We start from the raw sequence: 461,373 nt of genomic DNA, 5'->3' as shown, positions 1-461,373 counted from the left end.
GATCCTCAAGTGAGCACCCGCTTCGCCCGTTTGCTGACCCTGGTAGGCTTCTTTGGCCTGCTGGGCTGGGTGCTGCTGTGGCATCTGTGGCTCTCGCCCCACCCCGACCTCAATCCCTGGCTGCTGCCGGTGATCTGGACGGTGCCGCTGCTGTTCCCGCTCAAGGGGATTGTGCAGGGCAACCCCTACACCCACGCCTGGGGCAACTTCGTGCTGATGCCCTACTTCCTGCACGCCCTGACCCTGATCACCACGGATGAGGGGGAGCGGTGGCTGGCGGTGGTGGAGCTGCTGTTCACCGTGCTCGCCTTCATCGGCACCATCTATTACGCCCGCCTGCGTGGCCGCGAGCTGGGGCTGAGCATTCGCAAGAAAAAGCATGCCGACAGCTGACCCGCTGGGTTTCTACCCCGGCTTGCAGGGGAACACGGGCTGTCGCTGCGACCACAATGCAGAGCGCGCATCCAAATGAAAAGTCCCTGCCTTGGCAGGGACTTTTTTTATGGCCTGAGGGGCCTTGGCTACGCTTGCCGTTCGCTTAGAAATTAATGGTCAGCTGGGGCGATTTGACCGGGGTTGCTTCAGAGGTATAGACATATTGATGGCCGGGAACATTATAACCAGTATCAAGCACGAAGCTTAATCTTGGCTGTTCATAGGTATCGCCATTCCCCGTTTTTGCCCTGTCCAGGGCGGCATTGAACAAGTCAGTGACATCAACCCAGGCCACCTGTTCACTGGAGTAGGTGATTTGATCGCTGAACTTGGGCCGGTACTCTTTCCAGCTGTTTTGTCGCATCGCCCAGGTTGAGGCGTTGGCGCTGAAGAAGTAGTAACTCCAGTAACTGGAAATATATACGGTGCCGGGATCGTTCTGTTCAATTCTCAATGAAACCGAGCTCGGTTTTCTGTTGCCATATTTGGCGACGTATTCACCCAGGTTGAATGAGAGAAATCCCCAGGTCATGGCAGGATTGTAAGCACCATCGGCGCCGAGAGTCAGGTAGTTGTTTTGAGACTGACTGACTTGTTTGGGATCATAGGTATAATAGGCCATGTCTTCATCGGCATAGATGGCATAGGTGCCATCGCTTCTGACCTCATGGGGCTTGTTATATTCCCCTTCTGCAGCGCAATAGTTCTTTATGGTGACCTGACTTGATGGTGCACCGAGACGAATATCAAGACCTTGCTTGGGAGTCAGCGTCACATTGCCCAGTTGTCCTGAATTTATCAGGCGCTTGGCATCGCTATCCGGATCCAGCGTGTCCTTGGTATAACTCAAGGTGGCGGGATACTCTTTCATGGTCAAATAATAGGGAACGAATTTCCCCTCGGCGTCCGTTTTATTCACCATGGCAATGTCTTTATTCAAGATGTTGTCATGGAGGGTGGCGGAATTATTCTTCGCCGTGACGATCAGGGAGATGCTATCCACAACCCCTTTTCCCCCCTTGAATGAAATGCTCGGGCGCTTGCTGTTCAAGCGGTCGTACAAATACATCAAGGGCACGTCATCGGTGACTACGGTATACAGCTTGGAACTGCTGCCATTGGTAGACATAGCGGCATAGGAGAAGCTGTCATTATTGCCGTCTATATCGTGAAGGTTGGTTAACTGCGGGGTGACATCAGCACTGACCAGATATTTGATCTTCAATCTCCCGGTGAGATTGATGCCGGTATTCTCGGTCGTGTTCCAGCCACTCATGGTCAAGCCCGACTTGGCATTGCTTGCCAGCACGACGTTGGAGGGGATGAAGGTGGTGACCAGCTTGTATCCCTGGGAGCTGGAGCGATCGCTATAGGTCTTGTCGACACGGACCTTCGGGGTGGTCAACAGGGTGAACAAGCCCATGGGCTCATCATAGAGCGGGAACGAGATATCACTGGCACCATTTTCGCCAAAATCTTGCCAGACGGTGGACAAACTGCCCGGCATTTTCAGTTTGACCGTGATGCCAGGATCTGAGGAGGTCGTTTCACCCCGCAAATACACCTCCGAGAAGGAGATTTGTGGAATGATTGGGCTGTAGCCGGGCACGGCCGCCGCCTGTGTTCCGAAGATGGCTCCCACGCCAGACAGGGTGCCGGCCAGTGCCTTGAAGCCTGCCGTTACACTGCTTCCCCCCGGGGCCAGCTCCATCATGCCGCCCAGAAAGTCGCCTGCGGCACCCAGGGCATCGCTGGCCACGGCATTGGAGGTGGCGGAGTCGTTGATGCCGCCGAAGACATTCTGCAGGTCGGAGAGATTGCTGACGGTATAATTGCCGGCCTGTTCCAGGTTGTCGCTCAAGCTACCCGAGACATCCATCAGATAGGCCGCCGGATCGCCGATACCCTCGTCGGTGATATTCTGCGAGATACCGGTGGCATGCCCATACAGTTCAACATTGGCGATCGCTTTTGGACTGATTTTGATGTTCAAGTCAATTTCATCTGAACCGGCGGAACAGGGATCCAGATTCACCTGGAAGTCGGTCACCCCCCAGCCACCATCCTGCGCGTTATTGATGGCGCCAAAGCCGGTCTTGCTGCTGGAGTAGAATCGGGCATCCGCGCTCTGGTTGCTGTCAAAGAGCTTGGATTTGCCAGTGGTGGAGAGCGTCACCGCAACGCCGGTGCCTATGGTGTAACCGGGGAAATATCCCATCACCCGCAGTTTTGCCGTCATCCGGTTGTAGAGGATGAGATAGGGATATTGATTGGTTGAAAATGCATCATCTCCATCGGCAGACCAGACGGACTTCGCATTGGCATAATGCTGCATCTTGTAGCCAAGATTGAATTTGAGGAGCTCCCAACCGCTATTTGGGTCCATGTCGGGTATTTTGTCTGCGATGGTTCTGGCTACCCGCCTGGTGCAGCTTGTGGCGGGAGGAAGCTGATTACCCGGGCCCATGATATCCGAGGTGATGGCTGCGCCACCCGGAATATTGTAGAGCGATTCTATTTCGCAGATATAGAATGGGCTGGTCATCAGCTCATCTTCTCCGCTTATCGAAGACATGCCAACTTGCAGATGTTGGGTGCGCCAGTCAAAAATATTTTTGCGCTGTTGTTGAATTGCCGCTGCCGTATTTGGGTAGCGCGCATGATCCGGGTGGGTAATGACGGCTTCCTGTTTCCAGCGAGCATCTATATCCAGCGGGGTGGCTGCATGCGCCATCAATGGAAGCATGGCACTGACGGCCATCCATAATGTTGAATGCCTGATCTCCATTATCATAATTCTCCAGGTTTTAATCGCTATTGTAAAATCTTACAATTGACAGATATCGAGAATATTATTCTCGCAATGAATATGTCAGCGGGTTTTAAATTAAGCATATCCATTACCGTGAGGGTAATAATTAATGCTGGCTAGTCAATGACTTTTTTATTATTCTGGAGGCCGTGGATAATAGCAGCGGTATTCGACAGGCGTTTTTATATGAAAATAATGTCAGTCAGAACTGGTGTGGCATCATTTATGTGGAGCCTTCATTGGCGTTGATTTGTTGCAGCCAGAGCAATATATGAAAATATATATTCAATGAATGAAATCTTTTCCATCAAGGGTCACTGCCAAGCAAATATTCCTTACCCCAGCTCAACCGGAGATACGCTCCCGTGAAGTACGGGGAGCGAAAGAGAGTGTGCTTGCCGTCATTTCGCGGGGAACTCATGGCTGCGGCCGTTCATCCCCGCCACGATAGTGGACCAGCTGCTGCACGCTGAACTGCATCAGCTGAGGATAGAAGCGCAGAAAGCCCTCTTCGCACTGCTGCCAGCGGGTCGCGTCCAGGGTCGTGAGCGCTTCTCCCAGAGGCTGCGGGCGGCGCAGCCGGCGACCTATGCCGTTGAGGGCCTGCGCCAGTCCCTCTTTGCGCTGATAGGAGGCGATCCAGTCCTGCTCTGCCATCCGCTTGAGGGGTAGGGGCAGACCCTCCGGCAGCTGGGTTGCATCTGCCAGAAGGTGCCGGTAACTCTGCTGCAGGAAACGGGGCAGGGCCTCGTCATGAAACTGCGGCCAGTGCAGGCTGAGCCAGTGGTCGTAGAGCATGTCCACCAGGATGCCGCCAAAGCGGCGCCAGGGTGCCTCGAAGCAGGCCACCGCCGCCCTGTGTTCGGGGTGGCCATCGGTGAAGGCGTCTATCTTGCGGTGCAGCCAGATCCCCTCGTCAAATGGTGCGGCGAGGCCGGTGGGCAGGGCACCCTTGACGAAATCCCCCAGCAGGTTGCCGGTGAGGGAGCTGTGGGTATGGGCTGCCAGATGCAGATGAGCCAGATAGTTCATGAAGGGGGAACCAGCCAAAGAGATTGCCGCTGAGCCTAGCGGATCCGGCGGCCCTTGCCTATGAAAACGGCCGCCTGGCCGTGAGGAAGTGCTTCCCTCCCTGACCGCCGGCTGGGTAGAGTGCGGCATGACCGCCATTTTACGGCGCACATCAACATCACGAGGAGCATGCACATGTTGACCCTGATCGAGGGCGCCGAACTCTATGGCCCGACCCCGCTTGGCCGCCAGGATCTGCTGGTGGCCGATGGCCGCATCGCCTGGCTCGGGCAGGGATTGTCTGTCCCCGCCGACTGGCCGCTGACGCGGGTGGACGCTCGCGGCCGCTATCTGGTGCCCGGGTTGGTGGATCCGCTGGCCCACATCACCGGCGGTGGCGGCGAGGGGGGCTTTGGTTTTCGCACGCCGGAGCTCTCGGCAAGGGAGGCGCTGAGCGCCGGGGTTACCACCCTGGTGGCGGCGCTTGGCACCGACAGCCTGACCCGCAGCCCGGCCCAGGTGCTCGGCAAGGTGCGCGAGTTTCGCGCCGCCGGGGTGAGCGCCTTCATGTATACCGGCTCCTACCATCTGCCGGTCAAGACCCTCACCGGTACGGTGGAGTCCGACATCATGCTCATCCCTGAGGTGCTGGGGGTGGGGGAGGTGGCCATCAGCGATCACAGATCCAGCGCGCCGACCCACCACGAGCTGGCCCGCCTGGTGAGCGAGGCGCGGGTGGCCGGGTTGCTCGCGGGCAAGAGCGGGGTCAGCTTCTTTCATCTGGGGGACGGGCGCGGGGCGCTGGCACCGCTGCGGGCCCTGCGCGATGGCACCGACATCCCGCTGCGCCAGCTCTACCCCACCCACTGCAACCGCAATCCCTGGCTGTTTGCCGAGGCCATCGAGTGGGGGCGGGCCGGCGGCTGGGTCGATCTCACCACCTCGAGCTTCCCGGACTTGCTGGACGATGGCGAGCGGCTGGCATCCGACGCCCTGGTGGCGCTGCTGGCGGCCGGGGTGCCCGCCGATCGTATCAGCTTCAGCTCGGACGCGAACGCCAGCCTGCCGCGCTTCGACGGCGAGGGGCGTCTCATCGAGCTGCGCTGCGGCCAGATAGACAGCCTGTGGCAGGCGCTGGTGGAGAGTTGCGACAAGGGGGTCGCGTTGGAGGTGGCGCTGGCGGTGGTGACGGCCAATCCGGCCAGGGCGCTGGGGCTGGCGACCAAGGGCACGCTGGCGGTGGGGCAGGATGCGGATCTGCTGCTGATCGACCCCGACACGCTCACCATCGAGCGGGTGATGAGCGGCGGCCGCTGGCGCAGCTGAATATCGTAATTGATGGGGAATCCGTGAGGTCAGGCCACCCCTCTTTTAAACAACAAGCCCGGCAGCAGTGCCGGGCTTGTTGTTGTTGACCGTGGGCCAGTAAGCGGGTCGAGATCAGATGGCCAGGAAGCCCAGGATCAGGATGGGGCCGAGCAGGCTCAGGATAAAGCCGGAAACGATGGCCACCGGCACCACCTGGATGCCGCCGGATTTCTGGATCACCGGCAGGGTGAAGTCGAGGGCCGTGGCGCCGCCATAACCGATGGCGGCGGAGGGGTGGCGGCGCATCAGCACCGGAATGATCAGGATGGCGATGAGCTCGCGCCCCAGATCGTTGATGAAGGCGGCGGAGCCCAGTACCGGCCCCAGCTTGTCGGCCACCAGGATGCCGGAGAGCGAATACCAGCCGAAGCTGGAACTCAGGGCCAGGCCGTGGGCCAGCGGCATGCCGAGCAACTGGGCAGCCAGCAGGCTGCCGAGCCAGCTGCTGACGATGACGGTGGCGGCGATCTTCATGCCCCAGGGGTTGAGCAGGATCTGGCGCAGCCGCATGCCGGAGTTGCGCATCTGTACCCCGATGAGAAACAGCAGCAGCATCAGCGCCCACTCGCTCCACTTGTCGATGGGCAGGGCGCGCAGGTCCACCAGCAGCCCCAGCAAGACGCCGCCCAGCACCACGAAGCAGAGCTGCAGCGACTCCCACAACAGGTGCAGCTTGCTCGGCATCTGGCCATCGCTGGCTTCATGCGTAGGGGGGGAACGCCGGTCCAGCCACCAGAGGGCCAGCAGGTTGCACAGGGTAATGGCGGCGAGCATGACGCCGGCCACCTTGAAGATCACCGCCAGGTTACTGCCCAGGTTCTCCACGTAGGCGAGCCCCAACCCCATCAGGAACAAGATGAGATAGACCATCTTGCCCAGCGATTGATTGACCAGCTTGATCAAACGGGCGGAGGAGAGGGGTACCAGATAGCCGATCACGAGCGGCAGCAGGATCAGCAACACATTGAGCAACATCGGGGCCTCGATCACAAAAACTGACAAAAATGACACCTTATCATCACTTATTGGCCCTGTGTCACATATTTGTGTGTTTGCCTGCCTCATCCGGAACTTTTTTATCGATTTGTTATGTTTTTGGTATGAAACGAGGCCCCGTTTCGGGGCATCTACCCACACTGGTGCAACCCCAAAACGGCGCGAGTCGGCGATTTTTCAACGGGATGCGAGGGCGGGGTGGATGAATAAAGCCACTTCGGCTGCCTTATGGCATGATGGGCGGAATTTTCTTGCCAGTAGTGCGCTGCGGGTATAAAAAGGCGGTGTCATCGAACCGGGGTGATTAGCATTTTATGCAGACAAAGTGCTGAAAAATACCTGTTTGGCCAATAAAAATACAGACAAAACACCAAAGACCTCGGTTCTGTATTGTTTTTTGACTATCCGAGTGATATTTTCGCTGAAGGTTGCCATCGGTTAACTTTTTGTTAAATTAGCGATGGCGTGAGTCACGCCCCAGCGGCGTCTAGGGACAGACAAGGTTGTAATGGATGAGCGACGTTGCCGCACTGGAAGTTCGTGATCTGCACAAGTATTTCGGCACCCACGAAGTGCTCAAGGGCATCGATATGACCGCCCACAAGGGGGATGTCATCTCCCTTATCGGCTCCTCAGGTTCGGGGAAGTCGACCTTTCTTCGCTGTATCAATCTGCTGGAAACACCCTCTTCCGGCACGGTTTCCCTCCATGGCGAGCTTATTCGCATGAAAACCAACCGCACCGGTGAACGTCTGCCGGAAGACATGCGGCAGGTGGAGCGCATTCGCAGCCGGCTGGCCATGGTGTTTCAAAGCTTCAACCTCTGGTCACACATGACCATCATGCAGAACATCATCGAGGTGCCGATCCAGGTACTCAAGGTGCCCCGCGCCGAGGCCATTGCCAAGGCGGAACACCTGCTCAACCGGGTAGGGCTGTGGGAGCGGCGCGACTACTACCCGGGTCACCTCTCCGGCGGCCAGCAGCAGCGGGCGGCCATCGCCCGGGCCCTGGCGGTGGAACCCGAGGTGATGCTGTTTGACGAACCCACTTCGGCGCTCGACCCCGAGCTGGTGGGCGAAGTACTCGGCCTGATGCGCGAGCTGGCCGAAGAGGGGCGCACCATGCTGGTGGTGACCCATGAGATGTCGTTTGCCCGCGATGTGTCGAACAAGGTAATGTTTTTGCACCAGGGCCGCGTGGAGGAGGAGGGCAATCCCAAGGAGATCTTCGCCCATCCCAAGTCCGAACGGTTCAAGCAATTCATCTCCTCCATCTATTGATGGACGGAGCTGAGCCCAACAATCTGCAATTGCAACAGTCGATGACTTTATCAAGGAGAGATACATGAACAAGCTGATGCTGGCGACTGCCATGGTTACTGCCCTGTCCTCCGGCAGCCTGATGGCCAAGGAGTGGAAAGAGGTGCGGATCGGTGTCGAAGGTGCCTACCCCCCCTTCTCCTGGACCGAGCCGAGCGGCGAGGTGAAAGGTTTTGACATCGACATCGCCAACGCCCTGTGCGAGGAGATGAAGGTGAAGTGCACCCTGGTCAAGCAGGACTGGGACGGCATCATTCCGGCGCTGCTGTCGCGCAAATATGACGCCATCATCGCCACCATGGACATCACCGAAGAGCGCAAGAAGAAGGTGGACTTCACCCAGAAGTACCAGCACATTCCGGCCCGCTTCGCCGCCAAGAAAGGCACCGAGGTGAAACTGGAGAAGGCCTTCATGGATGGCAAGACAGTGGCGGTGCAGCGTGCCACCTCCATGGACACCTTTATTACCGACAACTTCCCCAACGCCACCATCAAGCGTTACGGTACCGCCGATGAGGCCTATCTCGACCTGAAATCCGGCCGCGTCGACTACGTGCTGGCCGACTCCGCCGCCATCAGCGACGGTCTGCTCAAGAAAGAGGGCGGCGATGCGTTCGAGTTCGTGGGCCCGAAACTGACCGATCCCAAGTGGTTTGGTGAAGGCGCCGGCATCGCGGTGCGCAAGGCCGACAAGGATCTGAAAGAGAAATTCAACGCCGCCATCCTGGCGCTGCGTGCCAACGGCAAGTACAAGGCGATCAACGACAAGTACTTCGACTTCGACGTCTACGGCGAATAACCCCCAAGGCTCGCTGCCAGAGACAGGAGCCAGGGCGTGACACGCACAATAGCGACAGGTTGACCCTCGTCTGTAGTCATCGGGCCCGTCGTCTCTCGCCAGGGAGTGATGGGCCCGCTTAGTTGCGATGGAACTGCATATGTTTGATTTGAAAGGATACGAAACCTCCCTGCTGGAGGGGGCCTGGGTCACCCTGGAGGTGGCGCTGGCCTCCCTGCTGCTGGCGCTGGTGCTCGGCATGCTGGGGGCGCTGGCCAAGCTCTCTCCCTACAAGTGGGCCCGCGGCTTTGCCACCGCCTACACCACCGTCATCCGCGGCATCCCCGATCTGGTGCTGATGATGCTGCTGTTCTTCGGCGGTCAGGTGCTCATCAACAACCTCTGTACCTGGGTCAACGAGACCTACAACAACTACCTGCTGGCGAGCAACCCCAACCAGGAGTGGGTCTCCCTGCTGCCCGATTACATCGACATCAGCCCGTTTGCGGCCGGGGTGGCCACCATCGGCTTCATCTTCGGCGCCTACATGACCGAGACCTTCCGCGGCGCCATCCTTGCAGTGGACAAGGGCGAGCTGGAAGCGGCCCGCGCCTTCGGCATGCGGGCAACCCAGGTGTTTCGTCGCATCCTGTTTCCCCAGATGATGCGCCACGCCCTGCCGGGCTTTGGCAACAACTGGCTGGTCTTGCTGAAAACCACGGCGCTGGTCTCCATCATCGGGCTCGATGACATGGTGCGCAAAGCGTCCCTGGCGGCGGGCTCGACCCAGCTGCCCTTCACCTTCTACATGGCGGTGGCCCTGATCTTCCTGATCTTCACTGCGGTCTCCACCTCGGCACTGAAATGGGCCGAGCGTCACTATGCGATAAAGACGAGGTAAGCCATGGATTTCTCAATCATTCTCAGCGAATGGCCCACCTACTGGCAGGGTCTCTACACCACGGTACTGCTGGTGGCCGCCTCCCTGATCCTCGGGCTGATGCTGGCGGTGCCGCTCGGCATCCTGCGCAACAGCCGCAACTGGCTGATCAAGGGGCCGATCTGGGCTTACATCTACTTCTTTCGCGGCACCCCGCTCTTGGTGCAGCTTTTCATCATCTACTACGGCGCCGCCCAGTGGGAGTGGCTGAAAAACAGCGTCGCCTGGGATCTGTTTGCCGAAGCCTGGTTCTGCGCCCTGCTGGCGTTCACCCTGAACACCGGGGCCTACACCGCCGAAATCGTGCGCGGCGCCGTGCTCAACATGCCCAAGGGGCAGATTGAGGCGGCCAACGCCTTCGGCATGACCCGCTGGCAGACCCTCACCCGCATCATTCTGCCCAACTCGTTTCGCCGGGCACTGCCGGCCTACAGCAACGAGGTGATCTTCATGCTGCAGGGCTCGGCGGTGGCGGGCATCATCACCATCGTCGATCTGACCGGCGCCGCGCGGATCATCAACTCCCGCTACTACAGCCCGTTCGAGGCGTTCCTGACCGCCGGCCTGCTCTACATGCTGCTGACATTCGTCATCGTCTGGCTGTTCAAGAAGTGGGAAGCCCGCTGGCACGCCCACCTGCGCCCCCGCACCGTGTAACGCCCATAAAAAAAAACCGCAATCGCGGGCTTTTTTGTCGCTGCGTGTCCCTCAGCGGCCCAGGTATTCCCGGTCGAAGAAGGTGTTGACCCAGTGGGGGCGGTAGATGGCGAGCAGGGTCATGGTCATGCCGTTGAGCAGGGCTTCGGGGAAGAGCAGCAGTGGCCAGATGGAGAGGTAATCGGCGCTGATGGTGTGCCAGGGGTAGGTGTCGCTCAGACCCATCAGCAGGGCGCTGGCCACCACCTTGACCGAGATGGAAAGGGCGCCGCCAAGAAAGGCCACCACGAACAGATAGACGAACAGGTGGCGCGGCAGCCAGGCCCAGCTGGCCAGAAACAGCAGCCAGGTGGTGGCGACCGGCAGGGCCACGCCGATGAGGGCCTGCCAGCCGATGTCGGCCAGGGGGATGACCCCGAAGTAAGAGAGGACCAGCAGGGTGAGGCAGGGGGCGAGCAGGGCGAGGCGCCAGCCCAGCAGCAGGGTCAGGCTGGTGAGGCCGAGAAAGTGCACCTCCAGTCCTTCGTGCAGGCCGGCCCGCAGGGTCCAGAGCGGCACCAGCACGATGGCGCCGCCAAGGCAGAGGTGCTGGTAGAGCGGATTGTCGTGGAGGGTGCGCAGCAAGGTGCCACGCAGGCTGAATGTGAGCAGCAGTACCCAGAGCAGCAGGGCGGCGGCTTGTCCTTCACTCATGGCAGATCCTTGTCCGGTGACGGCATGCAGGTGGGCGAGGCCCGATGTGAAAGGGGCCGGCGTTTTCCCGGCCAGCCCCTGAGCTATCAGTATTTGACGTTGTTGTGGTACTTGGCGAGGATGCCCTGGACGCGGTCCATGGTCTCCTTGCTGGGCGGCTTGATCCCGGTGAGATCATAGGTGTCGCCCAGTACGTCCCACTTGTGCTTGCCGAGTTCGTGATAGGGCAGCAGTTCCACCTTCTCGACGCACTCTCCCAGCTCGGCGATGAACTGGCCGAGCCCTTCGGCGCTCTCGTCATCGTCCGACCAGGTCGGCACTACCACGTAGCGGATCCACATGGTCTTGCCCTTGGCGGCCAGGTAGCGGGCAAACTCCAGGGTGTACTTGTTGCTGACGTGGGTCAGCGGAATGTGCTTGTCGTCGTTGATCTGCTTGATGTCGAGCAGCACCAGATCGGTATTGTCGAGCACCTTGTCGAGCTGTTCGTCGTAGTGGCGGACGAAGCCGTTGGTATCGAGGCAGGTGTGGATGCCCTTCTCCTTGCAGGCGGCGAACAGTTCGGCGATGAAATTTTGCTGCAGCATGGCTTCGCCACCGGAGGCGGTGACGCCGCCACCCGAGGCATTCATGAAGTGGCGATAGCTGGTGATGTCGCTCATCAACTCCGGCACTGTCACCTCGCGGCCGCCCTGGGTATCCCAGGTGTCGCGGTTGTGACAGTACTTGCAGCGCATCAGGCAGCCCTGCATGAACACGATGAAGCGTATTCCGGGGCCATCGACGGTGCCGCAGGTTTCAACGGAATGGATCCGGCCAATGACCCCGGATGTATCGGTGGTCACACTGGTTTCAGCGGCGGTGCCGCTGACTTCGACAGCAGGGATCCGATTAATGACAGACATAGACGACTCCAATGATTCGAGCAGGCCGTTATTTTATTACATAAAGCCCTATAAATCCTACATGTTTAGCCCGGAGCCGGGGCACACAGCAGGCTCTCGAGGGCTTTGGCGGTGAGCGGCCTGCTGGTCAGGAAGCCTTGATAATGCTGGCAGCCGAGGGCTTTGAGGATGGCGAGCTGCTCTTCGTCCTCCACCCCTTCGGCGGTGACGGTAAAACGAAAAACCTTGGCCAGTTCCAGGATCGCCTTGACGATGGCCTTGTCCTGCTCGCTGTGCACCAGGGTCTGAATGAAGCTTCTGTCGAGCTTCACCTCGTCCGCCGGCAGATCACGCAGATAGGCGAGCGACGAGTAGCCGGTGCCGAAATCATCGATGGAGAGCAGGATGCCGAGCTCCTTGAGCTGGCGCATCCTGGCGATGCTCTCCAGCCGGTTCTCCAGCACCACGGATTCGGTCACCTCCAGCAGCAGGCGGGAGGGGGGCACCCCGGTATCGCGCAATATGTATTCCACCTGCTGCACGAAGCCTGCAGTGTGGAACTGGCGGGCGCTGACGTTGACCGACAGATGGGGAATGGCCAGCCCGCGGTTGAGCCAGAAGCTGTACTGGGCGCAGGCGGTCTTCATCACCCAGTAGCCGATGTCCTGGATGAGGCTGGTCTCCTCGGCGATGGGGATGAACTCCGCCGGCGGCACCATGCTGCCGTCGCTGCGCTGCCAGCGCAGCAGCGCCTCTATGCCGGAGAGCGCACCGTTGTCGACCCGGTATTGCGGCTGGTAGTGCAGTTGCAGCTCGTGGTGGCGCAGGGCGTCGCGCAGCTGGTTGTTGAGCGCCAGCTTGCTCTTCTCTTTCTCTGCCATCGCCTCGCTGAAGAACACATAGTTGCCCTGGCCGGATCGCTTGGCCATGTGGGTGGCGGTGTCGGCCTGCTGCATCAGCACCAGGTGATCCTTGTCCTCGCTGGAGAAGAGGCTGATCCCCACCGAGGCGCTGCAGTGCAGCTTGTGATCCGCAATGTCGAACGGGATGCGAAACAGCCCCATCAGCTCGCGGGCGAAGTGTTCTGCCAGGATCTTGGCGGTGACATAACCCTGGCCCAGGGCGCTGAACAGCAGGGCGAACTCGTCCCCCGAGATACGGGCCAGCACCAGGTTGTCCTGGGGCAGGGTCTTGAGCCGCTCCACCACCGCCTGCAGCAGCAGATCGCCGCAGGCATGGCCGAGGGAGTCGTTGATCGACTTGAAGTTGTCCAGATCCACCAGCAGCAGGGCGCCCCACTGGCCGCTGGCCTCCTGCAGGGTGCGTTGCATGATGTCGTTGAGGCTGCGGCGGTTGTAGAGGCCGCACAGATCGTCGTAGTAGGCGAGCTGCTCGATGTGGCGCGCGGCCTCCTTTTCCTGGCTGATGTCGTAGAAGCTGCAGACATAGTGGCTGATCTCGCCGTGCTCATCCTGCACCCCGCTCACCATCAGCCGCACCGGAAAGAGGTGGCCATCCTTGTGCAGGCAGCGCTCTTCGCCCATCCAGAACTCCTGGGCCGCCACCGCCTCGCGCACATCCTGCGCCAGGTGATCGCCATAGTAGGTGGGCCTGAGCCGGACGATATGCTGGCCGATCATCTCATCGTCGGCAAAGCCGGTGATGCGACCAAAGGAGCGGTTGACCTTGAGGATGATCCCCTTGTGATCCATCACCAGCAGACCGTCGTGGGTGTTGAAGGCCACCTCGGCCAGCCGCAGCGCATCGTCGGCGGCCAATCGTTGCAACTCGACGGCGGCCCGCTCGTGCTGGCTGCTGAGGGCGTCGAGCAGCGGCATGGGGTCGGCCAGTGGCGCATCGAGCAGCAGAGTGAGCTGGCCGATGGGGGCGCCCTGCGAGCCGTGCAGCGGAATGCCGACATAAACGGGGGCATTGAGTGCCAGCAACTGGCTGGCCTGGGGATAGCGCAGGGGCAGGTCTTCCACATAGACAGCCTGGCCGTGCTGGAACAGCTCCTGGCCAGGCCCCGGGTCCATCTGGATGGGCTTGAGCACCGAGAAGGTCTCCCCCTCCAGAACGCAGCGCGGGATCATCCAGAGATCCTGGCCGCGGGGCTGGTACTCGCCGATCCAGCCGATGCGCGCGCCGCTGATGCCCATGGCCCAGCTCACCAGGGCGCGGCAGTAAGCGATGCCGGTCAGCAGGGTGAGCTCGGCAGGCAGCGTCAGCACGGCGGGCTGGACCGGTTCCGGCACCGGTTGCCAGTGGCCGAGCAGCTGGGCGCTGTGACGCACCAGTTGCAGCATCTCTTCGCTCAGCGGGGTGGCGTTGAGGTATTCGAGGCTCAGCACGCCGATGAGTTTTTCCTGCTCAAGCAAGGCACCGTCCAGACGCGAGCTCACCCCGGCATTGGCCAGATAGTAGTGCTGACTCAGCATGGGCTGGTGCGCGGCTTCCGAAAAGCTCAGGGACTTGCGGGTGCGCAGGGCACGGATGTAGCGACTGTCGCCGCGAATGGCGGCTACCTCGTCGGCCCCCAGGGTAAAGACCGGGGTCAGCTGCTCGCTGCCGAGGGGGCCGTTGGCCTGATAGTGCCAGAGGATGAGGCGATCGGCCCCCAGGCTCTCCTTGAGGGCCTCCAGCATGGCGGCAAACTGCTGCTGGCTCGCCATCTGGCTCAGGCGCGGCAGTTGCAGCGCCAGGTCGGCCACCGGCTCCTGGCGCAGGGTCTGCAGGCAGATGAGCCAGAAGGCGTCTTGTTCGTGGGAGAGGGCAATGTGCCACTGCTGGCCGGCAAAGCGCAGCACCAGCTTGCCGCCATGGCCGCTGGCCAGCAACTGTTCGATAGGCAGGCGCAGCGCATCCGGCAGCTGGGCCGGCCAGGGGCCCCTTGGCTCATCGAGCCAGTAGAGCGGGGTTTGCATCACATCGGTCAACGCGACCAGCCGTTGGCTGCGCACGTCCAGACGAAAGAACAGCGGTGTCTGGTTGGCAGAAGAGAGATGACTGAGCGCGGTTGACGACATGAACTGATAACATCCTGTTGAACGACTGTCGGGTGGCAAGAATACTGCAAAATCGGTGCAAACAAAATTTCATTGAAATCTAAATTAGAAAATACTAATTTAATGTCAATTTGTCGTTGACTGGAGTCTTGCTGATGAAACGGATCCTGATTGTAGGCGGGGTAGCGGGGGGCGCGTCTGCCGCCGCCAGAGCCCGCCGTCTGAGCGAAGAGGCGGAAATTGTGATGTTCGAGCGGGGCGAGTTCGTCAGCTTCGCCAACTGCGGGCTGCCTTATCACATCGGTGGTGACATCCCCAACCGGGATGCCCTGCTGTTGCAGACCCCCCAAAGCTTCAAACGCCGCTTCAACGTGGATGTGCGGGTCTTTCACGACGTCATCGAGATAGACAAGGCCGGCAAGAGCCTGCTGGTGCGCAACCTGCTGACCGGTGAAGAGCGGCGCGAAGCCTACGACGTGTTGTTGCTGAGCCCGGGCGCGGCCCCCATCCGGCCTCCCTTCCCCGGCATCGACAGCCCGGGTGTGCACACCCTGCGCAATATTCCCGACATGGATCGCATTCTGGCGGCGCTGGCGCACGATCAGCCGCGCCACGTCACCGTGGTGGGGGGCGGTTTCATCGGGCTGGAGATGATGGAGGCGCTGCACCAGCGCAAGCTGGACGTCACTTTGCTGGAGCTCTCCGATCAGGTGATGGCACCGGTGGATAAGGAGATGGCCAACATGCTCCATGCCCGCATCCGGGAGGAGGGGATAGACCTGCGCCTGCGCACCGGCCTCTCCGCCATCGAGAGTCTGGATGTGCTAGCGGAAAAAACCGCTGCCGTGGCCACTGAACAACGGGGCGGGCTGCGACTGACCCTGAGCGATGGCTCCCGGCTCGATACCGGCCTGCTGATCCTGGCCATCGGCGTCAAGCCCGAGACCCTGCTCGCCGCCAAGGCGGGGCTGGAGCTGGGGCCCCGCGGCGGCATCAAGGTGGATGCCGCCATGCGCACCTCGGATCCCTTCATCTATGCGGTGGGGGATGCGGTGGAGGAGACCGACTTCGTCACCGGCGAGTCGGTGCTGATCCCGCTGGCGGGGCCTGCCAACCGGCAGGGGCGTATCGCCGCCGACAACATGCTGGGCCGCGCCGAAACCTACAAGAAGACCCAGGGTACCGCCATCTGCAAGTTGTTCGATCTGGCGGTGGCCAGCACTGGCCTGAGCGAGAAGCGGCTGCTGCAGCTGGGGTTGCCGTTCGAGAAGGCCTATGTCCACCCGGGCAGCCACGCCGGTTACTACCCAGGTGCCCACCCGGTCAGCCTCAAGCTGCTGTTTGCCCCCGATGGCAAGATTTATGGCGCCCAGGCCATCGGCAAGGACGGGGTCGACAAGCGCATCGACGTGCTGGCGGTGGCCCAGCGCGCCGGTCTCACCGTGTTTGACCTGCAGGATCTGGAGCTCACCTATGCACCGCCCTTCGGCTCGGCCAAGGACGTGATCAACATGGCGGGCTTTGTGGCCAGCAACCACTTGAAGGGGGATACCCTGCTCTGTCATGCCGCCGAGGTTGAGGCCCGTCACCCCCATCAGCAGGTGCTGGATGTGCGAAATGGCCCCGAGCTCGACAAGCTGGGTCGCATTCCGGGGGCGATGCACATTCCGCTGGATGAGCTGCGCAGCCGCCTTCATGAACTGCCCAGGGACAAAGAGCTGCTCATCAGCTGCCAGGTGGGCTTGCGCGGCCACGTGGCCTGTCGTCTGCTGAGCCAGCACGGCTTCAAGGTCAAGAACCTTTCCGGCGGTTTCAAGACCTGGCAGATGGCGGTGATGGAGTAACCCGCCCCAGCCGCAAGCGAGCGCCGACCCCAGGGTCGGCGCTGTTGCATCTGGCGGGGGCCGGCGGCGTTTTAACGCAATGAGTTTTGTGTCAAGCGAGCCTGATCCCTTATCCTGTTGGCTATTGCGCTGCACTGGCAGCGAGCCAATCAGGGATGACATTTATGCGCCGCGTCGACTCTCACCCTCGCTTCTCTTGTTCCTCACCACAACAGGTGGCCGTCCCCGGATGCCGCTGGCCGGCCCTGCTGCTGGCGGGGCTCACGGCGCTGCTGCTGAGCGGCTGCGGCCCCGACAAGCCTGTCGCCAATGAGCCGACCACGCAAGCGGCTGCCACGCAGCAGGAAGCGGGCACACCAAGCGCCGTAGTGCAGGCGAATGCCCGCCAATACCGCGATGCCCCGGCGCTGGCGCTGGTCTTCTCCGGCCAATTGGCGCCCAAGGCCAATTGGCAGAGCTGGCTATCGGTCAATGAAGGAGGCAAGCAGCTGCAGGGGGAGTGGATCCTGGCCGACGATGGCCGCACCCTCTATTTCCCGAACGTCCAGCCCGATAAAAGTTACGAGGTGAGCCTCAAGGCGGGGCTGGGCCCATCCCCCCAGCGCTGGACCCTCAAGACCCGTCCGCTGGAGGCGGGGGCTTCGTTTACCGCCAGCGGCATGGTATTGCCGCTGCGCGACGAGCTGCGCCTGCCCATCAGCGCGGTCAACGTGGACGAGGTCAATATCGACTTCTTCCGGGTCGATGCCGAGTATCTGCCCCGTTTCCTGGCCGAGTATCGCCCCGGTGCCGGCATGGGCAACTGGGAGCTCGAGCAGATCACCAAGCGGGCCAAGCGGGTGTTCAGCGGCCGCTACGCCCTGGAACTCGATGCCAACCGGCGCGAGACCCGCCTCATCAATGTGAAGGAGCCGCAGCTGGCTGAGGCTGGCGTCTACTTTGCGGTGATGTCGCCTCTTGGCAACTACGACTGGCGCAAGGAGACCACCTATTTCGCGGTGAGTGACATGGGGCTCAGTGCCCGCCGTTATCGCGATCAGCTGGAGGTGTTCGTGAGCTCGTTGGCCAGCGCCGACCCGCTCAAGGATGTGCAACTCTCTCTGCTCGATCAGAAGGGCAACCGGCTGCAGGTGCAAACCACCGATCCACAGGGCCATCGCCGCTTCGATCAGGTGCAGGGGGCGCGTCTGCTGCTGGCCGAGCAGGGCAACCATCTGGCGGTGCTGCGCCTCGATGGGGCGGCGCTCGATCTCTCCACCTTCGATCTCGGCACCCAACCCTGGCAGGCCCAGCAGCTCTATCTGTTCAGCGGGCGCGATCTCTATCGCCCCGGCGAACGGCTCGACAGCGAGATCCTGCTAAAAGGGCAGGATGGCCAGCTGCTGCCGGGGATGGCGGTGGAGCTGGAGGTGAAACAGCCGGACGGCCAGCTGCTCGAACAAAAGCGGCTGCTGCCGGACAATTTGGGCGCGGCCCACTACGGCCTGCGCCTGCCGGATGATGCCCCGCTCGGGCGCTGGACCATCAACCTCAAGACCTCTGCCGGCAGCCGCTTCGAGTGGCCTTTCCTGGTGGAGGAGTTTTTGCCGGAACGGCTGAAACTGCAGCTTGGCAAGGGGCCGGATGGGGACGTCACGGATCTGGACGCTGCCCTGACGCTGCCGCTGCAGGGGGACTATCTCTACGGCGCGCCAGCCAGTGCCACCAAGGCCAAGGCGGAGGTAAAAATCAGCCGCGCCACCATGCCCTTTACCCAGTGGCAGGAGTTTACTCTGGGTGACGTGCTGCTCGCCGAGCAGGCCAAGGATCTGGAGCCCCTCAACATCACCCTCGATGTGCAGGGGCAGGGGACTTTTTCGCTTGCTGATGAACTCGATGGGGTGCGCGCCCTCGGGCCGCTGGAGGTGGCTTATCGGGTTTCCTTGTCTGAGCCTGGTGGTCGCGCCGTCAACCGCAGCCGTACCCAGTATGGTTGGCCCGCGGGCAGCCAGTGGCCGGCGCTCAAGGCTGATTTTGTGGCGGATCGGGTGGAAGGGGGCAAGCCGCTCCCCTTCCAGATCCTCAACCTCGATGAGCAAGGTCAACCGGTGGCGGGGGCGGTGAAGGTGCGCCTCATCAACGAGTACCGCGACTACTACTGGCACTACGCCGATGGGGAGGGGTGGAAATACGAGTTCAACAGCCAGCCTTATCTGGAGCAGGAGCAGACCCTGCAGCTGGATGGCAAGGGGCCGACCCCGCTCACGCTGCCACTGGCGGCGGGCTGGTATCGGTTGGAGGTGGAGAACAGTCAGGGCCATCAATCGAGCCTGCGGGTGGAGATCGGCAGTTACGCCTGGGGCGGCGGTGGCGAGCAGGCGCGGCCCGACAAGATTGCCATCACCCTCGACAAGCGCGCCTACCAGGCGGGTGACAAGGCCAAAGTGACGTTGGTGGCGCCGCGCCCCGGCAAGGGGCTCTTGTTGGTGGAAGATGGCGACGGCCTGCGCTGGTGGCAGCGCATCGAGCTCAAGGGGGAGGGTGGCGATGCCAAGGATGCCCGCGGCGAGTTCGAGATCCCGGTCAGCCCCGAGTGGCAGCGCCATGACCTGCATATCTCGGCCCAGATCGCCGCGCCAGACAGTGCCTCCAAACCGGTCGGCAAGCAGCAGGGGCAGAGCCTGCGCTCGGTCGGCCTGGTGCCGCTCACCCTGGATCGGGAAGCGCGCCGTCTGCCGCTCACCCTGAGTGCGCCGGATAAAGCGGTGCCGCTTACCCGACTGGAGGTGACAGCCACCTCCACCCCCAACAGTCAGGGGCGGGTGGTGCTGGCGGCGGTGGATCGGGGTGTGCTCAATATCAGCGATTATCAACCCCTCGACCCGTTCGAGATCTTCTTTGGCCGCAAGCGCTTCGCCCAGGATTTGTTCGACAACTACGGCCAGGTGATCCCGCCGCAGGATGGCAAGCTGGCCCGCCTCAACTACGGGGGTGATAGGGCGCCGCTGAAAAAGGGCGGCGCGCTGGAGAGCAGGGTCGAGATCGCCGCACTGTGGAGCGGCGAGGTGAGTTTTGACGAGCAGGGTAAGGCGGTGATCCCGCTCGATCTGCCCAACTTCAATGGCGAGCTGGCGCTGATGGCGCTGGCCTGGAACGAACAGCAGGTCGGCGAGGCCGAGCGCGCCGTCAGGGTAGTAGCGCCCTTGGTGGCCGAGATCGGCTGGCCGCGCTTTGGCGCCAGAGGGGATGAGACCCGGGCGCTGGTACAGCTGCGCAACATGAGCGGCGAGGATCAGACCCTCTCCCTGGCCTGGACCCTCAATGGCGGGCTCAAGACAAACGGCGAGCTGCCTAGCATGCTGTCCCTCAAAAACGGCGAGGAGCAGTGGCTGACCCTGCCGCTCACCGTGACCGGGGCAAGCGGCGTGGCAAGCCTGCAGTTGGCGGCCAGCGGCAAGGGTTTTGCGATAAGTCGCGACTGGTATCTGCCGCTACGCTCCCCCTGGCCGGCCGAGACTCGCCAGCGCTACCAGATGCTGGCTCCCGGTCAGCAGATGAGTTTTGCGCCAGCTGAGCTGGCTGGGCTGGATCGCGCTAACCTGCAGGGGCTGCTCAGCCTCTCCGGCACTCCGCCCTGGGATCCGGCTGCCCAGTGGCAGGCGCTGGCCGACTACCCCTACGCCTGTCTGGAGCAGACCTTGTCGCGGGCCTGGCCTTACTTGCTGACCACGGCGGATGAGCGGGCCACCTGGAGCAAACCCTCAGAGGGCAAGCAAGCAGCGAGCGAGGCGGATGTGCAACGCGCTCTGCTGCAGCGGCTGCAGCGGTTGCAACTGCCAAGCGGCGGCTTTGGCCTGTGGGATGGCCGCTCCGACGAGGAGCAGTGGCTCACCGCCTATGCCGCCGACTACCTGCTGGCGCGCAAGGAAGCGGGCGACGCAGTGCCGGAGGCGATGCTCAATCAGGCGCTGAACCGGCTGCAAAGCTATCTCACCGACAGCCAGTACGGCGAGCGCTGGAGCAGCTCCCCCGAGCACAGCCGGCTGGCCTATCAGGCTTACAGTGCCTATGTGCTGGCCCGAGTAGGCAAGGCGCCGCTCGCTACCCTGCGCCTTGTCTGGGAGCAGCAGGCCGATCACGCCCGCTCCGGTTTGCCGCTGCTCCACCTCTCCCTGGCCCTCTCGGCCATGGGGGATGAGCAGAACGCCGCCAAGGCCCTCAGTCGAGCATTGGCGACCGAGCGTGGTGACGACTATCTGGGGGATTACGGCTCACCGCTGCGTGATGAAGCCCTTGAGCTCTCCCTGCTGCGCCAGCACAAGCTGGCTGCGGAGCGCTGGCCTGATCTCAGCGCCAAGGTGGCCGATACCCTGGCTCACCGTCAGTGGCTCAGCACTCAGGAGCGGCTCGCCCTGCTGCGACTCGCCCGTTTCGATCCGGCCGTCGACTGGCAGGCCAAGGTGACTTCCTCTCTTGGCAGTGGATCCCTGAGCGGTTCGGCTCCGCAGCAGCAGGGTGCCCCCGAGGCGCTGGCGGCGAGTACCGTCACCAATGAGGGCAAGGGATCCCTCTATGTGCAGCGCACTCTGGTCGGTTACCCCGAACAGGCTCCTACCAGGTTGAGTCAGGGGATAAGCGTGACACGCAGCTGGTTCAACAGCGACGGTCAGCGTTTTGACCCGACCAAGGTGAAGGTCGGCGATCTGGTGGTGGTGCGGCTCAACGTCAGCAGTGAATCGGCGGTGCCCGATGCCCTGCTGGTGGAGATGGTGCCCGCTGGCTTCGAGCTGGAGAACCCGGCCCTTGGCAACAGCATCAAGCTGGAAGAGCTCTCCATCGAGGGGAAACCGGCGTGGCAGAGCGAGTGGAACGACTATCTCAAGCATCAGGAGTTTCGCGATGACCGCTACACGGCAGCGCTGGATCTGAGCGAGGGGAGCAACCAGCAGCTGGTCTACCTGATGCGGGCGGTGACGCCGGGTCGCTATCAGGTGCCGCCGACCCAGGTGGAGGATATGTACCGCCCCGAGCTCAGGGCCGTGGGTGAGGATATCCATGAGGTAACGATTTCTGAGTAGCTGGCGCTTGATGGGTCGCAGACGCTCTCTGGGCAACGACCCCTCCCTTGAGCGGGTTCGCCCGCTCACTTTCTGGCGGCGCGGCTGGCTGCGACTGTGTCACGGTGGCCGCGTTTGCCGTCACTGGCTGGGCTGTCTGCCGCGCTGGCTGCGCTTTTCGGTGCTGGGAGTTGTAGCACTGCTCCTGTCATTGCTGGCGCTGGATCGCATTTTCCCGCCGCCACCGCTCGACCCTGCCTACGCACGGGTGGTGCTCGACATGAAGGGGCGACCGCTGCGCGCCTTTGCCGACACCAGCGGGGTGTGGCGCTACCCCGTGACCCTGGAGCAGGTCTCCCCCCGCTATATCGAGGCGCTGCTGGGCTACGAGGATCGCTACTTCTGGCATCATCCCGGGGTCAATCCGGTGGCCATGGTGCGCGGGGTCTGGCAGTGGCTGCGTTACGGGCGGGCCGTGTCGGGCGGCTCGACCCTCACCATGCAGGTGGCCCGCCTTATCGAGCCCTACCACAGGAGTGTGCCCGGCAAGTTGCGCCAGATGGTCCGAGCGCTGCAACTGGAGTGGCACTACGACAAGCGCACCCTGCTCACCGTCTACCTCAACCGGGCGCCGTTTGGCGGCAATCTGGAGGGGGTGCAGGCGGCAAGTTTTGCCTATCTCGGCAAGAGCGCCGCCAGGCTGACCCATGCCGAGGCGGCGCTGTTGGCGGTGTTGCCGCAGGCTCCCAGCCGCAACCGGCCGGACCGGCATCCCGAGCGGGCCCGCACCGCCCGTGACAAGGTGATGCAGCGACTGGTAGCGCAGGGTGTCTGGCCCGAACAGGTGTGGCTGGAGGGACGTATCGAGCCGGTGCTGGCTCGCGGTCACTTCACGCCGATGGAGGCGCCGCTGTTTGCCCGCCTTGCCGCCGACAATCAGGCCGGGGCGCTGGTGCATACCACCATCGATGGCGATCTGCAGCGCTGGCTGGAGGGACGGGTGGCGAGCTATATCCGCCGCTTCCCCGAGCAGACCTCTGCGGCGTTGCTGTTGGTAGATAACAAAACCATGGCGGTGCGTGCCTATGTGGGCAGCGCCGAGTATGGCAATTTGCGCCGCCACGGTTACCTCGACATGGTGCAGGCGATCCGCTCTCCCGGCTCTACGCTGAAACCCTTTATCTACGGCCTGGCCATGGACGAGGGGCTGGTGCACTCGGCCTCCCTGCTCTCCGATGCGCCAAGGCTGGGATCTGACTATCGCCCCGCCAATTTTTCCGGCGCCTTTCAGGGGCCGGTAACGCTGGCCCAGGCGCTGCAGCAATCCCTCAACGTGCCGGCGGTGCAGGTGCTGGAGGCGCTGGGGCCGGACAAGCTGGTCAGCCGCCTCGACAACGCTGGGGTGCGGCTGGCGCTCTCTGACAAGCCCAATCCGGCCATTGCGCTCGGGGCGGCGGGCATTCGGCTCGAGCAACTGGTGGCCCTCTACAGCGCACTGACCCGGCAGGGACAGGTGGCAATGCCGGTTTGGCTGGCGGGGCAGCAGGCGGTGTCACGCCCCTTGCTGAGCCCTGGAGCGGCCTGGATCATCTGGCAAATATTGAGCGCGCAGGGGCGGGCGGACCAGCCCTTTGCCAGCGAGGCGACTGGCCGGGTCAACCGACTGGCCTGGAAGACCGGCACCAGCTATGGCTATCGTGACAGCTGGGCGATGGGGGTCTCCGGTCGCTGGACCATAGGCGTCTGGTTGGGGCGCCCGGATGGTACCCCTATGCCCGGCTTTTACGGCCAGAGCGCGGCGGTGCCGCTGCTGCTCTCGGTCTACTCGCGGCTGGCTGACAACAGTCCCCTGCCGGCACAACCCAACACGGTGAGCGAGGCCGAAGTTTGCTGGCCGCTGGGGCGCAAGGCGAGCGCGACCCTGCCTGAGGCCTGTCTGCAGCGCCAGAGCGCCTGGCTGCTGGAAGGGCGCGATCCCCCCACCTTGCCGGATCCCATGGATTGGCCTTCGCCGCTGCGCCAGGTTGCGTTGACCGTTCAGGGAAAACCCACTCTGAGCCGCTGTCAGGATGCGGCGCAATCCGGTTTTCGGGCGCTCTGGCCATTGTCGCTGGAGCCGTGGCGGGTGCCTGGCGAGCGGCGCCAGGCGCTGCTGGCGAGTGGTTGCAAGGGGGAGGGGCAGAGCGCCGAGCTGCAGGCCCCCATTCGCATCTTGGCGCTGGGGGAGGGTAACCTTGTTCGCAGCCAGCGCTATCGGCTGCAGCCCAAAGTGCTGGGCGGTGTCGGCAAGCCGGCCTGGTTTCTCAACGGCCAGCGGCTGCGTTGGGACGGGGATCAGGTGCTGAGTGAGGCGGGTCGCTACCAGCTGGTGGTGGTGGATGAGGCGGGCAACAGCGATCGCATCGAGTTTCGGCTGGAGAATCCCTCCTGAGGGGAGGCGCCTCTCTTTGGTGTGTCAGAATATTGACGACATCGGGGGATGGCTCCGATGCCGTCAGCGGATTGTCGATTTCCCCATAGGGCGCCGCGGAGTCAGGGCTTGACCTGACCCAACCGGGTGAAGAAGTGCTGACTCTTGCGCTGGTGGAAGTGGCTCTTCTTGATGGAGTGAAACACCAGCTTGCTGTCCGGATGGCTCGCCTTGAGGCGATGGATCATCGCCATGGCGGGCAGGCCGGTACTGACGAGCGTAGTGAGCGGCAGGCTCTGGGTCTGCGGCCCCAGCAGCTGGTTGAGCCCCTGCTGCGCCTGCTCGAAGCGGGTCAGTACAGCTGGCTCGGCGTAGCCGCTGCCCAGCATGGCGAGCAGGGCATCGAGCGCCTGATTAAACTCGGCCAGCTGCTGGCGAAAGCCGCTGCGACTGCGCAGGGCGATCAGCTCTGCAAACGGGATGTCGGCCAAGTGAGTGGGCACTTGCAGCGGGATCTCCAGATGGAAGCAATCCTGGCCACCGCGGTTGTGATAGCGCGATTCGAGCAGGTGGAGCAGCCGGTCCAGATAGTCGTGATCGGTGATGAGGGCCCCCTCATTGGCGAGCGCCCACTCGCGGGCGAGCCGCATGGAGAGCAGGTTGGCAAAGCGGCGCGCCATCCTGAACCCGCCCTCCTCCCGGCTGGCAAAACCGTGGGCCAGGCAAAAGCCGTGCAGCCGCTCCAGCCCCGCCTGGGCCGGGCAGAAACAGTCGTGGTTGGCCGGCGTGCGCCAGCGCCCGATCAGCTCCTTGTTGCCAAACACCTTGTGACGCACGAAGTCGGGGGCGACAAGGCCGGCAATCTGACTCTCTATCTGGGGGGTGATGGCGGCAAAGAAGGCGGCATCCGGCCGCTCTGCCAGCAGATCCGTCTCCTGCTCGAGGGTTTGCAGCAGGGCGGTGAGGCCGCTCTTCTCACTGACGGTGAAGACGAAGGCGAGCCGCTCCAGATAGAGCAGGGCAAACTTGAGCCACAGCTCGTCGCGCACTTCCATGCCGGGGTAGTAGATGTAGGTCTTCATCGAATGGGTCTGTGGTCAGGAATGTTGCCAGGGCGCAGGTTCGGGAATATACGCAAGATTGCCTCGCTGCGGCAAACATTGCGTGGGGGAATGTGAGCAAACGCTCATCCAGTAGGCGCTGGCCACAAAGTTCTGATATAATTCGCGCCCTTAAATCAAGGTCACCCGAGTCATTACCATGAAGTTCATTATCAAGCTGTTCCCGGAAATCACCATCAAGAGCAAGTCGGTTCGCCAGCGCTTTATCAAGATCCTGCAGGGCAATATCCGCAATGTCCTGCGCCGCTTCGACGACGATGCCCGGGTGCGGATGGATTGGGACAAGCTGATCGTGAGCTCCCGCAATGACCAATTCCGTGAACAGGCCATCGAAGCCCTGGCCTGCATTCCCGGCATTCAGGCCTTCCTCGAGGTGCAAGCCAGCAAGTTTACCGACCTGCACGACATCTTCGAGCAGGTGAAAGCCGTGTGGGGTGACCAGCTCGAGGGCAAGACCTTCTGCGTGCGCGCCAAGCGCCACGGCAAGCACGAGTTCTCCTCCCTCGAAGTGGAGCGCTACGTGGGCGGTGGCCTGAACCAGCACTGCGTGAGCAACGGCGTGCGCCTCAAGAACCCGGATGTGAAGATCAACCTCGAGATCGACGGCGAAGAGCTGTTCATCGTCAGCGCCATCCACCAGGGGCTGAGTGGCATGCCCATCGCCACCCAGGAAGATGTGCTGAGCCTCATCTCCGGCGGTTTTGACTCGGGCGTGGCCTCCTTCCAGTTCATCAAGCGCGGCTGCCGGGTGCACTACTGCTTCTTCAATCTGGGTGGGGCCGCTCACGAGATCGGCGTCAAGCAGGTGGCCTATCACCTGTGGAACCGTTTCGGCTCATCCCACCGGGTGCGTTTCACCGCGGTGGACTTCGAGCCGGTGGTGGCCGAGATCCTCGAGAAGATCGACAACGGCCAGATGGGCGTGGTGCTCAAGCGGATGATGATGCGCGCCGCCGCCAAGGTGGCCGACGAGTTCCAGATCCCGGCGCTGGTGACCGGCGAGTGCGTGGGTCAGGTCTCCAGCCAGACCCTCACCAACCTGAATGTCATCGACCGGGTGACCGACAAGGTGATCCTGCGCCCGCTCATCACCTGGGACAAGCCGGACATCATCAGCGAAGCGCGCCGCATCGGTACCCTGGAGTTCGCCGAGACCATGCCGGAGTACTGCGGCGTCATCTCCAAGAAGCCGACCGTGAAGGCCGATCTGGCCCGCATTGAAGAGGAAGAGGGCAACTTCGACTTCGCCATTCTGGACAAGGTGGTGGCCGAGGCCCGTTACCTCGACATTCGTCGCATCGGTGAAGAGACCGCCGCCGAGGTGCAGGAAGTGGAGACCACCGCCGAGAGCGGCGACAACGAGGTGATCCTCGATATCCGCTCCATGGATGAGCACGACGAGAAGCCGTTGCTGGTGGAAGGGCGTGAGGTCATGCATATTCCCTTCTTCAAGCTGGCCACCGCCTTTGGCGATCTGCCGAAAGAGAAGACCTACCTGCTCTACTGCGATCGCGGCGTGATGAGCAAGCTGCAGGCGCTCTACCTGAAAGAGAAGGGCTTTGCCAACGTCAAGGTGTACCGTCCGTAAGGTGACGTTCAAGCGTGCATAAAAAAATCCGGCCAATGTGCCGGATTTTTTTATTTCACTTGCAGGTTGAGGCTCAAGGGCAGGGGACCGGGGTAAAGGTGGACTGCCCCTGGCAGCGCCATCCCATTTCCGCCTGGCGCATCTGCCACAGGTTGTTGCTGCGAAACAGGGTCAGGATGTAGATCATGTCGCTCTTGGTGCCATCGAGGGCGACCGAAAGTACCAGATCGTTGTCCAGCTGCTGCGCCTGGATGCGACTGGGTATGTCGCTGTGGCCGACGAAACGCAGGGCCACTTCACGATAGTCATTGACCCAGCTCTGCTGGGCGGTGCTTGCCTGACGGATCTGCTGGTTGAACTGCTGCACCGGGGTGGACGCGAGCCGACCAAACAGTACCTGGGCTTCAGCCTGCGCCGTTGCCACATTCATCAGTAACAGTGATGCGATGAGTCCAAGTTTTTGCATGAGGGATTCCGGCTTACAACACTGCATCCTATGACAACAGAAAAGCCTGCTTGGTTCAACGCAACCGGGCCGGGAGTGCGACCTGACGCCGGTTGTGAGGTCAATTGCGCTGCAGCGAGAAGGTAGGCAGTGACAGATGCCAGTAGATGGCGGCCACCCGTAAACCAAACACCGCCGTCATGCAGATGAGCATGGCGGTCACCCGATCCACGTCTATCTCCAGCGCCAGGGTATAGAGGATGCCCCCCAGGATGCAGGCGGTGGCATAGATCTCCTTTTGCAGCACCATGGGCACCTCCCGGGCCAGCACGTCCCTGATCATGCCGCCAGCCACCCCTGTCATGGTGCCCATCAATACGGCGATCAGCCCCGATGTACCAAAGTTGAGGGCTTTTTGTGCCCCGATCACGGTAAAGAGCGCCAGCCCGAAGGCGTCGGCGACCGGCAACACGTACCAGGGCATGCGACGGGGCAGCTTGACCATCCACATGCCGATCAGTGCCGTGGCGATCACCACCCAGATGTAGAGGGGGTCCCGTACCCAGAAGACCGGGGTGGCCCCCAGGATCATGTCGCGGATGGTGCCGCCGCCGATGGCGGTGACCGCCGCCAACACCATGACGCCAAAACCGTCCATCCTGAGACGGCCCGCCACCAGTACGCCCGAAAACGCGAATACCGCAGTACCAAACATGTCGCTGATGTAAACAATCTGCTCAACCAGTGTCTGCATGGAGAACAACTCACGTCCAATTGTTGATGGGGCCGCGATTTTAGGGGGGATTGCGGCGTCTGACCAATGGCTGCCTGCAAGAAGTGGGAGCCAGACCAAGTTTTTCTCGGCCGCGCTGGCGCCAGCCAGCGCGATGCATCTGAGCAGCGTCATGTTGCAGGGGAGGTGGATGTAGCCCTGCGCCCGGCCCGTTGTCGCAAGCCCGATGAACCCAGTGAGCAAAACAGGGTACTTTTTTCCTCAAGTTCAGCCGGAACATGCCGATATATAGGGTAAGCGGCGTTAATGCGATGAAGCGTTGAAAATAATGCTAAAGACATCGAAAAAGAGGCCGTTAAATAAGAAGCATCGAACAGGAAAGACAATAAAGTTCGAGCAAATTAAATAGTAAATTTAATAGCTTAGGAGAATAGTCATGGGTCTTTATATCAATACGAACGTTTCATCGCTTAACGCTCAGCGTAACCTGATGAACACCAACAAATCTCTGGATACATCCTACACCCGTCTGGCATCCGGTCTGCGCATCAACAGCGCCAAAGACGATGCCGCCGGTCTGCAGATTTCCAACCGTTTGACCTCCCAGATCAATGGTCTGGATCAGGGCAACCGCAACGCCAACGACGGTATCTCCGTCGCCCAGACCGCCGAAGGCGCCATGGAGGAAATCACCTCTATGCTGCAACGAATGCGTACCCTGTCCCAGCAATCCGCCAATGGCTCCAACAATTCGGATGACCGAGTGGCATTACAGGCTGAGTATAAACAACTGAATACAGAAATTAACCGTATTGCAAAAGACACAACGTTTGGTGGTCAAAATTTACTCGATGGTAAGTACAAGGGCACTTTTCAAGTCGGTGCGGATGCTGGGCAAACTATTTCTTTTAGACTAGACAAATTCGCATTCTCGCTAAGTGGAATTGCTGGTGGTACTACAGGTAAAGCAACAGTAGTTGCTGATACGACCACTAGTGATGCTTTCAAGGTAACTAAATCAACTACAGGGAATGTAAATTTTAGTGATATCAAGTCAATTACCAGCTCATTAAATGCACAAAAATCAATGGCTAACCTAGACTTTATGATTAAAGCAGTTGATAGTAAAAGGGCTGACTTGGGCGCAGTACAAAATCGTTTTGATTCTACCATTCGTAATCAGGCTAACGTGTCTGAGAATGTCAGCGCTGCGCGCTCACGTATCCGTGATGCTGACTTTGCCACTGAAACTGCCAACTTGACCAAGCAGAACATTTTGCAGCAGGCAGCCTCGACCATACTGTCTCAGGCGAACCAGCGGCCGCAGTCTGCACTTTCCTTACTACAAGGCTAACAAAAGAAAACAGGGCGGTTGTTCAGGCCGCCCTGGTCAAGAGATGGAACAAAGGGGTGTTCGGGTCGCACTCTGTTCTATCGTGAGAGAAATGCTTCTCTACTACTTATGTATTATGCAATGCCAAGTGTTGTCCAGTTGTTCAGTTCTGTCACGCTTGGTCATATTCTCCTGAGCGTATGCTCGTTTTAGGCCGGTTTACCGGCCTCTTTTTATTGTGCCGTCAAATTGACGCCACTCCACCATAGAAAGCACAAACTGTGCCAACATTCTGATTTCATCTCCTTCGCACCAGCGTTAGGGCGCACTCCCGAGCACTGGGGACGGCTTGCCACCATCTTGCCGCTTGCCGGATAAAACTTGCCGCTTTAGGCAACAATTTTCCTAAAGCTTATGTGAATGTTGCCGCTAACTAAGATGAAGCAATCGAGGGGTGTTCGGAATCCAACGTTTGCACTACTGCGGGTGGCCTGTTCGTTCAAACAGACACCCGCCAGAAGAATCAGGCTCGTTCAACCTGTTCTTCTAACGGTGGGACGCCGCTTTGGCGGCGCAACCCGCAGTCGCATGTTCTTCGGGAGAATATTTTATGGCCATGTATATCAACACGAATACTTCATCACTGAACGCCCAGCGTAACTTGATGAACACCAACAAGTCCCTGGATACGTCCTATACCAGACTGGCTTCCGGTCTGCGTATCAATACAGCCAAGGACGATGCTGCTGGTTTGCAGATCTCTAACCGCTTGACTTCACAAGTCAACGGGTTAGATCAGGGTAACCGTAACGCGAATGATGGTATCTCTGTTGCGCAAACGGCAGAGGGTGCAATGGATGAGATTACCAACATGTTGCAACGTATGCGTACGTTATCACAACAATCGGCCAACAGCTCCAACAACTCGGATGATCGAGTAGCATTACAAGCTGAATATAAGCAATTAAATACAGAGATAAATCGTATCTCCAAAGATACAACTTTTGGCGGTCAAAATTTACTTGATGGTAAATATAAAGGCACGTTTCAAGTTGGTGCTGATGCTGGTCAAACCATTTCATTTCGATTAGATAAATTTGCGTTTACTCTAAGTGGCATCGCTGGTGGGACAACAGGCAAAGCAACAGTGGTTGCTGACACAACGACTAATGATGCTTTTAAAGTGACAAAAGCCACTACGGGCAATGTGTCTTTTACTGATATTAAATCTATAACAAGCGCCTTAAATGCACAGAAATCAATGGCTAACTTGGATTACATGATTAAAGCTGTGGACTCAAAGAGGGCAGAGCTTGGTGCGATTCAGAATAGGTTTGATTCGACCATTCGCAACCAGTCCAATGTGTCCGAGAACCTGAGCGCTGCACGTTCTCGTATCCGTGACGCAGACTTTGCGACCGAGACAGCCAATCTGACCAAGCAGAACATTCTGCAACAGGCAGCGTCCAGCATCCTGGCGCAAGCCAACCAAAGACCGCAATCTGCTCTGTCCCTGCTGGGCTAACAGAAAAGCAGTGATGAGAAAGTAAAAGGAGCGACGATATGGCCAATGAAATTGGGATCCCGTCATCGGTCACTCCTTCTTCTCTTCAGTCAAGTAGCAAGAGCGGCCAATCGGCCGCTCAAGTGCTATCTGGCACGACGGAAGAGCAGCGGGTGACGGCACAACAGGATGTGAAAAGACAGCAGGATGCTCTGGGTGGTGAAAAAATCGCCAAACAGGGTGTATCCAATGCCGATATTGAAAATGAGGTCCAAAACTTGCAGGAGTTCAGCAAGTTGCAAGGTTGGACTGTCAATTTCAGTGTTGAGAATGATCTGGATCAGGTGGTCATCAAGGTGATGGACGCCGAGACCAAGTCAATGATCCGGCAGATCCCGAGTGAGGAGCTGCTGGCCATCAGCAAGCGGATCAAGGATCTGCGTGAGGGTGATGTATCCGGCGGCGGTTCGCGGGTCGGGCTGCTGCTCGATAACGAGATCTGATACGAAAAAATTAAGAGGAGAGAGAGTATGCCCACCATTACGTCTGCCGGTGCCGGCTCCGGACTCGATTTGGAGTCAGTGATTGCTGCCAGTGTCGATGCCAAAAAGGCACAACTGATGCAGCCCATCACCACCAAGAAGACCAACACTCAAATCACTCTCTCTGGTGTGGGGCAGCTGAAGTCTGCCATCGCCTCGTTCGTGACCACTCTGCAGGCCATGGCGAAGGATGATGCGTTCAACAAGCGATCCATCAACATTACCCAGGACAAGGACAAACCCGTGCTCAAGGTGGAGAGCAAGGCGGGGGCCTCCAACGGTCAATATGACATCAGTGTCGAACAATTGGCGAAGTCCAGTAAATTTGACGGTACCTTCGACTCGTCGACGACCCCCCTCATCACCCAGGACGGGAAACTGACGTTCAAGGCTGGCGATAAAATGTTCGATGTCGACGTCAAAGCTGGCGATTCGTTGCAATCCATCCGAAAGCGCATCAACAATGACGCAGACAACTTCGGTCTGAGCGTCAACATCATGAATACCTCAGATGGTAAATCCAAGCTGATGATCGACTCCGGGGTCAGCGGCGACGGCAAGGATCTGCAGATCACCGGCAGCACCACCGAGTTGACCGACAACCTGGTGTCCAAGTTGACCCAAAGCCAGAGCGCTCAGGATGCCAAGATCAAGGTAGATGGCAACGCCCTGACGAGTGCGACCAATACCTTTGATGGCACCATAGTCGGGCTCAAACTGACCGTGCTCAGAGAGTCGGATAGCACGACCTCTACCGATGTAGGTGGCAATCCGGTCAAGACCTACAGCTCGAACAAGGTTGACATTAGCACTGACAAGGCCGGTATCAAAGATATGGTCAAAAGCTTTGTCGATGGTTACAACGCGCTGGTGAAGAAGAGTAATGAGTTGGGCAAACGTAGCTCTATCGTGGCTGGAAAAAACCAAAATGATGGTGGAGCGCTGGCTGGTGATGCGACAACACGCGCAGTGATCAACATGATGGGCGGTGCTATCAACGAGCCCTCACAAAAATCCTCAACCTATTCAACGATTTTCCAGATGGGTATCAAGATGGATAACAAGGGGGTATTGTCTATCGACGATACCAAGTTCAGCGAGGCCATCGACAAGAACTTTGATCAGGTGGTTGCTGTGTTTGGCGGCAAGGATGGGGTTGCAGGCAAGCTGGCCAGCCAGCTGGAAACCTACTCCAAGACCGGTGGCCTGTTGGCCAAACGGGAAGATTCGCTCAATACCGATCTGCGCGAAGTAAGCCGCAAGGAGTCGGATATTACCGCCCAGCTGACCAAGTATCAGGAGACCTTGCGGGCCCGTTATGGCAGCCTGGACAGTATGCTGGCTAAGATGAACAAGTCGGCCTCTTATCTGAATCTGCTCAATACCAAAACGAATTAATACGTAGTCAGGAGCCGTGCCTCTTATGTATCGGAAAAATATCAAGGCTTACACCACCCAGAATCTGCAGTCCGAGCTGGCGGTGGCGGATCCCTACCGGGTGATCCAGCTGTTGATGCAGGGTTGCCTCGAGCGTCTTGCCCAGGCCCGTGGTGCCATCGAACGTCGTGATTTCGAGGCCAAGTCCCAGTCCATCTCCAAGACCATGGCCATCATCAACGGTTTACAGGACTCTCTGGATCTTTCTTATGGTAAAGTTCCAGAGGATCTTTTTGCTCTGTATGACTATATGAAGGTACGGATGATGGATGCCAGTCGCGACATGGACATGGCCGCCATCGACGAGGTGATGAACCTGATGCTGACCATTAAAAGCGGTTGGGATGCTATACCTGTCGAGATGCGTGAAAAGGCTTTAGCTCAACAACATATTGGTAGACAAAATGAGCTATAACCGTTTCCCTGAATTAATGACAGTAGGTCGAGAGTTGCTGACCTTATTGGAAAATGGGGAAGTTAATGCAGCTGAGTTGTTAATTGATCGTTACCTAGAAATGTTTAATGATTTTTTTCAGAATGCTAAATTAGAACTTGTGATTGACATAGAGCAGCAGCAAGCATTGTTAGAATTTCAATCTATCTATAAACAAGTAGAAAATACTAAGAACCAGACTGAAGCTGCTTTGTTGAAAATTTCAAAAGCAGGTCGAGCATCTGATCTTTACAAGCTGAATCTAGGTTAGTGATCTATGATGGATTTTAATAAAAAAATTAATGAAATAGAAAGTGAGTTAACCCGTCTCGAGCGCCAGAAAGAGCAGGAAGCTGCTATGCTCGATGTACTACCAGTTCGTTATGAACTGAATATGATGGCATTAGAAAAATACATGCCAGATATATATAATTTTTTCAAAGATTATGTACCCGAACGTGCATTTCGATTTTTTTGTACTGAAAATGGAGAGCCAAATGTTCTCTGGTTATCAGAAAATAAGGCTCTCTATGGTAATGAGCCATTTAAAGATGCTGAGGAACAAGTTAAATATATATTTCAACACAATAAGTTACAATGCGTTAATTTTGTAAAGGACTGGTTCGTTGGTGGTCGTATACATATTAAATATAACAATGCCATTGCTGATTTGAAACCAGATATAACACGCTGTGATATGACTTTAAATAAGTTTGTTGGCTTTGATATACCAATGGTAGTCATGTATGGTATAGGCCTTGGTTATCAGCTTGGATATTTGTATGAAAAGTTTAAGATAAAAAATCTTTTTGCTTTTGAGCCTGACTTAGATATATTTTATGCTTCTCTTTTTTGTTTTGACTGGAGTGCTCTTCTTGATTTCATGAGTAGGGAATCAATAAGTTTGCATATATTCCTAGGTGTTGATGAGAACCTCCTTGTAGGAGATATGATTAATGCCCTGAGTAGTAAAGGCGCATTTTGGTCATCAGCATATTTTTCGTTCGCACATTACAATTCAGATAAAATAAACAAATTGGTTGCTAGGGTTGAGAAGGAGTTTCACTTACTCAGGAGTGGGTGGGGGTTCTTCGATGACAATATATATTCATTGGCTCACAGTCGTATCCATCTATTAAATGAAGATTTTTTCTTAAAAAAAGAAAGAGATATGTCTTTTTTGAAAGATATACCAGCTTTTGTTGTTGGGAATGGACCTTCTTTAGATAAAAACATAAATTTTATTAAAAATCTATCAGATCAAGTAATTATTATTGCATGTGGTTCTGCAGTTAGTGCACTTTATAAAGAAGGAATTCAGGCTGATATATATGTTGCAGTTGAAAGAACCAAAAGTTCAGCTGACTTTCTAGACATAATGAATGCACGAAACTACTTGCGTGAGATGGCTTTCTTAAGTGTTGATGTCATTCATCCAGATTGTAAGAAGTTTTTTAGAAAAACAGGCTTAGCTTTTAAAGCAGATGAGCCTATTTATACATACTTATCGGCTTTATCAGAACAGAAATATGATACTCTAGATTATTCCAATCCTTTTGTTGGTAATTCAGGTTTAAATTATGCCTTGTTGTTAGGGTTTAAAAATGTATACTTGTTTGGTATTGACAATGGCTATAAAAATATAGAAACCCATCACTCGCTATTAAGTCTATACTATAATGATAAAAAAGAAAGTAAAATTAAATCACATGTAGAAGATGCATTTTTATCCCCTGCAAATTTTGGCGGTGTAGCCTATACCAATAGGTTGTTTTCTCTTTCAGCATACAGAATGTCCCAACTCATTAGTGAATTTAAAAATACTATGTGTATGAATTGTAGCGATGGGATATATATTGATGGAGCAATTCCTCTTCATGCGGAAATGCTTAACCTTCATTCAAGAAAAATAGATAAAAAGAAGATAGTTGATAATATTTTTGATTGTGGGTTTATCAAGTTTGATGCCAGCAATCTAGATTTTGACATCCTACTAAATAAACCATTATTTATTGATTTGATGGATATGTTCAGAAAGGACTGGAATGATGTATCTAGAGATTTCAATGATATATTATCATTGATGCAAAAACACCATGATTATTTGTATTATATTGGGCGTACCAGAGAAAGACACATATACAGAGTGCTAATTGGTTCATTGAATTATTTTTATGCCAATATGATTACACTAATGCTAATTATCATTGAGGTTGAGGATAGCCTATTTAAGGAGAAGGTTGAGCAGGCGTTAAAAATATTAGATTCTTTTTTTGTTGAGGCTTGCGACCTATATTGTAATGCTTTTGAAAATGTCGATGATAATTATTTTACAGGCTTGAATGTTTTTAAGCATGACTGACAGTTCTAACGACATATAATCTGCTGGTTTGATACCTAAGTTGCTGTTCAGAATAGTATAGTACTGAATAAGGATGGGTTTACCTCACAACGGTAGATACATCCTATCCTCACGACGAGACCTGTTCAAAGGCCTCCCGGCTGACAGCAACTAACGTGGTTGTACCTTAGAACCCCGTTAAGAAAATTTCAATGTAATCTAAGATATTATCAGTACGGTAGCGGCATTTCTAATGCGATCTTTTTTCTGCAAACTGAAGATCGATTCAGCTACCGCATTGTCCAGCTGTCACGTCGGCTCATAATTGGTGCTAGGTTGTTGGCCTGGCAGAAAGGCTGCTAGTCGTCACTATCATATTAGTTACTCTGGCCCCAGAGTGCACGATGACCTTGCTGTCTGGTTTACGCTGTCATTCGGCCATCAGCTGTGCACCCAACGCGAACTCGCGTGAAAGGATCTGTTTTATCCACCAGACCACCATTTTACAAGTGAAAATATCTATAACTATAGCCAGATACAGCCAGCCAAATCAAGTGCGGATATAGGTGGTATTGGTAACCAAACCTGATTTACCCATATAAAAATAACTTATCGCTGTATACAATTAGGTGCAGCGGTGGAAGATCTACGGGATACCCTACGTGGCGATTTATAGCCGAAAACCGTTGTGATCTGATTTATTTGCATAAGCTATCCCACCCGTTTTTACCACAGGTTTTGCCGTACTCATTCAGGTTGCCATCAATCTAGCGATAGCCATACACGGCGGCCTAAAGTGTGTGGGTCACGAATGAGTGTTTCTGGGGGCAGGTTGTTTTGAACACGTGAATAGCATCGAATGGTGCTGCTATGTATAAAAATAAGCCCAAGCGACATTTATTACCAGACACATTGTCATGACACCCCATACAGAGCGTGCTCGCTAATAAAACGATACTTCAGTCGGGCTCTCTTGTAAATTTCTGAGCGACCTTTTCAGTATATTCCACTTTTCTTTGGTGCATTTTAACTGTACCCATAGCCTCAGGACCTCACTCTTTTCTTCCAGTAAGTCTCGAGCATGCTACTCACTATTATCCGGTTTGATGGCCCTCAGCCATTTATAAAAACTGTGTGCAGAAATCTCCAGCAAGTCATAGATTTCTACTCATTGAATAACCAAGAGCAGTTATCTAACGCACGGCTTTTTATTTAAAATTCAGGTGTAAATCGTGGAGTGCCCATACGCCCCTCTTATGCTAAAACTCTAGGGCTGGATCGTCTACTAGGGTGGGGACAGTCCACATTGTTACAATTATTGAAGTTGATGGTCGGACCAATTACGAAGAAGTCGTCGAACTCGAACGCGTAATAATGGCCCCCATTTGGGAACATTATTTGGTGAAATTTTCCTCGGAATGAATATCGATGATCTTATGTGACAGGTTTGGCGCCGTAGCACTGGTAAGATCCGAGATACGGACCAATGGCAATTTTGGAACAAAAATTCTTCCACCTTCATGCGATCAGAATTATTCAACATGAAGTATATCCCTTGATGCAAGGTGATATAGGCGCGGGTCATTTTTCTAATTGATGGTGGGTAAAGTATCTTCGCACTAGCCCATCTTCTTTGAAATAATGGGGCGATAGAACAACTATAACTGACCATATCGCCATAGTGGGTTATGACAAAACTGGTAGGATTATAATGTATAATTGTAATATAGTTTGCTGTCATGAAGGATTTATTGGATGCCGGCAGTGGCGCCGTAGGAATGGATTGGGTTTGCGTCCTAGATGAGTTTTCAGCAATATGAACATTGGTTTTGATGCACTCTACTGGGTTGTATTCAGCAGCTGTAACCTGTTGCAAAGCTACTGCATGGACCACATAATAGATGCAACACATTGACTTGGTGAGCCGGCTATTATCTCTTAGATCACCAATAAAATACATTGAGGAGTTGTTGGGATTCCGCGTTACTTCGAGCGACTTCAGTTCGTCACGAGATTGAATAATGGTTATTTCCGTTTATGTTTATAAAGTTTCTGTGCTGTTTTGACCAATGTTTGTCCAAACGAGCTGGTACTGCCTGTGAATAGTAACATTTTATTGTGGCATCTAGTCATACAAACAGTAGATTCATTATATTCCAACAAGAAGAATACCCGCATTTTGGAATAATGTTGACTGTTTTTCACAAAACAGTGTGAATGATAGGGGTCTCAAGCCGGCAAATCGTTATGTCCTAATCAGAGTTAGCTATCAGGAAGAATCGCGAGTTTGCATGCAGGTCTGGATTGCTTGACATATCTGTTCCACCGCATTGAGTGCTCTTGGGGTGAAACGGTGCAGCTCATCCGAGTTGATGAGTTGCAGACGCTGGTGGCGAACGGCATCCACCATGGGCCACTGTTGCCAGTGGCGCAGGGCGTCAGCGTCTTGACTCCCTGCCAGGATCAACGCCGGATTGGCCTTGATCACCTGCTCCAGGCTGACCTGGGGATAAGGAGTGCGGGCATCCGCCATCAGGTTATCCCCGCCACACAACTCGATGGCCTGGGCGGGCCAGGCATTGCCGCTGACGCTGGTGAGCGGTGGATACCAGAGCTGGTAGAACACCTTGATATGCTTGGGTTTGCCGTAGCGCTGGCCAAGGGCAGCCAGGCGGGCGAGATAGGCATCGGCCTCGGCATTGGCGGTTTGTTCCACCCTCAATGTTTTTCCCAAGACCCGCATCTCGGTGGCGAGGGAGGCAAAGTCGGTCGGTTCTGAATAGAACACCGGGATCCCCAGCTGCTCGATGGGGGCCAGCATGCGAGACTGGGCGGAGCGCCAGGCGACGATCAGGTCGGGTTTCTGGGCCAGCAGGGCTTCCAGATTGATACTGCGGTAGTTGGCCACCTGGGGCAGGCGCTTGACCTCGGGCGGATAATCGGAGGCATCGTCGGTGGCCACGATGCGATCCCCTGCGCCGATGGCAAACAGCAGTTCGGTCAGGTGGGGGGTGAGGCTGACGATGCGTGCAGGCGTCCCGGCCAGCAGGGCTGGCGACATGCACAACAGGCAGAGCAGGGTGAGCCATCTAGCCATGCAGGTGCTCCAGCACAGTGAGCAGCAATGCCAGCGCCAGCCAGCCCCAACCGGCTTGTTGCAGGCGGTTGAGCAGGTGCAGGGCGGTACCGGCCTCCGGCTCGGCGGCGGCGTCAAACACGGGAAAACGGAACAAGCTGCCCTGATAGTAACGGGGGCCACCGAGCTTGCAGCCCAGCGAGCCGGAGAGCAGCGCCAGCAGTATTCCCATGGCGGGGTAGGGCCAGAGCATGGCTGTACGCAACCGGCTGGCCAGCTTGCGCAGCTGGGTCAGGCACAAGGGCAGCGCCAGCAACAAGATGGCAGGGGTACACAGGGCCTGGTAGAGCACGGCGGCGGCCCGGCCAAAGTGGGCAAAGGCTGGCAGTTTCGGGCTCCAGCCCTGGTTCATCAGCTGGGCGAGGCGCCACAACAGGGCCCCCTGCACCCCCGCCAGGGCGAACCCCAGCAGAGGGCCGGCCCATTGTCCTATCAGTCGCAGGGCGCAGCTTTCGCTGACCGCCTTGGCAAGCCCCATCAGAGATAGCTTGCCGGTATCGCGTCTGAGCCAGGGGGCCGCCTGCAGCCGGGCCACCACCAAGGTATCCTGGTCTGTCAGCGCGCGAGTGGCACGGGCCAGTTCCCGCAACGGGCGCGATTCCAGCATCAGCAGCAGAAACAGCAGGTCGAACAGCGGCTCCGAGAGCGAGAGATTGCGCACCGCCCAGAGTCCGGCGGCGCACGGCAGCCAGACAATCAGCATGGCCAGCAGACCGGCCTGCAATTGCTGACCGGGGGCGCCATCGGGGCGACACACCTTGTGACCCAGCCGGGTCAGCAGGGGCACGACGGCGGAGAGCCGATAGTGGGCCGGCCAGGGTACGATGGCCTCCAGCAGGGCGGCCCCGAGCAAAATGGCCGCCGGAGTGGCGGCCATCTGTTCCAGTGTGGTGAGTGTGATCACAGCTTGCCGAGCATCTTGATGATCACTTCGGCAGAGTGCTTGCCGGCCACCTCGATGAAGGCATCGAAGGATTCAACCTGTTCCTTGCCGGCGATGTCGGACATGGCACGCACCACCAGATAGGGCACCTTGAACATGTGGCACACCTGGCCGATGGCGGCCCCTTCCATCTCGACCGCCAGCATCTGCGGGAAGTCGGCACGGGCTTTGGCGATGGCGTCGGGCTTGCACATGAACTGATCGCCGGTGCAGATGAGGCCGACCTTGGTTTGATGCTTGCCTTGTTCGGCAATGCAGGCCTGGGCGACGGCGATGAGCTTCTCGTCGCAGGGGAAGGCGGCAGGCTGCTGCGCCATCTGGCCCATCTCGTAGCCAAAGGCGGTCACGTCGACATCGTGGAAGCGCATCTCGCTGGCGATCACCACGTCACCGATGTGCAGGTCCTGGGCAAAGCCGCCGGCAGAGCCGGTGTTGATGACGCAGTCGGGGGAGAATTTTTCCAGCAGCAGGCTGGTGGCGACGCTGGCGGCGACTTTACCGATGCCGGAGCGGGTCAGGATCACCTCCCTGCCTGCCAGGGTGCCCTGATAGAACTCGCAGCCGCCCAGTTGCAGGGTGGTCGGGTTGCTCATCTGGCTGCGCAGCAGGGCCACTTCCTGTTCCATGGCGCCGATAATACCTACTTTCATCACTCACCTCGTCTTGATGGCCAGTTGGCCGAATAAGTTGTTGTGGATCATAACAAAAGTTGGCGATGGCGCCGAGCATTCCGATGCTGGCGGGTGGGAAGGTCCACTCAAGGGTAGCGCTCGGCCAATCTGGCGAGCTCGCCGCGGTCCGCCAACCGTTGCAGGGTGCTGGTAAACAGGGCCAGGCGGGCAGGGGAGGTGCGCTGGTAAAACAGGATGTAGAAGGGGATGGTCTCCATGGCGACGGGGAGGATGCGGATCTGGTCGCTCAGGTGATGGCGCTGCAGATCGGCTTCGATACCGGGTGAGCGATAGTAGACGAAGCGTCCGCGCTTCATCAGCAGCTTGTCGTAGTTGGCGGCGCTGCTGCCCCCGCCGCTGTCGATGATGAGCCCCTGTATGGCCTGCAGCCGTTCGATGGCGCCACTGCCGTGATTGACGAGGATGATCCCCGCATTACCCAGGGCCCTGACGTCGTCCCAGTGGCGGATCTCGATCGGGTCGTCGCTGCGCACCGCCAGGTGGTAGCGTACGGTGAAGATGGGGGGCTGCAGATAGAGGAAGTGGTTGCGGCGGACCGGGTTGTCACCCACGCCGCAGAGGAAGTCGAGCTGGCCGAAGCGCACCCGTTTTTCCAGCCGCTTGAGGGGGATAAAGTGCTGATCCCCCTCGATGCGCAGGGCAGGCTCCTGTTGCTCCATCAATCGAAACAGTTCGACGCAGAGCCCCCCGATGCGGCCATCCGCCATCAGGGTGTATTTGGGAGCGGACTCTGGCTGCGCCGCCGTGCGATAAATCTCGGTGGCGTTGACGGCCCGGTGAGTGACTGCCAGCAGACAACCCAGCACCATCACCCGGAATATCATGTCATGCTGGCCCTCGATGTGTGGGGAAATGCGGCGGTGCCTGCGGATGTCTCGGCGCTAGTGCTGAAACATTACGCCATATATCAGAACCTTATCAACCAAGTGCCGTATCCAGGGTCATCATCAGCGCAAACCCGGCCATCAGGCCCAGGGTGGCGTGGGTCTGGTGGCCGTTGCGGTGAGTCTCGGGGATCACCTCGTGGGAGACCACGAACAGCATGGCGCCGGCGGCCAGCCCGAGGCCGATGGGATAGGCGATGGCCATCCCGCTGGAGAGACCGACGCCGAGCAGGGCCCCGAGCGGTTCGAGCAGGCCGCTGCCGATGGCAACCAGCACGGCCATGCCGGGGCGAAAACCGGCGGCGCACATGGCGAGTGCCACCGCCAGCCCTTCCGGAATGTCCTGCAACGCGATGGCGGTGGTGAGCGGCAGGCCCACCGACATGTCCCCCTGCGAGAAGCTCACCCCGATGGCCATCCCCTCCGGCAGGTTGTGCAGGGCGATGGCAAACACGAACAGCCAGACCCGGGAGCAGCTCTCGTGACCGGGGCCGCAGGGGCCTGTCTTGTCGTGTTCATGGGGGGTGAATTGATCGAGCCCCAGCATCAGGAGTACCCCGAGGGTCATGCCGACTACCACCACGGCAGCGGCGAGAAAGCCGTTGCCGGTGATCCCCTCTGCCGCCTCGAGCCCCGGCAGCAGCAGGGAGAAGGCGCTGGCTGCCAGCATCATGCCGGCGGCAAAGCCCAGCATGCTGTCTTCCACCCGTTGCGGAACCGAGCGCAGAAAAAGGGCGGGCAGGGCACCAAGTGCGGTGGCGGCAAAGCCGGCCAGGCCACCGATAAGGCCGTAGCGAACGCCGGGGCTGATGTCGCCGGCGGCCAGCATCACCAGGCTTTGCAGCAGCAACAGCACGACGGCCGCTAAAGCAACGAACAGGCCGATGGCGATCACCGGGCGTGCCCGCAGCTGCTCGCGCAGCTGGGCTGACCAAGAGGAAAGGGGCAGGGCCGACGCGTTATCCATGAAGATCACCTCTCTTGCTTGACGGCAGGAATGGCGCTGCGCCATCCGGGGACTCTTGCATTACAGCGAGCCGGGCCAGACTTGTCTATGCCGGTGCATCGATTGCATTCATCGGCTAACTATTTGAAATGATGTGGTCGTCTTGAATAGTTTGTGACGAAGATCCGGTTGTATGGAAAAACAACTTGCTTTGTTGTGGCGAAAGCTGGTGAAGGAGTAGGCAGGTTTGTGGTAAAGTGCCGCCCTCGCGAAACCCACCCTTCCCTTGGTCTTTCGCAACGTCCCATCTCCCGTCAGGAAAGCCCGGGTTACCAGTTCATACGGATGTGATCGCCACTGTGCACCTGCTTGTCAGCAGTCGAGGATCACCAGCCACCATGTTTTACAAAAATCTGTCTATCGGCAAAAAGATTGCCGTGGTCTTTGCGGTCATTGCCGCCGTCAACGTGATATTCGGAATTTTTCTCTCCAGCGAGTTGCGCGGCGTGCGCGATCGCGTGCTGAATTTTACCGACTCCACCCTGCCGAGCGTGCTCTCGGTCGAGAACCTGCTCTACGACGTATCCTACGTGCGCCGTGCCCAGTTTGCCCTGCTGATGGTGGATGACGCCACCGATCTGCAGGCGCGTCGCGGCCGCATCCAGGCCAACGTCCAGAAAGTCGAGCAGGCCTTCCGGGGCTATGAGGCCACGGTCGGTGCCGCCCATGAGCGTCAGGTGTTCAACGGCGCCAAGCAGGCGTGGCAACGCTACCTGAACTCGGTCAATCTGGTGGATCAACTGCTGGCACAGGGCCAGCTGGAGCAGGCCAAGGTGCAGCTGTTCCAGTCCAACCCCATTTATGGCGAGCTGGAGCAGGCGGTCAACGGCCTGGTGGAAGTGAACCTTGGTTTCGTCAAAGAGAACCGCGGCAGCCTGCTTGACAGCGTCAACATGGTGACCAGTTTTGCCATGGTGAGCATCGGCAGCCTGCTGTTGTTCATGGTGGCTATGACCTGGTTCCTGACCCGCCAGATCTGCCTGCCGCTGCAGGCCGTGGTGGCCCAGGCCAACGCCATCGCCGCCGGCGATCTGACCCATCAGCTGGATCGCCAGCACATCGGTCGTGACGAGCTGGGCATGCTGGCCAAGGCGTCTCTCAAGATGCAGGACAACCTGCGTGGCCTGATTGAAGAAGTGGTGGCCGCTGTGACTCAGCTGGGGGCCGCCATCGAAGAGGTGAGCGCCGTCTCTGAGCAGTCGGCACAGGGGATCCAGAGCCAGCAGCAGGAGATCTCGCTGGTCGCTACCGCCATGGCCCAGATGAAGGCCACCGTGGCCGATGTGGCGGGCAACACCGAGACTGCGTCCGAGTCGGCCAGCTCCGCCAATGCCCTGGCGCGCCGCGGCAATCAGGATGTGCAGAGCTCGCTGATGGCCATCACCCGGGTTGCCGAAGAGATTGAACAGGCCGGTACCCTGGTCACCGAACTGGAGCGCGAATCCGCCCAGATCAACGTGGTAGTTGACGTGATCCGCGGCATCGCCGATCAGACCAACCTGCTGGCGCTCAACGCCGCCATCGAGGCGGCCCGTGCCGGCGAGCAGGGCCGCGGCTTTGCAGTGGTTGCCGACGAGGTACGTACCCTGGCGGGTCGCACCCAGGCGTCCACCGGCGAGATCGTCGCCATCATCGAAACCCTGCAGGCACGTGCCAACCAGGCCAAAGAGGTGACCGGCCAGAGCTGCGAGATGATCCGCCAGTGCGTGGAGCAGAGCGAGCAGACCAGCGACGGCATCCAGCAAATCGAGGAGGCGGTCGCCCAGATTGCCGACATGGCCATTCAGATCGCCAGTGCCTGCGGCGAGCAGGACGCGGTCTCCGATGAGCTGGGTCGCAACGTGGAGCGGATCAACGAATCCTCCAACGAGGTCGCCGTTGGAGCCGATCATACCGCCCGTGCCTGCCTGGAGCTGAGCCAGCTGGCTGCAGGTCTGCGTCAGACCATAGGCCGCTTCCGCCTGGCGTAATAGCTGTATCGGCACCAGACAGGGTGCCGTCTCATGGCATGTTGCTGCAGGCAAACAGTCAACCCGGCTTCGGCCGGGTTGACTGTTTTTGTTGGTCCGTCATTTCAAGGCATGAGTCACGGCTCTTGGCCTGCGGCTGGGATTGGCGCTGCACAAGGCGACAGTGAGGTTCAGCGAGCTCGCCAGTCGGGACAGCGCTGGCCATGAGGGGCAGAGGAGCGATGGTAATGAGTACTGGCAGGGATTTACTTGTCAGCGTCGATGGGCTGATGGTCATGAAAAGGTCATAAAAAAACCCGGCCTGAGCCGGGTTTTGATGAGTGCGGGTAGTGCTGGCTTACTTGGCCAGGGATTCCGGCAGCTCTTCGCGGATCTTGCCCAGCATCTCTTTCAGGACGCGCGGGTTGGCCACGACGATGTTGCCGGAGTTCTCGTAGTTGTGACCACCGACGAAGTCGGTGACGATGGCGCCGGCCTCTTTGGCCAGCAGCTCACCGGCAGCGGTGTCCCAGGGCTTGAGGCCGATTTCCCAGAAACCGTCGACGCGACCGGCGGCTACATAGGCCAGGTCCAGCGCGGCGGAGCCGGCACGACGGATGTCGGCACACTCGATGAACATGCTCTGGAACATCTTCAGGTACGGCTCGATGTGGTGCTTCTGCTTGAACGGGAAACCGGTGGCCAGGATGGTGCCGGCCAGCTCTTTGGCCTTGCCGACACGGATGCGGTAGCCATTCAGCTGGGCGCCGCTGCCACGGGTGGCAGTGAACAGCTCGTCACGGATCGGATCGTAGATCACGGCTTGTTCGGTCTTGCCCTTGACGCGCAGGGCGATGGAGACGGCAAAGTGCGGAATGCCTTTGACCAGGTTGGTCGTGCCATCCAGTGGGTCAATGATCCATTGGTAGTCCGGATTGGTACCGGCAATCTCACCAGACTCTTCAGCCACGATGCTGTGTTCCGGGTAAGATTTTTTGATGGTGTGAATGATGGCCGCTTCGGCTTCACGGTCAACGTTGGTCACGAAGTCATTGCTGCCCTTCTGGATAACCTCGATGTTCTCGGGTTGAGAAAAGGCTTTTACTACTACTTGACCGGCGTTGCGCGCAGCGCGCACGGCGATATTCAGCATCGGATGCATAGGTTCACCACTGGATGTTAAAGAACGGGGGAATAAAAGGACGCGGTATCATACCAGTCTTTTCGACAATGGCAACTGTTATACGTTATCGCTCCGGCCTTGGCGACTGCCAGATCTGACGGCTCCAATATAGGCTCTTTTTGGTCTAGTCTTATGGGCAGCAGCCGAATAACAGGTTGCCTTGAGCATAGGGACGTGGATCATGAATTTGTCATTAGTGAGTCAAAAACCGTCGGCAACCTCCACCCAGGGTTTGCTGGCCGCCTTGCGGAACTCGACCGGATACGGCGACTACTTCAACGAGCTAACCATTACCCAGCCATCCCACTGGCAACCAGGCAAGGAAGAGGCGGCCATCCTGCTGCTGGACGGGGATGCGGCCTGGCCCGAGTTTGCCTGGCAGCGCAACAGCGACACCTTCGGGTTGCCGGTGTTGCCGCTGCTGATGCGCAAGGGAGACGGTACCCTCACCATTCAGGGGCCGGATGTGCGGGACCCGCGCTTCTATTTCGTCTCCAACGGCATCGTGCTGGAAGAGTCTGAACTTGCCGATCCCGCCTGCAGCCGGGTGCTGCTGAACAAGCTGGAGTCCTACTTCCCGCTGCTTTCCCGCCTCATTCTGCTGCGCCAGCGTCAACCCATGGGGCTGTGCAACTAGGCTCTTCCTTCCCTGCGCCGGGCTGTTCAAGCGGCACAATATTTGTCATAACTGACCGGTATTGTGCCGCTTCGTCATGTTCAGGCCGGGGGATGTCCATGTTGTTCATCCCGCTGCGTTTTTCTGGCCGACATGGGCGAGGCCCTATCCGTCCTGTGCCAATGTGTGAATCACAAGGAGTCCATGATGATCGATTTTTATACCGCAGCCACCCCAAACGGCTTCAAGGTGGCGATTGCCCTTGAAGAGCTGGGCTTGCCCTACCGTGTCATTGCGCTCGACCTGTCGGCGCTGGATCAGAAGAAACCCGAGTTTCTGACCATCAACCCCAACGGTCGCATTCCAGCCATCGTCGATCGGGACAACGGGGACTTCGCGGTGTTCGAGTCGGGTGCCATTCTTCTCTATCTGGCCGAGAAGGCGGGCAAGCTGCTGCCGGCGGATCCCAAGCGCCGCTCCCAGGCCATTCAGTGGTTGATGTTCCAGATGGGTGGGATCGGGCCCATGATGGGGCAGGCCAACGTCTTCTATCGCTATTTCCCGGAGAAGATCCCGGCCGCCATCGAACGCTATCAAAAGGAGGGGCGCCGCCTGTTCGAGGTGCTCGACAGCCATCTGGCCCAGCACGAGTATCTGGCCGACGAGTACAGCATCGCCGACATCGCCACCTGGCCCTGGGTGCGTATCTATGACTGGAGCGGTATCTCCATCGAGGGGCTGCCCCATCTGCAGGCCTGGATGGACCGGATGGCTGACAAGCCGGCCTGCCAGAAGGGGATCACCATTCCACCGCGCAACGAGAAGCCGGAAGATCTGGTCAAGCAGGCCCAGCAGATGGTAACGCGTTGATTTTTATCGTTGACGGGGCCTAAAACCCCGTCACATTAGAAAAACTAAGGAAAGCTGATTATAAAGATTCGTTCGTTTTTCGTGATCTGAATCACTAAGATGACGGCAAGCCATGGGAGTGTCCTGCTCCCGGCCGGTGCGGGTTCTCCGCCTTGAGTTTTCACCTTTGATTGACCCTGTTTGTTGGATCCCCTCTGCGGTTTTCTGCCAGAGGCGGGCAGCTTTTCGATGATTTTTCGGGACTGAGATATGTATCGGCACAGTTTTTATCCGCTGTTTTTTCTGACCATTCTGATGGTCGCTGTGGGCCAGATGACCCAGACCCTCTACGTGCCCTCCATTCCCATGATGGCGGGGGACTTCAACGTGGCCTCCGGCCAGCTGCAGGCGGTGATGGCCTGCTACCTGATCCCGTACGGCCTTTCCCAATTTGTCTACGGTCCCTTGTCGGATCGCATCGGCCGTCGCCCCATCATCATCATCGGCATGATGGTGTTCCTGGTGGGTACCCTGACCATCCAGCTGATCCCTAGTTTCATGGCGCTGCTGGCGGGCAGCTTCATCCAGGGGCTGGGGACCGGGGCCGGCGGCGCCATGAGCCGTACCCTGATGCGCGACCGCTACACCGGTGCCGAGCTCAACCGGGCCAACAGCCTGGTGAGCATGGGGGTGATCTTCTCCCCGCTGCTGGCCCCCGTGCTGGGTGGCTGGCTGACCGAGTTGTTCAACTGGCGTGCGGGCTACTGGTTCCTGTTCGGCTTTGGCGCCGTGGCGACCCTGGCCATACTGGCCTGGTTCGTCGAAACCTTGCCAGAGGAGGCCCGTCAGCAGCCGCTGCGAGTCGGTGCCGCCTATCGCCACGTGCTCGGCAACCCGCGTTTTCAGGGCAACCTGCTCTGCCTGATGGCGACCTTCGCCGGTCTGGCGGTGTTTGAAGCGGCCGCCGGCGTGCTGCTGGGCGACGTGCTCAAGCTGAGTGCCCGTACCGTCAGCGTGCTGTTCGTGCTGCCGCTGCCCGGCTATCTGTTCGGTGCCTGGCTCTCCGCCAAGCTGAGTTTTCGCCTGAGCCAGGGCAAGCTGATGCGCCTTGGCATCGCCTTCCTGGCGCTGGGGTCACTCATCATCCTGCTGCCCGGTCTGTTCGGGATAGTGAGTGCCGCTTCCCTGGTGGGTGGGGCTGCCGTCTACTTCATCGGCAGCGGTATCCTCTATCCGACAGCCACCTCCTGCGCCATCGAACCCTTCCCGGGCCAGGCGGGCACCGCCGGTGCCATCCTCGGTGGCATGCAGAACCTGGGGGCCGGCATCGTGACCCTGCTGGCGGCTTGCTTCCCGATGGAGGGGCAGGTAACCCTGGGCGCCATCATGACACTGATGGTGCTGATCGTGGCGCTGAGCTTCCTCTGGTTGCGCCACCACGGTTCGCCCCACGAGCAGATGGCCGTGTGAGCCGGATGATGTGAAAAGACCCGCCCGAGTTGGCGGGTTTTTTATGGGCCGCCGCTGGGGGCTGATATGCCGGATGACTGAAACTGCTGGGGGAGGGGACTGCCGCGCAGGCAAAGAAAAAGCCCGTCACGTTGGTGACGGGCTTTTTGCTGTTGGTACCCCGGAGATGCCGTTGCCGGTTTGGGCCCTTGAACCGTCGGTTCAAGGCGGGGATCGGATCTGACCGCAGGCTTCTCGGTCGTGCCGAGCATGCGCAATAGCCAGAAGGCAGATCCCCTGTTTGGTATGAATATCGGCTCGGGGACTTGAACCGGCTGACAAACACCCCAGGGAATTTCAAAAACGTTGCGAGTTAGGGTTGTACGCCTTCGTCGCTGGATTCGCCATATTGTCCGTGCTCGATCAAGGCCGCTTCGATGGTGCGTTGCAGCATCTTGATCCGCTTGTCCATGGTCTCAGAGTATTGGTGATTCTTGTCTTTTTCAAGACAGAGCTCATGGCAGAAATTGAGTGCTGCCATCACCGCCAGCTGTTCATTGCTGGAGACCTTGGAGCGTTGACGCAGCTCGATGAGTTTATCAGTCAGCTGGTCGGCGGCCTGGCGCAGGGCATCCTGCTGTCCCAGGGGACAGGATACCTTGTAGGGACGTCCCAAAATGACGATTTCTACGGCCTCTGTGCTCATGCCTTCCTCAATACGGCGGAGTGTCATTCCGCCTTTATCCACGTGGACAACTGGGCGGGACTATATAGCGCAGATGCAGAAGTTTCAAGGCCTTGCTGGCTCTGGAAGGGGGAGAATGCTAGGATCCTGACCATTAATTCTGCATATTTGCCTGAACTTTGAGCGGATCTTCGATGAGCAAAACGAACCCCCTGAAATACGCGGCCGTGGCCGACCTGATGGAACAGCACGAGCTGATGGCAACGGCTGTAGAGGCCCATGGCGTGATCTGCGGTCTGGTGTGCGGTGGTGTGGCCCTGGACGACAAGAGCTGGCTGCCCCATTTCAACGATCTGGTCAACGACGGTTTCGGTCTGCCGGCCCCGGTGCGCCAGGTGATGACCGATCTCTATCATGAGGTGATCGAGAGCCTGATGGCCCAGAAAGGGGTCGAGCTGCTGCTGCCAAGCGACGAAGCGCCGCTCGACGAGCGCATCGATTCGCTGGTGGACTGGTCCCAGGCCTTTCTGGCCGGTTTCGGCGTGGTGCAGCAGGAGCTCTCCAAGGCCTCCGAAGAGCTGCAGGAGATGATCCAGGACATCGCCAGCATCACCCAGGTCTCCGCCGAGTTCGATCAGGAAGATGAAGAGAACGAAGCCTCCTTCCTGGTGCTCTACGAGCACGTGCGCCTCGGGGTCATGATGGCGTTCGAGGAGTTCGGCAAGCGGCCGGATGCTCCGAGCACCCCACCGACCCTGCACTGAGTCGAGCAAGTCCGAAAAAGAGCGCCTGGTGGTGCTCTTTTTACATCTGGATGTTGCCCGCGCCGGCCGGCCGTGATGAGGCAAGTAACGACAGGGACTGCACTTTTTTGCCCGTGGCTTCGCATCCCGACCCCACGCTTTGTGTTAGCATGCCCTCACGTTTTCAGCTTTTCCCCTGATCTCATGTCTCAATCTGATCTGAACCACGTCGATGTGGCCATCGTCGGTGGTGGAATGAGCGGCGCCGTGCTGGCGCTCTCCCTCGCGGCCCTGCCAGGGCCCAAGCCCCTGCAGATCCTGCTGCTGGAGGCGAGCGCCCCCGAGCTCAATGCACACCCCGGCTTCGATGCCCGCGCCATCGCGCTCTCCGCCGGCACCTGCGAGGCGCTGACCCGGCACGGGCTCTGGCCCCGTTTTGCCCCCCATTGCAGCCCCATCACCCGCATTCATGTGTCGGATCGGGGCCACTTCGGCCAGGCCGGATTGACGGCCGCCGAGTATGGCCTGTCTGCCCTCGGCCAGGTGATCGAGCTGTCGGCGGCGGGCATCGAGTTGCAACAGGCGATCGCCGCCTGCCCGCAGATCCGCATGCTGTGCCCGGCCCAGCTCGAACGGGTGGAGCCGCTGACGGAGGGGGTGAACCTGACTTTGGCGGACGGCGAGCGTTATCAGACCCGTCTGCTGGTGGCGGCCGATGGCGGCAACTCCTTCGTGCGCCAGCAGTGCAAGCTGGCGGTGAGCCGTCACGACTACGGCCAGAGCGCCATCATCGCCACCGTCAAGACGGCCGAGGATCCGGCCGGCCAGGCATTCGAGCGCTTTACCCAAGGGGGGCCGCTGGCCCTGCTGCCGATGCAGGGGGGGCTCTCCTCCCTGGTCTGGAGCGTGGCGCGGGATGAGGCGCTGGCCTTGATGGCGCTCGATGACGCCGCCTTTCTGGCCCGCCTGCAGCAGGCCTTCGGCTGGCGCCTCGGTCGCTTCCTGCAAACCGGCCAGCGCCACGTCTATCCGCTGGTGCTGACGGTGGCTGACTACCCGCTGGCGCAGCGCACCGTGCTGGTGGGCAACGCCGCCCATCTGCTGCACCCCATCGCCGGCCAGGGCTTCAACCTCGGCATGCGCGATTTGGACCTGCTCACCCGCGCCGTCGGTCAGGCCCTGGCGGCGGGGGAGGATATCGGCAGCTTCAAGGTGCTAAACGGTTACTGGCAGCAGCGCAAGGGGGATCAGGCGCAGACGGTCTGGCTCACCTCCTCGCTGGCCCAGCTCTTCTCCAATGAGCACGACCCGCTGGTGGCGGGCCGCAACCTGGCGCTCTCCCTGATGGGGCGGCTGGCTTGCCTCAAGGCACCGCTGGCCTCCCGCACCCTGGGCTTTGTTGCCGACCTGTGCCGCCCCTGAGACGGGTCACAGCTTGCGTATTGAAGGGGTCAGCCTGCGGGCGTGCCCTCGCTGATCCCGGCGATCAGCCCTGAAAGGATATAAAACGATGCAGATGCAAAACGTGGATGTGGTGATTGTGGGGGGCGGCATGGTGGGCCTGGGGCTCGCCGCCGCGCTCAAGGGGAGTGCGCTCAAGGTGGCCGTGGTCGAGGGCCAGTTGCCGACCCCCGCGCTTGACGAGGCGCCGGACAACCGGGTCAGCGCCCTGAGTCTGGCCAGCCAGCGCATCCTGCAGCAGGTGGGGGCCTGGCGCGGCATTGAGGCCCGCCGCCTGCAGCCCTACGTGCAGATGGAGGTGTGGGAGCAGGACAGCTTTGGCCGGATTGCCTTCGATGCCGCCAGCCTGCGTCAGCCTGAGCTTGGCCACATCGTCGAGAACCGGGTCATCCAGCTGGCGCTGCTGGACGCTATCGAGGGGGCCAACAACATCCAGCTGCTGAGCCCGGCCCGGGCGAGCAGCCTGCAAAGCGGCGAGGCGGGCTCCCTGCTGCTGTTGGAAGATGGCCGCGCGCTGTCGGCCAAACTGGTGGTGGCGGCCGATGGTGCCCACTCCTGGGTCCGTCGGCAGGCCGACATTCCGCTCACCAGCTGGGATTACGGCCACCATGCCCTGGTGGCGACGGTGCGTTGTGCCGAGCCACACGAAGCGGTGGCGCGTCAGATCTTCACCCCCGAGGGGCCGCTCGCCTTCCTGCCCCTGTGGCAACCGGATCTCTGCTCCATCGTCTGGTCGCTGCCGGCCGCTCGTGCCGAGGCGCTCTGTCAGTGCGACGACGAGCAGTTCAACCGCCAGCTCACCACCGCGTTCGACGGCCGCCTCGGCCTGTGCCAGGTGGAAGGGGCGCGCAGCGCCATCCCGCTCACCGCCCGCTATGCCCGCGACTTTGCCCGCGAACGGTTGGTGCTGGTGGGGGATGCCGCTCACACCATACACCCGCTGGCGGGGCAGGGGGTCAACCTGGGGCTGCTGGACGCCGCCGCCCTGGCCGAGCAGATCCTGCGCAATCAGGCGGCGGGCAAGGATATCGGTCTGCTCGCCAACCTGCGCGGCTACGAGCGCTGGCGCAAGAGCGAGGCGGCCAGCATGCTGGCTGCGATGGAGGGGCTCAAGCGGCTGTTTGCCGGTGCCAACCCGCTCAAGAAGCTGGTGCGCGGGGCGGGCCTGTGCGCCTTCGACCTGTTGACGCCGCTCAAGCAAAGCGTGATCCGGGCCGCCATGGGGCTGGAGGGGGAGCTACCCGCGCTGGCCAAGGGTGAAAAAAACTAATAATACTCGGGTGTTTTCACAACAAAACTAATGTGAGGAGGCTGATGACCCGGTTTGGGCATCAGCCTTTAATCTGGGCTGGCAGCGAAACGTTTTTCTCCAAATTGTGACGAAACGGTAAAAATCGAAATTTAATATCGTCATTGCCGAGTTTGGTCTGTTTTTATCACTGTTTTTACCTTAGTGTCTGGAGTCTGTTGACTGGCGGTGGATTAGTTTTTTTTGAGCGGCATGCGCGTCCGCTTGGCATATAATCCGCTGCGTTCAAGGAATCACTCCGGCCTTGCGGGCCGGAACGAGCACAGACTCAGGCACTCTCTGCTCTTGCTGCGACCCCGGTGAACCGCCGGAGGGCGGCCGGGCAGGGCGGATCGTGAGTGTTGTCGCGAACGCTTAAGGAAACACAGCGATGATCCAGACTACAGTACTGCATCCCAAGCACCTGGAAGCCGGCGCCAAGATGGTGGACTTTCACGGTTGGGAAATGCCCATCAACTACGGCTCACAGCTGGAAGAGCACCATCAGGTGCGCACCGATGCCGGCATGTTCGACGTCTCCCACATGACCATCGTCGATTTGACCGGCGAGCGGGTCAAAGCCTTCCTGCAACACCTGCTGGCCAACGACGTGGCCAAGCTCACCCTCTTCGGCAAGGCCCTCTACAGTGGCATGCTGACCCCGGAAGGCGGTGTCATCGACGACCTCATCACCTATTACCTTGGCGAGACCTTCTACCGCCTGGTGGTCAACTCTGCCACCCGCGAGAAGGATCTGGCCTGGATCCGCCACCATGCCCAGGACTTCGGGGTGACCGTGACCGAGCGTCCAGAGCTCGCCATGATCGCGGTGCAGGGCCCCAACGCCAAGGCCAAGGCGGCCAAGGTGTTCAGCGCCGAGCAAAATGCCGCTGTGGAAGGCATGAAGCCCTTCTTCGGTGTGCAGGCCGGCGAGCTCTTCATCGCCACCACCGGCTACACAGGTGAAGACGGCTACGAGATCGTGGTGCCGCAAGAGCAGGCGTGCGATCTGTGGCAGGCGCTGCTGGACAACGGCGTGGCCCCCTGCGGCCTGGGTGCCCGTGACACCCTGCGCCTCGAGGCCGGCATGAACCTCTACGGTCAGGACATGGACGAAACCGTCTCTCCGTTGGCCGCCAACATGGCCTGGACCATCGCCTGGGAACCCAGCGATCGCCAGTTCATCGGCCGCGCCGCGCTGGAAGCCCAGAAAGCCGCCGGCAGCCAGCCCAAGCTGGTGGGCCTGGTGATGGAAGAGAAGGGCGTGCTGCGCAGCGGCATGCCGGTCACCTTCACCACCGCCGGTGGAGAAGAGCGGGAAGGTGTGATCACCTCCGGCTCTTTCTCGCCCACTCTGGGCTACAGTATTGCCCTGGCGCGGGTGCCCCGTGATATCGGCGAGCAGGCCTCGGTGGAGATCCGCAAAAAGCTGGTCACCGTGAAAGTGACCAAGCCGGCTTTCGTGCGCAACGGCCAGAAGCTGGTGTAACGACCCCATTGCGGCGAAGGGGCTACCCTTCGCCAGACCCCCTTGCCCCGGCAACGCCTGTCGAACGCGCCGGGGACAAGTGATCCAAGTGAATAAAGGAAGCACAAATGAGCCATATCCCGAGCGAACTGAAATATGCCACCTCCCACGAGTGGATCCGTGTCGAAGCCAACGGCGAGGCCGTGGTCGGTATCACCGAGCACGCCCAGGAGCTGCTGGGTGACATGGTGTTCGTCGATTTGCCGGAAGTGGGCAAGCAGGTTAGTGCCGGTGATGACTGCGCCGTGGCCGAGTCGGTCAAGGCCGCCTCTGACATCTACAGCCCGGTGAGCGGCGAGATCCTGGCCGTCAACGAAGAGCTGGAAGGCAGCCCCGAGCTGGTCAACTCCGACCCCTACGGTGCCGGCTGGCTGTTCCGCATCAAGCTGGATGACGCGGGCGAGCTTGCCAACCTGCTGGATGCCGAAGGCTACCAGAACGTGGTGGACGAAGAGTAATGCCCCCGGGCCCTGCCAATCGCGCAGGGCCCGTTTGTATGCATGCCCGTCGGCCAGGAGGCCGACCGGCGAGGGTGAAGTCGTCCGTCCCGGTTTGCCCGCGGCAAACCGGGCAGCCACAAGACGACCCCCTGTCGCTATGAGCGACATCCGGTGCCGGCAGGGGCCACCCTGCCACCCGAACATGAGTGAAGCCGGCCGAGGCCGGCTGTCAGGCACTTAGTTATCAGGACTTTTTATCAGGAATAGGGAAATGACCCAGTCACTGTTTGAACTCGAGCAAAAAACCGATTTCATCCGCCGTCACATCGGGCCGGGTGAGGAAGATCTGCGCGCCCTGCTGGCCGTGGTGGGCGCCGAGAGCCTGGACGATCTGATTGAGCAGACGGTCCCCGCCGCCATTCGCCGGCCGGATCCGCTCGGCATCGGTGCCTCCATGACCGAAGTGGAAGCGCTGGCCAAGCTCAAGGGCTATGCTGCCCAGAACAAGGTGGCCAAGAGCTACATCGGCATGGGCTATCACGACACCCACGTGCCCCACGTCATCCTGCGCAACGTGCTGGAAAATCCAGGCTGGTATACCGCCTATACCCCGTACCAGCCCGAGCTGGCACAGGGCCGTCTCGAAGCCCTGCTCAACTTCCAGCAGCTGACCCTGGATCTCACCGGCATGGATCTGGCCAGCGCCTCCCTGCTGGATGAGGCGACCGCCGCCGCCGAGGCGATGGCGCTGGCCAAGCGGATGGCCAAGTCCAAATCCCACCTCTTCTTCGTGGCCGACGACGTGCACCCGCAGGTGATCGACGTGGTCAAGGAGCGGGCGGTCCACTTCGGCTTTGACGTGGCAGTCGGCCCGGCCGAGCAGGCCTGCGCCGAAGAGGTGTTCGGTGCCCTGTTCCAGTACCCCACCACCACGGGGGAAGTGAAAGATCTGCGGGCGCTTATCGCCGCGGTGCAGGCCCAGAAAGGGCTGGCCTGCGTCAGTGCCGACATCTTGTCGCTCCTGCTGCTCAAATCCCCGGGCGAGCTGGGGGCCGACGTGGTGCTGGGCTCGGCCCAGCGCTTCGGCGTGCCCATGGGCTACGGTGGCCCCCACGCCGCCTTCTTCGCCACCCGTGATGCCTACAAGCGCTCCATGCCGGGTCGCATCATCGGTGTCTCCAAGGATGCCCGCGGCAAGGCCGCGCTGCGCATGGCGATGCAGACCCGCGAGCAGCATATCCGCCGCGAGAAGGCCAACTCCAACATCTGTACTGCTCAGGTGCTGCTGGCCAACATGGCGAGCTTCTACGCCGTCTACCACGGCCCGGTGGGACTGAAAACCATCGCTTCCCGCGTGCACCGTCTGACCACCATTCTGGCGCTCGGCCTCAAGGCCAAGGGTGTGGCCCTCAAGCATGCCAGCTGGTTCGATACCCTGACCGTGCAGACCGCCGAGAAGGCTGCGCTGATCGCCAAGGCCGAGGGGCTCGGCATCAACCTGCGCGCGGATCTGGATGGTGCGGTGGGTGTCTCCCTCTCCGAGACCACCACCCGTGGCGATGTGGCCGAGCTGTTTGAACTGTTCCTGGGCACAGGGCACGGTCTGGACATCGAGGTCCTCGACAAGGCGGCCCAGGCCCATCACGCCATCCCGCAGGATCTGCTGCGCACCGACGCCGTGCTGACCCACGAGGTGTTCAACAAGTACCACTCCGAGACCGAGATGCTGCGCTACATCCACCGTCTCGAAGCCAAAGATCTGGCCCTCAACTACGCCATGATTTCGCTCGGCTCCTGCACCATGAAGCTCAATGCCACTGCCGAGATGATCCCGGTGACCTGGCCCGAGTTTGGCAAGCTGCACCCATTCGCCCCGCTGGCCCAGGCCAAGGGTTATCAGCTGCTGCTGGCCGACCTCGAGAACTGGCTGGTGAAGGTGACCGGTTACGATGCGGTCTGCATGCAGCCCAACTCCGGCGCCCAGGGCGAATACGCGGGCCTCTTGGCCATCAAGAAGTACCACGAGTCCCGCGGCGAGGGGCATCGCGACATCTGCCTCATCCCGGCGTCCGCCCACGGCACCAACCCGGCCTCCGCCCAGATGGCAGGCCTGCGGGTCATCGTCACCGCCTGTGACAAGTCGGGCAACGTGGATCTGGACGATCTGCGCGCCAAGGCCGCCGAGGCGGGGGATCAGCTCTCCTGTCTGATGGTGACCTACCCCTCCACCCACGGGGTGTACGAGGAGACCATCAAGGAGGTGTGCGACATCGTTCACCAGCACGGTGGTCAGGTTTACCTCGACGGCGCCAACATGAACGCGCAAGTCGGGCTGACGGCGCCAGGCTTTATCGGGGCGGACGTTTCCCACCTCAACCTGCACAAGACCTTCGCCATTCCTCACGGCGGTGGCGGCCCGGGCATGGGCCCCATCGGCGTGAAGAAACACCTGGCGCCGTTCGTGGCCGGTCACGCCGTGGTCAAGACCGACAAGGAGAGCCGCAACAACGGCGCCGTGTCGGCGGCACCGTTCGGCTCGGCCAGCATCCTGCCCATCAGCTGGATGTACATCGCCATGCTGGGGGACGAGGGGCTGAAGAAATCCACTCAGGTGGCCATCCTCAACGCCAACTACCTGGCCAAGAAGCTGGGTGAATCCTTCCCCGTGCTCTACTCCGGTCGCAACGGTCGAGTGGCCCACGAGTGCATCCTGGATATCCGCCCGCTCAAAGAAGCGTCCGGCATCAGCGAGATGGATGTGGCCAAGCGCCTGATGGACTACGGCTTCCACGCGCCGACCATGAGCTTCCCGGTAGCGGGCACCCTGATGGTCGAACCGACCGAGTCGGAATCCAAGCGCGAGCTGGACCGCTTCGTGGAGGCGATGACCGCCATCCGTGCCGAGATCGCCAAGGTGCAGGACGGCCACTGGAGTCTCACCGACAACCCCCTGGTCCATGCCCCGCATACCCAGGATGACGTGATGGACGCTGAGTGGAATCGTGGCTACAGCCGCGCCGAGGCGGTGTTCCCGTCCGACGCCGTGCGTGCCGCCAAGCTGTGGCCATCGGTCAACCGCATCGACGACGTCTACGGCGATCGCAACCTGTTCTGCTCCTGCATCCCGACCGAGGACTACGCCAAGTAAGCGCAGCTGCTCAGCGTGACCTGGTAAAAAAGGCCCTGCATCGGCAGGGCCTGGTCGGGCAATAGGGCTGAGCAGAGCTATCAAGGTGTCAAAATCCGAAACCCGTTGGCGGGTTTCGGATTTTTTTATGGGCATTTGGCAGACTCGGAACCAGGGCCTGCCGGCTTATCTGCTCTGCTGCTGCGTCGTCAACACCTGGGCTATGCCTGCCAGTATGGGGGCGGCGTAGTCGAAGAAGTGCTTGATCCCGGGGCAGAGGTAGTTCAGGCCAAGCTCGCCATCCGGGGCCCTGATCAGACGATTCTTGGGGCATTCGCCCCAGCAGAGCGTCAGGTAGGGGCACTGGCGGCAATATTCGGGCAGGCTGTCCCGCTTGGACATGCCAAAGGCCTCCTGGCGGGTGGAGAAGGCCATGTGGCTCAAGGGGCGTTGTTTGATATCCCCCAGCCGGTACTCCGGATAGACGAAGTGATCGCAGGAGAAGACGCTGCCATCGTGCTCGATGGCCAGCGCCTTGCCGCAAAACTCGGCGGTGACGCAGAGCTGGGAGGGGTATCCCATGGTCTGTGCCACGGCGGTTTCGAACAGATTGACCAGCACGCGCCCCAGGTCGTTGTTGACCCACTCCTCGAACACGGTTGCCAGAAAGGTGCCCCAGTCATCGGGATCCACCGACCAGTCCGTGACGATCGACATGGGGTGACCGGGTTTGCTCAGCTCGCTGCCAACCAGGGGCAACATGCTGTCGTTCCAGAATTGCGGGGCCGTGCGTTTGAAGTCGCTGGCCTCGACGCAGGGGGTGAACTGGATGTAGCTGGCCCCCAGCTCCCGGGTCAGAAAGCGATACACCTCGAGGGGATATTTCGCATTGTGCCGGTTGATGACGGTCAGGGCATTGAAGGGAACCTGATGCTGGCGCAGCAACGCGGCCGCCGCCATCACCAGATCGAAGGTGGGTTTGCCGCTGCGGGTCACCCGGTATTTGTCGTGCAGTGCGCGGGGCCCGTCGATGGAGAGGCCGACCAGAAAGCCGTGCTCCTTGAGAAACCGGCACCACTCGTCATTGAGCAGGATGCCGTTGGTCTGCAGGTCGTTGCGGATGCTGACCCCAGGCGGGCAATGCTGTTGCTGCAGCGCCACTATCCGGCGAAAGTAGTCGATGCCGAGCAGGGTCGGTTCACCGCCCTGCCAGGAGAAGACGATCTCGTCGCCATCCTGCCCCTCTATGTAGCTGCGGATGAAGATCTCCAGCGTCTCTTCATCCATCCTGGGTTGTCTCGGTTGATGGAGCAGATCTTCCTTGTGCAGGTAGAAGCAATATTGGCAATCAATGTTGCACTTGGAGCCCCCCGGTTTGGCCATGACATGGAAGCGGCGGGCATAGGCGCCGCTGCTGTCACGGCTGGCGGTTTTGAGCGGGGTGACGTCCAGGTGCGTGGTGTCACGGGTCCGGATCTTGTTCATCGTTACTCTGCTGGTGGCGGCGGGCGAGGTCGGTCCGGGGTGGATGCCTGACGAGGTGCCCAGCTCTGCCGCATGAAAAAGATGGCGGAGGGATAATCCTCCGCCGTGTCGCTTACTGCTGGGTTTTCTGCATGGCTTCCTGGATCATCTTGGCCATGTCGAAGGTGGTGCCCCCCTGAACCGGCGGATACTGGACCAGGGTGTTGACATGCTGGTTCACCATCTCGCTGACCGGTGCCAGCAACCAGGACGTCTTCTGCAGCAGGTGGCCGTTGGCATCGACGGAGTCGTAACTCTCGAACGGATCGGCCCTCAGGTTGTAGAGCTTGGGTTTGGTGAGCGGGGTGAGGTTGTCATAGTAGTTCTCGGCCACCGCGAAGTGGAACTTCCAGGGGCCGACTCGCACCGCAGAGAGCTTGTCCTCGAAGTAGTAGAAGATGGAGTCGCGAGCCGACTCCTTGCTCTTGCCTTCCCAGTAGGCGAGGTTGTTGACGCCATCTATGTACTGCTTCTTCTCGTCCATCATCTTCTTGTTGACGTCGGGGACACCCGCTGCCGCCGCCAGGGTGGTGAAGAGATCCTGGTGACCCTGGATGCCGTTGAGCACGCCACCCGCCGGGATCTGGGCCGCCAGCGCGCCATCATGGGCACCCGGACGCCCCCCTCATAGGTGGTCATCTTCTCGCCGCGGAACGGCGTGGTGGCGCCATAAGGCCAGGAGGAGTGTTCCGGACCGTTGTCGGTGGTATAGATGACGATGGTGTTCTCTTTCAGCCCCCGTTTTTCCAGCTCGTCGAGCAGATAGCCGATGTCGCTGTCGTGCTGCATCATGCCGCTGCCATGGTAGTCGTATTCGCTGGTGTACTGCTCGGCTGCGTAGCGCCACTTGTCGTTGAGACGGGTATAGAGGTGCATGCGGCTGGTGTTGACCCAGGTGAAGAAGGGCTTGTCTTCCTTGATCGAGCCGTCGATGAACTTGAGGGCGGCCGGGATCATCTCGGCGCGGTCGAACTCCTTCATCCGCTCCTGACCCAGCGGGCCGGTATCGGTGCACTTCTGTTTGCCGACTTCGCCGAAACGCGGGTCAACCGTCTTGTCTTCGGTCTCGGTGGCATAGCAGTGCAGGACGCCGCGGGTACCGAACTTCTTGCTGTACGCCTCGAGCGAGCCTGAATACTGCTTGGCAAAATTCTGGTAATCCCGTTGCTCGTGTTCTTCCTGGGTATTGAGGTGATAGAGGTTGCCGAAGAATTCGTCGAAGCCGTGGACGGTCGGCAGGGCAAAGTTGTGATCCCCCAGGTGGTTCTTGCCGAACTGGCCGGTCTTGTAGCCGACGGCTTTGAGCACTTCGGCCAGAGACGGGGACTCTTTCTTCAGGCCCAGGGCGCCACCTGGCATGGCCACCTCGTCATGCCGGAGCGAATGGGGTACTGGCCGGTCAGGAAGGCGGCGCGGCCCGCCGTCGAACTCGGCTGGGCGTAGTGATCGGTGAACTTGATCCCCTCCTTGGCGATCCGGTCGATGTTGGGGGTGGTGTAACCCATGGTGCCCATGCCATAGGCGCTGACGTTCTGCCAGCCGATGTCGTCACCGAAGATGACCACTATGTTCGGTTTATCCGTTTTTGCCATGACGCCGGCAGAGAGGATCATGCTCACCGCCGCCGATATTTTCCCTAGTTGCATCTTTTCGCTCCGTGTAGGCTCAGAAAAAAACCTCGTTGGCCGAACGACTTGAGCATTCATGACACGGCGGCCCGTTGAGCCCGGGGGCCCCATGCGAAGAATGACGCGGCAAGCCCCAGCTTATTACTTAACTGCCGACTAATAACCTGAATGTCAGTTGTGCCGTGTGCAGAGTGTGATGGCGATCTCATGTTGCCGAGCAGGCCTGCGCGATCGAGCTGTGCGTGGCAGGCGTGGCAGGAAAAGGGTGAGGCGCCTCTTTATTCCGACGCCATGACAGGTCAATCTGGTCAGATAGATGATGTGCCACCCGCTCAGAAGGGGGCATGGGTCTGTGCCCGCGGCGACCGGATGACCACGAGATGCATAGGTATGGAGGCGCTGGAAAGCAGCGCAGCAGCGCCATCAGGTGGCGACATGGCAGGAGAGAGGAATGGACAATACCGAACGATTTTCAGCTCGCGTTGAGGCTTATGTGAAATACCGCCCCGGCTACCCGCCGGCCATGCTGGACTTTCTGGCCGATGAACTGGCCATGGGACCCGCTAGCCAGGTGGCCGACATAGGAGCGGGCACCGGCATCCTGACGGCGCTGCTGGCCCCTCGGGTGGCGCGGGTCTGGGCAGTGGAGCCGAATCAGGAGATGCGCGAGGCGGCGCAGCAGTTGCTGGCCGGGGTTGCCAATGTCGGCTGGTCTGACGGCCGGGCCGAGGTCACCGGTCTGCCGGATGGCTGTGTGGATCTCATCACGGTGGCCCAGGCGTTTCACTGGTTCGATCGTCCTGCCTTCAAGCAGGAGTGTCGGCGGCTGCTAAAGCCAGGTGGCAGAGTGGCCCTTATCTGGAACGACAGGCTGACTGACACCCCGTTTCTCAAGGCCTACGAGGCGGGGCTGCGCACCTATTCGGGGGACTATGAGGAGGTCAATCATCGCAACCTAGGGGAGGCGGATTTTGCCGCCTTCTTCGAGGGAGTTTACCGGCTCGAGCGCTTTGCCAACCGTCAGCTGTTCGATCTCGACGGGGTGCTGGGGCGGCTAAACTCCTCCTCCTATGCCCCGGTGGCCGGTTCGCAGGCCCATACCGAGTTGACGGCGCTGATTGCCCGGGAGTTTGAGCGCCACGCCGTCAACGGTGTGATTGCCTTCAACTACAACACCCTGCTCTACAGCGGTCGTGTGTAGCCGGGTCAGATAAAAGCGGCCCCTCGCATCGGGGACGAGGGGCCGCAAGGGGGCAGTGCAATCGGCTCGCTGCCAGTGGGTTGCCGCCGGGCTAACCCTTGTTCAGGCCCAGCATGGCCATCGCCTTGGCCAGGGTATCGACGGATTCCTGATGCTTGCCCGCATTGTGCAGCGCTTCGCCTTCGGCACGCAGTTTCTTCACCTGTGCCAGTTGTTCGGTGCTCAAAGGCGGGGACTTGGCCAGGGCATCGTCAATCTTCTTCATGTCGGCGGGACAGTGAAAGGCGAGCACGCTGCCGGTAAAGAGCAGGGTTAACAGAAACAGGGCTGGTTTCATCTTGATTACCTCACTGGTGGACATCAGCAAGGATAGACCTCACCGCCGCCCTTGTGTTGGCCGGCATCGCAACTCGATTCACTCTGCGAGAGGGGGCTGAGTTCTGCCCCTCAGACGCGGCCAGGGGCGATACGGGGAAAGGAGAGGGTAAAGCAGCTGCCTTTGCCCGGCGCCGAGCGAGCCGTCAGACCGCCACCCAGCACCGAGGTGGCGATGCGGCGGCAGATGGAGAGCCCCAGTCCGGAGCCCCCCTTGCCCAGGGTGGTGGTAAAGAAGGGATCGAAGATGTGGGCCAGTACGTTGGGTGCCATGCCGCGACCGTTGTCCAGCACCTCCAGGTGGATGGACTGTTGGTCCTGATGGGCCCGGATCTCGATGCGTCCATCCTGGCGATCCCCGATGCCATGGAGGAGGGCGTTGTGGATCAGGTTGAGCAGCACCTGGCTGAAGGGGCCCGGGTAGCTGTCGCAGAGCAGCTCCTCGTCGATGATATTGTGCAGCACGACCTGATCAAACCCGGGACCGGCCTTGAGGTTGGCCAGGTTGTCGTCGATGAGGCGCCTGAGATCGAAGCTGCGCCGGCTCTCCGAGGTCTGCTCGATGGCCACCTGCTTGAAGCTGCTGATCAGCTTGGCCGACTGGGTGATGGCCTGCAGGGCCAGTTCGCTCATCTCCTGGCTGGCGTGCACAAACTCCTCCAGCGTGGTGCGACGGATAGTCTGAGCCCCCAGCTGGGCGGCTAGCTGCCGGGTTTGCTCCTGCAGGGCCGTGGTGGCGATCAGGGCGTTGCCGATGGGGGTGTTCAGCTCATGGGAGATGCCGGCCACCATGGCCCCCAGCGCCGCCAGGGTTTCGGTGTGGATGAGCTCCTCCTGGGTTTTTTTCAGACTGTCGAGGGTGTGGGTCAACTGCGACTTGTGTTGCTCCAGCTCTTCTTGCGTCTCCTGCAGACGAATATTGTCGTAGAGGGTGTGCATCCCCTGCTGCACCGAATCACGAAACTGCAGGAGCAGTTGCCGGTAGAGGCCGCCGTAGTCGTTCTCCTCCCGGCTCAGCACGCAGATGGTGCCGAAGAGTCTGCCATCGGGCCAGCAGAGCGGCAGACCGCAATAGGAGATCATGCCGACTTTGATGTCCGGATTGTGTTGCCATTCGGGATCCTTGAGGGCATTGGGTACCAGAAGCTCCTGGCGGGTATCCATGACCCGTTCGCAATAGAGGCCGGAGTCGAGGTGTTCGCGGGCCCCGGCCGGATAGCAGTTGTCCGGCGTCTGGCTGGTGATGAACACTTCTATCTCGCGAGGGTGTACCCGCATGATGAGCCCGGCCGGCACGTGAAACAGCTCAGCCATCAGGTTGACGGTCTTCTGCCAGGAGAGACGCAGGGAGTCCGGGATCTCGAACTCGGGGGCGATCGGATATTTGGATAGGCTCGCAGACATGAAGGCGTTCCTGTTTGCTGGGGCTGGGGTGAATGGACTGTATTCCCATTCTAGTTGTCCGGTGCGGGCCCTGCGTGTCATGAGTTGACTGATCCCGCAGGGTTGAAGCGAGCGGGAAGCAAACGGTACCATGACTGTTTTGCGCACAATTGCGCCAACCAGGGAGACCCCATGACACTCGCAAGGTTCCTCTCACCCCTGACCAGTCTGGTGATCTTCATTCTGGGTCACGGCATGTTCAACATCCTGCTGACGGTGCGCCTCTCTGCCGAGCAGGTATCGGCCCAAGCCATCGGCCTGGTCTCGGCCGCCTATTTCGGCGGTCTGGTGCTGGGGGCCTTCGTCAACGCCCGCCTCATCATCCGGGTGGGCCATATCCGGGCCTATGCGGCCTATGCCTCCCTGCTCTGCTTTCTGTTTCTGCTGCACGGCATGGTGGTGGAGCCGCTCAGCTGGGCGGCGCTGCGGCTGGTGGGTGGCTTTGCCACCGGCGGTCTGTTCGTGGTGCTGGAGTCCTGGATGCTGGTCTCCAGCACCCCGGCCAACCGGGGCCGGCTGATGTCCCTCTACATGATCCTGCTCTACGGCTCCCTGGCGCTGGGACAGCTGCTGCTCAAGTGGGTGGATCCCATGGTGCTGACCCCGTTTGCCCTGTGCGCCATGGCGGCGACCCTGTCGGTGATCCCGCTCGCCATCTCCCGGGTGGCGACCCCTGCCATGGTGGCGCCCCAGCCGGTCGGCGTCTTGGAGCTGGTGCGGCTCACTCCGGCGGGAATGGGCAGCAGCTTTACCTCCGGTCTGGTGCTGGGGGCCATCTATGGCCTGTTGCCGCTCTATTTCACCGACAGCGGCTCGTCCCTCTCCCAGGTGGCGGAGATGATGGCGCTGGTGATCCTGGGGGGCATGTGCCTGCAGTACCCCATCGGTCGCCTCTCCGATCGCTACGACAGGCGGGGGGTGATCCTGCTGCTCGGCGCCGTTTTGGCGCTGCTGGCTCTGTTGATGGTGCTGCTGCCGGATGCCTGGCGCGGCCCCGCCGAGGGGGGCCTGGTGTTTCTGCTGGGGGGGATGGCGTTCTCCATCTATCCCCTGAGCCTCAGCCACTCCTGTGACGAGCTGCGCCCGGATCAGGTGCTGGGGGCCAATCAGGGGTTGCTGCTTGCCTACAGCTTGGGGGCCATGACCGGGCCGCTGTTGGCGCCGTTTGTCATGGCGCAGTTCGGGCCAGAGGGGCTGTTCGTCTACTTTGCCCTCTGCGGTCTGCTGCTGGCGGGTTATCTCGGCTGGCGCAGGCGGCAGCGGGCACCCATCCCCTTGGCCGAGCACCAGGTCTTCATGCCGGTGCCGCCCAATACCCCCATGACGGCGGAGCTGGAACCGAGAACGGATCTGGACGGGGAGGCGGTGCCCGCCAGCTACGCCACGCCCGGGCCGGATGAGGGCCAACCGTCGAAAGCCGGCTGAGCCTTTTCGCACCAATAAAAAAAGCCGACTCTGTGAGTCGGCTTTTTGTCCATCAGGTCGCTATCAGGCGGTCACGGCGTCGGCCTTGGTCGCAGCGGCTTCCGGCGCCGGGTTGCGAATGAGGTAATCAAACGCCCCCAGCGCGGCGGTCGCCCCTGCGCCCATGGAGATGATGATCTGCTTGAACGGCACAGTGGTGGCGTCCCCTGCGGCATAGACGCCGGGCAGGGAGGTGGCGCCCTTGGTGTCGATCTCTATTTCGCCGAAGCGGGTCAGAGCCACTTCGCTCCCTTTGAGGAACTCGGTGTTCGGCACCAGACCGATCTGGACGAAGATACCCGCCACCGCCAGATGCTTGATCTCGCCTGTGGTGCGATCTTCGTAATCCATGCCCACCACCTTGCTGCCGTCACCGATCACCTCGGTGGTACGGGCGCTCATGATGATGTCGATGTTGCTCATGGAGCGGGCTTTCTTCTGCAGCACTTCGTCGGCACGCAGGGTGTCGGCGAACTCCACTACGGTGACGTGTTCGACGATGCCAGCCAGATCGATGGCCGCCTCGATGCCGGAGTTGCCGCCACCGATCACCGCAACCCGCTTGCCCTTGAAGAAGGGGCCGTCACAGTGCGGGCAGTAAGCCACGCCCTTGGTGCGGTACTCGAGCTCGCCCGGCACGTTCAGGTCGCGCCAGCGGGCACCGGTCGCCAGGATCACGGCGCGGCTCTTCAAGGTGGCGCCGGAGGCGAGATCCACGTTGACGTAGCCATCACGGCTGATGGCGGCGGCGCGCTGCTCGGTGATCACTTCCACGCCGTACTGCTTGACGTGCTGCTCCAGGCTGGCGGCCAGCTTGGGGCCTTCGGTGTAGGGCACGGAGATGAAGTTCTCGATGCCGACGGTGTCCATCACCTGGCCACCGAAACGCTCGGCGACGATGGCGGTGCGAATGCCTTTGCGGGCGGCATAGATGGCCGCTGCGGCGCCGGCCGGGCCACCACCGACAACCAGCACGTCGTAGGGGGCTTTTTCGTTGAGTTCTTCAGCCTTGCGTTCGGCGGCGCCGGTGTCGAGCTTGGCGACGATCTCTTCGAGCGAAATGCGGCCCTGGCTGAACGGCTGACCGTTCAGGTAGACGTTCGGTACCGCCATGATCTGGCGCTCGTTGACCTCGTCCTGGAACAGGGCGCCGTCGATCATGGTGTGGGTGATGCCGGGGTTCAGGGTCGCCATCAGGTTGAGGGCCTGCACCACGTCCGGGCAGTTGTGGCAAGAGAGCGAAATATAGGTCTCGAAGTGGAACTCGCCCTTCAGATTGCGGATCTGCTCCTGCACGGCCGCATCGGCCTTGGAGGGGTGACCGCCACTTTGCAGCAGGGCAAGCACCAGGGAGGTGAATTCATGACCCATGGGGATGCCGGCAAAATGAACGCGCGGGGCTTGGCCCTTCGGCGCGACGCTCATGGAAGGCTTGCGGGCATTGGTGCCAGAGGTCTGGGTAATTTTGGGGGACATCTCGGCGATCTCGCTGGCCAATGCCAGCAGTTCGGCGGATTTGTCGCTGTCGTTGCCGGACACGCTGATCTCGATGGGATTGACGATGTACTGCAAGTAACCGTTGAGTTGTTGTTTGAGGTTGGTATCTAACATGGTCGAATTCCTTCTTGTTGAATGCGGGTCGGCGTTTTGTCAGGCCAGAAAGCAGACCGGCGCCTGTTCTGAGGTCCGTAAACAAAACCGGCCCTTGAACGGGCCGGTCTTCAGAGCGGGGAGGCTTAGATTTTGCCTACCAGATCCAGGGACGGGGCCAGGGTGGCGTCGCCTTCTTTCCACTTGGCCGGGCACACTTCACCCGGGTGAGCGGCAACGTACTGGGCAGCCTTGACCTTGCGCAGCAGCTCCAGGGCGTCACGGCCGATGCCGCCAGCGTTGATTTCAACGATCTGGATGATGCCCTGCGGGTCGATGACGAAAGTACCGCGGTCAGCCAGACCGGCTTCTTCGATCATCACGCCGAAGTTGCGGGTGATGGTGCCGGTGGGGTCGCCGATCATCGGGTACTGGATCTTCTGGATGGTGTCAGAAGTGTCGTGCCAGGCCTTGTGGGTGAAGTGGGTGTCAGTGGAGACGGCGTAGATCTCAACGCCCAGCTTCTGGAATTCGGCGTAGTTGTCAGCCAGGTCGCCCAGCTCGGTCGGGCAGACGAAGGTGAAATCAGCCGGGTAGAAGAACACCACGGACCACTTGCCTTTCAGGTCAGCGTCAGACACCTGAACGAATTTGCCATTGTGGTAGGCGGTAGCGTTGAACGGCTTGATTTCAGTGTTGATGTAGGTAGACATGTATTTGCTCCTTGGTGATGTACATGTGCTCGTCCGGTAGTGAAGAGTCGTGCCAGACGAGGCGTTTAACTTTCAATGGAGTCATCATAGGGGCTTTTCCTAATCGGTCAAAGCCGCAATTTTGAATCACTTAAATCGACTTATTAGATAAACCACCTCTGCTGTACCTAACATGAATATCGCCAGCATGCAGAGATAACTCCTTGTCGAGATTCAACATCTGTGCGCGACCTCGGCTTTTCAAGGGGGAGAGGGGAGAGTGCCGGCCAAGTCATGGCACAGAGGGGCGTCGGGGGTGAGCGAACGGGCGGCGCGAGCGTGCCAGGTGAAGGGGAGGGGGTAAAACGCGGATAAAAAAATCCCGGCGTCGTCGCAAGGACAAGGCCGGGTCATCAAACAAGGAATGGCTATATAAACAAAAGCTTTACAGCAAAGACTAACTACGGGGTGTGCAAACTTGCAGACAAATGAGAGGAAGAGGATGGGTGCACAATCCCTCGTCTCCCCCTCGGCAACTATTGCATGGCGGTCATGATAATGTGATGCAGATCACAAAGCAAGTTGATGGTGTAATTTTTCAGTCAAAATGAAAGTGTTTCACTATTTATGCCGATAATTCAGGCTGAAAACGCTTTTATTGTAATTTAATTACATGATGCACAGATCAAAAGTCATCAGATGGCTCTTGCTCTTCCATCAGCTCCAGCAGATTGATGGCCACGGCAATGAAGTCCGACTCGGTGACTATGCCTACCAGCTTGTGCCCTTTGAGTACCGGCAGGCAGCCATATTTGTGGCGCTGCAGATAGAGGGCCGCCTCCTTGATGCCGGCATGGGGATCCACGCTCGCCACCTGGCGGGTCATGATCTCGTCGAGCTGCACGCTGTCGGTGAACTCCGCCTCCCGCTCCGGATTGATCAGCAGCAGCTTGGATTCGCGGGTGGCCAGGATATCGGAGAGGGTGACTAGGCCCAGCAGATGATGGTGGTCGTCAACGATGGGGATGTGGCGGATCCGCTCCTGCTGCATCAGGTCCATCGCCTGTTTGACGCTGTTTTCCGGACCCAGGGTGAAGGGGTGTTCAGTCATGATCTCGGATAGGGTCATCATGGTGGGCCTCCTTGTGTATCTGCTTTCACCCTAGCCCAGCCCCCTTCGGCAAAACATGATCAGGGTCAATACAAAACCTTAAAGGTTTCTTAACTGGCCCTGCTTCACATAATTGCTCGCTATCCCTTGTCTCTCTTGGGTTTTTGGTCTTTTGGGTTGCCTTGCAAGAGGGGGATAACTAGACTAGCCGCCGATTCCCCCGAGGTGAAAGATGCAAGTATCCGATTTTCATTTTGATCTGCCAGACGAGCTGATTGCCCGCTATCCGATGGCGGAGCGTACCGCCAGTCGTCTGCTGCAGCTCGACGGTCAAACCGGCGCCCTGCGCCACGGTCAATTTGTCGATGTGCTGGACCAGCTCAACCCCGGTGATCTGCTGGTGTTCAACAACACCCGGGTCATCCCCGCGCGCATGTTTGGCCAGAAGGCCAGCGGCGGCAAGCTGGAGGTGCTGGTGGAGCGCATCCTGGACGAGCACAGCGTGCTGGCGCACGTGCGCTCTTCCAAGTCGCCCAAGCCAGGTACCCGCCTGATCCTGGATGCCGGTGCCGACGGCGTGCCCGTCGAGGCCGAGATGCGCGCCCGTCACGACGCCCTGTTCGAGATCCACTTCCTCGATCCGCGCCCGGTGCTGGAGATCCTGGAAGCCATCGGCCACATGCCGCTGCCCCCCTATATCGATCGTCCCGACGAGGATGCCGACAAGGAGCGCTACCAGACCGTCTACAACCAGAAGCCGGGCGCCGTGGCGGCGCCGACCGCCGGCCTGCACTTCGACGAGCCGCTGCTGGAGAAAATTCGTGCCAAGGGGGTGGAAACGGCCTTCGTCACCCTGCACGTGGGGGCGGGCACCTTCCAGCCGGTACGGGTGGACAAGATTGAAGATCACCACATGCACTCGGAATACGCCGAAGTGCCGCAGGAGGTGGTGGACGCCATCGCGGCGACCCGTGCCCGCGGTGGCCGGGTGATTGCGGTGGGGACCACCTCGGTACGTTCGCTCGAGAGCGCGGCCAAGGTGACCCTGGCCCAGGGCAAGCCGCTGGCGCCGTTTTTCAGCGACACCGACATCTTCATCTTCCCGGGTTACCAGTTCCAGGTGGTCGATGCCATGGTCACCAATTTCCATCTGCCCGAGTCGACCCTGATCATGCTGGTCAGCGCCTTTGCCGGCTATGACAACGTGATGGCCGCCTACCAGGCCGCCGTGGCCGAGCAGTATCGTTTCTTCAGCTACGGGGACGCCATGTTCGTCACCCGTCGCCGGGCAGCAGCTTAAGCGGCTGCCCTTCAGAAGCCGTTCAGGACCTGATCGTCAGGATCCCGGCCGGCTTCTTGTACCGGGCCGGTGCGGCCCTACTATTTGTCAGACTGTTTCTCTGACTGAAACCGAGGTAGCAATGAAATTTGAACTGAAAACCACCGACGGCCGTGCCCGTCGCGGTCAGCTGGTATTCGAGCGCGGCACCGTGCAGACCCCGGCCTTCATGCCGGTCGGCACCTACGGCACCGTCAAGGGGATGACCCCGGAAGAGGTACGTGAAACTGGCGCCCAGATCCTGCTTGGCAACACCTTCCACCTCTGGCTGCGTCCGGGCCAGGAAGTGATGCGCGCCCACGGCGATCTGCATGACTTCATGAACTGGCAGGGCCCGATCCTGACCGACTCCGGCGGTTTCCAGGTGTTCAGCCTGGGGCACATCCGCAAGATCACCGAGGCGGGGGTGCACTTCCGTCACCCCATCAACGGTGAGAAGATCTTCCTCGATCCCGAGAAATCCATGGAGATCCAGTATGATCTGGGCTCCGACATCGTGATGATCTTCGACGAGTGCACGCCGTACCCGGCCACTTACGAAGAGGCGCGCAAGTCCATGGAGATGTCCCTGCGCTGGGGCAAGCGCTCCCGCGACAAGTTCGATGCGCTGGGCAACAAGAACGCCCTGTTCGGCATCATCCAGGGCTCCGTGTACGAAGATCTGCGGGATGTGTCGCTGGCAGGTCTCTTGGAGATCGGCTTCGACGGCTACGCGGTCGGCGGTCTGGCGGTGGGTGAGCCCAAAGAGGACATGCATCGCATCCTCGAGCACGTCTGCCCGAAAATTCCGGCCGACAAGCCACGCTACTTGATGGGGGTGGGTAAGCCGGAAGATCTGGTGGAAGGGGTGCGCCGTGGCATCGACATGTTCGACTGTGTGATGCCGACCCGCAACGCCCGCAACGGTCATCTGTTCACCACCGACGGGGTGGTCAAGATCCGCAACGCCAAGTATCGCGAGGACACCAGCACCCTGGATGCCGACTGCGACTGCTACACCTGCAAGAACTACACCCGCAGTTATCTGTACCATCTGGACAAGTGCAACGAGATCCTCGGTGCCCGTCTGAACACCATTCACAACCTGCGTTATTACCAGCGTGTGATGCAGGGTTTGCGGGACGCGATCGAGCAGGGTAAATTAGACGACTTTGTAACTGAGTTTTACCGTCGGCAAGGGAAGCCCGTGCCTCCGTTAGCTGAAAATGACGTGAAATAACAACGATTTATAAGCTAGTTATCAAATTTACATCAATAAGAGGTTGTTAAATGAGCATTATCTCCAAGGCATATGCAGAAGGCGCGGCTCCGGCGGCACAGGGTGGTGGCATGGAAATGATCATCATGCTGGCCGTGTTCGGTCTCATCTTCTACTTCATGATCTATCGTCCCCAGGCCAAGCGTGCCAAGGATCACCGCAACCTGATGAGCTCCCTCTCCAAGGGTGACGAAGTGCTCACTTCCGGCGGCCTGGTCGGCAAGATCGCCAAGGTTTCCGCCGACAGCGAATACATTGTGCTGTCCCTGAACGATCAGACCCAGGTCACCATCAAGCGTGATTTCGTCTCTGCCGTTCTGCCCAAGGGTTCTATCCAGTCCCTCTAATCTCCCGAGGAGCACAGCGTGTTAAATCGCTATCCGCTGTGGAAATACCTGATGGTGATCGTGGTGATCGCCATCGGTTTTCTATATGCAGCCCCCAATCTTTACGGCGAAGACCCGGCCTTGCAGATCTCTGCCAGCCGGGGTGCCGAAGTCAAGCTTGATACCCTTGACCTGGTGAAAGCGACCCTCGACGAGGCGAAGATCCCGGTCAAGCATGCGGCGTTCGAACACGGCTTCATTCTGATTCGTTTCAAGAACACCGAAGAGCAGCTCAAGGCGCGCGATCTGGTCGCCAACAAGCTGGGTGACAACTTCATTACCGCACTCAACCTGGCGCCTTCCACCCCTGCCTGGCTCGAAGCCATCGGTGCCAACCCGCTCAAGCTGGGTCTGGACCTGCGTGGCGGCGTGCACTTCCTGATGGAAGTGGACATGGCCGAAGCGCTGGCCAAGCAGCAGGAGCAGATGGTGCAGGATTTCCGCTCCGAGCTGCGTACCCAGAAGATCCGTTACTCCGGCGTGCGCCGGGTCGGTGATCAGGTGCAGGTGGTCTTCCGCGACGAAGCCGACCAGAGCAAGGCGGTCTCCTTCCTGCGTCGTCAGAACCCGGATCTCACCTTTACCACCGAGCAGAAGGGGGACGAGTTCGTCCTGCTGGCCTCCTTAAGTGAAGCCAAGGTCAAGGAGGTGAAGAAGTACGCCCTCGAGCAGAACATCACCATCATCCGCAACCGGGTGAACGAACTGGGTGTCGCCGAGCCGCTGGTACAACAGCAGGGTGCCGAGCGCATCGTGGTGGAACTGCCTGGTATCCAGGACACCGCCCGTGCCAAGGAGATCCTGGGCGCGACCGCGACCCTGGAATTCCACATGGTCGATGAGACCGCCGACATCCAGGCTGCGGCCGACGGTCGCGTACCGCCGAGCTCCAAGGTCTACAACGATCGCAACGGTCGTCCGGTGGTGCTGCAAAAGCGCATCATCCTGACCGGTGACCACATCGTGGGTGCCCAGTCCGGTTTCGACGAATACAGCCGTCCCCAGGTCAACATCAAGCTCGATGGCCAGGGTGGCAACAAGATGGCCAACTTTACCAAGGACAACGTTGGCAAGGGCATGGCCACCGTATTCATCGAATACAAGCCGGTCGGTCAGCCGGGTCCGGACGGCAAGCGCAAGTTCCGCAAGCAGGAGGAGGTGATCAACGTCGCCACCATCCAGTCGCGCCTTGGCAGCCAGTTCCGCATCACCGGCATCGACAACGCCAACGAAGCCCACAACCTGGCGCTGCTGCTGCGTGCCGGTGCGCTGATCGCCCCGATCCAGATCGTGGAAGAGCGCACCATTGGCCCGAGCCTGGGTCAGCAGAACATCGACAGCGGTATGGAAGCCATCGGCTGGGCCATGCTGGTGATCGTGCTGTTCATGGGGATCTACTACCGTGCCTTCGGTTGGGTGGCCAACATTGCTCTCTCCATGAACCTGGTGCTGATCGTCGGTATCATGTCGATGATCCCGGGGGCCACCATGACCCTGCCGGGCATCGCCGGTATCGTGCTGACGCTGGGCATGGCGGTGGACGCCAACGTGCTGATCTACGAGCGCATTCGTGAAGAGATCCGCAACGGCCGCGGCGTGCAGCAGGCGATCCACCTGGGCTTTGATCGGGCATTCTCGACCATCGCCGACTCCAACATCACCTCGCTCATCACCTGTGTGATCCTGTTCGGTATCGGTACCGGCGCCATCAAGGGCTTCGCCCTGACGCTGGGGATTGGTCTGAGTGCGTCCATGTTTACCGCCATCACGGTATCCCGCGCCATCATCAACCTGGCCTGGGGTGGTCGGCGCCTCGACAAGCTGCCGATCTAAGGAAGAGACATGTTTCAGATTCTACATTTTGAAAAGCCCATCCCCTTCATGCGCTTTGCCAAGCCGGGTGTGGTCTTCTCTACCCTGCTGATGGTGATCTCCCTGTTCTTCCTGTTCGATCGGGGTCTGAACTGGGGTCTGGACTTTACCGGCGGCACCACCATCGAGGTGGGCTTCCAGCAGTCGGTGAGCCTGGAGAAGATGCACGAGGTGCTGGACGAGCAGAAGATTGAAGGGGCGACCCTGCAACACTTCGGCTCCAGCCGTGACGTGCTGGTGCGCCTGACCCCGAAAGAGGGGGTCAAGGTGGAGCAGCAGGGCAACGAGGTGCTGGCGGCCGCCAAGGTGATCGATCAGGGCGCCGTGCTCAAGCGCGTGGAGTTCGTCGGCCCCTCCGTGGGTGACGAGCTGGCGACGGACGGTGCGCTGGCCATGCTGGCCTCCATCATCTGCATCATGATCTACGTGGCGGTACGCTTCGAGTGGCGTCTGGCCATGGGCGGCATCCTCTCCCTGGTGCACGACGTGGTGATCACCCTGGGCGTCTTCGCCTACTTCCAGTACGAGTTCGACCTGACCGTGCTGGCGGCCTTGATGACCCTCGTGGGTTACTCCCTGAACGACACCATCGTAGTGTTCGACCGCTTGCGGGAGAACTTTCGCAAGGTGCGCAAGGGGGATACCGAGTACATCCTGGATCTCTCCATGACAGAGACCCTGAGCCGGACCATCATCACCTCCGGCCTGACCTTCGTGGTGGTGCTGGCGCTGCTGCTCAAGGGCGGTCCTCTGATCCACGGTTTCTCGGTGGCCATGGTGATCGGTGTGGCGTTTGGTACCTACTCCTCCATCTATGTGGCGAGCTCGTTCGCGATGTTCTTCGGGGTCAAGCGGGAGCACATGCTGCCGACCCAGGTGGAGAAAGAGGGGGCGGATCAGCAAGAGATCCTGCCGTAAATGACAAGGGCGCCATGAGGCGCCCTTTCTCTTATCATCCGGGTGAGCCATTATGACGGTTTCACCCACGGCCATTGGCCAAGAGGCAAGGAGCAAGCCATGCAACACAATCCCCGTTTTCTGGCGCTGGTAGAGGCCATCCGCCCTCATGTGCAGGAGACCGACGTGCACCAGATCAAGCGCTGGCAGGATGAGGGGCGTACCTTTCACCTGGTCGACGTGCGGGAAGAGAGCGAGTGGGCCAGGGGCCATCTGCCGGGCGCTACCTACCTCGGGCGCGGGGTGATCGAGCGGGATATCGAGACCCGTTATCCGGATCCCGACACCGAGCTCTACCTCTATTGTGGTGGCGGTTTTCGCTCCATTCTGGTGGCGGAGAACCTGCAGAAGATGGGCTACGGCCGGGTGGTCAGCGTGGATGGTGGCTTTCGGGGCTGGTGTGATGCCGGATACCCTGTCGAATCCTGATTTATTTGAGGGAGAGAGGCTCAGCCACATGACAAAGTGTCGGTTGACCTTTACCATATGCCGGGTCAAGCGTAAGCGTCGGAGTGTTCATTGAACGTCAGGAAAGGGATTGGATACCTCCTTGGTATCCTGTTGCTGCTCCCCATGTGGGGTTGCAGCAGTAGCAGTCAGGTTCAAACGCCTCAAGTTCCCAAGCCGCAACCCGCTTCACTGGTATTGGCGACCCCCCTGCAGGTCTCTTACCAGAGCGAGTTGGCGTTGGCGCGACTCGGGCAGATGCTCAGTGAGATGGAATTGACCACCGAGCAACGGGCCGAACTGTTTTATGAGCGTGCTGTCGTGTTTGACCGGGTAGGCTTGCGCTCTCTGGCGCGGCTGGATTTCAACCGCGCCCTGCGGGAGAAGCCGGATTTCGCCGAAGCCTACAACTTCATCGGCGTCTATCTGGTGCAACAGCAGAATTATGACGAAGCCTACGAGGCATTTGATTCCGCCCTCGAGCTGGCTCCCGATTATGACTATGCCTATCTGAACCGTGGTATTGCGCTCTATTACGGCAATCGCCCCGAGCTGGCCGCGGCCGATATGAAGCGCTTCTACGAGGCGCAGCCGGAAGATCCCTACCGGGTGATCTGGCTCTATCTGGCCGAGCAGAAGCTCAATGCGCCGGCCGCCATGAGCCGGATGCGCGAGCGGCTCAACAAGTATGACGACGACGCCTGGAACTGGGATCTGGTGCGCCTCTATACCGGCGAACTCAACTCTACCCAGTTGATGGGCAACGTGGTGAAAGGGGTGAAGGACAACCGGGAGCTCGCCGAGCGCCTGTGCGAAACCTACTTCTACCTCGGCAAGTTCGAGCTGGCCAGGGGCAATCGCAAGGAGGCCATCAGCTACTTCAAGCTGGCGCTGGCCAACAACGTGTATGACTTCATCGAGCACAGATATGCCCTGCTCGAGCTGGAGCTGATGGCGCGCAAACCCCTGCCGCCCGGCGCCCAGAGTGCCCAGGGCAAGAGCAGCAAGCAGGCATCCTGAGCTTGCTGACTGTCACTGCTTTGAACGATATGGAAAAGGCCTCATAGCGAGGCCTTTTTGCTGTTTGAGTGTCAGGTTTTACGGCGCCATTGCATCGGCATCGGCCAGTGACCACCGTGCCCGCCAGTAAGGGCGCAATTACTGCGCCAGCATCATGCCGGGGATCTGGCGCCAGTAGCCGTTGCAGTCCCGCTCCTGTTGCAGGGGCAGGGGGGCCTGACCCCGTTCGTTGGCCTTGAAGCGATCCAGCATCGTCAGGGTATCCAACCCCTCGGGGGAGAGCCGTACCACATCCACCAGTCCTTCCATCCCGGCCAGATCGTTGCCCAGGTTGTAGCAGTAACCGGACTGGGTCTGGATGCCGTTGAGGTTGAACACTTTCTGCCCCTCGCGGCTGCTGGCGAGCCGGCCGATGGGGTAGTCGATGCAGGCCAGTTCACAGTTGTCCTTGGGCCGATCGAGTGAACGTGCGGTGAAACAGCGCGCCGAGTAGGCGAGCGGCAGGTGGCCGTAGGCGAACACCTCCACCTCGAACTGCTGGCGGGCGTTGCCGAGATCCTGATTGAGCTGCACCAGCCAGTCGCGCGACAGCTCCACCGGCATCACCCAGCGCTGCATCCCCTGTTTGAGCAGCATGCGCAGCACGTCAGCGTTGTAGGCGTTGATGGCGGGGCCGCAGACGAACGGCAGCCCGGCCTCGCTGGCGAGCTGGACCGCGCCCAGATCGTTGGCCTCGATCATCAGCTCGCCGTTGTCGACCAGCCGCTGGACCTCCTTGAGCTCGGAAGGGGCGGAGATGAGCGCCAAGGTGGAGAGCACCGCCTGCTTGCCGGAGCCGGCCACCTGGCGGGCGAGGGCAATCCAGTCATCCGCTTTCAGTTCGCGGCGCTTGCTGCAGACGGTTTCCCCCAGATAGACGATGTCGGCCTGGCTTTGGGCGACCGCCTGATAGAAGGCCTGGGTGTCGGTCTTGGGCCAGTAGAAGAGCAGGGGGCCGAGAGAGAATTTCATGAACAGGGCTCCTTATTGCCACTGGCGATGATAGGCACCGAGGGTGGTCTGGCTCCCCTCGGAGACGCGGGCGAGCTGGGCATCCCACTCGGCCTTGACCCGATAGGCCTCGGGGTTGGCCTGATAGGCGTCGATGGCGGCGCGCCAGACCCGGGTCACCTGCTCCACGTAGGCGGGGCTGCGCTGGCGCCCCTCGATCTTGACCGACTGGATGCCGGTCTGGAACAGCTCGGGCAAGAGGCCCAGGGTGTTGAGGCTGGTGGGCTCCTCCAGCGCGTGGTAGGTCTGACCGTCTACCTCGAAGCGCCCCTTGCACAGGGTCGGGTAGCCGGCGTTCTCCCCCGGGCCGTAACGGTCGATCAGCACCTCGTTGAGGCGAGACTCGAGGCCGCTTGGGGTCTCTTCCCAGCGCACGAACTTGGCCGGTGAACAGGCACCGACGGTGTTGGGGCTCTCGCCGGTCATGTAGGAGGAGAGGTAGCAGCGCCCCTCCGCCATGATGCAGAGGCTGCCGAAGGCGAACACTTCGAGGCCGACGTCGGTCTCGCGGGCCAGCTGTTTCACCTGGTGCATAGAGAGCACGCGCGGCAATACCACTCGTCCGACGTTGAAGTGCTGCTGGTAGAAGCGGATGGCGGCGGCGTTGGTGGCGCTGGCCTGCACCGAGACGTGCAGCTCCAGATCCGGGTAGCGGCGGCTGGCATAATCGAGCACGGCGAGATCGGCGATGATCAGGGCATCGGCTCCCAGTGCGGCGCCCTTGTCCACCGCCTGCTGCCAGCGGGCATCGGAGCCCGGGTGGGCGAAGGTGTTGATGGCGATGTGCAGCTTGCGGCCATGTTGATGCACGTAGTCGACCGCTTTCTCCAGCTTGCTGTCGGTGAAGTTGAGCCCGGCGAAATGGCGGGCGTTGGTGTCATCCTTGAAGCCGATATAGACGGCATCGGCCCCGTTATCCACGGCTGTTTTCAGTGCCGGCAGACTGCCTGCCGGACAGAGTAATTCCATCGGTACGCTCCGAGAGGGCAAAAATGCAAAAAAGTGGCCCGATTGTATTCACCGGCGTCCTTCCACTTTTTGACCTGAGGCAGCTTTGTGTGGCTTTACCCTTCTTGAGGTAAGTGGGCACAAGTTTGATTTCCAACAGGATCATGGCGCCGACCCTGTGTTTGAATGCGCAAAAAACTGGGAGTTCATCGTGTTCAAACAACTGCAGCATCGCCTGGTCGAACAGGCCCCCCGCTTCTTGCGCCATCCCCTCAAGCTGGTGCCCTTTGCCCTGCAACAGCATCTGATGGAGCGCCTGCTCGCCAGCGTCTTCAAGGAGGCCATCGCCGATGGCGACTTTGCATTTCTGGCCGGCAAGTGGCTCAAGGTCGAGGTATCGGATCTCGAGCTCTGCTGGTTCATCAGCGAGCAGGAGGGCAAGCTGGTGGTGGCCCGTCACTGTGAACAGGCCGATGTCTGCTTCAGCGGCAGCAGCAACGATCTCATCTTGATTGCCGGTCGCAAGGAAGACCCCGACTCCCTCTTCTTCCAGCGCAAGCTGAAGATTGAAGGAAATACCGAGCTGGGACTGGAGGTAAAAAACCTGATGGACAGCCTGGATCTGGACGGGTTGCCGAGCCTGGTGCGCTATCCGCTGATGGATCTCGCCACCTTTATCGAGCAGGCCAAGGCCAGCTCAGCGCAAGAGGCGCATTCTGCGCCGGCGGGTGGGGTGGCGTCTCAGCTGTGAGGCTAGCCCCTCGGCATGATGGCGATAGTGGTTGCGGGCCCACAGGCAGCGCAGGGCCCAGAGGCAGGGCAGCAACGCCAGCAGGGCACCGGCGCCTTGCTGGCGTGACAGTAGCAGCCCCAGCACCAGCCAGAGGAAAGGTTGGGCCTCGTAGAGCCACTCCGGCTGCAGCCAGACCTTGTTTGGGAAGATGACCAGATCGGTGCGCCGATAGCTGGAGCGCATCATCCAGCTGGCGGCCCCGGCGACAAACAGCAGGCCTCCCGCCAGCCAGAGCAGCGGGGAGTGGCTGAGAGCGATGATGCCGATGGCTGCCAGCAGATAGCAGGCCGGCAGCTTCTCATAAAGCCAGCGCGGGCACATGTGGTCTCCTCTCTTTCACCTTCCCATCCTCCAAGTTTAGCCTGCCCTTGTGCCCGCCTCATGCCGCTTTGTTCTACAAACCGGCGCGATAGTTGTGAAATGGAGCGCCATTTACGGTGCCAAAATAGCGATTGGCTATGTTACAATTGCGCGCCATTTTTGACTGAAGATTGACTGGGCATGTTGGATCAGATTCGTATCGTGTTGGTAAACACCTCTCACACCGGCAACATGGGGTCTGCGGCACGCGCCATGAAGACCATGGGCTTGAGTCAGATGGTGCTGGTTGATCCGCAAGCCCTGCCTGATGGCAATGCCAATGCATTGGCTGCCGGTGCCAGCGACATCCTGGCCAATGCCCGTATCGTGGCGACGCTGGATGAAGCCATCGCCGACTGCGGCCTGGTGATCGGTACCAGTGCCCGTTCCCGCACCCTGAGCTGGCCCATGCTGGATCCCCGCGAAGCGGGCGAGAAGCTGGTGGCCGAGGGGATGCAGCATCCGGTGGCGCTGGTGTTTGGCCGTGAACGTACCGGCCTCACCAACGACGAGTTGCAAAAGTGCCACTACCATGTGGCCATCCCGGCCAATCCCGAGTACAGCTCCCTCAATCTGGCCATGGCGGTGCAAACCCTCTGCTATGAGGTGCGCATGCACTGGTTGCAGCAGCAAGAGCAAGCAGGCGACAGCGGGATGGCAGTGGAGTACCCCAGTGCCGAGCAGCTGGAAGGCTTCTATCAGCATCTGGAGCAGACGCTGCTCAAGACCGGTTTCATCACCGATGACCACCCGGGTCAGGTGATGAACAAGCTGCGCCGCCTGTTCAACCGGGCGCGTCCGGAGGCGGTGGAGCTCAACATTCTGCGCGGCATTCTGACCTCGGTGCAAAAACCCAGGCCGCAGGATTAAACCCGACTGAATTGCTCAACCATATACTTGACTGATTTAGTCGGGTATGTGACCATATGCCCATATTGATTGGTTCGCAAGACGGTAAGGCATATGAGACTGACCTCAAAAGGACGTTACGCTGTGACTGCCATGCTCGACGTGGCGTTGCATGCAGAGCAGGGGCCCGTGCCCCTGGCTGATATTTCAGAGCGCCAGGGCATCTCCTTGTCCTATCTGGAGCAACTGTTTGCCCGCCTGCGCAAGCATGGCCTGGTAAGCAGCGTGCGTGGCCCCGGTGGCGGCTATCGCCTCGGTCTGGCCCCGAATGCCATCTCGGTCGGTCAGGTGATCACCGCGGTGGATGAATCGGTGGATGCCACCAAGTGCCTCGGCAAGGGCGGCTGCCACGGCGGCACCCAGTGTCTTACTCACTCCTTGTGGCGTGACCTGAGCGAGCGGATCTCCAGCTTCCTGGGGGATATCACCCTGGCCGAGCTGGTTGATCAGGCGGATGTGCGCCGTATTGCCGGCAAGCAAGACGAACAGATGAAAACCGTGTTGTCCCTGGTTGATCGGGCAGAACGCGGCGATGTGAGCTTGAAAGTCCAACTATAAACAAACGTGCTTTCCACAGCCGGTCGATGTATGACCTAGGCTGTAACGGAGAAAAACATGAAACTGCCTATTTACCTTGATTATTCGGCAACCTGTCCGGTGGACCCGCGTGTCGCAGAAAAAATGATGCAGTGTCTCACCATGGATGGCCTGTTCGGCAATCCAGCTTCCCGTTCCCACCGTTTCGGCTGGCAAGCCGAAGAGGCGGTCGACCTGGCCCGTAATCAAGTGGCAGAGCTGATCGGTGCCGACCCGCGCGAGATCGTCTTCACCTCCGGCGCCACCGAGTCCAACAACCTGGCCATCAAGGGCGTCGCCCACTTCTACGCCGGCAAGGGCAAGCACATCGTTACCTCCAAGACCGAACACAAGGCGGTACTGGATACCTGCCGCCAGCTGGAGCGCGAAGGCTATGAGGTGACCTACCTCGAGCCGATGCCCAACGGCCTGTTCACTCTGGAGCAGATCGAAGGCGCCCTGCGTGACGACACCATCCTGGTCAGCATCATGCACGTCAACAACGAGATCGGCGTGGTGCAGAACATCGCCGCCATCGGCGAGCTGTGCCGCTCCCGCAAGATCCTGCTGCACGTGGATGCAGTACAGAGCGTGGGTAAAATTCCGGTGGACGTGGAAGCGCTCAAGGTTGACCTGCTCTCCATGTCTGCTCACAAGGTATATGGCCCGAAAGGCATTGGTGCCCTCTACGTGCGCCGCAAGCCGCGTGTGCGCCTGGAAGCCCAGATGCACGGTGGCGGCCACGAGCGCGGCATGCGTTCCGGCACCCTGCCGACCCACCAGATCGTCGGCATGGGCGAAGCCTTCCGCATCGCCAAAGAAGAGATGGTGAGCGAAGGTGAGCGCATCATGGCCCTGCGTCAGCGTCTGTGGGACGGCATCAAGGATATCGAAGAGGTCTACATCAACGGTGACCTGGAACAGCGCGTGCCGGGCAACCTCAACGTCAGCTTCGCCTATGTGGAAGGGGAATCCCTGATCATGGCGCTCAAGGATCTGGCGGTCTCTTCCGGTTCTGCCTGTACCTCGGCCAGCCTGGAGCCCTCCTACGTGCTGCGCGCCCTGGGCCTGAACGACGAGCTGGCGCACAGCTCCATCCGTTTCAGCATGGGTCGCTTCACCACCGAAGAAGAGATTGATTACGCAATCAAGCTTATCCGTGACTCCATCGGTCGTCTGCGCGAGATGTCTCCCCTGTGGGAGATGTACAAGGACGGCGTCGATCTGAACACGGTCGAATGGGCTCATCACTGATCCTTGCCAAGAGAGCAAGTGTTTGGTGAACAACGGAATTAGCAGGAGTTAGATATGGCTTACAGTGAAAAAGTAATCGACCACTACGAGAACCCCCGTAACGTAGGTGGCTTCGACAAGAACGATCCCAGCATCGCTACCGGCATGGTCGGTGCGCCGGCCTGTGGTGACGTGATGAAGCTGCAGCTGAAGATCAGCGACGACGGCATCATCGAAGATGCCAAGTTCAAGACCTATGGTTGTGGCTCCGCCATCGCCTCCAGCTCCCTGGTGACCGAGTGGGTCAAGGGCAAGACCCTGGACGAAGCAGCCGGCATCAAGAACACCGACATCGCCGAAGAGCTGGCGCTGCCGCCGGTGAAGATCCACTGCTCCATTCTGGCCGAGGATGCCATCAAGGCCGCCATCGCCGATTACAAGCAGAAGAAAGGTCTCTAAGGTCAGGAGCGCAGTATGGCCATTACCATGACAGATGCCGCAGCGGCACGGGTTTCCTCTTTTCTGGCCAACCGGGGCAAGGGCATCGGCCTGCGCCTCGGCGTCAAGACCACCGGCTGTTCCGGTCTTGCCTACGTGCTCGAATTTGTCGACGAGCTGGCGGATGAAGATCAGGTATTCGAGCAGGACGGCGTCAAGATCATCGTCGATGCCAAGAGCCTGATCCACCTGGATGGTACCCAGCTGGACTTCGTCAAGGAGGGCCTCAACGAGGGCTTCCAGTTCAACAACCCCAACGCCAAGGGCGAGTGTGGTTGCGGCGAAAGCTTCAGTGTCTGAGATGTTTGCTACACCTGATTGCGCATGCGTTGAACCGGCCGGCCACGGCCAGTTCAACCACGCCGTCCCGTTTGCCGAGGGCGAGCAGGACGGCGGTCGCATCAGGGTCTAAGAGGTCTGCATGAATCATTTCGAGCTGTTTGGGCTGGTGGAAGGCTTCGAGCTCGATACCCGTCAGTTGGCGGATACCTACCGTCAGTTGCAAACCCAGTTCCATCCCGATCGTTTTGCCACGGCTCCCGAGCGGGAACAGCTGGCCGCGGTGCAACGTGCCGCCCAGATCAACGATGCCTTCACTACCCTCAAGGCGCCCCTGCGCCGAGCCGAGTACCTGCTCTCCCTGCGTGGTACCGATATCCGCGGCGAGCAACAGACGCTGCAAGATCCCGCTTTCCTGATGCAGCAACTGGAGTGGCGCGAGCGGCTGGCCGATCTGAAAGGCGAAGCCGACCCTGAGCGGACCATCAAGGATTTTCGCCAGGAGATCAGGCATGATCACCAGCAGTTGATGCAGCAGCTGACCCTGAGCCTCGCCACCGGCGATGATCAGAAGGCCGCTGACTGTGTTCGCAAGCTCAAGTTTGTCGACAAGCTCCTCGAGGAGCTGGAACGATTCGAAGACTCCCTGTTCGAGTCTTGATCCTTTAACGCTGGAAGTTTGATTACCCATGGCATTACTGCAAATCGCCGAGCCCGGCCAGAGCGCCGCACCTCATCAGCACAAGCGTGCCGTCGGCATCGACCTTGGCACTACCAACTCGCTGGTCGCCGCCGTGCGCAGCGGTCAGGCCGACACCCTCTGTGACGAGCAGGGGCGTGATCTGCTGCCCTCCGTCGTGCATTACCAGGCCGATACCATCCGGGTCGGCTTCGATGCCAAGCGCGAGGCCGCCCTCGATCCCCACAACACCATCGTCTCCGCCAAGCGGATGATGGGCAAGGCGCTGGCCGACATCGATACCCGCCAGCAGCCCTACGAATTCGTGGCGGCCGACAACGGCATGCCGCAGCTGCAAACCCGTCAGGGGTTGGTCAACCCGGTGCAGGTCTCGGCCGAGATCCTGAAAAAACTGGCCGAGCGGGGCGCCGCCGCCCTCGGTGGCGATCTTGACGGCGTGGTGATCACAGTGCCCGCCTATTTCGACGACGCCCAGCGTCAGGGCACCAAGGATGCGGCCAGACTGGCCGGTCTGCACGTGCTGCGCCTGCTCAATGAACCGACCGCCGCCGCCATCGCCTATGGCCTCGACTCCGGTCAGGAAGGGGTGATCGCCGTCTATGACCTGGGTGGCGGTACCTTCGACATCTCCATTCTGCGTCTGCATCGCGGGGTGTTTGAGGTGATGGCCACCGGCGGTGACTCGGCCCTCGGTGGCGATGATTTCGACCACCTGCTGGCGGACTGGCTCAAAGAGCAAGCCGGATTGTCCGGTCAGCTCGATGCCCGTACCCAGCGCGAGCTGCTGGACGCCGCCGCCGCCGTCAAGCACGGCCTGACCGATGCCGATGCCGTTGCCTGCGCCTTTGCCGGCTGGCAGGGCTCCGTCACCCGCGGCCAGTTTGACGAGCTGATCCAGCCACTGGTCAAGCGCACTCTGCTGGCCTGTCGCCGCGCCCTGCGCGATGCGGGTCTCGAACAGGAAGAGGTGCTGGAAGTGGTGATGGTCGGCGGTTCAACCCGGGTACCGCTGGTGCGCGAGCTGGTGGGGGAGTTCTTCCAGCGTCCCCCCTTGACCAGCATCGACCCCGACAAGGTGGTGGCCATCGGTGCCGCCATCCAGGCCGACATCCTGGTGGGCAACAAGCCCGATGCCGAGATGCTGCTGCTGGACGTCATTCCGCTCTCTCTGGGTCTTGAGACCATGGGCGGCCTCGCCGAAAAGGTGATCCCGCGCAACACCACCATTCCGGTGGCCCGCGCCCAGGAGTTCACCACCTTCAAGGATGGCCAGACTGCGATGGCGATCCACGTGGTGCAGGGCGAGCGGGAGCTGGTGGCGGATTGCCGCTCGCTGGCCCGCTTCACCCTGACCGGCATTCCGCCCATGGCGGCGGGGGCGGCCCATATTCGCGTCACCTTCCAGGTGGATGCGGACGGTCTGCTGTCGGTCAGCGCCATGGAGAAATCCTCCGGCGTGCAGGCCGAGATCCAGGTCAAGCCCTCCTACGGGCTGGGGGAAGACGACATCCTCAACATGCTGAGCGCCTCCATCGCCAATGCCCAGCAGGACATGGACGCCCGCATGCTGGCGGAGCAGCAGGTCGAGGCCGACCGGGTGGTCGAGAGCCTCAACGCCGCCCTGGCCACCGATGGCGAGGCGCTGTTGAGCGCCGCCGAGCGGGCCGAGCTGGATGCTGCCATCGCCCATCTGCTGACCATGCGCAGCACGGGTACCACCAACCAGATCAAAGAGGCCATCGAGGCGGCGGACGCTGCCAGTGGCGAATTTGCAGCCCGCCGGATGGATGCCTCCATCCGCAAGGTGCTGACCGGACAAAACGTCAACAAGGTGTAATATGCCAAAACTGATTATTCTGCCCCATCCCGAGCTCTGTCCGGACGGTGCGGCCCTCGAAGGCGCGACCGGTGAAACCATTCTGGACATCGCGCTGCGCAACGGCATCGAGATCGAACACGCCTGCGAGAAGTCCTGCGCCTGCACCACCTGCCACTGTGTGGTGCGGGAAGGGTTCGACTCCCTCGAGCCGAGCGACGAGCTGGAAGACGACATGCTGGACAAGGCGTGGGGACTGGAGCCGGAATCCCGTCTCAGCTGCCAGGCCAGACTGGCGGACGAGGATCTGGTGGTGGAACTGCCCAAGTACACCCTGAATCTGGCGTCTGAGCGCCACTGATGACCCCTTAATTACACATGAGTGAATTGCGCGTGCAGCATCTCGTGGTGCAGTAATGATATGGTGAAGGCCGTGACCCTTGAGGGCGCGGCCTTTTTTGTGCCCGCGATCTCCCTATTCGTTGATGAAAGTGCCAATAAAAAGGAAGCAAGAGAACATGGCTGACATGATGAACGTACGGTTGTCTTCCCAGGCTGCCGCCGCCCACTGGGGCGAGGGTGCCCTGCTCAGTTTCAACGGCGACGAAGCCCATCTCCATCTGGGCAGCGGCGGCCAGGAGAAGGAGGCGCTGCGCGCCATCCAGCGTGGGGCCAGACGCCTCGAGTCGAGCGGCATCAAGCGCGTCAAGCTGGTGGGTGAGGGCTGGGATCGGGAGCGTCGCTACGCCTTCGCCCAGGGCTTTTACGCCGCCAAGGGCGTGCGCGAGCTCGACTTTGGTGAGCAGTCAGCGCAGGAGGCCCGTGAGCTGGAAGCCCTGCTCAAGGCGGCTCGCTGGGTGCGCGAGGTGACCAACGGCTGCCCGCAGGAGATCTATCCCATGAGCCTGGCGGAGTCCGCCCTGCTGCTCATTCGCAGCCTCGCCGGTGACAAGGTGACCGCCCGCATTACCGCCGGGGAGGCGCTGCAGGAGGCCGGTCACATCGGGATCTGGTCGGTGGGCCGTGGCAGCGAGCGCGAGCCCGTGCTGCTCGAGCTCGACTACAACCCGACCGGGGATGCCAACGCTCCCGTGCTGGCGGCCCTGGTGGGCAAGGGGATCACCTTCGATTCCGGTGGCTACTCCATGAAGTCCTCCGACAACATGCTGCCGATGAAATCCGACATGGGTGGCGCCGCCATGGTGACCGGCGCGCTGGCGCTGGCCATCAGCCGCGGCCTCGACAAACGGGTCAAGCTGATCCTCTGCTGCGCCGAGAACCTGGTCTCCGGCCACGCCTTCAAGCTCGGCGACATCCTCACCTATCGCAACGGCATCTCGGTCGAGATCCAGAACACCGACGCGGAAGGCCGTCTGGTGCTGGCCGATGGCCTGCTGGCCGCCAGCGAAAGCGGGGCAGCCTATATCCTCGACGCCGCTACCCTGACCGGCGCCGCCAAGACTGCGCTGGGTCGCGACTACAACGCCGTGTTCGCCCTCGATGAGGTCGAGCAGGTGCGTGCGCTGGCGGCCGCCAAAGCCGAAAACGAGCAGGCCTGGGCGCTGCCGCTGGAGCCCTGGCACGCGGGCCAGCTCACCTCCGCCTTTGCCGAGCTGGGCAACGTGGCCTCTGCCGAAGGGACCGCCGGCGCCACCACGGCAGCCGCCTTCTTGTCGCGCTTCGTGCGTGATGAAGGCAAGGGCTGGGTACACCTGGACTTGGCCGCCTCCTATCAAAAATCGGGTAACGATCTGTGGGCGACCGGTGCCAAGGGCCACGGTCTGCGCACGATTGCCCGCTGGTTGCAGGAGGTGGGCGCATGAACGTCTGGTTGAGCCGAGAATTTGCGCCGGCCGAGTGGGGGGAGGGGGCGCTGCTCTCTCACCGCGCCGATGGCATGGTGATCCATCTGGTGACCGCCACCCCCTTGCTGGACATCCAGCAGGCGGCGCGGCGCCTGTGCAGCCAGGGGATCCAGCAGGTGGTGCTGGCCGGTCACTGGGAGCGCGAGCAGCAATGGGCCTTTGCCCAGGGGCTGCAGACACCCAAGGCGGAAGTGGCGCTGCAGTGGGCCACCTCGTCCGAGGAGGACAGGGAGGAGCTGGAGGCGCGCTGGCTGTGCGGGCGCTGGGTGCGAGAGATGACCAATGCCACCCCCGAGCAGCTGGGGCCGCTGGAGCTAGCGGTCGAAGCCGCCGCCTTCCTCACCGAGCTGGCCCCCGACAAGATCAGCCATCGCATCCTCAAAGGGGAGGCGCTGCAACAGGCGGGCTGGGTCGGTCTCTACCAGGTCGGTCGTGGCAGCGAGCGCGAGCCCGTGATGCTGGAGCTGGACTTCAATCCAGGCCGGGATCCCAAGGCCCCGGTGGCCGCGGCCCTGGTGGGCAAGGGGATCACCTTCGACTCCGGCGGCTACTCCATGAAGACCTCCCAGGGCATGCTCACCATGAAGCACGACATGGGCGGCGCCGCCATCGTCACCGGCGCGCTGGCGCTGGCCATCCTGCGCGGCCTCGACAAGCGGGTGAAGCTCATCCTCTGCTGCGCCGAGAACCTGGTCTCGGGTCACGCCTACAAACTGGGTGACATCCTCACCTACAAGAACGGCACCACGGTGGAGATAGTCAACACCGACGCCGAGGGGCGCCTGGTGCTGGCCGACGGTCTGCAACTGGCCGGCGAATCCGGCGCGCCGCTGGTCATCGACGCCGCCACCTTGACCGGCGCGGCGGTGATGGCGCTGGGCGGACGCTACAACGCGCTGTTTGGCCTCGACAAGGGGCTGGTGAGCCGCGTCATGGCCTATGCGGATGCCGAGCAGGAGCCTGCCTGGCCGCTGCCGCTGGAGCCCTGGCACAGCCAGCAGTGTCCGTCCCACTATGCTGACACCGCCAACAGCCGCCCCGTGCCGGGCGGTGGCCCGGGCGGCGCCTCCAATGCGGCCGGCTTCCTCTCCCGCTTCGTGGGCAACGAAGGGCGAGGCTGGTTGCACGTGGATCTCGCTGCCTGCTTCAGCGACAACGGCGACAATCTGTGGGCTCCGGGGGCCAATACCCTGGGGATGCGCACCATCGCCCACACCCTGCTGGCGGAAACCCGCTGAGAGAACCACATCAAGGGCACCTGCGGGTGCCCTTTCCCATATTGCAGAAGATGGGCAATAGCCAATGTTTCAGGGGGTTAGCATGGTGATCGTGCGCAAGCGCACATTTTTTCCTGCCGGCCTGGGCCAAGATGAGTGGTGATGTTGTTTTAGGGATGGAATTGTTTAATAAAAAGTTGCTTTTCTGTGTGTTATTTCGGTTTTTGTTTACGTATAATCGCCGCCGAACATGGATTCTAACAATAAATCTCTGTAGTTAAGGAAAGATCTCAATGGCCATCGAACGTACCTTCTCCATCATCAAGCCGGACGCCGTCAGCAAGAACCTGATCGGTGCCATCTACAACCGTTTCGAGAGCGCTGGCCTGAAAGTCATCGCCGCCAAGATGCTGCACATGAGCAGCGAACAAGCCGCCGGTTTCTACGCCGAGCACCAGGGCAAGCCTTTCTATGACGGTCTGGTCAGCTTCATGACCTCCGGCCCCGTCATGATCCAGGTGCTGGAAGGCGAAGAAGCCATCCGTCGTCACCGTGAAATCATGGGCGCCACCAACCCGAAAGAGGCCCTGGCCGGCACCCTGCGCGCCTGCTACGCCGAGAGCATCGATCGCAACGCCGTGCACGGCTCCGATGCGCCGGCCTCTGCCGCTCGTGAAATCGCCTACTTCTTCTCTGACGCCGAGATCTGCCCGCGCGGTTGATTTTCGTCAGCAGAATCTCAAGGGAGCCTCGGCTCCCTTTTGTTTTTTGGTCATTCGGTCAATATCCCCTTATTCTCCAGGTGGAAAGCCGGACCCATAATTTGTACAATGCCGCCCCCTGACGTAGGTCAGCCGATAATTTATGAAGTGTGTGAGCTGAGGCCCTTGATGAGCGAAACAAAAACCAACCTGCTGGATCTCGATCGGGATGCCATGCGTGCCTTCTTCGTCGAACTGGGCGAGAAGCCGTTCCGGGCAGATCAGGTAATGAAGTGGATTTATCACTTTGGTTGTGATGATTTCGATCAGATGAACAACGTCAACAAGGTGCTGCGCGAGCGTCTCAAGGAGATCGCCGAGATCCGGGCGCCGGAAGTGAGCCGCGAACAGCGCTCCTCCGACGGTACCATCAAGTGGGCGCTGCAGGTCGGCGGCCAGGAGGTGGAGACCGTCTACATCCCCGAGGACGATCGGGCGACCCTGTGTGTCTCCTCCCAGGTGGGCTGCGCCCTGGAGTGCAAGTTCTGCTCCACCGCCCAGCAGGGCTTCAACCGCAACCTGAAAGTCTCCGAGATCATCGGTCAGGTGTGGCGCGCCGCCAAGATCGTCGGCGGCAAGCGTCCCATCACCAACGTGGTGATGATGGGCATGGGCGAGCCGCTGCTCAACCTCGCCAACGTGGTGCCGGCCATGCGCCTGATGATGGATGACTACGGCTACGGCATCTCCAAGCGCCGGGTCACCATCTCCACCTCCGGCGTGGTGCCGGCGCTGGACATGCTGGGCGACCAGATCGACGTGGCGCTGGCCATCTCCCTGCACGCCCCCAACGACAAGCTGCGCTCCGAGATCATGCCGATCAACGACAAGTACAACATCGAAGCCTTCCTGGCCGGTGTGCGTCGCTACCTCGGCAAGTCCAACGCCAACGGCGGCCGGGTCACGGTGGAGTATGTGCTGCTCGATCACATCAATGACGACATGCAGCATGCCCACGAGCTGGCCAAGGTGCTCAAGGACACCCCGAGCAAGATCAACCTGATCCCGTTCAACCCCTTCCCTGGCAACCCCTACGGCAAGCCGAGCAACAGCCGCATCGACCGTTTCTCCAAGGTGCTGATGGAGTACGGCTTCACCGTCATCGTCCGCAAGACCCGTGGTGACGACATCGATGCCGCCTGCGGCCAGCTGGTGGGGGAGGTGATCGATCGCACCAAGCGCACCATGAAAAATCGGATGCAACAGGATGGGATTTCCGTCAAAATGGTTTAACTTGCTAAGCCATTGTATAGTCAGGGAATGGATACACGTACATTGATCGTAGTGGCAGCGCTCTGTGCGCTGCCAGGCTGTGTTACCGAGACCACTTACGCTGGCCAGAATTCTACCCAGCGTGAGGTTGGTCCCGACCTCAAGGCGGCAGCCCAGACCCGTCTGGATTTGGGCATCCAGTATCTGCAGCAGGGCAACGCCGAGCAGGCCAAGTTCAACCTTGATCGCGCCCTCCAGTACGACGCCGCCAATCCTCAGGTTTACATCGGTTTTGCCTACTTCTACCAGCAGGTGCAAGATTACAAGGCAGCCGAAGCCAGTTACCAGAAAGCCCTTGCCGTGGATCCGTCCAATGCTGACGCGATGAACAACTATGGCGCCTTCCTTTGCAATCGCGGTCGTTTCGACGAGGCTGAGAAAGCCTTCCTGCAGGCCGTCAGCCAGCCGAACTACATCAAGATCGCCGATACCTATGAAAACGCGGCACTTTGCGCCGCGCAAAATCGCAGAAATGATAAAGCAAGCGAGTACTATCGCTTGGCCTTGGGGTATAATCCCCGCAATCCAAGGTTATTGCTGGACATGGCGGAGCTTTCCATGAAAGATGGCAAGCTGCCTGATGTGCAGGCCTATCTCGCCCGTTTTGCCGATGTATCGGACGAGAACGAGAACAGTCTCTGGTTGAGATTGCGGCTGGCGCAGGCCATGGACAAACCGGCACTACTTCACCAATTCGGGACTGAGCTGGTAAGGCAATATCCCACTTCGCAACAAGCCAAGCGTTACTTAGCCAATGACTACTGAACAGCCACACGATTTCCAAGACGACTCCCAGGCAGTTGGCCCAGGCCAGCTGCTGCGCAACGCCCGTGAACAGCTCGGCTGGACGCGAGAACAGGTTGCGTCCCGCATTCACCTTCGTCTGACCCTGATTGCCGCGATTGAATCGGATACGTATGACAAACATACCTCCCATACCTTCATCCGCGGCTATCTGCGCACCTATGCCAAGCTGGTCGGTATTCCGGAAGAGACCATCCTCGCCGCTTATGACAAGCTGGGCCTGACGCCGCCCGACAACATCGACATGCAGAGCTTCTCCCGCCGCTCCCGCCAGCAGGCCAATGACAGTCGCCTCAAGGTGGTGACCTGGCTGGTGATCCTGGTGCTGATCGCCCTCTCCGTCGTCTGGTGGTGGCAGAGCACGGCGCGTCGCTCCGCCGGTGACGAGGCCCTGGCCGCGACCGAAATGGGCGCAGCCCGCAACACCAATATGCCGAGCGCCACTCCGGCCGTCGATGTTGCCGAGCCGGTACTGGCTCCTGCCGCGTCCGCCGCTGCAGACGCTGCCGTAGCCCCGGTGGTGAGCGATGCCGCTGCAACCACTCTGCCGGCGGATGCCAGCAGCGCCGTGGCGACCAGCACTGCCGAGACTTCTGCCGCTGCCGCCACGCAATCGGCTGACGACACCGCCGCGAGCGAGCCTGCCAAGGTGCCCCAGCTCAAGATGAGCTTCACCGCCGACTGCTGGCTGGACGTCAAGGATGCCAATGGCAAGACCCTGTTCAGCGGCCTCAAGAAGGCCAATGACGAACTGGTACTGGAAGGACCCGAGCCGCTCAAATTCATCATTGGTGCGCCCATGGCCATCAATATCGAATACAAGGGCAAGTCCATCGACATGAGCCGTTACAACAACGGCCGGACTGCTCGCCTCTCACTGCCGCAGGAGTAATCTGTCCGCCATGTCCGCTCACGAATCTCCCATCATTCGTCGTAAATCCAGGCAGATCATGGTCGGCAACGTACCGGTCGGGGGCGATGCCCCCATCACGGTACAGACCATGACCAACACCAAGACCACGGACGTGGCCGCCACCGTCGAGCAGATCCAGCGGATCGAGCGGGTCGGTGCCGACATAGTCCGGGTCTCCGTCCCCACCATGGAGGCGGCGGAAGCGTTCAAGCTCATCAAGCAGCAGACCCGCATCCCCATCGTGGCCGACATCCACTTCGACTACCGCATCGCCCTCAAAGTGGCTGAATACGGCGCCGATTGCCTGCGCATCAACCCGGGCAACATCGGCAACGAGGAGCGGGTGCGCGCCGTGGTGGACTGTGCCCGCCACTACAACATCCCAATCCGCATCGGCGTCAACGGCGGCTCGCTGGAGCGGGACATCCAGGAAAAATATGGCGAACCCACCCCCGAGGCGCTGCTCGAGTCGGCCATGCGCCACGTGGACTATCTGGATCGCCTGAACTTCGACAATTTCAAGGTGAGCGTCAAGGCTTCCGACGTCTTCCTGGCGGTCGGCGCCTATCGCCTGCTGGCCAAGCAGATCGAGCAGCCGCTGCATCTGGGCATCACAGAAGCGGGTGGTTTTCGCGCCGGCGCGGTGAAGTCTGCCATCGGTCTGGGCATGCTGCTGAGCGAAGGCATCGGCGATACCCTGCGCATCTCGCTGGCGGCCGATCCGGTGGAAGAGATCAAGGTGGGCTTTGACATCCTCAAGTCCCTGCGCATCCGTTCCCGCGGCATCAACTTCATCGCCTGTCCCTCCTGCTCCCGCCAGGAGTTCGACGTCATCGGCACCGTCAATGCGCTGGAAGAGCGGCTCGAAGACATCATCACCCCGATGGATGTTTCCATCATCGGCTGCGTGGTGAACGGTCCGGGGGAGGCGCTGGTCTCCGATCTTGGCCTCGCCGGCGCGGCCAACAAGAGCGCCTTCTATGAAGGGGGCCAGCGGGTCGACCGGCTCGACAACAAGGACCTCATTCCGACCCTGGAGCGCCGCATTCGCGCCCGGGCCGCCATGCTGGATCCGGCCAACCAGATCCAGGTGGACGAGGGTTGAGCAATCAAGGGCCACTCAGGGTGGCCCTGTCTTTAGGTTGCTGATTTTACATCCCGCATTGGAACACCCTGATTTTACCTCGGGGTCGAAAATCCCTATAATGCGGCCAAATTTTACCTCTTTTTCTCGAGTATCAACGTGGCAAAACAGATCCAAGCTATTCGCGGTATGAATGATTGCCTGCCGGAGCAGAGCCCGGTATGGCAGAAAGTAGAACAGATCCTGCGCCAGGTCGTGGCCAGTTATGGCTACAGCGAAGTGCGCATGCCGATTGTCGAGCAGACCCATCTGTTCAAGCGCGCCATCGGTGAAGTGACCGACGTGGTCGAAAAAGAGATGTACACCTTTGAAGACCGCAACGGCGACAGCCTGAGCCTGCGTCCGGAAGGGACCGCCAGCTGCGTGCGTGCCGGTATCGAGCACGGTCTGCTTTACAACCAGGAACGCCGGATGTGGTACATGGGCCCCATGTTCCGTCACGAGCGTCCCCAGAAGGGCCGTTATCGCCAGTTCCACCAGTTCGGGGTCGAGCTGTTTGGCATCAACGGGCCGGACATCGATGCCGAGCTCATCATGCTGACTCACCGCCTGTGGCGTCTGTTCGGCATCAGCGAACACGTGACCCTGCAGCTCAACACCCTCGGTCAGAGCAGCGAGCGTGCCGCCTACCGCGATGCGCTGGTCGCCTACCTGGAGCAGTACAAGAGCGAGCTGGACGAAGAGAGCCAGCGCCGCATGTACAGCAACCCGCTGCGGGTGCTCGACTCCAAGGACGAGAAGGTACAAGCCATCCTGGTGGGCGCGCCGCGTCTGTTTGATCACCTGGGCGAAGAGAGCCTGGCCCACTTCGAGGGGCTCAAGCGCCTGCTCGAGTCTGCCGGCATCAAGTACGAGGTGAACGAGCGTCTGGTGCGCGGCCTCGACTACTACAACCTCACCGTGTTCGAGTGGGTCACCAACAGCCTGGGTGCCCAGGGCACCGTCTGTGCCGGTGGCCGCTACGACGGCCTGGTGGAGCAGCTGGGCGGTCAGCCGACTCCGGCGGTGGGTTTTGCCATGGGCATGGAGCGTCTGGTGCTGATGCTGGAAACCCTCGAACTCAATGCCGACATCCGCCCGGCGGTGGATGTCTATCTCTGCATGGTGGGTGAGGGCACTGAACAGGCCGGTTTCCAGCTGGCCGAGCGGCTGCGCGATGCCCTGCCTGATTTGCGCCTGATGAGCCACTGCGGCGGCGGCAACTTCAAGAAACAACTCAAGCGTGCCGACAAGAGCGGCGCGGCCATTGCCCTGATCCTTGGCGAGACCGAGGTGCAAAACGGGGAGATCACCATCAAATATCTGCGTGGCCAGGCCGAGCAACAGACCGTCACGGTCGACGCCGCCATTGCCCTGCTGGCAGCGAAAGGAGAGTAAGCTGTGGAAGTTTATACCACCGAAGAACAACAGGTTGAGGTCATCAAGAACTGGTGGAAAGAGAACGGAACCTCGGTGATCGCAGGAACTGTTATCGGTCTGGTTGGACTCTTTGGCTGGCGCTACTACAACGAGCATCAGCAGACCACCCAGGAAGCCGCCTCCCAGGCTTACAACGAGATGAGCGCCCAGCTGGCCAAGGGGGACGCGGCCGGCTTCGAGCAGGCACAAAGCTTCATCAGCGCCCACAAGGGCGACTCCTACGCCGAGCTGGCGGCGCTGCAACTGGCGGCGGCCGCGGTCAAGGCGGACAAGCTGGATCTGGCGGCCGAGCAGCTGACCCAGGTTGCCACCAGCGGTGACGAGAGCATTCGTCCCATCGCCGCCCTGCGTCTGGCCCGGGTGCTGAACGATCAGGGCAAGGCCGATGAAGCGCTGGCCCAGCTTGGCAAGATCAACAACGACGCCTTCAAGGCCCAGGTGGCCGAAGTGCGCGGCGACATCCTGCAAAAGCAGGGCAAGAGCGAAGAGGCTCGCGATGCCTATCAGGCGGCGGCCGATGCCGGCGGTCTGCAGAGCAGCGCCGAGCTCAAGCTGAAGATGGACGATCTGGCGTTGCCAGCGGTGACCACGGGTGAGGCTCCGGATGCGTAATCTGTTCAAGATGGTGGCGTTGGGGGCTGCGGTCTCCTTCGCCCTGCAGGGTTGCTCCCTGTTCAGTTCGGAAGAGGATCTCAACCCCATGGCTCCGCTGCCCAAGGTCGAATCCGCGTTCACGGCCGATACCGCCTGGTCCTCCTCGGTGGGTGACGGTATCGGTGACTTCTACTCCCAGCTCAAGCCGGTGGTGGAAGAGGAGCGCATCTATGCGGCGGCCCGCGACGGTGACGTCACCGCCTTTGACCGCGAAAGCGGCAAGGAGCTGTGGAGCGTCGATCTGGCGGATCTGCCAATCAACGCCGACAAGCGCAGCGCCCGCCTCTCCGGTGGCCTGGTTTCCCGCTACGGCAAGCTGTTCCTGGGCTCCGAGAACGGGGTGGTCTACGCCCTGAACGAAGAGAACGGGGAAGTGCTGTGGCAGACCACGGTACCGGGTGAAGTGGTGGCGAGCCCCGCCGTCGAGGATGGCCGGGTGGTGGTACTGACCACCTCGGGTCGCCTGGTGGCGCTTGATACCGACGAGGGCAAGCTGCAGTGGACCCTGGCGGAAGAGCAGCCGCCGCTGACCCTGCGTAGCGCCGGTGCCCCCATCATCACCAACGGCGCCGTGCTGTACGGCCGCGCCGATGGCAAGGTGGGCATCGCCCTGCTGAGCAACGGCCAGCCGGTGCGCCAGTCCAAGGTGGCCGACCCGCGCGGCGCCACCGAGCTCGATCGCATGGTGGACGTGGATGCCACGCCGCTCATCGCCGGCGATGAGCTCTATGCCATCGCGTATAATGGCCAGTTGATGGCGCGCAAGCTGATGAGCGGCGACGAAGTGTGGAAGCGCAAGTATTCCGGCTACCGCGACATGGCGGTGACCGGCAATGCCATCGTGCTGACCGACAGCCGCAGCCATCTGTTTGCGGTCGACCGTCGCAACGGTCTCGAGCTGTGGTCCAACACCCAGCTGGAAAACCGCACCGTGACCGCCCCCGTCATCATGGGTGACTATGTGGTGGTCGGCGATGTGGAAGGTTACCTGTATTGGCTGGATCGGACCGACGGGTCCATCAAGGCCATGCAGCAGCTCGACAGCAGTGGTCTGTACGCCGCCCCCCTGGTGGACGGTGACACCCTGTATGTGCAGAGCCGTGGCGGCAAGCTGTACGCTGTCAAGCGTCCCTGATCGCCCGATAATGTGAATATCCGGCTCCTGGTCTTCGGACCCGGAGCCTTTGTCGTCTTGAGAATGAGGCTTTTATGACTCCTGTAGTAGCCCTGGTGGGCCGCCCCAACGTGGGGAAATCCACCCTGTTTAACCGCCTGACCCGTACCCGGGACGCCCTGGTGGCCGACTTCCCCGGTCTGACCCGGGACCGCAAATATGGCCAGGCGAAGCTGGGCGAGCTGGAATTTATCGTGGTGGATACCGGTGGTATCGACGGCACCGAAGAGGGGATCGAGCTGAAGATGGCCGAGCAGTCCCTGCTGGCCATCGAAGAGGCCGATGTGGTGCTGTTCATGGTGGATGCCCGCGCCGGTCTGACCGCGGCGGATCAGGCCATCGCCGAGCACCTGCGCAAGACCCACAAGAAGGTGTTTCTGGTGGCCAACAAGACCGACGGTATCGACGGTGACTCCGCCGTCTCCGAGTTCTACGGTCTGGCCCTGGGCGAGGTCTACCAGATGGCGGCTGCCCACGGTCGCGGCGTATTGAGCCTGCTTGAGCTGGCGCTGGCCCCCCATCTGGAGACCCTGGTCGAAGCCGCCGGCGAAGAAGCCGAGCTGGATGAAGAAGAGGAAGACTTCGACGAAGAGGCCCTGCTGCGCATGGTGGCTGCCGGTGAACTCGACACCAAGGAAGACACCAAGGAGACCCCGTTCGCCGACCTGCCCATCAAGTTCGCCATCGTCGGTCGTCCCAACGTCGGCAAGTCGACCCTGACCAACCGCATGCTGGGTGAAGATCGGGTCATCGTCTATGACATGCCGGGCACCACCCGCGACTCCGTCTACATCCCGATGGAGCGCGACGAGCAGAAGTACGTCATCATCGACACCGCCGGCGTGCGTCGTCGCGGCAAGGTGCACGAGACGGTGGAGAAGTTCTCCGTCATCAAGACCCTCAAGGCGATTGAAGATGCCAACGTCTGCCTGCTGGTGATCGACGCCCAGGAGACCATCACCGATCAGGACTTGAGCATCCTCGGTTTCGTGCTCAACACCGGCCGCTCCGTGGTACTGGTAGTGAACAAGTGGGACGGTCTGGATCAGAAGGTGAAAGAGGACGTCAAGAACGAGCTCGATCGCCGTCTGGGCTTCATCGACTTCGCCCGCGTGCACTTCATCTCCGCCCTGCACGGCAGCGGCGTCGGCCACCTGTTCGAATCCATCCAGGAGGCCTACCAGTCCGCCACCCGCCGTACCAGCACCGCCATGCTGACCCGTATCATGCAGATGGCCCAGGAAGACCACCAGCCGCCCATGGTGAACGGTCGCCGGGTCAAGCTGAAGTACGCCCACGCCGGTGGCTACAACCCGCCGCGCATCGTGATCCACGGCAACCAGCTCAACGACCTGCCGGACTCCTACAAGCGCTACCTCATCAACTACTTCCGCAAGTCGTTGAAAATCATGGGGACGCCGGTTCGGGTCGAGTTCCAGGAGTCGGTCAACCCGTTCGAGGGCAAGAAGAACACCCTGACCCTGAGCCAGGAGCGCCAGCGCAAGCGCCTGCTCAAGGCCAAAGCCAAGAAATAAGGCCCAGCGGCTGCCCTCACCGGCAGCCGCTTTTCTAGTGGTCTATTGAAGGGGAGGGGAATGTGCAGTGGGGCCGCCCAGTGCACATTCACTTTGCAAGGAGTCAACCATGAGTCAACTTGTCTGCCCTGCCTGCCAGGGCGAGCTGGACAGCCGCAGCCGCGAGACCACCTGTGGTCAGTGCCAGGCCCGTTACCAGATCCGGGCGCTCTGCCCGACCTGCCGGCAGGAGCTGGAGCGGCTCAAGGCTTGCGGTGCGGTGGATTACTTCTGCAACCACTGCAACAGCCTGGTGTCGAAGCGGGCAGTGCTCTTCGAGGTGAGCCCGCTGACAGGGAATTGAGGCAATAAAAAACCCGGCGAATGCCGGGTTTATGCTGTGTGCTCTGCTATCAGCAAGGTGAAGGAGCGGTTTCGCCGCCATATCTTGCGTTTGATCTCGTTGAGCTTGAGCTTGCGTCTGGGGCTCCAGCCGCACCTTGTCTTTTTGACCAGTGTCGTTCTTCTGCGAGCTCGCATCTTGGTCTCCTCCCATGGGGTGGCCATCCCGGCCTTGGGTGATGATGGGAGCCTATCTGAAAGTGCTGTCATCCGAGTGCAAGTGGATGAAATAGCGCGATAAAAACAGATTCGGATAGGCTCCGGTGTGGTCGGATGGTAACAGAGAAACCACCCGAAAAACAAACCTGTCAACAGGGATCAGCGCAGGGTGATCTGTTTGACCACTTCGGCAATGACGGTGGGACGTTCGGCACTGGTCGGCTCGCTGCTGTCATCCTCATCCAGCTCTTCGCGGCGATGGGCTTTCTGCTGCTCGTTGTCGAGCCAGAGCAGGCTCTGGTAGTACTGGCGCACGTTGTTGACGTAGTTGCGCGCCTCGCCGCCGCGGGCATAGCCGTAGCGCACCTTGCGATGCCAGCGCGACTGCTGCAGCAGCGGCAGCACCTCTTTCACGTCGCTCCAGGCGTCCGGATTCTTGCCGAGCTCCTTGGTCAGGCGGCGGGCATCCATCATGTGGCCGTAGCCGATGTTGTAGGCGGTGAGGGCAAACCACACCTTCTCGTCATCGGGCACCGAGGCGGGCACCTTCGCCATCATCTGCTCGAGATAACGGGCGCCACCCTTGATGCTCTCCTCCGGGTGCAGCCGGTTGTTGACCCCCATCGCCTTGGCGGTGGGCTCGGTCAGCATCATCATGCCACGCACCCCTGTGTAGGAACGGGCCTCCGGATCCCAGTGGGACTCCTGATAGCTGATGGCGGCCAGCAGGCGCCAGTCCACCACGTTGGCGTGGGTCTTGAACAGATCCTGATACTTGGGCAGCAGGCTCTTGGCCCGCTGCAGGAAGGTGCGGGTGTCGACGAAGTCGAAATTCTGCACGTGGCCGAAGTACTTCTCGTCGAGCTTGGCGATGGCGCCGTCCATGAAGCGCTGGCCGAAGAAGTCGATGATGCTGGCGTAGAGGCTGTCGTCCGGCAGCTTGGTCATGGCCCAGGCCACGGTCTGGTTCTTGGCGAGCGTCATCCCCTCGGTGAGTTCGGGGTAGTAGCGCTGGGTACGGGCCAGCACGGTATCCTGCACTACCGTGTAGTCAATCTTGCCGTCGGCCACCTGCTTGAGCAGCTCCTCCACGTCGGCGTCCCGGTTGGTGCTCCACTTGAGGTTGGGGTGCTGCTTGGCCAGCTCCTTGAGCAGATCCTCCCCGGTGGAACCGGCAGGCACCACTATGTTGCCCTTGAGATCGCCGATGTCCCTGGGCTTGGGGGAGCCGTTGCGATAGACCAGCTTGGGCGAGACCTGGTAGAAGCCGGGGCCGAAGCGAAACAGCTGGCGCCGCTCCGGGGTGATGACGATGGCGGCCGCGGCCAGATCGAGCTTGCCCTTCTTGAGCAGGTCCACCAGCTCGGCGGTGGAGTAGACCGGCACTATGGTCAGCTTGACCCCCAGCCAGTCGGCATAGCTTTTCGCCAGCTCGTAATCGAACCCCTGGGCGGTGTCGTCACGCTGGTAATAAGAGGTGGGGCCGTAGATGGTGCCAACCCGGATCTCGCCCCGCTGGCGGATCTGCTCCAGCTGGCTGGAGGGGGTGTAGAAGTCGCAACCGACCAGGGTCAGCAGCAACATCAGCCCGATAAACAGTCGAAAAATGCAGCGCAAGTAGGTGAGTACCCTTGTTGAAAAAATCGGCATTTGTCAAAAAAGAGGCACCTTTATACCAGAGAGTGTGGACCGAGTCACACTTGGCAAAACAAGAAAAACGTTTGTCCGCCGTCGGCCTGATCCCTATAATACGCGCGTCTCAATTCCCCCCCACTTCAACACTTGGTGAGAAAGGTCATATGGATATCTTGCGTGGTGCCCCCGCACTGTCTGAGTTTCGTGTCCAAAAACTGCTGCAACGCTTCGCGCAGATGAAACAGGAGAGAGGAGTAGAGATAGAGGATGTCTATGCCGAATATGTGCACTTCGCCGAGCTCTCGAGCCCGCTGTCGCCCCCGGAGCGAGCGACCTTGGGCCAGCTCCTGCGCTACGGCCCGACAATCCCCGAACACACCCCCAGCGGTCAGCTGTTTCTCGTTACCCCCCGCCCCGGCACTATCTCCCCCTGGTCTTCCAAAGCAACCGACATCGCCCACAACTGCGGCCTGACCCAGGTCAAGCGGCTCGAGCGCGGCATCGCCTATTACGTGCAGGCCAAGGGTGAGCTGAGCGCTGCCCAGCGCGCCGACGTGGCCGCCGTGCTGCACGACCGCATGATGGAGACGGTGTTTGGCGAGATGAACGAGGCCGCCGCCCTGTTTGCCCATCAGGAGCCGCGCCCCTTTACCCAGGTGGACGTGCTGGCCGGTGGCCGCGCCGCCCTGGCCGAGGCCAACGTGGCACTGGGTCTGGCGCTGGCCGACGACGAAATCGACTATCTGGTGGAGAACTTCACCCGGCTGGGTCGCAATCCCAACGACATCGAGCTCTACATGTTTGCCCAGGCAAACTCCGAGCACTGCCGCCACAAGATCTTCAACGCCGACTGGACCATCGACGGTGAGCAGCAGCCCAAGTCGCTGTTCAAGATGATCAAGAACACTTTCGAGCAGACGCCGGATCATGTCCTGTCTGCCTATAAAGACAACGCCGCCGTGATGGAAGGGAGCCAGGGTGGCCGCTTCTTCCCGAGCCCCGCCAACGGCGAATACCAGTACCACCAAGAGCAGGTCGACATCCTGATGAAGGTGGAGACCCACAACCACCCGACCGCCATCTCCCCCTTCCCCGGCGCCGCTACCGGCTCCGGCGGCGAAATCCGCGACGAGGGTGCGACAGGCCGTGGCGCCAAGCCCAAGGCGGGCCTGGTGGGCTTCTCCGTCTCCAACCTGCGCATCCCCGGTTTCGAACAGCCCTGGGAGCAGGATTTCGGCAAGCCGAGCCGCATCGTCAGCGCCTTTGACATCATGCAGGAGGGGCCGCTTGGCGGCGCCGCCTTCAACAACGAGTTTGGCCGTCCGGCCATTCTCGGTTACTTCCGTACCTTCGAAGAGGAGGTGCCGAGCCACAATGGCGTCGAGGTGCGCGGCTACCACAAACCCATCATGCTGGCGGGCGGCATCGGCAACATCCGCAGCGAGCACGTCCAGAAAGGGGAGATCCCGGTAGGGGCGGCCCTCATCGTGCTGGGTGGCCCGGCCATGAACATCGGTCTGGGCGGCGGCGCCGCATCCTCCATGGCCTCCGGTCAGTCGGCGGAAGATCTCGACTTCGCCTCGGTGCAGCGTGACAACCCCGAGATGGAGCGCCGCTGCCAGGAGGTGATCGACCGCTGCTGGCAACTGGGGGACGACAACCCCATCGTCTTCATTCACGACGTGGGGGCCGGTGGCCTCTCCAACGCCATGCCGGAGCTGGTGAGCGACGGCGATCGCGGCGGTCGTTTCGACCTGCGCGCCATTCCGAACGACGAGCCGGGCATGAGCCCGCTGGAGATCTGGTGCAACGAATCCCAGGAGCGCTACGTACTGGCGGTGGCCAAAGAGAAGCTGCCGCTGTTCAAGGCGCTGTGCGAGCGTGAGCGTGCACCCTATGCCGTCATCGGCAGCGCCACCGAAGAGAAACACCTGACCCTCTCCGACCAGCACTTTGACAACCACCCCATCGATCTGCCGCTGGACGTGCTGCTGGGCAAGACCCCCAAGATGCACCGCGACGTAGCGAGCCTGCCCGCCCAGGGCAAGGCACTGCAACTGGATGGCATCACCCTCGGCGACGCCGCCGAGCGGGTATTGCGTCTGCCCACCGTGGCGGAGAAATCCTTCCTCATCACCATCGGCGATCGCAGCGTGACCGGTCTGGTCAACCGCGACCAGATGGTCGGTCCCTGGCAGATCCCGGTGGCCGACTGCGCCGTCACCGCCGCCACCTACGACAGCTACCATGGCGAAGCCATGTCCATGGGTGAGCGCACCCCGGTGGCGCTGCTCTCCCACGCCGCCTCCGCCCGTATGGCGGTGGCCGAGGCCCTGACCAACCTGGCGCCGGCCCACATCGGGTCGCTCAAGCGGGTCAAGCTCTCCGCCAACTGGATGGCCGCAGCCGGTCACCCGGGCGAAGATGCCGGCCTCTACGAGGCGGTCAAGGCGGTGGGCGAGGAGCTCTGCCCGGCCCTTGGCATCACCATCCCGGTGGGCAAGGACTCCATGTCCATGAAGACCCGCTGGCAGCAGGATGGCAAGGAGCAAAGCGTCACCTCGCCGCTCTCCCTGCTCATCTCTGCCTTTGCTCGGGTCGAAGACGTGCGCAACACCGTCACCCCGCAACTGCGCAGCGATCTCGGTGAAACCGACCTTATCCTCATCGACCTTGGCAACGGCAAGCAGCGCCTCGGCGCCTCCGCCCTGGCCCAGGTCTATCGCCAGCTGGGCGACAAGGCGCCGGATCTGGACAACCCGATCCAGCTCAAGGGCTTCTTCAACGCCATCCAGGTGCTGGTGGCCGATCGCAAGCTGATTGCCTACCACGATCGCTCCGATGGCGGCCTCTTCGTCACCCTGGTGGAGATGGCCTTCGCCGGTCACTGCGGCCTCGACCTGCAACTGGATCGCATCGGCGGCGAGCTGTTGCCGGCCCTGTTCAACGAAGAGCTGGGGGCCGTCATCCAGGTGCGTCGTGAAGACAAGGAAGCGGTGATGACCCTGCTGGCCGGTCACGGTCTGGCGGCCTGCTCCCACGTGCTCGGCACGGTGCGCGAGGGGGATCTCATCACCCTGCAGCGGGCCGGTCAGGAGGTCTATCGCGCCAGCCGCACTGCCTTGCGTACCATCTGGGGCGAGACCAGCTGGCAGATGCAGCGTCTGCGCGACAACCCAGAGTGCGCGGATCAGGAGCATGCCGCCCGTCAGGACGCCACAGATCCTGGCCTGCAGGCCAAGCTCAGCTACAACCCGGCCGAGGACGTGGCTGCACCCTACATTGCCCGCGGGGTCTCCCCCCGTCTGGCGGTGCTGCGCGAGCAGGGGGTCAACTCCCACGTGGAGATGGCGGCGGCGTTTGACCGCGCCGGCTTCACCGCCGTCGACGTGCATATGAGCGACATCCTCGAAGGCCGTATCAAGCTGGAGCAGTTCCAGACCCTGGTGGCCTGTGGCGGCTTCTCCTACGGCGACGTGCTGGGGGCGGGCGAGGGCTGGGCCAAGTCCATCCTGTTCAACGAGGGCGCCCGCGAGCAGTTCCAGCGCTTCTTCGAGCGTGGCGACACCCTCTCCTTGGGTGTCTGCAACGGTTGCCAGATGATGTCCAACCTGCGCGAGCTCATCCCGGGCGCCGATCTGTGGCCGCGCTTCGTGCGCAACCGCTCCGAGCGCTTCGAGGCCCGCTTCAGCCTGGTGGAAGTACAGGACTCCCCGTCCGCCTTCTTCGCCGGCATGGCAGGCTCCATGATGCCGATCGCCGTCTCCCACGGGGAAGGGCGAGTGGAGGTGCGCGATGCCGCCCACCTGGCGGCGTTGCAAGCCAGCGGCCTGGTGGGGCTGCGTTTCGTCGACAACCGCGGTCAGGTGACCGAGCAGTACCCGGCCAACCCGAACGGCTCGCCGAACGGTATCACCGCCGTGACCACCACCGACGGACGCGCCACCATCATGATGCCGCACCCGGAGCGGGTGTTCCGCACCGTCGCCAACTCCTGGCACCCGGACAACTGGGGCGAGGATGGCGCCTGGATGCGGATGTTCCGCAATGCCCGGGTTCGTCTGGGCTAAGCCTGCGACGCAAACAAAAACCGGCCCCTGCGGCCGGTTTTTTTATGGCGACCTTCCCGCTAGGGGCGGCCGTGACCCAGTTCGTGGGGGATGAAGTCACCGCGATCGAGAATGCGCAGGCAGGCGTCCACGACGGCTTCATCCAGCCGGGTGCCGCGCAGCTGGATGATATGGGCCCTGGCCTGGGGAATGCCGAGGGCGGCGCGGTAGGGGCGATCGGAGGACATGGACTCCACTATGTCGGCCACCGTGAGGATGCGGGCCTCCAGCAGGATCTGCTCGCCCTTGAGCCCGGCCGGGTAGCCGGAGCCGTCGATGTACTCGTGGTGCTGGTGGATCATCTGGGCGATGGGCCAGGGCAGGGCGATATCCTTGAGCACCTGATAGCCGGCGCCCGGGTGCTCCTTGACCAGGTTGAACTCCTGGGGCGTGAGCCGCCCCGGCTTGGTGAGGATGTCGACCGGTACCTGGATCTTGCCGATGTCGTGCACCATGGCCCCCAGATAGAGTCCCCGCAATCGCTTCTCATCGAGCTGCAGCTCGCGACCGATGGCCAGCGCCAGGGTGGCGACGTGCTTCTGGTGGCCGGCGGTGTAGGGATCGCGCTGCTCCAGCACGGCGGCTATGGCGCCGAGGGCATCTTCCAGCGCCAGCTCCAGCTGGCGGGCATGCAGCATCTTGTCGCGCTGGGCGGTGAGGTAGGCCTGCTGGGTGCTGCGGGCCTGCAGGCCATAGGCAAGGTAGTCCGCCAGCTGGCTGAAAAGGTGCACCTCCTCGTCGGTGAAGGGGCGGGCCTGCTCGCTGTGAATGAGCAGGCCGCCACGCCCGCCGGTGTGCCACTGCAGCGGCAGCAGCAGGCGGGCGCGCAGGGTGGCCGAATGATGTACCAGCTCGCAGGGGAGCGCCTCGTTGCACGGCATCTCTGTGCTGATGGCCTGGTGCAGGGCGGGATCCCGGGTCAGCCACTCGTCGCTGGCAAACCAGGTTGCGTTGCCCGCCTGCGCCAGCACCTGCAGGGTGTGCTGGTCAGGTTTTTCCTGCAGCACGGTGACGAGGGGGAAACGGCCGTCGAAGGTGATGGCGTCGCAGATCTCCTGCAGCAGCGTCTGCTCGTCGTCCGGCCTGAGCATGGCGTGATGGGCACGGCCGATGGCCTCCAGGGTCCAGGTGTACTGTTGCAGCCGCTCCTGCTGCTGCTTCTTCTCGGTGATGTCATCGAAGAAGACCCCGACGCCGACCACCTGACCCAGCTCGTCGAACAGGGGAAACTTGGTGGTGCTGAGCCAGCGGGCCTCGCCTCCCTTGAGATAAGGCTCCTCGTGGCGCTGGGTGGTGCCGCTGGCCATGACCCTGAGATCGTCGTCCCGATAGCGCTGGGCCAGCTCGGCCGGGAAGAAGTCGGCATCGCACTTGCCGACCAGTTCGGCCGGGCTGAGAGCGAGATCGTCTGCCAGCAGCCGGTTGCAGGCGATGAAGAGGGAGCGGGTATCCTTGAGCAGCACCCGGTAGGGCAGCTGATCCATCACCTGACCAAGCAGGGCGGCCGTGGACAGCGGGGTAAAGGGCGGTGCGGGTCTTGAACTCATCGTCATCCAGCCTCGGTCAAAGGGGGGCGAAGCGGTAGCCCGCCTGCCAGACGGCGAAGCAGGCGCTGACCACCTGTTCGTCGTAGTGGACACCGGCATAGCGGGTCAGCTCGGCGAAGGCATCGGTGAAGGAGAGGGCCCGCCGAAACGGACGGTGGGCCGTCATGGCCGCCAGGGAGTCGGCCACCCGGATGATGCGCGCCTCCAGGCAGATGGCATCCCCCTGCAATCCCTGCGGATAGCCACTGCCGTCCATGTTCTCATGGTGCTGCTGCACTATGGTGGCGATGGGCCAGGGGAAGTCTATCTGCTGCAGAATTTCACAGCCCGCCTGCGGGTGCAGCTTGATGAGCTCGAACTCCACCTCCCGCAATTCGCGGGGGCGGGTGAGGATCTCCGCCGGGATCTGCAGCAGGCCGATGTTGTGCACCATGGCGGCGAGGCCCAGTCCATCCAGCCGATCCTGCACGAGTTGCAGATGCTGGCCGATGGCCAGCGCCAGATCGTGCACGCGCCGCTCGTGGCCCGCGGTGCTGGGATCCTTGTGGGCGATGGCGGAGGAGAGCGCCGCTATGGTCTGGAACAGCAGGGTACGTTGTTGCTGCTCGCTCTCCTTGATGTGGGTGATGTCGACCAGCGCGCCTATGATGCCGGCCACCTCGCCCTGATGGTCGTAGAAGAGATCCTTGAAGTTGAGCACCTGATAGCGGCGGCCCTCCCGGTCAAACAGGGTGTGCTCGAAATATTGCGGCTGCCTGCTGCGCAGCACTTCCAGGTCGCGCTGGGTGTATTCGTCGGCCATCTCGGGGGGGAGGAGCTCGTCCACCCGCTTGCCCTGCAGCTCGGCCTTGCTGATGCCGGTGATCTGGGTGAAGGTCGGGTTGCAGCTGATGAAATGCCCCTCGACATCCTTGTAAAACACCGGAATGGGAATTGCCTTGAGCAGGGATTCGTTGAAGCGCTGCATGTCGACCAGCTCCGCCTGCTGGCGCAGCGCCAGCTGCTCGCTGTCCCGGCACAGCTGGATGGCGCGGGCCAGGTTGCCGAGGATGGGGCTGAACAGGTGACAGAGCCGCTCCCCCTGCTGCTCCGGGTTGGGGGAGAGCAGCAGCATCAGGTAACCCCCCTCGATCCGCAGCCGGTAGGCAAAGGGGTAGGGGCGTGCAGCGGGCAGCGGCAGCGGGGCGCGCAGGATGCACTGCTCGCCGTCGCCGACCCAGTGGGGCAGCGCGAGCGGCTCCCCCTGATGGCTGACCAGCTGCTCATCCCCAATCGCCTTGATGATCTTGTACTCACCCTGTGGCAACTGCTGCAGCACCAGCCCGACCGGGCAGGCACAGTGAAACAGAAAACGCTGCAGCACCTTGGTCAACAGGGCGTCCAGAGTGACCTCGCGACCGATGCAGAGAGCAAGATCGCAGACGATGGCCATGGCGTGGTCGTTGTTCATCGCCGTCCCTCCCCGTTGCAGAGAATGGCACCGTTGTGAAACAGCGGATACTCCCCCGGTCGCAGGCTGCCAATCTCGCCGAGGGAAAGGGCGCCCACCAGCTCGTGGGCACCGCTGTGGCTGAAGAGGGTCTTCAGCTCCAGCGTGCTCTGCTCGCCGAAGTGCTGCTGACGGCCGGCGCAGTAGTAGATCTCGAGGCGTTCAGGGGCGCCGTGCCGGCTCAGCTTTTCGGCCAGCTCGATGGCGTGGGCGGTCGGGCTCTGCGGCGCCTTGAGCAGGGTGAGGATGCTGTGATCCGGCACCTCCCCGACGCAGAGCAGGGCCCCCTCTTCGGTGACGGCGACCGGGATGCGCACGATGACGTCGCCGTTGGCCCGCAGCAGCCCGAGCGGCAGGTGGACGCCGTACTGGTAGAACTGATCCGGCGTCAGGCGCTGCTGGAACTGTTGCTGGACCAGGGACTGGTAGCGACTGAAGGCCGGCTCCCAGTCGATGAAGGCAATCTTGTTGCCCTCGCTGCTGGTGGCCAGCATGGGCTGGGCGGTGAGCTGATAGCCGTGCTCGAGCAGCGGGTAGCTGTGGTGGGGCAGCAGGGTGCAGCAGACCGCCTGCGCCAGCAATCTGTGGTTGTCGAACAGGCAGGGCATGGGGCGGAACTGGCCGCTGCCGGCATTGACGCCGGCATAATTGACCCTGTCCGCGAGATGCAGATAGATCCCCTCAAGGAGGGAGGCGATGTTGGGGATCATGGCATCAAAGGTCAGAAAGAGGGTCGGTACGCCCGCGGCCTCTGGCCACTGCGCAAGCTGGGGGAGCAGCGCATCGCAAAGGGTGCTGACTTGCAGGTCTGTGCTGGCGGCGGGATCGAGCGGGATGAGCAGAGGAGCGTGGGAGGCCGGGCGCGGCAGCAGCCAGGCACCGTGCTCATGAAAGCCGTGGCGGCTGATGAGGCGGGGAAAGAGTGCGCCGCTGAGCTGAATATCGAGCCGCCGGCACTGCTGCTGCAACTCGGCCACGTGCCCGGCATCCTGCTCGGCCAGCAAGAGATCGAGCCGCTGGCCGCGATAGGGCTGCAGTGCATCGGCCAGTGGCTGCGTATCGAATGAAAGAAAAGCGGGCTGCATCATCCCTCGGAACTCCTTTCCTGCCAATGGCCAATATATCAGCAAGGCGGGCGAGGTGGATACCCGGTCGTTTCCGATAAGCGCTTATAAGCCGTTATAAAGGCAGATAAATTTGAGATGGCTGGTCAGGCATCCAGTTTTGGGCAGATAAAAAAACCGGCCACCTGGGCCGGTTTTTGAAGTGGAGTGAAATCAGTGCAGCACCACGTTCTGGAAGCCCTGCACCAGGCTGATGACCGGCTGGGGATAGAGACCCAGTGCCACCACCAGCGCGGCGGAGAGCAATACCACCAGACCTCCGGAGGTGATGGCCCAATCCCCCTTGGCGTCGCGCAGCTGCATGCCGGGTTCGCGCAGGTAGAGGGTGACCATGACCCGCAGGTAGTAATAGAGACCCAGCGCACTGCCGAGCACGATGGCGCCGGAGAGCCACCACAGCTTGGCATCGACGGTCACCCCGATGAGGTAGAACTTGCCGATGAAGCCCAGCGTCATGGGGATACCGGCCAGCGAGAGCATCATCACGGTCAGCACGGCGGTCAGGTAGGGACGACGCCAGAACAGGCCGCGGTAGCTGTGCAGGGAGTCCGCATCCTTGCCGCGATAGGGGCTGGACATCATGCTGATGACGCCGAAGGCCCCCAGGCTGGTGAACAGGTACATCAGCAGATAGACGCCGGCCGCTTCCACCGGCATCTGGCCGAGACGGCTCGCCACGATCACCGCCAGCAGGTAACCGAAGTGGGAGATGGAGGAGTAACCCATCATCCGCTTGATGTTGGTCTGCAGCAGGGCCAGCAGGTTGCCGATGACGATGGAGACCACCGCCATGGCGGCCAGCAGCCAGTGGATCATGGGATCCGCGGCGGCGGGCACCGCCAGGTAGAAGCGCAGCAGCACGCAGAACACGGCGATCTTGCTGACGGTGGCGAGGAAGGTGGCCACCGGCGCCGGCGCCCCTTCGTACACGTCCGGGGTCCAGAGGTGGAACGGTGCCAGAGAGAGCTTGAAGGCAAAGCCGACCAGCATCAGACCCAGACCGCCCATCAGCAGCGGGTGGTGGGCCGGGGTGGTGGCCAGGGTCAGCCCCAGATCGCTGAAGCTCAGGCTGCCGGCCTGGGCATAGAGCAGCGCCATGCCGAACAGCAGGAAGGCGGTGGCGGCGGCGGAGAGCACCATGTACTTGATGCTGGCCTCCAGCGAGTGGCGCTCGCGATAGGCGTAGCCCACCAGACCGAACATCGGCAGGGTCAGCATCTCGATCCCGATGAACAGGGAGGCGAGGTGACGGGAGCCCGCCAGCACCAGGCCACCGGCGGTGGCGATCAGCAGCAGCAGGTAGAACTCTTCCCGGTTGTCCGGATAACCCTTGAGCCAGGAGCGGCCGAAGGTACAGGTGGCCAGGGCGCCGATGAGCACCAGCCCCATGTAGAAGACGGCGTAGCCATCGATCTGCAGCAGCGGGGTGACCCCCTGATCGCCTTGCGCCATCACGATGGGCAGGGAGAAGAGCGCCAGATTGAGACCGGCGATGGTGACCACGAAGGCGGTGTCATCGCACCGTTTCCAGGCGATGGCCAGCATCAGGGCCACCATGGCCCCGGTTGTCAGCAACAGGGGCAGCAGGGCCAGCAGTTGCGAAGCGGTGAAGGTCATTGCAGTGCTCCTGTAGTGGACAAGGAAGGCAACAGGGCCAGCGGTTTAACAGCGGTCACTCTCATTGCAATGCTCCTGCGAAGGGCAGGGCGTACCAGTGCAGCACGCTCAGAAGGCTGTTGCCCGCGGTGTCGAGCACAGGTTGGGGATAGACACCGAGCAGCACCAAAAGACCGGCGATGGTCATCATCATCACCAGCTCGCGGCTGTCGAGCCCCTTGAGCACGCTCTCGTCCTTGGGGGTACCGAAGCAGGCGCGCTGCAGCATGATGAGGGAGTAGACCGAAGCCAGTACCAGCCCAAAGGTGGCGATGATGGTGAGCACGGGGGCAACCTGGAAGCTGCCGATGAGGATCAGGAATTCGCCGACGAAGTTGCCGGTGCCCGGCATCCCCAGAGAGGCGACCGAGAAGAACAACATCACGCCGGGCAGGTAGCGCAGACGACCCCACAGCCCGCCCATCAGACGCAGGTCCCGGGTGTGCAGACGCTCGTAGAGCTGACCGCACAGGATGAAGAGGCCGGCGGCGGAGAGACCGTGGGCGATCATCTGTACCACGGCGCCCTGCAGGGCCAGCTCGCTGCCCGAATAGATGGCGATCATCACGAAGCCCATGTGGGAGATGCTGGTGTAGGCCACCAGCCGCTTGATGTCGGTCTGGGCGAACGCCACGATGGCGCCGTAGACGATGCCGATGAGTCCCAGCACCATGGCGTAGGGGGCAAATTCGGCGGACGCCTCGGGGAAGAGCGGCAAGGCGAAGCGCAGCAGACCGTAGGCGGCGGTTTTGAGCAGGATCCCTGCCAGGTCCACGGAACCCGCGGTCGGCGCCTGGCTGTGGGCATCCGGCAGCCAGCCGTGCAGCGGTACCAGCGGCATCTTGACGGCGAAGGCGATGAAGAAGCCCAGCATCAGCAGCCACTGCACCCCCTCGCTCATCGGAGTGTTCAGCAACTCCTGATAGTTGAAGGTGAACACGCCGGTGGCGCCGTGGTGAGTCAGCACCAGGCCCAGGATGGCGACCAGCATGATGAGGCCGCTGACTTGGGTGTAGATGAAGAACTTGGTGGCGGCGTTGATCCGGGATTTGCCGTCGGTGACCGAGTGGCCCCACAGCGCAATCAGGAAGTACATCGGTACCAGCATCATCTCCCAGAAGAAGAAGAAGAGGAACAGGTCCAGCGCCATGAAGACGCCGAGCACGCCACCCAAAATCCACAGCAGGTTGAGGTGGAAGAAGCCGATGCGCTGCACTATCTCCTTCCAGGAACAGAGAATGGCCAGCACGCCGATGAAGCAGGTGAGGATCACCATCAACAGCGACAAGCCATCCACCGCCAGGTGCAGCGAGATGCCAAAGCGGGGGATCCAGGGCAGTTGCAGTTCGGCAGCCCAGACGGGTACGCCGCCCTGGGCTGACAGGGTGAAGTCACCGCTCCACCAGATGGCGCAGGCGAGCAGCAGGCAGGCGCTCATCGACAGCAGGGCGACCCAGCGTACGAAGTACTCGCCGAATCGCTCGGTCTGCCAACAGAGCAGACCGCCGATGAAGGGTATTAACAAGATCCAGAGTAAGGTCACGATATCAGCTCTCGTCTATGTTCTAGTCACTGTGCAGGCCCGTGGGCTTGCTGCGAGTTCAGGGGCTGCATCACGGGATCAGCCGAGCAGCAGCAGGGCCAGGATCAGGGCGGCGCCCATCCCCATGGAGGCTGCATACCAGCGCAACTTGCCGGAAACGGTCCAGGCCAACAGCTGGTGGCCACTCAGTGCCAGCCAGGCCGGCAGGTTCATCATCCAGTCCAGCGGATCCTTGCCGAGCAGCCGGGTCGCCAGCAGATACGGCTTGACCCACAGCTGATCGTAAAGCCAGTCAAAGCCCCAGGCATTGAACCAGAGAGTGCTGAGCAACTTGCCCGGCGCGCTGTTGGCCACGCTGCTGGCCAGGCGGCGCTCGCCCAGGAACAGGAAGGCGGCCAGGGCAATGCCGGCGATGGCGATGACGGCGGAGGTGATCTCCAACGCGTGGCGCCCCTCTTCGATGTGATCCCCCGGACCCGTCGGCAGTACCCCCGCCAGCGGCGGCACGATCAGGGCGCCGATGCCGGTGGAGAGCACCATCAGCACCAGCAGTGGCAGCTGGTGGGCCAGACCGTGGCCAGGATGAGCCTCGGTCTTCGCCTTACCGTGGAAGGCGATGAAGATGAGGCGGAAGGTGTAGAGGGAGGTGAGGAAGGCACCGCCAAGGCCAGCCCACAGCAGGGCGCTCTGGCCACTGGCCTGCACCTGCCACAGGATGGCGTCTTTACTGTAGAAACCGGCGGTCACCAGCGGCAGCGCGGCCAGGGCCGAGCCCCCTACCAAGAAGCAGGCATAGACCAGCGGCAGGCTCTTGCGCAAGCCCCCCATCTTGAAGATGTTCTGCTCGTGGTGGGTCGCGACGATCACGGCACCGGCGGAGAGGAACAAGAGCGCCTTGAAGAAGGCGTGGGTCATCAGGTGGAAGATGGCCCCTTCCCAGGCACCAACGCCGAGGGCCAGGAACATGTAGCCGATCTGGCTCATGGTGGAATAGGCCAGGATCCGCTTGATGTCGGTTTGCACCAGGGCGGCAAAGCCTGCCAGCACCAGGGTAATGGCCCCGACCAGCGCCACCAGATGCAGGATCTCGGGGGCCAGCAAGAACAGACCGTGGGTACGGGCGATGAGATAGACACCGGCGGTCACCATGGTGGCCGCGTGGATCAGTGCCGAGACCGGGGTCGGGCCCGCCATGGCATCCGCCAGCCAGGTCTGCAGCGGCAGCTGGGCCGATTTGCCGACGGCTCCGCCGAGCAGCATCAGGCAGGCCAGCGACAGGGCGGGGGAGCCTTCGGCAAACAGGGTGGGGGCGCGCACCAGCAGCTCATGGATGTTGAGGGTGCCGAGCTCGCGATAGAGGATGAACAGGCCGATGGCGAGGAAGACGTCGCCGACCCGGGTCACCACGAACGCCTTGAGGGCGGCGGCGCCGTTGTTGCGATCCTTGTAATAGAAGCCGATCAGCAGGTAGCTGCACAGCCCCACCCCTTCCCAGCCCAGATACACGAACAGCAGGTCATCGGCCAGCACCAGGAACAGCATACTGGCGATGAAGAGGTTGGTGTAGGTGAAGAAGCGGGAATAACCCTCTTCCCCGCGCATGTACCAGGAGGCGAACAGGTGGATGAAGAAGCCCACCCCGGTCACCACGCCCAGCATGGTCAGCGACAGGCCGTCCAGTGCCAGGCGGAAGCTGGGGCTGAAGCTGCCCACCGAGATCCACTGCCACAGGGTCTGGGTATAGACGCCGCCCGCCGGCATGGTGTTGAGAAAATCGATGCCGACCCACAGGGTAGTGAGGGCCGACAACCCTATGCTGCCGACGCCGATGAGCGCCGAGGTGCGCTCGCCGAAACGACCGAGGGAGAAGGCCAGCACCAGCCATCCCAGCAGCGGAAACAGAAAAGTCAGGTATAGGAGGCTCATCCGCGCATCTCGCTCACAGTGTCCACGTTGAGGGTGTGGTAACGACGATAGAGCAGCAGTAACAGGGCGAGGCCGATACTGGCCTCCGCTGCCGCCAGAGAAATCACCAGTATGTACATGATCTGGCCATCGGCCTGGGCCCAGCGGCTGCCAGCTACCACGAATGCCAGTGCCGAGGCGTTCATCATGATCTCGATACTCATGAGGATAAACAGCAAGTTGCGGCGGATCAGCAGGCCGCACAAGCCGATGCAGAACAGCACGGCGGCGAGCAGCAGTCCGTGCTCCATGGGGATGCCATTCATTGCTGACCTCCTTCTTGTGATGGACGGGCCGGGGTGCGGGGCACCGAGAGTACCTCGCCGCTCTTGTCTTCGCGGCCAAGGTGATAGGCGGTGACCAGACCCGCCAGCAGCAGGATGGAGGCGAGCTCCACCGCCAGCACGTAAGGACCGAACAGGGCGATGCCGACCGCTTTGGCACTGACGTCGGTCAGACCGAGTTCACCGCCGGTGACCCCGAGAATGCCGTAGGCCAGAAAACCCAGCAGAATGAGCGAAAGCAGGCCCGGGCCCACCCAGGTGGTGGGAGTGAGCCAGTGCTTCTCCTGATCCTGGGCCGAGCCCAGGTTCAGCATCATCACCACGAACACGAACAGCACCATGATGGCGCCCGCGTAGACGATCACCTGCAGGGCGCCCGCGAAGGCGGCGCCCAGGCAGAAGAAGATCATGGCCACGGCGATGAGGGAGATGATGAGATTGAGCAGCGCGTGCATCGGATTGCTGGTGCTGATCACCCGCAGCGTGCTGTAAATGGCGACCAGGGCCGCGGCATAGAATGCCAGTTCCATGATTGACTCCTCAGGGCAGCAGGCTCTTGACATCGATGGGCTTGGCTTCGTTCTCGGCATCCCCTTTCGGCTTGCCGTCGATGGCCATCCCGCTCATGCGATAGAAGTTGTAGTCCGGGTACTTGCCGGGGCCGCTGATCAGCAGATCTTCCTTCTCGTACACCAGATCCTGGCGGCGGTACTCGCCCATCTCGAAATCCGGCGTCAGCTGGATGGCGGTGGTGGGGCAGGCCTCTTCGCACAGGCCGCAGAAGATGCAGCGGGAGAAGTTGATGCGAAAGAACTCAGGGTACCAGCGACCATCTTCCCGCTCGGATTTTTGCAGCGAGATGCAGCCGACCGGGCAGGCCACCGCACACAGGTTGCAGGCCACGCAGCGCTCGTCGCCGTCCGGATCGCGGGTCAGCACGATGCGGCCGCGATAGCGGGGCGCCGCATAGACGGCCTGCTCCGGGTAGTTGAGGGTCTCGCGGGGGCGCCAGGCATGGGAGAACACCATGCCCAGGCTGCGTAACTGGGTGCCGACACCCTTGATGATGTTAATAATTTTCATAGTCGTGCCTCACTGCACATTCATCAGCACCACAGCCCGCACCGGCTGCATCCCAAGCGGGATGCAGGGCGGCGGGCAAGCAGACGTTCCAGCCAAACGGCATCACAATTATTCTGTCCATCGCGGCCTCACTGCGCATTCATCAGCACCACGGCGCCGGTGACCAACATGTTGAGCAGGGTCAGCGGCAGGCAGACTTTCCAGCCAAACGACATCACCTGGTCAAAGCGCGGGCGGGGCAGAGAGGCCCGCAGCAGGATGAAGAACACCATGAAGCAGGCGGTCTTCAGGGCAAACCAGATGAAGGGCGGCAGCCAGGGGCCGTGCCAGCCACCGAAGAACAGGGTCACGATGAGCGAAGAGATCAGCACGATGCCGATGTACTCGCCCACGAAGAAGAGACCCCACTTCATGCCCGCATACTCGATGTGATAACCGTCGGCGAGCTCCTGCTCGGCTTCCGGTTGGTCAAACGGATGGCGGTGGGTGACGGCGACGCCAGCAAACAGGAAGGTGATGAAGCCCAGGAACTGGGGGATGATGTTCCACAGTCCTGCCTGGGCTTCCACTATATCCCGCAGGTTGAAGCTGCCGGTCTGGATGACGATGCCCATCAAGGAGAGGCCGAGGAACACCTCGTAGGAGAGGGTCTGGGCCGAGGCGCGCAGGCTGCCGAGCAAGGAGTACTTGTTGTTGCTCGACCAGCCGGCGAACAGCACGGCATAGACCGCCAGCCCCGCGATGGCCAGGATGTAGAGCAGCCCCACGTTGAGATCCGCCACGCCCCAGGTGGGGGTGATCGGCACCACCGCAAACGCCAGAATGAAGGCGGTAAAGGCGATGATGGGGGCCAGCACGAAGATCCGCCGATCGGCGAACGGCGGGATCCAGTCCTCCTTGAAGAACATCTTGATCATGTCGGCCGCCAGCTGCAGCAGGCCGAAGGGGCCTACCCGGTTGGGGCCGTAACGATCCTGCCACAACGCCAGCAGACGGCGCTCGATGAAGCTCATGAAGGCGCCGGCCCCCACGATCCCCACCAGCACGATCAATGCCTTGCCGATCTCCAGCAACAGATCGATTAGAGAGTCGCTCATGCGATGGCCTCCTGCAGGTTGGCGAGATATTGCTGGTGTAGGGCGGTCGGCAGACCGCTGACACCAAGCGGCAGGCCTACCAGACCGGCAGCCAGATGCTCGCTCAGACGCAGGGTCAACCGCCAGTGGTGGCCCCCCCAGGAGAAGGCGACCTGGCTGCCGGCACTGAGGGCAAGACGGTTGGCGTCGGCCGGGTTCAGCACCAGTACGGGCTCGCTCATGCGGGCCTGGATGACCGGGCTTCTGGCAGAGAGCTCTTCGCCGCCAAACAGCTGGTCATAGCTCACCACCTGCAGCGCCTCTTTGGCACTGAACGGGGCGGGAATGGTGTCGAACCAGCCGAGGCTCTCCTCGCCCGCTTCCAGCAGACGGCGACCGGGATCCCCGGCGCGCAGGTTGCCACCTACTTCATCCTGGAACTTGTTCCAGGCGGAGGGGGAGTTCCAGCCCGGCGCCCAGGCAAACGGCACCTGTTGCAGCGGCTGGCGGGCACCGGCGTAGCCTTCCATGGAGAAGTTGAAGGGGGAGTCGGGATCCTGGGCGACTCTGGGCTCGCTCACGTTCTGATCCGCCAGCATGGAGGTACGGCCACTGTAGCGGTGCGGCTCGCGGGCGAGCTTCATGCCGCGGATGCGCAGACCCGCGTTGGGCGCGGCTTCGCGCATGCTGGTCAGCAGTGGGGCGCTGGCGGCGCAGGCACTGCTCACCTCGTCGAAGGTGTTCCAGCGCAGCGGTTTGCGATCCAGCGCCCCTTGCAGGGCGGCCAACCAGCGCCAGCTCTCGCGCACCTGGATGTCGGCGTCGTAGAAGGCGGGGGCATAGACCTGGAAGAAGCGCTGCGCGCGACCTTCCATGTTGATGAGGGTACCGTCGCCTTCGGCAAAGCTGGCGGCAGGCAGTACCAGGTTCGCCTTCTGGGCGGTGCCGGTGTCCTGATGGTCGACCACCAGCAGGTGCTGCAGGCGGTCGATGGCGGCATCGACGCGGCTGCGCGGTGCGCGGCGGTAGAGATCGTTCTCGAGCATCACCAGCGCGAGCTTCTCTTCTCTTTCGATGCGCTCGAGGGCGGCTTCCAGCGGGGCGGCATTGCCGGCCAGCATGGCCAGCCCCAGGCTGTTGCTCTCCTGAGCGACCAGAGCGAGCTCCACGGCCTGGCCACGGCCCTTGAGGGCGCGGGCGATGTTGCTGGCCGCCTCGAGCAGCGCCTGGCTGCGGGCACCGGTGCCGGCGATGATGAGCGGCTTCCTGGCGTTGCCGAGCAGCGCGGCCCAGCTGGCGGCCAGGGCCTGCTGTTCGGGGGCGAGATCGGTCAGGGCAGGGGCGCTGCCATCGAGCAGATGGGCGATGGCGAAGCCGAGGCGCGCCTGATCCGCGTGGGGGGCGTGCAGGGTGCCGCTCGCCACGTCGTCCAGTCGGGTGGTGTCGAGACTGGTGATCAGCAGCGGGTAGCGCTCGTTCTGGGCCAGGGTCTGCACCGCGGCGACCTGCCACAGATCAACCTTCAGCTTGCGGGCGATTTCACGGCCCTTGCCCTTGACTGCCTGACGCAGGGCTAGGGCGATGCGGGCGGCGGTCTGGGTGACATCTTCGCCGAGCACCAGCACGGCGTCGGCCTCTTCCATGTCGCGCAGGCTCGGGGTGCGTACGCCGCCGTGCTGCAGGATCTGCAGCATCTTCTGCAGGCATTCCCATTCGCTTTGCTCGACGCCGCTGTAGAAGTTGGCGGCGCCCACCAGTTCGCGCAGGGCGAAGTTGCTCTCAAGCGACGCCCGCGGCGAGCCGATGCCGATGACGCCACTGGCGGTGCGCAGGGCGTCGGCGGCCCGGTTCAGGGCACCGTCCACCGTGATGGCCAGCCTGTCACTGCTATCCTGCAGCAGGGGCTGGCGCGGGCGGTCGGTCAGATTGACGTGGCCGTAGCCGAAGCGGCCGCGGTCGCACAGGAAGTAGTGGTTCAGGGCGCCGTGATAGCGGTTTTCGATGCGGCGCAGCTCGCCATAACGCTCACCCGGGCTGATGTTGCAGCCGACCGAGCACCCCTGGCAGATGCTGGGGGCGAACTGCATGTCCCACTTACGGTTGTAGCGCTCGGAGTGGGTCTTGTCGGTGAACACGCCGGTGGGGCAGACCTCCACCAGGTTGCCGGAAAACTCGCTCTCCAGGGTGCCATCCTCGACCCGGCCGAAGTAGACGTTGTCGTGGGCGCCGTAGACCCCGAGATCCTCGCCGCCGGCGTAATCCTTGTAGTAACGGACGCAGCGATAGCAGGCGATGCAGCGGTTCATCTCGTGGTTGATGAAGGGGCCCAGATCCTGATTCTGGTGGGTGCGTTTGGTGAAGCGGTAACGGCGGCTGTTGTGGCCGGTCATCACCGTCATGTCCTGCAGGTGGCAGGCGCCACCCTCTTCACACACCGGGCAGTCGTGGGGGTGGTTGGTCATCTGCCACTCCACCACCGTCTTGCGAAACTCCTTCGCCTCTTCGTCCTCGATGGAGATATAGGTGCCATCGGTGGAGGGGGTCATGCAGGACATGACCAGGCGGCCGCGCTTGTCGTCGGCATTCTGATACTGCTTCACTGCACACTGGCGGCAGGCGCCGACGCTACCGAGCGCCGGGTGCCAGCAAAAATAGGGGACGTCCAGCCCAAGGGAGAGACAGGCTTGCAGCAGGTTATCTGCCCCGTCTACCTCGAACTCTTTACCGTCTACATGAATGGTGGCCATACAACTTCCCTGACTTCAATGAGATAAATTCTGTGGCTCGCGCCGGTTCTGCGGGCGCACTGGGCGCCTTACCAGCGCTCGCCCAGCAGATTGGGCTGGATACCCTTGAGCTGCTTGTGACTATCCTGAGGCGCCTTGACGCCGGCCTCGAATTCGGAGCGGAAATACTTCATCGCACTGCCCAGCGGCTCGATGGCGCCAGGGGCATGGGCACAGAAGGTCTTGCCTGGGCCGAGGAAGCTGACCAGCTGCTCCAGGGTGGCGAGATCCCCTGGCTGACCCTCGCCCCGCTCCAGCGCGCGCAACAGCTTGACGCTCCAGGGCAGGCCGTCGCGACAGGGGGTGCACCAGCCACAGGACTCGCGGGCGAAGAACTCTTCCATGTTGCGCAGCAGGGAGACCATGTTGATGCTGTCATCCACCGCCATGGCGAGACCCGTGCCCATCCGGGTGCCGACCTTGCCGATACCGCCGGCGTACATCTGGGCATCCAGGTGCTCGGGCAGCAGGAAGCCGGTACCGGCGCCGCCCGGTTGCCAGGCTTTCAGGCGATAGCCGGGCTTCATGCCGCCGGCGTAGTTCTCGAACAGCTCGCGGGCGGTGATGCCAAACGGCAGCTCCCACAGGCCGGGGTTGTTGACCTTGCCGGAGAAGCCCATCAGCTTGGTGCCGTGATCTTCCGAACCCGGCAGCGCCAGCCCCTGATACCAGGCCACACCGTTGCCGATGATGGCGGGCACGTTGCACAGGGTCTCGACGTTGTTGACGCAGGTGGGCTTGCCCCAGACGCCGGAAACGGCGGGGAAGGGGGGTTTGGCGCGCGGGTTGGCGCGGCGCCCTTCCAGGGAGTTGATGAGCGCCGTCTCTTCGCCGCAGATGTAACGGCCGGCGCCGGTGTGGACGAACAGCTCGAAGTCAAAGCCCGAGCCCTGGATGTTCTTGCCAAGCAGACCGGCGGCCTTGGCCTCTTCTACCGCCCGGCGCAGGTTGGTGGCGGCATCGACGTACTCGCCGCGCAGGAAGATGTAGCCACGGTAGGCCTTGAGGGCCTTGGCCGAGATGATCATCCCCTCGATCAGCAGGTGGGGCAGTTGCTCCATCAACAGCCGATCCTTGTAGGTGTTCGGCTCCATCTCGTCGGCGTTGCAGAGCAGGTAACGGATGTTCATGCTCTCGTCTTTGGGCATCAGGCCCCACTTCACGCCGGTGGAGAAGCCGGCGCCGCCGCGACCCTTGAGGCCGGCATCCTTGACGGTGCCGACGATTTCATCAGGGCTCATCTGGCCCAGCGCCTTGCGGGCCGCATCGTAACCCTGCTTGCTCTGGTATTCATCCAGCCAGACCGGCTGGCCGTCGTCGCGCAGCCGCCAGGTGAGGGGATGGGTCTCGGCGGCGCGGGCGATGCGGTTGGCGGTACCAAGGGATGCCAGACTCATGGGTAAGCCTCCAGGGTCTTGAGCAGGCTGACGGCGTCGAGCCCACCGTAGGTGTCATCGTCGATCATCAGCGCCGGCCCCTTGTCGCAGTTGCCGAGGCAGCAGACCGGCAGCAGGGTGAAGCGGCCGTCGGCGGAGGTCTGGCCGGGGGCCAGGTTCATCACCTCTTTCAGGCCGGCCAGCAGTTGCTCATGGCCGTTGATGTAGCAGACCATGCTGTCGCAGACGCGGATGATGTGGCGACCGACCGGCTGGCGGAAGATCTGGCTGTAGAAGGTGGCGACCCCCTCCACGTCGCTGGCGGGGATACCGAGCTCGGCGGCGATGGCGTGGATGGCACCGTCAGGAACCCAGCCGCGGGCCTGCTGCACTATCTTGAGCGCTTCGATACTGGCGGCACGGGGATCTTCGTAGTGGTGTTTCTCATGCTCGATGGCATCGCGTTCTGCCTGGCTCAGGATGAAATTGTTCCCCTTGCCCTGGCATGAACTCTGTCCCTGCGGGGACGGATTGTGTTGGCACTGACATTGCTGGCTCATGGCATAACCTTTTGTGGCTTGTTCTTGTTGTCGTGTAACGGCGCTTGGTAACAGCCGTTACTCAACGGTCCACATCCGACATAACGAAATCGATACTGCCCAGATAGACGATGAGGTCCGACACCATCTGGCCACGGATCACCGAAGGGATCTGTTGCAGGTGAGCAAAGCTCGGGGTGCGGATCCGGGTCCGGTAGCTCATGGTGGAGCCGTCGCTGGTCAGGTAATAACTGTTGATCCCCTTGGTCGCCTCGATCATCTGGAAGGACTCGGCGGCCGGCATGACCGGGCCCCACGACACTTGCAGGAAGTGGGTGATCAGGGTCTCGATGTCCTGCAGGGTGCGCTCTTTGGGCGGCGGCGTGGTGAGCGGGTGATCCGCCTTGAACGGCCCCTCCGGCATGTTCTTCATGCACTGCTCTATGATGCGCATGCTCTGGCGCATCTCCTCGATACGCACCAGGGCGCGATCGTAGGCATCGCCGTTGGCACCGACCGGTACCTCGAATTCGAACTGATCGTAGCCGGAGTAGGGACGCCACTTGCGCACGTCGAAGTTGAGGCCGGTGGCGCGCAGACCGCCGCCCGTGGTGCCCCAGGCCAGCGCCTGTTCGGTGGTGTAGGCGGCGACGCCGATGGTGCGGCCACGCAGTATGCTGTTGCGCATGGCGGCCTTCTCATAGTCCATCAGCCGCTTGGGCAGCCAGCTCAGCAGGTTCTCCTGCACCAGTCGCTGCCAGCCGACGGGCAGATCGTGGGCCACGCCGCCGATGCGGAACCAGGCCGGATGCATGCGGGCGCCGGTGATGGCTTCGATGATGGTGTAAATCCGCTGCCGGTCGGTGAAGGTGAAGAAGACCGGGGTCATGGCGCCCACGTCCTGAATATAGGTACCGATGAACAGCAGGTGACTCTGGATGCGGAACAGCTCAGCCAGCATCACCCGGATCATGTCGACCCGCTGTGGCACCTTGATGCCGGCCAGCTTCTCGACCGCCAGCACGTAGGGCAGGTTGTTCATCACGCCGCCCAGGTACTCGACCCGATCGGTGTAGGGGATATAGCTGTGCCAGGACTGGCGCTCGCCCATCTTCTCGGCACCGCGGTGGTGATAACCGATGTCGGGCACGCAGTCGCGGATCTCCTCGCCATCGAGCTGCAGTACCAGGCGGAAGGCGCCGTGGGCGGAGGGGTGGTTGGGGCCCAGGTTCAAGAACATGTAGTCCTCGTTCTCGTTGCCGCGGCTCATGCCCCACTCTTCCGGCTTGAACATCAGGTTGCCCTGCTCCATGTCCTGCTTGGCGGCATCGAGCATGAAGGGATCAAATTCGGTGGCGCGCGCCGGATAATCCTTGCGCAGCGGGTGACCCTGCCAGCTCTTGGGCATCATGATGCGGGTCAGGTGCGGGTGACCGTCGAAGTTGATGCCCATCAGATCCCACACTTCCCGTTCATACCAGTTGGCGTTGGGGAAGTGGCGGCTGACGGTGGGCAGCGTCAGGTCACCCTCCTTGAGCGGCACCTTCAGCATCAGGTCGGCGTTGCGATCGATGGAAATGAGGTGATAGAAGACGGTGAAGTCGCTGTCGGGCAGGTCGTGGCGATGGCTGCGCATCCGCTCGTCGGTGGCGCTGAGATCGAACAGCATCACGAACGGGGAGGGGAGCTTGCGCAGGAAGCCCATGACATCCAGCAGCAGCTCGCGGGAGAGCCAGACCACCGGCACGCCGGTGCGGGTATTCTGGATGGTGAAGCGTTCGGCACCGAAATGGGCAAACAGCTCGCCGACCACCTGAGCGTCTTTGTGATCACTCGGTTGCCACTGGGCCATGGCGTAGTTGCTGGGAAATTCTCGAGTCAGTTTCATGGTCAGATCTCATCCGGCGTGCGCAGGTTGGTGACGTTGATCCGCTCGCCACGCTTGCGGTCCTTCTCGGCAGGCATCTGGGGGCGATAGATGCCCTGATCGCCCACCACCCAGGAGAGCGGACGGCGCTCCTTGCCGATGGAGTCCTGCAGCAGCATCAAGGCCTGCAGGAATGCCTCGGGACGGGGCGGGCAGCCCGGGATATAGACGTCGACCGGCAGGAACTTGTCCACGCCCTGAACGACCGAGTAGATGTCATACATGCCGCCCGAGTTGGCGCAGGCCCCCATGGAGATGACCCACTTGGGTTCGAGCAGCTGTTCGTACAGGCGCTGGATGACCGGGGCCATCTTGATGAAGGGGGTACCGGCGATGACCATGAAATCGGCCTGGCGCGGTGAGGCCCGGATGACTTCGGCGCCGAAGCGGGCCACGTCATGAGGGGAGGTGAAGGCGGTACACATCTCCACGTAGCAGCAGGAGATGCCGAAGTTGTAGGGCCAGAGGGAGTTCTTGCGGCCCCAGTTGACCGTGTCCTGCAGCACCTCTTCGAGGCGCCCGATCATGATGCCGCGTGAGGCCTCTTGAGCCAGGGGATCCTCGACGGTCTGGCGCTGTTCCTGGGGGTAGCGCTCAACCGGCGCATCCGGGTCAATCCGGGTCAGGGTGTACTTCATGGTGCAACCTCAAAGGGATAATCAGTAATTCAGTCTGGCTTCTTGTCGGTCAGGACGCGTTTTTTCGGTGCCCAGTCGAGGGCGCCGATGCGCCACAGGTAGATGAGTCCTACCAGCAGCAAGGAGATGAAGATGGTGGCCTCGATGAAGCCGACCCAGCCGCTCTCCCGAACGGAGACGGACCAGGCAAAGAGATAGAGCGCCTCCACGTCGAAGATGACGAAGAACATGGCAACCAGATAGAACTTGGCGGAGAAGCGCAGACGGGCATTGCCCACGGAGTCTACTCCTGATTCGAAGGGTTTGTTCTTGGCTCGGCCGTAGGCGCGGCCTCCCAGCAGGGCAGCCAGGCCGATCATGATCAGGCAGATACAGATGGCCCCAACTACATAGACAGCAAAAGCCCAATGCTGGACAGCAATATCAGCAAACATAGGAGTTTTCCCTAACCAAATTAATCACGAGACTTAACAAGGATGTTACGTATTATGCCACTTCGATACTGATTTACATGTCATTTCAGTGGATTAATTATTAATCAGCGGGAGGAAAATCGTATTTTGCAAGCGGGGTCAATGTTCCTATTTGAGAATCATTTTCACTCGCTTTTGTGATGGGGGGAAAATCGCAGGGTAGTTCGAAAAATAAACTAATCGAGAAAAACGAGACCCCGCTTGGCGGGGTCTGCTGGATCAGGGCTTGAGGACGGGGAGGGACTCTTCGGCAGCCTTGCCCTGGGAGAGGGTGATCTCGACCCGGCGATTGGCCTGCCGGTGTTCCGGGGTGTCGTTGGGGTAGCGGGGCTGGGCATCGGCCACCCCCTGTGCGATGATCCGGGAGGCATCGAGCTTGGGATTGGTGAGCAGGGTGTGCACGATGGAAGCCGAGCGCAGCACCGACAGCTCCCAGTTGCTGCGATAGAGCTCCACCGGCGCCTGGGTGTTGTCGGTGTGGCCGGTCACCACCACCTTGCCCGGGATATCCGCCAGAATGCCGGCGATCTTGTTGACCAGCGGAATGAACTGGGGCTGCAGGAAGGCGGAATCGGCCGGGAACAGCGCCTTTTCACCGATGCGGATCACCAGCTGGCTGCCGAGCTGTTCCACCTCCAGATCCTTGGATTCGATCTGTGCCTTGAGCTGCTGCTCCAGCTTCTTCTTGGTGACCTGCACCCACTCCTGCTCCTGGGTCTTGTGGGGCCAGGACTCCGTCGCGCTCGGCTTTTCCGCGGCGCCTATGGTCTCGTTGAAGGGATCCGAGGCCGCCGCGGGGGCATCTTTCTCCAGCACCGTCTCCTTCTCGGGGCTGCTCGGGGTGGTCTTGGATTCCGGCTCAAGAATGCCGGTCCCCCCTTGCATGACCGGTGAACCCGCAGGCGGGGAGATCAGGCCTATTTTACCCAGCGACTCGATAAAGCCCTGGATCAGCACCCGGGTTTCAGACTGCTTGGCCATCGCGAAGGAGTAGAGCACCACGAACAGGGCAAACAGCAGTGTCATGAAGTCGGCATAGGAGACCAGCCAGCGTTCGTGGTTCTCCGGCGCCTCAGCCTTTTTCTTTTTTGCCACCATGGCCTCCTAAGTAGGGTTCGAGGGTGACTTGCAGACGTTGTTGGGATTCGCCGTCCACGATGCAGAGGATGCCGGTCAGGGTCATCTCCTTGTAGTGGCGGATCTGGTGGGCAAAGGCTTTGTAGCGGTTACCGAAGGGCAGGAAGATGAGGTTGGCGGCCGAAACCCCGTAGATGGTGGCGATGAAGGCCACCGCAATGGCGCCCCCCAGCTTGTCCGGGGCATCCAGCAGGCCCATGGCGTGAATGAGGCCAAATACTGCCCCCACGATCCCCATGGTCGGGCAATAACCCCCCATGGCCTCATAAAACTTGACGGTCTGCTCGAGGTCCTCCTGCTCGAACTCGATCTCGTTTTCCAGCACCTCGTGGATCTTGGTCTTCTCGTAACCGTCGACCATCATCTGTACCCCCTTTTGCAGGAAGGGATCCTTGATGTCGTCGATCATCCCTTCCAGGGCCAGCATGCCGCTGCGCCTGGCGTTGCCCGCCAGGTTCTCCAACAACTCGGCCTGCTCCTGCATGTCGAGTTTGAGAGGGGTCAGCAACCACTTGAAACGCTTGAGGGTGCTGCCGACGACGGAGAAGGGGAACTGGGTCAGAGCGGCACCGATAGTACCGCCGATCACGATGAGGAAGGCGGGCAGATCGAGCAGGGCGCTGGGGTGGCCGCCCTCGATCATGTTGCCGCCCAGAATGGCGATCAATGCCAGAACCAGGCCGATTAAGCTCATTTATTACGCATCCCTGAAGATTGATAATGGCTAGTGTAGCTACTTAAGTATCAGTTTTTCAAAATGATATCCAATCGGTGAGCAATAACGCGCGTCAGCGTCAGCTGCCGCTTGGGAGAGGTGTTTTCCGGATGGAAAGGGGTGTGCCACCAAGGTGGACGTTGCTGCCAGCAGAGGGAATTTGGCGCTGCTGTGGTCTTGCGTTTGAGGCGCTTGGCTGCAGAGGCTGGCTGGCGGCGGAATGCCACAATCAGCCATCAGGTTGGCCGTTCAAATGGGCGATGAGATCGGTACGCCATGGGGCGGGTCATAGCCAGCAGGACTGCCTGGAGGATAGAGAGTGGCTGCCGGCCTGCTCGACGCTGGGTGAGAGGGCCGCTTTCGTCAGAGTCTGAAAGCAAAAAACCGACCATCAGGTCGGTTCTTTAACATTTGGCGGTGAGGGAGGGATGATTCGCCACTGCGTGGCTCACCCCTTCGGGGCGGCCTGCGGCCGTTCATCGCAGCAAGCTGCTCTGCTCGAACCCAGCGAGGGTTCTCACCCTCCCTCTTCGACATGAGCTGATAATTCTTCCCCAAAGCAAAAAACCGACCATCAGGTCGGTTTTAACATCAGAGGATGGGTCGGGATTGACTCGCACCGTCCCTGGCGCTCGCCCTGCGGGCGGCCTCTGGCCGTCCAGGCAGGCTGTCCTGCCCGCCTGTCGAACCAGGGCCCGAACCAAGCCGCCCGTCACCGGATAAAACAAAAGGGCCTGTCTTTCGACAGGCCCTTTTGTTTTATTTGGCGGTGAGGGAGGGATTCGAACCCTCGATACGTTGCCGTATACACACTTTCCAGGCGTGCTCCTTCAGCCACTCGGACACCTCACCAAATTTTGGTCTGTTGTTTAACGTGCTCAACCAGCACCTCGTTCGTTGCGTCGTTGCGCTGGAACGGGGCGTAATTTAGGGGAAAGGGCTGCCGGGGTCAACCACTTTTCCCCTTATTTTTCATAATCTTTATCGAATGCCTATCCCTTGAACAGAATGCCGGTTTTTTAATCCTGTTCAGGGCTTGTCGAGGATGATCAGGCTGTCCGGCAGCTCGTTCTGGTCCCGGGTGGCGGGGAAGGCGTCGGTCAGAATGGCGCTGGTCCGCTCGATGCACTCGAGGAAACCCTGTTCCACCTCCTTGTTGCGCACCCGGCGGGTGAAGTCATCGATGATCTCCTGCCACTGGGCGTTATCGATGTGCTGGGCGATGCCGTCATCCACCAGGATCTCCACGTAGTGCTCGGCCACCGAGACGAAGATCAGCACCCCGAGCCGATCCCGGGTGCGGTGCAGTCCCTGCTCGACAAATTGCAGGCGTGCCATCAGGGCGGCCCTGTGCTGGCGCACCTGTTTCGGGATCAGGTACATCTTGATGGGGGTCCAGTGGAACAGGATGCTCAGTACCAGCCAGACCGACCACTGCACCAGCAGGATCTCGTACCAGCCGAGCCAGAAGCCGAGCTCGAACACCAGCAGGGGTGTCAGCATGGCCAGCAGGGCCGCCCACAGGGTGGGGATGTAGCGATAGCCGTCGCTGGCGGGGGCCAGCACGGTCACCAGCTCGGCATCGGTTGCTTGCTCCGCCTGTTTGACCCTGGCCTGCAACGTGTGAAAGAACTGTTTCGAAATCATGTGTCGTCTCTTAATCCCTGTTACCAACCACCGGAGGCGCCGCCGCCGCCAAAACTGCCGCCCCCTCCGCTGAAACCACCGCCACCACCAAAGCCGCCGCCGGAGCGACCGGCACCGAAGCCACCGGCGAGGTAAGCGGCGCGGCGCCGGCCACCTCGACCACCACCGCCGCCACCGCCACGCAGGTTGTGCAGCACGATCATCACAATCACCATCAGGATGAACAGCCAGGGGCCGCCCAGCTTGTCCTTGCTGGCGTTGTCTACCGGTTTGTACTCGCCCGCCAAGGCCTGCATGATCGCCTGGCTGCCTGCGACCACCCCGGCCACCATGTCGCCGCGTTTGAACGCGGGCAGGATCCGGGTCTGGATGATGTTGGCGGCGATGGCGTCGGGCAGGGCTCCTTCCAGTCCGTAGCCCACTTCGATGCGCACCTTGCGCTCATCCTGGGCGATCAAGAGCAGTACGCCGTTGTCTTTGCCTTTCTGACCGATCTCCCAGTGGCGGCCGAGCTGATAGCCGTACTCTTCGATGGTGTCACCCGCCAGCGTGTCGATAGAGACCACCACCAGCTGGATACCGCTGCGCTTCTCGAACGCCGCCAGCTGCTGGGTGAGCTGGTGGGCCTGCTTGCGGGACATCAGGTTGGCCTCGTCCACCACCCGTCCGCTCAGGGCGGGGAAGGTGGGGGCGGCGGACACCACCGCCGTCCACAGCAGCAGACAGGGCAGCAGGGCACGGATCACGAGGTTCATTGGAAGCTGACCTTGGGCGCCTCATCGGCACCGGACTTGGCGCTGAACGTGGGTTTGGCCTCCAGATCCGAGTAGAGCAGCTTGGACCAGATGACGCCCGGGAAGGTGCGGATCTCGGTATTGAACTGGCGCACCGCCTCTATGTAGTCGCGCCTGGCCACCGAGATGCGGTTCTCGGTGCCTTCTAGTTGGGCCTGCAGGGTGAGGAACTGCTGATCGGCCTTGAGCTCGGGATAGCGCTCGACCACCACCATCAAGCGTGAGAGGGCGCCGGAGAGCTGGTTCTGGGCCGCTTCAAACTCCTTGAGCTGGGCGGGATCGCTCACCTGCAGGCTGCCGACCCGGGCTCTGGCATCGGTCACCGCCTTGAGGGTCTCCTGCTCGTGGCTGGCGTAGCCCTTGACGGTGGCCACCAGATTGGGGACCAGATCGGCGCGGCGCTGATACTGGTTCTCGACCTGGCCCCAGCTCGCCTTGACCTGCTCATCCAGGGTGGGAATGTTGTTCATGCCGCAACCGGTCAGGCCCAGCAGCAGCGTCAGGGTCAACAGGGCGCGGGTTGCCCGTTGCCAGAGTGAAGTGCCCATCTTGTTGTTCTCCATTGATATTTTTTACAGATAACGGTTCACCATACCAGCTTGTGGTCAACCGCCACAACGGGCGGGCAGCCTGGGTTTGTGATAAGCCATCGAAACCTTGGGCAACTGCGGCTTGTCCTTGAGCCAGGAGGCCAGCTCGGCACCGCAGCCGTTGCTGGGCGGGATCGGGGCCTGGGGTTGGCAATCCGGGCTGTCGGCCGGGCAGCGCAGGCGCACATGAAAGTGGCTGAAGTGGCCGACCCAGGGACGCAGCTTGCCGACCCAGGGCTCATCGGCCGCCCGTTTGCATACCTCGGCCTTGAGCACAGGGTTGATGAAGATGCGGGCCACCTCGGGCTTGCTGGCCGCCAGGCGCAGCAGATTGAGCTGCTGAGGGCCGAAGCGTCCGGGCAGCACCCGGTAGCTGGGTTCGTCGATCAGCGCCCACTCCTTGGGGGCATCCTGCTCCCAGCGGGAGATGGGCTGGTTGGCCATGCGAAACCAGATGTCGGCATCGAGGCCGGTCTGATGGCTGCGATGGCCGGAGGTGAACGGGCCGCCGCGGGCCATGGCGAGATCGGCGATGTAGAGATCCGGCATGCCGGCCATGCGGGTCTGGTTGGCCAGGGTGGTGAGGTAGGCGATGAGCTCGGGGTGGCCGTAGTAGCGCAGTCGCTTGGTGCGGATCACCTGATAGCCGGGGCCGCTCAGCGGCAGCGCTACCCCGTTCTTGAGGCAGCCGGCGGCGTAGCCGCCAATGGCTTCGGCCTGGCGGGGGTGAGGTTCGGCAAGAAAGGCACTGGCCATGAAGAGCAGGGTGGTGGCAAGCATGAGACTCCCGACAAGCGTGCAAATGGACTCAGATGGGGGAATCATATCAAGAGTGCGGCGAAGCCGTCATCCAGCTGGCGGCGCGGGTTGCATCCTGCGGGGTGGCTCGCGCACAATGCGCGACAAAAATGGCGCGTCCAAGCGTCTATGGACAAGGAGAGATGAATGAAGGTCAGTGAGCTGGTGAACAAAACGGGGCTGGTCTGGCTGATGCCCCCCGCCCGCCGTTTCTATCCGGTGATGGCGGTTTTGCTGCTGGCGAGCCTGCTCACCGTGCTGGCCGCCATCGCTCTGGGTTACCCGCAGATGGGGCTGCTGCCCTGGGTCGGGCTGGTGTTCGGCGGTATCGTGCTGATGATGATGGTGCTGCCTCGCAGCTGGCAGCGCTGGCGGCTGGCGGAGCTGGCCTGGGACGAAACCCACCTTTATCTGCTCAATGGCAGCAACGATCAGGCGCTGGCGCTGCCCAGGGCGGCATTGGTCGGGGTCGAGCGGGATCGCAAGGTGGGCCACGATGGTCAGTGGCTGGCCTTCAGCCTGGATCTGGCGCTCGATGAAGAACAGCTGGCCGCCGCCACCGCGCTGATGGGGCTCGGCCGTGAGGGAACCCACGCCGTGGCACCCGGTATCTATCGTTTCGGCTTTAAGCGGGCCTGGCATGGCCGGCGTACGCTGCAGGGGCTGCTGGATGCCCTGCTCCCCATATGAGCTGACTATTTTCTCGACAATCCTTGCCAAAGCTCAGATACTGCCAGTGACTCGAATTGATCTTGTCCGCTCTGTTCGCCCAACAGATCAATGAGTTGAGTAAACGGAGCGGGGAAGTGCCCGGACACGACGTCCCGGCAGGTCCGGCATGGGGGGTGTGCCCTTACCTTTGTGTTGGTGATTGGATAGAGAAGGCACCTTGAATCGAGAGTGGATGGCATGAAGATTTACGTAGGTAATCTGTCGTACCGGATGACGGCCGACGAACTGAAAAGCGTGTTCAGCCAATTTGGGCAGGTAGACAAGGTCGATATTATCATCGATCGCGATACCGGTCAGTCCAAGGGGTTTGGCTTCATTGAAATGCCTGTCAATGGCGAGGCCGAAAAAGCCATCGCCGGTTTGCATGGCACCGAGATTGGTGGCCGTACCATTACGGTCAACCAGGCCAAACCGAAGACAGATGCACCACGTGGTCGCCCCCAGCGTCATCGCTGAGCTGCCTCGATAACGCAAAACGGCATGGGTTTCCCCATGCCGTTTTTGTTTCTGGCGTTTGCCGGATAAATCAGGGCACGTCGTAGCCGAGCGCCGCCTTGCGGATGCGGAACCACTGCTGACGGCTGAGGACGATGGACTGGGAGGCCACGGCGGCGGCGATACGCTCCCGCTTGCCGGAGCCTATCAGCGGCAGTGGCTGGCTTGGCAGCATCATGACCCAGGCATAGACCACCTGCTCGATCTGCTCGGCGCCCACCTCATGGCGGATCTGCTCGAGCTCGGCGCGCAGCGGGGCATATTCGGGGGCCTGGAACAGGCGTCCCCCCCCGAGGCAGGACCAGGCCATCGGCTTGATGCGCAGCTGCTGGCACTGATCCAGGGTGCCGTCCAGGGTGGTGCTCTGATTGAGCGGCGAGATCTCCAGCTGGTTGGTCACCAGCGGGAAGGGCAGGCGTGACTGCAGCAGCTCGAACTGACGGGCTGTGAAGTTGGAAACGCCGGCATGCTTGATCTTGCCCGCCTGCTTGAGGGTGATGAAGGCGTCGGCTACCTCGTCGGCATCCATCAGGGGATCCGGGCGGTGGATCAGCAGCAGATCCAGGTGATCGGTGCCGAGCTTTTGCAGGGAGGCCTCGGCGCTGGCGATGATGTGCGCCTTGCCGGTGTTGTAGTGATTCAGCGCGTGCTCCGGCTTGGCGGTGAGGGCGATGCCGCACTTGCTGACGATCTCTATCCGGTTGCGCAGGAAGGGGTCAAGGCGCAGCGCCTCGCCGAAGGCCTGCTCGCACTGATAGCCGCCATAGATGTCGGCGTGATCGATGGTGGTGACCCCCAGATCCAGGTGGTACTTCATCAGATCCAGCAGGGCGCTCGGGGAGAGCTGCCACTCCATCAGGCGCCAGTAGCCCATGATGAGACGGGAGAAGGTCGGGCCCTCGGGGTGGAGGGGGAGGCGAGATACGGACATGGAGGCTCCTTGGCTCATAGGGGTAAAAAGATGCTGCCCGCATCTTGGTCTCTTCTGGTTGGCAAGGCAATAATGCGGCTTTTGTTAATTCGAACTTTGGTTCTGAGGGAGAGGAAATGGACGGTTTTGCCGAACGCTTGCAGAGCTTGATCGGAACGGGCAGCGTCAGCGCCTTTGCCCGCAAGGTGGGGTTGAGCGAAGCCCTGATCCGCAAATATCTGAAGGGGGCTGAACCCGGGCTTGGCAAGGCGAACCAGATTGCCATGGCCGCCAACTGCTCGCTGGAGTGGCTCGCCACCGGCTGTGGCTACCTCTATCGGCAGGCGGAGGTGGTGGATCGGGAAGCCCTGGAGGCGGCCGGCAGCCTGTTGCAGGAACAGAAGCCCGGATTGTCGCTGCCGGAAGCAGACGCACAGGTGATCCTGCTCGCCTATTACCAGTTCTTGCGCAGCCACAAGCAGGCTGACGGGTTTCTCGATCTGGCGCGGGCCCGCGAATTTGGCAGGCACCTGCATGAGGCATAAGCCCGGATGGGGATGGCCCGGCTACGGACAGGGATTATTCTGATACCCTCTAAACAGATGAGGGCAGCGGGGAGAGGGCGATGGGCTATCTGATCTTGGGCAGCGGCGGCTTGGGCACGGCACTGGCACATGAGTTGTCCGCTCGCGGCGAGGAGCTGGTGCTGGCTGGCCGGCAACTGCCAAAAGGGGTGGATCCCGCCTGTTATTTCCCGTTGCAGGAGGTGGACGCCCTCTCCTTCGATGCCCTGTTCACCCTCTATGACACGGCGGCGTTGCCGAGCGTGGTGATCAACACCATAGGTCTGCTGCACGACATCAACTTCATGCCGGAGCGGCGGGTGGAGGAGGTCAACCCCAGGTGGCTGTGCGACAGCCTGCTGGCCAATGCCTGGCCGCACCTGGCTCTGGCCGCCTGCCTGAGCCGGCGCATGACGCCGGATGCCCGCCTCTGGCTTTGCTCTCTTTCTGATCTGGCCGGCAGCCTCGGCGCCAACGAGACGGGCAGCCGTTACAGCTACCGGATGAGCAAGGCGGCGCTCAACATGGGGGCGAAAACGCTGGCCCACGAGTGGCGCGAACGCTTTCCCGCCGCCGGGGTGATCACCGTCCATCCCGGGCTGATGGATACCCCCATGAATCAACCCTTCCTGCATGAGCTGGCGACCGAGACCCTGCAGGATCCGGCGCAGGTGGCGCCGCGTCTGCTTGATCTTCTCAACCAGTTGTCGCCGACCCAGTCCGGCAGCTTCCTCGACCTGCAGGGCCAGCCGCTGCCCTGGTAAGCCGTCACCGGCTTCACATTCCGGAAACGGTCCGCTTGCCAAGCCAGCCATGGCTGGCTAACGTCATGCTCCAGCTTCAGGAGGGATGTCATGCGCTATATCGATTTACGAAGTGATACGGTCACCCAGCCCACGGATGCCATGCGCCAGAGCATGCTGCATGCCGAGGTGGGGGATGATGTCTACGGGGAAGATCCCGGCGTCAATGCACTGGAGGCCCGCGGGGCCGAGCTGCTGGGCAAGGAGGCCGCGCTGTTTGTTCCCTCCGGCACCATGTCCAACCTGCTGGCGGTAATGAGCCATTGTCAGCGCGGGGAGGGGGCCATCGTGGGTCAAGGGGCCCACATCTATCGTTATGAAGCCCAGGGGAGTGCCGTGATGGGCTCGGTCGCACTGCAGGCGGTGCCCATGCAGGCTGACGGTTCGCTGGCGGTGGCCGATGTGGCCGCGGCCATCGCCCCTGACGATGCCCATTTTGTGCAGACCCGGCTGGTCTGCCTCGAAAACACTCACAATGGCAAGGTGCTGCCACTTCACTACCTGCAGGCGATGCGCGAGTTCGTCGACGAACGTGGGCTACAGCTGCATCTGGACGGGGCGCGTCTGTTCAACGCCGCCGTGGCGAATGGTCACGGGGTACACGAACTGGCCGCTCCCTTTGACAGCATCTCCATCTGCCTCTCCAAGGGGCTGGGGGCGCCGGTGGGGTCGCTGCTGGTGGGCTCTCGCGCCTTCATTGCCCGCGCCAGACGGCTGCGCAAGATGCTGGGGGGCGGCATGCGTCAGGCGGGGATCCTGGCCCAGGCCGGTCTGTTTGCCCTCGAACAGCACGTCGCCCGCCTGGCGGACGATCACCGCCGGGCCAGACGCCTGGCCGAGGGGTTGGCTGCCTTGCCCGGCATCACCCTGGATCTGGCCCAGGTGCAGACCAACATGGTCTTCCTGCAGCTGGCAAAAGAGCAGAGCGGCCCCCTGCTTGCCTTCATGAAGGAGCGGGGGATCCTCTTCTCCGGTTACGGCGAGATGCGGCTGGTGACCCATCTGCAGATCACCGATGACGACATCGACGAGGTGATCGACGCCTTCACCGAGTACCTCGGGGCCCGCTGAGCGCCTCACAACAAAACAGGGCGCCAAGGCGCCCTGTTTTCATTGTGCTGCAAAGTGTCTTCATGCCTGGCGCTGGCCGCTCATCAGCATGGCCTCGTCGGTGGCGTCGTAGATCATCACGGCGATGTGGGTCACCTGGCCGCCGAAGTCGGCCAGCGGCACCAGCGTCAGGTTCTGGAACATGTGGGGCGCTGAGCCGGTGATGGGGCGGTAGTTGGAGAAGCGCAGCAGATAGGGTTTCTGCTCCCAAGTGCTGAAGGCGCGGTTGTTGAGCTTGAACACCATGTTGGCCTTGCGCTCGAACCAGGCGCGATCCACGTCGGGGAAGAGGTCGAACAGCACGCCATCGCGCACCTCGCCGGCCAGCCGGCCGCTGTGGCTCTCCATGAAGCCGTTCCACACCAGCACCCTGTACTCCTTGTCGAGCACGACCAGCCCCACGTCCAGGTTCTGGACTATGTTCATCAGCCAATGAAATTCACGGATTTCCATGGTCACTCCTAGAGCATGTGCATGATTTTGTTGTTCATGGTGGCGATGGAATCTTCGGTAAACAGCAGCAGCAGATCGCACTGCACCGCGTAATCCTGGACCCGGTAGTTGATCTCGATGGCCAGCGTGCGGCGCCAGCGACTCTTGTTGGTGTTGATGAGCTCGTTGATGGGCCTGTGCTGGCCGAGCACCACGGGGTGACCCTGACTGAAGGGGGTATCGAGCTGGCTGGCGTAGCCGCGCAGGAAGGCGCCGATCAGCACGTTGGCGGTGTCCATCAAGAGCTCCAGCTCGGCGTTGCGATCGAGCGTGCCCTGATGGTTCATCAGCCGGGCCAGATCCTTGAAGCTGGAGTCGTGAAACAGGATCAGCGCCTCGCCGGCGATGCCGGCGCCAATGAAGCCCTGGCAGACGGCGGAGAGGGTGTCCGAGTCGGCGGCGGCCGAGAGGGCCATGTGCAGCTCGGATACCTCCAGCACGTTGACGTTGGGGATGGGCAGCACCACGAAGGCGTTGAGCAGGCGGGCCAGCAGGTCGGCGGCCTGACCCATGGAGACGTTGGCGAGCTCCTGATAGGCATCGCGCACTTCGGGGCTGATCTTGATGCCGGTATCGACGCTGCCGGCATCGACCTGCGCCTGAGCTGCGGGGCTGGCGGCTTCCGGTACGGCGCTGCCCTTGGCCTGCCACAGATCATGCTGCTTCAACAGGGCGCAGAGGGTCTCCGGGGCGGCCGGTTTCTTGATGAAGTCGAGCGCCCCCAGCCCCATCACCCGCTGATAGGCTTCCGGCTGGATGTCACCTGAGACCACGATCACCTTGTTGCGCAGCCCTTCGCGCTTGAGGGTCTCCAGTACGCCGTAGCCGTCCATCTCCGGCATGGTCAGATCCAGAAAGATCAGATCCCCATGCCCCATCAGAACCTGCTCTATCCCTTCCAGCCCGTTGGCGGCGTAGTGGAGCGTCACGTCCCAGTCGGCGGGGAGGGCGCGGGCCAGCTGTTTACGGGCGAATCCTGAGTCATCACATATCAATACATTCATAGTGTTAGGCCGGCCTGGTCAACGAGGATTGCTATAAGTGTGGCCCGCCAACGGTCAGATGCAATGAGACAGGCTGGTCGCCGGTGAAAATTGGTTGTCCCACTGCAGGCTCCGGTAGCGTGCTGAATATTTTTCAACAAAATCAGCGAACATCTTAACACGCAACGGGGCAAACTGAGGCTGGCAACGCAACATGTAGAAGGGGCGGTTGCCGGTTTTCCAGTCGGGCAGCACCGCGACCAGCTGCTCATCCTGCAGGAAAGGGTGTACGTAATGGAGCGGGGCGTTGACGATCCCCAGGTGCCGTCTGGCCGCGCGAACGGCGGCCTGGGTCTGGTTGACGGTGAGCCTGGCGGCCCGCTTGATCTGCACCGTCTGCTCCTCCCGGTCGGTCAGTTGCCAGTGCTGATGGGGCCAGCAGTAGATGAGCGCATGCTCCTCCAGCTGGCCCGGATGGGAGGGGGTGCCCATCTTCTCCAGATAGAGGGGGGAGGCAAACAGGCCGTATTCGATGTGGCCGAGGCAGAGCGCATTGGGCAGGGACTGGGGGAGCTCGCCGTTGAAAAACACCAGATCCCGATCGTTGTCGAACAGGTGTTGATGATCGTTGGTCTGGGTGATGTCGAACTGCACCTCGGGGTAGCGCAGGCCAAAGTCCGCCAGCATGTCGACCAGGATGGTGTTGGAGAGGGCGATGGGGGCCGCCAGGCGGATCACGCCGTTGAGGTCGGCCTCTTTGCCCTGGATCTCGCCGGTGGCCTGCTCGATTTCACCGAGCGGGGTGCACAGGCGCTCGTAGTAGCGCAGTCCTTCATCGGTCAGGCGGAGTTTGCGGGTGGATCTGTGTAGCAAGGAGCAGCCGAGCTGCTCTTCCAGCTGAGAAATACGTCGACTGATGGTGCCGGTGGGCATGCCCAGTGCGGCGGCCGCGTGGGAGAAGCCTCCCTCTTGTACCACCTTGACGAACAGATAGAACTCTTCGATGTACTTCATAAGCGGTGTTCTGGGTGTAACAAGGCAGTGACCTTAAGAAGTGCGGCCAGCCTTGGCAAGCTCAATCCGGCGTTTAATTGATCTGGATTAGATTCGACTCCCGCTGATACTGGTGCAAAAGTCGGACAAATTCGGCCGGATCCCGGTCCAGGCTGTTGTCCGGTACCAGCAGATCGTAGCCGAGCAGATCGCGCAGCCGGGTCATGCGGTTGGCCAGCATGGCGATCACCCCCTCATAGCGTTGACCGGAGGGGGAGCGAAAGTGACTCTCTTCCAGCAAGCCTTCCCCCTGAAAAGGGTCGCCGCAGCCCCCGCCGATGCATTCGGGTTGCTCACTGCGCAGTGCCTGCAACAGGACGCCACGCTGCTCGGTCAGCAGGCGCACTGCCAATCTGGGTGTGATCAATGTCAAAAAATCGTCGTAATCTTTGATCTTCAAACCTATGTAGGGCAGGGGGACGAGATCCCAGCCCAGATGAATGCGTGGCTGGTCGATTCGCTGAATATTTCTCCATTTCAGGATCCAACCGCCGTATTTGTGGTGATATTGCAGACAATCGTGACAGAGCGACAGGCTGAAATGGGGCTCGACCAGCTTCAATGAGCCGATAAAGATCATCATCAGACCCGCCAACAGGCCGGAGACCGGGGGGATTAGTGGTTGTTCACCGAGTAAAAAAAGTATAAAAATCATAGCAATGCTTACTATGATGCCCAACAATACCAACGTGAGTCCGTTTTTCCTGACCATGGGTTTCACATGTAGCGTTTTCATATGAAGTCAGCCCCTTGCGCATGCTTGTTTCCATTATGGGCTGGATCCGATTTTGTACCAGCATCGGTTGCCCGGGAGGGCTCTCCGCCGCTGGGTTTCCCAGTGATCACATACCATGAATCACCATATTAGATGAATACGCTAGACGAACGGTTATTGAACGGGATGGATGTGTTGCATACCCCAATCTGGGTGTATGACATCCGGCATCACCATATCTATTGGGCCAATCGCGCCGCCTTGAATGTGTGGGAAGCCAGCTCGCTGGACGAACTGCAGTCGCGCGATTTCTCGGCCGACATGGCACAGGCCATCGATCTGCTGTTGCAGCGCTACCTCGGGGACTTTCAGCAGGGGCGTAGCTACAGCGAGTGGTGGACCCTCTCCCCAAAGGGGGTCAAAAAACAGGTTTATCTGCGCCTCTCCGGCATCCAGCTGGCGGGGCGGCTGATGATGATGACCGAGGCGGTCATCGATGCCGACACCCTCTATCAGGAGTCCTCCCTCGCCACCGGCGATACCTTGGCCTGCCTGTTTGACAACCTGGGGCGGCTCGAGAGCGGCAATCACCACTTCGAGATGTGCTTCGGTGATGAGGTACATCACCTCTCCCAGCTCTTCTCCGGCAATGACGACGCTTTCTACCAGAAGCTCTCCCGGCTCGATGAAGTGGTGGCCGAGGGGGAGTGCCGCACCCTCAAGGGGATGCGCTGGTTTCAGTACCAGTTTCGTCACATCCAGCAGGGGGCCCAGATCCTGCTCACCATGCGTGACATCACCGACCGCAAGCTGGAGGAGCTGGAGCATCGCCACCTGGCCTGGCACGACTCGCTGACCGGTCTGCTCAACCGTTATGGGCTGATGAAATCGCTGGAAGCCTATTGCGGGCTGGGCGGGCGTTTCGCCCTGGTGTTCATGGATCTGGACAACTTCAAGCTGGTCAACGACAACTACGGCCACAAGGCCGGTGACCGGCTGCTGGAGCGCGTCGCCGGCCGGCTCAAGCAGATCTGTCCGCGCGATGTGGAGCTGGCCCGGCTCGGTGGCGACGAATTTACCGCGCTGGTGCCGCTCAGCCACTCCAGCGATCGGGCGCAGGAGGTGGCCGATCTCATGCTCTCCCAGATGACCAAGCCGTTGCAGCTGAGCGGGGTGCCCGAGGTGACCATCGGCGGCAGCATCGGCATCGCCATCTATCCGGATGATGCGGACGACGGCGACAACCTCATCACCCGCGCCGACATGGCCATGTACCAGGCCAAGCAGATGGGGCGGCTGCGCTGGCAGCGTTTCACCCCCAGCATGCAGCAGACCCTGCATCGCAAGCTGACCCTGAAGCAGTTCCTGGCCAAGGCCATCGGGCGGGGGGAGCTCAGTCTCTGCTACCAACCCCAGGTGGATGTGGCAAAAGGCAGGTTGCTTGGGTACGAGGCGCTGCTGCGCTGGCACAATCCCGTACTGGGCCATGTCTCGCCGGTGGAGTTCATCCCGCTGGCGGAAGAGATGGGGCTTATTCGCGAGATAGGTGGCTGGGTGTTGTCGACGGCGCTGGCCCAGATGGCCCACTGGCAGAAGGAGTGGCGGGTGAGCGTGCCGGTGTCGGTCAATCTCTCCGGCTTTCAGCTCTCGTCCTCCCTGCCGGAGCTGGTGGCCCAGCAGCTCAAGGAGTTTGGCGTGGATGCCGGCCTGCTCACGCTGGAGCTGACCGAGACGGTATTGATGCTGGACATGAAGGGGTGCATCGAGATCCTCGATGGCCTGAGCGAGCAGGGGATCAAGATTGCCATCGATGACTTTGGCACCGGCTACTCGTCGCTGGCCTATCTCAACCGGCTGCCCATCGACACCATCAAGCTGGATCGCTCCTTCGTGGTGGGGCTCAACCTGCCGGTGATCCGGGCCACCGTCGCCATGGCCACCAGCCTGGGCCTTGGCATCATGGCCGAAGGGGTGGAGGACGAACACGAACTGGCCGCCCTGCGCACCCAGGGCTGCCACGTGTTTCAGGGGTTTTTGTTCAGCAAGCCAATGTCGGTGGCGCAGGTGGAAGAGAGCGGCTTCGTGGTCAGCTGCAAGGCGGGCAACTATCCGCTGGCCGGTTAGCCGGTCGTGCTGTGACGCGAGCGCGGGGGGCCTTGGGCCCCCCGCTGTTTTTGGGTAAAGTGTGGGCTTCTTCATATGGAGGCAACATGAACCCGACTCTCGACCTTATTCTTGCCCATCGCTCCATTCGTCAATTCACCGCCGAGCCCATCAGCGAGGCCCAGCTCGACCAGATCCTGAGTGCGGCCCAGGCCGCCTCCAGCTCCAGTTTTCTGCAGGCCAACAGCATTATCCGGGTGACCGACAAGGCCCTGCGCAGCCAGCTTGCCGAACTGGCGGGGCATCAAGCCTATGTGGCCCAGGCCGCCGAGTTCCTGCTCTTTTGCGCCGATTATCATCGTCACTGCGAGGTGGTGCCGGACGCCCAGACCGGCTTTGTCGAGCAGTTGCTGATCGGCGCCATCGACGGTGCCTTGATGGCCCAGAATGCCCTGCTGGCAGCCCAATCCATGGGGCTTGGCGGTGTCTATATCGGCGGGATCCGCAACAACCCGGCTGCGGTGAGCGAGGCGGTGGGTCTGCCGCATCAGGTGATCCCGCTGTTCGGCCTCTGTCTCGGCCATCCGGCTCAGGCGCCTGAGCAAAAACCACGCTTGCCCCGCGCCCTGGTGGTGCATGAAAACCGCTATCAGGCCGAACTGGATCGGGAGCTGCTTGCCAGCTATGACCGACAGATCGAGGCTTATTACCAGTCCCGCAGCAGCAACAACAAGCAGCAGAGCTGGAGCGGCCAGATCCGGGGCATTCTTGGCAAGGAGGCGCGGCCCTTCATGCAGGATTTCCTGCGATCCCGGGGCTTCAGCCTCAAGTAATGAGCCCGATGGGCGATACTAAGGGGTAATGGCGGTGTCGCCAGCGCCGCGTGATCCCGGTTTTCCCCCGTGTTTGTGCCCACCTTGCGGCACAAATCGGGGGCAAGCCTTGCGGTGCGGACTACCTTAACTAGGTAAGCTGTTGTAGGATCACGCAATTGAATTGGGACAGGAGTTTGGACTTCCTATGATTTTAACCTTGGTATTGCTGTCTATTGGCGCACTCCTGTTTCTGGTCATCGCCTATAACGTGATGCAGCAATATAAGCAGAAGGCAGAGGCCGACAAGCGTCACGCCATCGCCCGCTACAAGTCGGTGGTGGATGAAACCGAAGAGATGCTGCTCAACGTCAACCTGGTGCCCTTCTCCAAGAACATAGTGCTGCTGTTGCAGCACAGGATCCTCGATGCCTATCGCGCCATCGCCCTGGTGATGCCCAATGCCCAGATCAAGCAGCGCATTGTCGACGTGCAGACCCAGATCAAGAACGTGCAGGAGAACTACAGCAGCCAGGATGAGGGGCATTTCAAGACCCCCGAATCGGATCGTCAGGCCATCCAGATGTTGCAGCTGGTCAAGAAGATGCGGGCCGTGCTGCGGGTCGAACACAACAAGGGCAAGATAGATCCGCAGGGCTTTGCCCAGGAGGATCGCCGCCTCGAGCTGATGCAGCTCAAGGTCAACATCGCCAACCTGGTGAAGCGAGCCATGGATGCCCAGATCCAGGGGCAATACGGCACCTGTCGCCAGCTCTACACCAAGGGGCTCTCTGCCCTTGCCAGCGTCGCGGATAAAGATCCCTACCTGATGGCGCGGGAAGAGGACATGCGCCAGGGGCTGGCCGGACTCGACGCCCATCTCCAAGAGCACAGCGAAAAAGAGCTGCAAAACATCAAGGACAAAGAGGCGGACGAACTGGACGTCTTGTTCCAACCCAAGAAGAAATGGTGATCATGTCACATCCACTCGATACCACACTGGGGCCGATGGCCCCATTTGTTTGCCAGCTGTTGACCGAGCTGGACGCACTTGCCATTCATCCCGCCGCCATCGAGGTCGACCACCTCTGCTATCGGGCCGCCACCCTGGTGGAGTACCAGACCCTGAAGGGGCTGCTGGCAACCCATGGCGACCTGCTGGTGGAGGGGATGATCGGCGGACGGCCCATCGCCACCTACCGCCTGCATCAACCTGTGCCCCATGCCCACGGCAGCGTGCCCTGCATCGAGCTGGCGGCGCCCAAACCCGGTCGCAGCCATCAGGCCGGGCTGGAACATATCGAGCTGGTGGTGCCTTCGCTGGACGCCTTGCTGACGGCCCATCCCGAGGTGGCCTTCAAGACCGGCAACCTGAATGATGAACGCAATCCCGACGTGGCGGTGATGCTGGCCTCTGGGCAGATCAAATTTCATCTGCGCACCTTGGCCGAGGTGATTGAAGAAGAGCTGGTGAGCGGCGCCGTGGTGCCGGTGCCTGCCGGCTACTACGACCAGGCTTGATGAGACGGGGCCGCTTGACTGGCCCCGTCTGGTATCAGGAATGGTGTCAGGGATGACAGATGCGGGGGCGGGCGGGGCGTCCCTTCAAATGGCCGAGCCAGAGGCTCAATCCCGCCGTGATGACCAGTACCAGCTCGATGCCGAGCACCAATCCCCCGAGTCCTCCCTGCTCCCAGAAGGGGTGAAGATAAAGTCCTCCCAGACTTGCCCCCAGATAGTAACCCACCAGATAGAGCGATGAGGCGAGCGCCCGGTTGTGCTCCACGTGCTGGCCGACCCAGGCGCTGGCACAGGCGTGGGCCAGAAAAAAGCCGAAACTCGAGATGAGCAGACCGGACAGGATGGCCCCGAGCGAGCCGCACAGCAGCAGGGCACTGCCGAGCGCCATCAGGGCTATGCCGACCAGCAGCAGACGTTGTGCCCCCCAGCGATGGGCGCAGCGCCCGCTGAGGGAGGAGGCCACCGTCCCCGACAGATAGGTCAGAAATAGCATGCCGAGCCACTGGGTCGGCATGGAGAAGGGGGGGCTGGCCAGCAGGAAGGTGAGGTAGCTGTATTGGTTCAGAAACACCATGAAGTTGAGGCCGCCGATGAGATAGGCCCCCACCAGCAGCGGGTTGCCGAGGTGGCTGGCGATGGCCTGGCGAAACTGGCCCGGCTTGGCGATGACGGGCACGAAACGGGTCTGGGCCGGCAGCAGCCAGATGACGAGGGGCAGCAGGGCCAGGCTGATGAGGCCGATGCCGAGAAAGGTGTGCTGCCAGTCGCCAAACCAGCCGGCCAGCAGGCCGCCGACCACCCGACCGGCGATGCCCCCCAGCGAGTTGGCGGCGATGTAGACCCCGACGGCGGAGAGCAGGGCCCGCTTGCTGAACTCTTCCCCCATGTAGGCGATGGCGGTGGCGGGCAGCCCCGCCAGCAGCACACCCTGCAGGATCCGCAACAGCAACAGCTGTTCAAACTGGCTGACCAGGCTAATGAGCAGGGAGATCAGGATGGCGCCGGCCAGGCTCCACAGCATGATCCGGCGCCGGCCGAAGCGATCCGCCAGCCGGGCGCAGACGAGCAGCGAGACGGCGAGCCCTGCGGTGCAGCCGGCCAGGGTCCAGCCGGCCGACAGCGAGCTGACGGAAAATACCTCGGCCAGCAGCGGCAGCAGGGGGTGGGTTTGATAGAGATTGAGAAACACCAGGAAGGAGCCCAGGCTGAGGGCCAGGGTGGCGCGGATCCATTCACGACTACCGACTTCGATCATATGCAATTGTCCTGACAGCTTTGTTGCAGGTTAGTGCGCGCCAGAGCATAAATATAATATATTTAAGTTATCCATCTGATAAACCAAATTGATATGGACCTCAAACAGCTCACCTATCTGCTGGCGGTGCGGGATGCCGGCTCCTTTACCAAGGCGGCCAACGGGTTGCACGTGGCACAGCCCGCCATCAGCATGGCCATAGCCAAGCTGGAGCAGCAGCTCGAGCTGCGCCTGTTCGACCGTCAGGATCGCAACGTGCGGCTCACCCCGGAAGGGGAGGTGCTCTGCCGCCATGCCGAGCGCCTGCTGCGTCAGATGCACCAGGCCGAGGCCGAGATGGCCGAACTCAAGGGACTGGAGCGCGGAGAAGTACGCATCGGCATCCCCTACATGATGGGCTCCTATTACTTCCCGCCGATCCTGATGGCTTTCAAGCACCGCTACCCCGGCCTCAAGATCCGGGTGGAGGAGGCGGGTACCCGCGAGCTGTTGAGCCGGATGGTGGACGGTTCGCTGGATCTCGCCATCCTCATCACCAGCGATCTGCCGCCGGCGCTGGAAGGGGCCCAGCTGCTGCGTGAAGAGATGCTGATGGTGGTGGGGGAGGAGCATCCGTTGCGTCAGGCCAGGAGTGTGTCGCTGAGCGAGTTCTTCAGCCAGGAGCTGGCGATGTTTCGCCGCGGTTTCTATCACCGCGAGCACATGGAAGCGCTGGCTCAGGGACTGGGCTGCGAGCCCGACATCGCCTTTGAGAGCAACCTCATCCCGCTGCTCAAGGCGGTGGTGAAGCAGGGCTTTGCGGTGACCACCTTCTTGCGGATGGCGCTGGACGAAGAGCCGGACCTGACCGGGATCCCGTTCGTACCCCCGATCTTTCTCGATCTCTGCGTGGCGTGGCGGCGGGGGGATCCGCTCTCCATGGCCAACCGGGCCTTGCGGGATTTTCTGCTGGCGCAGGCACAGCCATAAATGGCCAAGAAGGAAAGGCTATCAGGCAAAAGTTTGTTAGTATTAGTTCAAGTCGCCTTTAGAGCCTAACATCATGAAACTCCAACAATTGCGTTATATCGTTGAGGTTGCCAACCACAGACTGAACGTGTCGGCAACGGCAGAGAGTCTCTACACCTCTCAGCCAGGGATCAGCAAGCAGGTGCGCATGCTGGAAGATGAGCTGGGGATCCAGATTTTCGAGCGCAGCGGCAAACACCTGACCCAGATCACCCCGGCTGGACGGGACGTGATCAAGATTGCCAACGAGATCCTGGGTAAGGTGGAGAGCATCAAGTCGGTGGCGAGTCAGCACACTCATCCCGAACAGGGCACGCTCCATATCGCGACGACCCACACCCAGGCCCGTTATGCACTGCCTGACGTGATAAAAGGCTTCATCAAGCGCTTTCCCAAGGTCTCTCTGCACATGCATCAGGGCACGCCGACCCAGATCAGCGAAGCCGTGGTCAAGGGGCAGGCCGACTTTGCCATCGCCACCGAGGCGCTGCACCTGTACGAAGATCTCATCATGCTGCCCTGTTATCACTGGAACCGCAGCGTGATCGTCCCCAAGGGCCACCCGCTGACCCAGGTCGGCAAGCTCTCCATTGCCGACATCGCCCGCTTCCCGTTGGTGACCTATGTGTTCGGCTTTACCGGCCGCTCCGAGCTCGATACTGCCTTCAACCGGGCCGGTTTCGAGCCCAACATCGTCTTCACCGCCACCGATGCGGACGTGATCAAGACCTATGTCCGGCTGGGGGTGGGGATCGGCGTGATGGCGACCATGGCGCTGGATCCCCAGGTCGATACCGATCTGGTGGCCCTCGATGCCAGCCACCTGTTTGCCCACAGCACCACCAAGATCGGCTTTCGCAAGGGCTCCTTCCTGCGTACCTACATGTATGACTTCATGACCCGTTTTGCCCCGCATCTGACCCGGGACGTGGTGGAGCGTGCCATTGCCCTGCGCTCCAGCGATGACGTGGATGCCATGTTTGCCGATATCGAGCTGCCCATCCGCTAGCGCCGCGGCGATACGAGAGCAACAAAAAACGCCTCCCGATGGGAGGCGTTTTTCATGGCAACGAGCGGCGAGGCGGGATCACTTCTTGAACATGTGATCCAGCTTGCTGGCCTTGGTCGAGAGGTAGAACTCGTTGTGGGGATTGCGCCCTTCCTGCAGGGGCACCCGCTCCGCCACCGGAATGCCGAAGGATTCCATCGCCTTCATCTTGCGCGGGTTGTTGGTCATCAGCTTGAGGGATTTCACCTCCAGCTGCTTGAGCATGTCGGCGCAGATGGTGTAGTCGCGCATGTCGGCGGCAAAGCCGAGCGCCACGTTGGCTTCAACGGTGTCGGCGCCCTGATCCTGCAGATGATAGGCCCGGATCTTGTTGAGCAGGCCGATGCCGCGTCCTTCCTGACGCACGTACAGCAAGACGCCACGGCCCGCCTTGGCGATGTTTTCCAGTGCGGCTTGCAGCTGGAAGCCGCAGTCGCAACGCAGACTGAACAGGGCATCGCCGGTCAGGCACTCGGAGTGAATTCGGCCCAGCACCGGATCATCACCCGTGATATCGCCCATCACCAGCGCGGCGTGATCCTTGCCGGTGCCGGTTTCCTGAAAGCCGACCAGCGTGAAGGTGCCCCAGGGGGTTGGCAACTTGGATTTGGCCACGAGGGTAACGCTGCTCATAGGTTGCTCCTTACTACAGCTGCTTAAAAAAGGGCGGCCAGTTTAGCGCGCCTTGTCCGGAACAACCATAAGAACAAAACCTTGCACTGTTTAATGGCTTGCCCCGTTGTACACAAAGAGGACAGTTGCGACCGGTTTTGCGCAATTGTGTGTGCTGGCGACTGCCAGGCTCGGCACATTTGGGTATAATCGGCGCCCATTACCCCATCCCTCCCGGGATGTGTGCAACAAGTGTGCAGGAGAGACGTTATGCCGCAGATGGCCCCCGTGATGACAATTGATGGCCCAAGTGGTGCCGGCAAGGGCACCCTGTGCCAGTTGCTGGCGGAAAAACTGGGTTGGCACCTGCTCGACTCCGGCGCCATCTACCGGGTGCTGGCCCTGGCGGCCTTGCATCACGATGTCGAGCTCGATTCCGAAGCCGCGCTGGTCCCCCTGGCCGCCAATCTGGACGTGCAGTTCCAGGTCGATGCCGAGCAGGTGAAGGTCGTGCTGGAAGGAGAGGATGTTTCCCGTACCATTCGTACCGAGGAAGTGGGCAATGCCGCGAGCAAGATTGCCGCCTTCCCGCGGGTGCGCGAAGCCCTGCTGCGCCGTCAGCGCGCTTTTCGCCAGGCCCCCGGCCTCATCGCCGACGGTCGCGACATGGGCACCGTGGTTTTCCCCGAGGCGGAAGTGAAGATTTTCCTCGACGCCAGCGCCGAAGAACGGGCGGCTCGCCGCTATAAGCAGTTGCAAGATAAGGGCTTTGATGTTAACTTTGAGCGTCTTTTAACCGAGATTCGGGAACGTGACGATCGCGACAGAAATCGCGCCGTTGCCCCCCTGAAACCGGCAGAAGATGCTCTCGTGGTGGATTCAACCGCCATGTCCATAGACGAAGTGCTGGCAACGGTGCTCGCCTATGCGGAGCAACAACTCGGCGATGCCAGCGCAAGCTGACATCCGGTCGTCTGCACTATGGATGGCGCAGATTATTTAAAACAACCCCGCTTGTGCTGGATGACAAGTGGATGTTTCATTTGTGACATAAACAATGATCGAATCTTTTGCTCAACTCTTTGAAGAGTCCCTGAATGCCGTTGAAACCCGTCAAGGTTCCATCGTCAAGGGTACTGTCGTTGCTATCGAAAATGGTTTCGTACTGGTTGACGCCGGTCTGAAATCCGAGTCCGCTATCCCGGCTGAAGAATTCAAGAACGCCATGGGCGAGCTGGAAATCAACGTAGGCGACTCCGTTGACGTGGCTCTGGACTCTATCGAAGATGGTTTCGGCGAAACCAAGCTGTCCCGCGAAAAAGCCAAGCGCCACGAAGCCTGGCTGCAGCTTGAAAAAGCTTACGAAGAGCAAGCTACCGTTATCGGTATCATCAACGGCAAGGTCAAGGGTGGTTTCACCGTTGAACTGAACGGCATCCGTGCCTTCCTGCCGGGTTCTCTGGTTGACGTGCGTCCGATCCGTGACACCGCTCACCTGGAAAACAAAGAACTCGAGTTCAAAGTCATCAAGCTGGACCAGAAGCGCAACAACGTTGTTGTTTCCCGTCGTGCCGTGATCGAGACCGAGAACACCTCCGAGCGCGAAAGCCTGCTGGCTAACCTGCAAGAAGGTCAAGAAGTTAAGGGTATCGTCAAGAACCTGACCGACTACGGTGCATTCGTAGATCTGGGCGGTGTTGACGGCCTGCTGCACATCACCGACATGGCGTGGAAGCGCGTTAAGCATCCTTCCGAAATCGTCAATGTTGGCGACGAGATCGCAGTCAAGGTTCTGAAGTTCGACCGCGAGCGTACCCGTGTATCCCTGGGTCTGAAGCAGCTGGGCGAAGATCCCTGGGTTGCTATCGCCAAGCGTTACCCGGAGACCACCCGTCTGTCTGGCCGCGTGACCAACCTGACCGACTACGGCTGCTTCGTTGAAATCGAAGAGGGCGTTGAAGGCCTGGTACACGTATCCGAGATGGATTGGACCAACAAGAACATCCACCCGTCCAAGGTTGTTAACGTTGGCGACGTGGTTGACGTGATGGTTCTGGACATCGACGAAGAGCGTCGTCGTATCTCCCTGGGTCTGAAGCAGTGCAAATCCAACCCGTGGCAGCTGTTTGCCGAAACCCACGCCAAGGGCGACCGTGTTTCCGGCAAGATCAAGTCCATCACTGACTTCGGTATCTTCATCGGTCTGGACGGCGGCATTGACGGCCTGGTTCACCTGTCTGACATCTCCTGGAACAACCAGGGTGAAGAAGCAGTTCGTGAATTCAAGAAAGGCGACGAAATCGAAGCCGTTGTTCTGCAAGTTGACCCGGAGCGTGAGCGCATCTCCCTGGGCGTCAAGCAGATCGAAGAAGATCCGTTCAATAAGTACCTGTCTGACAACAAGAAAGGTGCTATTGTGAAGGGTAAGGTTACCGAGGTTGATGCCAAGGGTGCCGTGATCGAACTGGCTGACGGCGTAGAAGGCTACTTGCGTGCCTCCGACGCTGCTCGTGACCGCGTAGAAGACGCCACTCTGGTGCTGTCTGTTGGTGACGAAGTTGAAGCTAAATTCATGGGCGTTGATCGCAAGAACCGCACCGTGAGCCTGTCTGTCCGTGCCAAGGACGAGGCTGACGAGCGTGTTGCCATCGACAACCTGAACCAACAAGAAGAAGTTGTGTTCAGCAATGCCATGGCTGAAGCGTTCAAAGCCGCCAAGGGTGAATAATCCTTGATGCAAGAAAAGGGCGGCGTGTCACGCCGCCCTTTTTTATCTTGGCGTAATGAATATTGCATGTGATCGGGGAAGGAGATTTAACGTTATGACCAAATCAGATCTCATCGAACAATTGGCTGCCAGCCGCATGCATATGCCGGCCAAAGATGTCGAAGCCGCCATCAAGGAGATCCTTGAGCAGATGGCGTCGACTTTGCAAAACGGCGACCGGATTGAAATCCGCGGATTTGGAAGTTTTTCACTGCACTATCGTGCACCCCGTGTGGGCCGCAACCCCAAGACCGGGGACAAGGTTGAATTGACCGGGAAATATGTTCCGCATTTCAAGCCCGGCAAAGAGTTACGCGAGCGCGTGAACATCATCGAATAATGCAGAAAATGGCATACCTGGGTATGCCTTTTTTGTTTTTACGGTTTCTATTGTGGCAATTGTCCGGTTTTGCCAAGTCTTTTCCCATTCGCTCTAGAGTCTGCCGGTGATTTTAAGGATAATCAGCCTCTCATTAGCTACTGACAGGGAGCTCCTATGAAGCGTATCTTGGCCCTCATTCCACTGGTGCTGGTGTTTATCCTGACGCTGGCCATCGGTTCGCAAAATGGCCAGCTGGTGCAGTTCAATTATCTGATTGCCCAAGGGGAGTTCTCGCTCTCCATGTTGCTGGGATTCTTCTTTGGTGGTGGCTTCCTGCTGGGCTGGCTGGTCTTCGGTTTGCTGTTCTTGCGCCTCAAGATGCAAAATCGCACCCTCAATCGCACCATGCGCCGTCAATCCCGTGAATTGGAGCTGGCCCGAACGGCTGCCAAGGAATAATGTCCCTCGATGCTTGAACTGCTTTTCCTGCTGTTGCCCATTGCCGCCGGCTACGGCTGGTATATGGGGCGCAGGAGTGTTCGCCAGGACACCCAGAAACAGAGTAACCAGTTTTCCCGCCAGTATGTGGCGGGTCTCAATTATTTGCTGTCCGACGAATCCGACAAGGCGGTGGATCTCTTTATCCAGCTGCTGGAAGTGGACAGCGAGACCATCGAAACCCACCTCTCTCTCGGCAACCTGTTCCGTCAACGGGGTGAGGTAGACCGGGCCATTAAGATCCACCAGAACCTCATTACCCGCCAGCTCACCATGGAGCAGCGTCAGCTCGCCCTGCAGGAGCTGGCGCGGGACTTCCTCGCCGCCGGCCTGCTCGATCGGGCCGAGAAGTTGTGGCTCGAGCTCACCGAAGACGGGGACTATGAGGAGACGGCGCTGGCCCAGTTGCAGCTTATATATCAGCAGTTGCGTGATTGGGAGAAGGCGATCGCGGTGAGCGAGCGGCTGCAAAAATTCCAGGGCAAGAAGCTGGCTCCCACCATTGCCCATTACCAGTGCGAGCTGGCCGACATGGCCCTGCGCGAAGAGAATCGCAAGCAGGCCCAGCTGCGTTTTCGCAAGGCCCTGACTGCCGATGGCAACTGTGTGCGTGCCTCGCTCGGCCTCGGCTGGCTGGCCAAGGGGGAGGGCGATCCCCGCCAGGCGGCCCGCGAGTTTGAGCGGGTGCTGACCCAGGACATCGATTTCGCGAGCGAAGTGCTGGAACCCCTGTGTGAGAGCCTGGAGCTGTGCGGCGAGGAGGCGCGTATCCCCGAGCTGCTCGGCCAGGCCCAGGAGGCGAGGGCCGGCTTCCCGGTCACCTTGCGGCTGGCCGATTATGTAGAGCGCCACAACGGGCGCGAGGCAGCCTCCGAGCTGGTGCTGCGCCAGCTGCGGCGCACGCCGTCGCTGCGCGGCTTCCAGCACCTGATGGCGCTGCAGTTGCGTGGTGCTGAAGAGGGGCAGGCCAAGGAGAGCCTGACCATGCTCAAGGCGCTGGTCGACGAGCAGATCAAGATCAAGTCCACCCACAAGTGCCGGCAGTGCGGGTTTGCCACCCACTCCCTGTTCTGGCAGTGCCCCTCCTGCCGCCAGTGGGGAGCCATCAAGCCGATCCGCGGTCTGGACGGGGAGTAAGAGCCACAACAATGTCATTAACCAGGCCCCTGCGGCCTGGTTTTTTCAGGCCGGGCCGGACTCGCTCCGGACGGCGCATAACCATCGATAGGAAGTGAGATGCTAGATCCCAAAGTACTGGTTGCGCTGGATTATCAGCACGAGGCCGATGCCTTCGCCTTCATTGAACGTATCTCCCCGGCCCAGTGCCGTCTCAAGGTAGGCAAGGAGATGTTTACCCTGTTTGGCCCCCAGTTCGTGCGTCAGCTGGTTGCCAAGGGGTTCGATGTCTTTCTGGATCTGAAGTTTCACGACATTCCCAACACCGTCGCCAAGGCAGTCGCCGCCAGTGCCGAACTCGGCGTCTGGATGGTGAACGTGCACGCCAGCGGTGGCGAGCGGATGATGCGGGCCGCCAAGGAGGCGCTGCTGCCTTATGGTGACAAGGCGCCGTTGCTTATCGGGGTGACCGTGCTGACCAGCATGGAGCAGTCCGACATGGCGCCGCTGGGTCTTGATGTGACGCCGGCTGAGCAGGTGATCCGGCTGGCCAAATTGACCAGGGACGCCGGGTTGGACGGGGTGGTCTGCTCCGCCAACGAAGCGCGTGAGCTCAAGGCGCTGCTCGGTGACGAATTCAAGTTGGTGACGCCGGGGATCCGCCCCACCGGTTCGGCCGCCGGGGATCAGCGCCGGGTCATGACGCCGCTGGCGGCGGTGGAGGCGGGTGCCGACTATCTGGTGATTGGCCGCCCCATCACCCAGGCGGCCGATCCTGCCGCCATGCTGGCCGGCATCAACGCAGAGCTGGCGGGTCGCTGATAAAAAAAGAGAATGCCGGCCCGATGGGGCCGGCATTGCATCCGGTGCAGGCTCACTCCTTGACGGCGTGGGGGCGCAAGGTGACCGGCAGCAGGCCGAGCAACAGGCCGGCGCCCGAGCCAATCAGATGTGATTCAATGTGTACCCTGGCCCCGATGAGGGCGGACACCGGACTTTCCCCCGCACTGTAGAAATCCACCCCAAGCTTGATCGCTACCCCTGCCAGCATCAACCAGCCGGAGTGGCGGCGATAGCGAATATCCTGCAGCGCGCCCCACACGAACAGGCCGTGCAGCGCTCCCGACAGCCCCATGTACCACTGGGTCTGCGGACACCACCACCAGATGCCGAGCCCGACGGCGCTCCCCAGCAGCAGCAGCAGCAGCGGCAGGCGACAGCCTGTCAGGTATTCGCGAAACAGGCTGTAGAGCACGCACAGCCCGCTCAGGTTGAGCAGTAGGTGCCACAGATTGGTGTGGGCCAGATTGCCTGTTATGATGCGCCACCCTTCACCCTGGGCTATCAGGGTGCGATCGAAGGAGAGCTGGTGATTTGGCACGGTGAAAAAGAGCAGCAAACTGGCGAGTGAAAGCGTGATGACCCAGAGCAATCCTGATTTTTCTGACAACATGAAACAGTCCGACGACAACAAGAGTCGATACTGTACACGTTGCACCAGAGCCCTCAAAGCCTGTCTGTGCGATTATATTCGACCGGTTTCACCCCATGCGCCCCTGCACATCCTGCAGCATCCGGGGGAGGTGGGTCATCCCAAGGGGACTGCCGTCCTCTTGGCCGCCTCGCTGGCGCAGGCCCGTCTGCATGTGGGTGAACAGGTGGCCGACGTCCCCGAGCTGGCGGCCTTGTTGGCCGATCCCGCGCTGCAGTGTTATCTGCTGTGGCCGGATGAGGAGGCCATCACCCTTGCCGAGGTGCGAGAACGGGAGACGGCCGAGCCGGCTCGCCGAGTCTGTTTTCTGCTGCTCGATGGCACCTGGCGCAAGGCCTACCGGATGCTGCACAGCAACCCCGAGTTGCAGCAGTTGCCGCGAATTGGGCTGGATGCCGTCGCGGGACAGTACTCCATTCGCAAGAAGCCGTTTCCAGAGGCGCTCTCGACCCTGGAAGCGGGCTACCATCTGTTGTCCCAGTGGGAGGGCGCACCCGATCGCTTCGCCCCGCTGATGACCCTTTTTACCCATTTGAACCGGCAGTGGCATGATTTTGCCCAGGGCCGACGCAGTTGAACTGCCCAGAGGAGTGACATACGTGAAAAAAGCCGTCGTGGTATTCAGTGGTGGTCAGGACAGCACCACCTGCCTGGTCCAGGCCTTGTCCCGTTATGACGAGGTGCACGCCATCACCTTTGATTATGGCCAGCGCCATAGTGAAGAGATAGAGACGGCGCGCCGTCTGGCCAACCGGCTCGGCATCGCCGCCCACAAGGTGATGGACGTGACCATGCTGGGGGAGCTTGCCATCTCGGCCCTGACCCGGGACGAGATCCCGGTGAGCTTCGAGCTGCAGGAGAATGGCCTGCCCAATACCTTCGTGCCGGGCCGCAACATCCTGTTTTTGACCCTGGCCGCCATCTACGCCTATCAGGTGGGCGCCGAGGCGGTGATCACCGGGGTGTGCGAGACCGATTTCTCCGGTTACCCCGATTGCCGCGACGAGTTCGTCAAGGCGCTCAATCAGGCCGTCTCGCTGGGGCTGGATCGCGCCATCCGCTTCGAGACCCCGCTGATGTGGCTCGACAAGGCCGAGACCTGGGCGCTGGCGGACCACTACGGCCACCTCGATACCGTGCGCCAGCAGACGCTCACCTGCTACAACGGCATTGCCGGCGATGGTTGCGGCGCCTGTCCGGCCTGCGATCTGCGCAGCCGCGGCCTGCAGCAGTATCTGGCCGACAAGGCGGGCGTGGTGGCGCGTCTGCATCAAAAAACCGGGCTCGGTGAGAAAAGCGGATGCTGAGCCTGCGTCTCGGCCATGCTTGGGGTATAATCCGCGACTTTTGCAACCAGCCGTGACCAAGATGCACTACCCAATCAACGAGATATTCCAGACCATCCAGGGGGAGGGGGTCTTCACCGGCCTGCCCGCCATTTTCGTTCGCCTGCAGGGTTGCCCGGTGGGATGCCCCTGGTGCGATACCCGTCATACCTGGGTGGTCGATCCTGCTCGTGAAGTGGGCGTGCAGGCGGTGCTCGACTGCTCCAACGAATCCGATGGCTGGAGCAAGATGAGCACGGAGCAGATCCTGGCCAGCTTCCAGCAACTTGGTTATCAGGCGCGTCACGTGGTGATCACCGGAGGCGAACCCTGCCTCTATGACCTGCAGGATCTCTCTACCGCCCTCATTGCGGCAGGCTATCAGGTGCAGATTGAAACCAGTGGTACCAGCGAGATCAAGACCCATGAGCAGACCTGGGTCACCGTATCCCCCAAGATCAATATGAAGGGTGGGTTGCCGGTGCTGGTCTCTGCCCTCGAGCGCGCCAACGAGATCAAGCATCCGGTGGCCACCGAGCGCCACGTGGAGGAGCTGGATGCGCTGCTGGCCACCGCTCGTCTGCGCGACGACGTGGTGATTGCACTGCAACCCATCAGCCAGAAACCCAGGGCGACCCAGCTGGCCATGGCAACCTGCATTGCCCGCAATTGGCGACTCTCCATCCAGACCCACAAATATCTGGATATCGATTGAAATGGAGTGGTTGTCCGACGAGCGGGTCTTGCTGTCGCTGGCCAACAAGATGCCGTACGGCAAATATCGGGGGCGGCGCATCATCGATATTCCGGAGCCTTATCTGGTGTGGCTGGCCCGTACCGGTTTCCCGGCCGGATCACTCGGTCAAACGCTGGCGCTTGCCTATGAAATCAAGCTCAACGGGCTGGAATCCATGATTGTTCCCATTATTAACAGGATGTCGGTATGAGGATATATACGAGGCAGGGCGACAAGGGCATGACTCGGCTGGCCGATGGCGTGCAATTGGCCAAAGACGATATGCGTGTAGAAACCTATGGCTATATCGATGAATTAAATTCTCATATAGGTCTTCTTATTGCCGAGGTGCCCGCAGCGGAAACCGGATTATTGGCAGACCTGTTATTGCTGCAACAGGAATTGTTCGATCTTGGCGGGGAACTGGCATTTTCCAGTGACGCTCAGGAGGCCGCCATCTGGCAGGTGAATAACGAGTGGACCCTGCGACTGGAACAACAGATCGATGCCTACAGCGCCAATTTGCCGCTGCTGCGCAATTTCATTCTGCCCAGCGGCTCCCGGGCGGCGGCGCAAGCCCATGTGGTGCGCACCCTGACCCGGCGCTGCGAGCGTCTGCTGCTGACTTTGGGCCGCAGCGAGCAGCTCAACCCGGCCATTCTGCCCTACATGAACAGGCTGAGTGACTGGTTCTTCACCATTGCCCGCTACCTGCTGGCCTGTACCGCGACGCCCGAAGTGCTCTGGGTCAAGGCGGCAGAGCGGGGCTGACGGCAGGCCGCAGGCAATAAAAAACCTCGCAAGGCGAGGTTTTTTTATTGAGCCTATTCTGCTTTATCAGATGGCAAAGTCTTCGACGGATTTACCTTCGGCGACCGCCTTGGCAATCACGGACGGCATGCGACCCTGACCGGTCCAGGTTTTTTCCACGCCGTTGTCCATATAGCGATATTTGGCCGGACGAGGGGCACGTTTGCTCTTGGTCGCCTTGGCCGGTTCGGCTGCGACTGTGCCAACCAGTTCTGCCGGATCAATACCGGCGGCTTTCAGCATTTCGGCATATTCATTAATTTTGCGCTGATGTTCTTCACGAGCCTGACGCTCGGCGGCTTCATCCTGCTGGCGTTCGCCGACGATCGCGGAGAGCTTTTCCAGGCCTTCTTCCAATTGTTCCAGCGTCAGCTCACGGCAAGCGGCGCGCAGGCTACGGATATTCAGCAGTACTTTCAAAAATTCGTTCATAGTGTTCACCACGCGAGCAAAAGAGTGAATTAAATAAAAATAGTTATTTTGGCTAATTTATACGGCCGTTCGGGATTAAGTCAAGCGAGTCGAATTAATAAATTCATGCCTGGAATTAAGTAATGCAATTGAATTCAGGCCCGATTCAGCAATATTGGCCAGTGGCATACTCGACTGAGTTCCAAGTAGATGAAAATAGCGACAAAATCATAATGTTTGCACCATTTGACTACCTCTTTGCCCTTTTGATCTGGCTTGTTTGGGGATTTAATCAAAAAACTTGCTATAACGTGTCGGCACGATAAAATGTGCCTCGAATACCTTTAAGTAGAGGCGCGCTGCCTATGACTACTTGTGCGGAGGGTGATGCCGATGATGCACAAGGAAAGGAGTCAGCGCCGAAGTGGCCAGGCCATCATACCGGGCTGCTGGTTCTGCATCTAATAGGTGCAGGACTGCCATAGTCATCCACTATGGAGCGCTACCTGAAGGGGCTGAGGAGTATTACCTCCCCATGGGTTTTGTTTCTTTATCCTCTCGGTAGATCTCCACCTGCTGTCTTTAGGTGCAAAGAGATCATGGACATCGTTCACTACGCCGACTCCGGTTGGTCAATCATTCCCCCTCTGCTGGCCGTCGCACTGGCGATCCTCACCCGCCGTGTGCTGCTGTCGCTGGGCGTCGGTATCGTTACCGGCAGCCTGCTGCTGAACCAGTTTTCTCCCCTCGACTCCCTGCATTACATGCTGAACACAGTGCTCAAGATCTTCTGGGTCGACGGGGCGCTCAACCGTGACAACATCAATATGCTGCTGTTCATGCTGCTGCTGGGCGGCCTCATCAGCCTGATGAGCGTCTCCGGCGCGACCCGGGCGTTTGCCGAGTGGGCCGCCAAGCGTGCCAGGACCCGCAAGGGGGCCAAGGCGCTTACCGGCATGATGGTGTTTGCTTTCTTCATCGACGACTTCTTCCACAGCCTGTCGGTGGGGGCCATCTGCCGTCCGGTCACCGACCGCTTCCAGATCTCCCGCGCCAAGCTGGCCTACTTGCTGGACTCCACCGCGGCGCCGGTCTGCGTGCTGATGCCCATCTCCTCCTGGGGGGCCTACATCATCGCCCTGGTGGGCGGCATCATGACGGCTCACGGCATCACCGGGCAGAGCCCCATCTCAGCCTTCGTCGAGATGATCCCGATGAACCTCTATGCGGTGTTTACCCTCATCATGGTGCTGGTGGTGATCGCGTTTCAGCTGGATATCGGTCCGATGCGCCAGCACGAGCAGTGGGCGCTGGAAGGCAAGCTGTGGGATGAGTCCAAAGGCCGCCCCATCGGTCTGGACATGGAGAGCCCGGAGGAGAGCAACGGCGGCATGATCGACATGGTGCTGCCGATCCTGACCCTGACCGCGGCCACCGTCTACTTCATGATCGACTCCGGCGCTGCCGTGCTGGCCGCCAATGGCGAGCCGTTCAGCGTGCTCGGTTCGTTCGAAAATACCAACGTGGGTTCCTCCCTGGTCTACGGCGCCCTGTGCAGCCTGGTGGTTTCCATCGGTCTGGCCATGCGTCTGAAGCTCGGTGCCAAGAACTGGCTCAAGGCCGCGCCGCAAGGGGTGATGGCCATGCTGCCGGCCATCAACATCCTGCTGTTTGCCTGGACCATTGGCGCCGTGGTGCGCGATGTGGAGACCGGCAAGTACCTGGCCTCCCTGGCCAACGGCAATCTGCCGGTGGAAGTGCTGCCGGCCGTGGTGTTCGTGCTCTCCTGCGCCATGGCGTTTGCCACCGGCACCAGCTGGGGCACCTTCGGCATCATGCTGCCGCTGGCGGGTGACATGGCGGCTGCCAGCGATGCGGCCCTGATGTTGCCGATGCTGGCCGCCGTGCTGGCGGGGTCGGTGTTCGGGGATCACAGCTCGCCCATCTCCAGCACCAGTATCCTGTCGGCCACCGGTGCCGGCTGCCATCACATCGATCACGTGATGACCCAGCTGCCCTATGCCCTGGCCATCGCCTTCGGCGCCGCCCTCGGTTATCTGGTGATGGGGCTGATGCACTCGGTGCTGGCGGGTTTCAGCGTGAGCGCCCTCTGGTTCGTCATCTTCTCCAGCTACCATTTGCGCAAGGCAAGGTCCCAGGCGGACCTGGCTGTTGCTTAAAACGTACAAGGGGCCGCAAGGCCCCTTGGTTTTGTTAGGGGCTTTGGTTAGCATGCGCCCCATAAATTCAGTTTCGGAACAGTATCATGGCTTCACTGCACTACAAGTTTGCCACCATGAATTCAGGCAAATCGACCCAGCTCATTCAGGCGCACTTCAACTATCTGGAGCGGGGCATGCATCCCTTGGCCATGACACCCGCCATCGACGACCGCTTCGGGGTCGGGGTGATCAGCGCCCGGGTGGGGTTGGAGCTGAAAGTCGAAGTGTTCAGAGAGCGCTGTGATCTGTTCGAGATGGTGAAAGCCCGTCATGCCGAGAAGCGTATCGATGTGTTCATCGTCGATGAGGCCCAGTTCCTGACCAGGGAGCAGGTCTATCAGCTGGCCCGTATCGTCGACGAGCAGGACATTCCGGTGATCGCCTACGGCCTCAAGACCGATTTTCGCGGCGAGCTGTTTCCCGGCTCCTATCACCTGCTCTGTCTGGCCGACAAGTTCGAGGAGCTCAAAAGCATCTGCTGGTGCGGCAACAAGGCGCACATGAACTCCCGGGTCAACGAAGCAGGCCAGGTGATGCGAGATGGCGAGCAGGTGGAGATCGGCGGCAACGATCGCTATGTCTCCCTGTGCCGCAAGCACTACCTGGAAGGGCGGGCCTTCAAATAACCCGCGGCTGATGGGGATAACATGAACAAGCAAGGCGCCAATCTGGCGCCTTGCTTGTTTCTGGCGGTTCAGTCGATCTCGATATCGACCGGGGCGATGATGGGATCGGCCACCGGCAGGCGGTGGAACAGCTGGCGAAAGTGCTGCTGTACCCGGCCGATATCCACCAGCGACATGCCGGAGGCGAAGCCGAACCAGACGTAGAGACCGGTGAGATCGCGAAACATGGGGGGCAGATAGCGCGGAGCGTCGATAAGCCCCTCCAGGTAGTGCTGATAGAGCACCGGGATGTCGTCCAGGGTCACCTTGCCGACAAACAGCATGGGCAGGATCTCGGGGACCCCCTCCAGCACGGCGCTGCGGATGAAGTTGACCGTCTCCACATAACCCTTCACGTAGGAGAGATCCTTGGTGAAGCAGGCGCCCCCCTCGACCATGCCGCCGCGAAACACCCGCTGGGTGATCTTGTAGGCGTCGTGCTCGCTGGCACCTTGGCCGACGAAATGGCGGAACACCTCGATGAAGTCGGCGCCGCGCTCCGCCATATCGATGGCCATCACCCGATCCGAGATGCGCTTGGCCCTGTCCGGAAAGGAGCTGAAGGTGAGGGTCTCTATCAGCACCGCCAACCCCTCCTGACAGGCAGTGATGCGCGGCGAGCCGGCACTGAGCCAGGTGGCATAGGGTTGCTGACGCCCGTTGAGGGTTGTGCCCACATGCACCCAGCCCTCATGGACCTCCAGCACTTGCAGGTCGAGCTCGGAGAAGCAGGCGTGGGAGTTGAGCTTGATGTAATCGCCGCCGGCCGCGGCATCGGAGACGATGCCATCGCTCAGCTTGACCTGTACTGTGCCGTCACTGAAGTAGTTCGACAGCTTGCCCTGCAACCTGGCCACCGCCGCTTCCCCCTCGAACTCCTTGGGGTAGGGGCGCACCAGGTGGCGGGCGCCGGGCAGGGAGAAGATGTCGCACAGCCTGGCCCCCAGCTCCTTGAGGGTCTTGCGATCGCCGCGCAGGTGATCGCCGGCCGAGCCGTAGAGCAGCCGGCTGTAGCGCAGAAAGTCCGGTTGCCCGCGCTGGCGCAGCATCTCGATGACCACCATGTATTGATCCACCGTCTCCTGCAGGATGCGGCCAAGCTCATCCTGGGGACCGAGCCGGCGCCGGATCCTGTCCCGCAGCTCCTTGAGCTCCAGGTACTTGTTGCGGGGATCGAAGCCGAGGGGAAGGCCATCATAGAAGGCCTTGTCGACGGCCGGCAGCGTGCGCCCTCCGCTGGCCAGAAAGTCGGCCTGCAGGTGACGGGGCCATTTGATGGCATCCAGAATGCGGATGGGCTTTTGCAGGATCAAGAGTTCATCCGAGAGGGACTTCAGATGCAGACGGTACTTTTCTTGGATGGTCATTTAGCCCCCTGTGGGGCGAGTGTGGCGCTGGAATGGGCTGAGTATATGCAGGCTGCTTGCCAAAAAGAAGCGAGGGCCGTGCTTATCCGGCCAGTGCGCTTTTGGTTGCCTGAAAATTGGTTTAGACTGCGCCCCTTGATCCCAATTGTGTCGTGGAAATGATGAATATCCCCAGCTCCGAAATGATAATGCGTTGGTTGCAGCAGGCTCGTATCGAGCACTATGTCTGTGATCAGTGCCATGGTATCCACATCGTCTCCCTGCAGTCCGTCGAGGGCATCCAGGAGAGCCGGATCTTCGTCGAAGAGGAAGGGGTGCTGTTTTCATCCGAGCTGGAGGTGCGTCCCTCCGCTTTGCTGCCGCTGGTGGCCGAGCTGGGGCGCCTCAACATGCAGTACCCGTCGCTCAAGGTGTTCCTCGACATCATCGATGACAACCTGCCGCGGCTGGTGGTAGGGCATACCGTCTTTACCAAGGCGGGGCTCTCCGTCGAGCAGTTCCTGCTGTTTGTGGAAAGCACCATAGCCGCGACCCATGAAGTGGTCTCCGAATGCGAGCGGTTGGGCTTCCTGAATCTGCCGGAGATCCAGGTTGCACCGGAGTCTGTGCACTGATTTGTGCGTTAAATGTTCGAACGGTTCGCCTGATGCAAAAAGCCGTTGACGCCGGCGGGGCTTTCCCCTAAATTACGCCCCGTTCCAGCGCAACGGCGCAACGAACTAGGTGCTGGCTGAGCACGTTAAACAACAGACCAAAATTTGGTGAGGTGACCGAGAGGCTGCCCACCGACGAAGTCGGCAAGATGCACGCGCAGCGTGCTCCGAAAGCCACTTCAAGAAGTAAAAATTTGGTGAGGTGTCCGAGTGGCTGAAGGAGCACGCCTGGAAAGTGTGTATACGGCAACGTATCGAGGGTTCGAATCCCTCCCTCACCGCCAAATTTTAAAGAACCGACCTGATGGTCGGTTTTTTTGCTTTGGGGAAGAATTATCCGCTCATGTCGAAGAGGGAGGGTGAGAACCCTCGCCGGGTTCGAGCAGAGCAGCTTGCTGCGATGAACGGCCGCAGGCCGCCCCGAAGGGGTGAGCCACGCAGTGGCGAATCATCCCTCCCTCACCGCCAAATAAAGCAAAATGCCCCGTCTTGCGACGGGGCATTTTGCTTTATTCGATGATGGGCGGCTCGGTTCGGATCCTGGTTCGACAGGCGGGCAGGATAGCCCGCATGGACGGCCAGAGGTCGCCCGCAGGGCGAGCGCTAGGGACGGCGCGAGTCAATCCCGACCCATCCTCAGATGTTAAAACCGACCCGATGGTCGGTTTTTTGCTTTGCGGGATAGGTTGTCGTCTCCTGCTGTCTTCACAGTTTCTCCATCATCCATAGCCAGGTTGTCTCGACGGGCAGCCGGGCCCCCAGTGTTTCCCATTGTCAACGTACAGCTCAGTTACCATCACACCCGTGCGGGTTATCAGGTTGAAATAAGTTCTGATTTGCGCAATGCATTGCGGGATTTTTAGTTTCTTATTCTGTATGTGCAACTTTGTCTGGATGAATATGTTGAATGCGCAACTTGTTGCGTTATTGCGATAATGGCTTGATTGGTAATTGACTCAAACTATTGTTTTAAAACAATAAAATTAATTGGCATGGTCACTGCTAACGGATTCGGTCGAGTGTCATTACCGTTCAACCAATCAGGAGCAATTCCATGCCAACTCCATGTTATATCAGCATCGAAGGTAAAACTCAGGGCAACATCACCGCCGGTGCTTTCACCTCCGATTCCGTCGGCAACATCTTCGTGCAGGGCCACGAAGACGAGATGCTGGTGCAAGAGTTCCAGCACGTCGTCACCGTACCGACCGATCCGCAATCCGGTCAGCCTGCTGGTCAGCGTGTCCACAAGCCGTTCAAGTTCACCGTTGCGCTGAACAAGGCCGTGCCGCTGATGTACAACGCGCTGGCTTCCGGCGAGATGCTGCCGAAAGTGACCCTGAAGTGGTACCGCACCTCCGTCGAGGGCAAGCAGGAGCACTTCTTCTCTACCGTGCTGACCGACGCCACCATCGTCGACATCGACTGCCAGATGCCACACTGCCAGGATCCGGCGAAGTCTGACTTCACCCAGCTGATCCAGGTCTCCATGGCCTATCGCAAGATCGATTGGGAGCACACCGTTGCCGGCACCTCCGGTGCGGACGACTGGCGCGCGCCGATCGAAGCGTAATTCTCAGTCAAAGGGCACTGCTTGCGGTGCCCTTTTGCCGTTTCTGGCATTTCCCGCTTCGTTTCAATACACGCGTTTTTTCTTTTGCCCGTTTGCTTGAGGTGAGGGGGCACAAGAAAAAAATCCGAGTTTACGTCTTGCCGCACGCCGTCAAGGGCGTGCGGTAGCCATGGTGTCAGAAAAACCAGGGCGAAGGCGGATCTCTCACACGGCTTGAAGTGCCCCGCCTGATGGGGCTGCACGATATCTCAGGGGCGAGCAACGATGGCAGACAGCACAGGATTACAATTTACCGTCAAGGTGGGGGCCCTGCCCGAGAGCACCTTCGTGGTGGCCGAGTTTGCGCTGGATGAAGCGCTCAACCGGCCGTTCAACCTGCGCCTTGAGCTGGCAAGCGCCCAGCCCGACATCGACTTTGGCGACGTGCTGGACCAGCCCTGCGAGTTGCTGGTGTGGTACAACGGCGAGCTGCAGCGCCGGGTCTGCGGGGTGGTCAGTGACTTCGCGCAGGGTGACAGCGGCTTTCGCCGCACCCGCTATCAGCTCATGGTGCAGCCGGCGCTGTGGCGTCTCTCTTTGCGCCAGAACTCCCGCATCTTCCAGGCGCAGAAGCCCGATGAAATCCTCTCCATCCTGTTGCAAGAGCACGGCATCACCGACTACGCCTTTGCCCTGAAAAACGAGCATGCCAAGCGGGAATACTGCGTTCAGTACCGGGAGAGCGACCTCGATTTCGTGAACCGCCTCGCCGCCGAAGAGGGGATGTTCTACTTCCACGAGTTTGAAGCGGGCAAGCACCGCATCGTGTTTGCCGACGACGCGGCGGCATTGACTCAAGGCCCGGAGCTCTTCTTCAACCTCGGCAACCGTTCCCTTGAGCAAGGCCCCTATGTCCGCCAATTCCACTACCGGGAGGCGGTGCGCTCCTCGGATGTGGAGCTCAAAGACTACAGCTTCAAGACCCCGGCTTATGGCCTCTCCCACAAAAAGCAGGGCGCAGAGCTCGAGCATCAACGGGATACCTACCAGCACTTCGACTACCCGGGTCGCTACAAGCAGGATGGCAGCGGCAAGGCGTTTGCCCAGCACCGGCTGGATGCGCTGCGCAACGATGCGGTGGCGGGCAGCGGCAAGTCGAACAGCGCGGCCTTGCTGCCGGGCCAGACGTTTTCACTCACCGAACACCCCAACGGCAGCCTCAACACCGACTGGCAAATTGTGCACATCCAGCATACCGGCTTGCAGCCGCAGGCGCTGGAAGAGGAGGGTGGCAGCGGCCCGACCGTCTATCACAACGAATTTGGCGTGGTGAAGGCGAACACCACCTGGCGGGCGCGCATCGGCAGCCCGGAGGCCCCTCACAAACCGATGGTGGATGGCCCGCAAATTGCCGTGGTGGTGGGGCCCGAAGGGGAGGAGATTTACTGCGACGAACACGGCCGGGTGAAACTGCAATTCCCGTGGGACAGATATGGCAGCTCCAACGACCAGAGCTCCTGCTGGGTGCGAGTCTCGCAAGGCTGGGCCGGCGGTCAGTACGGCATGATGGCCATCCCGCGCATTGGCCACGAGGTCATTGTCTCGTTTCTGGAGGGGGACCCGGACCAGCCTATCGTGACTGGTCGCACCTACCACGCCACCAACCGCCCGCCCTACGAGCTGCCTGCCAACAAGACCCGAACCGTGCTGCGCACCGAGACCCACCAGGGCGAGGGCTTCAACGAGCTGCGCTTTGAAGACCAGGCGGGGCAGGAAGAGATCTATATCCACGGTCAGAAAGATCTGAACGTGTTGATAGAGAACGATGCGGCCTGGCATATCAAACACGACCAGCACACCGATATCGACAACGAGCGGGTGACTCGTATCAGAAAGGTGCCGGGTGAGCAGGGGGCTCCGCCCAGTCTTGGCAACGATCATCTGACCGTTGAAGGAGAGAAGCGGGATCATATCAAGGCTGACTATTCGCTGACGGTGGATGCCTCCATGCACCAAAAACTGGGTGACAGCTGGCTAACCCAGGCGGGGCAAGAGGTGCACGTCAAGGCCGGTGCCAAGGTGGTGCTGGAAGCCGGCTCTGAAATTACCGTCAAGGTCGGCGGCTGCTTTATCAAGGTCGATGGAGGTGGTGTGACCCTCGTGGGACCCACCATCAAGATGAACTCGGGTGGCAATGCAGGCTCTGGATCCGGTTGGGCTGGCAAGGTACCCAAGAGTATTGAGGGTATGTTGGATAGCCCTCACACGCGCTGGATGAAGTTCTATCACCTCGACTCCGAGCTGATGCCGCTGGCGGGCACTCCCTACAAGGCCGTATTGAGCGATGGGTCGGTGCGGGAAGGCACGCTGGATGGTGATGGCATGGCGCTGCTCGAGGATGTGCCTGCTGGCACCGCTTCAGTGACCTATGACCTGCAGGACAATTTTGTCGATCTGCCCCGTGAATCCATCTCGGCCCTCACCGGCCATCTCGACAGTCTGAGCGACGAGGGCTGATATGTTCGGTAACGATCTGTTTGAGCAGCTCTATGACCACCTGGATCAGGCTGTTTCCGGTGGGGCTGCCTATGTCAAACAAAGTGCTGAGGCCGTCAAAAAAGGGATTGCCTCCAGCCTGCAGTGGATCTGGGAGGCCCTGCAGGGGGATTTCAACCCCAATCAAAGCGCAGGACAGATCGCCGCCAATGCGGTGCTGGGTCTAATTCCCGTAGTTGACCAGGTGCTGGATTGTCGCGATCTGATTGCCAATGCCCGGGATATTTCCCGTGATCCCAAGCAGCCGGATAAGTGGGTTTTCCTCAGCTTTACCCTGATAGGGCTGATCCCGTCGCTGGGTTCAGCCCTCAAGGGGGTGTTGAAAATCATCTTCCTGTTTGTCCGCAAGGCGGGTGGGGATGCCACCAAGGCGATCAGACCTGCAATGGCGCCCGTGCTGACGTTTCTCAGTGATCCCAAGGTCAAGAAAGTGCTGGGTATCTCGCGTCTCGACAAAGTGCTAAAAGAATTTGCCGGTCAGATCCGTGGGTTGAGGGGACAGATTGCGGTCAGTGTGTTGCTGGGTTATCTGAACGATGCCGTCAAGTCGCTGACCAGCTTGATCGGCAAGATAAAGGGATTGGCTCCTGCTTCAGTCAGGATCTGGCTTGAGCAATCCCAGCGTTTGGTGTTGCAGATGCAGTCACAGGCGGGTCAGATGCTGCCTGTCGCCATGGGGCCCGTGCTCAAGTCCCTCGATGAGATAGCCGCTGGATTGGAGAAAGAGGCGGTCAAGCATGCCCCTGGTTACAAGGCCATGCCCGGTGGTACCGTTATCCACCCGCTGCCGGATGATGTGGTCAAAGTGGAGCTCAAGATCCTGAGCCGCTCGAAGAAAGGGATTTATGGCGAGATCATCAGCGACAATTGGATGGCAAATCACAAGTTCGAGAACCTGTTGCCAGAACATCGCCGGGTACGTAGCCTGAATGACAAGCCCAGAGGGCGGGGCATCGATGGTATCTACAAGAACACCAATCCTCCGCCTCCCTACGTGGTGACCGAGACCAAGTTTCGGACGGCAGGGGGGGAGTATATCGACGAGGATGGCACCAAGAGCACCCAGTTGTTGTCGATGACCAAGGGGTCGGGCAAGCAGATGAGCAATTTGTGGATAGAAAGGCGATTACCGGATGAAATAGCAGATAAAAAGCTATTGGCGGATATCAGAAAACAAAAATATGAATCTTGGTTGATGATCGTCGATGAGTCTGGTGAGGTGATTCAGATCACCAAGTTGAATAAGAATGCCGATGCTATCGGTACTATCCCGGTCAAGTAGGAGTAGAGAATGAGTTCGTTTATTGAGCAGCGTCGAGATCCACTATTATCTGAGGATTTCTTCTTGGTTCAGCTAGAAGACTACAAAGAATCGCTCTATTTTGACCAGGAGTGGTGGAGTTGGATAAATGATCCTCACCATGAACGCTGGAGTGACCCAGCAGGATTGCCTACTCGTTCTGGTGCCAGTGCGGGCATGTTTATGGATAATCTTGAACATCTGATCTTGCTTTATTCTGGCGGAGTCTCTCATGAAGAGGTTATTGCTCAGCTAGGCGTCGTCACTAAAGAGTTTTTACGCCATAAAAAAGAGTTTCCAGATGAACAGTTTTATTACTGGGAGCAAGATGCCTATCAATATCTGCTCTGGATGCTCTCATTAAGCATCCTCTATGGCCAGGATGAGATATTGCCCGAGTTGGTGCGTTATATCAGTAAGAATCCGGAAGGGGACGACGACCCGCTGTGGAGCGTACTGTTGGCCCGCTTGGGCTATCCTGGTTTTCCTCGAGGCCCAGAGTCCTATATTCCCGAGGTGTATCGTCCCCTATTCGATGCCATCAAGGGAGATGGTGTGAATCCCACCAAGGGTGAGCGTCAGGCGAGCATCAAGCAATATCTCAAAGGATGGTACAAGGGGTGTAAAGAGTGCTATTGGCACGACAGGCACAAGGCAAAGCATGCTATCTACTTTGGCTATTGGGCTTTTGAAGCGGCGCTGGTCACCCTGCTTTATGAGCTGGATGACAGCAGCTATCGAGACATGCGTTATTACCCCAAGGATCTGGTCGATTATGCCAGAGCCAATGGTATTGCAGAGAAATGGCAGGCATTGCGCGTGGTCCAACACCCCATTGCCATGCCGGGTTCCGTGGTGGAGCAGGATGGCAACTGGCGCTGCAACCTGACCGATGAGCAGTGGCAGCTTCGCAAAGGGCAGCGCTTACCTTCCCAATCTCATGTCAACAAGGATGACATGTTGTTCTGGATACAGGAGTAGTCCGCAGTGTATCGATCATGCATAGCTCGCGTGATCGATACATTGTGAACCGAGCATCATTTGATGCTGCGGGGTATTGCTTGGCGCCCTTGACTCTGTATGAAAAAATCGAGAAAGAAATGTGAAGGCGATAAAAAAACTATTTCTGCTCCTATCCGTCATTATCTTGTCACCCCTGTTGATTCCCATGGTCTATGTCGAAAGACGAAGAAAGAAATGGCTTCTATCAATTTTACTATCCCCTCTGCCTGAAGAGATCAGAGTCGGCAGATTGAACGCGCTGATGAATACCCATACCGATGAGCTACAGGGTGGCATTGTGTCAGCACTTGTTGAATTCAACTCTGATGAGCATTGGGTGTGTCTCAATATTGACTGGCGAGACGTTGAGAAAGTTGAGTTGCAGGGCAACGCATTGGCGGATATTCACGGTATCAAGGAACATTTTATTTGCTCCGAACCGGGTGAGGATACATCGGTTTGGCGCCTGTTGGTGCTTTATGACTTATGGCTGCAAGCGCGAGGATATGAAGTCGTGCTTTGGGATATAGATGCAGATCAATATACAGGATTTATTTGTCGAACGGATGTTCTCGATAAACTGTTAAACGAGGGGCGCAAGCTGGGTCTGCATCTGGTCAAGCTGGACCATGTGAACGAACAATAGCGCCTTGTATCAACCGAAAAAGCCCTATACCGGTATTTATTGAAACAGAGCCAACGTGAAATAGTAAATACAGAAAGTAGTTAGAAAATGTCATGTATGCAGTTCTCCCTCCCATCTTAATTAGTCGCAGATATCAATGATGACATACCGCACATTATGCTTGGTGCTGGCGAGCCATTGGCTGGCCGCTTGTACAACCACGACGTCACAGACGGAATCCGAACTCTTGCAAGCCGCACAACAAGGGCAGGGCAAGGCCCAATATGAATTGGCCAATCGTTTGGTGGCCAAGCCCGATTACCCGCAGGCGATGCGCTGGATGAAGCAGGCCGCCGATCAAGTCGGTCCGTTGGCGGCTGATGCCGGACTGCGGGGAAAGGCAGCCCTGCAAGTAGGGAGTTGGTATCAGGCAGGGTTGGGGGAACCAAAGAACCCGATGCTGGCCACGCAATGGTGGCAAAAATCAGCCAAGTTGGGCAATGCCGAAGCCAGCTATCAGTTGGGTCAGGATTGCCGGCAACGGCACAAGGACAAGCTGGTCAGTGAGTGCCTCGACTGGTTCGAGCAGGCAGCCAAGCGCGATCATGCGAATGCCCAGTTGGTTCTGGGGCAGTGGTATGCAGGCCAGGCTGGGGCCGATGAAGATGCCGTCAAGTGGCTGGAGAAGGCCGCGGAGCAGGGTAATCGCGATGCTCAATATCAGCTTGGTGCTCGCTATGAGCAAGGGAAAGGGGTGAGCAAGCGCTCCGATCTTGCTTTGCACTGGTATGAGAAAGCAGCCGCGCAGCAACAGCCGGATGCCTTGTTGGTGCTGGCCCGCAAGGCGCCTTCTGAAGAGGCATTCAGCCTTTATCAGCGAGCCGCCAATGCGGGCTCTGCACCGGCCCAGTTGTGGCTGGGGCAGGCCTATCTGGTCGGCAAACAGGTTCACCAGGATCTTGCACTTGGCCGCTATTGGCTGGAGCTGGCGGCAGGAAGTGGCTCCCATGAGGCCGAATATCAATTGAGCTTGCAGCAGAGTGGTGCCGCAGAACGAGAGTATTGGTTGACGCGTGCCGCAGAAGGGGGATTCAGTCAGGCTCAGTTTGCATTGGCTCAATGGCAGCAAGAGCAAGGGGACCTGGTGACTGCTCGCCACTATTTTGCACTGGCGGCAGCACAGGGCAATGTCGATGCGCGTTACGCCTATGGCGAGATGCTGCGGCTCGGGTTGGGTGGCAAGGAAGACTACCCGCAAGCACTCAAACAGTATCGGCTGGCGGCCAATGCCCGGCACCGATTGGCCCAATATCGCATGGGGATCATGCGTGAGCAGGGGTTGGGAGCTCCACGCAATAGAGTGCATGCTTATGCATGGTATCTGTTGGCTGCAACCGAGGGTAATCAAGAGTCAGCCAAAGCGCGTGATGAGCTGGAGAAAGGCATGACGGAAAAAGAGAAAAGTGTCGGACAGAAATTGGCGCAGCATTGGTTCTTGCAGCAATCTAGTCAGAATTATCATCAGCCTGGCTGATCAAATTTATTATTTTTTAGAGGGTTAGCGTTTTTCATGTGAGGTTGATAAAATAGAACTCTTATTAACTTATTCATCTGTTAGTCGCGTAGATGAAAACAACCTTTATCATGTTTTCATGTATGAACAATTCTTTTCTTCTTTCTTGCGTCATAACCTGGCGCATTACTATCTTGACTCAATCAGTCAATAATTGACGCATAACAGCTGGAGTTTGGCGTGATGGGGTGTCATAACAGTTGAAAGTTATAAGTTTGTTTTTTGTTAATATATCAATCCTCACCTTTCAAGATTTAAGTGGTTGCAGTTAAACCGTTGTTTTAATTGGTTTTTTATTTTTGTAGTTTCTTTTTCACGGATATTTCATTGACGGTGGCTCATCTATAAATATACCATTAATTATAAATGGCATTTAAGCCAATATGACCTCTAACGATAGAGTAGAGGCACTTCGGGTTGTTATGAATAAACAAGTGGGTATTGTGCTTTTGATAATTAGAGCTGTTGCTCTTTTTGGTCGAACGCATATCTGTTGGCCAGTGGATTGGTCTCTTGCCAACCGGCAATAGCGTCAACTGTCATTTTTGACAGTTGTTGGCTAAACCACCGGCTATAAGCTTTTGGGTCTGGATAGACCCACAACTTGGTATTTAGAGCATGGGAAAAAATATTGATGGGGCCACTGTTGCACCCAAGGAACGTATTAATATCAAATATGTACCGTCGACCGGAGGTCAACAGGGAGAAGTAGAACTTCCCTTGACCATGATGGTGGTCGGCAACATGAAGGGACGCACCGAAGACCCCCCCATCGAGGAGCGTCAGACCGTCTCCATCGACAAGAATAATTTCTCTTCCGTCATGAAAGAATCTGCACTGGAACTGAATTTTTCCGTTCCCAATCGCCTGGAGGAAAACAGCCAGGACGAGTTGCCGGTTTCGATCAAGATCCAGTCTCTGGAAGACTTCACCCCTGACAGCGTGGCCCAGCAGGTGCCCGAGCTGCGCAAGCTGCTGGAGCTGCGTGAGGCCCTGGTTGCCTTGAAGGGGCCGCTCGGCAATATCCCCGCCTTCCGCAATCGTTTGCAGGAGCTGTTGTCCAGTGATGAAGCGCGTGAGCAACTGCTCAAAGAGCTGGATTTGATTAAACCTGCCGAGTGATCGCCGGGTTGGATTGATTGACGAGAAAAGGAAAAAACATGTCTTTGGTCGAAGAACAGGTTCAAGCGGGGGCGAGTGCCGCCTCCTCGTCCTTGCTGGACGAAATCATGGCGCAGGCTCGCATCACCCCGGTGGATGAGGGTTACAGTGTCGCCAAGCAGGGAGTAGCTGCCCTGATTGCCAACATCCTGGATAGCGGCACTGCCAGCAGTCCGGTCAACAAGGCCTTGGTGGACAGCATGATTGTCGAGCTCGACAAGAAGCTCGGCAAGCAGATGGACGTGATCCTGCATGCCAAGGAGCTGCAGGAGATGGAGTCCTCCTGGCGCTCCCTCAAGCTTTTGGTGGATCGCACCGATTTTCGCGAGAACATCAAGATCCAGGTGCTGCATGCCACCAAGGAAGAGCTGCTGGAAGATTTCGAGTTTTCACCCGAAATCACCCAGTCCGGTCTCTACAAACATGTTTATTCCAGCGGATATGGCCAGTTTGGTGGCCAGCCGGTGGGGGCCGTGATCGGTGATTACGCCTTCACCCACAGCTCTCCCGACATCAAGCTGATGCAGTATGTCAGCGCGGTAGGGGCCATGTCCCATGCCCCCTTCATCTCTTCCGTCGCACCCGCCTTCTTCGGGGTCGACAGCTTTACCGATCTGCCCTCCATCAAGGATCTCAAGTCAGTCTTCGAAGGTCCGGCCTACACCAAGTGGCGTGCGTTGCGTGAATCGGAAGATGCCCGCTATCTGGGGCTGACCGCACCGCGCTTCCTGGCACGTCTGCCCTACGATCCGACCGAGAACCCCATCAAGGGCTTCAACTATCAGGAAGATATCAGCTCGGATCACGACCACTATCTGTGGGGCAACACCGCCTATCTGATGGGCACCTCCCTGACCGACAGTTTCGCCAAGTATCGCTGGTGCCCAAACATCATAGGCCCGCAGAGTGGTGGTGCCATCCACGATCTGCCGGTACACGTCTATGAAGCCATGGGTCAGCTGCAGGCGAAGATACCGACCGAGGTGCTCATCACCGATCGTCGTGAATACGAGCTGTCGGAAGAGGGCTTCATCACCCTGACCATGCGCAAAGACAGCGACAACGCCGCCTTCTTCTCCGCTAACTCGGTGCAAAAACCCAAGGTATTCCCGAATACCAAGGAAGGCCGGGAGGCGGAAACCAACTACAAGCTGGGTACCCAGCTGCCCTACATGTTCATCATCAACCGCTTGGCGCACTACATCAAAGTGCTGCAGCGCGAGCAGATCGGCTCCTGGAAGGAACGTCAGGATCTGGAGCGTGAGCTGAACAGCTGGATCCGGCAGTTTGTTGCAGACCAGGAAAACCCGCCGGCAGAGGTGCGCAGTCGCCGCCCGCTGCGTGCCGCCCAGATCAAGGTGCTGGACGTGGAAGGGGAGCCGGGCTGGTATCAGGTTGCCATGTCGGTGCGCCCGCACTTCAAGTACATGGGGGCGAGCTTCGAGCTCTCTCTGGTAGGTCGTCTGGACAAGGAATAAGGCCCGATGCCGCATCTCTCTTCCTGGGATAGAGGAAATGCGGCCAGTCTGTTTGATCGCATCAGGGGGGAGGGGCTTGGCTCCTCCCCCCGTACGGAGTCTGAGGAACTGATCGCGTCTGTTAAACGGCAGCTCGAACAGGTACTCAACACCCGTCCCGGCAATTGTCGCAGCGCACCTGACCTCGGGGTCATCGATTTCAACGATGCCACCCAGGGCAGTGCCGACATCAAGGGGCGGATCCGGGAGGCGATCCGGCAATGCATCCGTCGTTATGAACCGCGGATCGTGCATGTGGATGTCCGTTCACCCGACCATCAGGCGAGTCCGCTTGAGATGTCGTTTCAGGTGACGGCCCACGTGCGGCTGGAGCATATCGAGCAAGTTACCTCGTTCAACGTCCATATGGACAGTCATCGTCACTACCGCATGGTCTGATCAATGTCGCTGGAACATTACTTCAGGGATGAACTGGCATTTTTGCGCCTGCAAGGGCGCGAATTTGCAGATAGCCATCCCGAGCTCACCCGCTTTCTGTCGGAGCAAAATAGCGATCCGGACGTGGAGCGCCTGCTGGAGGGATTCGCCTTCCTCACGGGCAACCTGCGCGCCAAGATTGAGGATGAGTTTCCCGAGCTGACCCACGGTCTGCTCAACATGCTCTGGCCCAACTACCTGCGTCCCGTGCCCAGCATGACCATCATGCAGTTTTCGGTCATTCCGGGGGCCATCGCCCAGCCGGCGCTGGTCAGGCAAGGCTGCCAGCTCGACAGCCTGCCCATGGACGAGGTGACCTGCCATTTCCAGACCTGTCACGATACCTGGGTCTATCCGGCCGATATCCGTCATATTGCCGCCCAGAGCGGCAACGATCTCTCCACCATCTCGCTCGATATCGCCCTGCATGCCCCTCTGCCGCTCAGCGAGTTGCAGCTGGACAAGCTGCGCTTCTTTCTCGGTGGCGACAGCTACACCGCCTATGAGCTCTACTTCTGGCTCTCCAACCAGCTCTCCCATATCGAGCTTGAGATCGACGGCAAGCGCTTTCGTCAGGAGGCCAAGGCCCTCAAACCGGTCGGCTTCGAGCGCGGTGATGCGCTCTTGCCCTATCCGAACAACGTCTATTCCGGCTACCGGATCCTGCAGGAGTATTTCTGCTTCCCGGAAAGCTTCCTCTTCTTCGAACTCGCCGGTGGCGACTGGCCCAAACAGCCGTTGCCGGTGAGCGAATTCAAGGTGCACTTCTGCTTCGACCGGCCGCTGCCGGCGGAGCTCAAGATCCGTCCCGACTCCTTCATGCTCAACTGCGTGCCGGCCATCAACCTGTTCCAGCACGACAGCGAGCCGGTCAACCTCAACGGTCGTCAGGCGGAGTACCCCCTCAAGGCGAGCTATCGCCACGCCGACGGCTTCGAGATCTTCTCGGTGGATCAGGTGGAAGGCTGGGTCGAGGGGAACCTCGGCCGCTCCCGCGGCACGCCGCGCATCTATCAGCCGTTCGAGAGCTTCCAGCACCAGATAGAGCGGGCCAAGCAGCGGCTGGCGCTCTACTACCGGGTGCGGGTCAAGGAGGCGGTGAGCGGGGATGGTTTCGAGCACAGCCTCTCGTTCGTGCGCGGGGATGAAACCACCACGGTCGAACTGGATGAATCCATCTCGGTGACGCTCACCTGCACCAACCGCTCCCGCGCCGCCCGCCTCAAGGTGGGCAGCGTCTGCGTGCCAACCGGCAGTTCACCCTCGTTTGCCACTTTCCGCAACCTGATCCGGCCGACCCGGCCGCTGCGCCCGGCGCTGGACGGCAGTCTGCACTGGACGCTGATCTCCAACCTGTCGCTCAACTATGTCTCCCTGTTGCGCCGCGATGCCCTGGTGCAGGTGCTGCGCACCTACGATTTTCCGGCGCTGCACGACAAGCAGGCAGAGCAGGCCTCGCGCAAGCGGCTGGCGGGGATCGAGGAGATCGAAACCAAACCGGTGGACCGGCTGGTACGCGGCATGCCGGTGCGGGGGCTCAAGTCGGTGCTTTCTATCCGCCAGTCCGCCTTTGGCAGCGAAGGGGAGCTCTATCTGTTCAGCACCGTGCTGGCCCACTTCTTCTCGCTGTACGCCAGCGTCAACGCTTTCCACCTGCTTGAGGTGGTCAATCTCGACAACAAGGAGCGCTATCAGTGGCCAGTCCAGATCGGTCAGCACTCCCTGATGTGACGTCCGGCAAGGACGCGCCCCGCTTCAACTTCTTCCAGCTGGTTGAGCTGCTCAACCGGCTGGATGGTACCGATCAGGAGCGAGGGCTCGACTACCTGCCCGGTGACGAGAACATCCGCTTCAAGGCGACCGCCTCCCTGGGGTTCCCTACCAGCGACGTGTTGCAGATTGGCCGGGACGGACAGGGCCGACACGAGCTGGAGGTGGCTTTTCTCGGCCTGCATGGCAGCCAGTCGCCGATGCCCGGCTATTACCTCGACTCGCTGGCATGGGAGTACGCCCAGGGGGAGCAGAAGCTCGGCCTGTTCCTGGACTTCTTCCATCACCGTCTGCTGACCCTGCTGCACCGGATCTGGCGCAAGTATCGCTACCACGTCCGGTTTCAGGACAACGGCGAGGATGGTTTCTCCCGCCTGATGTTCGCCCTGGTGGGGCTTGGCAACGAGGCGGTCTGCCAGAGCCTGCCGGTCAACCGGGCCAAGATGCTCTCCTATGCGGGCATGCTGGCCAGCCCCAGCCGCTCCCCCGAGGTGGTGGCTGGTCTGGTGGCCCACTGTTTCGATCTGGCGGACGTGGAGGTGAGCGCCTGGCAGTGGCGCAAGGTGCCTATTCATCAGGATCAGCAAAACCGCCTCGGCGGTGCCTGCGCCACCCTGGGGGATGACTTTGTCATCGGCGACAAGGTGAACGACTGTGCTGGCAAGTTCTTGTTGAAGATCAACAACCTGAGTTTTGGCCAGTTTCTCGGCTTTCTGCCGAACGGGGAGCACTTCCACGCCCTGGTGACCTTCGTCTCCTTCATCCTGCGCGATCAGCTGGCCTGGGATCTACGGCTTGGTTTCGGCCAGGAGCAGGCGAAGGGACTGAGACTCGGTGAAGAGCAGAGTGCCCGCCTGGGGTGGAGTACCTTTCTCGGCCAACCGCCGAGCGATCCGTTTGTGACCATTTGTGTGCAGGAATAAGTGCAGAAATAAGCTGCGCAGAACATTTAAGTACAGAGATCAGTGCAGGAGTAACCGTGGACGATTTTAACCAGCAACTTTCCCTGGTGGTGCTCAACAGCGAACAGCTCGACGGCAGCCAGCAGGTGCAGTACCGCTTCGACGAGATGGGGGGGACCCTGGGCGCCTCCGAGCAGGATGACTGGCAGCTGCGGGACAGGTTGGGGGCCGTGCTGCCCGCCCACGCCCGCATCGAGCTCAACGACGGTCGCTTCTGCCTGTGCGATCTGAGCGGCCAGACCTACATCAATGGCGCCACCTCACCCATCGGGCGGGCCCGCAAGGTGCATCTGGAACAGGGGGACGAGCTCATCGTCGGCCCGTTCCGGCTGCGTACCTACCTGGGGGCCATCACCCCGGAGCAGAGCCTGCAGCAGGTGCTGGGCAATCGTGCCACCGAGCAGCTCGACGAGTGGCTGACCGGTGATGAGCCCGCCGCCCGGGCCGATGATCCGCGCACCTTGGCGGCCGATCCCCTGCTGGCACTGCAACAGGAGCGCCGGACCCCAAATTCGTTGATGGATGGCTTGCCAACAGCTGGCGTGCCGACGGATGGCCCGCTGGCGGATAGTCGCCTGCAGGCTTCACCGCGTTCACAGCCGGATGTGGACGTTCCCCCCCTTGCCCCCTTTTCTGCTGTCGAGAACACCATGAACCAAGAATTTCTGGATATGCCCAGCATCGAGAACCACCCCGATTATCAGCTGTCGCTGGACGGCGTCGATCACGTGGCCCTGACCCCGCTGATGCGTGGCCTGGGTCAGCCCTTGCAACTGCAGGACACTCAGCAGGCCCACGACATGCTCGAAGAGATGGGCAAGACGGTGCGGGCCATGGTGGAGGGGTTGCTGCAGTTGCAAACCGAACAGGCGGCGCTGGCGGACAAGCATCTGCGCCCCATCGAGGACAACCCGCTGCGCCTGGGTCTTGACTATGACGAGACCCTGGCGGTGCTGTTTGCCGAGCAGAAGAGCCCGGTCCACCTGAGCGCGCCGGCGGCGGTGACCGAGAGCCTGCACAACGTGCGTATTCACCACGTGGCGAACCAGCAGGCCATCGGCGCGGCGCTGGACAGTATTCTGCAAGCCTTCTCGCCCGAGGCGCTGATCGGCCGGTTCGAACAATACCGCCGCAGCGGCGCGCCGGGCATGACCGATGAAGGCTGGGCCTGGAACATGTACCAGCACTACTACCGCGAGCTCACCTCCGCCCGCCAGCAGGGGTTCGACAAGCTGTTCCATCAGGTGTATGCCCAGGCCTATGACCAGGCCGTGCGTCAGCAACAGGGACTGATTTGATGATACGTGCGCTGATGCTGGGGGCGGCTCTGCTGGCCCTGGCTGGCTGTACCACCATGGGCAAGATGGCCGACGTCGCCATGAACCCGGATATCCAGGTGGGCAGCAATGACAGTCAACCCTCCACCCTGGGGCTGAGCCTGCTGGCGGAGCCTGACGTCAACCCCAACGAGAGCGGGGAGGCGGCGCCCATCGAGTTTCAGGTGGTGCTGCTGGCCGAGGATTCCAAGCTGCTCGCCACCGACTACGACCAGGTGACGGCAGATGTCGAGAAGGCCCTTGGCAAGAACTACCTTGACCATCAGGACTACACCCTGCTGCCGGGCCAGTTCAAATACCTGCCCCCCGTCAAGCTCGACGAGAAGACCCGTTACATCGGCGTGATCGCACGCTACGCCGACCCGGACAGTGCCGAGTGGCGCAAGGTCATCAAGATCAAGAGCAAGGGCGCGGCTTATCAAATCCTGGTGCACCTGCGCCTGGATGAAGTGGAACTGCAAAAAGAAGAATAACCATGTCGAGTCGAAATCGGGTTATCTGGCGTGAGGGGCTCTTCATCAAGCCCCAGCACTTCCAGCAACAACAAAGGCATTCGGACTACGCACTGCACGCTCGCCTGAGCGCGCTGTCCGACTATTTCTACGGCTTGCAGTCGCTCGCCATCAACGAGGATTACCTGGGCTTTGGTCGCATCGCCCTGGTAGGGGCCACCGGTATCCTGCCGGACGGAACCGTGTTCAACATCCCCAACGACGACATGTTGCCGACCCCGCTGGAGATCACCGATGCCTCGGTGGCCAACCAGAAGGTCTATCTGGCGCTGCCGCTCTCGGTAAGCGGCGTCAACGAGGTGGGGCAGGGCGGCCAGGTGGCTACCCGCCTGCAGGCCCATCGCCACGACGTGCGCGACCTGCACAGCGAAGGGGGGGACGTGGTCTCCCTCGAAGTGGGGCGGGTCAGCCTGCGGCTGATGCTGGAGCGTGAAGATCGCAGCGCCTACGCCTCCTTGGCGATTGCCCGCATTCTGGACAAACGTCCGGACGGCGGTCTGGTGCTGGATCCCAACTTCATGCCCTGCAGCATCAGCGTCTCCGCCATCCCGACCCTCAAGCGCTTCCTCGGCGAGTCGGCCGGTCTCGTGGCCGAGCGGGCCCGCAGCCTCTCCCAGCGGATCGCGGCGCCCGGTCAGCAAGGGGTGGCCGACGTGGCCGAGTTCATGATGTTACAGCTCCTGAACCGGGCCCAGCCCCAGCTCTCCCATCTGGCGCGCCTGGGTACCCTGCACCCGGAGCGGCTGCACGAGTCGCTGGTGCAACTGTGCGGCGAGCTGATGACCTTCACTGACGAGTCCCGCCTACCGCCGGAGTTCCCGGCCTATCGTCACGACGATCAGCAGGTGAGCTTCGAGCCGGTGATGCTGGCCTTGCGCCAGGCGCTCAGTACCGTGCTGTCGCCGCGTGCCGTCTCCATCCAGCTGCGCAAGCACCAGTACGGCATCATGGTGGCCATGGTGAACGAAAGCGAGCTGATGAAAAGCGCCGACTTCGTGCTGGCGGTGCGCGCCCGCATGCCGCAGGAGCAGTTGCGCAAGCAGCTGCTGCAGCAGACCAAGGTGGCCTCCAGCGACAAGATCCGCGAGCTCATCAGCCTGCAACTGCCCGGCATCCCGCTGCTGCCGCTGCCGGTGGCGCCGCGCCAGCTGCCCTATCACGCCGGTTACAGCTACTTCCAGCTCGACCGGCAGAGCCCGGCCTGGCAGATGCTGGCGGTCAGCAACACCCTTGCCTTCCACATCGCCGGCGACTTCCCCGAGCTCGACATGCAGCTCTGGGCCATTCGCAGCCAGTGATCGCACCAAGGAATAAGCAGAGATGACCACGGACATTATCAAGAACGAGCAACTCAGCGACCTGCTGTTCGATCACGCCGAGCAGCTGGACATGGATTCGGACTACTGGTTCCGCCTGCGCGGCCAGAGCATCAACCCGATGATCGACGCGGTGACCCCCTTGCTGGGGCTGGTGCAGCGGGTGCGCCTGCTGTCGCGCTACGACCGGGTGCCCGAGCTCTATCAGCGGGTGGTGACCGAAATCCAGGCCATCGAACAGGAGCTGATGGCCCAGGGGTACGAGAACGGGGTGGTGCTGTCGTTTCGCTACATCCTCTGCACCTTCATCGACGAGGCCGTGATGGGGCGCGACTGGGGCAGCCAGAGCGAGTGGTCCCAGCACTCCCTGCTGGCCCGCTTCCACAACGAGACCTGGGGCGGCGAGAAGGTGTTCGTGCTGCTGGCGCGCCTGCAGGAAGACCCGGTGCGCTACCGCGACATTCTGGAGTTCATCTACCTGTGCCTCTGCCTCGGTTTCGAGGGGCGCTACAAGGTGATGAGCCAGGGACGGGAAGAGTTCGAGCGTATCGTGCGCCAGCTGCAAAAGCAGTTGGCGCCCGAGGCTGGTGGCGAGGCGCCCAGCGTGTTTCACCTCGATCTGGGGCAGCAGGCCTCCCGCTATCAGCTGCGCAAGCAGGTTTCCCTGCGCAGCCTGTTCATGGGCGGGGCGCTGATCCTGGCGCTGATCTTCGGCCTCTATCACCATCAACTCAATAACCAGACCCAGGACGTACTGCGTCAACTGGGCGAATTATTAAAATAAATACTTAAGGAGAGCACGCCTTGATTCGTATAGAGCTACCGGTACTGGTGGAAAGACTCAACCCCATCTGCCGTCACATGCTGGAGGAGGCTGCGGCCCTCTGTGTCAATCACCAGGGGGCCGAGATCCGCATCGAGCACCTGCTGCTCAAGATGCTGGAAACCCCGCTGAGCGACGTGCGCCAGATCCTGAAGGTGGCAGAGGTGGAGGTGGAAGAGCTCAAGACCCTGCTGCAGCCGTCCGCTGCCGATGGCAGCTATGGCCAGTGTTACCCCTCCTTCTCGCCCATGCTGGTGGAGTGGCTGCAAGACAGCTGGCTGCTCGCCTCTGCCGAGCTGCAACATGCCCAGCTGCGCAGCGGCGTCATGCTGTTGGTGCTGCTGATGACCCCCCAGCGTTATCTGCCGGGCTCGGTGACCCGCCTGCTTGCCAAGGTCAATCGCGAGCTACTGCGCCAGCAGTTTGATGAGTGGGTCAAGGAGTCCGCCGAGACGCAAGTGATCACAGCCCCGGGCGGCAAGACGGCCCAGGCCGCTCTGCCGGCCGATGCCAGCCTGCTGGCCCGTTTTACCGTCAACGTGACCGAACAGGCCCGCCAGGGCAGCCTGGATCCCGTGCTCTGCCGGGATCACGAAATCGACCTGATGATCGACATCCTCTCCCGTCGTCGCAAGAACAACCCCATAGTCGTGGGGGAGGCCGGGGTCGGCAAGAGCGCCCTCATCGAGGGGCTGGCCCTGCGCATGGTGGCGGGTCAGGTGCCCGAGAAGCTGCGCGGGGTCGAGCTGATGACGCTGGATCTCGGCGCCATGCAGGCCGGCGCCTCGGTCAAGGGGGAGTTCGAGAAACGCTTCAAGGGGGTGATGCAGGAGGTCAAGGGCGCCGTGCAACCAGTCATCCTCTTCATCGACGAGGCGCACACCCTGATCGGGGCCGGCAACCAGGCCGGCGGGCTGGATGTCTCCAACCTCATCAAGCCGGCGCTGGCCCGGGGCGAGCTGCGCACCATCGCCGCCACCACCTGGGGCGAGTACAAGAAATACGTGGAAAAAGACGCGGCCCTGTCGCGCCGCTTCCAGCTGGTGAAGGTCGGTGAGCCCGATGCCGACGAGGCCACCGTGATCCTGCGCGGCCTGCGCAGCATCTACGAGAAGGCCCACGGGGTGCTGATCGACGAGGAGGCGCTGCAGGCCGCCGCCCAGCTCTCCGCCCGCTACATCTCCGGCCGTCAGTTGCCGGACAAGGCTATTGACGTGCTCGACACCGCCTGTGCCCGGGTGGCCATCAATCTCACCACGCCGCCGCGCGCGGTCAGCCACCTGCAAAACGCGCTGCGCCAGCGCGAGCTGGAGATCCGCCAGCTGGAGCGCCAGAGCCTGATCGGCCTCGGTGACAACGCAGAGCGCCTGGCCGAACTGAAGGCGGCCCAGCAGGCTTGCCGCGAAGAACTGGCCGAGCAGGAGGCCCGCTGGCAGCAGCAGCAGGGGCTGGTGCACCAGATTGTCGAGCTGCGCGCAGCCCTGCTGGCCGATCAGCAGGATGAGATGCTGGCCAGAGAGGCGCTGGATCTCGCCGATGCGCCCCTCGATCCGCAGGCCGCTGCCGAGCAGCTGGCCACCCTCGAGCGCGAGCTGGCCGAGTTGCAGCAGGGGCAAGTGCTGGTCTCCGCCCACGTCGACAAGACCCAGATTGCCGCCGTCATCGCCGAGTGGACCGGGGTGCCGCTCAATCGCATCTCGCAAGGGGAGCTCGATGTGGTGACCCGTCTGCCGGAATACCTCGGCGAGCTCATCAAGGGGCAGGATGTGGCGGTGGCCCACCTGCACAAGCACCTGCTGACCGCGCGCGCCGACCTGCGTCGTCCCGGCCGTCCGCTGGGCGCCTTCCTGCTGGTGGGACCGAGCGGGGTCGGCAAGACCGAAACCGTGCTGCAGATTGCCGAGCTGATGTTCGGTGGCCGCCAGTATCTGACCACCATCAACATGTCCGAGTATCAGGAGAAGCACACCGTTTCGCGCCTCATCGGCTCGCCGCCCGGCTACGTCGGTTTCGGTGAGGGGGGCGTGCTGACCGAGGCGATTCGGCAGAAGCCTTATTCCGTGGTGCTGCTGGACGAGGTGGAGAAGGCTCACCCGGACGTGCTCAACCTCTTCTATCAGGCGTTCGACAAGGGCGAGCTGGCGGACGGGGAAGGGCGCATCATCGACTGCAAGAACGTGGTCTTCTTCCTCACCTCCAACCTCGGTTTCCAGACCATAGTCGATCACGCCGAGCAGCCCGACGTGCTGCTGGATGCCCTCTATCCGGAGCTCGCCGCCTTCTTCAAGCCGGCGCTGCTGGCGCGCATGGAGGTGATCCCCTATCTGCCGCTCGGTCACGACACGCTGGTGCAGATCGTCGGCGGCAAGCTCAACCGGTTGGTCAAGCTGCTCAAGGAGCGCTTCGGCGCCGAGGTGGTGCTGGACGATGAGGTGGCCGAGGAGATCCTGCTGCGGGCCAATCGCAGCGAGAACGGCGCCCGCATGCTGGAATCCGTCATCGACGGTGCCCTGCTGCCGCCGGTCTCCCTGCAACTGCTGCAGCGCCTCTCGGCCGGTGAACCCATCAAGCGCGTCCACTTTTCCGTGGCCGATCACCAGTTCGTGGCCGAGGTGGGGGCTTGAGTATGGAGCAAGCCCTCGCATTTGCCCTGGCCCTCACTGCCCAGCGCGATGAGCCGCATCTGTGCCACTGGTGGAGCTCGACCCTTCATTCCAGCTTCCAACCCAAGGGGCTGCTGCTCGGCATGCTGGATGTGAGCGGCCGCCAGCTGGAGTGCAAAGGCTGGGTCAGGGGGAAGGAAGTGACGCTGGGGCTGGCGGTGGACGATTTTTCCCATCCGCTTGCCTATGTGCTGCACAAGGCCCAATCCCGCACCTGGGACTCCCTCTATGGCGGTGCCCGCATCGAGCACGCCGGTTTTCGCGCACTGCTGGCCGACCTTGGCCAGCAGTGCGGCCTGCACGCCTATCCGCTGCTGGATGGCAACGGCAAGCCGTTTGCCGTGCTGGCCCTGATGGATGAGGGGGAGGTGCTGCGGGCCTGGGCCGACGGCCCCGAGCTGGCCCAGCTCTCCCAGGTCTTTTGCAACCAGCTCACCCTCATTCGCGATCTCGGCCGCAGCCGACGGGATCAGGGGGTACTGCGCGACTCCCTGCGCCAAATGAAGGGAGAGGGGGAGCGGCTGCGTCAGCACGAGAAGCTGCTCGGCGATCAGCTGGTCGGCCAGTCGGCGGTGATCCGCGGGCTGCGCGAGCAGATCAATCAGGCTGGCCAGCACAAGCTGACCGTGCTGATCCAGGGGGAGACCGGCAGCGGCAAGGAGGTGGTGGCACGGCTGGTGCACCAGTGCTCCGATCGCGCCAACAAGCCCTTTGTCGCCATCAACTGCGCCGCCATCCCGGAGAACCTCATCGAGAGCGAGCTGTTCGGCTACCAGAAGGGGGCCTTCTCCGGCGCCCTTGCCAACAAGACCGGGCTGGTGGCCCAGGCCAACGGCGGCACCCTGTTTCTGGACGAAGTGGGGGATATGCCCGCCGCCATGCAGGCCAAGCTGCTGCGGGTGCTGGAAACCCGCAGTTACCGGCCGCTCGGGGCCGAGCAGGAATATCACTCCGATTTTCGCCTCATCGCCGCCACCCATCAGCCGCTCACCCGTCATGTGGAGGAGGGGCGGTTTCGGGCCGACCTCTACCACCGCCTCTGCCAGTGCCTGCTGCTGATCGCCCCCCTGCGCGAACACATGGATGATGTGCCGCTCTTGTGCCAGCACTTCATGGCCCAGTTTGCCGCCCAGGATGGCAAGACGCTCGCCGGCTTGCAGCGCAAGTTCTTGAAACAGCTGCAGACCTATGACTTCCCCGGCAACGTGCGCGAGCTGCGCAATCTGCTGGAGGTAGCCTGCGCCCATACCCGCTCCGGGGAGGAGGTGGGGCTGGAGGCGCTGCCGCCAGAGCTGCGCGAACGGGTCTGCGTCGAGCTGCCCGGCTACATGGACGACTACAACCACATCCGCGATCTGCGCCGGGCCATGCAGCAGTACGAGGCCTCCGTCATCGAGGCGCGGCTGCGCCACTTCCACGGCAACCGGATGCTGGTGGCCGAGAGTCTCAACATTCCCAAGCGCACCCTGGATCACAAGTGCCAGAAACTGGAGGTGAACTGATGAGCCTCATCGCCCTATTGCCTCTGCTGCTGGCCACCAGTGCGGCTGAGGCACCGCTGGACATGGCGCGCTGGCAGGCCTGCCGGCAAGAGCCCTCGCCGCTGGTGCGACTCGCCTGCTACGACGCCATCGGCAATGGCGCGGCCAGTGCCACCGAAGGGGATTCCCCCAAATCGGCGGCCTGGCAGGCCATCTGGGCCCAGGAGCAGGCCCGCACGCCAGCGAGTGCGCCCTTCCTGCTGCAAAGTGACGCCGGCAGTGGCAGTGAAACCCTCACCCGTCCGGCGCTGCGCGGCGCGACGCTCTCCATCGGCTGCGTCGACAGCATCACCCATATCCGGCTGCGGCTGGATCAGCCCTGGAGCGGCGAGAAGGTGCAGGTCGAGCTGGATGGTCAGCCGAGTGCCGGCTCCCAGAGCTGGTTTATTCGGGATCAGGGTCTGTTGCTGGAATATGGCCGCGGTCTGCCCGCCATCGAGGAGCTCAAACGCTGGCTGGGCCATCGCGAGCTGCAGGTGCGGGCCGACAACGGTGCCCTCTTGCGGGTCGATTTGAGCGGCCTGAAAGAGGCGCTGGCACCGCTGCGTCAGCAGTGCCGCTGGTAGGGGGGGAAGATGAGCTATCAACACCCCTGGTGTGCACGCCTGCTCACCAGCCTGCCGGATGAACAGATAAGAGGCGCGGTGCTGGCCGACGAGCCGCGCTGGGACTATGTGGAGACCGAGCTGGTCAAGCTGGGATCCCTCGCTCACAGCCAGGTCGATCTCAATGCGGTGGCCGAGGCCTGCCTCGGCTTGCTGGAGAGCCGCACCAAGGACATGCGGGTGCTGGCCCAGTTGCTGCGCTGTCTGCAGCACCCGGCCAAGGCGACCCCGCTGGGAGCGGCGATCAGCCTGCTGGAGGCCTGGATCCAGGCTTACTGGCTGCTGGCCTGGCCCGGCAATGCCAGCCAGAAACAGCGGCTGATGGTGCAGATCGTCAAGCGCTTCGAAGGGGCCCTGCCGCGCATCTGCGAGAGCGCCTCGGCAGCCGAGCTGGCCCAGTTGCTGGCCCAGGCCGAGCAGCTGGAGCGGGTCTGGCTGGCGCAGTGTCCCGACAAGGGGGAGCTGCTCGACCCGCTGGTGATGGGGCTGAAGCGGGCCCAGCGCCAGCAGGTGGCACAGGCGCAGGCTGATGCTGCTGGGCAGCCTCAGAGCAGCGGCGCGGCGGCAACGGGCTCCCCGGCCTCGGTGGCGTCGACCGCCAGCGGTGCCGGCGCCATGGTGCTCAGCGGCGGTGGTGGCAGTGCCGGCATCGACGTCGACAGTTCCAACGATCGCGCCTGGCGCCAGACCCAGCTCAAGGTGGCTGAGCTCCTGATCGAGCGCCAGCCGGAGGTGGCTGTGGGCTATCGGCTGCGCCGTCATGCCGTCTGGGCCGGGATCACGGCGGTCCCCATGAGCGGGGCGGGCAATAAAACCCCGCTGGCGCCCATGTCGGCGGACATGGTGGACGAGTACCGCGCCGCCATGAACGCCCCTGATCAGGGGCTCTGGCAGCGCATCGAGCAGAGCCTGACCCTGGCTCCTTACTGGTTCGAGGGGCACAGGCTTTCGGCCGAAGTGGCCCAAAAGCTCGGTTTCGGAGCGGTGGCCCTAGCGATCGCCGAGGAGCTCGGCGCTTTTCTGCAGCGCCTGCCGGCCCTGCGGGAGCTCGCCTTCAGCGACGGCTCGCCGTTTCTCTCCCCCGAGTGCAGCCGCTGGCTGCAACCGGCCAAGGGCGGCAGTGCCGGCAGTGGCGAAGCTGGGCTGGCCGAGGAGGTCGCCCAGCGTCACGGCGAGCAGGGGGTTGCAGCGGCGCTCGCCTTGCTCGATGAGCGGATTGCGCAGTTGAAAGAGCCAAGAGATCGCTTCCACGCCTTGCTGGTGCAGGCGGAGCTGTTGGCGCAGGAAGGCATGGAGGCGCTTGCGCGCCAGCACTATCAACACTTGTGGCAAGAGGCCAGTCGCCTCGGGTTGTCGCACTGGGAGCCCGGGCTGGTCAACCGCCTGGAGAGCCTGGCGGCGCCGTTGTCGAAATGAGTGCCGAAATGAGTCATTGAGTTGGAGTTGGATCACATTTTATGTTCAAAACCATTTTTACTTTTCTGCGGCAACAGCTGCCGAAATTGAAACCCTCCTGGCCCCTGCTCGGTGCTGTGCTCTGGGTGCTCGCCCTCATCCTGGTGTGGTGGCTGGGCCCTCGTCTCGAGCTGCGCGGCGCCAAGCCGTTCGAGCCGCTGTGGGGGCGGGTGGTGTTCACCCTGCTCTGGCTCTGGCTGCTGCTGGGGGTAGTCTCCTGGCGGGTGTGGCGCAAGATGCAGCAGCTCAAGGCCGAGCGTCAGCACGAACAGGTGCTGGAGCAGGATCCGGTCAAGGGGCTCATCGACAGGCAGGCGCTGTTCCTCGATCGCTGGCTGCAGGCGCTGAATACCCATCTGGGCAAGGGGGCGCTCTACGCCATGCCCTGGTATCTGGTGCTGGGGCTGCCCGGCAGCGGCAAGAGCAGCCTCATTCACCGCGCCAACCCGGCCAACAAGCTCAACCCGAGACTCGACACCGAACTGCGCGACGTGGCACAGGATCAGCTGGTGGATTGCTGGCTGGGGGAACAGGCAGTGATGCTGGATCCCGCCGGGGTGCTGCTCTCCCAAAGCGAAGCCGAACTGGATCCGCAGGCCCGCAAGCATGAGCGGCTCTGGCTGCACCTGCTTGGCTGGCTCAATGAACACCGCCGTCGCCAGCCCCTCAACGGCCTGGTGCTGACCGTGGATCTGGCCTGGCTCTCCCACGCCAGCGTGGCCGAGCGCAAGGCCTATGCCCAGCTGATGCGCTCGCGCTTGCAGGAGGTGTCGGCCACCATGAATACCCGGTTGCCGCTCTATGTCACCTTCACCAAGCTCGATCTGCTGCGCGGCTTTGACGTGATCTACCAGCAGCTCGACAAGGAGGCCCGCGAGGCCGTGCTGGGGGTGACTTTTAAGCCGGGCGCAGACTGGCAGCAGGATCTGGCCCTGTTCTGGGATCAGTGGGTGGACAACCTCAACCAGAATCTGCCCGAGCTGATGCTGAGCCGGCTCGATGCTGCCCAGCGCAACGCGCTGTTCTCGTTCGTTCGCCAGCTGGCGGGGCTCAAGGATTACGTGACCAGCCTGCTGGCCGAGACTCTGGCCATCGAGGAGAGCAAGCCACTGTTGGTGCGCGGGGTTTATGTCAGCTCCGTCTATCAGCAGGGGGTGCCGTTCGATGCGTTTGCCCAGGCGGCCTCCCGTCGCTACAACCTGCCAGAGCCCATCCACTCGGCCCTGCGCGGGGAGTCGAACACCTATTTCGTGCGCCAGCTCTTCTCCTCCATCATCTTCCCGGAGGCCCATCTGGCCGGCGAGAACCGGCTGCACACCCTCTATCGCCGTCGCCGCATGGCCATTGGCATTGGCTGCCTGTCGCTCTTCTCGGCCGCCCTCATCGGTGGCTGGCACTACTTCTACCGGGTCAACGAGGAGGCGGGTCGCAACGTATTGACCAAGGCCCAGGCCTTCATGGAGACCAACGAGGTGGCCGACGCCCACGCCTTCGGGGTGAGCCAGCTGCCGCGCCTCAACCTCATTCGCGAGGCGACCCTCTCCTTTGGCAACTACCGCGAGCGCATGCCGCTGGTGGCCGACCTCGGCCTCTACCAGGGGGACGAAATTGGTCCTTATGTGGAGGGTTCCTACCTGCAACTGTTGAGCCTGCGCTTCCTGCCGGCCCAGATGCAGGGATTGCTGGCCGATCTCAACCAGGCGCCTGCCGGCAGCGAAGAGAAGCTCGCCATTTTGCGGGTGATGCGGATGCTGGATGATGCGTCCGGTCGCAACAAGGAGCTGGTGGCGCAGTACATGGCGAGCCGTTGGCAGAAGGCCTTCCCGGGGCAGGGTGCGGTGCAGGAGCAGCTGATGGGGCACCTGGACTATGCCCTCGACCACACCAACTGGTATGGCGCCAGGGCTGAGCGGGATCAGGCCGCCATCACCGCCTTCGTGCCGTTCAAGGAGCCGGTCTACGGTGCCCAGCGCGAGCTCGGCAAGCTGCCCATGTATCAGCGGGTCTACCAGAATCTGGTGGTGAAAGCGGGCGATGTGCTGCCGCCGGATCTCAACGTCCGTGACGAGGTGGGCCCCACCTTCGACACAGTGTTTGCCCTGCGCAGCGACAACGCCGGCCAGGTGCCGCGCCTGCTGACCTGGCCCGGTTTCAACGACTTCTTCCTCAAACAAGACAAGGCCCTCATCGATCTCACCGCGATGGATGCCTGGGTGCTGGGCCAGCGCAAGCTGAGCCAGCTGAGCGAGGCGGATCGCAAGGAGATCACCCGTCAGGTCAACGACCGTTACGTCACCGATTACGTCAACCAATGGCAAAAACTGCTGACCAATCTGGACGTGCAGACCCTGGAGAACCCGGAGCAGGCGCTGGACGTGCTCGCCGCCATCACCGGCAACGATCAGCCGTTCCAGCGAGTGCTGGCCTCGCTGGATGACAACACCCGCATTCGCAAGATCTCCGACATGGAAGGGGACCCGGCCCAGGCCATCAGCGCCCGCATCGGTCGCCCCTTTATGGCCACTAATGGAGTATTGGCTGGACGTGGTGAGCAGGGACCGCTCATTCAGGAGGTCAACCAGAAGCTGGTGGAGCTGCAGCACTACCTGGAGCTCATCGTCAACGCCACCGAGCCGGGCCAGTCCGCCTTGAAAGCGGTGCAGCTGCGCATGACCAACAAGTACGCCGATCCGGTGTTCGCGCTGCAGCAATATGCCCGCAGCCTGCCGGCCCCGCTCGATCGCTGGGTGGGTCAGCTCTCCGAGCAGAGCTCCCGACTGGTGATCGACCTGGCCATGTCCTCCCTCAACCAGGAGTGGCAGGACAAGGTGCTGGCCCCCTTCAACAGCCAGCTGGCCGGCCGTTATCCGTTTGATCCGAGCTCGAGCAAGGACGTTCCCCTCTCCGAGATGGAGCGCTTCTTTGCGCCGGGCGGGACGCTGGACAGCTTCTATCAGGTCAACCTCAAACCCATGGTGGAGAGCGGTCTGATGGAAGGGGAGTTCAGCTCGCCCATCCAGGCCGAGCTGGTCAAGCAGCTGGACCGTGCGGCCCGCATCCGTCAGATCTTCTTCAGTCAGCAGGGCAACCTGGAGGTGCAGTTCGCCCTCGAGCCCATTGAGCTCACCGCCAACAAGCGGCGCAGCGTGCTGAACCTGGACGGCCAACTGCTGGAATACGCCCACGGCCGTCGTACCAAGATCCCGCTGGTGTGGCCCAACACCATGCGCGACGGGGCCGAGAGCAAGATCACCCTGGTGCCGGCCGCCCGCGAGCGTTCACCGCGCAGTGAAGGCTTCGTCGGCCCCTGGGCTATGTTCCGCCTGATGGACAAGGGGGAGCTGACCCAGGTCAATGACGCCACCTTCGATGTGCGCTTCCCGGTGGATCAGGGGGCCATGACCTATCGCGTCTACACCGACAGCGCGCAAAACCCCTTCACCGGCGGCCTGTTCAGCCAGTTCAGACTGCCCGAATCCCTCTATTGATCGCGTCGGGGGCACGCTGTGCCCCCTTCCTGCGTTGGAAGTCCATATGTCACAGAATCAACAAGGTCAGCAGGCCCTGAAAGTGGGGCGCGACCCCAGGATGTTGCCGGAGTACGAGGCGCTGCGGGCCGAGATCAACAAGCTCAGCCACGCTTCGCGCCCTGAGGTGGACTGGCAGCGGATCCATCAGCTGGCCAGCCTCATCTTCGAAAAACACGGGGTGGATCTGCAGACCGCAATCTACTTCACCCTGGCCCGTTCGCGTCTGCAGGGGCTGAGCGGTTTTACCGAAGGGTGCGAGTTTCTCGCCAACCTCATCGTCACCCAGTGGGAGAGCTTCTGGCCGCCGGTCCATCAGGAGCGGGCTCGCATCGAGATGCTCGACTGGTTCATCGCCCGTATCAGCGACGTCATTCGCCAGTACCAGATCAGCCACGAGGACAAGCGGCTGATCTATCGCTGCGAGCGGGCGCTGCAGCTCATCAGCGAGAAGCTGCACAATGCGGATCTGAGCCGCATTCCCCGAGTTGAAAACCTGGTGCACTTCATCGAGGGGTATACCCACCTGTTCGATGAGACCGAGATCGTCATCGTCTCCGACGAGCCGGGCCTCAAGGAGGATCTGCAGATCCCGCCCATGGTGTTCTTTAAGTCCGACATGGAGAGTGATCACGGTGGCACGGTCTCGGCATCGACCCCGCACCTGCCCCAGGGCAGCATTCTGGTGGGGCGCGAGAAGGGGCAGGTCAAGCCCACCGTGCTGAAGATTGAGCAGCACCGCCGGCAGCGTCCCGCCTGGTTCTGGTTTGGCTGTGGCCTGCTCAGCTGCGCCCTGCCAGTGATGGGCTGGCTCGGCTGGCAGCAACATCAGCAGGAGAAAACCGTGGCGGCCCAGCGCCTGGTACAGCCGGCCGCCGAGCTGCCCCGAGCCCTCAGCTACGACGACATTCGCCAGGCGCGCATCGTGCTGGGGGAGCAGACCCTGCAGAACATGGAGAGCGATCTGGTGGCCCGCTACCAGAACCAGTTGACCCGGCTCGAGCAGACGTCGCCGCTCTACTGGTATCGCTACGGCGAGGGGCTGCGCAACTCGTTGCAGATGCTCTATCCCGACTCACTGGCGGTCAAGGCGCTGGACAAGCAGTGGCAGACGCAGCTTGGTAGCCAGCAGGGGGACGTCATCAGCGTGCCCACCTACCTGGATGCCCGCGCCGGGGTGGATGCCCTGCTCGATCAGCTGCTGGAGCTGGAGCGCCAGCGCAAGACGGTGACCATCTCCTACCTCAAATCGCAGCTCTACGAAGTGCAGAAGAACCTGATGCAGAACATCCCGTTCAGTTTGCGCCTCGGTGAACTGGAGGCGAGAAAAGCCTCCCAGGAGCCCATCACGGCAGCGGAGCTAAAAAGCCTGGAAAATGATCTGAAAGCGCTCAACATCCGCCTCTATCAGCTGCAACAGGGCGCTTCCGGTAGCTGAACGTGCTGTTATGAGCAAGAAGTTGCGCAAGCTGTAGTGAGTTTGACTGGCAAGGCAAGGTTTGCCGGGAAACTTGCCCTGTCTTGCGCAATGGATTGCAGCAGATTGGTCAGATGACGCGAGCCTGAATCGTAATTGACTGATTTTTAATGTGATTGTGGGCGACTTTGCCATGGCATGGAGGCTGCTGGGTCGCCGTCTCAACTGTCTCTGCACCAGGCTGCGCTTGCACCATGGTTGCCCCACGGAGAATCCAGATGTGTCCTTCTATTGCATTGCTCGGTGACATCGGCACCGACCACGAGGGTTTCCACCCATCCCCCGTGATTGCCGCCAGCCCCGATGTGTTCCTCGATGGCAAGCCGGTGGCCCGCCAGGGTGATCCGCTGGCCCCCCACGACAAACCCAACAATCCACCCCATCCGCGCAGCATCTCGGGCGGGGTCGGCTCTGTGCTGGTCAACGGCAAGCCCATCGCCGTGACCGGCACCGCCGTCGGCTGCGGCGGTGTGGTGATTGGTTCGGGCAGTGGACAGGCAGGTTAAGGAGCGCTTCATGGCAGACAGCACAGGATTACAATTTACCGTCAAGGTAGGGGCCCTGCCCGAGAGCACTTTCGTGGTGGCCGAGTTTGCGCTGGATGAAGCGCTCAACCGGCCGTTCATCCTGCGCCTGGAGCTGGCGAGTGCCCAGCCCGACATCGACTTTGGCGCCGTGCTGGACCAGCCGTGCGAGCTGCTGGTCTGGTACAACGGCGAACTGCAGCGTCGGGTGTGCGGGGTGGTCAGTGACTTCGCGCAGGGTGACAGCGGTTTTCGCCGCACCCGCTATCAGCTCATGGTGCAGCCGGCTCTGTGGCGGCTGTCACTTCGCCAGAACTCCCGCATCTTCCAGGCGCAAAAGCCCGATGAAATCCTCTCCATCCTGTTGCAAGAACACGGCATCACCGACTACGCCTTTGCGCTGAAAAACGAGCACGCCAAGCGGGAATACTGCGTTCAGTATCGTGAAACCGACCTCGATTTCGTGAACCGCCTCGCCGCCGAAGAGGGGATGTTCTACTTCCATGAATTCGAGGCGGGCAAGCACCGCATCGTCTTTGCCGACGACGCGGCCGCCCTGACCGCTGGCCCCGAGCTCTTCTTCAACCTCGGCAACCACTCTCTGGAGCAGGGGCCCTATGTACGCCAGTTCCACTACCGGGAGGCGGTGCGCCCCTCGGATGTGGAGCTCAAAGACTACAGCTTCAAGACCCCGGCCTACGGCCTCTCCCACAAGAAGGTGGGAGCTGAGCTGACCCACCAGCGCGATACTTACCAGCACTTCGATTTCCCGGGCCGTTACAAGCAGGATGGCAGCGGCAAGGCCTTTGCCCAGCACCGGCTGGATGCGCTGCGCAACGACGCAGTGGCGGGCAAGGCTAAGTCCAACAGTGCAGCTTTGCAGCCGGGGCAGACGTTTTCACTCACGGAACACCCCAATGGCAGCCTCAATACCGACTGGCAAATCGTGCGCATCCAGCACACCGGCTTGCAGCCGCAGGCGCTGGAAGAGGAGGGGGGCAGCGGCCCCACCGTCTATCACAACGAATTCGGGGTGGTGAAAGCCAGCGCCACCTGGCGGGCGCGCATCGGTAGCCCCGAGGCGCCCCACAAGCCGATGGTGGATGGCCCGCAAATCGCCATGGTGGTGGGGCCCGAAGGGGAGGAGATTTACTGCGACGAGCATGGCCGGGTGAAGCTGCAATTCCCGTGGGACAGATATGGCAGCTCCAACGACCAGAGCTCCTGCTGGGTGCGAGTCTCGCAAGGCTGGGCCGGTGGTCAATACGGCATGATGGCCATCCCGCGCATCGGCCACGAGGTCATCGTGAGTTTCCTGGAAGGGGACCCGGACCAGCCCATCGTCACCGGTCGCACCTATCACGCCACCAACCGGTCGCCCTACGAGTTGCCGGCCAACAAGACTCGCACCGTGCTGCGCACCGAGAGCCACCAGGGGGAGGGCTTCAACGAGCTGCGCTTTGAAGACCAGGCGGGGCAGGAAGAGATGTATATCCACGGTCAGAAAGACCTGAACCTGCTTATCGAGAATGATGCCGCTTGGCACATCAAGCACGACCAGCACACCGATATCGACAATGAGCGGGTGACCCGCATCAAGGCCAATGACCACCTGACGGTGGAGGGCGAGAAGCGTGACCAGATAAAAGCCGACTACTCGCTGACGGTGGATGCCAGTTTGCACCAGAAGTTGGGGCAATCCCTGCTGGTGGAAGCCGGGCAGGAAGTGCATATCAAGGTGGGCGACAAGCTGGTGCTGGAAGCGTGTTCTGAAATCACCCTCAAGGGAGGCGGCAGCTTTGTCAAAGTTGACCCGAGCGGCATCAAGCTGGTGGGCCCCGCCATCAAGCTCAATGCCGGCGGCAGCGCAGGTTCTGGCTCTGGCTGGGGGGGCAAGGCTCCCGTGGTGCCCAAGGGAGTAGAAGTTGTCAAAGCTCCCGAACCGGTTGAACTGGTCAAGGCTATCCCCACCGAGAAGGCGATGGAAGCGCTCTTGAAAGAAGAGAAGCCCGGTGCGTTTTACCTCTTTTCTGAATAAGGAAACAGCATGAAGTTTGCATTTCCCATCCTCACAGCCAAAGGGGAAGAGTTCAAAGATGCCAAGGCGCTGACGGCGCTGATCAATGGCGAGCAATCGGGTCACTATCTTCTTGGCAATCACAACAAATGGCATGGCGGCATTCATATCAGCGACAAGAGTGCCCCTTGGTGCAAGGATAAGTACCCTGTCAGAGCCATGGTCGATGGCAAGGTGGTGGCCTTCCGGATGATGAAGGATTACCTGACTTCTGAATTTCAGGGGGAGTCCTTGCGTTATTCCAACTGCTTCTGCCTGGTACAGCATGAATATTGTGAAGTGAATGCAGAGACCAAGGCGAAAAATGAGTTCACCTTCTACTCGCTCTATATGCATCTGCTGCCTTGGGGTCAGTACCAAAGTACCGAGAAGCTGGTGCTGAAAAAGGGTTGGAACGCGCGAAATTCCGTTCCCCATGCCAATCCCGATGCCGAGCAGCAGCGTGTTGATGCCGCTTTGCCTCGTTTCACCTTGCCCAAGGATACCGAGCTGGAAATGGACAGCAGTGTGCCATCCCAAAAGGGGAATGTCGGGGGCAAGGTGTATGACTTCATCAAGGTGATCATCAAGAGTCAGCTGTCCAATACCCAGATGAAAGAGGCTGAGAAGGCCGGTGTTGTGGTCAGTCAAGGGAGTTCGGTCTGGATCGCCAATAGTCCGGCCGCTGTTGAGGTGATTAAACCCAACCTGCCTACTTGGCTATTCGATCAGATAGAGGCGGAACTGCTGACTAATATGGTTGGCCGTGCGGATCCTGGAGTTGATGGGCCTACAGGTCGTCCGGTGGTGGGAAAGAAAAGTGTTTCTCTGCCTGCCGGTACCAAGTTGCAGTATGATGCACACCAACTCGAATTCCATTGGGATGGTGACAAGGCGCGCAAGATGGCCAGATGCAAATATGTGACGCCGAGTGTGGACGGTGTGCCAAGTAGTTGTGGTGTCGCCTGGGTATGCGTCGAAGACAAATATATCAAGGCAAATACGCTTCCTCCCTCCCATCTTGGCGAACTCTATGTGTTGCCATCTCCCGTGGCTATTGTCGCAGGTGAGACCATAGGCTATCTCGGCCTGGTAGAAACGCCTGGCTCTCTGATTGGAGGCAAAAAGAGCAAGCATCAAGTCCATCTTGAAGTCTTCACCCAGGATCCCCGTCTTGACGATGTGCTGGCCAACAAGGCTGGAACAAAAGGCGGCACTACCTATGCCAAAGTCCCGGCGGAACTCTTCTTATACGAAAAGAAAAAGCAGGAAGATAAAGATATTTGGGTGGCAACCGGTGACAAGAGCCAGGAAGAACTGGTTGAATCTCCAAAGCTTGAGATAGATGCCGCCAAGCAGGAGTGGGTCTGTTCTTCGTCAGGAAAGTATGTCAAGAAAGAGCAAGTCGAACTGTTAAGCCAGCACGACTGGCTGAAGATTGGTTTTAAAAAGGTCGATGGTTCAGGCTCCGATGGCTATCTGGATCCCGATACCCCTCCGGCCTTTTTCACCGATCTGGTCAAGAGCTTCGATTCCGATGGCAATGGTGAACTTAGCAGCGAAGAGATACGGGCGGCCCTGCAAAACAGCAGCAATGCAGAAAAACTTCAGAAGCTAATCGTCAAGCATCACAGTGAGTGGTATGAAAAATCATCAGCCAGCAGTTATCTGTGGCTAGATAAACTAATGAGCAAGATTGGCTTGCCTGATTTTGATTTATTGGTTGACCATGAGAAACAGCGTATCGATAAGCTGGAGTGGATGCAGAGTGCTGCCAAGTTAAAGCTTGATAAGGAGGTCTGGCATTTTTCACCAATGACGATGGTTATAAAGGAGGAGGGATTTGATAGGTTGATAAATGTCGATGAATTTGTTTTGAAATATAAAGAAATGCATATGAGTTTTTCAGCTGGAACTCCGGCCCTATCTTCTCAGTCTGAAAAAAACCTCCGAAAGCTTATAGTCAATATTAATAACTACTATGCAAATAATAGTTTGTACAAGGCTAATCTTTATCGGCTCGCTTATATGCTAGCAACTGCTAGGCATGAGACATACCATTTTGTTTCCGGTGAGTACTTTAGTGAGAAACCTGAAGTAGGTTCAGTTAGCTATTTTGATAAATATGACCCAATATTAGCTGATACGCCTAAGCGTAGAGAGCGAGCAATATTAAATGGAAACACAGTAGAAGGTGATGGGTATAAATATAGAGGCCGAGGCTGTGTTCATCTTACATGGAAAAAAAATTATCAGAGAGCAAAAGACAATATTGGTGTTGATTTTGTTAACTTCCCTGAAAAGGCTGCCGATTTTGACTATGCAGTTTCGATTATGATATGGGGAATGGAGGAAGGGATTTTTACTGGTTCATCGTTGGATGATTATATCAATGAGTCATCGATGAACTATGTTTCTGCAAGAAAAATAATAAATGGCAATGATGCTGCTGCATTGATTGCATCTTATGCAGGAAAATTTCAATCACTGTTAGAAGTAACATCTATAGTTTCAAAGGAATTCTGATATGTTGCGTATATTATTATTGCTTTTTGTATCTTTTGGGGCTTCATCTCATGAAATAAAGTATAGTAAGGATGATGGTGAAGTTTATGTAATGAATGGTGAGGTAAAAAAATCGTTTGATTTTGATGAAAATAGCTTTGGTAATTCAGAGCGGTGGTTCGACTTATTTAATGGTAAACCGGCTATTGTCAATGATAGTAACTCATTGGATAGTTTTTCATCTTATGCGACATTAATATATCATGATAATGATTTCTACATTGATTGTATTTACATAGACTTTAAAAGTAATAAGAGCGGACTTTATGATAAAACAGGGTTTTGCGGTCTAGAAAAAAAGATAGTGAATGGGTATGGAAATGTTGAGAGTTATATAGCCTCATTTTCTGACAAAATTTCTAGACAGATTGGTGATATTGATACATCCCGTCTTATTAGTGGTAAAAACAATTATCTTTCCATCGTCTCATATCGAGATAAAAATACTACTTTAAATAAGGTGTATGAAAGTAAAGAGTCTCTTATTGCTGGTGATTATGAGTATGTAGTTATCTCTGGGGGTAGCTGTAAACGCTATAGAAAATCTCCTTGGGTAGTTTATAATGGAAATGAAAAAACAATATCCTTTGAGACTGAGGTGAGCAGAAATGGAAATATTTTTCTAGTTGGCGCTAAATATGAGGAAAATGATGGTTCGTGTATGAAGTTTAATCCTACCAAGGTTAATTCTAGAAAAGCATATATTTATAGAGGTGGAAAGGTAACTGCGTCATACCTGATTAAGGGGGATTTTATTAATTATCTTTATAGTGATAATCGTAATCATCTTTGTGAAGTTGTTTATATAAATGAAAAAAATAAAGAGGTAAACGGTTCTTTATTATGCTCGGATATTAATTTTGGAGGAAAGTAGTCAGTTGTGTAGGTCATTAGTATTGGTCTAGTATGTATAAATCTAGTAATCATCTGACACCGGTCTCAAACCGGTGTCTTGTTTACGTTACTCTAGTGTGCGCTTCTTTCGGTATCAATTTCAGAACCTTCTTGGATATGTGCTAGGAGGGGAGGTTATCATTCTATTGTTTTGCTCTGATGTTGCCTCTGGTTAGTAGTGCTCCAAATATAGCTCCAGGTCTGACTACATCAGTACCACCGACTCATACCAAGTTGTTCTCCCCTTGATACCTGCAAGGGGCGATGCGGTTACTAGATACCGCCTGCTCCGATGCTGATACCTTTTGGAGTGAGCGTCCGTGAGACCCATTAAAGACATTTTGCAGACAACCATCAGAACGCAAGAGGAGAGGGTTACTTATACTGGATTTAAATAGATAATACGGGATATATTTTGAAAGGAGATATTGGGGTGGCTGATGGGGCTCGAACCCACGACAACCGGAATCACAATCCGGGACTCTACCAACTGAGCTACAGCCACCACTGAAGATAACCATCAATGCTTGCATCGGGGAGATGCATATCATCAATGGCGCGCCCTGCAGGATTCGAACCTGCGACCCACGGCTTAGAAGGCCGTTGCTCTATCCGACTGAGCTAAGGGCGCATTGCCTCGACAAGCCTGGCGGCATGTCGAAAAACCTGGTCGGTGATAAAGGATTCGAACCTTTGACCCTCTGGTCCCAAACCAGATGCGCTACCGGGCTGCGCTAATCACCGAAAATCTCGTCTCCAGCATAGCGACAGCGGCTGTACTGGGCAACGGGCCGGCATCATACCCAAGCGGGAAAGCCAGCGTCAACGAATTTTTCCACCAATGAATTCAAATGCCTACTTATTGCCCTCCATGCGAGAGCCGCTAACACCCGTGGCAAAAAAATGCGACAATGCGCGGCAGTTGAACACATGGTGAGTGAAGAACGATGTCTGCCAAAATCATTGATGGAAAACAGGTTGCGCAAACGATTCGCAATCAGGTCGCAGCGCAAGTCCAACAGCGGTTGGCACAAGGAAAACGGGCGCCGGGTCTGGCGGTGATCCTGGTCGGGGTAGATCCTGCCTCTCAGGTCTATGTCGGCAGCAAGCGGCGTGCCTGTGAAGAGGTGGGCTTTATCTCCCGCTCTTACGATCTGGATGCGACGGCAAGCCAGGAAGAGTTGCTGGCACTGATCGATAAACTGAATGAAGACGCAGACGTTGACGGTATTCTGGTGCAGCTCCCCTTGCCGGCTCACTGCGATACGACTCAGGTATTGGAGCGTATTCGTCCTGACAAGGATGTGGATGGTTTCCACCCCTACAACGTGGGTCGGCTGGCACAGCGTATTCCGGCACTGCGTCCCTGCACGCCCAAGGGCATCATGACCTTGATTGAAACGACCGGGGTCAAGACACACGGCTTGCATGCGGTGGTGGTCGGTGCGTCCAACATCGTTGGCCGGCCGATGACGCTGGAGCTGCTGTTGGCCGGTTGCACTACCACTACCTGCCACCGTTTCACTCAGGATCTGGAAGAGCAGGTTCGCCGTGCCGACCTGCTGGTGGTCGCCGTTGGCAAACCCAATTTCATCCCGGGTGAGTGGGTCAAGCCGGGGGCACTGGTGATCGACGTGGGTATCAATCGGTTGGCGGATGGCTCTTTGGTCGGTGACGTGGAGTTTGAGACTGCCCGCAACCACGCATCCTTCATCACGCCCGTACCGGGTGGAGTAGGCCCCATGACGGTAGCCAGCCTGATGGAAAACACCCTGAGCGCCTGTCAGGACTATCACGACAACGCAAAATGATCTTTGCCTGACTGACCCGCCAGGAGAATGCACTTCTCCTCTGGCTCGCAGCAATAAAAAAACCGGCAAGCCGCAAGGTTGCCGGTTTTTTTATTTATCCAGTTCGACTCTTACATGTTCTGTGCTTCGTTTGGCACAATGACAGAGGCATGATTGCCTTTCGGCCCCTGCTGCAGCTCGAAGTTGACTGCTTGACCTGCTTTCAACGTCTTGTAGCCTTCCATTTGTATCGTGGAGTAGTGGGCGAAAATATCCTCGCCACCTCCTTCCGGACAGATAAACCCAAATCCTTTTGCGTTGTTAAACCACTTGACTGTTCCGGTTGCCATACATCTACATCCTTTTATTGATTACCTTGAAGTCGTTGAGTAACCTGCGCCAGCCCTTTATAACTAGTAACATAGCCCATAGCAGACGGGCGCCGATTAGCAAGTAACCAATCTAGTCTAACTTTTGAGCGAGTCAAGGAGTTGTTAACAACTGATGTGATCTGGTTAACAAGTCTATTGACCAATCTTGTGTTAGGCGGTAGTAATCTAGAGGTACCAAAGCGCGACTATGAGCAAGCAGAAAGAACTCTTTGCTAATGAAGAGATTGCAGAGGCAGAGAAAACCAAGCTGCAACCGCCACCCATGTACAAGGTCGTTCTGAACAACGACGACTACACACCGATGGAGTTCGTGGTGGAGGTGCTGCAAAAGTTCTTTGGTATGGATTTGGACAAGGCCACTCAGGTGATGCTGAGCGTGCATTATAGTGGTAAGGGAGTCTGTGGCACATTCACCGCTGAGATTGCTGAAACCAAAGTGGTCCAGGTCAACACCTATGCACGTAACAACGAACATCCACTGCTCTGTACCATGGAAAAGGCTTGAATCTGATGACTTGATGGCGATGACGACACCACATTGTTGCTGTACTAGGGGAGGTGCCTATGTTGAGTAAAGATCTAGAAAAGACGCTGAACGAGGCTTTCAAACTGGCCCGTGACGAGCGCCACGAATTCATGACCGTCGAGCACCTGTTGTTAGCCCTGCTGGATAACAGCTCAGCCAATGAGGCGCTGAGTTCTTGTGGTGCTGACGTGGAGCAGATGCGCAAAGAGATCAGCGCATTCATCAGTCAAACAACCCCGCTTATTCCCCGTGATGATGAAGACCGCGAGACCCAGCCCACACTGGGCTTCCAGCGAGTGCTGCAACGCGCCGTGTTCCACGTTCAGTCCTCCGGCAACACCGAGGTCAGTGGAGCCAACGTGCTGGTTGCCATCTTCAGCGAGCAGGAGTCCCAAGCTGCTTACTTCCTGAAAAAGGCCGAGATCAGCCGGCTGGATGTGGTCAACTTCCTCTCCCATGGGGTACGTAAAGACAGCAAACCGGACAACAGCAACAACAACGTCGAGTCTGACGATGAGGTCTCTGCTGCCCAGATTGAGAGCTTTGCCACCAACCTCAATCAGCTGGTACTGGAAGGGCGTATCGATCCCCTCATCGGGCGCGACCAGGAGCTCAACCGTACGATTCAGGTGCTCTGCCGCCGTCGCAAGAACAACCCCTTGCTGGTGGGCGAAGCCGGGGTGGGCAAGACAGCCATCGCGGAAGGGCTGGCCTATCGTATCGTCAAGGGTGATGTGCCCGAGGTGATTGCGGGCAGTACCATCTACTCCCTGGATATGGGGTCGCTGCTGGCGGGGACCAAATATCGCGGTGACTTCGAGAAGCGCCTCAAGGTGCTGCTCAAGCAGATCGAGCGTCAGGAAGGGGCCATCCTGTTCATCGACGAGATCCACACCATCATTGGGGCGGGGGCTGCCTCCGGTGGTCAGCTGGATGCGGCCAACCTCATCAAGCCACTGCTCTCCAATGGCTTGCTGCGCTGCGTCGGCTCTACCACCTACCAGGAATACTCCCAGATCTTTGAAAAAGACCGCGCCCTGGCGCGTCGCTTCCAGAAGATCGACATCGTCGAGCCCAGCGTGGATGACACTACCCGCATCCTGATGGGCCTCAAGAGCCGCTATGAGGCGCACCACGGGGTACGTTACACCGTCAAGGCCATCCGTGCCGCGGTGGAGCTCTCCGCCAAGTACATCAATGACCGCCACCTGCCGGACAAGGCGATCGACGTGATCGACGAGGCCGGGGCGGGTCAACGCTTGCTGCCGGTGAGCAAGCGCAAGAAAGTGATCAATGTGCAGGAGATCGAAACCATTGTCGCCAAGATTGCCCGCATCCCGGAGAAATCAGTCTCCTCTTCCGACAAGGAAGTGCTGAAGAATCTGGAGCGCAATCTCAAGATGGTGGTCTTTGGTCAAGACAAAGCCATCGAGGTGCTGACAGACTCCATTCGCCTCTCCCGCTCGGGGCTGGGCAACGAGCGTCGCCCAGTGGGCTGCTTCCTGTTTGCCGGCCCGACCGGGGTAGGCAAGACCGAGGTCACCCAGCAGCTCGGCAAGGCGCTTGGCGTCGAGGTGCTGCGCTTTGATATGTCCGAGTACATGGAGCGCCACACCGTTTCTCGCCTGATCGGGGCGCCTCCCGGTTATGTGGGGTTCGAGCAGGGGGGCCTGCTGACCGACTCTGTTCTCAAGCATCCGCACTCAGTGGTGCTGCTGGACGAGATCGAAAAAGCGCATCCGGACGTGTTCAATCTGCTGTTGCAGGTGATGGACAACGGCACCCTGACTGACAACAACGGGCGCAAGGCGGATTTTCGCAACGTGATCTTGGTGATGACCACCAACGCGGGGGTACAGGAGACCCAGCGCAAGTCAATCGGCTTCCAGCAGCAGGATATGAGCCACGATGCTATGGCGGTGATCAACAAGACGTTCAGTCCGGAGTTTCGCAACCGGCTTGATCACATCATCTGGTTCAACCATCTGGACATGCAGATCATCCATCAGGTGGTCGACAAGTTCATCGTCGAGTTGCAGGTTCAGCTGGATGCGAAAGGGGTATCCCTTGAAGTGTCCGAGGGTGTCCGCCACTGGTTGGCCGAGAAAGGATATGACAGGGCCATGGGGGCAAGACCCATGGGGCGGGTTATCCAGGAACACCTCAAGAAACCCCTGGCCAACGAGATCCTGTTCGGGGCGCTGGTCGATGGGGGGGTTGTGAAGGTTGAGTTGATAAATGACAGCCTCAGCTTTGACTATCAGGTCAATGTTGAAGCCGTTTCCCACTAAGCATTGAACAGTTGAAAGACCACAAAAAACCCCAACCGAAAGGTTGGGGTTTTTTGCTGAATTCCTGGCTTAGCGAGAGCGGAAAACAATACGTCCCTTGGAGAGATCGTACGGAGTCAGAGCTACCGTTACTTTGTCTCCAGTCAGGATACGGATGTAGTTTTTGCGCATCTTGCCGGAAATATGAGCGATAACCACGTGACCATTTTCCAGTTCCACACGGAACATGGTATTGGGCAGGGTTTCGAGAATAGTGCCCTGCATCTCAATACTGTCTTCTTTAGCCATTGAATCCTCTTGATAAGCCACAACAAAAATCCGCTGGATCATGCCGGATTTAAGGCTATGTGTAAAGTTTACTCGGGCTTGCTGTCGATATTTTTCCATTCTCCCTGTATCAGACGCTCATGAGGCAGGTACTGGCTCTTGTAATTCATCTTGCGGCACTCCTCCACCAGGTAGCCCAGATACAGCCAGCTGCGGCCTGTACGCCTGGCCAGTTCCAACTGGCTCAGAATGGCAAAGGTACCGAGTGAGCGATCGGCATGGGCCGGGTCGAAGAAGGTGTACATGGCGCTCAGGGAATGGGGCAGCAGATCCGTAGTTGCAACCCCGATCAGCCGATTATCCTTGCGCATTTCCAGATAGAGGGGAGGCATCCAGTCGCAATGGAGAAACCCCTTGTACTGGGTGCGGCTGGGGGGATACATGCTGCCGTCATGGTGGCGTTCGCGAATGTAGCGCTCATAGAGCTGATAGTATTCGGGCTTGTCATCGTAGCTCAGCACCAGCTCGATATCCCGGTTGAGCTGGCGGATCCGCTTCTGGCTGCGGCTGGGCACGAAGCGTTCGCTGTGGATGCGCAGTGACTGGCAGGCATTGCAGGCCGGGCAGTGGGGGCGATAGATGTCGTTGCCACTGCGGCGGAAGCCGGCCGTCAGCAGGCGCTCGTAACCGCTGGCGTTGAGCAGGCTGTGATCCATCAATACCAGCAGCTGTTCCTGTTCATGACCCAGATAGCTGCATTGATGCTTGGGGGTCAGTCCTACCTTGAGGATCACTTCTTCGGTCATAGTGTCATGCTCCCCGCCTGCCAGCAGCCGGCCGCCAGTGGTTGCCGACTCAGCTGGGTCAGCGTCGTCAGGAATTTGCTTCTCGGCCACTCCTCTATTCCCATGGTGGCCAGAAAGTCGTTCTGCATCTGGCAATCGATCAGGGCCCCGCCATGCCTAGCAAAGTGCTGGCAGAGGGCTACCATGGCCAGCTTGGCGCCGTTGTCGATGCGACTGAACATGGACTCGCCACAGAACACCCGGCCGAGGGAGAGGCCGTAGAGGCCGGCCTGCAGCCGGCCATCCTGCCAAATCTCGACGGAGTGGGCATGGCCAAGGCGGTGCAGTTGTCGATAGGCGTCGATCATGGGTGTGCTTATCCAGGTTCCACTGGCACTGCGACGGGGCGCGGCGCAGGCCGCTATCACCTCATTAAAGGCGCGATCGATGGAAATATCGAATGGGGTTCGGCGGATAAATTTGCGCAGGCTGCGGCCGATGTGCAGTTGCGTCGGCAGTACAACGCCTCTGGGATCGGGTGACCACCACAGCAGCGGCTGGTGGGGTTCGTTCCACGGGAAGATCCCCTTGTGGTAAGCTGCCAGCAAACGGGCGGGGGAGAGATCGCCACCGATCGCCAGCAGGCCGTTGGGTTCATCCAGGGCGTGCTCGGGGTCGGGAAACCAGCACAGCTCATCATCCAATTGGGTAAGATAGCGAGACATAAGGCAACGAGGTTCATAGATGAAGGCCATTATCCTGATAGTATCCAGCTTGTTCTGCTTTGTCACTGCGCCCGCCTGGGCCCAGGTCTACGAGCGCAATACCGCCAGGCCCGTGAATCAGGTGGTGTTTGGCCAGGTTGAAACGGTGCGCAACATCACCCAGCGTCAGATCCTGGAGTCCGAGCGTTCAGGCTGGAAAACCCTGGGCGGCGCCGTGCTGGGTGGTCTGCTTGGCAACCAGTTCGGTGGCGGCCATGGTCGGGAAATCGCCACTGCCGTCGGGGCTCTGGCGGGCGCCGCTGCGGCGCAGCAGTATCAATCCGGCGGCACAGTGGTGGAGAACAAGCTGGTGGAACTGCTCATTCGCAACGAACAGAACGGGCTGGTCAACGTCATTCAGGATTACGATCCGGCCATGGTATTCATGAACGGTGACAAGGTGCGCATCCTCTATTTCGACGATGGCGTGCGGGTCGACAAGACCTACTGAGCAGGGCTGTGGCATGACGGGGAGGTAACAGGAGGGGAACCCGACGTGTGCCCGGGGAGGGGCTGCGGTCGGGCGGTACTACACGACGAGCATCCGGGATGGTGCGATCAGGCCGCTGAGCCTTGAGACACTATCTTGTCACGACCGGTGTTCTTGGCCTGATAGAGCAGGCGATCCGCTTCGCTCAATGCCTCGTCCATGGAGACGCGCCCGACCTGGATCACCCCGAAACTGGCGCGAACGAACAGCGGCGTTTCCCGTGACAGCGGTTGCTGGCGCATCTGCTGGCGCAACCCTTCCAGCCGCTTGAGCAGCACGGGCACGGTGCAGTGAGGCACCATCAGGGCAAACTCCTCGCCGCCAAAGCGGGCGATCATGGCATCGGGGAAGAACTGGGTGAGCAGACGGGTGAGGTGACACAACAGCTGATCGCCGATGGCGTGACCCCAGTGATCGTTGACCTGCTTGAAGTGATCTACATCGAGCACGCACAGTGCAAGCGGCGTCTCCTGGCGCTGGTGTTCCTCGAACCATTTTTGACCCTCGTTGAACCAGTAGCGCCGGTTGTAGAGCCCGGTCAGGTAGTCACGATTGGCCGACTCCTGGATGCTGTTGAACTGTTCCAGCGCCTCCAGATTGTGGCTGACCCGGCACTGCAGCTCTTCCGGCTCGAACGGCTGGTTGAGGAAGTCGTTGGCACCCTGTTTGAGGTAGCGGGCGGAGAGGCCGCGTTTGTCCGACACCGAGATCCCTATGATGGCGAGCTGCTGCTTGCTGTAGCGCTCGCGCAACATGCGTACCAAGCTGATCCCGTCAATTTCTGGCATATAGTAGTCGACCAGTACCAGCCGGATGGCCGGGTTCTGCTCGAGCTGGGCCAGCGCTTCACGGGCGTGGCTCGCCTCGTGCACCTGCAGCAGTTGCTTGCGCAGCTGGGCCATGGTGCGGTGGCGGGAGGTACGGGAATCATCGACCACCAGCACTTCGATGCGCTGGTTGAGGTAGAGGCGATGGACCAGGCTGACGGCATACTGCAGGGAGTGACGTGAATCTTTCATCACGTAATCGAGCACCCCGGCCTCAAGCCAAGCTTCCCGTTTATCCTCGCTGATGTCGGCGGTGAGGATCACCACCGGCAGGCCGCGCTCCAGCAATACCTTGACCGCTTCTCCGCTGGGGGCATCCGGCAAGGTGAGATCCACCAGGGCAACCACATACTCTTCTCCCCGGCAGTGTCGGGCCCCTTCCAGGGTTTCGAACGCATCGATTTCCAGCCCGGTTTGCTGGGCAATGGCCTGGATCAGCATGCGACGAATAGTCAGACTATCCTCGACAATCAATATTTTCTGTTTCATCCGGCTCCTTAAAGCAAAAAGGCATGCCTTGCGGCATGCCTTTTATATCCCTTGTGCTTATTGCGCGTCCAGATAACGCTCTGCATCGAGGGCGGCCATACAGCCGGTACCGGCGGAGGTGATGGCTTGACGGTAGGTGTGGTCAGCCACGTCACCGGCGGCAAATACCCCTTCGATGCTGGTCTGGGTGGCAAAGCCGTCCAGGCCGCCACGCACCTTCAGATAGCCGTTCTGCATCTCCAGCTGGTCGGCGAAGATCTGGGTGTTGGGCTGGTGACCGATAGCGATGAAGACGCCCATCAGTGGCAGGTCGGTGGTGGTGTCGTTCTGGGTGTTGCGCAGACGGACACCGGTCACGCCCATGTCGTCACCCAGCACTTCGTCCAGGGTCTGGTGGGTGTGCAGCACGATGTTGCCGCTGGCAACCTTGTCGTGCAGGCGCTTGATCAGGATCTTCTCGGCGCGGAACTCGTCGCGGCGATGGATAAGGTGCACCTTCTTGGCGATGTTGGCCAGATAGAGTGCCTCTTCCACGGCGGTGTTGCCGCCGCCGACCACGGCCACTTCCTGATTGCGATAGAAGAAGCCGTCACAGGTGGCGCAGGCGGAGACGCCACGGCCCTTGAAGGCCTCTTCGGAAGGCAGGCCCAGGTACTTGGCGGAGGCGCCGGTCGCGATGATCAGCGCATCACAGGTGTATTCGCCGTTGTCGCCCTTGAGGCGGAACGGACGCTGGGTCAGCTCCACTTCATTGATGTGATCGAACAGGATGCGGGTATCGAACTTCTCCGCATGCTCTTTCATGCGCTCCATCAGGGCCGGACCGGTCAGACCCTCGGGGTCACCGGGCCAGTTCTCCACTTCGGTGGTGGTAGTCAGCTGACCGCCTTGCTGCATGCCGGTGATGAGCAGCGGATTGAGGTTGGCACGGGCGGCGTAGACAGCTGCGGTGTAACCAGCCGGGCCGGAGCCCAGGATCAGCAGTTTGCTATGAGTGACTTGGCTCATGATGTGATTTCCGAGACGTGATGAGTTTGCGCGATTGTAGGTAATTCGTGATATGGGGTCAAAGGCCAGTGCGTCGATTGCATCAATCGGCCTCAAGGCCCTTCATGAAGGGGAAGCGCTCTCTTGTCACGGGTTGTTTGTCACGGGTTGTCCCTGGCGGTCGTCATGGGCCCGGGCGAGCTGTACCTGGTGGCCCCACGGCCGACAACAAGAGGAGTGGTGCTCGTGCGTCCTGATTGCAGGCACAAGTGAACCGGACCCCGCTCACATGGAGACAAGCTCGCCAGGATTGACAGCTTCTGGCGCAGTGGGGCCCGCCGTGGGTGGGGCAATTTGGCTTCGATGGGGCTCACCAAGAGGCCCAGTTGTCTGCGAGGGTCGCTTCGGCGGTGCTGCTTAGGGGACGGGCCTGGGCTCTCTTGCCGAAGAAACGCTCTCGTTATGGCACATCGGATGCAAAACACGCTGGAGCGGTGAGGTGCATATCTATAGAAAGGAGGGAAACACGAGGGGGAGGCAGCTGGCTTGGCGGCCTTGGCTGATCGTTGTGGTGACTCTGCACTGACGAAAAGCTCGGCAATACAGGACAAAATAGCAGCAGTGGCAGCGTGATAATCTGCATTGGCAAACTCATTGCCGCTTCCTGCGCCGCTTTGGGCGAAAACGGTATGGTTTCGTGCTGTTAGTTAACGTACACTGGCCAGAACCATGCCTAAGCGGTATTCATGGTTTTTTATTTCTTCAGGTACACCGATAATCATGCTATCCCTCGACTATCGATTGGTGTTTTATGTTGCAGTTATTTTCCGCAACATTTGCGCCTAGCATATTCAGGTATTGACAGGATTTGTGACCATAATTATAAAATGACTGGTGATTCTTACCAAAAAATAGCCAAAGGATGGAATAAATGATGGAAGCTAAGAGTCGGCTAAAGGATTTGGACAGGATTGACCGCAACATTCTGAATGAGCTGCAAAAGGATGGCAGAATTTCGAACGTTGAGTTGTCCAAACGTGTTGGCCTGAGTCCCACACCGTGTCTGGAACGGGTTCGTCGCCTCGAGCGACAAGGGTATATCGAAGGATATGCCGCCATTCTGAACCCTCATTATCTGGATGCGTCTCTGCTGGTATTCGTGGAAATCACCCTCAATCGCGGTGCCCCGGATGTATTTGAACAGTTCAACAAGGCTGTTCAGGTACTCGAAGAGATCCAGGAGTGCCATCTGGTCTCCGGCGATTTCGACTATCTGCTCAAGACTCGAGTCAGCGACATGTCGGCCTACCGCCGCCTGCTGGGGGAAACCCTGCTGCGTCTGCCCGGCGTCAACGACACCCGCACCTACGTGGTGATGGAAGAGGTCAAACAGAGCAGTCGGCTGGTGATCAGCACCCGTTGAGTTGGGTTATGCTGTGGCTTGCCAGCCTTGCGACAAGTCACGACATTCAGAAACGAGCGGCCGGTCCGCTCGTTTCTTCTTATCGTGCCGGTTGTGAATACGGTCGGCACATCGGGCACTGGCTGACAACCGGTGGGCTTTTCAGGGATACTAGGCCCCCTTATCCCCCTGCATTACATGTTTTCAGAAAGGAGCCGGAGTTTGGCCGATAAAAAGCTGTTTACTCCTTTATCAGGTACACAACGGATCTTCGAAGCCGTCTTGATCGCCATCACCCTGATGGCTGCCTATCTCTTGCTTGCCCTGTTGTCCTACCACCCCGCCGATCCTGGTTGGTCCCAGACCTCCTGGCAAGGGGAGGTGAAGAACCTCGCCGGCAGCGCGGGGGCCTGGCTCGCCGATATCACCATGTTTACCTTCGGGGCTTTCTCCTACCTGGTGCCCCCCTTGGTCGTGCTGCTTGGCTGGAGCCTGTTCTGGCGCCCGAGCCGCCTGCTCGATGTGGACTACCTTACCCTGTCGGTGCGCATCGTCGGTTTCATCCTGACCGTGCTCGGCATGTCCGCCATCGCCAGCATGAACTTCAACGATCTGCAGAATTTCTCCGCCGGCGGTCTGGTGGGGGACGTCATCTCCTCCGCCGTGGTGCCGCTGTTTGGCGGCGTCGGGGCCAACCTGCTGCTGCTCTGCTTCGTGGCCACCGGCATCACCCTGTTTACCGGCTGGTCCTGGCTCACCATCGTCGAGCGGATCGGCGCCGCCTGCACCGGCTCGGTCAGCGCCGTTTATCACTTTCCTGCCACCCTGGGCCGCTGGCTCACCGGTGGCTGGCGCCAGCCCCGTTACGAGGGGCCGGATCCCCTGCTGGAAGGGGGCGTGGGTGCCATCGAGCTGGGTGACGACGAGGAGGATGAGCCGCACACCGGCTGGACCCGTCGTCCGAAGGAGAAGGTGGCCGCCAAGGGCCAGAAGGCCAAGTCCGAGGAGTGGCTGCCCGAGCTCGACGAAGATACCTTCCAGTTCGATCCGCAGTTTGACGACGACGATGATGACGCGCCTGCGCCGGTTACCCGCACCAAGCGGACCGCCGCGGCCGGCGCCCGTCGTCAGCCCGCGCTGGTGACGGCCGATGACGAGGACGATGATCTCGACTTGCCCTGGGCCGAAGGGGATGAGGAGGCGCCTGCACCGGCTGCCCCTACTCCTGGCAAGCCCAAGCGCCGTCTGCAACCAGGGCTGCCCCCCTTGCCGAGCATCGAGCTGCTGGACCGTCCGCCCGCCAAGACCCAGATGATGAGCAAGGACGAGCTGGAGCGCATGGGCCGGCTGGTGGAGGCGAAACTCGCCGACTACAACGTGCAGGCCAAGGTGGTGGGCGTCTATCCGGGCCCCGTCATCACCCGCTTCGAGCTGGATCTGGCGCCCGGCATGAAGGCGAGCAAGATCACCAACCTCTCCCGCGATCTGGCCCGCTCTCTGTCGGCCAGCAGCGTGCGGGTGGTGGAGGTGATCCCGGGCAAGACTTATGTGGGGATCGAGCTACCCAACCGGGTGCGTCAGACCGTCTACCTGCGCGAAACCCTCGACTGCGAGGCGTTCTCTGGCAGCCGCAACCCGCTCACCATGGGGCTGGGTCAGGACATCGCCGGCGAACCCGTGGTGGTGAACCTCGCCAAGATGCCCCACCTGCTGGTGGCCGGTACCACAGGTTCCGGTAAGTCGGTGGGGGTGAACACCATGATCATCTCCATGCTCTACAAGTCGACGCCGGACGATCTGCGCTTCATCATGATCGACCCCAAGATGCTGGAGCTGTCGGTCTACGAGGGGATCCCCCATCTGCTGACCGAGGTGGTGACCGACATGAAGGACGCCGCCAACGCCCTGCGCTGGTGCGTGGGCGAGATGGAGCGTCGCTACAAGTTGATGTCGGCGGTCGGGGTGCGCAACCTCAAGGGCTACAACGACAAGGTGCTGGCGGCCATCGAGGAGGGGGAACCCCTGCTGGATCCGCTGTGGCGTCCGGGTGACTCCATGGATCAGATGCCGCCTGAGCTGGAAAAACTGCCCCACATAGTCGTGGTGGTGGACGAGTTTGCCGACATGATGATGATCGTCGGCAAGAAGGTGGAGGAGCTGATCGCCCGTATCGCCCAGAAGGCGCGGGCGGCCGGTATCCACCTGATCCTGGCGACCCAGCGTCCGTCGGTGGATGTCATTACCGGTCTCATCAAGGCCAACATCCCGACCCGTATCTCGTTCCAGGTATCGAGCAAGATCGACTCCCGTACCATCATCGATCAGGGCGGCGCCGAATCCCTGCTCGGCATGGGCGACATGCTCTACATGCCGGCCGGTACCTCCAACCCGACCCGGGTGCACGGCGCCTTCGTCGATGACCACGAGGTGCACAAGGTGGTGGCGGACTGGAAACTGCGCGGTGAGCCGAACTACATCGAGGAGATCCTCTCCGGTGAGTCGGGCGGCGAGGGCGGCAGCGGCGAATATGGCGGTGGTGACGACGAAGAGCTCGACCCCCTGTTCGACGAGGCGGTGGCCTTCGTGGTGGAGTCGCGCCGCGGTTCCACCTCCAGCGTGCAGCGCAAGTTCAAGATTGGTTACAACCGGGCGGCCCGTCTCATCGAGCAGATGGAAAACCAGGGCATCGTCAGCGCCCCGGGCGGCAATGGTCAGCGCGACGTGCTGGCCCCACCGCCGGTGCGGGACTAAGGCTCACCCCTCTATCATCCTGGCCATGCCCTCTGCGGGCGTGGCCTTTTATCGAGATAGCCGTTATGAAAAGCGTGATGAAAAAACAACTGTTGATGGGCACAGTACTGCTGGTGGCCAGCAGCCAGGCGTGGGCCGATGCGGCCAGCGATCTCAAGCAGAAACTGGCGGGAGTGAGCCTCTTCTCCGCCAAGTTTGCCCAGGTGGTCTATGACAGCAAGGGCAAGGAGCTGCAGCGTGCCGGCGGCACCCTGCTGGTGCAGCGTCCCAACCGTTTCAACTGGCACACCACTACGCCGGACGAGAGCCTGATCGTGGCCGATGGCAAGGATGTCTGGATCTACGATCCCTTCGTCGAGCAGGTCACCGCGCTCAAGATGAAGGATGCGGTGCTCAACACCCCCTTCGTGCTGATCGCCGGCAACGACGATGCGCTCTGGAAGAACTACGACGTGACCCAGCAGGGGGACGTCTATACCGTCACCAGCCGCAGTCAGGATGAGCTGATCGCCTCCTTTCGCATTACCTTCGACCGCCAGAACAACATCAATCGCTTCGACGTGAAAGAGGCCCAGGGGCAGTGGAGCGAGTTCACCCTGAGCAACTTCAACCGCAAGCCGGCGCTCAAGGGCAACGAATTTGTCTTCAAGACGCCTGCGGGGGTCGCACTGGACGATCAACGCTGATGCGCAAGCAGGCGCTGGCTTTATTGGCAGGCCGCCCGGCAACGGCGGCCTGCACCCTTCCTGACGGTCAATGCAGATGAGCAATTTATCGCTGGATTTCTCGTCGGACTTTCGTCCGCTGGCGGCCCGGATGCGGCCGCAAACCCTCGAGCAGTACATAGGTCAGCAACATATCCTCGGGCCCGACAAACCGCTGCGCAAGGCGATCCTGGCGGGCCACTGCCACTCCATGATCCTGTGGGGCCCTCCCGGCACCGGCAAGACCACGCTGGCAGAACTGGTTGCCCACTACTGCCAGGCCGAGGTGGAGCGGCTCTCGGCGGTCACCTCCGGCATCAAGGAGATCCGCGCCGCCATCGACAAGGCCAAGGAGAACAGCTGGCGCGGGGTGCGCACCATCCTCTTCGTGGACGAGGTGCACCGCTTCAACAAGAGCCAGCAGGATGTGTTCCTGCCCCACATCGAAGACGGCACCATCACCTTCATCGGCGCCACCACCGAGAACCCCTCGTTCGAACTCAACAACGCGCTGCTCTCCCGGGCCCGGGTCTATCTGCTCAAACGGCTGGAGGTGCAGGATATCCTCGCCATGATCGATCAGGCGCTGCAGGACCCCCGTGGCCTCAACGACCCGAGCCTCGCCTTCGCCCCCGGGGTGAAGGAGGCGCTGGCGAAAGCCGTGGACGGGGACGGGCGCAAGTCCCTCAACTATCTGGAGCTGTTGGCCGACATGGCCGAAACCGACAGTGCCGGGGCGCGGGTGATCGACAGCAGCCTGCTCGCCGCCGTGGTGGGGGAGCACGTGGCGCGCTTCGACAAGGGGGGCGATCACTTCTACGACCTCATCTCGGCGGTGCACAAGTCCATTCGCGGCTCGGCACCGGATGCGGCGCTCTACTGGTATGCCCGCATGGTGAGCGCCGGTTGCGATCCGCTCTATATTGCGCGCCGGCTGCTGGCGATTGCCTCGGAAGACGTGGGCAACGCCGATCCCCGTGCCATGCAGGTGGCGCTCTCGGCCTGGGATTGCTTCCATCGCATCGGCCCGGCGGAAGGGGAGCGGGCCATCGCCCAGGCGATCGTCTATCTCGCCTGCGCCCCCAAGAGCAATGCGGTCTATACCGCCTGGAAGGCGGCGCTTCACGATGCCAAGAACCTGCCGGACTTCGAGGTGCCGCCGCACCTGCGCAACGCGCCGACCAGGCTGATGAGCGAGCTGGGCTACGGCGCCGAGTATCGCTATGCCCACGACGAGCCGGGCGCCTATGCCGCCGGCGAGCAGTACTTCCCGCCTGAGCTGGCTGGCAAGCAGTACTATCAGCCCACCGATCGCGGCCTTGAGAAGCAGATCGGCCAGAAGCTCGACTACCTGCACGAACTGGACAAGCAGAGCCCGCGTCAGCGGGAGAAATAACCGGCCGGGGCAGGGGAGTGGCCGTGCCTCTGCCTGACCAATTCGGGCCGATTGCACGTTAATTGGTCAGCCGATTTGATCCAGGTCGTCATCCCCCGGAAAACAGGGCAAAACGGGCGCAATAGTCCCTGTTCGGGCGGGGGGGCGGTCTGATACACTGCCCCTCTGACCCCGCTTGTCTTGGCCTGGTGCCATCTTCTTGATTTCGAAGGCTTGCTCTTGTTGGCCCGATGCAAAAAGACGACAGGGGTGTGCCAACCGATGTTAACTTCCGGATCTGTTTCCCAGCCCGTCATGATGACTCAGGCCCAGATCCCATTTTAAAAAAGTAGGTAAACCATGCTGGATCCCAAATATCTGCGCAGCGACATCGACGATGCCGCCGCTCGTCTGGCGACACGTGGCTACGCTCTGGACGTAGCGGCTGTCAATGCTCTGGAAGAGAAACGCAAGGATCTGCAGTCCCGTACCCAGGAGCTGCAGGCCGAGCGCAACGCCCGCTCCAAATCCATCGGTGAGGCTGCCCGTCGCGGCGAAGATGTTGCCCCCCTCAAGGCCATCGTTTCCAAGATCAACGAAGAGCTCGAGACCAGCAAGGTCGAGCTGGATGCCCTGCTGGCCGAGCTGAAGACCATCGCCGACGCCATCCCCAACCTGCCGAGCGACACCACTCCGGTCGGTCGTGACGAGAACGACAACGTAGAAGTGCGCCGCTGGGGTACCCCGCGCGAGTTCAGCTTCCAGGTACGCGATCACATCGATCTGGGTGAAGCGGCCAAGGGCGTCGACTTCAAGAACGGCGTCAAACTCTCCGGTTCCCGTTTCGTGGTGATGAAGGGCCAGATTGCCCGCCTGCACCGCGCTCTGGCCCAGTTCATGCTGGACCTGCACACCCTGCAGCACGGTTACACCGAGTGCTACGTGCCCTATCTGGTCAACCCGGACAGCCTGTACGGCACCGGTCAGCTGCCCAAGTTCTCTCAGGATCTCTTCAATACCGGCATCGAAGGGGAAGGGGAAGAAGAGGGCAAGGTACGCAAGTTCTCCCTGATCCCGACCTCCGAAGTGCCGCTCACCAACATGGCCCGCGACGAGATCTTCGACGAGCAGGAACTGCCCATCAAGATGACCGCCCACAGCCCCTGCTTCCGCTCCGAAGCGGGCTCCTACGGCCGTGACACCCGCGGTCTCATCCGCATGCACCAGTTCGACAAGGTCGAGATGGTACAGCTGGTACACCCGGAAAAATCCTGGGACGCGCTGGAAGAGATGGTGGGTCACGCCGAGAAGGTACTGCAACTGCTGGAGCTGCCGTATCGCGTGATGGCACTCTCTACCGGTGACATGGGCTTCTGCGCTGCCAAGACCTACGATCTGGAAGTGTGGCTGCCGGCCCAGAACACCTATCGCGAGATCTCCTCCGTCTCCAACTGCACCGACTTCCAGGCACGCCGCATGCAGGCTCGCGTGCGCATCGACGGCAAGCCGCAGCTGCTGCACACCCTGAACGGCTCTGGCCTGGCGGTGGGTCGCACCCTGGTGGCGGTGCTGGAGAACTACCAGCAGGAAGATGGCCGCATCGCCATCCCGGCTGCGCTGCAATCCTACATGGGCGGCCTGACCCACATCGGGTAAGCGCTCATTGCAGACGACAACGCCATGGCATGCCATGGCGTTGTGCATTCTGGCGCCGGTCAACCGTTTTAATCGTGAATAAATCTGCGTTGCCAGCGCCTCTTTGAACATGTAACACAATTTTATCAAGCATTGCGCAATCGTTTTTGTTAGACTGCGCCGCAATTTCGCAGGACATCTTTTTCTATGGTCTGGATTGATTACGCCATCATCGGCATCGTCGGTTTCTCTGCTCTCATCAGCCTGGTGCGCGGCTTCGTCAAGGAGGCCATGTCTCTCGTCACCTGGTTCGTCGCCTTCTTCATCGCCAGCCATTTCTATCCCGATCTCGCCGTCTATTTCACCTCGTTCAGCGATCCCCTGGTGCGCAATGGCCTGGCCATCGCCGCCCTGTTCGTGGCGACCCTGATCCTGGGCAGCGTGGTCAACTACGTGGTGGGCCTGTTGGTAGACAAGACGGGGCTGTCCGGCACCGACCGGGTGCTCGGCATCTGTTTTGGCGCAATTCGCGGGGTACTGATCGTCAGTGCCCTGCTTTTTTTCATGGATACCTTCACCAGCCTCTCCCAGAGCGACTGGTGGGTGGCATCCAAGCTGGTGCCCGAGTTCAAGCCGGTCATCCAGTGGTTCTTCGGGTTCATGCTGAACTCATCGAGTTTTCTTAAACAGGTATAGTGACTTCGAGGTAGCAAAGACATGTGTGGTATTGTCGGTATAGTTGGCACCACCCCCGTCAATCAGGCCCTCTACGACGCCTTGACGGTGTTGCAGCACAGGGGACAGGATGCCGCCGGGATCGTGACCATTGACAGTGGAAACTTCCGGCAACGCAAGGCCAACGGCCTGGTGAAGGACGTGTTTGAAGTGCGTCACATGCAGCGCCTGAAAGGGCATATCGGCATAGGACATGTCAGATATCCCACCGCAGGCAGCTCCAGTGCCGCTGAAGCCCAGCCTTTTTACGTGAACTCTCCCTACGGCATGGTGCTGGCCCACAACGGCAACCTCACCAACGCCAAGGAGCTCAAGGAGCAGCAGTTCAAGGTGGCCCGCCGCCACATCAACACCACCTCGGATTCCGAAGTGCTGCTGAACGTGCTGGCCCACGAACTGGATCGCTGCGACAAGATGGCCCTGCAACCGGAGGACATCTTCGCTGCAGTGCGCAAGGTACATCAGCAGATCCGCGGCGCCTATGCGGTGGTCTCCCTGGTGATCGGCCACGGCCTCATCGGCTTTCGCGATCCCAACGGCATTCGCCCGCTGATCCTGGGTCGCCGGGTCGACGAGCAGGGGCAGGTGGAGTACATGCTCGCCTCCGAGAGCGTGGCGCTCGATGCCATCGGTTTCGAGACGGTGCGCGACATCGCCCCGGGCGAGGCCATCTACATCACCGAGCAGGGCCAGCTCTTCTCCGAGCAGTGTGCGGAGAACCCGCAAATGAGCTCCTGCATCTTCGAGTACGTCTACTTCGCTCGCCCTGATTCGTGCATCGACAAGGTGTCGGTCTATGCCGCTCGCCTCAACATGGGTCGCAAGCTGGGTCAGAAGATCGCCCGCGAGTGGGAAGATCTCGACGTGGACGTGGTCATCCCCATCCCCGAGACCTCCTGCGACGTGGCGTTGGAAATCGCCCACACCCTGGATCTGCCGTACCGTCAGGGCTTCGTGAAGAACCGCTACATCGGCCGTACCTTCATCATGCCGGGCCAGACCCAGCGCAAGAAGTCGGTGCGTCGCAAGCTCAACGCCATCAGCTCCGAGTTCAAGGGCAAGAAGGTGTTGCTGGTGGATGACTCCATAGTGCGCGGTACCACCTCCGAGCAGATCATCCAGATGGCCCGTGAAGCGGGAGCGGCCAAGGTCTACTTCGCCTCGGCGGCACCGGAAATTCGCTTCCCCAACGTCTATGGCATCGACATGCCCACCGCCAACGAGCTGATCGCCCACGGCCGGGAAGTGGAAGAGGTGTGCAAGCTCATCGGCGCCGATGGCCTCATCTTCCAGGATCTGGAAGATCTGGAAGCGGCGGTGCGGGAGATCAACCCCGAGCTGCGTCACTTCGAGACTTCGGTGTTCAACGGCCACTACGTCACCTCCGACGTGGATCAGTCCTACCTCGACCACCTCAACGCCATGCGCAGCGATGACAACAAGGCGGTGCGCGAGTGGCAGGAAGGCACCAGCAACTTGGAAATTTTTAACGAAGGCAGTTAAACGTTTTCCACGCTGAGGTGTTGCAACGAGATGGGGGCCAAGGCCCCCATTGTTGTTTCCGCTTGCCGAAAAGGGCCTGCATCTGCTTGAAAAAGCAGCGTTTGTAGCCGCAGCTATGGGCAGTGGCGGCGGGATCCGCTAGCATGGGCCGCCGCCGTATCAACCCGACCAGACGAGAGTTCAGATGGATGACCTGCTAGCCCCCGTGCGCCAGTTTTTGCACTGCGAGACCCCGGATGCGTGGATCGAGATGGCGCGGGATCCCGCCCAGCTGCCGACCCTGCTCATCGATCACGCCAACTGCGAAAACAAGGCTGCGCTCACCGCCCACAGCCTGGTGCGCCGCTACTGCCTGCCCAAGGGCAAGCGCCATCTGCTGCCCAAGCTGGAGTTCTATCGGGAGCTGGACGCCATTCCGGAGAAGGCCGAGATCCTGGGCAAGCGGACCATGGGAGAGACCGATCGCACCGTGTTCGAGGAGCTCTCTCGCAATCCGCTGCTGTTTCCCATGGTGCGGCTCATTCAGGAGGAGCTGCACCACTTCGAGCAGGTGCTGGAGCTGATGGCCGCCCGCGACATCCCCTACGGCCCGGTGACCGCCTCCCGCTATGCGCGTAACCTGATGCAGCACGTGCGCACCCACGAGCCCGCCACCATAGTCGACAAGCTGATCATAGGCGCCTATATCGAGGCGCGCTCCTGCGAGCGTTTTGCCAAGCTGGCTCCCCATCTGGACGAGGAGCTGGGTCGCTTCTACGTCTCCCTGCTGCGCTCAGAGGCGCGCCACTATCAGGATTATCTGGCGCTGGCCGAGCAATATGCGGGGGAGGACATCAGCGAGCGGGTGGCCTTCTTCGGCCAGCTGGAGGCGGAGCTGATCCGCTCGCCGGATCCGCAGTTCAGGTTCCATAGCGGTCTTCCTGTCAGATCTGACAGTTGTTGACGCGAAGGGGGCTGCCTACCATTGCAGCGTTCCTACTACGAGCGACGCATTTACTTTTGAGCGCAATTCCCGGCCCCTGAGCCGGGATTTTTTTGTCTCATTTTCGGGGCAGCGGAAACAGCGGGGAAGGGCCGGTGGCAGGCCGCCGGGCAGGGCTCAGCGGCGGTATTCGTTGTCGTAGTTCTGGATGAGGCGGCGGGTCACCTCGTGCTGGGGATCGGCGAACACCTTGAGGGTCTTGCCGCGCTCCACCACCCGCCCTTCGTGCATCACCAGCACCTCGTCGCTGATGTGGCTCACCACCCCCAGATCGTTGGCCACCAGCACATAGCTGAGCCCCATGGTCTCCTGCATCTCCAGCAGCAGGTTGATGATCTGGGAGCGCACCGAGATATCCAGGGTAGAGAGCGCCTCGTCAGCTACCACTATCTTGGGGTTGAGGATCAGCGCCCGCGCCAGCGCCACCCGTTGCTGCTGGCCGGCGGAGAGCATCTGCGGGTAGAAGAGGGCGTGATCCGCCAGCATGCCCACCATGCGCAGGGTCTGTATCACCTTGTCGCGGCGCTCCTCCTCGGTCATCTCGGTGTTGAGGCGCAGCGGTGTCTCCAGGATCTGGCCGACCCGGATCTTGCGATTGAGGGAGGAGTTGGGGTCCTGGAAGATCATCCGCAGCAGCTTGCAGCGGGTCTGATAGTCGCCATGGATCATCGGCTGCCCCTCGATGGCGATCTCGCCACCGCTCGGCTCTATCATGCCCGCCAGAATGCGGGCCAGGGTGCTCTTGCCGGAGCCGGCCTCGCCGACGATGGCCAGGGTCTGGCCCACCTCGAGATCAAAAGAGAGCGGCTTGATGGCTTCCACCGCCCGGCGTCGAAACAGGCCGGTGCGGTTCTGATAGGTCTTGCACAGGCCCCTGACCTGCAGCAGAGAGGGTTCGATCACTGTCCTGACTCCTTGGTGACAGGGCTCGCTGTCACACACCGATACGAAATTGACGTCACTTCTTGGGCTCTTCCATGTTCAGCGGGAAGTGGCAGCTGAACTGGTGCCCCTTGATCTTGCTCATCAGCGGCGTCTGCACGCACTGCTTCTGGGCGTAAGGGCAACGGGGGCCGAGCCGGCAACCGATGGGCAAGTGCTGCAGCGGCGGAATGACGCCGGGCAGGGTCTCGAGGCGCGACTTGTGGCGCACCAGCTTGTCAAAGTCGGGGATCGACTTGAGCAGCGCATCGGTGTAGGGGTGGTGCGGGGTTTCCAGGATCTGCTCCCGGGTGCCCACCTCCACCATCTGGCCGCAATACATCACGTTGATGGTGTCGGTCAGGTTGGCGATGGCGGCGATGTCGTTGCTGATGATTAGGATGGTGGTGTTGCCCAGCTTGTTCATCTTGTCCAGCAGCCGCAGGATCTGGGAATGGGTGGTGGACTCCATGGCGCTGGTGGGCTCGTCCGCCACCAGCAGGCGCGGCTGGTTGGCAATCGCCATGGCGATCATCACCTTCTGGCACATGCCGTCCGACAGCTCGTGAGGGTAGGCCCGCATCACCTTGCGATGATCCTTGACGCCGACCCGGTGCAGCAAGGCGATGGCCTTCTTCTTGCGCCACTGGAAGCGCTGCCAGAACTGCCCCTCGAACGAGTCGGTGGGGATCGCCTCTTCCAGCTGGGTGCCGATCTCCTCGGAGGGGTCGAGACAGCTGATGGGGTCCTGGAAGATCATGGCGATCTCGCGGCCCATGATGCGGCGCCGCTCGCGGGGCGCCATGGTCAGCAGGTCCATGTCGTTGAAGCGCATCCGGTCGGCGCGCACCGTCCAGTTGTCCTTCTGGATGCCGACGATCACCTTGGCCACCAGGCTCTTGCCGGAGCCGGATTCTCCCACCAGGCCGCGGATCTCCCCCTCGGCCAGGGTCAGGCTCACCTTGTCCACCGCCTTGACTTTGCCCTGCGGAGTGTCGATCTCGATGGTGAGGTTGCGTATGTCGAGCAGCGGCATCAGTCATTCCCCTCTTTGAGTGCTTCGCGAATGCCTTCACCTACTAGATTGGTGACCAGCACGCTGAACAGGATGGCCATGCCCGGCAGGGTCACGGTCCAGGGGGCGAGATAGATGAGATCGCTGGAGTCCGCCAGCATGGCGCCCCACTCAGGTTGCGGTGACTGGGCACCGAGGCCGAGAAAACCCACCGCCGAGATGTCGAGGATGGCCGCCGACAGGGTGCGGGTGGTCTGGGCCACCAGGGTCTCGACGATGTTCGGCAAAATGGCGAGGCGCATGATCCGCAAGGGGGGCGAGCCGTCGAGCCGGCTGGCGATGATGTACTCCTTCTGCATCTCGGTGTGGACCGCGTTGTAGGTGGCCCGGATGAAGGGAGGGATCAGCGCCAGGGTGATGGCGATCAGGGTGTTGAACAGACCCGGCCCCAGAATGGCCACCATGATGATGGCCAGCAGCAGGGAGGGGATGGAGAGCAGGGTATCGAGCAGGTGGTGCAGCACGCTCGACTTGAGCCCCTTGCTCATGCCGCCGAGGATGCCGATGGCGGTGCCCACCACCATGGCGATCACCACCACCAGCAGGGCGTTGCCAAAGGTGAGCCTGGCGCCCACCACCAGCCGGGAGAGGATGTCGCGGCCCAGATCGTCGGTGCCGAGGAAGTAGTCGATGTTGCCGCTGTTGGCCCAGGAGGGGGCCAGCAGCAGGCGGGAGCTGTGCTGCTCGTCGATGCCGTAGGGCACCACCAGCGGGCCGAGCAGGGTGATGAGCAGCAGGATCACGAAGCACCAGAGTCCTGCCATCGCCAGCGGATTGCGGCGATAGGAGGCCCAGGTCTGCTCCAGCGGCGAGAGGATCTTGAGCTCGGGGTAGAGGCTAGTCTTGTCTTGCATAGGATTCCTGGCTCCGGGTCATGCCATGAGCACGTTCAGTCTTGTTTTGCATAGAGTTCTTTGCGCCGCGCCGGGTAGATGATGGTGGTGAGCAGCTCGGTGCTGACGCTGATGAAGATGACGAAGCTGGCCACCACCAGGGTGGCGCCGCGGATGGCGGCGTAGTCCTGCAGGGCGATGCTGTTGATGAGCCAGCGGCCGATGCCGTGCCACTCGAACACCACCTCGGTGATCATGGCGGAGGTGAGCACGCTGCCCAGCTGCAGGCCCAGCAGCGGCAGCACCGGCGGCAGGGCATTCTTGAGACCGTGGCGCCAGACGATCTGGCGGCGGGAGAGACCGCGGCTGGCCGCCGCTTTGATGTAGTTCTGCTTCATCACGTCGATGAGGGAGCTGCGCACGTGGCGGATCACCTCGGTAGTGGGCACCACCGCCAGCACCAGCGAGGGCAGGATCAGGTGGCGCAGGGCGTCGTGCAGGGCGGCCTGGCGCCAGGGCTCGTGGCTCATCAAGACGTCGATGAGGGCGATGCCGGTGATGGAGGGCACGTCATAGAGCAGGCTGATCTGGCCGGAGGCGGGCAGCCAGCCCAGCTCCAGCGAGAAGAACATCACCACCAGCAGCGCCAGCCAGAACACTGGCACCGCGTAACCGATGAGGCCGGCGGTCATGATGGTGAGATCGAGCGGCTTGCCCTGGGAGAGGGCCGCCAGGGTGCCGAGCGGAATGCCCACCAGCAGCGAGATGGCGAAGGCCGCCCCGCAGAGGATCAGGGTGGCGGGGAAGTAGTGACGGATCTCGTCCAGCACCGGCAGGCCGGAGACGCTGGAGAGCCCCAGATCCCCGTCCAGAATGCGGCGCAGGAAGTCGGGGTAACCGCTCCAGAAGCTGGCCTGCTGGCCGATGAGGCGCACGTCCAGCAGGTAGGCGACGAAGGTCAGCGCCAGCAGGGTGATGAGCAGCAGATTGATGCGACGCAGGATATAGAGAAACATGCTTACTCCCGATAGGCCTGGTTGAAGACGGTGCCGCCAAAGGGCATCAGGGAGAGCCCCTCGATGTCGCTGCGGCTGACCTGGGTACGCAGGGCATGGGCCAGCGGAATGAGCGGCATCTGTTCGTTGAGCAGGGTCTGGGCGTAATAGTAGTTGCGCAGCCGGAACGCCAGCTGGGGCGTGGTCACCGCGTCGTCCAGCAGCTGATCAAACGCCGGGCTGCACCAGCGGCTGTAGTTGTTGCCGCGCTCGACGGCGGCGCAGCTCAGCAGCTGGCGAAAGAAGTTGTCCGGGTCGGCGTTGTCGGCAATCCAGCCGCTGAGCAGACTGTCGTACTGACCCTGGGCGAGGCGGGCCTCGATGACCGGCCACTCCTGTTGCACGATTTTGAGCTTGATGCCGATCTTGGCCAGATCGCTTCGCATCAGCTGGGCAGTCTTGAGGGCATCCGGGTTGTAGGCGCGCGAGCCCGGCTGCACCAGCACCTGCATCTCGAAGCCTTGCGCCAGTCCCGCCTCCTTGAGCAGTTGGCGCGCCCGCTTGAGATCCGGCTGGCGCATCGGCAGGGAGGGGTTGTAACCCCAGGAGAGCGGCGGCAGCAGGCTGTTGGCGGGCTGACCCGTCTCGAAATAGACCGCCTGCAGCAGGTTGTCGATGTTGATGGCGCTGGCGATGGCCTGGCGCACTTGCACCTTGTTGAACGGTGCCTTGCGGGTGTTGAGGGCGAGGAAGGCGACGTTCATGCCGGACTGTACCGCCAGGCTGAGGTCAGGATCCTTGTCGATCACCGACAGCTGGCTGGCGGAGGGGGTGCTCATCACATCGCACTCGCCGGTCAGCAGCTTGGCCAGCCGCTTGGAGGATTTGGGAGTGATGTCGTAGATGAGCTGTTCAATCTTGGCCTCGCCGCCCCAGTAACCGGGGTGACGCAGGTAGCGCACGTATTCGTTGTGGCGATACTCCTTGAAGCTGAACGGCCCTGTGCCCACCGGGCGGCTGTCGATGAGCCCCGGGGTGCCGGCCTTTTGCAACTGCTCGGCATACTCGGCGGAGAGCACGATGGCGTAGTCGCTGGCCAGGGTGGCAAGGAAGGAGGCATCCGGCCGGTTGAGCTCGAACACGACTTTATCGGCTCCCTTCCGGTAGACCCGTTTGATCAGCTGATCCAGCCCCAGGCTGTAGAAGTAGGGGTACTCGCCGCCGGACACCTCGTGATAGGGGTGCAGCTTGTTGAGCAGCCGCTGCCAGGTGAACACCACGTCGTCGGCGTTGAGGGGGCGGGAGGGGTTGAACCAGGGCGTGTGGTGAAAGGTCACCCCCTGGCGCAGGGTCAGGGTATAGGAGAGGCCATCCTCGCTCACCTGCCAGCGGGTGGCGAGCCCGCCTTCGAGCGCCAGGGTGTTGGGGTTCACCTCCAGCAGGCGGTCATAAAGGGGGCGCGAGCTGGCATCCAGGGTCACCCCCGAGTTGGAGACCTGGGGATTGAAGGTCTGGGGCGAGCCTTCCGCACAATAGATGAGTCCCGTTCTGGACGCGTCATCCTGTTTGTGACAACCGGTGAGCAGCACCAGCACACCAAGCAGCAGGGGTTTGAGCATTCTCATTGTCGAACCATGTTTTTATACGAAGTTGCCGGCGATGGGGCCGGCAAGGGGTGGAAGCCGCTCTGGCACGGGCTGCCCGGGTTATTAATCCGCATCGTTGTCACTGTCCAGCAGCTGGTATTTGCGCAGCATACCGCGGAACTGGTGATAGCTCAGGGCCAGCAGTTGGGCGGCTTTGCGCTGATTATACTGGGATTGCTGCAGTGCTTGCTTGAGTAAATTAATCTCGTAGCCCGCCACCGCCTGTTTGAGGTCCAGCGGCAGGGCGGCAGCGGCCGCAAGGGGCGCCGGTTGCGCCTCGCTCGGCAGCGCCACGGCGGTGTCGGTGCGAGCCAAGGGCCGCCAGGGGGAATCGAACGGGTTGAGCACCAGCTCGGCCAGCGGCAACTGGGGGTTGCCCTGGCGGTAGATGCTGCGCTCCACCACGTTTTTCAGCTCCCGCACGTTGCCTGGCCAGGGGTAGTCCAGCAGCAGCTGGGTCGCCTTGCGCGAGAAGCCGGCAAACAGCGGATAGCCGAGCTCCCTGGTCATGCCGTGGGCGAAGTGCTCCGCCAGCATCAGAATATCGTCGCGCCGCTCCCGCAGAGGGGGCAGGGTGATGACGTCGAAGGCGAGCCGGTCGAGCAGATCGTGGCGAAATTGCCCCTTGTCGGCCAGCGCCGGCAGATCCTCGTTGGTGGCGCACACCAGCCGCACATCCACCTTGAGCGCCTTGGCGCCACCCACCCGTTCGAACTCGCCGTACTCGATGACCCGCAGCAGTTTTTCCTGCACCCGGGCGCTGGTGGTGGCCAGCTCGTCAAGGAAGAGGGTGCCGCCATCGGCCCGCTCGAAGCGACCCTGGTGACGCTTGGCGGCGCCGGTGAAGGAGCCCGCCTCGTGGCCGAACAACTCGGTCTCCAGCAGGCTCTCGCTCAGGGTGGCGCAGTTGACGGTGACAAAGCTTTGATCCCAGCGCGCCGAGAGATAATGTAGGCGGTGGGCGATCAGCTCCTTGCCGGTACCCCGTTCGCCGATGATCAGCACGGGCTTGCGCAGCGGCGCCAGGCGGGAGGCCTGCTCAATGATCTCGAGAAATGCGTTGGATTCCCCCAACAGGCTTTCCGTGGCCGTGGTCATAGTCATCCCCGTGAGTCGGTGAAAGCTGGTCAATCTTACCAAAAGTTGGTGATTCTAATCATTACTTGTGTGGCGCCTCTTGAAATGCGATCGAGCAGCCCCATATAAATCAACAAGTTAAATTCTGTTCCAGATTGGCACACAAGTTGCCATTGTCAATGGAGAAACAACGTATGCCAACCACAGGAGTACAATCATGAGTATTTTTTCCCGCCTGGCCGACATCATCAATTCCAACCTGACGGCCCTGCTCGACAAAGCAGAAGATCCCCAGAAGATGGTGCGCCTGATCATCCAGGAGATGGAAGACGAATTGGTGAAGGAGCGCTCCAACCTGGCCCGCTTCCTCGCCAACCAGAAAGAGATCGGCCGCCAGGTCGCCCGCCATCAGGAGCGGGTCGCCGAGTGGCAGGGCAAGGCCGAGCTGGCCCTGAGCAAGGAGCGGGAAGATCTGGCCCGTGCCGCGCTCATCGAGAAGAAGAAGCAGGCCGAGCTGGCCGACTCCCTGTTGCGTGAGCAGCAGGCGGTGGACAGCGGCATCGAGAAGCTGGGGGAGGAGATCCGTCAGCTGGAAGCCAAGCTGGAAGATGCCCGTGCCCGCCAGAAGGCGATGGCCATTCGCACCGAAGCGGCCAGCAGCCGTCTCAACGTGCAGAGCCAGGTTGCCCGTGGCGACAGCCAGGCGGTGGTGAGCAAGTTCGAACGCATGGAGCGCCGCATCGACGAGATGGAGGCCCGTGCCGATCTGGGGCAGTCCGACAAGGCGCTGGCCCAGCAGTTTGCCGAGCTGGAAGCCGACGATCAGATAAGCAAAGAGCTGGAAGCCATGCGCCAGAAACTGGGCCAGAGCGACACCACGCCGAAACAGGGAGAGTAACAGATGGAAGATCTGCTGGGTGTGTTGATGGTTCCCATGGTGGTCTTCATGGTAGTGGTGGCCCCCATCTGGCTGGTGCTGCACTACCGCGCCAAGGGGCGCATTGGCGCCGGTCTTGCCGATGGCGAGCGTGAACAGCTGCAGGGCCTGCTGGTGCGTGCCGAGAAGATGCAGGAGCGGGTCGGCGCCCTGGAGTCGATTCTGGATGCGGAAGTCCCGGGTTGGAGGAACAAGGTATGAGCAGCATCAGTCGTGAAGGTCGCAATCTGTACCGGGATCCACAGCGCGGCAAGATAGCCGGGGTCTGTGCCGGTCTGGCAGAGTACTTCGGGGTGGAGACCTGGATCGTGCGGCTGCTGGCCATCAGCGGCCTCATCTTCGCCGGTTTCATCACCTTCACCGCCTACGTCGCCGCCTGGTTTCTGCTCGACAAGAAGCCGGTCACCCTCTACGCCCAAGAGGATGCCGACTTTGCCGAGGTGCGGATGAAGGCTCGCAGCTGGCAGGCAGGTGTCACGCCTCATCAGGCCCTTGCCCGCATCGGCCAGGAGCTGGATGCGCTGGAGCCCAGGGTGCAGCGCATCGAGAAGCTGGTGACCTCCAAGGAGTTCACCCTGCAGCGGGAGTTTCGCAACTTGTAAAGCCTGAGCGGTACGATGGTCCCGCCGGCCTGGATTTGCCTCTGATGACAGGGGAGGCGGGCGGGGATCATGACGAGGGTGGTGCTGCCTGCCACCCGCTTCGCCGGGCAGCTACGGGAGAACAGAACAAGCCTTGATACTCAATAAACTGGAACAGCAATTCAATCGCCTGCAGCACAAGGCAAGCGACGTGGTGAACCGGGTCCGGGATCGCCACATCCGGCTGGCGGTCACCGGCCTCTCTCGCAGCGGCAAGACCGCCTTCATCACGGCGCTGGTCAACCAGCTGGAACACGCGGCCATCGATGGCCGGCTGCCCCTGTGGGATGCCCTGCGCCAGGGGCGCATCCTCGGCGCTCGCCGGGTACCCCAGCAAAATGCCCACATTCCCACCTTCCCCTACGAGCGTGGCCTCGACTCTCTGTTTGGCGATCCGCCGGCCTGGCCCGAGCCGACCCGCGGGGTGGCCGAGGTACGCCTCGAAATTCGCTATCGCACCCGTCATCCGCTGCGCAAACACTTGGGGGAGATCTCTACCCTCTACGTGGATCTGGTGGACTACCCCGGGGAGTGGCTGCTCGACTTACCGCTGCTGGAGATGAGCTACGAGCAGTGGAGCGAGCAGGTGCGCGAGCAGCTGCGCCGCCCCGAGCTGCAGACCCTGGCCGCCGGCTGGCTGGCACCCGCATGGCAGGCGGAGCAGGGCTTCGAGGAGCGGCCGGTGGCCCAGCTCGCCGAGCGCTACACCGATTACCTGCACGCCTGCAAGCGTGAGCTGGGGCTGCACCTGATCCAGCCCGGTCGCTTCGTGCTGCCGGGGGAGTATGCCGGCGCCCCCATGCTGCAGTTCGTGCCCTGGGTGTGGGAGAAGCCTGCCGGCGAGCCCGCCGAGGGGACCCTCTACGCCACCCTCAAGCAGCGCTTCGAGCAGTACAAGCAGCATCTGGTGCAGGGTTTTTATGAGCAGCACTTCGCCGGTTTCGATCGCCAGATCGTGCTGGTGGATTGCCTGCAGCCCCTCAACGCCGGGGCTGCCAGCTTTGGCGACATGCAGCAGGCCATCGCCCGCATCATGGAGAGCTTTGCCTACGGCAAGAGCAACTGGTGGCGGCGGCTCTTCTCACCGCGCATCGACAAGCTGCTGTTCGTGGCGAGCAAGGCCGATCACGTCACCCCCGAGCAGCACGCTCCCATGGTCTCCCTGCTGCAGCATCTGGTGCGCAGCGGCCGTGGCCAGGCCCGTTTTGAGGGGATTGCCACCGAGTGTCTGGCGCTGGCCGCCATCAAGGCGACCGAGATGGGCAAGGGGATGGCCGATGGCCGCGAGTTCCCCGCCATCCGTGGCACCAGCCTCTCGGGTGAGCCGCTGTTGCTGTTTCCGGGTGAGGTGCCATCCCATATCCCGCCTGCGCAGTGGTGGAACAATCAGGGCTTTGATTTTCAGGCTTTTCGCCCGCTGCCCATGAGCGCCCATCAGGCGCTGCCCCATATCCGGCTCGATGCGGCGCTGGAGTTTCTGCTCGGGGATCACCTCGAATAAGGGTGTGCGGCCGGGGTTGTTTCCGTCGCCGCACCCAGAAGACGGTTTTCAGGAGAAGCGATGAACGATCAGACAAAAGCGCAGCCGCCGCTGCAGGGCAAGGTGATCCTGGAGCCCACCTTGACGACAGCTGACGACCAGCGAGCGCCGGCACCCGCCCAGCGACTGGAGGAGGCGAGCTTCGAGCGCCTCGATGAGCTGGAAGAGCTCACCGAGGTGGAGAGTGCCCTCGTCATCAAGCCGCGCCGCCGTCATCGGCTGCTGGCCTGGGGGCTGGGAGCGGTCGGCCTGCTCTCTCTGGGCCAGTACGGCGCCTTTCTCTACGAGCAGTTTCTCACCACCCCGCTCTGGGGTGGTGCCTGGTTGGCGGCCTCGGCACTGGTGGCGGCGGGCACCGCCGGGGTGGTGGGGCGCGAATGGCTGCGCCTGCGCACCCTCAAGCGGCGCCAGGATGTGCGCTCGCGGGCCGAGGATCTGCTGGCCCATCAGGGGGTCGGTCAGGGGCAGGGGTTTTGCGAAGGGCTGGCCGAGCGCAGCGGCGACAAGGGGCGCGAGGGATATCAAACCTGGCTGGCCCAGCTCGACGAGAGCCACAACGATCGGGAGGTGTTGACCCTCTACAGCCAGCTGGTGCTCGGTGAGCGCGACAAGCTGGCCCAGGCGCGGGTGGCCAAATGGTCGGGGGAGGCCGCCGTGCTGGTGGCCCTGAGCCCGCTCGCCACCGTCGACATGATGCTGATGCTGTGGCGCAACCTGCGGATGATCGAGGACATCGCCGATGTCTACGCCATCGAGCTCGGCTACTGGAGCCGCATTCGCCTCATCCGTCAGGTATTTCGCAACATGCTCTACGCCGGTGCCACCGAGCTGGTGACCGAGGTGGGGATGGATTTGCTGGGGGCCGAGCTCACCGCCAAGCTCTCCGCCCGCGCCGCGCAAGGGGTGGGGGCCGGGCTGCTCACCGCCCGGCTCGGCCTGCGCACCATAGAGGCGTGCCGCCCGCTGCCCTGGTGTGCGGACGAGAAACCCAGGCTCGGCGAGCTGCGCAAGCGGCTGATCGGTCAGCTGGCGGGCTACCTCAACAAGGGGTGAGCACCAGGCCAGGGGCTCGATTGTGGTTGTCACAAATTATTTACAATTGTCCGCGACAGCCGACCCCAGGGTCGGCTGCTTTTTTGGGGGGCAAACCGTTACAGTGATCCCATCGCGCAATGGCGCCACACCGCCCGGATGGCGGGTTGCAACCCAGAGGATGGAGTCACCCATGGCAAGTCTCTACACCGCCCACCAGCCGGACGAATCGGGCAGGATCCACTACTCGGACGAGGAGCACGGCACCTGGCAGATCCTGATCGCACGCCAGTTGGCGGCGCTTGAGGGCAAGGCCTGTGACGAGTACCAGGCCGGGCTGGCGCGGCTCGACCTGCCCCGGGATCGGATCCCCCAGCTGGCCCAGATCAACGCCGTGCTGCAACCGGCCACCGGCTGGTCGGTGGCGGCGGTGCCGGCGCTCATCTCCTTTGACCGCTTCTTTGCCCTGCTGGCCAACCGCCAGTTTCCGGTGGCCACCTTTATTCGCCGCCGGGACGAGCTCGATTACCTGCAGGAGCCCGACATCTTTCACGAGATCTTCGGCCATTGCGCCATGCTGACCAACCCCGCCTTCGCCCACTTCACCCATGTCTATGGCCAGCTCGGCCAGCGGGCTGGCAAGGAGGATCGGGTCTTTCTGGCGCGGCTCTACTGGTTCACGGTGGAGTTTGGCCTGCTGGCCACGGCGGAGGGGCTTCGCATCTACGGTGGCGGCATTCTCTCCTCCATCGGCGAGACCGCCTATGCCCTCGGCAGCCAACCTGTGCTGCAACCCTTTGATCCCATCGAGGTGCTGCGCACCCCGTATCGCATCGACATCATGCAGCCCACCTATTTCGTGCTGCCCGAGCTTGATGAGCTCTATCGTCTGGCGGAGCAGGACATCATGGCCATGGTGGCCGAGGCGCGCCGCATGGGGCTGCGTCCACCCCGTTTTGCACCGGCCGGCGGCAAGCAGGCGAGCTGAGCCGTCCGCCGGTGTTGATCACCCCTTTTCATCGATACACAAGGAGAGTCCCATGTCCGAACTGGCCAGCCAGCAGTGTGAAGCGTGCCGCGCCGATGCCCCCAAGGTGAGCGAGCAGGAGCTGAGCGAACTGATGCGCCTCATCCCCGACTGGCAGCCGCTGGTGGTAAAAGGTGAGCTGCAGCTGCGGCGCGAATTCACCTTCCGCAACTTCAAGGAGGCGCTCGCCTTCACCAACCGGCTGGGTGAACTGGCGGAGGCGGAGTTTCATCATCCGGCCATCCTCACCGAATGGGGCAAGGTAACCGTCAGCTGGTGGACCCACAAAATTGGCGGCTTGCACCGCAACGACTTCATCATGGCGGCGCGTACGGATGAGCTGCTGAAGTGAAGACGCCCTCACTCACCGAGTGGGCGAGATGGTGACCGCCAGCTGGTGGACCCACAAGATAGGCGGCTTGCACCGCAACGACTTCATCATGGCGGCGCGCACGGATGAGCTGCTGAAGTGAAGAGGCCATTACTAATCGACAAGTCGCTCAAATAAACGCCTGTAGATGACGCGGGCCTGCCCGGTGAAAACGGGGCGGGCCCGCATTTTTATGGGCTGGCGCTCGCACTGGCGGGATCGAGTCTGTATTATCCGGTCATTCATAGAGTTAGCTAGGAAGTGTGTCCCGAATGCGTCTTGAAGTCAGCTGTGAAGACCGCCTGGGCCTGACCCGGGAACTGCTCGACCGCCTGGTGGAGCACAACATCGATCTGCGCGGCATCGAAATCGATACCTCAGGCATCATCTATCTCAACTTTCCCGAGCTGGAGTTTCGTGATTTCCAGCACCTGATGCCGGAGATCCGCCGCATTCCCGGCGTCTATGACGTCAAGACCATCCCCTACATGCCCTCCGAGCGGGAGCACCATGAGATTGAGGCGCTGCTCAAGGCGCTACCGGATCTGGTCTTCTCCCTCGATGCCAAGGGCAAGGTGACCCAGGCCAACCAGTCCGCCCTCACCACTCTGGCCCTGCCGGTGGAGGAGGTGCGCGGCGCGGCGCTCGGCTCCCTGGTCAAGGGCTTCTCCTTCAGCCGCTGGCTGGAGGCGAGCGAGATCCGCCCGCAGACCTGCAAGCTCAGCATCGGCGGCGAGGAGTATCTGGCGGATCTGATGCCGCTGTTCGTGGCCGAGGAGAAGGGCAAGCAGGCCCTGGCTGGCGCCGTGGTGGTGCTCAAGTCCGCCCGCCGGGTCGGCATGCACTTCAGCGCGCTCCACGCGGTGGAAGTGGGGGGCTTTGAGCACCTGCAGGCCGAGAGCCAGAAGATGAAACAGGTGCTGGCCCAGGCGAGCAAGCTGGCGATGCAGGATGCGCCGCTGCTGATCGTCGGCGAGACCGGCACCGGCAAGGAGTTGCTGGCCCGCGCCTGCCACGGTGCCAGTCTGCGCTCCAGCCATCCCTTCATGGCGCTCAACTGCGCGGCCATGCCGGACAACGTGGCCGAGAGCGAGCTGTTCGGTTACGCCCCCGGCGCCTTTGGCAACAACACTGAGGGCAAGCGCGGGGTACTGGAGCTGGCGAGCGGTGGCACCCTGATGCTGGACGAAATCGGCGACATGTCGCCCCATCTGCAGACCAAGTTCCTGCGGGTGCTGCAGGACGGTGTGTTCCGCCGGGTCGGCGACGAGCAGGAGGTGAAGGTCAATGTGCGCTTCATCTGCACTACCCAGAAGCAGCTGCTGGATCTGGTGCACGAGGGCAAGTTCCGGGAAGATCTCTACTACCGCCTCAACGTGCTGAGTCTGGCGCTGCCGCCGCTGCGTGAGCGCAAGGCGGACATCATGGCGCTGGCCCAGCAGTTCGTCTCCCGTTTTGCCAGCGAACTGCAGCGTCCGCGCCCGCGCTTTACCCGCAACATGGCCGAGTACCTGACCGCCTATCGCTGGCCCGGCAACGTGCGCCAGCTGCGCAACTGCCTCTATCGCGCCATGACCTTGCTGGAAGGGGACGAGATCGGCCCTGAGCACGTGGACTTGCCGGTGGCGGCCGATGCCATGCCGCTCATCGACGAGTGGTTCGAAGGGGGGCTGGACGAGGCGGTGAAACGCTTCGAGAGCAGGCTGCTGGAGCGGCTCTACCCGGCGTTCCCCTCCACCCGTCAGCTGGCCAAACGGCTGGGGGTGTCGCACACCGCCATCGCCAACAAACTGCGGGAATACGGGATCAGCAAGAAGTAACCCCATGAATGTAACTTATCGCAGGGCTCACGCCGGGGTGGGCCCTCTTCATTATTGTGACGCCAGTCCGGTCAGCCCCTTGCTCTGCGGGCTGCGCCTTGTCATGCTGCTGACAAGTTCCATACTATCTCCTGCCGGCTCACCCCCTTCGGGCCTGTGCCCTGTGTGGTTGCTGAGGCGGGTGTAAGCGCAGGCATGATGCACACTTTTTCACTGTTCAGGATCCTGGTCTGGCTGGCGCCCCTGTTTTGCTCGCTGGCCCTCTCCGGCGAGTCGCCCCCGCTCACCGCGGCCGAGCTGCGGTCCGAGCAGGTACGCCAGACCGTGCTCGACATTCTCAGCTATACCCGCTGGCCGAATGAACCCAGCGAGCTGCGCCTGTGCGTGGCGGCGCCGACGGAGTACGCCACCGCACTCTTTTCCATCAAGCAGCAGGCCAACGGCCGGCCGGTCAGCGTCCATCGCTACGAGATCGATGACGAGGCGATCGGCCCCCAGTGCGACGTGCTCTATCTGGGGGTGCTCTCCTCCGAGCGGCGCTTGCCGCTGTTCGAGCGGCTGCGTGGCTACCCCATCCTCAGCATCAGCGAGTCCAGCTCCGAGTGCGTGGCCGACGCCGTCTTCTGCCTGCAGATCGGCAAGGAGCGGATCCGGTTCAGGGTCAATCTGGATGCCCTGGCCAGGAGCGGAGTGCGGGTGCATCCGGCGGTGCTCAAACTGGCCAAGGCCGATGAGGGGGGGTCATGATAGGTCTGTTCCGCCCTCCCTCCCAGCGCCTCACCTTGCGACAGAGTCTGGGACGCACCCACCTGGTGACGTCCCTGACGGCGGTCTGCATGGCCGGTCTGCTGCTGACCGGCATCGCCCTGCTGGCGCTGCGGCTCTATGCGGATCACAATCTGGAGCTGGTCGCCCGCGCCATCGGTTATACCAGCGAAGCGGCCGTGGTGTTCCACGACGAGGAGGCGGCCCGGGAGGCGCTGGAGGCCATCCTCACGCACGAAGACGTGGCGCAGGCCAGCATCTATCTGCCGAGCGGCCAGCTGCTGGCGAGCTGGAGCCGGGCCATGAGTACCCCCTGGTCCGGCCTTGAGCAGTATCTGGCGCGGATCATCCTGCCGGGGCCGGTGGATCAGCCCATGATGCGGGGGGGCATGGAGATCGCTCACATCCACCTGGTGGGGCACGGCCAGTATCTGCTGTTGTTCCTGCTGCAAACCCTGCTGGCCATGCTGCTCTGCCTGGTGCTCAGCACTCTGGGGGCCCTCTATGTGGCGCACCGGATGCAACACTCCCTCACGGCGCCACTCAAGGAGCTGGCCCAGGTGGCCCACAGCGTGAGTCGCCAGCGGATCCTCGCCATGCGGGTGCCGGAGGCCAACATCGCCGAGCTGCACGAGCTCGGTCAGGATTTCAACTCCCTGCTCGACGAACTGGAGGCCTGGCAGGCCCACCAGCGGCGGGAGAATGCCAGCCTGCTGCACCAGGCCACCCACGATGCCTTGACCGGCTTGCCCAATCGTGCTCTGTTTGAGGCTCGTCTGGATCAGGCGGTCACCACGGGCCGGCTGCATGACGAGCGCTTCGCGCTGCTCTACCTCGATTGTGATCGCTTCAAGCAGATCAACGACACCCTGGGCCATGCCGCCGGGGATGACGTGCTGATCGCGCTGGCCAGACGGGTACAACATCAGCTGCGGCCGATGGATCTGGTATGCCGTCTGGGGGGCGACGAGTTTGCCATCCTGCTCACCCCCCTCTCCCTGGTGGAGGAGGCGGAGGATGTGGTTGCCCGCATCCAGCAGGCCATGGCGGACCCCGTGGTACTGGGGGACGGCAGCCAGCTGGTGGCGGCCGTCAGCATTGGCGTCGCGCTGTATCCGGATCAGGGGCAGAGTGCCGCCGATCTGCTGCAGCAGGCGGACCATGCCATGTACCAAGCCAAACGGCTGCGTCGGGAGCTTGCACTCCATGATCAGCTGGAATTTGATGTCTCTGCTGAGGAAAAATAACAATGAAGATCCATGTCCTGATGAAAACCGGCTTGATCGGTCTACTGCTGAGCGTGCTGATGGGTTGCCAGAGTGCTCCCCACGGCCTCACGGCAGAGCAGATCGCCGTACTCAAGGAGCAAGGCTTTCGCCTGACCGACGAGGGTTGGACTCTGGACTTCTCCAACCGTGTGCTGTTTGCCAACAACGCGGATGCCCTGACCCCCAAGACGCGCGTCGTGGTGGAAAAACTGGGGACGACGCTGCTGGAAGTGGGCTTGAACCGGGCGCGGATCGATGGTCATACCGACTCCAACGGGGCGGCGGACTATAACGATCAGCTCTCCTACAAGCGGGCGCAGTCGGTGGCCGACGTGCTGGTTTCGGTCGGCATGCCGCAGGCCAACCTGGACATCCGGGGCCGTGGCGAGCGCGATCCGATAGCCGACAACAAGACGGCTGCCGGTCGGGCCGAGAACCGCCGCGTGGCGATTGTCATCAGCAATGAATGACACGGTTGTGTAGATACAAAAAGAGCGCCATCAGGCGCTCTTTTTTGTGGCTCGCCGTTATTGCTGCTTGAACTTCTCGCGGTCGTGGTGACTGCGCAGGCGGATGTTGATCATCTCCACCGTCAGCGAGAAGGCCATGGCGAAGTAGATGTAGCCCTTCGGAATGTGCAGGTCCATCCCCTCGGCCATCAGCGCAAAGCCCACCAGGGTGAGGAAGGAGAGGGCCAGCATCTTGATGGTGGGGTGGTTGTCGACGAAGTCGCCGATGGCCTTGGCGGCGAACATCATGATGAAGACGGCGATCATGATGGCCAGCACCATGACCGGCACGTGATCCGCCATGCCCACCGCCGTGATGACCGAGTCCAGGCTGAAGACGATGTCGAGGATGGCGATCTGGATCAGGGTGCTGATGAAGCCGGAGGCGGCCGTGCTCACGCTCTCGGGTTCGGCGGCCCCCTCCAGGGTAGCGTGGATCTCATGGGCACTCTTGCCGATGAGGAACAGGCCCCCCAGCAACAGGATGAGATCGCGGCCCGAGATGGCTTCGCCCAGCACGGTGAACAGCGGCTCGGTGAGGCGCATCACCCAGGCGAGCGATAGCAGCAGCAGGATGCGGGTGCCCATGGCGAGCGCCAGCCCCAGGATCCGCGCCTTCTGGCGCTGGGCTTCCGGCAGACGGCCGACCAGAATGGAGATGAAGATGATGTTGTCGATGCCGAGCACGATCTCGAGCAGGGTCAGGGTGGCGAGCGCGACCCAGGCAGAGGGGTCCAGAACCCATTCCAGCATGATGAAACCTTGGTTGAACTTTGGTTGAGGGTTGAAACCGCGCATTCTAGCAGGGGGTTATGGCTTGTCCCAGTGGCTGGAAAAGATAAAAATGGCGACCATCCAACGGGAGGGACATATGTTTCGTTTAGGACTCATCATCAATCCGGTCGCCGGCATCGGTGGCGCGGTCGGTCTCAAGGGCAGTGACGGCATGGTGGCCGAGGCGCTGGCCCGTGGCGCCGTGCCCAAGGCTTGCGAGCGGGCTCGTCAGGCGCTGCTGCCACTGTGTGAACTGGCGGAGCGCTTCGAGCTGCTGACGGTGGCGGGGGAGATGGGAGCCGGGCTTGCCAGCGAGCTCGGTCTGCCCTGTCGCATCGTCTACCAGCCCGCCACTGTGCCCACCACGGCGGCCGATACCCGCGCGGCGGCGCTGGCGCTGCGCAAGGCCGGCGTCGATCTGCTGCTGTTTGCCGGCGGTGACGGCACGGCGCGGGACATCTGTGCGGCGGTGGGGGAGTCGTGCCATGTGCTGGGCATTCCGGCTGGCTGCAAGATCCACTCCGGGGTGTACGGGGTGACCCCCGCCGCCAGCGGCCGGGTGGCGGCCAGAATGATCGCAGGCGAACTGCTGAGCCTGGTAGATGCCGAGGTGATGGACATCGACGAGGAGGCGTTTCGCGCCGGCAAGGTGCGCGCCCGCCACTATGGCCAGCTGCAGGTGCCCGGCGATCTGCGCTACGTGCAGGCGGTCAAGCAGGGGGGACGGGAGTCCGAAGAGCTGGTGCTGGCGGACATCGCCGCCGGTGTGGTCGAGCAGATGGAGCCCGATACCCTCTATCTGATGGGCTCCGGCAGCACGGTGGCGGCCTGCATGGCGGAGCTGGGTCTGGAAAATACCCTGCTCGGTGTGGATCTGGTGGAAAATGGCCAGCTTATCGGGCAGGATCTCTGCGCCGCCGAGATCCTGACCCGGATCCGCGGTCGTCGCTGCCGGCTGATCATCACCCTGATCGGCGGTCAGGGACATCTGTTCGGGCGCGGAAATCAGCAACTGAGTCCAGAGGTGATCCGGGCCGTCGGGCGGGACCAGATCCAGGTCCTGGCCACCAAAGCCAAGCTGGCAGCCCTCGCTGGCCGTCCGCTGCTGGTGGATACCGATGATCCGGCGCTGAACCGGTCGTTAAGTGGTTATCTGCGGATCACCACGGGATACAAGGATCAGGTCATCTACCCGGTGGCCAACCCGGAATAGGACATCAAGGATGCGGCTGGCCTGGCGCCAGAGAGCCGCGATCAACCGGATCGCGGTTCCACTCCCCCGAATTATTTTGCCGGCAATCCCGGAAAATGAGGCTGCGTTAAATGACGATTCATGAATTTGAGCACAAGTTGTTGGGACTGATAGACAGCATGGTGGCCACGGCGACCGATGACGAGCTGTTTGCCGGGGGCTACCTGCGCGGCCACATCTCGCTGGCGGTGGCGCGGGCCGAGCTGGAAGGCAAGACCCTGGTGCGGGATGTAAAGAGCTATGTGCTGCGCAGCCTGAACGAGGCCATTTTGCAGGGTGAACTCTCGGAAGAGGATGAGAAGCTGGTGCAGGCGATGTGGATTCGTTTGCAACAACAGGCAGAAGCTTGATCGGTTACACAGTTCAAACAGAAGTTTAAGTTTATTCTTCCCTGAGGTTAGTGAAAGGTTAATAATAAGTTTCGCCTTTTGTTTCAGGGATTAAACTATGGCTTCCTCCTCGCGTATTGCCAATAAACTGCCGCTCGAAATGCTCTATCACTGGGAGCGGCAGTCTCCTGACAGAGTCTATCTGCGTCAAACCATCAACCGAGAATACGTGGACTTCACCTGGGGCGAAGTGGCCGACGAGGCCCGCCGCATGGTGACGGCACTGCGTCAACTGGGGCTGGTGGCCGGCGACAAGGTGGCACTGCTTTCCAAGAACTGCGCCCAGTGGTTCATCGCCGATCTCGCCATGCAGATGGGGCAGTACGTGAGCGTGCCCATCTACCCCACCGCCAACGTCGACACCATCGAATACGTGCTGCGCCACAGCGAGGCCAAGGCCATTTTCGTCGGCAAGCTCGATGACTGGAAGAGCCAGGAGGCGGGGGTGCCTGCCGATCTGCTGCGCATTGCCTTTCCCTATGACACCATGCCGGCGGCCCACCAGTGGGATGAACTGCTGGATCGCCACGAGCCGATCCCGGACAGCCCGGTGCAGGCGCCGGACGCCCTGCTGAGCCTGGTCTACACCTCCGGCAGCACCGGCAAGCCGAAAGGGGCCATGCTGAGCGTCGAACGTTACGCCTGGTCGTGCGAGAAGCTGGTGGAGACCGTGGGCCTGACCCAGTCCGACCGCGGTTTCTCCTATCTGCCGCTCGCCCACATCACAGAGCGGGTTTACATCTACGGCGGCAGCCTCTACGGCGGCGCCACCATCGCCTTCCCCGAGTCCCTCGATACCTTCATCGAGGACGTCAAACGCTGCCGTCCCACCGTGTTCATCTCGGTGCCGCGGCTGTGGGCCATGTTCCGTATCAAGATCCTCGAGAAGCTGCCCCAGCAGAAGCTGGCGCTGCTGCTCAAGATCCCCTTCGTCTCGGGCCTCATCAAACGCAAGCTGCAAAAGGGGTTGGGGCTGGATCAGGCGCGGGTGCTTGGCTGCGGCTCGGCGCCGGTGTCGCCGGCCCTGCTTGAGTGGTACCTGAGCATCGGCCTTCAGGTGACCGAAGCCTGGGGCATGACCGAAAACCACGCCTACTCCACCATCAACTACCCGTTTAGGGCCGACAAGATAGGCACGGTCGGCAAGGCGGGGATCGGGGTCAACATCAAGATCTCAGACGAGGGGGAGATCCTCTGTCGCTGCGAGGGCATGATGCTGGGCTACTACAAGGATCCCGAGCACAGCCGCGAGGCCATCGATGAAGAAGGCTGGCTGCACACCGGCGACATGGGCAAGCTGGATCGGGAGGGCTACCTCACCATCACCGGCCGCATGAAGGACGTGTTCAAGACCGCCAAGGGCAAGTATGTGGCGCCGGTGCCCATCGAAGGGCTGCTGGGCCAGGAGCCCATCATCGAGCAGCTGTGCGTGATCGGCTACGGCATGCCGCAGCCGGTGGCGCTGGTACAGCTGGCTGAACACGCCATGAAGGGGGATCGCAATCAGGTCAATGCCCAGCTGGAGGCGGCCCGCAACCGGGTCAACGAGCAGCTGGAGTCCCATGCCAAGATTCGCGGCATCCTGGTGGTGAAGAGCCCCTGGAACATCGAGAACGGGGTGCTGACGCCCACCATGAAGATCCGCCGCCACCTGCTGGAGCAGAAGTACGCGAACCTGGGTGACGCCTGGTCCTCTTCCCAGAGCATCGTCTGGGAGTCCTGACGGGGGATCAGCTGATCACCACAAAACAACAAGGGGAGCCACTGGCTCCCCTTGTTGTTTCAGGCCATGGCCGATCAGACCGCCTGATACTCCAGTTCGACCGAACCGAGCGCCTTGAGGGTGGCGCGGGCGGAGTCCTGCTGGCTGATCTGGCCATCCTTGCTCTCCAGCAGCACGGCGCGGCGGATGTTGGCGAGATCCTCGCCGCCCAGCACCGCATGGGCGCAGGCCATCTGCATCGGCGGCAGGCTGGGGTTGAAGGCGGCGTTCTCGGCGTAGCGGCCACAGAAGATGCGCCCGTCGGCGAACTGCAGCGCTACCGCGGCATAGCCCTGGCTGTAGGGGGCGTAGCTCTGGCGGGCAGCGGCCAGCGCGGCCTGCCACAGCGGATCCTCGCTCTCAAGCTGGAGCTCGTCGTGGGACTGCGGGCTCATCAGGGCGTCCGTGATGTCCAGATCAGCCGGGCCGAACGAGTGGGGCAGGAAGGATTGCAGCGCGCTCAAGTCGTCCGGCAGGGAGACCTTGAGGGTCTTGGCGGTGCTCAGCTCATTCATGAACTGGCGGCAGTGACCGCAGGGGGTGTAGTTGACGGTGATCTCGGAGATGCCGGTCTCGCCGCCCAGCCAGGCGTTGGAGATGGCGGACTGCTCGGCATGCACCGAGTGGAACAGTCCCTGGCCGGCGAACTCCATGTTGGCGCCGAAATACCAGTTGCCGCTCAGGCCGCAGGCGATGGCACCGACGAAGAACTTGGAGATGGGGGCGACCGAGCAGGCGGCGGCCAGCGGCAGCAGGGCCAGGCGCAGGGCGCGATCGTCAAGACCGGTAGCAGCTTTCAGAGTGGCGACCTGATTGGCGGTGAAGCGGGCCTGGAAATCATCGCCCAGCATGGGCAGCAGAGCTGCCTTGAGCGGAGCGGACAGGGTATCGAGTGGCTTGGCAAAACGGGGATGCATAGTGTGTCCTCAAAGGCCAATTGGGGGGCCATTGTAGGGAGCAAGCTCGGCTAAATGTGTGAGCGTGCTCACGCCCTGACGGGCAAACGGAGGGGGATGTTAATGGAAACGTTTGTCTTGTGCAAATTGTGCGGCAGGTCGCACATCGGCGGGCCCGCAGGCCCGCCGCAGCGGAAAAGGGTGCGCTTCAGCTCAACCAGTGGTAAATGGCAAACAGCAGGGGCGCCACGGCGGCGGTGAGGATGCCGCATACCACCATGGCCAGCGAGGCAAAGGCGCCCTGGGTGATGCCCTGCTCGGCGGAGGTGGCGGTGCCGATGGCGTGGGCGCAGGCGCCCATGGCCAGCCCCTGGGCTTCGGGGTCGGTGACCCGCATCAGTTTGAGCAGGGGGAAGCCGACCAGGGCGCCGACGATCCCGACCACCACCACCACTGCGGCGGCGATGGCGGGAATGCCGCCGAGGGACTGGCTGACGCTCATGGCGAGCGGGGTGGTGATGGATTTGGTGGCGAGCGAGGCCAGCAGTGCCGGATCGGCCCCCATGAAATGACCGACCGCCAGGGTAGTGCAGACCGAGATCAGGACCGAGCTCAGGGTACAGATCAGGATGGGCTTGAGCCTAGCCTGGATCTGGCGGGCCTGCTGATAGAGGGGCAGCGCCAGCGCCACCACCGCCGGCTCCAGCAGCGCCGTGATGGGGCGGGTGCCGCTCTCGTACTGTTCCAGCGGCAGATCGAGCCAGAGCAGCAGGCCGATGATGACGGCGGTGGGTACCAGCACCGGGTTGATGATGGGCCAGGGCAGCTTGCGATAGAGGGCCCGGGTGGCGAAATAGAGTGCCAGGGTCAAGGGAATGGCCAGCCAGAAGATCATCTGTTCATCCTCTGGTAGAGACGGCCGACGGTGCCGAGGATCAGCACGATCCCGAGCACGATACAGAGCATGATGAGACCGAAGGATTGGCGCAGCGGCTCCAGCCAGGCCACCAGCCCGACCGCCACCGGCACGAACAAGACCCCCATGTGGCGCAGCAGCAGGCCGGCGCCCTGCTCGACCCAGTGCAGTTTCACCAGTTGCAGGGAGAGCAGCACGAACAGCAGCAGCATGCCGATGATGCTGCCGGGAAAGGCGAACGGCAGGATGGCTGCCAGGGCTTTGCCCGCCAGCAGGCAGGCGACGATGACCAGAAAGTCACGAAGGTACAGCAAGGCACGTTGCGCGATCACAGGAGCCCCATCTTGGTAACGGTGAAGTAAGGAATACGCCAGTCTACCAGAGAGACAGGGTCGCGGCATTAAAACAATAACAGCTGAAATTAGTTCGTTTGAGGCTGATTTCATTGAAGATTTTCAGACAGAACCCTTTTCGAACCACAAGGAGTCGCCATGACATCTCTCTTGTCCCGCCTGCGTCAGCTGGCGGACGACCACCATCTCCCCCCTTCGTTGCTGCAAACCCGCCAGTGGGAAGGCCCCCTGTGCCGGGTGCGGCTCGACAACACCGGCAGCGGCGAGGCCCGGATCGGGCACTGGACGCTGTTTGACGGCAAGCTCGGCCTCTCGCCTGCTAGCGCCATCTACGGCGAAGGCTTCCAGATGCTGGCCCAGACCATGGGCAGCTGGCAAGCGCCGCAACCGGTCGGCCGCTGCCCCGATGCTGGCGTCTATCGGATCACCGACGATCAGGGCTATCACACGGTGCACAACCTGCTGCTGGTGGAGCACGACAGGGGCTGGCTGCTGCTCGCCTTTGCCAGCTGCCAGCGCTTTGGCGGGGAGTTTCGGCTCTACCCCGATGGCCGGCTGCAGATCCTGATGAACGGCGAGGGGCGTGCGCTCCCGGCCGGCCAGTTCTGGCAGAGCGAGGCGCTGCTCTGCCTCGAGGGAAAAGATCGGGAGGCGCTGCTGGCCGAACTGGCGCAGCGGATCGAGGCCGAGCATGGCTCGCTGATCGGCCAGGTCGGGGAGCGTCCCAGCGGCTGGTGCTCCTGGTACCACTACTATGCGGACGTGAGCGCCGCCGACATTCGCGAGAACCTGCAGGTGCGTGCCGAGCGTTTCCCGGCCCTGCGCTACGTGCAGATTGACGACGGTTATCAGGCCAAAATGGGCGACTGGCTCACCCCGTCGGCCAAGTTCGAGCAGGGGGTGGCGTCCCTGGCCGCCGAGATCAAAGACGCTGGCTGCGAGCCGGCGCTCTGGGTGGCCCCCTTTATCGCCGAGCCCGGCTCCCAGGTGTTTCAGGATCACCCCGACTGGTTTGTGAAGGGGGAGGACGGGCTGCCGCTACCCTCCGAGCGGGTTACCTACGGCGGCTGGCGCTGTACCCCCTGGTACGTGCTGGATGGCACCCACCCCGAGGTGCAGGCTCACCTCGAGCGGGTGTTCCGCACCCTGCGCGAGCAGTGGGGCATCCACTACTTCAAGCTCGATGCCAACTTCTGGGGGGCCATCCACGGCGGTTGCTTCCACGACCCGGCTGCCACCCGGGTCGAGGCCTACCGGCGCGGCATGGCCGCCATCCTGCGCGGGGCGGGCGAGGGGGCCTTCCTGCTCGGTTGCAATGCGCCCATCTGGCCAAGCCTTGGTCTGGTGCACGGCATGCGGGTGAGCGATGACGTGGAGCGCCACGGCCAGCGTTATCGCCAGATCGCCCGCGAGGCCTTCTGCCGCGCCTGGCAAAATGACAAGCTCTGGGCCCTCGACCCCGACTGCATCTGCCTGCGGGATCTGCCGAGCCAGCAGGCGAGCCCTGCCGAGTACTGCTTTCATCTGGCGGCGCTGGTGGCAAGCGGCGGCATGATGCTGGCCGGGGACAGGCTGCAAGATCTCGACGAGGAACAGGCGGCGCAGCTGCGCAAGCTGCTCGAGCTCTGCGCGGCGCGGGCCCCTTGCGCCCGTTTCGAGTCGATGGACTTTGCCTGCGGCGAGGTGAGCCTGCCCGAGGGCGGTACCCTGCTCTGTCTTTTCAACTGGGAGGCGCAGCCTCAGGAGTTTTTGCTGCCGGCGGGTGGCGAGGATTTCTGGGATGAGGCGGCAATCGGTACTGCGCTCACCCTGCAGGGGGGCGAGGGGCGGGTGATCCGCTACCGCTGAGCGGTCTGGCACTCATGATTCAGGCTCCCGTGGGAGCCTGAATTTATTCTGAAAGGAGCTGCTATAGCGGAGTCAGTAACGCCACTCGAAGCCGATGGCGTAGTTGGCGGCGCCATAGCCCGGGATCTCGTTGCTGGAGAGCAGGGCCTTGAAGGTGAGCTGCGCCGTGAGCGGAATGCCGAGCCCCATGCCGAGGGCTACCTCGTCGTTGGTGTTGCCCATCATGTCGGCCCGGATCATCCGATAGAGCGACATGTCCTGGCTCATGTGCACATAGCTCTGGGAGGCGCGGTTGTAGAGCTGGCCGAAGACCTCCAGCTGAAAACCGGCCTGGGGAGTGATGGCCAGCGGCACGCCGACGAAGTTGTAGAGATCGGAGCGGTTGAAATAGCTGTTGGTGATCTGGGGGGTGAAGTCGGTCTGCCGATAGAGGCGACTGAAGTTGCTCTCGATCAGCTCGTAGGTCTGTTGCGGCAACTGCAGCAGGTAGTCGGGGATATCAAAGCGCACACCCGCCATGCTGGTCGATGGCAGCAGGGCGCAGATGAGCAAACCAAAACCGGATAATCCTGAACGCATCAGATGAGGCATCCCCAAGGGTCGATAGGCCAACCGGCCGTTAGTGCAATGTTAGCGCACAAATAATTGAAACATCAGGAGTCTTTGCTCCCCTTCCCATTATGTCGCGGGGCGGGGGAGCGTACAGTCATTTAACCGTGAGGCGGGTCACATCTCACAGATTTTCGAGGTAGTGATAGAGGCTCTTGAGGATGGAAAAGTTCCGATCGTTCCCCTGATTCTGCTCGGCCAGCGCCTCGAGGCGTGGCACATAGTCGGGCAGACGGCGGCTGAAGTAGTCGCTGCAGTGCAGGCGCCAGCGCTTCTGCTCCGTTTCGCTCAAGGTGTGCGGCCAGTTGCGGGCGCGGTAGCGGAACAGCATCTCCGGCAGCCGTGGATCCGTGAAGGCAAACTCCCGCTCGCCCAGCAGGTCCGCCGGGGTGGCGCGCACCAGATCCATGGTGGACTTGTCGCCGTGACCGAAGAAGCCGGCGTAGAGCTGGGTATCCGGATCGCCATCATTGTTGCCGGCAAACTCCTGATTGAATACCTCCACCAGTTTTTCCCGCACTTCGGGGTGGGCGCGCAGCAGATCCAGGCTCTTGCGGCACTGAGCCCGGTCGATGCCAAGCTGGTCGGCGCGCTCCGGCGTCAGGGTGGCGGCCGGCGCCAGCACAGGGCATTTGTTGATGTGCACCAGCTTCACCGGAATGCCGGCAAGATCCCCCAGCTCCTCTTTCTTGGTGTAGAGGCGCTCGCGTATCTCCTCGCTGGTGAGTTCGATGAGCGGGGTGGGGTCGCGGGTCAGATCCACCATGATCACCGCGTTCTGGTTGCTGGGGTGCCAGGCGAGCGGCGACACCCAGCTTGCGCACCCCTGCCAGGGGGAGAACATGCCGGAGATGTGTACCAGCGGCTTCATGGTCACCACGTCGATGAGGGCCTTCACCTTGTTCTTGTTGCGAAGATCAAAGAGATAATCGAACAGCTTGGGCTGGGCCTTTTTCACCAGCTTGGCCATCTCGATGGTGGCCAGCACGTCCGAGAGCGCATCGTGGGCGTTGGCGTGGGCCACGCCGTTGGCCACCGTCAGCTTCTCCAGCTTGAAGCTTGGTTTGCCCTCTTCGTCAAACGCCCACTCTATCCCCTCCGGACGCAGGGCGTAGCAGGCCCGCAGCATGTCGAGAATATCCCAGCGGGAGTTGCCGTTTTGCCAGGCGTAGGCATAGGGGTCATAGAAGTTGCGATAGAGGGTGTAGCGGGTCACCTCGTCATCGAAGCGGATGCTGTTGTAACCCAGCACGCAGGTACCCGGGGTGGCGAACTGCTCGTGGATCTGGCGGATGAAATCCGCCTCGCACAGGCCGTCCTTCATCGCTTTTTGCGGCGTGATGCCGGTGATCAGGCACGCCTCCGGCTCCGGCAAATAGTCCGCCGGCGGTTTGCAATAGATGACCAGCGGCTCGCCGATGAGGTTGAAATCGGCGTCGGTGCGAATGCCGGCAAACTGCGCCGGTCTGTCCTTGGCTGGGCTGATGCCGAAGGTCTCGTAATCGTGGAAGAAAAAAGTTGGCTCGCTGCCGGCGTGTGCTGTTTTGCTCATGTTGCTCGAGAGGGATATCCGATGACGGCGGCGCCTGGCGCCTGGGTGGGGGTGCCATGCACCTCGGTTGCCTGCATGGTAAACCATAGCGCAGGCAGAGCGAAGGGCAGTCGTCGTGGTTGGCTGTTTATTGGCCGCGGCAGGTTGGCCAGCCCGGTGAGATGAGCAACGCCATGATCTTCTAAGACAAAGGCATGTCTCAACGGTTTCTTCTGGCCGCGCCCGCCAGTGTGCCGGACATCGAGGATGGATGCCCGGCCTGGTGATCGCGGCCGGGCATGGCAGGTTACTCCTCGTCGATGGCGGCGAATCGAGCCACCAGATAGTCGATCAGCGCCCGTACAGAGGGGAGCAGGCCGCGCCGGGAGGGGAACACGGCGTGGATGAGTTCGGGCTTCGGCTCCCAGGCAGGCACCACCTTGACCAGGGTGCCGGCATCGAGCTGCTCCCGCACCATCAACAGTGGCAACTGCACCACGCCGATACCGGCCAGCGCGGCACTGCGCAGGGCCACCATATCGGTGGTGACGAAACGGGGTTGGTGGGCGAGCTCGACATGGGCCCCCTGCGGCCCGAACAGCGACCAGACATAGTGCAGCCGTGGCGCCCCCAGCCCCATGCTGGGCCAGCCGTACAGATCCGCCGGCGCGGCAGGCAAGCCCCGTTGTGCTATCAGTGCCGGGCTGGCCACCAGGCACTGGCGACGCTGCGCCAGTGTCCGGATCACCAGTTCGCTGTCCTGCAGCGGTGGCGGTCTGACCCGGATCGCCACATCGACTCCTTCGGCGATGGGGTCGACCCGCCGATTGGTCCCTTCCAGCTCGACTCTGATCTGCGGGTGACGGGCCATGAAATCCGCCAGCATGGGGCCGATATGGGTATGCAGCAAGGCGATGGGGCAGCTTATGCGGATGAGACCACAGGGCTCGGTTCGGGTCATCTCGATGGCAGCCTGCGCCGCCTCGGCCTCCACCAGCATCCCCTTGCAGTGTTCGTAATAGGTACGGCCCAGCTCGGTCACCGCAAACTGGCGGGTCGAGCGCTGGATCAGCCGCACGCCGAGCCGCTCTTCGAGCTGTGCTATCCGGCGGCTGAGGCGGGATTTGGGCATGCCGATGGCGCGGCCAGCGGGGGCAAAACCGCCGTGATCCACCACCTGGACGAAGTAGTAGAGATCGTTCAGATCCTGCATAGGGTACTCCCATCGTTCCAAAAATAGGACGCTGATGCCTAATTTAGCAGTCTATCCACCTGTTCGTTTCGAAACTATGCTGTCTCCAGTGTTCAATTCCACCGGATATGTCAGGAGCGACAGATGAAAAAGATCCTCGGCGTTTACAGCGCCCCCCGTCCTCACTGGGTGGGCGACGGCTTTCCCGTCCGCTCCCTCTTCTCCTACAGCAGCCACGGCAAGCAGTTGAGCCCGTTTCTGCTGCTCGACTATGCCGGCCCGGCCAACTTCACGCCGAGCAGTCGGCCGCGCGGAGTGGGTGAACATCCCCATCGCGGTTTCGAGACGGTGACCATCGTCTACAAGGGCGAAGTGGCGCACCGGGATTCGACCGGTCGGGGCGGCGTGATAGGCCCGGGTGACGTGCAGTGGATGACCGCCGGCGCGGGTATCTTGCACGAGGAGTTTCACGCCCCGGCCTTCAGCGCGTCGGGCGGTGAGCTCGAGATGGTGCAGTTGTGGGTGAATCTGCCGAGCCGGCACAAGATGACGCTGCCCGGTTACCAGCCCATCCTGGCGCGCGACATTCCGACGGTGGCGCTTGCCGACGACGCGGGGTCGGTACGGGTCATCGCCGGCGAGTTTGAGGGGGGCCGTGGCCCGGCCCATACCTTCAGTCCGCTGCATGTCTGGGATCTGCGGCTGGTGCAGGGCAGCGTCAGCACACTCGAGTTGCCCGAAGGCTGGACCGGCGCGCTTATCGTGTTGAAGGGTTCGGTGCAGGCCAACGGTAGTGCCATCGCCCGGGAGGCGCAGATGGTGGTGCTGGACCGGGCAGGGCGGCAGGTGCTGATCGAGGCAAACAGTGACGCCACTGTGTTGCTGCTGAGCGGCGAGCCCATCGAGGAGCCTATCGTGGGGCACGGCCCCTTCGTGATGAACAGCCATGAGGAGATAGTGCAGGCCATCGATGACTTCAACAGCGGCAGATTCGGCGTGATGCCGGGGTGATAAATGGACAAGGCCCTCTTATGAGGGCCTTGTTTTATGATGCTGTGGATCAGCGCTGACGGGCCTTGAACCTGGGGTTGCTCTTGCAGATCACGAACAGCTTGCCGCGGCGGCGGACGATCTGGCAATCGGGGTGGCGCGACTTGGCTGATTTGAGGGAAGAGAGGACTTTCATGACTGCGCTTTTCCTTTGTTGAAGAACTGACCGAAACGCTGGCCGAAGCGGGCGACCTGACCCTCCTTGCTGACCTGCTTCTGCTTGCCGGTATAGAAGGGGTGTGACGCACTGGAGACATCCAGCGTTACATAGGGGTAGGTGTTGCCGTCTTCCCACTGCTTGGTGCGATCGGTCTTGAGGGTGGAACCCACCAGAAAATAGGTGTTGGCGGTCAGGTCGTGGAACAGAACCTGACGGTACTCGGGATGAATGTCTGGACGCATGATGGTTCGCTCTGTGTGATTGATTGTTATGTTATAACAACAAAATCATGCCTCCGTTGAGAATCAATATCAACAACTTTTTGCATGGCATCAGGGTTGAGCGAGGAGAGTGAAGTTGCTGCGTTGCGCCGTTTGCTCGGTTGACCGCTTGAATAGGCAGCCAATTGCATCAAAGGAGAGGGTCTGGCAGGAAAGAGTTTTTGGTCAGCCGCTGGCGCCCTCTTTACTTTTGATTTTTACTGTATAAAAATACAGTAAAAATCATGGAGAAGTATCCTATGCGTCTGGAAATCATCATCGACAAGAAACATCAGGTGCCCACCTCGACCATGGAGGCGCTGCGCCAGGAGTTGCTCAAGCAGCTGGGCGAGAAATTCCCCGATCTGCATGTTCGCGTCGCCCCCGGCAGTGCCATGGCGTTGACGGTCAGCCGGGCCAGCAAGGAGGAAAAGGAGCTGGCGGAAGCCATGGTGCAGGAGGTGTGGGAGAACGCCGACAGCTGGATGTCGGAGAGTGCAGCCTCCTGAGCCAGGCGAGGCGGGCGTCGAGCATATGAAAATTGGATAGACAGAAAAAACGCAGCCACGGCTGCGTTTTTTGTTTTCGCGGTATGGAGCCCGTGCTTGTCGTGCTCTCTGCCCTTAATCCTCAGAACTCAGAACAGGCAGCAAGCGTTAGAGCCCGGCCCAGCGTTTGAGGCTGTTGACCTGTACCCGCTGATCGGCCTGGGCAATGTCACCGCTGGCCCGCAGCGCCTTGAGGGCGATGGGCAGAGCGGCGCGCACTTCGCTGGCCGTCATGCCGGCCTGCAGGGCCGGGTGATAGGCGAGCTTGAGCAGCACGTAATCGAGCCCGGTCGGAAAGCTGTCGATGCTGTTGTCGTTGAAGATGGAGGGAAACACCTTGTCCGAATCGTTGGGCAGCCCCATCACCTGGGTGAGCTCCTCCACCACGCAGTCGAGGAAGCGCCCCTTGGCCCGGCTGTAATCCACCGGAATGATGATGGTGGCGCGGGCCATCTCGCGGCGGGTATTGGTGGTGAAGTTGGCCATGCAGAGCCCCTCCTTGAGCGCCGTCTTGACGGAGGCATCCTGCCCCATGGTGCGCTTGGCCCAGCTCGCCATCTTGGCGCGTTCGGTCATGATCAGGGTGATGTTGGGCCGCTCGTCTACCAGCGTAATGGGGCGGCCTATGATGCCGGCCAGATGCTGGCTCTGCACCCTGACCACTTCGCTTTGCAGCGCCTTGTCGCCAAACTCGTTGACCAGCTTGAGCCGGATGGGCTGCTCCCAGCGGGAGAAGCGCACGTTCTGTTCGTGGCCGTACTCCCGCTTCATGGCGATCTCAAAGAAGCTTGCGGTGAGATAGGCATCGCTCTGCCAGCGTTCAGCCGCCGAGAGGGAAGGGCTCAGCAAGAGTGCCGCCATCAACCAGCGGGCAAGTGGTCGGCGCAACGGGGTCATGTCTCCTCCTTGAAACCTGCGATGGGTCAGCGTGCGGCACGTTCGAGATCGCGCCAGGTGAGCCAGAGCCTCAGATCAAACTCCAGTTGATGATAGTCCGGCTCCATATGCTGACAGAGCTGATAGAAGCTCTTGTTGTGATCCTTCTCTTTCAGGTGGGCCAGCTCATGCACCACGATCATCTTCAGGAAGGCCGGGTGGGCCTCCTTGAACAGGGCGGCGATGCGGATCTCGTTCTTGGCCTTGAGCTTGCTGCCCTGCACCCGGCTCACATAGGTGTGCAGTCCGAGGGCATCCTTGATCACGTTGATCTTGCCGTCGAAGATCACCTTGGAAAGCGGCGCCGAGCTCTTCAGGTAGCGGTTCTTCAGCTCCATGGTGTAGGCGAGCAGCGCCTTGTCGCTCTGGATGAGGTGGGTCTCAGGATAGCGCCTGGCCAGCACCTCCCCGAGCTTGCCCGCCGCGATCAGCTGTTGCACCTGGGCCTTGAGGGGCTCGGGGTAGCCACCGAGATAGGTCAGTTCCGCCATGTCTGCATTACTCAATACATCAAAAGAGCGCCATTGTAGTCAGCGCGTCGCCGCTTGCCTACCGTTTCGGGCCGGGCCTGCCTCACCGCAATGAAAAGGCCGTCATCGCGGGATGACGGCCCTGTTCGCTCAAGGGGGCTCAGCGCCTGCGATAGAGACCCGGCTCCACCTCTTCATACTGGCTCACCAGGTATTGATAGAAGGCGAGGCTGGAGGGGGAGCTTGGCTTCTTGAGCTCATCGGCCACCCGATCTGGCTTGGCGATGATGAACTTGGGACTCTGGCGTTTGAGGTCGGCCAGCACCCGCTCACGCACGTCATAGGGCGGGTTGACGTTGGCGAAGAAGAGGTAGGCGGAGGCCGGCTGGCGATCGGTCCAGAGGTAATATTGGGGCTGGATGCCATCCACCCAGATCTTGTCGGCAGGGGTGGTCTCGGCCAGGATCCGGTCGACCCGTACCTGGGCCGGCGGGTTGAAGGGCCTGCCTTTCTGGCTGCCTTCCCAGGCGTTGTTGAGCATCAGGGCCAACATGGCCAGCGAAGCGAGCCAGGGGGTGGCACTGCGCACGTCCCAGGCGCGCCACAAGGGCACCAGAATGAGCACCGGCAGGGCCCACAGCAGGCTGTTGCCAAGCACTTCACGTACCCGTTCCAGTGACCACTCTTTGGTGCTCCAGCCGTAGCCGAGCTGCTGGGCCAGCAGCCAGCTGGCGGTCAGCACTACCAGCGAGATGCAGAGCAGACCGAGGGCATCGGCCTGCTGTTCGCTGCGATCCAGCAGGCAGGCCAGCGGCAGCAGGGCCAGCTGCAGATAGAGCACGTCGTAGTGATCGAACACGTGGCCGGAGACCGAGTTGGCGATCAGGGTGAAGATGACCCCAAACAGGGTGGCGCACAGCACCGGCAGGTACCACTCCTGACGACGGCTCATCATCAGCACGATGAAGGCGGGCAGCAGCATGATGAGGCCGGTACGCAGCAGGCCGACGCTGCCCACATCCGGCGAGAAGCCGTTGCCGTAGCTCCCCTCGAAGAAGATGTCGAAGGCGTAGTACTTGAACTCGGCCAGCAGGTTGTGGTGCTGGAAGTAGGCCAGCAGTGGACCGCCGACGAGCGCCAGCCCCAGCAGGCTGGAGCAGAGCAGGGAGAGGGCGCAGCGCCACTGCTCGCGCAGGCACCAGTGGCAGAACAGCACCAGATACCAGGCCCCCCAGAAGGCGCCGTTGTTGGTGCGCATCCAGGCGACGATGGCAAAGGTGAGCGCGGCCACCAGCGCCGGTCCCCAGCTGCAGCGCTTGTCCAGCAACATGGTGATGAAGGCCCACTGGGCGATGAGAGCCAGATGGAAGGTCCAGTCCTCGGTCATGTTGCCGTAGTAATAGCGGGTGCCGTAGAGCGCCAGCACCGCCAGCATGCTGCCGAGTCGGGCCCGCAATGAGAGGCCGAGCTGACCGAAGGCCTGCCAGCTGGCCATCAGTCCCAGCCAGCAGAGCGCCCATTCCAGCAGCCAGATCCCGAAGAAGCCGCCGAGGCCGTAGCCGAAGGCGTCGAGGGCGAAGATCATGGGGCCCTTGATGTCGATCATGTCCCGATAGAGCACGCCCCCCTCGCTCCACATCTTGCCCATCACGGCAAACAGCGAGGCGTCGAAGCCCGGCGCCATGCCGTGGAACAGCGGGTTGCGCAGGCAGAACAGCAAGGCCAGCAAACCGGTGAGCAGGATCACCAGCGGCCGCAGGCCCGGATTGACGCGAGGAGGAGTAAAACGGATGGCATGATTCATGGGTGACCTGTTCCTGCTGGGAAGTCTCGAAAGCGGGCCTATCTTGCCGAGCCTGACCACACGATGCAATGGGCCAGGGGAATGTGCTTGAAATAATTTGCAAAAGTGCCGCTTTACGACATGAAGGCGGCACGTTTTATGGCGTACGGGGACAAAGGGCGAAGCCGAGTCCGGCTTTCGCCCCGGCTGGAGGGGGATCAGCCGGCGGTCGGCCCCTGATACTCCACCCGCGCCGGCATGGCGGTGAGCGCCGGCAGATAGCGGGCCCAGCGAATGAAGGCATCCGCCAGGGTGATGCCGAGCTCCTGATTGTGCTGGGTCAGGGTGCGGGCCAGCGCTGTGTAGCCCTCCTTGCCGGAGGCGGTGTAGGCGCTGGAGACCCCCCGATAGACGGCGTCGGCGTCGACCGCTTGCCACTCATCAGGCGCACGCTCCCACTCCAGCCGGGTGATCCGGCGCCCCTTGGGCTGATCCGCCTGATAACAGAAGCGCACTCCGGCGGTGTAGGGGAAGCTGCCGCTGCCATTGCCCGTCACCCCGTTGTTGGTGGCGTTGTCGATGGCCCCCTCCAGCGCCTCGGCCAATTCGTGACCGTGCACCCGATAGAGGGTGAGCGGGATGGCGAAGGGCAGCAGGCGGCCGGCGATGTCCGCTTCGCTGAGCGGCCCGGGTTCGAGGGAGCAGCGCACCCCGCCGGCGTTGTGTAGGGCGAAGTCCACCTGACCGACCTGCTCGCGGGCGCTGGCCAGCATGGCGCTCGCCACCAGGGGGGCGACCTGGCTGCCGGCCGGTAGATTGGCATCGGGCAGCCGCTGGTGGTGCAGCGGCTCGTCAAGGAGGGTCACGATGCGCTGGGTCATGGTCTCCAGCTCGGGCCGGTAGCGCCTGGCCAGATGCTGTTCCAGTTCGGGGTCGGGGTCGCAGAAGGTGAGCCCGGCCGGCGGATTGCCGGCAAAGGGCCAGGGCTGCCAGGGCAGCCACTCCAGCTGGCCGCGGCTGCGCGCTACCCGGCCGCGCTCGTCAAAGGTCAGCTCGCACACCCCGAGGCAGAGGGCGCTGTGGGCGGCGTGCAGGACGGCCACCCCGTTCACCATCAGCGGGTAGCTGCCTTCGCTGTCGAGCCCGAGCGGTGCCAGCTCCCCCAGCAGGCTGTGGGTGTGGCCGCCGATGATGAGGCTGAGCTCGGGGAAACGCTCGGCCAGCCGTTTGTCCTGCTCGAGCCCCAAGTGGCTGAGCAGGATGATGTGCTGAATGCCGGCGGCCTTGATCTCTGCCAGCGCGGTTTGCAGGGTCTGCTCGATGCCGTGGAAGCGGGTGTGGGCATCCGGGTTGGCGATGGCGGCCATCTGCGGCAAGGTGATGCCAAGCAGGGCGAAGGGCACGCCGCCGAGCAGGCGCCGCTGCCAGGGGCGGCTGACATCGTGCAGATTGGGCAGGCCGCGCAGGGGGAGTGGGGTATCGGGCGGCTCCTGGCTGCTGTCGAGGTTGGCGGCCAGCACCGGAAAATCGAGCTGGCGCAGGAACTCCACCAGAGGACCGTTGCCGAGATCGAACTCGTGATTGCCGATCACCATGGCGTCCGGTCGCAGCAGGCTCAGCAGATCGGCGTTGGCCCGCCCCTTGAAGCGGTTGAAATAGAGCGAGCCCTGGAAGGTGTCGCCACCGTGCAGAAACAGACAGGGCTGGCCCGCCTCGTCCGCCTGCCGGCGCAGGGCGTTGAGCCGGGTCAGGATACGGGCATAGCCGCCGCACTGGGTGCGCCACTCGGACTCGCCTGCGGGGGCGAAGCGCATGGGGGCGCCATCGAAATGGGAGTGGCAGTCACTGAAATGGGCAAGTTGAACCGTAATACTCATCTCGGTCCTCCTTAGAGAAAAAAGAGCACCGAGTCTACTCCAATGGCGGGGGAAGATACCAGCCCGGCGGCAGGCCGGGCTGGTAGCGCGAGATAGAGGCGGGGCAGCCGCTCAGGGAGCCTCGACCACGTCAGGCGGGCACCATGATCTGGGTGGCCAGGATCACCACCACCAGGCCGACGGCCACCGGCAGCGAGGTACGTTTGACCACCTCGAACGGAGAGAGATTGCCCATCCCCGCACAGGCGACCACCACTCCGGAGACCGGCGAGATGGTGCGGCCGAGGTTGGAGGCCTGCAGCATGGGGATCACCAGATAGGCGGGGTTGACGCCGAGGCTGGTGGCCAGGTGGGGAATGAGCTCCACGAAGGCGTAGAAGGGGGCGTTGCCGGAGCCCGTGGTAAAGGCGGCCAGGGTGGTGATGACCACCAGCACCAGCATGATGACGATGCCGCCGGTGCCAAAGCTCTGGGCCAGATCCAGGAGGTTGGCGATGAAGCCGAGCCCCATCAGGCCCTGGGCAAACACCCCGGCCCCCACCAGCAGCATCACCACGCCGGCGAAGGCGTCGGCCATGCTGCGCCAGCACACCTGCAGCCCGTCCAGCAGCTCTTTGCCGTTGCGCTTGCGTACCAGCTCCAGCAGGGCGGCCAGCACCAGGCAGATGACGATGATGGTGACGATGTCGAGCTTGGGCCCCAGTTTGCCGTCAAACAGCAGCACCCCGATGATGGGGGTGAAGGGCAGGATGGCGTAGAAACCGGGCGCGTCGGTGATGAGATCGCTCGGGGCGACGGCGGCGTTGTGCTCGCCGGCCTTCTGATCCAGATAGCGTTGCCAGAAGAAGTGGGTCACCGCCATGGCGGCGATGGCCACCAGCGAGATGGGCAGGGTCAGCTTGAAGGCAAATTCGATGAGCTCCATGTTGGCGGCCTGGGCGGCCATCACCACGTCCCCCGAGGTGGGGGCCAGGATGATGGCGGCCGGCGAGGCGCACACCGCCGCCGCGGCGCCGCGGGAGATCCCCATGTTGACCATCAGCGGGAACAGGGTGGCCATCAAGAGGACGCCCAGGCCGGTGGCGGAGCTTACCGCCAGCGACATGGCGCAGGCCACCAGGTAGGCGGCCACCAGCAGGATATAGGGGGACTTGATGACGCCGAGCGGCTTGCTCGCGAGCTTCACCAAAATGGTGTTGGCCCCGATGTGGCTCATGTAGCCGGCGAAGCCGCACAGCACCATGATCAGCATGCCAAGGCCGCCGCCCCGGTCCACCAGCAGGAAGCGCACGTATTCGAACACGTCGGTGGCCACGTGCCCGGTGGAGGTGACGCTGGCGGGCAGCACCGCCTTGCCCATCAGGGCGGTGATCGCCAGCAGCAGCAGGCCGCCGCTGAGCAGCACCCCGGTGGCCGAGTAGCCCTTGAAGATGTAGCGGCCCACGGCAAGAGTGACCAGGGTACCAATAAGGAGTTCCATCATAGAGTGAGTTCCTGAGTACGAATGGGAGTGGATGCATTATTGGCGTCAACTTGGAGGTTAATCTGGCCAATCCCGAAATGCATCGACATAAAACTCGGCGATTATTATCCAATAAGGGGTAACCCACCATGATGTAGCGCATCACTTGTGATCTCGCTTGCAAATCAATACGGGCGCGGGGTTGCGACTTGTCAAGCTGACACTTAGGCTTTGTGATGGGAGTAGGTGACAGTCGCGGGGATCGCGGTTAATCTCCTGCTTTGAATATTAATGCGTTGATTATTAATTAAAATAACAACCCCGCCAGCAACGAGGTCAAGGCAGCAGAGATGGGAATGGTCAGCAAACTTTTCATGGTGGCACTGATGTTGTTCGCCGCCACCGCAGGGGCCGAGAGTTCCCATTACACCGGCATCAAGGCGGTGCCTGACATCAAGGTAGACTTCCAGTTTTATCGGGTTTCCGGGCCGGATGTGGCGAGCCTGGCCCGCCAGATGACCAATGCGGGCACAGCCCAGGCCAATGGCCACATCGGCATGGCCAGCTATCAACTCTCCTGGCAGTTGCAGACCAGCCCCGGGGCGCAGCGCTGCGAGTTGGAGCAGGTCAAGGTCACCACCCGCATCAAGGTGATGGTGCCGAACTGGATGGACAAGGCCAAGGCCTCCGTCGCCGAGCGCCAGAAGTGGGACAAGCTGGTGGCCGCCATGTTCGATTATGAGAGCCGCCACAAGGACATCTTGCTGGAGAGCGTGAGCCAGCTTGGCATCCAGCTGGCCCAGCTGCCGGTGGAGCGTGACTGCGCCGCCCTGCAGTATCAGGCCTGGCAGCGTGGGCAGGGGGGACTGGCCAGCTTGCGCGAGCGTTTTGCCCAGTTGCAGCAGCAGACCGACCATGGCCGCAAGCTGGGGCTCAACTGGCCTAAGGGCATCTGACGCCACATACCATCCATGAAAAACGGGCTCCCTTGGGGAGCCCGTTTTGTTGCGCCTTGCCGAGCCTTCAGCTGAGCACCTGAGGCTTACTGCAACGGCTTGCCCTTGAGCAGCTTGCGTACCCAGTAGCGGGCCGGATGGAGCGCCTCCAGCAGATCGGCGGCCAGCGGCAGCGGATCGCCGCAGATCTCGCTGGCGAGCAGCTCGCCGCAGAGGGGCGCCGAGCACAGACCCCGTGAGCCGAGCGCCCCCAGCACATAGAGGCCGGGGTAGAGGGGCAATGGACTCTGTTGATCAACGGGCGCCTTCAGATTGTGATCCGCCAGCGCCGCCAATCTGGCGACCGGCCCCGCCAACGGCAGATGATCCCGGCTGGCACTGCGCACGCCTACCCGGGCCTGGTTGCCGCTCACGTCCACCTCGGCAGGCCAGCGCTGTTGCGGCAGGCAGGCCTGCAGGCGCGCCTGGTTCTGGGTCTGCTCCTCGGCGCGAAACGCGAGCTCGGTCTGGTTGCGGCCATAGCTGGCGCCGATGCAGTGTTGGCCTTCGTTGGCTGGGGTGAGGTAGCCGTCATAACAGAGCACGGTATTGAGCTGGCTCAGGCTGGCGGAGGTGGGCACATGGCTCACCTGGCCGCGCACCGGATAGAGCGGCAACTCGGCAAAGGGGATGAGTGCCGGCAACTGGTGTCCGGCGGCCACCACCAGGGTGGGGCTCTGCCAGCGGCGACCTTCACAGCTTTCGACTTGCCAGCCATCCGCCTGTTCGGTCACGGTAGCGACCCGGGTATTTAAGAGCACCTCAAGCAGCCCGCCGGCCTGCGCCTCCTTGATGGCGGCGCGGGTGAGATCAGCCGGGCAGAGCCAGCCCCCCTGCGGATAGCTGACGCCGCCGTGGCCGCAAGGCAGGCCGACCACCTGCTCGACCTCTGGCTCGGAAAGCACCTGCATCAGCTCGGGCGGGAAGGGGCCTTGCGCCATCTTGGTCAGCTTGGCGGTGGACTTGTCGTCATAACCGAGCTGGGTGACGCCGCACAGGGAAAAGGCGACGGGATGGCGCTCGGCCAGGGCCAGCAGTCGACTTCTGGCAAAGCCGAAGGCCAGCGAATAGAAGCGCGACAGTGCATCGTGCTCACCGTTGAGCAGCGGATAGAGCGCCCCCTGGCGATTGCCGGAGGCGCCGCCGGCCGGCTCGTCATCCTGACACAAGAGGGTGACCTTGCGGCCCCGCTCCACCAGCGAGAGCGCCATCATGGCCGAGGCGATGCCACCGCCGATGATGAGCACCTCCCCCGCCCGCCCGGCCGGACGAACATAGCAGGGGGCTATGGTCTGCTGCGGCTGCTTGTCTGCGCGCTCGCCCGCCAGCATCTCCCGCTTGCTGCCGTGCCCTTTCACCTTCTGCATGGCAAAGCCGGCGGCAATCAGGCCGCGGCGCACGAAACCGGCGCAGGTAAAGGTGGAGAGGGTCGCACTGGGGCGGGCGAGGCGGGCGAGGCCGTCAAACAGATCCTGGGTCCACATTTCGGGATTCTTGGCCGGCGAGAAGCCATCCAGATACCAGGCATCCACCAGCCCCGTTGCCGGGTGGGGCACCTGGGGCAGCATCTCCTTGATGTCGCCAAGCCAGAGATCGAGCCGGATGCGGCCGCCGGCAAAGATGAGGCGATGACAGCCGCTGACCGGCAGCGGCCACTGGGCAATCAGATCCTGGCTCAGGTGGGCAAGCTCGGGCCAGGCCGCCAGCGCCTTGCGCAGATCGGCCTGGGTGAGCGGGTACTTTTCGAAACTGATGAAGTGCAGCCGGGAACCGTTGCCGGTTTGGGGCGCCTGTTCCAGAAAGGCGGCCATTGTCGCCAGAAAGTTAAGACCTGTGCCGAAACCTGTCTCACCTATCACGAAAATGTCACTATCGTGGTGCGAAAATCGCGCTGGCAGCCGATTTTGCTGCAAAAAGACGTAGCGGGTTTCACTTAGACCGTTATCATTGGAAAAGTACACATCCCCGAACTCACTGGAGACTGGAGTTCCCGCTTCATTCCAGTCCAATCGGGCATGATGTAAGGATGTTTGACTCACGTTTTCCTCGGCTCGCGTCACAAAATCGCGGGCATTCTACGTGAAAGCAGACCAGTTTGGCAGCCGAAAGCGGGTAGACTCGGTGCCAGTTTTTCCAGACGAGATGAATTAATGAGAAGAGCAGTGATCACCGGTATCGGCGTCATCTCCAGTATCGGCAACAACAAGGAAGAAGTGCTGGCCTCCCTGAAAGCAGGCAAATCTGGCATCACCTATTCCGAGCAGTTCGAGCAGCACAACCTGCGCAGCCGTGTCTGGGGTAACATCAAACTCGATCCGTCTGAACTGATCGACCGTAAAGTCATGCGTTTCATGGGTGACGCCGCGGCCTACGCCTACCTCTCCATGCAGCAGGCCATTGAAGATGCCGGCCTGGCGGAAGACCAGGTCTCCAACGAGCGTACCGGCCTGGTGGTCGGTTCGGGTGGTGCTTCCGGCAAGAACACCTCCGAGTCTGTGGACATCGCTCGCGAGAAAGGGGTCAAGCGTGTGGGTCCCTACATGGTGCCACGCACCATGTCCTCCACCACCTCTGCCTGCCTGGCGACCCCGTTCCAGATCAAGGGCGTGAACTACTCCATCAGCTCCGCCTGCGCGACCTCCGCTCACTGCATCGGTCACGCCATGGAGCTGATCCAGCTTGGCAAACAGGATGTGGTCTTTGCCGGTGGCGGTGAAGAACTGGACTGGTCTTCTACCATCCAGTTTGACGCCATGGGCGCGCTGTCTACCAAATACAACGACACGCCGGAAAAGGCGTCCCGTACCTATGATGCGAACCGCGATGGTTTCGTCATCTCCGGTGGCGGCGGCATCCTGGTGATCGAAGAGCTGGAGCACGCGCTGGCTCGTGGTGCTCACATCTATGCCGAGCTGACCGGCTACGGCGCCACTTCCGACGGTTACGACATGGTCGCCCCGAGCGGTGAAGGCGCGGTGCGCTGCATGAAGATGGCGATGCAAGGTGTTGGCAAGGTTGACTACATCAACACCCACGGCACCTCTACCCCGGTCGGTGATACCAAAGAGCTGGAAGCTATCCAGACCCTGTTTGGTGCCAACGGTCCCAAGATCTCTGCCACCAAGGCGATGACCGGCCATGCGCTGGGCGCCGCCGGCGTGCACGAGGCTGTCTACTCCCTGCTGATGATGGAACACGGCTTCATCGCCCCCAGCATCAACATCGAGACCCTGGACGAGAAGGCTGAAGGTCTGCCCATCGTGCGCGAGTACGAAGAGGCCGAGCTCAACACCGTCATGTCCAACAGCTTCGGCTTTGGCGGTACCAACGCCTCCCTGGTGTTCAGCAAGTACAAGGCTTGATGAGCCCGTCATGAGTTGCAAAAAAGGCGCCGCAAGGCGCCTTTTTTATTGGGTGTTCGTCAAGCCCGCGCCTGCAGCGGCAGTCGCATGTAGGTGGCGCCCTCGCCATATTCGGCCAGGGATTTCTGGGTGCTGGCAGGCTTGAACCCCTGCTTGCGCCAGAAGGCTGGCGCATCCTGTACCGCCACCAGACCGGCGTGCTCGAACCCTTCGTCGGTGGCAAACGCGAGGGCGGTGGCGAGCAGACGCTGGCCGATCCCCTTGCCGCGAGCCTGTCTGGAGACGGCGAGATCATGCAGATAGAACTCGTCGTTGCCGGCCAGGCGCTGCATGGACACGGAGAGGGGCGGTGGCTGGTGGGCGCGCCAGGGGTGGCAGAGCAGGTAACCCAGCACCTGGCCCTGATATTCGGCGACCCAGCAGCAGTCGGGCGCCAGTTCGGCCTTGTTGCTCATGACGTCGATGGGTTCAGGATCCAGCTGGTGATAACACTCATCCTGAATGGCCATGATGGCGGGCCAATCGTTGGCCAGGGTCGTGCGGATCTTGATCATAGTGGCAGGGCATGACTGCCCGAAAACGCTGATTAAATAGTGAATGCGTCAGCCAGCCTACCAGAAGCGGGTCACCAACTGAACAGGCATCTTCAAATGATGCCTTTTTTGATCAGCGCGCCGCCTGTTTGCTGACGACCTTGATGAGCTGGTAGCGCAGGGAAGGGGCATCTGCCGGCACATCGGTGAGCTGCTCCTTGCTGACGCTCAGCTGGTAGCGGTAGCCGGGTTCGAACTGGAAGCCTTCGATCTGCTGATAAAACAGGGTCCAGGGCTGCTGCTCGTCGCTGCGCACCTGCATGCACTGCATGGGGCCGACACCGACGCAGTGCACCAGCTGACTGTTGACGTAGAGAGTCTCGCCGGCGGTCGGGGCAGGGGCGCTCTGGCAGGCGCTGAGCAGCAGGGCGGCGCCGGCGCTGATGAATAATGGTCTCATGATGGACTCCTTGGCTAAAAGGGGGGCATTAGAGCGGCAAATGAAAAGGCGGTCAATGACCGCCTTTGTAACAAAATATCTGAAACCTGCGACTCAACGCTGGTCGAGCGGAGTGAACTCGCGCTGCGGCTGACCGGTGTAGAGCTGGCGCGGACGGCCAATCTTCTGATCCGGATCCGAGTGCATTTCGTTCCAGTGGGCAATCCAGCCGATGGTACGAGAGATGGCGAAGATCACGGTGAACATGGACATGGGGATGCCGATGGCCTTCATGATGATGCCGGAGTAGAAGTCCACGTTCGGGTAGAGCTTCTTCTCGATGAAGTAGGGGTCGGACAGCGCGATGCGCTCCAGCTCCATGGCCACGTCCAGCAGCGGATCCTTGATCTGCAGCTCGGTCAGTACCTCGTGACAGGTTTCGCGCATCACGGTGGCACGGGGGTCGTGGTTTTTGTAGACCCGGTGACCGAAGCCCATCAGACGGAACGGATCGTTCTTGTCCTTGGCCTTGGCGATGTACTCGGGGATGCGATCCACGGAGCCGATCTCCTCGAGCATCTTGAGGCAGGCTTCGTTGGCACCGCCGTGGGCCGGTCCCCACAGGGAGGCGATCCCCGCGGCGATACAGGCGAACGGGTTGGCACCGGACGAGCCGGCCAGACGCACGGTGGAGGTGGAGGCGTTCTGCTCGTGATCCGCATGCAGGGTGAAGATGCGGTCCATGGCGCGTTCGACGATGGGGTTGACCTTGTACTCTTCGGTCGGCACGCCAAACATCATGTGCAGGAAGTTGCCGGCATAGGAGAGGGCATTGCGCGGCTGCATGAACGGCTGGCCGATGGAGTACTTGTAGCACATGGCGGCCAGGGTCGGCATCTTGGAGAGCAGACGGAAGGCGCAGATCTCGCGGTGCTCTTCGTTGTTGATGTCGAGGGCGTCGTGATAGAAGGCGGAAAGCGCGCTGACCACGCCGCACATGACGGCCATGGGGTGAGCGTCGCGGCGGAAGCCGCGGAAGAAGAAGGCGATCTGCTCATGCACCATGGTGTGGCGGGTGACCAGACGTTCGAATTCCGTGTATTGCGCCTTGGTGGGCGCCTCGCCGTACAGCAGGATGTAGCAGACTTCGAGGTAGCTGGCCTGGGTGGCCAACTGGGCGATGGGGTAACCACGGTGCAGCAAGACACCCTGATCGCCATCTATGTAAGTGATGGATGATTTGCAAGAACCGGTGGCCATGAAACCGGGGTCGAAGGTGAAGTACCCTTGCGCGCCCAGCTTTCTGACATCGATCACGTCAGGTCCGACAGTTCCTGACAGGATCGGGAGTTCTACCGGGTCTTTGCCGGGCAGATGTAGGGTGGCTATCTTATCAGCCATAGCACGTCTCCTTTGCTCTTTTATAATTTGATTCCAGCTCTACTTTATTACGAGTTTGATGACGCTGGCAAAGGTTCTGACCCGTACCAGGGCGGCTGGAGCGCCTTATTTGAAACAGAGTTCAGGCCTGTTGTCAATTTTGCTGGATGATCATTAATGTTTTGTTAAATCAGTTGTGAGATCTGGTTTACGGTTTTGGGTTTTCTTTGTAGCTAATTGATTGTCATTGGTTAAGCCCGCCGATATACTGCGCCTCGTGGGTGATGGCTGTCGGTGTTTGAAACGCTTTCGCAAAGCCAGATGTGATATTGAAAATGTCGTTTTTGGCTTTCCCGAGTTGTTTTGGTAACAAAAACCTAACAAATGCCACTCCATGCCCTCATAAGCGTGAAAAAACAATAACTAACGTGCTCAATGGAGCTGAGTGGGCAAAGCCGTGAAAAATAAACAGAGACCTGTAAACCTCGACCTACAGACGATCAGCTTTCCTGTCACCGCCATCGCTTCCATCTTGCATCGTGTCTCAGGGGTCATCACCTTTGTGGCGCTCTCAATCTTGCTGTGGATGCTTGGTACTTCACTCGCCTCTCCCGAAGGATTTGAGACCGTGGTGTCCATCATGGACAACTTCCTGGTCAAATTCGTGCTGTGGGGGATCCTGACCGCGCTGGCTTACCACATTGTGGGCGGGCTGCGTCACCTGGTCATGGACATGGGCTATTGGGAAGAGCTGGAATCCGGTAATCAAAGTGCCCGTGTGGCCTTCGTGATCACTGCGATTTTGGCGGTATTGGCGGGGGTTCTGGTATGGTAACCAATTCTGCAACATTCGGGCGCAGCGGTGTTCACGATTACATCCTGATCCGCGCCACCGCCCTCATCATGACCTGTTATGTCCTCTATCTGGTGGGTTTCGTTGCGTGCAATGACATCACCTACGAGGTGTGGACCGGTTTCTTCGCGAAAACCTTCACCAAGGTGTTCACCCTGTTGGCGCTGCTGTGTGTGCTGATCCATGCCTGGATCGGTCTGTGGCAGGTGCTGACCGACTATATCAAGCCGGTCGGGCTGCGCGGTGCGCTGCAGTTTGCACTGGTGGTGGTGCTGTTTGTCTATCTGATGACGGGCTTCGTCGTGCTGTGGGGTGTGTAAGGTGACTATTCCAACTCGTGAATTTGATGCGGTCGTGATCGGCGCCGGCGGTGCCGGCATGCGCGCCGCGCTGCAGATTGCCCAATCCGGCAAGAGCTGCGCACTGCTTTCCAAGGTTTTCCCGACTCGTTCCCACACGGTTTCCGCCCAGGGCGGCATCACGGTTGCGCTGGGCAACGCCCACGACGACAACTGGCAGTGGCACATGTATGACACAGTGAAAGGCTCCGATTACATCGGTGATCAGGAAGCCATCGAGTACATGTGCAAGACAGGCCCCGAGGCCGTCTATGAGCTGGAGAACATGGGTCTGCCCTTCTCCCGCTTCGACAACGGCCGTGTCTATCAGCGTCCGTTTGGCGGTCAGTCCAAGAACTTTGGTGGCGAGCAGGCTGCCCGTACCGCGGCGGCTGCCGACCGTACCGGCCACGCCCTGCTGCACACCCTGTATCAGCAAAACGTCAAGAACAAGACCACCGTCTTCTCCGAGTGGTATGCGCTGGATCTGGTGAAGAACCAGGACGGCCACATCGTCGGCTGTACCGCCATCGACATGGAGAGCGGTGAAGTCGTCTACTTCAAGGCCAAGGCCACCGTACTCGCCACTGGCGGCGCCGGTCGCATCTACCAGTCCACCACCAACGCCCACATCAACACCGGTGACGGTGTCGGCATGGCGCTGCGTGCCGGGGTCGGCGTGCAGGACATGGAGTTCTGGCAGTTCCACCCCACCGGCATCGCCGGGGCAGGGGTACTGGTCACCGAAGGTTGCCGCGGTGAAGGCGGCTACCTGCTGAACAAAGACGGCGAGCGCTTCATGGAGCGTTATGCGCCGAACGCCAAGGACCTGGCCGGTCGCGACGTGGTGGCCCGTTCCATCATGATCGAGATCCGCGAAGGCCGTGGCTGCGACGGTCCCTGGGGCCCGCACATCAAGCTCAAGCTGGATCACCTCGGCAAAGAGGTACTGGAATCCCGTCTGCCGGGCATCTGCGAGCTCTCTCGCACCTTCGCCCACGTGGATCCGGTCAAGGAACCCATCCCCATCATCCCGACCTGCCACTACATGATGGGCGGCGTGCCGACCAGCGTGAACGGCCAGTGCCTGACCCAAGACAAGGATGGCAACGACGTGCCGGTGGTCGGTCTGTTCGCGGTGGGCGAGATCGCCTGCGTCTCCGTGCACGGCGCCAACCGTCTGGGCGGCAACTCCCTGCTGGATCTGGTGGTGTTTGGTCGTGCCGCCGGCATGCACCTGGTGGAGACCCTGGGCTCGATGGAGCACGGCGTGGAAGCCACCGAAGCCGACATCGCCAAGGCGCTCGAGCGCCTCAACCGCTGGGAAAGCAACCGTAACGGTGAAGACCCGGCCCAGATCCGCAAGGATCTGCAGCGCTGCATGCAGAACAACTTCTCCGTGTTCCGCGAAGGGGATGCCATGGCGGAAGGGCTGGCCGAGCTGAAACTCATCCGCGAGCGCCTCAAGAACGCCCGTCTGGACGACACCTCCAGGGAGTTCAACACCCAGCGCATCGAGTGCCTGGAGCTGGACAACCTGATGGAGACCGCCTATGCCACCGCGGTGGCCGCCAACTTCCGTACCGAGAGCCGGGGCGCCCACAGCCGCTTCGATTTCCCGGAGCGTGACGATGAGAGCTGGCTGTGCCACAGCCTTTATCATCCGGACACCGAGTCCATGACCCGTCGCGCTGTCAACATGTCACCCAAGACCCGTGAGGCGTTCCCGCCCAAGGTCCGGACTTACTGATTGCGGAGCCAAGCACAATGAACGTCACATTCTCTGTCTACAGATACAATCCGGATGTTGATAACGTCCCCCATATGAAGGAATATCGTCTTGATATTCCTGAAGGTTCCGACATGATGGTGCTCGACGCACTGATCCAGCTCAAGGAGCTGGATCCCACGCTCGCCTTCCGCCGCTCCTGCCGCGAAGGGGTTTGTGGATCAGACGGTCTCAACATGAATGGCAAGAACGGTCTTGCCTGCATCACCCCGCTCTCCGATCTGCTGAAGAAGGGCAATAACGTCGTTATCCGCCCCTTGCCAGGCCTGCCGGTGATCCGCGATCTGGTGATCGACATGACCCAGTTCTACACCCAGTGGGAGAAGGTCAAACCCTTCCTCATCAACGACGAAAAATTGCCGCCCGTGCGTGAGCACCTGCAATCCCCCGAAGAGCGCGCCAAGCTGGATGGCCTGTACGAGTGCATACTCTGTGCCTGCTGCTCCACCTCTTGCCCCTCCTTCTGGTGGAACCCGGACAAGTTCATCGGCCCGGCCGGGCTGCTCGCCGCCTACCGCTGGCTGGCGGACAGCCGCGACACCGCCGCGACCGAGCGACTGGGTAATCTGGATGACGCCTTCAGTGTGTTCCGTTGCCACGGCATCATGAACTGCGTGAACGTCTGTCCCAAGGGATTGAACCCGACCAAGGCCATCGGCCACATCAAGTCGATGCTGCTCAACCGGGCTGTTTGATATCAGGGCCAGGGCGTCACGCGCCAGGCCCGACCTCTGGATAGCCATCCAGCCTGGATGGCTATTTGACCCCTACAAGCTGCGCTGCAGTGAACAAGATGTACAAGGGATAGAAATGCATAACGGCGTGATGAAGGCCTGGTTGGAGTCATCTCACCTGGCTGGTGCGAATGCAAGCTATATCGAGGATTTGTACGAATCCTTCCTGGAAGACCCCGAATCCGTAGCCGAAGAGTGGCGCAGCCTGTTTAGCTCGCTGCCTCAGGTCAATGGCCATGCGATAGAACAACCCCATTCCCGGGTCCGCGATTATTTCCGTCGCCTGGCCAAGGAGCCCTCCCGTTACAGTGCCCCCGTCTCCGATCCGCAAGTGGATGCCAAGCAGGTGCGGGTACTGCAGCTGATCAACGCCTTCCGCTTCCGCGGCCATCAAAACGCCAATCTGGATCCGCTCGGCCTGTGGGCGCGTGAAACCGTTGCCGAACTGGACCCTGCGTTTCACAACCTGCAAGGCGCGGACATGGAGGCCACCTTCAACGTGGGCTCCTACGCCATCGGTCGCGAGACCATGGTGCTCTCCGATCTCTATGCCTCGCTGAAAAAGACCTATTGCGGCAGCATCGGCGCCGACTACATGCACCTCACCTCCACCGAGGAGAAGCGCTGGCTGCAAGACAGGCTCGAATCCATCGAAGGGAAGGGGACCTATACCCTCGAAGAGAAGACCCGTTTCCTCGAGAGCCTGACCGCCGCCGAAGGGCTGGAAAAATACCTGGGCGCCAAGTTCCCGGGGGCCAAGCGTTTCTCCCTGGAAGGGGGCGATGCCATGGTACCCATGCTCAAAGAATTGATCCGCCGCGCCGGTGAGCAGGGCTGCAAAGAGGCCGTCATCGGCATGGCCCACCGCGGCCGTCTCAACGTGCTGATCAACGTGCTGGGCAAGCGCGCCCAGGACCTGTTCGACGAGTTTGCCGGCAAGCACGGCGAATCCTGGGGCACGGGTGACGTGAAGTACCACATGGGCTTCTCGTCCGACTTCGCCACCCCGGGCGGCAACGTCCACCTGGCGCTCGCCTTCAACCCGTCTCACCTCGAGATCGTCAACCCCGTGGTCATCGGCTCCGTGCGTGCTCGCATGGACCGCCGTGGTGACAAGGACGGCTCGACCGTGCTGCCCATCACCATTCACGGTGACTCGGCCATGGCCGGTCAGGGCGTGGTGGCCGAGACCTTCAACATGTCCCAGACCCGTGCCTATGGCGTCGGCGGGACGGTGCGCATCGTCATCAACAACCAGGTGGGCTTCACCACCTCCTATATTCGTGACCTGCGCTCCACCGAATATTGCACCGACATCGCCAAGGCGGTGCAGGCCCCCGTGCTGCACGTCAACGGTGACGATCCGGAAGCCGTGGTGCTGGTGACCCAGATTGCGCTGGATTACCGCAACACCTTCAAGCGCGACGTGGTGATCGAGCTGGTCTGCTACCGTCGTCACGGCCACAACGAGGCCGATGAGCCGAGTGCCACCCAGCCCTTGATGTACCAGAAGATCAAGCAGCACCCGACCCCGCGCAAGATCTACGCCGATCAGCTGGTGGCGGATGGCGTCATCAGCCAGGAGCTGGCCACCACCCTGGTCAACGAGTATCGCGACACCCTGGATCGCGGTGAGCGGGTGAGCAAGGAGTGGCGCCCGATGGAGCTGCACTCCGTCGACTGGACCCCCTACCTGGGCCACGACTGGGCCATGGCCTATGACAGCACTGTGCCGATGGATCACCTGAAGGCCCTCGGCGAGCGGGTGAGCCAGTATCCGGCCACCCACGTGCTGCAGCGCCAGGTCGAGAAGATCTACGAAGACCGCCGCCTGATGGCCGCCGGCGAGAAGCTGGTGGACTGGGGCTTTGCCGAGACCCTGGCCTACGCCACCCTGGTGGACAAGGGTTCCCGCATCCGCTTCACCGGGGAAGACTCCGGCCGCGGCACCTTCTTCCATCGCCACGCAGTGCTGCACAACCAGACCGATGCCAGCACCTACACCCCGCTGTGCAACCTGCACGACGAGCAAGGCCCGTTCGAGGTGTACGACTCGGTGCTGACCGAGAACGCGGTACTGGCGTTTGAATATGGCTACGCCAGCGCCGAGCCGGCCGGCCTCACCATCTGGGAAGCCCAGTTCGGCGACTTCGCCAACTGTGCCCAGGTGGTGGTGGATCAGTTCCTCTCCTCCGGCGAGCAGAAGTGGGGCCGGATGTGCGGCCTGACCATGCTGCTGCCGCACGGTTACGAGGGGCAGGGTCCGGAGCACTCCTCCGCCCGTCTGGAGCGCTATCTGCAGATGTGCGCCCAGCACAACATGCAGGTGTGCGTACCATCCAACCCGGCCCAGGTGTTCCACATGCTGCGCCGTCAGGTAGTGCGCCCGATGCGCCGTCCGCTCATCGTGATGACGCCCAAATCCCTGCTGCGCCACCCGCTGGCGGTGAGCAAGCTCGAAGAGCTGGCCGAAGGCACCTTCCAGAACGCCATCGGCGAGATCGATGCGCTGGATCCGAAGGGCGTCAAGCGCGTGGTGTTCTGCTCCGGCAAGGTCTACTACGACCTGCTCGATGCCCGTCGCAAGGCCGAGCAGCAAGACGTGGCCCTGGTGCGGATCGAGCAGCTCTACCCCTTCCCGGAAGAGGAAGTGCGCGCCATCCTGGCCGACTACGCCCACGTCACCGATTTTGTCTGGTGTCAGGAAGAGCCGCAGAACCAGGGCGCCTGGTACTGCACCCGTCATCACTACGACAGCGTGCTGCCAAGCCATGCCCGTCTGCGTTATGCCGGTCGTCCGGCCTCGGCCTCGCCGGCCGTCGGTTACATGTCCGTCCACGCCAAGCAGCAAAAAGCCCTGGTGGAAGACGCACTTACCCTGGAATAACGAGTTGTGAAGGAGAGGGCGCTCCCCGGGAGCGTCCTCTTCGACCAAGAACAAGCCCGCTGGCCAAGAAGTAAACAAGGAACTGATTAGATGACTATCGAGATCAAAGTACCGGACCTGCCGGAATCAGTGGCGGATGCCACCATCGCGACCTGGCACAAGAAGCCGGGTGATCTGGTTGCCCGTGACGAAGTGCTGGTTGACATCGAGACCGACAAGGTCGTGCTGGAAGTGCCGGCGCCGGAAGCCGGCGTGCTGGGCGACATCCTGCAAAGCGAAGGGGCCACCGTGCTCTCCCGTCAGCTGATTGCCATGCTCAAGCCTGCCCCGGTGGCCGGTGAAGAGACCAAGGAGAAGCCGGTGGAAGCGGTAGCCGATGACGCCGCCGATGGCCTGAGCCCCTCCGTGCGCCGCCTGGTGGCCGAGCATGACATCGACGTTGCCAAGCTGACCGGTACCGGCAAGGGCGGTCGCGTCACCAAGGAAGACGTGGAAGCCTTCATCAAGGGTGGCAGCAAGCCTGCCGCCGCGCCGGTTGCCGCTGCGGCTCCGGCTGCGCCGGTCGCCCCGCTGGCCGGTCGCACTGAAAAGCGCGTGCCCATGACCCGTCTGCGCAAGCGTATCGCCGAGCGTCTGCTGGAGGCCAAGAACACCACCGCCATGCTGACCACCTTCAACGAGATCAACATGGCGCCCATCATGAAGCTGCGCAAGCAGTACGGCGAGATCTTCGAGAAGAAGCACGGCATCAAGCTCGGTTTCATGTCCTTCTACGTGAAGGCGGTGGTGGAATCCCTCAAGCGCTACCCGGAAGTGAACGCGGCGCTGGACGGTGACGACATCGTCTACCACAACTACTTCGACGTCAGCATCGCCGTCTCCACCCCCCGTGGTCTGGTGACCCCGGTGCTGCGCGACTGCGACAGCATGAGCCTGGCCGACATCGAGAAGGCCATCAAGGATCTGGCCGGCAAGGGCCGTGACGGCAAGCTGACCGTGGACGAACTGACCGGCGGCAACTTCACCATCACCAACGGTGGCGTGTTCGGCTCCTTGATGTCCACCCCGATCATCAACCCGCCCCAGAGCGCCATTCTGGGCATGCACAAGATCCAGGACCGCCCCATGGCCGTCGACGGCAAGGTCGAGATCCTGCCGATGATGTACCTGGCGCTCTCCTACGATCACCGCATCATCGACGGCCGCGAGTCGGTGGGCTTCCTGGTCTCCATCAAGGAGCTGCTGGAAGATCCGACCCGTCTGCTGCTGGACGTCTAAAGAAATCGGCCGGAGTGGCAAGCCTGTGGGCTTGCCAAGCCGCGCCACAAGCTTGCCGCCGGGTCTGTCGCCCGGCGGCAAGCGGGGGCCCTCGCGGCCCTGACGGAACGTCTGAGTGAAAGTGAAATTAGAAAGATAACGAGGGGCCACCCTGGCCTCTTTCACAGGGGATTGAGAAACACGAGCCCCGGACGGAAATACCTACAACACGGATAGAGCATCTATGAATCTGCATGAATATCAGGCAAAACAGCTGTTTGCCGAGTATGGCCTGCCGGTCTCCGAAGGTTATGCCTGTGCCACCCCGCAGGAAGCGGCCGAAGCGGCCGACAAGATTGGCGGCAACACCTGGGTCGTCAAGTGCCAGGTCCACGCCGGTGGCCGCGGTAAAGCGGGCGGCGTCAAGCTGGCCAAGAGCAAGGACGAGATCCGCGCCTTCGCCCAGAACTGGCTCGGCAAGAACCTGGTGACCTATCAGACTGACGCCAACGGTCAGCCGGTCACCAAGATCCTGGTGGAATCTTGCACCGACATCGCCAAGGAGCTCTACCTGGGCGCCGTGGTTGACCGTGGCAGCCGTCGCGTGGTCTTCATGGCCTCTACCGAAGGTGGCGTGGAGATCGAAAAAGTCGCCCACGAAACCCCGGAACTCATTCACAAAGCCGCCATCGATCCGCTGGTAGGCCCGCAGCCTTATCAAGCCCGCGAGCTGGCCTTCAAACTGGGTCTGGTCGGCGATCAGATCAAGCAGTTCACCAAGATCTTCATGGGTCTGGGCCAGATGTTCCTGGACTGCGACTTCGCCCTGCTGGAAATCAACCCGCTGGTCATCACCGACAAGGGCAACCTGCACTGCCTGGACGGCAAGATCAACATCGACGCCAACGCCCTGTACCGCCAGCCCAAGCTGCGCGAGATGCATGACTCGTCCCAGGATGACCCCCGCGAAGCGCACGCCGCCCAGTGGGAGCTGAACTACGTGGCGCTGGATGGCAACATCGGCTGCATGGTCAACGGCGCGGGCCTGGCCATGGGCACCATGGACATCGTCAACCTGCACGGCGGCTCACCGGCCAACTTCTTGGACGTCGGCGGCGGCGCCACCAAGGAGCGGGTGACCGAGGCGTTCAAGATCATCCTGTCCGACAGCAAGGTTCAAGCCGTGCTGGTCAACATCTTCGGTGGCATCGTGCGCTGCGACATGATCGCGGAAGGCATTATCGGTGCCGTGAAGGAAGTGGGGGTGAAAGTGCCCGTGGTGGTGCGTCTGGAAGGCAACAACGCCGAACTGGGTGCCCGTAAACTGGCCGACAGCGGCCTCAATATCATCGCCGCAACGAGTCTGACTGACGCAGCTCAGCAAGTGGTAAAAGCAGCGGAGGCCAAATAATGAGCGTTCTGATCAACAAAGACACCAAGGTGATCTGCCAGGGCTTTACCGGCGGTCAGGGCACTTTCCACTCCGAACAGGCCATTGCCTACGGTACCCAGATGGTCGGCGGCGTCTCCCCGGGCAAGGGCGGCACCACCCACCTGGGTCTGCCGGTATTCAACACCGTCCGTGACGCCGTGGAAGCCACTGGCGCCACCGCCTCCGTCATCTATGTGCCGGCCCCGTTCTGCAAGGACGCCATCCTGGAAGCCATCGATGCCGGCATCAAGCTCATCGTCACCATCACCGAAGGCATCCCGACCCTGGACATGCTGGACGTCAAGGTGAAGCTGCAGGAGACCGGCGTGCGCATGATCGGCCCCAACTGCCCGGGCGTCATCACCCCGGGTGAGTGCAAGATCGGCATCATGCCTGGCCACATCCACAAGCCGGGCAAGGTGGGCATCGTCTCCCGCTCCGGCACCCTGACCTACGAAGCGGTCAAGCAGACCACGGACGAGGGCTTCGGCCAGTCCACCTGCGTCGGTATCGGTGGCGACCCCATCCCGGGTTCCAACTTCATCGATATCCTGGAGATGTTCCAGAATGACCCGCAGACCGAAGCCATCGTGATGATCGGCGAGATCGGCGGCAACGCCGAGGAAGACGCGGCGGCCTACATCAAAGCCCACGTCACCAAGCCGGTGGTCTCCTACATTGCGGGTGTCACCGCTCCGGCTGGCAAGCGCATGGGTCATGCGGGCGCCATCATCGCCGGTGGTAAAGGCACCGCGGCCGAGAAATTTGCCGCCCTGGAAGATGCCGGCGTGAAAACCGTGCGCTCCCTGGCCGATATCGGCAAGGCCCTGCGTGAAGTAACCGGCTGGTAATTCCTTTAGCCTGTTATCTCTGATAGCAAAATGCCGCCCCTTGGGGCGGCATTTTTATTATTTATATTTTCGAAAGTGCTTACCCTACAAACCTTGAGCTCTAGCGTTAAGATCTGAATAGTAATATTTACATGCCGGGTTTACGTCAAATGGCAACCCTAACTCTTGACACTTAGTTATAAAAACATAGTGATAGCGATCAAGCATTCTACATGACTGGGGATTTAGGTAAGCAATTATTTTATTTTTGTTTGAAGAAAAAACAACCTTATTATATAGGTTTTGATTTGATATCCGCTCAAGAATAACAAGACACTTTATTACCTCGCTCCACATAGAGTAAATTCTATGATTAAATTGATTGAAATTCATTACTAATTCTATCGGGATGTTTTTAACATCTTCTTTTGATACGTCTTTCAACATATCAACTAGGAAGTCTCGGGAGCTGCCATCACCAGTATCCATATCTAGAGCATCTTCTAAGGCTGCTAGATATTCCTTGATCTGCTCCTCCTGGTGCTGGATCAAAGAGTGCTGAAATTGCTGATTTTGTATAAAAATCTGTACCGAGATAACCGCCAATGTGATCAATGAAAGAATAGGTGTATAGATGCCACCTACATAACTACCTAAGTCAGCCCATTCATTTGGCATCTCCCAAAGCCCTAAGCCAAATCGATACATATAAGCTAGTATTGGTAATAGCAGCACTAAAAAAGAAGACCACAATAATATTTTTGTCTGCTTATTCATTTTTCACCTCACCACCCATTTAAAAAATAATTATATTAATAGTTTGGCGGCTAACTTTTTAACTAATCATCTGAAGCTAGACCTGAATTGAAGTTAGCAAAGGGATTATCAAGTTACCTCCTATTTTGTCAGGCAATGCCACGGTCTCAGAATAAAAATATTTGGTGAGGCTTTGGTTGCCAATTGGTGTATGTTAACTGACATGGCAAGAGTGAGAAACTGACGAGGAATAAAAACCTGCTGAAGATCAATAAATCAATGTCGAAATCTGAGAAATAGCCGTCGAGGTTATCCACCTGATCTGGTGTATCCCGCACATTGGGCTGCATCGAGCGAAGCCCAATACTTACTGTAGATAGTTCTCAACCTTGAAAAATCGGGCCATAGGGCGTATAACCACGCGCTTGTCAGTGTATTGAGTGAGCCTATCTTCATGCAGCAAAACGCGCAGCAAACAGAACCCGTGCAGAACGCCCCCTTTTGGCAGGCGAAGAGTCTGCAACAGATGACCATGACGGAGTGGGAGTCCCTGTGCGACGGCTGTGGCAAGTGCTGCCTGAACAAGCTGATCGACGAGGACACCGAGGAGCTGGTGTTCACCAACGTGGCCTGCAACCTGCTCAATACCAAGACCTGCCAGTGCTCCGACTACGGCAACCGCTTTAAGAAAGAGCCGGACTGCCTGCAGATCACCCACGACAAGATTGCCGAATATGACTGGCTGCCGTCGACCTGCGCCTACCGCCTGCTGGCGGAGGGGCAGAGCCTGCCTGAGTGGCATCCCCTTATCACCGGCAGCCGCAGCGCCATGCACCAGGCCGGCCAGTCGGTGCGCGGCAAGGTGGTGCACGAGGTGGATGCCGGCGACTGGATCGATCACATCATTACCTGGGCCAGCTAACGCCAGCCTGTCTATCCGGCCAGCCGCGAGCCGTACCAACTGCGAAGGGGCAGGGGAGTCATCACTCTCCTGCCCCTTCGGCTTTCTGGTGCTTTCCAAAGCGCTGGGCGAAGGCGCCTATTTGTCCGCCTTGCCCGCCGCATCGGCGAGTTTGGCCAGCTGCTTGTCATACCAGGCAACCGGACGGTTTTCATCTTCCGCCCGCTCCTTGCGCCGGATGGCGTTGCGCACCACCATGGCCCCCAGCCAACGAAACGGCTCGGGCGGAAAATAGCCGCGCGGGCCGCTCACCAGCGCGCAGTCGCGCCACGGCTTGTCCTCCTCCCGCACTTCATCGCACACCAGGGCCGCCAGGATTTGGCCGCCCATCCAGCTCTGCGCCACCCCGTTGCCGGAATAGCCGAGGCCGTAGACAACGTTGGGCTGCCCTCGCCAGTGGCCGAAGAAGGGAAGGCCATCCACCGAGCGGTCGGAGGCGCCGCACCAGCTGGCGGCGATGGGCACCTCCTTGAGCGCCGGAAAGAAGCGGCGCAGGGTGCGGGTGAGGGGGGCAAGATAGCGGCTGGGCGCATCGAACTCGGCCAGATGGCGGTTGGCAAAGGCGAAGGTGTTGCCCCCCTTGCCCAGCATCAGCCGCCCTTGCGGTGTTGAGCGGTAGTAGTGGACAAAGGTGCGGCCATCCACTACGGAGCGGCCGTGCGCAAGCTGCTGGGCGGCCAGTGCATCCGGCGCGGGGTCGGTGATCACCATATCGGAGGAGACCAGCACGATGCTGCGGCGAAACTCGCGAAAGTGCGCCGCCATGGCGCTGTTGAGGGCCAGCACCACCTTGCGGGCACGCACCTTACCTTGCGGTGTTTGCACTCGCGCCGGCTGACCCGCCTCAAGGCGCTGCATGGGGGAGTGTTCATAAACCTCGACCCCCAGTTCCCGCGCCACCCGCAGCAGGCCGCGCACCAGCAGTGCCGGTTGCACCGAACCGGCGTGGGGGCTGTAGAGCCCCTCCAGATGAACGTGGGAGCCGCTCTGGCTCGCCAGTTCACCCTCTTCAATCGCCTGCCACTGGTTAAGGCCGGCTCGCTTGAGTTCCTGCAATACCGGCTCCATCAAGCCGCGCTGCGCCTCGCTGGTGGCGGTGTAGCAGGTGCCCTCGACCCTCAGCTCTGCCTCTATGTGGTGCGTTTCGCAGAAGCGGGCGATCTCGTGTACCGCCTGTTCGGATCTTTGCACCAGCCAGGCGGCCTGCTGCTTGCCAAAGAGGCGCTTTAAGGTCAGGTATTTGGCCGACCAGGTGAGCAGGCAGCCGCCGTTGCGCCCGGAGGCGCCGCTGCCGCAGCGATCTTTTTCCAGCACCAGGATGCGCAAGTGTGGCTCGGCCTGTTTCAGGGCGATGGCGCTCCACAGCCCGGTAAAGCCGCCACCGACGATGCAGATATCGGCCTCGTGGTGGCCGACTAGGGGCGTGGGCGGCGCGGGCTGTTCGGCGGCAATCGCCTCGGCCAGCCAGAAGGGGAGAGTGGACATGATGACTCCTCGACAAGGTTATGGGTGGCGCCAGCGCTGGGTGCGATCCAGCAGGGCGCGGCTCAAAAAGATCTGGAGCAGCTTGACGGTGGCGGCGGCCAGCAGGATCAGGGTGGCCATGGCGGCGGCCGCAGCGGTGTCGCCGGAATCCTCCATGTTCAGCACGGCGATGGAGGCGAGCACGCTGTCGCTCGAATAGAGGAAGATCACCGCCGAGGTGGTGGTCATGGCGTTGACGAACAGATAGATGAAGATCTCCAGCACTGCGGGCAGGGAGGCGGGCAGGGTGACTCGCCAGAACGCCTTCCAGAGCGGAATGCGCAATGAGATGGCCACCAGCTCCAGCTCCTTGGGCAACTGCTTGAGGCTGGTCAGCGCCGTCATATGACCCACGGTGTAGTAGTGGATGACGCAGGAGAGCACCATCAGCGGCAGAGTGCCATAGAGAGTGCCAAAGAGCGGATTGCCGTTGAAAAAGAAGATGTAACCCAGCCCCAGCACCATGCCGGGCACCGCCAGCGACAGCATGGCGAGCAGATGCAGCAACTGGCGAAGCCATGCAAAGTGGCGCCCCTTCTCCTGTGCCCAGGCCAGCACCATCACCAGCACGGTGCCGATCAGCGCGGTATAGAGGCCCAGCTGCAGGGTGTTGGTAAAGGGCTGCCAGCCGTAGACGCTGTTGCTGTCAAAGGCGTAGTGATCCAGCGTCAGAGCGAGGTTGTAGGGCCAGAACTGTACCAGCGAGCCGTAAACCGCCATCCCCACCAGCGCCAGAAACAGCAGGGCCCAGAGCGAGCACCAACCGAGCGCCAGCAGATCCCGCAGCCGATGGGGTTTGGGGCGATAGGGCACCGCCTTGGTGCTGCTCTGCTCCTGCATCTTGCTGCGTACCCTGTGCTCCAAGGCAAAGCTCAACAGTGCCGGCAGCAGCAGGGTGACGCTGGCCACGGCGCCCAGCGAGAAGTTCTGCATCCCGATCACCTGCCGGTAGATGTCGGTGGCCAGCACGCTGTACTGGCCGCCAATCACCTTGGCCACCCCGAAGTCGCAGATGGTGAGGGTGAAGACGGCGATGGCGGCGCTGAGCAGGCCATAACGGGCGGTAGGCAGGGTGACGGTGACAAAGGTGCGCCAGCCGCTGCTGCCGAGCACCCGGGAGGCTTCATAGAGGCGGGCGTCGCTCTGACCGAGCGCCGTGATAAGGATCATCAGGGCGTGAGGGAAGCACCAGAAACCCAGACCGATGACGATGCCGATGGGGCCGTAGATGCTCTCGCCGCCGAGCAGCCCCTTGGCAACTCCCTGATTGCCAAACCAGTAGACCAGACTGATGGCGGGCAGCAGGGAGGGCATCAACAGCGGAATAAGGCCGATGAGGCGAAACAGAGGCTTGCCCGGCATGCAGGTGCGGGTGAGGGCATAGGCGTAGCCAAAGGCGATGGTCACCACCAGCGCGGTGATCAGCCCCCCGAGCCAGAGGGTGTTGCCGATGGTGCGCCCCAGATGAGGGGCGTCGAAGTAGGCGCTGAAGTTGGCAAGGCCCACCCAGAGGCCGTTCTCATCCTGCAGACTCTTTTGCAGCATGGTGAGCAGCGGCAGCAGCAGACCGCCAGTGAGCAGGGCGATGCCGAGCGCAAGCAGGAACAGTTGCAGCAGCTGATCCCGGCTCCAGCCGCGACAGATCCGCTGCCAACGAGAGTCTTGCCGGGCGGTCGCTGGCGGCAACAGGGAGGAGGTCGCAAGGGGGGTTGTCATGGGCGCTCTCCTTCAAACAGCTGCATCGCCCCGGCAGGCCAGTGCAGCGAGCAGCGCATGCCGCTGCGCCAGCCACCCTGTTCGTGACGCAGCAACTCGTGGGTGGGGCGCTCCACCAGGATCTGCTGCGGGCCCAGATAGGTGTCGGCGGTGCAGATAAGGCGCTGGGCGGCGCCGAGAAACTCCACCTGTTCAATCTGCGCGTCGATGCCGTGTTGCCCAAGATACGGTTCGCTCGGCGCACTCAGGGTGATAGCCTCGGGGCGGATCGCCACCTGCAATTTGCTGCCGGCCGCAGCCCGGTTGGCCAGTGTCAGTGGCTGATCGTTGAGGCGCACCTGAGTGGTACTCAGCACCAGGGTCTCGAGGAAGTTCATGGTGCCGACAAAGCTTGCCACGAAACGGCTGGCAGGCTGGTGGTAGATCTCCTGCGGGGTGCCCACCTGCACGATGCGGCCACCCTCCATCACCACGATGCGATCGGCCATGGTCAGCGCCTCTTCCTGATCGTGGGTCACCATGATGGTGGTGATGCCAAGGCGCTGCTGCAGGGCGCGGATCTCGCTGCGAAGGTGGGTGCGCACCAGCGCATCCAGCGCGCTGAGGGGTTCGTCGAGCAGCAGCAGGCCGGGGGAGAGGGCGAGCGCCCGGGCCAGCGCCACCCGCTGCTGCTGGCCGCCGGAGATCTGGCTCGGGTATTTGTGGGACTGGGCAGTGAGACCCACCAGCCCCAGCCAGTGGTCCACCCGCTCCTTGATGAGATCCCGCGCCAGCCCCTGATTCTCAAGGCCGAAGGCGATGTTCTGGGCCACCGTCAGGTTGGGGAAGAGGGCGTAGGATTGAAACACGATGCCAAAATCGCGCTGCTCGGGCGGCAGGCGGGAAATATTGCGCCCCCCTTGCCAGATCTCGCCGCTGTCCGGCAGATCCAGCCCGGCGATGGCTCTGAGCAGGGTGGTCTTGCCGCAGCCGGAGGGGCCGAGAAAGCAGATAAACTCCCCCGGCTCAATGGTCAGAGAGATCCCTTTGAGGGCCTGAAAAGCACCGAACTGCTTGTTGAGATGTTGAATGTCCAGATAGGGCTGGGTCATGGTTCGACTCGCTACTGATTTGGTATATACCAGTTTGCGGGTGAAGTGTGACGGTCAGGTGATCGGGGGATGACAGATTGATGACAGTCAAATGAGATCGGGTCGCCAGCAAGTGGCTAGGCCCTGTGTGGATGGGCGAAGCGTCGCTAATTGAAGGCAATACAAACTCGGGAAGTTAAAACCAAAAAGCGAAGGCCAACACCTGTTGGCCTTCGACTGGCAGTTTATTGGCAGAGGTGTGTCTGGCGTGAACAAACCACCGCTCTTCACGCTTACTGTTTGGCTTCGGTCTTGCCGTCGAAGCTGGCGCTCCACTGGGCCAGAATGGTGTTGCGCTCGCGGGCAGCCCAGCCAAAGTCGTTGTCGATCATCTGGCCCTTGATGTTGGCGGGATAGCCGGCTCTGGGCTTGGCCACATCCGGGATGGCAACCACGGCGAACGACTTGTTGTAGAGGGCGTTGGCCTGTCCGGTGGCGGCAAAGTCGAGCAGCTGTTTGGCGGCATCCAGCTTGGGGGTGCCCTTGATGATGGCGGCAGCTTCCATATCCCAGCCCGACCCCTCTTTCGGGAACACCACCTCGATGGGGGCTCCCTTGGCCTTGAGGCTGGTGGCCGGGAAGTCGAAGGAGATACCGATCACCGTCTCGCCGCTGGCGGCCAGCTTGCAGGGGGCGGAGCCCGAGTGGGTGTAACGGTCGATGTTCTGGTGCAGGCCGTTCATAAATTGCCAGCCCTGCTGCTCGCCCATGGTCTGCAGCCAGCCAGCAACGCTCAGGTAACCGGTGCCGGAGGAGCTGGGGTTGGGCATGATCACCTTGCCCTTGTAGATGGGCTTGGTGAGGTCGGCCCAGCTGGTGGGGGCCGGGATCCCCTGTTTCTCCGCCTCTACCTTGTTGAAGCAGATGGCGCTGAAGAAGGCGTCCAGACCGATCCAGTGCGGCTCGGCCTTGCTGTCGCGAAAGCGGCTGTCGAGCTTATCCAGACCTTTCGGTGCATAGGCATTGAGCATCTGCTGCTGATCGAGCTGCATCAGGCTGGTGGCTGCCAGTCCCCACACCACATCCGCCTTGGGCTGGGCTTTTTCTGCCAGCAAGCGGGCGGTGACCACGCCGGTGGAGTCACGCACCCACTTGATGTTGATATCCGGATGCTGGCGCTCGAACGCGGTTTTCAGCTCGCTGAGCTGCTCCGGTTCGAAGGCGGTGTAGACGGTGAGATCGGTCGCGGCCAGTGCCGGGGCTGTCGTGGCAGCCAGCACGGCGGCGGCAAGCAGATGGGTTCCCTGTTTCATCCTCTTCTCCATATAAGTTGGCTTGGTATAAACCAGATTGGTCGAGAGAGAGGCTAGGGGATCTTTATGACGTGACCGTGACGGCTCCGTGACGTTTTGCCGTTCCTGATTTGTCCGCGACTAATCCTGGGTATCCACCTCGATCTCCAGACTGTCGTGGCGCCAGTACTCCAGATCGAAGTCGAGCACCCGGCCGTGCTGATCGAAGTTGAGTCGCTCGAGGCGCAGGGCGGGCAGACCGGCGGTGGCCCCCAGCGCCTTGGCCACCTCGTCCGGCAGGGCGGTGGGGAAGAAACGTACCTGCATGCGGGCGTAGTGGAGATCGTAATGGGCCTGATAGATCTCGGTCAGGCTGCCGTTGAGATCCAGCTCCAGCAGGCCCGGTACCCGCTCGGGCAGGCAGTGGTTCTCGCAGTAGCAGATGGCGCGCCCGTTGGCATAGCGCAGCCGTTTGAGCAGAAACAGGCTGTCGAACGGCTTGAGCTGCAACTGCGCCATCAACGCGGGCGGCACTGCCTGGCGGCTTTTTTCCAGCAGTTTGGTGCGCGGCTCGCCCCCTTGCTCGCGCACTATCTGGTGAAAGTTGGAGGTGCGTCTGGGGTTGAGGCTGAAACGCGGCGGAGTGACGAACCAGCCGCGGCGATCCTCCCGATAGATAAGGCCGTTCGCCTCCAGCTGCACCAGCGCCTCGCGGATGGTGACCCTTGTGGTGCCGTAGAGTTCCCCTAGCAGGCGCTCGGAGGGGAGCTTGTCGTTGGGGGCCAGGCCCCCCGCCAGGATCTGGTTGGCGAGGGCATCCTTGATCTGCAGATATTGCGGTTTGCTCATGAAAATCCCTGGTTGTGCAATGAGTTGTGCAATGGGCTGGGCGCAGGGCTGGTTATCTGCCCGGTCGTTAAACGGCGGCGTCAACATGCATTGGTAGATACCAGTGTTGGCCCTGTTGTTCAGGCTTCCTAGATTATCGCGATTCCGGCGCTGAAAATGAATTTTTTGTTGCACGTAGCGCCGCCCCTTTGACCTTGGCGGGGCAGTTACCCACAATGCGCTCATTCTGGTATATACCAAAAAGGAGCGAAGTCATGACCCATATTCCTGCGGCCCCCGCCGCCGTCGATTACCTGCTGCTGACCCCGGGCCCCCTCTCGACTACAGCCACGGTGCGCGCCGCCATGCTGCAAGACAGCTGCACCTGGGATGCGGACTACAACCAGGGTGTGGTGGAGCCCATCCGCCGCGAGCTGGTGCGCCTCGCCACCGGCCCGGAGTATGAAAACGACTACAGCGCCGTGCTGTTGCAGGGAAGCGGCAGCTATGTGGTGGAGAGCGTGCTGGGCTCGGCGATCGGCGCCGACGAGAGTCTGCTGATCATCAACAACGGCGCCTACGGTGCCCGCATGGGGGAGATGGCCCGCTGCCTTGGCCTGCACCACCACGAGCTCGATTGCGGCGAGACCACCCGCCCCGAACCCGCCGCCATCGAGGCGATGCTGGTGCGCCACCCCGAGATCACCCATCTGGCCATGGTGCACTGCGAGACCACCACCGGCATGCTCAACCCCCTTGAGGAGGTGGCTGTGCTCTGCCAGCGCCGCGGCATTCGCCTGATCGTCGATGCCATGAGCAGCTTTGGTGGTATCCCAATCGACATGGGGCGCCTTGGCATCGAGTTTCTCATCAGCTCTGCCAACAAGTGCATTCAGGGGGTACCGGGCTTTGGCTTCGTCATCGCTCGCCGCGCTGCGCTGGCGGCCTGCGCCGGTCGTGCCCGCTCTGTCTCCCTCGACCTGCATGCCCAGTGGCAGACCATGGAGCAGCAGGGGGGCAAGTGGCGCTTCACCTCGCCCACCCATACCGTGCTCGCCTTTGCCCAGGCCCTGCGCGAGCTGGACGAGGAGGGGGGCATTGAAGCCCGTCATCAGCGCTACCGCGAGAATCAGCGCACGCTGGTGGCGGGGATGGCCGCTCTAGGCTTTGCACCGCTGCTGCTCGAGCAGTGGCAATCTCCCATCATCACCGCCTTCTACTCTCCGGCCCACCCTGACTACCGCTTCGCCGACTTCTACCTGCGGCTCAAGGCGCAGGGCTTTGTCATCTATCCGGGCAAGGTCTCCCAGGCCGATTGCTTCCGTATCGGCAATATCGGCGACGTGACCCCGGAGCGGGTGCGCGAGCTGCTCGCCGCCATGGCCAGCGCCTGTTACTGGCAAGGGGACGCGCAATGACCAGCATGCTGGCTCAGGGTCGTGATCTGCGTGGCCGCGATTTGCATGACCATAAGCTGCACGGCAGCGGCCGCGCCGACAGCGAAGGGGATATCAACCTCGGCGAGGGGCGGGCGCGTTGGTGGGCAGATCAGAGCGAAGATGTACAGGCCGGATTGGCGGAGGATAGCCGTTACTTCCTCCATCAGGCGCTCTCCACCCCCTGTCTCGATCTGCTTGAGCGCGCGCAGGGGAGCTGGCTGACCAGCGTATCGGGAGCGCGTTACCTCGATTTTCACGGTAACAGCGTCCATCAGCTGGGCCACGGCCACCCCAGGGTGGTGGCCGCGGTGCAGCAGCAACTCGCCGATCTGCCGTTTGCACCCCGCCGCTACACCCATCAGGTCGCCATCGACTGCGCCCGTACTCTGGCCGAACTGGCCCCGGGCGATCTCAACCGGGTGCTGTTCGCCCCCGGCGGCAGCGAAGTGGTGGGGATTGCCCTGAAGCTCGCCCGCTTTATCACCGGCAACAGCAAGGTGGTGTCCCTGTGGGATGCCTTTCACGGCGCCTCCCTCGATGCAATCTCGGTCGGCGGTGAAGCCTGTTTTCGCGCCGGTATGGGCCCCTTGATGGCCGGAGTGGAGCGCATCCCGCCGCCCACCCGTTATCGCGGCGTCTGGTATCGCGGGGAAGGAGATGACCTGCACTACGCCGATTATCTGGAGTACGTCATCGAGAAGGAGGGAGGCATCGGCGCCTTTATCGCCGAACCCATCCGCAACACCGACGTACAGGTGCCCTCAAAAGCCTACTGGCAGCGGGTGCGGGAGATCTGCGATCGCCACAAGGTGCTGTTGATCGTCGACGAGATCCCCAATGCCTTGGGCCGCACTGGGCACTGGTTCAGCTTCGAAGAGTTTGGCATCGAGCCCGACATCATCTGTCTGGGTAAGGGGCTGGGGGGCGGGGTGGTACCGTTTGCGGCGCTCATCACCCGCGACCGTTTCAATCAGGCGGCAGCTATTTCGCTCGGTCACTACACCCACGAGAAGAGCCCCATCGGCTGCGCGGCGGCGCTCGCGACCATCGCTACCATCCGTGAAGAGGGGTTGCTTGCAAAAGCGCAGGAGGATGGCCGCTTTATGGCGGCAGAGCTTGGCAAGTTGGCTGAGCGTCACCCGCTGATCGGCCAGGTGCGCGGTATCGGTCTTTTGTGGGCGCTCGATCTGGTGGTCGAGCACCAGAGTCGCACCCGCAATAGCCAGGCCGCCGAGCGGCTGCTCTACCGCTGTCTGGAGCTGGGGCTCAGCTTCAAGGTCTCTCAGGGCAATGTCATCCAGCTCTCGCCGCCGCTCAATATCGCTCGCGCCGATCTGGTACGCGCCATCACCATTCTCGATCGAGCCCTTGGCGAGATCGCGTCTTCACCGAAACAGGAACATCACCATGACTGATTTGCAAATTGCTGTAGACCCGACCACTGACGTAGAGGCGCTGATCCTCGACTGGGCCGGTACCGTCGTCGACTTCGGCTCCTTCGCCCCCACTTCCATCTTCGTCGAGGCCTTTGCCCGTGCCTATGACTTCCCCGTTACTCTGGATGAGGCGCGCCAGCCCATGGGGTTGGGCAAGTGGGATCATATCGCCGCGCTGGGCCGTCTGCCCTCGGTGGATGCGCGCTGGCAGGCCCGCTTTGGCCACCCCATGAGCCACGCCGAGGTGGACCACCTCTATCACACCTTTATGCCGCTGCAGATTGCCGCCGTGACCCGCTTTGCTGCCCCCATCCCAGGTGTGCTGCCGGTGCTGGACGCACTGCGGGGGCAGGGGATGCAAATTGGCTCCTGCTCCGGTTACCCCCGTCCGGTGATGGAGGCGCTGGTACCAGCCGCGGCCTATCACGGCTATCGGCCGGATCACTGGGTCGCCACCGACGATTTCAAGGCCGGTGGTCGCCCCGGCCCCTGGATGGCGCTGGCCAACGTAATTGAGCTGGGAGTAAGCGCAGTGCATCGCTGTATCAAGGTGGATGACGCCGTGCCGGGTATCAGCGAAGGGTTGAACGCTGGCATGTGGACGGTGGGATTGTCGGTTTCCGGCAACGAATTTGGTGCCACCTGGGACGAGTTTGCCGCCATGAGCGAGGCGGAGATCGCTGCCCGGCGTAGACCTGCGGAGGCCAAACTGCGGGCGGCGGGGGCACACTATGTGATCGATACCCTGGCGGATATCGCCCCGGTCATCGCCGATATCAACCGCCGTCTGACTGCGGGTGAGCGGCCCTGAACAAGGCGGGAGAGAGGAGGGGAGTGCCGGCCTTGCCGGCAGGTTTTCAGGTCTATGCTCCCTGACTATCAGGCATAAAAAAACCGGCGCCTGGGCGCCGGTTTTTGTTCACCGAGACTCTATTACAGAGAGGCGGTGAAGGTTCGGGTGATGACGTCTTGCTGTTGCTCTTTGGTCAAAGAGTTGAAGCGAACGGCATAACCGGATACGCGGATGGTCAACTGCGGATATTTTTCCGGGTTTTCCATGGCGTCCAGCAGCATTTCACGGTTCATCACGTTGACGTTCAGGTGCTGACCACCTTCCAGGTTGGACTCGTGGTGGAAGTAACCATCCATCAGACCGGCCAGGTTGGCTTTCTGGGCTTCCATGTCTTTACCCAGCGCGTTCGGCACGATGGAGAAGGTATAGGAGATACCATCTTTGGCGTAAGCGAACGGCAGCTTGGCGACGGAAGTCAGGGAAGCAACGGCACCTTTCTGGTCACGACCGTGCATCGGGTTGGCACCCGGGCCGAACGGCGCACCGGCGCGACGACCATCCGGAGTGTTACCGGTCTTCTTGCCGTACACCACGTTGGAGGTGATGGTCAGCACGGACTGGGTAGCCACGGCACCACGGTAGGTGTTCAGCTTCTGAATTTTCTTCATGAAGCGCTCGACCAGGTCGCAGGCGATGTCATCGACGCGAGCGTCGTTGTTACCGAACTGCGGGTACTCGCCTTCGATTTCGAAGTCGATGGCCACGCCATCTTCGTCACGAACCGGCTTGACCTTGGCGTACTTGATGGCAGACAGGGAGTCAGCCGCAACGGACAGACCGGCGATGCCGCAAGCCATGGTGCGATAGACGTCACGGTCGTGCAGCGCCATCAGAGAGGCTTCGTAGCTGTACTTGTCGTGCATGTAGTGGATGATGTTCAGCGCGGCAACGTATTGCTTGGCCAGCCAGTCCATGAAGTGATCCAGACGATCCATCACGTCGTTGTACTCGAGGTACTCGGAGGTGATCATGTCGGTCTTCGGACCCACCTGCAGCTTCATCTTCTCGTCCATACCGCCGTTGATGGCGTACAGCATGGTCTTGGCCAGGTTGGCACGAGCACCGAAGAACTGCATCTGTTTGCCGACGATCATCGGGGACACACAGCAAGCGATGGCATAGTCATCGTTGTTGAAGTCCGGACGCATCAGGTCGTCGTTCTCGTACTGAACGGAAGAGGTCTCGATGGATACCTTGGCGCAGTACTTCTTGAAACCGACCGGCAGCTTCTCGGACCACAGGATGGTCAGGTTCGGCTCAGGGGACGGGCCCATGGTGTACAGGGTGTTCAGCATACGGAAGCTGTTCTTGGTGACCAGGGTACGGCCATCAACGCCCATACCAGCCAGGGTCTCGGTAGCCCACATCGGGTCGCCGGAGAACAGTGAATCGTATTCCGGGGTACGCAGGAAGCGAACCATACGCAGCTTCATGACCATGTGGTCCATCAGCTCCTGGGCCTCTTGCTCGGTGATCAGGCCTTTTTGCAGGTCACGCTCGATGTAGATGTCCAGGAAGCTGGAGGTACGACCGAAGGACATGGCCGCGCCGTTCTGGGACTTGACCGCCGCCAGGTAGGCGAAGTAGGTCCACTGTACGGCTTCTTTGGCGGTCTTGGCCGGAACGGAGATGTCGCAACCATATTTGGCAGCCATCACCTTCATCTGGGCCAGGGCACGGTGCTGCTCGGAGATCTCTTCGCGCAGACGGATGGTGGCTTCCAGGTTGACACCGTTTTCCAGGTCAGCCTGCAGGGACTTGAACTGGGCCAGTTTGTCGGCCATCAGGAAGTCGATACCGTACAGGGCAACACGACGGTAGTCACCGATGATACGGCCACGGCCGTAGGCATCCGGCAGACCGGTGATGACGCCGGACTTGCGGCAGTTCAGGATGTCTTTGGTGTAGACGTCAAACACGCCCTGGTTGTGAGTCTTGCGGTACTCGGTGAAGATCTTCTCGACCATGGGGTCAAGCTGACGACCGTACACTTCGCAAGAGGTCTTGACCATCTTGATGCCGCCGTTGGCGATGATGGCGCGCTTGAGCGGCTTGTCGGTCTGCAGACCAACGATTTGCTCCAGGCTCTGATCGATATAGCCGGCATCGTGAGCGGTAATGGTGGAGGGCAGGTCGGTATCAAAATCGACCGGCGCGTGGGTGCGGTTCTCGATCTTGATGCCTTCCATGACCTTGTCCCACAGCTTGGTGGTAGCTTCGGTCGCGCCAGCCAGGAAGGACTCGTCACCTTCATACGGGGTGTAGTTCTTCTGGATGAAGTCACGGGTGTTGACAGAGGTCTGCCATTCACCGGCCGCGAAGCCTTCCCATGCTTTTTGGAACTGTTCGTTAAGTTCTGCCATTTTCATTACCTCTCAAGGTATTTATGTGTCTGCCGCCATCCTTAATGATGGCGACGGAAGATAAACCAGTAAGTCAGCCCAACCATGACGCCACCACCAATGATATTACCTATGGTGACAGGAATGAGGTTGTGCAGGACGAAGTTGGATACGGTCAGGTCGGCAAAGGTCGCCGGATCCTGGCCGATGGCCTGCCAGAATTCCGGGCCCGCGACGCTGTGAATGGCGATGCCGACCGGGATCATAAACATGTTTGCGATGCTGTGCTCAAAACCGGAGGCCACGAACATGGCGACGGGGAGCAGCATGACCATCACCTTGTCGGTGGCACTGCGGGCGCCGAACGCCATCCACACGGCGAGACACACCATGAGGTTGCAGAGGATGCCAAGCGCCACGGCTTCGAAGAAGGTGTGGTGGATCTTGTGCTGGGCCACCTTGAGGGCGTTCAGGCCCCACTGACCATCTGCCGCCATGTATTCGGCCGACATGATGATGAGGCCGACGATGATGAGACCGCCGATGAGGTTGCCGAAGTAGACCAGTCCCCAGTTCTTGAACAGTTGGGCCCAGGTGATGCGGTTGGCTGCCTTGGCCACCAGGGTGAGGGTGGTGGAGGTGAACAGCTCGGCGCCGAGCAGCACGCAGAGGATCAGGCCAAGAGCGAAACAGAGACCGCCGACCAGCTTGCTGAGGCCCCAAGCCACATTGCCGGCACCGGTGGTGACTGTGATGTAGAAGACGAAAGCGATGGCGATGAAGGCGCCAGCTGTGATGGCCAGGGGGATGACCTTGTATGCGGGCTTGGTGGCCTTGGCATAGGTTATATCTTCTGCCAGTGCAGCGATGGCTTCTGGCTTGAGACAATCAAAGGGAGATTCTGCTTTCAATTCTCATGTACCTGATGTTTTGCCTGTGGAAATCATAACAAAGGGCCAGATCGTCAAAATTGACTCCGATCAAGAATTGCAGATTGTGAATGTAATTTTACTACAAATATTTGAATCCCCCGGCAGCGATTCTTTACACCAGGTTTCAGCTGAAACAGAAACGTGGTTTTTTTAATGTCATGATTTTAAACAATTTATTTTTCATCCCTGAAAAAGTGTGCCGGCAAGGCATCTTTGCGTCTCCCCAGCACTCGCTACTCCTTGTTGGCAACCCCCTAAGAGGTATTTTTTGTTTTTTATTTCATCTTTGAATAACAAATGGCCACTTGGCTGACCATAAAACAGAAGGGGCCATCAGGGCCCCTTCGGAATGTTACCACATCAACCCCATGAATGGGCTCGTTTGGCCTTCTGCAGCTTCTCGTAGGCAGCCAGCAGTTTCTGGTGCAGCGGGAACTGGCTGAGGGAGAGATCGGCGGCAGCCAGTCCGTGGAAGCGCGCTTCACCGCTGGCGTGGGCCCAGGCCTGTGCCAGCGTCTGCTCGCCATACATGCGGGCAAACACGGCGCGGTACTGCTCGGGGTCACGATCCTCGTCCAGGAACAGCTCGACGCAGGCGCGCAGGGCACGATAGTAGTTGGCGCGATCGGCCGGGAACACCGACTGGTTGAACTCCATGGTCCAGTCGATGAGATCGAGCGCCGTGTCGAGTTCGCCGGCGGCCAGGGCCAGCATGGCTTTGAGCTCGCCTACCCGCAGGGTGTGCAGGGCGGTGCCCTTGGCGGCGGCGATGCCGAGCAGCTCGCGCACCCGGGTGCGCTCGTCGTGACCCTCTTCATCCAGCTGGTCGAACAGCGTCATGTACTGCTCCGCGTCCCACTCCAGCGCCGGCAGCGCCAGTATGGTCTCCCGCAGGTGGGCACCCATGGTGTTGTTGGCCAGCAGCAGATCTTCGGCCGGATAGATGTCGGACATGCCGGGCACCAGAATGCGGCAGGCGTAGACGCCCAGGTGCTCGTAGTCGGCGATGTAGACCGGCTGTTCCAGCTCGTGGAAGATGCCGATCAGGTGGTCGAACTCCTCCTGCGAGGTGCCGCGGAAGTCCCAGTCGGCAAACTCGAAGTCCGCATCCTGCTTGAACAGGTCCCAGCTGATGAGGCCTGATGAGTCGATGAAGTGGGTCTCCAGGTTGTGGTGATCCGCCACCTGCTCGTTGTCGAACGAGGGTGGTACGAACACATCCAGATCCTTGAGGCTGCGGCCCTGCAGCAGCTCGGTGACGGTACGCTCGAAGGCCACTTCGAAGCGCGGGTGGGCACCGAAGGAAGCAAAGCAGGTGCCGTTGCTCGGGTTGAGCAGCACCACGCAGATGACCGGGTAGCGACCGCCGAGCGACGCATCGAAGCTGTAGATGGGGAAGCCTTCGGCTTCCAGCGCCTCGATGGAGGCCTTGATGCCGGGGTAACGGGCAATGACCTCGGCCGGGATCTCCGGCAGGCTCAGCGCTTCTGCGATGATCTTGTTCTTCACGTGGCGCTCGAACACCTCGGACAAGCCCTGGGTGCGGGCCTCGGTCTTGGTGTTACCGGCGCTCATGCCGTTGGAGACGTAGAGGTTGCCGATGATGTTCATCGGGATGTAGACGGTCTGGTGATCGGACTGGCGCTCGAAGGGCAGGGCGACGATGCCGCGCTCCTCGTTGCCGGATTGCAGGTCCACCAGCATGTCGGCGGTCACTTCACCGTCCGGGTTGTAGAACTTGCGGGTGAAGCTGTCGAGCAGACCGGCGGGCAGCTGATCCCCCTCGATGGGGAACCACTTCTCGTTCGGGTAGTGGACGAAATCACCGTTCGCTACCTGCTCGCCCAGATAGAAGTCGGCGAAGAAGTAGTTGGTGGAGAGACGCTCGAAATATTCGCCAAGGGCGGAGGCGAGCGCCGCCTTCTTGCTGGCACCCTTGCCGTTGGTGAAACAGAGGGAGCACTCCTTGTCCCGGATGTGCACGGACCAGACGTTGGGCACGGGGTTGAGCCAGGAGGCCTCTTCGATATCAAACCCCAGGGCTTGCAGCTTGGTCTGGAAGCGTTCGATGGAGTCTTCCAGCGCCGCGTCCTTGCCGGGAATAAAAGTGTGGTCGGTCATCACGATATCCTGATTTTTATTGGCTCATGTTTGGCCGCAGATAATAGCAGGGGTCGGCGCGTTTGGCAGGCAAAAAACGGGGCCCATGCCCCGTTTTGCTCTCCTTTCAACCGCCCAGGGTCACGGCTCATCCGATCAATTTCAGACCCAGGATCCCGGCGATGATCAGCAGCAGGCAGAGCACCCGGGCGAGGGTGGCCGGTTCGTTGAACAGCCAGATCCCCATCAGCACGGTGCCGACCGCGCCGATGCCGGTCCAGACCGCGTAGGCGGTGCCAAGGGGCAGCTGTTTGACCGCCATGGCGAGCAGCAGCACGCTCACCCCCATGGCAGAGAGAGTCAGCAGGGTGGGGAGGGGACGGCTGAAACCGTCGGTGTATTTGAGGCCGATGGCCCAGGCGACCTCGAACAGGCCGGCCAGCAGCAGGAGCAACCAGGACATAAGGCAGATTCCGCAGGAAGCAGGGTCGTCCCTGCGTATCAGGAGGCCTCGGGGTCGTCCCCGAGGGGCAGCGGGGCTGCCGGTCGGTCTCAATGATGCCCCAAGTAGTGACGGGATGCCAACCGGCTGCCCGCAGGTCGGCCAGGCTGACGGATATTGCAGCGAACGGCACAGAATATTGCGCAATTCGACTTGCGCCCGCCGTCACAATCCGTAATGTGGACAGACGCATTTTTCGCAACCCATATTTTGTGAATCCCTTGTAAACGGCCCGCGCCGGACAAGGGATCACGGTTATCACAATCGGTTTCTATAAGCAGCTATCCAGGGTAGGACATTATGAAAAAAGTAGGTTTGGTCGGTTGGCGTGGCATGGTGGGTTCGGTGTTGATGAGCCGGATGCAGGAAGAGAAGGATTTTGCCCGCATTCAGCCCACCTTCTTCACCACCTCCCAGGCCGGTGAGGCCGCCCCCAATTTCGGCGTCGATGCCGGCACCCTGCAGGATGCCTTCGACATCGAGGCGCTGGCCGCACAGGACGTCATCATCACCGCCCAGGGCGGCGACTACACCAAGGATGTCTATCCGCGCCTGAAAGCCGCCGGCTGGCAGGGTTACTGGATTGATGCCGCTTCCTCCCTGCGCATGGAGAAGGACGCGGTCATCATCCTGGATCCGGTCAACGGCGACGTCATCGAGCATGCCCTGAACAACGGCATCAAGACCTTCGTCGGTGGCAACTGCACCGTCAGCCTGATGCTGCTGGCCCTGGGTGGCCTGTTCAAGGCCGATCTGGTGGAGTGGGTGAGCGTGGCCACCTATCAGGCCGCCTCCGGTGGCGGTGCGCGCCACATGCGCGAGCTGGTCACCCAGATGGGGCTGCTGCGCGATGAAGTGGCGGTGGAGCTGGCGGATCCCGCCTCCGCCATCCTCGACATCGAGCGCAAGATCACCGAGAAGACCCGCTCCGGCACCCTGCCGGTGGACAACTTCGGCGTGCCGCTGGCCGGTGGCCTCATCCCCTGGATCGACACCAAGCTCGACAACGGCCAGAGCCGCGAAGAGTGGAAGGGCCAGGCCGAGACCAACAAGATCCTGGGCATCGAAAACGCCGCCATTCCGGTGGATGGTCTGTGCGTGCGCATCGGCGCCCTGCGCTGCCACAGCCAGGCCTTCACTATCAAGCTGAAAAAGGATGTGCCGCTGGCCGAGATCGAAGCCCTGCTGGCCGCCCACAACGACTGGGTCAAGGTGATCCCCAACGATCGCGACATCACCGCCCGCGAGCTGACCCCGGCTGCCGTCACCGGCACCCTCAGCATCCCGGTCGGTCGTCTGCGCAAGCTCAACATGGGCCCGGAGTACCTGGCCGCCTTCACCGTGGGCGACCAGCTGCTGTGGGGCGCCGCCGAGCCGCTGCGCCGCATGCTCAACATCCTGCTGGACCGCGGGTGATGGCAATCGGAAACGACGACAGGGGGCTCAGGCCCCCTGTTTTTTTTGGCAGGAACAGGGCAGGCTCGATGCCATTGACGCTGCAAGGCATGGGGTCTTGGTTTTGCAATGCAGTGGCACTCTTATTAACTAAATAGATATTAACTGTGGCGCATCGATTATTTCCTGACTGAGCAGTCAGTGCCGGAAATATATTCCCGCCGCTGCCCTGGTAGCCGACTCGTTCTATTCCATCTGTCCCACAAAATAGGGGGCTGTGGGCTCGCGGGATGGGCGGGATATATGCCTTGTTACAAATGAATATCCATTCAAGATATCCAGTGCGAGCCTGATTGATTACACTGACCGCCTGGCCAGGCCGATACCATGAGGCCGTGGCGCCAGGTGATCCGACGCGGTGTGGCGGCCGGCTCGCGGCAGCCCCGTGGGGGGCGAAAATAATACTTATATGCTCAATAGTGCGCGTTACGCCCATGGCGTGCCGTCGCCGTTTTCCCCTTGCTGCGAGACCAATGAAGGGCAGCAACGGTGACCCATAATAATGTTCAGGTTCGAGAATTGGGAAATTACATGAGAGTCGTGTGGAGTTTGCTCTATTTCTTCAGTGTCTTGGCCTTGGCCGGCCCTGTGCTGGTCAAGGAGCAGAAAAAAGTGGCCGATCCCTTGATCGTGCCCTATCAGCAATATCGGCTCGACAATGGCCTGACGGTGATCCTGACCCAGGATCACTCCGATCCCCTGGTGCACGTGGCGGTCCACTACCGGGTGGGGCTGGAAGAAGAGGCGCCGGGCCAGTCCGGGCTGGCCCACCTGTTCGAGCACATGATGTTTCAGGGCTCGGCTCACGTGGGGGAGGAGGGCCATAACCGCCTGCTGCAACAGATGGGATCAAAAGATGTGAACGGCTGGACCCAGGAGGATCAGACCCGCTATTTCCAGACGTTGCCGGCCAATCAGCTGGAGAAGGTGCTCTGGCTGGAGGCAGATCGCATGGGGTTTCTGCTTGATACCCTCTATCAGCAGAAGCTGGACGTGCAGCGCGACATCATCAAGAACGAGCGCGCCAACCTGGTCGAAGATCAACCCTATGGGCGCTTCTATGAGGCGCTGAATCGCACGCTTTACCCGCCCAATCATCCCTACTTCAACACGCCGTTTGGCCGGGCTGCGGATCTGGATCGCCTCACCCTGGAGGATGTGCGCCAATTCTTCCTGCGCTGGTATGGGCCCAACAACGCCACCTTGGTGATCGGCGGTGACATTCAACCGGCCCAGACCCTGGCCTGGGTCGAGCGCTATTTCGGGGCCTTGCCCGCCACACCGGCCCAGACTCGGCCGCTGGTGCATCCGGTGACGCTGAAGAAGAGCCGCTATCGCACCCTGACCGATCGGGTGGCCGAACCCCTGCTGGTGCTGGCCTATCCGACCGTCTCTGCCAGTGATCCCAGGGTCGAGGCTCTCGATCTGCTGGCGGATCAGCTGGGGGGCTCGGCCAGCGGCCTTCTGCAGCGAGAGCTGCAGCAAAGCGGCAGGCTGGTCTCCGTCTTTGCCAGCCATGAATGCAATGTGCTGGCATGCAAGTTGATGATCCATGCCATTCCTAATCTGGCCAAAGGGGCCGAGCTTGGCCCCATCAAGGCGGAGATCGATCGGGTCATCGGCCAGCTCGCCAGCGACGGGGTCACCCGCGAGCAGCTGGCCCACTCGGTCAATGCCCTGCGCGCCAAACGGATTTGGCCGCTGGACAGCGTGGCCGGCAAGGTGGAGCAGCTGGGCACAGGTTATACCCTGTTTCAGGATCCCAACTTCCAGTACCGCAACCTCAAGCGCCTTGCCCGGGTGACGCCGGCCGATCTGCAGCGGGCATTGACGCGCTATGTGTTGAACAAGCCCAGGGTGGTGCTGAGCGTGGTGCCGGCCGAGCATCCCGAGTGGCAGGCGGGCAACCCCAACTTCGTCGAGCCGCCCCCCTTGCCGCTGGCCCGGCCGCAGCAGACGCTGGCTCCCAGACAGATCGAGGAGACCCTGGATCGACGCCAGGAGCCGGCCAGTGGCGGTGCCTTGCCGGTGCCCATGCCGACCCTGTGGCATGCCAAGCTGGGTGAGCGGGTCTCTCTGCTCGGTCACTACAGCGACGAAGTGCCGGCCTTTGCCATGAGCATCAACTGGCCGGGCGGTGAGCGGGCCGAGCCGCAGGGCAAGGGCGGGGTCGCCACCCTGACTGACGCCATGCTCTCCCTTGGCAGCGAACAGCTGCAGGAGGCGAGCATCGAGGAGCGGGCGCGCCAGCTGGGAGCCAGCATCAGATTCGAACATGGTGAGGAGCGCAGCTCCATCGAGGTCCAGGGGCTCACCTCCCATTTCGAGGAGGTGCTGGCGCTGGTACGGGAATTGGTGCTGCAGCCCGCCATGCGCAGCGCCGATTTCGAGCGCAGCCAGTTTGACTACAGCCAGTGGCTGCAACAGCTGGCTCGCGATCCCCAGTGGCAGGCGGACTGGCAGTTCGGCGCCCTGCTCAAGGGGAACAAGCCGCTGGATCCCGTGGCCAGCCTGCGGGCGCTGACCCTGGACGATGTGCGCCATTTTTATCAGTCGGTCCATCGCAGCGGGGAAGCCCAGGTGGTGGTGAGCGGGGATCTGGCTCAGGAGCGGGTGATGAAGGCCCTCGGCTTTCTAGTCGAGCCAGCGGGTCAGCCGGCGGCCCTGCGCTCTCTGGAGTGGCGTGGGCAGCAGGCCAAACGGGCCATCTATCTGCTGGACAATCCCGGGGCTGCGCTCAGCCAGATCCGGGTGGGACGGCGCGCCATGGCGGAGGATGCCTTCGGCGAGCAGTACCTGACCCGGCTGATGAATGTCTCCCTCGCCGAGCGGTTGAACATCCGGCTGCGTGAGGAGCTGGGTTACACCTACTTTATCGGCTCCACCTTCGAGGGCAACGTCGATGCGGGTTATTTCCTGCTGCAAAGCAGCGTGCGCAGCGCAGTGACCGGGGCGGCGCTGCGGCAGATCCTGCAGGAGCTCGACAAGTATCAGCGGCTGGGGCCGACCCGGCTGGAGGTGCGTACCCTGCGGGATCGGGTGCTCAATGGCCAGGCGCTCGACTACGAGACGCTGCCGCAGGAGGTGGCCTACATGCAACCCATCCTGCTCAAAGGGTGGCCGCAGGATTATGTGGAGCAGCAGGTGCAGCAGGTGAGCCAGCTTTCCCCCTTTACCCTGCGCGAGCTGGCCCGCCGCTGGCTCGATCCCGACGACATGGTGATCCTGGTGGTGGGGGATGCCAAGACGCTGGCCCCCGAGCTGGCCGGGTTGGGCTGGCCGGTGCAGCGCCTCTCTCCCTAGCGGGTTGCCCCTATCGGGCGACGGCCGCAAGCAAAACAGCCCGCCCCCTGGCAGGGGGCGGGCTGTTTTTTTGCGCTCAAAAGAGGCAAACGGTCAGATAAGGGCCAGGGCGGCGGCCAGATCGGCGATCAGATCGTCGGCATCTTCCACCCCGATGCTGAAGCGGATGAGGTCGTCATTGACCCCGGCGGCGAGGCGGCTCGCCTCGTCCATGGCAGCGTGGGTGGTGCTGGCCGGATGGCAGGCCAGGCTCTCAAGATCCCCCAGGCTCACCGCCTGCACGAACAGCTGCAGGTTGTCGAGCAGGGTGGCGCAGCGCTCAAACCCGCCTTCCAGTTCGATGCTCACCATGCCGCCAAAGCCGCTGGCGAAGGCGCCGAGGGCATCGTGGCCCGGATGGTTGGCAAGCCCCGGGTAGATCACCTTCTTCACCGCCGGGTGGGTGGCCAGGAAGTCGGCCACCTGCTGGGCGTTGTGCAGGTGGGCATCCATGCGCAGGGGCAGGGTCTTGACCCCGCGCTGCAGCAGGTAGGCCTCCTGCGGGCCTATGGGGGAGCCGATGTGCTTGAGGGCCACGGTGCGGATCGACTTCATCAGCGCGTGAGAGCCCGCCACCACCCCGGCGATGATGTCGCCGTGGCCGCCCAGGTATTTGGTGCCGCTGTGCATGACGATGTCGATGCCAAGCTCGAGCGGGCGCAGCAGATAGGGAGTGAGGAAGGTGTTGTCACACACCGTGATGGCGCCCACCTTGCGGGCCGCCTCCACCACCAGCCGTGGATCCACCACCTTGAGGGTGGGGTTGGTCAGGGTTTCGAACAGTACCACCTTGGTGGCGGGGCGGATGCTGGCCAGCAGATCCTGATCGCTCTCGTAGGCGGTGACCTTGATGCCGGCGCGGCTGAAGGTCTGCTTGAGGAAGGCATCGGTACCGCCGTAGAGGGGGCCGATATAGGCCACTTCATCGCCGCTGTCGGCCAGGGCATACATGATGGCGCTCACCGCCGCCATGCCGCTCGCCACCACCAGCGCCTCGTCGGCCCCTTCCAACGCTGCCAGCTTCTGCTCCAGCTCGGCGGTGGTGGGGTTGCCAAAACGGCTGTATATAAAGCCGGGGGCCTGACCTGCGAAGCGCTCCTTGCCCGCCTGGGCGTTGAAGTAGCTGAAGGTGCTGCTCTGGTAGAGCGGGGTGGTGAGGGCGCCGGTCTGGGGATCGATCCGCTGGCCGCTGTGCACGCTCATGGTCTTGAATTTCATTGTATTGCTCCGTCATTGCCAGGCTGTGGCCCAACTGCTTGTGTCGTTTGAAGGGGGCGCCGCGGTGCCCCCCGTCTATTAGGTATGGCAGCGTCAGGCGAGTTGTGGCTCGCGCCGTTCGCGCTTTGTAGTTTGCCCGTTTGTCATCTGCGGATTGGCTGGGCCGACGCCATAGTGGCGGGCCGCCACATCCGGGTGGGAGCGCAGCCTCCCTTTGAGTACGTTCTCCCCCACCTGATAAAAGAGCGGGTTGGTCGGGTCGCTCTCGGGCCCCAGCGCCAGCGCGGCCAGCGCGGGGGAGAGGCTGAGTAGCGGCACGGTGGCATCCAGCCGCGCCGCCATGAAGAAGGCGCAGGAGAGGCGCGAGACGCCGGGCGGCGGGCTTGCCACCCGGTGCAGGGTGGCCTTGAGGTAGCCGTTGGAGGCGAGCTCCAGCAGCTCGCCGATGTTGACCACCAGGGCGCCCGGCAGGGGCGGCGCCGAGATCCAGCCATTCGCTGTTTCCACCTCGAGCCCGGAGTGATGATCCTGCATCACCAGGGTCAGGTAGCCGGGATCCTTGTGGGCACCCACCCCCTGACCGCTGCCCCCTGCGGCTTGCCCCGGGTAGTGAATGAGCTTCATGTGCTGATAGGGGGCGCCGCGAATGCTCTCGTCAAACACCTCGGCTGGTTGCTCCAGCACCTCGGCGAAGGCGGCCAGCAGGGTGAGGCTGATGGCGCTCAACCTCTCCTGCCACGCCAGCAGGTGAGATTTCATCTCGGGCAGGGCCGCGGGCCACTGGTTAGGGCCGATAAGCCGCTGCCAGGGGTGCTGCAGGCTGGCGGCATCGAGGGCGACCTCTTCATTCATGATATCGAACTGCTCGCGCAGATCCGGCCGCGCCCGGGTGAGTTCGGCCCCCACCTGGTTGTGGCCACGAAAGTGGGGGGAGTGCACCATCTGCACCGCCAGCTTCTCCTGCTGCGGCAGGGCGAAGAAGCGGGCCGCCAGCGCCAGGGTTTCCTGCTGTTCCTCCTCGCTCAGGCCATGGCCGATCAGATAGAAAAAGCCCACCTCACGGGCCGCCCGGCCAAGGGTGGCCAACATCTGGCGACGGGTCTCGGGGGCGCCATCGAGGGCGGCGAGATCGATGATCGGCAGTGGTGAATGTTCCATGTGCACCTCCTCACTGACCAGGGGCGGGAGGCTACCCGCACACCTGACATGAAAACGACGACGCCCTGACCGATAAACCGGCCAACGCCCTGTTGCCAGGGATGGCGCCATTTGGATTGAGGGAGATGCTACTGTTCGGAGTTATAAGACGGAAACAACAAATTATTCTTAGTTATATACAAAAATCGAAATAGAATTCGCCACCCATCCGGGTGGCTGCGGATTGAGCGGCGATAATGGCAATATACCGGCGCGCTTGGCACCCATGTTGGCCTGACTCGGCATGTACCGGCTTGAGCGCAATGTGAGTGCGAGTTGGGCAAGTTGGGCAAATAGAGAGGCGAGCATCGCTGCCAGCACAGAGATTCCCAAATACAGAGATGCAAAAAGGGAGGCTGATGCCTCCCTTTGTGTGACGGGCGCGCAGCCCTGTGTGGTGCCGAGGTCAGGCTCAGTAACCCAGGGTGAAGCGCTGGCGCAGGTGGGCCGGTTTTTCCGCTTCGTTGAGCACGCCATCGGCCAGATCGCTGACCGTGATCCCGGCCGGTTGTTCACCGCTGAACAGCACCTGATCGGCACCGAGCCGGTAGCCGCCACGCTTCTCGCCGGGTTCCAGGAACACGGGGGGGGAGACGAAACGCCAGTCGAGGGCGGTTTCACGGCGCAGGGCGGTGAGGCCGTCGCGGGCGGCAAGGGCCCCCTGTTTCCACTCGGCCGGGAACTCCGGGGTATCCACCAGTTGCACGCCCGGGGCAATTTCCAGACTGCCGGCCCCGCCGACCACCAGCAGCCAGCTGTTGGCCGCGACGGCGGCGGCCACGATGGCGCTGGCCCCCTTGAGGTACTGGTCGTAGATGTCCGGGGTGGTCCAGCCCGGGTTGTAGGCGCTGATCACCCGATCGTGCCCCTTGAGCACCTTGGCCAGCGCCTGGCTGTCCTGGGCATCCACCGCCACGGCGGTGACCTGCGGGTGGGCGGCGACCTTGCTCACGTCACGCACGATGGCGGTGACGTGATGGCCGCGGCTGACGGCTTCGTTGAGGATGGCTGTACCGACAAAACCGCTGGCACCGATCAGGGCAATTTTCATGGGAGATTCTCCTTCACTGTTGGAATGGGGCTATCCTACGCCTCCGAATGTGATTTAATAATCCGTTGTAAATTGCATTCACTTATAAGCTGGATTTAATAATGGAACAGCTCAAGCGTTACGCCATCTTCGCCGCCGTGGTCGAGGCGGGCAGCATGACCGGCGCCGCCAAGGCACTCGGCATGACACCCTCTGCCGTCAGTCAGCATATCAGCCAGCTGGAGAGCCTGCTCGGCCTCACCCTGCTGCACCGCTCCACCCGCCGCCTCAACCTGACCGAGGCGGGGGAGGTGGTGTGGCAGGGGTGCCAGTCTTTGCAGCAGACCCTCAACCAGACCGAGCTGCGCCTCTCGGAGGTGCGCGACAGCCTGCTGGGGGAGGTGCGGATCACCGCCCCGGTAGGGATGGCCGGCCAGCCGCTGGCGCGGGCGCTCTCGCCGTTGCTGCAGGCACACCCCGGGCTGTGCATCCAGATCATTGCCGACGACGAGAAGCGGGATCTGATCGCCGAGCGCATCGACGTGGCGCTGCGGGTCGGCACGCTCTCGGACTCCACCCTGGTGGCGCGCAAGCTGGGCCAGACCCGAATGCTGCTGTGCGCCTCGCCCGCCTATCTGGCGCGCAAGGGCACCCCGCGCAGCCCGGAGGCGCTGCTGGATCACGACTGGCTGGCCGCCGATATGCTGAGCGGCGGCCTGACCTTCTTCGACGAGAAGGGGCAGGGGCACAGGGTCAAACCCAAGCCGCGGGTGGTGTGCAACAACGTGTTGCCGCTGCGCCAGTTCACCCTGGCGGGGCAGGGGGTGTCGCTGCAGCCGGAGGGGGAGATCGCCGAAGATCTCGCCTCGGGCCGCCTGCTGGAACTGCTGCCGGGCTTTCGGGTGCCACCCATGGAGATCCACGCCATCACCCCGCAGCGGGAGATCCCGGAGAAGGTGCGCCGGGTGATCGCAGCCCTGCGCAGCCACTTCGCCGAACCGGTGGGGGCCGCGGCGACACGTCCGTAGTCCGGGCAAGGAAGAAGGCCGTTCCGGTTGGCCGGAGCAAACAAAGAGGGCAGCCCGCGGGCTGCCCTCTGTCGATGCAAGGCCGGTGAAAACAGGCCCGGCCTCACTTCATGTAGAGACCGCCGTTGATGGCCAGGGTCTCGCCGGTGATATAGGCACCCGCCTCGCTGGCAAGAAACACTACGGCGGCGGCGATCTCTTCCGGCTTGGCCAGCCGGCGCATGGGGATGTCGGCCTTGATGCTGTCGAGGATGTCGGTGCGGATCGCCTCCACCATGGGGGTGGCGGTGTAGCCGGGGGCGATGGCGTTGACCGTCACCCCGAAGCGGGCTCCTTCTGCCGCCAGCGCCTTGGTGAAGCCCAGCATGCCCGCCTTGGCGGCCGAGTAGTTGACCTGGCCGAACTGCCCCTTCTGGCCATTGACCGAGGAGATGTTGATGATGCGGGCATCACGCTGCTCGCACATGGCGTCGAACAGCGGCTGGGTCACGTTGTAGAGGCTGCACAGGTTGGTGTGGATCACCTCGAACCACTGCTCCGGGGTCATCCGCTTGAAGGCCCCGTCCCGGGTGATGCCGGCATTGTTGACCAGCACGTCCACCCGCCCTTCATCCTGCAGCAAGCGGCCCAGGGCCTCGCGGCACATGGCGGTGTCGGCCACGTCCAGCGCCAGCAGCCGCACCTGATCCGGCCTAAAACCCTGCTCTGCATACCAGTCGTGCGCCGCCGCGCCGTTGGCGCTGGAGTGGGTGGCGATGATGCGATACCCCTGGGCCAGCAAGGCGGTGGTGATGGCGGATCCGATGCCGCCACGGGCTCCGGTGATCAAGGCAACTTTCTTCATCTAGGCTCTCCCTGCATAAAAGATTCGAACGAGGACTTTATGGGCTTTTTGGGGTAATTGATATATTTGTTTTCAAACAATCTGACAGGCAAACGCGTCACTTTTGTGACAGCCTGCCAAGCTGGCTTGACGGACCAGCACTCGAGCCACCTGGCAAGAGGGCGGACGTGACCATATCGCCCAGCCCTTGCCGCCAAGGTGGCGGCCATGTTTAATGGGGCCCTTGCGCGCAGCGCCTTGCCGACAGCCCAGATCCGATCTCGCCATGACCAGCTTCTCTTCCGCCCCAGAGGCCGAGCCCCGGCCGCACAGCCAGCTGACCCGCATCGAGCGGGTGCTCGACTATATCCACGCCAACCTGGATCAGCCGCTGGCGCTGGCCGAGCTGGCGGAGCAGAGCTGCTGGTCGCGCTGGCAGTTGCAGCGGGTGTTCCTCCATGAGACGGGGCTGACGGTGGCCCACTATGTGCGCGAACTCAAGCTGAGCCAGGCGGCAGAGGCGCTGTTGTCTGGTCGCCAGCGGGTGCTGGATCTGGCGCTCTGTTACGGTTTTGGCTCCGAGGTGAGCTTCAGCCGCGCCTTCAAGCAGCAGTTCGGTTGCTCGCCGCTGGCCTATCGAAAGCGGGGCCTGCGGCTGGGGCTGCATACCCCCCTGGTGCGGGCGACTTTGCCGCAGCCCATGCCTGCCAGGCTGGTACAGGTGCGGATCGAGAGCCAGCCGGGCTTTGTCCTGCAAGGGGTGACGGGGCAGATCCGCGGGCTGTTTGCCGCAGTCCCCGACTTTCAGCAGACGGTGCCCGCCATCTGGCATGCCCTGCGCACGGCGGGCGGTTTGCCACCCCGGCAGGAGCGGGTGGGGGTGGTAGATGTTTCTGGCGCCGGCGAGTTGCTCCCCTACTGGGCGGGCAGCGTGATGGAGGAGGGGGCCAGCCTGCCAGACGGTCTGGCGGGCCTCCCAGTGCCGGCCCAGACCTACGCGGTGCTGAGTCACGTGGGCCCCGTCAGCCAGCTGGGGCAGACCCTCAACTGGTTTATCCTGCACTGGCTGCCGAGGTCCGGCTATCGCGGGGTGGACGGCTTCGAGCTGGAGCGTTACGCCCCCGATTTTGACGGCAACCAGCCGGATGCCCGCATGGAGTACTGGCTGCCCGTCGCCCCTCTCTGAGGCGGCTATTCCCTTGCCTGGCGGATGCCGGGCGCGGCTATCCCTCTTTCCCCTTTTGTTGCGGCAAGCTTTGCTATCCATTCGACATCGCCTGCGTGTCTGCTGTCAGTTGAGGTTGCCGGATGGGGCCAAACTGGCCGCATTTTCTCTCTCTTCAGCACCAACATGCCCCAAATTGTTAATTCAAGGGCAAAATGACCCAATAAAATGCAAATGAGATTTGTTACTATTAACTCATTGCATTAGAGGATCAGATGTACGCCACTCACCCCCCTTTGACCCTGGTCGCCGCGACTATCTCCGCCCTGTTGGCTGGCCCTGTGCAGGCAGCCGCTGCCGAGCGCCCGACACAGACCCGGGCCGACGAGACCCTGACCGTGCTCGGCGAGACCTATCGCAACACCGCGACCAAGACCCGGCTCGACCCCCTGGAGACGCCCCAGGCCATCTCGGTGGTGGAGGGGGACACCCTGGAACAGCGCGGCGTCAGCTCGGTGAGCGAGGCGCTGCGCTACGTGCCCGGCGTCAACACCGAGCTGCGGGGCGGGGCGGTCAACCGGCTGGATCTGTTCAACATCCGCGGCTTTGACAACTACCAGAACTTCTACGACGGCCTGCTGCTGCAGTACAACGACTGGAACCTGCAGCCCCAGATCGATCCGGTGGCCATCGAGCAGCTGGAAGTGTTCAAGGGGCCCACCTCCGTGCTCTACGGCAGCATGCCCCCCGGCGGCATGGTCAACCTCATCGCCAAGCGTCCCCAGCGGGAGAGCAGGCACAGCGTCAGCGTGGCGAGCGGGACGGGCACCCTCAAGGAGCTGACCCTCGACAGCACCGGCGCCCTCAACGATCAGTTTGCCTATCGGCTGGTGGGGCTGGCCCGTCAGAAAGAGGGCCAGGCGGTGACCTCAGAGGAGGAGCGCTACGTGCTGGCGCCCTCTCTCGACTGGCAGTTGAGTGACCGCACCCTGCTGAACCTCAACCTCTATTACCAGAAAGACCCGCAAGCCGGTATCTACACTACTGTGCCGGCCAGCGGCTCGGTCAAATCCAACCCGCTTGGCCAGCTGGGTAGCGATACCTTCCTTGGCGATGAAAACTGGAATCACTACAGCCGGGAGGTGACCCTGCTCGGCTACAAGCTGAGCCACGACTTCAACGCCAACTGGCAGCTGCTGCAAAACGCCCGCTACATGGATGCCTCGGCCAACCAGCAGAACACCTACAACGCGGCACTGGCGGCCGATAACCGCACCCTGGCCCGCAACGCCTACCTGACCGATGAAGAGTCCCGCGGCTTTGTCATCGACAACCAGCTGGCGGGCAAGGTGCAGACCGGCAAGGCCCAGCACAACCTGCTGCTGGGGGTCGATTACCAGTATCTGGATGCACGTATTCTCTACCGGGATACCCTCGACTATTCCGCTCCCGCCATCGACATCTTCAACCCGAATCACCAGCAGATAGTGCCGGCAGATCTGGCCTTCAACTATCAGGACAACCGCACCATCCGCCAGTACCAGAGCGGTCTCTACCTGCAGGATCAGGTGCGCCTCGATCGGCTGGTGGTCATCGGCGGCGCCCGCTACGACCGCTACCGGATGGACACCGACAGCCGGACCCTCTATCAGGGGGCGGCGAGCAACACCCTGGCCCAGATTGATCAGGACAACCTCTCGCTGCGCCTCGGTGCCCTCTACGAGCTGGATCACGGCCTCTCGCCCTATGTGAGCTATGCCGAGAGTTTCGAACCGGTGGCGGGGGCAGACAAGCAGGGCCAGGCGTTCAAACCGGCCACCGGCCGGCAGTGGGAAGGGGGGCTCAAGTTCCTCTCCGAGGACATGAGCAAGACAGCCACTCTCTCGGCGTTCCACATCACCAAGCAAAATGCCCTGGTGACGGATCCGGACAACGTTTACGGACCCAAGCTGCAGACCGGCGAGATGGTCTCCAAGGGGGTCGAGCTGGAGGGGCGACTCGATCTCACCAGCCGCTGGGATCTGGCGCTGAGCTATACCCGTCAGGAGATGGAGATCACCCGCGACACCACCAGCCTGCAGGGCAAGACCCCGGTCTGGGTACCCAAGCAAATGGCTTCGCTGTGGAGCAACTACCTGCCGGCCGGCCCGCTGGCAGGAGCGCGCCTGGGAGCCGGTCTGCGCTACGTGGGGGAGGCCCAGCTGGATGCCGCCAACACCGATACGGTGCCGGATTACCTGCTGATGGACATGGCCGCCTCCTACGATCTGGCCCAACTCAGCCAGCGCCTGCAAGGGGGGGAGGTGTCACTCAGCGCCAGCAACCTGTTCAACAAGACCTACTACTCCTGCTACGACCAGAACAACTGCTGGTTCGGGGCAGAGCGCAGCGTGGAGGCGCGACTCAAATACGTATTCTGACCCTGCGTCCCGGGCCGCGCCCGGGACTCTCTCACCCCATGAGCGGCGCCGGCCGTCGTGTCCGCAGCCGGGATGCGCGGCGCGAGCCGGATCTGCAGTCGCTGGCGGATCACGGCGCCCTGTTCGCCGCCGCTGCCGGGCTTATCCCGTCCCTCAAGGGGCGGCTGGTGGCTGCCGGCGAGGCTGCGGCGCTGTTGACGACGACCGAACAGGCCACGCCTGCCGAGGTGGCGGCCGCACTGCACGAGTATTGGCGGCTGGCCCATCCGGAGGCAGGCCCCGCCTACTGGCTCACCCGCAGCTGGGGCATGCTCTGCTGGCAATCCATCTATCTGGCCATGGTGGCCGTCTATCGGCTGCGGGCCGTGCCGGCGCTGGAGAGGCTGGGCCAGGGTTATCAGGATGGGCTGGTATCGGGCTTTACCCTGCCGGCCGAACCCATGATCAAGGGGAAGCAGGAGGTGTTGATCAAGGCGGCGGGCGAGCGGCTGCAGGCCCATTGGCAGGCGCTGTTCGCACAGCTCGGGCAGGTGCAGCGACTGCGGCCCGGTTTCGTGCGGCCGCTCTTGGCGGACGATCTGCTGGCGGCGCTGGTGCGGGTGCCCGCGTTCTTTGACGAGATAAGCCCCGCCGAGGTGGCGGCCCATGCGCCGCACTGGCTTGCCGCCTGCGGCCTGCCGGCCGAGCATCTGGCGGGCTGGCAGCCGGCGCCCTGGCCGCTAGCGGCCGGCTTGGTCGGTTATGTGCGCCAGCGCTGCTGCCTGCACTACAAGCGCCGCGATGGTGAGCTGTGCGCCAACTGCCCGCGGCGGCGGGGGGCGGCGAGCTGTGAAGAGGGTGCTTGAATAAGAAGCCCTGCGTGATGACAAGCCGCCCCAAGGCGGCTTTTTATTGCGCCTCGCCGTGTAGATTACTGCGCTTTTGCGTCGCCCATCTTGCTGCGAATGCGCTCGAACAGGCTCTGCAAACAGGCTTGATCCCGATCGGCGGCGCGCACGGCGCCATACATGTGGCGGCGCACCCCCTCGGCGAGCGGGCGCGCCTCGAGCAGCCCCTGCCGCACGAACTCCTCGCAGGCCCAGCGCGGCAGGGCGGCGACACCCAGGCCGGCGGCTGCCATCTGCAGCATCACGGAGGTGTTGTCCACCGGCTTGCAGCGGGCGGGTTCGATACCGGCCGGCTGCAGGAAGCGGCTGAACACGTCCATCCGCGCCCGCTCCACCGGGTAGACCAGCAGCACCTCGGGGCGCAGATCCTCAGGCTTGATGGTCTGCTGCCCACAGAGGGGGTGGTCCGGCGCCATCACCAGCACCAGCTCGAAGGCGAACAGCGGCTCGAAGTGGAGATCGCCGCGCGCCTGCACGTCCGAGGTGAGCAGCAAGTCGAGCTGGCCGCCGAGCAGGGCGCTGATGGCATCAAAGCCCGGCACCGATTCCACCTCCAGATCCACCCCCGGCCACTGGCGGCGAAAAGCGGGCAACAGCGGCAGCAGCCACTGGATGCAGCTGTGGCAATCGAGCGCCAGGTGGAGGCGACCGGCATCGCCGCTGTGCAGGGCCTGCAGCTGTTTTTCGGTCTGCGCCAGCGCCGGCAGCACCTGGCGGGCCAGCCCCAGCAGCTGGTTGCCGGCCGCAGTCAGCACCAGGGGGCGGCTCTTGCGCAGATAGAGCTCCAGATTGAGGCGGGTCTCCAGCTCTTTTAGCTGGTGGGAGAGGGCGGACTGGGTGAGGTTGAGGGTCAGCGCCGCACCGGCCAGCGAGCCTTGCTCGGCCAGCGCGCTCACCGTTTTCAGGTGCTTGATGTCGATCCCCGGGTTGCTTGACACCGCCATGGTATCCCTCCTTGTTGTGCCTGGGCGGCGGCTTGTTGCCCGCCTTGAGAATTTCTTGAGAGCCAGTTGAAAAGGATTCAATAGCCAACGCCACCTTATCTTGTCATTTTGGATGTGTAAACATCTGGATGGCTAAATCATCCAGTTCACCATCAGATGAATGAGCATAAGGAATGGAACCTATGACCTGCGCACACACCCTGGGCTTTCCCCGTATCGGCGCCAAGCGCGAGCTGAAATTTGCCCTCGAATCCTACTGGCGCGGCGAGACCAGCCAGGCCGAACTCATCGCCACCGGCAAGAGCCTGCGTGAGCGTCACTGGCAGGCCCAGCAACAGGCCGGTGTGACCCTGCTGCCGGTGGGTGACTTCGCCTGGTACGATCAAGTGCTCGGCACCAGCCTGCTGGTGGATGCCATCCCCGCCCGCCACCGCCATGGCGACACCGACCTCGATACCCTGTTCCGGGTCGCCCGTGGCCGTGCGCCGACCGGCCCGGCCGCCGCCGCCGCCGAGATGACCAAGTGGTTCAACACCAACTACCACTACCTGGTGCCTGAGTTCAGCCGCGACCAGCGTTTCAAACTGGGCTGGAGCCAGCTGTTTGACGAAGTGGAAGAGGCCAAGGCGCTGGGGCTGCCGGTCAAGGCGGTGCTGCTGGGCCCTGTCTCCTACCTCTGGCTTGGCAAGGAGAAAGAGGGCGGCTTCTCCCGGCTCGAACTGCTCGACCGTCTGCTCATCGTCTATCAGGAGATCCTGGCGAAACTGGCCGCCCAGGGGGTGGAGTGGGTACAGATCGACGAGCCGGCGCTGGCGCTGGACCTGCCGGACGAGTGGCGTCTCGCCTATCTCAACGCTTACGAGCGTCTGGCTGGCCCCTGCAAGCTGCTGCTCACCACCTATTTTGGCTCTGTTGCCCATCAGCGCGACATCATCACCAGCCTGAAGGTGGATGGCCTGCACCTGGATCTGGTGGCGGCGCCCGAGCAGCTGGAGACCCTGGTCCCGCACCTGCCGGCCCAGTGGGTCATCTCGGCCGGGGTCATCAACGGTCGCAACGTCTGGCGTGCCAACCTGGCCAAGCTGGTACCGACTCTAAAATCGCTGAAGGATAAGCTTGGCGAGCGGCTCTGGGTGGCCTCCTCCTGCTCCTTGCTGCACAGCCCGGTCGACTTGACCCTCGAATTGGAGCTGGATGCCCAGACTCGCAGCTGGTTCGCCTTCGCCCTGCAAAAATGCTACGAGCTGGGGTTGCTGGCTGACCATCTCAATGGCGGGGAGCTGGACAAAATCACTGCCTACAGCCAGCCCATCGTGGATCGGGAGTCCGACAGCCGGGTCCACAAGAAGGCGGTGCAGTCACGGCTCGCCAGCCTGACCAACAGCGATTTCGATCGCCACAGCGCCTACCCGGTGCGGGCCGAGGCACAGCGCTCGGATCTCAAGCTGCCGCTGTTGCCGACCACCACCATCGGCTCCTTCCCGCAGACCTCGGAAATTCGGGTGCTGCGCCAGGATTGGCGCGCCGGTCGCATCGACGACAGTGCCTACGAGGCGGGCATTCAGGCCCAGATCAATGATGCCATCCTGCGCCAGGAGGCCATCGGGCTGGACGTGCTGGTGCACGGCGAAGCCGAGCGCAACGACATGGTGGAGTATTTCGGTGAGCTGCTGGACGGCTTTGCCATCACCCGCTTCGGCTGGGTACAGAGCTATGGCTCGCGCTGCGTCAAGCCGCCGGTGATCACCCGTGACATCGACCGACCGACCCCCATGACCCTTGAGTGGACGAAGTTTGCCCAGAGCCTGACCGACAAGCCGGTCAAGGGCATGCTGACCGGCCCGGTGACCATCCTCTGCTGGTCCTTCCCGCGCGAAGACGTGAGCCGCGAGCAGTCCGCCCTGCAGATTGGCCTGGCCATTCGTGACGAGGTGGCAGATCTCGAAGCTGCCGGCATCAAGATCATCCAGATCGACGAGCCGGCGATCCGTGAAGGTCTGCCGCTGCGCAAGCAGGATCATCAGGCTTATCTCGACTGGGCGGTACGGGCTTTCCGTCTGAGCGCAAGCCCGGTGGCGGACAGCACCCAGATCCACACCCACATGTGTTACAGCGACTTCAACCTCATCATCGAGGCGGTGGCGGCGCTGGATGCGGACGTGATCACCATCGAGACCAGCCGCAGCCAGATGCAGCTGCTTGAAGCGTTCGAGCGCTTCAACTACCCCAACGAAATCGGCCCGGGCGTCTATGACATCCACTCGCCGAACGTGCCGAGCCAGAGCTGGATTGAAGGCCTGCTGCGCAAGGCGGCCAAGCAGATCCCGGCCGAGCGGCTGTGGGTCAACCCGGATTGCGGCCTCAAGACCCGCGGCTGGGAAGAGACCGAGGCCGCCCTCAAGGTGATGGTCGATGCCACCAAGGCGCTGCGCGCCGAGCTGGCCTGAAGAGCATCAGCAAACAACAAGAGAGTACGGGCATAACGAACGAGGGAAGGCGCAAGCCTTCCCTCTTTTTTGTTGGTTGAAGCCCCTCAGAGGGTGACGACAAAGGCGCCGCTGGCAAGCCCCGGGCTTGGGACGGGCGAGGGGGCGCTCGGCAGCTGCTGCGGCTGGGGCTCCCGCGCCAGTGCCTCGGCCAGCCAGTGGTGATCGAGGGGGATGGCATTGCGATCACCGATCACCAGATTGAGGTGCTGGGCGCCGAGGCAGCCGTAGCGGGCGGGATCGGTCTGGGTAAAGAGGCCGAGGCAGGGCACGCCGCTGGCGGCGGCCAGGTGCAATGGCCCGGTGTCACCGCTGATGAAGAGGGAGAGGCCGCCGGCAAAGCGGGCCAGCTCGCTCAGGCTGGAGAGGGAGACCTGCACGTCGCCGAGCTGGGGCTGGGGATCGGCGGGATCCTCGAGCTGGATCAGCAGGGCGGCGGGATAGTGGCGGCGCAGATCCCCGAGCAGTCGTTGCCACTGGGGCAGGGAGAGCCCCTTGCCCTTGCGGGCACCGGTGAAAAAGCCGATGAGCGGCCGTTCCGGGTAGTCCTGCCTGAGCGCCAGCAGCCGTGGGCTGGCGCTGTGCAGCAAGCTGCCGAGCTCAATCTGATCGGCGAGATGACCGTGCATGCCGAGCAGTTGCAGCGGCTGGTGGGCGTAGTGGCAGTGATCGTTGGGAGTGAGGGGCTGGGGGAACAGGGCATCCCCCTTGGCATCGTCAAAGCCCAGCTTCTCGCGGGCTTTTACCCAGCCGGCGATGAGGTGATCGGTGCTGGAGGCAAAGGGCACATAGACCCGATCGTAATGCTGACGGCGCAGTCGCCACAGCACCGACAGGGAGGCCAGCAGCCGCTTGCCCTGCAACCTGACCGGGTGAATGCGCTGCAGTTGCAGATCGGCCAGGAAGGGGAGCAGCTGGCCGCCGATGCACACCAGCTCTATCTCGGCATGGGGGTGGGCACTGCGTACCTTTTGCAGGAAGGGCAGCAGAAACAGGTTGTTGCCGATGCGGCAGGTGCTGCGAATGACCAGGATCCGCTGGGGAGGCTGGCTGGCTGCCGGCAGTCGGCCTTGACGCGCGAGCCAGGCGAGGGCGGCCCGCTCCAGCCCGGCGGTCCAGCAGCGACGCTGACCGTCGAAGCGGCGCAGGGCATCTCTGATAGTGCTCATAAGTAGTGGCTCCGTGCATGAATATGGCCTCAAGGTGACACGACATTTCTTAAGCCGAGGTTAAGAAAAGAGAAAAATGAGGGGGGCACGCCATTTTTTGTAAGAATTTGTTGCTGAGTCACAGTTTCAGAGTGCTCGGATGGAACAGCGGCGTTTCCGTATGATTCCTGTTTTCCTGGGGCGGGATGGCTGAGCGGAGTAGATCGCATCTCCTGGTGGTATTTGCCAGCGGTATGTCGTTAAAATCGCGCATTTGAAATGAATGTTATCCTCGCAGGAGCCCCATGCAGTTCAGGGATTTCTTTCCGGTATCCACCAATACCAGTCTCAAAGAGAGTTGTTACGGCGCCCTTGGCGCCTTCGTCGGGCTGTTGGGCACCGCCTTCTTGTGCCGCTGGGGGCTGGGGCTTGAGGTTCATTGGCTGATCGCCCCCATGGGGGCCTCCGCCGTGCTGTTGTTTACCGCGCCTGCCAGCCCGCTGGCCCAGCCCTGGTCCATCCTGGTGGGCAACGGGGTCTCGGCGCTGATGGGGGTGCTGAGTGCCAGCCTGGTGGCGGATCCGGCGCAGGCCGCCGCCCTCGCCGTGATGCTGGCCATCGCCGCCATGTTGCTCACCCGCAGCCTGCATCCCCCCGGTGGCGCCGTGGCGTTGACCGCGGTCATCGGCGGCGAGGGGATCCGCCAGCTCGGGGTCGGCTATGTGCTGCTGCCGGTGCTGCTCAATTCGCTGTTGTTGCTGCTGCTGGCGCTCTGCTACAACCGGCTGCTGGGGCGCCGTTACCCCAACAGCGGTCAGGCCCGGCCCAACCGCCATCAGACCGCCGATCCCCAGCCGAGCGAGCGGGTGGCGACCCAGGCGGCGGACATCGACTTTGCGCTGGAGAAGCACGGCGAGCTGCTCGACATCAGCCGCCAGGATCTGCAGGCGCTGCTGCAGGAGGCCCAGCTGCATGCCCTGCGGGCCAGGGTGGGCACGGTGCGGGTGCAGGAGGTGATGTCGCGGGATCTGATCCTGATAGAGGCGCAGCAGCCGGCCATGGCGGCCTGGCAACGGCTCTCCCACCATCAGGTCAAGGCGCTGCCGGTGGTGGACGGGGCCGGCAGGCTGACCGGCATCATCACTCTGCACGACCTGCTGATCGACCGGTTACTGCAACAGCCGCGAGGCGCGGCAGAGTTGGCTGAGCTGCGGGTCGCGGATCTGATGACCCGCAAGGTGTCGACCGCCCGCCACGATCAGCCGCTCTACGATCTGGTGGGCGCCTTCTCCGATGGCGGTCTGCACCATATGCCGGTGGTGGATGGCGAGCAGCTGGTGGGGATCCTGACCCAGTCGGACATGGTGGCAGCGCTGTTCAACCTGGCGCTGCATCCGGCGCAGGGCGAAACCGGCGCGCCGGTCAGTCCATAAGAAAGGCCCCTCACGGGGCCTTTTTGTTGTCTGTGCCTAGGCACTGCATGGCTGAACAAACCGAACAAGGTCAAAACAAGAGGGAGTACCAGGCACTCCCTCGTTGGGATAAGAGAGACGGGGGACAAGGCTCAGCCGTAGCGGGCCATGGTGAGCCCTTCATCGCTGATGGCGGTGTCGCTGCCGCTGATGAGATCGCACAGCAGCTGACCCGAGCCTGCCGCCATGGTCCAGCCCAGGGTGCCATGGCCGGTGTTGAGCCAGAGCCCGGGGATGGGGCTTGGGCCCACCAGCGGGGTGCCGTCCGGCGTCATGGGGCGCAGCCCGGTCCAGAAGTCGGCGCGGCTGATGTCGCCCCCCTCGGGGAAGAGATCACCGACCACCATGGCCAGGGTGTCGTGCCGTTTCGGGTTGAGGGCCAGGTTGTAGCCCGACAGCTCCGCCATGCCGCCGACCCGGATCCGCTCATCGAAACGGGTGATGGCCACCTTGTAGGTTTCGTCCAGCACGGTGCTGCGCGGCGCGGCCTCGGCGTTGATCATCGGCAGGGTGAGGGAGTAGCCCTTGACCGGGTAGACCGGCAGATCGAGCCCGAGCGGGCGCAGGAAGCCGGTGGCATAGCTGCCGAGGGCACAGACGATGGCGTCGGCCTTGAAGCGCTGCTCGCCGGCCCGCACCGCCACGGCGCGTCCCTGCGCCAGCTCGATCTCGTCGATAGCGCAGTTGAACACGAATTTGACCCCCAGTCGCTGCGCTTCCGCAGCCATTGCCTTGGTGAAGCGGAAGCAGTCGCCGGTCTCGTCCCCCGGCAGGCGCAGACCGCCCACTATCTTGCCGCGTACCCGGGCCAGCGCCGGCTCTGCCCCTTCACACCCAGCGGCATCGAGGGACTGATAGGGCACGCCGTACTCTTCCAGCACCTCGATGTCGCGTTTGCTGGCATCGAGCTGGGCCTGACTGCGGAACAGCTGCAGGGTGCCGAGCTGGCGCCCCTCGTAGTCCAGCGCCAGCTCGTCGCGCAGCAGCTTCATGCAGTCGCGGCTGTATTCGGCCAGCCGCACCATGCGCCCCTTGTTGACCGCATAGGCTGCCGGGGTGCAGTTGGCAAACATCTTCAGCATCCAGCGCAGCTGGAAGGGATCCGAGGTCGGCCGCACCGTGAAGGGGGCATGTTTTTGCAGCAGCCACTTGGCGGCCTTGAGGGGAATGCCGGGGGCCGCCCAGGGGGCCGCGTAACCGGGGGAGATCTGGCCGGCATTGGCGTGGCTGGTTTCAAGGGCCACCCCGTCACGCCGCTCCAGCAGGGTCACCTTGTGACCCGCCTTGGCCAGATACCAGGCGCTGGTCACGCCGACCACGCCACCACCGAGTACCACTATGTCCATCTTGTCTCTCCTTGACTGGGGCCCTCACATTAATCAGCCGCCACAGGATATTCAACTGGTGTAGATATAATTGGGATATATATCTATTTACAATTATTTAACTGGTTTTCAATGTTGAAATTTGTGGACTTGCTGGCATTAGATGTGGCAGTCAGAGCCGCTCCAGCTGGATCAGGTACTGCTCCGCCGTCGCCAGGATGGCGTGCTGCTGTTCGGCGGCCTGGCCATCCCAGTTGGCATAGGGCAGGGCGAGGCGAGGATTGCTGCCAAGTTTGTCCCGGTTGCGCCATAAAAAATGCCAGTAGAGGCTGTTGAAGGGGCAACTCCCGTCGCCGCTGCGGGCCTTCACCTGGTAGTGGCATCCCTTGCAGTAGTGGCCCATCCGCTCGAGATAGGCGCCGCTGCTGGCGTAGGGCTTGCTGCCCATCAGGCCGCCATCGGCAAACTGGCTCATGCCGCGGGTGTTGGGCAGCTCCACCCACTCGATGGCATCCACATAGATGCCGAGATACCAGGCATCCACCTCGTCGGGAGCGATCCCCGCCAGCAGGGCAAAGTTGCCGGTCACCATCAGCCGCTGGATATGGTGGGCGTAGGCGTGATCCAGAGACTGGGCAATGGCGTGACGCACGCAGGCCATCCTGGTTTCTCCACTCCAGAAGAAACCGGGTAGCGGCCGCTCGGCCCCGAGAAAATTGGTACGCCGATAGTCGGGCATCTTCTCCCAGTAGAGGGCGCGCACGAACTCGCGCCAGCCGAGGATCTGGCGGATAAAGCCCTCCACCTGGGAGAGCGAAATGGCGGCCTGATTGGCCTGCCAGTGGGTTTCGGCGGCGCGGATCACCTCAAGCGGGTGGAGCATCTTGCTATTGAGGGAAAACGACAGGCGGCTATGAAACAGGCTCCAGCCCCGCTCGCTCAGGGCATCCTGATAGCGGCCAAAGTGCGGCAGGCAGTGGGCCAGAAAATGGGCAAGCAGCTCGCGACTCTGGCGCCGGCTGATGGGCCAGGGCAGTCTGCTAGCATCCGCCTCGCCGATGGTGCTGACCCCGTGGCGGGTCAACATGGCGTCGATGTCGCTCACCTGGTTGGCAAAGGTGAGGGGCGCCGGGATGGGCTGGCTCGCCGGCAGTTTGGCGCGATTCTCGTCATCAAAATTCCAGCGCCCGCCAAGGGGTTGGCCACGCTCATCAAGCAGCACCCTGTATTGTTTGCGCAGGGCGCGGTAGAAGAATTCCATCCGGCTGTGGGGGTAGCGCTGCCAGCCATCGCGGGGGGTGAGGAAATGTTCGCTCTCCACCTCGGTGGCAGGGATGGTCAGGCCTGCCGCCCAGCTTTTTAGCTGGCTTGCGAGGCGCCACTCGTCCGGGCTCTGCCAGGCAAAGCTGTCGGCCTGATGTGCTTCGAGCTGAGCCTCCAGCAAGCTGGGCAAGTCGGGCCAGCGGGCGCTCTCATCGAGGGTCAGGTAACAGACGCGATGGCCCGCCTTGCCGAGGGCCGCCGCGAAGGCGCGCATGGCGGCAAAGAAGGCCAGCACCTTCTGGCGGTGGTGGCGGCAGTAGTCGGTCTCCTGGCGCAGCTCCGCCATCAGGTTGCAGACCGCCGGATCCGGCGTGCGAAACCAGCTGTGAGCGGCGTTGAGCTGATCGCCGAGCACAAGGCGCAGCTCCATCAGGCTGGTTCCCCATTATCTTGATGACTGCGATGATGACTGCGGTGACGAGCGCGGCGACAGCGCTCGCTGCAGTAGCGCACAGCCTCCCAGCAATTTGCCCACTTGCGCCGCCAGCTAAAGGGGCGCTGGCAGACGGGGCAGATCTTCTCGGGCAGATGGGCTTTGCGATGCATGGGACTTCCGATGGTTGGCAAGGAGCGGCGTGAACAGGATCAAGTCACCGGGATAACAGCTTAACGAAGCGGGGCACAGGGGGGATCACTGTCGCCGGTATCGAGTCCGCTAAGTGGGCACTTTGTGAGCAGACGCACAACCCGTCGACACTCGGATTGTTTGCATGACAACCAGTTGTTAACTTGGCGAGGCTGCCTGCTAGCAGCATCCATCAATGGATCTTATTGGCCACCGACTGGTTACAACCGACATGGAGGGGAGTGATGCCAATCGTGACAGCTACGCCCCGGGCAGCTTGCCTGCTCGCCCACTGGTACACCCGGGATCCCATTCTGACCCTCGACTTTCCTCACCGCTGATTGGCGGCAGCCGCCGTTTGAATTTGTCAGCCGGACGACCCTGATCGCCCCGGCCTCTTTACCAATTCCAATTTCAAACACACTGGCGTTGCGCCGGTGAGGAGTCTTTTATGCGTCGTATACCCGAACCGTTTCGTATCAAGATGGTCGAGCCCATCAAACAGACCACTGGCGCCGAGCGCCGCGCCGCCCTCGAGGCCGCTGGCTGGAACCCCTTCCTGCTGCTGGCCGAGGATGTCTACATCGATCTGCTGACCGACAGCGGCACAGGTGCCATGTCCGATCGTCAGTGGGCGGGCATCATGATGGGGGACGAGGCCTATGCGGGCAGCCGCAACTTCGTCGAGCTGGAGCGCACGGTGCGCGAGATCTTTGGTTACCAGCATGTGATGCCCACCCACCAGGGGCGCGGGGCCGAGCAGATCCTCTTCCCGGAGCTGGTCAAGCGCTGCCGGGGCAAGGCGCCGGTCTTCATCTCCAACTACCACTTCGACACCACCAAGGCCCACGTGGAGTTGGCCGGCGCGCGGGCCATCAACCTGCTCACCCCGAAAGCCCTCGACACCATGGCCCCCTACGCTTGGAAGGGGGATTTTGATCTCCCTCGCCTGAGCGACACCATCGAAACCCTGGGGGCCGCCAACGTGGCCGGCATCATCATCACGGTCACCTGCAACAGCGCCGGTGGCCAGCCGGTCTCCATGGCCAATATGGAGGCGGTCGCCGAGCTGGCCCGTCGCCACTATATTCCGGTGGTGATCGACGCCGCCCGTTTTGCCGAGAACGCCTGGTTTATCAAGGAGCGGGACCCGGCCTATGCCAAGTGCAGCATCAAGGAGATAGTGCGCCAGATGTTTGCGCTGGGGGACATCTTCACCATGTCGGCCAAGAAGGACGGGCTGGTCAATATCGGCGGGCTCTGCTGCTTTAAAGAGGATCTCGACCTGTTTCGCGCGGTGCAGGTGCGCTGCGTGGCGATGGAGGGGTTTGTCACCTATGGCGGCCTTGCCGGGCGGGACATGGCGGCGCTCGCCATCGGCCTGCGCGAGGGGATGGATGAGGAGTATCTCACCTATCGCATCAGTCAGGTGGCTTATCTGGGCGAACGGCTGGCCGAGGCAGGCATTCCCATCCAGACTCCCACCGGCGGTCATGCGGTCTTTGTGGACGCCAAGAAGCTGCTGCCCCATATTCCGGCCGGGCAGTTCCCGGCCCATGCGCTCGCCTGCGAGCTCTATCTGGAAGGGGGTGTGCGCGGGGTGGAGATAGGCTCCCTGCTGCTGGGGCGCGATCCCGTCACCGGCAAGCAGGAGGCGGCGGACTTTGAGCTGTTGCGACTCACCATTCCGCGTCGGGTCTACACCCGGGATCACATGGACTACGTGGCCGACTGCCTGATCGCGGTGAAAGCGCGGGCCAGCGACATTCGTGGGCTCACCTTTGACTACGAGCCGCCGCTGCTACGTCACTTCACCGCGCGGCTCAAGCCGATCTGATCGCCAGCACGTCGGCGCCGTAGCCAGCAGGCTTGGCCACAAGGCTCAACAACAAAAGCCCCCGCACCTGGATGCGGGGGCTTTTTTGACGATGATCGCCGGGAGCCTTACTGGCTGCTGAACAGCTTGGTCCGGGGGCTGGACTGGGCGGTCAGGCTCATACGACCGGAGGTCTCCAGCCAGGATTTGATCCGCTTGGCATCGGCCACCCGGGCGTTGGGAGTGTCGGCGTTGAGCAGCACCATGATCACCGGCTCGCGGTTGATCTGGGTGGCCATCACCAGGCAGCGCCCCGCCTCGCGGATGTAACCGGTCTTGGAGAGGGAGATGGGCCAGCTCCCTTCGCGCACCAGTCGGTTGGAGTTGAGGTAGTGCAGCTGACGCTTGCCGTTGCGCACCATGCGCTCCTCGGTGGAGGAGTACTGGCGAATGAGCGGATAGGTGGATGCCGCCGCCACCAGCTTGGCGAGATCGTGGGCGCTGGAGACGTTGCGAGGGGTGAGCCCGGTACTGTCGGAGAACTGGGTGCTCCACATGCCGAGCATGCGGGCCTTGGCATTCATCGCCTCGATGAAGGCGCGCTGGCCACCCGGGTAGTTTCTGGCCAGCGCCGAGGCGGCGCGGTTTTCCGACGACATCAGGGCGATATGCAGCATGTCGGCTCGGCTCAGGCGCGAGCCCACCGCCAGTCGCGATCCGGTGCCCTTGAGCCTGTCCACGTCGGCCATGGTAACGGTCAGCATCTCGGAGAGACGCTGGTTGGCATCGAGCACCACCAGTGCCGTCATCAGCTTGGTGATGGAGGCTATCGGCATCACCCGGTTGGCGTTGCGCTCCGACAGCACTTCACCGGTGCGCGGGTTGGCCACCACGAAGGCGGCGGAGCTCAGCGCCAGATCGTTGCGCTGCTCCAGAAAGCTGTTGGGGGAGTGGGACTGGGCTGAAAACGGATTGGCTTGAGCGCTCTCCATGCTGACGGGAACGAGGAAGGCACCGAGCAACAGGGTAAGAAAAGGGCGAGTAATCATGATTTGACGCTACCGTACGGCTGACAGGGATATTTGGCTAAGTTATATGACGGTAATTGACGCTTCACAACGTCTAATGGCCCGATATTTCAATTTTATGGGATGGCGCACCTTGAAATAACGGTAATGAGCGCTATGGGCGGCTTCATACGAGTAATGATAGGGTTGGTCGGCGTGAGAAACATGGCTGCAGTGTGCGGCTGGTGGCGCCCTCTTGCCGTCAGATGATCGATCTTTTAGCGGTCTCTATTGCCTGCGTCCCTATCTTCACTCATTCTTGGTGATCATCTCTGTTGAAAACGGCCTGATCAGGGGCGGCTACATGTGCTGATGGCGGCCATGGCCGGCGACGGATCACCACAGGATCAAGAAGATAACGAGAGGGCTCCTGGCATTCACGCGCTATGGCGTCATGGCTACCCGCATCAGCGCCGAGGGGCTGTTTTCGACAAAGTAGTGCCAGAGGTGATCATAGAGTGCCTGCTGGCCGGGGAAACTCACCAGTGCCTTGGCCTCGGCCAAGGTGCACCAGCGATATTCGGTGTGCTCATCATTGAGGGTGACCACCTGATTGGGCGGGCAATAGACCACAAAGACCGGCACTACCTCCACCGTATTTGAAACGCTTTCGTAAAATTGTTCCAGATAATGGGCTGTGTATAACTCGCAAACTCTGATACCCGTCTCCTCGCCAAATTCGCGAATAATGGTCTGCCAGCCGGTTTCCCCCGCCTCGACCGTGCCCGCCACATGGCACCAGAAACCACCCTTTACGCGTTTCATCACCAGCAGCTTTGTTTCACCATCAATCGTTGAGAGGGCGACACCGGAGACGGTTTTACAGCGAATGGGGATCATGGGATAGGCTCTAATAACAGGTTCAATGGACGCCTATTGTTCGGCCGCCGACGGGAGGTTGGCAAGTGATTTCCCTGCCGGCGGAGTTTTTGCGGGTCCAACGTGACAGGGGCATTCAGCCTCGGTCACGCGTGCGGTCAGCCTCCCATCATACGGGCGGTCTGGATCGCCTCGATCAGCGCGGCCCGGTTGATGCGGGGGCGCTCCTCGTCCAGCAACTGCTGCCAGAGGGCGATGGCCCGGGAGTAGCGACCGTGCAGGAAGTGATCGGAGGCGAGCAGCATCAGGGCGCTCACCTCGCCCTTGTCCTGTTTGAGCGCGCTACCCAGCAGGCGCTGCGCCTCGGGGGTGAGTTGTTGGCCCGCCTGGTAGTAGAGCACGGTAGCCTGGGCGGCCTGGGTCGCCGCGCTGGCGCCTCCTTCTTGCAGGGCGAGACGCTGGTAGGCGAGCAGGGCGTTGGCGTACTCGTCCCGATACAAATACAACTGACCGAGCGCCGCCCAGCCGTCGAGATCGGCGGGGTTGGCTTGCAGGCGCTGGTGCAGGGCGCCCAGCTCCTTGTCCTGCAGATCCCGCGGGCTCAATCCCGCCAGCGGATCGGGGCGCGACTGATAAGCCTGCCACGCCTGATAGCGGCCGGTGCCGGCATAAATGCCGGCCATCAGCGCCAGCAGCAGGGCCCCAAGTAGTACCCAGGAGCGCAGCCTAAGCTGCGGACGGGTGGTGCTATCTCTTATCAGCCGGTCGCGCAGGGCCTGCTCGGCGGTGGGGGTGGCGTTGGCGAGACGGGCCAGCTCCAGCTCCCGGTAGAGGCGGCTGTGGGGGGCAAGCCCCGCCTGCTGCTCGGCCATGATCAGCCGGTTCAGCTCGGCCCTGGGGTCCTGGGCGAGCGCCCCCTCGGCTCTGTCGCCGACAAGCGGCACCCGGGTCGGTTGCCGGCGATGCAGGCTCCTGCGCAGGCGACTGAGCGCCAACAACAGCAAGAGGGCGGGGCCGCCCCACAGCAGCGCCGTGCTGCGCTTGAAGGGGGGATCGTAGCGCACGAAATCGCCGAAGCGCTCTGTCATGCGGGCGATCACCTGCTCATCAGACTGCCCCTCGTCCACCCAGCGGTAGACCTCGAGCCGCAGATCCCGGGCGATGGGGGAGTTGGACTCCACCAGGTTCTGGTTCTGGCACTGGGGGCAGCGCAGGGCGCGAGCCAATTCCTGAGCACGGGTCTGCCGCTCTGGGTGGCGAAACTCATAGGTGTCGACCCCACTGGCAAGGGCCCCGAGGCTCAATGTCAGCAAGAGTGGCGCGATCAGGGCGTGGCCGAGACGGCTCATTGCTTGCTCTCCTGCACTTGTTTCTCCACTTCTCTCTCCACTTCGGGCTGGCTGGCGGTGTTGCTGCGGGCCTTTGCCAGCAGGGGGGCAAACTGGCGTTGCCAGACTTCCCGGGTGAGCTCACCCGTGTGGCGGGTCAGCAGGGTGCCGTCGCCGGCAAAGAGATAGGTCTCCGGCGTGCCGTAGACGCCGAGCTCCAGCGCGAGTCGGCCGTCGGGGTCGGCCAGCACGGCGCGATAGGGGTTGCCCGCCTCGGTGAGCCAGGCGCGGGCGGCGTTCCCCTTGTCCCGGTAGTTGAGGCCGTAGAGGGGCACGGCGCTAGCCAGCTCACCCAGCAGCGGATGCTCGGCGCGGCAGTTGGGGCACCAGCTGGCCCAGACGTTGAGCACGAAGGGCTCCCCCTTGAGCGCCGCGGTGTAGATGGGGGCGCCACCAAGCAGATCGTCACTCTGCCAGGCCGGCAGGGTGCGCCCTGCGACGGCCTCATCCTGGCTGTAGGGGTTGTTGCCAAGGCCGAGCCAGAGCAGGGCACCGAGCCCCAGGGTGAGCATGAGTGGCACGAACAGGCGCAGACGGGCGTTCATAAGGACTCCTGTTCGAGCCGAGGGTAGGGGGCGGTCGCTGGCGCAGGATGGTTAGCCAGCAGCGGCCGGCGGGCGAGCAGGCGCAGGGCGCCACCCGCCATCATCAACAGGCCGCCGAGCCAGATCCAGCGCACCAGCGGCTTGTAGTGCAGCCGCATGGCATAGGCGCCTGGCCCCATCTTCTCGCCAAGCACCACGTAGAGATCGCCAAGCATTCCCCATTTGATCCCGGGCTCGTTCATGTTCATGGTGCGCACGCTGTAGTGGCGCCGCTCCGGCGTCAGCCGCGCCACCTCTTTACCGTCTTTATGCGCGCTCAAGGTGATGCGCTCGGCGGTGTAGTTAGGGCCGATGAGCGGCTCGCTCCCCTCATAGCGAAACTCGAAGGCGCCGAGCCGATAGGGCTGGCCTGCGGCGAGTACCGCGCCCCCCTCCTGACTGTGGTGACTCACCTGCGCAATGCCGAGGGCGCACACTGCCACCCCGAGGTGGGCCAGCAGGCTGCCAAGCCGATTGAGGGTGAGTTCGCGCAGGGCGATCGGTTGCAAGAGCGGGAGCAGCAGGCTGGCCATCAGCCAGAGGCTCAGCACGTTGGCCGCAAGCCCCAGCCAGCTTGCCCGCAGCGTCTCGGGATAGGCGAGGCTCAGCAAGGCGCCCCCCAGCAGGCCGAGCAGGCATGGGAGCAGCACCCTGATGCGGCGCTGGGCTGCCAGATGCTGCCAGCGCAGGCGCGGCAGCTGGGTCATCAGCGCCATCAGGCAGAGGGCCAGCGGCACGAAGATGGTATTGAAATAGGGGGCGCCCACCGAGAGCGAGCCCAGATGGAGCGACTGGAACACCATGGGGTAGAAGGTGCCGAGCAGCACGCTGGCGCAGGCCACGCTGAGCAGCAGGATGGCGGCGCCGAGCAGCCCCTCTTTTGACAGCAAGCCAAAGCGGGCATAGGGGGCGCGAATGTCCGCCCGCAGGGCAAACAGGGTGAGGGCGCAGGTCAATAGCAAGCCGAGCAACAACAAGAGGGTGAGGCCGCGGCTGGGGTCCACCGCAAAGGCGTGCACCGAGGTGAGCACCCCGGAGCGCACCACGAAGGTGCCGAGCAGGCTCAGCGAGAAAGTAAAGATGGAGAGCAGCAGCACGGCGTGGCCGTAAGCGCCGCGCTTCTCGCACACCACCAGGGCGTGCAGCAGGGCGGTGCCGAGCAGCCAGGGCAAGAGAGAGGCATTTTCCACCGGATCCCAGAACCACCAGCCGCCCCAGCCGAGCTCGTAATAGGCCCACCAGGAGCCCAGCACGATGCCGGCGGTGAGAAACACCCAGGAGCCGAGTGCCCAGGGGCGGCTCCAGTGGGCCACGGCGCCATCAAGCCGACCCGAATGCAGCGCCGCCATGGCGAAGGCGAAGTTGACCGCAAAGCCGACGTAACCGAGATAGAGCAGGGGCGGGTGGATGATGAGGCCGATGTCCTGCAGCATGGGGTTGAGATCGCGCCCCTCCAGCGGCCCTGGGAACTGGCGGTCAAACGGGCTGGAGAAGATCAGGGTATAGAGGCCGAACAGCCCGACGATCAGCCCCATGATGGCCAATACCCGTGTTGTGATCAGCGGATCGACCCGTTTGGAGCAAAGGGCGACCAGCGCGCCCCACAGCCCCAGCGCAAAGACGAAAAAGAGCATGGAGCCCTCGTGGCCGCCCCACACGGCCGCCAGCTTGAAGCCAAGGGGCAGGGCGCTGTTGGCGTGCTGGGCCACATAGACCAGGGTGAAGTCATCCTGGCGAAAACCGCTGGCGAGCAGCAGCAGGGCTGCCCCGAGCAGGAGCGCGACCAGGAGGGCCAGCGGTGTTGCGCAGCCCAGCAGCGGGCGTGAGGCGAGCCGCAATCCCAGCCAGGGCAGGGTGCCTTGCAGCAGGGCGAGCCCGGTCGCCAGCAACAGTGAGAGATAGCCGAGCTCCGCCAGCACACAACCTCCAGTCAATCATTCGTCTATGTTATGCCGCAGCGTCTGCACCGTACCGGCGCTGGGGGATAACATCCACCTCTCTGGCAACAACCAATCGCAACAACTCATCGCAACAAGTCAGCGCCAGTCACCGGAGGGCGGCTGGCGCTGGTGATCATGTCTTTAAATTACTGTCATCTGGCCGGCGTATAGCACGAAGTAGCGCAGCAGCAGGATCCCCACCAGAGTCAGGCTGCAGACCAGCACCAGATAGCCGTTTTTGGCCCGCAGCGGCGCGGGGGCTAGCAGGGTCAGCAACTGGGGCAGCAGCATGCCGATGCCCACCACCCCGAGCCAGAACACCTGAGCCCAGAAGCCGCTGCCGATGGCGGCCCACATGGCGGCCTCCTTCTGGCCGCCACCGAAGTAGAGGCCGGTAAAGAAGCAGACCAGCAGCAACACCTCCACTGCCAGCACCGGCCGCTCGAAGCGATGGACAAAGCTCACCCCTAGGCTGTGATGGTTCTCCTTGAACAGGGTGACCGCCAGCAAGATGGTGGAGGCGATGCCAGAGCTGACGCCTGAGATGAGGAACAGCACCGGCAGTACCGGGTTGTTCAACAGCGGATAGGTCTTGAGCGCCGACAACAGAAAGCCGGTGTAGGCCCCCAAGAGCACGGCAAGCAGCAGCAAGAGCGGCGCCAGCAGCCGCTCGATGCGGGCGAGCCAAACGATGAGATTATCCACAAAGGCGAACTTCTCTTGCAGCAGGTGACGACGCAAGGTCTCAATTTCGGAGCGAAACACCACCGCCAGCCAGGCGAACAGCACCGCCATGTAGACCTGGAACAGCATGACCCCCATCGACATCACGGAGTCGAACTGGTAGTGGAACATCAGCTTCCAGAAGGTCCAGGGGCGGGCCAGGTGGAAGATGAGGATCAGTAACCCCAGCACCACGCTCACCGGCGCCAGAATGGCAGTCGCCTTGATGATGCCGCTCTCGCTGCCGGCCCCCTTGCGGCGCAGCAGCACCGAGAGGGTGGTGGCCCCGGCGGAGATGCCGAGCAGAAAGAGATAGATGGCGATGGGCCAGTCCCACACGAGGGAAGGGAAGTGAAATGCGTCATGCAACATGATCCATTCCTCCTTCTGTTACTGCGGTAGATGGCGATCGGACAAATCCCCACACGAGGGAGGGGAAGTGAAACGCCTCTTGCATGGTCATGACTTTATCTCCCCTTTGGGCACGCGGTACATCTTGGGCGAGGTGCCGAGTGCCTGCTTGTAGCGATAGGTGGTCTCCTTCACCAGCCGTTTGGCGATGGGGCTGTCCGGGTCATCCAGATTGCCGAACACCAGCGCCTTGGTGGGGCAGGATTCCACGCACGCCGGCTCCTTGCCCGCAGCCAGGTTGGTCTTGCGGCAAAAGTCGCACTTGTCGGCCACCTTGGTCACAGGGTTGATAAAGCGCACCTGATAGGGGCAGGCAGCCAGACAGTACATGCAGCCGACGCAGAGATCCGGGTTGACGTCGACGATGCCATCTTCCTTGCGGATATGGGAGGCACCGGTGGGACAGACGTGCACGCAGGGGGCGTTGTCGCAGTGCTGGCAGGACTTGCGAAAGAAGTGGTACTCGGCATCGGGAAATTCACCGATGGGGCCGGAGCGGATGATCTCGAGGCGCGAGACCCCCTCTGGCACCTGATTCACCTCCCGGCAGGCATCCATGCAGGCGGTACAGCCGATGCAGGCCGTCTCGTCGTGGATCATGCCAAAGCGTACCCCGTCGATGGTCTGGCTGTGGGCGAGGGTGGTGGCAAGGGAGCGGGTGTTGGCACGAGCAGCCCCCGTCATCATGATGAGGGCCCCCGCGCTCATCCCCGCCATGAAGTGACGGCGAGAGCAGCTCATTGTGCCTCCTTGCCCGAGGTGGTGTTCGCCTTGGCCGCCTTGACGGCCTCATGCTGCTTGCTGTGGCAGTCGACGCAGAGCTTGATGCGGGATTTCTCCGGAATTGCCACCATGGGCTCCTTGGCCGGGTGCAGCTGGTGGCAGCTGGTGCAGGTGAGCTTGGTGGCGTGCACGTCGTGGGCCCAGAGCGCCTCGCGCAGCGGTTTGGGCTCGTGACAGCTCATGCAGACCCCGTTCTGCTCGGCGATGGGGTAGCTCTCGGTGCTCTGTTTGTTGTTGAAGCTGTCGCTAAAGCGCATCACGTCCTTGACCCCTTCCCTGTGTTTGGGGGAGGGCTGACCATGGCAGTTGGTGCAGGTGACCGGCGCCAGGTTGTTGGGGTTGGTCGCCTGGCCATGCTTGCCGTGCATGCCGTACTCCTGCTCCTTGTGGCAGTCGGTACAGGCCTTGTCGGCACTGCGCAGAAATTCCACTTCATGTGTAGTCGGTGCCGGGGCGGTTGCCGCATCGGCGGCCTGGCCCTGCAGGCTGGTCAGCAGCATGGCTGCCATCAGCATCAGTCGTAAGAAATCCATCGTTAAATCACCCATAGGAAGCCTCCATCCGGCGGCGGGCCCGACACTGCGGGCCCGCCTGCCTCGTCATTGTGCGAGCCGTCCGGCCGCTTTGGCCTCGGCATCCCAGGCGGGGACTGTGGTCTTGAGGAACTGGGCCTTGTCGCTGTTCATCTGCTTCATGTCCATGCCAAGAGCGGCCTGGGCCTTCTCCTTGCTGGAGATGTCTGGAATGGCGATCTCCTGGCTGAGCCCCTTGGCGGCCAGCAGGCGTGCCAGCTTGGTGCGGGCATCGGCGGCCTTGTCCAGGGCGGTCCCCAGCATGCGCAGCGCCACTTCCGGGGCGTGCATCTGCACCCCGTGGGAGGCGATGGAGAAGTCCCAGCGCCATTGGGCGTGACGGATGTCCTGCAGGATGTCCTTCATTTCGGCCTCGGTGGCGCCGGCATCCCAGGCGGTCTTGGCTTCAAAGTGGGCGTGCACCAGCTGCTTCTCGACCCTGAGCTTGAGATCGTGAATGGCATCCTTGCGCTGCTTGACCACCCCTTGCAGCATCTCCTTGTTCTGGGTGTGGCAGTTGCGGCAGGTCTGATCGAAGCGATCGAAGGGGTTGCCCACCTTGTGATCCGTGTAGACCTTGCCCTGTTCGTTCTGCACCTTGGGCATGTGGCAGTCGACGCAGGCGACGTTGTTCTGGCCGTGAATGCCGGCGCGCCAGGTCTCGTACTCGGGGTGCTGGGCTTTGAGCATGGGGGTCTTGGAGAGGGCGTGGGTCCAGTCGGCGAAGCCTATCTCGTCGTAATACTGCTCCATCTGCTCCACCGTGGTGCCCTTGTCCCAGGGGAATTTCACCGCCTTGGTGGGGCCGGTGAAGTAGTACTCCACGTGGCACTGACCGCACACCTGGGACTGCTGATCGAACCGGCCCTGCTCCTTGAACGGCTTGCCAATGGCGGTCATGGCCCGGTCGGCATAGGGACGGGAGAGGTGCAGGGCGGGTTTGCCCTCCTTGAACTCTTTCGAGGCGGTGTCGTGGCAGTCGGCGCAGCCGATGGTGTTGACGATTTCCGGCCCACCTTTTGCCCACATCCCCTTGAAGTAGCCATCCTCACCCTTCTCGTCGATGACGCGGGCCACGTCCGGGCCTTTGCAGCTCCAGCAGGCCATGGGCAGGGGGCCATCCTCGGCGCTCTTGGGGGCGCCGGTACGCAGGGTCTCCCGCACGTCGGTCAGCGCATAGAAGTGGCCGCGGGGTTTGTTGTAATCCTTGGCGAAGGCGTAGCCGGCCCAGAGCACCACCATGTTGGGGTCCTCGGCCAGGGCATCGGTGCGCTCGCGGCTCTCGCCGGTCGCCTTCCAGCTGCTGAACTGATCGGCGTGATCCTTGGCGAACAGCTCGCTGCGCGCCTCTACTTTGCCCTTGGGCTGAGCTTCGTCGGCCGCTTGTGCCCAGCCGCTGGTGCCAAGGCAGGTGGTAAGCAGCAGGGCGGCGAGGCCCAGCCTGGTCTGTCTGTTGTGTGAACTCACGATCATCACTCCCAAATCGATCTCATTGCCAAGCCTGACCGTTCCATCCTGGAGCTGGGCATCAGCCCCCACGCAAGGCAGGAGCAGGCAGGCCGATTAATTGTTATTAGTGAATAAAACCCATGTATTTATGCGATTGCTCGAGCTGGATATTACCAAATGGGTAAAACGAATGATGATTTATCGGGGGCGGGATTGCGCTAGATCAATTGGCGGAGCCGGCAACAAGCGGAAATGAGATCCCGGTTAAATTATGAGGAAACTCAACTTATTGCACCATTGTTAACGCCGCTGCCTGGCGACAGTGGGCACAGTTGCCCGCCAGCCCGCATCCGGCAAGGAAATGTGCATCAAATGGCGCGAGCTGTATTCATTTAGGGATAGAAAATTCCTAATGAATATATATGCATTAATAAATTCAGGAAAGGGAGTCATGATGATCCCCTGATTGCCGGATTCAATCAGGGGATTGTCCATGGATACCATGGCCTATTCGAACGATGATCCAGTAAAAAGAGCCGGCAATTGCCGGCTCTTTTTCCATCTGGTATTTGCTTGTCGGCCTTTTTGCCGAGCGGGCCGTCTGGCCGGGCGTGACAAGGGGATCAGGCCAGTGCCTGGGCCAACAGGTGGATGGGGTGTTCGCAGCGGAACGCCGTGCTCATCTCGATCTGCCATTTGCAGGTTTCGCAGTCGGTGATGACCAGATCGGGCTTGAGCCGGTTTATCTGATCAAACAGCCCCTCGCCGATGGTCTGGCTGGTCTGGTAGTTCTCCGACTTGAAGCCGTAGGTGCCGGCGATGCCGCAGCACTGGGAGTCCAGCACGGTCACCTTGACGCCGGGGATGGCGCGCAGCAGCTCGAGGGTATAGATGACGCCCCCCATCTTCTCCATGTGGCAGGGGGTGTGGTAGGCGATGTGCAGATTGAGCGGTTTCATCGCCGGCTTGTTGCCCTGATAGAACTCGTTCCACAGGAAGCGGGTCACCAGCGAGATGCGATCGCGCACCTTGTGGTTGTCCTGCTCCAGCAGGTGGGGATATTCGTCGCGCAGGGTAAAGCCGCAGGTGGAGGAGGTGGCCAAGAGCGGCATCTCGTTGCCGAGCAGGGTGTTCTCCAGCTGCTGGATGTTGAAAGCCGCCTGCTGCTTGGCCTTGTCCATGAAGCCGTTGGCAATCAACGGCACGCCGCAGCACTTCTCCCGCTCCAGCAACTGGACGCCGATGTTCATGGCGTTGAGCACTTGCACCAGCTCCTTGCCAAGCTGCGGGTGGTTGTAGTTGACGTAGCAGCCGTGGAAGTAGGCGATCTGGCGCTCGAAGCGGGCCTGACTCGCTTTCTGCTTCTTGTACCAGCCGCGGAAGGTGCCCTGGGAGTACTTGGGCAGGTCGCGGTGGGAGGAGACCCCCAGCGCCTTGTCCAGCACCAGCTTCATCGGCTTGAGGCCGGTGGTGAAGTTGACCACCGGGGCCATCAGGGTGGACATGCTGCCCATCAGGTCGGTGTGGGAGAGCACGAACTCGCGGATCCCCGGCTTGAAGCCGCTGTACTGGTGCTTGGCCTTGGCGATGATGTCGCCGATGCGCACTCCGCTCGGGCAGGCCACCTCGCAGCGCTTGCAGTTGGTGCAGTACTTGAGGGCGCTGTCAAAGAGCTCCGGGCTCTTGATGCGCAGCCGCTCCCCATCCGGGCCCGCCTGCTTGGGGCCTGGGTAGGCCGGGTTGGCCTTGGCCACCGGGCAGTAGGCGGTACAGACGGTGCATTTGATGCACTGATCGAAGGTTTGGTTGGCATGATCCAGTAGCATGTCAGTTCTCCTCCCGTTGGGTGTGAAGGCACGGGATATGGGTCGAAATCATCATTGGGCTGAACTCAAAATGTGACCGGCAGCCTGCCAGCCGGTGGCAACCGCGACACCTGAGCCTGACCCTTCTTTTATGGGGTCATAGTGCGCCAGCACACTGCCGGCGCCGTAGAGGTTGACGAGCGGTTTGCCGCCACGCAGCACTCTGAGCTTGTCGTCGGTCTTGACCCCGAAGCCCATGAAGGGGTGGTGGTCGAACAGGCGGCGGCCGGCCCAGGCATCGCGCTCGGGCAGGCTCAGCACGTCGGCGTTGAAGATGGGCTCACGAATGCCGCGCAGGCGCGACTCCAGCCCGCGGCTGAAGAAGCTGCCGGAGGCGAGTACAAAGTTATCCGCTTCAAAGAGTTGATCGTCGCCATTCTGGCTGTGCACGCCGATGACCCGATCGCCGTCGTAACGGGCTCCCAGCACCCGCTCGCTGGTGAGGAAGGTGCCGCCAAGGGCCATGAAGCGGCGCTTGAGGGCCTCCTGCATCCGCATGCCGATAAGCGACGGCGGCATGGTGGCCACCTCCTTGATGATGCAGCCAGTGCGCTGCTCCAGCTCCGTCAGGCGCGGGCCGACCAGCCCCAGCGACAGGCAGGCGGGCAGCACCAGGTGGCGGCATCGCGGCTCACCGCTCTCCTGCACCATGCGGCTGATCTCGCGGGCCAGATCCGTCAGCAGGTCATGCTGGCCATTGCCCTGCTTGTCAAACAGGCGGGCGATGTCGGCGGAGCGAAACTCGTGGGGATTGCGGCTGAACTCGGCCAGCTGGGGCAGCCGAATTTCCCCGGTCAGGATGCGGCAGTGGGCGAAGCGCGCATGGGTCGCCAGGTTGGCGGCCGCGAGCTCGGGGTGAAAGTCGCGAAATCCCTCCAGGGTGGCCAGCAGGATGGCGTCGGGGGCCGGTGCATCGGTCACGCAGGCACAGGTGTCGGGGGAGAGCCAGGTGGCTTTGAGGGTGCCGATGGGGGTCAGCCGCTGGTGGTTGCGCTCCTGGCGAAACAGCGGCAAGCCCTGGGCGGCGCAGTGACGTTGCAGATCATCGAGGCTGGCCGCGATATGGGTCAGCCCCACCTTGCTGTAGGGGTGCTCGGGGTTGGCGGCCATGAAGGCGGGCAGGGCGGTGCGGGGATCTCCCTCGCTCTCCAGCAGATCCACCGAGCCGGAGGAGAAGTGGAGGGCGCTCTGGCCGGAGGCCATCAGCAGGGTCTTCTGGCCGGCCTCGGCTAGGCGCAGGGCCGCGGAGAGGCCTGCCATGCCGCCGCCGATAACGATGCTGTCAAATTTCATGGCTGCGCTCCTTGGTGGGATTGGCGGTGCTGGCGTCCTGCGGGAAGGGCGGCTCGGCCACCAGATGGGGGGCCGTCCACTCGCCAAGGCCGAACAGCCCCTCGTAGATCCAGTAGGTAAATTCGGCCTCGCGCAGGGCATCGCCCCACAGCACGGGGCGGGTGCCCTTGTAGCGCTCTTCCAGGAACTGGCGCAGCATGACGCAGGCTTGGCGGCCGTCGGCCTTGCCGTATTCCTGCATCAGGCCGGCGGCGCGATAGGCACACAGCTCCCCCTGACAGGGGCCCATGCCGAGGCGAGTACGGCGGCGCAGATCCACCAGGTTGTCCACATCCAGCTCGCGCAGGGCGTATTCGATTTCACCCGCGGTCACCATCTCGCACTCGCAGATGAGGGCGTTGGCCTTGGGATTGTCGCGGAAAAAGGCGATGACCCGCTCGCCGTGACGGTACTGGGCCGAGCCTTCAGCCGGCACCGAGAGACCGGGGGCGGAGACCTTCTCCGGATCCCGCGAGCCGGGCAGGCTCAGCTCGGCGGTGCGGCACGGCTTGCTGTTGCCGAGTTTCTTGGCCAGCAGATCGGTGGCCCATTCGGCCATCAGCCGGTAGGTCATCAGCTTGCCGCCGGTGATGGTGTTGAAGCCCTGCAGGCCGTCCCGCTCGGCGTGATCCAGCAGCACTATGCCGCGGCTGATGTTGCGGCCCGACTCGTCGCCATCCACCGCCACCAGCGGGCGAACCCCGGCATAGGCGCGCAGCAATCGGGTGCGGGCCATGATGGGGGCCAGTTTTATCCCCTCGCGCAGCAGCACCTCCACCTCTTCGGGCTCGACGGTGAGCTGGTCAATCTTGTGGTAATCGATGCGGCTCGAGGTGGTGCCGATGAGGGAGATGGTATCGCCCGGCACCAGGATGTCCGCATCCGCCGGTTTGCGGCAGCGGTTGAGCACCAGCTGGTTGATGCGGTAATCCATAATGAGCAGGGAACCCTTGGCCGGGAACATGCGGATGCCGAGATCGGCGTATTCGCAGATCTGCTGGCCCCAGATGCCGGCGGCGTTGATCACCTCCTGGCACTCCACCTCGAACGCTTCGCCGGTGCGGGTGTTGATGGCCTTGACCCCGTGCACCCTATCCTGGGTGCGCAAGAGCCCAAGCACCTTGCTGTGGGTGAAGATGCGGGCGCCGTGCTCCTTGGCATCCAGCACGTTGGCGGCGGCCAGGCGGAAGGGGTCCACCGTGCCGTCCGGCACCTGGATGGCACCGATCAGCGCCGGGTTGACGTTGGGTTCGAGGCGCAGCGCATCGGCGGGATCCAGCTGGCGGGCGTCGATGCCCGCCAGGGCGCAGGCGTCCATGAAGGTAGTTTGAAAATTGATGTCATCTTCCGGCAGGGTGATGAAGAGGCCACCGGTGTCCTCGACGCAGTGGCTGGCGATCCGCTTGAGGATGCGGTTCTCCTGAATGCACTCGCGGGCGGACTCCTGATCCGTCACCGCGTAGCGGGCGCCGGAGTGAAGCAGGCCATGGTTGCGGCCCGTGGTGCCGGCGGCGATATCGTCCCGCTCAAGCAGGATGCAGTCGATGCCGCGCAGTGCGCAATCGCGCATGATGCCGGCTCCGGTGGCGCCACCCCCTATGATGACGACTTGTGTGGTTATTCTTTTCATTCTTGCCCGTCTCATCTCTTCCAGATGGTGCCAGTGTGGCCTGTCTCTGGGCAGAAATGTTTGATATGGGCCAAGTTAATGTTCGCAAACGCTCATTGGTGGGGGTGTTAATGAGCAAATCGTGATTATTGTCACACTCTAATAACAGTAGAGGGGGCCGCTGGGCCCCCTCTGTCGACACGGCGCTCAGCCGCAGCACTTCTTGAACTTCTTGCCGCTGCCACAGGGACAGGGGTCGTTGCGTCCCACCCGCAGCGGCGCCGGATCCTGCTCGCCGTCGGTGTAGACCCAGCGCCCCTGATGGCGCACGAAACGGGATCGCTCATGGAGGCAGTGGCGCTCTTCACCCTCCATGAACCAGGCCTTGAACTCCACCATGCCGAGGGTGTCAGCGGGGCCGCCCTGGCTGGCGAGGATCTCGAGCCCGTCCCATTGGGTGTCGGTCTGGGAGAGCTGCTCCGCGGTCAGTCCGTTCAGATAGTCAGGGTGCCAGCTGTGCACCAGGTACTCCCCCAATCCCAGCACGAAGGCGCTGTAACGCGAGCGCATCAGCTGCTCCGGGGTCTGGGGGGCGGCCCCCTGGTGCAGTGATCCACAGCACAAATCGAGAGAAAGAGTTGAACCGCAAGGGCATTTGTTCATGTGACTGGCCATCTGAGTCGATAGAGATAGAGGGCGGGGATTGTAGCGAAAGCGGGTCCCCGTCGACCAGCATCCTATACTGGTCTGGTAGGAACGGAACACTCATAAAAACAGCTGCAAGGATGTAAAAGATGACGCTAAAGCAGAAAATCCTGTTGTTGGGAGCCGTCCCCGTGCTCCTGATGGCCCTGGTGGTCAATCTCAGCAACTACATGATTGCAAAGAGTGATCTGGAAGCCGATCTGGTGGTGGCGCGGGAGAATGCGATCAAGGATCGCAAGGAACTACTCAGCAGCTATCTGATGCTGGCCAAGACGGCCATCGATGCCGTCTACAGCCAGCCGGACACTCCGGCGGTGCGCAAGCAGGTGATCGAGATGCTGCGTCCACTGCGCTACAGCAGCGACGGCTACTTCTTCGTCTACGACTTTCAGGGCACGGCGATACTCTTGCCGCCCCGTCCCGAGATGGAGGGCAAGAACCGCTGGCAGGACAAGGATGCCAAGGGCAAGCTGCTGATCCAGGAGATCGTCAAGGCGGCGCGCCAGGGGGATGGTTTCTCCGAATACTGGACCGCCAAGCCCTCCATCGGTCGGGACGCCCCCAAGCTCTCCTTCAACCTGGTACTCGACAAGTACCAGTGGATCATCGGCACCGGTTTTTATATCGACGACATCGACAACGAGCTGGCGGCGCTGCGCACCGTACGCGAGAGCAACATGCGTGACTCGCTGCAGAGCAGCGTGCTGCTGATCCTGGTCATTCTGGGGGTGACCCTGGCCGCCACCGTGGTGATCGGCAACCGGGTTACCCGGCCGCTGGCGGACGCGGTATCGGCCCTCAACGACATCGCCGACGGGGAGGGGGATCTGACCCAGCGCCTCAAGGTACAGAGCCACGACGAGATTGGTCAGCTGGCCACCGCCTTCAACCGTTTCGTGGCACGGATCCAGTCGGTGGTGAGCCAGGTGGGGGAGACCAGCAACCATCTGTTCAGCGCGGTGGAGAAGCTGCACCACCTGAGCGAGCACTATGACCATCAGATGCACGGCCACAGCCGGGAGACGGATCAGGTGGTTACCGCGGTGACCGAGATGAGCTCCACCGCCCAGGAAGTGGCGGCCAGCGCCTCCAACGCCGCCACCGCCACCAGCGATGCGGCGCGCGAATCCGATGCCGCCCGCGGTGTGGTGGGCACCGCCATCAACAGCATCAACCGGCTGGTGGGCGAGGTGCACACCGCCTCCGGCGTCATCGAGCAGCTGGCGCAGGAGACCGCCAAGATAGGATCCGTGGTTGAGGTCATTCGCGGCATTGCCGAGCAGACCAACCTGCTGGCGCTCAACGCCGCCATCGAGGCGGCCCGGGCCGGCGAGCAGGGACGCGGCTTCGCGGTGGTGGCGGATGAAGTCCGATCGCTCGCCGGTCGCACCCAGCAGAGCACCAAGGAGATCAACGAGATGCTGCAGCGTCTGCAGGGCGGGGTGAAACAGGCGGTTGACGTGATGCAGGCGAGCGAGGATCGCAGCCAGGAGACGGTGCAGGAGGCGAGCCACATCGCCACCTCCCTCGACAGCATGGTGATGGCGGTCAGCACCATCAACGACATGAACATCCAGATCGCCACCGCCGCCGAGGAGCAGCATGCGGTCTCCGAGGAGATCAACAAGAACCTGGTGGCCATTCAGCAGATCGTCAGCGAGCTGACCGATGCGGCGGTCGAGTCCAACAGCACCACCCGCGATCTCGCCAGCACCGGGGACAAGCTGCGCAAGCTGGTCTCCCAGTTCCGCTACTGATGGGGTGACAAGAGGGGATATCCCTCACAAGATGCGGCCTGGCCCCCGGTTCAGGCCGCACTTTATTTGGGGATTGATCAATAATGTGTGAAAATTGTCGCCCTCTGTGTCAGCTGTTGCCCCTTACCCTATGAATGAGATCGTGAAAGGCAGTATCGATTTGATCCGTCAGCTCAACTATGGCCTGGTCTACGCCAGCCTGGAGGAGCACAAGGAGCTGTCCCGTACCGATCTCTCCCGCCTGACTGGTCTCTCGCCTGCCAGCATCACCAAGATCACCCGCGAGCTGCTCGACGGCGGTCTGGTGGTCACCTGCGGCGAGAGCTCGGTGGGGCGCGGTCGCCGCCAGACCCTGCTGCGCATCAACGAGCGCCGCTTCCAGTTTCTCTCCATGCGCCTGGGGCGCGGTTATGTGGACATGGCGCTGTTCGATCTGGCCGGTCGCTCCCTCGCTCGCCATCGCCATGTGTTCAGCGAAGGGGAGCGAGCCGACCTGCTGGCCAGCCTGGTGCGGGCCATCGAGGGCTTCTTGCCCAAAAAAGCGCTGCGTCTGGCCTGCATCGCCCTCTGCCTGCCCGGGCAGGTGGAGCGCCACTCCGGCATGGTCAAGCACTTTCCCTTCTACGATCTGCGCAACTGGCCGCTCGGCCCGACCCTGCAGGAGGCCTTCGCGGTTCCGGTGCTGGTGAGCGGCGACGTGCGCACCTGGATCCAGGCCGAGCGTGAGTGGGGCGCCGCCAAGAACTGCGCCGATGCGGTGCTGGTGTTCGTGCACAACGACATCGGGGTCGGCATGGTGGTCAACGGCCAGCTTATCGAGAGCGAGAACGCGCTGCTCGGCGATCTCAGCCATCTGCAGCTCGAACCCTACGGTCAGCGCTGCTACTGCGGCGGCTTCGGGTGTGCCTGCACCCTGGTGACCAATCAGGCGCTGGAGGCGCAATACCGGGATCTGCGCGAGCGGATGCAGGAGCACGACCTGCCCGAGAGCGTCACCATTCGCGAGCTGTGCGAGCTGGCGCTGGCGGGCAACAGCCTCTGCCAGGACATTCTCCATCAGGCGGCGGGGCGGCTCTCCCGGGTGCTCTCCAACCTCATCTGTCTGCTCAATCCGGGCAAGTTGCTGCTGGGGGGGGAGATCACCCGCGCCGATCGGCTGCTGTTCCCCATGCTGCACCAGTCGCTGGCCAGCCAACTGCCGGCCGAATACCTGGTGCGGCTGCAGATCGAATCCACCCACTTCTATGAAGATCCCACCAAGCCCACCTCGGTGCAGGTGCACAAGGCCCTGCGCGACGGCAGCCTGCTGCTCGATTTGTTGCGAGGCGACAAGGAGGCATGAGGCTGGGGTTGCAAGGACGCATCCTGCTCATGCTCTGTCTGGTCAGTCTGCTGCAGCTGGTGCTGCTGAGCGGGGCCAGTTACTACTATGTGTCCGAGCAGCGCTACCGCGAGGTGGGGGATCAGGCCCTCGACGTGGCGCGACTGGTGGCGCGAGAGTCCGGTGTCATCGCCGGGGTGAAGCGGGCCGACACCGCCCGCCTCAATGTGCTGGTGGAGCGGATCCGTGCCGAGGTCGGCGCCAGCTACATCGTCATCGGGGACAAGCAGGCGCGCCGCCTGGTGCACCCCAATGCGGATCGCATCGGCCAGCCCATGATGGGGGACGATCCCGAGCGGGCCCTGCAGGGGGAGGCCTACATCTCCCGCGCTCAAGGGTCGCTCGGGGTCTCGGTGCGCGGCAAGGGGCCCATCCGGGACGAGATGGGCAGGATCATCGGCGTGGTGTCGGTCGGTTATCTGGTGCGCGACATCGATGCGGATCTGCAGGGGTTCCTGCGCTTCGGCCTTGCCATGACCCTGCTCATCGTGCTGCTCAACAGCCTAGCCGCCGCCTGGCTGGCCCGCCGTTACAAACGTGCCATCCTTGGCTTCGAGCCCGAGCAGATCGGCCGCCTTTATGCCGAGCTCGACTGCACCCTGCGCACCGTGCGTGAGGGGATCCTCACCATCGACGAGCAGGGGCGGCTCACCTCCCTCAACCCCAATGGTATCCGCTTGCTGCGTCTGGACGAGGCCGCCGCCCGGGCCGCCATCGGCCAGCCGGTTACCCGGCTGCTGCCGGAGAGCCGCATGCTCTCCCTCATTCAGGATCCGCGCCCCCAGTTTGACGAGGAGATAGTGCTCAACGGCCAGTCCCTCATCGTCAACCGGTTGCCGCTGGTGCGGGACGGCAAGCTGATCGGCGCGGTGTCGAGCTTTCGGCGCAAGGACGAGCTGGAAGAGCTCAGTGCCCAGCTCTCCCAGGTGCAGGCCTACAGCGATCTGCTGCGGGTGCAGACCCACGAGCACCACAACCAGCTCGGCACCATCGCCGGGCTCATCGAGCTGGGCGCCACCGGCGAGGCGCTCGCCTTCATCGGGCGGGAGGCGGCCACCGAGCAGAGCCTGCTCAACTTCCTGATGACCGCCATCGCCAAACCCAAGGTGGCCGGCCTGCTGCTTGGCAAGTACCACAGGGCCCACGAGCTGGGGCTGGTGCTGGAGGTGGACCCGGATTCTCGCCTGCACGACATCCCCCTTCGCGTCAGCGGCTCCCAGCTGGTGACGGTACTGGGCAACCTCATCGACAATGCCTTCGAGGCGACCCGCCGCCACGGCGCCCCCTACCAGCCGGTGCGGGTGGCCCTGAGCGATCTCGGCCAGGATCTCATTCTGGAGGTGGAAGACGGGGCCGGCGGCATCGATCCTGCGCTGGCGGATCGGCTGTTCGAGCGGGGGGTGAGCAGCAAGGCGGAGCCTGATCACGGCATCGGCCTCTCTCTGGTGCGCAAGACCCTGGATGCCCTGCAGGGGCAGATCACCATTGAAGCCACGGCGCAGGGAAGTTGCGTCGTCTGTTATATTCCCAAGGAGGTGTGAGTGATCAAGATCCTGATCGTCGAGGACGATCCGGCCATCGCCGAGATCCACCGCCGTTTCGTGCAGCGGCTGGCAGGTTTCGAAGTATTGGGGGTGGCGCTCACCCTGTTCGATGCCAGGGAGCAGATCGCCATCCTCAAGCCCGATCTGGTGCTGCTGGATGTCTGGCTGCCCGATGGCGAGGGGTTTGCCCTGTTGCGCGAGCTGCGCCAGGCCGGGGCCAGTCTGGACGTCATCCTGCTCACCGCGGCGCGGGAGGCCGGTGCCCTGCAGGAGGCGATGCGGCTCGGTGTGGTGGATTTCATCTTGAAACCCGTGGTGTTCGAGCGGCTGCGCGACACCCTCGACAAATATTGCCAGAGCCGCGCCGCCTTGGCGGCCCTGGCGGACATCGATCAGCAGGCGGTGGACGCCCTGTTTGGCACGCCGTTGCAGCAGGTGGCGGCGGGTGGCCTGCCCAAGGGGATCGACGGCCTCACCCTGCAGCGGGTGCTGGCGGCCTTGACCCAGCAAGGAGCCAGCGCCGAGGAGATCGGTGGCCGGGTCGGGGTGAGCCGCACCACGGCGCGCCGCTATCTGGAGTTTCTGGTGGGCCAGCAACTGGCGAGTCCGGAGCTGGAGTACGGCACCGTCGGCCGGCCGGAGCGGCGTTATCGCCAGCCCTGACAGGCGTAACTCCCCATCCTGTCTTGCCAATAAAAAGAGCGCCTGTCGGCGCTCTTTTGCTGTGTGGGATCCGCGAACTCAGCTTGGTTCGGATTGCAGTGTGGCGGCCGGTGCGCGGCGCGCCTGCCACCACTGCCACAGCGGTAACAGCAGCATGGTCAGGGTGATCACCGTGAAGGCCAGGGTGATGGGGCGCTCCCACAGGAAGCTCAGGCTGCCGTCGTTGATCACCAGGGCCCGGCGCAGGTTGTCCTCCAGCATGCCCCCCAGGATAAAGCCGAGCAGCATGGGCGCCATGGGGAAGGTGAGCAGGCGCAGGCCGATGGCGATCAGTGCCACCAGGGTCATCACGTGGATGTCCATGGTGTTGAAGGAGACCAGATAGACCCCGGTCAGGGAGAACAGCAGCACCATGGGGATCAGCACGGGGCGCGGCACCGCCAGTACCTTGGCCAGATAGGGGATGAGGGGGAGGTTCAGGATCAACAGCACCACGTTGCCCAGGTACATGGAGATGATCACCGACCAGAAGACGTCCGGATGCTCCATGAACAGACGCGGGCCCGGCTGGATGCCGTAGGCCACCAGGGCGCCCAGGATGAGGGCCGTGGTGCCGGATCCCGGGATCCCCAGGGTCAGCAGGGGCACGAAGGAGCCGGTGGAGGCGGCATTGTTGGCCGCTTCCGGCGCGGCCAGACCGCGCAGGCTGCCCTGACCGAATTGCTCCTGGCGCTGCTTGCCGGCGATGTTGCGCTCGGCGCCGTAGGCCATGAAGGCGGCGATGGTGGCGCCGGCCCCCGGCAGCACGCCGATGAGAAAGCCCAGCACCGAGGAGCGGGCGATGGGGGGCGCTATCTCCCTGACCTCCTCCTTGCTCAGCTTGAGGCTGCCGAGCTGCTGCATCTGCCTGGCCTCTTCCTCGCTGTTGTCCTTGCCGGGGCGCAATACCGCCATCAGGATCTCCGCCAGAGCAAAGGTGGCCATGGCCAGCAGCAGGAAGGAGAAGCCGTCACGCAGGTCCGGCAGGCCGAAGGTGAACCTGTCTACCCCGACGCTGCGGTCGATGCCGATGGTGGAGATCATGATGCCGAACAGCGCCATGATCAGCGCCTTGAGCACCTGCCCCTTGCCGGCAAAGGCCGCCACGGCGGAGAGCCCCAGCACCATGAGGGCGAAGTAGTCCGCCGACTGGAAGGAGAGGGAGACTTTGGCCAGCAGGGGCGCCGCCACCATCAGCATGATGGCGGAGAGGGTGCCGCCGGTGAAGGAGGCGTAGGCGGCGATGGCCAGCGCCTTGCCCGCCTGTCCCTTACAGGCCAGCGGATAGCCGTCGAAGGCGGTGACCACGGTGGCGGAGCAGCCGGGGGCGTTGATCAGGATGGAGGAGGTGGAGCCCCCGAAGATGGCGCCGTAATAGACGCCGGCCATCAGGATGATGCCGGAGGAGGGATCCAGGCCATAGGTGATGGGGATCATCAGGGCGATGGCGGTGACCGGGCCCAAGCCCGGCAGCATGCCGATAAAGGTGCCGATGAAGCAGCCAAGCACCACCATCATCAGGTTGACCGGCAGCAGTGCGGTGCCGAGTCCTTGCAAGATTCCGTCTAACATGGTGACTCCTTAGAAACCGAGCAGGGTGAACAGGCGACCCGGCTCCAGATAGACGTGGAGCCCCTTGGTGAGCAGGGCCCAGAAACCGATGGAGAAGGGGACGCTGATCATCAGGCCGTAGCGCAGGCTGGGCTCACCCAGTACCCGGATGCCCACGCTCAGGAAGGCGATGGTCGAGAGCACGAAGCCAAACCAGGTGAGCCCCAGTCCGTAAATGACCATGAGCCCGAGCAGGATGAAGACCCGGCGCCAGTCCCCCTCTTCCCGGCGCAGAGGCTCACCCCCGGGAAAGAGCACCAGCAGCAGGGAGAGCAGCGCCCCGATCCCGGCCAGGGCATAGGGCAGGGTACTGGCGGTGAAGGGTTCGTATTCGTCGCCGGGGTAGCCCGGTATCTCGGTGGCGTAATAGCCATAGGCGAGGGAGAGCAGCAGAAACAGCAGACCCCCCAGTCGCTCCTTGGTGATGTTCATCTTTTGACTCCAACATGAGCGGCGGGCCTGCGCCCGCCTGCGATGTGACAACGAGGGTTACTTGATGAAGCCGAGCTCGCGCATCAGGCCGCCGATCTGCTGCTCCTGGCCGTCGAGGAAGGCGGTGAACTCGGGACCCGACTTGTAGAGGTTGGTCCAGCTGTTGCGGCTGCGGACCACTTCCCACTCCGGCTTGTCGTACATCTGCTTGAGCAGGGCGGCAAACTCGGCGGATTTCTCCGGGCTGATGGTGGGGGAGGCGAAGTAACCGCGCCAGTTGGCGAAGACGGTGGGATTGTTCTGCTCGCTGAAGGTGGGGATCTGCTCCGCCCCCGGCAGGCGCTTGTCGGAAGTGACCCCGAGGATCCGCATCTGGCCCGACTTGACCGCTTCCATCGCCTCGCCAAAGCCGGTGGAGATGGCCTGGGTCTCCCCGGCCAGCACGGCGGCCATGGCGCTGCCGCCGGCATCGTAGGCGACGTAGCGCAGCTTGCTGGCGTCGGCACCGGCGTTCTTGAAGGTCAGGGCGGCGACCAGGTGATCCAGGCTGCCACGGGCGGAGCCACCGGCGATCTTCACCTTGGCCGGGTTTTCCTCGTAGGCGGCCAGCAGCTGGGCCCAGTTCTGATAAGGGGAGTCCGCCTTGACCGCCAGCGCCTGGTAGTCGGCGATGATGGCGGCCACCGGGGTCAGATCACGGAAGGACTGGGGCAGCTCCTTGGAGAGGGATTTGACGATGATGGGGGTGGAGTTGACCATCAGAGTCTTGTCGGACTGGGCCGAGGTCTCGATGAGGTGGGCGATGGCCTTGGCGCCGCCACCGGCGGACATGTTCTGATAGGAGACGGTCTTGACCAGACCGGACTTGGCCAGCACTTCACCGGTGCCGCGGGCCGTGGTATCCCAGCCGCCGCCGGCACCGCCCGGGATCAGGAAGTGGACTTCGTTGATCTGGGCGTGGGCGCCGAAGCTCAGTGCGAGCAGGCTACCGATCAGGGTGCGCTTGAAGGTTCCTTGCAACATGGTGCTCTCCTTGTGATTGTTGCGGGAAGGTTAATTAATCATGTCTGACTGGAAAACAATCTGACCGTAATGGCTATTAAGGCTGTTGTGGCCATTTTGTTCATTCTGGTCACGACAGGGAGAACTGCTCGCTCATGGCAGGCCGGAAGGGGGCAGGCTGCACTGCGCCGCCGGCTGAAAAGGCGCGAGGCTTCCCGTCGGAAGGGGAGCCTCGCGAAAGAGGGGGCTGGCTTATCCCTGTGATGCGGGTGCGGCGGAGACCTGGTCGCCGCTGGCTCCCTGCTGCTTGAGGGACTCGCTCGCCTGCTGCTTGCGCTGCAACTGCTCCACCACCAGCTTGTAGGCGATGTAGTACTTGTAGATGTTGCCCACGTAGGTGACGGTCTCGGGCCCTATCTTCTCCGCCGCCACGTACTCGACGTTGTGAAACCAGACGTTGGGATCCAGTCCTCGTTTCTTGGCCTCGGTGCGCAGCCGTGCCACCCGGGCGGGGCCGGCATTGTAGGAGGCGAACGAGAATAGCGCCTTGTCGAGGGCGGTCATGGGCTCGTCCGCATAGTAGTGGTCGATCATCCAGCGCATGTATTTGACGCCGCCGTGGATGTTGGGCTCAAGCTGGCGGATGTCGCCCACCCTCAGGCCCTTGCCGGTGGCGGGCATGATCTGCATGATGCCGATGGCGCCGACGTGGCTGCGCGCCTGATGGTTGAGGGCCGACTCTTGGTAACCCTGGGCTGCCATCAGCAGCCAGTCCACCTCGTATTTCTCGCCATACGCGCGAAACAGATCCACCACCTGCAGAAACTTCTTGCGCTCGGCCTCGGCGGCGGCGCTTTTGACGAACTTGTTCTGCTTGAGATAACGGGCGAGGAGCTCGTCCCCGGTCGCCTTGCCGCGCAGCGCCTTGATCTGTTCGTTGAGCATGGCCAGCAGTTGCGGGCTCTCCTTGCGCACCGCCCAGGCGATGACGCCCCCTTGCCGGAACACCGGCTGTTCATGGATCCGGATGGCGGGAAAGATCTTCTGCCAGAAGCGCGCCTTGTGCTCGTCCATGACGATGAAAGGGAGCAGGCCGGCGTTGACCATCTCCACCAGATCTTCGTCCTCCAGGGCCTCGGGGGCCGGCTGAATGTCGATGAGCGGCTCTCCCGCCGCCTTGCGTGCCTGGTTGTAGGCCATGAGGCTCTCGAAGTAGCTGGAGGAGGGGCTCACGTAGATGCGCTGGCCGGCCAGGTCGGCGGCACTTTCCACCTTGGGGGAGAGGGGACCGGAGATGAGCAGCTCCCGCACGTTGTCGAGCAGGGGGGCGGTGAATGCCACGCCCTGCTCCTTGCGCTTGTCCGTGATGGTGAGGTTGGCGGCGGCGATGTCACCCTTGCCCGCGATGAGGGCATCCAGCAGGGCTTCGCGTGCCACCGGGATGAAGATCAGGTGCAGCTTGAGATGGCGCTTGAGGTTCTTTTGCTTGCGCAGCTGTTCGTTGAGCCGCTTCTCCAGCGACATGAAGGCGTCGTAGGTGATGCCCCGCTGTATCCCCTTGTCGATGAAGTAACCTGTCTTGTTGTAGGTGGTGAGCACCCGGATGGAGCGCCGTGCCAGCATGGCATCGAGATCGCCAAGCTGGGGCTGGGCCAGCTGGTCGCTGTTGAACGTCAGTGCGGCCGGCTCGGCGTCGGCCTGCGCTGGCGTTGCGGCCTGCAGCGGGCCACACAGCAGTCCGCACAGGAGGATCCATAACCGCGTCATGATACTGCCCTCGTCTGTTTCATTGAGTGTAAGCGGTGGAGGATGGGGGCTTTAGCTCATTGGGTTTGCTCGGCGGGGGGTGGATAGCACCATAGGCCCTATCCGATGAAGGGGCTGGCGAGCGGGGAAGTGGGGAACAGAGCAGAGAATAAAAAGGGGAGCCTCAGTGGCTCCCCTTTGACGACACTTGGTCGGCGCTAGAACCAGAAGCCGATGATGAAGGAGCCTGCCAGGGTCAGCATGACGTTGGCCACCGCATAGGTGCCGGCATAGCCGAGCGCCGGGATGGAGCTGTTGGCCGCCTCGTTCACCACGTCCATGGCCGGGGCGCAGGTACGGGCCCCGGTGATGGCACCGAGCAGCAGGGCCGGGTTCATCTTCAGCACCCAGACGCCGAACAGGTAGCCCACCAGCACCGGCAAGGTGGTTACCAGCATGCCGGAGAAGAGCACCACCATCCCCACTTCGCTCAGGTGATCCAGGATGCCGCCACCGGCTTTGAGGCCGGTGCTCACCATGAAGACGGCAAGGCCGAGATCCTTGGCCAGACGCAGGGCGCCTGGCGGCACATAGCCCACCGTGGGGTGGTTGGCGCGCAGGTAGCCCATCAGGATCCCCGCCAGCAGCAGGCCGACGGCGTTGCCGAGGCCAAACTCCAGCTGGCCGAACACCAGGGAGACGGAGCCAATCAGCAGACCCAGCACGAAGAAGGTGGTAAAGGCCACCAGATCCGTGGTCTGGCTGTGAATGCTGATGAAGCCGATCTTGTTGGCCAGCAGCTTGACCCGCTGCTTCTCGCCGCTGATCTGTAGCACGTCGCCCTTTTGCAGCATGATGTTGCGATCGAACGGCATCTCGATCTGGGAGCGCACCACCCGGTTGAGGAAGCAGCCCTTCTCGGTGAGGTTGAGCTCCACCAGGTGGCGACCCACCACCGCGTCGTTCTTCACCACTATCTCTTCGGTGACGATCTGCAGGTCAAGCAGGTTGCGGTCGAACACCTCCTTGCCGTTGCGGTAGTTGACGTCGAGCTTCTCGTGACTCTCGGGGTAGCCCACCAGGGCGATCTCGTCCCCTTCCTGGATGACGGCGTCACCATCCGGACTCGCCAGGATGCCGTTGCGGCGGATCCGCTCCACGTAGCAGCCGGTGTGAGGATAGATGCCGGTCTCGCGCAGGGTGCGACCCCCGATCCAGGCCGCCAGCTCGGGGCCGACCCGGTAGGCGCGGATGATGGGCAGGTAGGTCTTGCGGCTCTCGTTGTCGGAGAGACCGCGCTCGCGGGCGATCTTCTGCGCCTCGGTGTTGAGGTCGAGCCGTGCCAGCGAGGGGAGGTAGCGCACCACCATCATCAGGCCCACCAGTCCTACCAGGTAAGTCAGGGCATAGCCGATGCCCATGTTGTCGAGCACCGACTGCATGTCGGTCTGATGGGGGAGGTTGAGCAGGCCGCTGCGCAGGGCATCCTGGGCCCCCACCAGCGCCGGGGTCGAGGTAAGCGAACCGGCCAGGATGCCGGCGGCCATGCCCGGCCCCAGGTTGAAGAACTTGGCCAGTCCCACGGTAAGGAAGAGGGCGGTCAGCAGGATCACCAGGGTCAGGGTGATGTAGTGGATGCCGTCGCGCAGGAAGACGCTGAAGAAGTGCGGCCCCGCTTCGATCCCCACGCAGAAGATGAACAGCATGAAGCCGACGTTCTCCGTGGTGGTGCTGAATTCGAAGCCCATCTGGCCGAACAGCAGGGCGGTGAACAACACGCCTATGGTGTTGCCTATCTGGAAGTTGCCGACCCTGACTTTGCCGAGCAGCAGGCCGAAGGCCAGTACCACGAACAGCAGCAGGGAGTCGCTTTGATGTAGCAGTGTCACGAAATCTATGGTCATGCCCGGAAAAACCGAGGAAAAAAGTGGGGCCGACATTGTGCCGGATCCCTCACCAATAAAGAAGCGTCAAAGGCGCATTAATCGGTACTAACCCGCCACCGTCCTCGGGGTCATGAGGGTAACTGGGGGGCACCTGCGGCAATGACCTCTATTTCCCTCTGCCAGCCCCGCTGTCAATTAGTGATTCCTGCTATCTGTGATCCTCGTCTTTGGGGGCCGCTTGAAATTTTACGCTCTGCTGTTTGGTCGGTCGATTTGGCTCTCAGGCAGCATTTTTGACTGATGGGGATGGGATGAGTCTGGCGGTTGGTCGTGGCCCGCCCGTGCAGGGTGACCCATCTGTGGCGGGATGGCGAAAAGATATCTGTAAAAAGCATCTGATGGGGGCATTGGCGACCCATTCGGGGGGCGCGGCAAAAACAGCAGAAAATGAGGTTGGCGAGTCAAACGTGCCGGCCTTGCCGGCAATGGCCTGCCAGCCTAGGCCGTCATTGGCTTTGGCCTACTTACCCACAGAAACTGTGGATAACCCTGTTCATGAAACTTGGTGATCAGGCTGTAGCCCGCGCCAATACTGGGCTGCAATGGCTGTTCAAAAAATACCGGATAAAGATTGTTTCTATAAAAATCAAATAGTTACGCGCAGCAGAACAAAACGCTGTCGAGGCGGATGGGGGAGAAAAAGGGAGAGGTCACCGCAGGGTGCGGCTTGTGCATTAAAATTGGTAGAGGAAAGCACTAAAGTGGATAACTTGCACCGAGATGGTGAGGAGTTGGCTCCCCCGACTGGACTTGAACCAGTGACATACGGATTAACAGTCCGCCGTTCTACCGACTGAACTACGGGGGAACATCAGGCAAGGAGGAGCATCATACAGAGGTCGCATTTCGAGGTCAATAGCCGCTTCTGCTGCCAGAGTGGATACCCAGGCCACCCCATCTCGGAGTACACTTCTGCTCTTGCGTATTTTTTGCCGGGAGTCGTCATGAGCAAGTTATTCAAGCTGGCCAGCCAGTTTCAACCCGCCGGGGATCAGCCAAGGGCCATCGCCCAGCTGCTCGACGGCATCGAGTCTGGCCTCGCCCATCAGACCCTGCTCGGGGTGACCGGCTCGGGCAAGACCTTCACCATGGCCAACGTCATCGCGACCCTCAACCGTCCCACCATGATCCTGGCTCCCAACAAGACCCTGGCGGCCCAGCTCTATGGGGAGATGAAGGAGTTCTTCCCCGACAACGCGGTGGAGTATTTCGTCTCTTATTACGACTACTACCAGCCCGAGGCCTATGTGCCGACCACCGATACCTTCATCGAGAAGGATGCCTCCATCAACGATCACATCGAGCAGATGCGGCTGTCGGCCACCAAGGCGCTGCTGGAGCGGCGCGACGTGGTGATCGTCGCCTCGGTGTCGGCCATCTACGGCCTGGGGGATCCGCAAGCCTACCTCAGCATGATGCTGCACCTCAAAGTGGGGGACGTGATCAACCAGCGGGACATATTGCGCCGCCTCGCCGAGCTGCAATACACCCGCAACGACATGGCCTTCCAGCGCGGCACCTTCCGGGTGCGGGGGGAGGTGATGGACATCTACCCCGCCGAGTCGGACAAGCTGGCCCTGCGGGTGGAGCTGTTTGACGAGGAGGTGGAGCGGCTCTCCCTGTTCGATCCGCTGACCGGCGCCATCGAGCAGACGGTGGTGCGCTACACCATCTACCCCAAGACCCACTACGCCACCCCGCGCGAGACCATCCTGGGGGCCATCGAGCACATCAAGGAGGAGCTCAAGGGGCGACGCGAGCAGTTGTTGTCCCTCAACAAGCTGGTGGAAGAGCAGCGCATCAGCCAGCGCACCCAGTTCGACATGGAGATGATGCAGGAGCTGGGCTACTGCTCCGGCATCGAGAACTACAGTCGCTACCTCTCCGGCCGCGCGCCGGGTGAACCGCCGCCCACCCTGTTTGACTATCTGCCGGGGGACGGCCTGCTCATCATCGACGAATCCCACGTTACCGTGCCGCAGATCGGCGCCATGTTCAAAGGGGACAGATCCCGCAAGGAGACCCTGGTGGAGTACGGCTTCCGGCTGCCGTCGGCGCTGGACAACCGGCCGCTCAAGTTCGACGAGTTCGAGGCGCTGATGCCGCAGACGGTGTTCGTCTCGGCGACCCCGGGCCCCTACGAGCTGGACAAATCCGGCGGCGATGTGGTGCAGCAGGTAGTGCGCCCCACCGGTCTGCTTGACCCCGAAGTGGAAGTGCGGCCGGTCAGCACCCAGGTGGACGATCTGCTCTCCGAGATCCGCAAGCGGGTGGCGGTGGAGGAGCGGGTGCTGGTCACCACTCTCACCAAGCGGATGGCGGAGGACTTGACCGAATACCTGGCGGATCACGAGGTGCGGGTGCGCTATCTGCACTCCGACATCGATACCGTGGAACGGGTGGAGATCATCCGCGACCTGCGTCTGGGCAAATTCGACGTGCTGGTGGGCATCAACCTGCTGCGCGAAGGCCTCGACATGCCGGAGGTCTCCCTGGTGGCCATCCTGGATGCTGATAAAGAGGGCTTTCTGCGCTCCACCCGTTCGCTTATCCAGACCATAGGCCGGGCGGCGCGCAACCTCAACGGCAAGGTGATCCTCTACGGGGATACCATCACCAACTCCATGAAGGTGGCGATTGAAGAGACCGAGCGGCGCCGCGCCCTGCAGCACGCCCATAACCTGGAGCACGGCATCACGCCGAAGGGGCTCAACAAGTCCATCGGCGATGTGATGGACATGGGGGGCAGCCGCACCGCGGGCAAGGCCGGCAAGGGAAGCCGCAAGGCCGCCGAGCCGCAAGGGGAGTACCACGCCCGTTCCGCCAGCGAGATCGCCAAGGAGATCAAACGAATGGAGGAGCAGATGTTCCAGCATGCGCGGGATCTGGAGTTCGAACAAGCGGCGGCGCTGCGGGATCAGATCCAGCGGCTGTGCGGCGAGCTGATCGAGTCATGAGCGCCAGACGCTGGCTCATCTGGCGGCGCCTGCGTCGCCTCTATCAGGGCTTTCGCCATCCTGCCACCCCCTGGTGGGCCAGGGGGTTGGTGATCCTGGTGCTGCTCTACGGCATCAGCCCGGTGGATCTGGTGCCCGACCTGGTGCCGCTGGTCGGCTGGCTCGATGATGCCACCCTGCTGTTGCTCCTCCTGTGGGGCTGGGAGCGCCGTCTGCCGGCGCCGGTGCGCAAGGATCTGGAGAGCGCCTCCTGAGCGGTCAGGGCACGACAGGTTTGCGATGTCGGGGGGAGGCTGAGGCGGGATAAACGGTTTCATTCGAGCGACGCCAAGCGGCGAGCACAGGAGGCAGCCCACAGCGATTGTGGCCTGCCTGGCATTGGCGTAGACTCCACGCCGTTCACATCATGAGTATGGAAAAATGGATCTGATCCTCTTTGCAATCGACTTTATCCTGCACGTTGACGTGCATCTGAAAGAGCTGTTTGAAAACTATGGTATCTGGGTTTACGCCATCCTGTTTCTCATCATCTTCTGCGAGACCGGACTGGTGGTCACCCCCTTCCTGCCGGGTGACTCCCTGCTGTTTGCCGCCGGTGCCCTCACCGTGGGCAGCGTGCTGGACGTGCACACCCTGGCGGCCGTGTTGATCATCGCTGCCGTGCTCGGCAACGTGGTGAACTACACCATAGGTCACTTCTTCGGCGAGCAGCTGTTTCGCAACCCGGACTCCAAGATCTTCCGGCGGGACTATCTGGACAAGACCCACGCCTTCTACGCCAGACACGGCGGCAAGACCATCATCATCACCCGCTTCCTGCCCATAGTGCGCACCTTCGCCCCCTTCGTGGCGGGCATGGGGGCCATGACCTATCCGCGCTTCCTGGCGTTCAATCTGGTGGGTGGTCTGTTGTGGGTCCTTTCATTCGTCTATGCCGGCCACTTCTTCGGCAACCTGCCGGTGGTGCGGCAGAACTTTACCCTGCTCATCTTCGGCATCATCGGTATCTCGCTGCTGCCCATGGTGATCGGCATGGTGAAAGCCAAGCTCAACGCCGGCAAGGTGGCTTCCTGAGTCAGCCTTGTTGGCCGTGTCATGAGAGGGAGCCGCAGGCTCCCTTTTTTGTTTGAGCATGGTTCTGATTGCTGATGGCTCATTGATGAGTCTGGAGGAAAGGCCAATCGGCGAGCAAGCAGGCGGTCATCAGGATGGCTGGCAGGGGAGCTAGACGTTGAAGAACGATATCAGAGCTCAAGACGCCGCCCGCAATCTTCATAAAAAAGGGAGCCACTGGCTCCCTTTTTCATGACGGATGATGCTGGCTTGACCTAGTTGCAGCAGCGCCCCTTGACCAGGTTGCCGATGGCCACCACCACGAACACCAGCAGGTAGGCGGCGAAGATGGCCACTAGCCACTGGGGCATGGAGAAGCTCAGGAACTGCCAGCTGACCTCGCTGCAGTCGCCATCCGGGAAGAACATCCAGGGGATCCACTGATCCAGCGGTGCCCAGCTCGGGAAGTCGACAAACCCTTCGCAGACATTGAAGGGAGAGGGGTTGACCTGATAATCCACATGCTTGAGCGCCAGTTTCAGGCCCCAGAAGGCACTGGCGCCCCACATCAGCAGGGCGCTCCAGCGCACATACCATTTCTGCGGAGCCACCATGCCGAGCAGTGCCGCCATGAGGACCCCGAGGGTGGCAAGCCGCTCATAGATGCACATGACGCAGGGATGCAGACCCAGCACGTGCTGGAAGAAGAGGGCGCTCAACTCGAGGAACAGGGCGGAGGCTGCAAGCAGGCCCCATGCCAGGCGATGGGCGGCTATACGTCGCAGAAACTCTATCATCTGGTTGATCTCACAGAAAAAACAGTGGCTGAATTAGAGCAGAGCAGGGGCCAAAAAGAAAGGGCCCTGGCGGGCCCTCATGGCACTCAGTAGAGTGCGGACAGTACCGCAGGCGCGGCGTTGTCGAGCGTCAGCCAGCCGGCCTGATAGTACCAGTCGGTGAGCGGGCCGAGCAGAAACTCCACCGAGAAGAAACCCACCAGACCCAGCACCAGGGTATAGGGCAGCGCCATCCACACCATCCGGCCGTAGGAGAGGCGCAGCAGCGGCGCCAGTGCCGACGTCAGCATGAACAGGAAGGCGGCCTGGCCGTTGGGGGTGGCTACCGACGGCAGATTGGTGCCGGTGTTGATGGCCACCGCCAGCAGCTCAAACTGCTCGCGGCTGATGGCATTGTTGAGCAGGGCGGTCTTCACCTCGTTGATGTAGACGGTGCCGACGAAGACGTTGTCACTGACCATGGAGAGCAGGCCGTTGGCCAGATAGAAGAGCGCGAGCTGGGCGTCCGGCTCGGCCGCCAGTACCCATTGGATCACCGGCTTGAACAGCTGCTGATCGATGATGACGGCGACCACGCTGAAGAAGACGGCCAGCAGGGCGGTAAAGGGCAGTGCCTCCTGGAATGCCTTGCCGAGGGAGTGTTCTTCGGTGATGCCGGTGAGGGAGGTGGCCAGTACGATGACCGACAGACCGATGAGACCCACCGCCGCCAGGTGCAGGGCAAGCCCCAGAATGAGCCAGAGGGCGATCACCGCCTGCACGATCAGCTTGGCCTTGTCCTGAGCGGTGCGCTCGGCCTCTTCATAACGGTTGTAATCCTCCATGATGCGACGTACCGCGTCCGGCAATTTGGCGCCATAGCCAAACCAGCGACACTTTTCGACCAGGACGCAGGTCAGCAGACCGCAGATAAACACCGGAACCGTGACCGGAGACATGCGAATGGCGAATTCGACGAAATTCCAGCCGGCCTGTTCACCGATGATCAGGTTCTGGGGCTCTCCCACCAGGGTGCAGACGCCACCGAGGGCAGTACCGATGGCGGCATGCATCATCAGGCTGCGCAGGAAGGCGCGAAAGTCATCCAGGTGCTGACGATTGAGCTCGTTGACGGTGCCATCATCGGTGTAATCGTGGGAGTGGCCAAACTCCTTGCCGGAGGAGACCTTGTGATAGATGGCGTAGAAGCCGGTGGCGACGCTGATCACCACGGCAATCACGGTGAGGGCATCGAGGAAGGCTGACAGGAAGGCGGAGACCAGACAAAACGCCAGGGATAGCATCGTTTTGGAGCGGATCCGGATCAGCAGCTTGGTGAACACGTAGAGCAACAGCTGCTTCATGAAGTAGATGCCGGCCACCATAAAGACAAGCAGCAGCAGCACTTCGATATTGGCGACCAGTTCGTGTTTGACCTGCTGTGCCGAGGTCATGCCGATCAGCACTGCCTCGATGGCCAGCAGGCCGCCGGGTTGCAGCGGATAGCACTTGAGGGCCATGGCCAGGGTGAAAATGAACTCGACGACCAGCAGCCAGCCGGCCATGAAGGGATCGAGATAAAAGGCGATCGGGTTGATCAGCAGGAATAGAAGAATAGCGGCCTTGTACCACTGGGGGGCGTTGCCCAGAAAGTTCCTGGCAAAGGCTTGCCCTAAGCTGATTGGCATAATAATGGGTCTCTGTTTTGTGGTTGGTATCTGCGTCTATGCAGTCAAGACAGGCTCGACCAGAACATCCGGATGTTGTCCCTTATCAGATTGATTCCTCATGATTTTAATCAAAAAGAGCATTAACTATAAATAACATAGTCGCGCTTGCCCATGAGTATGGTGGTTTTATGGGCAAGCCAGGGGTTGGCTGGCACCTATTGCCGGCTTAAATACATTTTTTTAACAAAATTACCCGCTGATGTGAGCAGAGGACTGACCTTCTGCTTGCCAGCCCTCCCTGCTTTGCTATTATTCGTGAGCCTTTTTTACGTACTACAACAGAGTCACTACATGGTCATAAAAGCGCAGAGCCCCGCAGGGTTTGCCGAGGAATACATCATCGAGTCCATCTGGAACAATCGCTTTCCTCCAGGATCCATCTTGCCGGCCGAGCGCGAGCTGTCCGAGCTGATTGGCGTGACCCGAACCACCTTGCGTGAAGTGCTGCAGCGTCTGGCCCGCGATGGCTGGCTCACCATCCAGCATGGCAAACCGACCAAGGTGAACAACTTCTGGGAGACCTCCGGACTCAACATTCTGGAGACCCTGGCTCGCCTCGATCAGGACAAGGTACCGGATCTGGTGGCTCAGCTGCTGTCGGCGCGTACCAACATCTGCACCATCTTCATTCGTGGCGCGATCCGCAACAACCCGGAGCAGGCCGCCGAGATCCTGCGCGGCGCCGCCGAGGTGGAGAACAGCGCCGAAGCCTATGCCGACTTTGATTACCGGTTGCACCATCAGCTGTCGTTCGCCTCGGGCAACCCCATCTACGCCTTGATCCTGAACGGTTTCAAAGGACTGTACAGCCGGGTTGGCCGCTACTACTTCTCCGACAAGCAGGCGCGTGAAACCGCGGATGCCTACTACAAGACCCTGCTTAACCTGGCCGAGACCAAGAATCACGAGGCCGTGTTCATGACGGTGCGCCAATACGGCATCGAGTCCGGCAAACTCTGGACCCGCCTGCGCCAGGACATGCCGAGCAATCTCTGCGACAACTGAGCCTGTTCTGATGCAAGAAAAACGCGCCGATTGGCGCGTTTTTTTATGGCTGCAAGGTGAGGGGATCAGACCGGCTTCTTCTCCGGACAGCGCCCTATGATGTCGGGAGGCAGTTCGCCATTGTCCTGCTCCAGTATCACGTCGAAGCCCCACAGCTGGTGCAGATGCTTGAGCACCTCGTGACGGGAGTCACCCAGCGGGATCCGGTTGTGTGGCACATAGCGCAGGGTGAGGGAGCGATCCCCCTTCACCGCCACGTTGTAGACCTGGATGTTGGGCTCCAGATTGCTCAGGTTGTACTGGGCTGACAGGGTATTGCGCACCTGACGATAGCCTTCGTCATTGTGGATGGCCGAGACCTTCAGGTAGTTCTTCAGATCGTCGTCATCGATGGCGAACAGCTTCATGTCGCGCATCACCTTGGGACTCAGGAACTGGCTGATGAAGCTCTCGTCCTTGAAGTTCTGCATGGCGAAATGCAGCGTCTCTACCCAGTTGCTGCCGGCGTAGTCGGGGAACCAGTATCTGTCCTCCTCGGTCGGGTGCTCGCAGATGCGGCGCAGATCGGTGAACATGGCAAAACCGAGGGCGTAGGGGTTGATCCCCGAGTAGTAGCGACTGTTGTAGGGGGGCTGATAGACCACGTTGGTGTGGCTGTGCAGCACCTCGATCATGAAGCGATCGCTTATCTTGCCCTCATCATAGAGGTGGTTGAGGATGGTGTAGTGCCAGAAGGTGGCCCACCCTTCGTTCATTACCTGGGTCTGTTTCTGCGGGTAGAAGTACTGGCTGATCTTGCGCACGATGCGCACTATCTCGCGCTGCCAGGGCTCCAGCAGGGGGGCATTCTTCTCGATGAAATAGAGAATGTTCTCCTGTGGCTCGGCCGGATAGCGTCTGTCTTCCACCCCGGAGGCCTTGTGCTGTTTGGGCAGGGTGCGCCACAGCTCGTTGACCTGGGTCTGCAGATAGTCTTCCCGTGCCTTCTGGCGTCGCTTCTCTTCGGCCATGGAGATCTTTTGAGGCCGCTTGTAACGATCCACCCCGAAGTTCATCAGTGCATGGCAGGAGTCGAGCAGTTTCTCCACCGCGTCGATGCCGTGCTTCTCTTCACATTCGGTGATGTAGTTCTTGGCAAACAGCAGATAGTCGATGATGGAAGAGGCATCGGTCCAGGCCTTGAACAGGTAGTTGTTCTTGAAGAAGGAGTTGTGGCCGTAGCAGGCGTGGGCCATCACCAGGGCCTGCATCGGCATGGTGTTCTCCTCCATCAGATAGGCGATGCAGGGATCCGAGTTGATGACGATCTCGTAGGCCAGCCCCATCTGGCCACGCTTGTAGTTGCGCTCGGTGTGGATGAAGCGCTTGCCGAATGACCAGTGCTGATAACCGATGGGCATGCCGACGCTGGAGTAGGCATCCATCATCTGCTCCGCCGTGATCACCTCTATCTGGTTGGGGTAGGTGTCCAGTCGATAGAATTTGGCGACCCGGGCTATTTCTTGATGGTAAATGTCCAGCAGGTCGAAGTTCCAGTCCGGGCCATCGTCCAGCGGCGCTACTTTTCTTGCGGTTTCTACCATATGACCTCCCTCAAGCCGCTTGCTTCTTGAACAGCTCCCGGAATACCGGATAGATATCCTCGACCTTGCGAATATGCTCCATCGCGAAGTGGGGGAACTGGCTGGCGACCGACTCATACTCGTGCCACAGGGTCTGGTGAGCACGGGTGGTGATCTCGATGTAGGAGTAGTACCGCACCCGCGGCATGATGTCCCGCACCAAGATCTCCCGGCACTGCGGCGAGTCGTCGGCCCAGTTGTCACCATCTGACGCCTGTGCCGCGTAGATGTTCCACTGGTTGGCGGGGTAACGTTCGTTGATGATGTCGTTCATCATCTTGAGCGCACTGGAGACGATGGTGCCGCCCGTCTCCTGGGAGTAGAAAAATTCGTGCTCGTCCACTTCCTTGGCCTGGGTGTGGTGACGGATGTAGACCACTTCGACGTTCTTGTAGGTCCGGCTCAGGAACAGATAGAGCAGGATATAGAAACGCTTGGCCATCTCCTTGGTGGCCTGATCCATGGAGCCTGACACGTCCATCAGGCAGAACATCACCGCCTGGCTGGAAGGCACGGGCCGTTTGACGAAGTTGTTGAACTTGAGATCGAAGGTGTCGATAAAGGGCACCGCATCGATCCGTCTCTTCAGCTCGCGGATCTCTTTTTCGAGCTGGGCCATCTCCGCAAAGTGTTCGGTGGGATCGGCGGCCAACAGGGCGAGACGATCCTCCAGTTCGTGCAGTTGGCGTTTCTTGCCTGCCTGCAGCGCCATGCGGCGGGCCAGCGAGTTTTGCAGTGAACGCACCACGTTGATGTTGGCGGGCACCCCGTTGGAGGTGTAACCCGCCCGGTAGGTTTTGACTTCCATCAGCTGATTGAGCTGGGTCTTTTGCAGCCTCGGCAGTTCCAGATCTTCAAACAGCAGGTCCAGATACTCATCCTTGGAGATCTGGAAGACGAAGTCGTCCGCCCCCTCTCCCTGATTGGAAGCCTGCCCCTCGCCGGAGCCCTGACCGCCACCTCCTCCCTTGGGGCGGTCAATCTTGTCGCCGGAGACGAATTGATCGTTGCCGGGGTGCACCATCTCCCGTTTACCGCCTTGCCCCTGATGGAAATGGGGCTCGCCGATGTCCTTGGTCGGGATGCTGATGCTCTCGCCGGTATCCACGTCCTGAATGCTGCGCTTGGAGACAGCATCAGAGACCGCTTGTTTGATCTGCTTCTTGTAGCGGCGGATGAAGCGCTGCCGATTGACAGCGCTTTTGTTTTTGCCGTTGAGCCTGCGGTCGATAAAATGCGCCATAACTCCCCCTTGAACAGTCAGGGTCAGGATGACTTGCGTACCCTGAGATACCACTCGGAGAGCAGACGCACCTGTTTGCGGGTGTAGCCTTTCTCCATCATCCGTTCGACAAAGTTATCGTGCTTCTTCTGCTCCTCGGCCGAGGTTTTGCTGTTGAAGGAGATAACCGGCAGCAGCTCTTCCGTGTTGGAGAACATCTTCTTCTCGATCACGGTGCGCAGCTTCTCGTAACTGGTCCAGTTGGGGTTACGGCCTGCATTGTTGGCGCGGGCACGCAGCACGAAGTTGACGATTTCGTTGCGGAAATCCTTCGGGTTGCTGATCCCGGCGGGTTTTTCAATTTTCTCCAGCTCGCTGTTGAGGGAGGCGCGGTCAAACAGCTGGCCGGTCTCGGGGTCACGGTACTCCTGATCCTGGATCCAGAAATCGGCGTAGGTGACGTAGCGATCGAAGATGTTCTGACCGTACTCGGAGTAGGACTCGAGGTAGGCGGTCTGGATCTCCTTGCCGATGAACTCCACGTAGCGCGGGGTCAGATAGCCCTTGATGAATTCAAGGTAGCGGTCGTGCAGCTCCTGCGGGAACTGCTCGCGCTCGATCTGCTGTTCCAGCACATAGAAGAGGTGTACCGGGTTGGCCGCCACTTCCGCGTGATCGAAGTTGAAGACGCGGGAGAGGATCTTGAACGCAAAGCGGGTGGAGAGGCCATTCATCCCCTCGTCGACGCCGGCGTAATCGCGGTACTCCTGATAACTCTTCGCCTTGGGATCTGTATCTTTGAGACTCTCGCCATCATAGACCCGCATCTTGGAGTAGATGCTGGAGTTTTCCGGCTCCTTGAGGCGCGACAGCACGGAGAACTGACCCAGCAGCTCCAGAGTCCCCGGGGCACACTTGGCATCGGTCAGCTCACTGTTGACCAGCAGCTTCTCGTAGATCTTCACCTCTTCCGACACCCGCAGGCAGTAAGGCACCTTGACGATGTAGACCCGGTCGAGGAACGCCTCGTTGTTCTTGTTGTTGCGGAACTGCTGCCACTCGGATTCGTTGGAGTGAGCCAGCAGGATTCCGTCGAAGGGGAGGGCGGAGAGCCCCTCGGTCCCGTTGTAGTTCCCCTCCTGGGTGGCGGTCAGCAGCGGGTGCAGCACCTTGATGGGCGCCTTGAACATCTCGACGAACTCCATGATCCCCTGGTTCGCCTTGCACAGCGCGCCCGAGTAGGAGTAAGCGTCGGCGTCATCCTGGGCGAAGTGCTCCAGCATGCGGATGTCCACCTTGCCGACCAGGGAGGAGATGTCCTGGTTGTTGTCATCGCCCGGTTCTGTCTTGGCGATGGCAATCTGGTCGAGGATGGAGGGGTTGACCTTCTCCACCTTGAACTTGGTGATGTCGCCACCAAACTCGTGCAGCCGCTTGGCGACCCAGGGGGACATGATAGGGCGCAGGTAGCGGCGCGGGATGCCGTACTCTTTTTCCAGCAGCTCGCCATCTTCTTCAATGTCGAACAGGCAGAAGGGGTGATCGTTGACCGGTGACCCCTTGATGCGATAGATAGGCACCTTCTGCATCAGGGATTTGAGTTTTTCTGCCAGCGAGGATTTACCACCGCCGACCGGGCCCAGCAGATAGAGGATCTGTTTCTTCTCTTCCAGCCCCTGGGCGGAGTGTTTGAGATAGGAGACGATCTGTTCGATGGCCTCTTCCATGCCGTAGAAGTCTTTGAAGGCGGGATAGCGTGCCACGACGCGGTTGGAAAAAAGACGACTGAGTCTGGGATTGGCAGAGGTGTCGACCATCTCAGGCTCACCGATGGCGGTCAGCAGACGTTCGGCGGCGGAGGCGTAGCAGGACTTGTCCTGCTTACACATATCCAGGAACTCCTGGATGCTGTATTCCTCTTCCCTGGCTTTCTCATATCGCTGTTGATAATGCTCGAAGATGCCCATAACTTTGCCCTCGTTATAGTCGCTTACCCTGAAAAGAGTGGATCACTACTTTTGTTCTGTTTACCTCATTAAGCCTAGTCAACAGCCCCCAGTAATCCATCACCAACTATTGGTTTAAATTTGCAAGGGTACTTCCCGACCCGATGCGGGAAGGCGCAATCAGTGACACACCTATGTTACTGACTGTTAAATTATTTTTGCCATGATAGTGAGGCAAATGTCAAAGACATAAAAAATAAATGTTTGTCAAAAAATGGAAACTGCACCGCATTGTTCCTGGCCGGCTGCCGCAAGCGCAGTCAGGGCAAGGGGGAGCGCGCCACGCAGCAGAAATGGCATTACGTTTACGTGCACGTAAAGTTAATTGTTTGGTGTTTTAGCTCTAATTTTTACATTGACGCTACATTGCGACTGCTCTAGATTGGCCCTGTGTCGGGCAGTCAGCGCTTTAGCAAGAGAGTGGCTGGTTGCAGATACAAAGCTCTGTTTAAGCACGTTTCCGTTGGCTTGACCCTCGCAAATGCGAGGGTCTTATTTTTTCAGCGCAATCGACGCTGTCTGGTGAGCTAGTGATCGTGGTGGCGCGGATAAATGCGGGAAACCGCCGCCAGGACGTCGGCGAAGGGGTGGGATGCCAGCTGGCCAAATCCGGCCAGGCTTTTCGCCTTGACCCGGGTGGTGAGTGGCGTGGCGATGCCGCACAGAAAACGGGTCAGGACGCGCGGATGCCGGGTGTGACACAGGGCCACCAGGGGATCGCACCAGGCTTTTAGTCCCTGTTCATTGGGCTGTGTCCGGTCGGGCAAGGGAGGGAGCTCTGCCACCTCGCCCCGACAGACAGAGCAGTGCCCGCAATGAGTAGGTGCTGCCTGATCGGCAAAGTAGCGTGCCAGTTCATGGCTCAGGCAACTGCTTGAGGTGAAGAAACACAGCAATGCCTGCAGACGGGCCAGCTCGCTGTGTTCCTTCTTTTCAAACAAGTTGTGCAGCTGATCGGCCAGGGTAGTTACGTCAATCTCCTGGCGCAGCACCCGGTAAACCTCGGTCATCTGCTTGCTTTCCAGTTCGATCCAGCCCTGCTGCTGCAGGTAGTCCAAGGCCGCCGCCGCGCGGTGCCGCTCCCCCTGATAGCCTTGCCAGAGCGCATCGAAGTCCATGGTGCACCAGCTACGGGCCTGCGGGGCGCAGGCGAACAGCTGCTCCAGGAACAGGCGTCGCTCCGGATTGAAGCGGGCCAGGATCTCCGCTTTCTCCAGCACGAACTTGAAACGGTACTCGGCAAAGTAGCTGTAGGCCGGGGCTATGATGCCCGCCATCTCCAGATAGACCAGCAGGGTCTTGAGAGGCAGTTGGCGGATGTTGGTCTCATTGGACAGACGCAGCAGGCTGAATTCCCACTCGCTGCCGCTTTGCAGCAGGATCTCGAGCAGCGCGACGATGGCCGAGCGATCCGGAGTGTCGCCATAGACGAAATTCTCCAGCACCGGCAACTGGCTGCGATTGGCCAGCACGATGCAGCGGGAAGGCTGGCCGTCGCGGCCGGCACGGCCTATCTCCTGGCTGTAGTTTTCGATGGACTTGGGCAGATCGTAATGGATCACCCGGCGAATATCGGCCTTGTCGATGCCCATGCCAAAGGCGATGGTGGCCACGATGCAATCCAGCTTGCCGGTCATGAAGTCGTGCTGGATCTGGCTGCGCAAGGTGGCGTCGAGCCCGGCATGATAGGCTCTGGCCCTGATCCCGCGCTGCTGCAACTGGGCGGCACAGGCTTCGGCGGTGTGTTGCAGGGTGACGTAGATGATGGTGGGGGCGGCGGGATCGCGCGCCAGTTCCCCATGCAGCCAGCCATCGCGCGCCTCGGTGGGCAGGGGGACGACGGCCAGGTCCAGGTTGGCGCGATAAAAGCCGGTGACGATGAGTCCGTCATCCTCGATGTCGAATTTGGCCTGCATGTCGGCCATCACGGCCGGGGTGGCGGTGGCCGTCAGCAGCAGCACCTGGGGAATGGCCAGTTCACGGCGATAGTCAGGCAGCTTGAGGTAGTCGGGGCGAAAGTTGTGGCCCCATTCCGAAATACAGTGGGCCTCGTCCACCACCAGCATTGACAGCGGCACCTGCTGGATGAAGCGACGAAAGCGCTCGTTCTTGAGGCGCTCCACCGAGATCATCAGGATCTTGAGCTGGCCGTCGTTGGCCTGCTGCATCACCCGGCGGCTCTCCTCCGCAGTCAGGCTGGAGTCGAGGGTGGCGGCGGCGATCCCCTTGCTGCGCAAAAAGGCGAGCTGATCGTGCATCAGTGCGATCAGGGGGGAGATCACCAGGGTCAGGTGGGGCAGGGCCAGTGCCGGCAACTGATAGCAGAGGGATTTGCCGGAGCCGGTGGGGAAGATGGCGGCGGCGTTCTTGCCCGCCAGTAGCCGGCTGATCACCTCTTCCTGTCCCGGCCTCAACCGATCGAAGCCAAAGTGACGGGTCAACAGGGATGAGATCATGGCAAAGGCTCCGCGGCAAAACCGTCATGATACCACCGCCGGGTGGAGGCTGGAGGGCAATCGGGGGGGAAAATGGCATCCATTTGAGCGTTGTTGATATTGTGTTATCTCGGTGTTGTAGATTTTTTGTGAGGCGAAGCGGATATTTTTCAGTGATTCTGTGGAAAAAAGCGGCTGCAGATGGGATATTCCTTGTCCGCAACCCCGTGTGTTTCCGGACAGGCTCGACAGAAGGCTTGCCGGGGCAGACGACGCCAGCCCGTGACATGGGTGTCGCCTGGTGTAGCGGTTGCCAACAGGACTAATGATTCACGCACTTAGGTGCTCAGGGACTATTTGATGACACAACAACACCCCCTCATAAGACTGGTCAACAGCACCAGCCTGGTTAGCCAGATCCTGGTCGGTCTGGTCTTCGGTATCCTCCTTGCCATGTTCATGCCGGAATGGGCCAAAGCGGCGGGTCTGCTCGGCAGCCTGTTCGTCGGCGCCTTGAAGGCGGTGGCGCCGCTGCTGGTCTTCGTACTGGTGATGGCGGCGATCATCGGCCACAAGCAGGGTCAAAAAACCAACATGAAGCCGATCCTGCTGCTCTATCTGCTGGGAACTTTCCTGGCGGCTGCGGTGGCCGTGGTTGCAAGCTTCCTGTTCCCCACCAACCTGCACCTGGTGGCGAACAGTGCCGAGATCACCCCGCCGGGCGGCATCACCGAGGTACTGCAGACCCTGCTGTTCAACGTGGTGACCAACCCGGTCAAGGCGCTGCTGGACGCCAACTACATCGGCATTCTGGCCTGGGCCATCGGCCTTGGCATCGCCATGCGCCACGCCAGCGAAGGGACCAAAGCGGTGATCACCGACCTGTCCCACGGCGTCTCCACCATTGTGAAAGCGGTGATCCGCTGCGCACCGCTCGGCATTCTGGGTCTGGTAGCCTCCACCCTGGCGGAAACCGGTTTTGAGGCCCTGTTTGGCTATGCCCAACTGCTGGTGGTGCTGATCGGCTGCATGCTGTTCATCGCCTTCGTGGTCAACCCGCTCATCGTGTTCTGGAAGATCCGCCGCAACCCCTATCCGCTGGTGCTGACCTGCCTGAAAGAGAGCGGCGTCACCGCCTTCTTCACCCGCAGCTCAGCCGCCAACATTCCGGTCAACATGACGCTGTGCGAAAAACTGCGTCTGCCGGAGGATACCTACGCGGTCTCCATCCCGCTGGGGGCCACCATCAACATGGCCGGTGCGGCCATCACCATTACCGTGCTCTCCATGGCGGCGGTCCACACCCTGGGGATGGACGTGGATCCGGCGACGGCCATTCTGCTCTCCGTGGTTGCGACCGTCAGTGCCTGCGGCGCCTCCGGTGTGGCCGGCGGCTCCCTGCTGCTGATCCCGCTGGCATGCAGCCTGTTTGGCATCAGCAACGACATCGCCATGCAGGTGGTGGCGGTCGGCTTCATCATCGGCGTGCTGCAGGACTCCGCAGAGACGGCCCTCAACAGCTCCACCGACGTGCTGTTCACCGCCGCGGCCTGCATGGCCGAAGATGAGACCCTGCTGGACATCTCGCCGGTGCCCAACAGCGAAGCCTGATAGCCGTATCTTCGCATCACAACGACAACGCCCTCATTTGAGGGCGTTTTTTTATTGCTGTTAGGATGGGGCGGGTAGCTGTCGTGACTCCTGGCAACTCTCCCGGCAAGCAGAGAAGAAGGCTTCACGACCAGAAACCCGGTAGCCGTCACTGGGTCGGGATGGAGGGGGGGCGAGCGTGGAAGAGAGAGGGCTTTGCCGTCTCGGGTGAGTTGATCGGCTTGACGGCGGCTCGATACACCATCTCGAGCAGGGTGGGTCGTCAGAGCGAAAACGTGAGCAGGCATGGCCGGATTGTTGTGGCTGGCTTGCCAGCTAACTCGCTCTCAAGGGGGCCTCTCTTTTTGCCTCGCGAAGATCTGCAATCAGCCCTGCACCATAAAAAAATGCCAGCCGGTTACCCGGCTGGCATTGTTGCTGGTCTCTGACCGCGTCAGCCGATCAGCTGGTAAAGGATGGCGGAGATGGCAGTCATCCCCATCAGGGCCACGAAGGCATTGCTGATGTGGCCCTGATACTTCGCCATGGCCGGCACGCGCTTGATGGCGTACATCGGCATGATGAACAGGATGGTGGCGATGATGGGACCGCCCATCGACTCGATCATGCCGAGGATGGAGGGGTTGATCACCGCGGTGCCCCACAGGGTCAGGATGAAGAAGGCGATGATGAAGATCTCGACCTTCTTGTGGTTCGGCTCCTTGCCGGACTTGCGCAGGTTCTGGACGATCATCCCCTTCAGGCCTTCACGGGCACCCAGGTAGTGGCCGAAGAAGGAGGAGACGATGGCCACGAACGCCACCAGCGGACCGAAGTAAGAGATGATGGGGCTTGAGTGCTGGTTGGCCAGGTAGGAGAGCACGGCAATGTTCTGGGACTTGGCCTCGGCCAGCTGTGCCGGGGTCAGGCTCATCACGCAGGAGAAGACGAAGAACATCACGAAACCGAGCAGGATGGTCGCGGTGCGCTTGAGGATGGCGTCAGACTTCTCGACCGCCTGCTCGCCGTGATCGCGGCGCTGGGCCAGGGAGAAGCTGGAGATCGCCGGGCTGTGGTTGAAGGAGAACACCAGCACCGGGATGGTCAGCCACAGGGTGATGGCAAAGTCCTTGCCGGACGGCACCTGGGAGAGGGCGGCACCGGTCCAGTCCGGGATCAGGTAGAAGGAGATCCCCACCAGGATGGCAATGAGCGGGTAGACCAGGAACTCGGTCACTTTGAGCATCAGCTTCTCGCCAGCCAGCATCACCGACATCATGCCCATGATCAGCACGATGGAGAGGATCCAGCGCGGCGGCGCCGTCATCTGCAGCTGGTTGACCATGAAGCTTTCCACAGTATTGGTGATGCCCACCCCGTAGATCAGCACGATGGGGTAGATGGCGAAGAAGTAGAGCAGGGTGATTAATTTGCCGGCACCCACGCCGAAGTGCTCTTCCACCACTTCCGTGATGTCTGCATTGGGTTTGCTTGACGAGAGCACGAAGCGGGCGAGGCCGCGGTGTGCCAGATAGGTCATGGGGCCGACCAGCAGCGCCATGACCACCAGCGGCCAGAAGCCGCCCATGCCGGCGTTGATGGGCAGGAACAGGATGCCGGCGCCGACGGCGGTGCCGAACAGGCTGATTACCCAGCGAGTGTCTTGTTTGGTCCAACCACGCGATTGGACTGAGCGGGTTCCTTGCTCCTGTGAGGTCGCAACATCCTGTGCGCCGGTGACAGTATTAGACATGTGTCTCACCCCTGAATTGTGGTTTTTATAGGATCGGCGCAAGGATACGGGTTTTTTAATCAAAAATGTTGATCAAATTCACCTTTATGGGACTGAAAACCGCACTCTTTTATGGAAATGTGATCGAAAGAAGAATTAATCAATTATTTTTTATAAAACACCACGTTATTTTAGTGTTAACGCATGAATATTGCACAGGTGTTTGTTGGTAATATGTTATATGGAGAGTTGCCGTGACAGCTGGCGGATCATGCTGGCGGTTGCACCCCAGATAAAATGATCCTGCCAGGGGATCCAATAGATGGTATGCAGGTGATCGGCTCTGGGAATGGTCAGGGCGATATGGTGGCGCGGATCCAGCAGGTGGTTGAGCGGCACTTCGAAGGCCTGGTCGACCTCGTCCCGGCTCAGGGTGAGCTGATAGTCGGCCGCCACCAGTCCCAGCACCGGCAGCACGTCATATTGCGAGACGGTGTTGAGGGGAGCGAGGGTGCCAAGCACCTCTATTTGGGCCGGAACTATGCCCAGCTCTTCCTGGGTTTCCCGCAGCGCCGTGTGGATCAGGTCCCGGTCGTCGGGATCCTGCCTGCCACCGGGGAAGCTTATCTGTCCCGCGTGGTGGCGCAGGTGCGGACTGCGCCGGGTCAGCAGCAATTGCAGGCCGTCGGCCCGTTCAACCAGCGGCAGCAGCACGGCGGCGGGCTTGAGCCCGGCCACCGTCAGCCGGTGGGCGGGGGCGGGGCGTTGCAACAAAAAGCGGGTCAGCAGTTCGGCTCGTTCCATCTCGATTCTTCTTCACTCCTTCAAGTCGCTGAGATCATTTTGTCAGGTTTTCAACGCAGTGCGTCCAGCAGCGGCAGGATGCGGGCCACCTTGTCATAGGTTTCCTGATATTCGTCGTCCACGTCGGAGTCGGCGATGACGCCACCGCCAGCCCAGCAGTGGAGTTGGCCCTGTGCGGCGATCAGGGTGCGGATGCAGATGCTGGTGTCCATCCGGCCATGCTGGCTGAGGTAGCCGATGCTGCCGCAGTAGGCGTTGCGCCGCTGGGGCTCCAGCTCCTCGATGATCTCCATGGCCCGGATCTTGGGGGCGCCTGTGATGGAGCCACCGGGGAAGCAGGCGCGCAGCAGATCCACGCCCTGCCAGCGGGCATCCAGTTCGCCGTGAATGGTGGAGACCAGGTGGTGCACCGCCGGGAAGGATTCCACCGCAAACAGGCTGGGCACGCTGACCGAACCGGGCCGGCTCACCCGGCCGATGTCGTTGCGCAGCAGATCCACGATCATCAGATTTTCCGATCTGTCCTTGTCGGCCTCCGCCAGCTCGCGGGCACTGGCTTGATCCAGCGCAGGGTCGGTCAGCCGCGGGCGAGTGCCCTTGATGGGCTTGGTCTCGATGTGGCGCTGGTCGAGCAGCAGGAAACGCTCGGGGGAGAGGCTCAGGATGGCCCCTTGCGGCAAGCGCAGGAAGGCCGAGAAGGGGGCGCGGTTGGCCCGTGACAACGCCTGGTAAGCCTGCCACTCGTCACCTCGATAGGGGGCGCTGAAACGCTGGGTCAGGTTGATTTGATAGCAATCCCCTGCCGCCAGATAGGCCTGCACCCGGGCAAATTTGTCGCCATATTCGGCGCGGCTCATGTTGCTGCGCCAAGCGCCTGCAAGAGCGAAGGGGTCTGCGGCAAGCTCGTGTTGTGCCTCCAGCCACTGCAGCCGGCGGGCAAGGCCGGCCTCGTCGCCCCAGTGCACCAGCTGCCATTTGCCCGTTGCCACCTCTCGCAGCAGGGCCCAGTCATAGATGCCGACCGCCATGTCTGGGATGGTGACGTCGCGGGCGGCCAGGTTAGGCAGACGCTCGAAGCGGCGACCCAGATCATAGCCAAACAGGCCGAGCGCCCCGCCGATGAAGGGCAGGGGGGGCGCTTGAGTGGTGATCTCTCCCAGCAGATCGCGTTGGCACCGGGCCAGCAGGGTCAGCGGATCATCTTCACTGGACTCGTGTTGCTCTCCCTGCTCGATGCGGGTCAGCGCCCCGTCGGTCTGCAGGGTGGCCAGCGGATCGGCGGTGATGATATCGAAGCGGTTATCCGCACCCAGCGGGCCGGCGGATCCCAGCAACATGGCCCAGGGCAGGTGGTGAAGGCGGGCGAACAGCGCATGGAGCGCCATCTGGTGTTCAAAATGGTGGATATGCAGCGTTGGTTTCATTTTTTGTTACACAGGCAACAGTTTGCAGCCTGCTCCCTAGCCGGTACGGGGGTGGCAAGCGTATCATAGGCGTCGGAATTTTTAGAAAAAACGCGCCGTTGTCTTATCGGGCAGACAGGCAGACCGCCTGGCACCACCCCACCGAAGCACGGCTCATATGGAAGCCCTTGCTCCAACCAACACGGGAGACAAGGACCAGTGAGGATGATATGAGCATCATTAAAAAACAGGATTTTATCGATTCCATCGCCGACGCCCTGCAGTACATCTCCTACTACCACCCCCTTGATTTCGTGCATGCCGCCAAGGCCGCCTATGACCGGGAGATCAACCCGGCCGCCAAGGATGCCCTGGCCCAGATCCTGATCAACTCCCGCATGTCTGCCGAAGGCCATCGTCCGCTCTGCCAGGATACCGGCATCGTCACCTGCTTCGTCAAGATCGGCATGCAGGTGCAGTGGGACAGCGACATGACGGTGCAGGAGATGGTGGATGAAGGGACGCGCCGCGCCTACACCAATCCGGACAACCCGCTGCGAGCCTCCGTGCTGGCTGACCCCGCCGGCAGCCGCAAGAACACCAAAGACAACGCCCCGGCCGTGGTGCACATCGACATGATCCCGGGCAACAAGGTGGAAGTGAGCATCGCGGCCAAGGGCGGCGGCTCCGAGAACAAATCCAAGATGGTGATGCTCAACCCCTCCGACGACGTCGTCGAGTGGGTGCTCAAGACAGTGCCGACCATGGGGGCCGGCTGGTGTCCGCCCGGCATGCTGGGCATCGGCATCGGCGGTACTGCCGAAAAAGCGGCGGTGCTGGCCAAAGAGGCCCTGATGGAGCACATCGACATTCAGGAGCTGATCGCTCGTGGTCCCGAGACCACAGAGGAGAAGCTGCGGGTCGAGCTCTACGACAAGGTCAACAAGCTCGGCATCGGTGCCCAGGGCCTCGGCGGCCTCACGACCGTGCTGGACGTGAAGGTGAAGTCCGCCCCGACCCATGCCGCCTCCAAGCCGGTGGTGATGATCCCCAACTGCGCGGCTACCCGCCATGTCCACTTCGAGCTGGATGGTTCCGGCCCGGCCGAGCTGACCCCGCCGAAACTGGAAGATTGGCCGGAGATCACCCGCTCGGCCGGCGGCAACGTGCGCCGGGTCAATGTCGACGGCATCACCAAGGCAGAGCTCGCTAGCTGGAAGAGCGGAGATACCGTGCTGCTCTCCGGCAAGATCCTCACCGGTCGCGATGCCGCTCACAAGCGCATAGCCGACATGCTGAAAAAAGGTGAGGGGCTGCCGGAAGGGGTCGATTTCACCAACCGCTTCATCTATTACGTGGGGCCGGTCGATGCCGTGCGTGACGAAGTGGTCGGTCCGGCCGGCCCGACGACTTCCACCCGGATGGACAAGTTCACCGACATGATGCTGGGGGAAACCGGCCTCATCGGCATGATCGGTAAATCCGAGCGAGGCCCCAAGACGGTCGAGAGCATCAAGCAGCACCAGGCCGTCTATCTGATGGCCGTCGGTGGTGCCGCCTATCTGGTGGCCAAGGCCATCAAGAAGGCGCGGGTGGTGGCCTTCGCCGATCTGGGCATGGAAGCCATCTATGAGTTCGAAGTCGAGGACATGCCGGTAACCGTGGCGGTCGACTCCCAGGGCAACAATATCCACGAGACCGGGCCGGCCTACTGGTCTGCCAAGATTGCCGAGCTCGATGGCAAGCTGGCGTGAGTTGAAGATGCCTGAGGGCTGTTCACCTGCGGTATGGAGCCGGGTCATTATGCCCTGAGTGCACGGGCGCGATGCGCGACTGCCATGGATGTGGCCGTCATGCAGCCTCAGCCATAACAAACAAAACGAAGGCGACCCCAGGGTCGCCTTTTCTTGTCGTCTGCGTGTCAGTCGTGCGAATTTGAACTGCCAACTGCCAACTGCCAACTGCCAACTGCCAACTGCCAACTGACGCTCTCTGTGCGTGGCGCACAAGGCTGTCAACGCTGGATCCCACGTCCGCCAGTTGGCTGGCGCCTCTTCACCCTTGCCACTGTTGTCTGGTAGCAAGGGCTCTTTTTACTCTGTGATTGGCAAACGATTCATCACCCAATTCAAAAACCGCTGTCAAATCAACCTAACCGCATGTCTTCTCACGCGATTGGGTGGATCAGTGATTGAGATAAACATCCTGTCCGCCATAGACCAGCGAGCCACCATGAGCGGGAGAGGAGGCGACTGGCTCGAAGAAACGGGTCAATACGCCACAGCGTTGCCCCAACGTGTTCAGCTTGGCCCGATCCAGCGTGACCTGTTCCGGCAGCCAGGTCAGCACGGCGGCGCAGCGGCCGTTGCCCAGACTCTGCTCCAGCGTGGATTGCCAATTCTTGATCTTGGGGCTGTGTACCACCAGTACCCGAGCCGGATTGATCCCCTGTGCCTGCAACTGCTTGGCCACGGGCAGACCGGGTGGCGCAATGAGCAGGATCCAGCCCGTGTCACCCTGGCTCAAGCGCACCAGCTCATCGAGCAGCGGCGGCTCCCGGGTGAGGCTCGCAGAGTGGCGATATTCGTCCTGCTTGCCCTGATGGCGAGTGGGCCAGGGGGTGCTCATGCTGGCGACGGAGACAAGGGTGTGGCTCATGGGCTGGCTCATATGTTTTCCTGTATGAATAACCATGCTGTATGCGCATACAGTAGTTGTTGTTCGCAGTAGTGACAAGCCGTTTGTGGCCAAAAATGTGATCTGAACGGTAATGAAAGAAGTTAACTAATTGATTTTAAAATATATAAACTTCAATCTTGAGGTGGGTGTTTTTCAGGCTATGGACAAAGCGGGCAGGGGCGCCCATGGTTATACAGTATGTCCTGTACAGAGGAGAGATGAGGATGGACGTCAGCACCTTGCAACGACTGGATGCCAATATCCTGCTCGGGATCATCAATGAGAAGCTGCGCCTGGAGTGCGACGGGCTGGAGGAATTGCTGGCCTATTACGACATGACGGAAGACCAGCTTGCCACCCGCCTGTTGCAGATTGGCTACCACTACGATCCCATGAGCAACCAGTTCAAGGCTCACGGTTGATCGGCGAACACTCCCCGAATGGCACTGTTCTATTTTTTCATGAATGGCGCACATTGAAATCGTTTTCAATGTGCGCTGAATTTTCAGTTATTTTCATGGATTTTCAGCGCTTGGCAATCGTTGAAAACCTATTCATGAATTTATATTTGCGATATAGACTTAAGGTTTTGATTTTAAAGGAAATGATGGGTTTGTATTTGCAGGTTTCAGGAAAGGGTTTTCAAACTTGAACTGTCATTTTTATACGTTAAAGTGTGACTTGCGTTAACTTTTCAAGCTGCGGCTTTAGCTAGTATGCCCACGCCGGAACATATTCTCAGATAACAACAGCACCGGTCCCTGATGGGATAACAATTTATTATTCTGTAACGAAGGAAATGGTTTATGGCTACCAAGAAGAAGACAGACCAGGATCTCCAACTGGATAAAGATCAGCTCAAGGCGAGTATCGTGCGTCACCTGCGTTCTACCTTGGGTACAAGCGAACAGAAAGCCTCGCCAGAAGCGTGGTGGAAAGCGACCGCAGCCGCCGTCAACGAACAGGTGTACGAGCGCCTTACCCGCACTCAGCAGACTCACTTCAAGAAAGATACTCGTGCAATTCACTATCTCTCTGCTGAATTCCTGATGGGGCGCCTGACCTCCAACAACCTGCACAACCTCTCCCTGTACAAGATTTGCGAAGAGGCGTTGGGCGAACTCGGTCTGGAACTGACCGATCTGTGTGAACAAGAGCCCGACATGGCACTCGGCAACGGCGGCCTGGGCCGTCTGGCCGCCTGCTTCATCGATTCGCTGGCGACCCTGAACTACCCGGCGGTCGGCTATGGCATCCACTACGAGCACGGTCTGTTCCGTCAGGAAATTCAGGATGGCCGTCAGATTGAGCGTCCGGACTCCTGGCGCGAATATGGCAACCCTTGGGAGATCTGCCGCCCGGAATCGGTGCAGGAGATCCCGCTCTACGGTTACGTGGAGACCGTCTTTGGTGACAACGGCGGCCTCAAGAAGGTGTGGCACGCCGGTCGCAAGATCAAAGGGGTGCCCTGGGATATTCCGGTAGTCGGTTTTGGCGGTCATACCGTCAACATCCTGCGCCTGTGGGAGTCTCGCGCCTCCGAGTTTTTTGACTGGGACGTGTTCAACGCTGGTGGTTATATCGACTCCCAGGCGGAAAAAGCCCAGGCCGAGACCATCTCCAAGGTGCTCTATCCGAACGACGAGACCGACGCGGGCAAAGAGCTGCGCCTGATCCAGCAGTACTTCTTCTGTGCCTGCTCCATCAAGGACATCATGCGTCGCTACAAGCGGGTGCATGGCGCCGATTTCAGCAACTTTGCCGCCCAGATCGCCATTCAGCTCAACGATACCCACCCCACCGTCGCCATCCCCGAACTGATGCGGGTGCTGGTGGACGAAGAGGGGCTGACCTGGGAAGCGGCCTGGGCCATCAGCTACCAGGTGTTCTCCTACACCAACCACACCCTGCTGCCGGAAGCGCTGGAGAAGTGGTCGGTCAGCCTGTTCGAGAAGGTGCTGCCGCGCCATCTGGAAATCATTTACGAAATCAACGCCCGTTTCCTGGGCGAGCTGGTGGAGCCCAAGTGGCCGGGCAACGACGCCATCAAGGCCAAGCTCTCCATTATCGAAGAGGGAGCGGTGCGCAAGGTGCGTATGGGCAACCTGTGTGTCATCGGCTCCTCCAAGGTGAACGGCGTGGCCGAGATCCACTCCAAGCTGGTGAAGGAAGATCTCTTCCCCGAGTATGCCGAGCTGTGGCCCGAGAAGATGTGCAACGTCACCAACGGCGTGACCCCGCGTCGCTGGCTGCTGGCCTGCAACCCGGAACTGGCCGAGCTCTACAACGAAGTGGTGGGCAAGGAGTGGCCGCTGCAACTGGACAAGCTGCGCAGCGTCACCAAGTTTGCCGACGACAAGGCCTTCCAGAAGCAGTTCATGACCATCAAGCGCCACAACAAGGAGAAGCTGGTTAAGGTCATCAAGGCGGAAACCGGTATCGAGGTCAGTGCCGAGGCGATCTTCGACGTCCAGATCAAGCGTCTGCACGAGTACAAGCGCCAGCAACTGAACCTCATCCACATCATGGCGCTCTATCGTCGTCTGCTGGCCAACCCCGACTACGACATGCATCCGCGGGTGTTCATCTTCGGCTCCAAGGCGGCGCCCGGTTACAAGCTGGCCAAGGACATCATCTACGCCATCAACAAGCTGGCGGAGCGGGTCAACAATGACACCCGCATTCAGGGCAAGCTGAAAGTGGTGTTCATGCCGAACTACCGGGTGAGCCTGGCCGAGAAGCTGATCCCGGCGGCCGACGTCTCCGAGCAGATCTCCACTGCCGGTTATGAAGCCTCTGGTACCGGCAACATGAAGATGGCCCTGAACGGTGCCATCACCATAGGTACCCTGGACGGCGCCAACATCGAGATCGCCGAAGAGGCGGGGGCCGAGAACTGCGCCATCTTCGGTCTGAATGTGGACGAGGTGAAGGCACTGAAGGGGCGCGGTTACAACCCGTATGACTTCTACTACGCCAACTCCGAGCTCAAAGCCGTGCTGGACTGGTTTGATACCGACTACTTCACGCCAGGTCGTCCGGGTGAGCTCTCCTCCATCAAGCGCTCCTTGCTGGAAGGGGGTGATCCCTACCTGACGCTGGCCGATTTTGCCTCCTACTCGGAAGCACACAAGCTGATCGATACCTGGTATCGGGATCCGGCACTGTGGGCCAAGAAGGCCATCATCAACTCGGCCACCATGGGCAAGTTCAACTCCGATCGCTCCATCCAGGACTATGTGGATCGGATCTGGAACCTGAAGCCCTGCAGCATCTGCTGACAAGAGAGCAAACCCAAACCCCCGCCATGCGGGGGTTTTTTTATTGGGCGTGGGCGGCGTTGGTTGTGTGAACGCGGGACAAAAGCAAACAGCCCAACACCCAACGGCCTGCCCATTGCCACCTCTGCGTGCGGTTCTGGTGTTCGAGGACGTGTGACGTCGAATGAGGGGGCTGAGGACGGGAGAAAAAGGTGCGCACTCGAGTGTCGGCAGGTGAGAGAGGCAATAAAAAAAGGCCCCGTCAGGGGCCTTGGTATCTGGTTTGTCAGTGCAGTATGTCGCCCATGAAGTAGGCGAGCATGGTCAGAATGACGGTGAAGACCAGGTTCAGCACCAGGCCGGCTCGCATCATCTCACGTTGTTTGATGTAACCGCTGGCGAACACGATGGCGTTGGGCGGGGTGGCCACCGGCAGCATGAAGGCGCAGGAGGCGCCGACGGCGATCAGCACGGAGACAACGATGGGGGAGACCCCCAGCGCCTCGGCGACCCCGGCAAACAGCGGCACCAGCAGGGCGGCGGTGGCGGTGTTGGAGACCAGTTCGGTCAGGAACACCACGAACGCGGCCAGGCAGAGCAGGATGATGAAGATCGGCATGGTGGCCAGACCGTTGGAGAGGTGTTCCGCCAGGAAGGCGTTGGCGCCGGTCTGCTTCAGGATGGCGCTTAAGGTGAGGCCACCGCCGAACAGCATCAGCACGCCCCAGTCGGTGTTCTGGTTGATGTCATCCCAGCTGGCCACCCGGCTGATGGCAATGGCAACAATGGCGCCCATGGCGATCAGGGTATCGAACTGGGGAATGCCCCCCATTGCCTTGGCGATGGGTTGGGAGCCGATCCACAGCAGCACCGTGGTCAGGAAGATGAGCAGGGTGATCTTGCGTTGACCGGTCCACTGGATGGTCACCTTCTCGGTGCTGACCTGATGGGAGAGGTCGGGGCGCGTCACCAGATACAGCAGGCCGATGCCCACCGGCATGAAGATGAGCACCACAGGGATGCCGAACTTCATCCAGTCGGTGAAACCCAGCCCCATCTGGGCGGCCGCGATGGCGTTGGGCGGGCTGCCCACCAGGGTGCCGATGCCGCCGATGCTGGCGCTGTAGGCGACCCCCAGCAGGACGAAGACCAGGGTGCGACGCTCCTTGTGGGCGTCGATGCCTTTGAGCATGCCGAGGGCCAGCGGCATCATCATGGCGGCGGTGGCGGTGTTGCTGATCCACATGGAGAGGGCGGCCGTGATGGTGAAGAGCACGATGGCGGCCCAGCCAAGGTGACCCTTGGCAAGCTGCATCACCTTGGCGGCGATCTGGGTATCCAGCCCTTGTTTGGAGAGGGCTGCAGCCAGTGCGAAGCCGCCGAAGAAGAGAAACAGCACCGGGTTGGCGAAATCCGTCAGGGACTTGCTCATGTCAAACACCCCGAGCAGGGTGGCGAGTACCGGGATGGAGAGGGCCGTGATGGTGATGTTGACTGCTTCGGTCAGCCAGAGAATGGCGATGAAGACCAGTATCCCCAGCCCCTTGTTGACGTTGGGGTCAAACGGCAGCCAGGCGAGCATGGCACAGAGCAGCAGGACATCCAGGATGACGATCCCGGATTTGACGTCCAGCCAGCGTGATGGGGTAGTAGAGGGTACTGCAGATGTGTGCATATCGTTCTCTCGGTTAATTTATGGTTGTTGTTGTGTTGCCGAGATTACATTCATCCCCCCGTTTGAAACAGGGGGATCTGGTCAAAGCATGCCGAGACTCACAGAGTCAAGACAAGTTAAAACATAAATAAAACACAAATTAAACAAATTGGTATCATTTGTGGCTGTTCAGGAAGGAGGCAAGCCACTCCTTGAACAGACTGGGGGGCAGGGAGCCGCTGCGCTGAGCCAGCATCTTGCCCTGCTTGAATACCATCAGGGTGGGAATACTGCGAATGGCGTAGCGGGCCGCAATGGCGGCCTGTTGCTCGGTATCGACCTTGACGAAGCGGATTTTTGGCTCAAGCTCACTGGCAACTTGTTGAAAAACAGGTGAAAATTGAAGGCATGGTCCACACCAGCTGGCCCAGAAGTCGACCACGACCGGGATGTCGGACTGGATCAGGGTATCGAATTGCTGCTCCTGGCCGGTGACCGGGGTGGTGGCGAACAGTCCGCTCTTGCAGCGACCACACTTCGCGTTTGAATCCAGCTTCTCCTCGGGCAGGCGGTTCCTGGTGAAGCAATGGCTACAATAGGTAGTGATAAATGACATAATTGATTCCTGTATGCATAAGCCCTGCAACATCTTTATTGCACTGTCAGGGCAGAGTAACGGTAACATAGCAGTCAATTATCTTTCACAGCCAGTGATCCCGTAGCGACGTGATGTCGGTGGATGCATGGCCATGACATGAGAATCGAGACGGGATGAATAATGTGACACGGGTCAATCGTGTTGTACTTAGCCTGATCATCGTATCGCTGCTGGCGTTTTCCGGCTATTGCTGGCAACTGCTCAGCCAGCAACAGAAAGCCTCGGAGCTCAGCGTGGCGGCGGAGTTGATCCTCAACCGGGTCAATACCGATACCGTCTATCTGCTGGGGCGCGAGAAGGCCAACGACGGCAATGTACAGCAGCGTCTCAATCAGCTGTCGAGCAACCTCGACAGTTTCGTACGCCAGGTGCGCAACGACCCCGACTCGGCCGACAATCCTCACTCTCAATCGCTGTTGCACGATATCGACAGCTATCTGCTTGATCTCGCCAAGCTCTACTCCATGGAGATGGCGATCGAGTACATAGAACAGCCCTTTCAAAAGCAGCTGAACGGCTTGCTGGCGACCCTGCCGGCGGACGCGCCGCTGGCCATCGATCTGACCGAGCTGGCCCAGCTCAGCAATTACCTCAAACGCAGCTGGGACAAAGGCGAGCAACAGCAGTTGCAGGCCCTGCAGCGCCGTCTCAAGACAGCCTATCCCGCTTATCCCGAGGTAGTCGGGTTGGCCCAGCTGAGTGAGGATGTCAGTCATCAGGTCGTGGCATATCACGTGCTGCGCAACCAGGTCATCGACATGCACGAGCTGGAGGGGCTGTCGCGCTGGAAACAGAGCAAGATGGAGCAGGCCTCCTCTCTCAAGAGTCGCTTCTACCTGATGGTGCTGGGGGGGGCCATGCTCTGCTTCGGACTGGTGGCGGTGACCCTGTGGCGGCGCAACCAGAAGCTGAGCGAGTTGTCGCGTCAGACCGGTTTGCTGGCCCAGGCCAAGAGCGACTTTCTGGCCAACATGAGCCACGAGATCCGCACCCCCATGAACGCCATCATCGGCTTCAGCTCGCTGGCGCTGCAGACCGAGCTGGATCAACAGCAGCGCGATTATCTCAGCAAGATCAAATCCTCATCGGATACCTTGCTGCTGCTCATCAACGACATCCTGGACCTGACCAAGGTGGAGTCCGGCAAGTTGACGCTGGAGGAGATCGACTTCGATCTCAGCGAGCAGATCGACTCGCTGGCGGGTATGTTCGCCGATCTGGCCGAACGCAAGCATGTCGAGGTCATCATCAACAAGTCGCCGGCGGTGCCCGACTTTCTGCGCGGCGATCCGCTGCGCCTCGGTCAGGTGCTGGTCAATCTGGTCAACAACGCCATCAAGTTCACCGAGCGGGGCGAGGTGGAGGTGTCCATCACCCTGGTCAACCCCCATCCCATGCAGGTGCGTTTCAGCGTGCGCGACACCGGCATCGGCATTGCCGAGGAGAAACAGGCCCAGCTGTTCCAGCCCTTCACCCAGCTGGAGGCGGGCAACACCCGCAAATATGGCGGCTCCGGGCTTGGCCTCAACATCTCCCAGCGGCTGGTGGAGCTGATGGGAGGACGGATCACGGTGCAGAGCAAGCCGGGTGCGGGCTCGGTGTTTCAGTTCGAGATCCCCATGACCAAGGCGGTGTATGGCGTCTCCGGGCGGCGGGTCTTCTTCGAAAACCAGCCGCTGGTGCTGGTGATGGATGACAACGAGCTGGTGCTTGACCTGGCCAAGGATATCCTGGGCCGGGCAGGGGCCAGGGTGATGGCGGTCAACAGCCTCTCGCGGGCGCGTCAGGTGCTGCGGGAAGAGGGGCAGAACGTCCGGCTGGCCATTCTCGACTGGCGCATGGGGCAGGAGGATGGGCTGGATCTGGCGCTCGAGATGTATCAGCACAGCCAGTGGCGCCGGCTGCCCATCCTGATGACCAGTGCCTGGGCCAAGGAGGGACTGCACGGGCGGATGGAGAGCATGGGGCTGACCCATTTTCTGCCCAAGCCGATGACCGAAAATGCCCTGCTGGCCAAGGTGGACGAGCTGCTCAACGGCAGTTCACACGATCAGCAGTTCCGTCAGGCCGAAGTGCAGGGCGATCAGCAGCATTTTCGTGAGCTGCTGCAAGGTATCCGGGTGTTGCTGGCGGAGGACAATAGGGTCAACCAGCAGCTCATCATCGAGTATCTGCGCCGGGTCGATGCCCTGGTGACCGTGGTGGGCAACGGCCGGGAGGCGGTCGAGCGGGTGGCCGAGCAGCCGTTCGACGTGATCCTGATGGACTTGCAGATGCCGGTGCTGGACGGGCTGGATGCCACCCGTCAAATCCGCAAGATGGTGGACAAGCACGATGTGCCCATCATCGCCTTGACGGCCAGCGCCATGCCGGGAGACAGGGAACGCTGTCTCGGCGTGGGGATGAACGGCTATGTCACCAAGCCGGTCAGCAAGCTCGATCTCTACAACAACCTGTTGCAGTGGGTGAAGAGTGCCAGCGGCGAGCGGTTGGTGCCGCTGGAGGTGAAGCCGCCCGACCTGATGGGGGTACTGGATCTGGAGGATGCCCTCAGACGGCTGGAGCAGGACAAGGAGGCGCTGCAGATCCTGTTCAAGCTGTTCATGTCGGAGCACAAGGACGACCTGTGGGAGATCCGCTCCGCCCTGCGTCGCCAGCAGCCCGACATCGCCTGCCGGTTGCTGCATACCCTCAAGGGGGTTTCCGCCAACATCTCCGCCTCCCGCCTGCAGATCCTCGCCGGCGAGCTGGAGTGGCGACTGCGCCAGCAGGAAGAGCTCACCGAGCAGGATCTGGAGCAGTTGCAGCAGGTCTTCAGTCTGACCCGGGAGGAGGTGTCTCACTTCCTGCTGACCGGAGAGCAGCATGAAGCATCGTATGGTGCCTTTGAACAGCGCGATGATCGTTTGTTGTAACAAGTGAAATAGCAATAATTCTCAAGCCTTCTGCTTCAGGCTATCATGACCTCCTCGTATCGCCCCCAGCCGGGGGCGATTGCATTGGGCTTTCCATGACGGGCGGCAGCCTCGGCCTGCCGCGACAAAGGATATCTACGTGAGCGTATTTGCAAGGCTGGGCTGGTTCTTCAAAGAGCAGTGGCAGCGTTACCTGGTCGCCATCTCGCTGTTGATGATGGTGGCCCTGTTGACCGTGATCCCGCCCAAGGTGGTGGGCTGGGTGGTGGATGGCATCGCCAAAGGGTCGCTGGACAGCGCCACCCTGACCGGTTATCTGGCCGGCTTGTTCGGCCTGGGTCTGCTCATCTATCTACTGCGCTACGTGTGGCGGGTCATGCTGTTTGGTGCCTCTTACCGGTTGGCCTATGTGCTGCGCAACCGGCTCTTTGGCCACTTCACCCGCATGAGCCCGGACTTTTATCAGCGCCACCGCACCGGCGATCTGATGGCCCACGCCACCAACGACATCCAGGCGGTGGAGATGACCGCCGGGGAAGGGGTGTTGACCCTGGTGGACTCCATGATCGTCGGGATCCTGGTGCTCTCCATCATGTGCAGCCAGTACTCCTGGCAGCTGACCTTGCTCTCCCTGTTGCCGCTGCCGGTGATGGCGTTCTTCATGAACCGCTTCGGCACCCAGATCTACAAGGAGTTCAAGGCGGCGCAGGGGGCCTTTTCCCGGCTCAACAACAAGACCCAGGAGGCGCTCTCCGGCGTGCGGGTGCTCAAGTCCTACGCGGTGGAGTCGCTTGAAGATCGCGGTTTTGCCGAACTGACCCGGGAGGCGGGCGCCTGCAACATGGCGGTGGCCCGTATCGATGCCAAGTTCGACCCCGTGATTTACCTGTGCATCGGCTGCTCCTACTTCCTCGCAGTGGCCGGCGGCAGCGCCCTGGTGCTGCGTGACGAGCTGACCCTGGGGGAGCTCACCAGCTTCACCATGTACCTCGGTCAGCTGATCTGGCCCATGTTTGCCATCGCCTGGCTGTTCAACATCATCGAGCGCGGCAGCGCCGCCTATTCGCGGATCGAGAGCCTGCTGGCCGAGCGCAGCGACATCGAAGAGCCGGTTCACCCGGTGGCGCTGGCCTCGGCCTTTCCGCTGCGCGCCGTGGCGCTCAGCTACCAGCTCGAGCAGCGCACCCTGCTGCGCAATGTGGAGTTCACCCTGCAAGCCGGCGGCATGCTGGGGATCGTCGGGCGCACCGGGGCGGGCAAGAGTTCCCTGCTCAAGTTGCTGATGCGGCTGGCCAACCCCACCGCGGGGGAGATCTGCATGGGGGAGGTACCCATCTCACAACTGGCGCTGGGTGAGCTGCGCAGCCAGTTTGCCTATGTGCCGCAGGAGCCGTTCCTCTTCTCCACCACCATCGCCGCCAACATCGCCCTCGGCCGCCCCGATGCCAGCCGGGAGGAGATTGAGCGGGTGGCGCGCATCGCCTGCGTGCACGATGACATCAGCCGCTTTCCCAAGGGTTATGAGACCGAAGTGGGGGAGAAGGGGGTGACCCTCTCCGGCGGCCAGAAACAGCGGCTCGCCATCGCCCGCGCCCTGCTGCTGGAGGCTCCCATCCTGGTGCTGGACGATGCCCTCTCGGCGGTGGATGCCCACACCGAGCAGCAGATCCTGCACGCCCTCAAGGCCCACAAACGGACCCTGATCCTGGTCAGCCACCGGATGACGGCGGTGGAACAGGCCGACGAGATCCTGGTGCTGGAGCAGGGCCATGTCAGTGAGCGGGGTCGCCACGGCGCCCTGATGGCCCACAACGGCTGGTATGCGGACATGGTCCGTTATCAACGTCTCGAGCAAGACGTGGAGGAGAGCCTGTGAGTCCACTCATCAAGTGCGTCTTCACTCGGTGTGGCGCTGAGCCTGAGTGCTGGTATGCCAGCCTGGTGCCTCGTCATCAGCTGCTGAAACAATACGTGGAGGAGCGCCTGTGAACCCGACCATCAAACGACTGCTCGGGTACTGTGCCCGTTACCCGCGCTGGCTCATTCAGGCCGGGATCTGCCTGCTGCTGGCCACCGGCGCCGAAGTGGCCGGCCCCCTGCTCATCAAGCTGTTCATCGACGACTATCTGGCGCCGCGCCAGCTGGTGTGGCCCGCCATCGCGGCCATTGCCGCCGGTTATCTCGGTCTGCAGGTATTGTCTGCGGCCGGTTTCTACCTGCAGTCCCTGCGCTTCAACCGCATCGCCCAGGCGGTGGTGCAGCGCCTGCGCGAGCAGGTATTTGCCACCGCCATCCGGTTGCCGGCCCGCTACTTTGACCAGCACCGCTCCGGCTCGCTCATCTCCCGCATCACCAACGACACCGAGGCGATCATGAACCTCTATGTGCAGGTGATAGGGCTCTTGGTACAGAAGGTGGTGCTGCTGTGCGGCATCCTCATCTCCATGGCGCTGCTGGATCTGCGGCTGATGCTGGTGTGTGCCTGCCTGCTGCCGGCGGTGGGCGGGGTGATGTGGCTCTATCAACGCTTGAGCGTGCCCGTGGTACGGGCGACCCGCAGCCTGCTCTCCGACATCAACAGCCGCCTCAACGAGTCGCTGCAGGGGATGCCGGTCATTCAGGCCATGGTGCAGGAGCGCCATTTCGCCAACGCCTTTGCCGAGGTGAACCAGCAGCACTGGGCCGCGCGCCTCAAGAGCCTCAAGATCAACGGCATTTTGCTGCGCCCGCTCATCGATCTCTTCTACATGATGGTGCTGATCGGCCTGTTGGCACTGTTTGCCCGCGAGGGACTGAGTGCGGAGGGTGCCATCCAGGTGGGGGTGCTCTACGCCTTCATCAGCTATCTGGGGCGGATGATCGAGCCGCTCATCGAGATGACCAACCAGCTCAACCAGTTGCAGCAAGCCATGGTGGCCGGGGAGCGGGTCTTTGCCCTGCTCGATGAAGCGCGCGAGAGCACCGCGGGCGAGATGCGCCCGCTCAAGGGGCAGGTGAGCTTCGAGCGGGTGAGCTTCTCCTACGATGGCGAGCAGCAGGTGCTGCGCGACGTAAGCTTTGCTGCCCGTCCCGGCCAGATGCTGGCGCTGGTGGGCCACACCGGCAGCGGCAAGTCCACCATCATCAGCCTGCTGATGGGCTTCTACCCGCTGGATCAGGGCACCATCCGCTTCGATGATCACCCGATGGCGAGTCTGTCGCTCTCGGCGGTGCGCCGCAGCATCGGCCTGGTACAGCAGGATCCCTTCATCTTCGTCGGCACCCTGGCCGAAAACCTGCGGCTTGGCCGCGACGGCATCCTTGATGCGCAGCTCTGGCAGGCGCTGACCGAGGTGCAGCTGGCCGAGTTCGTGCTGAGCCTGCCGGAGGGCTTGAACACCCTGATGGAGGAGGGGGGCAAGAACCTCTCCGCCGGCCAGCGCCAGCTGCTCTCCTTTGCCCGCGCCCTGGTGGGAGATCCGCGCATCCTCATTCTGGACGAGGCGACCGCCAGCGTGGACTCCCAGACCGAACTGGCCCTCTCTTCGGCGCTGGCGGCGGCGCGCCGTGGCCGCACTACCATCGCCATCGCCCACCGCCTCTCGACCATCGTCGATGCAGACGAGATCCTGCTGCTCTCCCGCGGTCAGGTGAACGAGCGAGGCATCCATGGCGAGCTGATGGCGTTGGGCGGCCACTATGCCCAGCTGTTCGAGATGCAGAGCCAGGGAGCCTGGCTCGAGGAGAAGCGGGCCTGACAGCCACAGGAACGAGCAGAGGGAACCGTTGCGGTTCCCTCTTTTTTTGGGCTGAAGAAATGGCGGCAGCGTGATCCGCGTCCTTGTCGAACGCCAGCCATGCTGGCAACATGTTGTTTACATCAACTCATCGGATCAGTTCGCATATGGATTTGCAACGTTTGAAGGCCAACCTGGCGCTGCGGCTCTTTGCCTGGCGCTACATTCCCGTCATCGGTTTTTGTGCCCCCGTCATCGAAGAGATGAGCGCCAAGGCGCTGCGCATCCGCATTCCGCTCGGCTGGCGCACCCGCAACCACCTGGGCAGCATGTATTTCGGTGCGCTGGCCACCGGCGCCGATCTGGTGGGCGGTCTGCTGGTGATGGAGAAGGGACGGCAGCGGCGCAAGAAGGTGCACTTCGCCTTCAAGGATGTGCAGGGGGAGTTTCTGAAGCGGCCCGAGGGGGATGTGCAGTTTGACTGCGCGGCCGGGGAGGAGATCGACGCCATGATCGACGAGTCGCTGGCCAGCGGTCAACGCATCAACCGCCCCATCCAGGTGGTGGCCACTTGTCCGTCACTGAACGGAGATGAGGCGATGGCGCGCTTCGTGCTGACCCTCTCCATCAAGGCCAGCTAAATGCCAAAGGGCGCGTCGGCGCCCTTATTCAAGCAAGGTTCAGAGGCTCTCGGGGCTGACGCCCTCTTTCACGACCATCTTCATGCCGTTGAAGTTGACCACTGCTCGGCCACTGTGCCAGGTAGCGCTTGGGTGGCAGAGCGGCGGGTCAGAGGATCTCCGGGCTGACGCCCTCTTTCACCACGACCTTCATGCCGTTGAAGTTGACTACCTGGCCGGCCACTATCTTGCAGCGCTTGCGGGTCTCCACCTGACCGTTGACCTCGACCAGGCCGTCGGCGATCAGCGCCTTGGCTGCGCCGCCACAATCAGCCCACCCCTGATGTTTGATAAGGTCACACAGGGCAATAAAGGGGTGCCCTTCGAGCAGAAACGTCTCCATGGAAAATCCTCTCGTGGATAAATGGCTGAAACAGCAGGGCGATTATTCTAGGCAGTTCGGGCCGTCAAGGAAAGGGCAAGGGCGCTGTCTGCGGGCAATAGTGGCTTGCAAAAGCATTTTGGGGGAACGCGCCATAGCAGTCAGCCCGGCACTGGCCGGGCTGACTGAGATCATGGGGCAAACCGCTTTTAGCCAAACTTCACCACGGCTTCCCCGCTGACGGCGATGGCGCCGGTTGCAGTCAGGATGCGGGTGGCCAGGGTGATGATGGGCTTGTCGCTGCGCAGGGCGATGATCTCCACCTCTGCCGTCACCTCATCCCCCACAAACACCGGCTGCTTGAAGGCGAGGCTCTGACCGAGATAGACGGTGCCCTTGCCCGGCAGTTGCTGACCCAGCAGCCCCGAGAAGAGGCTGGCCAGCAGCATGCCGTGCACGATGGGGCGCTCGAACGGCGTGGTGGCGGCGAAGGCGGGATCCAGGTGCAGCGGATTGAAATCCTCCGACAGCCCGGCAAAGGCCGCGACCTCTGCCGCCCCGAACCGCTTGGTCAGACTGGCCTGCTGGCCCACTTCGAAGGGGAGTGTGCTCATGCGGGCTCCTCCTCGGGTGTCGGCACAAAGACCGGGTTGAGCCGTACCTTGACGTAGCCACCGGGGGCCGCCTCCAGCCCTTCGCTCGGGATGCGGGCGGGGATGGGGGCGGGATCCTCTTCCCGGCTCTGGATGAAGGCTGCCATCTGCGGCCACCAGGAACCCGGGGTGTGGGTCGCGCCGGCGAGCCACGCCTCGGGGCTGGCGGCTTCGGTGTCGTTCTGCCAGAAGCCGTACTTGTTGGCATCCGGCGGATTGATGATGCCGGCGATGTGGCCCGATTCGGCCAGGATGAAGCGCTGCTCGCCACCGAACAGCTTCATGCCCTGCCAGGTGCCCTGCCAGAGGGCGATGTGATCGTCCATGGCCGACACCAGCAGCACCGGGGTCTTCACCTTGGCGAGATCGATGCGGGTGTGGCGGATCTTGAGTTCCCCCTTCACCAGCTGGTTTTCCAGATAGAGCCGGCGCAGCAGGCTGTTGTGGGTCTTGCCCGCCACGTTGGTGCTGTCGCTGTTCCAGTGCAGCAGATCGAACGCCACCGGGCTCTGCCCCTTGAGATAGCTGTCGATGTAGTAATTCCAGTAGAGGCTGTTCTCCCGCAGCAGGCTGAAGGAGACCGCCAGCTGGCGCCCGTCCATGATGCCTTTGGCCTCGTTCTGGGCCTCCAGCGCCGCAATGATGGGCTCGTGGATGAAGATGCCAAGCTCTCCCGGCTGGGAGAAGTCGAGCAAAGTGGTGAACAGGGTGGCGGAGCGAACCCGCTGCTTCTGGCGCCGGGCGGCCAGCCAGCCCATGGCGAGTGACAATGCGGTACCGCCGATACAGTAACCGATGCCGTGCACTTCCCGCTCGCCGGTGGCCGCTTCCACGCCATCCAGCGCGGCGATGACGCCGTCCACCACGTAGTCGTCGAGATCGATGTCGGCCTGGGCCGGCCCCGGGTTGCGCCAGGAGATCATGAACACCGTCTGGCCCTGGGCAACCAGCCAGGCCACCAGGGAGTTCTGGGGCCGCATGTCCATGATGTAGTACTTGTTGATGAAGGGCGGCACGATCAGCACCGGCGTTCTGGCCACCGTCTCCGTGGTCGGGCTGTACTGGATGAGCTCATACAGCTCGGTGCGTTGCACCACCCGGCCCGGGGTCAGTGCGAGATCACGACCCAGCTCGAAGGCGGATTCGTCGGTCAGGCGGATGTTGAGGTGATCGGCGCTGCGCTCGAGATCTTCGGCCAGCAGGGTCAGCCCGCGCACCAGATTCTGGCCGTCTGACTCCAGGGTGAGCTTGAGCAGCTCCGGATTGGTAGCCAGAAAGTTGCTGGGTGCCATGGCGTTGATGTACTGGCGGGTAAAGAAACGCAGCCGCTCCCGGCTCTTCTGGGGCACCCCTTCGAGGGCATCCACCGAGTCCAGTAGGTGTCTGGCGGTCAGCAGATAGGATTGCTTGAGGTAGTCATAAATGGGCTGCTCGCTCCAGGCGTCGGCCTTGAAGCGGCGATCGCTGCGCTCCGGGGCGATGACCGGCTCGCTCTGCTGGCCTGCGCTCTTGAGCAGGGTGTGTTGCATTAGTTTGAGCTGATCCTGCCACCAGTTCATCTGGGCATTGATCAGTTGCCAGGGCTGCTGGCTGCCCTGTTCCAGCACCTGGCCGAGATCGTCGAGATTGGTCTGCAGCAGGGCCTGGGCGGTACGCTCGGTCTGCGCCTTGGCCATGTCCAGCAGCTTGTCGTTGTAGTGGGCCAGGGCCTCGAACAGCGGGCCGTAAGATGATTGGCTCATGTTCTCTCCTTCACCCATCCCCGGCGCAGGGCGAGCCTGTCGTGACGGAGCATGGGGAGATGTGGCTGCCCGCAACGGGCAGCCAGGGGGATATCAGGCCTTGCCCGTGCTCTTTTTGATGCCGTCGGCAGTCAGGGCGTCCAGATCGTCCTTGAACTGCTGGCCGAGGGCGTTGAGCTTCTGGATGTCGTCCAGCATCTGGCGGGAGAGCTGGCTGGCGGTCTCCAGCTGGACGGTGCCGAGGGCAGCCAGGCTCTGGGCATCCTGCACCTTGCCGGCGGCCTGCAGCTGATTCAGCCCCAGCTCGGCATAGGCGTTGGCGGAGGCCAGCTGCAGCCGGGTCAACTGTTCGATGTTGCTGGCCAGCAGCTGGTTGTAACGGGTGAGGGGGGCGGCAAAGCCTTGCATCTGCTCGGTAAAGGTCTTGATTACGTCCATATTCATCGCGCGTCTCCGTGGTTGGCAGAAGGTATTGCAAAAGGGCCTATGGCCCGGGTTGGGTTACAACTGTGCGACTACATCCTCAAGTCGTTGCGTATCGCTTGCTCTGTTCAAACGTACGTTTAAGCATTGTGTTATCAAATGAGGCTTGATGTAAATAATATAAATGTTAATTTTTGGCGAAATGTTGACTCTGGTCTGTCCAGTTTGATTGGCCGGATTCAGACGAGGGGTGACGCAGCCAGTTCGCTTCGACCTCGTTACCGGGCCACAGGGCTGGTAGGCTGATGCACTCCCTGAGCCTCGAGGAATGCACCGATGAAACCTGCCCGCCTGTTGCTTGCCCTGGGGGCTGCGGCCCTTGGCGGCGTCGCCCACGCTAGTACCCCTGTCCAGCTCTCCCTGCCCGGCGTCAATCTGCCTGCGTCTCACCAGGTCGAGGGGGCCAGAGCCTCTGTTCTCTATGGTCGCACCGGTCAGGTTAAGGGAGTCGATCTGCCGGTTTTCGCCCTCTCCGACGTGGATCAATTCACCGGTCTGCAGCTTGGCGTCTTTTTCGGTGCCGGCCGGGTACGCCACCAGTTTGGCGGGGTGGCGATCAACGCACTCAACTGGCACGAGGGTCAGGACAAGGGGGTCAACCTTGGCTTCGTCAACCTGACCAACAATGTACAGGGTCTCAATTGGGGGGCCGTCAACATCGCCAAGGGCAATGCCCTGGCCAACGTCGGCTTCGTCAACTATGCCGAGCGCACCACTTTCCAGCTGGGCTTCATCAACGCCACCAAGCATCTGGACGGCCTGCAGATCGGCCTCGCCAACTACGCCGAGAACGGGGTTTTCCCCATCTTGCCGCTGATCAATTTCAAGAAATCCTTCTAAGCCGCGCCGCCAGCCTTGCTTTAGAGGCGCCAGCCATTACCCTGTGCAGCATTGATAGCGTGCAGAGGTGACACTGGCATGACAATGGAACACATGGATGCCATCGGCATCGGCTGGGACGTAAGAGGCTGGCAGGGCAGTGCCCAGGCCGTGGCCGTGGTGGGGTGGCAGGCGCGTGAGCAGCGGCTGCACTGGTTTGGCGTATCGCCCCTGTTTCGGCTGAGCTCGAGGGTTGCGCCGGATCTGGATGCCTTGTTGCGCCCGGCGCTGCACGATGAGATCCACCTGCTGCAGGTGCTGGCTTGTCCGCAGCTGGCGCTGGGGATAGACGCGCCGCTGGCGTTTCCTCGCGCCTTGGGCGAGCTGCTGGCGGGGAGGGCGACCGAGTGCGCCGTGCCCCAGCGCGAAATAGACAACCCTTATGCCTACCGGGACTGCGAGCGCTGGCTGCACCGGCAATATGGCAAGAAGCCGCTCTCGGCCACCTTCGACAGGCTCGGCAACAACGCGACCCTGGCGCTCGCCATGCTGCCCCGATTGGCCGATTTGCAGCTGGTGCCCAAGCAGCAACCACAGGCCGATCGCGCCGTGCTGGAGGTCTATCCCGCGCTTGCCAAGGTGGGGGGCAAGGCATCGGCGGTGCGTGCCGAGTTGCTGCCGCATCTGCCGGCCGATGTGACGGCGGGGACCGATCGCTACGATGCCGCCATCTGCGCCCTGATGGCGCTGCAATATGCCGCCAAGGGGAGCGTCTCCCTGTTGCCGGCTCTGGTGCCGCCGCCCGCCGAGATGGCTTTGGACGAGGGTTGGGTCTATCACTTCGCTTGCCCCTGATAAACCGGATCGGGCCGACCAGCCCGATCCTGCCTTTGATCGGCCCGAGATCTCATCCCTTGTGCCGATGCCGTTGCCGCCTTCCAACACAGAGCCTTGCTGCCTTGCTGAGGCCTGGGCTGCACCCGGCCATCTGTCCGTTCGCATGCCATCGCACGGTTCAACAAAAAGAGCGGATTTATTAAGCTTATATGCCATCAAACAAGAATGTTTAATCATCATTTCAGACCACACCGGTGGCATCCGCTGTCTCGGGCTTTAGCATGGCAGTAAAGAGGGGGAGGGATGTGGGTGACAACGCGTGTCTCCTCGAGGCTTTAGCAGATCAAATAAGGGTTTGTGCTGATCAAGGGTGGAAGTTCAATATCTTCATCCGATATATTGCGCCTTTCCCCTGACTCTTCTCTGCGGTGATGTCGATGAAACGCATTCTCTCTATCCAGTCCCACGTGGTGTTCGGCTGTGCCGGCAACAGCGCTGCCGTATTCCCCATGCGCCGTCTCGGTATGGAGGTATGGCCCATCAACACGGTGCAGTTCTCCAACCATACCCAATATGCGGCCGGTTGGCAGGGAATGGCCATGCCTGCAGGGCATATCAGCGCCCTGTGCATGGGGCTCTCGGACATCGGGGTGCTGGGACACTGCGATGCGGTGCTGAGCGGTTATCTCGGCTCGGCGGAGCAGGGGGACGAGATCCTGACGGTGGTGGCCGCGGTCAAGGCCGCCAATCCTGCCGCCATCTATTTTTGCGATCCCGTGATGGGCCACCCGGAGAAAGGGTGCATCGTCGCCCCTGGGGTGACCCGCTTTTTGACCGAGAAGGCGCTGCCGGTGGCCGATGTCATGGCCCCCAATCTGCTGGAGCTGGAGACCCTGTGCGACGTCCATCTGACCGATCTGGCCCAGACCCGGGCCGCCGCCCATCAGTTGCTGGCGCGCGGGGTGAAGATGGTGCTGGTCAAGCATCTTGGACGCGCCGCCCGCGAGCCGGGCCGCTTCGAGATGCTGCTGGCTACCCCCGAGGGGGATTATCTGATTGCTCGTCCGCTCTACGAGTTTGCTCGCCAGCCGGTGGGCGTGGGGGATCTCATCAGCGCGCTGATGCTGGCCAATCTGCAGGCGGGTTACGATGCCGTCAGCGCGTTCGAGCGCACCAATGCGGCGGTGGATACGGTACTGCTGCACACCTGGCAGGTCGACGCCTATGAGCTGCAATTGATCGCGGCTCAGGAGGCCTTTGCCACCCCCGAGATCAAGGCGCGGGCCGAGCGGCTGGCCTGATCTTCCCACCATTGGCTAAGTCTGGGCGCGGATGATCCGCGCTCAGCTTGGCCCCCTGATCATCCTTCCTCATCTCTCAGTTAACAGCCCCTCTGCGCCGCTTATCTGGTTGCACACTTGACTAGGTAATGTCGCCTGAGCCGTCATCTTGGTCCTGGCACCAGGTATCCGCCTTAGCTCTGGCTGTGTGCCTGTTCCCGCAACTCTGTCTCATCGAACGTGACCTGCCGGTAGTGCTCGACCGTGGGAAAGGGATCGTAGAAGTGATGGAGCAGGGCCTTCCACTGCTGGTACTGGGGTGAGCCGCGAAAACCCTGGGTGTGATCTTCGAGGCGCTGCCAGTTGACCAGCAGCAGATAGCGGTGGGGATCAGTCAGCGAGCGCTGGAGCTGGTGTCCGCCATAGCCCGGCATGGTGCTGATGATCCGTTGGGCCTGGGAAAATGCCAGCTCGAAGGCGGCAGCCTGACCGGGGATGACCTGCAGATGGGCGACTTCCAATATCATGGTGGCTCCTTGTCCCAAGGGGAAAGGGGCCATTGCAGCAGGTCGGACGGGGAATGACAAGGCCGGCCACAGGGGCCGACCTTGCCGGTTTGATCACGACGTTACTTGAGTGCCGATCAGGCGCGTGGGTGGCGGGCCCTGTAGCGCTCGGCCATGGCATTGGCCGCGATCATGGCGTGGTAGACATCCTGTTCGTTGACGCTCATCGGCATGTTGCCCATGGTGTCGAGGGGATCGCAGGCAAGCTTGGCAACCTGGCGCCACTCGCTCTCCACAAACTGGCTCAGTCCCATCTCCTGCAGGGTCATGGGCAGGCCGGCCAGCTGGATGATGCGCATCACCTCGTCGAGCTCGGCCTGGGGGGCGCGTTCGAGCACCAGCTGGGTGAGCAGGCCGAACACCACTTTCTCACCATGCTGGGCCCGGTGCAGATCTGGCACCACCGACATGCCGTTGTTGACCGCATGGGCCGCCGCCAGGCCGCCCGCCTCGGCGCCTACGCCACTCAGATAGATGGTGGCCTCGATGGTCTGCTCAAGCGCCGGGGTGGTGACATGGTGGCGCACCGCGTCCATCGCCAGCTCAATGTTCTCCCCCAGCAGCTCGTAGCAGAGCCGGGCCAGCCCGAGGCCGGTGCGGGAGGGGCGCTTGCCCACCAGATTGATACCGTCGGCCCGGTAACAGGCGCGGGCCTCGAAATAGGTGGCGAGTGCATCGCCCACGCCGGCGGCGAAGAAGCGGGCGGGGGCCGCCGCTATGATGGCGGTGTCAGCGATCACCACGTCCGGGTTTTGTGGCAGGAACAGATAGCGCTCGAACTCGCCGGCCGGGTTGTAGATCACCGCGAGGGCGGTGCAGGGGGCATCGGTGGAGGCGATGGTAGGAAACAGCACCACCGGGCGGCACAGATAGAAGGCCACCGCCTTGGCGACGTCCAGGGTCTTGCCGCCGCCGATGCCGACGATGACGTTGGCCCCCTGCTGTTCGGCAAGATCGCACAGGCGGCGGATCTCGATGTCGGTGCACTCGTAGTTGAACTTCTCGACCGCTCCTTTCAGGCCCGCCTGCAGCAGGCCGGCCAGCGCCTCTTCCCGTACCCGCTCCAGAATGAACTCGTCGCTGACGAGCAGGGCATTGCCGCCGAAATCTTTTACGTGATCATGGAGTTGGGGCAGCAGATCGTGGCCGATGATGAACTTTTTGGGGGAGGTGACGGTACGAGGCAGGATAGACATGCAGTATTCCTCAAGGCAGTGAGCGGTACTCGGTTGGTATGCAAACGGGTCTTTCTGCCACACCATACGCCTCGCCTGGCGTGAGGTGAAGGAGAAATGACGCTCAAATGGGGCTGCAATTGGAACAAAATTAATCCATCTGACCTGTTTGATTGTTTTTGAAGGGCAAGGTGTTGGGCAACACAACGCGCCCTCCATGGGGAGGGCGCGGCAGTTCAGTGGAGGTGTGGTGCGCGGCTCAAAGCTGCTTGTAGAAGAAGAGGGTGGCCGCCAGGGTGCCGTCGGCACTGCGGGCAAAGGCGGGGATCTGGCCCGCTTCCTGGTAGCCCAACTGGTGATAGAGGCGGGAGGCGGCATCGCCCACCCGGGTGTCGAGCACCAGCAGGCTACGGCCGGCCTCTTTGGCCCCTTGCTCCATGCTGGCCATCAGGGCACGGCCGACCCCCTGGCCACGGTGGAGACTGTGTACCATCAGTTTTTCCACCTCGGCGCGGTGACGGCCATTGGCCTTGGTGCACAGCGAGAGCTGGAGGGCACCGACCAGCTGGTGTTGCTCAAAAGCGACCCAGAGCCGGCGGCTGCCCGCGGCCAGCTCCGTCTCTATGCCCTGCCAATAGACGAGCCCCTGCTCTTCGGTCAGCGGCGGCAGAAAGCCCACCGAGGCCCCACTGGCCACGCTGTCTTGCAGCAAAGTGATGAGGGCAGGCTTGATGCCCTGGGTGGTATCAACCTCAACTATGTCCATCAGGAGTCCTTGTCAACGAAGTTCACGCCGCCGGCCCGGTCTGCCGCGGCGCCTGCCGACAACGGAACCGGCGGCAGGATGACTGGCTAGACTCGCCGTTTCCGCCGCCAATTTCAAGTCGTGGCCATTCGTCGGGTGCGCCCGATCACGCCACCCGGGCAGTTTCCCCTAGCGCATAAGCTTCTGTTCGACCAGCCAGGCAAACAGCAGCCGGGAAACCGGGGAGATCTCGGCCAGATGGCGGCTGTCGAGCCAGCGCAGCTCGGCGATCTCCGCCGAGGCGACGGGCGTGCCGTCAGCCTCGCCGGTGTAGCAGCGCAGCCTGACGTTGACCCCCTCTGGCTTGCCGTCGGCCTGGGCGCTGAACTCACAGGCAAACGCCAGGGTGTCGGGCTTGAGGGCCACGGCCAGCTCCTCCTCGATTTCGCGCATCAGCGCCGCCTCGTCGCTCTCTCCCGCTTCGCGCTTGCCGCCGGGAATGTAGTAGATGTGTTTGCCGTGGGAGCGGGCACAGAGCAGTTGCTGATCCTTGAAGGTCAGCCAGGCGAGTTTGTCGATCATGAACGTCTCTCTGGTGATGGGGTGGTGGCTTGTTCGCACAGGGTGCGGTAGGAGCGGGTTTCCAGCCGTGCGGGGTCCAGCCCGAGCTGTGCGGCCAGGGCCAGCAGTTGCTGGCGATAGCCCGGCAGCAGGGCCTCGTCATCGGTCATGATGGCCAGCTCGGCAAAATCGCCAAGCCCCGCTAGGTGATCCAGGGTGACGTGGAACGGGCCGACGAAATAGATGCTGCGTACCTTGCGCAGGGTCAGTATCGGCTGGTAACCCAGGGTGTGCAGCATGCTGATGGCCTTGTCGGCGTCGGTGATGTTGACCGCCTCGCAGCGATCGGGTTCGGGCCCCTTCACGATCCAGAGCTGGATACCGGAGGGGTGCATGGCGCGGATCAGCAGGCTCTTGCCCGCCGCGCTCAGGCTGCGGTCCGGCGTGTCGAAGTAGGTGTCCTGCTCCTGGTTGCGCTCCAGCATCACCTCGGGATTGAGGGCGGCGAGGGCAGTGGTGAAGGCCTCGACATCGCCGAGCCTGTATTTGAACTCGACCTCGAAGCGACCCTGAAAGTGCTGTGCTGACATCGGCAGGCATCCTTGAGTGTGTGGATTGGCATGGCGGGCAGCCTAGCAAAGTTGGCGGGCGGGCCCAAGGGGCAAGGCGGCAGGATGTGGAAACTATCTGTTTCCGGGGCGCAGGGTTGATCAATGCGCCGCATGTTGCCGTGATCAAGGGCAGGCACCGCACACGGTCGAGTGAGTTCGGGCATGGCGGTTGTTCACAAGCTCGCCGAGCGGCCGGCAAAAGTTCGCGCTGGCGCACAGGATGGGGCGTGCAGGCTGGGCGAGGGCAGATCCCTGTGTTTTAATCCTCGCCACGTTTGCGGCAGCCGCCCCGTGCCGGGCCGCTGCCTTCGCTTTGGCAAGATGCAGGTGAGCAAGATGCAAGTGACAGCAGAGAGCAAGTTTATCGGACTCGGGGTGGCGGGCAATTTCGCCGGTCATCTGGAGCAGGCCGGCGAGGCCTCGGATTTCGTGGCGGTGGTGGTGCGCGACACCAGCGCCCCCAAGGCGCTGTTCCCCTTCTACGTGCCGGGCCACCCCGGCCAGCTCGGCGTCTTCCCCTTGAGCGGCGACGCCATCTTCTTGCCGGAAGCGGCGGTGAGCGGCGATGAGAAGGTGCAGATAGAGCCGGAAGTGGCGCTCTGGTGCGAGCTGGAGTACGCGGGGGAGCAGGTGGTGGCCATCCATCCGCGCGCCTTTGGTGCCTACAACGACTGCTCCATCCGCCGTCCCAACGCCAAAAAGATCAGCGAGAAGAAGAACTGGGGCGAAGAGAGCAAGGGGCTGGCCCCCACGTTGTTGCCCTTGTCCCACTTCGCCGCCGGCTGTGAGCTCGATGACTACCGCATCGCCTGCTATCTGGAGCGTGACGGCGAGCTGCACCCCTACGGGGTCGACAGCGCGGCGGTGGATTACAGCTACTTCCACGGCCAGCTGCTGACGTGGGCCATCGACAAGTTCAACCATCAGCAGGACGAGGGGCCGGCCGAGCACATCCAGGGGCTGCTGGCCCAGGCCGGGCGCCCGGCTCATGCCCTCATCAGCATCGGGGCCACCCGCTATACCCCGTTTGGTGAGACCCACTTCCTCAAGCCCGGCGACACCGCCTGCGTGCTGCTTTATCCGGCCAGCCGCTACGACGAGGCGGCGATCCGCGACGCCATCAGGGCTCGCCGCTTCGGACCGGACATGTCGGTACTGCTGCAGGCGGTCAAGACCCGCTGAGGCACATTTGCCGATTTGCAGGGATGGTGCTCCCGAGGTTTGCGACCCTCGTCCAGGGTGACGACGCCTCCCTCGTAGCTCAAGGAGAAGGAAGGATGACGCTCATAAGGCGCTGTACCCTGCAGGATATGACCGGCCTGCTGGCACTCTATCGGGAGTTGCGCCCCCATGACCCCGCGCTTGCGCCGGACGCTGCCCGCACGGCGCTGACGGCCCTGCTGACTCAGCCGCACCTTCACCTGCTGGTGGCGGAGGTGGATGGCCAGCTGGCCGCCACCTGCCAGCTTGGCGTGGTCGCGACCCTGACCAACGGTGGCCGGCCGTTTGGCATCATGGAGCACGTGGTGACGGCCTCTGCGTTTCGGCGCCGGGGCATCAGCCGGCTGTTGCTGACCCATGCGCTTGAGCTTGCCTGGCAGCAGGATTGCTACAAGGTGATGCTGCTGTCGGGGGAGGGGCGCGATGAAGCCCACCGTCTCTATGAAAAGCTGGGCTTCAAGGCCGGCATCGAGAAGGGGTTTGTCCTCAAGCAGATCGACGCCATGGCAACGACCGGACAGGCCCCGAACCATCAAGCGATTGAGTGAGCACGATATGAGACTGGAGCAGGCATCGCGTGGGGATTATCAGTCCCTGATCGCGCTGTGGGAGGCGTCGGTGCGCGCCACTCACCACTTTTTGCCGGAGGAGGAGATAGCCACCCTGCGCGAGCTCATCCTGGAACATTGCTTTGACGCCGTGACCCTCACCTGCGCCCGCAGCGAGCAGGGGATCGCCGGCTTTTGCGGGGTGCACGAGGGCAATATCGAGATGCTCTTCATCGGCCCCGCCCTGCGTGGAGGCGGGGTGGGTCGCCTGCTGGTGGCCGATGCCATCGACCGCCTGGGGGCGACCCGGGTGGACGTCAATGAGCAAAATGAACCGGCGCTCGGCTTCTATCGCCGCCTGGGCTTCGAGGTGGTGGGCCGCTCGGCGCTGGACGGGCAGGGCAGACCCTATCCGTTGTTGCACATGTCCATTGCGACCGCTGGCACTGACAGGCCGGTGGTGCCATCATGAAAAAAACCGCCCTCGGGCGGTTTTTTGTTATGGCGGGTTCAGGACTGTGTCTTACTCCTCGTTGGAGTTGTCCTGATAGTCGTCGCGCTGGGCCTTCGGCAGGCGGCGCATGGGGGAAAAGCCGATATCCTCGCCCACCACTTCCCGCTTGCGCGCCGGGGCGGGTTTCTTGGCACCATCCCCCTTTCCTTTGCCGGCGGCGGGCTTGCCCTTGCCACCCTTGGCATTGGCGGCGCCACGGGCGCGCGGCGGATTTTGTACCGGCTTGCTGCCGGGCAGGGTCTGCCGGCTCGGTTTGCCGCTGGGCTCATAGCCGTCCAGGATCTCGACGGAGAGGGATTGGCCGATCAGCGCCTCGATGGCCTTGAGCTGACCCAGCTCGTCCTGGCTCACCAGCGAGATGGCCTCACCGCCACGACCGGCGCGGCCGGTGCGGCCGATGCGGTGGATGTAATCCTCCGCCATCTGGGGTAGCTCGAAGTTGATCACGTGGGGCAGCTGATCGATGTCCAGACCCCGGGCTGCGATGTCGGTCGCCACCAGCACTCGCACCTTGCCCTCGCGAAAATCCGCCAGCGCCCGGTTGCGGGCACCCTGGCTCTTGTCGCCGTGAATGGCGACGGTATCCAGGCCATCCTTTTGCATCTGCTGGGCGAGCCTGTCGGCAATCTGCTTGGTGCGTACGAACACCAGCACCCGCTGCCAGTTGCCGCGACCGATCATGTGGGAGAGCAGCTCGCGACGGCGTTCCCGGTCGACCTGGATGATGCGCTGGGTCACCTGTTCGGCGGCGGTGTTGCTGGGGTCGACCTCGATCAGGGTCGGGTCGTTGAGCAGATCGTCCGCCAGCGCCTTGATGTCGTCCGAGAAAGTGGCGGAGAAGAGCAGGGTCTGCCGTTCGGCCGGCAGCGCCTTCATGATGCGGCGAATGTCGTGGATGAAGCCCATGTCGAGCATGCGATCCGCCTCATCCAGCACCAGCACTTCCAGCTCGGTCAGGGTCAGGGCACCCTGGGTCAGCAGATCCAGCAAGCGGCCCGGGGTGGCCACCAGGATGTCGATGCCGAGCTTGATAGCGTCCAGATTGGGCTTGATGCTGACGCCGCCGTAGGCGATCAGGGTGCGAAACGGCAGGTGGTGGGCATATTTGATGATGCTCTCACCCACCTGGGCGGCCAGTTCACGGGTCGGGGTCAGCACCAGGGCCCGCACCTGACGGCGGCCACGGCCATGGTTGGCCAGCAGCCGCTGCAGCATGGGCAGGGTGAAGCCGGCCGTCTTGCCTGTGCCTGTCTGGGCGCCGCCGAGCACGTCCTGCCCGGCCAGAATGGCGGGAATGGCTTGCTGCTGGATGGGGGTTGGCTGTTCGTAACCCAGCTCCTTGACGGCCCGCAGGATGTGCGGGGACAGACCCAGTTCGTTGAATGACATGTTCGAGAGAGACTCCTCTGGTGAGCCTTGGGCTCAGCGGGTGACCGGCGCACGGGGTCGGCCACGGGATGAAAGTGATAACGGGGGCGTAATATAGCAAAAGCGCGGCCGCTGCGCAGTAGCTGTCGCACCGGCCGCTCAATTAGGCAGGTTCAGGCAATCAGAGCAGATCGCGGATGGGGGCGACCAGGTTTTCCGGTTTGGTGGTGGGGGCAAAGCGGTCCACCACCTGGCCGTCCCGGTCGATCAGGAACTTGGTGAAGTTCCACTTGACGTTCTCCAGCCCCAGCAGACCCGGTTTCTCCTTCTTGAGCCACTGATAGAAGGGGTGGGCCTGTTCGCCGTTGACCTCGCACTTGGCCATGATGGGGAAGCTGACCGGGTAGTCGAGGGAGCAGAAACGGGCGATCTCCTCGGCATCGCCCGGCTCCTGGTGGCCGAACTGATCGCAGGGGAAGCCCAGGATGACCAGCCCCTCGGGCCCCAGCTCCCGATAGAGTGCCTCCAGCCCCGTGTATTGAGGGGTAAAGCCGCAGCGGCTGGCCACGTTGACCACCAGAATGACCTGGCCCGCGAGGGAGGCGAGCGGCAGTTCACTGCCGTCGAGGCGTTGCAGGGTGAGTTCGGGCAAAGACATGAAAGACTCCTTTGAGTGGGGCCCATTCAGGGCACATTGCACCACGTTAACGGGGGCGGCGGCGGGGAGCAAGCCGGAGTGCTCCCTTGGTGGGAGCAGATTGAGTGCGCCGGATCACAGAGTGGCAATCGCGCCGAGATAATGGGGGTCTTGGCGGCCCGGATGGCGTATTGATGGTGGGACTTCTCAAGAGAAGCAAACCGGTTTGTGTCTTGGCCGGGAAGTCGCTAAAAAGCGCCCTCTTTCCACTTGTTGCGAGTCAATCTTGGACTATCAAGCCGTCATGGACGCCATATACACCCGGGGATGGGTGATAGTGGATGATTTTTTAACCGCCGCCGAGGTGGATGCCCTCAGGGCCTGTCTGCCGGACGAGTGGCGACCGGCGGGGATCGGCCGCGATACCCTGCATCAGGACAACCGCGACATTCGCCGGGATCAGATCCACTGGCTCGACGCCTCCCTCGGCGCGCCGGTGGCCGACTATCTGGTCCGCATGGAGGCGCTGCGCCTAGCCGCCAACCGGATGCTGATGCTGGGGTTGTTCGACTACGAGGCCCACTTTGCCCGCTACCGCAGCGGTGACTTCTATGCCACCCATCGCGACGCCTTCGCCGGGCGCTCCAACCGCCGCCTCACCTCGGTGTTTTACTTGAACAACGACTGGCAGCCAGAGGCGGGCGGGGTGCTGCGCATGTACGGTGACGACGAGCAGTTTCTGATGGACGTCTCCCCCCGGGGCGGGCGACTGGTGCTGTTTCTATCCGAAGAGTTCCCCCACGAGGTGCTGCCTGCCAACCAAGAGCGTTACAGCATCGCCGGCTGGTTTCGGGTCAACGGCAGCGGCAATGGCCGGCTCGATCCGCCGCGCTGAGCTCTTTTCATCCAATTTCTGACACAGGCGGGAATTTTTATGGCTCTTGTCGGCGGATGGGGCGCCCATCGGCTGACAAGGCTCGATCTCCCTTGCTACACTGGCCCGCACTTATCTTCGTATCTGGCTTCGTCCGGTTTTAATGCGGTTGGGTTTTAAATGGTGATGGCGAAGCCGCTTTTCCCAAGGGATCACATCTAATGAAGAACATCCATGTCTTGCTGCTGTGTGGCGGCGGTGGCTCCGAACACGAAGTTTCGCTGCGCAGTGCCAATTTCCTCGAAAAACAGCTCTCTCTCCTGCCCGGCGTGGAAGTGACCCGGGTCGAGATGTTTGCCGACCGCTGGCTCAGCGCCGATGGCCGCGAGTGCAAGCTGGGGCTGGACAAGCTGCTCTCTTTCGACAGCGTGGCCCGTCCGGTGGATTACGTGGTGCCCTGCATCCACGGCTACCCGGGTGAGACCGGCGATCTGCAATCCTTCCTCGAGCTGGCCGGCCTGCCTTACCTGGGCTGCGACGCCGAGGCGAGCAAGGTGTGCTTCAACAAGATCACCACCAAGCTGTGGCTCACCGCCCTCGGCATCCCCAACACCCCTTATCTGTTCCTGACCGAGCAGGGTGAGGCGAGCCTGACCGAAGCGAAAGCGGCGCTGGCAAAGTGGGGCAAGGTCTTCATCAAGGCGGCCTCCCAGGGCTCTTCCGTCGGCTGCTACTCCGCCAGCAACGAAGCGGATCTGGTGAAGGGCATTGCCGATGCCTTCGGTTACTCCGAGCAGGTACTGATCGAAAAAGCGGTCAAGCCGCGCGAGCTGGAAGTGGCGGTCTACCAGTACGGCGACGAGCTGGTGGCTACCTACCCGGGTGAGATCTGCGTGCCGCAGGACAAGTTCTACACCTATGAAGAGAAGTACAGCAGCGCCAGCCACACCGAGACCGCGCTGCGCGCCGAGGGGCTGACCCAGGCCCAGGCCGATGCCATCCACGAGTACGCCCTCAAGGCGTTCCGTCAGCTCAAACTGACTCACCTCTCGCGCATCGACTTCTTCCTGACCGAAGAGGGCGAGATCCTGCTGAACGAAATCAACACCTTCCCGGGCATGACCTCCATCTCCATGTTCCCGAAACTGCTGGAGCATCACGGCCACAGCTTCGCGCACTATCTGGAGCAGATCCTGCGCAAGGCGGTCTGACTGTTTGCCGAACGTGACAGAGGGGCCCGCGGGCCCCTCTGTCGTTGTTGCGGTGGGCGATGTCACATGGGGTCAGGGGTGAACAGCCAGATGTGCGCCCCTTGCGGATCCGCAATCAGGGCCATGCGCCCGACCCCCGGGATGTTCATGGCGGGCACCACCACGCTGCCGCCGTGCTGGTTGACCCTGAGCACCCTGGCATCGACGTCATCCACCGCGAGATAGGTTGCCCAGTGGGGTGGTACGCCGGCCATCTCGGGATTGCCCCGGGTAGACTGCACGCCGGCGATCGGCCTGCCATTGGCAACCAGCATGGGGTAGTCACCGCCCTCCATCGCCATGGTCTGGCTCTCCCAGCCGAGCACCTCGGTGTAGAAACGGATCCCGGCCTCGGCATCGGGGAGATAGAGCTCGTGCCAGGTGAAGGTAGTGCCTTCGGCCAGGGCGTGCTCGCGGGCAATGTCTTGTTCTGCCATCGTCGTCCTCCTGTGTCCCATGCGTGGGTGCATGGACTGACGACCAAGTATCAAAGAGGCGTGGCATCCCGGCTTGCCCCAGATGGGGGGCCTTGCTGCGCAGAGGGCGCGCCGTTACAATCTGCCCCCTTTTGTCCCGCCACAGGCACCGTCAGAGCCGCGTTCCATGAAGCCAATCCCCGATCACGCCGTCAATCGCCTGCGCATCTGGCGCAAGAGCGTCTCGACCCGACCCTTTCTCGCCCGTGGCGGCAGTGTGCCGCGCTGCGAAGCCTGTCAGCTGCGCCACGATTGGTGTGCCTGCGAGTGGCGCCCCGAGCTCAAGGCGGAGGCCGGCTTCTGCCTGCTGATGTACGACAGCGAACCGATGAAGCCCTCCAATACCGGGCGCCTCATCGCCGATGTGCTGCCGCAGACCACCTGGGCGTTTCTCTGGTCGCGCACCCAGCCCCATCCCGAGCTGTTGGCCCTGCTGGCGGATCCCGCCTGGCAACCCTACGTGGTGTTTCCAGCCTGCGAGAAGGAGCCGGCCCGGCTCACTTCGGTGGTGACCCCGGTTCCCGGCAAGAAGCCGCTCTTCATCCTGCTGGACGGCACCTGGCCCGAGGCGCGCAAGATGTTCAACAAGAGCCCCTATCTGGACGGTTTTCCGGTGCTCTCCATCAAACCGGATGCGCTCTCCACCTATGGCATGCGAGTGGCCCACTGCGACGAGCACCTCTGCACCGCCGAGGTGGCGGCCTGCGTGCTGGAGGTGGCCGGCGAGCTGGCGGCGGGACAGGCGCTGCAGCTGTGGTTCAATCTCTTCAGCAGCCGCTACATGGCGGGCCGGGTCAGCCGGGCTCCCGGCGAGGATGAGGCCCATCTGCAGCAGGCGCTGGCCGACCTCAAGGCCGATGGAGTGACCTGCTGCGCGCCCGACGCGGCCTGATCAAGACGGGCGAGGGGATCGCACGCGTGCCAGCCACGCCATGGGGCGGTTGACTGATGAAAATCAGGAATCAATTGCCTGCCACCGTTTCGTTGGCGTCATGAGCCAAGCCCCATTAGGATAGCGACCTGCGGTGTTTATCAGGCTCATGGCGAGCCTGCGCTGTGCGGGCCTTTGCGGGCCCCGGTCAATTTCGCGAGGCGATGGATGGAACTGGAACTCTTTACCCTGCTTGCCCTGTTTGGCGTGGCCCTGGTGGCCGGCTTCATCGATGCCATTGCCGGCGGCGGGGGCCTGCTGACGGTGCCCGCCCTGCTCGCCACCGGCATGCCGCCGGCCCTGGTGCTTGGCACCAACAAGCTGCAGAGCAGTTTCGGCTCCTTCTCCGCCACCTGGTTCTATGCCCGCAAGGGGCTGCTGGAGTGGGCCATCATCTGGCCGGCGGTCATCTGCACCTTCATCGGGGCGGCCATCGGCACCTTGGCGGTGCAGACCATAGATGCCGCCATCCTGGAGCGGCTGCTGCCCTTCCTGCTGATGGCGTTTGCCTGCTACTTCTACTTCTCCCCCCGGGTGAGCGATGCGGAGAGCCAGCGCCGCCTCACCCCCATGGCATTCGCCCTGCTGGTGGGCGGTGGCGTGGGTTTCTATGACGGCTTCTTCGGGCCGGGCACAGGGTCGTTCTTTGCCATCGGCTTCGTGGCCCTGGCGGGTTTTGGCATGGCGCGGGCCACCGCTCACACCAAGCTGCTCAACTTCACCTCCAACATCGCCTCCCTGCTGTTCTTTACCTTGGGGGGCAAGGTGGTGTGGAGCGTCGGCCTGTGCATGGCGCTGGGGCAGTTCATCGGGGCCCGTATGGGCTCCAAGCTGGTGCTCAAGAAGGGGGTCAAGCTCATCAAGCCGCTGCTGGTGACCGTCTCCCTCTTGATGTCCGTCAAGCTGGTGTGGAGCCAGTATCCCGAGCTCTTTGCCTGGCTGGGCTGACGCCTTGCACAAGGGATCATAGAGAGGGCCCGATCCGCTGGATCGGGCCCTCTTGTTTTTCAGCTCTGAGCGGTCAGCTGCCGGAAATGGGCCTGCAGGGCCTGCACCAGGCGGGCAATGCGCTCGCGCTTGAGGCTGTTTGGCCGGTAGACCAGGTGGAGCGGGCGCCCCAGCCCCGGCAGGGGACGGGCCTGCGCCCCTTGCTCGCCCACCAGGGCCAGCAGGCCGGCCGGCAGCAGCACGGGGCCAATCCCCGCCTTGGCCAGCTCGATCAGCGCCAGGTAGGAGTCGAGCTCCATGGCCGGGGTCAGGCCAAGGGCCGCCAGCGGCTCGCGCAGATAGCGGTTGGAGGGGTTGTCCAGGTCCATGGTGAGGATGGGCAGCAGCCGATCGGTGTCGTGTTCGTGCGTAGGCACGGCATCCCCCACCAGATAGAAGGGCTCCTCCAGCAACCGCTCGGTGCACAGGCCGTGGCCGGGGGGCAGGCGCCCGGCGCAGATGCCGAGCAGGGCGTCGCCGCCGCGCACCCGGGCCAGGATCACCGGCGTGTGGTGGGTGGAGAGGGCGATGTGTGGATCGCACCCCAGATAGTCGTGCATAAAGCGGGCGAGGTAGCCCGCCAGCAGGGTCTCGGAGCAGGCGACGGGCAGGGGGGTCTGGTCGGTGAGGATCTGGCTGTCCGTCAGCACCCCCTTCATCTCGGCCAGACTCGGGGCCACCCGGGTGAGCAGCTCCCTGGCCTGGGGGGTGAGGCGGGTGTGGCGCCCATCCGGCTCGATGAGCTTCTTGCCAAGGCGCTGTTCCAGCTGGGCGATGCGCTTGCTGACCGCCGACTGGCTGATGTAGAGGCGGCTTGCGACCTTGGCCATGGTGCCCTCGCTCGCCAGCAGGCAGAGTGTCTCCAGCCCTTCCAGTAACATGCTCTCTCCCGTCCTCGTCTGTTGAAAGCGGTTACCTTAGGGGCTGGTGGCATCAGGGGCAAGTACCGTTTGTAGCCCGTGCCAGCGGCCAGCGCCACGCCTTGACGGGCGGGGTGAAGATCACCAGGTTGCCGATGAAGCTCACAACCACGCCGACCACTGACACCGGCTGCCAGACGAAGCCCTCGTAGAAGGTGGACAGGGTCAGCGCCACCAGCGGAAACAGCACGGTGGCGTAGGCCGCCTTGCTGGGGCCGATGCGCCCCACCAGGGTGAGGTAGGCGGTGAAGGCGATGACGGAGCCGAAGATGGCCAGATAGACCATGGCCGCCAGGTAGCGCGGATCGGTGGGCAGCGTCAGCGACTGACCGAGCAGGGTGACCCAGCCCAGCAGCAGCGCCACGCCGTAGACCATGCCCCAGGGCACCATCTGCAGCACGTGATAGCCCTGGCGCTGGCCGCGGGCCGAGACCAGGTTGCCGAGCGAGAAACAGAGGGTGCCACCGCAGGCAAACAGCAGCCCCTTCCAGCCGTTTGCACCCAGTTGCGCATCCGCCAGCACGGGCCAGAACAGCAGCAGGGTGCCGACGAGCCCCAGCAAGGATCCTTGCAACCAGCGCAGGCCGGGTCTTTTACCCTCGAACAGCCAGAGGTTGAGGCCGTTGAAGATACTGGCGCTGGCGAAGATCACCGCCGACATGCCGCTCGGGATATAGAGGGTGGCGTGGTAGAAGCAGAGAAAGTTGGTGGAAAAAAGCAGGGCGCCGAGCAGGGCGGCGTAACGCTGGCCCGCCCAGGGCAGGCGCGGGAACTTGCCGCTCACCGTGAGCAGGGCAAACAGTGCCAGCGCCGCCAGGGCAAAGCGATAGAGCACCGAGACCTCGATGGGAATGGGGCCGAGCTGCCAGGCGATGGCGATCCAGGTGCTGCCCCAGATAAGGACGGTGGCAAGATAGAGCATCAGGTTCATGGGGTATCCGGTGAGATGAGTACGACATGGGATCAGCATGCAGCGGGCGGTGGCGGCGGGCTTACACCATCTTGCGGTTTTTTACGGGCAGCCGCAGCCTTTGCCGCCGCGCCGCGTTAAGATGGCGCACAGGGGCCACAAGCAACAAGAGGAACAGAGCGGGTGCTGCAGACTAAGCCGGCGGGAGTATTCGATGCACTGGTCAGCACGGGCGCGCGACTGGAGAACGCCTGCTGGCTGGAACCCGGCCTTGGCGTCGCCAGCTGGCGCAACTGTTACGATCAGACCCGCTACCACAAGCCGGGCCACCATACCCTGAGCGTCTACCTGCAGGGGGGCGAGCAGACCGAGCGGCTGGACGGCCCGGGTGGCCACGGCGGCACCGGCAAGGTGTGCATCATGCCGGATCACCACAGATCCGAGTGGCTGGTGCGCGAGGAGTTTCGCTTTTTCCACCTCTACTTCACCCCGGCCCACCTGACTCGCATCGCCGAAGAGGTGTGCGACAAGGAGGGGCGCCACCTGCTGCTGGAGGACAAGACCTTCATCGACGATCCGCTGGCCGCCAGCCTGGTGCAGGGCCAGCTGATGCAGCTGGACTGGCAGCACCAGGTGGACAGGATGGCGCTATCTCACGGCGCCTGGATGTTGATGCTGCACGCCTATCGCCACCACACCCGGGAGGCGCCGCCGCTGCCCGAGGTGCGTGGCGGGTTGGCACCGGCGGTGATCCGGCGGGTGCAGGAGTACCTGCTGGCCCATCTGGCGGAGCCTGTCACCCTGGCCGAGTTGGCACAGGAGGCGGGTCTGAGCGAATACCACTTCGCCCGCATGTTCGGCCAGAGCCTGGGCTGTCCGCCCCATCGCTACCTGCTGGGGCTGCGGCTCAAGCGGGCCAAGCAGCTGCTGGCCGGCGCCGACTCCCTAGCCAGCATCGCCATCCAGTGCGGTTTCTCGTCCCAGGCCCACCTTGGCAACCGCTTTCGCGAAGCGTTTGGTCTCACCCCGGGTCAGTGGCGCAGCCAGCTGTCATCCTCCTGTCACAGATAAGCGGCAGATTGGTTGGCAACGAGGGGGAGCCTCGTTCCTTCAACCCGCACAGGAGATGCCCTTGAATCATCGCAAACGTCAGACTCGCACCCGCCACCTCTGGTTCAGCCACTGGAACGCCCCCCAGGGCCGCCTTGGCATACCGACCCCGCCCGAACCTCTCGTTCCTCACAGTTCCCGCTGAAAATCGCCACGACCCGATAGGATTTTCCCGACAACTTTGCCACTATTGCGCCATCAGGATGGACTGGATATGGCCGCATGTTTCTGGAACGCATTGAAGTCAAAGGTTTTCGCGGAATAAATCGCCTCTCGCTCGGGCTGGACCACACCACTGTGCTCATCGGCGAGAACGCCTGGGGCAAGTCCAGCCTGTTGCGCGCCCTCTGGTGTCTGCTGGGCCAGGATGCCGAGCCCTACCAGTTCAGCAGCGATGACTTCCATCAGCCCGAAGATCCCGAGCTCGAGCCGGCCCGCCACCTGCAACTGGTGCTCACCTTCAGCGAGCACAGGCCCCAGATGTGCCTGCATTCCCAGCGATTGGCCCGCCTCGGCGCAGCTTGGATCAAGCACAAGGACAAGTTTCACCGCATTCACTACCGCGCCAGTGCCGAGCTGCAGAGCGATGGCTCCGTCACCACCACCCACGACTTTCTCGATGGCATCGGCAAGAGCCTGGCCATCGACAATGCCCACGAGCTGGTCTGCCTGCTCATCACCATGAACCCGGTGTTCCGGCTGCGAGATGCCCGTACCGCCCGAAGCGGGGTGGAGACCCTGCAGTGGGGGGATCTCTCCGAGCTGCGGCTGAGCGAGCTGGCCGACAAGCTGATCGACGAGCCTCAGCGCATCGGCGAGCCCGAGCTCAAGGAGGCGCTGCAGGCGGTACGCCAGCTGATGGATCACTACTTCAACGCGCTGGCCCCCATCAAGAACAAGCCGCGCAGCCAGCGGGAGATCGTCAATCGCCCCATGACCCTGCGCAACCCCGGCAATCTGCAGGCGCTGCTGCGCAATGCCGACAACCGGGCGCTGCAACTGGCGATGGCGGGCATGGCGGCCACCCTGCTGCAGGCGCGGGGCAACCGGGAGCTGGAGCAGGGGGCGCGCCCCATCATGATCCTGGAAGACCCGGAGAGCCGCCTGCACCCCACCATGCTGGCACTGGCCTGGGGCCTGCTGGAACAGCTGCCTGGGCAGAAGCTGCTCACCACCAATTCGGGGGATCTGCTCTCCTCGTTGCCCCTCAACCAGATCCGCCGGCTGGTGCGCCGCCAGCAGGATATCCTCTGTCATCAATTGGGGGGCGAGCGCTACAGCAGCGACGATCTGCGCAAGATTGCCTTCCACGTGCGCATCAACCGTCCCATGTCGATGTTTGCCCGCTGCTGGCTGCTGGTGGAGGGGGAGACCGAGATCTGGTTGCTCTCCGAGCTCGCCCAGATCTGCGGTTACAGCCTGCGAGCGGAGGGGGTGCGGATCATCGAGTTCGCCCAGTGTGGTCAGTCACCCCTTATCAAGGTGGCGCGCGACTTTGGCATCGAGTGGCATCTGCTTACCGACGGCGACGAGGCGGGGGTCAAGTACGCCACCTCGGCGCGCTCCCTGCTCAAGGGGGAGCGGGAGCGGGACAGGCTGACCCAGTTGCCGGCGGCGGACATAGAGCACTACCTCTACCACAACGGCTTCGAGGCGGTGTTCCGGCGTGAAGCTGGCGTCGGGGGGCGCTCTACCCTCAATGCCGGGCGCATCATCAACAAGGCGATTCACCATCGCAGCAAGCCGGGCATGGCGCTGGCGGTGGTGGAGGAGGCGGAGCGGCTCGGCGGCGAGCACATCCCGCCGGTGCTGCGCCAGATGTTCGCCCGGGTGGTGGCGCTGGCCCGTGGCCAGAGCTGAGCCCTTCGTCGCAGGCTGATACGCGGCAGGGATTGGGGATGGCGGCGGCTTTGGGTATACTCGGCCCCTTCATCCGGCGCCATCGGCGCGTTCTGAATTCTTGCTGCTGGAGGCGTCATGTTCGTCCAACTCCCTTTTTGGCTCTTTCCCCTGACCGGCCTGATGGCGCTGGGGGCCCTCATCGCCCTGGGCCTGGTGCTCTGGCGCGGTGATCTCTGCCCGGGCCAGCGCTCGCGGATCACCACCCAGCTCTTCTCGGTCTGGGTGATCACCGGCCTCTCCCTGATGCTGGCGGTGGAGGCCAAGGCGGCCGACTGGCTGATCTGGAGTGGCGGCGCCGCCCTGATCCTGGGAGTTGTGCTGTCGCTGGCCCAATCCCGGCTGGAGGGCAAGCGCGCCATCCCGGCCACCCTGTTCTGGCTGCCGGCGGTGCCGCTGCTGGTCTATGGCATCGGCTTGCTGCAGATCCAGGGCTGGCTTGGCGGCCTGCTGCAGATGGTGCTGTTGGGGGCGGCCTTCGCCCATCTGATGCTGCTGCGGGCCCGTCACCGTCTGCAGGCGTTCAACACCCTGTTGCCGCTGGCCGGGCTGGTGGCCGCCATCCTGAGCCTGCTCTGGCTGGCGGTGCTGGTGGGCTGGCAGGGGAGCGGCGCCGGCCTCGATGCCCTGATCTCCGGCGTACTGACCCAGGCGGCCCTGCTGATCGCCGCCCTGCTGCTCTGGTTCAGCCCGCTCTATCGCCAGCAGGAGACAGCGCCGGTGGTGGTTTCCACCGCCCTGTGCGGCCTCATCATCGCCCAGATCGCAGCGACCAGCGTGCTGCACCAGCTGGCCTGACCGACCGGCATCATGAAAAAGCCCACCCCGGGCAACCGGGGTGGGCTTTTTGCTGGCCGCGCGCGGCCCCTAGTAGAAGTCGTCGGCGCCGCAGATGAAGAGGCAGCTGCTGCGCGGCTGGGCCAGGTACTCCCGGGTCAACCCTTCGAGCGGCATGCCGAAGGTGCTGATGTCCTCGGGCGAGGGCAGGGCGGTATCCAGGATCCGGCGCCAGTAGCCACCGACCCCCTTGGGGGGGCTTGGCAGGTTGAAGGTGAGCGGCTCCCAGTAGGCGTTGAACAGCACGTAGAGGGCCAGCCGGGTTTCGCTCGACAGGGCTGACATGGCGATGGCGTGGGAGTGATGGCCGAAGTCCGGCTGGGCGGCGTTGACCCCGTGCCAGCAGATCTCGCTGTGGCGCAGGATCTCGGTCAGCGACAGCGGCATGCTCTCCTGCTCCGGGCGCTGGAACAGGTGCTTGCGATACTGGATCAGCTCCTTCATGAAGCGGAACATCTCCTGCCCCCTGGCATCGGGCTGCCACTGCATCCAGCAGGTGGCGTTGTCCTGGCAGTAGCCGTTGTTGTTGCCGTGCTGGCTGCGCAGCACCTCATCCCCCATCAGCAGCATGGGGGAGCCCACCGAGAGCAGGGTGGCCACCATCATGTTCTTGGCCTGACGAGTGCGCAGGGCGTTGATCTGGGGATCCTCGCTCGGCCCCTCCTGGCCGTGGTTCCAGCTGAAGTTGTGATCACAGCCATCCCGGTTCTGCTCGCCATTGTCCTCGTTGTGCTTGCCGTTGTAGCTGGTCCAGTCCCACAGGGTGAAGCCGTCGTGGCAGGTGACGAAGTTGATGCTCTTCTCCGGATCGGCGTGGTGGTAGTGGTAGATGTCCGGGCTGCCGCACAGCCGCTCCACGAACGCCATCACCGCGTTGTCATCCCCGCGCAGGAAGCGGCGCACGTCGTCCCTGAACTGGCCGTTCCACTCGCGCCAGCGGGCGCCGGCCAGGCTGCCCACCTGATAGAGGCCCCCCGCATCCCAGGCCTCGGCGATGAGCTTGATGTCGGCGATGCGGGGATCGGTGTCGATGGTGCGCAGGGTCGGTGCATTGGCCTGGGGCTGGCCCGATTCGTCCCGCGACAGGATGGCCGCCAGGTCGAAACGAAAGCCGTCCACGTGCATCTCCTGTCGCCAGAAGTGGAGGCTGTCCATGATCATGCGCAGCACCACGGGGTGGGCGCCGTTGAAGGTGTTGCCGCAGCCCGAGTAGTTGGTGTCCTTCTGATTGGCATCGAGGATGTAGTAGGCCTCGTTGTCGATGCCGCGAAAGGAGAAGGTGGGGCCATCATCGCCCCCCTCGGCGGTGTGGTTGTAGACCACGTCCAGGATCACTTCTATGTTGGCGCGGTGCAGCGCCTTGACCATGTCGCGAAACTCGGTGAGGGGATCATCGCCGCTGGCGTACTGGGCGTGGGGGGCGAAGAACGACATGGGACTGTAGCCCCAGTAGTTGGAGAGCCCCCTGGGGGCATCCTGGGGATCGAACTGGAACACCGGCAGCAGCTCGACCGCGGTGACGCCGAGGGATTGCAGGTAGGGGATCTTCTCGATAAGGCCGAGGTAGGTGCCACGCAGGGCGGGGTCGACCCCCGAGTCCGGCGACTTGGTAAAGCCCCCCAGGTGCAGCTCGTAGATCACCGAGCGGGAGAGGGAGTGGGCAGGCAGCTTGTCCCCCTCCCAGTCGTAGTTTCGGGTATCCACCACCCGGTTCTTGGCGCAGCAGGCCAGGTTGCTGCCGGGGCGGGCCGCCGCCCAGCGATCGTAGTTGGCGCCCAGCTCGATGCTGCGGCCATAAGGGTCCAGCAGCACCTTGTCGGCATCGAAGCGGGTGCCGTAGTAGGGGCGCCAGGGGCCCTGGATGCGATAGGCGTAGCGCTGACCCAGCCCGATCCCCTCTATATGGATGTGCCAGTAGTAGGCGGTGCGGTTGAGGCGGGGGGAGAGGGGGATCACTTCCGGCGTGGCATCGTCGGCGCTGGCAAACAGCAGCAGTTCGACCCGACTGGCAAGACGGGCCCAGATGGCGAAGTTGACGCCGTCGTGCTCGGGTGTGGCCCCCAATTGACGGCAATGACCGGCGGAGATACGCATGATAAACCTACCCAAAACGAGGAGTTACAAACCATCTGAGTGTAGTGCGCCAGCTTGGCCCACAAGCTGCTTGCCTGAAAAAACCGCGCTCTGTTGCAAATTCCTGCGATTTATGCCGGTTTAATCTACGAATGAAGTTTTTTTAGGATATTTACTTGCAATCTGAGCGCCGGCGCCTATTATTGGCGACCTCAGACGCGGGGTGGAGCAGCCCGGTAGCTCGTCGGGCTCATAACCCGAAGGTCGTCAGTTCAAATCTGGCCCCCGCAACCATCTGAGTTCTTGCATCAGCCTTGTTTCACAATGTGTTGATAAACAAGAGAATTCGAACAGGCTACTGCTCAGCCTGAACGAAAGAATACGGACGCGGGGTGGAGCAGCTCGGTAGCTCGTCGGGCTCATAACCCGAAGGTCGTCGGTTCAAATCCGGCCCCCGCAACCAACTATTTGTATCCATGGCAGGCAATGCTCTGCGGTGGAGACGAAGACAGCAAGGGGCAACTGCTCTGTCTCTTGTGGTGGCAATACAATTCGGACGCGGGGTGGAGCAGCTCGGTAGCTCGTCGGGCTCATAACCCGAAGGTCGTCGGTTCAAATCCGGCCCCCGCAACCAACTATTTGTTTCCATGGCAGGCAATGCCGCGCGGTGGAGACGAAGACAGCAAGGGGCATCTGCTCTGCCTCTTGTGGTGGCAGTACAATTCGGACGCGGGGTGGAGCAGCTCGGTAGCTCGTCGGGCTCATAACCCGAAGGTCGTCGGTTCAAATCCGGCCCCCGCAACCAACTATTTGTATCCATGGCAGGTAATGCTCTGCGGTGGAGACGAAGACAGCAAGGGACAACTGCTCTGTCTCTTGTGGTGGCAGTACAATTCGGACGCGGGGTGGAGCAGCTCGGTAGCTCGTCGGGCTCATAACCCGAAGGTCGTCGGTTCAAATCCGGCCCCCGCAACCAACTAATTTGTGTCCATGGCAGGCAATGCCGCGCGGTGGAGACGAAGACAACAAGGGGCAACTGCTCTGCTTCTTGTGGTGGCAGTACAATTCGGACGCGGGGTGGAGCAGCTCGGTAGCTCGTCGGGCTCATAACCCGAAGGTCGTCGGTTCAAATCCGGCCCCCGCAACCAACTAATTTGTGTCCATGGCAGGCAATGCCGCGCGGTGGAGACGAAGACAGCAAGAGGCAACTGCTCTGCCTCTTGTGGTGGCAGTACAATTCGGACGCGGGGTGGAGCAGCTCGGTAGCTCGTCGGGCTCATAACCCGAAGGTCGTCGGTTCAAATCCGGCCCCCGCAACCAACTAATTTGTGTCCATGGCAGGCAATGCCGCGCGGTGGAGACGAAGACAACAAGGGGCAACTGCTCTGCCTCTTGTGGTGGCAGTACAATTCGGACGCGGGGTGGAGCAGCTCGGTAGCTCGTCGGGCTCATAACCCGAAGGTCGTCGGTTCAAATCCGGCCCCCGCAACCAACTTCCCTTCTTTATTACCTTGTTCCTCTAGCTTGTCATCCAGCCGCCTTCGCGGTCTTTCTGCTTTGTCTCCTTTTCACGCTTGATATTGATTTTCAAGTGCAATCTGGCTGTGACCCCGCTTTGTTGGGTATCATCTCTGGTATCTCTTCATGGATGAGGGCCTTGCCCGATGATGCAACCATTTACCTATCTGCCGCCGCAGATCGACATTCACGACGCCAGCCTTGCTGCCGTCCTCACCAATGGCCTGGCCGCCAACTTGCTGATCTGCGCCGAAGAGCGGCGCGAGAGCCTGCTGGCCCTGCCCGAGCTTGCCGCCGTCAGCGCCCAGATCGCGCTGGGGCAGAAAGCCCCCTACAGCCTGGTGCTGCACAATACCCTGCAACTGCTGGTCTTCCTGCCGGCCCGTCCCGCGCGCGATCATGCCCTCTACAAGCAGGTGCGCAGCTGGGTTGCGCCGCTGGCCGGGCTCAAGATTGAGCGACTGGGGCTGCATCTGGAGGGGTTTGACGAGGCCGATACCACTCTCCTGGCCGAACTGGCGCTGGCCACCCTGCTGGCGGCCAACGTGCCGCTGCCAAGCCACAAGCATCGCAGCGAAGATCCCTGGCGCTACCAGCAGATCGCGGTCTCTCCCAATTGCGTGCTGGATCTGGCGCGGATCTATGCCGAGGCCGAGGGCAACGGCATCGCCCGCCATCTGGCGGTGTCGCCCGCTTCCGATCTGACCGCCCGCAGCTACCGCGAATGGGTACGTCAGCTGGCCCAGAGCGAGGGGTGGCAGTGGCATGAGTACGATCAGGCCCAGCTGGCCGAGCAGGGGGCCGGTGCCTTCATCGCGGTGGCGCGCGGCTCGGAAGACAACCAGGCCGCCATGGTCAAGCTGAGCTATTGCCCACCCAATGCGGTGCGGCGAGTGGCCCTGGTGGGCAAGGGGATCTGTCACGACTCGGGCGGCTACAACCTCAAGGTTTCCGGCAGCATGTACGGCATGCATCTGGACATGGGGGGCAGCGCGGTGGCGCTGGGCACGCTTCACGCCATCAGCCGGGCCAGGCTGCCCTACGAGGTGCACTGCTGGCTCGCCATCGCCGAGAACCACATAGGGCCGCTCGCCTACCGGCCGGGGGAGGTGGTGACCGCCCTCAATGGCACCACCATCGAGGTGGTGGATACCGATGCCGAGGGACGCATGGTGCTGGCCGACACCCTCAGCATGGCGGTGCAGGACAACCCGGATCTGCTGATCGACTACGCCACCCTGACCGGGGCCTGCAAGCGGGCGCTCGGCAGCCGCTACAGTGGCGCCTTCACCAACCGGCCCCAGTGGCTGAGCGAGCTTATCAGCCTGGGTCAGCGCAGCGGTGAGCGAGTCTGGCCCTTCCCGCTGGATGAGGATTACGACGACAACCTCGATAGCGAGTGGGCCGATCTGTTACAGTGTGCGCCCGGCGCCTCGCCGGATCACATCGATGCGGCCCGTTTCCTCAGCCGTTTCGTGCCTGCCCAGACCCCCTGGCTTCACCTCGACTTGAGTGGTTTTCGCAACAAGGGCGGCAATGGCGTAGTCAGCAGCGAGGTGACTGGTTTCGGGGTCAGATTGACGCTGGAACTGCTGGCCGGCCCGCTGGGGCGGCGCAATGAACTTGATCAACCAGAACAGTAAGGGATCCCGTGAAAGAACCAAGTTATGACTGGGTGTTGTTCGATCTGGATGAAACCCTGGTCGATTTCCCGGTCGCTCAGGCGCTGGAGCAGACACTGCACATTTACGGCGTGACGCCGACTCCGCCCAAGATGGCGGAGTACCACGCCCTCAACCACCGGCTCTGGCAGCAGTACAACTCCGGCGAGATCGATGCCGTCCACCTGCAACAGACCCGTTTCTCCCTCTTTGCCGAGCAGGTGGACGTAGCGCCGATGGCGATGAACGACACCTTCCTGCAGCAGATCATCGCCTTGAGCGTGCCGCTGGAGGGGGTGGAGGAGACTCTGCAGGCGCTGAAGAGCAAGGTGAAGATGGGGATCATCACCAACGGTTTCAGCCTGCCCCAGCGCGGGCGCCTAGACAAGCTGGGCTGGCAGGCCTGGTTCGAGCCGCTGGTGATCTCGGACGAGGTGCAGGTGACCAAGCCGGCGCCGGCCATCTTCCAGCACGCGCTGGCACTGATGGGTCAGCCGAGTCCGGCGCGGGTGCTGATGGTGGGGGACAACCCCAAGACCGATATTGCCGGCGCCGCGGCCCAGGGGCTGGCGACCTGCTGGTACAACCCGGCCCGTCAGGATGGTCCGAGCGAGGCGACCCACGAGATCCACCACTTCACCCACCTCTCGGCCATCGTGCTGGGCGAATAGGAACTTCTGCTGCGCAGGGGAAGTGAAAAAAACAAGGCAGCCCACGGGCTGCCTTGTTTGTCTCCGGCTCTTGCTAGCGGCCGAGGCGGGCCAGCAACCAGGACTCCAGCAGGGCCACGCCGGGCGCCAGCACGGCTTCGTCGAAGTCGAACTCCGGGTGATGGTGGGGTGCCGCCAGATTGGCCCCCAGGATCAGGTAGGCCGCCTGGCCGCCGTTACGTTGCACCCGCTCGATGAGAAAACCGGCATCCTCGCTGGCGCCGAAGCGGCGGGTGTGAATGGTCTCCAGCTTGAGCGCCTGAGCGAGCGGGATGATCTCCTCAAGCAGGGTCGGGCTGTTGTCGATGCCGATGGCCTCGCCCTGCTTGCGAATGAGGTAGGTGGCACCCTGCATCATGGCGGCCCCTTCCACCATCTGCTGCACCTGGCTGAACATGTAGTCGTTGAGGGCCGGTGTGGCGCCCCGGGTCTCTCCCTGCAGCAGGGCATGGCCCGGGATCACATTGCGGCCACTGCCCGCATGGAGCTGGCCCACGTTGATGCGGGTCATGCCGTCGCGGTGGCGGGCGATGCCGAGCATGGCGGTAGTGGCCATGCAGGCCGCCGCCAGCGCATTGCTGCCGGCGTTGGGCTCGAGCCCCGCGTGGGCGGCGCGCCCCATGAACTCCACGTCGAACTTGGTGGAGCAGAGAAACTCGGTGGGATTGACCACCAGCTCGCCGCTGTTGGCGTGAATGCCGATGTGCAGCGCCAGCAGGGCATCCACGTCGTCGAGCTGGCCACCGGCGGCCAGCGCCTTGCCGCCGCGACACCCCTCTTCAGCGGGCTGGAAGAACAGCTTGATACGGCCGTTCAGTCGATCGGCGAGGGCGGCGATGCGCTCGGCCAGCACCAGCCCGATGGCGGTATGGCCGTCATGGGCACAGGCGTGCATCCAGCCGGGGTTGCGCGAGTGCCAACCTTCCTGGCTGGGGGGATGCAGCTCATCCTGGCTCTCCTCGACCTCCACCGCGTCGATGTCGAAGCGAAAGGCCAGGGTCGGGCCAGGTCGGCCGCTGTCCCACAGTCCCATCACCCCCGTTATCTCTTCGATCCGGCCCAGCCAGTCCGGATGGGCGCCCTGGCGCAGGGCTCGCTCCTTCTGGGCCTGCACGTCGATGTTGCGTCCCATGATGAGATTGCTGGCCAGCAGCTTGTCACCCAGCATGATGGAGAAACCGAGTTCATTGAGGTGGTGAGCGATGAGGGAGCTGGTACGAAATTCACACCAGGCCGCTTCGGGCAGACGATGAAGATCACGACGCCAATGGCTTAGCGCATCCTGTGTCATGGTAATTCCTGCATGGCGAATCCAGCGGATATTGTGACGGGCAGGGGGGCAAGAGTAAATCCCGCAGACACAAATGCAACAGGGGGAGCCACTGGCTCCCCCTGTTTACGCTGCCGTGGCACGACAGCTCTGTTTATATACACCGACTGGTGCTAACCACCTTGTCTGCACTCATTTTCGATGAAACGACCAAAAATGACTGAATGCGGTGAATTAACCAGCGCACTGGTGCCTGTCGTTGCCCATGCGGATCACGAAGTGGGCAACCAACCGGCTCAAAGCTGTGACAGCGACGGCAGAGAGACGGCAACCAGAGTGAAAAACACGGTGAAAACGGCAGTAACCACAAACTCTTTCATATTATTGTCTCCCTTGGCTGACTGATGATGGAACCAAGATACCACAATTGCGCAGTAAAACAATAGTAAAGTGTGTTTATGTGGCCATAGTTGTCGCGTAGCGCTCGAAAGCGTCATTTTTATAAATCTAAGGCTGTTTTATCAGCTTCGAGATGGGTGTTGGGCATTCACCAGGATTTGATGGTGTTTTTGTTTAATAAAATCAATGTGTTATTTTTATTCTTGTTGCGTTTTATGCAGGGTCTTATATGAGGCTTTTTTGGTTTTTTAAAATTTTGTCGGCAAAAGCAGACAGTTTTGCTGGCGATGGGGTGAGTCTGGCATGGTTTGGACTGCTGTCAGCACCATTTTCCCTACCCCCAGCATTTCTTGTCGTGCACCGGGGATTTTTCCCTGTCGTGACGCCACCTTCTGGCGGCGGCACGCTCGCAAATTTGCAGAAATCCTGCGGTTGATGAGAGTCGTGCAACCATTGAACCGACCCTGTTCGACTCTTTTCACGGCATGTTGGCGGCTCGATGGGGGCTGCTGATGGCAGGTACATGACCACTTGATGACAAGGAGGGTGAGCTGACTGCACAGGTCGCGATGGCCCTGTGCAGTGTTTCGCTGCGAGCCAATGGCAGGTGGGGAGGCTTGCTGGCTGCATCGCCCTGACCGGGCTGCCTGAAGAGGCGAGGGGAAGGCAGGGAGCCATGGGCGGGGATAACGGCAGACATGGCCAGAGGGTGGAATGGGAGCGGGCGTGCCGGCAGGTGGCCCGCGCCAATAAAAAACCCTCCAGCGGAGGGTTTTTTGTCACAACAGCCTGAACAAGCGGGGCTTAGAACAGGGTGGTGGAGAGATCGTAGAGCTCCTGGTTGAACGGACGCTTCAGGTTCTCGATGCAGTCGATGATGTCGTGGTGCACCATCTCGTTGCCCTGAATACCGACGCAGCGACCACCCTGACCGGCCAGCAGCTGTTCGACGGCGAAGGCACCCATGCGGCTGGACATGATGCGATCGCGGGCGGTCGGGGAGCCACCGCGCTGGATGTGGCCCAGGATGGTGGCGCGGGTTTCGCGACCTGTCATGGCTTCGATATCCTTGGCCAGGGCGTTCACGTCGGTGACATGCTCACAGATGGTGATGATGGCGTGGCGCTTGCCTTTGGCTTCCCCTTCCTTGATCTGTTGCAGCAGCTTCTCTTTGTCGAAGGCCACTTCCGGCACGATCACGTACTCGGCACCGCCGGCGACGGCGGCAGACATGGCCAGGTCGCCGCAGTGGCGGCCCATGATCTCGACCACGGAGATGCGGTGGTGGGAGCTGCAGGTGTCGCGCAGACGGTCGATGGCATCCACCACCACGTTGAGGGCGGTGTCAAAGCCGATGGTGAAGTCGGTACCGGCGATGTCGTTGTCGATGGTGCCCGGCAGGCCGATGCAGGGGAAACCCTCTTCGGTCAGCTTCTTGGCACCCATGTAGGAGCCGTCACCGCCGATCACCACCAGGGCGTCGATGCCGTGTTTTTTCAGGTTTTCGATCGCTTCGGCGCGCACTTTCGGATCTTTGAAGGCCGGGAAACGGGCGGAGCCGAGGAAGGTACCGCCACGGTTGACCACGTCGGAGACACTGTGGCGCTCCAGCTTGACGATACGGTCCTGGTGCAGACCGAGGTAGCCATCATAGATGCCGTAGACTTCCAGGCCATGATGCAGGCCGGCGCGCACCACGGCGCGAATGGCTGCGTTCATACCCGGTGCGTCGCCACCACTGGTCAAAACACCAATACGTTTGATTTGTTTGGTCATGAGTGCCTCTGGATCTGAGTTGTCGAATACGAAAGGGTTAAATGAGACAAGCCACTTTTACTATATCGGCTTTCATATGGGATGCGCTGGCTGCCATAGGAAAAGCGATACGCAGGAGGGGGCAAGCGCCCCCTCCATGGCAGCCGATTACTTGGCCGCGCCAGCGATGATCTGGGAGAAGTCGTCCACTTTCAGGGACGCACCGCCCACCAGGCCGCCGTCGATGTCCGGCTGACCGAACAGGTCGGCAGCGGTAGCACCGGTCACGGAGCCTCCGTACAGGATCTGTACCTTGGCAGCCACGGCGGCATCAAACCCGGCCAGGTACTGGCGAATGTGAGCGTGCACGGCCTGTGCGATTTCCGGGGTAGCGGTCTTGCCGGTGCCGATGGCCCATACCGGCTCGTAAGCCACGACGGCGTTCTCGAAGGAGGCGATACCGCAACGATCGATCACGGCTTTGAGCTGGGTTTCGACCACGGAGTTGGTGGTGCCGGCTTCGAACTGGGCCAGAGTCTCACCGATGCACAGCACGGGGATCAGGCCGCCTTTCTGGATGGCTTCGTACTTGGCAGCAACCACATCGTCGGTCTCTGCGTGCAGGGTACGACGCTCGCTGTGGCCGACCAGGGAGTAGGTGCAACCGAAGGCTTTGAGCATGGACGGAGCGTTCTCGCCGGTGAAGGCGCCAGACTCGTGAACGTCGGCGTTCTGGGCACCGTAGGCAATCTTGCTGCCGGCGGTCAGCTGCTCAACCAGACCCAAAAAGATAACCGGCGGGCAGACGGCGACTTGTACAGAAGGATGAGCGGCAGCCGCCGGGGTCAGTCCTTTGATCAGAGCTTCGACGGAAGCCTTGGTGCCGTTCAGTTTCCAGTTACCCATTACCAGGTGCTGTCTCATCTTCTATATCTCCTAGGCATTTGATTGCGCGACATTATATGAATTGAACCGAGCCCAAGATAGCTGACCCGGCGGCAAATGACGTAATTTTTTTTCGCTTTCCTGATCCAAATCAGGAATGAAAGGCTCGATCGCTCAATCGGTGACCTGACCCCGCAGACGGGCCCACCATACCCCAATCCATTCGTGAATGGCAGCCTCGGAATACATCAGATAGCGCCCCTTGGGCAGGTAGCTGTAGAGGGGTTGCACCACCTGACTCTGCTTGGCGGTGTAGTCGGTGGGGGCCGGCACGGCATTGAGTCCCTGACCCTGATAGAGCGCCATGGCCCGCGGCAGGTGGGTGGCCGAGCTCACCAGCGCCACCCGCTTGCCCTTGAGATGCTGGCTGATGCTGACCGCCTCGTCGTGGGTGTCTTTGTTGTTTTCAAACAACGTCATCCGCGAGCGCGGGATGCCGAGGCTTGCCGCCATGCGGGCGTTGACCTCGGCGTTCGAGAGAGGATCCCCCGACACATAGCCCGAGAAGATGAGCTCCGCCTGCGGATAAGCCTGGGCCAGCCGTACCCCCTCCAGAGTGCGGGCCAAGGCGATGTTGTTCTGCCAGCTGCGCTCAGGGACGGCCGGGTCGCTCACATGGCCGTTGCCAAGCACGACGATGGCCTCGATGTCCGGATGCTGGCTCACCTCGAAGGGGGGGAAGGTCTGCTCCAGCGGGCGGGCCAGCTGGTAGCTCACCGGCCGCATCCCCATCAGGGCGACGATGAGCAGGGCCAGGGTCGCCAGCAGCTTGCCGGTTTTCTGAAAACGGGTGAACCAGAGCAGCAGCAGCGCCAGCAACAGCAGGGTGACGGAGAAGGGGAGCGGCATCAGCAGCTGACCCAGCCACTTTTTAAGCACAAACACGGCAGAGAGTTCCTTGAGTTTTCAGCAAATTCGGGATGTGACAGAATACCTCTCTTTTTTGGGATGGCCACAACCCTGTGGCGCAATAGTTGAGTTTCTCCTTGAAGCACGATCAGAGTTTCGACGGGCGGGCCGACAAGTTCGCCCGCAACATTTATGACTCCACCAAGGGGCGCATCCGCACCACAGTGGTCTGGAGCGACATCGAAGCCTGCCTGGCCCGCCTTGGCAACCGGCCTCTGCGCATCCTGGATGCGGGCGGCGGGTTTGGCTACTTTGCCCAGAAGCTGGCGGCCATGGGCCATCAGGTGGAGCTGTGCGATCTCTCCGCCGAGATGCTGGCGCTGGCCCGCAGCCAAATCGCCGAGAAGGGGCTGGAAGACAGAATCCGTCTCATCCATTGTCCCATTCAGGATCTTAAAGCACATGTGACCGGCACCTTCGATCTGGTGCTCTGTCACGCGGTGCTGGAGTGGCTCGCCGAGCCGCGCCAGACCTTGCTCGGTCTGTTCCCTTTCGTCAATGCCGGGGGCATACTGTCGCTGCTTTTCTACAACCGCCACGGCCTGCTGTTCCAGAGCCTGGTGGTGGGCAATTTCGATTATGTGCGCCTAGGTCTTCGCAAGAAGCGGCAGACGGCGCTGACCCCCACCAATCCCCAGCTGCCGGAGCAGGTGTATGACTGGATTGGCCGGGGCGGGCTCAAGATAATCGGCAAGACCGGGGTGCGGGTGATCCACGATTACATGCGCCACAAGCAGGATCAGCTGGAGAAGTTCGACGATCTGCTGGCCATGGAGCAGCAATATTGCCGGCAGGAGCCGTTTATCTCCCTGGGGCGCTATATCCACGTGATGGCGCAGAAACCCGCCGGTTGAGCCCCCTTTTTCGATGCTACCGGATGTAGCCGCGCGCAAGGCTTTGCGCCCAATACAACAACGAGATGACAACGTCATGATGAGTACATCCCGTACCCTGCCAGAGATGGTGGGATGGGTCAGGCAGGAGGGGCTGGCGTTGAGCCTGCCCACCGACCGGCTGGCCTTTCTGATTGCAATCAAGACTCTGTCCGAAGATGAGTCGGACCTGTCGGAAGCGGCCCTGCACGATGCCTTCGGCTACGTCAGCAACGCCTTCGGCCAGATGGACGAGACCCTCACCGGTCGCGCCAACAACGCCATCAACGATCTCATTCGCCAGCAGCTGCTGTCGCGTTTCAACACCGACATGGTGGCGGGGGAGAGCCTCTATCGCCTGTCGCGTCTTGGCATGAGCATCGTCGACTTCTTCATGGATCAGCGCCAGGTGGACTCCATCAAGCTCTCCATCCTGCTCGAGCACCTTGCGGCCGAGCTCGACACCGCCCGCAAGGCGGCGCTCGAGACCAATACCCGCGAGCAGTGGGATGCCGAGGTGCTGCCGCGCCTCACCTTCTCCCTGGAAGAGACGCTGGGACGCATCGATCTCACCCAGCGCGCCATGGATGAGCAGCAGAATCAGGTCAAAAGCGAGATCGCGGCCCTGCTGACCCAGAACTGGGTCGATGCCATCCACAGCTGCGAAAAACTGCTGCACGAGACCGGCCAGACCCTGCGCGAGCTGCAGGATACCCTGGACGCCGCCGGCCACCGCCTGCAGGCGGGGCTGCTCAACATTCAGGAAGCGGCGCAGGGGCGCGAGGATCTGTTCCACGTCGAGGAGCTGACCCACGCCCTGCAGGGGCGCCTTGATGTCATCACCAGTTGGGGCCAGCAGTGTATCGAGCTGTGGGCCCGCTACGACAGGCACGTCCACAAGTTCATCCGCAACGCCATCGACATGGACAAGAACCGCGCCTTCAGTCAGCGGCTGCGCGAGTCCATCCGCAACTTCGATCAGCACAATTGGCAGCTGCGGGTGGCCGAAGAGCCCCGCCTGCTGGAGCTGCGCGACGAGACCATCGCCATCCACGACGAGGAGGTGACCGGCGAGGTGCCCCTCGAGATGGAATACATGGAGATGGTAGACATCAACCAGGAGCTGGCCGAACGCATCGAGCGCTACCTGGCCCGCTACCCCGAGCAGGGTCAGCAGCTGGATCTCGCCGACGTGCTGCGCGAATACCTGCTGGACTACCCGGCCCATGCTCACTTCGACGTGGCGCGTCTTTTGATCGACCAGGCCGTGCGCCTGGGCCATGCCAGCGGCGAGCACCAGCTGCATCGTCAGCCCGCATGGAAACCCATTAACCAAGCTGGATCCAAGGTTCAGGCCTATGTCATTGATCAATACTGAATTTCCCTTGCCGCTGCGGCTCGCAGAGGCGATTGCCAACCCCTTGTTTCCGCGCATCGACACCGCCCTGCGCTCCGGTCGCCACATCAGTGCCGACGAATTCGAGCAGCACTCGGCGCTGGTGGAGTATCACCAGGAGCTGGAGATCTTCTACGGCCGCTATCAGGTCGAACTCATCAAGGCGCCGGAAGGCTTCTTCTACCTGCGCCCGCGCCCGAGCGCCGACATCGGCACCACCGTGCTTTCCGAGCTCGACATGCTGGTGGGCAAGGTACTCTGCTACCTCTACCTGAGCCCGGATCGCCTCGCCTCGGAAGGGGTGTTCGCCATGGGCGAACTGCAGGAGGAGGTGTTGAGCCTGGCCGACGAGAAGCAGCTGCTGCGGATGGTCAACAGCCGCTCCGGTGGCACCGATCTGGACAAGAAGAAACTGCTGGAGAAGATCCGTACCTCCATGCGCCGCCTGCGCCGCCTTGGCATGATCACCGCCCTTGGCAACAGCGACAAATTCCGGGTCAACGAGTCGGTGTTCCGCTTCGCCGCGGACGTGCGCTCCGATGAGGATCCGCGCGCCGTGCAGCTGCGGATGATCCAGGAGGGGGAGGCCATCTTCCACGACGACGAAATGCCGAGCAGCGACTCGCTGTTTGATGACATCGAGGCGGACCTCGATGAAGAACAACTGGATCTGGAGGTATAAAAGGTGCGAGGCAAGTTCAAATCCCTGACCATGGTCAACTGGAACGGCTTCTTCGCCCGGACCTTCGATCTTGACCAGCTGGTCACCACCCTCTCCGGCGGCAACGGGGCGGGCAAGTCCACCACCATGGCGGCCTTTATCGCGGCCCTCATCCCCGACCAGTCCCTGCTTCACTTCCGCAACACCACGGAGGCGGGCTCATCCAGCGCCTCCCGTGACAAGGGGCTCTACGGCAAGCTGCAGCGCGGACACTGCTATTCGCTGCTGGAGGTAATGAACAGCCGTGAGCAGCGGATCTGGGTCGGCGTGCACCTGGAGCAGGTGGCCAACCGTGACAACAAGGTCAACATCACCCCGTTTGCGCTGGTGGATGTGCCGGACAATCTGGCGCCCACCGATCTGCTGCTGGAGAAGCTCGACGACGGCAAGGGGCGGGTACGTGCCTTCGCCGATCTGAAGGGGGCGGCGGCCGAGCTCGGCGCCATCAAGGTCGCCAAGTTCAATACGGTGACCGACTATCACAACTTCATGTTCGAGTTCGGCATCACCCCGAAGAAGCTGCGAGATCAGAAGGATCGCGGCAAGTTCTACCGCCTGATCGAGGCCTCCCTCTATGGCGGTATCTCTTCGTCCATCAGCCGATCCTTGCGCGAATACCTGCTGCCGGAGAACTCCGGGGTGCGCAAGGCATTCCAGGACATGGAGGCGGCCATCTATGAGAACCGCCGCACCCTTGAGGCTATTAAAGAGACCCAGGGCCAGCGGGATCTTTTCAAGAACCTCATCACCGAGACCACCCACTATGTGGCGGCGGATTACGTGCGCAACGCCGCCGAGAAGAACCGCCTCTCCGAGCTGGCCCTCAAGGCCCGCCAGGAGCTTGCCGGCAAGCGTCGCCTGCTGGCCGAAGAGAAGCAGCGTGCCATCTATCTGGCGGACGAGGTGGAGCAGCTCACCAACCGCGAGAAACTGCTGACCGACGAGCTGGAGTCCGCCGCCGAGCACCTGGCCAAGGTGCTGGCAGCCGTGGCACTGCAAAAAAAGATCGAGATGTATCGCGCCGATCTGGCGGATCTCTCTGACAAACTAGAACAGCAGCAGGCGGTGGTGGAAGAGATCCATAGCCAGTTGCTGGAGGTGGAGGAGCGCAAGGAGCTGGCCCAGGCCGAGGTAGACAGCCTCAAGACCCAGCTGGCCGACTATCAGCAGGCGCTGGATATTCAGCAGACCCGCGCCATCCAGTACCGTCAGGCGGTGCAGGCCCTGGAAAACGCCCGCGAGCAGTGCGAGCTGCCGGGGCTGACCGCCGAACAGGCGAGCGACACCCTGCACCAGTTCCGCGCCGCCGAGCAGAGTCTCACCCGCCGGGTGCTGGGAGCCGAGCAACAGCTGGCGCTGGCCAAGGCGGCTGTGGCCGAGCACGAAGCGGCGCTGGCGCTGCTTTTGAGCATCGCCCCCGAGACTGCGCGCGAGGCCGCCTGGCCTACCGCCCAGGCGCTGCTCAAGCGTCATATCGAAGACAAGGCCCGCATCGCCCAGGGGCAGGGGCTGCGCGCCGCGCTGGCTCGCCTCGAGAAAGAGAGCGAAAGCCAGCAGGCGCTGCTGCGCTTGCGTGACGAGCTGCAGCAGGCCTCCGGTCAGCTGATCGCCAGCCAAGACGAGCTGGAGTTGTTTCTTGAGGCCCAGCGTACCCGTCAGGAGGAGCTGGCCGAGCAGCAGGCCGAGGTCAATCAGCGCCGTGCCAGCCTCGAGCATCAGGGCGCCCAGCTTGGCCGTGATATCGCGGAGCTGACCAAGCTGGCCCCGCGCTGGCTGAAATCCTTCGAAAAGCTCGAGCAGCTGCGCGAGCAGAGTGGCTTAGCCTTGGCCACCGCCGAAGAACTTTCTTCCGGCATGCAGAGCGTGCTCGACAAGGAGCGCGAGTTCGAGCAGGAGAGCAACCGCATCGCGGCGCAGAAACAGGCGCTGGAGCTGCAAATTCGCAACCTGCAGCTGGGGGCTGGCGAGGCAGATCCGCGCCTTGCCCGCATTGCCGAGCAGGTGGGGGGCGTGCTGCTCTCCGATGTCTACGACGACATCTCCATCGACGATGCCCCTTACTACTCCGCACTCTATGGCCCGGCTCGCAGCGCTCTGGTGGTGCTCGATCTCGAAGGCGCCATCGAGCGGCTGAAAAAGCTGGAAGATTGCCCGGAAGATATCTATCTCATCCAGGGCAACCCCGACTCCTTTGACGAGGATCTGGTGGAGGCCGACGAGCTGGGTGACGCCGTGCTGGTGCGCACCAGCAAGCGTCAGGTGCGCTTCTCCCGCTACCCCGAGCTGCCGCTGTTTGGCCGCGCCGCCCGGGAAAAGCGGATCGAGCAGCTCGACCTTGAGCGCGAAGAGCTGATCGAGGGCTACGCCAAGGCCGCCTTCGAGCAGCAGAAGTACCACCGCCTCTACGGTCACTTCCGCGACTTTATCGGCCAGCATCTGGATATCGCCTTCCGCCCCGACCCGGAAGCGGAAGTGCAGGCCAAACAGGCCGAGCAGCGCAAGCTGCAAGAGACCATCGCCGAGTGCAACAAGCAGCTGACCGAGGCCAAAGCGGCCGCCGCCCAGCTGACCCGCCATATCCAGCTGGTGCAGGGGATGCTGCCCTTTGCCCACCTGTTTGCCGAGACAGAGCTGGCTGCCCGCCTCGAGGCGGCTCACGCCGATGTGGAAGCGTTGAAACAGGCCGAAGCCTTTATCGCCAAGCACGGCAAGTCGCTCGAGAAGCTGGAAACCATGGTGCAGGTGCTGCGTCAGGATCCGCAGGATCTCTCTGCCCTACAGGCGGCGTTTGACGAAGCCAACGAATTGCTGGCCGAGCAGAAGCGCCGTTGCTACGCCCTCGATCAGCTGGTGGCCCGCCTGCCGCACTTTGCCTATCAGGATGCGCAAGACCTGCTGGGCAAGGCCTCCGAGATGAGCGAGCGACTCAAAGAGAAGCTGAAAGCTGCCGAGCTTGCCGCCCGCACCGCTGGCGAGCAGCACAAGCAGATTGCCCAGCGCCATACCGAGGCGCTGCAGCTGCGCACCGCGCTCAACTCCAGCGTCGAGGCCAAGCGCCAGACCCTGACCGAGTTCGAGCAGGAGCTGGCGGCCATGGGGCTGACCCTCTCTGACGACATGGAAGAGAAGGCGCGCGCCCACAAGAAAGAGATTGAAGAGCTGCTGATCCGCACCCGTTCCCGTCGCACCAGCGCCGAGGCCCAGCTGCAGGTGACCAAGCGCGAGATCGAATCTCTCGGCGGTCGTCTCAAGCTGGAAGGCAAGGATTACTATGGCGCTCGCAAATCCCTGGTGGGTCACAAGGCGAGCTGGTCGCGGGTGGTGCGGCTGGCGCGGGAGACTGACGTCGAGAAGCGCCTCAACAAGCGCGAGCTGGCGTACCTTGACAGCGACGAGCTGCGCTCCATGTCGGACAAGGCCCTCGGCGCCCTGCGGGTGGCGGTGGCCCACGATGAGGCCCTGCGCGATGCGCTGCGTCTCTCCGAGGGCAACCGCAGCACCGAGCAGAAGGTGGCCTTCTACGTGCAGGTCTACCGTTACCTCAAGGATCGTATCCGCAACGACATCATCCGCTCCGATGATCCGGTCGAAGCGATCGAAGAGATGGAGATCGAGCTGGCCCGTCTGGCCGACGAGCTCAAGCAGCGGGAAACCCATCTGTCGCTCTCCTCTCACGAGGTGGCGGCCAAGATCACCAACATCATCCGCCGCGAGCAGAACCGCATCCGGGTGCTCAACCAGGGCCTGCAGAACATTGCCTTCGGTCTGGTGCGCGGGGTGCGCCTCAACGTCAATATTCGCGAGGCCCACACCCGTTTGCTGACGGCGCTTGCCGATCAGACCGCCATGCACAACGATCTGTTCGCCGACAAGGAGCTCAGCTTCTCCGAGGCGATGGCCAAGCTGTTCCAGCGCCTCAACCCGCAAGTGGAGCAGGGGGATCGCAGCTATCAGGTGATGGGCGACGTGCTGCTCGACTATCGCAACTACCTGGAGCTGGAGATCGAGGTGCAGCGCGGGGCCGATGGCTGGCTGCGGGCCGAGAGCGGCGCGCTCTCCACCGGCGAGGCGATCGGTACCGGTCAGGCCATCCTCTTGATGGTGCTGATCAGCTGGGAGGAGGAGTCCCGCCGTCTGCGCGGCAAGGACATCGCCCCCTGCCGCCTGTTGTTCCTCGACGAAGCGGCGCGGCTTGATGGCAAATCCATCGCCACCCTGTTCGAGCTGTGCGAGCGGCAGGATATGCAGCTGCTTATCGCGGCGCCGGAGAACATCAGCCCCGAGAAGGGCACCACCTACAAGCTCATCCGCAAGGTGCAGGGCAAGCACGAACACGTGCATGTGGTGGGTCTGCGCGGCTTTGGCTTCGCCGACGACAAGCTCATCGCCTGACAGAGGCTGACGGACGAGGTATGAAAACGGGAGGCTTGGCCTCCCGTTTTGTTTGGAAACTGTGGCAAAGTAGCGGCGCGGCCATGGCTGGCCGGCACCACGCCGGTTCGCTCATGCCCGCTACCGCTTCATTGGCATCGACAACCCCGCAGGGGAGCAAGGACAAGGCACATGGTTGAAAAGGGGCAATTTTTGCGAAAGGGGCTGCTGCTGTCGCTCATTGTGCTGCTGGCCGCCTGCAGCAGTCGCTATGACGAGAGCCACGGCGGCAGCTGGCGCGGCTATAGCGAGACGGGGCTTGCCTCCTACTACGCCGATCGCTACCACAACAAGCGCACCGCCAGCGGCGAGCCTTACCAGCGCCACGCCAACACCGCTGCCCACATGGAGTTGCCCTTCGGCGCCATGGTGCGGGTCACCAACCTCGCCAACGGCAAGAGCGTAGTGGTCAGGGTCAACGACAGGGGCAATTTCCCGCGCGGGCGCATCATCGATCTCTCCAAGGCGGCCTTCAGCGCCATCGGCAATCCCCGCGCCGGGCTTATCAAGGTCAGGGTCGAGGTAGTGAATTAGCCAGCGATCTGAAAAGGGGAGTGCCATAAATCCATATGGTACTGACTGCTCCATCAGGGACGGGTTTGATTAAGCCCGCCAGATGGCCGGCCTAATCTGCCCCCATCACTGTGACGGGAGGTTCTACAGCCCGCCAGCCCAGCTCACTCTCGTAATGCTTCAGCCATATCCCCTGTCCCTTTACATTCATTTCTCCTTATCTCAAGACTGTCTCACCCTAACCCTGCCTCGCATATTGTTCCGACAAACGATGACAACAATCTCAAAATATTGATATTTAATGTATTTTGCTGTTTTTTGTTGAATTTGCAAAAAAAAGTTTAAAAAAAAGGGAGGCCTGATGCTATCTTAGGCGCAGTAACATTTATGAGGGAGTGAGAGCGTCATGACCATTGAACGATATGCCACCGACAAGCCTTTTCCCTTTGCCGATGCAGTGAAGGCGAACGGTTTTGTCTTCCTCTCTGGCCAGGTTTCGATGACTGCCAGTGGTGAGCCGCTGTATGGTTCGGTTGCGGAGCAAACCCGGCGGATTATGCAGTCGATAGACGGGACGCTGACACGGGCGGGCGTGAGCCTAGATCAGGTCGTCAGGGTGCAAGTGTGGCTGAGTGACATGAAACACTTTGCCGAATTCAACGCTGAGTATCGCACTTGGTTTTCAAATGGCTTCCCGGCTCGCTCGGTGACTAGCAGCGCGCTGGCATTTGGGCTGGATGTGGAAGTTGAAGTCCAGGCGACCGCTTCATAGAGAGAGAATTCACATGGACATGAAACATGGCAGTCTGATCACTGCCTTGACGGCATCCCTTGACACCCTTAGAACCACTATTCCCGCCAATACCGAAGCGGTATTACATGATCTGACCAGACCCGAGGCGTCCATCATCGCCATCGTCAATGGGCATGTAAGTGGCCGCAAGAAAGGGGATGCGCTGTTATCCGGACCGGATGATGACATGGGCTTTTTGGGGCTGCTCGAGGCCTCATCCGATATCAGGCACCGCACATTCAGCGGTTATGTTTCCAAGACGGCTTCCGGGAAGCGCTTGAATAGCGCATCGACAATCTATTACGGCGAGGGTGGCACTCCATTGGTGGCATTTTGCATCAATGTCGATATGGAAACTGTCAATCAATTGAAGCGCGATCTGGATTATCTTTTCCTGCCAGCCGGCATGGAAGAAGGGCTGGGTGGCAGGACGAGCAATATATCCATCCAGACGTTGGATGATGTGTTGCAGAGATATCGGCAGACAGGCTCAGAGAACAAGATTGACTTCAGAAGGCGCGTCGTATCAGACATTCATGGCATGGGGTTTTTCAAGATAAAAGGTAGTGTCAACCATGTCGCCAGAATGTTGGGGGTGACGCGATACACGATTTACAACTACCTGGAGAAATGCGATGAAGAGTAGTAGCTCGATAAAGATCCCCTTCTATCAAGTGGATGCGTTTACCTCTCGGCCTTTTGGCGGTAATCCGGCCGGGGTATGTCCTCTTGAGACGTGGCTGGATGATGAAGTGCTCCAGGCAATCGCCATTGAAAACAATTTGTCCGAGACTGCTTTCTTTATCCCGGCAGAGGATGGTTATCACTTGCGCTGGTTTACACCGGGGGTCGAAGTCGATTTGTGTGGGCATGCGACTCTGGCCGCGGCCTGGGTGCTTTTTAACAAGCTGGACCATGCTGGTGAGCGCATTCATTTTCACACCCGCAGCGGACTTCTTACCGTGACCCGCTCAGGCCATGAATACTGCATGGACTTTCCTGCCAAGGCGGTGACTCAGATAACGCCTCCATCGGGATTGTTGGCTTCACTCGGTATAGAAGAAGGGATCGTTGGGGTATGGCAATCTGATGATCTGATCGTGCTGGTGGATGACAGGCAGATCATCGACAGACTGGCCCCGGATTTCAATACGCTGGTGCAGTTTGATACCCGCGGTGTCATTGTGACGGCGGCCGATGAACGCTTCGATTTTGTCTCTCGCTGGTTTGGCCCTCAGGTTGGCGTCAACGAAGATCCGGTGACCGGCTCTGCGCATACCTTCTTGGCGCCGTTCTGGGCAGCACGAACAGGAAAGAAAGAGCTAATTGCCCAGCAAGGGGGGGCGCGCAAGGGCACATTGCGTTGTCTGGTACGGGATGACGGTCGCGTGGAGTTGTATGGTGAGGCTCGCATGACGATCGAAGGCTTCTTCCTGCTGTAGTGGTTCCAAACGCCTTATTACCTTGCCCTATCGGAGGCGGATGACGAGCGCTATCTGCTGGCGCGGTGCAAGAGGGAGTGGGTCGACGAGATAGGCCAGATGATAGAGGGGCATCACGCTCTGCGTTCCCGGCAAGATTCCCCCTTTGCCCTTGTGGAGCTCTTTCTCCGGGCCCCGACATCGTCGACTTCTCTCTTGGCATGGTGTGCGAGACACTCCTTCAACTCCCTGCTGATGTTTTGCCGCTAAGGAGCAGGTTATAAAGAGAGACGTCATTCACAGGGAGGATCAGAACATGACTGACAAGCGCGCGGCCATCCCCGAGCACAAGGCAAAGTCCCTTTATCCGGAGCCCTTTGCCTCCTTGGTCAAGCACCGCACCCGGCGCAGGCTGGGGGATCATTTCGGCCTCACCAATTTCGGGGTCAATTTGACGACCCTGGCACCGGGGGCCATCTCGGCGCTCAAACACCATCACGGCCTGCAGGACGAGTTCGTCTATGTGCTCTCGGGCAATCCCACCCTGCGCCACGGGGAGGAGGAGTACCGTATGTCACCAGGGGAGTGCATCGGCTTCAAGGGTGGCAGCGGCCTGGCCCACCAGTTGCTCAACCACGGTGAAGTGGACGCCGTCTATCTCGAGGTGGGGGACCGGCTGCCAGGGGACACCGTCGACTATCCCGATGACGATCTGGCCCTGGTACAGGGTGCCGATGGCGCCTGGTCAGCCAGACACAAGGATGGCAGCCCCTACTAGGGGCGCCTCTTCGCGCAATGAGAGAGACCTCCATGGTGTTCAGCCCCTTTTCTGCTGTCAGGGCAGAGGATTTTCTGCCGCTGCTCAACGATGAGACGCTGCGAAAGCACCTGATCCCTCACCCGCTTTTCGATGTGGCCGGGGTGCGCGACTGGATGGCGTACAAGCTGGGAGTCGACGCCCGGCCAGGTTGCCGCGTGCGCGCCATCTTTCTCGACGGCACCCTGGTGGGGTGGTGCGGTATCCAGCCCGATGACGAGGGGGTGGAGCTTGCCATTGTGCTCGCCAGGGCCGGCTGGGGAAGCGGCGTGGCGATTTTCAACGAGATGATGGGGTGGGCGAGGGAGCTTGGCCATCGGACGATCCTCTTTCACCTGCTGGATACCCGCCCGCCTTACCGCTCCCTCGCCAGACGGGCCATCTGGGTGAGGAAAACACGCCAGGGCGAACACCCTTTCACCACCTATTGCCTTGATGTTGAATCCTGGTCTGCAGACCCTTAGCCCTTAGCCAGGGGGTTGCAAGCCGTGCCGCCTCCTGGCGGGTAACGTTGACACCCTTTGCGCAATGATCCCTCCCGCTCGTTTGTTCCTCTGTGCACGGCGTGGTGAACACTGTGTTCATTCTGCCCCCCTATATGGCCCCCTCCGTCCTGCCTACACTGGGCAACTTCTGATGGGGGTGCATCCGGCACTATAAATAGCTGTCCAGGCTGCACTCTCTAGTGTGTTGACGATGTAAAACGGAGAAGGATGGATGAAAAAAGAGACAGACAAACTGGTGTCTATCGCCGTGCTGAAGGCTCGCACCGGCATGAGAGAGCAACTGCGCCGCGAGCTGCTCAAGCTCATTGCGCCGACGCGGCGCGAGCTGGGCAACCTAGATTACGTGTTGTTTGAATTGCAGGAGGAGCCGGGCACCTTCTATATGCGCGAAGCGTTCGTCAATCAGGCCGCGCTGGATAGTCACTGCCAGACGGACTATTTCCAGGCCTTTGCCGTCCAGGCCGAGGTACTGCTGGCAGAGCCGCTGCGGCTGATTTTTATGGAGGAGGTGAGCCTCCCTTAAACCCATCGGGCCCAAGGTTGGCCCGATTTCTTCCCATGCCCGGTGCCGCACCGGACGCTATCCCCCGTCATCTTCCCCTTGATTTGCTTTCCTCCATCCTCCGACGAGGGACGTCTCATCACACTTATGCCACCTGTTTGTACCTGCAACCTTTTCATCTCCAGATTGTTTAGTAAGATACCCAAATGAAAATCAATATTGGGGCCAAACCCCGCAGCATCGTCACCATCGCGGGGGCTGTGATGGGGGCATTGGTCGTCATGGCGCCGAACAGATCAGAGGGATGAAATGGAGATAACACTGGCAGGGATCCCGCCAAGTGAGAGTGAACAGCGCTTTGCGGCCGTCAAAGAGGGGATCTTTCCCTATGTCGAGGCAGTGTTTGGCTGGGATGACGAGATGCAGCGCGCGCGGTTGACCAGCGAATATCAGCCGCACTGGTTTTCGTGGATCCTGGTCGGGGGCGAGCGAGTCGGCCTGCTCTGCTGCAAGCCATACGAGAATGCGCTGCACGTCCATCTGCTGATCATCTTCCCTCGCCATCAGGGCCGGCAGCTTGGTTCGGCCGTCATGGCGCAGCTGCAACGGGAAGCGGCACGTGAGGGGAGGGCGCGAGTGACCCTGTCCAGTTTTACCGCCAATCAGGGGGCGCTGCGGTTTTATCGGCGCCTCGGTTATCAGGTGGTGGCGGAAGAGCCGGCGTTCGTCTCCTTGTCCCGGCCGGTAACGAGAGAAGAGTCATGGGTTGCCCATGGTTGAGGGTGCGTATTGATGGCAAGGCTGGATATTTTAACGGTTCCCGACCCCAGGTTGAGAGTCAAGGCCGAGCGGGTTGAGGATATTGCGGCCGTGCAAGGCCTGATCGATGACCTGCTGGAGACCCTCTATGCCACCGACAATGGTATTGGTCTCGCCGCCACGCAAGTGGGGCGCAAGGAGGCCATCGTCATCATCGACCTGTCGGAAAAACGGGATCAGCCGCTGGTATTGATCAATCCGCAAGTGACAAGCGGCACTGACCCGGTGCTTGGCCAAGAGGGGTGTCTCTCCGTTCCCGATTATTACGCCGACGTCGAACGTTACAGCACAGTGATGGTGTCGGCGCTGGATCGTCATGGCGCCCCGATCACGGTAAAGAGCAGCGATTTCCTGGCCGTCGTGATGCAGCATGAGATCGATCACCTGCAGGGAAATCTGTTTCTCGATTATCTCTCGCCGCTCAAGCGCACTATGGCGTTGAAAAAGGTAAAAAAGCACTTCAAGGCGACATGACGCGATATTTCATGCGGCACGTTACATAACCATTTGATTATCTGCACAGGATGACGGGGTAACCATGTACAAGGTTGGTATTGTTTTATTTGATGATTTCACCGATGTGGATTTTTTCTTGATGTATGACCTGCTTGGAAGAAGCAAAGATAGCTGGTCGGTGAAAATACTGGGAACCAAACCGGAGCATGGCTCTGCACTGGGTATCAACGTAAAGGCGGATGGACATGTGACGGAAGCCCGTGATCAGGATGTGGTGCTGATCACCAGCGGGCAGCGTGGCATCCCTGCCGCGCTGCAGGACCATGAGTTCATGTCCGCGTTGCGACTGGAGCCGCAGCGGCAGCTGATTGGCTCAATATGCGCAGGTTCATTCATATTGCATGAACTGGGTTTGCTGAAGGGAAAGAAATTGACAACCAACCCCGCAGCCAAAGCCCGGTTGCTGGAGATGGGGGGAGATGTTCAAGACTCTCCCCTGGTAGTGCAAGGAAATATTGCAACGGCAGGCGGCTGCCTCTCCTTGGTTTATTTGATTGGCTGGGTGGCCGAACGGTGTTTTGGTCCGGAGAAGCGCAGGTTGATCCAGTCTCAACTTATTCCTGCCGGACAAATGGAAATCTTCGAAAAACTGATATCTTCCACCATCAGAGATGCTGAGAATGCATTTGACTGATGTCATCCAATGCTCCTGAGCTCGGTTCAGACCATGACAAGCAAGCGCTATGACAAGGATGGTGAATGAACCTCGCGTTCAACAGGGTCAATCTGGCCCGTGACTATGAGTTTTGTGTGGCAGCGCGCCGGGACGCCTATGTGTGCAGCTTCCATCGCGACGACGGATTTGACGCGTTCCTGGCGGGCTATCGGGAAAGGATGACGACGAGGCTGACCAGCCGGGAGTGGCATTATCTGCATGTATGGCGCGGTGGCGAAATAGTAGGGCAGCTGGAATTTCGGACCTCTTCATCCGAGCCGGATAGCGGTTATGTTCACCTGATCTATTTGACGCCGCAGGCGCGCGGACAGGGCCTGGCCGCATTGCTGCTCCAACACGTTGCCCACACAATGCAGCAGGCCGGTTGCCGGCGGGCAGTGCTGTCAGTCAGCCGCCTCAACCTGCGTGCGCTGCGTTTCTATCGATGCTGCGGGTGGCGATATCTTGGGCCAAACCCCAAGCATGCCGAGACAGATTTTTATGAATACCGGTTGCCGGACCCGGCTTGAAACTGGGCAAGCGACCTGAGCCGAAGACGGTGGGAGCGCATCCGCGCCCTGAATGACGATATGAACAGGGCAGGCTGCAAGCCACTGAAGGAGATGAGATGAACAAGGTGCAGTGGGCTGTTGGTGAGAAAGGCAAAGCGCCGGGGAAAATGGCGCTTCGCTGGGGGAGTCTGGTACTGGTGTCGCTGCTGGGCTGGCTGCTGGCTATGATGCCGGCCCACGCCGAGGAGCCGCTGCTCGCCGCCGAGTATCAGCCCTTGGTACAGCGGGTGATCGATGCCGCCAAGGCGCGGGATCAGCAGGCGCTGGCCCGTCAGATCAAGTACCCCTTCAAGCGAGAGTATCCCATCCCCGCCATCAAGAGCCCGGCCGAGATGCTAGCCCGTTTCGACGAGGTGTTTGATGAGGTCATTTTAAAGCGCATCACCAGCTCCCGGGCCAGGCAGGATTGGCAGGCCATGGGTTGGCGCGGCATCATGCTCGGCAGTGGCGAGGTGTGGCTGGATTTCGATGGCAAGGTGATCGGTATCAATCATCAGACGGCGCAGGCAGCAAAACTGAAAGCTGAGCTTGTCGCCAAACAGAAAAGTGATCTTTATCCCGGCCTGCGGGAGTACAAGCGCCCCGAGCTGATGTGGCAGACCGAGAAATTTACCATTCGCATCGACGAGTTGGGGGATGGCCGCTATCGCTACGCCTCCTGGACCAAGGGCAAGGTGCTCAGCGACAAGCCGGATCTGGTGCTGAAAAATGGCACCGTCAGGGTGGAGGGCACAGGAGGCAACCACACCTTTCAATTCACCAGCGGCCCTTACCGCTACGAGTGCGCCGTGACCGTTTTGGGTGAGCAGGGCATGCCGCCGGGTGAGCTGGTGGTCTATCAGAACGAGGTCGCCATCATGCACCAGCCGGTGATCAAGGTACTCTGAGACTCCAAGCGTTCAACGCGCAGCCCTGTGCGGTAGTCATCTGCAACGGGCTGACGGTATTAGCCCTGCGGCATCCTGACCCCCTTGTCGAGGTAGAGGCTGCTGTAGTGAGCGCGATGGGTGACGAACATCACCTGATGGCGGCTGCCATCGGAGAGGATGATGAAATCACCGGCCTGGGCGGGGCTGTGCAGGTTGATCTCATGTTCGGGGGCGGTCAGCTTGTCGACCTCCTCCTTGAAGCTGAGGGTGTAAGAATACATAGGGTGCTCCACTGCAGGACCTTATACAGACACGCCTCAAAGGTAGTTGCTGCCGCCCGGCTCTGCGGCGCCCAAGCGGCACCCGTGTACCATTTAATTTACCGGCCACGGCGGGCTCGCTATCTTATGGAAAGCGGCCTGCGGTATGTGCAAGCACAGTCGGCAGGCCAGGGTTATCAGCCATCGTCAGGAGCAAGTCATGACAGAGCCAGCAGCACAGTGGAAACCCGAGTTGGTGCGTATTGCCGCCTTCTCTTCTGGGGAGACGGGAGGCAACCCGGCTGGGGTCTGGCTTGGTGCTCAGCTGCCCGCTACCGAGGAGATGCAGCGCATCGCCGCCGAGGTGGGTTTTTCAGAGACGGCCTTTGCCGCGCCGCTCGCCATTGCCGATGGGACGGCCGGGACGACGGCGCCGCAGTGGCGGGTGCGTTACTTCTCTCCACTGGCCGAAGTGCCTTTTTGTGGCCATGCCACCATTGCCCTTGGGGTGGCGCTGGGTCGCCGGGTTGGTCCTGGTGAGTATGGGTTGCAGCTCAATCAGGCCACCATTTCGGTATCGAGCTGGCTGGATGGGGAAGGGGAGTGGCAGGCGGCGCTGCAATCGCCCCCCACCAGCAGCCAGCCAGCCCCTGCCGAACTGGTGAGCGCCGCGTTGGCGCTGTTTGGTTATACCCAGGCAGATCTGGATCCCCGCATTCCGCCGGCCCTTATCCATGGCGGCGCCGATCACCTGGTGCTGGCCCTCAACAGCCGCACGGCCCTGGCGGCCATGCACTACGAGATGGCCGCGGGGCGCGCCCTGATGCAGCAAGAGGGGCTGGTCACCATCTTGCTGGTTCATGCCGCCCGCGAGCAGCTGTTTCATACCCGCAACCCCTTTGCTTATGGCGGTGTCTATGAAGATCCCGCCACCGGTGCGGCCACCGCGGCCTTTGCCGGTTACCTGCGAGACCTGCACTGGCCCCACGGTGGCATCATCGATCTCTTGCAAGGGGAGGAGATGGGGATGGCGTCGCACCTGCACGCCGAGATCCCCCCCGAGCCCGGCAGTTCAATCCGGGTATTTGGCCGCGCCCGCCTGATGTAACCCAGACAATAAAAAACCGCCATCAGGCGGTTTTTTCGTTGTGTCGAGGGAAACCTGCATGGCTGCTTTGGCCTATTGCGGCTCGTGCTCCTCAGATGGGATCTGCTCCTGGTGATCGCTCTGTAGCCAGTGCTGCAGCTGGCGAGCCACCTGCGGGCTGTCGAGCAGCGCCATGTGACTGGTGCGATAGGCAATCATGGTATGGGCGGGGAGGAAGGCAAGCTGGTGGCGAGCCTCGTCATGCAGGCCAAGGGCACTGCGCAAGGGCACCAGACCATCACCAATCAACCGGTCTGCCAGCAGACTGCGTTTGGCCGCCGTGGTGGCCGCAATGGCAAAACAGCGGACTCCGCCCGGCAGGGGCAAGGGCGTACGAGGATCGATCAAGGGGGAAGAAAGGGGACTCTGGGCAGGGGATGAGTCCATCACCTTGCCGTGGCGCAGATCCTTGATACCGGCGCTGCGCAGCTGTGCCAGTCTGACGAACGGCTCGCTGTAGGCCGTCACTGGCAGCAGTCGTTCCAGCCAGTGGCCCACTGATTCGAGCGGCGCGCCATGATGGGGCGTGCCGAGAAACAGCAGATTTTTAAGGTGAGCCGGCCATGCCAGGGCGGCCATGTCGGCGTTGTGACAGGCGCTGCGGATCACCAGCCCGCCCATGCTGTAGGCCAGCACGCTGATCTCGCCAAGGCCGCCGGGCCAATGGGCTGCCAGTTGTTCCAGCTGACGGGCCAGTGCTTGACCGTTCTGCACGATGGAGAGGCCCGAGTTGTAGCGCACATAGATGGGGACGTAACCCAGCGCCTCGGCCAGCATCTCCCCGTGATTGACCGGCGCATCCTGATGTCGGGTCTGCCACTGCAGATCGTTCATGCACAGCCCGTGCACCATCAGCAGTACCCGTGCGCGAGGGGGCAGCTGTGCCGTCAGGGTTTGCCAGCTCAGGGGCTTGCCGAGATAACGCAGGGTCATGGGGGTGGCCAGAGCATTGTGACTCTCGACCAGCTTGTCCCCCATCACGCCATTGAGGGTGGCGAGCAGGGCGGCGCGGCCAGGCGTGTCGGGTATTTGCTGCAAAGGCGGGGCTGGCGGCAGACGGGCAAGCAGGGCATGGAGGCCGCTGCCCAACGCGCTGGCGGCGCCATGTACCCCCTTATAAACCAGCCCGGTGATCCCTGCCGTCTTTCCTTCCTCCCGCCCTTGAAGCCCATGCCGCTCAAGACCGCCTGATGGACGGCTTCGGTGAGCTGTATGGTCGCAGGCAGGGCCTGAATGAACAGTCGTGTCAGTTCGCGAATGTCCGCAAGATGCCAGGAAGTGGCGGGTGGTGGTGCGGTTGGTTGCGTCATGAGAGCCCCCTGTGAAGATATTGTCGGCCTACTCCCGCCCGGCCGCGAACAGCGTGCACGACAACCAGCTTGCGCCCTTTGCCCCGGGTTTGCCAGTAACGCGCCGACGGTTCTTGGCAGGAAAACTACCTCGTGCGCCTAAAGGCTACGAGCGTGACCTTTCCTTGGTGCGAGTCAGGTCACGGCAGCGGGCAGCAAAATCCACTCTACTTCTTTTCCATATGGCACCGAAATGGGGAGGCGAAGATGTCACTGTTTGATGAGCGCAGGGTACAGGATCTCTGTGCCCGCTTGCTGGAGGGCAGCGATGAGAAGGGGTATTCACTCGATAGCAAGCATGGCCGCGGATTGCGAGATCTCTTGCAGGCTGTGGGCGGAGTCAAGCCGGTGGGGCGAGGGGCTCGTTATGTGCTGACTGATGCTGGGCGAGCTTATCTAGCAGCACAGTTGGCACAGGTGGCACCAGTGATGCCAAACAGGCGTGACACCATACGGGCTCTCGGGGCTAACCTGCCTGCGCGCCTTAACCTGGCCAGTTTTCATGCCCTTTGGCACGGGGACAGCAAGAGCGGGATAGGTCCAGATAATGATGCTATCGACATAACCTTGACACAGGATGAGGTGGTCCGGCTGCGTACCATGAGCCCATTGCTACTCATTGATAAGAGCGGCCAGCGCCATGATATGACGGCACAGTTGGCGCTATTGGGAGAGCTGGTCTTGCCGGAGCGTTGTCTTTGCAAGTTGCAGGGCATCGAGTGGCAAGGACAGCAGATAGTCACGGTGGAGAACAAGGGGGCCTTCGTGGATTACCCGTTGCAAGCAGGGGAGTTGTTGCTTTATGTGCCTGGCCGCAATACCAGACTGGCGCGGCAAGTGATCCCGCTACTACCGGCGGTTGTGCCTTGGGCCCATTTTGGTGATCTGGATCAGCGGGGATTGGATATTGCTACCGAGCTGGCCCATGCCCTCCGTCGTCCGTTGGCGCTCTGGTTGCCAGACACCTTGATGGCCTATGTTCATCACTATGCTTGTCCTTTGATCCGCCGCCTGGAAGGGCAACCGATCAGCAGAGGCAAGATCCCCTGGGGGGTAGTACCCGTGAGCGGCGGGGAGGACAGACTGCTGGCAGAGGCCATGACGCATCTAGTCTCAAACGGATTGTGGTTGGAGCAAGAAGTATTGGTGCTGGCCGGGGGTTGGCAGTCATGGCAACTCGAGGTGTTTTGCGAGCAAGGCAGCAAATAAAAAAACCGCCATCAGGCGGTTTTTTTATTTGCCGGCCCTTATTTCAGGGCTTTCTTCAGCTTCTTGATCTTGCTCTCGTGCTTGGCAATTTTCTCGAGGCGGGTGGCGATCTTCTTCTTGATCTCTTTCTTGCTGACTTTGGCCATCTGGCGTGCTCCTTTTGCAATGATGACACTCGCGGTGTCGGGGGTAGGTCAGTCCATGAAACACCAGAGTGCCACAGGGTTGCTGATGACACCAACCTTTCGCTCAAAATAACGGCAGGCAGCATGCCGGCGTAGGGCCTTGTGCTGCGACGCTACGAAGCCTGAACAGGGTCGCTACAGGGCAATCGGCGGCCATAAAAAAAGCGCCCCGCGGGGCGCTCTTGTATCGGTGCGTGAGGGTGATCAGGCCTTTTTCAGGTAGGCGGCGACCAGCACGATCTGCACGCCGTTGACCTTGCCTTCGATGTGCAGCGGGTTGTTGGTGAGGCGGATGCCCTTCACCAGGGTGCCGCGCTTGGCGGTGAAACCCGCTCCCTTGACGTCCAGATCCTTGATCAGGGTCACCGAGTCACCTTCGACCAGTACGGCGCCGTTGGAGTCGACGGTCGGTACGCTGTCGTCATCCTCGCTGGCCAGGCCGGCTTCGGCCCAGGCCTTGGTCTCGTCTTCCATGTACATCATGTCCAGCATGTCCTGGGCCCACACCTCGCCCTGGGCGGAGAGGCTTTTCAGCTGGCGCCACGCCATGACCTGTACCGCAGGTACCTGGCTCCACATGCTGTCGCCCAGGCAACGCCAGTGGTTGACCACTGTGGTTTCTGGCTGCTCCAGCTGGCCACGGCAGGTGTCGCACAGGGCAACGCGGTGATCATCATCGCTGGCCGGAGAGTGGGGGACCGCGAAGGCAGTCAGCGCCTGCTCGGCACCGCACAGTTCACACTTGGCGCCCGCGCGCGCTTGCAGGATGGCATTGATGGTCATGTTTTGGTTCCATTCACGTTGGTAAAATGGCCCGCGCTGGGCAGGCCAAGATAATGAAGGGGCGGAATATACCACAAAACCCCGCTCTTTGTCAGGCTAAGCCCCGCCGCAGGGCTATGGCGGGCCGGAGGAATGGACCTAAGGGACTCTCTTTGCCCGTGCTGAAGCTGGGGGATAGTGGCACAACCACGCCGGCGCAGCATGGATGAGAGTGCTTTTTGGCGCGGGATCGCTAGAATGAGCCTCCATTTTGACGGCAGAACAGGGGCGCGCGTGCTGGCTCAACGTTTTCAACAACTGGATCGACTGCTGAGCGAAGCCCGGCACTGGTGGCAATATCAACCCTATCATCACCTTGACCTCGCCTTTGCCAAGACGGCGCCGGCACTGGCCGAGCGGCTCAATACTCTGTCGCTGGCCGAGATTGAGCTGCTCGATGGCGACACGCCCGCCCTGTGCGAGCTGCTGGCCCCCTGGATCCCGCAGGGTTCAGCGCTGCATGCCCTGAGTGCGTTGCCGACCCTGACGGGCGACCCCATCCCGTGCGAGCGGACCATGGCGATGTACATGCCGGGGCGCAAGCAGGCCCAGATTGAAGCCTTCACCGCCTGCCTGCCCGCCCATCGCGGCCCCTATCTGGAATGGTGTGCAGGCAAGGGCCACCTGGGGCGGCTGGTCTCCCTGCACCGTCAGGCCGAGGTGCTGAGCCTGGAGCTGCAGGCGCCCCTGTGCGAAGAGGGGCGCCAGCTGGCCGCCCGTGACGGCGCCCGGATGGCATTTGTTTGTGCCGATGCCTTCGCCGATGAAACCGCCCAGCTGATTGCACCGGCCCATCACGCCATGGCGCTGCACGCCTGTGGCGAGCTGCACACCCATCTGATTGAACAGGTGGCGGCGCGCGGTGCCGAGGGGGTGACCCTCTCCCCCTGCTGTTATCACCTGATCCGCACCAGCCACTACCGCCCGCTCTCCGGCCCGGCCAAGGCCAGTGCGCTGCAGCTTGCCAAGAGCGACCTGAAGTTGCCGCTGCAGGAGACGGTCACCGGCGGCGCCCGCATCGCTCGCCTGCGCGAGCAGGAGGTGGCCTGGCGGCTGGCCTTTGACTGCCTGCAGCGCCAGGTGCGCGGGGTGGATGAGTACCTGCCGGTGCCCAACATGCAAAAGAGCCTGCTGACCGGTACCTTCGAGGATTTCTGTGGCTGGGCCGCCGAACGAAAGGGGCTGCTGTTGCCAGCCGGCCTCGACTACGCCGGGTTTCTGGCAAAGGGGGAGGCGCGTTATGGCGATGCCGCCCGCATGGAGCTGGTGCGTCACCTGTTTCGCCGTCCGCTGGAGCTCTGGCTGGTGTTGGATCGCGCCCTCTTCCTGCAGGAGCAGGGCTACCGGGTGGAGGTGGGGGAGTTTTGCGACAAGCCCATGACCCCCCGCAATATCCTGATCCGCGCGGTGCGCACGCCAGAAAGATAAGCGGCGGGCCCCGTCGGTGCGGGGTCTGTTGCAGCGGCTTGCTGTTTACCCTTCAAGGTCGCCGATTGGGGCGTTTGTTTCGTTGAAAGAGCGGCTTTATCGCTCTTTTTTCATTTTTCTTCGGTTTATTTACATATGTCCGGCCGCCGCGTCAAAACATCGGTTCACAATGCATTTTATGGCGGCCTGCCGGCAGGGTGAATTGGCTCACAGTTCCGATAATATTCTTAATTTTCATCGTGAATTTAGTGGCTGATAATATTACTCTCGAGGCGACTCTTATCCCGACGTTATTCTGACATAAGGACTGTCTGTTATGTTCAAGCCTACACATTGTGCCTGGCTGGTTGCGGCTGCCTGCGCATTGCCAAGTCATGCCATGAATATTCAACCTGACCCACAAAATGCTGGTGGATATGTGATTGCCGCGCCGGATCTGGCGGCGGTTGAAAAATCCAAGACGGCCAATCCCATGTACGGAATTTGGGCAAAGGCGTTGGCGACCCGTTCCAATACCATTGTCGATGCCATCAAGCCAAGGGCAGCGAGCAACCCGGATAACGTCAAACGGGTCGAGCGGGTATTCACCGAATCGGACTGGGATTATTTAACCCAGATGGCGGCGCCGGAATATACCTATGAGCGCTTCTTGCGGGCGGTCGGGAAATTCCCGGCTTTTTGCGGTGAATATACCGATGGCCGTGATGCCGATGCTATCTGCAAAAAATCGATCATCACCGCCTTTGCCCATTTTGCCCAGGAGACCGGTGGCCACATGGCCAAGGAGAATATCTCCGACAACCCGCTGGCCCTGGAGGAGTGGCAACAGGCCCTGGTGCACGTGCGCGAGATGGGCTGGTCGGAGGGGCAGACCGGCTACACCACCGGCTGCGGCCAGAACGACTGGCAGAACAAAAAGTGGCCCTGCAGCACAGGGCAGGGTTATTTCGGTCGCGGCGCCAAGCAGCTCTCTTACCATTTCAACTACGGCGCCTTCTCCGAGGCGATGTTTGACGGCGATGCGTCCGTGCTGCTGAACAACCCCGGGCTGGTGGCGGACTCCTGGCTCAACCTCGCCTCCGCCATCTGGTTCTTCCTGACTCCGCAGGCCCCCAAGCCCGCCATGCTGCACGTGATTGACCGCACCTGGGTACCCTCCCAGCGCGAGATCGCCGCAGGCATCGGCTACGGCTTTGGCACCACCATCAACGTCATCAACGGCGGCATCGAGTGCGGCGAGCAGAACAAGGACAAGGGTCAGCCGGTCAACCGCATCCGCTACTGGGAAGGGCTGGCCAAGCATTACGAGATCCCGCTCAAGGCCGACGAGAAGAACACCTGCTGGCAGCAGACTCCCTATGGCAGCCTCAACCTCAACGGCGCCACCGACGTGCTCTACACCAACTGGGACGGCAACTGGAAATATTACCCGGATCGGCCCGGCGGCTACTCGTTCGAGTGTGAGCTGGTGGGGTTCCAGACCGCCTACTCGGCGCTGGTGCCAGGAGATTACGAGAAGTGCGTGACCAACTTCTACGGCTCCCACGCCAACTGGCCCAAGGTGCGGGTGGTGGCCAAGCTGGATCCTGCGCCGGTTGACCCGACCGATCCCCCGGTGGGCGATGTACCTGCCTGGAGTGCCAGCAAGGTCTATACCGCGGGCAATCAGGTGAGCTATAAGGGGGCCATCTATCAGGCCAAGTGGTGGACCCAGGGCAATGAACCGGGCAAGGGGGATCCCTGGGTGCTGGTGCCGGCGAATTAAAGCAAAGCGGCCAGTATCAATTCGCTAGGCGGTTGATACATTTTTACAGCCCATTCGGGGGACATATTGTCCCCCTTGTTCCATATCCAACATGGAAAAATTGAGCTTGCATTTAATTTGGCAAGAGAGGGCGATACTCCGGCCCCTATCACTTATATGAGGGCCCAATGAGGGGGACAATAACCGATAGCCACTGATGCTGATGCAGGAAGTCAGTCATCTATATCGGACTGACTCATTTTTTATCTTGGGGGCTGTTAGCTGAATTTTATTCAGCTGGGTATTGATGATGTGTTGCCTTATTGAACTGGCCCTTGTTTTATCCATCAGGCATACCTCACCCAGCCGATATTTTATCGGGCGACGACATGCAAGAGTTAAAAGAATTGGCCACTATCCCGTCATAAGGCATCACCGCGCAAATGCGTAAACATCAGGGAGCAACCCCATGTTCAATATTGCCGTGCATGTTGAAATCCCGGTGACAGAGGTCGGGGAGGGCATCAAGGCGGCCAAATTTCAGGGCCCGGAAGGCAACCGGATTGCATTGCAGGTGCGCTGGCCGCCGGCTTTGTGAGTCATCTCGCAGCCGGTTTTGTGATGGGGACAGTGGCCGACGAGGGCGCAACATGGTACTCATCTGATCCGGCAGTGGCTGCAATGACGCGATCAGGTCAGCGACGACAAGCGACAACAAGATGCAAGGAGCAGTGATGAAGGGACATTGTTTGTGTGGTGGGATTGAGGTCTCGGCCGGCGATCAGCAGGAGGTGGGGGTGTGTCACTGCAGCACCTGTCGGCGCTGGTCGGGCGGCCCGCTGTTTGCGGTGCACTGTGGCAAGGAGGTGCACTTTAGCGGGCTCACCCCGGTGGCCTATCGCTCCTCGGAGTGGGCGGAGCGAGGATTTTGTCCCACCTGCGGCACCCACCTTTTCTATCACCTGTTGCCGACGGATGAATACATAGTGCCGGCCGATCTGTTTCAAAACGAATCTTTCCAGCTGGCGAGCCAGATCTTCATCGATGAAAAGCCCGATTTTTACGAGCTGAAAAACGAGACACCTACCCTGACTGGTCAGCAGGTGTTCGAGCAGTTTGCACCCAAGCCGTGAGCATGGGGGCGAGGTAGCGTAAGCATCGGCCGCAATGAAAGGAACAGACCATGCAATTGGTAGTGATGCGCCACGGGCAAACTCAGGCCAATGCCGAGGGGCGCTATCAGGGGGCGCTGGATATCGGTCTGAGCGACACTGGGGTGGCCCAGATCAGCGCCCAGGCAAGGGCGCTGGCCTTGGCGCAGGCCCCGTTTCAGCGGCTGCTGAGCTCCCCCTTGCTGCGGGCACGGCAGAGCGCGGCCCTGGTGGCGAGTGAATTGGCGTTGCCGGTAATCCTTGCCCCCGCGTTTCGCGAGCGCCATGTCGGGGTGTTCGAGGGGCTGACCCAGCAAGAGGCTCGGGCGCGTTACCCTGCGCTGTGGGCACGCAATATCACCCGGCGCTGGGACGAGGCGCCACCTGGCGGCGAATCGCTGGACGAAGTCATTGCCCGGGCCGGGCAGGGACTGGCGGAACTAGTGCAGAGTTGCCATCAGGAGCGGGTGTTGCTGGTGGCGCACGGCGTGGTGGCCAAGGTGATCCGGGCGCTGACCGTGGCGGGATTTGACGACTTCTTCGAGTGGCAGCTGGCCAACGGAGCCCTGCTGGAGGTGTCGCTGGCATGTGACGACGCTGGCGGGCCGCTGCGTCTCTTTGCCCGGCCGGGCAGTGAACATGGTCTCGCTACCTTGAATTGAGGAAGGCGCCAGGCCTGATGATTGTCTATCAGGCTTGGCATCGCCTATCAGGGGGAATCTGGCAGCGCCTTCCTTGAGCAGTTGCGCCCCTGTTTCTTGGCCAGATAGAGGGCGGTATCGGCCCGGCGCACCATGCGTTCCACCGTATCCTGCGGGCCCAGACTGGCACTGATGCCGATGCTGATGGTGAGCGGCACCTCGGTGCCTGCGCCCAGCTGATGCAGCTGCGACTCGACGGCGAGGCGGATCCGCTCCGCACTGGCCCAGGCCAGCTCCAGCGAGGTTTCCGGCAGCAGCACGATGAACTCCTCGCCGCCCCAGCGGCCCAGCATGTCCACCTCCCGCAGCTGTTTGGCAACCCGCTTGACCAGGCTCAAGATGGCCTGATCGCCCTGTTGATGGCCATAGGTGTCGTTGATCTGCTTGAAGTGATCGATGTCGATCAGCAGCAGGCTCATGGTGTGACTGAAACGCTGGCAGCGCTGCATCTCCAGCTTGACCAGTTCATCGAAGCGGCGTCGGTTGGCGATCCCGGTGAGGGGATCCGTGGTGGCCGCCACCTTGAGCTCCTCCACCAGCTTGGCCCGCTCCGAGATGTCCCGCAGGATGGCGGTCATCTCGGTGGTCTGACCCAGGTTGATCTTGGCGATGGTCACTTCCAGCGGAAATTCGCTGCCGTCGCGGCGCAGCCCCATCACGGAGGCGCGGGCGTGCATGGGGCGCGAGTTGATGGGAGAGTTGCTGAACGCCTTGAAATAGCCGTCGTGGTTGGCCCGAAAGCGCTGGGGCAGCAGGGTTTCCAGCCGCTTGCCGAGGTAGCTTTCGTCTACCCCGAACATCTCGCAGGCGGCGGTGTTGATAAGTTCGATGCGCGACTCGCTGCTGACGCTGATGATGCCGTCATAGGCGGAGTTGACCACCGCCTCGAAGCGCTTGCGGCTCATCTTGAGCGCCTCTTCCAGCTGCTTTTTGGCGGTGATGTCGATGGCGGTGACCATGATACGGGTGATGCGGGACTGCTCGGGAATGATGGGGGAGATGACAAAGCGCCACCAGCTGGTGCGCGACAGGGTGTCGATGGGCAGCTCGCTCTCGAGCCCGGTCTGCTGGCTCACACACTCGTGCATCGGCTGCTCTATGCTGCCGGTGATGTAGCGGGGAAACATCTCGCCCAGGCGCTTGCCGATGCAACCCAGCACATCCAGCTCGAAGGCCTGGGCAAAGGTGTCGTTGGCGGAGATGAGAGTAAAGCGATCGTCCTTGTCGAGAGAAAACACCGCGACGGCGGCACCGATGGCATCGAGAGAGGACTTGATATCGGCGTGGGAACCCTGTGTAAACATGCAACCTCCATGGCGAATAACATATTGATATTCAGTATAGTGCGGCCGCTTTGATGCCCGGTTGGCGGGAGCCGGGCAGGGGGCCGGTCACAGAGCGTCCGCTCTGGCAAACTGGCCGGTCGGCCCGGATTGGGCTTTACTTGCGGGCATCTACAAACGGCACCGGATCCGGCGCAGCGGTCTGGTCAGCGCAACGAAGCAGGGAGGGCGAGATGAAGATCAGCATCGAGGCACATATCGAGCAGGAGATAGAGGCGGTCTGGTGGGCCTGGAACGATCCAGACTGCATCGCCAGGTGGAACGCGGCCTCCAGCGACTGGCACACCACCAGCAGCCGGGTCGATCTGGTGGTGGGTGGGCGCTTTTGCCATCACATGGCCGCCAAGGATGGCAGCGCCGGTTTTGATTTCACCGGCACCTTTACCCGGGTGGAGGCGCCGACTCGCCTCTCGTTCTTGATGGATGACGGGCGCGAGGTGGATGTGCAGTTTGCGAGCGAGGCGGGCGGCACCCGGGTGCAGGAGACCTTCGATGCCGAGTCGAGCCACACCCTGGCCCAGCAGCAGGCGGGCTGGCAGGGGATCCTCGACAACTTCAAGCGCTACGTGGAGGCGGCAGGCTAGGGGAGAGGTGCCAGTACCAATAAAAAACCACCGCCAGACGTCGGTGGTTTTTTATTGAGTCTTGATTGCGGGGCTCATACCGCTGGCGTTGCCGGCGGGTGGCGCGAAGGCGTTACTCTTCGATATCCAGCAGCACCAGGATGGCGCTGTCACCGCCCCATTCGCGGGGAGCCTGATGGAACGCCTGCACATTGGGATGCTGGGCCAGCCAGCTTGGAATGCGCTGCTTGAGGATATGTTTGCCGATGCCGTGCATCACCGAGGCGACGTGAATGTTCTCTTTTTGGCAGAGAGTCAGCAGGGCCGCCAGCTCCTGTTTGGCCTGCTGCTGGTTCATGCCGTGCAGGTCCAGGTAGATCTCCGGCGGATAGCTGCCGCGTTTGAGCTTTTTCAGCTCGAATTTTGACACATCGTCGCGCACGTAACGGGTCGGTCCATCCTCTTCCAGATGGGGCTGGTATTCATCGCTGAAATAGTGGTCAACCCCAAGGGATTCGCGGCTCTCACGCATTTCGCGTTTCTGCTTGACCGAGCGTAACTCGGCCCTTATGGTATCTTGCTTGATTTTCCGGGTACCTTTTATCGCATCGCGGAACAGCAGGGTTTCCTCGTCTGTCGGTGAGGGCGTTTTTTTCATCAGGTACTCGTCTTGCTCGCTGTATAGAATTCTCGGGCCGGATATTACTCGACTTGGAGGTGGATTTGGACAAGATATTTATCGATGAGGTGGTTGCCGAGATGCACACCATCCAGGACATGTTGCGCTGGGCCATGAGTCGTTTCAACGACGCCGGGATCTTCTACGGACATGGTACCGACAACGCCTGGGATGAGGCCGTGCAGCTGGTACTGCCCGCGCTACATCTGCCGCCGGACGTGGATCCGGCCATGCGCCACTCCCGCCTGACCACCAGCGAACGGCACCGCATCGCCGAGCTCATCATCCGCCGTGTGCAGGAGCGCATTCCCGCCCCCTACCTGACCAACAAGGCCTGGTATGCCGGTTGGGAGTTCTACGTGGACGAGCGGGTGCTCATTCCCCGCTCCCCTATCGCCGAGATGGTGGCCAACCGCTTCGCCCCCTTCCTGAAAGATGAACCGACCCGGATCATGGACTTGTGCACCGGCTCCGGCTGCATCGCCATCATCATGGCCCACGAGTTCCCGGAAGCCGAAGTGGATGCCATCGACATCAGCGTCGACGCCCTCAACGTGGCCGAGCGCAACATCAACGATCACGGACTGGAGCAGCAGGTCATTCCGATCCGCTCCGATCTGTTCCGCGATCTGCCGGTCGGCGACAAGTACGATCTCATCGTCTCCAACCCGCCCTACGTGGATTCCGAAGACATGTCGGATCTGCCGGACGAGTTTCGCCACGAACCCGAGCTGGCACTGGCCTCCGGCTCCGACGGCCTCAAGCTCACCAAGCGCCTGCTGGCCAATGCCGCCGATTTCCTGAAAGACGATGGCGTGCTGGTGGTCGAGGTGGGCAACAGCATGATCCATCTGGAAGCCCAGTTCCCTGACGTGCCCTTCACCTGGGTGGAGTTCGAGAACGGTGGTCACGGCGTGTTCGTGATGACCCGTGCCGAGCTGGTGCAGTACCAGGACCATTTCGCGATTTACAAGAGCTAAGCAGGAGCAAGCATGGCAGGGAACAGTTTCGGCCAACTCTTTCGGGTTACCACCTTCGGCGAGAGCCACGGCCTGGCGCTGGGCGCCGTGGTCGACGGCTGCCCGCCGGGGCTTGAGATAAGCGAGGCGGATCTGCAGGGGGATCTGGACCGGCGCAAGCCCGGCACCTCCCGCTACACCACGCCGCGCCGCGAGCCGGACGAGGTGAAGATCCTCTCCGGGGTGTTCGAGGGCAAGACCACAGGCACCTCCATCGGTCTCTTGATCGAGAACACCGATCAGCGCTCCAAGGACTACTCCGACATCAAGGACTTGTTCCGTCCGGGCCACGCCGATTACACCTATCACCAGAAGTACGGCCAGCGCGACTATCGCGGCGGCGGTCGCTCCTCCGCCCGTGAAACCGCCATGCGGGTGGCGGCGGGGGCCATTGCCAAGAAGTACCTGAAACAGGTGCACGGCATCGAGATCACCGGCTTTCTCTCCCAGCTCGGCCCCATCAAGGCCGAAGCCTTCGACGCCGCGCAGATCGAGCAGAATCCCTTCTTCTTCCCCGATGCGGGCAAGCTGGAAGCGCTCGACCAATACATGCGCGACCTGAAGAAAGAAGGCAACAGCATCGGTGCCAAGGTGCAGGTCATCGCCAGCAATGTGCCGGTGGGCCTGGGGGAGCCGGTGTTCGATCGCCTCGACGCCGATATTGCCCACGCCATGATGGGCATCAATGCGGTGAAAGGGGTGGAGATCGGTGACGGGTTTGCGGTGGTGGAGCAGAAGGGCTCCGAGCATCGCGACGAGATGACCCCGGCCGGCTTTGCCAGCAACCATGCGGGCGGCATTCTGGGCGGCATCTCGTCGGGTCAGGATATCGTGGTGAGCATGGCGCTCAAACCCACCTCCAGCATCACGGTGCCGGGCAAAACGATCAATACCGAAGGCGAGGCCATCGAGATGATCACCAAGGGTCGCCACGATCCTTGCGTCGGCATTCGCGCCGTGCCCATCGCCGAGGCGATGCTGGCCCTGGTGTTGATGGATCACCTGCTGCGCCACCGTGCCCAGAACCAGGGTGTGCTGACGCATACCCCGCAGCTGCGCTGATCGGCCTGTTCAGCACTCGGCTGAACGGGTGGCACACTTACAGGCACAATGAAAAGGCGACCTCAGGGTCGCCTTTTTGATGGCCATTCATCCCCTCTTGGCGATTGGGCCGGGGGACGTGTCGGCCGCCGGGTTGTCGAGCCGGCAGGTGGGCGGGGTGGGGTTGCCGCTTGCCGGCGGCAGGTTGGCGATCGCCGCATCGACCCGGGCCAGGGTGTCGTCATCGATGGCGCTGTTGGCAAACATCAGGCTGACCGGCTGGTGGTGGAGCAGCAGCTGGCAGTGGATAAAACCGTCGGCCCCCAGCTGCTGAAACCGATAACGGGCGTATTGCCACTCGACGATGATGCCGTCGAGGCGGCGGGCCAGCAGCAGATCGATCAACCGATCGTCGCTGTTGTATTCACTCGCCTGTTTCAAGGCCGGGCAGGATGCCATCAGCTGGGTCGGCCGGGTGCCGCGCAGCTTGCCAAGGCGCAGCTGGCTTTGCTGGCAGAGCCCCTGCAGGCTCTGCACATCCTGCCAGGGCTCGCGCTGGCCCGGAATGGGATCGCTGCTCAGCAGCACGAAGGTGCTGCGCCGATAGGGGGCCGAGAAGCGGGCAAAGGCGCGTCGCTCCGGCGTATCGAGCGCCCCCATGGCGAGATCGAGTTGCTGCTGCTCTATAAGATGCAGGGCCCGGGCCCAGGGCAGGTTGCGAAAGCGGGGCGTGAGCCCCGCCTGGGCCAGGATCTGGCGGGTCAGGCTCACGTCCAGCCCATCCAGCGTCCCCTGGGCATTGATGTAGCTGAACGGAGGCCAGTGACCCCAGGCGACGGACAACCTGGTGTTGGCCTGCAGCGGCAGAGTGAGGGCAAGCATCAGCAGAAGCAGCCAGTAGCGGCCGGCAGGCAGAAAATGAACACGCATGAACCTGAACCTCCTTGTTGCAGGATCGCCGCGGCGGCGTCGCCGTGGCCTGGCATCAAGCATAGCCTGATTCGAATGAGTTCTTGAACGGCTTTTCTCGGCGGGACGGTGACCGGCTTTTGGCAAACATGCTGGGAGGAACATCACATTTTTCTCGTTTCTCCTCAATAACTCCGTTAGACTGCGCCCCTATTCTTTCCCCTTTGCTCTGCTCCCCGGGGAAATCGTTGTGTTCTCAACAGGCCCGGATCTGGCGAGATGGCATCGGCTCAGCAGAGGAGCCCCATCACGGATCCCCGGCGCCCCTATCCCTAGCAGGTAACTATGAGTTTTACTTCCCTCGGTCTGGCCGAACCCTTGTTGCGTGCCGTTGCCGAGCAAGGCTACGACACCCCGTCTCCCATTCAGCAACAAGCGATCCCGGCGGTACTGGCTGGCCGTGATCTGATGGCCGCCGCCCAGACCGGGACCGGCAAGACCGCAGGTTTTACCCTGCCGATGCTGCAACGCTTGACCGAGAGCAAGCGCAAGGTCTCCCCGAATCGCATCCGTGCCCTGGTGCTGACCCCGACCCGCGAGCTAGCCGCCCAGGTGGGCGAGAGCGTGCGCAACTACGGCAAGCACCTGCCGATCCGCAGCCACGTGGTATTTGGCGGCGTGAGCATCAACCCGCAGATGATGGCGACTCGCCGTGGTCTGGACGTGCTGGTGGCCTGCCCGGGCCGTCTGATGGACCTTTACAACCAGAACGCCGTCAAGTTCGATGAAGTCGAGATCCTGGTGCTGGACGAAGCGGACCGCATGCTCGACATGGGCTTTATCCGCGACATCCGCCGCATCCTGGCTCTGTTGCCGAAAAAGCGTCAGAACCTGCTCTTCTCCGCCACTTTCGCCGACGAAATTCGCGAGCTGGCTACTGGCCTCTTGGACAACCCGGCGGTGATCGAAGTGACCCCGCGCAACAGCACCGCCGAGCGCATCGAGCAGCTGGTGCACCCGTGCGACAAGGCCAACAAGATTGCCCTGCTGAGCCACCTCATCTCCAGCAACAACTGGCAGCAGGTGCTGGTGTTTACCCGTACCAAGCACATCGCCAACCGGGTTGCCGAGAAGCTTGAGAAAGACGGCATCAGCGCCGCCGCCATCCACGGCAACAAGAGCCAGGGGGCTCGTACCCGCGCCCTGTCCGGCTTCAAGGATGGCAGCGTGCGCGTCATGGTGGCGACCGACATCGCTGCCCGCGGCCTCGACATCGACAAGCTGCCCCAGGTGGTCAACTTCGAGCTTCCGAACGTGGCGGAAGATTACGTGCACCGTATCGGCCGTACCGGCCGTGCCGGCGCCGCCGGTCACGCCATCTCCCTGGTGGCGGCGGACGAAGGCAAGCTCATCAAGGCCATCGAGCGGCTGACCAAGCAGAGCATCCCCTGCGAGCAGGTGGCGGGCTTCGAAGCCTCCCGCGAGACGCTCGATAACATAAGCCGTGGCATCGGTGCGCCGCTGCGCAAAGAGCCGCGCGATCCGAGCGAGCAGCGCCGTGCGCCGCGTCCGCAAGGTCAAGGCCAGCGTCAAGGTGCCGGTCGCTCCGGCAATGGCGCCGGTGGTAACGGTGGTGGCAATCGCACTGGCAACGGCGGCAAGCCCAAGCCCCAGGGTGGTCAACGTCCGGCTGATGGCGCCGCCAAGCCGGCCCAGGCCCGTCGTCCGCGCCGTTCTACCCATAACCAGTAAGCGGTTCGGGAGCTTCTCTCCCGCGCTCAACGGTTGAATAGAAAACCCCGCCAAGTTGGCGGGTTTTTTTGTGCCTGCGGTTTGCAGCAGGATGAAAAGAGGTGGCTCAGGCTGCAAGTAAATGGCGACGCTTGCCGACCTGCGTCTGGATCTGTTGACATAGCGTTTGAATATTGGGCTCATCCATTTTCTCACGGGAAATATAGATGCCAACCGTGCCTCTGTTATATTCCTCCGCCATCTCGAGTGGGACGATGCCAAATTTTGAGAAGTATTCTCCCATGCTGCCTGGATACGGCATGACCGCATTGCTGGTATTCACCAGATCGATGGCGGCCATCAATGAATTGGAGCTGTAAATGATTTTTTCATTGAGCTGCATCTCTTCATGCTCTTGCTTTTTTATTGCCATATCCTCGACCAGATGAAGATATTTAGGTTCATCCGTGGTAATCAACAGGCTGGGGTAATAAACCAGATCCTGCTTGCTGCAAACTTTCCCTGAGAGGGGATGTCCAGCTCTGACAAATACGGCATCACTGGCGGTAAAGAGCGGGATGAATATCAGGCTGTAATGTTTATCCAGACCATGGATTTCATGCCCCAAGAACAGGTCGATATGATTGCCCAGGAGCAAGTCCAGCAGTCGCAGATGATTACCGACTTCGATATTGATGGCGCAAGACGGGTTGGCTGCGCGGTAATGCAGGGTGACAGGTTGCAGCACATGCTGCCACCAAGCGTGGCCGGTTCCCACTCTCAGAGGCTGGGCTGCTCGCTCGCGCAGGATGGCGAGTCGTCTGAGGGTGTCATCGTAGATCCGTTGCATCATGCGGGCCTGGGTCAGCAACAACTCGCCGGCTGCCGTCAGCGCCACACCGCCAGCCTGTCTGATGAGCAGGGGCGTACCCAGACTCTCTTCCAGTTTCTTCATGTTGTGGGTCAGCGTTGGCTGGCTCAGCCCCATGTGCCTGGCGGCGAGACTCACGCTTTTGTGGGTCGCGACTTCAATGAATTGTCTGAGGTGTTTGTCCACGGGAAATAACGTACGTTCAGGATCAGGCGGAGCGCCACGCTAGTGCAAGCATGGGTGACTGTCAATCGCCTCCGTGTCGCCGCAACAGTTTTTGTGTGTGTCTCCTCACGTTGTTTTCTATTCGAGTTGACCGGTAACCGAGTTTATTTTGTGAATGGGATCACGCAATGCAGCCTGGTTATAGATGATGGCTATCCCGCCATTATGGTCGTCTATGTGTTTTTCAAGGCCTGCTGGTGTAGGCTGGAAAATACAGCTTATGGCTGTCATTAGAATAACGAAATAATAAATAAAGTAACGAAGGGAATATATGAAAATCCATCCATTGGCTTTATCCGTGTCATTGTTGTGCGGCGGAATGCTCTTGTCCGGTTGTAATGATAATAGTTCATCTGCAAGTAATAATACTATTGAGGCGAAAGCTCCCTGGGATTTTGATCTCTATCTGGTCGGGGAGTTCAGCGGCTGGGATCGTGAAGAGAAGTTCAAACTGCTCTTCAAAGATGGAATATATCGACTGGACAACCTGAAGATGAATTCAGGCATGTCACCGTTCAAGGTCGCGGGCCCCGAATGGACGAAATATCCTGACTTTTCTGCCGATAGCCGCAACGAGACCAGCATCTTCCCCGAACAGCGCTATCCCATGTACTACCAGAATAACGGACAGAACAATCGCTTGGTGGTGACCGAAAAGGGGCTGCTCGATATTCAGGTCAAGGTGACCAATGCCGATCTGGCGGCCCCCGTCGTCGAATTTACCATGGTGCGTGATGACCCCAATTACGCTGAAAACCTCTATCTGAAGGGCATAGACGGCAATCTCGAACCGCTCTTGCAGATGATCTACCAGGGCGACAAACGCTATGTGGTGGTGGCCAGGCTGGCTCCCGGGGAGCACAAGATTAAGATGGCCTCTGCCCAGGACGGGATCGGCTTTGGTACCAGCGCCCCCCTGTCATTGAATGATCCCGCCAGGATGCAGCGCTGTGACAGCAGTTGCCAGCTGGCATCCCTGTCGGTGTCACAGGCGGGATATTACAAGTTTGTCCTTGATGCCAGTGAGGATGAAAAGGCCCCAGTGTTGCTGATCAGTGCCGCGACGGACGAGGATCTGCGCTTGATCAATCCTCATGAGGGGCATGAGCTTATCGAGAAGCGGGAATACCAGACCCATATACCCGGGGTCAAGGAGGTTGCCACCTTCTCGGTCAAGCAGGCCGGGGCCGACTATCGCAGCTATGCCCAGTCGACGACCCAGGAGCTGCGGGATCCGGGGGATAGCTTCACCACCTATCAGGAGCAGGCCGATCTGCCCCGGCTGCGTTCGGGCAACATGGTGTTTGACGCCTTGTTTACGCTGGCGACACACGAGATGCGGCAAAACAGCGTGTCCCAGGTCAAGGATGGCAGTTACGGCGGCGGTCAGGCGATCCCCTGCGACTGCTTCGAAACGGGGGCAAAGTGGCATTATGTCTGGACGCGGGATCTCTCTTACGCCACCGATCTGGGGCTGGGAGTGCTGGATCCGCAGCGGGCACGTAACTCCCTGCAGTTCAAGCTCTCCGATTTCAGAACCGAGCTGAAGCAGGGTCTCGACGGCCTGATCCCGCAGGGGCGCCAGATCATTCAGGATACGGGCACGGGGGGCAGCTGGCCCATCAGCACCGATCGCATGGGGTGGGCGCTGGCGGCCGAGCAGGTGTTGGCGGCATTGCCCACCGAGGAGCGCAGCGCCTTCCTGCCCGAGGCGTTTGAGGGGCTGCGCAATACCATTGAGAGCGATCGCCTGGCGGCCTTCGATCATGGCGATGGCCTCTATGGTGGGGAGCAATCCTTCCTCGACTGGCGTGACCAGACCTATGCCAAGTGGATCAAGACCGATATCGCCCACATCGGCATGAGCAAATCCCTCTCCACCAATGTCCTCCACTACCAGGGTCTGATGCTGGCAGCACACCTGGCCGCCGAGCTGGGCCAGGATGAACTGGTGACTCGCTACAGCCAATGGGCCGCCGCGCTCAAGCAGGCCATCAATCGGGCCTTCTGGCTGGCAGATGAGAAGATGTATGCCAGCCTGATCAATACCGCTACGGATCCAAGCCCGGCCTACAAGTTCGATCTGCTGGGGGAGTCCCTTGCCATTCTGGCGGGCATTGCCGATGAGGCGCAGGCCAGGGAGATCGTCAGCCGCTATCCCATTGGGCCTTATGGTGCCCCTGTCTATTTCCCGCAGCAGCCCGATATGCCGGTCTACCATAACCGTGCCATCTGGCCTTTTGTCTCCGCCTACGGGCTGAAGGCGGCGGCCAGGGTGCAGAACGTGGCCGTGGCCGATCGCCATGTCGACTCCATGATGCGCGGGGCCGCACTCAACCTCTCCAACATGGAGAATCTGGAATGGCTCTCGGGCCAACCCTCTCTGATGGATCTGGCTCAACCCGACTTGACGGGGCCTGTCATCAACTCCCAGCGCCAGCTCTGGTCCGTTGGCGGTTATCTCGGCATGGTGACCAACACCCTGTTTGGCTACAACGTGGAAGAGCAGGGGATCCGTGTCTCGCCCTTTGTCACCAGTCACCTGCACAGGCTGATGGGCGCCAGACCCGAGGCCGTGCTCAAGGGGCTGAATTACCGTGGCAAGCAGATCGAGATCAAGCTGCTGCTTCCGGATGTCGGGGAGGAGGGCAGTTACTACCCGGTGCGCGGCATCATGCTCAACGGTGCCCCCGTGGGGGAGTTGATCAGCGAGGATATGCTGGCTGCCAACAACCAGATCGAGGTCCAGTTGGGGGCCGGCATCGCCGATGAACAGGGGATCCGCCTGATCGAGGACGTGGCACCACTGGACGTGGAAAACCGCAAGGTATTTGCACCGACCGAGCCCACCCTGCTGGGAGTGACCGAGCAAGCTGGCAAGCTGGTCGTCACATGGCAGGATAGCGTCAATAAAGGGGCGCTCAGTTATAACCTGTATCGCGATGGCAAGCTGGTCGCCAAGGGACTCGAGACGGCGGGAGAGTGGGTCGACGACCTGCTGCTGCAACCTGGCATGGCCTATTGCTACAGCGCGGAGGCCATCTATCCCGAGTCCGGTAACCGCTCCCATCATGCCAAGCCGGTGTGCTACCAGCCAGAGACCCGGCGCATCGCGGTCGATTCCGTCACGGTGTCGCATACCGGCACTCTCACGGCGGCCGATGCGGCCATCTCCATGCCCTATCTGAAAGATTGGGGCCGCCCGGAGGATACCTTCCTGGTGCGCAATGTCACACTGGATGGTCAGCGCGCCATTCGCCTGCAGTACAGCAATGCCCAGCACGCCATCAATCTGGGGGTGACCAACGGGGTGAAGCGGATATCCGTGCTCAGCAAGGGCCAGGTGGTGGCAGGCGGCACTGTGCAGATGCCCCATGTGATGAAGGAGGGAGAGATCAAACCGCTGCGAGACTCGACCCCTGTCATCGTGAACGTGCCGGCAGGGCAGTACGACATCCTGGTGAGCGACTTCTATAACATGAGCTATCTGAAGGCGAACGATACCTACAACGATGCCGGCGGGCGGGGCGGGCCGGTCAATCTGATCGATCTGGCCAGCATCACTGTCTCGGCTCGTTAAACCAACTCAGCGGACAAGCTGGGCTTGTGGCCCGCAACTTGTCCCGCTGAAGAGTGCAAAAAGCCCTGCTACTCTGGCAGGGATTTGCTGTATTGGCGGTGGCTCAGCCCAAGCCAGGGAAGTGCCCTGACTGTTGCGGGGAGAAGGCGCCACTGCTGCGGCCGCAGCGGAAATGACAAGGCCCCGTCAACATCCGTTGGCGGGGCCTTGTCATTGGGGGATTCAATATCGGCTATGGCTTAGAGCGCCGGCAACAGTCCCATACTGACGCTCACCTGCACCCCGACGATCAGCACCCCCATGGCGCCGGCCAGGCCCAGGGCCAGCACGCCACCCGGGGCGCGGTAGTGGTGCGTCTCGGCCTGCTTGCGGCTCTGCCACACCAGGGCCACCGGCAGCAGTACCGCCAGTATCGCCAGCGCAATGGCAGCGTAGCCGAGCGCCATGATGAAGCCCTGCGGGAAGTAGAGGGCAAACAGCAGGGGCGGCACAAAGGTGATGAGGCCGGTCTGGGTGCGACCCTGCCAGTTGTCCTTGCGATGGGTCACTTTGGCCATGAAGTCAAACAGACCCAGGGTCACCCCGAGGAAGGAGGTGGCCAGCGCCAGATCGGCAAACAGGTGCATGGCCTGGTTGAAGGCGGGCCAGCTCACCAGCTTGCCGACGTTGGCCAGCAGGCTGTCCAGCGCGCCACCGCTCTGGAGCAGGGCCTGTTGACCCAGCAGACCCAGGATGGCGACCTGCCACAGCACGTAGAGGATGAGCGGCAGGGCAGAGCCCCACACGAAGACCCGGCGCAGCTGCTTGGGGCAGTCCCCCAGGTAGAGCATCACGCTCGGGATGGAGCCGTGAAAGCCGAACGAGGTGAAGATGACCGGCAGACCTGCCAGCAGCAGCCCCTGGCCCAGCGGCAGGGAGAGCAGGTGCTGCCCTTCGGTGCGCGGCAACAGCAGCGCCAGCACCGCCACCATGATCACCAGCTTGACGGTGAACATCAGCCGGTTGAGGTAATCCACCTGCTTGGTGCCGATGCAGACCATGCCGCCAAACAGCAGGGTAAAGGCCCAGGCCGCCTGCTCTTGGCTGAGGGGCAGGCCGGCATCGGCCAGCGCCTGGGCCAGCAGGCTGCTGCCGCCGCTGATGTAGGCGGAGGCCAGCGAGTAGAACAGCATCAGAATGCAGAAGGAGGCGATGCGCTTGCCCCAGGGGCCGAGCAGGTGATCCGCCAGCTGGTGCAGGTACCACTTGCCGGTGCTGAGGCTGGCTTCCACCTGCAGCATGGCGGTAAAGGCCATCAGGGCCCAGAGGCCGATCATCAGCAGCAGGGTGGCGGGGCCGCCGAGCGACGAAGAGGCCAGCGGCAGGGCCAGCATGCCGGCGCCTATGGTGGTGCCGGCAATCAACAGGGTACATCCCAGGGTTTTGGTGTTCATGGTGTCCATCCGAATCGAGAAACTGCGCGGTGCGCAGCGGGCAAAGGTGTGTAAGGCGCCTCCGGGGTCGAAACCGGAGGCTAGCAATATCGGAGTGAACCCATCGTTACGAAAAGCCTGTGGTTGTAAAAGTTGGTTGCCAAGTTAACGGATCAAAATGGTGGAAACAAGCCTGAAAAAGCGGATTTTGTACTGGGTTGGCAGAATATGTGGAAATAAATGATGACAGATAGGGTTTTAGGCTGGTGAAAAAACGCGCCGCTGCGAGGGGGGCCGCAGCGGCGCGCCATGGAGAGGGGATCAGCGGCGGCGTTTGAGGGTGCGGCTCACATAGTGGAGGCCGCACTGATATTCGCCGCCAATCGCCTTGAGGGCCAGCTCCAGCGCCTGGCTGGCGAGGGCATCGTGCTGCTGGGGCAGGGAGTTGATGCCAAAGGGGAGGAAATCGAGCAGGCGATCATCGCCGAAGGTGGCCATGGCCAGCCGGCTCATGTCGGTCTCCTGCTCAAGCAGATAGTCGAGCACCCCCTCCATCAGGATGTAGGAGGTGGCGACCAGTGCCTGGGGCAGCTGGCCGAGCTGTTGATGCAGCGTCTTGATCAGGCGGTAGCCTTCGGCGCGGGAGAAGTGGGCCCCTTCACACAGATGGCAAGCCGTGCTGTGGCTGGCGACGGCCTGCTCGAAGCCCGCTCTGCGTTCACGACTGATCGTGAGTGCCGGCAGCGCGGTGATCAAGGCGATGTGCGTGATTGCCGGCGAGAGCAGGGAGGCAGTGAGATCAAAGCTCGCCTTCTGGTTTTCGCTGGCCACGGTGACGAACTTGTCGGCCGCCATGGCCCGGTCGATGGCGAGCACCTGGATGCCGCGCGTCTGCAGGCCGAGGTAGAAGGGATCTTCGGGTGGCAGGCAACTGGCCACCAGCAGCGCATCCACGTGGCGGCTGGCCAGCATTTCGGCCAGCTCCTTCTCGGTGGCGGGGTCATCCTCCGAGCAGACGATAAGCAGCTGATAACCCTGTACCCGCGCCCCTTGCTCCAGCCGTTTGGCGAGCTTGGCGTAACTGGCGTTCTCGAGGTCGGGCAGGATAAAGCCCAGGGTTCTGGTCTGGCCACCACGCAGGGAAGCGGCGCGGCTGTCCGGCTGGTAGTTGTGGGCGGTGACCACCGCCATCACCTTGTCGCGGGTGGCCTGACTGATGCGGTATTGATCGGCCTTGCCATTGATCACATAGCTGGCCGTGGTGCGCGAGACACCGGCGAGGGCGGCGATTTCATCCAGTTTCATCATATTGGCTCTGTTTGAGTTGCAAGGCCCACGGGCACTGCCTGGTGAGGGCACCGAAAAGTGTGCGCGGGATCATATCATTGAAAAGCACTCTTTGTGGGTACTTGATCAATTCGCTGAAACGATTCAGTCTGAGTCTAAGTGAAACGATTCAGCTTGTCAGCAGACAATCGATGGCCGGGCATAAAAATCGGGTATGACCCGCGAAGGGATGCAATCCGGTCTATTGTCTGCAGGCGAGTGGTACGAATGGTTATGTTTGATGAGCCGGTACGGTCAGGCCGCCCGGCACCTGATGGAGAATCTCTATGTTGAAGTTGGCGCGACAGCAGATCCTGCTGGGGCAGTCGGTGGCGACCAAGGCCGAAGCCATTGCCTTGTTGGCAGGCAAACTGACCGAAGCCGGTCTGGTGGAGGCGGGGTACGTGGAGGGCATGCTGGCCCGCGAGGCGCAGCACGCCACCTATCTTGGCAGCGGCATCGCCATTCCCCACGGCACCACCGACACCCGGCATCTGGTGAAGAGCACAGGCGTCATGGTGGCCCAGTTCCCGCAGGGGATCGAGTGGGACGAGGGGCAGATCGCCTACGTCGCCATCGGCATCGCCGCCAAATCCGACGAACATCTGGGCATTTTGCGCCAGCTCACCCACGTGCTGGGTGACGAGCAGGCGGCAGCGCAATTGAAAGAGGCCACCGATGCCGACACCATCATCAATATCCTGACCGGTGCCACTGCGCCCAAAGAGGTGCAGTTCCTGGCCCTGGCCGACTTCCCGGCGGACGATCGCGACCAGCTGCTGCTGGGCGCCGCCGCCCGCGCCAAATCCGCCGGCTGGGGCGATGCCGCCATGGTGAACGCCCTGCTGGCAAGCGAACCGGCCTATCTGGGCGAGGGCATCTGGCTGGCCCGCGTGCAAGCGGCCCAGGCTGGCTGGGTGTTGGCAACGCCTAGCACTGCACTGAACGCAGGGGATCTGCCGGTCAGCGCCCTGCTGCTGCTGTGCGCCGCAGATAGCGGCCATCTGGCGCAGCTCGACAACCTGGCCAAACTGGCGGCTGCCGGTCAGCTCGCCACCTTGGCAGGTAGCGAGGGGCTGGCCATGCTGCAAGCTGGCCCGGCGAGCGGTCTTAGTGGAACCTTCACCATCATCAATCCGCACGGGTTGCACGCCCGTCCCGGCGCCATGCTGGTCAAGGTGGCCAAGGAGTATGAATCCGACATTCGGGTGGCGAATCTGGATGGCAGCGGCGAGGCGGTCTCCGCCAAGAGCCTGATGAAAGTCATCGGGTTGGGCGTCAAGTGTGGACACCGTCTGGCGTTTCGCGTTGAAGGCCCGGATGCCGAAGCGGCCCTCAAGGGCATAGGCGCCGCCATTGCGGCCGGGCTGGGCGAGGGGGCGCACTGATGGACATAGTGACCATCACCCTCAACCCGGCGCTCGATCTCACCACCCGTCTCGAGGCGATGAGCCTGGGCGAGGTGAACCTGGTGAGCGAGGCCAACCTGCGCGCGGCGGGCAAGGGGATCAACGTGGCCATGGTGCTCAAGGACTTGGGCCGCGAAGTGGGTGTGACCGGCTGGCTTGGCGCCGATAACCAGCAGAGCTTCGTCTCCCTGTTTACCGAGCGGGCCCTGGCCGATCACTTCGTGCGCGTGGCGGGCAGCACCCGCATCAACGTCAAGGTCTCCGAGCAATCCGGTCGGGTCACCGATCTCAACCTGCCGGGGCTCACCATCCACCAAGGGGAAGTGAGCGCGCTGGAGCAGGCCATCGACGAGCTGGCAGCGCGCGCCGACTGGTTCGTGCTGGCGGGCAGCCTGCCCAAAGGGGTGGCCCCTGATTACTGCGCCCATCTGATCCGCCTGCTCAAGGCCAAAGGCAAGCAGGTGATCTTCGATTGCAGCGGCGCGGCCTTAAGCGAAGGGATCAAAGCGGCGCCGACCCTGGTCAAACCCAATCTGGAAGAGCTCGGCCAGTGGGCGGGCCGCCCCATCAAGACCTTGAGCGAGCAGGCCGAGTGTGCCCGCGCGCTGCAGGCAAGCGGGATCCCCAACGTGGTGATCTCCAACGGCGCCGATGGCCTCATCTGGTTTGCCCCGGATGCCGTCTGGCAGGCGATTCCGCCGCGCATGCAGGTGGTCAGCACGGTCGGTGCCGGCGACTCCCTGGTGGCTGGTCTCGCCCATGGTCTGAGCCTTGGCTGGACGCCTGAGCAGACCCTGCGCCTCGCCACCGCCGTCTCGGCGCTGGCGGTCAGCCAGGTGGCGGTCGGCTTTAGCGATATCAGTGTGCTCAACCCCTTGCTTGAACAGGTGCGCGTACAGCGTCTGGATGCGCTGGCACCGGTTCAATGCCATACCCCCTCAATGGAAAACTCAGGAGATGCCCAATGAAAGCAATCTTGGTTACGGCTTGCCCGGCGGGTATTGCCACCAGCTTTCTCGCTGCAAAACGGATAGAACCGCAGGCCAAACTGGCTGGCTGGGAGCTCACCCTCGACGTCGGCTCCAGCGTGCAACCGCGCCAGATCCCCTCAAAAGAGCAGATTGCTGCGGCCGAGCTGGTGCTGGTTGTCGCCAGCGCCCCGGTGGATCTCGCCGCCTATGACGGCAAGCGGGTCTATCAGGGCAGCATGGATGTCGCCCTGCAGGATCCGGCCGCACTGCTGGAGGCCGCCGTCAGCGGCGCCAGCGTCTATCGCCATCAAGCCGCGCCCGCCGTTGCCAATGCTGCCGCCAAACCGGCCGCCGCTGGCAAGCGCATCGTGGCGGTGACCGCCTGTCCGACCGGGGTGGCTCACACCTTTATGTCGGCAGAAGCGCTGGAGACCATGGCCAAACAGCTGGGTCATCAGATCCGCGTCGAGACCCAAGGCTCGGTCGGTGCCCAGAACGCCCTGACTGCCGAGGAGATTGCATCCGCCGACCTGGTGTTCCTCGCCACCGACATCGAAGTGGACATGGCTCGCTTCGACGGCAAGCCGGTCTATCGCACCAGCACGGGCGCGGCGCTCAAGAAAACCCGTGCCGAGCTCGACAAGGCCTGGAACGAGGCCAAGACCTATCGCCACAGCGGTGCCAGCCAACCCAAGAAAGAGGAAAAAGCCGGCCCCTACAAGCATCTGCTGACCGGGGTCTCCTTCATGCTGCCCATGGTGGTGGCGGGCGGCCTCATCATCGCGCTCTCGTTCGTGTTCGGTATCGAGGCGTTCAAGGTGGAAGGCACCCTGGCCGCCGCCCTGATGAAGATCGGTGGCGGCTCCGCCTTCGCCCTGATGATCCCGGTGCTGGCCGGCTACATTGCCTACTCCATCGCTGACCGCCCGGGTCTCGCTCCCGGCATGATCGGCGGCATGCTGGCAAGCTCGCTGGGTGCCGGTTTCCTTGGCGGCATAGTCGCCGGTTTCCTGGCCGGTTACAGCGCCAAGTACCTGAGCGACAAGGTGCGCCTGCCGGTGACCCTGGAAGCGCTCAAGCCCATTCTGATCATTCCGCTGTTTGCCAGCCTGTTTACCGGCCTGGTGATGATCTACGTGGTGGGCGGCCCGGTGGCCGGCATCATGAATGCCATGACCACCTTCCTCAACAACATGGGCTCTGCCAACGCCGTGCTGCTGGGTGTCATCATCGGTGCCATGATGTGCTTCGACATGGGCGGCCCGGTCAACAAGGCGGCCTACGCCTTCGGGGTCGGCTTGCTGGCCTCCAAGACCTACGCCCCCATGGCAGCCGTGATGGCCGCCGGCATGGTGCCGGCACTGGGGATGGGGATCGCCACCTTCCTGGCCCGCACCAAGTTCATCAAGGCGGAGCAGGAAGCAGGCAAGGCCTCCTTCGTACTGGGTCTGTGCTTCATCTCCGAGGGGGCCATCCCGTTTGCCGCCAAGGATCCGATGCGCGTCATCCCTGCCTGCATGGCGGGCGGCGCCCTGACCGGTGCGCTCTCCATGCTGTTCGGCTGCGAGCTGATGGCACCCCACGGCGGTTTGTTCGTGCTGTTCATCCCGAACGCCATCAGCAACGTCATGATGTATATCGTGGCGATTGCGGCAGGGTCGCTGCTGACCGGGGTGGCTTACGCCATGCTCAAACGCGGTGAAGAGCAGGCCAAGCTGGCCACGGCATAAGCCTTGCGATCCGGCAACATCTCATAGTGTCAAAAAGAAAAGCGGCCTGCGGGCCGCTTTTTTATGTTTGTCGTGAAAGGAGGAGGGGGAGAAACTAGAAATCCCAACCCGGTTGCTCTTGCGGCTCGTTCTGGGCCCCCTCCAGCGCTTTGCGGCGGGCGGCTTCCACCCGCGCCTTGCGGCCTCGGCACAGGCGCATCACCTCCTGCTGCTGGGCCGGGGTCATGGTGAGCCAGTTGAAACGCTCTTCGCGGCTGCGCAAACACCCCTTGCAGTAGCCCTTGTTGTTCACTTCACAGACCCCGATGCAGGGGCTCTGCAGCGGGAAGATTTCGAGCTGTTCCATCCATGGCCCCTCACACCTTGTTACCTTGTTATAACCCAGAAGATCCCCTTTGGAGAAATCCGTCGTCGCAGGCTTGAAGGCGTTTGCTTTCCCCCTGCAAATTTGGCATCTTCCCCGCCGAACATGACGCTTGGTGTTATATGAGGACATATGAATAAACACGCGTACTGGCTGACCGCCGCTGTGCTGGGGTTGGCCGGTTGTGCGGGCAACTCTGAGCAAGCCCAGGTGCCCAAAAACAAACCCGATGCCAGATGTTTTCTCAACTGCGAGGTGCCGGAAAATCTGGGCAAGCAGTATCTGGACGGCATGCTGCCCGACGATCTGGTGCGGGTTGAGCGCGTCAACAGCCGCGTGCGCGCCGACTACAGCAAGTTCGGCCCCCAGAGCAGGCTGGTGCTGGAGCGCTCCGGCAAGATGACCCGCCGCTATGGCGAACTCTATCACCAGCTCTCCCGCTGGGTGGCGAACGGCGGCAATCCCGCCGACATTACCCGCTACGGCATCAGCCTGGCCCAGTTGGGGGGCTCGGATCGGATGGGTAACGTGCTGTTCACCGGTTACTACTCGCCGGTGCTGGAGGTGCGCCACCGCCCGGATGCGAAATACAAGTACCCCATCTACGCCATGCCCAACTGCGGCAGCCGTTGTCCGACCCGGGCCCAGATCCATCAGGGGGCGCTGGCCAACCGCGGGCTGGAGCTTGGCTACAGCAAGTCTCTCATCGACAACTTCCTGATGGACGTGCAGGGTTCGGGCTTCGTTCACTATGGTGACGACGACAGGCTGCAATATCTCGGCTACAGCGGCAAGAACGGTCACGGTTACGTCAGCATCGGACGGGTGCTGATCGACCGCGGCGAGGTACCCAGGGAGCAGATGTCCATGAAGGCCATCAAGGAGTGGGCAAACCGTCAGCCGGAGGAGAGCGTCAAGGAGCTGGTGGAGCAGAACCCCTCCTATGTCTTCTTCGAGCGTCGCCCCACCAACGACGTGATCGGGGCCGCCGGCATCCCGCTGTTGCCGATGGCTGCGGTGGCCGCCGACAAGACCCTGCTGCCGATGGGTACGCCGATCCTGGCGGAAGTACCGCTGCTGGACAAAGAGGGCAACTGGACCGGCAAGCATCAGCTGCGGCTGTTGATCGCGCTGGATGTGGGCGGGGCGGTGAAGAAGGGTCACCTCGACCTCTACCACGGCATGGGCGAGAAGGCCGGTGTTGCGGCCGGTCACTACAAGCACTTCGGGCGGGTCTGGAAACTGGGCCTGCACCATGGGCCGACCGCCGCGCCCTGGCTGTAAGGTCTTGTGGGGGCGGTTGTGCATCAGCCGCCCGCCCACGAGGCATAGAGATGGATGTAAAAAAGCCGCCGGAGCAATCCGGCGGCTTTTTGTTTAGCGAGGTGAGCTTGGACATATCAAGAGAGGGCGGTCTCAGCCCTTCTTGATGTCGAGCCGGATGGCCCCCACCGGCTTGCAACAGCAGGGCAGGCACTCTCCCTGCGAGACAAAGGCGAGCGGCACGGCGGCATAGTGCACCTTGCCTGCCAGCAGCGGCGTACGGCAGGCGCCGCAATAACCGCTGCGGCACTGGAACTCCACGTGATGACCGTGACGCTCCAGGGTCTCCAGCACGCTCTCGCCGGGGTGGGCGTGCAGCACGCCATCCCGGGTGTGTACCTGCGGTGCGCCCGTCTCGCTCTTGGCGGGGGCGGCGTGCAGGGGCTCGGTCAGCGTGCCGGTGGCGTCACTCACAGCTCGAAATCACCCAGGTCTTCGGCGTTCACTTCGCTGTCGATCTGACCCACCAGGTAGGAACTCACTTCCACTTCCTGCGGGGCGACCTGCACGTTGTCGGAGGAGAGCCAGGTGTTGATCCAGGGGATCGGGTTCTGCTTGGCGCCGGCAAAGGCCGGCTGCAGGCCAACGGCGGCCATCCGCAGGTTGGTGATGTACTCCACGTACTGGCAGAGGATGTCCTTGTTCAGGCCGATCATGGAGCCGTCCTGGAACAGGTACTCGGCCCACTCCTTCTCCTGGATGGCGGCTTCCTTGAACAGATCGAAGCAGGCCTGCTCGCACTCGCGGGCGATCTCGGCCATCTCGGGGTCGTCCTGGCCGCTGCGCATCAGGTTCAGCATGTGCTGGGTGCCGGTCAGGTGCAGTGCTTCGTCGCGGGCGATCATCTTGATGATCTTGGCGTTGCCCTCCATCAGCTCACGCTCGGCGAAGGCGAAGGAGCAGGCGAAGCTGACGTAGAAGCGGATCGCTTCCAGTGCGTTGACGCTCATCAGGCACAGGTAGAGCTTCTTCTTGAGCTCGCGCAAGGTAATGGATACCTCGCGGCCGGCCACCTGATGGGTGCCTTCACCGTGCAGGTGGTAGAGCGCGGTCGCTTCAATCAGATCGTCGTAGAAGTGGCTGATGGAGCCGGCGCGCTTCAGGATCTGCTCGTTGGTGACGATGTCGTCAAACACCTGGGCGGGGGTGTTGACGATGTTGCGGATGATATGGGTGTAGGAGCGCGAGTGGATGGTCTCCGAGAAGGCCCAGGTCTCGATCCAGGTTTCCAGCTCCGGGATGGAGACCAGCGGCAGCAGCGCCACGTTGGGGCTGCGACCCTGGATGGAGTCCAGCAGGGTCTGGTACTTCAGGTTGGAGATGAAGATGTGCTGCTCGTGGGGCGGCAAGGCCTGGAAGTCGATGCGGTCGTGGGAGACGTCCACCTCTTCCGGGCGCCAGAAGAAGGAGAGCTGCTTCTCGATCAGGCGCTCGAACACTTCGTGTTTTTGCTGGTCATAACGGGCCACGTTGACCGACTGGCCGAAGAACATCGGCTCCTTGAGCTGGTCGTTTTGGGTCTGGCAGAAAGTTGAATAGGCCATGGTTGTCGAATATCGCGAAGTAGGGGAAACAGGAGGGCGGGAGCTTGTCGCTCCCGCCCGGTTCATCAGATCTTGCAGGCGCCGCCGGCACAACCGTCATCTTGCAGATCGGTCTGGGCATCGTCCGCACCATCACGGGTGTTGTGATAGTACAGGGTCTTGAGGCCGTATTTGTAGGCGGTCAGCAAGTCCTTGAGCAGCTGCTTCATCGGTACCTTGTTGCCTTCGAAACGGGCGGGATCATAGTTGGTGTTGGCGGAGATTGCCTGATCCACGAACTTCTGCATGATACCGACCAGCTGCAGGTAACCATCGACGCTCGGTTGCTTCCAGAGCAGTTCGTATTGATCCTTCAGGCGGTCATACTCGGGCACCACCTGCTTGAGGATGCCGTCCTTGGAGGCCTTGACAGAGACCAGGCCGCGCGGCGGCTCGATGCCGTTGGTGGCGTTGGAGATCTGGCTGGAGGTCTCGCTCGGCATCAGGGCGGTCAGGGTGGAGTTGCGCAGGCCCACGGTGCGGATCTCTTCGCGCAGCGCTTCCCAGTCCAGGTGCAGCGGCTCGTTGCACAGGTTGTCCAGATCCTTTTTATAGGTATCGATGGGCAGGATCCCCTGGGCATAGGTGGTTTCGTTGAAGGCCGGGCAGGGGCCGAACTCGCGGGCCAGCTGCACGGAGGCCTTCAACAGGTAGTACTGGATCGCCTCGAAGGTGCGGTGAGTCAGCGCCAGACCAGAACCGTCGGAGTAGCGGGCACCGTTCTTCGCCAGGTAGTAGGCGTAGTTGATGACGCCGATCCCCAGGGTGCGACGGTTCATGCTGCCCTTTTTGGCGGCCTTGAGCGGGTAGTCCTGATAGTCGAGCAGGGCATCCAGGGCGCGCACGGCCAGCTCGGCCATCTCTTCCAGATCTTCCAGCTTCTCGATGGCGCCCAGGTTGAAGGCCGAGAGGGTGCACAGGGCGATCTCGCCATCCTCGTCATCCACGTTGTTGAGCGGCTTGGTAGGCAGTGCAATCTCGAGGCAGAGGTTGGACTGGCGCACCGGCGCCACGCTCGGATCGAACGGGCTATGGGTGTTGCAGTGGTCCACGTTCTGGATGTAGATGCGACCGGTGCCGGCGCGCTCCTGCATCATCAGGGAGAAGAGATCCACCGCCTTGAGGGTCTTCTTGCGAATGCTCGGATCCTGCTCGTACTTGACGTAGAGCTCTTCGAACTTGTCCTGATCCGCGAAGAAGGCATCGTACAGACCCGGCGCATCGGACGGGGAGAACAGGGTGATGTCGCCACCCTTGATCAGGCGCTGGTACATCAGCTTGTTGATCTGCACGCCGTAGTCCATGTGACGGACCCGGTTCTCTTCCACGCCGCGGTTGTTCTTCAGTACCAGCAGGCTCTCCACCTCGGTGTGCCACAGCGGGTAGAACAGGGTGGCCGCCCCGCCGCGCACGCCGCCCTGGGAGCAGCACTTCACGGCAGTCTGGAAGTACTTGTAGAAGGGGATGCAGCCGGTGTGGAACGCTTCACCGCCACGGATGGGGCTGCCCAGACCCCGGATGCGACCGGCGTTGATGCCGATGCCGGCGCGCTGGGAGACGTAACGCACGATGGCGCTGGCGGTAGCATTGATGGAATCCAGGCTGTCGTCGCACTCGATCAGCACGCAGGAGCTGAACTGGCGGGTCGGGGTGCGCACGCCGCTCATGATCGGAGTCGGCAGCGAGATCTTGAAGGTCGAGACCGCATCATAGAAGCGCTTGATGTAGTCCAGACGGGTATCTTTCGGATACTTGGAGAAGAGGCAGGCCGCTACCAGGATGTAGAGGAACTGCGGGCTCTCGTAAATTTCGCCGGTGACGCGGTTCTGGACCAGGTACTTGCCTTCCAGCTGCTTGACCGCGGCGTAGGAGAAGTCCATGTCGCGCCAGTGGTCGAGGTGGGCGTTCAGCTCCTCGAACTCGGCCTGGCTGTAGTCTTCCAGCAGGTGCTTGTCGTACTTGCCCATGTCCACCAG

399 protein-coding genes, 14 tRNA genes, 3 other RNA genes, 2 pseudogenes and 1 riboswitch (2 of these 419 only partly in view) are annotated in these 461,373 nt (G+C 61.4%); of the genes and pseudogenes, 237 read left to right on the top strand and 181 right to left on the bottom strand.

All coding sequences use genetic code 11. The features are described from left to right. Positions 1-13, top strand: partial view of an arsenate reductase (glutaredoxin) gene (gene arsC, locus CK627_RS17625; protein WP_017779378.1) — the 3' end only. 338 nt of this gene lie to the left of the window's left edge; 13 of the gene's 351 nt are visible here — the last part of the coding sequence; its start codon lies off the left edge, out of view; it ends in the stop codon at positions 11-13. After that, positions 10-393 (top strand): DUF2069 domain-containing protein, encoded by a 384-nt coding sequence (locus CK627_RS17620; RefSeq protein ID WP_095592984.1) that lies wholly within the window; start codon positions 10-12, stop codon positions 391-393. The genes arsC and CK627_RS17620 overlap by 4 nt, the downstream gene beginning before the upstream one ends. A 145-nt stretch (positions 394-538) precedes the next feature. On the opposite strand, the gene CK627_RS17615 is transcribed toward CK627_RS17620, so the two are convergent. Continuing rightward, positions 539-2,821, bottom strand: a complete 2,283-nt coding sequence (locus CK627_RS17615; protein WP_095593532.1) for a hypothetical protein — start codon at positions 2,819-2,821, stop codon at positions 539-541. Between the two features lie 843 nt (positions 2,822-3,664). Next, on the bottom strand, positions 3,665-4,279 hold the full coding sequence (locus CK627_RS17610) for an acyl carrier protein phosphodiesterase (protein ID WP_095592983.1): 615 nt from the start codon (positions 4,277-4,279) through the stop codon (positions 3,665-3,667). Between the two features lie 174 nt (positions 4,280-4,453). On the opposite strand from CK627_RS17610, the gene iadA reads away from it, so the two are divergent. After that, complete coding sequence (iadA, locus tag CK627_RS17605; RefSeq protein ID WP_095592982.1) at positions 4,454-5,584, top strand: beta-aspartyl-peptidase; 1,131 nt, start codon at positions 4,454-4,456, stop codon at positions 5,582-5,584. A 114-nt stretch (positions 5,585-5,698) separates the two neighbouring features. On the opposite strand, the gene CK627_RS17600 is transcribed toward iadA, so the two are convergent. Continuing rightward, a complete protein-coding gene (locus tag CK627_RS17600; RefSeq protein WP_010634358.1) occupies positions 5,699-6,601 on the bottom strand; it encodes a LysO family transporter in 903 nt (300 codons plus the stop codon). Between the two features lie 533 nt (positions 6,602-7,134). On the opposite strand from CK627_RS17600, the gene CK627_RS17595 reads away from it, so the two are divergent. From CK627_RS17595 to CK627_RS17580, 4 genes are all read left to right on the top strand, one after another. After that, positions 7,135-7,905 (top strand): ABC transporter ATP-binding protein, encoded by a 771-nt coding sequence (locus CK627_RS17595; protein WP_005299631.1) that lies wholly within the window; start codon positions 7,135-7,137, stop codon positions 7,903-7,905. 64 nt (positions 7,906-7,969) lie between these two features. Beyond that, positions 7,970-8,743 (top strand): ABC transporter substrate-binding protein, encoded by a 774-nt coding sequence (locus CK627_RS17590; protein WP_017765964.1) that lies wholly within the window; start codon positions 7,970-7,972, stop codon positions 8,741-8,743. Positions 8,744-8,882: 139 nt separating this feature from the next. Next, on the top strand, positions 8,883-9,623 hold the full coding sequence (locus CK627_RS17585; protein WP_005299635.1) for an ABC transporter permease: 741 nt from the start codon (positions 8,883-8,885) through the stop codon (positions 9,621-9,623). A 3-nt stretch (positions 9,624-9,626) separates the two neighbouring features. After that, on the top strand, positions 9,627-10,319 hold the full coding sequence (locus CK627_RS17580) for an ABC transporter permease (protein WP_005299639.1): 693 nt from the start codon (positions 9,627-9,629) through the stop codon (positions 10,317-10,319). A gap of 51 nt (positions 10,320-10,370) precedes the next feature. Here CK627_RS17580 and CK627_RS17575 read toward each other — a convergent pair whose 3' ends face one another. From CK627_RS17575 to CK627_RS17565, 3 genes are all read right to left on the bottom strand, one after another. Further along, positions 10,371-11,012, bottom strand: a complete 642-nt coding sequence (locus tag CK627_RS17575; RefSeq protein ID WP_095592981.1) for an energy-coupling factor ABC transporter permease — start codon at positions 11,010-11,012, stop codon at positions 10,371-10,373. A gap of 86 nt (positions 11,013-11,098) precedes the next feature. Further along, on the bottom strand, positions 11,099-11,917 hold the full coding sequence (gene pflA / locus CK627_RS17570; protein ID WP_017765948.1) for a pyruvate formate lyase 1-activating protein: 819 nt from the start codon (positions 11,915-11,917) through the stop codon (positions 11,099-11,101). A gap of 65 nt (positions 11,918-11,982) precedes the next feature. Then, positions 11,983-14,922: a sensor domain-containing phosphodiesterase gene (locus CK627_RS17565; RefSeq protein WP_167385378.1), complete on the bottom strand. Its 2,940-nt coding sequence runs from the start codon at positions 14,920-14,922 to the stop codon at positions 11,983-11,985. 134 nt (positions 14,923-15,056) lie between these two features. Here CK627_RS17565 and CK627_RS17560 point away from each other — a divergent pair, with 134 nt between their 5' ends. The 3 genes from CK627_RS17560 (at position 15,057) to pbpC (ending at position 24,212) form a co-directional block, all read left to right on the top strand. Further along, positions 15,057-16,745 (top strand): FAD-dependent oxidoreductase, encoded by a 1,689-nt coding sequence (locus tag CK627_RS17560; protein WP_095592979.1) that lies wholly within the window; start codon positions 15,057-15,059, stop codon positions 16,743-16,745. Positions 16,746-16,909: 164 nt separating this feature from the next. Further along, positions 16,910-21,802, top strand: coding sequence for an alpha-2-macroglobulin family protein (locus tag CK627_RS17555; RefSeq protein WP_437339680.1), 4,893 nt, complete (start codon positions 16,910-16,912; stop codon positions 21,800-21,802). Positions 21,803-21,812: 10 nt separating this feature from the next. Further along, on the top strand, positions 21,813-24,212 hold the full coding sequence (pbpC, locus tag CK627_RS17550; protein ID WP_095592977.1) for a penicillin-binding protein 1C: 2,400 nt from the start codon (positions 21,813-21,815) through the stop codon (positions 24,210-24,212). A gap of 101 nt (positions 24,213-24,313) precedes the next feature. Here the strand turns inward: pbpC and CK627_RS17545 are convergent, their stop codons facing one another. Then, positions 24,314-25,273 (bottom strand): hypothetical protein, encoded by a 960-nt coding sequence (locus tag CK627_RS17545; protein ID WP_095592976.1) that lies wholly within the window; start codon positions 25,271-25,273, stop codon positions 24,314-24,316. Between the two features lie 178 nt (positions 25,274-25,451). Between CK627_RS17545 and thiI the strand changes: the two genes are divergently transcribed. Beyond that, positions 25,452-26,900 (top strand): tRNA uracil 4-sulfurtransferase ThiI, encoded by a 1,449-nt coding sequence (gene thiI, locus CK627_RS17540; protein ID WP_005299656.1) that lies wholly within the window; start codon positions 25,452-25,454, stop codon positions 26,898-26,900. Positions 26,901-26,973: 73 nt separating this feature from the next. On the opposite strand, the gene CK627_RS17535 is transcribed toward thiI, so the two are convergent. Further along, entirely contained in the window at positions 26,974-27,330 is a 357-nt protein-coding gene (locus CK627_RS17535; RefSeq protein ID WP_010634335.1) for a hypothetical protein, read from the bottom strand. Positions 27,331-27,466: 136 nt separating this feature from the next. Further along, positions 27,467-28,099, bottom strand: a complete 633-nt coding sequence (locus CK627_RS17530) for a trimeric intracellular cation channel family protein (RefSeq protein ID WP_017779902.1) — start codon at positions 28,097-28,099, stop codon at positions 27,467-27,469. A 415-nt stretch (positions 28,100-28,514) separates the two neighbouring features. Here CK627_RS17530 and flaA point away from each other — a divergent pair, with 415 nt between their 5' ends. The 7 genes from flaA to CK627_RS17495 all read left to right on the top strand — a co-directional run bounded on the left by flaA (position 28,515) and on the right by CK627_RS17495 (position 35,689). Next, positions 28,515-29,432, top strand: a complete 918-nt coding sequence (gene flaA / locus CK627_RS17525; protein WP_024942783.1) for a flagellin A — start codon at positions 28,515-28,517, stop codon at positions 29,430-29,432. Between the two features lie 589 nt (positions 29,433-30,021). Further along, a complete protein-coding gene (gene flaB, locus CK627_RS17520; protein ID WP_024942782.1) occupies positions 30,022-30,936 on the top strand; it encodes a flagellin B in 915 nt (304 codons plus the stop codon). A gap of 38 nt (positions 30,937-30,974) precedes the next feature. Then, a complete protein-coding gene (locus tag CK627_RS17515) occupies positions 30,975-31,418 on the top strand; it encodes a flagellar protein FlaG (RefSeq protein ID WP_095592975.1) in 444 nt (147 codons plus the stop codon). 27 nt (positions 31,419-31,445) lie between these two features. After that, entirely contained in the window at positions 31,446-32,855 is a 1,410-nt protein-coding gene (gene fliD, locus CK627_RS17510; RefSeq protein ID WP_024942780.1) for a flagellar filament capping protein FliD, read from the top strand. Between the two features lie 25 nt (positions 32,856-32,880). Beyond that, positions 32,881-33,309, top strand: a complete 429-nt coding sequence (gene fliS / locus CK627_RS17505) for a flagellar export chaperone FliS (RefSeq protein ID WP_024942779.1) — start codon at positions 32,881-32,883, stop codon at positions 33,307-33,309. Next, positions 33,299-33,598: a hypothetical protein gene (locus CK627_RS17500; protein ID WP_024946099.1), complete on the top strand. Its 300-nt coding sequence runs from the start codon at positions 33,299-33,301 to the stop codon at positions 33,596-33,598. The genes fliS and CK627_RS17500 overlap by 11 nt, the downstream gene beginning before the upstream one ends. Positions 33,599-33,604: 6 nt before the next feature. Then, positions 33,605-35,689 (top strand): motility associated factor glycosyltransferase family protein, encoded by a 2,085-nt coding sequence (locus CK627_RS17495; protein WP_254425323.1) that lies wholly within the window; start codon positions 33,605-33,607, stop codon positions 35,687-35,689. 109 nt (positions 35,690-35,798) lie between these two features. On the opposite strand, the pseudogene CK627_RS23095 reads toward CK627_RS17495, so the two are convergent. From CK627_RS23095 to CK627_RS17465, 7 genes and pseudogenes are all read right to left on the bottom strand, one after another. Then, a pseudogene (locus CK627_RS23095) lies at positions 35,799-36,913 on the bottom strand (DDE-type integrase/transposase/recombinase). A 70-nt stretch (positions 36,914-36,983) separates the two neighbouring features. Then, on the bottom strand, positions 36,984-37,688 hold the full coding sequence (locus CK627_RS23205) for a polysaccharide biosynthesis protein (protein ID WP_367643837.1): 705 nt from the start codon (positions 37,686-37,688) through the stop codon (positions 36,984-36,986). A gap of 249 nt (positions 37,689-37,937) precedes the next feature. Beyond that, positions 37,938-38,765, bottom strand: a complete 828-nt coding sequence (locus CK627_RS17485; RefSeq protein WP_095592972.1) for a cobalamin-binding protein — start codon at positions 38,763-38,765, stop codon at positions 37,938-37,940. Further along, complete coding sequence (locus CK627_RS17480) at positions 38,758-39,708, bottom strand: cobalamin biosynthesis protein (RefSeq protein WP_167385377.1); 951 nt, start codon at positions 39,706-39,708, stop codon at positions 38,758-38,760. The genes CK627_RS17485 and CK627_RS17480 overlap by 8 nt, the downstream gene beginning before the upstream one ends. Next, positions 39,705-40,397: a 5'-methylthioadenosine/S-adenosylhomocysteine nucleosidase gene (mtnN, locus tag CK627_RS17475; protein WP_095592971.1), complete on the bottom strand. Its 693-nt coding sequence runs from the start codon at positions 40,395-40,397 to the stop codon at positions 39,705-39,707. The genes CK627_RS17480 and mtnN overlap by 4 nt, the downstream gene beginning before the upstream one ends. 107 nt (positions 40,398-40,504) lie before the next feature. Further along, positions 40,505-41,263, bottom strand: a complete 759-nt coding sequence (locus CK627_RS17470; RefSeq protein ID WP_095592970.1) for a substrate-binding periplasmic protein — start codon at positions 41,261-41,263, stop codon at positions 40,505-40,507. A gap of 94 nt (positions 41,264-41,357) precedes the next feature. Then, entirely contained in the window at positions 41,358-42,290 is a 933-nt protein-coding gene (locus CK627_RS17465; protein WP_005299683.1) for a ZIP family metal transporter, read from the bottom strand. A gap of 377 nt (positions 42,291-42,667) precedes the next feature. On the opposite strand from CK627_RS17465, the gene CK627_RS17460 reads away from it, so the two are divergent. After that, positions 42,668-44,299: a methyl-accepting chemotaxis protein gene (locus tag CK627_RS17460; RefSeq protein ID WP_019840399.1), complete on the top strand. Its 1,632-nt coding sequence runs from the start codon at positions 42,668-42,670 to the stop codon at positions 44,297-44,299. Positions 44,300-44,636: 337 nt separating this feature from the next. On the opposite strand, the gene suhB is transcribed toward CK627_RS17460, so the two are convergent. Beyond that, on the bottom strand, positions 44,637-45,440 hold the full coding sequence (gene suhB / locus CK627_RS17455) for an inositol-1-monophosphatase (protein ID WP_005299686.1): 804 nt from the start codon (positions 45,438-45,440) through the stop codon (positions 44,637-44,639). Between the two features lie 202 nt (positions 45,441-45,642). On the opposite strand from suhB, the gene CK627_RS17450 reads away from it, so the two are divergent. The 3 genes from CK627_RS17450 to emrD all read left to right on the top strand — a co-directional run bounded on the left by CK627_RS17450 (position 45,643) and on the right by emrD (position 48,396). Further along, positions 45,643-46,098, top strand: coding sequence for a hypothetical protein (locus tag CK627_RS17450; RefSeq protein WP_017765933.1), 456 nt, complete (start codon positions 45,643-45,645; stop codon positions 46,096-46,098). Between the two features lie 186 nt (positions 46,099-46,284). Continuing rightward, a complete protein-coding gene (locus CK627_RS17445; RefSeq protein WP_095592969.1) occupies positions 46,285-46,947 on the top strand; it encodes a glutathione S-transferase family protein in 663 nt (220 codons plus the stop codon). A 249-nt stretch (positions 46,948-47,196) separates the two neighbouring features. Then, the gene (gene emrD, locus CK627_RS17440) at positions 47,197-48,396 is read left to right on the top strand and encodes a multidrug efflux MFS transporter EmrD (protein WP_005299692.1); all 1,200 of its coding nucleotides are present in this window, start codon (positions 47,197-47,199) and stop codon (positions 48,394-48,396) included. A gap of 153 nt (positions 48,397-48,549) precedes the next feature. On the opposite strand, the gene ssrS is transcribed toward emrD, so the two are convergent. Both ssrS and zapA read right to left on the bottom strand, forming a co-directional pair. Next, positions 48,550-48,732: non-coding RNA, 6S RNA (ssrS, locus tag CK627_RS17435), on the bottom strand. Between the two features lie 16 nt (positions 48,733-48,748). Beyond that, entirely contained in the window at positions 48,749-49,081 is a 333-nt protein-coding gene (gene zapA, locus CK627_RS17430) for a cell division protein ZapA (protein ID WP_005299694.1), read from the bottom strand. 173 nt (positions 49,082-49,254) lie between these two features. Here zapA and CK627_RS17425 point away from each other — a divergent pair, with 173 nt between their 5' ends. The 6 genes from CK627_RS17425 (at position 49,255) to gcvP (ending at position 57,668) form a co-directional block, all read left to right on the top strand. After that, positions 49,255-49,824, top strand: coding sequence for a UPF0149 family protein (locus CK627_RS17425; RefSeq protein WP_005299696.1), 570 nt, complete (start codon positions 49,255-49,257; stop codon positions 49,822-49,824). A 183-nt stretch (positions 49,825-50,007) separates the two neighbouring features. Further along, positions 50,008-51,225: a 2-octaprenyl-6-methoxyphenyl hydroxylase gene (gene ubiH / locus CK627_RS17420; protein WP_095592968.1), complete on the top strand. Its 1,218-nt coding sequence runs from the start codon at positions 50,008-50,010 to the stop codon at positions 51,223-51,225. An 88-nt stretch (positions 51,226-51,313) separates the two neighbouring features. Beyond that, positions 51,314-52,534 (top strand): FAD-dependent 2-octaprenylphenol hydroxylase, encoded by a 1,221-nt coding sequence (locus tag CK627_RS17415; protein WP_167385376.1) that lies wholly within the window; start codon positions 51,314-51,316, stop codon positions 52,532-52,534. Positions 52,535-52,943: 409 nt separating this feature from the next. Next, a complete protein-coding gene (gene gcvT, locus CK627_RS17410) occupies positions 52,944-54,041 on the top strand; it encodes a glycine cleavage system aminomethyltransferase GcvT (protein WP_017786684.1) in 1,098 nt (365 codons plus the stop codon). Between the two features lie 107 nt (positions 54,042-54,148). Continuing rightward, a complete protein-coding gene (gcvH, locus tag CK627_RS17405; protein ID WP_019840407.1) occupies positions 54,149-54,538 on the top strand; it encodes a glycine cleavage system protein GcvH in 390 nt (129 codons plus the stop codon). Positions 54,539-54,791: 253 nt separating this feature from the next. Further along, complete coding sequence (gcvP, locus tag CK627_RS17400; RefSeq protein ID WP_095592967.1) at positions 54,792-57,668, top strand: aminomethyl-transferring glycine dehydrogenase; 2,877 nt, start codon at positions 54,792-54,794, stop codon at positions 57,666-57,668. A 165-nt stretch (positions 57,669-57,833) separates the two neighbouring features. On the opposite strand, the gene CK627_RS17395 is transcribed toward gcvP, so the two are convergent. From CK627_RS17395 to CK627_RS23080, 4 genes are all read right to left on the bottom strand, one after another. Continuing rightward, positions 57,834-59,132, bottom strand: coding sequence for an anaerobic sulfatase maturase (locus CK627_RS17395; RefSeq protein WP_095592966.1), 1,299 nt, complete (start codon positions 59,130-59,132; stop codon positions 57,834-57,836). Positions 59,133-59,244: 112 nt separating this feature from the next. After that, complete coding sequence (locus CK627_RS23090; RefSeq protein ID WP_254425322.1) at positions 59,245-59,739, bottom strand: alkaline phosphatase family protein; 495 nt, start codon at positions 59,737-59,739, stop codon at positions 59,245-59,247. After that, complete coding sequence (locus CK627_RS23085) at positions 59,655-60,530, bottom strand: sulfatase-like hydrolase/transferase (RefSeq protein WP_254425321.1); 876 nt, start codon at positions 60,528-60,530, stop codon at positions 59,655-59,657. The genes CK627_RS23090 and CK627_RS23085 overlap by 85 nt, the downstream gene beginning before the upstream one ends. Further along, on the bottom strand, positions 60,506-60,817 hold the full coding sequence (locus CK627_RS23080; RefSeq protein WP_254425320.1) for a sulfatase-like hydrolase/transferase: 312 nt from the start codon (positions 60,815-60,817) through the stop codon (positions 60,506-60,508). The genes CK627_RS23085 and CK627_RS23080 overlap by 25 nt, the downstream gene beginning before the upstream one ends. A gap of 433 nt (positions 60,818-61,250) precedes the next feature. On the opposite strand from CK627_RS23080, the gene CK627_RS17385 reads away from it, so the two are divergent. Continuing rightward, positions 61,251-62,000 (top strand): class I SAM-dependent methyltransferase, encoded by a 750-nt coding sequence (locus CK627_RS17385; RefSeq protein WP_095592965.1) that lies wholly within the window; start codon positions 61,251-61,253, stop codon positions 61,998-62,000. A 91-nt stretch (positions 62,001-62,091) separates the two neighbouring features. On the opposite strand, the gene CK627_RS17380 is transcribed toward CK627_RS17385, so the two are convergent. Then, positions 62,092-62,337 carry a PA2433 domain-containing protein gene (locus tag CK627_RS17380; protein ID WP_005299713.1) on the bottom strand — a complete coding sequence of 82 codons (246 nt, stop codon included), beginning with the start codon at positions 62,335-62,337 and terminating at the stop codon, positions 62,092-62,094. A 110-nt stretch (positions 62,338-62,447) separates the two neighbouring features. Continuing rightward, positions 62,448-63,779 carry a GAF domain-containing sensor histidine kinase gene (locus CK627_RS17375; protein ID WP_095592964.1) on the bottom strand — a complete coding sequence of 444 codons (1,332 nt, stop codon included), beginning with the start codon at positions 63,777-63,779 and terminating at the stop codon, positions 62,448-62,450. Between the two features lie 171 nt (positions 63,780-63,950). Here CK627_RS17375 and CK627_RS17370 point away from each other — a divergent pair, with 171 nt between their 5' ends. Continuing rightward, positions 63,951-65,243: an MFS transporter gene (locus CK627_RS17370; protein ID WP_095592963.1), complete on the top strand. Its 1,293-nt coding sequence runs from the start codon at positions 63,951-63,953 to the stop codon at positions 65,241-65,243. Positions 65,244-65,306: 63 nt separating this feature from the next. On the opposite strand, the gene ahpF is transcribed toward CK627_RS17370, so the two are convergent. The 3 genes from ahpF to CK627_RS17355 form a co-directional block, all read right to left on the bottom strand. After that, the gene (gene ahpF / locus CK627_RS17365) at positions 65,307-66,893 is read right to left on the bottom strand and encodes an alkyl hydroperoxide reductase subunit F (protein ID WP_095592962.1); all 1,587 of its coding nucleotides are present in this window, start codon (positions 66,891-66,893) and stop codon (positions 65,307-65,309) included. Between the two features lie 125 nt (positions 66,894-67,018). Then, entirely contained in the window at positions 67,019-67,585 is a 567-nt protein-coding gene (ahpC, locus tag CK627_RS17360; protein ID WP_005299724.1) for an alkyl hydroperoxide reductase subunit C, read from the bottom strand. Between the two features lie 664 nt (positions 67,586-68,249). Further along, entirely contained in the window at positions 68,250-68,696 is a 447-nt protein-coding gene (locus tag CK627_RS17355; protein ID WP_017765922.1) for a CBS domain-containing protein, read from the bottom strand. 211 nt (positions 68,697-68,907) lie between these two features. On the opposite strand from CK627_RS17355, the gene queA reads away from it, so the two are divergent. From queA to nlpI, 7 genes are all read left to right on the top strand, one after another. Further along, positions 68,908-69,975: a tRNA preQ1(34) S-adenosylmethionine ribosyltransferase-isomerase QueA gene (gene queA / locus CK627_RS17350; protein WP_010634307.1), complete on the top strand. Its 1,068-nt coding sequence runs from the start codon at positions 68,908-68,910 to the stop codon at positions 69,973-69,975. A gap of 121 nt (positions 69,976-70,096) precedes the next feature. Then, positions 70,097-71,233 carry a tRNA guanosine(34) transglycosylase Tgt gene (tgt, locus tag CK627_RS17345; protein ID WP_005299730.1) on the top strand — a complete coding sequence of 379 codons (1,137 nt, stop codon included), beginning with the start codon at positions 70,097-70,099 and terminating at the stop codon, positions 71,231-71,233. A 50-nt stretch (positions 71,234-71,283) separates the two neighbouring features. After that, positions 71,284-71,619, top strand: coding sequence for a preprotein translocase subunit YajC (gene yajC / locus CK627_RS17340; RefSeq protein ID WP_005299732.1), 336 nt, complete (start codon positions 71,284-71,286; stop codon positions 71,617-71,619). A gap of 18 nt (positions 71,620-71,637) precedes the next feature. Then, positions 71,638-73,491, top strand: coding sequence for a protein translocase subunit SecD (gene secD / locus CK627_RS17335; RefSeq protein ID WP_005299734.1), 1,854 nt, complete (start codon positions 71,638-71,640; stop codon positions 73,489-73,491). Positions 73,492-73,500: 9 nt separating this feature from the next. Further along, entirely contained in the window at positions 73,501-74,448 is a 948-nt protein-coding gene (gene secF, locus CK627_RS17330; RefSeq protein ID WP_005299746.1) for a protein translocase subunit SecF, read from the top strand. Between the two features lie 99 nt (positions 74,449-74,547). Then, positions 74,548-74,916 carry a rhodanese-like domain-containing protein gene (locus tag CK627_RS17325; RefSeq protein ID WP_017410225.1) on the top strand — a complete coding sequence of 123 codons (369 nt, stop codon included), beginning with the start codon at positions 74,548-74,550 and terminating at the stop codon, positions 74,914-74,916. A 90-nt stretch (positions 74,917-75,006) separates the two neighbouring features. Beyond that, on the top strand, positions 75,007-75,954 hold the full coding sequence (gene nlpI, locus CK627_RS17320) for a lipoprotein NlpI (RefSeq protein ID WP_367643834.1): 948 nt from the start codon (positions 75,007-75,009) through the stop codon (positions 75,952-75,954). Between the two features lie 138 nt (positions 75,955-76,092). On the opposite strand, the gene CK627_RS17315 is transcribed toward nlpI, so the two are convergent. Together CK627_RS17315 and ubiU are read right to left on the bottom strand one after the other, a co-directional pair. Then, positions 76,093-76,965, bottom strand: a complete 873-nt coding sequence (locus tag CK627_RS17315) for a U32 family peptidase (RefSeq protein ID WP_095592960.1) — start codon at positions 76,963-76,965, stop codon at positions 76,093-76,095. A 12-nt stretch (positions 76,966-76,977) separates the two neighbouring features. Beyond that, on the bottom strand, positions 76,978-77,973 hold the full coding sequence (gene ubiU / locus CK627_RS17310; RefSeq protein ID WP_005299752.1) for a ubiquinone anaerobic biosynthesis protein UbiU: 996 nt from the start codon (positions 77,971-77,973) through the stop codon (positions 76,978-76,980). 190 nt (positions 77,974-78,163) lie between these two features. Here ubiU and ubiT point away from each other — a divergent pair, with 190 nt between their 5' ends. After that, entirely contained in the window at positions 78,164-78,703 is a 540-nt protein-coding gene (gene ubiT / locus CK627_RS17305; RefSeq protein WP_095593529.1) for a ubiquinone anaerobic biosynthesis accessory factor UbiT, read from the top strand. Here ubiT and CK627_RS17300 read toward each other — a convergent pair. Further along, positions 78,650-79,066, bottom strand: a complete 417-nt coding sequence (locus CK627_RS17300) for a hypothetical protein (protein WP_010634300.1) — start codon at positions 79,064-79,066, stop codon at positions 78,650-78,652. The two genes, ubiT and CK627_RS17300, sit on opposite strands and share 54 nt — an antisense overlap. A 180-nt stretch (positions 79,067-79,246) precedes the next feature. Here CK627_RS17300 and trmJ point away from each other — a divergent pair, with 180 nt between their 5' ends. The 21 genes from trmJ (at position 79,247) to CK627_RS23200 (ending at position 98,496) form a co-directional block, all read left to right on the top strand. Further along, the gene (gene trmJ / locus CK627_RS17295; protein WP_095592959.1) at positions 79,247-79,975 is read left to right on the top strand and encodes a tRNA (cytosine(32)/uridine(32)-2'-O)-methyltransferase TrmJ; all 729 of its coding nucleotides are present in this window, start codon (positions 79,247-79,249) and stop codon (positions 79,973-79,975) included. Between the two features lie 93 nt (positions 79,976-80,068). Beyond that, entirely contained in the window at positions 80,069-80,572 is a 504-nt protein-coding gene (gene iscR / locus CK627_RS17290; protein ID WP_011705634.1) for a Fe-S cluster assembly transcriptional regulator IscR, read from the top strand. Positions 80,573-80,629: 57 nt separating this feature from the next. Beyond that, positions 80,630-81,844 (top strand): IscS subfamily cysteine desulfurase, encoded by a 1,215-nt coding sequence (locus tag CK627_RS17285; RefSeq protein ID WP_095592958.1) that lies wholly within the window; start codon positions 80,630-80,632, stop codon positions 81,842-81,844. Between the two features lie 54 nt (positions 81,845-81,898). Beyond that, positions 81,899-82,282 carry a Fe-S cluster assembly scaffold IscU gene (iscU, locus tag CK627_RS17280; RefSeq protein WP_005299770.1) on the top strand — a complete coding sequence of 128 codons (384 nt, stop codon included), beginning with the start codon at positions 81,899-81,901 and terminating at the stop codon, positions 82,280-82,282. A gap of 15 nt (positions 82,283-82,297) precedes the next feature. Then, on the top strand, positions 82,298-82,621 hold the full coding sequence (iscA, locus tag CK627_RS17275) for an iron-sulfur cluster assembly protein IscA (RefSeq protein WP_005299772.1): 324 nt from the start codon (positions 82,298-82,300) through the stop codon (positions 82,619-82,621). 121 nt (positions 82,622-82,742) lie between these two features. Further along, positions 82,743-83,261 (top strand): co-chaperone HscB, encoded by a 519-nt coding sequence (gene hscB / locus CK627_RS17270; RefSeq protein WP_017787221.1) that lies wholly within the window; start codon positions 82,743-82,745, stop codon positions 83,259-83,261. 28 nt (positions 83,262-83,289) lie between these two features. Then, complete coding sequence (gene hscA / locus CK627_RS17265) at positions 83,290-85,137, top strand: Fe-S protein assembly chaperone HscA (protein ID WP_095592957.1); 1,848 nt, start codon at positions 83,290-83,292, stop codon at positions 85,135-85,137. A gap of 1 nt (position 85,138) precedes the next feature. Then, the gene (fdx, locus tag CK627_RS17260) at positions 85,139-85,477 is read left to right on the top strand and encodes an ISC system 2Fe-2S type ferredoxin (protein ID WP_005299781.1); all 339 of its coding nucleotides are present in this window, start codon (positions 85,139-85,141) and stop codon (positions 85,475-85,477) included. A gap of 157 nt (positions 85,478-85,634) precedes the next feature. After that, entirely contained in the window at positions 85,635-86,939 is a 1,305-nt protein-coding gene (gene pepB / locus CK627_RS17255; RefSeq protein WP_005299782.1) for an aminopeptidase PepB, read from the top strand. Beyond that, on the top strand, positions 86,936-88,219 hold the full coding sequence (pepB, locus tag CK627_RS17250) for an aminopeptidase PepB (protein WP_095592956.1): 1,284 nt from the start codon (positions 86,936-86,938) through the stop codon (positions 88,217-88,219). The genes pepB (CK627_RS17255) and pepB (CK627_RS17250) overlap by 4 nt, the downstream gene beginning before the upstream one ends. Positions 88,220-88,491: 272 nt before the next feature. After that, a complete protein-coding gene (gene ndk / locus CK627_RS17245; protein WP_005299787.1) occupies positions 88,492-88,920 on the top strand; it encodes a nucleoside-diphosphate kinase in 429 nt (142 codons plus the stop codon). Between the two features lie 168 nt (positions 88,921-89,088). Continuing rightward, entirely contained in the window at positions 89,089-90,192 is a 1,104-nt protein-coding gene (gene rlmN, locus CK627_RS17240) for a dual-specificity RNA methyltransferase RlmN (protein WP_005299790.1), read from the top strand. A gap of 12 nt (positions 90,193-90,204) precedes the next feature. Then, positions 90,205-90,996, top strand: coding sequence for a PilW family type IVa pilus biogenesis/stability lipoprotein TapF (gene tapF / locus CK627_RS17235; protein ID WP_017765910.1), 792 nt, complete (start codon positions 90,205-90,207; stop codon positions 90,994-90,996). After that, positions 90,986-91,927: a RodZ domain-containing protein gene (locus CK627_RS17230; protein ID WP_095592955.1), complete on the top strand. Its 942-nt coding sequence runs from the start codon at positions 90,986-90,988 to the stop codon at positions 91,925-91,927. Before tapF ends, CK627_RS17230 begins: the two co-directional genes overlap by 11 nt. 10 nt (positions 91,928-91,937) lie before the next feature. After that, positions 91,938-93,053 carry a flavodoxin-dependent (E)-4-hydroxy-3-methylbut-2-enyl-diphosphate synthase gene (ispG, locus tag CK627_RS17225; RefSeq protein WP_010634291.1) on the top strand — a complete coding sequence of 372 codons (1,116 nt, stop codon included), beginning with the start codon at positions 91,938-91,940 and terminating at the stop codon, positions 93,051-93,053. Positions 93,054-93,191: 138 nt separating this feature from the next. Further along, entirely contained in the window at positions 93,192-94,469 is a 1,278-nt protein-coding gene (gene hisS, locus CK627_RS17220) for a histidine--tRNA ligase (RefSeq protein ID WP_017784528.1), read from the top strand. Positions 94,470-94,472: 3 nt separating this feature from the next. Next, positions 94,473-95,123 (top strand): YfgM family protein, encoded by a 651-nt coding sequence (locus tag CK627_RS17215; protein WP_010634289.1) that lies wholly within the window; start codon positions 94,473-94,475, stop codon positions 95,121-95,123. Further along, the gene (bamB, locus tag CK627_RS17210) at positions 95,116-96,300 is read left to right on the top strand and encodes an outer membrane protein assembly factor BamB (RefSeq protein WP_010634288.1); all 1,185 of its coding nucleotides are present in this window, start codon (positions 95,116-95,118) and stop codon (positions 96,298-96,300) included. Before CK627_RS17215 ends, bamB begins: the two co-directional genes overlap by 8 nt. 74 nt (positions 96,301-96,374) lie before the next feature. Further along, positions 96,375-97,874, top strand: coding sequence for a ribosome biogenesis GTPase Der (gene der / locus CK627_RS17205; RefSeq protein WP_005299803.1), 1,500 nt, complete (start codon positions 96,375-96,377; stop codon positions 97,872-97,874). 109 nt (positions 97,875-97,983) lie between these two features. After that, a complete protein-coding gene (locus CK627_RS17200; protein WP_095592954.1) occupies positions 97,984-98,217 on the top strand; it encodes a zinc ribbon domain-containing protein in 234 nt (77 codons plus the stop codon). 90 nt (positions 98,218-98,307) lie between these two features. Beyond that, the gene (locus tag CK627_RS23200; protein ID WP_017780036.1) at positions 98,308-98,496 is read left to right on the top strand and encodes a hypothetical protein; all 189 of its coding nucleotides are present in this window, start codon (positions 98,308-98,310) and stop codon (positions 98,494-98,496) included. A gap of 77 nt (positions 98,497-98,573) precedes the next feature. Here the strand turns inward: CK627_RS23200 and mltF are convergent, their stop codons facing one another. After that, positions 98,574-100,064 (bottom strand): membrane-bound lytic murein transglycosylase MltF, encoded by a 1,491-nt coding sequence (mltF, locus tag CK627_RS17190; RefSeq protein ID WP_095592953.1) that lies wholly within the window; start codon positions 100,062-100,064, stop codon positions 98,574-98,576. A 149-nt stretch (positions 100,065-100,213) separates the two neighbouring features. On the opposite strand from mltF, the gene purL reads away from it, so the two are divergent. After that, a complete protein-coding gene (gene purL, locus CK627_RS17185; RefSeq protein WP_167385375.1) occupies positions 100,214-104,119 on the top strand; it encodes a phosphoribosylformylglycinamidine synthase in 3,906 nt (1,301 codons plus the stop codon). A 59-nt stretch (positions 104,120-104,178) separates the two neighbouring features. Here purL and CK627_RS17180 read toward each other — a convergent pair whose 3' ends face one another. The 24 genes from CK627_RS17180 to mepA form a co-directional block, all read right to left on the bottom strand. After that, positions 104,179-105,705, bottom strand: coding sequence for an HD domain-containing phosphohydrolase (locus tag CK627_RS17180; RefSeq protein WP_095592951.1), 1,527 nt, complete (start codon positions 105,703-105,705; stop codon positions 104,179-104,181). Positions 105,706-105,721: 16 nt separating this feature from the next. Next, positions 105,722-107,155, bottom strand: a complete 1,434-nt coding sequence (locus tag CK627_RS17175) for an HD domain-containing phosphohydrolase (protein WP_095592950.1) — start codon at positions 107,153-107,155, stop codon at positions 105,722-105,724. After that, positions 107,152-108,282 (bottom strand): FIST signal transduction protein, encoded by a 1,131-nt coding sequence (locus CK627_RS17170; protein ID WP_025201833.1) that lies wholly within the window; start codon positions 108,280-108,282, stop codon positions 107,152-107,154. The genes CK627_RS17175 and CK627_RS17170 overlap by 4 nt, the downstream gene beginning before the upstream one ends. 189 nt (positions 108,283-108,471) lie before the next feature. Further along, positions 108,472-109,935, bottom strand: a complete 1,464-nt coding sequence (nuoN, locus tag CK627_RS17165; RefSeq protein WP_017410206.1) for an NADH-quinone oxidoreductase subunit NuoN — start codon at positions 109,933-109,935, stop codon at positions 108,472-108,474. A gap of 61 nt (positions 109,936-109,996) precedes the next feature. Continuing rightward, positions 109,997-111,517, bottom strand: a complete 1,521-nt coding sequence (gene nuoM / locus CK627_RS17160; RefSeq protein ID WP_095592949.1) for an NADH-quinone oxidoreductase subunit M — start codon at positions 111,515-111,517, stop codon at positions 109,997-109,999. 78 nt (positions 111,518-111,595) lie between these two features. Further along, a complete protein-coding gene (gene nuoL / locus CK627_RS17155) occupies positions 111,596-113,443 on the bottom strand; it encodes an NADH-quinone oxidoreductase subunit L (protein ID WP_095592948.1) in 1,848 nt (615 codons plus the stop codon). Continuing rightward, a complete protein-coding gene (gene nuoK / locus CK627_RS17150) occupies positions 113,440-113,748 on the bottom strand; it encodes an NADH-quinone oxidoreductase subunit NuoK (protein WP_005299823.1) in 309 nt (102 codons plus the stop codon). Before nuoK ends, nuoL begins: the two co-directional genes overlap by 4 nt. After that, on the bottom strand, positions 113,745-114,296 hold the full coding sequence (gene nuoJ / locus CK627_RS17145) for an NADH-quinone oxidoreductase subunit J (protein ID WP_010634277.1): 552 nt from the start codon (positions 114,294-114,296) through the stop codon (positions 113,745-113,747). Before nuoJ ends, nuoK begins: the two co-directional genes overlap by 4 nt. A gap of 10 nt (positions 114,297-114,306) precedes the next feature. Next, complete coding sequence (gene nuoI / locus CK627_RS17140; protein WP_005299827.1) at positions 114,307-114,849, bottom strand: NADH-quinone oxidoreductase subunit NuoI; 543 nt, start codon at positions 114,847-114,849, stop codon at positions 114,307-114,309. A gap of 128 nt (positions 114,850-114,977) precedes the next feature. Continuing rightward, positions 114,978-115,946: an NADH-quinone oxidoreductase subunit NuoH gene (nuoH, locus tag CK627_RS17135; RefSeq protein ID WP_005299829.1), complete on the bottom strand. Its 969-nt coding sequence runs from the start codon at positions 115,944-115,946 to the stop codon at positions 114,978-114,980. Further along, entirely contained in the window at positions 115,943-118,672 is a 2,730-nt protein-coding gene (gene nuoG / locus CK627_RS17130; RefSeq protein ID WP_095592947.1) for an NADH-quinone oxidoreductase subunit NuoG, read from the bottom strand. The genes nuoH and nuoG overlap by 4 nt, the downstream gene beginning before the upstream one ends. Before the next feature lie 68 nt (positions 118,673-118,740). Continuing rightward, the gene (gene nuoF / locus CK627_RS17125; RefSeq protein ID WP_095592946.1) at positions 118,741-120,108 is read right to left on the bottom strand and encodes an NADH-quinone oxidoreductase subunit NuoF; all 1,368 of its coding nucleotides are present in this window, start codon (positions 120,106-120,108) and stop codon (positions 118,741-118,743) included. Next, positions 120,105-120,647: an NADH-quinone oxidoreductase subunit NuoE gene (gene nuoE, locus CK627_RS17120; RefSeq protein ID WP_095592945.1), complete on the bottom strand. Its 543-nt coding sequence runs from the start codon at positions 120,645-120,647 to the stop codon at positions 120,105-120,107. The genes nuoF and nuoE overlap by 4 nt, the downstream gene beginning before the upstream one ends. A 61-nt stretch (positions 120,648-120,708) precedes the next feature. Continuing rightward, positions 120,709-122,514 carry an NADH-quinone oxidoreductase subunit C/D gene (nuoC, locus tag CK627_RS17115; RefSeq protein WP_095592944.1) on the bottom strand — a complete coding sequence of 602 codons (1,806 nt, stop codon included), beginning with the start codon at positions 122,512-122,514 and terminating at the stop codon, positions 120,709-120,711. A gap of 2 nt (positions 122,515-122,516) precedes the next feature. Continuing rightward, a complete protein-coding gene (locus CK627_RS17110; protein WP_005299840.1) occupies positions 122,517-123,191 on the bottom strand; it encodes a NuoB/complex I 20 kDa subunit family protein in 675 nt (224 codons plus the stop codon). A 29-nt stretch (positions 123,192-123,220) separates the two neighbouring features. Continuing rightward, positions 123,221-123,625, bottom strand: a complete 405-nt coding sequence (locus CK627_RS17105) for an NADH-quinone oxidoreductase subunit A (RefSeq protein ID WP_005299842.1) — start codon at positions 123,623-123,625, stop codon at positions 123,221-123,223. Between the two features lie 258 nt (positions 123,626-123,883). Beyond that, entirely contained in the window at positions 123,884-124,762 is an 879-nt protein-coding gene (locus tag CK627_RS17100; RefSeq protein WP_167385374.1) for a flagellar motor protein MotB, read from the bottom strand. Further along, positions 124,737-125,495, bottom strand: a complete 759-nt coding sequence (locus CK627_RS17095; protein ID WP_017780023.1) for a flagellar motor protein — start codon at positions 125,493-125,495, stop codon at positions 124,737-124,739. Before CK627_RS17095 ends, CK627_RS17100 begins: the two co-directional genes overlap by 26 nt. Positions 125,496-125,928: 433 nt before the next feature. Continuing rightward, positions 125,929-126,057: non-coding RNA, RtT sRNA (locus CK627_RS17090), on the bottom strand. A 223-nt stretch (positions 126,058-126,280) separates the two neighbouring features. Continuing rightward, positions 126,281-126,368: transfer RNA gene (locus CK627_RS17085), tRNA-Ser, on the bottom strand. 177 nt (positions 126,369-126,545) lie between these two features. After that, a complete protein-coding gene (locus CK627_RS17080; RefSeq protein ID WP_010634269.1) occupies positions 126,546-127,163 on the bottom strand; it encodes a TPM domain-containing protein in 618 nt (205 codons plus the stop codon). Positions 127,164-127,183: 20 nt separating this feature from the next. Next, positions 127,184-127,918, bottom strand: a complete 735-nt coding sequence (locus CK627_RS17075) for a TPM domain-containing protein (RefSeq protein ID WP_095592943.1) — start codon at positions 127,916-127,918, stop codon at positions 127,184-127,186. Beyond that, on the bottom strand, positions 127,915-128,520 hold the full coding sequence (locus CK627_RS17070) for a LemA family protein (RefSeq protein ID WP_167385373.1): 606 nt from the start codon (positions 128,518-128,520) through the stop codon (positions 127,915-127,917). Before CK627_RS17070 ends, CK627_RS17075 begins: the two co-directional genes overlap by 4 nt. A gap of 42 nt (positions 128,521-128,562) precedes the next feature. Continuing rightward, a complete protein-coding gene (gene mepA, locus CK627_RS17065) occupies positions 128,563-129,327 on the bottom strand; it encodes a penicillin-insensitive murein endopeptidase (protein WP_095592942.1) in 765 nt (254 codons plus the stop codon). A 165-nt stretch (positions 129,328-129,492) separates the two neighbouring features. On the opposite strand from mepA, the gene CK627_RS17060 reads away from it, so the two are divergent. Further along, entirely contained in the window at positions 129,493-130,035 is a 543-nt protein-coding gene (locus tag CK627_RS17060) for a hypothetical protein (protein WP_095592941.1), read from the top strand. A gap of 219 nt (positions 130,036-130,254) precedes the next feature. After that, entirely contained in the window at positions 130,255-130,533 is a 279-nt protein-coding gene (gene rbp, locus CK627_RS17055; protein WP_026141388.1) for an RNA-binding regulator, read from the top strand. A 70-nt stretch (positions 130,534-130,603) separates the two neighbouring features. Here the strand turns inward: rbp and CK627_RS17050 are convergent, their stop codons facing one another. Further along, complete coding sequence (locus tag CK627_RS17050) at positions 130,604-131,503, bottom strand: aldo/keto reductase (RefSeq protein WP_095592940.1); 900 nt, start codon at positions 131,501-131,503, stop codon at positions 130,604-130,606. 116 nt (positions 131,504-131,619) lie between these two features. On the opposite strand from CK627_RS17050, the gene CK627_RS17045 reads away from it, so the two are divergent. The 3 genes from CK627_RS17045 to ltaE all read left to right on the top strand — a co-directional run bounded on the left by CK627_RS17045 (position 131,620) and on the right by ltaE (position 133,919). Beyond that, entirely contained in the window at positions 131,620-132,027 is a 408-nt protein-coding gene (locus tag CK627_RS17045) for a helix-turn-helix domain-containing protein (RefSeq protein ID WP_010634263.1), read from the top strand. Between the two features lie 80 nt (positions 132,028-132,107). Next, the gene (locus CK627_RS17040) at positions 132,108-132,809 is read left to right on the top strand and encodes a Rossmann-fold NAD(P)-binding domain-containing protein (protein WP_095592939.1); all 702 of its coding nucleotides are present in this window, start codon (positions 132,108-132,110) and stop codon (positions 132,807-132,809) included. Positions 132,810-132,899: 90 nt separating this feature from the next. Further along, a complete protein-coding gene (gene ltaE / locus CK627_RS17035; RefSeq protein ID WP_095592938.1) occupies positions 132,900-133,919 on the top strand; it encodes a low-specificity L-threonine aldolase in 1,020 nt (339 codons plus the stop codon). A 60-nt stretch (positions 133,920-133,979) separates the two neighbouring features. On the opposite strand, the gene CK627_RS17030 is transcribed toward ltaE, so the two are convergent. The 4 genes from CK627_RS17030 to CK627_RS17015 all read right to left on the bottom strand — a co-directional run bounded on the left by CK627_RS17030 (position 133,980) and on the right by CK627_RS17015 (position 137,222). After that, positions 133,980-134,411: a PAS domain-containing protein gene (locus CK627_RS17030; protein WP_167385372.1), complete on the bottom strand. Its 432-nt coding sequence runs from the start codon at positions 134,409-134,411 to the stop codon at positions 133,980-133,982. 8 nt (positions 134,412-134,419) lie between these two features. Then, a complete protein-coding gene (locus CK627_RS17025; RefSeq protein WP_095592936.1) occupies positions 134,420-135,454 on the bottom strand; it encodes a response regulator in 1,035 nt (344 codons plus the stop codon). A gap of 54 nt (positions 135,455-135,508) precedes the next feature. Next, a complete protein-coding gene (locus CK627_RS17020; protein WP_005299884.1) occupies positions 135,509-136,447 on the bottom strand; it encodes a LysR family transcriptional regulator in 939 nt (312 codons plus the stop codon). Positions 136,448-136,520: 73 nt separating this feature from the next. Then, positions 136,521-137,222: a DUF2982 domain-containing protein gene (locus tag CK627_RS17015; RefSeq protein WP_005299887.1), complete on the bottom strand. Its 702-nt coding sequence runs from the start codon at positions 137,220-137,222 to the stop codon at positions 136,521-136,523. Between the two features lie 165 nt (positions 137,223-137,387). Here CK627_RS17015 and CK627_RS17010 point away from each other — a divergent pair, with 165 nt between their 5' ends. The 4 genes from CK627_RS17010 to CK627_RS16995 all read left to right on the top strand — a co-directional run bounded on the left by CK627_RS17010 (position 137,388) and on the right by CK627_RS16995 (position 141,637). After that, a complete protein-coding gene (locus tag CK627_RS17010; protein WP_010634259.1) occupies positions 137,388-139,325 on the top strand; it encodes a putative bifunctional diguanylate cyclase/phosphodiesterase in 1,938 nt (645 codons plus the stop codon). 86 nt (positions 139,326-139,411) lie between these two features. After that, positions 139,412-140,137, top strand: a complete 726-nt coding sequence (gene nfsA, locus CK627_RS17005; RefSeq protein WP_005299892.1) for an oxygen-insensitive NADPH nitroreductase — start codon at positions 139,412-139,414, stop codon at positions 140,135-140,137. Positions 140,138-140,324: 187 nt separating this feature from the next. Continuing rightward, positions 140,325-141,089 (top strand): hypothetical protein, encoded by a 765-nt coding sequence (locus tag CK627_RS17000; RefSeq protein ID WP_005299895.1) that lies wholly within the window; start codon positions 140,325-140,327, stop codon positions 141,087-141,089. Further along, positions 141,083-141,637, top strand: coding sequence for a VOC family protein (locus CK627_RS16995; protein ID WP_162512957.1), 555 nt, complete (start codon positions 141,083-141,085; stop codon positions 141,635-141,637). The genes CK627_RS17000 and CK627_RS16995 overlap by 7 nt, the downstream gene beginning before the upstream one ends. Positions 141,638-141,683: 46 nt before the next feature. Here CK627_RS16995 and CK627_RS16990 read toward each other — a convergent pair whose 3' ends face one another. Further along, complete coding sequence (locus CK627_RS16990) at positions 141,684-142,892, bottom strand: MFS transporter (protein WP_095592935.1); 1,209 nt, start codon at positions 142,890-142,892, stop codon at positions 141,684-141,686. Positions 142,893-142,985: 93 nt separating this feature from the next. Here CK627_RS16990 and CK627_RS16985 point away from each other — a divergent pair, with 93 nt between their 5' ends. Together CK627_RS16985 and cysB are read left to right on the top strand one after the other, a co-directional pair. Next, entirely contained in the window at positions 142,986-143,861 is an 876-nt protein-coding gene (locus CK627_RS16985) for a LysR family transcriptional regulator (protein WP_095592934.1), read from the top strand. Positions 143,862-143,934: 73 nt separating this feature from the next. Further along, a complete protein-coding gene (gene cysB, locus CK627_RS16980) occupies positions 143,935-144,909 on the top strand; it encodes an HTH-type transcriptional regulator CysB (protein WP_010634254.1) in 975 nt (324 codons plus the stop codon). Between the two features lie 78 nt (positions 144,910-144,987). Here the strand turns inward: cysB and ribA are convergent, their stop codons facing one another. Next, the gene (gene ribA, locus CK627_RS16975; protein ID WP_017780010.1) at positions 144,988-145,581 is read right to left on the bottom strand and encodes a GTP cyclohydrolase II; all 594 of its coding nucleotides are present in this window, start codon (positions 145,579-145,581) and stop codon (positions 144,988-144,990) included. 249 nt (positions 145,582-145,830) lie between these two features. Between ribA and cmk the strand changes: the two genes are divergently transcribed. From cmk to pyrF, 6 genes are all read left to right on the top strand, one after another. Then, complete coding sequence (cmk, locus tag CK627_RS16970) at positions 145,831-146,523, top strand: (d)CMP kinase (protein ID WP_010634252.1); 693 nt, start codon at positions 145,831-145,833, stop codon at positions 146,521-146,523. Between the two features lie 94 nt (positions 146,524-146,617). Then, the gene (gene rpsA, locus CK627_RS16965; protein ID WP_005299919.1) at positions 146,618-148,288 is read left to right on the top strand and encodes a 30S ribosomal protein S1; all 1,671 of its coding nucleotides are present in this window, start codon (positions 146,618-146,620) and stop codon (positions 148,286-148,288) included. 94 nt (positions 148,289-148,382) lie between these two features. Then, positions 148,383-148,667, top strand: a complete 285-nt coding sequence (ihfB, locus tag CK627_RS16960; RefSeq protein ID WP_005299934.1) for an integration host factor subunit beta — start codon at positions 148,383-148,385, stop codon at positions 148,665-148,667. 156 nt (positions 148,668-148,823) lie between these two features. Further along, a complete protein-coding gene (locus CK627_RS16955; RefSeq protein ID WP_005299936.1) occupies positions 148,824-149,108 on the top strand; it encodes a LapA family protein in 285 nt (94 codons plus the stop codon). A 9-nt stretch (positions 149,109-149,117) separates the two neighbouring features. Beyond that, entirely contained in the window at positions 149,118-150,284 is a 1,167-nt protein-coding gene (gene lapB / locus CK627_RS16950; RefSeq protein ID WP_017765879.1) for a lipopolysaccharide assembly protein LapB, read from the top strand. Between the two features lie 99 nt (positions 150,285-150,383). After that, positions 150,384-151,085, top strand: a complete 702-nt coding sequence (pyrF, locus tag CK627_RS16945; protein ID WP_017787278.1) for an orotidine-5'-phosphate decarboxylase — start codon at positions 150,384-150,386, stop codon at positions 151,083-151,085. A 52-nt stretch (positions 151,086-151,137) separates the two neighbouring features. Here pyrF and rrtA read toward each other — a convergent pair whose 3' ends face one another. Then, on the bottom strand, positions 151,138-151,716 hold the full coding sequence (rrtA, locus tag CK627_RS16940; protein ID WP_172442662.1) for a rhombosortase: 579 nt from the start codon (positions 151,714-151,716) through the stop codon (positions 151,138-151,140). Here rrtA and CK627_RS16935 point away from each other — a divergent pair. The 5 genes from CK627_RS16935 (at position 151,646) to CK627_RS16915 (ending at position 154,587) form a co-directional block, all read left to right on the top strand. Beyond that, entirely contained in the window at positions 151,646-152,332 is a 687-nt protein-coding gene (locus CK627_RS16935; RefSeq protein WP_017785431.1) for a tRNA-uridine aminocarboxypropyltransferase, read from the top strand. The two genes, rrtA and CK627_RS16935, sit on opposite strands and share 71 nt — an antisense overlap. A 22-nt stretch (positions 152,333-152,354) precedes the next feature. Further along, entirely contained in the window at positions 152,355-153,062 is a 708-nt protein-coding gene (gene queC / locus CK627_RS16930; RefSeq protein ID WP_095592933.1) for a 7-cyano-7-deazaguanine synthase QueC, read from the top strand. Positions 153,063-153,123: 61 nt separating this feature from the next. Next, complete coding sequence (queE, locus tag CK627_RS16925) at positions 153,124-153,795, top strand: 7-carboxy-7-deazaguanine synthase QueE (protein ID WP_042008264.1); 672 nt, start codon at positions 153,124-153,126, stop codon at positions 153,793-153,795. Between the two features lies 1 nt (position 153,796). Further along, complete coding sequence (locus CK627_RS16920) at positions 153,797-154,027, top strand: DUF3820 family protein (protein WP_005299948.1); 231 nt, start codon at positions 153,797-153,799, stop codon at positions 154,025-154,027. Continuing rightward, entirely contained in the window at positions 154,024-154,587 is a 564-nt protein-coding gene (locus tag CK627_RS16915) for a cob(I)yrinic acid a,c-diamide adenosyltransferase (RefSeq protein ID WP_005299950.1), read from the top strand. Before CK627_RS16920 ends, CK627_RS16915 begins: the two co-directional genes overlap by 4 nt. A gap of 66 nt (positions 154,588-154,653) precedes the next feature. Here the strand turns inward: CK627_RS16915 and CK627_RS16910 are convergent, their stop codons facing one another. Beyond that, positions 154,654-155,058 carry an H-NS family histone-like protein gene (locus tag CK627_RS16910; RefSeq protein WP_005299952.1) on the bottom strand — a complete coding sequence of 135 codons (405 nt, stop codon included), beginning with the start codon at positions 155,056-155,058 and terminating at the stop codon, positions 154,654-154,656. 320 nt (positions 155,059-155,378) lie between these two features. Beyond that, positions 155,379-155,550: riboswitch (Lysine riboswitch) on the top strand. Between the two features lie 86 nt (positions 155,551-155,636). On the opposite strand from CK627_RS16910, the gene CK627_RS16905 reads away from it, so the two are divergent. Next, positions 155,637-157,217: a Na+/H+ antiporter NhaC family protein gene (locus CK627_RS16905; RefSeq protein ID WP_010634245.1), complete on the top strand. Its 1,581-nt coding sequence runs from the start codon at positions 155,637-155,639 to the stop codon at positions 157,215-157,217. An 86-nt stretch (positions 157,218-157,303) separates the two neighbouring features. After that, on the top strand, positions 157,304-157,885 hold the full coding sequence (locus CK627_RS16900; RefSeq protein ID WP_005299956.1) for a thymidine kinase: 582 nt from the start codon (positions 157,304-157,306) through the stop codon (positions 157,883-157,885). A gap of 68 nt (positions 157,886-157,953) precedes the next feature. Here the strand turns inward: CK627_RS16900 and CK627_RS16895 are convergent, their stop codons facing one another. Beyond that, a complete protein-coding gene (locus tag CK627_RS16895; protein WP_095592932.1) occupies positions 157,954-159,291 on the bottom strand; it encodes a flavohemoglobin expression-modulating QEGLA motif protein in 1,338 nt (445 codons plus the stop codon). A gap of 158 nt (positions 159,292-159,449) precedes the next feature. On the opposite strand from CK627_RS16895, the gene CK627_RS16890 reads away from it, so the two are divergent. The 28 genes from CK627_RS16890 (at position 159,450) to CK627_RS22675 (ending at position 195,675) form a co-directional block, all read left to right on the top strand. Beyond that, positions 159,450-159,905, top strand: a complete 456-nt coding sequence (locus CK627_RS16890; protein ID WP_005299960.1) for a type III secretion system chaperone family protein — start codon at positions 159,450-159,452, stop codon at positions 159,903-159,905. Positions 159,906-160,140: 235 nt separating this feature from the next. Next, positions 160,141-160,228, top strand: a tRNA-Ser gene (locus CK627_RS16885). A gap of 55 nt (positions 160,229-160,283) precedes the next feature. Then, positions 160,284-160,412, top strand: a non-coding RNA gene (locus CK627_RS16880) — RtT sRNA. 586 nt (positions 160,413-160,998) lie between these two features. Further along, positions 160,999-161,517 carry a type VI secretion system effector Hcp1 gene (gene hcp1 / locus CK627_RS16875; RefSeq protein WP_010634242.1) on the top strand — a complete coding sequence of 173 codons (519 nt, stop codon included), beginning with the start codon at positions 160,999-161,001 and terminating at the stop codon, positions 161,515-161,517. A gap of 264 nt (positions 161,518-161,781) precedes the next feature. Further along, positions 161,782-164,013: a type VI secretion system effector VgrG gene (gene vgrG, locus CK627_RS16870; protein ID WP_095592931.1), complete on the top strand. Its 2,232-nt coding sequence runs from the start codon at positions 161,782-161,784 to the stop codon at positions 164,011-164,013. A 1-nt stretch (position 164,014) separates the two neighbouring features. Further along, a complete protein-coding gene (locus CK627_RS16865) occupies positions 164,015-165,334 on the top strand; it encodes a type VI secretion system polymorphic nuclease effector (RefSeq protein ID WP_095592930.1) in 1,320 nt (439 codons plus the stop codon). Positions 165,335-165,343: 9 nt separating this feature from the next. Beyond that, positions 165,344-166,333 (top strand): PoNi-like cognate immunity protein, encoded by a 990-nt coding sequence (locus tag CK627_RS16860; RefSeq protein ID WP_095592929.1) that lies wholly within the window; start codon positions 165,344-165,346, stop codon positions 166,331-166,333. Positions 166,334-166,616: 283 nt separating this feature from the next. Continuing rightward, a complete protein-coding gene (locus CK627_RS16855; protein ID WP_254425319.1) occupies positions 166,617-167,000 on the top strand; it encodes a DUF6630 family protein in 384 nt (127 codons plus the stop codon). A 136-nt stretch (positions 167,001-167,136) separates the two neighbouring features. After that, positions 167,137-168,513 (top strand): tetratricopeptide repeat protein, encoded by a 1,377-nt coding sequence (locus CK627_RS16850; RefSeq protein ID WP_095592927.1) that lies wholly within the window; start codon positions 167,137-167,139, stop codon positions 168,511-168,513. Between the two features lie 657 nt (positions 168,514-169,170). Continuing rightward, entirely contained in the window at positions 169,171-169,674 is a 504-nt protein-coding gene (gene tssB, locus CK627_RS16845) for a type VI secretion system contractile sheath small subunit (RefSeq protein WP_095592926.1), read from the top strand. A gap of 38 nt (positions 169,675-169,712) precedes the next feature. Beyond that, entirely contained in the window at positions 169,713-171,191 is a 1,479-nt protein-coding gene (gene tssC, locus CK627_RS16840) for a type VI secretion system contractile sheath large subunit (protein WP_017764288.1), read from the top strand. Positions 171,192-171,197: 6 nt separating this feature from the next. Next, positions 171,198-171,629: a type VI secretion system baseplate subunit TssE gene (gene tssE, locus CK627_RS16835; protein ID WP_010634233.1), complete on the top strand. Its 432-nt coding sequence runs from the start codon at positions 171,198-171,200 to the stop codon at positions 171,627-171,629. A gap of 3 nt (positions 171,630-171,632) precedes the next feature. Continuing rightward, on the top strand, positions 171,633-173,399 hold the full coding sequence (gene tssF / locus CK627_RS16830; RefSeq protein WP_095592925.1) for a type VI secretion system baseplate subunit TssF: 1,767 nt from the start codon (positions 171,633-171,635) through the stop codon (positions 173,397-173,399). Then, positions 173,363-174,361, top strand: coding sequence for a type VI secretion system baseplate subunit TssG (tssG, locus tag CK627_RS16825; protein ID WP_095592924.1), 999 nt, complete (start codon positions 173,363-173,365; stop codon positions 174,359-174,361). The genes tssF and tssG overlap by 37 nt, the downstream gene beginning before the upstream one ends. A gap of 56 nt (positions 174,362-174,417) precedes the next feature. Further along, positions 174,418-175,698, top strand: coding sequence for a type VI secretion system-associated FHA domain protein TagH (gene tagH, locus CK627_RS16820; protein WP_042050940.1), 1,281 nt, complete (start codon positions 174,418-174,420; stop codon positions 175,696-175,698). Next, positions 175,698-176,210 (top strand): type VI secretion system lipoprotein TssJ, encoded by a 513-nt coding sequence (gene tssJ, locus CK627_RS16815; protein ID WP_095592923.1) that lies wholly within the window; start codon positions 175,698-175,700, stop codon positions 176,208-176,210. The genes tagH and tssJ overlap by 1 nt, the downstream gene beginning before the upstream one ends. Positions 176,211-176,212: 2 nt before the next feature. Then, a complete protein-coding gene (gene tssK, locus CK627_RS16810) occupies positions 176,213-177,547 on the top strand; it encodes a type VI secretion system baseplate subunit TssK (protein WP_017764290.1) in 1,335 nt (444 codons plus the stop codon). 22 nt (positions 177,548-177,569) lie between these two features. Continuing rightward, a complete protein-coding gene (gene icmH / locus CK627_RS16805) occupies positions 177,570-178,349 on the top strand; it encodes a type IVB secretion system protein IcmH/DotU (protein ID WP_167385371.1) in 780 nt (259 codons plus the stop codon). 20 nt (positions 178,350-178,369) lie between these two features. Then, positions 178,370-181,012: a type VI secretion system ATPase TssH gene (gene tssH, locus CK627_RS16800; RefSeq protein WP_095592922.1), complete on the top strand. Its 2,643-nt coding sequence runs from the start codon at positions 178,370-178,372 to the stop codon at positions 181,010-181,012. Between the two features lie 2 nt (positions 181,013-181,014). Continuing rightward, on the top strand, positions 181,015-182,553 hold the full coding sequence (vasH, locus tag CK627_RS16795; RefSeq protein WP_095592921.1) for a sigma-54-dependent transcriptional regulator VasH: 1,539 nt from the start codon (positions 181,015-181,017) through the stop codon (positions 182,551-182,553). Continuing rightward, positions 182,553-183,158, top strand: a complete 606-nt coding sequence (gene vasI / locus CK627_RS16790; protein WP_095592920.1) for a type VI secretion system-associated protein VasI — start codon at positions 182,553-182,555, stop codon at positions 183,156-183,158. The genes vasH and vasI overlap by 1 nt, the downstream gene beginning before the upstream one ends. Positions 183,159-183,167: 9 nt before the next feature. After that, complete coding sequence (tssA, locus tag CK627_RS16785; protein WP_095592919.1) at positions 183,168-184,613, top strand: type VI secretion system protein TssA; 1,446 nt, start codon at positions 183,168-183,170, stop codon at positions 184,611-184,613. 41 nt (positions 184,614-184,654) lie between these two features. Beyond that, positions 184,655-188,140 carry a type VI secretion system membrane subunit TssM gene (tssM, locus tag CK627_RS16780; protein WP_095592918.1) on the top strand — a complete coding sequence of 1,162 codons (3,486 nt, stop codon included), beginning with the start codon at positions 184,655-184,657 and terminating at the stop codon, positions 188,138-188,140. A 46-nt stretch (positions 188,141-188,186) separates the two neighbouring features. Further along, on the top strand, positions 188,187-189,617 hold the full coding sequence (locus tag CK627_RS16775) for a VasL domain-containing protein (protein WP_017783133.1): 1,431 nt from the start codon (positions 188,187-188,189) through the stop codon (positions 189,615-189,617). A 257-nt stretch (positions 189,618-189,874) separates the two neighbouring features. After that, positions 189,875-190,162, top strand: coding sequence for a type VI secretion system PAAR protein (locus tag CK627_RS16770; protein WP_005300007.1), 288 nt, complete (start codon positions 189,875-189,877; stop codon positions 190,160-190,162). A 10-nt stretch (positions 190,163-190,172) separates the two neighbouring features. Beyond that, positions 190,173-192,218 (top strand): type VI secretion system Vgr family protein, encoded by a 2,046-nt coding sequence (locus tag CK627_RS16765; RefSeq protein ID WP_095592917.1) that lies wholly within the window; start codon positions 190,173-190,175, stop codon positions 192,216-192,218. A gap of 9 nt (positions 192,219-192,227) precedes the next feature. Next, complete coding sequence (locus tag CK627_RS16760) at positions 192,228-194,762, top strand: hypothetical protein (protein WP_095592916.1); 2,535 nt, start codon at positions 192,228-192,230, stop codon at positions 194,760-194,762. 1 nt (position 194,763) lies between these two features. Beyond that, positions 194,764-195,675 carry a hypothetical protein gene (locus tag CK627_RS22675; RefSeq protein ID WP_157737194.1) on the top strand — a complete coding sequence of 304 codons (912 nt, stop codon included), beginning with the start codon at positions 194,764-194,766 and terminating at the stop codon, positions 195,673-195,675. Positions 195,676-196,124: 449 nt separating this feature from the next. Here CK627_RS22675 and CK627_RS16755 read toward each other — a convergent pair. The 3 genes from CK627_RS16755 to CK627_RS16745 all read right to left on the bottom strand — a co-directional run bounded on the left by CK627_RS16755 (position 196,125) and on the right by CK627_RS16745 (position 196,439). Next, positions 196,125-196,200 (bottom strand) — tRNA-His (locus CK627_RS16755). 49 nt (positions 196,201-196,249) lie between these two features. Further along, a tRNA-Arg gene (locus CK627_RS16750) sits at positions 196,250-196,326 on the bottom strand. Between the two features lie 36 nt (positions 196,327-196,362). After that, positions 196,363-196,439: transfer RNA gene (locus CK627_RS16745), tRNA-Pro, on the bottom strand. A 203-nt stretch (positions 196,440-196,642) separates the two neighbouring features. Between CK627_RS16745 and folD the strand changes: the two genes are divergently transcribed. Then, positions 196,643-197,506: a bifunctional methylenetetrahydrofolate dehydrogenase/methenyltetrahydrofolate cyclohydrolase FolD gene (folD, locus tag CK627_RS16740; protein WP_005300012.1), complete on the top strand. Its 864-nt coding sequence runs from the start codon at positions 196,643-196,645 to the stop codon at positions 197,504-197,506. Between the two features lie 110 nt (positions 197,507-197,616). Here folD and cspD read toward each other — a convergent pair whose 3' ends face one another. Further along, positions 197,617-197,835 carry a cold shock-like protein CspD gene (gene cspD / locus CK627_RS16735; RefSeq protein ID WP_005300025.1) on the bottom strand — a complete coding sequence of 73 codons (219 nt, stop codon included), beginning with the start codon at positions 197,833-197,835 and terminating at the stop codon, positions 197,617-197,619. A gap of 229 nt (positions 197,836-198,064) precedes the next feature. Here cspD and clpS point away from each other — a divergent pair, with 229 nt between their 5' ends. Then, a complete protein-coding gene (clpS, locus tag CK627_RS16730; RefSeq protein WP_005300028.1) occupies positions 198,065-198,382 on the top strand; it encodes an ATP-dependent Clp protease adapter ClpS in 318 nt (105 codons plus the stop codon). A 59-nt stretch (positions 198,383-198,441) separates the two neighbouring features. Further along, positions 198,442-200,694 (top strand): ATP-dependent Clp protease ATP-binding subunit ClpA, encoded by a 2,253-nt coding sequence (gene clpA, locus CK627_RS16725; RefSeq protein ID WP_095592915.1) that lies wholly within the window; start codon positions 198,442-198,444, stop codon positions 200,692-200,694. A gap of 69 nt (positions 200,695-200,763) precedes the next feature. On the opposite strand, the gene infA is transcribed toward clpA, so the two are convergent. The 3 genes from infA to aat all read right to left on the bottom strand — a co-directional run bounded on the left by infA (position 200,764) and on the right by aat (position 202,471). After that, positions 200,764-200,982, bottom strand: a complete 219-nt coding sequence (gene infA / locus CK627_RS16720) for a translation initiation factor IF-1 (RefSeq protein ID WP_005300033.1) — start codon at positions 200,980-200,982, stop codon at positions 200,764-200,766. A gap of 68 nt (positions 200,983-201,050) precedes the next feature. Continuing rightward, complete coding sequence (locus CK627_RS16715) at positions 201,051-201,767, bottom strand: arginyltransferase (protein ID WP_005300035.1); 717 nt, start codon at positions 201,765-201,767, stop codon at positions 201,051-201,053. After that, positions 201,764-202,471 (bottom strand): leucyl/phenylalanyl-tRNA--protein transferase, encoded by a 708-nt coding sequence (gene aat, locus CK627_RS16710; protein ID WP_095592914.1) that lies wholly within the window; start codon positions 202,469-202,471, stop codon positions 201,764-201,766. The genes CK627_RS16715 and aat overlap by 4 nt, the downstream gene beginning before the upstream one ends. Before the next feature lie 19 nt (positions 202,472-202,490). Here aat and CK627_RS16705 point away from each other — a divergent pair, with 19 nt between their 5' ends. Next, the gene (locus CK627_RS16705) at positions 202,491-202,961 is read left to right on the top strand and encodes an outer membrane lipoprotein (RefSeq protein ID WP_005300039.1); all 471 of its coding nucleotides are present in this window, start codon (positions 202,491-202,493) and stop codon (positions 202,959-202,961) included. 107 nt (positions 202,962-203,068) lie between these two features. Here the strand turns inward: CK627_RS16705 and CK627_RS16700 are convergent, their stop codons facing one another. After that, on the bottom strand, positions 203,069-204,316 hold the full coding sequence (locus CK627_RS16700; RefSeq protein ID WP_024941339.1) for a diguanylate cyclase: 1,248 nt from the start codon (positions 204,314-204,316) through the stop codon (positions 203,069-203,071). A gap of 57 nt (positions 204,317-204,373) precedes the next feature. Continuing rightward, a complete protein-coding gene (gene trxB, locus CK627_RS16695; protein WP_054545048.1) occupies positions 204,374-205,324 on the bottom strand; it encodes a thioredoxin-disulfide reductase in 951 nt (316 codons plus the stop codon). A gap of 910 nt (positions 205,325-206,234) precedes the next feature. Here trxB and lrp point away from each other — a divergent pair. From lrp to miaE, 8 genes are all read left to right on the top strand, one after another. Further along, positions 206,235-206,726 (top strand): leucine-responsive transcriptional regulator Lrp, encoded by a 492-nt coding sequence (gene lrp / locus CK627_RS16690; RefSeq protein WP_005300047.1) that lies wholly within the window; start codon positions 206,235-206,237, stop codon positions 206,724-206,726. Positions 206,727-206,927: 201 nt separating this feature from the next. Further along, positions 206,928-209,456, top strand: coding sequence for a DNA translocase FtsK (locus CK627_RS16685; RefSeq protein ID WP_095592913.1), 2,529 nt, complete (start codon positions 206,928-206,930; stop codon positions 209,454-209,456). A 77-nt stretch (positions 209,457-209,533) separates the two neighbouring features. Beyond that, positions 209,534-210,142, top strand: coding sequence for an outer membrane lipoprotein periplasmic chaperone LolA (lolA, locus tag CK627_RS16680; protein WP_043158752.1), 609 nt, complete (start codon positions 209,534-209,536; stop codon positions 210,140-210,142). Positions 210,143-210,212: 70 nt separating this feature from the next. Continuing rightward, positions 210,213-211,556, top strand: coding sequence for a replication-associated recombination protein A (locus CK627_RS16675; protein ID WP_017787137.1), 1,344 nt, complete (start codon positions 210,213-210,215; stop codon positions 211,554-211,556). A 339-nt stretch (positions 211,557-211,895) separates the two neighbouring features. Further along, complete coding sequence (gene serS, locus CK627_RS16670) at positions 211,896-213,191, top strand: serine--tRNA ligase (RefSeq protein WP_010634209.1); 1,296 nt, start codon at positions 211,896-211,898, stop codon at positions 213,189-213,191. Positions 213,192-213,377: 186 nt separating this feature from the next. Next, a complete protein-coding gene (locus CK627_RS16665; RefSeq protein ID WP_005300057.1) occupies positions 213,378-213,866 on the top strand; it encodes a CvpA family protein in 489 nt (162 codons plus the stop codon). A 21-nt stretch (positions 213,867-213,887) separates the two neighbouring features. Further along, a complete protein-coding gene (purF, locus tag CK627_RS16660; RefSeq protein WP_005300060.1) occupies positions 213,888-215,408 on the top strand; it encodes an amidophosphoribosyltransferase in 1,521 nt (506 codons plus the stop codon). Between the two features lie 184 nt (positions 215,409-215,592). Continuing rightward, entirely contained in the window at positions 215,593-216,351 is a 759-nt protein-coding gene (gene miaE, locus CK627_RS16655) for a tRNA isopentenyl-2-thiomethyl-A-37 hydroxylase MiaE (RefSeq protein WP_017779989.1), read from the top strand. Positions 216,352-216,507: 156 nt separating this feature from the next. Here the strand turns inward: miaE and CK627_RS16650 are convergent, their stop codons facing one another. The 6 genes from CK627_RS16650 to pspF form a co-directional block, all read right to left on the bottom strand. Continuing rightward, entirely contained in the window at positions 216,508-217,293 is a 786-nt protein-coding gene (locus CK627_RS16650; RefSeq protein ID WP_005300064.1) for a peptide ABC transporter ATP-binding protein, read from the bottom strand. Between the two features lie 55 nt (positions 217,294-217,348). Next, on the bottom strand, positions 217,349-218,347 hold the full coding sequence (locus CK627_RS16645; protein ID WP_005300065.1) for a peptide ABC transporter ATP-binding protein: 999 nt from the start codon (positions 218,345-218,347) through the stop codon (positions 217,349-217,351). After that, positions 218,347-219,240 (bottom strand): ABC transporter permease subunit, encoded by an 894-nt coding sequence (locus tag CK627_RS16640; RefSeq protein WP_005300069.1) that lies wholly within the window; start codon positions 219,238-219,240, stop codon positions 218,347-218,349. Before CK627_RS16640 ends, CK627_RS16645 begins: the two co-directional genes overlap by 1 nt. 35 nt (positions 219,241-219,275) lie before the next feature. Next, positions 219,276-220,235, bottom strand: coding sequence for an ABC transporter permease (locus CK627_RS16635; protein ID WP_005300071.1), 960 nt, complete (start codon positions 220,233-220,235; stop codon positions 219,276-219,278). A 2-nt stretch (positions 220,236-220,237) separates the two neighbouring features. Further along, positions 220,238-221,833, bottom strand: coding sequence for an ABC transporter substrate-binding protein SapA (gene sapA, locus CK627_RS16630; RefSeq protein ID WP_017782738.1), 1,596 nt, complete (start codon positions 221,831-221,833; stop codon positions 220,238-220,240). Positions 221,834-221,923: 90 nt separating this feature from the next. Continuing rightward, positions 221,924-222,958, bottom strand: a complete 1,035-nt coding sequence (pspF, locus tag CK627_RS16625; protein ID WP_054545045.1) for a phage shock protein operon transcriptional activator — start codon at positions 222,956-222,958, stop codon at positions 221,924-221,926. Positions 222,959-223,154: 196 nt separating this feature from the next. On the opposite strand from pspF, the gene pspA reads away from it, so the two are divergent. The 12 genes from pspA to yfiB all read left to right on the top strand — a co-directional run bounded on the left by pspA (position 223,155) and on the right by yfiB (position 232,807). After that, positions 223,155-223,835: a phage shock protein PspA gene (gene pspA / locus CK627_RS16620; RefSeq protein WP_005300077.1), complete on the top strand. Its 681-nt coding sequence runs from the start codon at positions 223,155-223,157 to the stop codon at positions 223,833-223,835. Positions 223,836-223,838: 3 nt separating this feature from the next. Further along, positions 223,839-224,075 carry an envelope stress response membrane protein PspB gene (gene pspB / locus CK627_RS16615; RefSeq protein WP_005300084.1) on the top strand — a complete coding sequence of 79 codons (237 nt, stop codon included), beginning with the start codon at positions 223,839-223,841 and terminating at the stop codon, positions 224,073-224,075. Beyond that, positions 224,072-224,476 carry an envelope stress response membrane protein PspC gene (gene pspC / locus CK627_RS16610; RefSeq protein WP_024941345.1) on the top strand — a complete coding sequence of 135 codons (405 nt, stop codon included), beginning with the start codon at positions 224,072-224,074 and terminating at the stop codon, positions 224,474-224,476. The genes pspB and pspC overlap by 4 nt, the downstream gene beginning before the upstream one ends. A 133-nt stretch (positions 224,477-224,609) precedes the next feature. Then, complete coding sequence (locus tag CK627_RS16605) at positions 224,610-226,016, top strand: YcjX family GTP-binding protein (RefSeq protein WP_095592912.1); 1,407 nt, start codon at positions 224,610-224,612, stop codon at positions 226,014-226,016. A gap of 60 nt (positions 226,017-226,076) precedes the next feature. Further along, positions 226,077-227,108, top strand: coding sequence for a YcjF family protein (locus CK627_RS16600; protein WP_010634204.1), 1,032 nt, complete (start codon positions 226,077-226,079; stop codon positions 227,106-227,108). A 172-nt stretch (positions 227,109-227,280) separates the two neighbouring features. Further along, complete coding sequence (gene phhA, locus CK627_RS16595; protein WP_095592911.1) at positions 227,281-228,075, top strand: phenylalanine 4-monooxygenase; 795 nt, start codon at positions 227,281-227,283, stop codon at positions 228,073-228,075. A 52-nt stretch (positions 228,076-228,127) separates the two neighbouring features. Beyond that, positions 228,128-228,466: a 4a-hydroxytetrahydrobiopterin dehydratase gene (locus tag CK627_RS16590; RefSeq protein WP_005300093.1), complete on the top strand. Its 339-nt coding sequence runs from the start codon at positions 228,128-228,130 to the stop codon at positions 228,464-228,466. 28 nt (positions 228,467-228,494) lie between these two features. Further along, positions 228,495-228,587: a 4a-hydroxytetrahydrobiopterin dehydratase gene (locus CK627_RS16585; protein ID WP_010634202.1), complete on the top strand. Its 93-nt coding sequence runs from the start codon at positions 228,495-228,497 to the stop codon at positions 228,585-228,587. A 169-nt stretch (positions 228,588-228,756) separates the two neighbouring features. Further along, on the top strand, positions 228,757-230,304 hold the full coding sequence (tyrR, locus tag CK627_RS16580; RefSeq protein WP_010634201.1) for a transcriptional regulator TyrR: 1,548 nt from the start codon (positions 228,757-228,759) through the stop codon (positions 230,302-230,304). A gap of 195 nt (positions 230,305-230,499) precedes the next feature. Further along, positions 230,500-231,051: a regulatory sequestration protein YfiR gene (yfiR, locus tag CK627_RS16575; RefSeq protein WP_026141919.1), complete on the top strand. Its 552-nt coding sequence runs from the start codon at positions 230,500-230,502 to the stop codon at positions 231,049-231,051. Continuing rightward, positions 231,048-232,316 carry a diguanylate cyclase DgcN/YfiN gene (dgcN, locus tag CK627_RS16570; RefSeq protein WP_095592910.1) on the top strand — a complete coding sequence of 423 codons (1,269 nt, stop codon included), beginning with the start codon at positions 231,048-231,050 and terminating at the stop codon, positions 232,314-232,316. The genes yfiR and dgcN overlap by 4 nt, the downstream gene beginning before the upstream one ends. Positions 232,317-232,318: 2 nt before the next feature. Beyond that, entirely contained in the window at positions 232,319-232,807 is a 489-nt protein-coding gene (gene yfiB, locus CK627_RS16565; protein ID WP_005300102.1) for an outer membrane lipoprotein YfiB, read from the top strand. Positions 232,808-232,864: 57 nt separating this feature from the next. On the opposite strand, the gene CK627_RS16560 is transcribed toward yfiB, so the two are convergent. Continuing rightward, positions 232,865-233,599: a TerC family protein gene (locus tag CK627_RS16560; RefSeq protein ID WP_010634198.1), complete on the bottom strand. Its 735-nt coding sequence runs from the start codon at positions 233,597-233,599 to the stop codon at positions 232,865-232,867. A 118-nt stretch (positions 233,600-233,717) separates the two neighbouring features. Here CK627_RS16560 and CK627_RS16555 point away from each other — a divergent pair, with 118 nt between their 5' ends. The 3 genes from CK627_RS16555 to CK627_RS16545 all read left to right on the top strand — a co-directional run bounded on the left by CK627_RS16555 (position 233,718) and on the right by CK627_RS16545 (position 236,984). Next, complete coding sequence (locus tag CK627_RS16555) at positions 233,718-234,833, top strand: ATP-NAD kinase family protein (protein ID WP_095592909.1); 1,116 nt, start codon at positions 233,718-233,720, stop codon at positions 234,831-234,833. A gap of 110 nt (positions 234,834-234,943) precedes the next feature. Continuing rightward, on the top strand, positions 234,944-235,222 hold the full coding sequence (locus tag CK627_RS16550; RefSeq protein ID WP_005300108.1) for a YfcL family protein: 279 nt from the start codon (positions 234,944-234,946) through the stop codon (positions 235,220-235,222). Between the two features lie 97 nt (positions 235,223-235,319). After that, positions 235,320-236,984, top strand: coding sequence for an AMP-binding protein (locus CK627_RS16545; protein WP_010634196.1), 1,665 nt, complete (start codon positions 235,320-235,322; stop codon positions 236,982-236,984). A 74-nt stretch (positions 236,985-237,058) separates the two neighbouring features. Here the strand turns inward: CK627_RS16545 and cdd are convergent, their stop codons facing one another. The 3 genes from cdd to CK627_RS16530 all read right to left on the bottom strand — a co-directional run bounded on the left by cdd (position 237,059) and on the right by CK627_RS16530 (position 239,167). Next, positions 237,059-237,940 (bottom strand): cytidine deaminase, encoded by an 882-nt coding sequence (gene cdd / locus CK627_RS16540; protein ID WP_095592908.1) that lies wholly within the window; start codon positions 237,938-237,940, stop codon positions 237,059-237,061. A gap of 187 nt (positions 237,941-238,127) precedes the next feature. Next, entirely contained in the window at positions 238,128-238,814 is a 687-nt protein-coding gene (locus tag CK627_RS16535) for an LrgB family protein (protein WP_095592907.1), read from the bottom strand. Then, the gene (locus tag CK627_RS16530) at positions 238,811-239,167 is read right to left on the bottom strand and encodes a CidA/LrgA family protein (RefSeq protein WP_017785392.1); all 357 of its coding nucleotides are present in this window, start codon (positions 239,165-239,167) and stop codon (positions 238,811-238,813) included. The genes CK627_RS16535 and CK627_RS16530 overlap by 4 nt, the downstream gene beginning before the upstream one ends. A 159-nt stretch (positions 239,168-239,326) precedes the next feature. Here CK627_RS16530 and CK627_RS16525 point away from each other — a divergent pair, with 159 nt between their 5' ends. Continuing rightward, positions 239,327-241,036, top strand: a complete 1,710-nt coding sequence (locus CK627_RS16525) for a glycoside hydrolase family 36 protein (protein WP_095592906.1) — start codon at positions 239,327-239,329, stop codon at positions 241,034-241,036. 72 nt (positions 241,037-241,108) lie between these two features. Here CK627_RS16525 and CK627_RS16520 read toward each other — a convergent pair whose 3' ends face one another. The 3 genes from CK627_RS16520 to CK627_RS16510 all read right to left on the bottom strand — a co-directional run bounded on the left by CK627_RS16520 (position 241,109) and on the right by CK627_RS16510 (position 244,389). Next, positions 241,109-241,615 carry a hypothetical protein gene (locus CK627_RS16520; protein WP_005300120.1) on the bottom strand — a complete coding sequence of 169 codons (507 nt, stop codon included), beginning with the start codon at positions 241,613-241,615 and terminating at the stop codon, positions 241,109-241,111. A gap of 154 nt (positions 241,616-241,769) precedes the next feature. Then, positions 241,770-243,197 carry an exodeoxyribonuclease I gene (gene sbcB, locus CK627_RS16515; RefSeq protein WP_167385370.1) on the bottom strand — a complete coding sequence of 476 codons (1,428 nt, stop codon included), beginning with the start codon at positions 243,195-243,197 and terminating at the stop codon, positions 241,770-241,772. 286 nt (positions 243,198-243,483) lie between these two features. Beyond that, positions 243,484-244,389 carry a LysR family transcriptional regulator gene (locus CK627_RS16510; RefSeq protein WP_095592903.1) on the bottom strand — a complete coding sequence of 302 codons (906 nt, stop codon included), beginning with the start codon at positions 244,387-244,389 and terminating at the stop codon, positions 243,484-243,486. 123 nt (positions 244,390-244,512) lie between these two features. Between CK627_RS16510 and CK627_RS16505 the strand changes: the two genes are divergently transcribed. Further along, positions 244,513-245,379 (top strand): pirin family protein, encoded by an 867-nt coding sequence (locus CK627_RS16505; RefSeq protein ID WP_095592902.1) that lies wholly within the window; start codon positions 244,513-244,515, stop codon positions 245,377-245,379. Positions 245,380-245,428: 49 nt separating this feature from the next. Here the strand turns inward: CK627_RS16505 and ykgO are convergent, their stop codons facing one another. Both ykgO and CK627_RS16495 read right to left on the bottom strand, forming a co-directional pair. Beyond that, positions 245,429-245,554, bottom strand: a complete 126-nt coding sequence (ykgO, locus tag CK627_RS16500) for a type B 50S ribosomal protein L36 (RefSeq protein ID WP_005300174.1) — start codon at positions 245,552-245,554, stop codon at positions 245,429-245,431. Continuing rightward, a complete protein-coding gene (locus CK627_RS16495) occupies positions 245,551-245,820 on the bottom strand; it encodes a type B 50S ribosomal protein L31 (protein WP_073349990.1) in 270 nt (89 codons plus the stop codon). Before CK627_RS16495 ends, ykgO begins: the two co-directional genes overlap by 4 nt. Positions 245,821-246,098: 278 nt before the next feature. On the opposite strand from CK627_RS16495, the gene CK627_RS16490 reads away from it, so the two are divergent. Then, the gene (locus tag CK627_RS16490) at positions 246,099-246,347 is read left to right on the top strand and encodes a DinI family protein (RefSeq protein WP_095592901.1); all 249 of its coding nucleotides are present in this window, start codon (positions 246,099-246,101) and stop codon (positions 246,345-246,347) included. A gap of 147 nt (positions 246,348-246,494) precedes the next feature. Here CK627_RS16490 and CK627_RS16485 read toward each other — a convergent pair whose 3' ends face one another. From CK627_RS16485 to dcuC, 5 genes are all read right to left on the bottom strand, one after another. After that, on the bottom strand, positions 246,495-247,283 hold the full coding sequence (locus CK627_RS16485) for a DUF2927 domain-containing protein (RefSeq protein ID WP_095592900.1): 789 nt from the start codon (positions 247,281-247,283) through the stop codon (positions 246,495-246,497). Positions 247,284-247,309: 26 nt separating this feature from the next. After that, a complete protein-coding gene (locus tag CK627_RS16480; protein WP_005300181.1) occupies positions 247,310-247,813 on the bottom strand; it encodes a M48 family metallopeptidase in 504 nt (167 codons plus the stop codon). Between the two features lie 139 nt (positions 247,814-247,952). Beyond that, positions 247,953-249,596, bottom strand: a complete 1,644-nt coding sequence (locus CK627_RS16475) for a hypothetical protein (RefSeq protein WP_162518904.1) — start codon at positions 249,594-249,596, stop codon at positions 247,953-247,955. 197 nt (positions 249,597-249,793) lie between these two features. Further along, complete coding sequence (locus tag CK627_RS16470; protein ID WP_095592898.1) at positions 249,794-251,452, bottom strand: bifunctional metallophosphatase/5'-nucleotidase; 1,659 nt, start codon at positions 251,450-251,452, stop codon at positions 249,794-249,796. 130 nt (positions 251,453-251,582) lie between these two features. Continuing rightward, the gene (gene dcuC / locus CK627_RS16465) at positions 251,583-252,935 is read right to left on the bottom strand and encodes an anaerobic C4-dicarboxylate transporter DcuC (RefSeq protein WP_095592897.1); all 1,353 of its coding nucleotides are present in this window, start codon (positions 252,933-252,935) and stop codon (positions 251,583-251,585) included. Between the two features lie 335 nt (positions 252,936-253,270). Here dcuC and CK627_RS16460 point away from each other — a divergent pair, with 335 nt between their 5' ends. Beyond that, positions 253,271-253,870 (top strand): DUF922 domain-containing Zn-dependent protease, encoded by a 600-nt coding sequence (locus CK627_RS16460; RefSeq protein WP_172442657.1) that lies wholly within the window; start codon positions 253,271-253,273, stop codon positions 253,868-253,870. Positions 253,871-253,956: 86 nt separating this feature from the next. Here the strand turns inward: CK627_RS16460 and mnmC are convergent, their stop codons facing one another. Next, entirely contained in the window at positions 253,957-255,969 is a 2,013-nt protein-coding gene (gene mnmC / locus CK627_RS16455; RefSeq protein ID WP_174704185.1) for a bifunctional tRNA (5-methylaminomethyl-2-thiouridine)(34)-methyltransferase MnmC2/FAD-dependent 5-carboxymethylaminomethyl-2-thiouridine(34) oxidoreductase MnmC1, read from the bottom strand. 90 nt (positions 255,970-256,059) lie between these two features. Here mnmC and fabB point away from each other — a divergent pair, with 90 nt between their 5' ends. Continuing rightward, positions 256,060-257,271: a beta-ketoacyl-ACP synthase I gene (fabB, locus tag CK627_RS16450; RefSeq protein ID WP_054545032.1), complete on the top strand. Its 1,212-nt coding sequence runs from the start codon at positions 256,060-256,062 to the stop codon at positions 257,269-257,271. Between the two features lie 59 nt (positions 257,272-257,330). Here the strand turns inward: fabB and CK627_RS16445 are convergent, their stop codons facing one another. The 3 genes from CK627_RS16445 to CK627_RS16435 all read right to left on the bottom strand — a co-directional run bounded on the left by CK627_RS16445 (position 257,331) and on the right by CK627_RS16435 (position 259,644). Next, positions 257,331-257,825, bottom strand: coding sequence for a GNAT family N-acetyltransferase (locus CK627_RS16445; protein ID WP_095592895.1), 495 nt, complete (start codon positions 257,823-257,825; stop codon positions 257,331-257,333). A 112-nt stretch (positions 257,826-257,937) separates the two neighbouring features. Continuing rightward, positions 257,938-258,264 (bottom strand): DUF4377 domain-containing protein, encoded by a 327-nt coding sequence (locus CK627_RS16440; protein WP_005300200.1) that lies wholly within the window; start codon positions 258,262-258,264, stop codon positions 257,938-257,940. Between the two features lie 93 nt (positions 258,265-258,357). After that, the gene (locus tag CK627_RS16435; protein WP_005300205.1) at positions 258,358-259,644 is read right to left on the bottom strand and encodes a citrate synthase; all 1,287 of its coding nucleotides are present in this window, start codon (positions 259,642-259,644) and stop codon (positions 258,358-258,360) included. Between the two features lie 424 nt (positions 259,645-260,068). Here CK627_RS16435 and sdhC point away from each other — a divergent pair, with 424 nt between their 5' ends. From sdhC to sucD, 8 genes are all read left to right on the top strand, one after another. Then, on the top strand, positions 260,069-260,458 hold the full coding sequence (sdhC, locus tag CK627_RS16430; RefSeq protein WP_005300207.1) for a succinate dehydrogenase cytochrome b556 subunit: 390 nt from the start codon (positions 260,069-260,071) through the stop codon (positions 260,456-260,458). Next, positions 260,452-260,796, top strand: a complete 345-nt coding sequence (sdhD, locus tag CK627_RS16425) for a succinate dehydrogenase, hydrophobic membrane anchor protein (protein WP_005300209.1) — start codon at positions 260,452-260,454, stop codon at positions 260,794-260,796. The genes sdhC and sdhD overlap by 7 nt, the downstream gene beginning before the upstream one ends. A gap of 1 nt (position 260,797) precedes the next feature. Next, positions 260,798-262,564, top strand: coding sequence for a succinate dehydrogenase flavoprotein subunit (gene sdhA, locus CK627_RS16420; RefSeq protein ID WP_017779962.1), 1,767 nt, complete (start codon positions 260,798-260,800; stop codon positions 262,562-262,564). A 17-nt stretch (positions 262,565-262,581) separates the two neighbouring features. Continuing rightward, a complete protein-coding gene (locus CK627_RS16415) occupies positions 262,582-263,298 on the top strand; it encodes a succinate dehydrogenase iron-sulfur subunit (protein ID WP_010634177.1) in 717 nt (238 codons plus the stop codon). A 115-nt stretch (positions 263,299-263,413) separates the two neighbouring features. Further along, positions 263,414-266,224 carry a 2-oxoglutarate dehydrogenase E1 component gene (gene sucA, locus CK627_RS16410; RefSeq protein ID WP_095592894.1) on the top strand — a complete coding sequence of 937 codons (2,811 nt, stop codon included), beginning with the start codon at positions 263,414-263,416 and terminating at the stop codon, positions 266,222-266,224. A 90-nt stretch (positions 266,225-266,314) separates the two neighbouring features. Continuing rightward, entirely contained in the window at positions 266,315-267,502 is a 1,188-nt protein-coding gene (gene odhB, locus CK627_RS16405) for a 2-oxoglutarate dehydrogenase complex dihydrolipoyllysine-residue succinyltransferase (protein WP_095592893.1), read from the top strand. 223 nt (positions 267,503-267,725) lie between these two features. Next, positions 267,726-268,892: an ADP-forming succinate--CoA ligase subunit beta gene (gene sucC / locus CK627_RS16400; protein ID WP_095592892.1), complete on the top strand. Its 1,167-nt coding sequence runs from the start codon at positions 267,726-267,728 to the stop codon at positions 268,890-268,892. Further along, a complete protein-coding gene (gene sucD, locus CK627_RS16395; protein ID WP_005300222.1) occupies positions 268,892-269,764 on the top strand; it encodes a succinate--CoA ligase subunit alpha in 873 nt (290 codons plus the stop codon). Before sucC ends, sucD begins: the two co-directional genes overlap by 1 nt. 84 nt (positions 269,765-269,848) lie before the next feature. Here sucD and CK627_RS22670 read toward each other — a convergent pair whose 3' ends face one another. After that, complete coding sequence (locus CK627_RS22670; RefSeq protein ID WP_157737193.1) at positions 269,849-270,520, bottom strand: hypothetical protein; 672 nt, start codon at positions 270,518-270,520, stop codon at positions 269,849-269,851. Positions 270,521-270,953: 433 nt separating this feature from the next. Between CK627_RS22670 and CK627_RS16390 the strand changes: the two genes are divergently transcribed. Next, positions 270,954-271,421 (top strand): YcgN family cysteine cluster protein, encoded by a 468-nt coding sequence (locus CK627_RS16390; RefSeq protein WP_017787165.1) that lies wholly within the window; start codon positions 270,954-270,956, stop codon positions 271,419-271,421. A gap of 117 nt (positions 271,422-271,538) precedes the next feature. Here the strand turns inward: CK627_RS16390 and CK627_RS16385 are convergent, their stop codons facing one another. From CK627_RS16385 to phnR, 5 genes are all read right to left on the bottom strand, one after another. Beyond that, on the bottom strand, positions 271,539-272,945 hold the full coding sequence (locus CK627_RS16385) for an FAD-dependent oxidoreductase (RefSeq protein WP_095592891.1): 1,407 nt from the start codon (positions 272,943-272,945) through the stop codon (positions 271,539-271,541). Between the two features lie 18 nt (positions 272,946-272,963). Beyond that, the gene (locus CK627_RS16380; RefSeq protein ID WP_095592890.1) at positions 272,964-274,700 is read right to left on the bottom strand and encodes a putative 2-aminoethylphosphonate ABC transporter permease subunit; all 1,737 of its coding nucleotides are present in this window, start codon (positions 274,698-274,700) and stop codon (positions 272,964-272,966) included. Continuing rightward, positions 274,697-275,791, bottom strand: coding sequence for a putative 2-aminoethylphosphonate ABC transporter ATP-binding protein (locus CK627_RS16375; RefSeq protein ID WP_095592889.1), 1,095 nt, complete (start codon positions 275,789-275,791; stop codon positions 274,697-274,699). The genes CK627_RS16380 and CK627_RS16375 overlap by 4 nt, the downstream gene beginning before the upstream one ends. A gap of 272 nt (positions 275,792-276,063) precedes the next feature. Continuing rightward, positions 276,064-277,083: a putative 2-aminoethylphosphonate ABC transporter substrate-binding protein gene (locus CK627_RS16370; protein WP_095592888.1), complete on the bottom strand. Its 1,020-nt coding sequence runs from the start codon at positions 277,081-277,083 to the stop codon at positions 276,064-276,066. Positions 277,084-277,203: 120 nt separating this feature from the next. After that, on the bottom strand, positions 277,204-277,911 hold the full coding sequence (gene phnR / locus CK627_RS16365) for a phosphonate utilization transcriptional regulator PhnR (RefSeq protein WP_167385369.1): 708 nt from the start codon (positions 277,909-277,911) through the stop codon (positions 277,204-277,206). 254 nt (positions 277,912-278,165) lie between these two features. Between phnR and phnW the strand changes: the two genes are divergently transcribed. From phnW to phnX, 3 genes are read left to right on the top strand one after another with little or no spacing between them, the layout of a single operon-like run. Beyond that, positions 278,166-279,308 (top strand): 2-aminoethylphosphonate--pyruvate transaminase, encoded by a 1,143-nt coding sequence (gene phnW, locus CK627_RS16360; protein WP_095592886.1) that lies wholly within the window; start codon positions 278,166-278,168, stop codon positions 279,306-279,308. Then, positions 279,305-280,744 carry an aspartate aminotransferase family protein gene (locus tag CK627_RS16355; protein WP_095592885.1) on the top strand — a complete coding sequence of 480 codons (1,440 nt, stop codon included), beginning with the start codon at positions 279,305-279,307 and terminating at the stop codon, positions 280,742-280,744. Before phnW ends, CK627_RS16355 begins: the two co-directional genes overlap by 4 nt. Further along, positions 280,737-281,576 carry a phosphonoacetaldehyde hydrolase gene (phnX, locus tag CK627_RS16350; protein ID WP_095592884.1) on the top strand — a complete coding sequence of 280 codons (840 nt, stop codon included), beginning with the start codon at positions 280,737-280,739 and terminating at the stop codon, positions 281,574-281,576. Before CK627_RS16355 ends, phnX begins: the two co-directional genes overlap by 8 nt. 122 nt (positions 281,577-281,698) lie before the next feature. Here the strand turns inward: phnX and pflB are convergent, their stop codons facing one another. The 4 genes from pflB to sugE all read right to left on the bottom strand — a co-directional run bounded on the left by pflB (position 281,699) and on the right by sugE (position 287,455). Beyond that, positions 281,699-283,981, bottom strand: a complete 2,283-nt coding sequence (pflB, locus tag CK627_RS16345; RefSeq protein ID WP_005300244.1) for a formate C-acetyltransferase — start codon at positions 283,979-283,981, stop codon at positions 281,699-281,701. A gap of 41 nt (positions 283,982-284,022) precedes the next feature. Beyond that, a complete protein-coding gene (gene focA / locus CK627_RS16340) occupies positions 284,023-284,871 on the bottom strand; it encodes a formate transporter FocA (protein ID WP_005300246.1) in 849 nt (282 codons plus the stop codon). A 381-nt stretch (positions 284,872-285,252) separates the two neighbouring features. Next, on the bottom strand, positions 285,253-287,013 hold the full coding sequence (gene ycaO / locus CK627_RS16335) for a 30S ribosomal protein S12 methylthiotransferase accessory factor YcaO (RefSeq protein ID WP_095592883.1): 1,761 nt from the start codon (positions 287,011-287,013) through the stop codon (positions 285,253-285,255). Positions 287,014-287,140: 127 nt separating this feature from the next. After that, a complete protein-coding gene (gene sugE / locus CK627_RS16330; protein WP_095592882.1) occupies positions 287,141-287,455 on the bottom strand; it encodes a quaternary ammonium compound efflux SMR transporter SugE in 315 nt (104 codons plus the stop codon). Positions 287,456-287,794: 339 nt separating this feature from the next. Here sugE and asd point away from each other — a divergent pair, with 339 nt between their 5' ends. Together asd and CK627_RS16320 are read left to right on the top strand one after the other, a co-directional pair. After that, entirely contained in the window at positions 287,795-288,910 is a 1,116-nt protein-coding gene (gene asd / locus CK627_RS16325; protein ID WP_017779952.1) for an aspartate-semialdehyde dehydrogenase, read from the top strand. Positions 288,911-289,480: 570 nt separating this feature from the next. Continuing rightward, the gene (locus CK627_RS16320) at positions 289,481-292,252 is read left to right on the top strand and encodes a M16 family metallopeptidase (protein WP_095592881.1); all 2,772 of its coding nucleotides are present in this window, start codon (positions 289,481-289,483) and stop codon (positions 292,250-292,252) included. Positions 292,253-292,345: 93 nt separating this feature from the next. On the opposite strand, the gene CK627_RS16315 is transcribed toward CK627_RS16320, so the two are convergent. From CK627_RS16315 to CK627_RS16305, 3 genes are all read right to left on the bottom strand, one after another. After that, positions 292,346-293,509: a trans-sulfuration enzyme family protein gene (locus tag CK627_RS16315; protein WP_095592880.1), complete on the bottom strand. Its 1,164-nt coding sequence runs from the start codon at positions 293,507-293,509 to the stop codon at positions 292,346-292,348. 93 nt (positions 293,510-293,602) lie between these two features. Beyond that, the gene (locus tag CK627_RS16310) at positions 293,603-294,667 is read right to left on the bottom strand and encodes an isopenicillin N synthase family dioxygenase (RefSeq protein WP_095592879.1); all 1,065 of its coding nucleotides are present in this window, start codon (positions 294,665-294,667) and stop codon (positions 293,603-293,605) included. A gap of 451 nt (positions 294,668-295,118) precedes the next feature. Next, positions 295,119-295,757 (bottom strand): NAD(P)-dependent oxidoreductase, encoded by a 639-nt coding sequence (locus tag CK627_RS16305; RefSeq protein ID WP_095592878.1) that lies wholly within the window; start codon positions 295,755-295,757, stop codon positions 295,119-295,121. 101 nt (positions 295,758-295,858) lie between these two features. Here CK627_RS16305 and CK627_RS16300 point away from each other — a divergent pair, with 101 nt between their 5' ends. Beyond that, positions 295,859-296,764: a LysR family transcriptional regulator gene (locus tag CK627_RS16300; RefSeq protein ID WP_005300262.1), complete on the top strand. Its 906-nt coding sequence runs from the start codon at positions 295,859-295,861 to the stop codon at positions 296,762-296,764. 103 nt (positions 296,765-296,867) lie between these two features. On the opposite strand, the gene CK627_RS16295 is transcribed toward CK627_RS16300, so the two are convergent. Continuing rightward, complete coding sequence (locus CK627_RS16295) at positions 296,868-297,608, bottom strand: SDR family oxidoreductase (RefSeq protein WP_010634159.1); 741 nt, start codon at positions 297,606-297,608, stop codon at positions 296,868-296,870. A 265-nt stretch (positions 297,609-297,873) separates the two neighbouring features. Here CK627_RS16295 and CK627_RS16290 point away from each other — a divergent pair, with 265 nt between their 5' ends. The 3 genes from CK627_RS16290 to CK627_RS16280 all read left to right on the top strand — a co-directional run bounded on the left by CK627_RS16290 (position 297,874) and on the right by CK627_RS16280 (position 302,017). Then, positions 297,874-298,773, top strand: a complete 900-nt coding sequence (locus tag CK627_RS16290) for a helix-turn-helix domain-containing protein (RefSeq protein WP_496349868.1) — start codon at positions 297,874-297,876, stop codon at positions 298,771-298,773. 254 nt (positions 298,774-299,027) lie between these two features. Beyond that, complete coding sequence (locus CK627_RS16285; RefSeq protein ID WP_095592876.1) at positions 299,028-301,172, top strand: TonB-dependent siderophore receptor; 2,145 nt, start codon at positions 299,028-299,030, stop codon at positions 301,170-301,172. A gap of 38 nt (positions 301,173-301,210) precedes the next feature. Then, positions 301,211-302,017, top strand: coding sequence for a siderophore ferric iron reductase (locus tag CK627_RS16280; RefSeq protein WP_095592875.1), 807 nt, complete (start codon positions 301,211-301,213; stop codon positions 302,015-302,017). Positions 302,018-302,082: 65 nt separating this feature from the next. On the opposite strand, the gene CK627_RS16275 is transcribed toward CK627_RS16280, so the two are convergent. Then, on the bottom strand, positions 302,083-303,003 hold the full coding sequence (locus tag CK627_RS16275) for a LysR substrate-binding domain-containing protein (protein WP_095592874.1): 921 nt from the start codon (positions 303,001-303,003) through the stop codon (positions 302,083-302,085). A 182-nt stretch (positions 303,004-303,185) separates the two neighbouring features. On the opposite strand from CK627_RS16275, the gene metE reads away from it, so the two are divergent. Continuing rightward, a complete protein-coding gene (gene metE, locus CK627_RS16270) occupies positions 303,186-305,450 on the top strand; it encodes a 5-methyltetrahydropteroyltriglutamate--homocysteine S-methyltransferase (protein WP_167385368.1) in 2,265 nt (754 codons plus the stop codon). Between the two features lie 86 nt (positions 305,451-305,536). Here the strand turns inward: metE and CK627_RS16265 are convergent, their stop codons facing one another. After that, the gene (locus tag CK627_RS16265; protein WP_095592872.1) at positions 305,537-306,658 is read right to left on the bottom strand and encodes a glycosyltransferase family 9 protein; all 1,122 of its coding nucleotides are present in this window, start codon (positions 306,656-306,658) and stop codon (positions 305,537-305,539) included. Positions 306,659-306,942: 284 nt separating this feature from the next. Here CK627_RS16265 and CK627_RS16260 point away from each other — a divergent pair, with 284 nt between their 5' ends. Then, on the top strand, positions 306,943-308,070 hold the full coding sequence (locus CK627_RS16260; RefSeq protein WP_095592871.1) for an HPP family protein: 1,128 nt from the start codon (positions 306,943-306,945) through the stop codon (positions 308,068-308,070). Positions 308,071-308,201: 131 nt separating this feature from the next. Here the strand turns inward: CK627_RS16260 and CK627_RS16255 are convergent, their stop codons facing one another. From CK627_RS16255 to CK627_RS16245, 3 genes are all read right to left on the bottom strand, one after another. Next, entirely contained in the window at positions 308,202-309,455 is a 1,254-nt protein-coding gene (locus CK627_RS16255) for a D-amino acid dehydrogenase (RefSeq protein WP_095592870.1), read from the bottom strand. 151 nt (positions 309,456-309,606) lie between these two features. Then, positions 309,607-311,127 (bottom strand): cryptochrome/photolyase family protein, encoded by a 1,521-nt coding sequence (locus CK627_RS16250; RefSeq protein ID WP_095592869.1) that lies wholly within the window; start codon positions 311,125-311,127, stop codon positions 309,607-309,609. Continuing rightward, positions 311,127-311,303: a DUF2256 domain-containing protein gene (locus tag CK627_RS16245; protein WP_095592868.1), complete on the bottom strand. Its 177-nt coding sequence runs from the start codon at positions 311,301-311,303 to the stop codon at positions 311,127-311,129. The genes CK627_RS16250 and CK627_RS16245 overlap by 1 nt, the downstream gene beginning before the upstream one ends. A 470-nt stretch (positions 311,304-311,773) precedes the next feature. Between CK627_RS16245 and CK627_RS16240 the strand changes: the two genes are divergently transcribed. After that, positions 311,774-313,159 carry a tryptophanase gene (locus CK627_RS16240; protein ID WP_095592867.1) on the top strand — a complete coding sequence of 462 codons (1,386 nt, stop codon included), beginning with the start codon at positions 311,774-311,776 and terminating at the stop codon, positions 313,157-313,159. A 107-nt stretch (positions 313,160-313,266) separates the two neighbouring features. Here CK627_RS16240 and pbpG read toward each other — a convergent pair whose 3' ends face one another. The 13 genes from pbpG to CK627_RS16175 all read right to left on the bottom strand — a co-directional run bounded on the left by pbpG (position 313,267) and on the right by CK627_RS16175 (position 328,343). Further along, the gene (gene pbpG, locus CK627_RS16235) at positions 313,267-314,187 is read right to left on the bottom strand and encodes a D-alanyl-D-alanine endopeptidase (RefSeq protein ID WP_017782682.1); all 921 of its coding nucleotides are present in this window, start codon (positions 314,185-314,187) and stop codon (positions 313,267-313,269) included. A gap of 402 nt (positions 314,188-314,589) precedes the next feature. Next, entirely contained in the window at positions 314,590-315,045 is a 456-nt protein-coding gene (locus CK627_RS16230) for an NUDIX hydrolase (protein ID WP_024941569.1), read from the bottom strand. A gap of 137 nt (positions 315,046-315,182) precedes the next feature. After that, entirely contained in the window at positions 315,183-316,373 is a 1,191-nt protein-coding gene (gene nrfF, locus CK627_RS16225; RefSeq protein ID WP_095592866.1) for a heme lyase NrfEFG subunit NrfF, read from the bottom strand. After that, positions 316,370-316,957: a DsbE family thiol:disulfide interchange protein gene (locus tag CK627_RS16220; protein WP_095592865.1), complete on the bottom strand. Its 588-nt coding sequence runs from the start codon at positions 316,955-316,957 to the stop codon at positions 316,370-316,372. The genes nrfF and CK627_RS16220 overlap by 4 nt, the downstream gene beginning before the upstream one ends. Next, positions 316,954-318,915 (bottom strand): heme lyase NrfEFG subunit NrfE, encoded by a 1,962-nt coding sequence (gene nrfE, locus CK627_RS16215; protein WP_095592864.1) that lies wholly within the window; start codon positions 318,913-318,915, stop codon positions 316,954-316,956. The genes CK627_RS16220 and nrfE overlap by 4 nt, the downstream gene beginning before the upstream one ends. A 162-nt stretch (positions 318,916-319,077) precedes the next feature. Next, on the bottom strand, positions 319,078-320,031 hold the full coding sequence (gene nrfD / locus CK627_RS16210) for a cytochrome c nitrite reductase subunit NrfD (protein ID WP_095592863.1): 954 nt from the start codon (positions 320,029-320,031) through the stop codon (positions 319,078-319,080). Between the two features lie 87 nt (positions 320,032-320,118). Further along, positions 320,119-320,811: a cytochrome c nitrite reductase Fe-S protein gene (nrfC, locus tag CK627_RS16205; RefSeq protein ID WP_095592862.1), complete on the bottom strand. Its 693-nt coding sequence runs from the start codon at positions 320,809-320,811 to the stop codon at positions 320,119-320,121. Further along, positions 320,808-321,401 (bottom strand): cytochrome c nitrite reductase pentaheme subunit, encoded by a 594-nt coding sequence (nrfB, locus tag CK627_RS16200; protein WP_095592861.1) that lies wholly within the window; start codon positions 321,399-321,401, stop codon positions 320,808-320,810. The genes nrfC and nrfB overlap by 4 nt, the downstream gene beginning before the upstream one ends. 51 nt (positions 321,402-321,452) lie before the next feature. Continuing rightward, positions 321,453-322,898 carry an ammonia-forming nitrite reductase cytochrome c552 subunit gene (gene nrfA, locus CK627_RS16195; protein WP_095592860.1) on the bottom strand — a complete coding sequence of 482 codons (1,446 nt, stop codon included), beginning with the start codon at positions 322,896-322,898 and terminating at the stop codon, positions 321,453-321,455. Positions 322,899-323,497: 599 nt separating this feature from the next. Then, entirely contained in the window at positions 323,498-324,700 is a 1,203-nt protein-coding gene (gene glpC / locus CK627_RS16190) for an anaerobic glycerol-3-phosphate dehydrogenase subunit GlpC (RefSeq protein ID WP_095592859.1), read from the bottom strand. Positions 324,701-324,751: 51 nt separating this feature from the next. Further along, the gene (glpB, locus tag CK627_RS16185; protein ID WP_095592858.1) at positions 324,752-326,032 is read right to left on the bottom strand and encodes a glycerol-3-phosphate dehydrogenase subunit GlpB; all 1,281 of its coding nucleotides are present in this window, start codon (positions 326,030-326,032) and stop codon (positions 324,752-324,754) included. Then, positions 326,022-327,701, bottom strand: coding sequence for an anaerobic glycerol-3-phosphate dehydrogenase subunit A (glpA, locus tag CK627_RS16180; protein ID WP_095592857.1), 1,680 nt, complete (start codon positions 327,699-327,701; stop codon positions 326,022-326,024). Before glpA ends, glpB begins: the two co-directional genes overlap by 11 nt. Before the next feature lie 186 nt (positions 327,702-327,887). Beyond that, positions 327,888-328,343: a YchJ family protein gene (locus CK627_RS16175; protein WP_080629053.1), complete on the bottom strand. Its 456-nt coding sequence runs from the start codon at positions 328,341-328,343 to the stop codon at positions 327,888-327,890. 131 nt (positions 328,344-328,474) lie between these two features. Here CK627_RS16175 and CK627_RS16170 point away from each other — a divergent pair, with 131 nt between their 5' ends. From CK627_RS16170 to CK627_RS16155, 4 genes are all read left to right on the top strand, one after another. Beyond that, on the top strand, positions 328,475-330,142 hold the full coding sequence (locus tag CK627_RS16170; RefSeq protein ID WP_017785459.1) for a methyl-accepting chemotaxis protein: 1,668 nt from the start codon (positions 328,475-328,477) through the stop codon (positions 330,140-330,142). A gap of 130 nt (positions 330,143-330,272) precedes the next feature. After that, on the top strand, positions 330,273-331,484 hold the full coding sequence (locus CK627_RS16165; protein ID WP_005300317.1) for an ROK family transcriptional regulator: 1,212 nt from the start codon (positions 330,273-330,275) through the stop codon (positions 331,482-331,484). Next, positions 331,481-333,064, top strand: a complete 1,584-nt coding sequence (locus tag CK627_RS16160) for an ATP-binding protein (protein WP_095592856.1) — start codon at positions 331,481-331,483, stop codon at positions 333,062-333,064. The genes CK627_RS16165 and CK627_RS16160 overlap by 4 nt, the downstream gene beginning before the upstream one ends. After that, entirely contained in the window at positions 333,065-333,730 is a 666-nt protein-coding gene (locus CK627_RS16155) for a response regulator (RefSeq protein ID WP_017780091.1), read from the top strand. Between the two features lie 78 nt (positions 333,731-333,808). On the opposite strand, the gene CK627_RS16150 is transcribed toward CK627_RS16155, so the two are convergent. The 6 genes from CK627_RS16150 to CK627_RS16120 form a co-directional block, all read right to left on the bottom strand. Further along, complete coding sequence (locus CK627_RS16150) at positions 333,809-335,341, bottom strand: tripartite tricarboxylate transporter permease (RefSeq protein ID WP_017765438.1); 1,533 nt, start codon at positions 335,339-335,341, stop codon at positions 333,809-333,811. 9 nt (positions 335,342-335,350) lie between these two features. Beyond that, on the bottom strand, positions 335,351-335,812 hold the full coding sequence (locus CK627_RS16145; protein WP_095592855.1) for a tripartite tricarboxylate transporter TctB family protein: 462 nt from the start codon (positions 335,810-335,812) through the stop codon (positions 335,351-335,353). A 57-nt stretch (positions 335,813-335,869) separates the two neighbouring features. After that, positions 335,870-336,835 (bottom strand): tripartite tricarboxylate transporter substrate binding protein, encoded by a 966-nt coding sequence (locus CK627_RS16140; RefSeq protein WP_005300332.1) that lies wholly within the window; start codon positions 336,833-336,835, stop codon positions 335,870-335,872. 231 nt (positions 336,836-337,066) lie between these two features. Beyond that, positions 337,067-338,581, bottom strand: a complete 1,515-nt coding sequence (locus CK627_RS16135) for an MltF family protein (protein ID WP_095592854.1) — start codon at positions 338,579-338,581, stop codon at positions 337,067-337,069. Positions 338,582-338,778: 197 nt separating this feature from the next. Beyond that, positions 338,779-340,464 carry an aspartate:alanine antiporter gene (locus CK627_RS16130; protein WP_010634129.1) on the bottom strand — a complete coding sequence of 562 codons (1,686 nt, stop codon included), beginning with the start codon at positions 340,462-340,464 and terminating at the stop codon, positions 338,779-338,781. A 774-nt stretch (positions 340,465-341,238) separates the two neighbouring features. After that, a tRNA-Asn gene (locus CK627_RS16120) sits at positions 341,239-341,314 on the bottom strand. A gap of 136 nt (positions 341,315-341,450) precedes the next feature. Between CK627_RS16120 and uvrB the strand changes: the two genes are divergently transcribed. From uvrB to CK627_RS16105, 3 genes are all read left to right on the top strand, one after another. Beyond that, positions 341,451-343,463 carry an excinuclease ABC subunit UvrB gene (gene uvrB / locus CK627_RS16115; protein ID WP_095592852.1) on the top strand — a complete coding sequence of 671 codons (2,013 nt, stop codon included), beginning with the start codon at positions 341,451-341,453 and terminating at the stop codon, positions 343,461-343,463. Beyond that, the gene (locus CK627_RS16110) at positions 343,460-343,717 is read left to right on the top strand and encodes a YkvA family protein (protein ID WP_095592851.1); all 258 of its coding nucleotides are present in this window, start codon (positions 343,460-343,462) and stop codon (positions 343,715-343,717) included. The genes uvrB and CK627_RS16110 overlap by 4 nt, the downstream gene beginning before the upstream one ends. A gap of 166 nt (positions 343,718-343,883) precedes the next feature. Continuing rightward, a complete protein-coding gene (locus CK627_RS16105; protein WP_017765434.1) occupies positions 343,884-344,537 on the top strand; it encodes a DedA family protein in 654 nt (217 codons plus the stop codon). Positions 344,538-344,791: 254 nt separating this feature from the next. Here CK627_RS16105 and dsbB read toward each other — a convergent pair whose 3' ends face one another. Continuing rightward, entirely contained in the window at positions 344,792-345,313 is a 522-nt protein-coding gene (dsbB, locus tag CK627_RS16100) for a disulfide bond formation protein DsbB (protein ID WP_005300350.1), read from the bottom strand. A gap of 86 nt (positions 345,314-345,399) precedes the next feature. Then, entirely contained in the window at positions 345,400-346,980 is a 1,581-nt protein-coding gene (nhaB, locus tag CK627_RS16095; RefSeq protein WP_005300353.1) for a Na(+)/H(+) antiporter NhaB, read from the bottom strand. Between the two features lie 333 nt (positions 346,981-347,313). Here nhaB and fadR point away from each other — a divergent pair, with 333 nt between their 5' ends. Then, on the top strand, positions 347,314-348,027 hold the full coding sequence (fadR, locus tag CK627_RS16090; protein ID WP_005300356.1) for a fatty acid metabolism transcriptional regulator FadR: 714 nt from the start codon (positions 347,314-347,316) through the stop codon (positions 348,025-348,027). A gap of 65 nt (positions 348,028-348,092) precedes the next feature. Here fadR and CK627_RS16085 read toward each other — a convergent pair whose 3' ends face one another. From CK627_RS16085 to CK627_RS16070, 4 genes are all read right to left on the bottom strand, one after another. Then, positions 348,093-349,610 carry a SpoVR family protein gene (locus tag CK627_RS16085; RefSeq protein ID WP_005300359.1) on the bottom strand — a complete coding sequence of 506 codons (1,518 nt, stop codon included), beginning with the start codon at positions 349,608-349,610 and terminating at the stop codon, positions 348,093-348,095. A 10-nt stretch (positions 349,611-349,620) separates the two neighbouring features. Continuing rightward, on the bottom strand, positions 349,621-350,892 hold the full coding sequence (locus tag CK627_RS16080) for a YeaH/YhbH family protein (protein ID WP_010634123.1): 1,272 nt from the start codon (positions 350,890-350,892) through the stop codon (positions 349,621-349,623). A gap of 23 nt (positions 350,893-350,915) precedes the next feature. Continuing rightward, on the bottom strand, positions 350,916-352,838 hold the full coding sequence (locus CK627_RS16075) for a PrkA family serine protein kinase (RefSeq protein WP_005300364.1): 1,923 nt from the start codon (positions 352,836-352,838) through the stop codon (positions 350,916-350,918). Between the two features lie 566 nt (positions 352,839-353,404). Next, positions 353,405-355,333 (bottom strand): RecQ family ATP-dependent DNA helicase, encoded by a 1,929-nt coding sequence (locus CK627_RS16070; RefSeq protein ID WP_095592850.1) that lies wholly within the window; start codon positions 355,331-355,333, stop codon positions 353,405-353,407. Between the two features lie 339 nt (positions 355,334-355,672). Between CK627_RS16070 and sstT the strand changes: the two genes are divergently transcribed. Next, positions 355,673-356,923 carry a serine/threonine transporter SstT gene (gene sstT, locus CK627_RS16065; protein WP_010634121.1) on the top strand — a complete coding sequence of 417 codons (1,251 nt, stop codon included), beginning with the start codon at positions 355,673-355,675 and terminating at the stop codon, positions 356,921-356,923. A gap of 433 nt (positions 356,924-357,356) precedes the next feature. Here sstT and CK627_RS16060 read toward each other — a convergent pair whose 3' ends face one another. From CK627_RS16060 to pabB, 3 genes are all read right to left on the bottom strand, one after another. Further along, the gene (locus CK627_RS16060; protein ID WP_095592849.1) at positions 357,357-358,655 is read right to left on the bottom strand and encodes a serine/threonine transporter; all 1,299 of its coding nucleotides are present in this window, start codon (positions 358,653-358,655) and stop codon (positions 357,357-357,359) included. Between the two features lie 216 nt (positions 358,656-358,871). After that, positions 358,872-359,438 carry a CoA pyrophosphatase gene (locus CK627_RS16055; protein ID WP_019838717.1) on the bottom strand — a complete coding sequence of 189 codons (567 nt, stop codon included), beginning with the start codon at positions 359,436-359,438 and terminating at the stop codon, positions 358,872-358,874. A gap of 50 nt (positions 359,439-359,488) precedes the next feature. Beyond that, positions 359,489-360,823, bottom strand: a complete 1,335-nt coding sequence (gene pabB / locus CK627_RS16050; protein WP_167385430.1) for an aminodeoxychorismate synthase component 1 — start codon at positions 360,821-360,823, stop codon at positions 359,489-359,491. A 248-nt stretch (positions 360,824-361,071) separates the two neighbouring features. Between pabB and CK627_RS16045 the strand changes: the two genes are divergently transcribed. Then, positions 361,072-362,595 (top strand): fumarate hydratase, encoded by a 1,524-nt coding sequence (locus CK627_RS16045; protein ID WP_010634118.1) that lies wholly within the window; start codon positions 361,072-361,074, stop codon positions 362,593-362,595. A gap of 430 nt (positions 362,596-363,025) precedes the next feature. Here the strand turns inward: CK627_RS16045 and CK627_RS16040 are convergent, their stop codons facing one another. After that, positions 363,026-363,511 carry a cell division inhibitor gene (locus CK627_RS16040; RefSeq protein ID WP_005300386.1) on the bottom strand — a complete coding sequence of 162 codons (486 nt, stop codon included), beginning with the start codon at positions 363,509-363,511 and terminating at the stop codon, positions 363,026-363,028. Between the two features lie 233 nt (positions 363,512-363,744). On the opposite strand from CK627_RS16040, the gene CK627_RS16035 reads away from it, so the two are divergent. Both CK627_RS16035 and CK627_RS16025 read left to right on the top strand, forming a co-directional pair. Beyond that, entirely contained in the window at positions 363,745-363,942 is a 198-nt protein-coding gene (locus CK627_RS16035; protein WP_005300391.1) for a DUF4250 domain-containing protein, read from the top strand. Positions 363,943-364,326: 384 nt separating this feature from the next. Continuing rightward, the gene (locus tag CK627_RS16025) at positions 364,327-366,801 is read left to right on the top strand and encodes a glycogen/starch/alpha-glucan phosphorylase (protein ID WP_095592847.1); all 2,475 of its coding nucleotides are present in this window, start codon (positions 364,327-364,329) and stop codon (positions 366,799-366,801) included. A 265-nt stretch (positions 366,802-367,066) separates the two neighbouring features. Here CK627_RS16025 and CK627_RS16020 read toward each other — a convergent pair whose 3' ends face one another. After that, the gene (locus tag CK627_RS16020) at positions 367,067-368,455 is read right to left on the bottom strand and encodes an SLC13 family permease (protein ID WP_005300397.1); all 1,389 of its coding nucleotides are present in this window, start codon (positions 368,453-368,455) and stop codon (positions 367,067-367,069) included. A 154-nt stretch (positions 368,456-368,609) separates the two neighbouring features. After that, positions 368,610-369,050: a thioredoxin TrxC gene (gene trxC / locus CK627_RS16015; RefSeq protein WP_095592846.1), complete on the bottom strand. Its 441-nt coding sequence runs from the start codon at positions 369,048-369,050 to the stop codon at positions 368,610-368,612. A 155-nt stretch (positions 369,051-369,205) separates the two neighbouring features. Here trxC and CK627_RS16010 point away from each other — a divergent pair, with 155 nt between their 5' ends. From CK627_RS16010 to CK627_RS15990, 4 genes are all read left to right on the top strand, one after another. Further along, positions 369,206-372,007, top strand: a complete 2,802-nt coding sequence (locus CK627_RS16010; protein WP_010634113.1) for a response regulator — start codon at positions 369,206-369,208, stop codon at positions 372,005-372,007. A 139-nt stretch (positions 372,008-372,146) separates the two neighbouring features. After that, a complete protein-coding gene (locus CK627_RS16005; RefSeq protein WP_095592845.1) occupies positions 372,147-373,883 on the top strand; it encodes an ABC transporter transmembrane domain-containing protein in 1,737 nt (578 codons plus the stop codon). 109 nt (positions 373,884-373,992) lie between these two features. After that, positions 373,993-375,744, top strand: coding sequence for an ABC transporter transmembrane domain-containing protein (locus CK627_RS15995; RefSeq protein WP_095592843.1), 1,752 nt, complete (start codon positions 373,993-373,995; stop codon positions 375,742-375,744). A 146-nt stretch (positions 375,745-375,890) separates the two neighbouring features. Further along, positions 375,891-376,364, top strand: a complete 474-nt coding sequence (locus CK627_RS15990) for a DUF4442 domain-containing protein (RefSeq protein WP_005300417.1) — start codon at positions 375,891-375,893, stop codon at positions 376,362-376,364. Positions 376,365-376,512: 148 nt separating this feature from the next. Here the strand turns inward: CK627_RS15990 and ybcJ are convergent, their stop codons facing one another. From ybcJ to CK627_RS15965, 4 genes are all read right to left on the bottom strand, one after another. Then, positions 376,513-376,746, bottom strand: coding sequence for a ribosome-associated protein YbcJ (gene ybcJ, locus CK627_RS15980; RefSeq protein ID WP_005300419.1), 234 nt, complete (start codon positions 376,744-376,746; stop codon positions 376,513-376,515). 188 nt (positions 376,747-376,934) lie between these two features. Continuing rightward, on the bottom strand, positions 376,935-377,339 hold the full coding sequence (locus CK627_RS15975; RefSeq protein ID WP_010634109.1) for a MaoC family dehydratase: 405 nt from the start codon (positions 377,337-377,339) through the stop codon (positions 376,935-376,937). Then, positions 377,336-379,120: a class I poly(R)-hydroxyalkanoic acid synthase gene (locus tag CK627_RS15970; RefSeq protein ID WP_095592842.1), complete on the bottom strand. Its 1,785-nt coding sequence runs from the start codon at positions 379,118-379,120 to the stop codon at positions 377,336-377,338. The genes CK627_RS15975 and CK627_RS15970 overlap by 4 nt, the downstream gene beginning before the upstream one ends. Positions 379,121-379,213: 93 nt before the next feature. Next, positions 379,214-379,564, bottom strand: a complete 351-nt coding sequence (locus CK627_RS15965; RefSeq protein WP_005300428.1) for a phasin family protein — start codon at positions 379,562-379,564, stop codon at positions 379,214-379,216. 315 nt (positions 379,565-379,879) lie between these two features. On the opposite strand from CK627_RS15965, the gene CK627_RS15960 reads away from it, so the two are divergent. The 3 genes from CK627_RS15960 to pdxY all read left to right on the top strand — a co-directional run bounded on the left by CK627_RS15960 (position 379,880) and on the right by pdxY (position 382,560). Further along, positions 379,880-380,443: a VC2662 family protein gene (locus tag CK627_RS15960; protein WP_042006000.1), complete on the top strand. Its 564-nt coding sequence runs from the start codon at positions 379,880-379,882 to the stop codon at positions 380,441-380,443. Positions 380,444-380,521: 78 nt separating this feature from the next. After that, positions 380,522-381,277: a DUF429 domain-containing protein gene (locus CK627_RS15955; RefSeq protein WP_095592841.1), complete on the top strand. Its 756-nt coding sequence runs from the start codon at positions 380,522-380,524 to the stop codon at positions 381,275-381,277. 419 nt (positions 381,278-381,696) lie between these two features. Beyond that, positions 381,697-382,560 carry a pyridoxal kinase PdxY gene (gene pdxY / locus CK627_RS15950; RefSeq protein ID WP_005300437.1) on the top strand — a complete coding sequence of 288 codons (864 nt, stop codon included), beginning with the start codon at positions 381,697-381,699 and terminating at the stop codon, positions 382,558-382,560. 173 nt (positions 382,561-382,733) lie between these two features. On the opposite strand, the gene CK627_RS15945 is transcribed toward pdxY, so the two are convergent. The 5 genes from CK627_RS15945 to CK627_RS15925 form a co-directional block, all read right to left on the bottom strand. Continuing rightward, entirely contained in the window at positions 382,734-383,066 is a 333-nt protein-coding gene (locus CK627_RS15945) for an antibiotic biosynthesis monooxygenase family protein (protein ID WP_095592840.1), read from the bottom strand. A 116-nt stretch (positions 383,067-383,182) separates the two neighbouring features. Beyond that, on the bottom strand, positions 383,183-384,301 hold the full coding sequence (locus CK627_RS15940) for a glycerol dehydrogenase (RefSeq protein WP_095592839.1): 1,119 nt from the start codon (positions 384,299-384,301) through the stop codon (positions 383,183-383,185). A gap of 238 nt (positions 384,302-384,539) precedes the next feature. Then, the gene (locus tag CK627_RS15935; RefSeq protein ID WP_054544983.1) at positions 384,540-385,046 is read right to left on the bottom strand and encodes a GNAT family N-acetyltransferase; all 507 of its coding nucleotides are present in this window, start codon (positions 385,044-385,046) and stop codon (positions 384,540-384,542) included. Between the two features lie 168 nt (positions 385,047-385,214). Then, positions 385,215-385,607: an NUDIX hydrolase gene (locus tag CK627_RS15930; RefSeq protein ID WP_026139176.1), complete on the bottom strand. Its 393-nt coding sequence runs from the start codon at positions 385,605-385,607 to the stop codon at positions 385,215-385,217. Then, positions 385,604-386,176 (bottom strand): class IV adenylate cyclase, encoded by a 573-nt coding sequence (locus CK627_RS15925; protein ID WP_095592838.1) that lies wholly within the window; start codon positions 386,174-386,176, stop codon positions 385,604-385,606. The genes CK627_RS15930 and CK627_RS15925 overlap by 4 nt, the downstream gene beginning before the upstream one ends. 357 nt (positions 386,177-386,533) lie before the next feature. Here CK627_RS15925 and CK627_RS15920 point away from each other — a divergent pair, with 357 nt between their 5' ends. From CK627_RS15920 to CK627_RS15910, 3 genes are read left to right on the top strand one after another with little or no spacing between them, the layout of a single operon-like run. Continuing rightward, positions 386,534-387,379 (top strand): DUF5718 family protein, encoded by an 846-nt coding sequence (locus CK627_RS15920; RefSeq protein WP_095593522.1) that lies wholly within the window; start codon positions 386,534-386,536, stop codon positions 387,377-387,379. Positions 387,380-387,402: 23 nt separating this feature from the next. After that, positions 387,403-387,966 carry a GNAT family N-acetyltransferase gene (locus tag CK627_RS15915; protein ID WP_338713979.1) on the top strand — a complete coding sequence of 188 codons (564 nt, stop codon included), beginning with the start codon at positions 387,403-387,405 and terminating at the stop codon, positions 387,964-387,966. A gap of 7 nt (positions 387,967-387,973) precedes the next feature. Continuing rightward, on the top strand, positions 387,974-388,438 hold the full coding sequence (locus CK627_RS15910) for a GNAT family N-acetyltransferase (protein WP_095592836.1): 465 nt from the start codon (positions 387,974-387,976) through the stop codon (positions 388,436-388,438). Between the two features lie 51 nt (positions 388,439-388,489). Here CK627_RS15910 and CK627_RS15905 read toward each other — a convergent pair whose 3' ends face one another. Continuing rightward, a complete protein-coding gene (locus CK627_RS15905) occupies positions 388,490-389,869 on the bottom strand; it encodes a DEAD/DEAH box helicase (RefSeq protein WP_017765410.1) in 1,380 nt (459 codons plus the stop codon). A gap of 160 nt (positions 389,870-390,029) precedes the next feature. Continuing rightward, positions 390,030-390,506 carry a glutathione peroxidase gene (locus CK627_RS15900; protein WP_010634097.1) on the bottom strand — a complete coding sequence of 159 codons (477 nt, stop codon included), beginning with the start codon at positions 390,504-390,506 and terminating at the stop codon, positions 390,030-390,032. A gap of 265 nt (positions 390,507-390,771) precedes the next feature. Here CK627_RS15900 and CK627_RS15895 point away from each other — a divergent pair, with 265 nt between their 5' ends. Both CK627_RS15895 and CK627_RS15890 read left to right on the top strand, forming a co-directional pair. Continuing rightward, on the top strand, positions 390,772-391,380 hold the full coding sequence (locus tag CK627_RS15895; RefSeq protein ID WP_026139175.1) for a 2OG-Fe(II) oxygenase: 609 nt from the start codon (positions 390,772-390,774) through the stop codon (positions 391,378-391,380). A gap of 200 nt (positions 391,381-391,580) precedes the next feature. Beyond that, a complete protein-coding gene (locus CK627_RS15890) occupies positions 391,581-392,570 on the top strand; it encodes a D-alanine--D-alanine ligase (RefSeq protein WP_005300471.1) in 990 nt (329 codons plus the stop codon). A gap of 62 nt (positions 392,571-392,632) precedes the next feature. On the opposite strand, the gene CK627_RS15885 is transcribed toward CK627_RS15890, so the two are convergent. Beyond that, positions 392,633-393,046 carry a VOC family protein gene (locus CK627_RS15885; protein ID WP_095592835.1) on the bottom strand — a complete coding sequence of 138 codons (414 nt, stop codon included), beginning with the start codon at positions 393,044-393,046 and terminating at the stop codon, positions 392,633-392,635. Positions 393,047-393,212: 166 nt separating this feature from the next. Between CK627_RS15885 and CK627_RS15880 the strand changes: the two genes are divergently transcribed. Together CK627_RS15880 and CK627_RS15875 are read left to right on the top strand one after the other, a co-directional pair. Continuing rightward, positions 393,213-393,977, top strand: coding sequence for a tRNA-uridine aminocarboxypropyltransferase (locus tag CK627_RS15880; RefSeq protein ID WP_017783975.1), 765 nt, complete (start codon positions 393,213-393,215; stop codon positions 393,975-393,977). A 207-nt stretch (positions 393,978-394,184) separates the two neighbouring features. Continuing rightward, on the top strand, positions 394,185-394,964 hold the full coding sequence (locus CK627_RS15875) for a TSUP family transporter (protein WP_010634092.1): 780 nt from the start codon (positions 394,185-394,187) through the stop codon (positions 394,962-394,964). Positions 394,965-395,023: 59 nt separating this feature from the next. Here CK627_RS15875 and CK627_RS15870 read toward each other — a convergent pair whose 3' ends face one another. Together CK627_RS15870 and CK627_RS15865 are read right to left on the bottom strand one after the other, a co-directional pair. Further along, positions 395,024-395,884 carry a LysR family transcriptional regulator gene (locus CK627_RS15870; protein WP_095592834.1) on the bottom strand — a complete coding sequence of 287 codons (861 nt, stop codon included), beginning with the start codon at positions 395,882-395,884 and terminating at the stop codon, positions 395,024-395,026. 52 nt (positions 395,885-395,936) lie between these two features. Next, positions 395,937-396,854 (bottom strand): DMT family transporter, encoded by a 918-nt coding sequence (locus CK627_RS15865; protein WP_095592833.1) that lies wholly within the window; start codon positions 396,852-396,854, stop codon positions 395,937-395,939. A gap of 162 nt (positions 396,855-397,016) precedes the next feature. On the opposite strand from CK627_RS15865, the gene CK627_RS15860 reads away from it, so the two are divergent. The 4 genes from CK627_RS15860 to CK627_RS15850 all read left to right on the top strand — a co-directional run bounded on the left by CK627_RS15860 (position 397,017) and on the right by CK627_RS15850 (position 400,640). Further along, the gene (locus CK627_RS15860; protein WP_017780172.1) at positions 397,017-397,904 is read left to right on the top strand and encodes a helix-turn-helix domain-containing protein; all 888 of its coding nucleotides are present in this window, start codon (positions 397,017-397,019) and stop codon (positions 397,902-397,904) included. A 61-nt stretch (positions 397,905-397,965) separates the two neighbouring features. Next, a complete protein-coding gene (locus CK627_RS23170) occupies positions 397,966-398,088 on the top strand; it encodes a hypothetical protein (protein WP_257620924.1) in 123 nt (40 codons plus the stop codon). A gap of 77 nt (positions 398,089-398,165) precedes the next feature. Next, positions 398,166-399,803 carry an ATP-dependent endonuclease gene (locus CK627_RS15855; RefSeq protein ID WP_005300490.1) on the top strand — a complete coding sequence of 546 codons (1,638 nt, stop codon included), beginning with the start codon at positions 398,166-398,168 and terminating at the stop codon, positions 399,801-399,803. 117 nt (positions 399,804-399,920) lie between these two features. Further along, positions 399,921-400,640, top strand: a complete 720-nt coding sequence (locus CK627_RS15850; protein ID WP_095592832.1) for an HI_1241 family integral membrane domain — start codon at positions 399,921-399,923, stop codon at positions 400,638-400,640. Positions 400,641-400,709: 69 nt separating this feature from the next. Here CK627_RS15850 and glgX read toward each other — a convergent pair whose 3' ends face one another. Next, complete coding sequence (gene glgX / locus CK627_RS15845) at positions 400,710-402,773, bottom strand: glycogen debranching protein GlgX (RefSeq protein ID WP_095592831.1); 2,064 nt, start codon at positions 402,771-402,773, stop codon at positions 400,710-400,712. A 196-nt stretch (positions 402,774-402,969) separates the two neighbouring features. Between glgX and CK627_RS15840 the strand changes: the two genes are divergently transcribed. The 10 genes from CK627_RS15840 (at position 402,970) to yjjG (ending at position 406,602) form a co-directional block, all read left to right on the top strand. Continuing rightward, positions 402,970-403,046: transfer RNA gene (locus tag CK627_RS15840), tRNA-Met, on the top strand. Between the two features lie 92 nt (positions 403,047-403,138). Beyond that, positions 403,139-403,215 (top strand) — tRNA-Met (locus CK627_RS15835). Between the two features lie 94 nt (positions 403,216-403,309). After that, positions 403,310-403,386: transfer RNA gene (locus CK627_RS15830), tRNA-Met, on the top strand. 94 nt (positions 403,387-403,480) lie between these two features. After that, positions 403,481-403,557 (top strand) — tRNA-Met (locus CK627_RS15825). Between the two features lie 94 nt (positions 403,558-403,651). Then, a tRNA-Met gene (locus CK627_RS15820) sits at positions 403,652-403,728 on the top strand. A 95-nt stretch (positions 403,729-403,823) separates the two neighbouring features. Beyond that, positions 403,824-403,900: transfer RNA gene (locus CK627_RS15815), tRNA-Met, on the top strand. Positions 403,901-403,995: 95 nt separating this feature from the next. Further along, positions 403,996-404,072 (top strand) — tRNA-Met (locus tag CK627_RS15810). Positions 404,073-404,167: 95 nt separating this feature from the next. Continuing rightward, positions 404,168-404,244 (top strand) — tRNA-Met (locus tag CK627_RS15805). A 172-nt stretch (positions 404,245-404,416) separates the two neighbouring features. Continuing rightward, positions 404,417-405,913, top strand: a complete 1,497-nt coding sequence (locus tag CK627_RS15800; RefSeq protein ID WP_095592830.1) for a M17 family metallopeptidase — start codon at positions 404,417-404,419, stop codon at positions 405,911-405,913. An 8-nt stretch (positions 405,914-405,921) separates the two neighbouring features. Beyond that, on the top strand, positions 405,922-406,602 hold the full coding sequence (gene yjjG / locus CK627_RS15795; protein ID WP_017780167.1) for a pyrimidine 5'-nucleotidase: 681 nt from the start codon (positions 405,922-405,924) through the stop codon (positions 406,600-406,602). A gap of 73 nt (positions 406,603-406,675) precedes the next feature. On the opposite strand, the gene CK627_RS15790 is transcribed toward yjjG, so the two are convergent. The 4 genes from CK627_RS15790 to elyC all read right to left on the bottom strand — a co-directional run bounded on the left by CK627_RS15790 (position 406,676) and on the right by elyC (position 411,895). Then, positions 406,676-407,932 carry a M20 family metallo-hydrolase gene (locus CK627_RS15790; protein ID WP_017764583.1) on the bottom strand — a complete coding sequence of 419 codons (1,257 nt, stop codon included), beginning with the start codon at positions 407,930-407,932 and terminating at the stop codon, positions 406,676-406,678. A gap of 1,182 nt (positions 407,933-409,114) precedes the next feature. After that, positions 409,115-410,086 carry a 6-phosphofructokinase gene (pfkA, locus tag CK627_RS15785; protein WP_005300508.1) on the bottom strand — a complete coding sequence of 324 codons (972 nt, stop codon included), beginning with the start codon at positions 410,084-410,086 and terminating at the stop codon, positions 409,115-409,117. 147 nt (positions 410,087-410,233) lie between these two features. Beyond that, positions 410,234-410,989, bottom strand: a complete 756-nt coding sequence (tpiA, locus tag CK627_RS15780) for a triose-phosphate isomerase (protein WP_011706224.1) — start codon at positions 410,987-410,989, stop codon at positions 410,234-410,236. A gap of 135 nt (positions 410,990-411,124) precedes the next feature. Continuing rightward, positions 411,125-411,895: an envelope biogenesis factor ElyC gene (gene elyC / locus CK627_RS15775; RefSeq protein ID WP_042049455.1), complete on the bottom strand. Its 771-nt coding sequence runs from the start codon at positions 411,893-411,895 to the stop codon at positions 411,125-411,127. A gap of 101 nt (positions 411,896-411,996) precedes the next feature. On the opposite strand from elyC, the gene cmoM reads away from it, so the two are divergent. The 16 genes from cmoM (at position 411,997) to CK627_RS15690 (ending at position 427,340) form a co-directional block, all read left to right on the top strand. Then, positions 411,997-412,773: a tRNA uridine 5-oxyacetic acid(34) methyltransferase CmoM gene (cmoM, locus tag CK627_RS15770; protein WP_010634083.1), complete on the top strand. Its 777-nt coding sequence runs from the start codon at positions 411,997-411,999 to the stop codon at positions 412,771-412,773. A gap of 76 nt (positions 412,774-412,849) precedes the next feature. Further along, complete coding sequence (gene mukF, locus CK627_RS15765; RefSeq protein WP_005300519.1) at positions 412,850-414,169, top strand: chromosome partition protein MukF; 1,320 nt, start codon at positions 412,850-412,852, stop codon at positions 414,167-414,169. After that, positions 414,150-414,869, top strand: coding sequence for a chromosome partition protein MukE (gene mukE / locus CK627_RS15760; RefSeq protein WP_005300522.1), 720 nt, complete (start codon positions 414,150-414,152; stop codon positions 414,867-414,869). Before mukF ends, mukE begins: the two co-directional genes overlap by 20 nt. A gap of 3 nt (positions 414,870-414,872) precedes the next feature. Further along, positions 414,873-419,300 (top strand): chromosome partition protein MukB, encoded by a 4,428-nt coding sequence (gene mukB, locus CK627_RS15755; protein ID WP_095592829.1) that lies wholly within the window; start codon positions 414,873-414,875, stop codon positions 419,298-419,300. A 171-nt stretch (positions 419,301-419,471) separates the two neighbouring features. Next, positions 419,472-419,873: a septal ring lytic transglycosylase RlpA family protein gene (locus CK627_RS15750; protein WP_167385367.1), complete on the top strand. Its 402-nt coding sequence runs from the start codon at positions 419,472-419,474 to the stop codon at positions 419,871-419,873. A 385-nt stretch (positions 419,874-420,258) separates the two neighbouring features. Beyond that, a complete protein-coding gene (locus CK627_RS15745; protein ID WP_017787994.1) occupies positions 420,259-420,624 on the top strand; it encodes a RidA family protein in 366 nt (121 codons plus the stop codon). A 13-nt stretch (positions 420,625-420,637) separates the two neighbouring features. Further along, positions 420,638-421,291, top strand: coding sequence for a helix-turn-helix transcriptional regulator (locus CK627_RS15740; protein WP_017787995.1), 654 nt, complete (start codon positions 420,638-420,640; stop codon positions 421,289-421,291). Next, a complete protein-coding gene (locus tag CK627_RS15735; RefSeq protein ID WP_095592828.1) occupies positions 421,281-422,087 on the top strand; it encodes a PhzF family phenazine biosynthesis protein in 807 nt (268 codons plus the stop codon). Before CK627_RS15740 ends, CK627_RS15735 begins: the two co-directional genes overlap by 11 nt. 295 nt (positions 422,088-422,382) lie before the next feature. Continuing rightward, on the top strand, positions 422,383-422,844 hold the full coding sequence (locus CK627_RS15730) for a cupin domain-containing protein (protein ID WP_095592827.1): 462 nt from the start codon (positions 422,383-422,385) through the stop codon (positions 422,842-422,844). A gap of 17 nt (positions 422,845-422,861) precedes the next feature. After that, positions 422,862-423,347: a GNAT family N-acetyltransferase gene (locus tag CK627_RS15725; protein WP_017787998.1), complete on the top strand. Its 486-nt coding sequence runs from the start codon at positions 422,862-422,864 to the stop codon at positions 423,345-423,347. A 253-nt stretch (positions 423,348-423,600) separates the two neighbouring features. Then, positions 423,601-423,912 carry a putative quinol monooxygenase gene (locus tag CK627_RS15720; protein WP_017787999.1) on the top strand — a complete coding sequence of 104 codons (312 nt, stop codon included), beginning with the start codon at positions 423,601-423,603 and terminating at the stop codon, positions 423,910-423,912. Positions 423,913-424,200: 288 nt separating this feature from the next. Continuing rightward, positions 424,201-424,671 (top strand): GNAT family N-acetyltransferase, encoded by a 471-nt coding sequence (locus tag CK627_RS15710; RefSeq protein WP_095592825.1) that lies wholly within the window; start codon positions 424,201-424,203, stop codon positions 424,669-424,671. 12 nt (positions 424,672-424,683) lie between these two features. Beyond that, positions 424,684-425,184, top strand: a complete 501-nt coding sequence (gene def / locus CK627_RS15705) for a peptide deformylase (RefSeq protein ID WP_095592824.1) — start codon at positions 424,684-424,686, stop codon at positions 425,182-425,184. Positions 425,185-425,248: 64 nt separating this feature from the next. Continuing rightward, positions 425,249-425,860, top strand: a complete 612-nt coding sequence (locus CK627_RS15700; RefSeq protein ID WP_095592823.1) for a DJ-1/PfpI family protein — start codon at positions 425,249-425,251, stop codon at positions 425,858-425,860. A gap of 65 nt (positions 425,861-425,925) precedes the next feature. After that, on the top strand, positions 425,926-426,411 hold the full coding sequence (locus CK627_RS15695; protein WP_095592822.1) for a GNAT family N-acetyltransferase: 486 nt from the start codon (positions 425,926-425,928) through the stop codon (positions 426,409-426,411). A gap of 98 nt (positions 426,412-426,509) precedes the next feature. Beyond that, on the top strand, positions 426,510-427,340 hold the full coding sequence (locus tag CK627_RS15690; RefSeq protein WP_095592821.1) for a hypothetical protein: 831 nt from the start codon (positions 426,510-426,512) through the stop codon (positions 427,338-427,340). 59 nt (positions 427,341-427,399) lie between these two features. Here the strand turns inward: CK627_RS15690 and CK627_RS15685 are convergent, their stop codons facing one another. Continuing rightward, on the bottom strand, positions 427,400-427,603 hold the full coding sequence (locus CK627_RS15685) for a hypothetical protein (protein ID WP_010634071.1): 204 nt from the start codon (positions 427,601-427,603) through the stop codon (positions 427,400-427,402). Between the two features lie 199 nt (positions 427,604-427,802). On the opposite strand from CK627_RS15685, the gene CK627_RS15680 reads away from it, so the two are divergent. Then, positions 427,803-428,690, top strand: a complete 888-nt coding sequence (locus CK627_RS15680) for a PhzF family phenazine biosynthesis protein (RefSeq protein WP_095592820.1) — start codon at positions 427,803-427,805, stop codon at positions 428,688-428,690. A 72-nt stretch (positions 428,691-428,762) separates the two neighbouring features. Here CK627_RS15680 and CK627_RS15675 read toward each other — a convergent pair. After that, positions 428,763-430,039: pseudogene (locus tag CK627_RS15675) on the bottom strand (esterase/lipase family protein). A 246-nt stretch (positions 430,040-430,285) separates the two neighbouring features. Between CK627_RS15675 and CK627_RS15670 the strand changes: the two are divergent. Continuing rightward, entirely contained in the window at positions 430,286-431,287 is a 1,002-nt protein-coding gene (locus CK627_RS15670; RefSeq protein WP_095593520.1) for a Wadjet anti-phage system protein JetD domain-containing protein, read from the top strand. 389 nt (positions 431,288-431,676) lie between these two features. On the opposite strand, the gene CK627_RS15660 is transcribed toward CK627_RS15670, so the two are convergent. Next, positions 431,677-432,255 carry a PhnA domain-containing protein gene (locus tag CK627_RS15660; protein ID WP_167385366.1) on the bottom strand — a complete coding sequence of 193 codons (579 nt, stop codon included), beginning with the start codon at positions 432,253-432,255 and terminating at the stop codon, positions 431,677-431,679. A gap of 237 nt (positions 432,256-432,492) precedes the next feature. Between CK627_RS15660 and CK627_RS15655 the strand changes: the two genes are divergently transcribed. The 5 genes from CK627_RS15655 to CK627_RS15635 all read left to right on the top strand — a co-directional run bounded on the left by CK627_RS15655 (position 432,493) and on the right by CK627_RS15635 (position 437,279). Then, on the top strand, positions 432,493-433,722 hold the full coding sequence (locus tag CK627_RS15655; RefSeq protein WP_095592818.1) for a methyltransferase: 1,230 nt from the start codon (positions 432,493-432,495) through the stop codon (positions 433,720-433,722). Positions 433,723-434,038: 316 nt separating this feature from the next. Then, entirely contained in the window at positions 434,039-435,487 is a 1,449-nt protein-coding gene (locus tag CK627_RS15650) for a chitinase (RefSeq protein ID WP_095592817.1), read from the top strand. Between the two features lie 448 nt (positions 435,488-435,935). Further along, positions 435,936-436,064 carry a glyoxalase gene (locus CK627_RS15645; protein ID WP_095592816.1) on the top strand — a complete coding sequence of 43 codons (129 nt, stop codon included), beginning with the start codon at positions 435,936-435,938 and terminating at the stop codon, positions 436,062-436,064. Positions 436,065-436,200: 136 nt separating this feature from the next. Continuing rightward, positions 436,201-436,599: a GFA family protein gene (locus CK627_RS15640; RefSeq protein ID WP_095592815.1), complete on the top strand. Its 399-nt coding sequence runs from the start codon at positions 436,201-436,203 to the stop codon at positions 436,597-436,599. 50 nt (positions 436,600-436,649) lie between these two features. Further along, positions 436,650-437,279 carry a histidine phosphatase family protein gene (locus CK627_RS15635; RefSeq protein WP_095592814.1) on the top strand — a complete coding sequence of 210 codons (630 nt, stop codon included), beginning with the start codon at positions 436,650-436,652 and terminating at the stop codon, positions 437,277-437,279. Between the two features lie 47 nt (positions 437,280-437,326). Here CK627_RS15635 and CK627_RS15630 read toward each other — a convergent pair whose 3' ends face one another. Further along, positions 437,327-438,622 (bottom strand): sensor domain-containing diguanylate cyclase, encoded by a 1,296-nt coding sequence (locus tag CK627_RS15630; protein ID WP_005300576.1) that lies wholly within the window; start codon positions 438,620-438,622, stop codon positions 437,327-437,329. 212 nt (positions 438,623-438,834) lie between these two features. Between CK627_RS15630 and CK627_RS15625 the strand changes: the two genes are divergently transcribed. Next, positions 438,835-439,245, top strand: a complete 411-nt coding sequence (locus tag CK627_RS15625; protein ID WP_095592813.1) for an SRPBCC family protein — start codon at positions 438,835-438,837, stop codon at positions 439,243-439,245. Positions 439,246-439,357: 112 nt separating this feature from the next. Here CK627_RS15625 and smrB read toward each other — a convergent pair whose 3' ends face one another. Further along, positions 439,358-439,882 (bottom strand): endonuclease SmrB, encoded by a 525-nt coding sequence (gene smrB, locus CK627_RS15620; RefSeq protein WP_095592812.1) that lies wholly within the window; start codon positions 439,880-439,882, stop codon positions 439,358-439,360. 65 nt (positions 439,883-439,947) lie between these two features. Here smrB and prmB point away from each other — a divergent pair, with 65 nt between their 5' ends. Both prmB and aroC read left to right on the top strand, forming a co-directional pair. Further along, a complete protein-coding gene (prmB, locus tag CK627_RS15615; RefSeq protein WP_005300587.1) occupies positions 439,948-440,883 on the top strand; it encodes a 50S ribosomal protein L3 N(5)-glutamine methyltransferase in 936 nt (311 codons plus the stop codon). 12 nt (positions 440,884-440,895) lie between these two features. Beyond that, positions 440,896-441,984, top strand: a complete 1,089-nt coding sequence (aroC, locus tag CK627_RS15610) for a chorismate synthase (protein ID WP_010634057.1) — start codon at positions 440,896-440,898, stop codon at positions 441,982-441,984. Positions 441,985-442,071: 87 nt separating this feature from the next. Here the strand turns inward: aroC and CK627_RS15605 are convergent, their stop codons facing one another. Then, on the bottom strand, positions 442,072-442,893 hold the full coding sequence (locus CK627_RS15605) for a substrate-binding periplasmic protein (RefSeq protein ID WP_095592811.1): 822 nt from the start codon (positions 442,891-442,893) through the stop codon (positions 442,072-442,074). A 324-nt stretch (positions 442,894-443,217) separates the two neighbouring features. Between CK627_RS15605 and CK627_RS15600 the strand changes: the two genes are divergently transcribed. After that, positions 443,218-444,624 carry a DEAD/DEAH box helicase gene (locus CK627_RS15600; RefSeq protein WP_095592810.1) on the top strand — a complete coding sequence of 469 codons (1,407 nt, stop codon included), beginning with the start codon at positions 443,218-443,220 and terminating at the stop codon, positions 444,622-444,624. Between the two features lie 106 nt (positions 444,625-444,730). Here the strand turns inward: CK627_RS15600 and CK627_RS15595 are convergent, their stop codons facing one another. Next, positions 444,731-445,660 carry a LysR family transcriptional regulator gene (locus tag CK627_RS15595; protein WP_095592809.1) on the bottom strand — a complete coding sequence of 310 codons (930 nt, stop codon included), beginning with the start codon at positions 445,658-445,660 and terminating at the stop codon, positions 444,731-444,733. 517 nt (positions 445,661-446,177) lie between these two features. Here CK627_RS15595 and CK627_RS15590 point away from each other — a divergent pair. Continuing rightward, on the top strand, positions 446,178-449,279 hold the full coding sequence (locus CK627_RS15590; protein ID WP_095593519.1) for an MGH1-like glycoside hydrolase domain-containing protein: 3,102 nt from the start codon (positions 446,178-446,180) through the stop codon (positions 449,277-449,279). A 239-nt stretch (positions 449,280-449,518) separates the two neighbouring features. Here CK627_RS15590 and CK627_RS15585 read toward each other — a convergent pair whose 3' ends face one another. Together CK627_RS15585 and cra are read right to left on the bottom strand one after the other, a co-directional pair. Further along, entirely contained in the window at positions 449,519-450,712 is a 1,194-nt protein-coding gene (locus tag CK627_RS15585; RefSeq protein ID WP_095592808.1) for an aromatic amino acid transport family protein, read from the bottom strand. Between the two features lie 300 nt (positions 450,713-451,012). Continuing rightward, complete coding sequence (cra, locus tag CK627_RS15580; protein ID WP_029305916.1) at positions 451,013-451,999, bottom strand: catabolite repressor/activator; 987 nt, start codon at positions 451,997-451,999, stop codon at positions 451,013-451,015. A gap of 305 nt (positions 452,000-452,304) precedes the next feature. Here cra and fruB point away from each other — a divergent pair, with 305 nt between their 5' ends. From fruB to fruA, 3 genes are read left to right on the top strand one after another with little or no spacing between them, the layout of a single operon-like run. Beyond that, complete coding sequence (gene fruB, locus CK627_RS15575; protein WP_095592807.1) at positions 452,305-453,405, top strand: fused PTS fructose transporter subunit IIA/HPr protein; 1,101 nt, start codon at positions 452,305-452,307, stop codon at positions 453,403-453,405. Continuing rightward, positions 453,405-454,394 carry a 1-phosphofructokinase gene (gene pfkB, locus CK627_RS15570; RefSeq protein WP_095592806.1) on the top strand — a complete coding sequence of 330 codons (990 nt, stop codon included), beginning with the start codon at positions 453,405-453,407 and terminating at the stop codon, positions 454,392-454,394. The genes fruB and pfkB overlap by 1 nt, the downstream gene beginning before the upstream one ends. Beyond that, positions 454,391-456,127 (top strand): PTS fructose transporter subunit IIBC, encoded by a 1,737-nt coding sequence (fruA, locus tag CK627_RS15565; RefSeq protein WP_095592805.1) that lies wholly within the window; start codon positions 454,391-454,393, stop codon positions 456,125-456,127. Before pfkB ends, fruA begins: the two co-directional genes overlap by 4 nt. A gap of 94 nt (positions 456,128-456,221) precedes the next feature. Here the strand turns inward: fruA and CK627_RS15560 are convergent, their stop codons facing one another. Beyond that, positions 456,222-456,473, bottom strand: a complete 252-nt coding sequence (locus CK627_RS15560; RefSeq protein ID WP_005300622.1) for a DUF1289 domain-containing protein — start codon at positions 456,471-456,473, stop codon at positions 456,222-456,224. 150 nt (positions 456,474-456,623) lie between these two features. Between CK627_RS15560 and mltA the strand changes: the two genes are divergently transcribed. Further along, positions 456,624-457,775, top strand: a complete 1,152-nt coding sequence (gene mltA, locus CK627_RS15555; protein ID WP_005300625.1) for a murein transglycosylase A — start codon at positions 456,624-456,626, stop codon at positions 457,773-457,775. 132 nt (positions 457,776-457,907) lie between these two features. On the opposite strand, the gene yfaE is transcribed toward mltA, so the two are convergent. From yfaE to nrdA, 3 genes are all read right to left on the bottom strand, one after another. Further along, complete coding sequence (gene yfaE / locus CK627_RS15550; RefSeq protein WP_017764551.1) at positions 457,908-458,228, bottom strand: class I ribonucleotide reductase maintenance protein YfaE; 321 nt, start codon at positions 458,226-458,228, stop codon at positions 457,908-457,910. After that, a complete protein-coding gene (gene nrdB / locus CK627_RS15545) occupies positions 458,225-459,358 on the bottom strand; it encodes a class Ia ribonucleoside-diphosphate reductase subunit beta (protein ID WP_005300631.1) in 1,134 nt (377 codons plus the stop codon). The genes yfaE and nrdB overlap by 4 nt, the downstream gene beginning before the upstream one ends. A 65-nt stretch (positions 459,359-459,423) precedes the next feature. Continuing rightward, on the bottom strand, positions 459,424-461,373 hold the 3' portion of the coding sequence (nrdA, locus tag CK627_RS15540; RefSeq protein ID WP_026139081.1) for a class 1a ribonucleoside-diphosphate reductase subunit alpha. Its footprint extends 318 nt past the window's final position; only the last 1,950 of its 2,268 coding nucleotides appear in the window; the start codon falls outside the window, past its right edge; its stop codon occupies positions 459,424-459,426.

The organism is Aeromonas dhakensis (assembly GCF_002285935.1).
In the GTDB taxonomy this organism is placed as follows: domain Bacteria; phylum Pseudomonadota; class Gammaproteobacteria; order Enterobacterales; family Aeromonadaceae; genus Aeromonas; species Aeromonas dhakensis.
The sequence above is the reverse complement of the archived record's forward strand: the minus strand, read 5'-3'. Positions and strand labels throughout refer to the sequence as shown.

Excerpts from the sequence above, each read along its gene's own strand:
- hscB (WP_017787221.1), top strand. The coding sequence starts at position 82,743 with ATGAATCATTTCGAGCTGTTTGGGCTGGTGGAAGGCTTCGAGCTCGAT.
- nuoF (WP_095592946.1), bottom strand. The coding sequence starts at position 120,108 with ATGAGTCTGGCATCCCTTGGTACCGCCAACCGCATCGCCCGCGCCGCC.
- yfiB (WP_005300102.1), top strand. The coding sequence starts at position 232,319 with ATGAAGATCCATGTCCTGATGAAAACCGGCTTGATCGGTCTACTGCTG.
- CK627_RS16600 (WP_010634204.1), top strand. The coding sequence starts at position 226,077 with ATGAACGATCAGACAAAAGCGCAGCCGCCGCTGCAGGGCAAGGTGATC.
- CK627_RS17050 (WP_095592940.1), bottom strand. The coding sequence starts at position 131,503 with ATGTCCGTATCTCGCCTCCCCCTCCACCCCGAGGGCCCGACCTTCTCC.
- pspC (WP_024941345.1), top strand. The coding sequence starts at position 224,072 with ATGAGCAGCATCAGTCGTGAAGGTCGCAATCTGTACCGGGATCCACAG.
- tpiA (WP_011706224.1), bottom strand. The coding sequence starts at position 410,989 with ATGAGACAGCACCTGGTAATGGGTAACTGGAAACTGAACGGCACCAAG.
- CK627_RS16440 (WP_005300200.1), bottom strand. The coding sequence starts at position 258,264 with ATGAGACCATTATTCATCAGCGCCGGCGCCGCCCTGCTGCTCAGCGCC.
- CK627_RS16470 (WP_095592898.1), bottom strand. The coding sequence starts at position 251,452 with ATGAGTATTACGGTTCAACTTGCCCATTTCAGTGACTGCCACTCCCAT.
- CK627_RS16900 (WP_005299956.1), top strand. The coding sequence starts at position 157,304 with ATGGCTTCACTGCACTACAAGTTTGCCACCATGAATTCAGGCAAATCG.
- icmH (WP_167385371.1), top strand. The coding sequence starts at position 177,570 with ATGACCACGGACATTATCAAGAACGAGCAACTCAGCGACCTGCTGTTC.
- CK627_RS17555 (WP_437339680.1), top strand. The coding sequence starts at position 16,910 with ATGCGCCGCGTCGACTCTCACCCTCGCTTCTCTTGTTCCTCACCACAA.
- metE (WP_167385368.1), top strand. The coding sequence starts at position 303,186 with ATGACCTGCGCACACACCCTGGGCTTTCCCCGTATCGGCGCCAAGCGC.
- CK627_RS17460 (WP_019840399.1), top strand. The coding sequence starts at position 42,668 with ATGTTTTACAAAAATCTGTCTATCGGCAAAAAGATTGCCGTGGTCTTT.
- CK627_RS16070 (WP_095592850.1), bottom strand. The coding sequence starts at position 355,333 with ATGATCTCATCCCTGTTGACCCGTCACTTTGGCTTCGATCGGTTGAGG.
- CK627_RS17530 (WP_017779902.1), bottom strand. The coding sequence starts at position 28,099 with ATGCAGACACTGGTTGAGCAGATTGTTTACATCAGCGACATGTTTGGT.
- CK627_RS15720 (WP_017787999.1), top strand. The coding sequence starts at position 423,601 with ATGAAAAAAGAGACAGACAAACTGGTGTCTATCGCCGTGCTGAAGGCT.
- nuoC (WP_095592944.1), bottom strand. The coding sequence starts at position 122,514 with ATGAAACTGACTCGAGAATTTCCCAGCAACTACGCCATGGCCCAGTGG.
- CK627_RS16060 (WP_095592849.1), bottom strand. The coding sequence starts at position 358,655 with ATGTCTAATACTGTCACCGGCGCACAGGATGTTGCGACCTCACAGGAG.
- nuoN (WP_017410206.1), bottom strand. The coding sequence starts at position 109,935 with ATGACCTTCACCGCTTCGCAACTGCTGGCCCTGCTGCCCCTGTTGCTG.
- vgrG (WP_095592931.1), top strand. The coding sequence starts at position 161,782 with ATGGCAGACAGCACAGGATTACAATTTACCGTCAAGGTGGGGGCCCTG.
- lapB (WP_017765879.1), top strand. The coding sequence starts at position 149,118 with ATGCTTGAACTGCTTTTCCTGCTGTTGCCCATTGCCGCCGGCTACGGC.
- mepA (WP_095592942.1), bottom strand. The coding sequence starts at position 129,327 with ATGCTTGCCACCACCCTGCTCTTCATGGCCAGTGCCTTTCTTGCCGAA.
- nuoI (WP_005299827.1), bottom strand. The coding sequence starts at position 114,849 with ATGAAAATTATTAACATCATCAAGGGTGTCGGCACCCAGTTACGCAGC.
- CK627_RS16265 (WP_095592872.1), bottom strand. The coding sequence starts at position 306,658 with ATGAGCACTATCAGAGATGCCCTGCGCCGCTTCGACGGTCAGCGTCGC.
- lrp (WP_005300047.1), top strand. The coding sequence starts at position 206,235 with ATGATGGAAGCTAAGAGTCGGCTAAAGGATTTGGACAGGATTGACCGC.
- CK627_RS15725 (WP_017787998.1), top strand. The coding sequence starts at position 422,862 with ATGAGAGAGACCTCCATGGTGTTCAGCCCCTTTTCTGCTGTCAGGGCA.
- CK627_RS16860 (WP_095592929.1), top strand. The coding sequence starts at position 165,344 with ATGAGTTCGTTTATTGAGCAGCGTCGAGATCCACTATTATCTGAGGAT.
- CK627_RS16525 (WP_095592906.1), top strand. The coding sequence starts at position 239,327 with ATGACATCTCTCTTGTCCCGCCTGCGTCAGCTGGCGGACGACCACCAT.
- CK627_RS15655 (WP_095592818.1), top strand. The coding sequence starts at position 432,493 with ATGAGCCTCCATTTTGACGGCAGAACAGGGGCGCGCGTGCTGGCTCAA.
- glpB (WP_095592858.1), bottom strand. The coding sequence starts at position 326,032 with ATGAAATTTGACAGCATCGTTATCGGCGGCGGCATGGCAGGCCTCTCC.
- CK627_RS16135 (WP_095592854.1), bottom strand. The coding sequence starts at position 338,581 with ATGACGCGGTTATGGATCCTCCTGTGCGGACTGCTGTGTGGCCCGCTG.
- CK627_RS16665 (WP_005300057.1), top strand. The coding sequence starts at position 213,378 with ATGGTCTGGATTGATTACGCCATCATCGGCATCGTCGGTTTCTCTGCT.
- CK627_RS16520 (WP_005300120.1), bottom strand. The coding sequence starts at position 241,615 with ATGCGTTCAGGATTATCCGGTTTTGGTTTGCTCATCTGCGCCCTGCTG.
- trxC (WP_095592846.1), bottom strand. The coding sequence starts at position 369,050 with ATGTCATTTATCACTACCTATTGTAGCCATTGCTTCACCAGGAACCGC.
- nuoL (WP_095592948.1), bottom strand. The coding sequence starts at position 113,443 with ATGAGCCTCCTATACCTGACTTTTCTGTTTCCGCTGCTGGGATGGCTG.
- phnX (WP_095592884.1), top strand. The coding sequence starts at position 280,737 with ATGACTGATTTGCAAATTGCTGTAGACCCGACCACTGACGTAGAGGCG.
- CK627_RS16985 (WP_095592934.1), top strand. The coding sequence starts at position 142,986 with ATGGACCTCAAACAGCTCACCTATCTGCTGGCGGTGCGGGATGCCGGC.
- CK627_RS15695 (WP_095592822.1), top strand. The coding sequence starts at position 425,926 with ATGAACCTCGCGTTCAACAGGGTCAATCTGGCCCGTGACTATGAGTTT.
- queE (WP_042008264.1), top strand. The coding sequence starts at position 153,124 with ATGCACTACCCAATCAACGAGATATTCCAGACCATCCAGGGGGAGGGG.
- CK627_RS16085 (WP_005300359.1), bottom strand. The coding sequence starts at position 349,610 with ATGGTAGAAACCGCAAGAAAAGTAGCGCCGCTGGACGATGGCCCGGAC.
- fruA (WP_095592805.1), top strand. The coding sequence starts at position 454,391 with ATGAAAGCAATCTTGGTTACGGCTTGCCCGGCGGGTATTGCCACCAGC.
- CK627_RS16170 (WP_017785459.1), top strand. The coding sequence starts at position 328,475 with ATGACGCTAAAGCAGAAAATCCTGTTGTTGGGAGCCGTCCCCGTGCTC.
- CK627_RS17535 (WP_010634335.1), bottom strand. The coding sequence starts at position 27,330 with ATGAATGTGGCAACGGCGCAGGCTGAAGCCCAGGTACTGTTTGGTCGG.
- secF (WP_005299746.1), top strand. The coding sequence starts at position 73,501 with ATGTTTCAGATTCTACATTTTGAAAAGCCCATCCCCTTCATGCGCTTT.
- ahpC (WP_005299724.1), bottom strand. The coding sequence starts at position 67,585 with ATGTCTACCTACATCAACACTGAAATCAAGCCGTTCAACGCTACCGCC.
- CK627_RS15955 (WP_095592841.1), top strand. The coding sequence starts at position 380,522 with ATGACAATGGAACACATGGATGCCATCGGCATCGGCTGGGACGTAAGA.
- CK627_RS17030 (WP_167385372.1), bottom strand. The coding sequence starts at position 134,411 with ATGGAAATCCGTGAATTTCATTGGCTGATGAACATAGTCCAGAACCTG.
- CK627_RS16240 (WP_095592867.1), top strand. The coding sequence starts at position 311,774 with ATGCGTCGTATACCCGAACCGTTTCGTATCAAGATGGTCGAGCCCATC.
- CK627_RS17470 (WP_095592970.1), bottom strand. The coding sequence starts at position 41,263 with ATGATATTCCGGGTGATGGTGCTGGGTTGTCTGCTGGCAGTCACTCAC.
- CK627_RS16905 (WP_010634245.1), top strand. The coding sequence starts at position 155,637 with ATGGACATCGTTCACTACGCCGACTCCGGTTGGTCAATCATTCCCCCT.
- CK627_RS17000 (WP_005299895.1), top strand. The coding sequence starts at position 140,325 with ATGATTTTAACCTTGGTATTGCTGTCTATTGGCGCACTCCTGTTTCTG.
- CK627_RS17040 (WP_095592939.1), top strand. The coding sequence starts at position 132,108 with ATGGGCTATCTGATCTTGGGCAGCGGCGGCTTGGGCACGGCACTGGCA.
- CK627_RS15745 (WP_017787994.1), top strand. The coding sequence starts at position 420,259 with ATGACCATTGAACGATATGCCACCGACAAGCCTTTTCCCTTTGCCGAT.
- rbp (WP_026141388.1), top strand. The coding sequence starts at position 130,255 with ATGAAGATTTACGTAGGTAATCTGTCGTACCGGATGACGGCCGACGAA.
- CK627_RS16445 (WP_095592895.1), bottom strand. The coding sequence starts at position 257,825 with ATGATCAAGATCCGCACGACCCTGGCCAACGATTGGCCCGCCATCATG.
- CK627_RS17370 (WP_095592963.1), top strand. The coding sequence starts at position 63,951 with ATGACACTCGCAAGGTTCCTCTCACCCCTGACCAGTCTGGTGATCTTC.
- tgt (WP_005299730.1), top strand. The coding sequence starts at position 70,097 with ATGAAATTTGAACTGAAAACCACCGACGGCCGTGCCCGTCGCGGTCAG.
- iscU (WP_005299770.1), top strand. The coding sequence starts at position 81,899 with ATGGCTTACAGTGAAAAAGTAATCGACCACTACGAGAACCCCCGTAAC.
- CK627_RS16700 (WP_024941339.1), bottom strand. The coding sequence starts at position 204,316 with ATGAAACAGAAAATATTGATTGTCGAGGATAGTCTGACTATTCGTCGC.
- ahpF (WP_095592962.1), bottom strand. The coding sequence starts at position 66,893 with ATGTTAGATACCAACCTCAAACAACAACTCAACGGTTACTTGCAGTAC.
- CK627_RS17445 (WP_095592969.1), top strand. The coding sequence starts at position 46,285 with ATGATCGATTTTTATACCGCAGCCACCCCAAACGGCTTCAAGGTGGCG.
- mukF (WP_005300519.1), top strand. The coding sequence starts at position 412,850 with ATGATGAGTACATCCCGTACCCTGCCAGAGATGGTGGGATGGGTCAGG.
- CK627_RS16300 (WP_005300262.1), top strand. The coding sequence starts at position 295,859 with ATGGAACAGCTCAAGCGTTACGCCATCTTCGCCGCCGTGGTCGAGGCG.
- CK627_RS16645 (WP_005300065.1), bottom strand. The coding sequence starts at position 218,347 with ATGCCGCTGCTCGACATACGCAACCTCACCATCGAGATCGACACTCCG.
- flaB (WP_024942782.1), top strand. The coding sequence starts at position 30,022 with ATGGCCATGTATATCAACACGAATACTTCATCACTGAACGCCCAGCGT.
- CK627_RS16380 (WP_095592890.1), bottom strand. The coding sequence starts at position 274,700 with ATGACAACCCCCCTTGCGACCTCCTCCCTGTTGCCGCCAGCGACCGCC.
- CK627_RS17485 (WP_095592972.1), bottom strand. The coding sequence starts at position 38,765 with ATGGCTAGATGGCTCACCCTGCTCTGCCTGTTGTGCATGTCGCCAGCC.
- CK627_RS16495 (WP_073349990.1), bottom strand. The coding sequence starts at position 245,820 with ATGCGTCCAGACATTCATCCCGAGTACCGTCAGGTTCTGTTCCACGAC.
- CK627_RS16390 (WP_017787165.1), top strand. The coding sequence starts at position 270,954 with ATGCAGCAAAACGCGCAGCAAACAGAACCCGTGCAGAACGCCCCCTTT.
- glpC (WP_095592859.1), bottom strand. The coding sequence starts at position 324,700 with ATGCTACTGGATCATGCCAACCAAACCTTCGATCAGTGCATCAAATGC.
- pflB (WP_005300244.1), bottom strand. The coding sequence starts at position 283,981 with ATGGCAGAACTTAACGAACAGTTCCAAAAAGCATGGGAAGGCTTCGCG.
- CK627_RS16915 (WP_005299950.1), top strand. The coding sequence starts at position 154,024 with ATGAGGATATATACGAGGCAGGGCGACAAGGGCATGACTCGGCTGGCC.
- CK627_RS17385 (WP_095592965.1), top strand. The coding sequence starts at position 61,251 with ATGGACAATACCGAACGATTTTCAGCTCGCGTTGAGGCTTATGTGAAA.
- nrfA (WP_095592860.1), bottom strand. The coding sequence starts at position 322,898 with ATGATCGTGAGTTCACACAACAGACAGACCAGGCTGGGCCTCGCCGCC.
- CK627_RS16715 (WP_005300035.1), bottom strand. The coding sequence starts at position 201,767 with ATGACCGAAGAAGTGATCCTCAAGGTAGGACTGACCCCCAAGCATCAA.
- tssA (WP_095592919.1), top strand. The coding sequence starts at position 183,168 with ATGAGCTATCAACACCCCTGGTGTGCACGCCTGCTCACCAGCCTGCCG.
- CK627_RS15645 (WP_095592816.1), top strand. The coding sequence starts at position 435,936 with ATGTTCAATATTGCCGTGCATGTTGAAATCCCGGTGACAGAGGTCGGG.
- CK627_RS23080 (WP_254425320.1), bottom strand. The coding sequence starts at position 60,817 with ATGCAACTAGGGAAAATATCGGCGGCGGTGAGCATGATCCTCTCTGCC.
- CK627_RS17080 (WP_010634269.1), bottom strand. The coding sequence starts at position 127,163 with ATGATTTCGAAACAGTTCTTTCACACGTTGCAGGCCAGGGTCAAACAG.
- CK627_RS16130 (WP_010634129.1), bottom strand. The coding sequence starts at position 340,464 with ATGACCATAGATTTCGTGACACTGCTACATCAAAGCGACTCCCTGCTG.
- CK627_RS16260 (WP_095592871.1), top strand. The coding sequence starts at position 306,943 with ATGCAGTTCAGGGATTTCTTTCCGGTATCCACCAATACCAGTCTCAAA.
- CK627_RS17590 (WP_017765964.1), top strand. The coding sequence starts at position 7,970 with ATGAACAAGCTGATGCTGGCGACTGCCATGGTTACTGCCCTGTCCTCC.
- mltA (WP_005300625.1), top strand. The coding sequence starts at position 456,624 with ATGAATAAACACGCGTACTGGCTGACCGCCGCTGTGCTGGGGTTGGCC.
- CK627_RS16590 (WP_005300093.1), top strand. The coding sequence starts at position 228,128 with ATGTCCGAACTGGCCAGCCAGCAGTGTGAAGCGTGCCGCGCCGATGCC.
- CK627_RS16110 (WP_095592851.1), top strand. The coding sequence starts at position 343,460 with ATGAGCGCCAGACGCTGGCTCATCTGGCGGCGCCTGCGTCGCCTCTAT.
- CK627_RS16865 (WP_095592930.1), top strand. The coding sequence starts at position 164,015 with ATGTTCGGTAACGATCTGTTTGAGCAGCTCTATGACCACCTGGATCAG.
- pepB (WP_005299782.1), top strand. The coding sequence starts at position 85,635 with ATGGCTGACATGATGAACGTACGGTTGTCTTCCCAGGCTGCCGCCGCC.
- trxB (WP_054545048.1), bottom strand. The coding sequence starts at position 205,324 with ATGAGCCAAGTCACTCATAGCAAACTGCTGATCCTGGGCTCCGGCCCG.
- CK627_RS16475 (WP_162518904.1), bottom strand. The coding sequence starts at position 249,596 with ATGAATCATGCCATCCGTTTTACTCCTCCTCGCGTCAATCCGGGCCTG.
- CK627_RS15560 (WP_005300622.1), bottom strand. The coding sequence starts at position 456,473 with ATGGAACAGCTCGAAATCTTCCCGCTGCAGAGCCCCTGCATCGGGGTC.
- CK627_RS17355 (WP_017765922.1), bottom strand. The coding sequence starts at position 68,696 with ATGATGACCCTATCCGAGATCATGACTGAACACCCCTTCACCCTGGGT.
- CK627_RS16765 (WP_095592917.1), top strand. The coding sequence starts at position 190,173 with ATGGCAGACAGCACAGGATTACAATTTACCGTCAAGGTAGGGGCCCTG.
- CK627_RS15585 (WP_095592808.1), bottom strand. The coding sequence starts at position 450,712 with ATGAACACCAAAACCCTGGGATGTACCCTGTTGATTGCCGGCACCACC.
- CK627_RS16275 (WP_095592874.1), bottom strand. The coding sequence starts at position 303,003 with ATGGCGGTGTCAAGCAACCCGGGGATCGACATCAAGCACCTGAAAACG.
- CK627_RS15850 (WP_095592832.1), top strand. The coding sequence starts at position 399,921 with ATGTTCGTCCAACTCCCTTTTTGGCTCTTTCCCCTGACCGGCCTGATG.
- ltaE (WP_095592938.1), top strand. The coding sequence starts at position 132,900 with ATGCGCTATATCGATTTACGAAGTGATACGGTCACCCAGCCCACGGAT.
- CK627_RS17170 (WP_025201833.1), bottom strand. The coding sequence starts at position 108,282 with ATGATGCAGCCCGCTTTTCTTTCATTCGATACGCAGCCACTGGCCGAT.
- pspB (WP_005300084.1), top strand. The coding sequence starts at position 223,839 with ATGGAAGATCTGCTGGGTGTGTTGATGGTTCCCATGGTGGTCTTCATG.
- nrfC (WP_095592862.1), bottom strand. The coding sequence starts at position 320,811 with ATGAGCTGCTCTCGCCGTCACTTCATGGCGGGGATGAGCGCGGGGGCC.
- zapA (WP_005299694.1), bottom strand. The coding sequence starts at position 49,081 with ATGAGCACAGAGGCCGTAGAAATCGTCATTTTGGGACGTCCCTACAAG.
- CK627_RS17415 (WP_167385376.1), top strand. The coding sequence starts at position 51,314 with ATGCAGATGCAAAACGTGGATGTGGTGATTGTGGGGGGCGGCATGGTG.
- tssK (WP_017764290.1), top strand. The coding sequence starts at position 176,213 with ATGTCGAGTCGAAATCGGGTTATCTGGCGTGAGGGGCTCTTCATCAAG.
- CK627_RS17585 (WP_005299635.1), top strand. The coding sequence starts at position 8,883 with ATGTTTGATTTGAAAGGATACGAAACCTCCCTGCTGGAGGGGGCCTGG.
- CK627_RS16280 (WP_095592875.1), top strand. The coding sequence starts at position 301,211 with ATGAGCGGCGCCGGCCGTCGTGTCCGCAGCCGGGATGCGCGGCGCGAG.
- CK627_RS23085 (WP_254425321.1), bottom strand. The coding sequence starts at position 60,530 with ATGCCAGGTGGCGCCCTGGGCCTGAAGAAAGAGTCCCCGTCTCTGGCC.
- CK627_RS15710 (WP_095592825.1), top strand. The coding sequence starts at position 424,201 with ATGGAGATAACACTGGCAGGGATCCCGCCAAGTGAGAGTGAACAGCGC.
- CK627_RS15990 (WP_005300417.1), top strand. The coding sequence starts at position 375,891 with ATGGATTTGCAACGTTTGAAGGCCAACCTGGCGCTGCGGCTCTTTGCC.
- glpA (WP_095592857.1), bottom strand. The coding sequence starts at position 327,701 with ATGAAAAGAATAACCACACAAGTCGTCATCATAGGGGGTGGCGCCACC.
- smrB (WP_095592812.1), bottom strand. The coding sequence starts at position 439,882 with ATGAAAAAAACGCCCTCACCGACAGACGAGGAAACCCTGCTGTTCCGC.
- iscA (WP_005299772.1), top strand. The coding sequence starts at position 82,298 with ATGGCCATTACCATGACAGATGCCGCAGCGGCACGGGTTTCCTCTTTT.
- phhA (WP_095592911.1), top strand. The coding sequence starts at position 227,281 with ATGGCAAGTCTCTACACCGCCCACCAGCCGGACGAATCGGGCAGGATC.
- pepB (WP_095592956.1), top strand. The coding sequence starts at position 86,936 with ATGAACGTCTGGTTGAGCCGAGAATTTGCGCCGGCCGAGTGGGGGGAG.
- CK627_RS16220 (WP_095592865.1), bottom strand. The coding sequence starts at position 316,957 with ATGAACGCCCGTCTGCGCCTGTTCGTGCCACTCATGCTCACCCTGGGG.
- folD (WP_005300012.1), top strand. The coding sequence starts at position 196,643 with ATGTCTGCCAAAATCATTGATGGAAAACAGGTTGCGCAAACGATTCGC.
- nrdB (WP_005300631.1), bottom strand. The coding sequence starts at position 459,358 with ATGGCCTATTCAACTTTCTGCCAGACCCAAAACGACCAGCTCAAGGAG.
- fabB (WP_054545032.1), top strand. The coding sequence starts at position 256,060 with ATGAGAAGAGCAGTGATCACCGGTATCGGCGTCATCTCCAGTATCGGC.
- rlmN (WP_005299790.1), top strand. The coding sequence starts at position 89,089 with ATGAGCGAAACAAAAACCAACCTGCTGGATCTCGATCGGGATGCCATG.
- CK627_RS15625 (WP_095592813.1), top strand. The coding sequence starts at position 438,835 with ATGAAGATCAGCATCGAGGCACATATCGAGCAGGAGATAGAGGCGGTC.
- CK627_RS15605 (WP_095592811.1), bottom strand. The coding sequence starts at position 442,893 with ATGCGTGTTCATTTTCTGCCTGCCGGCCGCTACTGGCTGCTTCTGCTG.
- nuoJ (WP_010634277.1), bottom strand. The coding sequence starts at position 114,296 with ATGGAACTGGCATTCTATGCCGCGGCCCTGGTCGCCATTTACAGCACG.
- CK627_RS15975 (WP_010634109.1), bottom strand. The coding sequence starts at position 377,339 with ATGAGCACACTCCCCTTCGAAGTGGGCCAGCAGGCCAGTCTGACCAAG.
- CK627_RS16545 (WP_010634196.1), top strand. The coding sequence starts at position 235,320 with ATGGCTTCCTCCTCGCGTATTGCCAATAAACTGCCGCTCGAAATGCTC.
- yajC (WP_005299732.1), top strand. The coding sequence starts at position 71,284 with ATGAGCATTATCTCCAAGGCATATGCAGAAGGCGCGGCTCCGGCGGCA.
- CK627_RS16550 (WP_005300108.1), top strand. The coding sequence starts at position 234,944 with ATGACGATTCATGAATTTGAGCACAAGTTGTTGGGACTGATAGACAGC.
- nrfD (WP_095592863.1), bottom strand. The coding sequence starts at position 320,031 with ATGTTGCATGACGCATTTCACTTCCCTTCCCTCGTGTGGGACTGGCCC.
- rrtA (WP_172442662.1), bottom strand. The coding sequence starts at position 151,716 with ATGTTGTCAGAAAAATCAGGATTGCTCTGGGTCATCACGCTTTCACTC.
- CK627_RS16040 (WP_005300386.1), bottom strand. The coding sequence starts at position 363,511 with ATGAGCCAGCCCATGAGCCACACCCTTGTCTCCGTCGCCAGCATGAGC.
- CK627_RS15740 (WP_017787995.1), top strand. The coding sequence starts at position 420,638 with ATGGACATGAAACATGGCAGTCTGATCACTGCCTTGACGGCATCCCTT.
- CK627_RS17600 (WP_010634358.1), bottom strand. The coding sequence starts at position 6,601 with ATGTTGCTCAATGTGTTGCTGATCCTGCTGCCGCTCGTGATCGGCTAT.
- cspD (WP_005300025.1), bottom strand. The coding sequence starts at position 197,835 with ATGGCAACCGGAACAGTCAAGTGGTTTAACAACGCAAAAGGATTTGGG.
- nfsA (WP_005299892.1), top strand. The coding sequence starts at position 139,412 with ATGAACCCGACTCTCGACCTTATTCTTGCCCATCGCTCCATTCGTCAA.
- CK627_RS15920 (WP_095593522.1), top strand. The coding sequence starts at position 386,534 with ATGCAAGTGACAGCAGAGAGCAAGTTTATCGGACTCGGGGTGGCGGGC.
- CK627_RS15640 (WP_095592815.1), top strand. The coding sequence starts at position 436,201 with ATGAAGGGACATTGTTTGTGTGGTGGGATTGAGGTCTCGGCCGGCGAT.
- infA (WP_005300033.1), bottom strand. The coding sequence starts at position 200,982 with ATGGCTAAAGAAGACAGTATTGAGATGCAGGGCACTATTCTCGAAACC.
- gcvP (WP_095592967.1), top strand. The coding sequence starts at position 54,792 with ATGACCCAGTCACTGTTTGAACTCGAGCAAAAAACCGATTTCATCCGC.
- CK627_RS17615 (WP_095593532.1), bottom strand. The coding sequence starts at position 2,821 with ATGGACCCAAATAGCGGTTGGGAGCTCCTCAAATTCAATCTTGGCTAC.
- pfkA (WP_005300508.1), bottom strand. The coding sequence starts at position 410,086 with ATGACCAAACAAATCAAACGTATTGGTGTTTTGACCAGTGGTGGCGAC.
- gcvH (WP_019840407.1), top strand. The coding sequence starts at position 54,149 with ATGAGCCATATCCCGAGCGAACTGAAATATGCCACCTCCCACGAGTGG.
- CK627_RS17560 (WP_095592979.1), top strand. The coding sequence starts at position 15,057 with ATGAAACGGATCCTGATTGTAGGCGGGGTAGCGGGGGGCGCGTCTGCC.
- mukE (WP_005300522.1), top strand. The coding sequence starts at position 414,150 with ATGTCATTGATCAATACTGAATTTCCCTTGCCGCTGCGGCTCGCAGAG.
- CK627_RS16770 (WP_005300007.1), top strand. The coding sequence starts at position 189,875 with ATGTGTCCTTCTATTGCATTGCTCGGTGACATCGGCACCGACCACGAG.
- cdd (WP_095592908.1), bottom strand. The coding sequence starts at position 237,940 with ATGCATCCCCGTTTTGCCAAGCCACTCGATACCCTGTCCGCTCCGCTC.
- sugE (WP_095592882.1), bottom strand. The coding sequence starts at position 287,455 with ATGTCCTGGTTGCTCCTGCTGCTGGCCGGCCTGTTCGAGGTCGCCTGG.
- fliS (WP_024942779.1), top strand. The coding sequence starts at position 32,881 with ATGTATCGGAAAAATATCAAGGCTTACACCACCCAGAATCTGCAGTCC.
- sucD (WP_005300222.1), top strand. The coding sequence starts at position 268,892 with ATGAGCGTTCTGATCAACAAAGACACCAAGGTGATCTGCCAGGGCTTT.
- purF (WP_005300060.1), top strand. The coding sequence starts at position 213,888 with ATGTGTGGTATTGTCGGTATAGTTGGCACCACCCCCGTCAATCAGGCC.
- CK627_RS17495 (WP_254425323.1), top strand. The coding sequence starts at position 33,605 with ATGATGGATTTTAATAAAAAAATTAATGAAATAGAAAGTGAGTTAACC.
- CK627_RS17380 (WP_005299713.1), bottom strand. The coding sequence starts at position 62,337 with ATGAAACCAGCCCTGTTTCTGTTAACCCTGCTCTTTACCGGCAGCGTG.
- pspA (WP_005300077.1), top strand. The coding sequence starts at position 223,155 with ATGAGTATTTTTTCCCGCCTGGCCGACATCATCAATTCCAACCTGACG.
- tssM (WP_095592918.1), top strand. The coding sequence starts at position 184,655 with ATGTTCAAAACCATTTTTACTTTTCTGCGGCAACAGCTGCCGAAATTG.
- dcuC (WP_095592897.1), bottom strand. The coding sequence starts at position 252,935 with ATGATGGAACTCCTTATTGGTACCCTGGTCACTCTTGCCGTGGGCCGC.
- CK627_RS16955 (WP_005299936.1), top strand. The coding sequence starts at position 148,824 with ATGAAGCGTATCTTGGCCCTCATTCCACTGGTGCTGGTGTTTATCCTG.
- hcp1 (WP_010634242.1), top strand. The coding sequence starts at position 160,999 with ATGCCAACTCCATGTTATATCAGCATCGAAGGTAAAACTCAGGGCAAC.
- cmk (WP_010634252.1), top strand. The coding sequence starts at position 145,831 with ATGCCGCAGATGGCCCCCGTGATGACAATTGATGGCCCAAGTGGTGCC.
- sdhD (WP_005300209.1), top strand. The coding sequence starts at position 260,452 with ATGGTAACCAATTCTGCAACATTCGGGCGCAGCGGTGTTCACGATTAC.
- cysB (WP_010634254.1), top strand. The coding sequence starts at position 143,935 with ATGAAACTCCAACAATTGCGTTATATCGTTGAGGTTGCCAACCACAGA.
- uvrB (WP_095592852.1), top strand. The coding sequence starts at position 341,451 with ATGAGCAAGTTATTCAAGCTGGCCAGCCAGTTTCAACCCGCCGGGGAT.
- CK627_RS15670 (WP_095593520.1), top strand. The coding sequence starts at position 430,286 with ATGTCACTGTTTGATGAGCGCAGGGTACAGGATCTCTGTGCCCGCTTG.
- phnW (WP_095592886.1), top strand. The coding sequence starts at position 278,166 with ATGACCCATATTCCTGCGGCCCCCGCCGCCGTCGATTACCTGCTGCTG.
- CK627_RS16585 (WP_010634202.1), top strand. The coding sequence starts at position 228,495 with ATGGTGACCGCCAGCTGGTGGACCCACAAGATAGGCGGCTTGCACCGC.
- queA (WP_010634307.1), top strand. The coding sequence starts at position 68,908 with ATGCAAGTATCCGATTTTCATTTTGATCTGCCAGACGAGCTGATTGCC.
- gcvT (WP_017786684.1), top strand. The coding sequence starts at position 52,944 with ATGATCCAGACTACAGTACTGCATCCCAAGCACCTGGAAGCCGGCGCC.
- CK627_RS16025 (WP_095592847.1), top strand. The coding sequence starts at position 364,327 with ATGGCTACCAAGAAGAAGACAGACCAGGATCTCCAACTGGATAAAGAT.
- rpsA (WP_005299919.1), top strand. The coding sequence starts at position 146,618 with ATGATCGAATCTTTTGCTCAACTCTTTGAAGAGTCCCTGAATGCCGTT.
- CK627_RS17060 (WP_095592941.1), top strand. The coding sequence starts at position 129,493 with ATGAAGGTCAGTGAGCTGGTGAACAAAACGGGGCTGGTCTGGCTGATG.
- CK627_RS16055 (WP_019838717.1), bottom strand. The coding sequence starts at position 359,438 with ATGGAACGAGCCGAACTGCTGACCCGCTTTTTGTTGCAACGCCCCGCC.
- CK627_RS15690 (WP_095592821.1), top strand. The coding sequence starts at position 426,510 with ATGAACAAGGTGCAGTGGGCTGTTGGTGAGAAAGGCAAAGCGCCGGGG.
- CK627_RS17395 (WP_095592966.1), bottom strand. The coding sequence starts at position 59,132 with ATGAACAAGATCCGGACCCGTGACACCACGCACCTGGACGTCACCCCG.
- CK627_RS16175 (WP_080629053.1), bottom strand. The coding sequence starts at position 328,343 with ATGAACAAATGCCCTTGCGGTTCAACTCTTTCTCTCGATTTGTGCTGT.
- fruB (WP_095592807.1), top strand. The coding sequence starts at position 452,305 with ATGTTGAAGTTGGCGCGACAGCAGATCCTGCTGGGGCAGTCGGTGGCG.
- vasI (WP_095592920.1), top strand. The coding sequence starts at position 182,553 with ATGAGCCTCATCGCCCTATTGCCTCTGCTGCTGGCCACCAGTGCGGCT.
- CK627_RS16140 (WP_005300332.1), bottom strand. The coding sequence starts at position 336,835 with ATGTTGCAAGGAACCTTCAAGCGCACCCTGATCGGTAGCCTGCTCGCA.
- CK627_RS16375 (WP_095592889.1), bottom strand. The coding sequence starts at position 275,791 with ATGACCCAGCCCTATCTGGACATTCAACATCTCAACAAGCAGTTCGGT.
- CK627_RS17575 (WP_095592981.1), bottom strand. The coding sequence starts at position 11,012 with ATGAGTGAAGGACAAGCCGCCGCCCTGCTGCTCTGGGTACTGCTGCTC.
- aroC (WP_010634057.1), top strand. The coding sequence starts at position 440,896 with ATGGCAGGGAACAGTTTCGGCCAACTCTTTCGGGTTACCACCTTCGGC.
- fadR (WP_005300356.1), top strand. The coding sequence starts at position 347,314 with ATGGTCATAAAAGCGCAGAGCCCCGCAGGGTTTGCCGAGGAATACATC.
- CK627_RS17315 (WP_095592960.1), bottom strand. The coding sequence starts at position 76,965 with ATGAAATTCTCTCTCGGCCCCCTGCTCTTCTACTGGCCCAAGACCGAC.
- CK627_RS17110 (WP_005299840.1), bottom strand. The coding sequence starts at position 123,191 with ATGAAGTACACCCTGACCCGGATTGACCCGGATGCGCCGGTTGAGCGC.
- CK627_RS16035 (WP_005300391.1), top strand. The coding sequence starts at position 363,745 with ATGGACGTCAGCACCTTGCAACGACTGGATGCCAATATCCTGCTCGGG.
- CK627_RS16990 (WP_095592935.1), bottom strand. The coding sequence starts at position 142,892 with ATGATCGAAGTCGGTAGTCGTGAATGGATCCGCGCCACCCTGGCCCTC.
- nuoH (WP_005299829.1), bottom strand. The coding sequence starts at position 115,946 with ATGAGCGACTCTCTAATCGATCTGTTGCTGGAGATCGGCAAGGCATTG.
- trmJ (WP_095592959.1), top strand. The coding sequence starts at position 79,247 with ATGTTGGATCAGATTCGTATCGTGTTGGTAAACACCTCTCACACCGGC.
- nuoK (WP_005299823.1), bottom strand. The coding sequence starts at position 113,748 with ATGAATGGCATCCCCATGGAGCACGGACTGCTGCTCGCCGCCGTGCTG.
- CK627_RS17545 (WP_095592976.1), bottom strand. The coding sequence starts at position 25,273 with ATGAAGACCTACATCTACTACCCCGGCATGGAAGTGCGCGACGAGCTG.
- CK627_RS17095 (WP_017780023.1), bottom strand. The coding sequence starts at position 125,495 with ATGAGCTTAATCGGCCTGGTTCTGGCATTGATCGCCATTCTGGGCGGC.
- CK627_RS16485 (WP_095592900.1), bottom strand. The coding sequence starts at position 247,283 with ATGACCCCGTTGCGCCGACCACTTGCCCGCTGGTTGATGGCGGCACTC.
- lolA (WP_043158752.1), top strand. The coding sequence starts at position 209,534 with ATGAAAAAACAACTGTTGATGGGCACAGTACTGCTGGTGGCCAGCAGC.
- CK627_RS15630 (WP_005300576.1), bottom strand. The coding sequence starts at position 438,622 with ATGTTTACACAGGGTTCCCACGCCGATATCAAGTCCTCTCTCGATGCC.
- CK627_RS17450 (WP_017765933.1), top strand. The coding sequence starts at position 45,643 with ATGAATTTGTCATTAGTGAGTCAAAAACCGTCGGCAACCTCCACCCAG.
- ihfB (WP_005299934.1), top strand. The coding sequence starts at position 148,383 with ATGACCAAATCAGATCTCATCGAACAATTGGCTGCCAGCCGCATGCAT.
- CK627_RS15930 (WP_026139176.1), bottom strand. The coding sequence starts at position 385,607 with ATGATCGACAAACTCGCCTGGCTGACCTTCAAGGATCAGCAACTGCTC.
- CK627_RS17075 (WP_095592943.1), bottom strand. The coding sequence starts at position 127,918 with ATGAACCTCGTGATCCGTGCCCTGCTGCCCTGTCTGCTGCTGTGGACG.
- CK627_RS16285 (WP_095592876.1), top strand. The coding sequence starts at position 299,028 with ATGTACGCCACTCACCCCCCTTTGACCCTGGTCGCCGCGACTATCTCC.
- vasH (WP_095592921.1), top strand. The coding sequence starts at position 181,015 with ATGGAGCAAGCCCTCGCATTTGCCCTGGCCCTCACTGCCCAGCGCGAT.
- CK627_RS16160 (WP_095592856.1), top strand. The coding sequence starts at position 331,481 with ATGAGGCTGGGGTTGCAAGGACGCATCCTGCTCATGCTCTGTCTGGTC.
- CK627_RS16460 (WP_172442657.1), top strand. The coding sequence starts at position 253,271 with ATGGTCAGCAAACTTTTCATGGTGGCACTGATGTTGTTCGCCGCCACC.
- fliD (WP_024942780.1), top strand. The coding sequence starts at position 31,446 with ATGCCCACCATTACGTCTGCCGGTGCCGGCTCCGGACTCGATTTGGAG.
- CK627_RS16010 (WP_010634113.1), top strand. The coding sequence starts at position 369,206 with ATGAATAATGTGACACGGGTCAATCGTGTTGTACTTAGCCTGATCATC.
- CK627_RS17105 (WP_005299842.1), bottom strand. The coding sequence starts at position 123,625 with ATGTTTGCTGATATTGCTGTCCAGCATTGGGCTTTTGCTGTCTATGTA.
- pabB (WP_167385430.1), bottom strand. The coding sequence starts at position 360,823 with ATGGCGCTCCATGCGCTGTTCGCCCGCCTTCACCACCTGCCCTGGGCC.
- CK627_RS16510 (WP_095592903.1), bottom strand. The coding sequence starts at position 244,389 with ATGCAGGATCTGAACGATCTCTACTACTTCGTCCAGGTGGTGGATCAC.
- CK627_RS15960 (WP_042006000.1), top strand. The coding sequence starts at position 379,880 with ATGAAACCTGCCCGCCTGTTGCTTGCCCTGGGGGCTGCGGCCCTTGGC.
- der (WP_005299803.1), top strand. The coding sequence starts at position 96,375 with ATGACTCCTGTAGTAGCCCTGGTGGGCCGCCCCAACGTGGGGAAATCC.
- CK627_RS17070 (WP_167385373.1), bottom strand. The coding sequence starts at position 128,520 with ATGGAGAACAACAAGATGGGCACTTCACTCTGGCAACGGGCAACCCGC.
- CK627_RS17375 (WP_095592964.1), bottom strand. The coding sequence starts at position 63,779 with ATGTCTGCGAGCCTATCCAAATATCCGATCGCCCCCGAGTTCGAGATC.
- CK627_RS15735 (WP_095592828.1), top strand. The coding sequence starts at position 421,281 with ATGAAGAGTAGTAGCTCGATAAAGATCCCCTTCTATCAAGTGGATGCG.
- nrfF (WP_095592866.1), bottom strand. The coding sequence starts at position 316,373 with ATGAGCCGTCTCGGCCACGCCCTGATCGCGCCACTCTTGCTGACATTG.
- CK627_RS16245 (WP_095592868.1), bottom strand. The coding sequence starts at position 311,303 with ATGCATCGCAAAGCCCATCTGCCCGAGAAGATCTGCCCCGTCTGCCAG.
- CK627_RS17595 (WP_005299631.1), top strand. The coding sequence starts at position 7,135 with ATGAGCGACGTTGCCGCACTGGAAGTTCGTGATCTGCACAAGTATTTC.
- CK627_RS15905 (WP_017765410.1), bottom strand. The coding sequence starts at position 389,869 with ATGTCATTCAACGAACTGGGTCTGTCCCCGCACATCCTGCGGGCCGTC.
- CK627_RS15970 (WP_095592842.1), bottom strand. The coding sequence starts at position 379,120 with ATGAGCCAATCATCTTACGGCCCGCTGTTCGAGGCCCTGGCCCACTAC.
- CK627_RS22675 (WP_157737194.1), top strand. The coding sequence starts at position 194,764 with ATGTTGCGTATATTATTATTGCTTTTTGTATCTTTTGGGGCTTCATCT.
- iscR (WP_011705634.1), top strand. The coding sequence starts at position 80,069 with ATGAGACTGACCTCAAAAGGACGTTACGCTGTGACTGCCATGCTCGAC.
- CK627_RS16910 (WP_005299952.1), bottom strand. The coding sequence starts at position 155,058 with ATGAACGAATTTTTGAAAGTACTGCTGAATATCCGTAGCCTGCGCGCC.
- CK627_RS15700 (WP_095592823.1), top strand. The coding sequence starts at position 425,249 with ATGTACAAGGTTGGTATTGTTTTATTTGATGATTTCACCGATGTGGAT.
- CK627_RS16250 (WP_095592869.1), bottom strand. The coding sequence starts at position 311,127 with ATGGAGCTGCGCCTTGTGCTCGGCGATCAGCTCAACGCCGCTCACAGC.
- phnR (WP_167385369.1), bottom strand. The coding sequence starts at position 277,911 with ATGAGCAAACCGCAATATCTGCAGATCAAGGATGCCCTCGCCAACCAG.
- bamB (WP_010634288.1), top strand. The coding sequence starts at position 95,116 with ATGCGTAATCTGTTCAAGATGGTGGCGTTGGGGGCTGCGGTCTCCTTC.
- CK627_RS16480 (WP_005300181.1), bottom strand. The coding sequence starts at position 247,813 with ATGGCGGAACTGACCTATCTCGGTGGCTACCCCGAGCCCCTCAAGGCC.
- CK627_RS15660 (WP_167385366.1), bottom strand. The coding sequence starts at position 432,255 with ATGACCATCAATGCCATCCTGCAAGCGCGCGCGGGCGCCAAGTGTGAA.
- CK627_RS15890 (WP_005300471.1), top strand. The coding sequence starts at position 391,581 with ATGAAGAACATCCATGTCTTGCTGCTGTGTGGCGGCGGTGGCTCCGAA.
- CK627_RS16505 (WP_095592902.1), top strand. The coding sequence starts at position 244,513 with ATGAAAAAGATCCTCGGCGTTTACAGCGCCCCCCGTCCTCACTGGGTG.
- CK627_RS17025 (WP_095592936.1), bottom strand. The coding sequence starts at position 135,454 with ATGAATGTATTGATATGTGATGACTCAGGATTCGCCCGTAAACAGCTG.
- CK627_RS17100 (WP_167385374.1), bottom strand. The coding sequence starts at position 124,762 with ATGGTGGCAAAAAAGAAAAAGGCTGAGGCGCCGGAGAACCACGAACGC.
- ubiU (WP_005299752.1), bottom strand. The coding sequence starts at position 77,973 with ATGGAATTACTCTGTCCGGCAGGCAGTCTGCCGGCACTGAAAACAGCC.
- pbpC (WP_095592977.1), top strand. The coding sequence starts at position 21,813 with ATGGGTCGCAGACGCTCTCTGGGCAACGACCCCTCCCTTGAGCGGGTT.
- CK627_RS16760 (WP_095592916.1), top strand. The coding sequence starts at position 192,228 with ATGAAGTTTGCATTTCCCATCCTCACAGCCAAAGGGGAAGAGTTCAAA.
- sbcB (WP_167385370.1), bottom strand. The coding sequence starts at position 243,197 with ATGAGCAAAACAGCACACGCCGGCAGCGAGCCAACTTTTTTCTTCCAC.
- miaE (WP_017779989.1), top strand. The coding sequence starts at position 215,593 with ATGGATGACCTGCTAGCCCCCGTGCGCCAGTTTTTGCACTGCGAGACC.
- sapA (WP_017782738.1), bottom strand. The coding sequence starts at position 221,833 with ATGCTCAAACCCCTGCTGCTTGGTGTGCTGGTGCTGCTCACCGGTTGT.
- CK627_RS15800 (WP_095592830.1), top strand. The coding sequence starts at position 404,417 with ATGATGCAACCATTTACCTATCTGCCGCCGCAGATCGACATTCACGAC.
- CK627_RS16560 (WP_010634198.1), bottom strand. The coding sequence starts at position 233,599 with ATGCTGGAATGGGTTCTGGACCCCTCTGCCTGGGTCGCGCTCGCCACC.
- glgX (WP_095592831.1), bottom strand. The coding sequence starts at position 402,773 with ATGCGTATCTCCGCCGGTCATTGCCGTCAATTGGGGGCCACACCCGAG.
- asd (WP_017779952.1), top strand. The coding sequence starts at position 287,795 with ATGAAAAAAGTAGGTTTGGTCGGTTGGCGTGGCATGGTGGGTTCGGTG.
- CK627_RS17175 (WP_095592950.1), bottom strand. The coding sequence starts at position 107,155 with ATGAACAACGACCACGCCATGGCCATCGTCTGCGATCTTGCTCTCTGC.
- CK627_RS17610 (WP_095592983.1), bottom strand. The coding sequence starts at position 4,279 with ATGAACTATCTGGCTCATCTGCATCTGGCAGCCCATACCCACAGCTCC.
- CK627_RS16855 (WP_254425319.1), top strand. The coding sequence starts at position 166,617 with ATGAATACCCATACCGATGAGCTACAGGGTGGCATTGTGTCAGCACTT.
- CK627_RS16355 (WP_095592885.1), top strand. The coding sequence starts at position 279,305 with ATGACCAGCATGCTGGCTCAGGGTCGTGATCTGCGTGGCCGCGATTTG.
- clpS (WP_005300028.1), top strand. The coding sequence starts at position 198,065 with ATGAGCAAGCAGAAAGAACTCTTTGCTAATGAAGAGATTGCAGAGGCA.
- CK627_RS16850 (WP_095592927.1), top strand. The coding sequence starts at position 167,137 with ATGATGACATACCGCACATTATGCTTGGTGCTGGCGAGCCATTGGCTG.
- CK627_RS16415 (WP_010634177.1), top strand. The coding sequence starts at position 262,582 with ATGAACGTCACATTCTCTGTCTACAGATACAATCCGGATGTTGATAAC.
- CK627_RS16895 (WP_095592932.1), bottom strand. The coding sequence starts at position 159,291 with ATGACCATCCAAGAAAAGTACCGTCTGCATCTGAAGTCCCTCTCGGAT.
- emrD (WP_005299692.1), top strand. The coding sequence starts at position 47,197 with ATGTATCGGCACAGTTTTTATCCGCTGTTTTTTCTGACCATTCTGATG.
- CK627_RS17200 (WP_095592954.1), top strand. The coding sequence starts at position 97,984 with ATGAGTCAACTTGTCTGCCCTGCCTGCCAGGGCGAGCTGGACAGCCGC.
- CK627_RS16535 (WP_095592907.1), bottom strand. The coding sequence starts at position 238,814 with ATGATCTTCTGGCTGGCCATTCCCTTGACCCTGGCACTCTATTTCGCC.
- dgcN (WP_095592910.1), top strand. The coding sequence starts at position 231,048 with ATGATAGGTCTGTTCCGCCCTCCCTCCCAGCGCCTCACCTTGCGACAG.
- clpA (WP_095592915.1), top strand. The coding sequence starts at position 198,442 with ATGTTGAGTAAAGATCTAGAAAAGACGCTGAACGAGGCTTTCAAACTG.
- CK627_RS17580 (WP_005299639.1), top strand. The coding sequence starts at position 9,627 with ATGGATTTCTCAATCATTCTCAGCGAATGGCCCACCTACTGGCAGGGT.
- CK627_RS15885 (WP_095592835.1), bottom strand. The coding sequence starts at position 393,046 with ATGGCAGAACAAGACATTGCCCGCGAGCACGCCCTGGCCGAAGGCACT.
- CK627_RS16675 (WP_017787137.1), top strand. The coding sequence starts at position 210,213 with ATGCAGATGAGCAATTTATCGCTGGATTTCTCGTCGGACTTTCGTCCG.
- CK627_RS15635 (WP_095592814.1), top strand. The coding sequence starts at position 436,650 with ATGCAATTGGTAGTGATGCGCCACGGGCAAACTCAGGCCAATGCCGAG.
- CK627_RS15600 (WP_095592810.1), top strand. The coding sequence starts at position 443,218 with ATGAGTTTTACTTCCCTCGGTCTGGCCGAACCCTTGTTGCGTGCCGTT.
- CK627_RS17180 (WP_095592951.1), bottom strand. The coding sequence starts at position 105,705 with ATGAGTTCAAGACCCGCACCGCCCTTTACCCCGCTGTCCACGGCCGCC.
- CK627_RS15945 (WP_095592840.1), bottom strand. The coding sequence starts at position 383,066 with ATGATATTGGAAGTCGCCCATCTGCAGGTCATCCCCGGTCAGGCTGCC.
- tssF (WP_095592925.1), top strand. The coding sequence starts at position 171,633 with ATGTCGCTGGAACATTACTTCAGGGATGAACTGGCATTTTTGCGCCTG.
- CK627_RS16490 (WP_095592901.1), top strand. The coding sequence starts at position 246,099 with ATGCGTCTGGAAATCATCATCGACAAGAAACATCAGGTGCCCACCTCG.
- tssC (WP_017764288.1), top strand. The coding sequence starts at position 169,713 with ATGTCTTTGGTCGAAGAACAGGTTCAAGCGGGGGCGAGTGCCGCCTCC.
- CK627_RS17325 (WP_017410225.1), top strand. The coding sequence starts at position 74,548 with ATGCAACACAATCCCCGTTTTCTGGCGCTGGTAGAGGCCATCCGCCCT.
- CK627_RS16635 (WP_005300071.1), bottom strand. The coding sequence starts at position 220,235 with ATGTTTCTCTATATCCTGCGTCGCATCAATCTGCTGCTCATCACCCTG.
- CK627_RS17565 (WP_167385378.1), bottom strand. The coding sequence starts at position 14,922 with ATGTCGTCAACCGCGCTCAGTCATCTCTCTTCTGCCAACCAGACACCG.
- mltF (WP_095592953.1), bottom strand. The coding sequence starts at position 100,064 with ATGCCGATTTTTTCAACAAGGGTACTCACCTACTTGCGCTGCATTTTT.
- ubiH (WP_095592968.1), top strand. The coding sequence starts at position 50,008 with ATGTCTCAATCTGATCTGAACCACGTCGATGTGGCCATCGTCGGTGGT.
- serS (WP_010634209.1), top strand. The coding sequence starts at position 211,896 with ATGCTGGATCCCAAATATCTGCGCAGCGACATCGACGATGCCGCCGCT.
- tssB (WP_095592926.1), top strand. The coding sequence starts at position 169,171 with ATGGGAAAAAATATTGATGGGGCCACTGTTGCACCCAAGGAACGTATT.
- tyrR (WP_010634201.1), top strand. The coding sequence starts at position 228,757 with ATGCGTCTTGAAGTCAGCTGTGAAGACCGCCTGGGCCTGACCCGGGAA.
- purL (WP_167385375.1), top strand. The coding sequence starts at position 100,214 with ATGGATATCTTGCGTGGTGCCCCCGCACTGTCTGAGTTTCGTGTCCAA.
- CK627_RS16385 (WP_095592891.1), bottom strand. The coding sequence starts at position 272,945 with ATGTCCACTCTCCCCTTCTGGCTGGCCGAGGCGATTGCCGCCGAACAG.
- nuoG (WP_095592947.1), bottom strand. The coding sequence starts at position 118,672 with ATGGCCACCATTCATGTAGACGGTAAAGAGTTCGAGGTAGACGGGGCA.
- sucC (WP_095592892.1), top strand. The coding sequence starts at position 267,726 with ATGAATCTGCATGAATATCAGGCAAAACAGCTGTTTGCCGAGTATGGC.
- CK627_RS17285 (WP_095592958.1), top strand. The coding sequence starts at position 80,630 with ATGAAACTGCCTATTTACCTTGATTATTCGGCAACCTGTCCGGTGGAC.
- CK627_RS16920 (WP_005299948.1), top strand. The coding sequence starts at position 153,797 with ATGGAGTGGTTGTCCGACGAGCGGGTCTTGCTGTCGCTGGCCAACAAG.
- CK627_RS15925 (WP_095592838.1), bottom strand. The coding sequence starts at position 386,176 with ATGTCAGCACAGCACTTTCAGGGTCGCTTCGAGGTCGAGTTCAAATAC.
- thiI (WP_005299656.1), top strand. The coding sequence starts at position 25,452 with ATGAAGTTCATTATCAAGCTGTTCCCGGAAATCACCATCAAGAGCAAG.
- CK627_RS16105 (WP_017765434.1), top strand. The coding sequence starts at position 343,884 with ATGGATCTGATCCTCTTTGCAATCGACTTTATCCTGCACGTTGACGTG.
- CK627_RS17500 (WP_024946099.1), top strand. The coding sequence starts at position 33,299 with ATGAGCTATAACCGTTTCCCTGAATTAATGACAGTAGGTCGAGAGTTG.
- CK627_RS15940 (WP_095592839.1), bottom strand. The coding sequence starts at position 384,301 with ATGTCTATCCTGCCTCGTACCGTCACCTCCCCCAAAAAGTTCATCATC.
- pspF (WP_054545045.1), bottom strand. The coding sequence starts at position 222,958 with ATGACCACGGCCACGGAAAGCCTGTTGGGGGAATCCAACGCATTTCTC.
- flaA (WP_024942783.1), top strand. The coding sequence starts at position 28,515 with ATGGGTCTTTATATCAATACGAACGTTTCATCGCTTAACGCTCAGCGT.
- CK627_RS16995 (WP_162512957.1), top strand. The coding sequence starts at position 141,083 with ATGGTGATCATGTCACATCCACTCGATACCACACTGGGGCCGATGGCC.
- ribA (WP_017780010.1), bottom strand. The coding sequence starts at position 145,581 with ATGAGCAGCGTTACCCTCGTGGCCAAATCCAAGTTGCCAACCCCCTGG.
- CK627_RS16290 (WP_496349868.1), top strand. The coding sequence starts at position 297,874 with ATGACCAGCTTCTCTTCCGCCCCAGAGGCCGAGCCCCGGCCGCACAGC.
- CK627_RS15965 (WP_005300428.1), bottom strand. The coding sequence starts at position 379,564 with ATGAATATGGACGTAATCAAGACCTTTACCGAGCAGATGCAAGGCTTT.
- ycaO (WP_095592883.1), bottom strand. The coding sequence starts at position 287,013 with ATGACCGACCACACTTTTATTCCCGGCAAGGACGCGGCGCTGGAAGAC.
- CK627_RS15855 (WP_005300490.1), top strand. The coding sequence starts at position 398,166 with ATGTTTCTGGAACGCATTGAAGTCAAAGGTTTTCGCGGAATAAATCGC.
- CK627_RS15880 (WP_017783975.1), top strand. The coding sequence starts at position 393,213 with ATGAAGCCAATCCCCGATCACGCCGTCAATCGCCTGCGCATCTGGCGC.
- CK627_RS16775 (WP_017783133.1), top strand. The coding sequence starts at position 188,187 with ATGTCACAGAATCAACAAGGTCAGCAGGCCCTGAAAGTGGGGCGCGAC.
- ybcJ (WP_005300419.1), bottom strand. The coding sequence starts at position 376,746 with ATGGAGACGTTTCTGCTCGAAGGGCACCCCTTTATTGCCCTGTGTGAC.
- CK627_RS17045 (WP_010634263.1), top strand. The coding sequence starts at position 131,620 with ATGGACGGTTTTGCCGAACGCTTGCAGAGCTTGATCGGAACGGGCAGC.
- CK627_RS16305 (WP_095592878.1), bottom strand. The coding sequence starts at position 295,757 with ATGAAAATTGCCCTGATCGGTGCCAGCGGTTTTGTCGGTACAGCCATC.
- ykgO (WP_005300174.1), bottom strand. The coding sequence starts at position 245,554 with ATGAAAGTCCTCTCTTCCCTCAAATCAGCCAAGTCGCGCCACCCCGAT.
- CK627_RS15750 (WP_167385367.1), top strand. The coding sequence starts at position 419,472 with ATGGTTGAAAAGGGGCAATTTTTGCGAAAGGGGCTGCTGCTGTCGCTC.
- pdxY (WP_005300437.1), top strand. The coding sequence starts at position 381,697 with ATGAAACGCATTCTCTCTATCCAGTCCCACGTGGTGTTCGGCTGTGCC.
- CK627_RS16020 (WP_005300397.1), bottom strand. The coding sequence starts at position 368,455 with ATGCACACATCTGCAGTACCCTCTACTACCCCATCACGCTGGCTGGAC.
- nuoE (WP_095592945.1), bottom strand. The coding sequence starts at position 120,647 with ATGAGCCAGCAATGTCAGTGCCAACACAATCCGTCCCCGCAGGGACAG.
- nrfB (WP_095592861.1), bottom strand. The coding sequence starts at position 321,401 with ATGGGTGATTTAACGATGGATTTCTTACGACTGATGCTGATGGCAGCC.
- CK627_RS16080 (WP_010634123.1), bottom strand. The coding sequence starts at position 350,892 with ATGGCGCATTTTATCGACCGCAGGCTCAACGGCAAAAACAAAAGCGCT.
- sucA (WP_095592894.1), top strand. The coding sequence starts at position 263,414 with ATGCATAACGGCGTGATGAAGGCCTGGTTGGAGTCATCTCACCTGGCT.
- CK627_RS16640 (WP_005300069.1), bottom strand. The coding sequence starts at position 219,240 with ATGCAAGACAAGACTAGCCTCTACCCCGAGCTCAAGATCCTCTCGCCG.
- CK627_RS16320 (WP_095592881.1), top strand. The coding sequence starts at position 289,481 with ATGAGAGTCGTGTGGAGTTTGCTCTATTTCTTCAGTGTCTTGGCCTTG.
- pfkB (WP_095592806.1), top strand. The coding sequence starts at position 453,405 with ATGGACATAGTGACCATCACCCTCAACCCGGCGCTCGATCTCACCACC.
- CK627_RS16230 (WP_024941569.1), bottom strand. The coding sequence starts at position 315,045 with ATGATCCCCATTCGCTGTAAAACCGTCTCCGGTGTCGCCCTCTCAACG.
- CK627_RS15685 (WP_010634071.1), bottom strand. The coding sequence starts at position 427,603 with ATGTATTCTTACACCCTCAGCTTCAAGGAGGAGGTCGACAAGCTGACC.
- CK627_RS17010 (WP_010634259.1), top strand. The coding sequence starts at position 137,388 with ATGGATGTGTTGCATACCCCAATCTGGGTGTATGACATCCGGCATCAC.
- CK627_RS16705 (WP_005300039.1), top strand. The coding sequence starts at position 202,491 with ATGAAGGCCATTATCCTGATAGTATCCAGCTTGTTCTGCTTTGTCACT.
- def (WP_095592824.1), top strand. The coding sequence starts at position 424,684 with ATGGCAAGGCTGGATATTTTAACGGTTCCCGACCCCAGGTTGAGAGTC.
- CK627_RS17465 (WP_005299683.1), bottom strand. The coding sequence starts at position 42,290 with ATGGATAACGCGTCGGCCCTGCCCCTTTCCTCTTGGTCAGCCCAGCTG.
- CK627_RS15680 (WP_095592820.1), top strand. The coding sequence starts at position 427,803 with ATGACAGAGCCAGCAGCACAGTGGAAACCCGAGTTGGTGCGTATTGCC.
- CK627_RS15910 (WP_095592836.1), top strand. The coding sequence starts at position 387,974 with ATGAGACTGGAGCAGGCATCGCGTGGGGATTATCAGTCCCTGATCGCG.
- iadA (WP_095592982.1), top strand. The coding sequence starts at position 4,454 with ATGTTGACCCTGATCGAGGGCGCCGAACTCTATGGCCCGACCCCGCTT.
- CK627_RS16310 (WP_095592879.1), bottom strand. The coding sequence starts at position 294,667 with ATGGAACATTCACCACTGCCGATCATCGATCTCGCCGCCCTCGATGGC.
- pflA (WP_017765948.1), bottom strand. The coding sequence starts at position 11,917 with ATGTCTGTCATTAATCGGATCCCTGCTGTCGAAGTCAGCGGCACCGCC.
- CK627_RS16075 (WP_005300364.1), bottom strand. The coding sequence starts at position 352,838 with ATGGGCATCTTCGAGCATTATCAACAGCGATATGAGAAAGCCAGGGAA.
- suhB (WP_005299686.1), bottom strand. The coding sequence starts at position 45,440 with ATGCATCCGATGCTGAATATCGCCGTGCGCGCTGCGCGCAACGCCGGT.
- pyrF (WP_017787278.1), top strand. The coding sequence starts at position 150,384 with ATGCTAGATCCCAAAGTACTGGTTGCGCTGGATTATCAGCACGAGGCC.
- CK627_RS15900 (WP_010634097.1), bottom strand. The coding sequence starts at position 390,506 with ATGTCTTTGCCCGAACTCACCCTGCAACGCCTCGACGGCAGTGAACTG.
- dsbB (WP_005300350.1), bottom strand. The coding sequence starts at position 345,313 with ATGATAGAGTTTCTGCGACGTATAGCCGCCCATCGCCTGGCATGGGGC.
- CK627_RS17425 (WP_005299696.1), top strand. The coding sequence starts at position 49,255 with ATGAGCAAAACGAACCCCCTGAAATACGCGGCCGTGGCCGACCTGATG.
- CK627_RS15875 (WP_010634092.1), top strand. The coding sequence starts at position 394,185 with ATGGAACTGGAACTCTTTACCCTGCTTGCCCTGTTTGGCGTGGCCCTG.
- CK627_RS17015 (WP_005299887.1), bottom strand. The coding sequence starts at position 137,222 with ATGAAAACGCTACATGTGAAACCCATGGTCAGGAAAAACGGACTCACG.
- hscA (WP_095592957.1), top strand. The coding sequence starts at position 83,290 with ATGGCATTACTGCAAATCGCCGAGCCCGGCCAGAGCGCCGCACCTCAT.
- sstT (WP_010634121.1), top strand. The coding sequence starts at position 355,673 with ATGACACAACAACACCCCCTCATAAGACTGGTCAACAGCACCAGCCTG.
- CK627_RS16295 (WP_010634159.1), bottom strand. The coding sequence starts at position 297,608 with ATGAAGAAAGTTGCCTTGATCACCGGAGCCCGTGGCGGCATCGGATCC.
- CK627_RS17300 (WP_010634300.1), bottom strand. The coding sequence starts at position 79,066 with ATGTGCCCGCGCTGGCTTTATGAGAAGCTGCCGGCCTGCTATCTGCTG.
- fdx (WP_005299781.1), top strand. The coding sequence starts at position 85,139 with ATGCCAAAACTGATTATTCTGCCCCATCCCGAGCTCTGTCCGGACGGT.
- mtnN (WP_095592971.1), bottom strand. The coding sequence starts at position 40,397 with ATGAAAGTAGGTATTATCGGCGCCATGGAACAGGAAGTGGCCCTGCTG.
- tssJ (WP_095592923.1), top strand. The coding sequence starts at position 175,698 with ATGATACGTGCGCTGATGCTGGGGGCGGCTCTGCTGGCCCTGGCTGGC.
- CK627_RS16315 (WP_095592880.1), bottom strand. The coding sequence starts at position 293,509 with ATGAAATTCAAGACCATGAGCGTGCACAGCGGCCAGCGGATCGATCCC.
- CK627_RS16370 (WP_095592888.1), bottom strand. The coding sequence starts at position 277,083 with ATGAAACAGGGAACCCATCTGCTTGCCGCCGCCGTGCTGGCTGCCACG.
- CK627_RS15915 (WP_338713979.1), top strand. The coding sequence starts at position 387,403 with ATGGTGCTCCCGAGGTTTGCGACCCTCGTCCAGGGTGACGACGCCTCC.
- CK627_RS16890 (WP_005299960.1), top strand. The coding sequence starts at position 159,450 with ATGATGAATATCCCCAGCTCCGAAATGATAATGCGTTGGTTGCAGCAG.
- CK627_RS16150 (WP_017765438.1), bottom strand. The coding sequence starts at position 335,341 with ATGTTAGACGGAATCTTGCAAGGACTCGGCACCGCACTGCTGCCGGTC.
- ndk (WP_005299787.1), top strand. The coding sequence starts at position 88,492 with ATGGCCATCGAACGTACCTTCTCCATCATCAAGCCGGACGCCGTCAGC.
- CK627_RS16555 (WP_095592909.1), top strand. The coding sequence starts at position 233,718 with ATGTTTCGTTTAGGACTCATCATCAATCCGGTCGCCGGCATCGGTGGC.
- CK627_RS22670 (WP_157737193.1), bottom strand. The coding sequence starts at position 270,520 with ATGAATAAGCAGACAAAAATATTATTGTGGTCTTCTTTTTTAGTGCTG.
- CK627_RS16045 (WP_010634118.1), top strand. The coding sequence starts at position 361,072 with ATGAGCATCATTAAAAAACAGGATTTTATCGATTCCATCGCCGACGCC.
- CK627_RS17020 (WP_005299884.1), bottom strand. The coding sequence starts at position 136,447 with ATGAAGTACATCGAAGAGTTCTATCTGTTCGTCAAGGTGGTACAAGAG.
- CK627_RS16255 (WP_095592870.1), bottom strand. The coding sequence starts at position 309,455 with ATGGACATAGTGGTACTCGGTGGTGGCGTGGTCGGCGTGACCAGCGCC.
- CK627_RS15865 (WP_095592833.1), bottom strand. The coding sequence starts at position 396,854 with ATGAACCTGATGCTCTATCTTGCCACCGTCCTTATCTGGGGCAGCACC.
- CK627_RS16145 (WP_095592855.1), bottom strand. The coding sequence starts at position 335,812 with ATGAACATCACCAAGGAGCGACTGGGGGGTCTGCTGTTTCTGCTGCTC.
- CK627_RS15650 (WP_095592817.1), top strand. The coding sequence starts at position 434,039 with ATGTTCAAGCCTACACATTGTGCCTGGCTGGTTGCGGCTGCCTGCGCA.
- CK627_RS16435 (WP_005300205.1), bottom strand. The coding sequence starts at position 259,644 with ATGGCTGATAAGATAGCCACCCTACATCTGCCCGGCAAAGACCCGGTA.
- CK627_RS15730 (WP_095592827.1), top strand. The coding sequence starts at position 422,383 with ATGACTGACAAGCGCGCGGCCATCCCCGAGCACAAGGCAAAGTCCCTT.
- CK627_RS15935 (WP_054544983.1), bottom strand. The coding sequence starts at position 385,046 with ATGGACATAGTTGAGGTTGATACCACCCAGGGCATCAAGCCTGCCCTC.
- ispG (WP_010634291.1), top strand. The coding sequence starts at position 91,938 with ATGTCCGCTCACGAATCTCCCATCATTCGTCGTAAATCCAGGCAGATC.
- CK627_RS15790 (WP_017764583.1), bottom strand. The coding sequence starts at position 407,932 with ATGACACAGGATGCGCTAAGCCATTGGCGTCGTGATCTTCATCGTCTG.
- yfiR (WP_026141919.1), top strand. The coding sequence starts at position 230,500 with ATGATGCACACTTTTTCACTGTTCAGGATCCTGGTCTGGCTGGCGCCC.
- cra (WP_029305916.1), bottom strand. The coding sequence starts at position 451,999 with ATGATGAAACTGGATGAAATCGCCGCCCTCGCCGGTGTCTCGCGCACC.
- CK627_RS17515 (WP_095592975.1), top strand. The coding sequence starts at position 30,975 with ATGGCCAATGAAATTGGGATCCCGTCATCGGTCACTCCTTCTTCTCTT.
- tssE (WP_010634233.1), top strand. The coding sequence starts at position 171,198 with ATGCCGCATCTCTCTTCCTGGGATAGAGGAAATGCGGCCAGTCTGTTT.
- CK627_RS15870 (WP_095592834.1), bottom strand. The coding sequence starts at position 395,884 with ATGTTACTGGAAGGGCTGGAGACACTCTGCCTGCTGGCGAGCGAGGGC.
- nhaB (WP_005300353.1), bottom strand. The coding sequence starts at position 346,980 with ATGCCAATCAGCTTAGGGCAAGCCTTTGCCAGGAACTTTCTGGGCAAC.
- CK627_RS17230 (WP_095592955.1), top strand. The coding sequence starts at position 90,986 with ATGACTACTGAACAGCCACACGATTTCCAAGACGACTCCCAGGCAGTT.
- aat (WP_095592914.1), bottom strand. The coding sequence starts at position 202,471 with ATGTCTCGCTATCTTACCCAATTGGATGATGAGCTGTGCTGGTTTCCC.
- odhB (WP_095592893.1), top strand. The coding sequence starts at position 266,315 with ATGACTATCGAGATCAAAGTACCGGACCTGCCGGAATCAGTGGCGGAT.
- pbpG (WP_017782682.1), bottom strand. The coding sequence starts at position 314,187 with ATGATTACTCGCCCTTTTCTTACCCTGTTGCTCGGTGCCTTCCTCGTT.
- CK627_RS16165 (WP_005300317.1), top strand. The coding sequence starts at position 330,273 with ATGAATGAGATCGTGAAAGGCAGTATCGATTTGATCCGTCAGCTCAAC.